The sequence below is a fragment of the Erwinia sp. STN24 genome, from assembly GCF_041320675.1.
In the GTDB taxonomy this organism is placed as follows: Bacteria; Pseudomonadota; Gammaproteobacteria; order Enterobacterales; family Enterobacteriaceae; genus Erwinia; species Erwinia aeris.
On record NZ_JBGGPM010000002.1, the window covers coordinates 56,548 to 508,976 of the forward strand.

Here is a 452,429-nt window from a genome sequence, read left to right on the forward strand (position 1 = left end):
CGAGGTCAATTGTGCAACGTTAATCAAATCGCTCTGCTGTGCTGGCTGCCCGGCACGGGGGTGACTGGCCATTGGCGCTTCTCCCTGACGCTGTGTTTAGAGTGTGCCGCAAACCTTGTCCGCCAGTTCCGTCGGGAACTGCATGGACGACATGATATGTTCAATCATGCTGCGTTTACGGCCTGTGTTGGTGTTGGTGATCACCCAATACGGCGTGCCGGGAATATGCTGCGGCTTGGTATGGGTGCCGTTCTGTACCAGGGTTTGCTGATTGCCTGCAAAGTAGACGCGCGTACGACCATGCAGTGACTCGGTCGCCGCGGCAAATGCTTTGGGATCCAGATTGTATAAAGTCGACAGGATCAGCATAAAACGGTTTACCGCTTTTTTCTGCTCCGCATACTCGTCCGACAGCAGCAGCTCGCGCACGGCGCGAACGCGATCCTGCGGGCGAGACGTCTCTTTCACCACGGTTTCCTGTACGCTGGCGACAGGCGCGGGCGCAGCCGTAACAGCAGGTGCCTTCGGCGCTGCCTGACCAGCAGAAAATTTCAGCATACGACGTAAAATGTCGGAGGCGCTTTCACCAATATGCTGAGTGTGGCTGGCGATATAACGGTAGAGCTCTTCGTCGACTTCAATAGTTTTCATCTTGATCCAGTACGATTATTGCTGATAAGAGCCGGTTAGCGACCTGTTTTACCCAGGCGCGGACGGACCAGCTCTAACACGAGGATTATAAAGTTAAATCCTGCCGGGTTGTAGCGCCAGCCCCAATTGCGGACAAAAGTCGGAATATGCCGTAAAAAGATCGGGTCTGTCGCGGCGGCAGAAAATCGCTGTTTTATGATAACCTAACCCCTCGTTTCCTCCGTAAGAAGTTTGCCATGAAATTGAATTTCCGCCTGCAATCTGAACAAACGACCGTTTCTGACGCGCCCGTGGTGCTTATTCACGGCCTTTTCGGCAACCTGGATAACCTTGGGGTGCTGGCGCGCGACCTGAAAGCGGATCGCCGCATTATTCAGGTGGACGTCCGAAATCATGGCCTTTCGCCGAGGTCGGATGAAATAAGCTATGCCGCAATGGCGCGCGACGTGCTGGAAACGCTGGATGAGCTTGATGCCGACCGGTTTGATATTATAGGCCATTCCATGGGCGGGAAAATCGCCATGACGCTGGCTTCCCTTGCCCCGGAACGCGTCGGGCAGCTGGTGGTTATCGATATTGCGCCGGTGGCCTACCGGGAACGCCATCACGACGCGATTTTCGCCGCGCTGGCCGCCGTCAGCGAAGCGGGCATTACCCGCCGGAGCGAAGCCGCCGCGCTGATGCGTCAGACCATAGAGGAAGAAGGCGTCATTCAGTTTCTGCTTAAATCGTTTCAGGACGGCGAATGGCGTTTCAACGTGCCGGCGCTCTGGCAGCACTACGATCGGATTATCGGCTGGGAAACGCTGCCCGCCTGGCCACATCCCACGCTGTTTATTCGGGGCGAACATTCGCCTTATCTACAGGAAGCGTATCGTGACGCGCTGCTGGCCCAGTTCCCTGCCGCCCGCGCCCACGTGATTACCGGCGCGGGTCACTGGGCGCATGCCGAGAAACCTGATGCCGTTTTGCGCGCCATCCGCCGTTTTTTTGCCCTGTGAAAACAAATGTTTCAGTAAAAGGCTAAATAATTGTCGTCGCGACTTTCGCTGGGGTATGATGGCGCGCTAAAATTTGTCGACGGCACCGGCCGCAAACGCTAACGGCTCAATCCATCAGAACTCCAGCCTTCAGTATCACGATTCTATGGCAAAAGAAAACACGGACCGCACCACGATCGATCTGTTCGCAGACGAGCGTCGACCGGGACGACCCAAAACCAATCCACTGGCACGTGATGAGCAGTTGCGCATTAACAAACGCAACCAGCTTAAGCGTGATAAAGTGCGCGGGCTGAAGCGCGTAGAACTGAAAATGAACAGTGACGCAGTTGACGCCCTGAACCAGCTCGCCGAGCAGCGTAATATGAGCCGCAGCGAACTGATAGAAGAGATGGTCATGGCGCAGTTAGCCAGGCCTGAGCGCTGAAGCACGCGCTACGGTAAAGCACAAAGCGACAAATGCAGGCGGATTAGCCGTTTATCCCCCTGTTGCTGTCTGCTATTATTGCCCTTAACATTTTCAGGCTAGCCGCCGCATATCATTAAGTTTCAAGAGGTTATTAAACTCATGGCAATCGTAGGCATTTTCTTTGGCAGCGATACGGGCAATACGGAAAACATTGCAAAAATGATCCAGAAGCAGCTCGGTAAAGAGGTGGCTGAAGTTCATGATATCGCTAAAAGCAGCAAAGAAGACCTTGAAGCCTTTGATATTTTGCTGCTGGGCATCCCGACCTGGTACTACGGTGAAGCGCAGTGCGACTGGGATGATTTCTTCCCTACGCTGGAAGAGATCGACTTCAACGGCAAGCTGGTCGCGCTGTTTGGCTGCGGCGATCAGGAAGATTACGCGGAATATTTCTGCGACGCGATGGGCACTATTCGCGACATTATCGAGCCTAACGGCGCGGTGATCGTCGGCCACTGGCCGACAGAAGGCTATGATTTCGAGGCCTCTAAAGGCCTGGCGGACGATACCCATTTCCTTGGCCTGGCCATTGATGAAGATCGCCAGCCGGAGCTGACCAACGAACGCGTTGAAAAGTGGGTCAAACAGATTTCTGACGAGCTTCAGCTCCAGGATATTCTCGAAGCGTGATAGCATTGGCCCGCTGTACGAATCCACAGCGGGCCAATGGTTTTTCCTATAGAAGTGATAGATACATATTTGTAACTTTTACCGTCAAAACGGTAGAATAGCACTGCTCCGCCTCCGCTTCTGCGGCGCCGAAAACCAGGCAGAGCGAACTGACAACCCAGCGTAAATGGGTGCTTGCTTTTCCGGACGTAACGACTTCTTATCCTTACATCCCCTGATGGTTTTGCATCTCCGCTGTGGTTTCTTCAAGGCATCGGTTCTATAATGAGACGCTCAGCTTTTGCGTCGACCGATGCTCACGGCTTCTCAGCCACTTAGTGACCAGCAAAGTAACAGGACAATATCCGCATGACTGACAATAACACCGCATTAAAGAAGGCCGGCCTGAAAGTCACGCTTCCTCGACTGAAAATTCTGGAAGTGCTTCAGGAACCAGAGTGCCATCACGTCAGTGCGGAAGATTTGTATAAACGCCTGATCGACATGGGCGAAGAGATTGGCCTGGCGACGGTTTACCGCGTTCTGAACCAGTTTGACGATGCGGGCATCGTGACCCGTCATAACTTCGAAGGCGGCAAGTCCGTGTTTGAACTGACCCAGCAGCAGCATCACGATCACCTGATCTGCCTGGACTGCGGCAAAGTAATCGAATTCAGCGACGAGTCTATTGAATCCCGCCAGCGTGATATTGCGACGAAGCACGGTATCAAACTCAGCAACCACAGCCTCTATCTTTACGGTCACTGCGCCACCGGCGACTGCCGTGAAGACGACACGCTGCACGATAAGTAATCGATTTCAATAAAAAACCGGCGATCGCTCGCCGGTTTTTTTTGCCTGCGCCCCGCCTATTTCAGGCTTTCCACGCGGCTGAAGCGCTTGCCGTCGCTACTGACGGCGCGGATCAACACCTCGCCGGAAACCGACGGGCGGGCGCTGTCATGATAGCGCTGCCAGCTGTTGCCACCGTCCAGCGAGTAGTCAATAGCCACGCCCGGCAGGGCGATATTGGCTGCCAGCTTGCCCGCGACAAGACGTGCGCCCGGCTGCGGCAGACGATAGTGGATCCCGGCTTTATCCATTTTCGGCAGCTCGCGCTGGCCCAGCAGGTTTGCATAACGCTGCCAGTCCTTATTCAACGCCGCCCGATCGACATGCCGCGTTTCGCCGCCTTTATACTCACGTCCGGCCTGGTAAGTCTGCTCCCAGGCAGCACGATGCCAGCCGCGCTCCGCCACGGCCAGCGCGCGTGGGAAAATCATCCATTCCATCTGCTCGTCGGTACGTACGGTTTCGCTCCAGAGCTGGGCTGAAATCCCATACACGCCCGGCCAGGGCTTATCGGATTTAGCATCAAAGAAGTTACCGTCGCGATCCACCGATGTCTCTGCATTCTGCGGCATATTGTCCGGCGCGAAGCTGAACATTTTGCGCTCGTCGTTGAAGCGGGTGCCCCAGTAATAGCCTCTTTCCAGCGGATTGACCTCATAAGGGAAATCCATATAAAGGTAATCCGGGTTGGAGACGGTGACTTCGTAGCCTTTGTTAGCCCAGTCGTTAACGGTGTCAAAGCCGCCCCAGAAAAGCGTGTCCCAGAAATTAACGCCGATGCGCCTGGTCGCAAAGTCTTTAGCGCCCTTCGCATCCTTCAGGCCATCCTGCCACGCCTGCATCTTTTCAATACCGTGCGCGTTTACCCGCTCGCTGACCTTTTTGCCAAAGTAGCTGGGCAAATGATCCATATCCGCGACCTTGCCCGATTTCACCAGTGCCTGACAAACCTGCGATTTCGCCCAGGGTTTATCTTCCTTACTCAAATCGACCCTGCCCTTGCCCGCTTCGGGACTGGCCGCATCGGTATAGCCAACGCCCAGGCGGATGTTTTTCGCCTCGTCGCCGCCAAAGTGCCAGGTGGTCAACGGCGCGCCGGCCGCCTGATGCATCGCCTGGATTTCGCTAATCACCTTATCAACAAAACGCATGGAGGATTCCAGGCACGGATTCAGATAGCTGGTGCGATCGTAAAACTGTACGGAGGTGGTGTTCGAAGTATCGGTTGGATCGACCAGGCGATACTCGTTTGCCTCTTTGGTCTTACCCTCTTTCATCAGCCGGTTGTAGCGGGCTTCCATAGAAATCACCGCCGCCCTGGCATGAGCAGGCATATCGATTTCCGGGATGACTTCGATGCGGCGCGCTTTGGCATAGCGCAGGATAGCAATGTAGTCGTCGCGGGTCAGATAGCCATTGCCCTGCGCGTCGGCGAAAGGCCCGGATCCCAGCTGCGGCAGCAGACAGCGCTGCTCCGTCAGATCGTGGCAGCGTCTGGCACCAATATCAGTCAGCTCCGGCAGGCCGGGGATCTCAATACGCCAGCCTTCATCATCGCTCAGATGAAAATGGAATTTATTGAGTTTAACCGCCGCCATCTGATCCAGCAGGCGCAGCACCGCCTCTTTGCTGTGGAAGTTACGGCCGATATCGAGAAAAATACCGCGATAGGCCATGCGGGGCGCATCGGTGACGTCCAGGGTAGCGATCTTTTGTTCGCCGCTGGCCGACAGCAGCGACAGAATGGACATCATGCCGTAGTAGATGCCCGCCTCGTCAAAACCTTCTACCTGTGCTTCCTGCGCGCGGATGCTCAACCTGTAGGCGCCGGAAACCGCCTCTTTGCCCGTGAAAGCGGCGGGTGCAAGCCTGCTTTTAATCACGTAGCCCTGCCCATTTTCTGCCAGACCCAGCAGCGCAAAACGATCCCTTACCGCTTCTGCAGAATCGGCGTTAAGCCCGGTCAGCTCGAACTGCACGCCCCGGCTTAAATCGGCATCTTCCGCATGAAGGGTAGTATGCAGCGGCGTCGGCAGGATCTGTCCGCGCAGCGCTTCGGCAGCGAGCTGCGCCGTATCACTGTTTTTTTCAAAGCGGCTGACAGGCGTCATCAACACGTTGCGATCGTCGGCCGTCCGCTTCCAGTAGTTATCCATTGGCGAGACAAACGAGGTCAGATCTTCCGTATCGGTGCTGGCAATGATTTTAGGCTGGGCGTTTTCAGAAGTAACGTACCAGCGCGGCATCACGTCCGTGATAAACAGCTGCCAGTATTCGTTAACAATGGGAATATCCACCGATTCACCGGCGGCGAAACCCTTGAATTTTTCGGTTGGCTCCAGCCGCGTCAGATCGCCTACCACATGCACCATGCGGAACTGGTCGTTGTCCACCCGCAGCGTCTGACGAATATTGGGCAGCCAGATAACCCAGTCTTTACTGGTTAGCGCTTCGCCGGGGTTAGTTAAGGTAATCGTTGCCCGATTGCAGGAGGCCCAGTCGGCCCCCAGCGCGGCACAATCAACGCCGTGCAGCGCGGCATGGTTATCGTTAACGGTATACTTTACGCCAAACTGGCTGATTTGATCGACGACGCGTTGATCCGCAACGGCGCTGCCGCTGGCCATCGCCATCATCAGCGCTGTCGCCACCAGTGTTAATCTCACTTTTTTCATCTCTTTCCTCATCCGCTAGTTAAATTTTTTGCCGTTAGCGGAAAAGCGCTTATTCCCCGTCTGATGCGCTTTTGCCGCGGCCGGGTCTGGCAGCATGGGGCATCAGAACACGGTGAAAGGCGCGATCACGGTCAGCCTCACGTCCTTCTCATCCTGGAACATATTGCCGTAGCCGTTGCTGAAGCTCGGGATATCAGAGTGGTTTTTGTAACGGGTATAGTGCAGGTTGACCTGCGTATCTTTGGCGCGACCATGCTGTACCGTGTAGCGCAGATCCATGTTCCAGGCGGATTCGCGGCGGCGCATGCTTTGATCGTAAATCGGATCCGTGGACGGACGGGCATCCCAGCCGTAAGCGTAAGAAGTACCTACCGCCCAGCCCGGCATTTGCCAGCCTTTCAGGTCATACATCACTCCTCCATACAGCGCCTTCTGCCCGTTGGCGTTAAAGTCGCTGCGGGAATCCCACCAGACGTCGTTACGTCCGTTGGAGGTCGCCCCTACCGGCGTCATGCGCGCCAGAAAAAAGCCCTGGTTGCCGTGGGCTTTTACCATGGTGCCCTCAACGCGAAAATCGAACGGGCCGGTTTTGTAGTTCAGCGTCACGGCCTGTAGCCAGGCCAGGCCATCATAAACATTATTGATATTGTTTACGCCGCCCTGTTCCTTATTACGCGCGCCGTAAAATTGCCAGCTGGTATGCAGATCGTTGCCGGCAACAGGAAACGCCCACGACACTTTGCTAAAATACTGCTCCATATAATTTTCGGCCTGGCCCAGCGCCCCTTCCAGCACCAGTTTGTTTTTAAAATCGTACTTTATTCCGATGGAATGAAGATATTTTATTTCAGTTTTTAAATCGGGTTTACGAAAATTATACATTTTACGATACCAGGGCGCTTTATATTCATCCGTCCACATATAGGAGAGGGAAAGCGCGCCCGCATTGTCAAAATCATAAACCGAGCCGGCTTCAAATCCGCGATAGGTGCCGGGTACAAACCCCCATTGCGGCGCGATTAATGTTTGTCCCTGCGGCTGAATATAACCGGCTCTTAACCAATAATTATCATGCTTCAGCTTAATAGCGGCTTTATAAAAGGAAGCACCGTCGGCGTCGCCATCAAATCTTTCGTCCCAGCGGCTTTTTGCGTTGCTGAAAGCAATTTCATTCGGCGCGGCAGGCCCGGTTCCCGCCAGCTGTAGCGAACCATTCACGCCCAGCTCTATACCAATAAAATCGGCCGCATAGCCTGAAGAGAAATCGAGGCTGCCGTTAAAAGTTGAATGGTGAAGATTTTCTGTGTACTGGCCATACTTATTATGAACCGGATCCATCTCTTTTCTGTCGCGTTGCCGCTGCCAGTAATAAATACCGCCCGTCAGCGTCGAGTCATCAATAAACCCGGCGGCGGAAGCAGCAGGAACATAAAAGTTTCCGGCAAGAGCAGATCCGCAGGCGACAGCCATCGCCAGCGCTTTTCGCGCTAAATTAACAGAGTGCATTGAGAAATCCTTCTCGAAAGAAATATAAACAATAAATAAATAATCGTAAAATATAAAAAATAACAAACAGTAATTAACCGACTGCGCGCTGATTATATTTACTGGTGAGGCAGCTGGCAATTAATAACAATTATTGTCGTTGTAAACTATGATGCAAAACAGGTTGTATTATATTTGTTTTTTAGCCGTTAAGCAGATTAATATATTATCCAAAAAAAAAGCAGCCTGAAGGCTGCTTTTTTATTAAATTATGACTTATTCACCGCTTTTAGCCCAGGTATCGCGCAGGCCTACCGTGCGGTTAAACACCAGATGGCTGCTGCTGGAGTAAACGCTGTCCGCGCAGAAATAGCCTTCACGCTCAAACTGGAACGGACTGGACGCTTCGGCAGCCTTCAGGCCAGGCTCGACAAAGCCCTGACGGATAACCAGCGAGTCCGGGTTGATCGTGGTCAGGAAATCCTCGGCGCCGCCAGGATTCGGCACGCTGAACAGACGATCGTAAAGACGAAACTCGGCCGGCAGCGCATGCTCGGCGGATACCCAATGGATAACGCCTTTCACCTTACGGCCGTCAGCCGGATCTTTACTCAGCGTATCGACGTCGCAGGTGCAGAACAGGCAGGTGATGTTGCCTGCTTCATCTTTAGCCACGCGCTCGGCTTTGATAACGTAAGCGTTACGCAGACGAACTTCTTTACCCAGCACCAGACGCTTGTAGTGCTTATTGGCTTCCTCACGGAAATCCGCACGATCGATATAAATCTCACGGCTGAACGGCACTTCACGCGTTCCCATCTCCGGCTTGTTCGGATGGTTCGGCATGGTGATGATTTCTTCATAGTTGGCCGGCAGATTCTCGATCACCAGCTTAACCGGATCGAGAACGGCCATAGCACGCGGCGCGTTTTCATTGAGATCGTCGCGGATACAGGATTCCAGCGAGGCCATCTCAACAATGTTGTCCTGCTTGGTGATACCAATGCGACGGCAGAACTCGCGGATCGAGGCGGCCGAATAGCCGCGACGACGCAAACCGGAAACGGTCAGCATGCGCGGATCGTCCCAGCCTTCCACGATTTTTTCGGTTACCAGCAGGTTCAGCTTGCGCTTGGACATGATGGCGTATTCAAGATTCAGGCGCGAAAACTCGTACTGGCGCGGATGCGTCGGGATGGTGATATTGTCCAGCACCCAATCGTACAGGCGACGGTTGTCCTGGAATTCCAGCGTACAAAGCGAATGCGTAATGCCTTCCAGCGCGTCGGAAATGCAGTGGGTAAAGTCATACATCGGGTAGATGCACCACTTGTTGCCGGTCTGATGATGTTCGGCAAACTTGATGCGATAAAGCACCGGATCGCGCATGACGATAAAGTTAGAGGCCATATCGATTTTGGCACGCAGGCAGGCGCTGCCCTCGGCGAATTCGCCGTTGCGCATTTTCTCAAACAGCGCCAGGTTCTCTTCTACGCTGCGATCGCGGTACGGGCTGTTTTTACCCGGCGAGGTCAGGGTGCCGCGATACTCACGGATCTGCTCCGGCGACAGCTCGTCTACATAGGCCAGGCCTTTATTAATCAACTCAACAGCATAGTGATGCAGCTGGTCAAAATAGTCAGAGGAATAACGGACCTTGCCGCTCCATTCGAAGCCCAGCCACTGTACGTCACGCTTGATTGATTCGACATACTCCAGGTCTTCTTTGACCGGGTTAGTATCGTCAAAACGCAAATTACACTCGCCCTGGTAATCCTGAGCGATGCCAAAGTTCAGGCAGATTGATTTGGCGTGACCAATGTGCAGATAGCCGTTCGGCTCCGGCGGGAAGCGAGTATGCACGCTGGTGTGCTTACCGTTCGCCAGATCTTCGTCGATGATCTGACGAATAAAGTTAGTTGGGCGGGCTTCAGCCTCACTCATCTTAATATCCTCTGGAATACTTTAGTGCGTGAAATAACGGAGTATGATCCACAAAGCCGTTCAGGGAAACAACCGTTTGTTAGCGTATCGCATAAAAAAGGGCGGGAATCGCTTCCCGCCCTCGTTTTTTTACCGCTGCCGTCAGCCGGTAATTTCGCAAAGTGGACTTTCGCCCGCAATGACGGTATCGCCTGCAACCAGCCTGATACCGCTAAAATCTTCAATATTGGTGACCACGACCGGACTGATCATCGATTTCGCATGGCTGTTAAGCCAGGCCAGATCCATCTCCAGAATTGGTTCACCCGCTTTAACCTGCGCGCCCTCTTCTACCAGCCGCGTAAAGCCCTTTCCTTCCAGCGCGACGGTGTCGATGCCCATATGCACCACCACTTCCAGGCCTTTTTCCGTTTCCAGACAGAAAGCATGGTTGGTGTTGAAGATTTTCAGGATGGTGCCGCTGGCAGGCGAAACCACCGTACTGCCGGTTGGCCTGATGGCTACGCCCTCGCCGACCGCCTTGCTGGCGAAAGCCTCATCCGGCACCTGCTCCAGCGCCACAACTTCTCCGCTTACCGGCGCCAGCAGCGTTTCAAGCACGCCCTTTGCAGCAGCAGCCGGTGCAGGCGGCGTGGTTGGCGCGACGGTCGCGGCGACGGTGCTGACCGCAACTGGCGCAACCGGCCCTTTGGCAATGATTTTTTTCATCGTCTCCGCTACGGATTCCGCTTTGGCACCGATAATAACCTGAATGGTTTGCTTGTTCAGCTTCACCACGCCCGAAGCGCCCAGACGCTTACAGGCCGCATCGTTTACCTGCGCGGCATCTTTTACGGAAAGACGCAGGCGGGTGATACAGGCATCAATAACGTCCAGGTTTTCCGACCCGCCGACGGCGGCAATATAGTGGCGGGAAAGCTGTTCCAGCCCCTCTTCCGTGTTGCTGTTAGCCTCTTCCTCCGGCTGCACGGTCGCATCCTCACGGCCCGGCGTTTTCAGATTCATCATGCGGATAACCGCGCTGAACAGCGCAAAGTAAACCACAAATGCGATAGCGCCCATCACCAGCAGCACCCAGACATTGCTGCTGGCCGCCGGCAGGTTATACATCAGCACATAGTCGATTGCGCCCGCAGAGAAAGAGAAACCGGCATGGATACCCAGCGCCGTCGCTATATAAAGGCTAATGCCCGTCAGGATGGCGTGGATCAGATAAAGCATCGGCGCCAGGAACATAAACAGGAATTCCAGCGGCTCCGTCACGCCGGTCAGGAAAGCGGTAACCGCCACCGAAAGCAGCATACCGCCAACCATAGGACGACGCGCTTTCGGCGCGGCCATATACATGGCCAGCGCAGCGCCGGGCAGGCCAAACATCATGATTGGGAAGAAGCCGGACATAAACATGCCCGCCGTGCCGTCGCCCGCATAGAAACGGTTGATATCGCCATGGAAAACGGCGCCAGCGGCGTTGGTGAAATCGCCAATCTGGAACCAGGCGATGGTATTCAGTACCTGATGTAAACCCGTTGGGATCAGCAGGCGGTTAACGAAACCGAAGACGCCTGCGCCAAACGCGCCAGCCGAGACAATCCACTCGCCGCCCGCATGAATGGCGTTTTGCACTGGCGGCCAGACGTAGCCAAACACAGCGGCCAGGATCAGACAGAAGAAGCCGGTTGCGATAGGAACGAAACGCTTGCCGCCGAAAAAGCTGAGAAAATCGGGCAGCTTGATATCCGCCCAGCGGTTATAGGTGGCGCCCGCTACCAGGCCAGTCACGATCCCCGCCAGCACGCCCATATTGATCGCCGGATTAATGGTGATCATCGCTTTGGTCAGAATAAAGTAGCCCACGGCGCCTGCCAGCGCAGCGGCGCCTGCGTTATCTTTAGACCATGTAGAAGCCACCCCGATAGCAAAGATTAATGCCAGATTGTCAAAAATCGCCCCGCCAGCCTGCGCGATAAACGGCATATTCAACAGATCGGGCTGACCAAAGCGCAACATCAGCGCCGCCACTGGTAATACGGCTATCGGTAGCTGTAAAGAGCGCCCCAGCCTTTGAAAGAACCCTAAAATATTCACTATTCCCCCTATGAGAGCCGCCAGGCGCCCGTTGTGCAGTTTTTATTGAGCGGACTGCTCTGAATGACACCAATCATTATTCGACGCAGTGTAAGGAAAAATTAATTCGCTGCGCAAATTAAAACCATAGCATTTGTGATATTTATCACCAAAGAAGCTATTTTAACGCGGTTGATGCTGGCGAACCCCGCCTACTTATTTTATGATGAAAAAAATGATCGTGGTGCTGTTTCGCGCCCGTTACTGATTATGCAGATTACGCTTACTACAGTGAAACCGGTGTAAAATATTTCCTTAAATTGCTTATAACGAGGTAAAAAAATGAGATTGATCCCTCTTACGACGCCAAACCAGGTCGGTAAATGGGCCGCCCGCCATATTGTAAACCGTATCAACGCGTTTCAACCCACCGCAGAGCGTCCGTTTGTGCTGGGTTTACCCACGGGCGGCACGCCGCTGGAAGCCTATCGTCATCTCATTGAAATGCATAAAGCGGGCCAGGTCAGCTTTAAACACGTCGTTACGTTCAATATGGACGAATATGTCGGCCTGCCGAAAGAGCATCCGGAAAGCTATCACAGCTTTATGTACCGCAACTTTTTCAATCACGTTGATATTCAAAGTGAAAATATCAATCTTCTTAATGGCAACGCGCCTGATATTGACGCAGAATGTCGCCAGTATGAAGAGAAAATCCGCGCTTACGGTAAAATTCACCTGTTTATGGGCGGCGTAGGTAATGACGGGCATATCGCTTTTAATGAACCCGCTTCATCGCTGGCTTCCCGTACCCGTATCAAGACGCTGACGCACGATACGCGCCTGGCGAATTCCCGCTTTTTTGACGGCGACGTCAGCCAGGTACCGAAATATGCGCTGACCGTTGGCGTGGGCACGCTGCTGGACGCGGAGGAAGTGATGATTCTGGTGACGGGACACCTGAAAGCGCAGGCGCTGCAGGCAGCCGTCGAAGGCAACGTTAATCATATGTGGACCATCAGCTGCCTGCAGCTGCATGCCAAATCGATCGTGGTTTGCGACGAGCCCGCGACGATGGAACTGAAAGTGAAAACGGTTAAATATTTCCGCGAAATGGAAGCGGAAAATATGGAAAATCTGTAACTCATCTGCACAAGGCTATCGGCGCTGGCCGGGAGAAAATTATGTATGCTTTAACCCATGGCCGTATCTTTACCGGCTACGAAGTACTGGATAATCACGCCGTCGTCATCGCCAACGGCCTGATTGACCGTGTCTGCAGGCTGGAAGAGCTGCCTGCGGATATCACCCGGCGTGATGTAAACGGCGCGCTGATTGCTCCCGGCTTTATCGATTTGCAGCTTAACGGCTGCGGCGGCGTGCAGTTTAATGATGATATCGCCGCTATCAGCGTTGAAACGCTGGCGATTATGCAAAAAGCTAACGAGAAGTCGGGCTGTACCAGCTTCCTGCCGACGCTAATCACCAGCAGCGACGAGCTGATGAAACGCGCGGTGGAAGTGATGCGCGCTTACCTGGCGCAAAACGCTAACCAGGCGCTCGGCCTGCATCTGGAAGGCCCCTGGCTGAATCCACTCAAAAAAGGCACGCATAATCCGGCGCTGATCCGTCCCCCGGAAAAAGCGATGGTCGATTATCTGTGTGAAAACAGCGATGTGATTGCCAAAATCACCCTGGCACCGGAACAGGTTGATTCTGCCGTGATCCGCCAGCTGCATCAGGCGGGCATCGTGGTTTCCGCTGGCCATTCTTATGCCACCAGCGAAGAGGCGCGCCAGGGTATTGCCGCCGGCATCAGTTTTGCCACCCATCTGTATAATGCTATGCCGCCGTTGACCGGCCGTGAGCCAGGCTTAATCGGTACGCTTTTTGACTCGCCCAACGTCTACTGCGGCATCATCGCCGACGGTTTACACGTCAACTACGTTAATATTCGTAATGCAAAACGCCTCAAAGGCGACAGGCTAATCCTGGTCACCGATGCCACCGCGCCGGCGGGCGCGCAGATTGACCAGTTCATTTTTGCAGGAAAAACAATATACTATCGGGATGGACTCTGCGTTGACGAAAACGGCACGCTCAGCGGCTCTGCGCTGACCATGATTGAAGCTGTCGCGAACAGCGTCGAACATGTCGGTATTGCGCTGGATGAGGCGATCAGGATGGCAACGCTGTACCCAGCCCGCGCTATGGGTGTAGAGGATAAGTTAGGTTCCGTCGAAGCCGGAAAAGTCGCGAACCTGACGGTGTTCACCCGTGACTATCAAATAATCCAGACTGTCGTTAATGGTGACGAAGTCTTAAGCGAGTAGAAACTGAATGACCACTGGCGGCCAGGCTCAAATAGGAAATGTCGATCTTGTTAAGCAACTCAATAGCGCGGCCGTTTACCGGCTTATCGATCGGCAAGGCCCTATATCGCGCATTCAGATTGCCGAACATAGCCAGCTAGCGCCCGCCAGCGTCACCAAAATCACTCGCCAGATGATAGAGCGCGGCCTGATCAAAGAAGTGGATCAGCAGGCCTCTACCGGCGGCCGCCGCGCTATCTCTATCGTCACCGAAACCCGCGGCTTCAATACTATCGGCATCCGTCTGGGCCGCAATGACGCCACGCTTACCCTGTTCGATCTGAGTGGAAAAGTGCTGGCGCAGGAGGACTACGCGCTGCCGGAACGCACCCAGGAAACGCTGGAACATGCGCTGTTCAACGCTATCGCCAGTTTCTGCGAGCAGTATCAGCGCAAGCTGCGCGAGCTGATCGCCATCGCCGTTATCCTCCCAGGTCTGGTCGATCCTAATAACGGCGTTATCCGCTATATGCCACATATCGCGGTTCATCACTGGCCGCTGGTCGCCAATCTGCAAAAGCGTTTCAACGTCACCAGCTTTGTGGGTCACGATATCCGTAGCCTGGCGCTTGCCGAGCACTATTTTGGTGCGTCTCGCGACTGTGCTGACTCGATTCTGGTGCGAGTCCATCGCGGGACGGGCGCAGGCATCATCACCAATGGTCATATCTTTTTAGGCAGTAACGGCAACGTGGGCGAACTGGGCCATATCCAGGTCGATCCTTTGGGCGAGCGCTGCCACTGCGGCAATTTCGGCTGTCTGGAAACCCTGGCGGCCAACAGCGCGATAGAAAATCGCGTCCGTCATCTGCTTACCCAGGGTTATCCAAGCACGCTGACGCTGGATGACTGTCTGATGCCGAAAATTTGCAAGGCCGCCAACCGCGGCGACGCGCTGGCAGCCGAAGTGATAGAATCCGTCGGACGCCACTTAGGCAAGGCGATCGCTATCGCCATTAATCTGTTCAACCCGCAAAAAGTAGTGATTGCGGGCGAGATCACTGAAGCAGATAAAATCCTGCTGCCCGCTATTGAAGGCTGTATCAACACTCAGGCGCTGAAAGCTTTCCGCCAGAATTTACCGGTGGTGCGTTCTGAGCTCGATCATCGTTCTGCCATAGGCGCTTTCGCGCTGGCAAAGCGTGCCATGCTTAACGGCATCCTGTTACAACATTTAATGGAAAGTTGATGAGCGCTCTAACCCTGAACGACAGCGAAAAAATAGCTATCAAAAACGTCATCTGCGATATCGACGGCGTTTTGATGCACGATAATACCGCCGTACCCGGCGCTAACGATTTCCTGCAGCGCATCCTGGCTAAAGGGATGCCGCTGGTGGTGCTGACCAACTACCCTTCGCAAACCGCGCTGGATCTGGCTAACCGCTTCTCTTCGGCGGGCATCGATCTGCCGGAAAGCGTGTTTTATACCTCAGCGATGGCTACCGCCGATTTTTTACGCCGTCAGGAAGGCAAGAAAGCCTATGTGGTTGGCGAAGGGGCGCTGGTGCATGAGCTTTATAAAGCCGGTTTTACCATTACCGACATCAATCCCGATTTTGTTATCGTGGGCGAAACGCGCTCGTTTAACTGGGATATGATGCATAAGGCCGCCTATTTCGTGGCGAACGGCGCGCGCTTTATCGCAACTAACCCCGATACGCACGCCCGTGGCTTTGTACCGGCGTGTGGCGCGCTGTGCGCGGGTATTGAAAAAATATCCGGCCGGACGCCTTTTTACGTGGGTAAACCCAGCCCGTGGATTATGCGCGCGGCGCTGAACAAGATGCAGGCGCACTCCGAAGAGACGGTGATCGTCGGCGATAATCTGCGTACCGATATTCTGGCTGGTTTCCAGGCCGGTCTGGAAACTATTCTGGTGCTGTCCGGCGTTTCCACCCTGAGCGATATTGACGCCATGCCTTTCCGACCCAGCTGGGTATTCCCGTCGGTCGCGGACATCGACATTCTCTGAATCGCCAGCCCGGCCAACGCGCCGGGCTTTTTTATCCGCCTCGCCTGCCTGTTTTTTGACCGCTTTTTGATGTTTATTATCGATTACGCAAAAAATAACGCCATATATTGCATAATCATCAAACTTAAGCGCGATGCAACAGGCCATTTATCAGAAAACAGCTAAAAGGCTTGCACACTCTCTCAATCTGGCGCATTTTCTTATCTATCGGGCGAAGAAGTCGCCGTTAACTATGCTTTTTTTCATCAATATCACCGTTGCGGTTTGTCGTTAGGGAGTTAGCTATGTGTTCTATTTTTGGCGTGTTGGATCTCAAAAGCGATCCGGTTGAACTGCGTAAGAAAGCGCTGGAGCTTTCTCGTCTTATGCGTCATCGCGGCCCGGACTGGTCAGGCGTTTATGCAGGTGACAACGCGATTCTGGCCCACGAGCGTCTCTCTATTGTGGACGTCAACAACGGCGCGCAGCCTCTCTACAACGCAGCCCACACCCACGTGCTGGCGGTAAACGGTGAGATCTATAACCATCAGGCGCTGCGTGCAGAGCTGAGTGACCGCTACGAGTTTCAGACCGAATCGGATTGTGAAGTTATTCTTGCGCTTTATCAGGAAAAAGGCGTCGATTTTCTGGACGACCTGCAGGGCATGTTCGCCTTTATCCTCTATGACAGCGTAAAAAACACTTACCTGGTTGGCCGCGATCATATCGGCATCATTCCGCTGTATATGGGTAACGACGAACACGGCAACCTGTTTGTTGCTTCAGAAATGAAGGCGCTGGTGCCGGTCTGTAAATCAATTAAAGAATTCCCACCGGGAAGCTACCTTTCCAGCACCGATGGCGAGATCCGCCGCTACTGGCAGCGCGACTGGTTCAGCTATGAGGCGGTAGAGCACAACAAAACTGACGCGACGGCGCTGAAAGATGCGCTGGAAGAGGCCGTGAAAAGCCATCTGATGTCCGATGTGCCTTATGGCGTGCTGCTTTCCGGCGGCCTGGACTCCTCTATTATTTCCGCTGTGACCAAAAAATTCGCGGCCAAGCGTATCGAAGATCAGGACAAGAGCGAAGCATGGTGGCCACAGCTGCACTCCTTCGCGGTAGGTCTGGAAGGATCGCCGGATCTGAAAGCGGCGAAATCCGTCGCCGACCATCTGGGTACGGTGCACCATGAGATCCACTTTACCGTGCAGGAAGGCCTGGATGCGATCCGCGACGTTATCTATCACATCGAAACTTATGATGTGACTACTATTCGCGCCTCCACGCCGATGTATCTGATGTCGCGTAAAATTAAAGCGATGGGCATCAAGATGGTGCTGTCCGGCGAAGGCGCCGATGAAGTCTTTGGCGGCTATCTTTATTTCCATAAGGCCCCCAACGCTAAAGAGTTTCACGAAGAGAACGTGCGTAAGCTGCTGGCGCTGCATATGTTCGACTGCGCTCGCGCCAACAAGGCGATGTCGGCATGGGGCGTGGAGGCACGCGTGCCTTTCCTGGATAAAAAATTCCTCGACGTGGCGATGCGCATCAACCCGGCGGACAAAATGTGCGGCACGAACGGCAAAATGGAAAAGCATATCCTGCGTGAATGCTTCTCTTCTTATCTGCCGGAAAGCGTGGCGTGGCGTCAAAAAGAGCAGTTCTCCGACGGCGTAGGCTACAGCTGGATTGATACGCTGAAAGAAGTCGCGGCGAAACAGGTCAGCGACCAGCAGCTGCAAACGGCGCATTTCCGCTTCCCGTACAACACGCCGACCTCAAAAGAAGGCTATCTGTATCGGGAAATTTTTGAAGAGCTGTTTCCGGTTCCCAGCGCGGCTGAATGCGTGCCGGGCGGTCCATCCGTCGCCTGTTCTTCGGCAAAAGCAATTGAATGGGACGAAGCGTTCAAAACCATGGACGATCCTTCCGGTCGTGCGGTAGGCGTTCATCAGTCCGCCTATAAATAACTTACGGCTTTTATTCACAAATCGGGCCGCCAGCGGCCCGTAATTGTTTAAAAAAACGCTGACTTTGCTGAATTAGTCGCCATACTGGTTATAAGCCAGACAAACGAATCATTTCAGCGAAAAAACGGGAAAAAACTTGTTGACGCTTTCAGGCCAACTTAGCATAATGCGCCCCGCAACGCCGATGAAGGTAACGCGAAAAAAGATGGCTACTTAGCTCAGCTGGTTAGAGCACAGCACTCATAATGCTGGGGTCACAGGTTCGATTCCCGTAGTAGCCACCATCTTTTTTTTTAGCGGGAGTGGCGAAATTGGTAGACGCACCAGATTTAGGTTCTGGCGCCGCAAGGTGTGCGAGTTCAAGTCTCGCCTCCCGCACCATTTCGAAGCATTGCACGGATGGGGTATCGCCAAGCGGTAAGGCACCGGTTTTTGATACCGGCATTCCCTGGTTCGAATCCAGGTACCCCAGCCAGTTTGTTCTGATGGTTTTGTGACTTGTGTACGGACATTGGGATATCGCCAAGCGGTAAGGCACCGGTTTTTGATACCGGCATTCCCTGGTTCGAATCCAGGTATCCCAGCCAGTCAGGATGTAGTATAGTTGTAACGCAGTAAAATTAGGCTACTTAGCTCAGCTGGTTAGAGCACAGCACTCATAATGCTGGGGTCACAGGTTCGATTCCCGTAGTAGCCACCAATTTTATTGGGGTGTCGCCAAGCGGTAAGGCACTGGTTTCTGATACCAGCATTCCGGGGTTCGAATCCCTGCACCCCAGCCATAAAAAAGACGATCTGCCCAAGCGGATCGCACCCAAAAAATTGGGGTGTCGCCAAGCGGTAAGGCACTGGTTTCTGATACCAGCATTCCGGGGTTCGAATCCCTGCACCCCAGCCAATAAGTAAAGAAGCCCGCGCAAGCGGGCTTTTTTACGTCTGCGATCTTTCCTCACAACCGCTTTGCGATGCGCATACAACGCGTAAATCGCTCTTTATCCGCAGCAACAGCTAAAAAAGCCGCCGAACGCCGCAAATAATAAGGTCCTGTCGGACCTTAAGCTTAAAGAAACCTCTTGCGCTTCATACCCGTGCGCTGCGTCTTAAAACCTATAATCCCAACGCGTAGCGCAACGCCTGCCGCTTCAGCACGCCCGACCTCTCCGCCGCCATCAGGCCCAGATTACGCAAAATACGTAGAGGCGCCGCCTGCGTACTGAAGGCGAAATAGAAGAGATCCATGCCGCTCTGCATCAGCAGATTATCCGTATGGCGTGAGCGCTGGTAGCGCAGCAGTACTCTTTCCGACGCCCAGTCTTCGGCCCGCTCACGTGAGGCGGTCAGCGTATCAATCAGCGCGTCCACGTCGCGATAGCCTAAATTCACGCCCTGCCCCGCCAGCGGATTAATGGTGTGTGCAGCGTCGCCTACCAGTGCCAGCCCCGGCAGCACGTAGCGGGTAGCATGTCGGCGCACCAGCGGAAAGGATCCTGCCGCTACCGGCGTCACTTTGCCTAACCGCGCCGGGAAATGCGTTTTGATCTCTTCCGCCAGCTGCGCCATGCTCATAGCCTGTAGCTGACGAATCCTCGCCGGGCTGTCGTACCACACCAGCGACGCCCAGCCGTTAAACAGCGGCAAGAAAGCTCTTGGCCCCGTTGGCGTAAAGTGTTGCCAGGTACAGTCGCCGGCGTCGTGCTCGCAGCGCACGCTGATCAGCATACAGGCCTGCGCATAGTTCCAGCCGCGAATGCCAATGCCTGCCAGCTGGCGTACCTGTGAACTGGCGCCGTCGGCGCCCACTACCAGCCTGGCGTGAAGCTTTTCGCCGTCCGCCAGCGTCAATGCCCAGCCGCCATTACAGGCCTGCAGCGTTTGCAACCGCGCAGGCGTTTTCAACGCGACTTCCTGCTGCTGGAGCCGCTGCCAGAGCGCTCGTTGCAGTACGCTGTTCTCCACCATAAAACCCAGCTCCGGCAGGCCCAGCGAAGCGGCGTCAAAACCAACCTGCGCCGTCTGCCACTCCCATGTCTCCAGCTTGCGGTAAGGCGCGCTGCGCATTGCCTGAACGCGAGGCCAGACCTCCAGCTGCTTCAACAGGTCAACCGAAGAGGCGCCCAGCGCGGAAATGCGGATATCCGGATCGCTCTCGGCCACGAATTCAGCCGGCTCCTGCTTTTCCAATACCGTTACCTGAAAGCCCTGCGCCGCCAGTCCGCTGGCCAGCGCCGCGCCTACCATCCCGCCGCCCACGATAGCGACATCCCATTTTTGCGTTGTTTCTGTCATCATATTTTCCTGTCCAGTGGACGTCCGACGGGCTAATTCTGTTACCCTAAGTGTACCGGATTTTTAGCGGCTGTTGAGAAAACGGCGCGGTGCTGGTCACCACAGCAGCAAAGCTTTACAATACGCGCCCTGCATTCTCTCCTGCATGATAAATGGCAACCAGATGACGAAAAAACTTTATATCAAAACCTGGGGCTGTCAGATGAATGAGTATGACTCATCCAAAATGGCTGACCTGTTAAACAGCACCCACGGCTATTCCCTGACGGAAGTGGCGGAAGAGGCGGATGTGCTGCTGCTCAACACCTGTTCCATTCGTGAAAAGGCCCAGGAAAAAGTTTTCCATCAGCTTGGGCGTTGGAAAACGCTGAAGGATCGCAATCCCGATGTGGTCATCGGCGTGGGCGGCTGCGTGGCGTCGCAGGAAGGCGAACATATTCGCCAGCGTGCGCATTTCGTCGATATCGTTTTCGGCCCGCAGACGCTGCATCGCCTGCCGGAAATGATCAATACCGTGCGCGGCTCCAAAAGCCCGATTGTTGATATCAGCTTCCCGGAGATTGAAAAATTTGACCGCCTGCCGGAACCCAAAGCAGACGGCCCGACGGCCTTCGTTTCTATTATGGAAGGCTGCAATAAATATTGTACTTTCTGCGTGGTGCCTTATACCCGCGGTGAGGAAGTCAGCCGTCCATGCGACGATATTCTGTTTGAAATCGCCCAGCTGGCGGCGCAGGGCGTGCGTGAAGTCAATCTGCTGGGTCAGAACGTCAATGCCTATCGCGGCGAAACCTTTGACGGCGAAGTTTGCACCTTTGCCGACCTGCTGCGCCTGGTGGCGGCGATTGACGGCATCGACCGCATTCGCTTCACCACCAGCCATCCGATTGAGTTCACGGACGATATCATTGAAGTCTACCGCGACACGCCGGAGCTGGTCAGCTTCCTGCATCTGCCCGTCCAGAGCGGCGCAGACCGTATTCTGACGCTGATGAAGCGCGCCCATACCGCGCTGGAATATAAAGCGATTATTCGCAAGCTGCGCGCGGCGCGACCGGACATTCAGATCAGCTCGGATTTCATTATCGGCTTCCCTGGCGAAACCCAGCAGGATTTTGAGCAGACCATGAAGCTGATCGGCGAGGTCAATTTCGACACCAGCTACAGCTTTATTTATTCTGCCCGTCCGGGTACGCCTGCCGCCGATCTGCCGGACGACGTGCCGGAAGAAGAGAAGAAGCAGCGTCTGTGGATCCTCCAGGATCGCATTAACCAGCAGGCGATGGCATGGAGCCGCCGGATGCTGGGCACCGTTCAGCGTATCCTGGTGGAAGGCACCTCGCGTAAGAACGTGATGGAGCTGTCCGGCCGCACGGAAAACAACCGCGTGGTGAACTTTGAAGGCACGCCAGAGATGATCGGCAAGTTTGTGGATGTTGAGATCGTCGATGTCTATACCAATTCGCTGCGCGGCAAAGTCGTGCGCACCGAAGAGGAAATGGGCCTGCGCACTATTGAATCCCCGGCTTCCGTGATTGCGCGCACGCGCAAGGAAAACGAGCTGGGCGTTGGCCTGTTCCAGCCCTGATCCCACCGAATTTTTGCGGCGAATTTCACAGGTTCGCCGCCTGAAAACGCGTACGCGGCTTGCTTTCTGCGCACTGTGCCCAAATATCTTCACCTGCGCTTGCGCATTAGGGCGCAGCCATAAATAATTCCCTTATGGTCACGGCGTTACCGGCGTGACCAGCCTGTAAAAAGCCATCCTCAACCTGGCCCTGAGCGACCCAAAGGATTAGTTTGAATATTGAAACACGCGAAATCACTTTAGATCCTGCTGATAATCATCGTCTGCTGAGCCTGTGCGGCCCGTTCGACGACAATATCAAGCAGCTGGAACGCCGGTTAGGCATTGAGATTAATCGTCGCGATAACGCCTTTAAGCTGACGGGCAAATCACTGATTGTCGACGCCGCCGTTCGTATTCTGCGCGACCTTTATGTCGATACGGCTCCCGTACGCGGCAATATCCCGGATATCGATCCCGAGCAGATCCATCTGGCGATCAAAGAGAGCCGGGTGCTGGAACAGTCGGCGGAGAGCGTGCCGGAATATGGCAAAGCGGTCACCATCAAGACCAAACGCGGCGTCATCAAACCGCGTACGCCTAACCAGGCGCAGTACGTGGCAAATATGCTCGATCACGATATCACTTTTGGTGTCGGCCCGGCCGGTACCGGGAAAACTTACCTGGCGGTAGCCGCGGCGGTAGACGCGCTGGAGCGTCAGGAAGTGCGCCGTATCCTGCTGACGCGTCCGGCGGTGGAAGCTGGCGAAAAGCTGGGCTTTCTGCCCGGCGATCTGAGCCAGAAGGTCGATCCTTACCTGCGTCCGCTGTATGACGCCCTGTTTGAAATGCTGGGCTTCGAGCGCGTGGAAAAGCTGATTGAGCGCAACGTGATTGAAGTCGCGCCGCTGGCCTATATGCGCGGCCGCACGCTGAACGACGCCTTTATCATTCTGGATGAAAGTCAGAACACCACTATCGAACAGATGAAGATGTTCCTGACCCGCATCGGCTTCAACTCCAAAGCGGTCATCACCGGCGACGTCACACAGATTGACCTGCCGCGCAACCTGAAATCGGGCCTGCGCCACGCGATTGAAGTGCTGGCCGACGTGGAAGAGATCAGCTTTAACTTCTTCCACAGCGAGGACGTTGTGCGTCACCCGGTGGTCGCCCGCGTGGTTATCGCCTATGAAGCCTGGGAAGCCGCCGACCAGAAGCGCCGTGACGCGCTGGCCGAAGAACGTAAACGCGAGGCGCTGGCGCTGCAGCAGGCCGCGCAGGAGCAGAAATGAGTACCGTAATACTGGATTTACAGCTGGCGTGCGAACAGCCGGAAGGTTTACCGGCCGAAGCGGATTTTCAGCGCTGGCTGGAAGCGGTGCTGCCGCAGTTTCAGGAAGAAAGCGAAGTAACGATCCGCGTGGTGGATGAGGCAGAAAGCCGCGAGCTGAACCACACCTATCGCAGCAAGGACAAACCCACTAACGTGCTGTCGTTTCCTTTTGAAGCGCCGCCGGGCATTGAGCTGCCGCTGCTGGGCGACCTGATCATCTGTCGCCAGGTGGTGGAGCAGGAAGCGGCAGAGCAGGAAAAACCGCTGCTGGCGCACTGGGCGCATATGGTCATTCACGGCAGCCTGCATCTGCTGGGCTATGATCATATCGAAGATGACGAAGCCGAAGAGATGGAGGCGATCGAGACCGAGATAATGCTTGCTCTTGGTTATGCCGACCCGTACATTTCGGAGAAAGAGTTCTAAACCGCGTCCCTTCCCCACCGGAAGGGACACCCTTAATCTCAGCAAGAGTGACAGAAACAAAAACGCCATGAGCGATGACCATTCACAGAACAACGACAGTCCCAGTAGCAAAAAGGGATTTTTCACCCTTATCCTCAACCAGCTGTTTCACGGTGAGCCTAAAAACCGCGACGATCTGCTGGAGCTAATCCGCGATTCCGAGCAGAACGAGCTGATAGACCAGGATACCCGCGACATGCTTGAAGGGGTCATGGATATCGCTGAACAGCGCGTGCGTGACATTATGATCCCGCGCTCGCAGATGGTGACGCTGAAGCGTAACCAGTCGCTCGACGAGTGCCTGGATACCATTATCGAATCCGCCCACTCGCGCTTTCCGGTTATCAGCGAAGATAAGGATCATGTCGAAGGCATTCTGATGGCGAAAGATTTGCTGCCTTTTATGAGTAGCGAATCCGCCCCGTTCAGCATCGAAAAAGTGCTGCGTCCGGCCGTAGTGGTGCCGGAGAGCAAGCGCGTCGACCGGATGCTGAAAGAGTTTCGCTCGCAGCGCTACCATATGGCGATTGTGATTGATGAGTTCGGCGGCGTATCCGGTCTGGTCACCATTGAAGATATTCTGGAGCTGATCGTCGGCGAAATCGAAGACGAATATGATGACGAGGAAGATCGCGATATTCGTCAGCTGAGCCGTCATACCTACACCATCCGCGCCCTGACGCCGATTGAAGATTTCAACGAGGTCTTTGAAACGCACTTCAGCGATGAGGAAGTGGATACTATCGGCGGGCTGGTGATGCAGGCGTTCGGGCATCTGCCCGCGCGCGGCGAAAGCATCGAAATTGAAGGCTATCAGTTCAAGGTCGCCATGGCCGACAGCCGCCGTATTATTCAGGTGCACGTCAAAATTCCGGAAAACGCGACGCAACCGATACTGGAAGAATAATTTCCCTATGGCTATTGCCTCTTTATACCAGCGCCAGCGGGTTCGCCTGCTTTTAGCGCTGCTGACGGGTGCCGCTGGCACCCTGGCGTTTTCGCCTTATGATTTCTGGCCCGCCGCGCTGGTTTCGCTTTGCGGCCTGCTGGCGCTGACCCTTAACCGCTCGACGCGCCAGGCAACCGCTATCGGTTTCGTCTGGGGTTTCGGCCTGTTCGGCAGCGGCGTTAACTGGGTCTATGTCAGTATCGCCACGTTTGGCGGCATGCCTGGCCCGGTCAACGTTTTTCTGGTGATCCTGCTGGCGGCTTACCTTGCGCTCTACACCATGCTGTTTGCCGCTCTGCTGAACCGGCTGTTCCCCAAAACCTCGCTGACGCGGCTGGCGCTGGCCGCGCCCGTACTGTGGCAAATCACCGAGTTTCTGCGCGGCTGGGTGCTCACTGGCTTCCCGTGGCTGCAATTTGGCTACAGCCAGATTGACGGGCCGCTAAAAGGGCTGGGGCCGCTGACGGGCGTGGAGGGCATTACCTTTGTCCTGACCATCGTCGCCGGGCTGGTGGTCTTTGCTGCGGCAAAACGCAGCTGGATAGCGGCCGTCGGCGCGCTGGCGCTGCTGCTGCTGCCCTGGCCGCTGCGCATGATTAGCTGGTATCAGCCGCAGCCCGGACGCACGGTAAATGTCGCGCTGGTGCAGGGCAACATTCCTCAGTCGCTGAAATGGGATCCCAACCAGCTTATCAACACGCTGAAAACCTATACAGCGCTGACGCGGCCTTACGTTAATAAGACGCCGCTGATTATCTGGCCGGAGTCGGCTATTCCCGATCTGGAAACCAATCAGCAGCCTTTCCTGCAAACCATAGACCGCGAGCTGCGTTCCCAAGGCAGCAGCCTGATCACCGGTATTGTCGATTCGCGACTGGAAAATAATCGCTATCACGATTACAACTCGATCATTGTGCTGGGTGATAAACAGCCCTACAGCTACGAGAGCGGCAGCCGCTACCAGAAAAACCATCTGGTGCCATTTGGCGAATTCGTGCCGCTGGAGGCGTTATTGCGTCCGCTGGCGCCCTTTTTCGATCTGCCAATGTCTTCGTTTAGCCGTGGCGCCTATCGCCAGCCGCAGCTCCAGGCGGGCGGCTATAAGCTGACGGCGGCAATCTGCTATGAAATCGTGCTGGGCCAGCAGCTGCGGGATAATTTCCGTCCCGATACCGATTTTCTGCTGACTATCTCTAACGATGCCTGGTTCGGTCATTCCATTGGGCCGTGGCAGCATTTCCAGATGGCGCGGATGCGCGCGCTGGAGCTGGGCCGACCGCTGCTGCGCGATACCAACAACGGCGTGACGGCGGTAATTGATGCGGACGGCAGCGCGGAAGAGATGATCCCGCAATTTGTTCCGGATGTACTGGCAACCGGCGTTACGCCAACCCGTGGACTTACGCCGTACGCGCGTTTCGGCAACTGGACGGTATGGATTGTGACAGCGCTGTTTGCTGCGGCCGCCCTGTTTACCGGCCGGCGGAACAGACGCTGATAGTTAAAGCGCAGGGCGTTTTGCCGGCTCCCTGCGCTTTATTTCCTCCATGCCTTTCACATCCCGTTTTTCTGCTTTCTTCCGAACCTTTCCCGCGTAAAAACCACTCACAACAAAGCCATACGGAAAATCTGGCATGGCGATTGCAATTTATTTCCCGACTACGCTGAAAACGTCAGCGACAGCGACCGGCTGGCCGGAAATGCACCATAACTGCTCGTCCTCTGCGCCACCAGCGGGCAGCCCTTCAGGCAATGCATTATTTTGGTGCGGCACGCTTCGCAAAACCGAAACTTTATTGTTTCATACCGTTAACATTCAGCTATGTTATGGCTATCCGGCGCGGCCCTGGCGCTGAAAATACAACAATAAACGGTTACAAACACAACATCACAATCGGCGCACCGTTATGGCGCTTTACAACGAAGGAGTTGGAGATGAAATTTCGGAAAACTGGGCTGTGCCTGCTGGCACTGGCTGGCCTGTCCTCCGCCGTGGCTCACGCAGCTGATGCCCCGCAAAGCACGCTGGACAAAATTGCCAAAAACGGCGTTATCGTCGTCGGCCATCGTGAGTCTTCCGTTCCTTTTTCTTACTATGACAACCAGCAAAAAGTCGTCGGCTATTCGCAGGATTATTCCAACGCCATCGTGGCGGCGATCAAAGCCAAACTGAACAAGCCCGATCTGCAGGTGAAAATGCTGCCGATCACCTCGCAAAACCGTATCCCGCTGCTGCAAAACGGCACCTATGATTTTGAGTGCGGCTCTACCACTAATAACGCGGAACGTCAGCAACAGGCGGCCTTCTCCAATACCGTCTTTGTTATCGGCACCCGTTTGCTGGTGAAAAAAGGCAGTCCGATTAAGGATTTCCCGGATTTGAAAGGCAAAACCGTGGTGGTCACTTCCGGCACTACCTCTGAGATCCTGCTGCACAAGCTGAACGACGAGAAGAAGCTGGAGATGCGTATCATCAGCGCTAAAGATCACGGCGACTCGTTCCGTACGCTGGAAAGCGGCCGTGCCGTCGCCTTTATGATGGACGATGCGCTGCTGGCAGGCGAACGCGCCAAGGCCAAAAAACCGGATAACTGGGAAATCGTAGGCACGCCGCAGTCGAAAGAAGCCTACGGCTGTATGTTGCGCAAAGGCGATACCGCCTTTAAACAGCTGATGGATGAAACCATCGCTAAAGCGCAGACGTCAGGCGAGGCGACAAAATGGTTCGACAAATGGTTTACCCAGCCTATTCCGCCTAAAAACCTGAATATGAACTTTGCGCTCTCTGAAGATATGAAAGCCACGTTCAAAACACCGAATGATAAGGCGCTGAATTAATAACAAAAATAAGGGCGGCGTGCCGCCTTTGATTGTTGAACACGGGCAAGGACAGACAGCGGCCTGATAAGTTCGGTACCAACAAGCCGACAGTCAGGCTGACGTTTGCCGCGGTCGTTCCCCACGGTAAACACGCCTCTCATCAATCTTCAGGGTAGCGCTGCTACCCTTTTTTCTACCGGAGTGACTTATGTCTATTGATTGGAACTGGGGCATTTTCCTGCAGCAGGCCCCGTTCGGTAATACCACCTATCTGGGATGGCTGTGGTCCGGCTTTCAGGTCACCATCGCCGTCTCCGTCTGCGCCTGGATCATCGCCCTCTGTGTCGGATCGCTGTTCGGTATTTTGCGTACCGTACCCAACCGCTGGCTTTCCGCTCTTGGCACCTGCTACGTGGAGCTGTTCCGCAACGTGCCGCTGATCGTACAGTTTTTTATCTGGTATCTGGTGGTGCCGGAGCTGCTGCCGGAAAGCGTCGGCATGTGGTTTAAGTCAGAGCTGGATCCCAATATCCAGTTTTTCACCTGTTCTGTACTCTGCCTGGGCCTGTTCACCGCCGCTCGCGTCTGCGAACAGGTGCGCGCTGCCATTCAGTCGCTGCCGCGCGGTCAGAAGAATGCCGGCCTGGCAATGGGATTGACGCTGCCGCAAACCTACCGCTACGTGCTGCTGCCCAACGCCTACCGGGTAATTGTGCCGCCGATGACCTCGGAAATGCTGAACCTGGTAAAAAACTCCGCTATCGCCTCAACCATCGGGCTGGTCGATATGGCGGCACAGGCGGGTAAACTGCTGGATTATTCCGCGCACGCTTATGAATCCTTTACCGCAATCACCGTGGCCTACATCGCCATTAACGTCGTAATCATGCTGCTGATGAGCCTGGTCGAACGCAAAGTGCGCCTGCCCGGCGGCATGGGAGGCAAATAATGTACGAGTTTGACTGGAGCACCATTGTTCCCAATCTGCCCTACCTGATTAACGGCATGATTATCACGCTGAAAATCACCGCTATCGCCGTGGTGTTCGGCATTATCTGGGGCACGCTGCTGGCCGTGATGCGGCTGTCGAGATTTAAGCTCGTCAGCTGGTTCGCCAAACTGTACGTTAACCTGTTCCGCTCCGTCCCGCTGGTGATGGTGCTGCTCTGGTTTTACCTGGTGGTGCCCAGCTTTTTACAGCAGGTGCTGGGGATCTCCCCTAAAACCGATATCCGGCTGATCTCCGCAATGGTCGCCTTCGCCTTGTTTGAAGCCGCCTACTATTCGGAAATTATCCGCGCGGGCATTTTGAGTATCGCGGGCGGTCAGGGCAAGGCCGCGCTGGCGCTGGGCATGACGCAGTGGCAGGCGATGCAGCTGATTATTCTGCCGCAGGCGTTTCGCGCCATGGTGCCGCTGCTGCTGACTCAGGGCATCGTGCTGTTTCAGGATACTTCGCTGGTGTACGTCCTCAGCCTTGCCGACTTCTTCCGCACCGCCGACACTATCGGCATCAATAACGGCACCGAGATCGAGATGGTGCTGTTTGCCGGCGCGGTTTACTTTGTTATCAGCCTTAGCGCTTCGCTTTTGGTCAGCTATCTGAAGAAAAAAAGGACGGTTTAAATGATTACCCTGAAAAACGTTTCTAAGTGGTATGGTCACTTTCAGGTACTGACCGACTGCTCTACCGAAGTTAAAAAAGGTGAAGTGGTCGTGGTCTGCGGCCCTTCCGGCTCCGGCAAATCGACGCTGATCAAAACGGTCAACGGTCTTGAACCCGTTCAGCAAGGCAGCATCGCCGTCAACGGCACGGCGGTGACGGAGAAGAAAACTAATCTGGCGCAGCTGCGCGCGAAGGTCGGCATGGTTTTCCAGCATTTTGAGCTTTTCCCGCATCTGACGATTGTGGAAAACCTGACGCTGGCGCAGGTTAAAGTGCTCAGGCGTAATAAAGAAGAGGCGCGTCAGAAAGGCCTGAAGCTGCTGGAGCGCGTAGGGCTGTCTGCGCACGCCAATAAACATCCCGGTCAGCTTTCCGGCGGTCAGCAGCAGCGCGTGGCTATCGCCCGGGCGCTCTGTATGGATCCCGTCGCGATGCTGTTTGATGAACCCACTTCCGCGCTGGATCCGGAAATGATCAACGAAGTGTTGGATGTAATGGTCGAGCTGGCGAACGAAGGCATGACCATGATGGTGGTGACGCACGAGATGGGCTTTGCCCGCAAAGTGGCGAACCGGGTGATCTTTATGGATGAGGGCAAAATTATTGAGGATTCGCCGAAAGACGATTTCTTTAATAATCCCAGCTCCGATCGTGCGAAAGATTTCTTAGCCAAAATTCTGCACTAGTCCCTGAGCCAGCGCGGGCAGTAAAAAGGCCCGGCGCTTTAAATGGAATTCGACCCAGGATCTGCCGCGCGGGCAGTAAAGCAGCCCGCGCGTTTACCTGCTGCTCAGGGTTCAAAAGCCTGACGCTGAAACTGATCGTTGCCGCATTCCGGACAGCGCGTCAGCGTTTCCGGCGTATAGATAGCTCGGGTAAACTGGCATTTTTCGCAGACCAGATTGCCCAACCCGACCACCTCGCCGCTCTGATAAACGCCGTGATGATTTAAATCCTGGAAAACCTCGCGCCACTCCAGCTGGCTCTTGTCGGTGATATCCGCCAGTTCTTTCCAGACGCTTTCCCGAATAACCCGCATAAAAACGCTGTCGCCGCTGTCCGCCTGATTTTCCGTATAGCTGCGGGCGAACTCTTCCAGATCGCGGCGCACGGCGCGGGTAACGTCGTCAATCTGACTGCGCGTCAGTTCGCCGCGATTATTCATGCGCTGCCGGGCGGCCTCCACCAAAGCATCAATATCATGCTCGCCTTTATTAATTCTCTCGGTCAGAGAGGAAACCAGTTCACGATAATACTGAGCAACCTTGTTCATTTTATCTCCTGAGCGTGCCGATATATGCTTCATTCAGTTTAGCGCTAAACGGATTATTGCAGCGGGACGGCGGTGAAATTTGCCTGCCATCTTCCAGCTTGCAGAGAAATGCCCGTTGTCGGGGCGGTTACTGTTGTTGCGCCGGGGGCGGATCAGCTATGCTATGCGGATCTGAACGAACATTAAGCCCGGCGCGACTCACCAGGTGCCCGGCGCTATTTACAAAGGACCACTGGCTGCCATGCAAGAGCAATATCGCCCGGAAGAGATAGAATCCCGTGTTCAACAGCACTGGGACGAGAAGCAAACCTTTAAAGTCACCGAAGAGGAAGGCAAAGAGAAGTACTACTGCCTCTCCATGCTGCCCTATCCTTCTGGTCGCCTACATATGGGCCACGTGCGTAACTACACCATCGGCGACGTGATCTCCCGCTATCAGCGCATGTTGGGCAAAAACGTGCTGCAGCCTATCGGCTGGGATGCGTTTGGCCTGCCTGCCGAAGGCGCCGCGGTAAAAAACAACACCGCGCCAGCGCCGTGGACCTACGACAATATCGCCTATATGAAGAACCAGCTTAAGCTGCTGGGCTTTGGCTATGACTGGAGCCGCGAACTGGCGACCTGCCAGCCGGAATACTATCGCTGGGAGCAGTGGTTCTTCACCAAACTGTATGAAAAAGGCCTGGTCTACAAAAAGACCTCCGCCGTTAACTGGTGCCCGAACGACCAGACCGTGCTGGCTAACGAACAGGTTATCGACGGCTGCTGCTGGCGCTGCGACAGCAAGGTCGAGCGTAAAGAGATCCCGCAGTGGTTTATCAAAATCACCGCCTATGCCGACGAGCTGTTAAACGATCTGGACACGCTGGAAAGCTGGCCTGAGCAGGTCAAAACCATGCAGCGCAACTGGATTGGCCGCTCCGAAGGCGTGGAAATCACCTTTGACGTCAAGGACAGTGAAGAGAAGCTGACCGTCTATACCACGCGTCCGGATACCTTTATGGGCGTGACCTATCTGGGTGTTGCTGCCGGTCATCCGCTGGCCATCCAGGCCGCAATGAACAACCCCGTGCTGGCGGATTTCATCGCTGAATGCCGCAACACCAAAGTCGCCGAAGCAGAAATGGCGACAATGGAGAAAAAAGGCATGGCGACCGGTCTGTTCGCCACGCATCCGCTGACCGGCGAACAGCTGCCGGTGTGGGTCGCCAACTTCGTGCTGATGGAATACGGCACCGGCGCGGTGATGGCCGTTCCGGGCCACGATCAGCGTGACTGGGAGTTTGCCACCAAATACGATCTGCCGGTGAAGCCGGTTATCCTCAATGCGGACGGCAGCGAGCCGGATCTGAGCGCGGCAGCGATGACCGAAAAAGGCACGCTGTTCAACTCCGGCGAATTCGACGGCCTCTCCTATGAAGATGGCTTTAACGCCATCGCCACCCGCCTGGCGGAGAAAGGCGTGGGTGAGCGCAAGGTCAATTACCGCCTGCGCGACTGGGGCGTTTCCCGTCAGCGCTACTGGGGCGCGCCAATCCCTATGGTAACGCTGGAGGACGGCACGGTTATGCCGACGCCGGAAGATCAGCTGCCGGTGATCCTGCCGGAAGATGTCACCATGGACGGCATCACAAGCCCGATTAAAGCCGATCCCGAGTGGGCAAAAACCACCGTCAACGGCCGGCCGGCGCTGCGTGAAACCGACACCTTCGACACCTTCATGGAGTCATCCTGGTACTACGCGCGCTATACCTGCCCGGATTTCGACAAAGGGATGCTGGATCCGGCTGCGGCCAACTACTGGCTGCCGGTCGATCAGTATGTAGGCGGCATCGAGCACGCGATCATGCACCTGCTTTACTTCCGCTTCTTCCACAAGCTGCTGCGCGACGCCGGCCTGGTCAGCTCCAATGAGCCAGCCAAACGCCTGCTCTGCCAGGGCATGGTGCTGGCTGACGCCTTCTACTGGCTGGGCGCCAATGGCGAGCGCAACTGGGTATCGCCGGTTGACGTAACCGTCGAGCGCGACGAAAAAGGCCGCATCGTGAAGGCCACCGACGAAGCGGGCCACGAGCTGGTGTACGCGGGCATGAGCAAAATGTCCAAGTCGAAAAACAACGGTATCGATCCACAGGTGATGGTCGAGCGCTACGGCGCGGATACCGTGCGTCTGTTTATGATGTTCGCCTCTCCGGCCGAAATGACGCTGGAATGGCAGGAGTCCGGCGTGGAAGGCGCTAACCGCTTCCTGAAGCGCGTGTGGAAGCTGGTCTTTGAACATACTGCGAAAGGCCCGGCTGGCGCGCTCGACCTGAACAGCCTTAATGAAGATCAGAAGTCGCTGCGTCGCGATCTGCACAAAACCATCGCTAAAGTCTCGGACGATATTGGCCGTCGCCAGACCTTTAACACCGCCATCGCCGCCATTATGGAGCTGATGAACAAACTGGCGCGCGCGCCGCAGGAAGAGCCGCAGGATCGGGCGCTGATGCATGAAGCGCTGCTGGCCGTCGTGCGTATGCTCTATCCTTTCACCCCGCACGCCTGCTTCACCCTGTGGGAAGCGCTGGGCGGCGAAGGCGAAGTGGATAATGCGCCGTGGCCGCAGGCTGACGACGCCGCAATGGTAGAGGATTCTCTGCTGGTGGTGGTGCAGGTAAATGGCAAGGTTCGCGGCAAGATCACCGTTCCGGCGGATGCGACTCAGGAGCAGGTGCAGGCGCGTGCCGCACAAGAGCATCTGGTCGCAAAATATCTTGATGGCGTGACTATTCGTAAAGTGATTTACGTTCAGGGCAAGCTGCTTAACCTGGTCGTGGGTTAATGTCAGGAGGAAGCGTGCGACAGATTATCTCTTTGCTTATCGCCGGGCTGGTGTTGCTTACCGCCGGCTGTGGCTATCACCTGCGCGGAACCACGTCGGTTCCGCACGAAATGAAAACCATGATCGTGGATACGGGCGATCCGTACGGGCCGCTGGCGCGTGCCGTTCGTGAGCAGCTGCGTCTTAACAACGTAACCGTGCTGGAAAAACCGGGCCTGCGCAAAGACGTGCCGTCGCTGCGTCTGGGGACGGAAACTCAGGGACGCGACACCGCGTCTATTTTCCAGGATGGTAAAACCGCCGAGTACTCGCTGGTGATGACCGTTAACGCGCAGGTATTGATCCCGAATAAAGGCATCTATCCGCTGAGCGCCACGGTTTATCGCTCCTTCTTTGATAACCCGCTGGCGGCGCTGGCGAAAGATTCCGAGCAGGACATCATCATCAGTGAAATGCGCGTGCAGGCTGCCCAGCAGCTGGTGCGTAAGCTGCTGACCGTCCACGCGGCGGAAAACGACAGCTCCGTCAATACGCTGGGGAATTCACCGCCTGCGATTGACCAGACTTCATCGCGCGCTGTTTTACCAGATAGCTCTTACGCCAGATGATCAGGATCTATCCTGAACAGCTTGTCGCGCAGCTCCGTGAGGGGCTGCGCGCCTGCTATATTCTGAGCGGTAATGAACCGCTGCTGCTGCAGGAGGCGCAGGATGCCGTACGAGCCAGCGCCCAGCAGCAGGGCTTCACCGAACATTTCAGCGTCGCGGTCGATCAACAGACCGACTGGGACGCCATCTATTCAACCTGTCAGGCGCTCAGCCTGTTCGCCAGCCGCCAGACGCTGCTTTTATCGCTGCCGGAAAACGGCCCGAATGCCGCGATAGCGGAAAAGCTGCTGACGCTGTCCACGCTGCTGCACGAGGATATTCTGCTGCTGCTGCGCGCGCCTAAACTGACCAAAGCTCAGGAAAACAGCGCGTGGTTTAAAGCGCTCAGCGTCAACGCGGTTATCGTGCCCTGTCAGACGCCCGAGCAGGCTCAGCTGCCTCGCTGGGTAAACGCGCGCGCGAAAAGCATGCGGCTGACGGTGGACGATGCAGCCGTGCAGCTGCTCTGCTACTGCTACGAAGGCAATCTGCTGGCGCTGTCGCAGGCGCTGGAACGCCTTTCGCTGCTCTGGCCGGACGGCAAATTAACGCTGCCCAGAGTGGAACAGGCGGTTAATGACGCCGCCCATTTTACGCCCTTTCACTGGGTGGATGCGCTGCTGGCCGGCAAAAGCAAGCGGGCGCAGCATATTTTGCGCCAGCTTAAAGCGGAAGAGAGCGAGCCGGTGATCCTGCTGCGCACGCTGCAAAGAGAGCTGCTGACATTGCTGACGCTACAGCGGCAAATGCAGCAGGCGCCGCTGCGCACGCTGTTTGACCAGCATCGCGTCTGGCAGAACCGTCGCCCGCTGTTTACGGAGGCCCTGCAGCGGCTGACGGCGAAACAGCTGGCGCAGGCGGTGAGGCTGCTGACGCGTATCGAACTGACGATCAAGCAGGATTATGGTCAGGCTGTCTGGCGCGAGCTGGAAACGCTGTCGCTGCTGCTCTGCACCACTGCTTTTCCCGAGACCTTCTGCGATGACTGAACCGGCCACGCTCCAGGCGCTGTTTGGCGGCACCTTCGATCCTGTCCACTACGGCCATCTTCGCCCGGTGGAAACGCTGGCCGCCCGGCTTGGCCTGCAAAAGATTACCCTGTTGCCCAACAACGTGCCGCCCCATCGCCCTCAGCCGGAAGCCTCTCCGGCCCAGCGCGTAAAAATGCTTTCTCTGGCTATCGCTAATAATTCACTTTTTGATATCGACCAGCGCGAATTACAGCGTCAGACTCCCTCGTGGACGATTGATACATTAATTGAGCTTCGCCGGGAGCGTGGAGAACAGCAGCCGCTGGGGTTTATTATCGGTCAGGATTCCCTGCTGACGCTGCATAAATGGCATCGCTGGCAGGAGCTGCTGGATTATTGCCATCTGCTGGTTTGTAAACGTCCCGGCTATGCCGAAAACATGGCCACGCCGGAACAGCAGCACTGGCTTGACACGCACCGCACAGAAGATATTTCGCGGCTGCATCATTTTCCCGCCGGATCGGTTTTTCTTGCTGATACGTTGCTGCTGCCGATTTCCGCTACCGAGATCCGGCAACGCCGCCGCGCCGGCCTTTCCTGCGACGGGATGCTGCCAGAGGCAGTGATTAACTGGATAAACCAGCAAAATCTTTATCCGGCACAAAAATAATTATTTCGTTCATAACGCTGCTTTATATCCCTTAAATAAAGCAGCGGATTTTGTACGAAGCTGATTCAGCCTTTTTACAGAATGCCTTTCCTTTTTTATCAAGCCTTTACTTTTAGCAAAACTTGTCCTTCTTATAAGCGCATTGGATTAAAGCGGCTGGCATGGTGCCTGGTTTCGGCGTAACGGCGCAGGTCATCAACGGTCGTGTCGAGTGCGGCGGCAGCGCCCTGCCCATCTACCGGGAAATGAACTGGGATTACAACGCAAAAAATCCGGGCGGCAAAAGCTACGCCTGTAAGCGGGTAGGTTAGCAAACGCCTTATAGCGCCTTCAAAAAAGGCGACTATACCGAATGCGTTAAAACGCATTTTCCCGCCCTGGTGATAACCGATAAATAACCGTTAACGGCATAAAGCTACAACTTCGTTAACACAGGCGGAAGAGCCGTTGCGCGCTTGCGCTTTTTTCTTTCTGTCGACGGCCGTACCTCTGCGGCCGTCATCTCTTCTCCGGGGCAACTATCGGCCCGGCAGCCATTGACTCTCAGCCGGGGGCTGTTATTCTCCGCTGCCATGTTTTTTACCCGGCGGCTACACAAGCTCACAATTATTCGACTCAGGAACGTGGATCTTCCGCGCCGACGTGGGATAATAGCGCTTCCGCCTGGCGGACAGACATCTCATTCAACCGTATTCAGAGGGGAACCTTTTGCAAGGTCAAGCACTCCAGGAATTCGTCATCGATAAAATTGACGATTTGAAAGGCCAGGATATTGTCACTGTTAACGTACAGGGCAAATCCAGTATCACCGACTGCATGATTATCTGTACCGGTACCTCAACGCGCCATGTCGCCTCTATCGCCGATCACGTGGTGCAGGAATCGCGCGCGGCGGGGCTGAAGCCGCTGGGCGTTGACGGCAAAGCCGCCGCCGAGTGGGTGGTGGTCGATCTGGGCGATGTGATCGTCCACGTGATGCAGGAAGAGAGCCGTCGTCTCTACGAACTCGAAAAGCTCTGGAGCTAATCCGTGAAGCTGCAGCTGGTTGCCGTCGGCACGAAAATGCCTGACTGGGTGCAAACCGGATTTATGGAATACCTGCGCCGTTTTCCCAAGGATATGCCGTTTGAGCTGACTGAAGTGCCGGCCGGCAAACGCGGGAAGAACGCCGACATCAAACGCATTCTGGAAAAGGAAGGCGAAATGATGCTGGCGGCGGTGGGCAAAGGCAACCGCATCGTGACGCTGGATATTCCGGGGCAGCCGTGGGAAACGCCGCAGCTGGCGACGCAGCTGGAGCGCTGGAAGCAGGACGGCCGCGACGTCAGCCTGCTGATCGGCGGCCCGGAAGGCCTGGCGCCCGCCTGCAAGGCTGCCGCCGAGCAGAGCTGGTCGCTCTCCACGCTGACGCTGCCTCACCCTTTGGTGCGCGTGCTGGTGGCGGAAAGCCTTTATCGGGCATGGAGTATTACCACTAATCACCCTTACCATCGCGAATAGCCCTTAACTGGACAGATTAACGCAGCGGATGAAATTACAACGTAACGCCTTTCGTGACTATACCGCCGAGCAGACGCTGTTTGTTCGGCGGGCAATGATCGCTTTTTTCGGCATCTTACTGCTTTCCGGCATCCTGGTAGCTAATCTCTATCATCTGCAAATTATCCGCTACACCGATTACAGTACCCGCTCCAACGAAAACCGCATCAAGCTGGTGCCTGTCGCGCCAAGCCGCGGCATTATTTACGATCGTAACGGTACGCCGCTGGCGCTGAACCGCACTATCTATCAGATTGAGCTGGTGCCCGAGAAGGTCGAAAACCTCGAAAAAACGCTGCTGGCGCTGCGCCCGGTGGTCGACCTGACCGATGAAGATATCGTCGCCTTTGAAAAAGAGCGCAAGCGTTCGCGCCGCTTTACCTCTATTCCGGTAAAAACCGGGCTGAATGAGGTGCAGGTCGCACGTTTCGCGGTGAATCAATACGCTTTTCCCGGCGTGGAAGTCAAAGGCTACCAGCGCCGCTACTATCCTTACGGCTCAGCCCTCACCCACGTGCTGGGCTATGTTTCCAAGATCAACGATCGCGACGTTGAGCGACTGGATAAAGAAGGCAAATGGCCTAACTACGCGGCCACGCACGATATCGGCAAGCTGGGCATAGAGCGCTACTACGAGGATATGCTGCACGGCAAAACCGGCTATGAAGAGGTCGAGGTCAATAACCGTGGCCGTGTGATCCGCCAGCTACACGAACAGTCGCCGCAGGCGGGTCAGGATATCTGGCTGACTATCGATCTCAAGCTGCAACAGTATATCGAAACGCTGCTGGCGGGCAGCCGCGCCGCCGTGGTGGTAACCGATCCGCGCAGCGGCGAAATCCTGGCGATGGTTTCCATGCCCAGCTACGATCCGAACCTGTTTGTCGACGGCATCAGCAGCAAAGATTACAACAAGCTGCTGAAGGATCCGAACCGCCCGTTGATTAACCGTACGACTCAGGGCGCCTATCCGCCAGCCTCCACGGTAAAACCCTATATTGCCGTTTCGGCGCTTTCCGCCGGCGTAATCAATAAAAACACCAGCCTGTTCGATCCGGGATGGTGGCAGCTGCCCGGCTCTGAAAAACGCTTCCGCGACTGGAAGCACTGGGGCCACGGCCACCTTAACGTCACCAAATCGCTGGAAGAATCCGCCGATACCTTCTTCTATCAGGTCGCCTACGATATGGGCATCGACCGGCTTTCCGAATGGATGGGTAAATTTGGCTACGGCCATCTTTCCGGTATCGATCTGGTGGAAGAAACCGCCGGCAACATGCCGACCCGCGAATGGAAAATGAAGCGCTTTAAAAAACCCTGGTATCAGGGCGACACCATTCCGGTAGGTATCGGCCAGGGCTACTGGACGGCCACGCCGGTGCAGATGAACAAAGCGATGATGATCCTGATTAACGACGGCATCGTGCGTACGCCGCATCTGATGATGGCCAACAAGGTGAATAACGTTACCGTGCCGTGGAAGCAGCCGGCGATCCCGCCGGTCGCCGATATTCATTCCGGCTACTGGGAAATCGCCAAGGACGGCATGTATGGCGTAGCCAACCGACCTAACGGCACGGCGCGCAAAAGTTTTTCCGACGCGCCTTATAAAATCGCTGCCAAGTCAGGAACGGCGCAGGTATTCGGCCTGAAAGAGAACGAAACCTATAACGCCCATAAAATTTCCGAACTGCTGCGCGACCATAAGCTGATGACCGCTTTTGCGCCTTACGATCATCCTCGGGTAGCGGTGGCGATGATCCTGGAAAACGGCGGCGCGGGGCCAGCGGTCGGCACCATTATGCGGCAAATTCTCGACCATATTATGCTCGGGGACAACAATACCAACCTGCCAGACGCCGCTCCGGTGCCGTCTGGCTATGAAGGCGAATAACCATGAACGATCGGCACCAGAAAAGCACTATCTGGACGAGGATCCACGTCGACCCGACCTTTTTTATTCTGATTTCCGCCCTGCTGGTTTACAGCGCGCTGGTTATCTGGAGCGCCAGCGGCCAGGATCCGGGCATGATGGAGCGCAAGCTGGGCCAGATTGCGATGGGCGTGGTGATCATGCTGGTCATGGCGCAGATCCCGCCGCGCGTTTACGAAGGCTGGGCGCCCTATCTTTACATCCTTTGTGTGATCCTGCTGATAGCCGTGGACGCTTTCGGCCATATCAGTAAAGGCGCGCAGCGCTGGCTGGATCTGGGCGTGGTGCGCTTTCAGCCCTCGGAAATAGCCAAAATAGCCGTGCCGCTAATGGTGGCGCGCTTTATCAACCGCGACGTCTGTCCGCCCACGCTTAAAAACACCGCGATTGCGCTGGTGCTAATCTTTATGCCCACGCTGCTGGTGGCGGCGCAGCCCGATCTGGGAACGGCTATCCTGATAGCCTCCTCCGGCCTGTTTGTGCTGTTTTTATCAGGCATGAGCTGGAAGCTGATCCTCGTGGCCGTGATGCTGGTCGCCGCCTTCATTCCGGTGCTCTGGTTCTTCCTGATGCACGACTACCAGCGCGACCGCGTCATGATGCTGCTGGATCCGGAAAGCGATCCGCTGGGCGCGGGCTACCATATTATTCAGTCCAAAATCGCTATCGGCTCCGGCGGGCTGCGCGGCAAAGGCTGGCTGCACGGCACCCAGTCGCAGCTGGAGTTTTTACCCGAGCGTCACACCGACTTTATCTTTGCCGTGCTGGCGGAAGAGCTGGGCCTGGTCGGCGTGCTGGTGCTGCTGGTGCTCTATATTCTGGTGATCATGCGCGGCCTGCTGATGGCGGCCAGAGCGCAAACCACCTTTGGCCGCGTGATGGCAGGCGGCCTGATGCTGATCTTCTTTGTTTATGTCTTTGTGAATATTGGCATGGTCAGCGGTATATTACCCGTAGTCGGCGTCCCGCTGCCGCTGGTAAGCTACGGCGGCTCCGCCCTGATTGTTCTGATGGCCGGGTTTGGCATTATTATGTCGATCCATACCCACCGTAAACTGTTGTCGAAAAGCGTTTAAGAGGCTTATATGCGTAAGGATTGGCTCTGGATTAGTCTGGCAGCGGCGCTGCTGGCAGGCTGTGTTACTGAACAACAGCAGGCACCGGTTACACAGCAACAGCAAACCTATAACGGCCCGGTCGTTGAAATCGGCGGCGTTGAGCCGCGCTACGAGCCGTTAAGCCCCAATGCCAACCAGGATTATCGGGTCAACGGCCAGAACTACCGCATCGTCACCGATCCGTCTAATTTCAGCGAAACCGGGCTGGCCAGCTGGTATAGCGAATCGGCCGACGGCAGCCGCACGGCGATTGGCGAGCAGTACGATCCGCAGGGGCTGACGGCGGCGCACCCTACTCTGCCGCTGCCGTCCTATGTGCGCGTCACCAACCTGGCGAACGGACGACAAATCGTGGTGCGGGTCAACGATCGCGGGCCTTACAAGCCGGGCCGCATTATCGATCTGTCCAAAGCGGCGGGCGATCGCCTGAATATCTCCAATAACTCCCGCGTGAAGGTGGACTTTATTAAGGTCGCGCCGGACGGCTCGGTTTCCGGCCCCGGCACCATCGGCACCACGGTCGCGAAACAAAGCTACGCGCTGCCGCCTCGCCCGGATCTCAGCGGCGGCATGGTGGTAATGGGCGGCGCGGCGGCGGCACAGGGCATGACAAGCACGCAGGAAAGCACCGGCGCCTCGTTTTCTGAACAAACACCGCCTGACGTCCGGCCCGTGGATAACAGCACGCTCAGCAGCGACGACAACCTGGGCGCGCCGGTACGCAGCAGCGGCTTTTTAGGCGCGCCGCAGCCGTTGGCCAATGGCGTCCTGGAAGGCAGCGAGCCTGCACCAGCGGAACCGGCACCGGTGCCGACTCAGCCAGCCCCTGTCTCGGCGCCAGCCGCAGCGACTTCGGCACCGGCCGCAGCCGGAACGGCCTTTACGGTGCAGGCGGGCGCGCTGAAAGATGGCGCACGCGCGCAGCAGCTGGCGGCCTCACTGAGCAAACAATTTGGCGTGCCGGGCAGCGTTGACGCGCGCGGCGGCGTTTATCGCGTGCAACTGGGGCATTTTACCTCGCGTCAGCAGGCGGCAGCGTTGCAGCAACGGCTTGCCAGCGAAGCCAACCTCACCTCTTTCGTGACCACGGCAGCTGGCAAAATGTGATAACGATCCGGCAATCCATCTTTACCTGGCGTTACGCTGTATGAGCCAGGTAAAGACGGATGCCGCTCCGAAATGCATTTGCTATAGTGAGTCACTTTTTTTTAACTTAGCCATGGATGTTGTTGTCCCCGACATGAATACTCTGACCTCTTCCCAACTGTTCAAACGCCTGACGGCAGGTTCGCTGATCGCCCTCAGCCTTACCGCCTTCGCCCACGCTGAAGACGTGAACATCAAAACCATGATCCCGGGCGTGCCGGATATTGATGCCGAAGCCTATGTGCTGATCGATTACAACTCTGGCAAAGTGCTGGCGGAGAAAAACGCCGACGCGCGCCGCGATCCGGCCAGCCTGACAAAAATGATGACCAGCTACGTGATTGGCCAGGCGGTCAAAGCGGGCAAAATTCATCAGGACGATATGGTCACCGTGGGTAAAGATGCCTGGGCGACCGGCAACCCGGTGTTTAAAGGCTCTTCGCTGATGTTCCTGAAGCCGGGCGATCGCGTGCCGGTTTCGCAGCTGACTCGCGGTATCGTGCTTCAGTCCGGCAACGACGCCTGTGTGGCGATGGCCGACTATGTCGCAGGCAGTCAGGACACCTTTGTCGGCCTGATGAATAACTACGTTAAGGCGCTGGGTCTGCAAAATACCCATTTCCAGACCGTACACGGCCTGGACGCCGAAGGTCAGTACAGCTCGGCGCGCGATATGGCGCTGATCGGCCAGGCGCTGATCCGCGACGTGCCGGATGAGTACTCGGTCTATAAAGAAAAAGATTTCACCTTTAACAATATCCGCCAGACCAACCGCAACGGCCTGCTGTGGGATACCAGCCTGAACGTTGACGGCATCAAAACCGGCCACACCAATGCGGCAGGCTATAACATCGTCGCTTCCGCGACCGAAGGCCAGATGCGTCTGATTTCAGCCGTGCTGGGTGGACGTACCTTTAAAGGCCGCGAAGTCGAGAGCAAAAAGCTGCTGACCTGGGGCTTCCGCTTCTTTGAAACCGTGGCGCCGCTGAAAGCCGGTAAAGAGTTCGCCTCCGAGCCGGTATGGTTCGGCAACAGCGACCGCGTGCAGCTGGGCGTGCAGAAAGACGTTTACCTGACTATCCCTCGCGGCCGCATGAAGGATCTGAAAGCCAGCTATACGCTGAGCAACACCGAACTGCACGCGCCGCTGGCGAAAAACCAGGTGGTCGGCACCATCAACTTCCAGCTGGACGGCAAAACCATCGAGCAGCATCCGCTGGTGGTGCTGAACGATATGCCGGAAGGCGGATTCTTCGGCCGTATCGTTGACTACATCAAGCTGATGTTCCATCACTGGTTTGGCTAAATCTGTCGCGTTCCGCGCTTGATTTCGGCCTGAATGGCCCGCATATTGATATTATCTGTAGGCTCCCGCTGTTGGCGGGAGTCTTTGTTTTAGCGTTACCGGAGCCCCTATGAAAACCAATCTTAAAGAACTGCTCGAATTTCCTACCCCGTTCACCTATAAAGTGATGGGTCTGGCGCAGCCGGAACTGGTTGATCAAGTAGTTGAAGTCGTACAGCGCCATGCGCCTGGCGATTACTCTCCGGATGTAAAACCCAGCAGCAAAGGCAACTATCACTCGGTTTCTATTACTATTACGGCGACCCATATCGAGCAGGTGGAAACGCTGTATGACGAGCTGGGCAAAATAGAAATCGTGCGGATGGTGCTGTAGCCATCACCGATCGGGGGCTGACCACGGCCCTCGTTCGGCGTTATACTCCCTTCTTTACTCCCTGACCGGACTCTCCATGCATCAGGATACCCTACTCGTTCGTCAGCTCGGTTTGCAGCCCTGGGCGCCCGTCTCTCAGGCCATGCACGATTTTACCAATCAGCGCGGCGCGGAAACGCCTGACGAAATCTGGCTGGTGGAACACCCGCCGGTATTTACTCAAGGCCAGGCCGGTAAAGCGGAGCATCTGCTGATGCCGGGCGATATCCCGGTTATGCAGAGCGATCGCGGCGGACAGGTCACCTATCACGGGCCAGGTCAGCAGGTCATGTACGTGCTGATAAACCTGAAACGTCGCAAAACCGGCGTGCGGGAGCTGGTTACCGCCATTGAGCAAACGGTGATTGCCACGCTGGCGCACTACGATATTGAGGCCGCTGCCCGGCCGGATGCGCCCGGCGTTTACGTCGAGGGCAAAAAAATCTGCTCGCTGGGCCTGCGCATCCGCAACGGCAGCTCTTTTCACGGGCTGGCTTTGAACGTGGATATGGATCTTGCGCCTTTTCTGCGCATCAATCCCTGCGGCTACGCCGGGCTGGAGATGACGCAAATCAGCGCCTATAAAAAGGGCGTGACGCTGGCCGACGTGCAGCCGTTGTTAATCAAGCATTTTGCCCGCGAGCTGGCGATAGCGGACGTAAAGTGGCTGGACGAGCGAACGCCATAAATTTACAATTCCGTCACATTTTCTCCTCTGCCCTGGCTGAAACCCGCGCCGCGAGGTGATATAATTTTTGCGCTTTTCTCAAAAAAATTTGAACGTCACGCGGCTGTTTAGCGCATGCCAACCTGGAAACAGCAAGATTATGAGTAAACCTATTCAGATGGAACGCGGCGTTAAGTACCGCGACGCAGATAAGATGGCGCTGATCCCGGTCAAAACCGTGGTCACCGAACGCACAGAGATTTTACGTAAGCCGGAGTGGATGAAAATCAAACTCCCTGCCGACTCCAGCCGCATTCAGGGCATTAAAGCCGCCATGCGTAAAAACGGTCTGCACTCCGTCTGTGAAGAGGCTTCCTGCCCTAACCTTGCAGAATGTTTTAACCACGGCACCGCCACCTTTATGATCCTGGGCGCGATTTGTACCCGCCGCTGTCCTTTCTGCGACGTGGCGCATGGGCGTCCCGTGCAGCCCGACGCCAACGAGCCGGAAAAGCTGGCGCAGACCATCGCCGATATGGGCCTGCGCTACGTGGTGATCACTTCCGTTGACCGCGATGACCTGCGCGACGGCGGCGCTCAGCACTTTGCCGACTGCATCACTGCTATCCGCGCTAAAAATCCGACTATTAAAATCGAAACGCTGGTGCCGGACTTCCGTGGCCGTATGGATCGCGCGCTGGATATTCTGAACGCCACGCCGCCGGACGTGTTTAACCACAACCTTGAGAACGTGCCGCGCGTATACCGCCAGGTTCGTCCCGGCGCCAACTATGAGTGGTCGCTGAAGCTGCTGGAGCGCTTTAAAGAAGCGCATCCTGAGATCCCGACCAAATCAGGCCTGATGGTGGGTCTGGGCGAAACCAATGCCGAGATCGTGGAAGTGATGCGCGATTTACGCCGTCACGGTGTGACCATGCTGACGCTGGGGCAGTATCTTCAGCCAAGCCGCCACCATTTACCGGTACAGCGCTACGTCAGTCCGGCGGAATTTGACGAAATGAAAGAGGCGGCGATGGAAATGGGCTTTACCCACGCGGCCTGCGGCCCGTTCGTGCGTTCTTCCTACCATGCGGATATGCAGGCGAAAGGCCTGGAAGTGAAATAACTCTTTACATATTTGCAACAAAAACAAAAACGGATGACCCTGTCATCCGTTTTTTTATCGCTTAACGCGGGCGTTACTCTTTATGAGCAACCTGTTCAGCCGCTTTTTCTTCAGCGACAGGCGCTTTCTTCGCGGAGGTGTCATCGTCGCTCATCGCCTTTTTAAAGCCTTTGATCGCCGAACCCAGATCGCCGCCCAGCGAGCGTAACTTGTTGGTTCCAAAAAGCAATACAATCAGAGCGCCAATAATCAGCAGTTTGGCAATACTGATACCTTCCATACACACCTTCTTTATTTAACCGGACCGGTAAAGGTCAATAAGCATAAAGTGTATTAACGCGCAGATTGTCGGTCAATACAAACTGCCATCTGTAACAGAGTAATATCTGCACAGCGGCCTGCGAAATGATATCAGATAAAGCGACTCAGGAAAGCCTGAAATCGCGGATGTTGGGGGCTAGTGTACCGCAACGCGTTATCAATGCCACACCATTGCTCCATAGCGGTATGGTGATATCACCTGTTGCCCTCTCACTCTGAAGCGTTCCTTACCCAATATTTCAAAGCTTCCGCGAGCTGATAAGTTCAGGGCGAGCGAAACGGCGATTCTCCAGCACCGGCAGCACGCTACGCGCATGAGCGATACGGGCGGGATCCAAATCAGCAAAAAGCAATATCGGCGCTTCAGCCGCCCTGGCTATCGCCACGCCCAGCGGATCGACCGTCAGGCTACAGCCGATATTACGCGGGCCGCAGTCGCCGACGGCCACCATATAACAGGTGTTTTCCAGCGCACGCGCCGTTACCAGCACCTCCCAGTGCATCTCCTTCAGCGGCCCTCTCACCCAAGCGGCTGGCAGCACCAGCACTTCCGCGCCGTCCAGCGCCAGACGACGAGCCTGTTCAGGAAAACGCACGTCGTAACAGGTCATCAGACCCACTTGCATACCGGCAACTTCCACCAGCGGCGGCACCTCGTCACCGGCGGTGACATTGCGGGATTCCTGCATGGTAAAAGCGTCATAAAGATGCAGCTTGTCGTAGCGGGCAAGGATTTCGCCATTGCGAATGACGATAAGCACATTCAGCGCTTTGCCGTTATCGGTCGGCACGTGTACGGTCATTATTGTGGTTAAGCCGTTGCCGCGACTGGCTGCACGGATTTCGTTTAAAAATGGCCCGTCCAGCGGCTGAGCGGCTTTCAGCACCAAATCCGGATCGGCGATATCACGAGCCAGCACGGCTTCCGGTAAAACGAGCAGATCGGCATCGCCGGCCAGCGCCCTGGTCATTAAGTCCGTACAGGTTGCCGCATTCTCCTGCCAGCTGCGGCTGACCGCAAACTGTCCTGAAGCCACTTTCATTATGTCTCTCCGTGGGGATAAAAAGCGTGCGCATCGAGATTTTTAATCAGGTAGCGGGGAGCCTCGCTATAGCCTTCCCGGCTATAAAAGGCGTTAGCCTTGATGCGCTGCTCATGGCAGTGGACTTCCATCCGATCGCAGCCGTGCGCTTTTGCCAGCTTCTCGGCGTGGCTTAACAGCTGATGCCCGACGCCTTCGCTACGCTTGCCGTCCGCGATACAAAAATAGCTGATGCGCGCGAAATCCCCCGCCAGCGCCAGCTGCGGAATAAAATGTAGCGAGAGAAAGCCTAATACGGTGCTGCCCTGCTCGGCAATCAGCAGCTGTTCTGCCCTGTCGTCGATCAGCTGCGCCAGACGACGCTCAATAAAGACTTCGGTGTTGGCATAGCCCAGTTCGGTTAACAGCGCGCTCAGGGCAAAACCGTCGTGCGTATTCGCCAGTCGGATCCTCATTCTCTCTCCTGTTAATTGCGGCCCGCTCAGGGCGTCAGCGCTTTTCTTCTACAGGTTATATAGCCTGACTGACACGATAAGCAACCCGACCGACGCCGACGCCTGTTACAGAATAAGCCGCGTTTGGGCTTCACAGACCGCAAAACAGGCATCTGCACCCGGCGCAGTTAACGATGACTGTTTCGTTTATCACGTTTTGGCACAATCTTTACGCAAGCAGGAAGAAGCGCTAACAGGACAGGATCTTTGCGCACGCAAGCAGAGAGCAGGACTCGCAGGCGGAAATCTGTGCGGCACGCATGCACTGAGCATTAAGGGAACCTACGCGGCACGCCAGCAAAGGGCGGTACTTACAGACGGTAACCTGCACGACACGCAAGCACAGAGCATTAAAGGAACCTGCGCGGCAGGCCAACAGAGGGCGGAACTTACAGGCGGCAATCAGCGCGACACGCATGCACAGAGCATTAAGGGAACCTTTGCAACACGCAGGCAAAGAGCGGTACTTACGGCGGGAACCTGCGCAATATGCAGGCACAGAGCAGTACGGGAACTTTCGCAACAGCTATCCGGCTTACAGGCTCACCTGGCCGGGCATTCCATGGAGACGAGGCATCACTCAGGCGAAAAAAAACCCGCCATAAGGCGGGTTTTTAAAATTCTGTCTGATAACTTAAATAGCGGCAACGTTAGCAGCAGATGGGCCTTTGGCACCGTTGGTGATTTCGAACTCTACGCGCTGACCTTCAGCCAGAGTTTTGAAACCGTTGCTCTGGATGGCAGAGAAGTGAACGAACACGTCTTTGCTACCATCTTCAGGAGTAATGAAACCGAATCCTTTGGACTCATTAAACCACTTAACGCTACCTTTGATCTTAGACATCTATATTACCTTTACATGAAAAATGGACACTAAACTGTGTCGACGGTTAGTACAGCAATTGCTGAGCCTTTTGTCCAGTGGCCTTTCACGAAAAAGTGATAAATATCGCTTTTTTTACGCATCAATTTTAATTTTAGCGTGCGCCTGTTGTTAAAACTGCCAGCGCAGCCAGGCAAAATAGACGTTGCCGTTGTTGTAAGTCCCCGGAATATAAGTCATCTGGAAGGTGGCATCACGAAAACCTATTGAAGCAAGCGGCAAAACCGCCGGAACCGGGATATATTTCCAGTTGTCTCTTGCCGTTACCCCAGCCGTATAGCCCAACCCCAGCCGAAAATCTTTATTGCGCAGCGGCTGCCAGATTTTTTCCCAGCCGTAGCCGCCGAAGGGTTCCCATTTGTTAAAGGAGTCCTTGAAGGCCATCGCGTACAGGCCGTTCCAGTTGCCTTTTTCGTCATAGCGCGACATGCCGCCGCCTGCACCCCAGGGGCGCTCGTTGTATTTATCAATATGCGCCTGGTCGTAAGTCCAGCGGTTGTGCCAGGTGATAGCCGGCACGTAAAGGTCGTAATGCTGCGGCTCGTTCCAGGTCGTGCTGACGCCGTCGCTAAAATTTTGCCAGCCGCCGGAGATCGCGGCGCCCAGTGTTTGTGCCTGAGCTGTAGCGGACAGGCTTCCTGCGCCTGCCAGGCTCAGGAAAAGAAGAAAAAAGCGAAAAAATGTCATTTTAATCTACCGCTCACCCGTGGTGCTGTTAAAAAATCTCTGCCGTTGCTGATTAAAAACGGCAGGCCTGGTCATATTGTTAATCCGGCCCCTATTGTAATTACCGCCATTAAACGGTTCATGAATGCACAGCGAACAAATTTTCAACTGTGCAAATTTTTTTAAAGTTGAGCCGGTCGACATTGCGGTTATGCAAAGTTCTCTTTTTTTTCTGATTAAAAACGGGACGAAATAATGCGCTAATGGGGTCAGTTACAATCATGAATTGTTTTAATGGAGTTTGATCTGGATCATTTATTTAGCGCAATTAATGCTTATTTAACCAAAAAAAGAAATAAAAGCGCCCAAAGTAACAATATTCATCGTCTCCCTATTGTAAATAAAAGGAAAGAACTGGGTTATCTCTTTTGAATCATGTTGTTATGGGTTAATATCATTTCACGAAACTGATAAATATTATTTATCGATCTATACGCGTTTTTTGGTAAAATTAATCCTGGTTAACACAGAAATTTAAGGAGCCGACGTGAGAATACGATGCGGGAGATGTGGGCACGCAGAGCTCATTTTCACGACTCGCGGCGACCGCTTTGGCGATCATCACGGGGCGATATGTGCGTATTGTTGGAAACCCATCACCTTAAAAGATTGCCTGTTTCGTCAGGCTATCGCGGTAACAGAGCAGGATGAAGCCGACATATTCCATCAGTTACCGGATAAAAAGGAAAAAATGACCGCGGCGTCCGCTCTGGCGAAACCGGCGGGCAAAAGGTGACAATACGCGCGTATTGCCACCTGATGACTAATCAGAAAAGTACTTTAAAGACGCCGGTTAACGTCAGCAGGCCGACAATAAAAATAATCGCAATAATCCAGAGAATAATCTTCATTCCATTTTCCTCAGCCAGATAAAAAAATTACTACTGTGTAGCCACTTGATTATAGAAGAAGATTTCCGTCCTGCCGTTTTCGCCGTCCGTTTTTTCCGGCCGCTGCCCATTGTAAAACAGCCTTCGTCGCTTTTCATGATGACCTTTTACCGCTTCGTTCGCAGACGTTCCTGACCTCTGCCAGCAATTTAGTACCATTTTTCGCCTTTTATCCTTAAATCATTGTGATTTCAGGTACCTTCACGGCGTTTAAATAAAAATATTTAAAAATCAATGAATTAAATAAATATCCAGCCATGCATTTTTTAAGCGACAGCGATCGCACTTTGCGCTTTCTTTACAGAGGAATCTTAGGCGCGCAGGCAGGCGCTGGCTAAACTTAACAGGGCTTGCGATACCAATCCCTGACGGTAATAAGGAGATCTTATGAGCACTCTGGACAGCAGCCTGGGTCGATACAGCCTGAAGGCAAAAAACGAGGGCGATCATATCCACGGCTCAATTGCCATTAATGATGAAGGCGGCTCGCCGCTGACGCTGCAGGAGTTCGATGAGCATTATCTGGATGATGTGATCAATAACGTTATCTATCCTGTCACCGGCGGCAACCGTGCCATTACCAACGCCTTTAAAGAAGAGCTGGTGAAGGCCGGGTTTAAACAGCCGCACTGACAGCGTAAGGGCCAACTTTCGTGGCCCTTTTTTTATGACGAGCCTGTGGTCGGCAGGGTCAAAAAGCGCTGCATGCTTTCCGCCTGTGCGATAAAGCGTTCAAACAGCGCCAGCAGCTGGTGCGGCTCCAGTAAAATAAAAGGCTCGCGGGTCCACAGCAGCACGCTTTGCTGCTCCGGCAGCGTGGCGGTCAGCACCGGCGGATGCGCCAGCCCCAGCAGATTGCACTGCAACAGCATGTTTAACGTGGCGGGATCGGCAAAATCACTTTCGCGCATCGGCAGCTGGCAGCTTAGCGTCAGGTAATCTCGCGGGCTCTCCTCCCACAGCAGCGCGATGCCCTGCGCTTCCATTACGTAGCTTCCGCTCTCTTCCAGCTGCGCCTCATCAATGCGCAACTGACGCAGCAGCGGAGCCAGTAGCGTTTTCAGTCGACTGATAGCCATAATTTTCCTGTTAAGCGTTTACACGCCGCGGTTAATGTTGCGCATCAGCTCCGCCACCTCTGTACGGGTCGCATCATCCTGACGACGGCGCCGGGATTCATACACGGATCGCTTCATCTCTGGTTTTAGCTCGGTGGCATCGCCGCCGCTTTCGGTTTGATAGTACACATTGATATTTTTCGAGGCCTGATATTGCTGATACAGGCCGCCACCGTGACGCCGGGCAATTTGTTTCAACGAGCTAAGATCCTTACTGTCGATAGGCTGCCCCTCCCGCCGCATCTCGCGCTGGTAAAGCGCATTGACTTCCTCGCGGCTGGCCTTGTCGCCATGCACTAATCGCTCCCGCACCTCGGGATTAGCGGCCTGCGGCGCATACTCTTTCACGATGCGATAGCGTTTGGACAGGTCGTAGTTTTGCTCTTTGTCGGCGCGGCCATAGAGCGGCCAGGCATCGGAATAGATGCGCTCGCCGTTGATGCGCCTGTCGCCTACCATCACAAAGGCGTGATCGCCATCCAGCGCGCTGCAAACGGCTACCGGCTCGCTGATGCCGGAGGAGGCCAGCAGCAGGCCGTTTACCGCCGCCATTTCGCCGCAGTTTCCGGCCCGAAAGCGGGCGGCGCGCCAGGGGCGGTTATCCTCAGAGCTGTTTTCGGCCCGGCAGGCGACCGTACGTTTTACCACGCCGCCGCGCGTGTGCAGGATGTCGTGGATCTGGTTAGCAGACCCCTTATCTAACGTTTTCCAGGTATCTTCAATCGAGCGATTCGCTTTTTTCAGGATCTGCTGCTGGCTCTCCGTCACGGTGATGATGCGGCCATTGCGCGTCCCTTCCAGGCCCGGCTTGCCCGGCAGCATTACTTTCGCGTCATGACGGGTGCGGTGGCTGGCGCCAGAAGAGGTACCAAAAAGATTAAAGGGCATAAATTTTCCATCTGGTAAAAATCCGTAGCAGTAAGTGGCGTGACAAAACGGGAAGTTCCCCTCAGGCGGAACCCATACCGCCTCCGGGCCACTAATCATCACTCTTCCCTGGTCTACGCTTAAGGAAATTCATGATGACCCCAATTTCTTCCGCTAACGCTTTGCCGCCGACTATCCCCGGCCTGGATAGTTTGTTGTCGCCCGGCGAAGATTTACTTAGTCCGCTTAATGAAAAACACCAGGCCTCGATTAATTTCGCGCAGTCAGGCAGCCAGGGCACCTCGCTGGAAAGTCTGCTTGATAATAACGGCAACGACACGCAGCAAAACAGCGACCTGTCGCAGCAGGTATCGCAGCTGATATCGGAAATCATGAAGGCCGTGCTGCCGCTGATCCAGCAGCTGCTTCAGGGCCAGCAGGCCAGCAGTGGCGAAAACGGCGCTACCGGTTCAGGCAGCACCACCGCGCCAGTAACGTTCAAAAACAGCGGTAACCCAGCGGAAAACAGCGGAGCGCAAACCGCTGTCCCAGCGCTGTCCGCAGCCCAGACGAGCGCGACGTCAGGCAGCTCTCCGGCCCTCTCTCTCGGCAGCAGCGATCTTCATCTGCCCGACTCGCTCAAGCCTTTTGAGGCCGACATTCAGGATGCGGCGCAGGCTACCGGCGTGCCTGCTAACGTGCTTGCCGCGCAAATCTGGCAGGAGTCCCGCGGCAATCTGGGCGCGGCGACGGTCAACGGCGGCAACGGGCTACAGGATGCCGGTCTGATGCAGGTCAACAGCAATACCTTTGCCGATCTGCAAAGTAAAAATCCGGATTTGCTGGGCGCCAACGCCAGCCCTGATAACGCGCATGACAATATCATGGCGGGCGCGCTCTACATGAAAGAGCAGCTCGGCGCATTTGATGGCAGTATGGGCGCAGCTCTGCGCGCCTATAATTCCGGGCCAAACAACGTCAACACCGCTGATTTAAGTGATATTTCCAAAACGGGCACGGGCGACGCGACCTATGTCGATAAGGTGATGGATTTTGCCAATACCATTGCTACCGGTAAAGGCACGCTGCCAGCCTGATAAAAAAAGGGCGATCGACGATCGCCCTGAAAAGGTATGCCGGAAAACCTATTTGCTTTCGCCGCCGCCCTGCGCACCAGCGCCGCCGGAAAGGGCTGAAAGAATGGCGCCCAGGCCCAGCATCTGCAGGGCACCGCCCAGCTTAGCAGCCAGCCCGCTGCTGCCCTGCTCGTCTTCGGCTCCCTTACCACCCTGCGTTGCGCCGCCCGAGCCGCCTGAGCCACCCTGGCCGGATGCGTTGGCGCCTTCAGATGACTGCCCCAGCATCTTTTTAATCATCTCCATCAGCTGGGTCATGATATCGCCGCTGCCGGCGGCTTCCTGAGCGCCGGACGTTCCGTTGCCAGAGCCCGAAGAGCCAGAGCCGTTTTTATCGCTGTTCGCCTCGCTGCCTTTCAACAGCTCCAGAATGGCGTTCAGCAATTGCGTAATACTGCTTTCGTTGCCTGTCGACTGGCTGCTGCCGTTACTGCCGTTACTGCCGTTCTGGGCAAGCGCCTCTTTGCTGCCAAACTGCACGCCCTGGCCGCCGCCGCTGTTTGACGCCGAAGTAGCAAAATTCAGGATATTACCCAGTCCCGGGCTGCCCTGACCGTTATTTTGCTTGTTGCTGAGTGGTAGCTCCAGACCCGCATCGCCACCCGTTTTGCCGCCGCCAATCGCGCCGTTTACACCGCCGCCTATTTTCATGCCGCTTCCTCTGTTCAGTGAAATGATCGTCACGAGTCCACCCGTCAAGGCTTCGTCTCCGTGTTGGGTGGCGATCGGGCCGGGCATGTTCCATTGGCGCTGGTAAAGTCTTAATTACGGTAAATTAAATTACACATTCTTAACGTTTTGTAATCTAAATAATGCGCTTGTTTACATCAGCTTACCGCTGCGCTGCGAAATTTGTGTAGGGATTTCCCTACTTTGCCCCACGGAGATCCCCACAACAACTTCAGAGGAAACTGATAGCCTCTCAAGGCCGCGCTAGTAAATAGTAAGCGAATATTGAGTGTTACCCCGAGCAGCCCGCCGCTGATCCCGTGTTGTTTTCGCTTAAGTTGCAGCAGATTGCTAACTGCATAGTCCGAGGGTAGACAGGAGAAAATATGGTAACGGGTAGTGAGAAAGAATCAGGCAGTATCCGTCACGATAAAGTCACGGCTTTCCTTACCGAGCCTGGCGCAGCCAGAACGGATATCCACGCCAGCCTGCATCCGCTGATCGACAACCTTGCGCCGCTGAAAGTCGATCTGCTGCTGGAAGGCGAAACCGGGACGGGCAAAGATACGCTGACCCGCCGCATCTACCAGCTTTCGGGCGCGAAAGGGCCGCTGATTTCCGTGAACTGCGCGGCTATCCCGGAAAACCTGGCGGAAAGCGAACTGTTCGGCGTAATCGCCGGCGCCTACACCGGCGCCACGCATTCCCGGCCGGGCTACATTGAAGCCTCTGACAAAGGCATTCTGTTTCTGGATGAAATAGACAGCATGCCGCTGATATTACAGGCGAAGCTGCTGCGCGTGCTGGAAACCCGCGCCATTCACCGACTGGGTTCCACGCAGCCCGTGCCGCTGGATCTACGCGTGATCGCTGCTTCCCAGACGCCGCTGATTGAGCTGGTGGATGCAGGACGTTTTCGCCGCGACCTCTATTTTCGGCTTTCCACCATCAAGCTGGAGACGCCGACGGTGCGTTCCCATGCCGAACTGATTATTCCGCTGTTTCGCCGCTTTACCCAGGAAGCGGCCATGCGGCTACAGCAGCCTATTCCGCCGCGTTCGCTGGCGCTGGACGAAGCTCTGCTGTTGCACAGCTGGCCCGGCAATATTCGCGAGCTGAAAGCCGCGGCGGAACGCCACGTGCTGCATCTGCCGCCGCTGTGTAATATCACGCCGGGCGAAGGCGAAGCGACATTATTAAAAGATCGCCTGCGTCGCATTGAGCGCAGCCTGATTAAAGAGTGTCTGCATCGTCACGGCCATAAGATTGATGACGTGGTGCATGAATTAGGTATTCCGCGCCGCACCCTTTATCACCGTATCAAATTGCTGAATATTGTTGCCTGATGCGTTTATAAAAATAATTTGTTTTCTTTGGAACCCTTTTTGCGCCACACCCACTTAATTAACGAATATGCTAACAACCACCCCTTAATATAATCAGGAGCCACACTATGTCTTCAGTATCCTCAGGTATCTCTACTGCAGCTACAGCGGCAACAAGAGTTGAAAGCGCAACTGATGGCGCAAGCTTTATGTCACAGATGCAGGATGTTCAGGGCCAGATGCAGCAGGATATGGTCGATAAAGCCAAGCTTGATGCACAGAACAACAAAATGAACGGCGTTGCGGACAGTGCCAGTAAGGCGGGTTCTGCTGCCGCTCAGGTAAAAATCCAGTACTAGTTTCGCCTGCTGGTGCGGGTCTGCGCCCCTGACCCGCACCGCTTTTCGTTCTGTTATCCAGCGCGAGATCGTTATGAAAATAAATTCCTCCCCGGCAGATTTAACCGAGCTTCCGCAAATAAAAACCACGGCGGAGCCGCAGCAAAGCGACGTCGATTTTTTTTCGGCCCAGCTTAAAGAACCGCAGGTTGAAAAAGTTTCCGCCCCTGCCGAAGTCACGAATTTTCTTTCCGGCATTGCCAGTTCATTAAGTAATAATGAACACCAGAGAAAAGAAGCCTATCAGGATTTACAAAAAGCTTCCCGCTCGTCCAATTTATTAGAATTTAGTCAGGCTAATGCCGCCTTATCTAATTACTATATTGAAAATTTAATGAATGCAAAAATCGTCGCCAAAGGCGTTCAGAGCATTGATAAACTGACCAACCTACAGTAAGCCCCTATGAAACTTTTGCTGAAATGGCTAATGATTAGCTCGCTGGCGCTTTTTCTGGTCGGCTGCGGCGATAAAACCGTGCTGTACAGCGGGCTGGCGGAAAGCGACGCCAACGATATCATCGCCGAACTGAATCAGCATCAAATTGCCGCGCAAAAGCTGATTGAAAAAGCGGGCATTTCCGTGTCGGTCGATGCGGAAAATATCGAGCGCAGCGTAAAAATCCTCGACTCCGCCGGGCTGCCGCACAAGGCGCGCACCAATCTTGGCGAGGTGTTCCAGAAAAGCGGCGTGATTTCCAGCCCGATGGAGGAGCGCGCCCGCTATATCTATGCGCTTTCGCAGGAGGTGGAATCGACGCTGGCGCAGATCGACGGTGTGGTGGTGGCGCGCGTGCACGTAGTGCTGCCGGAAAGGCTGGCGCCCGGCGAGCCGGTACAGCCCGCTTCCGCCTCGGTGTTTATCAAATACCATAACACCCTGGATCCGGACAGCATTGAGCCGCGCATCCGCCAGATGGTTTCCACCAGCATTCCGGGCCTGGCGGGCAAAAGCGATAAGGATTTAGCGATCGTTTTTGTGCCGGCGCAGACCTATGAAGACAAGATTGAAGTGGTACAGATGGGGCCGTTTCAGCTTTCGCCGGATGAGTACGGCACGGTGAAATGGGTATTCGCGCTGTTCGCCATCGTGCTGCTGATCGCCTTCGCTTTGCTGCTGTTCAAACCCGGCCGGAAAAAAGAAAAACCGGCCAGCGCCGCTGCGGCGACAGGAAAATAAGCCGTGGAGCAGGCTTCCATCGCGGACTGGCTGCACTGGTGGCAGCAGGGCTGGTGGCAACAGGCGGAGGCGGGCTGGACATCCGACTTTTTCGCTCTGCCGCCGGCGGCGCAGCAGGCATTGAGCTGGCAGCAGCCGCAGGCCGTCGCGGCCAGCTTCGGCATCTCCCCCGCCCTGCCGCCGGAACCGTCAGCGCGGATGCTGGCGCTGATCGCGTTCGACGACGAGCGCTGGCAGCGTCTACTGGCGCTGCTGGCCGCCACCTGCGCCCCACAGGCCACGCCGTCCGGGATGGCGGGCAGCGATTTGATCTGGTGTCGGCGCTTAAGCAAAGGCCTGCGCTGCGACAGCTGGCTGGATGCCGCCTGCTTTCATCCCTGGCCCATCGGCGGCCTGCTGCTGCTGCGCGCGCTACATCCGGAAAGCTGGCCTCGTTTACGGCTGCGTTTTCCCCCTGAATGGGCCGCACAGCTGGAAGAATATCCCACGTTAACGCTGCCGCACGCCAGGCTGGCGGCGCTTTACGACGCGGCCATCTGGCAGTGTCAGCAATCAGGAACCGAGCCGCATGTGGATCACTAAAAAACTTGCCGTGCTGGCGATGCCTGCGGGGCCGCTGCTGAGCCGCGAAGCGCTGGTTGACCATCAGCAGGCGCTGAGCCTGCTGCAAACGGCGGAACAACAGGCGCAGCAGCGGCTGGCCCGTGCCGAAGAAGAAGCCGATCGGCTGCTGGAAGAAGCCAGAACGCGCGCGGACGCGGCCGTTGCCGATCGACAGCAGGCTTTTGTCGCGCAGGCGGAGCAGTTTTTCGCCGACTGGCAGCAGCAGCAGCAGCAGTGGCAGGAGGCGCTGATCCCCCAGGCCGAGGCGCTGCTGAAACAGGCAATGAATCAGCTGCTGGCGGCGCTGCCCGCCGATGACCGCCTGACCGCCATGCTGCGGCAGCTGCAACAGGCGCAGGGCCGTCAGGCTGCCGCTACGCTAAGCTGCGCGCCCGTCCGACAGGATGAAGCTGCCGCCTGGCTGAAGCAGCATCCGCTCGACTGGCAGCTGGTCAGCGACAGTTCGCTGGATGCCGACACGCTGCGGCTGACCACCGACAACGGCGAGCTGAGCCTGAGCTGGACTCAGGTTTGCGCGGCGCTGATCCCCGACTAGCGCCCTTCTTTTCTGCCACAACAATTTTTTCGCCTCGTCGGAACCCGCTCGCGTTCTCCGCCACTTAATGGCACCCCCCAACCGGAGACTGAAACGATGAGCTATGAAGATTCGATCCAGCGTCGCCTGACCAGTCAGGTCGCGCACGCGCAAAAAGATATGTATCAGTTCGCGCAAGAGAGTCAGGACCAGCCGTTTAACGTCAGTGATATGTACGCCTTCCAGAACGAGATGCTCGACGTCTCCAACGCCAACTGGGCCAGCTCGCAGTACACCCAGTACAAGCATGGTATCCGCAAGGCCATCATTGATGCCATCAACTGATGTCGCCGATCTGATTGAAGCCTGTCTGGATAAAACCAACGGCGAGCTGGCGCTGTGGATTGACGAGATGCCGATCACGCTACAGCGCCTGCCCGGCGGCTGGTTTTTTTTTGCCGAGCTACAGCTGCCTGTGCCTGTTAATGATGCGCTGATGCAGCGGGCGCTGCGGCTGACCGACCCGGCGCTGCATCACTTCGGCGACCTTACCGCCGCGCTTTGCCTGCATCCGCAGCGCGAAACGCTTTGTCTGCTGGCGCGGTTAAAAAGCGACGCAAAAGAGGCCGCCGTCGCGCTGTTAGAAAGTCTTTGTAATCAATGTGAAATCTGGCAGGACACCCTGCTGATGCTAATGCGGCCAACGAGCCTGTAACAAGGAGAGAAGCGTGCCTACGCCGTCTGCTTTTTTACCCTTTCGCCCTTTGCTGCTGGCTTTGGCGATCGGGCTTTCTGTCTCACACAGCTACGCCACTACACCGGAAGAATGGCGCGAAGGCGCCTACGCCTATTCCGCTGACAATACGCCGCTCAGCGTGATCCTGCAGGATTTCGCCGGCAGCCACGGCGTGGATGCCAACGTCACCGGCCTGCCCGATACCTTTGTCACCGCGCGCCTGCGCTCCGACAATGCCGAGGCCTTTCTGAACAGGCTGGCGCTGGAGTATCGCTTTCAGTGGTTCGTCTATAACAACACGCTTTATGTCAGCCCACAGTCGCAGCAGACCTCGCGTCGTCTGAAGATCAGCCCGGATGCCGCGCCCGATATTAAACAGGCGCTACAGGGCGTCGGCCTGCTGGAGCCGCGATTCGGCTGGGGCGAGCTGCCCGACGACGGCGTGGTGCTGGTCACCGGGCCGCCCAAATATGTCGATCTGATTGCGGATTTCAGCAAAAAATCCGAGCCGGAAACCAGCGAAGACAAGCAAATGATGGCGTTTCCGCTGAAATATGCTGACGTGGCGGATCGCACTATCAAATATCGCAACCAGACGCTGGTGGTGCCCGGCGTGGCCACCATGCTTAACGAACTGCTGGGGCAAAACAGCAACGGTTCGGCCAACGGCGCCACCACCACGCAGAACGGTCGCGGCGGCAGCGACAGCCCCTACCAGGCGATGCAGAACGAAAGCCGCAGCATCATGGAACAGATGATTGGCCGCAATACCCGGCTTGGCCGCAGCAACGAGCAGCAGCCGGGCAAAACGCTGCAGGGGAAAGTCTCCGCCGACGTACGCAACAACACGCTGCTGGTGCGCGACAACAAAAAGCTGCGCTCGGAGTATCAGGAGCTGGTCAGAATGATCGACGTGCCGCAGAAGCTGATTGAAATCGATGCGGTCATCGTGGATATCGACCGCAACGAGCTGGCCCGTCTTTCCACCAACTGGTCCGGGCAGTTCGGCAACGTAACCGCCGGCGCGTCGATGCTGAACGGCGCCAGTACCCTGTTCGTTACCGATTTTAACCGCTTCTTCGCCGATATTCAGGCGCTGGAAGGCGAAGGCACCGCGTCGATTATCGCCAATCCGTCGGTGTTGACGCTGGAAAACCAGCCTGCGGTGATCGACTTCAGCAATACCGCCTTTATCACCGCCATCGGCGAGCGGGTTGCGGACATTCGGGAAGTAACGGCGGGCACCAGCCTGCGCGTCACGCCGCGTTCAATCGGTGATAACCCGGAAAAAGCCGCCGTGCAGCTGGTGGTGGATGTGGAAGACGGCAAGCTGGACAAAAACGAGGACGGCAGCGCGCAGGGTACGGAAAACGGCGTGATCAGCACTCAGGCACTGGTGCAGGAAAAACGGTCGCTGGTGATGGGCGGTTTCCACACCAAGCAGAGCGGCGATGACGAAGAGCGCGTGCCGATCCTCGGCAAAATTCCACTGCTGGGCAAGCTGTTTACCTCCAACAACCGCACCACTTCTCAGCGCGAGCGGCTGTTTATTATTACGCCGCACCTGATTGGCGACCAGGTCGATCCTTCCCGCTACGTTGATGCGCAAAACAGCGCGCAGATTAACGATGCGCTGCGGGATATCAACCGACGCCATCAGTTCGGCGACATGAAGCGCACCATCGAAAATGCGATGCAGGATCTGGCCGAAAGCCGTCAGCCGGGCGGTTTACAGCCCAGCCAGACGGGGCTGCCGCTCGGCTCGCTCTGTTCGGTACCGCTGACCTTCCGCGCCAGCGCTCGCCAGCAGTGGTACGGCAACGACGCGATGCAGATTTCGGTAGGCGTGATCACCAACACCAGCGGAAAAGAGGCGCGTTTTGACGAGGCATCCTGCCGGGGCGATCGCACGCTGGCCGTGGCCGCCTGGCCGCATACCCGCCTGCAACCGGGCGAATCCACCGAGGTGTACGTGGCTTACGATACGCAGGCGCCGGCCAGACCTGGCCGCGTGTCGCTGCTGCAATCGGCGCCGGTGTCGCTGTCCACCAGCGGCGTAAAAACGACGCGCCTGCTGTCGCGCTAATGAGGCTGATAATGAAAAAACCTGTTCTGATCCTGCTGATGGCGATGCTGCTTACCGCCTGTGCAAAGCCTAAGTTCGCGGGCTGTAGCGAGATGTCTTGTCGCCCGGTGTCGGACGATCGGGCGGTCACCATCTGGTGGCAGCCGGATATGCGCAACGGGCCTTTTGACTATTCACAGGCTTCGGTTAATCAGTGATCCGCGTCGATTCCCATCGCGCCTTTCTGGCTGCATGGCAGCGTGGTGAGGCGTGCTGCTGGTGCGATCCCGTCGGACACGAGCTGCGTTTTTATGCGCAACCCGTGCCGACGCTCCAGCTGCTGCCCGCTCCTTTTTCCCCTTTCCGGCTGCGTGAGGCGCTGATGCGCCGCTTTCTCGCGCCCGGCCGTTACGAAGGCTGTTATCTTTCCGCTACGCCCGAAGGCGCGCCGCTGCTGATGCTCCAACTCACCGGCAGCGAAGTGCCGCAGGATGCGATCGGCACGCTGTATTCGCTGGCGGATATGACGTAGCCAGCAGGCCCCGACATAAAACGGGGAAACGTATAATATAAAAAAGCGTATTCCCGTTAAGGCTACGGATTATCTGGCACTAAATTTCCTTAAGCAGTTTCCGTAGCGGAAAGGTTTCCGTATTCCGGGAAATAAGCCGTAAACGGCCATCTTCAAATGGAAGTTTACCAGTTAACATATTGATTTAATTGATATAAATTCAATTACTCAACTTTATGAACTGACTAAAAATGACATTACACCCGTGCTCAGTAAAGCGGCTTTGGCATTGCACGCTCTGTTACTCTTCGATTTCCAGCACTTCATCCAGCTGCTGATCCTCCAGCTCTTTCAGCAGGCGATAGACCTGGGCGACGGCCTTCAGCGTTTCTCGCGGGATATAGTCGCCTTCATTCACCGTTCTGAACAGCGTGCGGGTCAGCCAGACGAAACGGATCACCGGCATCTGCCGTTTTTTGGCTTCCTCAATAATATCCTGCGCATCTAAGCCTTCCGCCTTAAACAGCAGGCGCGGCAGCGGCGTTTCACCGGCGCGGTAGTAAAGCCCGACGGCAAAGTGCGTAGGGTTGACCAGCACCATATCCGCCTCTTCCACCGCCACTTCTCTTCTGGGCCTGGGCTCTTCGTTAAGGATCTGATGCGACAGCGATTTGCGATGCCCTTTCATATGCGGATCGCCTTCGCTCTGCTTGAACTCGTTGCGGATATCGTCATGGCTCATGCGCTGCTGTTTGAGGAAGAAATATTTTTGCAGGCCGAAATCGAACGCGCTCAGCACCAGCAGTAGCGCCAGCGTTTCCCGCACGATTTTTATAAACAGCGCCAGCACCGCCTGCCAAAAGCCGTTGAGATCCTCGCCGTAGGCCAGCTGCGCCAGCGGCCCCAGGTCGGGTTCGATCGCCAGGTAAAAAATAACGCCGATGGCGACCGCCTTCAGCACGCTGGTCAGCAGCGTGCTCAGCTGTTTGCCGGAAAACATATTCTTCAGGTGGCCGACCGGGTTGATGGCGTCGAACTTTGGCGCCAGCGCCTCGGTAGAAAACAGCGGGCCGAACTGTAGCCAGCCGCCGATAATGCGCAGCAGAAAAATCAGCGCGCAGACGATGCCGCAGAAATAGCAAAGCACCATCACCCCGTCCAGCATCACTTCCTGCATGGCATGGCCGAAAGGATCGTTCAGGCGGGCAAGCGGCAGCATAATCATCGCCTCCAGCCGCTGCATGCCGCCGCCGACCAGCGCGAAAATCGTCTCCATCACGCCTACGCAAATCAGCAGTTTGGGAATATCCGGCGTCTGGGCGACCTGACCCTTTTTGCGCGACTCCTTGAGCTTTTGGGGCGTGGCGTCTTCGGTTTTTTCCGCCATCAGCGCACCCCTTTAAACATGTCCGCCAGCTGCGGCACCAGATCTTTTAAATCGAACAGCCGCTCGCCCGCAACGTAATTCAGGATCGGCAAATAGAGTACAAAGAACAGCATGCCCAACAGGCATTTGGCGGGCATCGCCAGCACGGTAGCCTGGAGCTGCGGGCTGTAGATGCTGAGGATGCCGACGCTAAAATCCACCAGCAGCAGCAGCGCCACCAGCGGCCCGGCGTAAAGCACCATATGCGTGAAGATACCACCCAGCAGCTCCAGATAGACCTTCAGCCCGGCTTCGCCCGGCAGCGGCAGCCACTGCATCGGCGGCCAGAGGCTATAGCTATCCCAGATAATCTGCGTAATGGTCGACAGGCCCAGCCCGACTACCAGCAGCAGGATAATCGACTGCTGCATCAAAAAGCCGAGCGGCGTGGCGTCCGGCCCGAGCTGCGGGTTGAGCTGGCCGCCCGTCAGCGCGCCACGCTGGTTATCAAACAACGCGCCCACCGACTCGAACAGCCAGAACGGCATCGCCATCAGCAGGCCGATCGCCACGCCGATAATCACCTCTTTCAGCGCCAGCGCCGCCAGCAGAAACAGCGAGGGATCGTCCGCCGCCAGCTGCTGCTGGATCATCGGTGCGGGAAACAGCGCCAGCGCCAGCACGATGCCGGAGCGCAGGCCGCCTTTAATGGCGTTGAACGAGAACACCGGCGACAGCAGCAGGCAGGGGAAAATGCGCGCCATCGCCAGCGTCAGCGCAAGGATAAAGTGGTAGCCATCAAAAAGGACGTTGTTCCACATATTGTTAAATCTTTCGGGTTGCCGTTTATAGCTGAGTGGCAGAAAACCACAGAAAGTTCACTAAAAAAGCTATACGGATGTACGGATTACTTAAAGATGGTAAGCGCCTGCTTACGTTCATTGCGGGCAAGATTATTCTTACAAGATATTTTAAGAAAAACCCCCATCACAAGCCCCTTGCAAAAAAAATAAAAAAAGGTAAATCGCGCCCTGAAAAATAATATTAACGATCATCGTAAAAAAATCATATTCGTAACGAATTTCCCATGTTAAAAAAGAAAACAGGCGCAGTTAAGACCCTTACAAGGTTGCATAATATTAAATGAAACCGGATATTTAAGATTAAATATCCAATGGGTTAACTCGCCTGGTTAATTAAAAATTATTTTTTCATTGGAGAAAAAAATGCCCACTACTACTGTTAATGACGTACATACGAAAAGCGTTGCCACTTTTAACGATCTGCGCAAGCTTGCCCCTGCCTATGAAGGCGAAAGCGTGCTGCTTCGCTGTCACACCGCCCCTGGTGAGGCCATTTATAAAGGCACCGGCGGCGGCTGGTTTGTCGGCTCGCTGACGGCAGCAACGGACGATGGCGGCACCATTGCCAATACCGCCGGCAACGCCTACCACTGGCGTCGACAAATCAATAACCTGGCAGATTTAAACATTGGCGACTTTGGCGCCGTACCGGATGGTAAAACGGACGCTATCGCCGCGATCAAAGCCATGTATAACTTCACGTTTAAGCATTCAGGCGAGGCATATAAAGCCTGGATTACTTTTCCTGAAGGTAATTATGCCGTATCCAGCCTGAATATTTCTTCTGTTTACCTGCGTATGCTGAGAATTAATGGGCCTACCGTTGCTTACGGCTACTCGCCTGTGGCAAAGCTCACGCTTATAGGCGATGAAGGCAGTTTTGTTTTTAATACCAATGCTCGCCGCACGGAAGTTTCCTGCCTCGAAATTTATGGTCAGTACGATTTAGCAAAAAATACGCGCGGCTTTATGACGAATAAATGCGCCGAAGGACAGTACTATCAGTGCGACAGGCTTAATATTAGCCAAACGGGCGGCATCGTATTTAATATGATCGATACGCTGGATACGAAGTTCAACAGCTTTTACACCAGCAATACTTACGACTCTATTTTGAAAGGCCGTCCGTCTTATCAAAATTCATGGAATCATCTTACCGCTATCGAACTCAGCAACTTTAACGTGCAGGAAAGCCACTCTACTACGCCGGCCTTTGATTTACCGCGCGCCACCCAGTGCTGTATCTACAACGGCTGGATGGAGAAATGTAACTACCCGATGGATATCAGTAACGGCGAGTGGACCATTGACGTGTTCAGTATGGAAGGCGCAACGGTGCCTGCCGATATCACCTTTACAAAAGCTATTTTGCGCCATATCAATTTGCAAAACGCCGCGTTTAACCGTAATAACGCCACGGTAGTGCGCTATCTCGGCGGTTACGATATGGGCTACCGTCGTGAAGAATCTTTTGGCACCACGCTGGCCGGATCCATGGCGGCTAACTGGTACAGCTCCAATCTGCGCTTTAACAACACCACCGAAGCGCCGGTATGGGTTTACGTTGGCGACTATGTCACCACGGCCGAAAGCGATCAGGTTACCGTGCGCTTTTTAGGCGCCCGTTCTGAGAGCCCGGCAGCAAGCGGCGCCATTAATAATCTGACCAATAACTTTGGCGGCGGGGAAGCTATCCTGCGTATGCGCCGGGCGAAAGGCGACGATACGGTTAAAGCAGTGGGCGCGGTGGAAGTCAGGGGATCGAGCCCGGTAACCGATATCCGGCTAAACCGGCCCTATGCGAATAATGTGAGCATCTATGTGAAGCTGCCCGCCAACAGCGGCTACGTTCACGTACAGGTTGAAAGCACTACCGACAGCCGTTTTCATGGCGGCAAGTGCTTCCTGTGGACACCGCGTGGCGAGGTCGTGGCAGATACGGTAGTCAGCAAGCTGAGCTCTCCGTGGACACCGGTTGATGCCGCTGCTTTTGGTACGCTTAGCGGGCACGGCATCGCTTTTGATACCGACGGCACGCTGGTGCTGACCACGAAAGCACTGCCGAAAGACAACAAGCTGCGCGTGCGCATCAACGGTATTAACTATCGTATTCCGTTGGAAATCGATTCCTGACTATCAGCCGGTTTTTATGACCGGCCAACATTAATGGCACGACGGTAAAAGGCAGCGGCAGTAAAATTTATGTTGATGGCGAGCTGCAACAGGCACTTACGAACACCTCGTTTCCTGGCGGCGAAGCTGTCGCGGCACGCAAAATAACGGCTATGAAGTCGCTGACAGAGAAATTTACAGCGCCTGATTGCCAGAGCAGTCGCGTGAATAAACCTGTCCTTTACCCTGTAATAACAACCCGCCGATCCGGCGGGTTTATTTTTTTATAAAGCTAACTTCTGGTTAGTACTTCACGTTAGGCATCATGGCAAAGGCGCTTTGCGTGAGTTCGGTCAGCTCCACGCCAATCCAGCGGCCGGTCAGCGCCAGCGCGACGCCCACCGCCACCAGCTTAATGGCGAAAGGCAGCGTCTGATCCTGAAGCTGCATCACCGCCTGCAGCAGCGAGACGATGACGCCGACGATTACCGCCACGATCAGCGGCGGCGCGGAAAGGATCACCACCAGCAGCATCGCCTGGCGAAAAAGGGTCAGGATATCCATTTTTCCCTCACAGATAGCTGTAAAACAGGCCGTCGAGCAGCCGCGTCCAGCCGCTGACCAGCACGAACAGCAGAATTTTCAGCGGCAGCGAAATGGTCATGGGCGACACCATCTGCATCCCCAGCGCCAGCAGCACGTTGGAGACGATCAGATCCACCACGATAAAGGGAATAAAAATCAGAAAGCCGATCTTGAAGCCGTTTTGCAGCTCCGACAAAACAAACGAGGGGATCAGCAGCAGCGGGCTGTCGTGAGATACCGTGGCCGACATCTCTTTTGGCCACATGCGCTGCGCGTTTTCCTGTAGGTGGATCAAGATATCCGGGTCGGTATTCTTCACCATAAAACGCTTCAGCGGCTCCGCGCCGTTGCTGACCGTATAGTCGAGCCGCTCCGCGGACTGGGTGTCAATCGGCACCGTTTTTACCCGCTGGCTGATTTCGTTGAAAACCGGCGCCATCACAAACAGCGAGGCGGCCAGCGCAATGCCGTAAATCGCCATGTTGGGCGGCACCTGCTGCACGCCCATCGCGTTGCGGGTCAGCATCAGCACCATAGAGATTTTTAAAAAGCAGGTGCAGACAATCATTAAAATCGGCACCAGCGACAGCGCGCCAAGAAACAGCGCCAGCGTCATCGGGTTCAGCGATAAAGCATCCATGCGTCTACCGCGCCAGCGGGTTGTGGCCCGGCAGCATCTGGGTGATTTGCAGGCCAAGGCGGCCCTCCACGTCGACCAGCTCGCCTTTCGCTACCGCATAGTCGCCGTGGCAGAGCAGCGCTTCGCCGGGCGTCACGTTATCGATCATCACCGTCGCGCCCGGAGCGAGGGCAGAGAGTTCTCCCAGCGTCAGCTGCAGCTGGCCGCAGCGTACCGACAGCGCCAGCGGCAGTACGGAGAAATCCGTGGCTTCCGTCGTCGATCCCTCGTCCCACTGGGGATCGGGAGTGATCGGCTGCTCAAACTCGTCAGGGGGCAAAGTCACGTCATCGTTCTCCATCTCGCTAAGATAAAAATGAGCCGTCGTACCGGGCGTTATCCGCAACTCTCCGTGCAGCAAACGCCCGGCGCAACGGATCGTTCCACGCCCGTCCGGGGCAAAAAAAGGCTGCGGCGGCAGCACCACATCACCGCGCTTCAGCGCGCCTGGCGACAGCTCGACTTCGCCGATAATCAGCGGCAAAGCCAGTGGTAAATCGGGCGGAAGCGGCATGGCTTCTCGCTGCCAGCCGGGTTTGCTCAGAAGACGCGACAGGGTGTCGGCTGAGAGCGCCAGCAGGCTGCGCGCCTCTCTGTCTCCCCATGCCAGCGTCATCACCAGCAGAAATTCGCCCGCTGCTTTTTCTTCCGTTACAGCTATGTGGCCGAACAACGCCAGAAGTTCGCCAGAAAGTTGACTTTGCCACCACGGCCAGTACCAGCTTTGTTCCGGCGCGGTCGCAGGCAGGGCAAAAGTAGGCGTGGCGGCCATCAGCGACAGCACCGCCTGCGCGTCGGTAAATGCCAGCGTGCCCGCTTCGCACTGCCAGACGCTCATTTCGCCGGGCTGATAGCCGTCAGCCAGCGCCAGACGCAGCACGCCCGGTTCACCGGCCAGCTGCCAGGGATAAAAACAGCCCGCGCCGATTTGCCCGCGCAGCCGCGCGGCCTGTTTACTGAGTTTTTTTAGCGACAGCCTGTTCATGCTTCCTGCTCCGACGAGCGTCGTTCGAAACGCAGCCGTACCTGACAGGCCATGCGCTGACGCAGCGACAGACGACAGCGCTCCTGATGCGGCAGCAGGACGCGCCAGGCGGCGGGCTGCAGCTGCAGGGCGATATCCCAACCGCCTGCGGCCAGCGCGGAAAAGCGGGCGTCGATGTGGCCCAGCTTCGGCAAGAGCAGCGTCAGCGTCATCTCAGCGGGCGGGCGCTGCTCCGTGGCAGCGAGCAGATCCGTTTCGATTTCCTGCCACATCGCCATCGCGGGCGGCGCGCCGTAAGCGCTGCTTTCATCCAGCTGCGCAAAGCCCTGCTGCTGAGAATCGGACTGGCTGAAAGGCGGCGGCGTAAACGGCCTCTCGCCCTCTTCCAGCAGTTCGCTGAACAATGCATCTTCTTCACGCGCGGGCTTGCGCGGCTCGCGGCGTAGCGCAACCTTTTCACCGTCGTCGGCAGGCTTCTCTTTACGCTGCGCGATGCGCGCTTCGCCGCGCTGCTCCCTGTGGCGTTCCGTTGTCTGGCGCTGGAGATCGTGCTGCTGTTGCAGCCGCGCCGCCTGTCTCTGTGCGGAAAGGGTAATCATTCGCTTACCTCCTGCTGTAGTAAAAATTCCAGTTTCTCCACATCGCGCTGTCGCTGCCGCGTCTCCTGACGCGCCGCCTCGACGCGCTGCTGCTGATCATGCTGAGCCTGGGTCAGTTCGTGCAGCTTCAGCTGTCCGCTGTGCACCTTTTTCAGCGCCTGCTGCTCCTGTTCGAGGGCGCGCTCCAGCAGATAGCTGGCCTGACGCACGCCGCAGTTTTGCGCCGCGAAACCCGCTCTCAGCTGCTGATAGCCCTGCCGCCGCTCGTTCAGCTGTTCGCCAGCCCGATCTGTTTGCGTCTCCAGCTGGCGCAGCGTCTGCTCCTGCTCGCGCTGCTGTCTTTCACTGCGGTTGAGCCGCTGACGACGGATCGGCAGCAGCAGATCCAGCGTGCGCCGCAGCTCAACGGCGGCGACGTCGGCAACCGGCTCCGGTTCCGGATTAACGTGACGGCGCATAGCGGCTCACCTCTGACAGCTGAAAACAGGTCTGCTCGAAGCCGGACGGCGCGCGCATCGCCTGTTGCAGATAGCCGTTGATGGCGTCCTGCGCCTCTACCGCCGCATCCGTCAGGCTGTCGTTGCCCGGCTGGTATTCGCCCAGCCGGATCAGCATTTCCACCTGCTGCCAGGCCGCCATCAGCTGGCGCACGGAGGTCGCCTCTTTAATCTGCTGGCGCGCCACCACGTTGCTCATGGTGCGGCTGAGGCTGGCAAGAATGTCGATAGCCGGATAATGACCGCGCTCCGCCAGCTTGCGCGTCAGCACGATATGGCCGTCAATCAGCGAGCGCACCTCGTCCGCGACCGGATCGTTCATTGAATCCTGTTCAATCAGCACCGAATAGAGCGCGGTGATCGCGCCGGTAGTGGTTTGTCCGGCGCGTTCAAGCAGGGTTGGCAACAGCGTATAGACCGAGGGCGGCAGGCCGCCACGTCCCGGCGGTTCGCCGAGCGCCAGGCCGATTTCACGCTGCGCGCGGGCAAAACGGGTCAGGGAGTCCAGGATCAGCAGCACGCTTTTGCCCTGGTCGCGAAAGGCTTCGGCGATGGCGGTGGCGGTAAAAGCCGCGCGGGCGCGCTCCATGCTGCTGCGATCGGACGTGGCGCACAGCAGCACCGTACGGCTGCGCAGCTCGCTATCCAGCTCATGGTCAAGAAACTCACGCAGTTCGCGGCCGCGCTCGCCTATCAGACCAAACACAATCACGTCGCACGGCGTATTGCGCGCCAGTTCGGCCAGCAGCGTGGTTTTGCCGCAGCCTGCACCCGCAAAAATACCCACGCGCTGGCCGACGCCCAGCGTCAGCAGCCCGTCGATGGCGCGCATCCCGGTCGGCAACGGCGTGTCGATCCTGGGTCGGGCCGTTGGCGGCGGCGCATCGCCCAGCACCGGTTTGACATTGTCCGCTTCGCCCGGCAACGCAAACGCGCTGACGCTGCCCGCTTCAATCGGGCGACCAAAGCCGTCCAGCACGCTGCCCAGCAATTGCTCAGACACGCGGATGCTGTGCGGCAGAAACAGTGGCGTCACGCGGGCGCCCTGGGCGATGCCGTCCAGCTGGCCTAAGGCGGAAAGCAGCGTGTGCTGAGGGTTGAATCCCACCACTTCCGCCAGCACACGCGTGTTGTTTTTGCCCTCAATCTGGCAGAGATCGCCAATGCGGGCGCCCGGCAGGCTGCTTTCCAGCAGAATGCCGCTGATGCCGGTGATGCGCCCGTAAATAGCCACCGGCGAGAAGCGCGCCAGCCGCTGCTGATGGGCGGTAAACCAGTCGTCAAGCAGAGGAAAATCAGACTTCACCAGTTCACCTTTATCTGTTCCCGACCGGCGAATTCAACTTCGCTGGAGGTGATCGCCACCAGCCGCAAATCGCCAACCTGATCGCCGACAAACAGCCGTTCGCCGGCGTCCGTCACCACGTTAGCCCGCTTGCCGGTGGTGATCTGCACGATGCGGAAAGGCAGCTTCGCGCTGCGCAGTCGCGTATGGTTAACCAGCTGCGGCAGCACGTTATACTGCGCCTGAAAGCGCGTCAGCATCCTGTCGAGGATCTGTAACCGCTCTTTGCTCAGCTCGCCGTTCAGGATCAGCCGTCCTTTATCCATATCGATTTTCACCCCCGGCGTCAGGCCTCGCTCCCGCAGCATCGCCAGCAGCGGCGGCCGCACCTCCTGTAAGGTTTCCAGCATTTTGCGGCTGGAAGGCGTGGTGGCGGTCTGCGCCACGGTGGGCTGAAGGATCCAGCTGATAATCGTGAAGCTCAGCAGCAGGATCAGACTGACCGACAGCACCTGAATACCGCGAGAAAAAAGGCGCGAAGGCGCGGGCGCGGAGGCAGCAACCGGTGCGGCGACGGCCGCAGGTGCAACGGGCAGCGGCGCCGCGCGCATCGCTTCCCAGGGCTGCTCCGCCGGCGCCAGACAGAGCCAGACCTCGCCCAGCGCAAAAGGCGTATCGGGCGACAGCGGATCCAGCAGCGTCAGCGGCTCGCCCTCCGCCTGACGCACCTGGCCTTCAATGCCGTGCAGCTGCCAGCGCTCGTCTTCAAAACACAGCGCGGCGTGCTGAGAAGCCACGCCGTCGTCAGTTAATTGCAGATCGGCCTCTTCGCTGTGGCCCAGCGTCCAGCGCCCGCCGCTGACCGGCAATGCCGCTCCCTGATGGCGGCCCGTGAGTACGCGTAGCTCAAACATAATCCGCTCCTCAGGCATCGAAAGCGTCGATGCCCTCCTCCAGTTCAAGACGACCGACAACGTTAATCGCCAGGTTGGTTTGCAGCTCGGCAAACGACAGCACCGGCACCTGATGGAACTCATCCTGAATCAAACCGCGCAGCGGACTGCGCAGATCCTGCGCCACCAGCAGCACCGCCAACGCCGACTGTTCCGGCATAAAGGCGCTGCGCAACTGGGTCAGGATGGCCATCGTTTGTTCCTGCGTCAGCGCAAAAAAGACCTCGTTCTGCGTCTGGCGCAGCGCGTCGCGCAGCTGCTCTTCCATCTCCGGCGTCAGTAGCCAGACGTGCAGGCCATCATCCTGCGCGTACTGATAACAGATGTGTTCTTTCAGAGAGATACGCACCAGATCGGTCAGCAGACTGATATCCCGCTCGTGCTGACCGTGTTCGATCAGCGCTTCGGCAATGGCGCGCACCGAGCGCAGCGGGATGCGTTCCGCCACCAGGTTTTGCAGCACGTTAGAGAAACGCGCAATCGGCATCACCCGCTGGAGCTCCTGCGCCAGCTCGGGCTGTTCGCTCTCCAGCCAGCCCATCAGCGCGCGCGTCTCCTGCAGACCGATAAAGTTGGGCGCGCTGGCGTGGATGGCGTTTTCCATCCTTTTCATCAGCAGTTCGTGAAAACCCCAGCGCGGCACGTTTTCGTCCTGGAGCACCGCGTGATCGGCGGGCAGCCACAGCAGCGTCGTTTCTCTTCTGGCTTCCGTGCCGGGCTGCACGCCCTCCTGCGCCGCCAACGCTTCATGTTCGTGGCGGCTGACGGCAGGCGTCGTTACGCCAAAGGTGCCGATAACGCGCGGGATCTCGTAGACCGAATAGCGAAACTCATCGGCGGGCTGCTGCTCCTGAAACTCGATATCAAAAGCGGGCAGCGTAAAGCCGTAGTTATAAACGATGCTGTTGCGCAGGCGACGGATAGCCTGCACCAGCTCCAGCGTTTCCGCCGTGCCGCGCGCGTTGGCCGGAAATTGCAGCAGATAGGGCCGCGTGGGGTTGAACTGGCGTAAATCTTCCGTGCCGTTCAGCTCGGGCGGGATCACCTCGTTTTCCATCTGCGGCTGGCTGGCTACCAGCTCTCTTTTTGTGCGCCACACCTGAAAACTGCCCGAGGCCAGCGTCAGCAGCGCCAGCACCACAAAGACGCCGGTCGGCATCCCCGGCAGCAGCGCAAAGCCGAACATGCCGATGGAGGAAAAAATCCAGGCTTTAGGCTGGCTGGTGAGCTGCTCCGCAATTTCCCGACCGATATTGTTATCCATGCTGCTGTCGCCGTCGGACGAAACGCGGGTGATAATCATCCCGGCCGTCAGCGAGATCAGCAGCGCCGGGATCTGCGCAATCAGGCCGTCGCCGATAGTCAGCACCGAATAGGTGTGCATCGCATCGCCTGCCGGCATTCCCAGCTGCATTACGCCGATGCTGAAACCGCCGATCAGGTTAATAAAGAGGATAACTAACCCGGCGATCGCATCGCCTTTTACAAACTTCATTGCGCCATCCATTGCGCCGAACAGCTGGCTCTCTTTCGCCAGATCGACACGTTTACGTTTGGCGGTATTCACATCGATGATGCCCGCGCGCAAATCGCTGTCGATCGACATCTGCTTGCCCGGCATCGCGTCCAGCGTAAAGCGTGCGGCCACCTCCGCCACCCTTTCCGACCCTTTGGTGATCACCAGGAAGTTCACCACGGTCAGGATCAGGAACATCACCATCCCCACCGCAAGGTTGCCGCCGACCACGAAGGTGCCGAAAGCGGCCACGATATGGCCCGCGTCCTGCTGTACCAGGATCTGTCGCGTGGTGGAAATCGACAGCGCCAGCCGGAACATGGTGGTCAGCAGCAGCACCGCCGGAAAGCTGGAAAACGCCAGCGGCTTGGGCAGATACATCGCCAGCACCACCAGCAGCGAAGAGAGACAGATATTGACGGCAATCAGCGCATCGATCAGCCCCAGCGGCAGCGGAATAATCAGCATAAACACGATCGCCAGCGCAAACATCGCGCCGATGATCTCGGAGCGCTGCATGGCCGCCAGCGCGATGCGGTTGAGGATCAAAAACAGGTTGTTCATACCGCTCCCTGACTTCCCGCGCGGTTCTGGTCATTGATAAGTTTGGTGATGGTAGCGCGCAGCAGCGTCGCTGCTTCCGGCTGATTTTTCTGGTCCCGCCACAGCTTCGGCGGCATATCGTTGACCAGCGGCAGCAGCCCGTTCAGAAAGCGCATCCGCGCCTGCGGCTGTTCGACCTCGAACTCTTTCACGATGGCGGTGATATCGCGCGGCTGTAGCCCCATCTCCGCGATGCCCAGCAGACGTCGGGTCATCGCCAGGCCGTCGAGCGCAGAGAGCGGAATTTTCCCGCCGCTGCGTAGCCGGTTAAGCAGTTTGTCGCTGTTAGCGATCATCTGCGTCAGCTGCCCCGCCTCGCTCAGGGCAACATGGATTTTGTGCAGCGAGCGCGAAGAGAGCGAAGGCGTCAGCGAGGCAATATCCTCCGCCAGCGCGCGCTGTAAAGTACGCAGTCCTGGTACAAACTGCTCACGGCCAAAACGCTCCAGCAGGCTGTCCAGCATTACCGCCGCCGACTGATGCTTAACGATGCCGTGATAGTAGAGATGACGTATCGCCTGCTTTTCCGTGGGATCGGTGGTAAAGCTGGCGATGGCCGAGGCCGTATTCAGCCCGGCCCTTACGCTTTCGCCGTACTGCTCGTCGAGTTTGTTCAGCGCCTCGCCAGCGGCGTTGGCGGTCGCAATATCGCCGCTGCGATCGGCTTCGCGCAGCGTCATCCGCAGCAGCAGATCGCAGCGCGCCGGATCGTTGTCCACAGAGGCCACCAGCTGCTCCGCATCCGGCTCCCGCCCCAGCACCCCTTTCAGGGCACCAAGCCGCGCCTCCAGCTTCTCCTGCTGTTCGTCGTCCAGCATCTGGTAGAGTTCGCCAAGCCGCTCGATGCGCTCTACCGCGCCGCGATTGCTGCGCAGATGCTGGGTATTGATCTGCCGACGGTTCAGGCCCTTGGTTTTTTTCTCTACCTTTTCGCTGAACATCATGCCGATCTCTTCCAGCGAATCGGTCAGCGAGGCGGCCGCCAGAGGGGTGTTTACCGGTCTTGCCCGAACCTCCGGGCCTGTACCCGTGCCCGTTGCTGCCGGACGCGGTATATCCTGCTTTAACACCGTTTTGGCCAGCGCCTGTTGATACTGAAGAGAAGATTGGACTTTTATCATCCCGGCCCCAAAGGTTGATTTCGCGATGGGATTAAGTGGTAAAAAAACGAAGCCGGTTCCCCAATAAATAAAAGTAAAAAAAAGACGACCAGCTGAAACTTTCAACCTCCGTTATTAGTGTAAAAACTTGCACAACTCTTTTTGCTTTTTTGTCGCTATTTGTCTCAGATGATTCTTAGTTAATTCACAACAACCGCGCTATGACTGCTATTTCATCTTTTTTTTGGCCTGGCACACCCTTTGCAATAACAACGTATCTGAATAATGCCAGGAGCAAAAAAATGTTAACTGCCACGCCAATTGAAATGTCTTTTACCCCTGAAGCCCCGGTCGCCGTTTTATGGCAGGAAATTCTTTGCCAGCAAAATCGCAAGCTGCATAATTTTATTCGCAAGCGTGTTTCAAATCGGGAAGACGTGGAGGACATTGCGCAAATGACCTGTGTGGAAGTGCTGCGCAACAGCCATAAATTTTTAGGCGCGTCGCGGCCGGAAACCTGGCTTTTTGGCATCGCCGCCAATCTCATCCGCAACTACTACAAAACGCATCAGAATCGTTTCCTCTTTGACAGCATCAACGAAGACAACGTGCTGGAACTGATTCAGGAATGCGATCCCAGCGATATTATCGCTAACGATCAGCTACTCAGCGTAATGGCCGCGTCGATCGATCGCCTGCCGGAAGAGACGCGGCGGATGCTGACGATCCTGGTGGAGCGCAACGGGAGCTACCAGGACGTGGCAACCTCGCTGAATATCCCTTTAGGCACGGTAAAATCGCGCCTGTCGCGCGTGCGTGAATCGCTGAAAAGCACGATAAGCTGAGGAACAGGATTTTTGCAGGCTGATGCGCGTAATAATTAATTATTTGCGATCCGTCACCATTTTCAGAGTCAGGTTAATGGCCTCCTGACAGAATATTTGCTGTACTGAGTCAGTTAAAAAATTTTTCTGAGCTGCACGATAAGCTGTAATAATTTATGCTTATTATCCCTTTTTCATTAAACAGAGAGAGAAATGCTTTCGTCTGAGATATTTAGCCTTAACGTCAGTAAAGAGCCTTATAATGGCCGCGCCATTCTGCCCGACTTCGCGCTTGACCGCGTTAACGACGCCATCTATTTGGTGCGTCAGGATGCCCAACTGGCTTATATCAATAATAAAGCCTGCGAAATGCTCGGTTATAATTACCAGGCGCTTATTCGATTAAGCTATTCCGATATTGAAGGCGAACTGCAGGATCCCGACGTCGCCGCGCTGTGGTGGAAACTGAGCCTGCGGCCGGAAGGGATCCGCTTTACCTCGCAGCACCGTATGCATAACGGCGAAATCATCCCGGTCGAGGTTAACTCCAGCGCCTGGGAGCACGAGGGCGAAATGCTGGTGCTGTGCGTGGTGCGCGACGTGCGCGAGCTGAAGCAGCGCACGGAGCGCTATTTGCAGCAGGAGCAGCAGTTTCGCTCGCTGGTGGAAAACTCGCCGGATCTGATAGCCCGCTTCGATAACGATCTGCGCTGCCTTTATGCTAATCCGCGCGTGCTTGATTTAATCGGCTGTAGCGAAGAGAAAGCGCGCGGCTGGCGGCTTACCGACAGCATTCCGTTTGATGAGCCTGGTATGCAGCTGTTTCGCCTGGTTTCCAATACGCTGGCAAGCGGCGAAAAGAGCGAATCGGAACTGGAGGCGCGCTTTGGCGAACGCGCGATGGTGCTGCACGTGCGCTGCGTACCGGAATACGATTTGAAAGGCGAAGTGGTGACAATCCTGGCCGTGGGCCGCGATATCACGCGCCTGCGGGAGGTGGAAAACGAAGTACGCGCCGCGCATCATCAGCTGCGCCTTCTTGCCAGTAATCAGCAGGAGCGCACCGAGCAGGAGCGCAAGCATATCGCGCGGGAGATCCATGACGAGCTGGGCCAGCATTTAACCAGCCTGCGCGCCGGGCTGTCGGTTATCGGCATGCAAAGCAAAAATCCCGCTCGCGTTTCCAGCCAGGTGGATTACCTGATGACGCTGATCGACAGCACCATCCAGGTGGTGCGCGACGTCTCCACGCGGCTGCGCCCCAATATGCTGAACATGGGGCTGATGCCCGCGCTGGAGTGGCTGCGCGACGAGTTTGTCAAAAACGGCGGCTGTAGCTGTATGCTGATCGTTCCGGAAGGCAAGCCGGTAGCGCTCTCCGACCAGGTGGTGACCACGGTGTTTCGCATCGTGCAGGAGTCGCTTACCAATATTTCCCGTCATGCCCGCGCCAGTAAGGTATCGATTATCGTCCAGACCACCCGCGACGCGCTGGTGATCCAGGTACGTGATAACGGCCGCGGTTTCCAGATGCACTCCGTGCGTCACGACGCCTTCGGGCTTTTAGGGATTAAAGAGCGTGTGGATATGCTGAATGGTCAGGTGACCATCACCAGCCGTCCCGGCGAAGGCACGCAGCTGGAACTGACCCTTCCTTTAAAAAACCAGGCCTATTTTCCGTCAGCAACCAGGGATGCAGGATGAATGATGTCATAAGATTAGTGATCGCCGACGATCACGCCCTGATGCGTGAAGGGCTGAAACAGATATTTGCGCTCGACGACCATATCACCGTCGTGGGCGAGGCTGGCGACGGCGGTCAGGTACTGGAAAGGCTGCGTCTTGGCGGCCTCGATCTGCTGCTGCTGGATATCTCTATGCCCGGCATCAGCGGCGAAGATTTAATTAACCGTATTCGCTCGCAGTATGAAGATCTGCCTATTCTTGTGCTGAGCATGTTTAACGAACCGCAGATCGCCCGTCGCGTGCTGAACTGCGGCGCGGGAGGCTACATCACCAAGGACAAAAATCCGGATGCGCTGCTGGCGGCGATCCGCAGCGTGGCGCGCGGATCGCGCTATATCGACCATGATCTGGCGCAGGAAATCGTCTTTGCCGAATACCAGAACGGCAACCGCGCGCTGCACGAAACGCTGACGACCCGCGAACGCCAGATCCTGCTGATGCTGGCGCACGGCGAAACCATCAACGCCATTGCCGAAGCCCTGGCAATCAGTAATAAAACCGTCAGCACCTATAAGTCGCGCATGATGGAGAAAATGCAGTTCAGCAGCAACGCCGATATCGTCAGATACGCGATCAGCCACCGCCTGGTGCAGTAGCTTCGGGCGTTTTGACCTCCGTTTCTTCCACGGGCGGCGTCTCTGCCGCCTGTGGTTTCTCCGGCTGCCAGGCGCGGTGGTGGCGCTTGCTGACCAGGAAAATCGGCGTGGCGATAAACAGCAGCAGGCTGCCCGCCATGCCGCAAACCAGCAGGCTGATGCCGCCCGGCCAGCCCGCGCCGGAGGTTAATCCGGCCACGACCAATGCCAGGATAAAGAAGAAGGAAAGCGTCAGGCTGACCGGCCAGATATTGGTAATATCCATATCGCTGAGCGCCATTTTCACCGGTTTTACCGCGCGCTTCTCGGCCTCTTTCTCTGCCCGGATCCTGCCTTTTACCGCTTCCAGATCGATACCCGGCGCAATAAAATCGCCCAGCTGCTGCGGATGATGCAGCTCGTCAAAGACGCGCGCGACGGGCGGGAAAGTCAGCGGCCAGCTGGCGCTGTGCACGCCGTAGGCGGTCAGCGCGGGCAAGGTAATGCGCGGCAGCTGCACGGGTTGCAGATAGCGGTTGTTGTAAACCACCCAGCTCTGGCGCGTTTCACCCCGCATAACGTGATAAAGCCGAAAGCGATCCGCTGGCGGGTAATGCAGATGACTGACGCGCGCGCGTATCGAAGGAATATGGTGATAGCGGCAGTAGTTGACCCGACCCTGTCCCTGCGCGGCCAGCAGCACGCCCAGCGCAGGTAAAAAATACCAGGAGGTACCATCCGCCGCGAACGGGCCATTAAGATGCTCAAGAAACCTTGCTTCGCTGCTGCCGTTCAGATGTTCAGGCCACCAGCGCCAGCTGCGGCCAATTACGCGTTCGGTCGGCACGTTAAATACGCCCATCGGCTCCGTTTCCGCAGGCAGAATGGCAAAAGGAAAAATCTTGCTGAAAAAGGTCAGCGCGTCATCCGCCCCATCCCATTCACCGCCTGCTTCCAGGCCATGCAGATTCGAGGTCAGCTCCGCCCAGCCGTTTTTACCCAGCAAATCGACCTGATATTTGGTATCCGCCAGCCTTTTACCCAGCCGCAGAATCGACGACGGAATGCCGTCCAGCGGCAGATCGGGCACCTGGAAAGCGATGTCTGTTTGTTCTTCCATACTGCAATAATCCCCAAAGGCGAGCGCCCGCCCATTCGGTCAGATAATAAAAAGAAGCCGCAAGGCTGAATATAAAAAGCTGCGCCAGCGGCCGACGGCAGCCACGCCAAAAAATTTGGCTTAAGTTAAAAAGTCGCGACAATTCAAAAGATTATACGTACCAGCCTTGTTATCTGGCAACCAATGAAATAACCCGCGACAAGAAAAAGGATGAGGTTCGCCGCGCCAGGAAAATAGTCGTTAAAAAAGAAAAGGTAAGCGTAGACGGTTAATCCACAATTAAAGTAGCAGAATAATGAAAGGGAGCGATTCGGCAGAATAACTACGCTTAAGTTAAATTGGCGGTAACAATAACTTTTGTTTTTTTGCCACGTCGGCCGATGCTTTCTGATAGCCAGACGAGCTGATGCGGCTCGCAAATCACGCCAGCCTTGTTTCATGCATTTTCATTATTTTATGCGCCGTTATCCAAAACTAAAAAGCGATACCCTTCTGCGGCCAAAAAGCGCCTGTTCGTTATTGACGGAAAAAATGAGAGGCATAAAGTTGATCCGCACCGCAGCAAAACGGCACTGGCCTGAAACATCAGCGCGGCAGCACTCAGGAGAAGCAAAGCGATAAGGTGAGGCAGCATGGTAAACGCGAATTATCCCAGCTCGCGGGCCGGTCGTTTCAGCAGGAAGCAACGCAAAGGGAGAAAGCATGCAAGTCAAAATCGCAAAACTTGAATCTAACGTGGATAACATCAAAAACCATATCAGCGATATCAGAACGGACCTGCGGGAGATGCGTTACGATATCGACAAATTAAACATCAATCTGCGTCTGGAAATGAAATCCGACTTTCGGCTGATGTTTGCTGCGCTTATTACCTCGGTGCTGGGGCTGGCGGCGCTGATGGCGAAAGGGTTTTACTGGTTTTAAACCGGCATAGGGCAAACCGGCGCAGCCGTTGCGCTTACGCCAGGCTGGCCGCAACCCTACGTACAGCATCACAACCTTTATCGCTCTGCTTCAGGCTGGCCGCCACTCTCTTACCGCAATGCCCATGCCGGACGGCAGAAAGGGCTGAGCGGATAAGCGGACCGTTTGGCTCACGGACGCGCCAACCGAGCCTCCAGGAAAGGATTCACGGCGTGTCCGTGTTCCGATCTGCCCTTTCTGCCTTACATCAGGCTGGCCGCCACTCTCTTACCGCAATGCCACAGCCAGAGGGCAGAAAGGGCTGAGCGGATAAGCGGACCGTTTGGCGCATGGACGCGCCAATCGAGCCTCCAGGGAGGGATTCACGGCGTGTCCGTGTTCCGATCTGCCCTTTCTGCCTTACATCAGGCTTGCCGCGACTTCTACTCCGCAGCTAAATTAAAAATGCTTAAAGCGCCATCTGTAACAGCAGGCAGCCTGCCAGCCCACATACCGCAATAATCGTTTCCAGCACTGACCAGGAGCGCAGCGTCTCCCCGATGCTCAGGTTAAAGTACTCTTTAAACAGCCAGAAACCCGGGTCGTTAACGTGCGAGAAAATCACGCTGCCGGAACCCACCGCAATCACCATCAGCTCCGGGCTGACGCCCGTGGTGACAATAATCGGCGCCACAATCCCGCCTGCGGTGATCGCCGCAACCGTGGCCGACCCCAGCGCCAGACGCAGCGCGGCGGCAATAGACCATGCCATCAAAATAGGCGATACCGAACTGCCCTCCATCAGGCTGGCGATATATTTATCCACGCCGCTGTCGACCAGAACCTGCTTAAAGGCACCGCCGCCGCCGATAATCAGCAGCATCATGGCGATGATTTTAATGGAATCGCCCAGCGTGTCCGTAATTTGCTCCATGGTGCGGCCACGATTCAGCCCAAACGTAAAGATGGCAATCAGCACCGCAATCAGGGTGGCCATAATCGGATCGCCGAAAAACTCCGCGTACGGCAGTAATACATGCCCTTTTGGCAGCACCATCTCCGCCACCGCGCGCACCGCCATCAGCACTACCGGCACCAGCGCCGTCCAGACGCTGACTGCAAACGTCGGCATCTCCGCTTCGCTAAAGCTCTTCGGGTTATACAACCCCTGCGGCACCGGCTTATCAATACCTTTTAAAAAGCGTGCAAATACCGGCCCGGCCAGGATTACCGTCGGGATCCCCAGCAGCGTGCCGTACAGCAGCGTTTTACCCATATCGGCATGAAACAGCGTTGCTATAGCCGTGGGGCCTGGGTGCGGCGGCAGAAACCCGTGCGTCACCGAAAGCGAGGCCGCCATCGGCACGCCAACAAACAGCAACGGCACGCGGGCCGCCGCCGCGATCGACAATACCAGCGGCAGCAGCAGCACAAAGCCAACTTCGTAAAACAGCGCGAAGCCGACGGTAAAGCCAGTCAGCACCACCGCCCACTGAATGTGATCCTTGCCAAACTTATTGATAAGCGTAGTGGCGATGCGCTGCGCGCCACCGCAGTCCGCCAGCAGCTTCCCCAGCATTGCGCCAAATCCCATAATCAGTGCCAGGCTGCCCAGCGTACCGCCAACGCCGGCTTTTATTGAGGTAATAACTTTATTGACGGGCATTCCCTGCATAACGCCCACCGCCAGCGCCACGAGGATCAGGGCGATAAAACCGTTCAGCTTAAAACGAACCATCAGCAACAGCAGCAGCGCTACGCCGATGACGACAAAGAGTATTGGCATGATGTTTCTCCGGCAGCCTGTGGGCCGCTTCTGTTTTTCTGCCAGATGCGGCAGGCATAAGTAGGGAACAACAGGCAGGTAGTGACCTGCTGCTGGCATGTTAACGGTAACATGGCGCAACTAAAATGGGCTGCCGCAGAGGAATTTACAATTTGAGATGAAGATCAAACTTTTGTTACTACCGTTTTTTACGTAACAATAACAACTTTGAGAAGAAACGAGCCTGACCGCAAGGCCAACCCTGTTTTAAACGGCGGTCTGCCTTTTAATCAACAAGCCAATACCGGCAGCGCCAAAAAGAGCGTAAAAGCTGCCTCAATCAGACGCCGCACACAGGTAAGTTTGGGCGGCTATAGCGGTTTGGAAAAGCGGCGTATAGCTGCCGAATACCGCCCGGCACAGAAAGCCACTCATAACGTCAGCAGCTAAAGCCAGCGAGGGCCGCCTGCCCTGCCGTATCGCCACGCTCATCATGGCCAGATTGTCTGGGCCGACGCTAAGGAAGCCAGATACATCGGTAATAATGTTAACACTATGGCCGTCATCCTCCTGTCCCTGTGGCAAATCCATACACATACTTTTTAGTCCGCCGACTTGACCTGCAACAAGAAAATTTGACTTAAAGCCAAAGATAATGTAACAAAATAATTCTTTATGCATCGAAATGCGTTTTTCTGGTTTAACATTTACATTGCTTTGCGTAACGATGATTGCTTTCGGTAACTATCAGCCTGGTGGTAACAATCATTCACGCAATTTTTAAACCTCAGAAATCCTAATGGCAACATAAAGATAACATTAGCTTCTGTAGGGGCGTTAATCGGCAGTTTAATTTCCAATTTGTGCGCTTATTCGCAGGATTGATATTCTGTTAAGTTTCTGTGCTACGCGCTATTATAAAAAAAAGATAAGTTTCTTTTTTTATTGGCTCCCCCGTTCACAGGCGTCAAAGCGCAATGAAAACGTTTTCACGCGCTGAAAAGCACATTATTTTTACACAAATGTAGCAAGAGGTAATTATAGTTTAACAATAGGAGTCAATAATTTAACGCAGCGGTGAAACAATTCATCGCAAAGATCTATGCTGTTATATCTGAGATTCCTATTACTGTTGCTACTCCTTCTCCCGATTTGGTCTCAGGATCAAACTTCGTTGAAATAACCGCATAAACAGGGACTGCACTGCAGCTCTATTGTTAACGTGCGGTAAATAAAAAAGAAAGGCAGTTTATGTTAGATCGAGGTCAGCAATGTTTGGATTAGATGCGTTCCACCTGGCGAGGATACAGTTCGCGTTTACCGTTTCCTTCCATATTATCTTCCCGGCTATCACCATCGGGCTCGCCAGCTTCCTGGCGGTGCTGGAAGGTCTGTGGCTGAAAACGAAAAACGAAGATTATCGCGACCTGTACCACTTCTGGTCGAAAATCTTCGCCGTCAACTTTGGTATGGGCGTGGTGTCCGGCCTGGTGATGGCGTATCAGTTCGGCACCAACTGGAGCGGCTTCTCGCAGTTTGCGGGCAGCATCACCGGTCCGCTGCTGACCTACGAAGTGCTTACCGCATTCTTCCTGGAAGCCGGCTTCCTGGGCGTGATGCTGTTTGGCTGGAACCGCGTGGGGCCGGGCCTGCACTTCTTCGCGACCTGCATGGTAGCGCTGGGCACCATCATCTCTACTTTCTGGATCCTCGCCTCTAACAGCTGGATGCAGACGCCGCAGGGCTATGCCATTCAGGATGGGCTGGTGGTGCCGGTAGACTGGTTTAAGATTGTCTTTAACCCGTCCTTCCCGTTCCGCCTGCTGCATATGTCCACCGCGGCTTTCCTGGCGAGCGCCTTCTTTGTTGGCTCTTCCGCTGCCTGGCATTTGCTGCGCAAAAACGACACGCCGGCAATTCGCAAAATGCTCTCTATGGCATTGTGGATGGCGCTGATCGTATCGCCAATCCAGGCGGTGCTGGGCGATGCCCACGGTTTGAATACGCTTGAGCATCAGCCGGCGAAAATCGCGGCGATTGAAGGCCACTGGGAAAATCCGCCGGGCGAACCTACCCCGCTGATCCTGTTCGGTATCCCGGATATGGAGCAGGAAAAAACCAAATACGCGCTGGAAATTCCTTACCTGGGCAGCCTGATCCTGACGCACAGCCTGGACAAGCAGGTGCCGGCGCTGAAGACTTTCCCGAAAGAGGATCGTCCTGACTCGCTGATCGTGTTCTGGTCATTCCGCGTGATGGCCGGCCTGGGCATGCTGATGATTACCCTGGGCGTGGTCAGCCTGTGGCTGCGTTATCGCAAACGCCTGTACACCTCGCGTCCTTTCCTGTGGTTCGCGCTGCTGATGGGCCCTTCCGGTCTGATCGCGCTGCTGGCGGGCTGGTTCACCACCGAGATTGGTCGTCAGCCGTGGGTGGTTTATGGCCTGCTGCGTACCAAAGACGCGGTATCGGCGCACGGCGAGATGCATATGAGCATCAGCCTGCTCGCCTTTATCCTGGTCTATATGTCGGTGTTCGGCGTGGGCTATATCTACCTGTTTAACCTGATCAAAAAAGGACCGAAACAGGGCGAAGGCCACGATGAACCTGAAGGCGGCCCTGGCACACGTCATACTCAGGCGCGTCCTCTGTCTGCCGTGAAAGAAAAGTTAAACGCGCCGGAAAAGGATAAATAACGTGGGCATTGATACTTCTATTATCTGGTTCACCATCATCGTCTTCTCGACGCTGATGTACATCGTGATGGACGGATTCGATCTGGGTATCGGTATTCTGTTTCCGTTCAATAAAGATGCCGCCGAGCGCGACATGATGGTCAATACCGTCGCGCCAGTGTGGGACGGCAACGAAACCTGGCTGGTACTGGGCGGCGCGGCGCTGTATGGCGCCTTCCCGCTGGCCTATGCGGTGATCCTGGATGCGCTTTCCGTGCCGCTGACCCTGATGCTGATTGGTCTGATCTTCCGCGGCGTGGCGTTTGAGTTCCGCTTTAAGGCAACCGAAGTGCACCGTCCGTTCTGGGACAAGTCCTTTATCGTGGGCTCGTTCCTGGCGACCTTCAGCCAGGGCGTGGTGCTGGGCACCTTTATCAACGGTTTTGAAGTAACTAACCGTGCCTACAGCGGCCCTGAGCTGCTGTGGCTGACGCCGTTCTCGCTATTCTGTGGTCTGGGTCTGGTCGTGGCATACGCGCTGCTGGGCAGCACCTGGCTGATTATGAAAACCGAGAACGAGCTGCATCGCAAAATGACCGCGATCACTAAGCCCCTGCTGCTGGTGCTGCTGGCGATTATCGCTATCGTCAGCGTCTGGACGCCGCTGGAACACGCCGACATTATGCATCGCTGGTTTACGCTGCCTAACCTGTTCTGGTTCCTGCCGGTACCGGTGCTGGTGCTGCTGGCTTCCATCGCGCTGTTGCGCGCGCTAAAGCGTCATGCGCACTACTCGCCGTTCCTGCTGACGCTGGCGCTGGTTTTCCTGGGCTTTACCGGTCTGGGGATCAGCGTGTGGCCAAACATTATTCCGCCACACATCACCATCTGGATGGCGGCGTCGCCACCGCAGAGCCAGGGCTTTATGCTGGTTGGCGGGCTGCTGATTATCCCGGTTATTCTGTTCTACACCTTCTGGAGCTACTACGTGTTCCGCGGGAAGATCAAACCGGACGAGCATTACCATTAATTACGGCTTATCGGAGGATAGTATGGTTGAAACTCAGCAGGCGCCTAAGCTCCCGGTGTGGAAACGCATCCTGTGGCTGGCCGTCATTTATGCAGGCAGCGTGCTGGCGCTTGGCGTTGTCGCGACACTGTTTCGCTTTATGATGACCGCAGCTGGCATGAAGTCTCACTGATACTCTGATTGCCGGTTGTTTGAAAGCCCACGTCCGCGTGGGCTTTTTTTATGCCTGGCGTACTTAAAGCGCGTAAGGCCAGGAACTATCCGAGCCTTTTACCGCTTTTTCTTTACATCATTCATAAATTTACACACAACCGCAGCGGCAAGCCTTCACTGATGGTCTATGCTTTAATTTCTCATGAGGAAATCATGTCATCAAGAAGGAGGCACTATGAGTCTACTAGATAAAGCTAACGATAAAGCCGAAGAAGCGCTGGGCAAAGGCCAGGAGCAGTTTGGTAAGGCCGCCGAGTCTCCGGAGCATGAGTTCAAAGGCAAGGTTCGTCAGGGCGCAGCCAAAGCTTCTTATGCCGTTGACGATGCGCTGGACTGCGTGAAGACCAAAACGCAGGATTCCCCTTTCGTTTCGCTGGCGATTGCCGCAGGCGTGGGCTTCCTTGCCGCGAAGATTTTCGGTCGCCGCTAGTCGCGTAACGTTACTGCATCAGGGCCGGTTATCCGGCCCTTTTTTTTGCCCGTCATTCGTCGTTTTGTCCTTTTTCCCCCCGCCCTCGCCCGCACAGGCCCTGCAAACCGTGATCCATGCCGCTTTTTTGGCAAAACCCGGACTTATTCAGCACTATTTATAACAATAAAATTCCGAATTAGTGCTTTCATTCTGCCGCACAGGCCATCGCTCCCGCCTTTAGTCAGCCGTTTCCTCCTTACAGTACGCATTGTGCCGGAGATAATGCTGATAAAAGCATGATGGCCGCGACAGCGTTTCCGCTTGTGGAAGCGCAGCGCTATCACTAAAACAGGGTTTCCCAATATGAAAAGCGAATCCACCTTGAAAAGAACAGTGGCGTTCTGTGGTGTTGGATTACTGCTGGCCTCCGGCCAGGCGCTGGCGGACTACGCGCCGCTCAGCATCGACTCGCCTTACGCCTTTGGCGACTGGGGCGGCAACCGTAGCCAGCTTGAGCAGGACGGCGTGCAGTTTCAGGTGAACTACACCATGGAATCCGCCAGCAATTTCTCCGGCGGCTATAACCAGTCCACGTCGGCACGCTATACCGATCAGTGGGGCTTCGGCACCACGCTGGATCTGGAAAAGCTGCTGAACTGGACCGATACCCAATTTCAGGCAACCGTTACCAGCCGTAACGGCCAGAACCTGACGGATTATATCAACGATCCGCGCTCCGGCGGTCTGTCATCGGTGCAGGAAGTCTGGGGACGTGGACAAACCTGGCGTCTGACGCAGTTCTGGATCAACAAAGGCTTCTTCGACCACACGGTGGAAGTGAAAGCGGGTCGCGTAACCGTGGGTGAAGACTTCGACAGCTGGCCAAGCAAGTTCCAGAACCTGGCGTTCGGCGGCGGTCAGGCGGGCAACTGGCGTGGCGATCGCTGGTATAACTGGCCGGTTTCCCAGTGGGGCGGCCGCGTGAAGTTCAACTTTACGCCGGAAGTCTTCCTGCAGGTCGGCTTCTATAACCAGACGCCTTCCAACTACGACACCGGCAACGGCTTCCGCCTTGACGGCAGCCCTACCGAAGGCAATCTGGTACCGGTTGAACTCGGCTGGCAGCCGACGCTGGGCGCGGATAAGCTGCAGGGCAACTACCGCGCGGGCTTCTACTACTCTTCGGTAAAAGGCGACAACTACAGCTCTTACAGCAACGGTCAATACGGCGAGGATAACCACTCTTACGGCGGCTACCTGCTGTTACAACAGCAGCTGTTCGCGATGGGCGGCGATAACAAGCGCGGCCTGAGCATTGTGGCCCAGGGCGTAATGAACGATCACAAGACCTCGAAAACCGACAATTACCAGTCGCTGGCGCTGGTCTGGACCGGGCCGTTTGACTCCCGTACGGAAGATGAAATCGGTATCGGCGCGGCGCGTATTCACGTCAATGACGACTACAGCAAAATGCTGCGCCAGACCAACCGTGAAAACGGCGTGAACGATTACGATAATCCAACTTATCTGCCGATCCAGAGCGGTTCGGAATATAACTACGAGATTTATTACAACGCGCATGTCACTAACTGGATGAACCTGCGTCCTAACCTGCAATACGTTGCTTCGCCGGGTGCAGTCAGTGAAGTGAAAGACGCCTTTGTTGGCGGCATTACCGCAACCATCAACTTCTGATGGTGTTCAGGCGGGCTTTACGGCCCGCTTTTTTTCCCCGCAATGCCTCTTCCCTTACGTTATCAATCCACACAAACGCCGTCGTTTACTGCTGCGCATAGCTGAGGGTGACGGGCGCATCAGGCAATTTAGTAAAGCGGGTAATAATCTGGTGGAAATCGGCGGTGGGATCCAGCTTGCTGAACGCCTGTGGATAAAGATCGCGCGCCAGAATTTCCATCCCGATAATGTTATACGGGTGATTGTAGAAATGATGGTAAATCCCGTACACCCTGCCCTGCTGCACCGGCGTAATCTGCTGAAGTCCGCTGCGGTTGACCAGCGTGGTAAAGGTCGTTTTTACCTCCTGCGGCAACACGTTATAGCCAAACGGCAGCACGTTTTTATTCGGCCGTTTCGAGCCTGTCATAATATAAACGTCCGGTTTCATGGCGATAATTTTCTCCAGCGCGACGAAGCCTGAAGCCCCGGGCAGCAGCGCCGAGCCGATGTTTTTACCGCCAACGGCTTCTACCAGACCGCCCCAGCCGTTATGGCCGTGCGTAAAGCAGCAGCTGTCCGAGTTGCCCGCTATCGGTTCAATAAAGACCGTAGGTTTTTTAGCGATCTGCCCAATGGTTTGCTGCATGGCATCAAAACGCTGGTGATAAAAATCCGTATAAGCCTTCGCGCGCGGCTCCTGGTTCAGCACCTTGCCCAGCAGCGTGATGCTGTTGGCAGTGTTCTGCGCCGGGTGCAGTTCATAATCGATAAACATGACCGGGATATGCAGGCGCTGCAGCGTATCCAGCACGCCAGTTTGCTTTAATGCCGCTTTGGCGCGCAGCTGAGCGATCATCAGATCCGGCTGCTGTGCCACCACGCTTTCCAGATTCACCTGTCCCTGGTCATTAAAGCCCATATCAATGATCTTAGCTGCTTCCGGCCAGGTTTTACTGAGCAGCGCCCAGGTCTGCGGATCCTGCTTTTTCGGCAAATTATTCCAGGCTACGACGCGATGAAAAGGGTTCTCCCGATCAAGCAAGGCCAGCGCCATGATGTCACGACCGTCCTGCAGGATGACATGCTGCGGTTCTTTGGCCAGGGTAATGTTTTGATTATCCATATCGGTAATCTGTAGCGGATAGGTAGTCGCGGCGGCGCCCGCAGACACAGCCAGGGAAGCCAGTAACAGCCAGCGGCGGATCATTGCATCTCTCCTTTAAAAATAAGCGAGGCTGACTATACCGATAATCATTCTGCATTGCTTCTCTTTCGGCGGCGCTCCTGTTGGGCAGGCTTTGCGCCCTGTCGCCAGCCTATAAAAAAAGGGCAGCCCGAAGGCCGCCCTTGTTATCCGTCAGAAGCCAGCGGCTTCGGACTTATTTTTTCGCATCGTCCGGCAGCGCATAGGCAACGATATAGTCGCCCAGCTTGGTGCCGAAGGAGCCGTGACCACCTGCCGCGATCAGCACGTACTGCTTGCCGTTCACTTCATAGGTCATTGGGGTTGCCTGGCCGCCAGCTGGCAGACGCGCTTCCCACAGTTTTTCGCCGTTGGTAACGTTGAACGCACGCAGATAGTTATCCGCCGTTGCGCCGATAAACATCACGTTACCCGCCGTAGAGATTGGGCCGCCCAGCATAGGCATACCCATTTTGAACGGCAGCGGCACCGGCGAGCTGTCACGAACGGTACCGATGCGTTTTTTCCACACGATATCGTTGGTTTTCAGGTCAACCGCAGAGATGTAGCCCCATGCTGGCTGCTTACAAGGGAAGCCCAGCGGAGACAGGAACGGGTTCAGGGTCACGCCGTACGGCACGCCGTACTGCGGCTGAACGCCAGTCTCGCTGCCGCTGCCGCCTTTGTCGTTCTCATCCGGCCACATTGGGTTGTTTGGACCACGTGGGATCAGACGAGAAACGAACGGCAGCGCCATTGGGTTGGTAATGGCAATCTGACGATCGGTATTAACTGAAATACCGCCCCACTCGAACATGCCCAGGTTACCCGGGAATACCAGGGTGCCCTGCTCTGACGGTGGCGTGAACGGGCCTTCATAACGCAGGCTGTGGAACATCACGCGGCAGATCAGCTGATCGTAAATCGTCGCGCCCCACATGTCCGCGCCGGACAGCTTGTCTTTTGGACGGTAGGTCAGCTCAGAGAAGTGCTGAGTAGGAGACAGACGGTCGCCTTTTGCCGGGCCCTGAGGCACTGGCGTTTCTGGCGCAGGAACGACTTCTTTACCGCTACGACGATCCAGAACGAAGATATCGCCGGTTTTGGTTGGTACATAGATAACCGGAACGGTGCTGCCGTCTTTAACGGTAATGTCCGCCAGCGTCGGCTGGGCCGGCACATCCATATCCCACAGATCGTGGTGAACGGTCTGGTAGAACCAGGCCACTTTACCGGTGGTCGCATTCAGCGCCAGCATACCCGTCGCGTAACGCTCCATTTCTGGCGTGCGGTTACCGCCCCAGATATCCGGCGTAGCTACGCCAATTGGCAGGTAAACCAGATCCAGTTTGGCATCGTAAGCAGCAGGCGCCCACGAGTTAGGTGAGTTAGCCACATAGTGCTGCTCGCCTTCCGGCACCACGTTCGGATCTTTCGCGCCCGGATCGAATGCCCACAGCAGTTTACCCGTGTTGACATCGAAACCACGCACCACGCCAGAAGGCTCTTTGGTGGAGTAGTTATCGGTTACCGCACCGGCCACAACGATAGTGGTATCGGTAACGATTGGCGGAGAAGTCGGTTCGTAAGCACCAGCGCGCGCGTTAGGCATGTTCTGCTGCAGGTTCAGCTTGCCGTTTTCACCGAATTCCGGGCACAGCGCGCCGGTTTCCGCATCCAGTGCGTACAGGTGACCATCGTTCACCGGCAGGATAATGCGACGTGCGCACAGCGCAGGCTTGCCGCCAGCCGGCACATCGGCCGCCGCCGGGGTTTCATGATAGGAAACGCCACGGCAGGTTACGTGCTGGAAGGAAGGATCGGTTTTCAGCTGCGGATCGAATTTCCACTTCTCTTTACCGGTAGCCGCATCCAGCGCAAACAGGATCTGGTGAGGCGTACACAGGTAGAGGGAATCACCGATTTTAATCGGGGTGACTTCGTCAGTCATTTCGCCCGGATCGGTTGGGCGCTTCATATCGCCGGTACGGAAGGTCCACGCTTCTTTCAGCTGGCCAACGTTTTTATCGTTGATCTGCGTCAGCGGCGAATAGCGAGTGCCGGCCTGGGTACGACCGTAAGCAGGCCAGTCGCCGGCAGCGATGCCGTCAGCCGATTTTTCAGCGTTCGCGGCCTGTTCCGTGCTGAGCGAGCCGTTGATTTCCTGCGGATCGTTGAACACCGCGTAAGCCAGGGCGATAACCGTAACCACCAGCACCGCGCTCAGCGCGCCGCGTGCCGCTTTGCCCTGAGACAATCCACGGTAAACGAAAGGCAGCACCAGCCACAGGCCGAGGAAGAAGGTCACGTCCAGACGCGGCGTCAGCGCCCAGAAGTCTGAGCCTACTTCCCACAACGACCAGATAAGCGTTGCCAGCAGGAATACCGCATACAGCATCAGCGCTGAAGAACGGCGACGGAACAGCAGCCAGGCGACAACCAGTTCAACCACACCCGCGATGATGTAGTAGAACGAGCCGCCGAGTTTGGCCAGCCAGATACCGCCAATCAGCAGGTATAACCCGCTGAGTGCGGCAAATACAGCCGTAAGGATCACGAGAGTCCGTGATAACGGTGCTTTACTTTGCATAGTATGGACCTTACCAAAATTTAACGTCTTCGATTAGGCAGCAGCCCAATCGTAAAAAAACACCCGGTTACATACAGCTTATCCATCCCGGTGCTTTGAACCTGCCGCCAGGCTTACGCCCGACGGCAGGCTGTTCTGGATTAGAGTTTACATAAAGGTATAAGTGAGCGTTGCGCCGACGCCGTAATTCCGTCCCGGCGCCGGTTCGTAGTAGCGTCCGTTGCCTTCGTTAACGATGACCGATCCGACGTACTCTTTGTCAAACAGGTTATCGACGCGGGCAAAGGTATCGAGCGACCACTTATCCCAGTTAAAACGATAGCCGCTATTCAGGCTGGCAACGGTATAGGATGGCGCCTTAGCGTCATTTTCATCGTCGGCCTGAATGCTGCCCATATAGCGGACTTCCGCGCCCGCGTGCCAGCCCTCTTCCGGCAGCCAGCCTAAAGAAGCGTAGCCCATATTCTTCGCCACACCCGGCAGGCGATTGCCGGAAGGCGTACAGCTGCCGACGCTATCGCAGGTTTCGTTGCGGTAGGTAGCGTCCAGCAGCGTCCAGGCCATCTTCAGCTGCCAGTTTTCGGCGAACTGTTGATCGAGCGCCAGCTCCAGGCCGCGACGCCGGGTTTTACCCGCGTTTTTATACACGGAGCGGCCGTTGCTGCTTTGCGCCACCACCAGCTCGTTATCGGTATTGGTCTGGAACAGCGCGGCGGTAAATAAACCGTAGCCGATACGGGTTTTGCTGCCCAGCTCGAAGGTGTCGCTGGTTGACGGCTTCAGGCCCAGGTTCAGCCCGGTCTGGCTGCCGCTGATGGAGCGGTAGGAAAGCTCGTTAATCGTCGGCGTTTCAAAACCGCGACCGGCAGAGAAGTAAAGATTGGAGGCGTCGGTCAGCGCATAATTCAGCGAGCCCATCGGCAACAGCTTGTGATAGCGCTTGCTGCCGCTGTCGTCACCGTTGCCGGCGGTCATATAATAGTCGGTGGAATCAAAGCTGACGGTGCTGTAGCGCAGCCCGGCATCCAGCGTCCATTTTGAGGTCAGGTTCCAGCTGGTTTGCAGATAAGGATCGAGATTCCACATCACGTTCTTTTCGTTGCGGCGCTGGCTGCCCTTTTCGCCCAACAGCGTGCTGCCGTTATCGATACGGTAATTTTCAAATCCCTGACGACGTTCGGTCAGGGTTTCATAGTCCAGGCCGCCGATCAGGCTGAACGGCACGGAACCGAGCCGATCGTCGTGCTGCCAGCGCGTATCCACGCCGGAATATTTACGCTCCAGCACGATTACGCCGCCCGGATAAGCCGGGTTTTTCTGTACGGCGACGGGGATCGACTGATACTGCGTGGTGTGACGCTCGCCGTGCCAGGCCGTCAGCGTAAGCCGATCGTTATCGCTCATTTCGCGCTGATAGCGCAGGCCCAGCTGGGTCTGGTCAAGACTCTTGCGAGTATTGTAGGCCTCACCGCGCGGCGACTGGCGAGGGTTCGCTTTCCACTCGTCGCGGGTCAGGCCGCCCGGATCGTTGGCATCCACCGAAACGCTGTTAAACATCAGCGTCAGCGTGCTGACATCATCGATACGCACGCCGAATTTGCCGTTGCCCAGGCTTTTTTGCGTGCCGCTCTGGTCGCGGAAACCGTGCGTGGTGAAACGCGACCCGGAAATCATATAGTTTACGTCGCCCGCATGCGTACCGTCGCCGGTGGCGCCGCTCGCTTTAACGCTGTTGCGCCAGCTACCGTAGCTGCCGTAATAAGTGCCTGCGGTTAAGGTGGTCGGCTGGCTGCCGGTTTCGCTGTCGATATTTACCACGCCGCCGGAAGCGTTGCCGTAAAGGGCGGAGTAAGGGCCGCGCAGCACTTCAACCTTATCAACCGAATTGATATCTATATTAGACGTCTGGCCCTGCCCGTCCGGCATGGTGGACGGGATGCCGTCAACATAGACGCGCACGCCGCGCACGCCGTACATGGAACGGCTGCCAAAGCCGCGAACGGAGAGCTGGAGATCCTGTGCGTAGTTCTGTCGATTCTGAATTTGCAGGCCGGGCACGCTGCCCAGCGTTTCTGACAGATTCACCTGTGGCGCGCTGTTGCGCAGCTGCTGACCGCTGACCACGCTGACGGCGGCTGGCGTATCCAGTTCAGAAAGCCCGCTGCGCTGTTTGATGACCATCAGCGAGCTCTCCGGCGTGGAGGCGGCATCCTTCTGCGCGGCGGCAGACTGTGCATGGCTGGTCGCAGGCTGAAGCAGGACCAGCGGCGTCAATAAAAGAGCAGATTTTCTATTCACAGGATTGGTTCGGTTGATCAATTCGTTGCCAGAATGCGTGCAGCCTGACGCCCGATAAAGCTTCTCTGCTGTCGATAAAATCGCCAGCGCAGAAAAAGTATACAAGCTGTTTTGAAACTTGCCTGCTAATCCCCTGCAAAATAAGGGTAATTGCGCTTTCCGCCCGTGCAAACGCCTGTGCGCAGGCTGAGAATAAGATGAAAGTATCAAAAACGTCCGGATTGTAGCACTCAATAACCTGTTTGCAACCGTTGTTAAAGATTTGGCTGAACTGATTCAGCAATAAGCCACAAAATGATAATAGGTTCGTTACATCCCCGCGCGGCGCGGCTTGACCCCGCTTTTTGTGCGGTTTTGCGCTTTTACAGGGCGGATCCAGAGCGAAGGCTATACTTAGGCCATTATCCGTTGTTAAGGGAATATCATGCGCTGGCTGGATCCACTAAAACTCTCCGACCTTTTCCCCACGACGGCTTTACTGATTGCGGCCCCGCTGCTGCTGTCTGCCTGTTCCTCCGGCAATAGCGGTATGGTTTGCGAAGGTAAAGTCGAAACGCTGAGCGGCCAGGTTCTGGGCAATACCGAAGGTAAAATTATCGACCGCTTTACCTCTTTTCACGTCACTATGGACAAGCTGAAGCTGGAAAGCGGCGAGCTTTACTCCAGCAACCCGCAGCAATATATTCCTTCTGCCGTGACCAGAGAGGGCTGGCTGGCGCAGCGGCTTTCCGATACCCGCTTTAGCGTGATCAACGCGCAGCAGGACAGGATGATTACCTTCAGCTGCCCTGCGCGCGCCATCTGAGTGCGCAAACCTGTTTTTATTTTAAGTGCCGAGGGACAGAAATGATCGTCAGTCAGTTAGCAAACCGACAAACCTTTTTCGGCCGTGGCAGCCTGAACAAGCTGGTGCCATTGCTAAGCGAAGATCCGCAGCCGACGCTGCTGTTTTGCGCCAACTCGTTTTTACAGAGCGAAGCCTGGCAAAAAATAAAAGCCGAGCTGGAGCCGCTGCTGATCGGGATTGAAGTGGTGCGCCACGAAGCATCGCCTGAAGAAATCGACGGCTGGGTGGCACGCTGGCGCGAGCGGGCCGCGCGCGTGGTGGCAATTGGCGGCGGCAGCGTGCTGGACGCCGCTAAAGCCTTTGCCGCCGTAAGTCAGCATCCGTTAAATACCCTGCGCTATCTGGAAAAGGTGGGCGATACGCCGATAAGCGGCAACACGCTGCCCGTGATTGCGGTACCAACCACGGCCGGAACCGGCAGCGAGGCGACGCAAAACGCGGTGGTAACAGATAAAGCCGACATCAAAGTGAAGGCTTCGCTGCGTCACGCCCATTTTGTGCCGCACGTTGCGATCCTCGATCCCGATCTGCTGCGCGGCGCGCCAGACCACGTGCTGGCCTGCTGCGCTATCGACGCTTTCACCCATCTTTTTGAAGCTTATCTGTCTGCCAAAGGCAATCTGTTCAGCCGTCATGCTGCCCTTAGCGGCCTGCGCGCTTTTCTCAGCGCGTGGCCTTATCTGAACGACCCTGGCGAACAGGGCGATTTAGCCCGCGAACAGATGATGATTGCTTCCTGGCAGGGCGGGCTGAGCCTGAGCATGGCCGGGCTGGGCGTAATCCACGGTATTGCAGGCGAGCTGGGCGCGATTAAAGATTATCACCACGGCGAAGTGTGCGGGCGTCTGCTGCTGCCGTTCTTACAGCTGCTGAACGACAGTGAAAATGCGCAACAGCAAAAGCTGATGGACGAGCTGGCCGTCGCGCTTTTCCCCGGTTTTACGCTGCCGCCCGCGCGTATGCTGGCCTCATGGCTACAGGATAAAGCCATCACGCCTTTCTGGCAGGATCCGCCGCCGCTCACGCAGGCCGAGGCCGACTGGATCCTGACACGCGCCAACAGCAAGAACGCGTTGATCGAGTACAGCGAGGCGCAGCTGCGCTTTATGCTGGAACAGGCGTTCCATATCGCCTGATATTTGCCGTAATCCCGCTTAACCGCCGCGCCCGACAAGCGCGGCGAACTTTGTCTCACCTTTTGCGAAAACGGGCTTTGCCGTTCGTGCCTGACAGAAGCGGCGAACTTTGCCTTACCTTTTACGACAACAGGCTTTACCGCCGCGCCCGACAGAAGCGGCGAAGCCTGTCAGCTTTCTGCCAGCAAAGCGTAAATTAACCGTTAAACCCCTGCTTCTTAAGAATAATGATATTGTTAAGCGCCCGCCTGCCCCCCAGATTAACGCCATCGACCAGAAAAAATCAGACCTGCAAGGAAATGAAAATGAAAAAGTCAGGCGCTATTGCCCTCTCCGCGCTTTTATTCGCCACCAGCCTGAGCGCGTTTGCCGAGGGGCCACGGCAGGACGGCCAGCCGCCGGTTAAGCATGAGCAGCAGCACGGCAATCCATCGCACGGCAATTCACAACCAGAACAGCACCGCGACCCCCGGCACAACGCGCATCCGGCAGAGCGCCGTCAGGCAGCGCATCCGGAATTCCGCAAGGGCCGCCCGCTGCCGGAAAAATATCGCGGCGAAGGCTATCAGGTAAATGACTGGCATAAACGCGGCCTGAAAGCGCCACCGGCGGGCCATCGCTGGCAGAACATTGATGGTAACTATGTGCTGATTGCCATCGCGACCGGCGCAATCGTCTCGGTGATCGCGCATCACTAACGGCAGTTAATCTGCCTTACCAGACCGATCGGGGGCTGTCCTTTTTGAGCAGCCCTTTTTTATCTCTGTTGAGATGGTCAGGAAAACAGGGGCATTCGTTTAAAAAATCAGCCTGGCCACGCCCAGCCCAACGCCCAGCACCACAAACAGCGCGGCGATTAGCCAGATGGTTTGCGTGTTGAGCGAGGAATGTAGCTCTTTTCTGACGCTTTCTATATCGACTTTCGTGGCGTAGTTCGCTTTGATAACGGCAACGTCAATCAGCAGCTTCTCGACCTTTCCTTCCAGTAGCTTCATCTTTTGCTCCATTTTTTTCTCCCTTTAGCCTAAGCCAGCCTTGATGCGATCATAGGATATGAACAAAAAAACACCAGCGTTTTTTTGCGAGGAAAATGCGGCAATCCTCTGAAATATTGATGAAAATTACTGCAACAAAGAAAAAGAATTTCATTAGTCGGATAGCGGGATTTGGGCAGCGGTCTGCTTTGGTGAAAGGGGCAAAAAAGCCAACGGGTGAAATGCGTGAAATGCGTGAAATGCGTGAAATGCGTGAAGTGCTTGAAGTGCGTGAAGTGCGTGAAGTGCGTGAAGTGCGTGAAGTGCGTGAAGTGCGTGAAGTGCGTGAAGTGCGTGAAGTGCGTGAAGTGCGTGAAGTGCGTGAAAATATGCCGACATCCTGCGATGTCGGCAAGTGGCTTTTAGTGAAAAGCGTTGTTCAGCAGAATAGAGGTAATGACGCCCGTCGCAGCGGCAATCAGCACATAGTTGCCGTCGATAGAGGCCCAGCGCTCGCCGCGCGGCGGCTCGTGCAGGCCGCGAGCATGCCAGTCGTTTACCCGGTAATCGTTACCCCGGAAGCGAGGCGGCAGCGGCTGGCCGCGATGGAATTCATGCCCCTGCCAGGCAAAACGGTCGCGCTCTTCAAAATGGCGATCGGGGCCATGACCTCTGTGACTATCGAAATCGGGGCCGCGATCCGGGCCACGTCCAGGCCTGTCACGATCGCCCGGGCCGCCGTGTCCTTCATGACCGCCCTGATGATGCCACCCCTGTCCCGGAGGGCCGTCGGCCTGCGTAACGGTTGAAAAGAGCGAGCTTGCTGAAAATACGGCAATCAACAGCGCCAGGGTCGTTTTTTTCATGGTTATATCCTCGATTTGCTCACGGCTTTTGTCGCACCGTTGAACGACACTATCGTCTAACCCTGGCCTTAAAAATATCGCTAACTGTCTTAAAACCTCTTTAATTACTGTACTTTACCTCGCCCTGACCCTTTCTTAACACTGTGAATGAATTGTGGATCCGCTGCCCGGCAATAATTTGCGTTAAGTCAGGCGGCGCGGTGATTTTCGGCCAGAAATTCGCCGACTTCGTCTGCCTGCACGATAAACGCATTCAGCGCTGCGCTAAAGCCTGTGGCATCCAGAGAGGCCAGCGGCTGTTGGCTGCAAAGCCGCAGAACGTCGTCGCCATCCATCGCCAGCCAGCAGCCGCGCATCGCATTCATCTCAAAATTCAGCGCCAATAGCGTGCGCAAGTGACTTTCCGCAGCGCTTTGCAGATCCTCCAGCCTGCGGTGGAAAATCACGCAGTCGCTGTCCGGCGGCAGTTCGATAATGGCAACCTCGTGCCGGTTGCGCATCAGCGCGCACACGCCGTTTTTCAGGCTCAGGCTAAGATTGAGGCGGCGGCCATACCCGGCCAGGAAGTGATTAAGCTGCTCTGTTGCGTTCATGCCTGTCTCCGTTAGCTTTTAAGCACAAAGTGTTGTTCCTGCCCCTGGCGCAGCGCGCCGGCAAGTTCCGTCGTGGCTTTGGCGATACGCCCTTCCAGCGCATAATTGACCGGTTTATCCTGATCTTCGCCGTAGCTGAAGTTGATTTTCCCCAGGTTACGCTTCATGGAAACCGAAGCGCTGTTGGCGCCGCCAAGCAGAAAAGCGGGCGTGGCGAAGCCGTCCGTTTTTACCTGCGACTTGGTGAAGGCGATGGATTTAAGCCGCAGATTATCGCGGTTGGTCAGCTCGGCCTGCATCTCTTCCGGGCTGTTACCCTGCTCCAGCCAGCGCTGCTCTAATCTCTCCCGTACCTCGTCCTTCAGCTCCAGCGTGACGGTCGCCTCGGTGCTGACGTTGTCCTGTAGCGCTGCAATCAGGGTTTGCAGCTGGTGGTCGTCCTTCATCAGCTCGCGCATTTTGTTGGCGTTGCTGGCATTCAGGCTGCCGTCGAGCAGATGCGAAAGCTGATGCCACAGCCCGTTGCTGTCGACCTTGCTCAGGTTGGCGTAGGTTGTCTGATATTCGCCGCCCTGCAACAGTTTTTGCCCCCGCTCCGCCGCGCTTTGCTGACGCAGATGCTTATCAAGATCGCGCAGTGCGGCCTGCTGTTCGTTGCTTTTTTCGCGGAGATCGCGCGGCGAAAAATGCGCGTCCAGCTTGTCCAGCTTCTGCCTGGGCGTCAGCGGCGTTTCATCGTCTTTATCCTTCAGCGACGCGATAAGCGCCGCCGTAGCCGGATCGCTGAATTTTTTCCCCAGCGTTTCGGTCAGCTTGTCGATATGCACTTCCGCCAGCGGCCGGGCCGTTTTGGTTTCTATCGCCAGGCTCTGCTTTGTCCTGTTATCTATCGAAAGCTGCACGCTGGCGGCCGGCCCGGCGAACATCGGCGTCCGTCCCGTTTCGCCCTTAATCAGCACGCCGGTCGGCAACGCAAAGTTCACGCCCACGCTGGCTTTGTTCAGGCCGCGCGGACGGTTGTTGCTGCGGCTGATGGCGCTGCTGCTTTCTTTGGTGGTGGCACCTCTTTCCCGCGTGCCGGAAAGCACGTTAACGCCTGCATAAGCGCCGCCGCCCACGCGGAAGCTGGCAGGCGTATCCTTTTCATGTTTGTTGGTCAACGGCACGCCCGCCGAAGCCAGCGCGGCGGCATTCGCGTCCAGGCTGACGTTCAGCACCTCGCCATGCTTCACGCTGTGATTTATTCCACGGTTGAGCAGCGCCAGCGGATCGAGCGTGCCCTGCGTCAGCCCTTCGATAAAAGCGGGCAGTTCCGCTTCGGTAATCTCGAAGCTGACGCTGTTTTGCTTTTTTAGATCCAGCGGCGTGACGGAGAAGACCCCGCCCAGCCGAACGGCAGGCGCCAGATTGCGCTGCTGATCGACGGCGACATCGTGCGCCGGATCTTTCATATAGCCGGTCAGCAGGTTGTAGCCCAGGCCGGTAAAGGCGGTTAACGCGCCGCCGCCGTCGCGCCCGAAGCTGACGGTCACGCCGCCTTCGCCTCGCGTCAGGCTCATGCTGTAGCCGCGATCCAGACTGCCTCTGCCGCCTACGCCCGCAATGACCTGTGAACCCGGCAGCGCGCTGATGGTGGTTGTTGCGCCGTAAGCCCGGCTGAAAGAGAGGCTTTCGCCCTTATCCATGTCCAGCACCGTGGTTTCCAGCCTGCGGGCAAGCAGCTGCTGATCCTCGGCCTGCATCACGGTGCGGGTGGTGACGTTCATCGCGTGGTTCGTTTTGCTGAACGCTTTGGTCATGGATTTGATGGCGTCGTAGTTAGCCTCCAGCCTGTCGTTCCCGGTAAATCCCTGGCCGGTGAGCTGTTTAAGCGGATTATTTTCCCACTCGTCATCCCGCAGCTCGCGGAACTCTCTCCCCAGCGCCTGCAACGCTTTTTCACGGGGTTCTCCCTGTAAATCCAGCGCGCGCGTCAGGCGCGTCGTTAAATCGTGCATTTTGACGTTGGTCAGGCCGTCGAGGATCAGGCGGGATTTCGTCAGCCCCATCGGATCGTGCTTGTCGCGATTTATCCCTGCCGGGATCGCCTCCGTGGGCTTTTGCCAGGAAAGCGTGACGTTGCTCTCGCGCATCGCCGCCAGGGAGAGCTGCGCGTGATTGCCTTTACCGCTGGGATGCAAGGCGTAAAGCTGTTGCAGCTTGTTCAACAGATCGTCGCCCTGGCTGCTGGCCGGATTCAGGCTGCCGGTCAGCTTATCAAGCTGCCTACCTGCGCCGCTCTGCGCGCCATAATGCTGCTGAAGCAGACCGGCCTGATGCGCGGCGCTGTCTGCCAGCACCGTATTGAATTTTTGCATTTCGCCGAACCAGCCGGGCAAATCTTCCCGCGCGGCCAGCGTTTTCAGCTTCAGGCTGAGCGGCTCTTCCGCCCTGCCTTTTGGCTGACGTTTAAGATGCTGCGTCAGCGCCGCTATCTGCTGCGACTGCTGCTGATAGATCGCCGTCAGGCCCTGACGACCGCCGTGCGCGTGCTGCACAAGATTGCCCAGGTTTTTTAGCGGGCGCGGCGTCTCCAGCGTGGGACGGAATACAAAGGTGCTGAGCCGCGTGCGGAAAGGCGTATGGACTTTGTGTCCGTCGTGACCGGACTGCCCGAAGGTGTTGACCTCGCGCTTGTAGGTAAGACCGGTTTTACTCAATTTGGCATCGCGCGTGGCGGCGCTCAGTCGTTCAAAATGCCGATCGGCCTGATTTTCCGTATCGTGCACGCCCGCAGAAATATCGGCGGAAACCGGATGCCAGTCGTGCTCGTCTCGCGTCAGTACCTGTTTATTATCCCTCTCCAGCAGCAGCGTGCCTTTCTGGTTGCCATAAAATTTAACCGGCAGCGCCTCGGCGGCTTCGCCAAGTTCATCTTTCAGCGGCGCAGGCAGCCGCTCCGCCTGCATGTCGGTAACTTTTCCTTGCTGCCAGCTCTCGGCAGGCAGGCTGAAAACTTTGCCTTTATCGCTCAATATAAACAGGCGGTTTTCCGGGCCAAACACTATGTCTTTGGCTTTATGCTCAAGCCGATCCTCAGGAAGACGGCTCAGTACCGCACCGGCCTGATTCATCGCCTGGCTCAGCGCCTGACGCGAAAGCGTCTGCGGCAGCCGCTTGTTACGGCGGCTTTCCGTATCAACGTGATGAAAATGGATATCGCCCTGCTCTTCCAGCGTGACGAAACGCCCGTCGTCCAGCGCGCTGGCCGCGACGGTTTTCTGTTTTTTATCCAGACCGGGCATCGCCAGCTCTTCACTGACGCTTTTTTTCACCTGGTGCAGCGCAAAGGTATTCTGCTGAAAATTGATTTTGTTGCTGGCTACGTTGACCTTCAGCCTTTTCAGCTGGTTATCTTTCAGCGCCCAGGCCTGGCCGTCCTGCCCGGCGCGCAGCTGGTCGGCTTTGACCTCTGTCGCTTCCCAGCTGCTGGTTAGCTCGTTAAAGAAGCGCACCTTGCCGTCGTGCAGCGCCAGCTTGCCGTTGGCGCCAATGGAAACGATATCGGTACGGGCCGGCGTGGGTTTTGGCAGGCCTTTCTGGTAATCCATCACCAGGCTGTCGCTGAGGTTCCAGCCGGAGGCCATCTGCGGCCTGTCTGCATGAGGGTTCAGCGCGATAGCGTGCTGCCTGTCCATGCTGTCTTTTACCACCGCATGCAGCTGGCCGTTTTCGCCGCACAGCAGGCTCTGTACGTGAAAGCGGTCGCCGATAGCGTCGGCGATTTGCTGATGCAGCGCGTCGCGCAGGCTCAGGCTTTGCGCGTCGCCAAAATTAAGCTCGTTCGCCTCGCCGGGGCGATTCGCCACCAGCAGACGGCCCTGATGATCGGCGGCGATAACCAGGCTGTCGGTCTGCGCTACCGCCGCCAGCGAAGTTTTAGCCGGTATTGGCTGTAGCGTACGGTGTTGCGCTTCCGGGCTGTCGATGCGCGGCAGCAGCTTAATGCTTTGCTGCTTGCTCTCTTCGCTGGCAAGCAGCACGATTGCCTGACCATCCGCCGCCACAGAGGCGCCGCTGATTTTATCGGCAAAGCGCGCGCTCTGCGTTTGCGTCGATAAATGATGCAGATGGCGATCGTCATGGATCAGATAGAGCGAGTTGTCGCCCTGACGTGACAGCTTCGACTGGTCTTTGTCGTCGCCGAAAAGGTCGACCTTCTGCCAGCCTTCTTCATGCGAAGCCAGCTGATAAAGTTTGTTGTCGCTGAGGCAAAATGCGCGGCTGCCGTCGGGCGTCGCCTGATGATGCACGCCGGTAAGCTGGCTGAGTACGGCGGCATCCGGTAGCTTTACCTCGGCTGCTCGTCCGCCGGGCGCATCGCTACGACGAATTTGCACGCTGCCGCCGTCCTCGCTGAACGTCAGCTGGTGGTCAACGACCTCTGCCGCTTTACGCCGGGGAAATGCGCTGCCCGGCGTCTCTTCTCTTGCCCAGGCCGGTTTGCTGTGGGCCACGCCGACCAGCGTATCCCGCGATGAGTGCAGCGACAGCAGTTTACCTTCGTCGCTCAGCAACGCGTGCTGCTGGCCGTTTTTATTTGCCGCCACGCTTTGATAGTGCATTTTGGGATGGCCAACGGTCTGCTTAAGCAGCGCGCGCTGAGCGTCACGGCCCGCAGGCGCGGCGATAGCGGCGTTGCGCTTTGCGGTCAGCTGCACGCCCAGCGAGCCTTTCTCCTCCGGCTGATGCGCCAGCCGGTCGGCCAGCGTTGTCATAATCTCCTGCTCCAGCGCGCCTTCGGCTATAGAGGGAATGGCAACGTCCAGCTGGTTTAGCGGGCGCAGCGGATGGCTTTCCGGGTTGGCTATCGTCGCGCGGGCGTGGTTTTTCTTAAACAGCGGAAGATGGCTAAAGGCACGAAAACGTCCCTGGCCGGGCGCACGCGCCGCGCTGCCCTGCTGCAAACCCGCGGTGTCTGGCGGCTCGCTGCTCTGTAGTGTGCCGCCACCGCGTTGGCTGGGCGAAGCGTCCTGCTGCCGGAGCATGTCATGACGGGTTTGCGATGAAGTGGTGCGCTGTGCGCTGCTTGATGCTGATGCGAAAGCGGTTCTGATCCCCGATAGCACGGTATATCTCCTTAGCCGGAACGTCTGATTAGCCGGAACGTCTGATACCTGAGCTAAGTGGCGGAAAATACAGTGGAGTTCCGCTGTCACTGATTATTCATATTGATAAGCGATGCAAACGACGCAGCCTGGCGATCCTTGATAACCGTTTGATATATAGGTTAAAGGCGTAAAGCTGGCTAAATACACAGAAGTGGCCCGCATAACGTTGGATTTTTTTCTGATATAACGGGAAAGGCGGTTCAGGCATAAAAAAGGAGAGGCGTTGCGCCTCTCCTGTTACCGCTAGTGCTTCAGCGTTTCGCGCACTTTTTTCACGTCGTCGGCTTTCACCGCAGCGGCTTTATTGCTCCAGCCCTGACGGATAAAGGTAGCCAGCTGCGCGACCTCCTCGTCGTTCAGGCGGGCAGCAAAGCCCGGCATCGCCAGCGTGGAAGGCGCTTTCGCCGTAGAAGGCTGCTGTGCGCCGGCCAGAATGGTATGGATAAGCCCTGTCGGATCGCCTGCGTTAACGATAGTGGCCTGATCCAGCTGCGGGAAGACGCCAGGCGCGCCCTTGCCCGTCACAAAATGGCAGGCGCCGCAGTTATCCAGATAGAGACGCTCGCCGGTGGTCAGGTTTTTGGCCGCCGTCAGCTTAGCCTCCGTCGCGCTGGCCGCTTTGTCGTCACCGGCAGGCAGTGAAGGATTGCCGCCCAGGAACTTCAGATAGGCCGTGATCGCTTTCAGATCTGCCTCGCTCATATAAGAGGTGCTGTGCTCCACCACCGAGGTCATCTCGCCGCCTACCGCTGCCTTATCGTTGCGGCCCGTCGCCAGGTAATCGATGGTTTCCTGCTCCGTCCAGCGCGGTAAGCCGCGCAGCGAAGGCACTTCCCAGTCGTTCAGGCTGCCGCCGGCAAGGAAATCCTTGTCGCCACTGTCGAGCGCTTTTTCGTTCATGCCCAGTCCGCGAGGCGTGTGGCAGCTGCCGCAGTGACCCAGGCTTTCGACGATATAGGCGCCGCGATTAACCTCGGCCGAAGCGCCGCCAATCGGCCGGAAAGGCTTATCGGAAGCAAAGGCCCAGTTCCAGAAGCGCATGCCCCAACGCTGGCTGAACGGAAAGCTCAGATCGGTTTCCGGCGGCTGTTCCGCGCTCGGCTTCACGCCCTGCATAAAATAGACGTAAAGCGCGTGCATATCCTCGTCGCTGATTTTAGCGTAATCAGGATAAGGCATAGCCGGATACAGCCGTTTGCCGTCAGGCAGCACGCCTTTACGTACCGCGTCGGAAAACTGCTGTTCGCTGTAATTACCGATGCCATGCTCTTTATCCGGCGTGATATTGGTCGAATAAATGGTGCCCAGGTTTGACTCGATCGCCAGGCCGCCGGAAAAAGCCGGTTTGCCGGGCAGCGAGTGGCAGGCGCTGCAGTCGCCCAGGCGTGAAAGATACTCGCCCTGTTTAATCAGTTCGCCGTTGTCTGCCGGAGCCGCCAGCGCCGAACCTGCACTGAGCAGCACGGCATTGGCGAGTAAAAAATGTTTAATCTTCATCGTCGCTTACGCCTGTACCATTGGACCGGGATTTTTCAGATAGATATCTTTGATTGCCTGCGCCGCCATCAGCGTCAGCGCGCCGATGGTATCGGTCGGGTTCGCCTGGAAGTTTTGCGGGAAAGCGTTGCCGCCCGGCACAAAGACGTTATGCACATCCCAGCTTTGCAGATACTTGTTCAGCGCCGAGGTTTTAGGGTTATCGCCCATTACTGCACCGCCCACGTTATGGGTCGAGACGTATTTGGTCAGGTCAAAATGCGCGTCCATCGGCAGGAAGCTTTCGCTGTAGCTGTCCGGGTTCAGCTCTTTGGTGATGTTGCTGACCACGCCTTTCAGATACTGCTGCAGCTTCAGCTCATTCTGTTTCCAGTCGAAGGTCATACGCAGTAGCGGATAGCCGTATTCATCCTTGTAGTTCGGATCCAGATCGAGATAGATATCGCGATAGGACTGGCAGGTGGTGGTAATGCTGATTTTCATCGAATGGCCGTACCACTCTTCCAGCCCCTCTTTCCAGCCGGTTCCCCACGACGGCGTGCCTTTTGGCAGCGCGGTGCTGATTGGCGTGCCGGTAGCCTGCGAACTGTGAATTTTCGCGCCGCCGATAAAGCCCAGCGACGGGCCGTCAAAGTTGCCTGGCGAAATATCGTTAATCATCTGGCCGGTAGCGCCAGCCGTAGCGAACGGATTAAAGTTTTTGTCTTTGAAGAACAGCGTGGCGCCGCCGTTGCTCAGGAAAGCGTAGTTACGACCAATCACGCCCTCTTCGGTGATAGGGTTGTAAGGTTGACCGATGCCGGACAGCAGCATCAGGCGGACGTTACAGAACTGGAAGCTGCTCAATACCACGATTTTCGCGGGCTGGAAGCACTCGTTGCCCTGCGCATCGATATAAATCACGCCCTTAGCCGTTTTCTTATCGTCATGCAGCACCACTTTCATCACGTTGGCGTGCACTTCATAAGAGAAGTTATCCATGCGCTTAAGCGCATCCATAACGGCGGTCTGCGGCGAGGCTTTGGAGTAGTTCAGGCACGGATATTTACTGCAGTAGCCGCAGTAGTTACAGGGCGCGATCTGGTTGCCGTAAGGGTTGGTCCAGGCACGGGAAACGCAGGCGGACGGGTTAGGGAACGGGTGATAGCCGAGCTTTTTCGCCGCTTTCGCAAACATGCTGGTATTAAGCGTATCTTCCAGAGGCGGCAGCGGGTAAGGCTCTGAGCGCGGCCCTTCAAACGGGTCGCCGCCTTCCAGGATCTGCCCGCGCAGGTTGCCGGTATTGCCGGACTGGCCGCAGATATTTTCAAATTTGGTGTAATACGGCTCGATTTCATCCCAGGTGAACGGGAAATCCATGATGCGCATATCTTCCTGCAGGATGCCTGGCTTGTAGGCCTGATCCGCATAGGTTTTCAGCTTCAGATCGGTTGGCGTTGGACGGATCAGCACCGCCGTCCAGTGCAGGCCGGAACCGCCCACGCCCGTACCTGGCGCAAAAGCGCCCCATTTACGCGTCGGCAGCGCCGTCTGGCTCATGTTGTAACGCACGGTCACCGCCGCTTCCGCCGGGGTCGCCATCACTTTATTACGCACGGCGTAGGCGTATTCATCGGCCGGTTTAGGATAGGCGAACTCTTCATATCCCCGATCGCCGCCGCGTTCCAGCGCGCGCACTTTTAATCCGGCCATCGCCAGCTCGATGCTCATCAGCGAGCCAGCCCAGCCCAGGCCGACGACTACAACGTCGACTTCTTCTTTATTGATTGTTGCCATTTTTAATCCTGCCAGTCTGTAATCAGAGAAAAACTCAGGCTCGCTCGCCTTTAATGCTTATCGGGCCCAGCGGATACGGCACGTTGTGCTGCTTCACCCATTCCATATAGCTGGCGCGCGCGCCGGGGAAGCCGATGGCAATCCAGGCTTTCATCCCTTTATTGCCGCCATACATCGGATCGGAGAGGTAGCCATGCTTGGTATTGGAGAGTAATTCGCTGAAGAATTGCGATCCCTGCAGGGCGCTTTCGCCCAGGTCGGCAAAGACGATCTGGTTTTTCTGCACCTGAGTCAGTACGGCTTCACGATCGGCTATTTCCAGCTCGTGGAACGCCTTCTGATGCTGCTGCTGGCACCAGCTGTTGACCAGCCGAATACCGGTTTGCAGGATTTGCTGCGGACGGAACGGGATTTGATACCCCATGGTGGCCGGCGCATGAGGGTTGAACGGCCCCTGCATATAGATTTCGCTGCCCATATCGCCATGCATTTGCTGATCGATAAAAATCGGCACGTTGGTTTCCAGCGCGCCTGGCGCCTTGCCTTTGCCACCGGCCGGGATCAGGCGATCGCAGGCGGCCATCACGAATTGCCATTCGTCGGCAGAAAAAAAGATGGGTTTATAATCGAGCAGCTCGGGTGCGGCCATTTCAGCAGCCTGCGCCGCCGTTAATCCTTTAAAGACCAGCTCGCCGAGCGGTAATGCTAACAGCGACCCCAGTAAAAACTTGCGCCGGGTAGTTTCTTTTTGTAGCAACATAACATTACGACTCTCACATGATAATAAAATGTAATTTGAGTTAATAGATTTTGTTATCGACCAGAAAAAAAGTAATGTTATGGATAAAATTATTTCTAAATGTAAAAATTAAACTCTAATTATTTTTAGTTAAGCTTTATAACTTTGTTATAAAACTGCAATAGAATTGATACCCGAGTGTTGTGTACAAAAAAAGCGCTTCGCCATTACTTTCCTGCCCGATTAAGGCACTATTTCCTTATAACCGCTTAAAAATAATTCAGATAAGTGATAATGCCCACACTGAACAGACGGAAAAAATTATTCAGTGGTGATGAGAATGAGAATGAATCGATACCACGTTATTGCTTCCGTTCTCCACAGTATTGCTATCGGGTGCGAACCGGGCGTTATAGCGCAGGCGAAATGCGTGCATTTCCTGCGCGTCCGGCTCCAGCTCGCGTAAAAATTTCAGCGCCAGCCGAACGTGTTCACTGGAAAGCTCGGTCGGCAGCCAGGCTTCGCGCAGTACGCCACGCCAGAAAGCGATATTTTCTTCCGATTCATCCACCAGGCAAAGCTGCCAGATTAGCAGCACGCTTGCCGCATTGCTTAAATGCGCCTCGTTATCGCGAGAAAGATAGGCAACAAACTCTTCTCCGGCCGTCCGCCCCATCAGGCTGAGCAATGATTCAACGTAGACCGGATCGATATTCAGCCGCTTCGTCAGCGCGCTGGTCGCGCGGCGGGATCGTGAATTCAGCACGCGAAAGCCAATAATAAAAACCACCACCAAAGTCAGAAGCATCAGCCAGATCATTTTTTTACCGGGAATTGCGGGCACAGGGGGCGTCAGAGTAACAGCAGCAATGTGGCGAGGCAACCGCGTAGAAAAGCTGCCCGCAGGCAGCTTAAGCGCTACTTTTGCCAGCTGGCGCGATGGTCGACGCAGGCCGCGACCGCCAGCCTTAACGCCGCTTCGGGCGTTTCCTCCGCCAGCGGCACGCTCAGCTCGTCTACTTTCGTCCAGACGGCCCAGGACAGCTGCCCGATTTGGTGCTGCAATGAGATATGCACCAGAACCAGCGCGGCGCGTCCGGTTTGATCGGCCAGAATAGCGTATTTGAGAAATTCGCCCTGTTCGTCATTAAGATAAAGAACTTTTATTTGTTCCAGCATTGTCATCCTGATCTCCTTATGGTCTGACAGCGGCTGAATAATAAATGACTTCCTCTTCTTTACCTACAGATAATGTTCTGGCGCATCGTCCGGCATTTACTGACATTAATATAAACTTTAAAGAAGCAGTATTTTTTTATTTCGCCTTATCAGCACGTCATTGTTATCAGGCGGCCTGTTAACCGCCGATAATAACAAATCAGTTACCGGCTTCTTCCAGCACTTTGTGGATCACGGCGGAAAGCTCGTTGATCTCAAATTTAGCCACGTAGCCGTTGGCGCCGACTTTACGCACGTGGTCTTCGTTAGCGCTGCCCGAAAGCGAAGAGTGGATCACTACCGGGATATTTTTCAGGCCCAGATCGCTCTTGATATTGCGCGTTAAGGTAAAACCGTCCATTTCCGGCATTTCAAGGTCGGTTAATACCATCGCGATTTTGTCGTGAATGGAAACGCCTTCCGTCATCGCCTGCTGCGCCATCAGCTTGATTTTTTCCCAGGCTTCGAGGCCCGTGGTGTGCATAACGGCAGGGATGCCCATCACCTTCAGACCCTGCTCCAGCATCTGGCGCGCGACCTTAGAGTCTTCCGCTACGATAGCGACCGATCCGGGCCTGATATTAAACTCTTTCACCTTAACGTCTTCTGCTTTTACGTCCCGCACGGAAGGAATAACGTCATGCAGGATCTGCTCTACGTCCAGCACCATCGCCATGCTGTTAGTTTTGTCATCCAGACAGGCAATGCTGGTGATATTACGGCTGCTGATACCGGATTCTGCCGTATGGATCTGGCTCCAGTTGAGGCGTACGATATCGTCCACGGATTCCACGGCGAAAGCCTGCGTGCTGCGGGCATATTCGGTAACCAGCAGCAGGTTTAAGCCTGTTTCCGGCGTGCAGCCTGCAACGGCCGGCAGATCGATAACCGGGATAAACTGGCCGCGAATGTTCGCCATGCCCAGCAGAGGTGATTTCATACCCGCCGCTTTGGTAATAGTCGGCATAGGGACGATTTCGCGCAGCTTAAACACGTTAATACCGAAAAGTTCTGATTTCGCATCGTTCTGATCTGAGCCTAAACGGAATAACAGAAGCTCAAACTTGTTGGATAAGGCGAGATTCGCTCTCTCATCAATCTCTTTCTGGAAATTATCCATTACTACCTCTGGGTTGCCTGACTGTTTGTACGCTGGTAAGCGGCGCACAACGGCACGCGGCTTATCACTCTGTGAGTGTTATCGGCACCGGTGAAGAAAAGTACAGGGCAACAAAGAAAGGGTGAACCGAATTAATTACTAAGCGTTAAAGCCAGACAGCCGCAGCGCAGGGAATCAACGCCGGGCCTTACCGGCTCACGGGTTGACTGACTGAACGACTGACAATAACTGCTGACAATGACTGAATGAATGACGGCGGCTGGCCGAGTGATTCTGTGTCGTGACGATTATGTATAAGGTACTGGCTTGATAACGTCTTTAACTAACGGTTAGTCCGACAGCAGTCCGGGCCGTTTTTTAGCGCATTGTATTTTCTGAAGGCGGCTGGCGGCTTATGGTATTTTTTAGCAAAAATACGGGTAAAGGTCTGCTGAGATTCATAGCCGTATTTTTGTGAGATAGTCATCACCGTTTCGGTGGTTTTAATTAAGTCCCCTGCCGCCAGCGCCAGTTTGGTGTCGCGAATGTAGTTGCCCAGATTTTTGCCCATCACGCGCTGAAACATCCTCTGCAAATGCCATTTTGAATAGCCTGCCTTTTCCGCCACGTCGTCGATTTTTAACGGCCGATGGATGTTGGCGTCTATCCAGGCCGCCAGCTCATAAATGATGATCTGCTCTCGCTGCATTGTCTTTTCTCTTCTGCCGCTATCGTCTTTAGTATGTTGTAATTAAATAGAGTTATATGCCGGTTTTAGCTTGTTCAGGGCTTATATAGCCATAGCGTGAGGAAGCATAGCAGCTAAGGTTCGGGACATTTATAGGCCATATGGAGTTAAAGCTATGAATGCTGCTCATTAATCGGCAACGTGCTGATGGCAGCAATGTTTCCCCTGCCGCCGATAAAAAATTTGCCTCAGCCATTTTCTTTCCCGCCTGCCACTTAGCGCACGCCCTGCTTACCCAATATTTCTGAGTACGGTTCATTTTGGCAGGGTAAAAAATGCCGCTACAGCATTAAGTGCTTTTGCCGCTGGCCGATGCCGCTTTGCTTATCGTCAAAACAGCGTTATAAATATTGCTGCCTTGAGCGGCCTGGTAAATAGCTGCCAGCATACTCATCTCAGGAGCTTCCGTGCCTTATTTAATACTCGGTTTCCCTTTCTGGCCATTGGGCTGGTATTAGTTTATTCAGGCCGGAGGAAAAAAGAGAAAAATTACTTTGTTCCCGCTTTCGTGATGCCGATCGCCGCTTTTGTCAATATCGTTATCGGGCTGGGTATGGGCTAAAGGACTGCTTGTGCAAAGAAAAGGAGAATTCGATGCAAATTATCTATCCCAGCGAGTTATTTCAACCAAAACGTCCTGATGAAGCCTTTGCGCAAGAGTATTATTGCGCGCGTGAAAAAGGTCTGCATTGCCTGCTGTTGTCGTCAGATGCGGCGGCTATGGGCGATTATCATTTTTCCTCGCCTTTTCTGTCCGACCACATAATTTGGCGCGGCTGGATGATGTCGGCACCGGAATATCGGCAGCTGCATCATGCCGTAACCGTGCGTGGGGCCGCGATGATGACGTCGCCAGAAGAGTATCTTCGCTGCCATCATTTGCCGGGCTGGTATAATCTTTGCCGCGATTTCACGCCGGAAACGAGAGTTGTTCATCCCGATGTAGATTTTGATGCCCTGCTGGCTGAGCTACAGTGGCCCGTCTGTTTTGTCAAAGACTACGTAAAATCTTTAACCACGTCCCGAGGATCGGTTGCGCATAACGCCAATGAGATCCGCGAGATTGTTCAGCTGCTGAAAAAATTTCGTGGCGAAATCGAAGGCGGTATTTGCCTGCGTCGTTTTGAATCTTTTAAACCTCACAGTGAAAAGCGCTATTTTGTGCTGAACAAACAGGTTTACGCCGCCGACGGCGATGTATCGACAAGCGTAAGAGAGATAGCCAGCCGGATAGACAGCTCGTTTTTTACGATAGATATGATTGAGAATACGCTCGGAGAACCACGGCTGGTGGAAATTGGCGACGGGCAGGTTTCAGATCTTAAGGAGTGGCCGGTCACGCGGTTTGTAGAGATGCTGGCGAAGCAGATGGAATAAATTCAATAATATAAGGATAGAGAGTTATGGCCTGGATCTACAATGTAATAACCAAGAAATTCTCCCGCAATGGCGACTATAAATTTAGCGCTGAGTATGCGGGATCGCCGGGTTACATAGACAACCCTGATGATGAGTGCGTTAAGAATAAAGGGCCGCTGCCGCGCGGCAATTATCATATAACTGGCCCGGTTGCAGTTCACCCTACGGCAGGAAGATATGTTATCAGGTTTAATCACATAGCGGGAACAACATGTGCGGGCGTGAGGGTTTTTTGATTCATGGTGGTAATGGCAGAGGAACCGCATCCAATGGCTGTATTATTTTGATGCGGGGATACAGGGAAAAGATAATAGAAAGCGGCGATAAGGAGCTGATTGTACAATGAAAAAATTCACAACCGCTCTTCTTATATTGCTGCTCAGCGCTTGCGCATTAAATAGCTCAGAGGATAAGCTTTACAGAAAGGTGTTAATGGCCATTAATGAACAGAAAACCGAAAAATTCTCTGATACGGATTACGAGAACATATTAGAGTACTTATCTAAAGGACAGGATCGCTGGATAAATCCTTACCCTGCGCTCGACAAAGAACCCTTTTTAAGCATCACTTATTTTCAGGAAGGATTACATATTTCGATGGCTGAAGCATTGATAAACAATACCACAGGAACATTACAATATCTCAACAAAGACAATATCGAGCATATTTGCGGAATTCCCTTTATTGAACCAACAGTTGAAGAAATAGATGTATATTACATTAAAGCACGAGCGGCGCTGAAAGCAGCTTCTGCTAAAAGCGGTTGGAAGGAACTTTGTATTTTACAACTTGAAAATTCATACTCTGGATTTCAGAATATGGTTCGTCCTACAGAGGGCAAAGCATTTTGCTCAAAAGCCATTTTTTACAAATTTTGAAGCAACCATAACATTGACAGGAGAAAACAATATTTAAATATAAAAGGATTGGAGCAATTTTAGTTTTTTTAATATCAGCATATTGCATATGGATTGCTGTAAGGCCAACCAAAATAGTCAGAGTAGATAATGGTGCTGTTTTTGTAGAGCACTTACCAATGACTACTGAAGGAAAACTAAAATGGTGGTTAAAAAACAGAGAATTACTTCAGAATAAATCTCAAATTATTAACACTCCTGATAACTTCACAGTTATCGTCATGAATTTCAATGGTTACGAGAAACTTCCCAAAGGCACCAGAGATGGTTCAATAGATGACTATACCTGCTTTGATGATACGAATGGCGAGCATAATAATTGTGTGTATAACAGCATAGCATTTGTTGTTAGAGGAAGCATAGATGGAAAAGCATTTATAAATATAGGTGATAAAACGTATATCCAGAGCTCTGATGGCAAGGTATCCTTAAAATAACAAAACAGGATACTTTGCATAAAAATACATTATAGTTTAGATAATCTACCTTAACAGTTGAATAGTATCGGATTCATTGAGCAAGTCTCAAATTGATGCTCCTCAGAACATTGTCGATGATCAAAGTTCTAACTTCTCCAGTGTGTACCTGAAGCTTCTCCCTGAACCTGGAGTCATTCAGGATCTGCTCAAACTCTAATTTAACCTCGTCATTAAACGTCTCAATCGATACCAGCCAATTCTGCTCGTCTTCCTTGAGCTTCCAGCTAATAATAGTACTCATCCAATAAAGTCCATTTCTGATTACCCATTCAGAAACCATTTTTCTATGTTTTTTTTCACAACATTACCATCCCGAAAGTGATGCGACAAAAAGGAGAAACTTAACTTACTAGTTTCAAATCATAAAATTGCTAAGTAAATTAAATTTAAACATAAAAAACAACCTGTTGTTAAGTATAGGGTTTCATATAAAAGTTTGAAGGTAGTTCTTATTGCCTGTATTCGAATCCACTTTTATTAATATCTTTTTTTCCGAAAACTTCACAGAAAACGAAAATAAGATTATACAGTTTATTGTTTTGCGCGTAGATGTGCAACCGTGATACCCATTTAAGGTATGAGATGAGAAAATGATTAAGAGGAGTGATTTATTGACTGAAATTCAGCAAGAATATGTGCCTCCGGTCAAAAACACTGCATGGCGGGCAGCGTTAATCAGGAAGGCATTAAGGATTTCCGCTTTCACGATTTGCAACACACCTGGGCGAGCTGGCTCATTCAGGCCGGAGTGCCGTTGTCTGCGCGGCAGGAAATGGGCGGCTGGGAAAGCATTGAGATGGTACAGCGTTACGCTCATCTGGCACCGAACCATTTGACCGAGCACGCACGCCATATTGACGCTATTTTCAGGGTGTCTGTCCCAAATCTGTCCCACGGTGAAAATATGAAGACAGGAAAAGGCGAGTAAGTCATTGAAAAGTAATGGTACGCCCTACAGGATTCGAACCTGTGACCTACGGCTTAGAAGGCCGGTGCTCTATCCAACTGAGCTAAGGGCGCATGGGGAACAGGGTCGGATTATACGGCGCGAAGCCGTCGAGTCAACGATTTTGCTTACTAAGCCAATCTGTTGCTGCACTATTGAACAGCCCGCTCCGAATCTGTGCCTGACAGCGGCGCGCGCTTCTGCCAGAATAGGCGCCATCTCCCGTTTCAACTCAACACAGATGGATCCTCTCTCTGATGGCAGCAAAGATTATTGACGGTAAAACGATTGCGCAGCAGGTGCGCCTTGAGGTTGCAGAAAAAGTGCAGCAGCGTCTGGCCGCGGGTAAACGCGCGCCTGGCCTGGCGGTGGTACTGGTAGGTGAGAACCCGGCTTCACAAATCTACGTGGGCAGTAAACGCCGTGCCTGTGAAGAAGTGGGCTTTATCTCCCGCTCTTACGATTTGCCGGCCTCCACCAGCGAAGCGGAGCTGCTGGCGCTGATCGATAAGTTGAACAACGATAGCGAAATTGACGGCATTCTGGTGCAGCTGCCGCTCCCGGCAGGCATTGATAACGTAAAGGTGCTGGAGCGCATCTCGCCGTCAAAAGACGTCGATGGATTCCATCCTTATAACGTTGGTCGCCTGTGCCAGCGCGCGCCTAAGCTGCGTCCCTGTACGCCGCGCGGCATCGTCACGCTGCTAGAGCGTTATAACATTGACACCTTTGGCCTGAACGCCGTGGTGGTTGGCGCGTCCAATATCGTTGGTCGTCCAATGAGCATGGAGCTGCTGCTGGCAGGCTGCACCACTACCGTTACCCATCGCTTTACCAAAAACCTTCGTCACCATATCGAACATGCCGATCTGTTGGTGGTGGCCGTAGGTAAACCAAACTTTATTCCTGGCGACTGGATCAAGCCTGGCGCGATCGTGATTGACGTGGGCATTAATCGTCTGGAAAGCGGCAAAGTGGTTGGTGACGTAGATTTTGCTGCAGCTTCCGAGCGGGCAGCTTATATTACGCCGGTTCCAGGCGGTGTTGGCCCAATGACCGTGGCAACGCTGATTCAGAATACCCTGCAAGCCTGCGAAGAATTTCATGATGGAGCAGTACAATAATGGCAACTTTTTCTCTGGGTAAACATGCCCACGTCGATTTATGCGATCTGCTGAAGCTGGAAGGTTGGGTGGAAAGCGGCGGTGCGGCAAAAGACGCAATCGCGGACGGCCAGGTTACGGTAGATGGCAAAACAGAAACCCGTAAACGCTGTAAAATCGTTGCGGGCCAGACCGTCAGCTTTAACGGCAACAGCATCACCGTCGCTGAGTAAAGTCAGCTGCAGGCTGCATTTTAAAAGCTGAGCGGTCGGTGAAGAAAGTAAAAACCATTCAGGAGCCAATTGGCTCCTGAACTTTTTTAGCTTATTTACGACGCCAGCTGGTTCCCTGCGGGCCGTCTTCCAGCACGATCCCCATTTCGACCAGCTTGTCACGCGCCAGGTCAGCCTGCGCCCAGTTTTTCTCTTTACGTGCATCCAGGCGCATTTTGATCAGCGCTTCGATCTCGGCGACCTCATCGTCGTTACTTTGCGCACCGCTCTGCAAAAAGACTTCAGGATCCTGTTCCAGCAGGCCCAGCACGCCAGCCAGCTGACGCAGTTTTGCCGCCAGCCCGTTTGCGGCCGCCCTGTCTTCGGTTTTCAGGCGGTTAACGTCGCGCGCCATATCAAAGAGCACGGAATAGGCTTCCGGCGTGTTGAAATCGTCGTCCATCGCCTCGCGGAAACGGGCTTCAAAAGCCTCGCCGCCCACGGCTTCAGCCTGCGGATCGGTGTTGCGCAGCGCGGTATAAAGCCTTTCCAGCGCCGCGCGCGCCTGCTTCAGGTTATCCTCGCCGTAATTCAGCTGGCTGCGATAGTGGCCCGACATCAGGAAGTAGCGCACGGTCTCGGCATCGAAATAGCCCAGCACGTCGCGCACGGTAAAGAAGTTGTTCAGCGACTTGGACATCTTTTCACGGTCAACCATCACCATGCCGGAATGCATCCAGTAGTTGACGTAGGGGCCGTCATGCGCGCAGGTAGACTGGGCGATTTCGTTTTCATGATGCGGGAACATCAGGTCGGAACCGCCGCCGTGAATATCGAAGTGCTCGCCAAGCCGCTTGCAGTTCATGGCGGAACATTCAATATGCCAGCCCGGACGCCCCTCGCCCCACGGCGAAGGCCAGCCCGGCTCATTGGCCTTGGACATTTTCCACAGCACAAAATCCATAGGATTACGTTTAACGTCGGCGGCCACCTCAACGCGCGCGCCGGCCTGGAGCTGTTCCAGATCCTGACGCGACAGCAGGCCGTAATCGGCGTCGCTGGCAACAGAGAACATCACGTCGCCGTTGCTGGCGACGTAAGCATGGTCGCGCTCAATAAGCTTGCTGACCAGTTCAATGATGTCGGCGATATGGTGCGTAGCGCGAGGTTCCAGATCCGGCGGCAGAATATTCAGCGCGGCGAAGTCAGCGTGCATTTCCGCGATCATCCGATCGGTCAGCACGTCGATAGTTTCGCCGTTTTCGTTGGCGCGCTTGATGATTTTGTCATCAATATCGGTGATGTTACGCACGTACTTCAGCGAGTAGCCTAAATAGCGCAGATAGCGGGCGACCACGTCAAAGGCAATAAAGGTGCGCCCGTGACCAATATGACACAGGTCATAGACGGTGATGCCGCACACGTACATGCCGATTTGACCGGCATGAATAGGCTTAAATTCCTCTTTTTGACGACTCAGGGTGTTGAAAATCTTTAGCATTGAGACATTCCGTTTTTAACGTGTGCGATCGTGATAGTAACAGGCATATTCTGCCGTATTGTTAACGCAAGCGCCACGCAAAGCAAGGTTCGGCACGCTTCCGTTTATGCGGCGGTGCTGACTCGTCATCACATTTTGTGATATAAGAGCCCTCTATTTTATCGCCTGTCAGCCTGATTATTCCGCTGACGGCAGCTAAATCCACCCCTTCAACCTTTACAGGATGAGAATATGGTCACTTTCCAGACTAACCATGGCGATATCGTTATCAAAACCTTTGACGATAAAGCGCCTGAAACTGTTAAAAACTTCCTGGATTACTGCCGTGAAGGTTTTTACGACAACACCATTTTCCACCGTGTTATCAACGGCTTTATGATCCAGGGCGGCGGTTTTGAGCCTGGCATGCAGCAGAAAGCCACCAAAGCGGAAATCCGTAACGAAGCCAACAACGGCCTGAAAAACACCAAAGGCACGCTGGCGATGGCCCGTACCCAGGCGCCACACTCCGCGACCGCGCAGTTCTTCATTAACGTGGCGGACAATGACTTCCTGAACTTCCGTGACGAAAGTCTGCAGGGCTGGGGCTACTGCGTCTTTGCTGAAGTTGTGGAAGGTATGGACGTGGTTGAGAAAATCAAAGCCGTTTCTACTGGCCGCAGCGGAATGCATCAGGACGTGCCAAAAGAAGACGTCGTGATCCAGAAAGTCACCGTTAGCGAATAATGTCGCATACGCTGTTTATCGCAGATTTACATCTGTGTGAAGAAGAACCGGCAATCACTGCCGGTTTTCTTGCTTTTTTGCGGCGTGACGCGCGTCAGGCCGATGCACTGTACATCCTCGGTGACCTGTTTGAGGCCTGGATTGGCGATGACGATCCCAATCCGCTTCACGCCAAAGTCGCCGCCGCGCTTGATGAATTAAGGCTGGCGGGCGTTCCCTGCTACTTTATTCACGGCAACCGCGATTTCCTGCTCGGTCAGCGCTTTGCAAAATCATGCGGTATGCGGCTGCTGCCGGAAGCGCAACGGCTGGAGCTGTATGGTCGGCCGCTGCTGATTATGCATGGCGACACGCTGTGTACTGATGACGAAGGCTATCAGCGCTTTCGCCGCAAGGTCCATCAGCGCTGGCTGCAAAAGCTTTTCCTGTCGCTGCCGCTGTCGCTGCGCCAGCGTATCGCTCAGAAAATGCGTGCTGGCAGCAAGCAGGCCAACAGCAGCAAAACGATGGCGATTATGGACGTCAATAACGAAGCCGTTACCTATACGATGAGCCGCTATCAGGTGCAGTGCCTTATTCATGGCCATACGCACCGCCCCGCCGTTCATACGCTCACCGTTAACGGTCTGCCCGCCGAACGCGTGGTGCTGGGCGCCTGGCACACGGAAGGATCGATGATCCGCGTAACCTCATCCGGAACGGAACTGATCGCTTTTCCCCTGTAAATTCTTCCCATATTGCGTCGACCAAAACGCTTGCTGTCTGAGCTACGCCAAAAGCCTCCCGGCTTAACGTTCCGGCATCTGATGCAGTGGCTTTAAGCCTGCTGCTGGTCAGCTGACAGGCGCGAAGTTCCCCATTCCGTGATGCGATTGAACCGACGCAACCGTTTTCCTGCCCGGTGAGTCATGCTATTCTCTCAGCCCTTCCTGTCTGGCTGACCGACCAGCTTTCAGACACTGTTTGTATAATCACAGGAGTCACACCCGCATGTCTTCTACTGCCGCACCGGCCCGCATCGCCATTGTAATGGGTTCTAAAAGCGACTGGGCAACCATGCAATTCGCCGCGGATATTCTCACCAGCCTGGCCGTTCCTTTTCATTGTGAAGTGGTTTCAGCGCACCGTACGCCGGACAAGCTGTTCAGCTTTGCGGAACAGGCCGCAGAGAACGGTATTCAGGTTATTATCGCCGGCGCTGGCGGCGCGGCGCACCTGCCCGGCATGCTGGCGGCGAAAACGCTGGTGCCCGTGCTGGGCGTACCGGTGCAGAGCGCGGCGCTGAGCGGCGTTGACAGCCTTTACTCCATTGTCCAGATGCCGCGCGGCATCCCGGTCGGCACGCTGGCTATCGGTAAAGCAGGCGCGGCTAATGCGGCGCTGCTGGCCGCACAAATCCTGGCGCTACACGATGCGGAGTTAAACCAGCGTCTGTCCGCCTGGCGTCAAAGCCAGACTGACGAAGTTCTGAATAACCCGGATCCGCGGGAGGAAGCATGAAGCCAGTCTGCGTATTAGGAAATGGTCAGCTGGGGCGGATGCTACGCCAGGCTGGTGAACCGTTGGGAATAGCCGTTTATCCTGTCGGGCTGGATGCGGAACCGGAAGCGCTGCCTATCCAACAAAGCGTGATCACGGCGGAAATCGAACGCTGGCCGGAAACGGCGCTGACGCGTGAACTCTCGCATCATAATGCCTTTGTAAACCGCGATATTTTTCCGCTGCTGGCCGATCGTCTGACGCAAAAACAGCTGCTGGATCGGCTGAACCTGGCTACCGCGCCCTGGCAGCTGCTGAGCGATGCCGCGCAGTGGCCCGATGTTTTCGCCAGGCTGGGCGAGCTGGCTATCGTTAAGCGCCGTACGGGCGGCTACGATGGTCGCGGCCAGTGGCGTTTACGGCAGAACGATGTCGCTTCCCTGCCTGCGGATTGCTACGGCGAGTGCATTGTGGAACAGGGCATTAATTTTTCCGGCGAGGTGTCTCTGGTTGGCGCTCGCGCTCATGACGGCCGCACGGTTTTCTATCCCCTCACCCACAATCTGCATCAGGACGGTATTCTGCGCGCCAGCGTGGCGTTACCGACGCCGGATGCGGAACGTCAACAGCAGGCTGAAAGTATGCTGGCCGCTATTATGAACGAGCTGGACTATGTAGGCGTTATGGCCATGGAATGCTTTGTGGTGCCGGAAGGACTGCTGATTAACGAGCTGGCGCCCCGCGTGCACAACAGCGGCCACTGGACGCAGAACGGCGCTTCCATCAGCCAGTTCGAGCTGCATCTGCGCGCCATTCTGGATCTGCCTTTGCCTGCGCCCGTCGTCAGCACGCCGTCGGTTATGATTAACCTGATCGGCACGGCAGTTAACCTTGCGTGGCTGGAGCACCCGCTGGTTCGCCTGCACTGGTATGAAAAAGAAGTGCGTCCGGGACGCAAGGTAGGGCACCTGAACCTTTGCGATACCAGCCGTGAATCGCTTCAGCAGGCACTGAGCGCGCTGGCGCAGGATTTACCTGCCGATTATGCTGAAGGCATTGCCTGGGCAAACACCCATCTGAAAAAAGACAGTGCTTAACTGTACTTAAGTATGGCTATTAATTTGTTGGTGAAAGTCGTATTGTATTGGCGAACAAAACAATAAATACATAATACTATTAAGTAATTAGAAGTTTTTTTTGCCAACACCAAGGGAACCACTCTCAGATTTTCTGGATAAACACGTAAATTTTGCTTCATGATTGACGTGTCAGGGTCTGGTTTGGTTCTCCTCCCTCGCTTCTCTCATCAAATTGTGCCCTTACGTCAACACCCTGTTTCTTCAGCTTCCATAAAAAGTTACTATGATTTTTCGGCTGCGCCGGACGTGCTGAACATTATTCCGCCATTTACTTTAACGCCGCTCATCTACGGCAGCCTGTCTGAGCAGGGTGCATCGTTAGGTCTGGCTTTAAAAACATGGTAAAGTCGGCTATTGACGATGGAAGCCCCACTTTCTCAGGGAGATAATTACATGTCTAAATCATATTTTAGTAATCAGGTTATCAATTCCTCCATAAAAGATTACCTTGAGAGGAAACTGACTCAGTTCAGTAACGTTAAGTATGCCTATGCGATTATGAGTAAACGCAACCCTGCGGATTTCTCTATAATTTCTAACAGGCCGGAATGGTTTCAGGTTTATGTCGAAAACAACTTTCAGTTTATCGATCCCGTTCTGATCACGGCGCTTTACCGTGTTTCGCCCTTCTCATGGGACGAAAACATTATGCTGAACAAGGGCGTCAAGGTTCCTAAGCTTTTTGATATGGCGCGTAACCACAATATCATCAACGGCTATACGTTTGTTCTTCACGACCACAATAACAATCTTGTCGTGCTCTCAATCATGCTGGACGAGCACTGTGACGATAATATTGAAGAAGTGATCCAGACGAATAAAAGCAAATTGCAAATGCTGCTGATTAACGCCCATGAAAAGCTGACGGAGCTGTATCAGGAGCAGGCAAGAAAAACTGATTTTGATGAAATGAACACGCGGGAAATATTCTCTAAAAGAGAGAATGAGATTATTTACTGGGCCAGCGTGGGCAAATCCTACCAGGAAATCGCGTTAATTCTGGGCATCAAGCTCACCACGGTTAAATATCATATTGGTAACGCGGTGAAAAAGTTGGGCGTTACCAATATGAAACATGCCATCAGATTAAGCATTGAGCTACAGCTAATCAGGCCGGTGCTGACTGACGGGGAATGAGAGCGGCCAGGCATCCAGGGCCATTGTTAACTCGGGTGCCTTAGATTTTACCAGGTCAATCAATATACGCTGGTTATCATCATCTACAGGCATAAAGATCAGGAATATCTTTTCTTTTTTCTCGGAAAGACTTTGTGCCTCTACCGAAACCTTCCAGCCAGAACGCTTAAAAATGAGATACATAGGATGGCTGACGATGGCGTATATGCCGTCATATTTATAGTGCCGGGCATAATTAATCATCGATAAAAAAAGCAGCGCGCTGACGGGTTTCTCACGCAGCTTTAACATCGTCATCCGCTCTTTATCGATAAACAGACGGCTGGCCTCTACGTAGTTCCCTTCGGGAAGCGTAAAATCTTTAAACCATGACCGGAACGTGCCGGTAATCATATTCGGGTGTTGGGTTTCTATAAAGCGAAGGCTACAAACGCAGGTATCCTGGTGGACGCCAAAAACATAAGTGGTTTGTTCATTATCATATTCATCGAACTCCATCTCATCCTGGCTGTTGACCATCCAGTTGAGTCTGTCTTTAAATACTCTTTTTCTTAAACCAAATAGCTCAGTTGACTTCATTTCAGAGAGATGACGATATTTTATATCCAGCAGATCCAACATTTCAGCTATTTCCCTATTCCACTATCTACGTTATTTATGACCTTTATCACAGCCCGCAGGAAAGCAAAACCGGTCAGGCGAAACGATTCAGAGGTTCCCGGTCGCCTCAGAATACGAAAGAAAATAAATGATAAAGGCCGATACATATCGGCCTTTATTCTACGCTGCGTTATACCCTCTGAACAATGCCTTTCCTTTAAGTAACCTTATGCCTAACCAGCCGCCGCACAGCGACAGTAAACAGGTGCCGGCCAGAGGCAACGTTACCCACAGGAGATAGTCGGGCTGCCACGGGAAATCAAACACCTTACGCTGCAGACCCCACAGCGCCGCCTCGGCGCCCAGCGTGGCGGCGATGCCGGAGACGCAGCCCAGCAGCGCAAACTCGCACCACAGCGTGTGCCTCAGCAGCTTTTTACCGGCGCCCAGCGTTCGATATACCACCAGCTCCTGCCTGCGCTGACGCATCCCGACCTGTATCTGCGCCAGCAGCAGTAAAATACCGCAGGCGGTGACCAGCACGACCATGATCTCCAGCGCCTGGCTCACCTGCGCCAGCACCTGCCCTATTTGCCGCAGGATAGTGCCGATATCCAGCAGGCTGAGCGTAGGAAAGGCACGATTCAGCTGCGCCAGCAGCGCATTATCATGATCAAGCCGAAAGCTGGTCAGCCAGGTTTGCGGCTGTCCCTCCAACGCGCCGGGCGGAAAGATAAAGAAAAAGTTGGGCTTGAGGCTTTCCCAGTCCACTTTGCGCAGACTGGTAATTTTTGCAGAGAAGGTTTGCGTATCGCCGGTGAAGGTCAGCGTATCGCCAGGCTTAACGCCCAGCCTCTCCGCCAGCGCTTCTTCTATCGAGACTTCGCCCGTCCGGGGCGGCCAGCTACCGGCAACCAGCGGATTATGGTCGGGCAGCTTTTCAAGCCAGGTCAGGTTAAGCTCGCGGTTCAGCGCGTTATCCAGCGACGGATCGGCAGGCTGCTGATTAATCGAGGTTAGCCGCGCTCTGACAATCGGATAAAAAGTCTGTGGCTGGATATGATGTTGCTCCAGGAAAGCACGCACCGGCGAGATTTGCTCCCCGGTTAAATTAAGCAGGAAATAATTAGGGCTGTCGGGCGGGAGCTGCTGCTGCCAGCGATCGAGCAGATCGCCGCGCATAACCAGCAGCAGAGCCAGCAGCATAAAAGAAAGCGAAAAAGCGGCCAGCTGGCTGAAGGTCGCCGAGGGCTGACGCAGCAGTCGGTTAACCGCCAGCCGGAAAGCCAGGTTACGCACGCGCAGCCGCCGCAGCAGCAACAACGCGCCCCACCCCAGCCCGCCCAGCAGCAGCGTCAGTAGCAGGATGCCGGCGATCAGCGCCCAGAGCAGCCTGCTGCCGCCGACCAGCAGTGCAAGCAGAACCACTATCGTCAGCGCCATTATCGGAAGATAAAATTTCAGCGGCCAGACGGAAGCGATGACATCGCGCCGCAGCACCCGCAGCGGCTGGGTAGCCAGCAACAGCCGATAGGGCCGCAGGCCAACCAGCAGGGAAATGGCAAACAGCGATCCCGTTGCCCACAGCCAGGGCCAGAAACTGGCCGCAGGCAGTTCGCCCGGCAATACCGGCCGCAGCATTTGCAGCAGCAGCGCCTCAAAGCCTTTTCCCACGATGCCGCCGCAAAGCGCCGCCAGCAGCAGCACGGCCAGCCACTGACCGACAATCAGTTTGCGCAGGGCCGCTCTGTTGGCGCCCAGCGTCTTCAGCACGGCAACCAGATCGTAACGGCTGCGGCAGTAGTGGTTCATGGCGACAACCACGGCGGCAATCGCCAGCATCAGCGTCAGCAGCGCTGAAAGCAGTAAAAATTGCTGCGCGCGCTGCATCGATTTGCCGAGGGCGTCCTCTGAGTTTTCCACGCTGATCCAGCGCTGTTCGGGCTGAATACGCGCCGCGATAAAGCGGTCGTAGTTCGCCAGCTGCGAAGCCGTCCCGGCAAATTTATAACGCCATGTCACCCGGCTTCCCGGCTGAATGGCGCCGGTCTTTGCCACATCCGCCAAGTTCATTAACAGACGCGGCGCGGTCTGAAAGGGGTTAAATCCCGCGTCGGGTTCCTGAATGACCTCTCCGGCTACGTGCAGCGTGGCATCGCCCACATCCAGCTTGCTGCCCGCCTTCACGTCCAGCAGCGCCAGCAGCCGAGGCGCGGCCAGCACGGTGCCCGCCACGGGACGCAGCCCGGCGGGTTCGGTAGCAAGCTGGCCGAACATCGGATAACGGTCGTCCACGGCTTTTACGGCAGCCAGCTGCGGCGTGTCGCTGGCGAAGGTCATGGTCATAAACGTCAGCTGACGGCCCACCTGCAACCCTTCGCGGCGCGCCTCATCCAGCCAGGCTTGCGGCACCTCGCGCGAGCTTTGCAGCGTGCGGTCGCCCGCCATATAATCGCGGCTTTGCTGGGTCAGCCCTTTTTCCATCCTGTCGCTGAGCGATCCCAGCGCCAGCACGCAGGCCACCGCCAGCGTTAGCGCCAGCCAGACAATCAGCAGCGAAGGCGATTTCCATTCCCGCCAGAACCAGCGCCAGATCATACTTCCTCCTGAAGTTTGCCATCGCGCATTCTTAAGCGGCGATCGCAGCGGGCGGCCAGCTGCTCGTCATGAGTCACCAGGATCAGCGTGGTGGCAAAATCGCGATTCAGTGAAAACAGCTGCTCGACGATCCGTTCGCCCGTCTGGCGATCGAGATTACCGGTCGGCTCATCGGCGAACAGCAGCGCCGGACGTCCGCTAAAGGCACGCGCTAACGCCACGCGCTGCTGCTCGCCGCCGGAAAGCTGCGACGGCAGATGGCTCAGGCGCGCCGACAGCCCCAGCTGGCCCAGCAGGTTTTTCGCCTGTTCGCGGCTTTGCGCATCGCTTTCGCCGCGCAGCAGCGCTGGCAGCTGCACGTTTTCCAGCGCGTTCAGCGTCGGCACCAGCATAAAAGACTGAAACACAAAGCCGACGCTTTTAGCACGCAGCGCTGCCCGCTGTTCCTCATCCATCTGATGTAAAGGCGACCCCAGCAGAAAAACTTCGCCTTCGCTGCCGTCGTCCAGACCGGCCAGGATCCCTAACAGCGTCGACTTCCCGGAACCGGACTCGCCGATTAGCGCGATGGTCTCGGCCGGTTTGACAACCAGCTCAACTCCGGTAAGGATGGAAAGCTGATGCTCACCCTGACCGACGGACTTACTAAGACGATGAACTTCAAGAATGTTTTCCGCTGGCATTACCTTATCCTGTTATTTTTGGCTCTGACGACGCTGCGTGCGGCGGCGGCGGACAAATTGCTGGTGCTGGGCGACAGCCTTAGCGCGGGCTATCGCATGTCCGCCAGCGCCGCGTGGCCAGCGTTACTCAATGATAAATGGCAGAAATCTCCCGTCATTATTAACGGTAGCATAAGCGGCGATACGGCGGCGCAGGGTCTGGCCCGACTGCCCGCTTTGCTGCAGCAGCATCAGCCTCGCTGGGTGCTGATTGAGCTGGGCGGCAACGACGGGCTGCGCGGTTTTCCTCCTCAGCAGCTGGAGCAGGAACTGCGGCAAATTATTCGCCTGGTGAAAACGGCTGGCGCACAGCCGCTGCTGATGCAGGTTCGCCTGCCGCCTAACTATGGCCGTCGCTATACCGAAGCATTCAGCGACGTTTACCCCAGACTGGCGAAAGAGTTTTCTCTGCCGCTGCTGCCCTTTTTTATGGAGCGGGTCTATCTGAAGCCGGAATGGATGCAGCAGGACGGCATTCACCCGAATCCTGATGCGCAGCCCTTTATTGCCGATCAGATGGCAAAAGCGCTGGCTCCGCTAGTTAACCATGAGTAACCGAGATTGCAGATCGCCTACAGGTAAAGTTATGCAAAAAACAGTTGTTATCACCGGCTGCTCCAGCGGGATCGGCCTGGTCGCCGCCAACGATCTGCTGCGACGCGGCTACCGTATTCTGGCCGTCTGCCGTAAACCGGAAGACGTGCAGCGCATGGACGAGCTGGGTTTTACCGGCGTCGAAATGGATCTGAACAGCAGCGAAAGCGTTATCCGCGCGGCAGAGCAGATCCTTGCTTTAAGCGATAACCGGATTTTCGCGCTGTTTAATAACGGCGGCTATGGCGTTTACGGCCCGCTTACCGCAATTAGCCGTCAACAGATGGAACAGCAGTTCGCCACCAACTTTTTCGGCACGCATCAGCTGACGATGCTGCTGCTGCCGGCTTTACGCGCCAGCGGCGACGCGCGCGTTATCAATACCAGCTCGGTAATGGGCCTGATCGCCACGCCGGGACGCGGCGCCTACGCGGCCAGCAAATATGCGCTGGAAGCCTGGTCCGACACGCTGCGCATGGAGCTGCACGGCAGCGGCGTTCAGGTCAGCCTGATTGAGCCAGGCCCGATCAAAACCCGTTTTACCGACAATGTGAATCAGGCCGAACGGGAGAAACCGGTAGAAAATCCCGGTATCGCCGCCCGCTTTACGCTGCCGCCGGAGGCGATCCTGCCGAAGCTGCGCCACGCGCTGGAGAGCCCGCGACCTCGCTTACGCTATCCTGTAACGATGGTCGCTCACGCCATCACGCTGCTGCGGCGTATTTTGCCGGGCCGGATGCTGGATCGCATTTTGCGCGGTAAACCGACGCAGACGCCAACAAAACCTTGAAGCCAAAGCATCCGCCCCAATAAAGTAAGAAACCCGGAATAAAGAGACGAATTCATGTCATCACAAGCTGTTATTGTCACCATTAACGAAAGCAACCTGCATCAGACGCTTGAGCAGTCGATGCAGATCCCCGTGCTGTTTTACTTCTGGTCTGCGCGCAGCCAGCACTGTCAGGAGCTGACGCCGCTGCTGGAGCGCCTGGCGCAGGAGTATGCCGGTCAGTTTATCCTTGCCGAGCTGGACTGCGATGCGGAGCCTGCCGTTGCCCAGCAGTTTGGCCTGCGCGCCATTCCTACCGTTTATCTGTTCCAGAACGGTCAGCCGGTAGACGGTTTCCAGGGCCCGCAGCCGGAAGAAGCCGTGCGCGCGCTGCTGCACAAGGTGCTGCCGAAAGAAGAAGAGCTGAAGGCGCAGCAGGCCATGCAGCTGGTGGAGGAAGGTAAGCCGCTGGAAGCGCTGCCGCTGCTGAAAGAAGCCTGGCAGTTAAGCAACCAAAACAGCGAAATGGGCTTTCTGCTGGCCGAGGTGTTAATCAGCCTGAACCGCAGCGATGAAGCGCAGGCGGTGCTGGACGTGGTGCCGTTACAGGATAAAGATACCCGCTATCAGGGACTGATCGCCCAAATCGACCTGCTGAAGCAGGCGGCCGATACGCCGGAAATTCAGCAGCTGCAGCAGCAAATTGATGCCGATCCTGACAACCCTGAACTGGCGACCAGGCTGGCCGTTCAGCTGCATCAGGTCGGCCGCAACGAAGAGGCGCTGGCGCTGCTGTTCGGCCATTTGCAAAAAGATTTAGGTGCGGCGGACGGCCACGCGCGCAAGATCCTGCAGGAGATCCTGGCGGCGCTGGGCACGGGCAATGCGCTGGCCGCAAAATACCGTCGCCAGCTCTATTCCCTGCTTTACTAACAAAGCATCCGGGCTGAATGGATCAGCCCGTTTTTCAACAACCCGGAGGTTATATGTTGACTGTTATTCCCGTTATTATTCTTGTCGCGCTGGTGATTGTCTGGTCCGGCATCAAAATTGTGCCGCAGGGCTACCAGTGGACGGTCGAACGTTTTGGCCGCTACACCAAAACGCTGCAGCCCGGCCTTAACCTTCTGGTGCCCTTTATGGATCGCGTTGGTCGCAAGATCAACATGATGGAACAGGTGCTGGATATCCCCTCGCAGGAAATCATCTCGAAAGATAACGCCAGCGTGACTATCGATGCCGTCTGCTTTATTCAGGTAATCGACTCGCCACGCGCGGCCTACGAGGTCAGCAACCTTGAGCTGGCTATCGTGAATTTAACCATGACCAATATGCGTACCGTACTGGGCTCGATGGAGCTGGACGAGATGCTGTCGCAGCGCGATAACATCAACACCCGGCTGCTGCGTATCGTGGATGAAGCGACCAACCCGTGGGGCGTCAAAATTACCCGCATTGAAATTCGCGACGTGCGGCCACCGGCCGAGCTGATTGCCTCTATGAACGCGCAGATGAAGGCGGAACGTACCAAGCGCGCCGATATTCTGGAAGCGGAAGGCGTCCGCCAGGCCGCGATCCTGCGTGCGGAAGGCGAGAAGCAGTCACAGATCCTGAAAGCGGAGGGCGAGCGCCAGTCAGCTTTCCTCCAGGCCGAGGCGAGGGAACGCAGCGCAGAAGCCGAAGCACGCGCCACCAAAATGGTTTCAGAAGCCATCGCCGCCGGGGATATTCAGGCCATCAACTACTTCGTGGCGCAGAAATACACCGATGCGCTGCAGAAGATTGGCACCTCACAAAGCAGCAAAATGATTATGATGCCGCTGGAATCGTCAAGCCTGATCGGTTCGGTCGCTGGCATCGCCGAGCTGCTGAAGGAAACCAAAAAAGACAGGCAAAGCTGATGGCGAGCGAACTGTTCGCCAATCCTGCCTGGCTGTGGCTGACGCTGGGCGGCATCCTGCTTGCGGCAGAAATGCTGGGCGCCAGCGGCTATCTGCTCTGGAGCGGCGTCGCTGCCGTGCTGGTCAGCCTGCTGGTCTGGCTGGTGCCGCTGCCCTGGGAGTGGCAGGGTTTATGCTTTGCCATCCTGACCATCCTTTCCGCGCTGTGGTGGTATAGCTGGCTGCGCGGCCGGGATCGTAAGCAGCCGCCCTCCTCGCTTAACCAGCGCGGCAGCCAGCTGATTGGCTCTGCGCTACGGCTGGAGGAAGCGCTGCACGACGGTATAGGGCATATTCGCGTTGGCGACAGCAGCTGGCGCGTCCAGGCTACGGAAAACCTTCCTGCCGGTACGCCGGTTACGGTGGTGGCGGTGGAAGGGATTACGCTGCGGATCGTCAGGCGAGATCCCAACAACGAGCAATCGGCGTAGCCCTTTCGATTTTTACGGGCCGTAAAGATGCCTTAGCGAGCGCCCGCTTAACGCCCCTTGCTCTCGTGGCAGCATCCCGCCAGGTTATCAATAATAGGGCAATCGGCGCCCTCATCGCCCGGACAGCTGGCCGCCAGCGCCAGCAGCCGCTCGCGCATCAGGTTCAGTTCGCTGATATGCGCTTCGATTTCCGCCACTTTATTCAGCGTTCTGGCTTTTACCTCGGCGCTATGGCGCTGCGGATTGTGGAAGAGCAGCAGCATTTCACGGCACTCTTCCAGGCTAAAGCCCACCTGGCGCGACTGGCGCAGCAGCGTCAGCTCCTCCAGATGCTTTGTCGTGTAGTGGCGATAGCCGTTCTCGCCGCGCGAAGGTGCGGTCAACAACCCTTTTTCCTCATAAAATCGGATGGCCTTGCTGGTCAGCCCGGTTTTTTTAGCTACGTCGCTAATGTTCATATAGGGATCCGCCTGTCTGCTATCGCTTAATTTTAACACTCTTCACGGCAGGACTAAAATTGTCCGTGCCGGCCAGAGACAAGCTTGACCCTCCCCTTGATGGAAGGTTTATCCTTAATCCTGACGGTGTTCCGACTAAGCAAAGGAGTTTTTATGTCACAAACAACGGTATTAAAACTGGATGGCCTTTCCTGCGGTCATTGCATAAAAAGAGTCAAAGAAACGCTGGAGAAACGGGATGATGTGGATCAGGCCGAGGTATCTCTGGATGAAGCCCGCGTAACCGGCCACGCTGCACCGCAGGCGCTTATCGCGGCGGTAGAAGAGGCAGGCTATCAGGCCGCGCTGGCGGACGACGCGCGCCCAAAGCCTGAACCGCTGACAGTATCAGATCCCCAGCCGGAAGCGCTGACAGCGGCCCCTTCTCAGCTTCCGGCAACCGATGACAGCTTTCATCTGTTAATTGGCGGCATGAGCTGCGCCAGCTGCGTCAGTCGCGTTGAGCACGCGCTGCAGCAGGTGCATGGCACGCATCAGGCGCGGGTAAATCTTGCCGAACGCAGCGCGCTGGTGATGGGCGACGTTTCGCCCGATGCGCTGATTCAGGCGGTGCGCAACGCGGGCTACGATGCCGAAATTATCGAAGATGAAAGCGAGCGCCGCGAAAAACAGCAGCAAACGGCGCTTAAAGCGATGCGTCGTTTTCGCTGGCAGGCGCTGCTGGCGCTGGCGTTTGGTCTGCCCCTGATGGGCTGGGGCATGCTCGGCGACAACATGATGTTAACCGCCGATAACCGCGTCACCTGGCTGACACTGGGCGCCGTGACGCTGGTAATTATGGTCGTTGCGGGCGGCCATTTTTATCGTAGCGCCTGGCGCAGCCTGCTGAACGGCAGCGCGACGATGGATACGCTGGTCGCGCTCGGCACGGCGGCGGCCTGGCTCTATTCCAGCGCGGTCACCCTGTGGCCCGCTGCTTTTCCTTCAGAAGCGCGCCACCTTTACTACGAAGCCAGCGTAATGATTATTGGCCTGATTAACCTTGGCCATATGCTTGAACAGCGCGCGCGCCAGCGATCTTCTCAGGCGCTGGAGCGATTATTGGATCTCACCCCGCCTTCCGCCCGTGTGGTTATCGCCGGTGAAGAGAAAGCGATGCCGCTCAGCGAAGTGACGCCCGGCATGACGCTGCGCCTGACCACGGGCGATCGCGTGCCCGTTGATGGCGTCATCGTCCAGGGCCAGGCCTGGCTGGATGAGGCGATGCTGACCGGCGAAGCGCTGCCGCAGGAGAAAAGCGCGGGCGACAAGGTTCACGCGGGCACGGTAATGCAGGACGGCAGCGTGCTGTTCACCGCCAGCGCGGTCGGAAAAAATACCACGCTGTCGCGCATTGTGAATCTGGTTCGCCAGGCGCAAAGCAGCAAGCCCGAACTCAGTCGCCTGGTAGATAAAATTTCTGCGATTTTCGTGCCCGCCGTGGTCGCTATCGCGCTGCTGAGCGCGGCCGTCTGGTATTTTATCGGGCCTGCGCCGCAGCTGGTTTATACGCTGGTTATTGCCACGACGGTGCTGATCATCGCCTGTCCCTGCGCGCTTGGGTTAGCCACGCCGATGTCGCTTACCGCCGGGATGGGCCGCGCCGCCGAGTTTGGCGTGCTGGTGCGGGACGCGGACGCGCTGCAGCGCGCCAGCACGCTGAATACGCTGGTTTTTGATAAAACCGGTACGCTGACGGAAGGCAAACCGCAGGTGGCGGCCATCCGGGTGTTTAACGGTGCCGACGAGCAGCAGGCGCTCTCGCTGGCGGCCGCGCTGGAGCAAGGTTCGCAGCATCCGTTGGCCCGCGCCATTATCGGGCGCGCCGGTCAGGCTGCTTTGCCCGAGGTCACCGGCTTTCGCACGCTGGGCGGCCTGGGCGTCAGCGGGCAGATCCAGGACGAAACCTGGCGGCTGGGCAACCGTACGCTGATGGCGCAACACAATGTGGTTGAGGAGGAAATGGACAAGGCGATCGCCTCTCAGGCCGCGAAAGGCATGACGCCGGTGCTGCTGGCAGCGGGCAATCAGCTTAAAGCTATCTTTTTCCTGCGCGATGCCCTGCGTCAGGAAAGCGTCGCCACGCTGCAGCAGCTGCGCGAGCAGGGTTATCGTTTAGTGATGCTGACGGGCGACAATGAAATCACCGCGCAGGCTATTGCCAGCGAAGCCGGCATCGATGACGTTATTGCCGGGGTCTTGCCGGACGGGAAAGCAGAAGCGATTAAAAAACTACAGCAGCAGGGAGCCAGCGTGGCGATGATTGGCGACGGCATTAATGACGCACCGGCGCTGGCGCAGGCGGATGTGGGTATCGCTATCGGCAGCGGCAGCGACGTGGCGATTGAGACGGCAGGCATCACGCTGATGCGTCACGATCTGCACGCCGTGGTGGACGCGCTGGCCGTGGCAAAAGCGACGCTGCGCAATATGAAGCAGAACCTGCTGGGAGCGTTTATCTATAACGCCTGCGGCATCCCGATTGCGGCTGGCGTGCTCTATCCGTTAACCGGCACCCTGCTCAGCCCGGTCGTAGCCGGTGCCGCGATGGCGCTCTCTTCGGTAACCGTCGTCAGCAACGCCAACCGACTGCTTCGCTATCAGCCGCCAAAGTGACGCACAGTCTTGTCTGAAAGCCCGGTCTCCGTCTGTCCTTCGGTGGGCTAAACCGTTAGCATAAGGGAAACTAACGGAGCGGAGCCTATGGGAAAATTACTGCAAAAGGCTGTCGCGCTGTGGCGCAAACTCTCGCCCATTAGCTATGCCTATCCGGCGCAGGATATGGCGCTCGGCGCCCGCCATCTGCATCTGGTGGGCAGTATTCATATGGGCACGCAAACCATGATGCCGCTTCCGGCGGCGCTGCAAAAAAAACTGGCGCGGGCCGATGCGCTGATTGTGGAGGCGGATATCACCTCCGGCGCCTCGCCTTTTAGCGCCAGTGAAATCTGCCCGCCGCTGGCGGAGCGTCTGAGCGAGCGGGAGCTGGAGGAATTGCAGCGTGTCTGCCGCGAGGTCGCTATTGACGCAGAAGTTATCGATCGGCTGCCCGCCTGGCAGATAGCCTTAATGCTGCAGGCGCAGCAGGCCCAGCGTCTTGGGCTGCGGGCCGATTACGGTATCGATTTCCAGCTGCTCAGCGCCGCCAAAGCGCAGGGGAAAAAAATCATCGAGCTGGAAGGGCCGCAGGCGCAGCTGGATCTGTTGAAAGCGCTGCCTGATAATGGCCTGTCGCTGCTGCAGGATACGCTGCAGCACTGGCACACCAACGCGCGCCTGCTGCAAACCATGATTGGCTGGTGGCTGGAAACGCCGCCTGCCGACAGCCGACCGGCCCTGCCCGGCACCTTTAACAGCGCGTTAAACGAGGTGCTGATGCTGCAACGCAACCAGCGCTGGCGGCAGGATCTGACGGCGTTGCCGCCAGGGGAGTATGTGGTAGCCGTGGGCGCGCTGCACCTGTATGGCGAAGGCAATTTGCCGGATCTGCTGAAAAAAGGCTAAAAAAAAGGCCAATATCGCTACCGGCCATGAATAAGATCTGTTTTATGATTTTAGTTCGCCTTCGACAAAGGCCGAAGGGGCAAAGATTGTCGCCTGGATCCCACATTTTCGCCAGTACTTTTTTTCGCCAGTTGTTCCATGCGCCACCTGAGGAGAAGCGCCGTGACGCCAGCCGTAAAACTGCTTGAAAAGCAAAAAATAAAATTTCAGCTGCACAGCTATGAACACGACAGCAGCGAAACCCATTTTGGCGATGAAGCCGTACGGATGCTGAACCAGGATCCCGATCGGGTGTTTAAAACGCTGTTGGTTTCGCTAAACGGCGAGCCAAACACGCTGGCAGTAGCCGTCACGCCCGTTGCCGGCCAGCTGGATTTAAAAAGCGTCGCCAAAGCGCTGGGCGTAAAGAAAGTTGACATGGCCGATCCGCAGATCGCCCAGCGAATCACGGGCTATCAGCTTGGCGGCATCAGTCCGCTGGGACAAAAAAAACGCCTGCCCGTTGTGGTGGATACGCTGGCGCAGCAGTTTCCCACCGTGTTTGTTTCCGGCGGACGACGCGGGCTTGAGATAGAGCTGGCTCCGCAGGATCTGGCGCGGCAGCTCAACGCCAGTTTTGCCGCTATCGCGAAGCGCGACCGCAGCTAGTTGGTCTGCGCCAGCAGCCGATCGATCATCCAACGCCCGGCCGGTCCGGGCGGCGACAGCCGCGACCAGGCGACGTCCACCGAAAGATTCTGCGGCCAGCCGGCGATCGGCAGCTCGCGCAGCACCTGATGGCCGAACTGCTCCACCAGCCAGCGCGGCAGTATCGTCCAGCCAAAGCCCTGTTCCGCCATCTCCAGCAGCAGCAGATAAGAAGGCGCAGACCAGACGCCGTTGCCCGGCCGGGGCCGCCCCTTCTCTACCCACGTGTTCAGACAGAGCTGCCGCTCGCTTTTTAACGCTTCGCTGCTGACGACAGCCTGCCGCGTCAGCGGATGATCCTGATGCAGATAAATAGCCATCTGCGCTTTAACCTGAAGCCTTGCAGTGGCGATATCAGCCGGGTAATGCGGCTGCACGCGGATCACCCCAATATGCGCCCTTCCGGCCTGGATCAGATCGATAACGTCGGCATCTTCGGCAATCATGCATTCAAATTCAATCTGCGGATAGCGATCGGCAAAGCGTCTCAGCAGCGATTCATGGTAATCCGCCTGCCAGAAATCGGAGATCGCCATGCTCAGGCAGGGTTCCACATCGCCAGTCAGGCGGATAGCTAGCTCATCCAGCCGCTCGCTGGCCGCCAGTATTTCCCGCACCTGTGCCAGCGCCCGCTGCCCGTTCTCTGTCAGCACCGGCGAGCGCCCGTCGCGGCTGAACAAGGCGAACCCCAAATCTGTTTCCAGGTTGGCCACGGCAGCGCTGACGGTGGACTGGCTTTTACGCAGCGCTCTGGCAGCGGCAGAAAAGGAGCCGCTTTCCACCGTCTGTACAAACGCCTGTAACGATTCCGGTGAATATCGCATTTAAGTATCGCTTTTTCCGATGGGTAATCATTTTATCTTAGCAAACCGGGCAGGCAAAATACCGGTCTGATTTTAAGGAGAACCAATGAGCCGTACACTGAAAGAACGTTTTTTCCACGCCCTGGGTTTTGAAGCATTGGCCGTGACGATAGTTTCGCCGCTGGCCGCGTGGGCAATGGATAAACCGCTGTTCCAGATGGGCGCGCTGGCTATTATGCTGTCGACCGTCGCCATGCTCTGGAACATGGTTTACAACGCCGGTTTCGACCGTCTATTCCCGAACGGCCGTCAGAGCTGGCTGCTGCGTATCGTGCACGCGCTGGCTTTTGAAGGCGGGTTTATTCTGATTGGTTTGCCAATCGCCGCCTGGATGCTGGGCGTTTCGCTGTGGCAGGCGCTGCTGCTGGAAATCGGCTTTTTCCTTTTCTTCCTGCCCTATACGGTGGTCTATAACTGGTTATACGATACGCTTCGCGCCAAATGGCAGCGCAAAGCGCATCCTGTGTCTTCAGAACAGTGACGACCAGACCTGGCGCATAGCCAGTTCAATACGCGGCAGCCGCCATTTTTTCGGCGGCTCGTCGGCTTTTTGTTCCGTCACGGCGGCCTTCTGCTGATAAAGAATTTCGTCGTGCGGTGCAAAAGCGCTGGCTTTCAGCGGCGAGTGCTTCTCAATATACTGTTTCAGCACCTCGGCATCGACAAAGCCGGTGTTTACGTAGCCCGGCATAGAGGTGATAACAGGATAGCCGTCGCCGCCGGTCGCGTTGAAGCTGAGCGTCGCCATGCGGTAGGTTTTGTCCGCCTGGAGCGGTTCGCCTTTGATTTTTACGTCATGAACGCTGCTGCCATCGGCCGTCAGGCTAACGTTGGCCAGCTGCGCGTAGGCGCCGGAATCGACCTGTTTATTCGCCACTACTGCCAGATATTTTTCAACTTCGCTGCCCTTCATATCGACATAGACGACCGTGTTGCCGAAAGGCTGCACCTTCAGCACATCCTTGTAGGTGATGTCGCCGGGTTCGATGGAGTCCCGCACGCCACCGCCGCTCATTACCGCGAAATCAGCGCCGGTTCGCTCTGCCTGCGCGCTCAGGAGCACACGGGCAAGGTTGGTCTGCACAAAGCGCACCTTGCTGCGATCCCCTTCCAGATGGCCGTCTACGCTGCCGATTTTGACGTTAAGCTGCGCTTCTCCCTTTTTCTGGAAAGGCGTCAGCAGCTTCATCATCGCCGGATTTTTGGCGATTTCCTGGGTGTAATTCACCCAGCTGACGCTGCCGTCGGCATTGGTCACCTTATGCCGCAGATTGATCGGCACCAGTTCGTAATGTTCCAGCGTCAGCTTGCCGTTGAGGAAGGTAAAATCGGCCCGGCCGATATATTTTCCCCATTCGTGCGCCTGAACAATCCAGGTGCCGTTTTGCCGATCCGGCTGGCACGGCGTGCCCGGCACGTAATCCGCCTGCTTAACGTTTTCCTTCGCCATACAGACCGGATCCTGAGAATGGCCGCCCACGATCATATCCAGATAGCCTGCCGGCAGCGCCCGAGCCATCTCCACGTCGCCCGGCGCGTTGGAGCCGTGATTGCCGTTATCGTAGTGTCCCATATGCGTCGCCGCGATAATCACGTCCGGCTTCTCCTGCTGGCGCAGCGCTTCCACCACCGCCTTCGCTTCCGTCGCCGGTTTATGAAAAACGATGTCGGTAAAATTCTCTGGGTTGCCGATTTTAGCCGTGTCGTCAGTGGTCAGTCCGATCACCGCGATTTTCAGTCCCATCCGATTAAACAACGCATAGGGCTGGAACAGGCGCTGTCCGGTGCTTTTCTGATAAATGTTGGCGGAAAGCAGCGGGAATTTCGCCCATTTTTGCTGCTGACGCAGCACGGAAAGCGGGTTATCAAACTCGTGATTGCCGATCGCCATCGCATCGTAGCCAATCAGGTTCATGCCGCGAAAGTCGGGCTCGGCATCCTGTAAGTCCGATTCTGGCACGCCGGTATTGATATCGCCGCCGGAGAGGATCAACACCGCGCCGCCGTGCGCCTGCACGTCGTAGCGGATCTGATCCATCATGGTTTTTTGCGCCGCCAGCCCGTACTCGTCATGCTCGTTTTGCCAGAAGCGGCCGTGATGATCGTTGGTATGCAGCACGGTGAATTTATAAACCCGGTCTTTAACCCAGGCCTGCGCGGCAAGCGGCGCGCTGAGTAAAGCCAGCGCCAATAGCGTCAGCGAGTTTTTTTTCAGTGAAAGCACAACGGATCTCCTTGTTGAAGCACTTATAAGGCTGGCGTAACCAGCAATCTACTACAGGCGCGGCGAATGGCAAGCGGTGCCGGTTTTCGGCAGCGCGTCGCGGGCCCTTAAAACAAGCGCGACGGCCAGATGAGTGCTAAATCTGCGGCCTTGCTGCATACGCATCCTGTTTAGTGCGGTTGTTTGCAGCTGTGTCGCAAAAAAGCGGCCTGCGTTTTGAAAGATAACTGCATAATCTTTATTATTAGAGCAGTCATTATTCAGCTCTCCAGCCACTTAACACATTAAAATCACGCGATCCTGTGTGTTTTTGCTGCCAGCGCTTTTTTTCACATTTTTACCTGAATAAGGCAGGCAGACTAGCCGGATATACCATACACTTTAAGCTTACATTCGGATACATTTGCACATACAAGGAGAGAAGCATGCACCACACTACCCCGCTTATCACCACCATTGTCGGCGGGCTTGTTCTCGCTTTTCTCCTGGGTATGCTGGCCAATCGGCTGCGGGTTTCGCCGCTGGTTGGCTATTTGCTGGCTGGCGTGCTGGCCGGCCCGTTCACGCCCGGTTTTGTCGCCGATACCAATCTGGCACCCGAGCTGGCGGAGCTGGGCGTCGTGCTGCTGATGTTTGGCGTTGGCCTGCATTTCTCGCTGAAGGATCTGATGGCGGTTAAAGCAATCGCCATCCCCGGCGCCGTGGCACAGATTGCCGTCGCCACGCTGTTAGGGATGGGGCTGTCTTCGCTGCTGGGCTGGCCGTGGATGACCGGGCTGGTGTTCGGCCTTTGCCTTTCCACCGCCAGTACCGTGGTGCTGCTGCGCGCGCTGGAAGACAGGCAGCTTCTTGACAGTCAGCGCGGGCAGATCGCTATCGGCTGGCTGATTGTGGAAGATCTGGTAATGGTGCTGGCGCTGGTGCTGCTTCCGGCTATCGCGGGCATGTTTGAGCAAGGCAACGCCAGCGTAAGTATGCTGCTGATCGATCTGCTGATTACCATCGGCAAGGTGGTGGCCTTTATGGTGCTGATGATGGTGGTCGGTCGACGCGCGGTGCCCTGGATCCTCGCTCGCAGCGCCGCAACCGGTTCCAGAGAGCTGTTTACCCTGGCGGTGCTGGCGCTGGCGCTGGGCATCGCTTTTGGCGCGGTAGAGTTTTTTGACGTTTCCTTTGCGCTGGGCGCCTTCTTTGCGGGCATGGTGCTGAACGAGTCCGAGCTGAGCCATCGCGCCGCGCATGATACGCTGCCGCTGCGTGACGCCTTTGCGGTGCTGTTTTTCGTCTCCGTCGGGATGCTGTTCGACCCGATGATCCTGCTGGAACAGCCGCTGGCGGTTGCGGGCGTGCTGGCTATTATCGTGCTGGGCAAATCGCTGGCCGCGCTGCTGCTGGTGCTGCTGTTCGGCCATTCCCGCCGTACCGCGCTGACCATTTCGGTGAGCCTGGCGCAGATCGGCGAGTTCGCCTTTATTCTCGCCGGACTGGGGATCTCGCTAAAGCTGCTGCCTGATGAAGGCCGCAATCTGGTGCTGGCGGGCGCCATCCTTTCCATCATGCTTAATCCGCTGCTTTTCGCGCTGCTGCAGCGCTATCTCGGTAAAAAAGAGGCCGAGGAAGAGCAGCAGCAGGCCGCAATAATGGAAGAGGAAAACCCGATCCCGGTTAATCTCTGTAACCACGCCATCATCGTCGGTTTTGGCCGCGTCGGCAGCCTGCTGGGCAGGAAACTGATAGAAAATGGCGTGCCGATTGTGGTGGTTGAGAACAGCCGGACGCGGGTGGATGCCTTAAGGGCGGAAGGGATCAGCGCCGTGTTGGGCAACGCTGCCCGCACGGAGACGATGGATCTGGCGCGTCTGGACTGCGCGCGCTGGCTGCTGCTCACTATCCCTAATGGTTTTGAAGCGGGCGAAATCGTCATCGCCGCACGAGAGAAGCGCCCGTCGATTGAGATCCTCGCGCGGGCGCATCATGACGAAGAGGTGCACTACATTACCGAGCGCGGCGCAAATCAGGTGGTGATGGGCGAGCGGGAGATTGCCAACAGCATGCTGAATATTATGCTCGCCAATGAAAAGGCAAGCGCGCCGCAACCCAGCCCGATCTGAAAAGGCGAGTTTGATGACAAACTTAAAAGCCTGCGGCTTACACTGCCATTTTTACAGCGATACAACCGCTTCACAGCGGCGGAGGCTGAGCGGATAAGCGGACCGTTTTCGCGCATGGACGCGCGAAACGAGCCTACATGGACGTGCGCGTCCGTGTTCCGCTCTGCCTCTGCGGCTATTTACCAGACTGATAGCCAACTGATGGCTGAGCATAGCTTTGTTAACAGTCTCAGGCGGTCTCTGGAAGAGGCCGCGCTCGTCTTATCTTTCCCAGTAGGACTCTTCCAGGCTGTCTTCGCGCTCCGGCAGCCCTCGGGTCAGGCGCGGCGAGTGCTGATTCAGCACCTGATAGCTGACGCGGTTGGCGTATTTACAAACCTGCGCCAGCGAGGAATAGGTCAGGTAGCGACGACCGTGTTTGCTGGAGTTCGGCACGTTCAGACGATGATAGTCGTTAGCGGTGATATCGTGCAGCACCGCCGCCAGCGCGCCGTCGCCCGCGCCGTTGGTGTTCATGATCTTCTCCGGGCCGCCCATATAAGGCGCGATATGCGAGAAAATGCGCAGCGGCTGCTCGCAGTCCTGGTGGCGCATCGCGCGGCTGAACTCATACTGGTTGAACTCCGGGATCGCGCCTGGCAGCAGCGGATGCTGCGTTTTGCGCTTGCCCTCTTCCTCAGTGTAGCCCGCCATATACAGACCGTTCGGCCCGGCGGTGCACAGCACCAGATCCACCCAGTCCAGCGCCATATTCGCCGCCTGTAGCGGATCGCTGAAGCCGGTCAGCGCCTCGCCCTCTTCCTCGTTCATCGCCACCACGGAAACGTGATCGCGCAGGAAATCGCGCCAGAACTGCGGATTGTCGCCAATCACGTATTTCGTGCCCAGCGTCAGCACCACCGGTACGTTATGCTTTTTCGCCCAGGCGATGGCCTGCATCGTTGCTTCCGCCATCGGTTCGCCCGGCTTGCAGCGCAGCAGATAAGAGGTCAGCAGCAGCGCGGACGCGCCCGCTACCACCTCTTCAGGAATGCTTTCCTTGCTCAGCTGGTTCATCATGCCCGGACTGATGGCAAAGGTACGCTCGCCGTGTTCGCCAATCAGCGTAAAGCAGCGGCCGATAGCGCCGTCGACGCCCTGCAAATAGTTCAGATCGGTACGGCTGGAGGTATTGCACAGGTAGCGATAGGCGTAGCTCCCGATCTGCACGTTGCTGCACATCACGCCCAGCAGCACCGAGCGGTCGTCGGCCAGCACCGAGTAGTTGTGCAGCGTGTTGCCGATGGTACCGCCCGCAAACTGATGGGTGATCAGGTTGTTTTGCGTCAGCTCTGCATACAGCGCTTCGGCAACCTCGTCTTCAATCACCAGCGAGTGGCCCGCACTCAGGCCGTAGCGCGCCACAAAAGCGTCATCCACCTTCGCTTCGATATCCACCAGGATCTGATCGATACCCGCTATCCAGCTGGTCGCGGTTTCGCTTTCCGGCTGCACGGGCTGGAGCAGCGGGTCGCGCGCGCTGACGGGAAAGTAGTGTTTGGATTTACGCTGGCCGGGAAATTTCATATTGCTGACTTCTGGAAAGAATAGGAAGCAGCCAATGATAACAGGGATGCGGCTAAGTGCCCACACCCCTCTTTTTTAGCGCTGGCTGTTGACCAGCTCAACCATCATATCGATATGTAGCTCATCGTCGTTCAGCGCCGGGATATATTCAAACTTGGTACCGCCCGCGTGCATAAAGAATTCGCAGTTCTGCTCGCTGATCTCTTCCAGCGTTTCCAGACAGTCGGCGGAGAAGCCAGGGCTCATGACCTGTACATGCTTCACGCCCTTTGCCGGCAGCGACTGCATCGTTTCGTCAGTATAGGGCGTCAGCCACGGCTCGCGGCCAAAGCGCGACTGGAAAGTCAGCATCGCTTCGTGTTCGGCCAGGCCCAGCGCGGCAATCAGCGCCTCGCTGGTTTCCCGACAGCGCAGCGGATAATCGTCGCCCTGATCGGCAAAACGCTGCGGAATGCCGTGGAAAGACATCACCAGCAGATCCGGCTTGCCATGTTTAGCAAACGACCGTTCGACCGACGCCTTCAGCGCGGCAATATAGGCCGGATGCGTGGCGTAATCGCGGATAAACTGCACCGAAGGCAGGCTGCGATAACCGGCAAAGACCTCGGTGATGCCGTCCCAGACCGCCGCCACGGTAGAGCAGGAAAACTGCGGGTACAGCGGCAGCACGATCAGGCGGGTTACGCCCTGCGCCATCAGGCTGTCAAGCGCGCTTTTCAGGCTCGGATTGCCGTAGCTCATGCCCAGTTCCACAGGCATAGGTAGCCGGGCCGCCAGCGCTTCGCGCTGCCGTTTGCTGTAGACCATCAGCGGCGAGCCGTCTTCCATCCAGACCGATGCGTAAAGTTTTGCAACGCGCGGCGAACGGATCGGCAGGATCACGCCGTTCAGGATTGGCCACCACAGCCAGCGCGGCGTATCGACCACGCGCTTGTCGCTGAGGAACTGTTTCAGGTAGCGTTTAACAGCAGGCGTGGTTGGCGCGTCAGGTGTACCTAGGTTCACCAGCAGCACGCCGGGTTTATCTTGCCTCATTGTTATTCCTTCTCTGGGCATGTCAGGTGATGAAAACGAGAATCATTCTAGCGGAAAATCAGGAAGGGGTAACCAATTGCTGTAGTAGGGCCAGCTTTTGCTGGCCCCGGAAGGTATTAACCGAAGATTTTTTCCAGTTCGGCGCTGACTTCAGACACTTTACGGGTGCCGTCAATTTTGTGGTAAGCGGTGTGGCCCGCTTCCGCTTCTTTGCTGTAGTAGGCAATTAGCGGCGCGGTCATCTGATGATATTCCACCAGGCGCTTACGCACGGTTTCTTCCTGATCGTCTTTACGCGTGGTCAGCTCTTCACCGGTCACGTCGTCTTTGCCTTCCACCTTAGGCGGGTTGAAGGTCACATGGTAAACGCGGCCGGATGGCGCATGAACGCGACGACCCACGATACGTTCAACAATCAGCTCGTCCGGTACGGCGAACTCCAGCACGTTGTCGATTTTGATGCCCGCTTCCTTCATGGCGTCAGCCTGAGGGATAGTGCGCGGGAAGCCATCAAGCAGGAAACCGTTACGGCAATCTTCCTGCGCGATGCGCTCTTTAACCAGGGCAATAACCAGTTCATCAGTGACCAGTTTGCCTGCATCCATCAGTTCTTTGGCCTGTTGACCCAGCTCGCTACCGGCTTTAACCGCTGCGCGCAGCATGTCGCCCGTGGAGATCTGCGGAATGCCGTATTTCTCCATAATAAACTGAGCCTGTGTCCCCTTACCTGCACCCGGAGCACCGAGCAGAATAATACGCATTGCGTAAATCCCCTTGCGAATCGCTTTAATCAAGTTATGTAGGGCATGAACATACCATCATGCCCCTGTATCCACAAGGAACGCGGCCGTTAAGCTGGGTTATCGCCCGGTAAAGTTACCGGTAACGCCAGGGGGTTTCGGCATTATTGACGCCGCTTTAGCGCTTTACGGGCGCCGTCGTGCCGAAAGCCTTGTTTTCAGACAATTTCACCTTTTCGCCAGCAGGATCGCTACCGGTATAGTCCCTTGAGAGACGCGGTTTTCGGCAGGATCGCGCTTGCGGGAAAGCGTCGGGATGACAGGGAGTTGAGTTAAGAACCAGGCAGGAGGGAAACCAAACAGAAAGGCAGAGGGCGTTGCCCCCTGCCTTTGACCGATTTAGCCCAGCAGCAGCTGGTTCATGCGGCGGATAAACTGGTTAGGATCTTCCAGCGTGCCGCGCTCGGCAAACATCGCCTGATCGAGCAGCAGCTCAATCCACTCGCCGAAGCGGGCTTCATCCTGCGTATCCGCAGCGCGTTTAACCAGCGCGTGCTCCGGGTTCAGCTCAAACAGGTACTTCACTTCCGGCACCGGCTGGCCCGCAGCGGCGAACAGCTTCGCCATCTGGGTGCTCATGTCGTTGGCGTCGGTGGTGACGATAGCAGGCGTGTCGGTCAGGCGGTGCGTCAGACGCACATCCTTCACGCGCTCGCCCAGCAGCGTTTTCACGCGGTCGACAAACGGCTCCAGCGCTTTTTCCGCTTCTTTCTGCTCTTCGCTTTCTTCGTCTGCCAGCTTGCTCAGCGCTTCGTCCGCCTTGCTGACGCTCTGGAAGGTTTTGCCATCGAACTCGGTCAGATAGCTCATCATCCATTCGTCGATACGATCGGAGAGCAGCAGCACCTCGATGCCTTTCTTACGGAACAGCTCCAGATGCGGGCTGCTTTTCGCGGCGGCATAGCTGTCGGCGGTGATGTAGTAAATCTTCTCCTGCCCTTCCACCATGCGGCTGACATAGTCTTCCAGCGACACGGTCTGCGCGGAGCCTTCACTGCTGGTAGAGGCAAAACGCAGCAGTTTGGCGATGGTTTCTTTGTTGGCGCTGTCTTCAGCCGGGCCTTCTTTCAGCACCAGACCGAACTGCTGCCAGAATTTCTGATACTGCTCTTCGTCATCCTTCGCCACTTTCTCCAGCATTTGCAGCGCGCGCTTGCTCAGGGCGTTACGCAGATTCTGGGTAATGCGGCTGTCCTGCAGGATTTCACGCGAGACGTTCAGCGGCAGATCGCTGGAATCTATCAGGCCGCGCACGAAGCGCAGGTAGTTCGGCATAAACTGCTCGGCGTCGTCCATGATAAACACGCGCTGCACGTAGAGCTTCAGCCCGTGCTTGTGATCGCGGTTCCACATGTCCCACGGCGCCTGCGAAGGGATATACAGCAGGCTGGTGTACTCCTGCTTGCCTTCTACGCGGTTGTGGCTCCAGGTCAGCGGATCGGCAAAATCGTGCGAAACGTGTTTGTAGAACTCTTTGTACTCGTCGTCGCTGATCTCAGACTTGTTGCGCGTCCACAGCGCCTGCGCCTTGTTGATTTTTTCCCAGTTGGAGGTTTTCTCTTCTTCGTTATGCTCTTCGATCTCTACCGGCAGCGCGATGTGATCGGAATATTTGCTGATGATGCTGCGCACGCGCCACGCGTCCAGGAACTCGTCTTCGCCTTCGCGCAGATGCAGCGTAATCTCCGTACCACGATCTTCTTTCGTGATATCGGCAATGGTGTACTCGCCTTCGCCTGCGGATTCCCAGAACACGCCTTCATCCGCAGCGGCGCCGGCAGCGCGGGTGCGCACGGAAACCTTGTCCGCCACGATAAAGGCGGAATAGAAGCCGACGCCGAACTGGCCGATTAGCTGGCTGTCCTTCGCCTGATCGGATCCTAATGATTCCAGGAAGGATTTGGTGCCCGATTTGGCAATGGTGCCCAGATTCTCAATGACTTCGTCTCGCGTCATCCCGATGCCGTTATCGCTCAGCGTCAGGGTACGATTTTCCTTATCAACAGAAACACGCACGCGCAGATCGCCGTCGCCCGCGTAAAGTTCCGGCGAAGAAAGCGCGCGGAAGCGCAGCTTGTCGGCCGCATCGGAGGCGTTGGAGATCAGCTCACGCAGGAAGATTTCTTTGTTTGAATAGAGGGAATGGATCATCAGGTGCAGAAGCTGTTTTACCTCTGACTGGAAGCCACGCGTCTCTTGTCCTTTCATGGTCATTGCTACCTCAGTTAACTTGGCGGTTTACATTGAGAAGTAGAATGGGGACGACTGGCGGGTTTTCAAGACGGCACGACGCATCGTGCCGTTAAATGACTAAAATTTAATCTTGTGGCGCCCGGCCAGAGAGTGGGAAAGCGTGGTGCCGTCCACCATCTCCAGCTCGCCGCCAACCGGCACGCCGTGGGCGATGCGGCTGGCGTCAACGCCATACTGACCGCACAGCTCGGCAATGTAGTTGGCGGTCGCCTCGCCTTCAACCGTAGGGTTAGTGGCCAGGATCACCTCCTGAATCGTCTCTTTTTCCAGCCGTTGTTCCAGCCGGTCAAGACCGATATCGTTCGGGCCAATGCCATCCAGCGGCGAAAGGTGCCCCATCAGCACAAAGTAGCGGCCGGCGAACTGCCCGGTCTGCTCAATGGCGTGAATGTCGGCCGGGCTTTCTACCACGCAGATAAGACCCGTCTGCTGACGACGAGTATTCGCGCAGATGGTGCAGATTTCCTGCTCGGTAAAGGTGCGACAATCTGCACAGTGTCCAATTTCCGACATGGCGCGCGTCAGCGCCTGCGCCAGACGCATTCCGCCGCTGCGATCGCGCTGCAGCAGCTGGAACGCCATACGCTGGGCCGATTTCGGCCCCACGCCGGGCAGACAGCGCAGCGACTCCATCAGGCTTTCAAGGAGCGGGCTGGTCTGCATCAGAACGGCATCTTGAAGCCAGGCGGCAGCTGCATCCCGCTGGATACCGCAGACATTTTCTCTTTCTGCGCTTCCGCTACGCGACGGGCGGCATCGTTAAATGCGGCAGCGACCAGATCTTCCAGCATATCTTTGTCGTCTTCCAGCAGGCTTGGATCAACCTCTACGCGACGGCAGTTGTGTGCACCGTTGATGGTGACCTTCACCAGTCCCGCGCCCGATTCGCCCGTTACTTCCATGGCCGCGATCTCTTCCTGCACCTGCGCCATTTTGTCCTGCATTTGCTGGGCCTGCTTCATCAGGTTACCCAGTCCGCCTTTTCCAAACATAATTTTCTCTCTTAAGAAGGGCCGTACTCATGCCGCAGCACGGGAACAGCGTTTCAAAGGGGGCGAATACTCTCTTCATCCACGTCCGCATCAAAAAAGCGACACAGCGTCTGAATATGATTATCCGCGATAATTGACTGACGCGCCTGCGCCAGTTTCTCTTCGTAGATTTTTTGTCGCCACTCCAGCGGCGTCAGCACCGTCGGATTATCGTCTTCAATCAGCGTCAGTTCAACCGGCTTGCCTGCCGCCGCGCTCAGCGCCTCGCTCAGCGCTTTCTGCGCCGACGGCGAGTTCAGGTGACGCTGGCTGGAACGCAGGTGCAGACAGATCCCGTCTGCCGTCTGCTCTTTCCAGGCGTTCAGCGCCAGCTGCTGCACCAGCTTCGGCAGCGTCAGCCCGGCGATTTCCGCCGCCCAGGCGTCGCGCTGCTGCGATTCCGTGGTCAGCTTCGCCATCAGCTCCGGGGTTTTCTCATGTTCTAACGCCGTGCGCAAGGCTTTGGGCGTGGCCACCGGTTCTGGCTTCGCCTCGACGGTTTGCGCTTTCCAGCGATAGGCCTCCGGCTTTACCGGTTCAGTCGCGATAACGGCGCTTTGCCGCTTCTGACCACGCTCGGTCGCGGCAGCCAGCCGCTCCAGCGCCGAGCCTGCCGGCCGCGCATTGGGCGCTGCCGGCTCACTCTTTTTTAGTTTGGTCGCTCCCTGCTGGCGCATCAATTGCGTTCGCGCCTGCAACAGCTGGCTGGTGGTATCAGGCAGCGGCGCGCTGGCCTGCACGGTATGCGTCGGCGCCGGGCCTGCCGGCGGCTGGCTCTGCGCTGCGGACGGCGACGGGATCGTTTCCTGTTGGCCCGGCGCTGAAGGCTGAGCCTGCGGCACCATCGCAGGACGCGCGACCGGCTCTGCAATCACTTGTTTAGGATGAAAAGCCAGCGCGCGCAGCAGCGCCATCTCTACGCCCATGCGGCGATCGGGTGCCAGCGGCAGCTCTTTGCGGCCGACCAGCAGCGTTTGATAATAAAGCTGTACGTCGGCAGGCGGCAGAACGCGCGCCAGCTCGCGCAGGCGCTGCTCGGCAGTGGCGAACTCTTCACCCAGCGCGGAGGGCAGCAGCTGTATCATCGCCACGCGGTGCAGCAGCGTCAGCATTTCTACCAGCAGCGCTTCCCACTCGACGCCGCGTGAAGCGGCCTGGTCCAGCAAAGACATGACCTGCTCGCCTTCGGCGTTCACCAGCGCTTCGATCAGCGCCAGCGGCTGCTCGTCGTCCAGCGTGCCAAGCATAGTGCTGACCGTCGCCGTGGTGATCTGCCCCTGCCCCATGGCGATAGCCTGGTCGGTCAGGCTTAACGCGTCGCGCATACTGCCATCGGCGGCTCTTGCCAACAGCTGTAACGCGCGCGCTTCGGAGGCGATCTGCTCCGCTTCCAGCACGTGCTCAAGCTGGCCACGGATCTGGCCAACGTCCAGCGCCTTCAGATGGAATTGCAGGCAGCGCGATAAAATAGTGACCGGCAGCTTTTGCGGATCGGTAGTAGCAAGCAAAAACTTCACGTGCTCGGGCGGCTCTTCCAGCGTTTTCAACAGCGCGTTAAAGCTGTGCCGCGAAAGCATATGCACTTCATCGATCAGATAAACTTTAAAGCGGCCGCGCGCGGGCGCGTACTGCACGTTATCCAGCAGATCGCGGGTATCCTCGACCTTGGTGCGCGAGGCGGCGTCGATCTCAATTAAGTCGACAAAGCGGCCCTGTTCGATTTCGCGACAGTTGTCGCATTTTCCACAGGGCGTAGCGGTAATGCCGGTTTCACAGTTAAGGCCTTTTGCCAGAAGACGGGCAATAGTGGTTTTTCCCACGCCCCTGGTGCCGGAAAAAAGATAAGCGTGATGGATGCGGCCAAGCGACAGGCCGTTCGCCAGCGCGGTCAGCACGTGCTCCTGACCGACGACATCACTGAACGCCTGGGGACGCCACTTGCGGGCCAGTACCTGGTAGCTCATTCGTGATTCATCATTGATTTATAGAGAATAATTCATCTAAACACCGTTAACCCGTGTTTTAGCCTCGTTGCTGATTGCCGCTACAGTGTACCAGTACGGCCTGGGTCATTCCTATCACTTTGCGTAAAACCAGCGGCTAAATCCGCTTGTGGCCAGCACCAGTAAAAACGCCGTTCAGATAATGATAAAAAAAGAATAGCGTGAAGTTGGGCAGAAAATTACCTGTCGCAGCCAGAAAACCGCACAACCCGAAAATCAGTCACTTTTCCTAAAATGACAAAACAGATTTACCCTCCAAAAATTAACGTATTTAATAACGACACCCTAAAAAATAGCTTTATTAAACAATAGCTGGAGGAGCTGGAGTTATTTAAGAGTGAATCAAATTACATTATATTTAACCAATTGAAAATAAGCGATTTTATAAGAAAAATTTATACAATCCTTGTCAAATAAAACTAATGGACTGGTAAAATGGAAAATAAGAAAAGGACATTTCATCCTGAAAAGCCGGGTATGCAGAATAAAAAAAGATGGCTCGGCGCTTTTAACGCGCTGGCGATCTTTATCTCGCCCGGCACCGTTTTTATTCATTCTGCCCAAGCGGAAGATAATATTACCGTCGGCGCCCAGGGCGGCGATGGCGGCAGCGGCAGCACCGCCAGCCTGCCGGGTGAAGCAGGCACCGGCGGCAACGGCGGCAACGGTGCTAACGCGGCGGGAAACGGCAACGGCGGCAGCGGCAGCGACGGCGTGTCGGGCAGCAACGGCGCCAACGGTACGCCGGGCGTCGACGGCGCGATCGGCACCAGAGGCTCCGACGCGACTGGCTCATTGCATAATGTGAAAGGACAGCTGGGCATACTGCAAATTGGCGGCGGCGGCGGCCATGGCGGTCTGGCGGGCGAAGCCTCAGCCGGTGCCGGCGGCGGCGCGGCAGGAAAAGGCGGAAACGGCGGCAGCGGCGGTAATGCAGGCATGGGCGGCGATGGCGGTAACGGTGGCGACGGCGGCAGCGGCGGTCATGGCGCGAACGGCGGCAGCGGCGGCGTCGCGGCGACAGGCGGAAACGGCACGCTGACTATTAATCAAAGCGCTTTTACCAGCACGGTTCTGGCCGTCGGCGGTGATGGCGGCGCCGCCAGTGCGGGAGGAAACGGTCAGCCCGGCGGCGGCGGCGGTGCCGGAAAAAGCGGCGGCGAGGCGGGCGTCCCCGGTTTGCAGGCTGCCGGTGGGATGCCGGGCAACGGCGGCAGCGGCGGCGCGGGCGGCAAAGGCGGCAGCGGCGGCAACGGAGCCGATGGCGGTAACGGCGGCAGCGGCGTATTGACCCTCAACGGCACTACGGTAACGGTCAGAAGTACGCTGGCCGTCGGCGGCGCAGCCGGTGACGGATCGGACGGCGGCGATGGCGCAAACGGCGGCAACGGCGGCGATGCGGGACACACTGCCGATCCCTATATCGAAACCAACGTCACAGGCGAAACGGGCGACAGCGGCAACGGCGGCGGCGGCGCTAAAGGCGGAAACGGCGGGCGCGGCGCTAACGGCGGCAACGGTGGCGAAGGCAGGCTGTTGCTTAACAACAGCACCGTAAACGCGCAGGCGCTGAAGGTTGGCGCTAACGGTGGGAAAGGCGCTAACGGTGGCAACAGCGGCAGCAACGGCCAGGCAGGCGCGGCGGATAGCGTTGCGGCAGCCGGAAAAGGCGCAGCTGGCGGCCAGGGCGGTTTGGGCGGCAACGCCGGACAGGCCGGCACCGGCACGCTGACGGTGGAAGGCAGCACGCTGACCGTGACCTCCGGCATCTCTCTTGGCGGCGACGGCGGCAGCGGCGGCAACGGCGGCGCGTTACAGGGCAGCGCCGCCGCCGGTAGTGGCGGCAATGCTTCCAACGGCGCGGCCGGTACGCTGTGGTTTAACAGCGGTACGCTCAACAACGGCGGCACGCTACAGCTGGGCGGCCAGGGAGGCGATGCGGGCGATGGCGGCAGCAACAACGGTGCCAAAGGTCGCTCGGGCAACGGCGGCAAAGCGGGTAACGGCGGCAACGGTATCGCCATCTTCACCAGCGGCAGCGGCCAAATCGGTACAACCGTTCAGCTCGGCGGGGCCAGCGGCAGCCACAACGGCGTATTAAACAGCAGCGCCTGGGCGCAGACAGCTGGCGCTGGCGGCACGGGCCAGCTGGAACTGCGCGGCGGCACCTTTACCGCCGGCACGCTGGCTATCGGCACCGCCACGGTCTGGAACGCGCTGACCGGCGTCGCCTCAACGGCAGACGGGCGCTATTTGCAGAGCGGCGGGAATTTCCGGGTCAATAATACGGAACTGAACAACGGCAGCCTGATCGTCAGCGGCGGCACCTTTACCAGTAAAACGCTGGAGGCGACGCAGGGAACGCTGACCGTCAGCGGCGACGGCTCGATCGTTTTTGGCTCTACGGAGCTGAACGCGCATCACTGGCAGGAAAGCGTGGCGCAGCTTCAGCAGGCGCTGCAAACAAGCTGGAACGGCAAGCTGATCCTGAGCGGCGACGGCACGATCGATTTCGCCAGCAACGAGCTCGCCTGGCGGATCGGCGGCGATGAGGCAACGCAGGGATTAGGATCCTCTTCGCTAACGGTGATCCATGCCCGATCCTACATAGACTCCGGCAAAGTCGCGCTGGCGCTGGGCAATGCGCAGATTGACAATAAAGCCAGCCTGCTGGTGCTGACGGATGATGGCGTAGCCGCCGGTGAAAGTTTTACGATAGCAACAGGAGCAAACCCCCTGACGACGCCCGGCTGGCAGCAGGCGAACATTAATACCACCAGCCGTCTGATAATGGCGACTTCATCGACCGATGCAGAAGGAATGCTGCTTACGCTCGGCAATGCCGATTACAGCGCCGCCTTGCCGAAACTCTCTGCCGGCTCGGTAAAGCTGCTTAAGGCGATGACCACCGAAGTAGGGGTAAACACGGCTTCCGACAACGCTGCCCAGCAGTTCCTTTCACAAACGATGGACGTGCGCTTCGTCAGTGATGCCGCGACCGCTGCACGTCTGGTGGAATCCGCCATTAACTTCGCCTCCGTGGCTAACGTTGCAGGCGCCAGCTATCAGACGATGTCTGCCGCGACCCGCGCCCTCGCCCGCCATCTTTCCCAAAGCGAACATCTTTTTGACGGCACGCCGCCGGAAGAAGGCTTTAATCTGTGGACATCACTGTTCTACGATAACGCCCGTCTGAAAGGCTATAGCGCTGGCGGTTTTGACAGTAAAAGTAAAACCAGTATGGGCGGCGCTTTTATCGGCGCTGAAGATACGTTGATTACGCAACAGGGCGCGATCCTGAAAACCGGCGTCGCACTGCATACCGGCCGGGGAAAAAGCAGGACGAGCGGCAATCTCTATCCGGTGAAAAACGACCTGGATTTCTGGGGCGGCTCCCTGTACGGCAGCTGGTTGAACAATAACTGGGATCTGGTGGCTGACGTAGACTACTCGCGGGTGAGCCATGATATGAAGATGTCGCTTCCGGCTGCGGGCTATCCAACGCTCTCAGGCGAAGCGAAATCAACCATCATAAGCGCCGGGCTGACGGCGGAGTATCTGTTCAACCTGGACTATCTGGATGTGATACCGCATACCGGCCTGCGCTACACCCGGCTGAAAACCAATAGCTTTACGGCGAAAAGCAGCGGTAAATCCTTGTTCAATAACGCTGCCGCTTCGGCCTCGCTCTGGTCGGTGCCGCTGGGAGTCAGCCTGGCTCGCGAATTTCAGTACGAATCGGGCTATACGCTGAAGCCCAGAGTGGATCTTTCATTTATCGCCACCACCGGCGATACCACTCACGGTACCCGCGTCAGCATGGCCGACGTTAGCGGCACGGGCTGGAGCGAGTCCCGGCTTGCCGACGGTTCGGCTTTCAGCTTCAGCACGGGCGCGGTGCTGCAAAAAGGCGATCTGACCTATGGGTTGCATTACGACCTGCAAAAATCGTCGCACGAAACTGCTCAGGCGGTTTCGGCCTCCTTCAACATAAAATTTTAAATAAAAAAAGGCTGGCAAGCGCCAGCCTTCTTTTTTTCTACAACGGCTTAGTGACCGGGGAAGTTCACCAGGCTGAAGCACTCCAGCCCCATCGCCTTCAGGCGCGCTTCGCCACTCAAATCAAACAGATTGATGATAAACGCCGCGTCTTTTACCTCGCCGCCTGCGCGACGGATCAGTTTGACGGTCGCTTCAATCGTGCCGCCCGTAGCCAGCAGATCGTCTACCACCAGCACTTTGTCGCCCGGTCCGATGGCATCGCAATGCAGTTCCAGACAGTCCGTGCCGTATTCCAGCTCGTAGGTTTCAGCGAAGGTTTTACGCGGCAGCTTGCCCGGCTTGCGTACGGGCACAAAGCCTACGCCAAGTGCCAGAGCCACCGGCGCGCCAAACAGGAAGCCGCGCGCTTCGGTACCTACAACTTTAGTAATACCTGCATCACGATAGCGTTCAACCAACAGTTCAATGCTGAGTGCATAGGCTTTTGGATCTTCCAGCAGGCTGGTGACGTCACGGAACAGAATGCCTGGCTTAGGATAATCCTCAATGCTTTTGATACTGTTTTTAAGAAATTCAAGCTGCTGCGCAGTCGCGGTCATAGTGTTATGCCTGGTAAATACAAATCTGACTCGCGCAGCTTCGTTGCTCTGGCGAGGAAGTCGCAGAGCAAGACGGGAGTGTCCGGGGGAAGCCACGCACGAAAACGACCAAATCTATGCAAATCGTCCGACAATTGCAACCGTCGGAAGCAAAATCCACGTATTTGTTGCCCTTAATCAACCTGAGTCGCTCAGGAAAAAGCAGACCAGCGCACAGATCGATCAAATTAAGCGTATTATAGGCGCGGCTCACCAGGGGAGAGAGAAAAATGAAAAGCGCCCATTTGCTTGAGCAGCTGGAAGCAAAGCTGGAACAACTGGCGCAGACCATTGCGCCTCACGCTAACCAACGCACCGCGAAAGCGCGTTTTGACAGCCAGCTGTTTCACTGCCACGGTACGCGGCTTGCCGACTATCTACAGGAAGCGCGGCAAAGTATGGCCTTACTCAGGCAAAGCGTAAACGGCCACCGCACGGAGCGCGTTGCCTGGATGGCCGAACGCGTGGTGCTGCAGATAAGCGCGCTACAGCGCGAGCTGGCTACGCTAAAGCTGCGCAACAGCGAAACCAGACCGGAGCCAGAGCCGGAGAATCTTTACGAGAAGCTGGCGAAACATCAGGATTACGAGCGCCGCCTGCGCGCAATGGTCGCCGATCGGGAAAGCCAGCTTGCTCATCAGGAAACGCTGGCGCAGCAGCGGAAGCTGCAGCAGGAAATCGCGGCGCTGGAGGGGCGGTTACAGCGTTGTCTGCTGGCATTAAAAAAAATCGAGCGCGCGATTGAAAACCGCGACCGACAATGAGTACGCAGCGGCGTTGCTATACTTTTTGAAAAAGCTGACTGGAGATCGCAAATGGGACTTCTCTCCTGGATAATCATCGGGCTATCGGTAGGATTCGTTACCCGCTATGTCTTTCCTGGCCGCCCCGGCGGCCTGATAGCGACGCTGGCGCTGGCCATCATTGGCTCGCTGGTCGGCGGCTATATCGGGGTCTTTTTTAATTATGGCAGCCTGGCCGTAGCGGAACCCAGAGCGCAGCTGATTGCGCTGGCTGGCGCACTGCTGATGGTATTGGTTGCTAAAAAACTCCGTATTTAAATCGGGAGAAGAATATGTCGCTGGAAAGCGCGCCAGAAGAAGTAAAGCTGGCTGTTGATTTGATTATGCTGCTTGAAGAGAACCAGATCGCGCCGCAAACGGTACTGGCTGCTTTAGCTATCGTGCAACGAGATTTTGAGAAAAAGGCGCGCGGCGAAAATCCAGGCGCCCTTCCCTAGCAGGCGGCCTTGCGGAGCGCGGGGCTGTGCATGACGGTATCAAGAAGCACCTCTACCAGCTGCGGCGCATCCGAAGCCAGATCGAAGCTTTCCGGCATAAACAGCCAGTTTTCCATAATACCGGTTATATAGCCGCGCATGACCACGGCCGTTCGCCGCGTATCCAGCTCGCCCGGCAGCTGCTGCTGCGTCATGCACTGCCGCAATACATCTTCAATTTTGTCGTAACATTCCAGATATAACGTTTGCTGCATCATTTGCAACGTGGTCATTTCGCCGACAAATTCGCATTTATGAAAGATAATTTCCATCAACGCCCGCCTGCGCTTATCCCTTACCGTAGCTTCAAGGACATAAGTCAGCATGGAGCGTAAAACAGAGAGTGGATCGGATGGGTATTTTAATTGATACTCAAGCTCTATATTCTCCAGTCCGGTCTCGGACTGCGCCCATATTTCATTGAGCAAATCGGTTTTGTTTTTGAAGTGCCAGTAAATTGCGCCACGCGTTACGCCGGCAGCGGCGGCGATGTCGGCCAGAGAAGTTTTCGCTACACCATGCTCGGAAAACCTGGCGATAGCTGCGTCAAGGATATGATTTCGTGTTTCTAACGCCTGCTGTTTGGTTTTTCGTGCCATAGGGGGATGTTAACAACCAGGGTGCACTTACATACATTTGCGAATGTATGTACCATAGCACGACCATAATTTAAACGCAGCAATGGGTTTATGGATTTTGTGATCCATTGAACAATCGATATCGGACACTCGAGGTTTATTTATGAACAAAAACAGGGGGTTAACGCCTCTGGCGGCCGTTCTGATGCTTTCAGGCAGCCTGGTGCTAACGGGATGTGATAACAAAGACGCACAACAGGGCGGTCAGCAAAAAGCGCCGGAAGTGGGCGTACTTACCCTGAAAAGCGCACCGCTAACCATTACGACCGATCTTCCGGGTCGTACTTCCTCGTTCCGTGTTGCAGAAGTTCGCCCTCAGGTTTCGGGCATCATTCTCAAGCGTAATTTTGTGGAAGGCAGCGATGTAAAAGCCGGTCAGTCACTTTATCAGATTGACCCGGCGCCTTATCAGGCGACCTACGACAGTGCGAAAGGGGATTTAGCTCAGGCTCAGGCCAACGCGCAAATCGCCGCGCTGACCGTTAAACGCTATAAGCCGCTGATGGGTACCAGATATATCAGTCAGCAGGACTACGATAACGCCGTATCGACGCAGAGCCAGACCGCCGCAGCCGTACAGGTGGCAAAAGCCAGCGTAGAGACTGCCCGCATCAATCTGGCCTACACCAAAGTGATTTCGCCTATCAGCGGTCGCATTGGTAAATCTGCCGTGACCGAAGGCGCGCTGGTTCAGAGCGGCCAGACCACTGCTCTCGCCACAGTTCAGCAGCTTGATCCTATTTACGTCGACGTCACGCAATCGAGCGAAGATTTCATGCGTCTGCGTCAGGAGCTGAACTCTGGCAAGCTGCAGCAGGCCGACGGTAAGGCAAAAGTGAAACTGTTATTACCGGATGGTAGCGAATTCGCGCAAAGCGGAACATTGGAATTCTCCGATGTGACGGTGGACGAAACGACCGGTTCCATTACGCTGCGCGCCGTGTTCCCTAATCCGGATCATTCGCTGCTGCCCGGTATGTTTGTGCGCGCTCGCCTGGAAGAAGGCACCAATCCTTCCGCGCTGTTAGTGCCGCAGCAGGCCGTTACCCGCACGCCAACCGGCCAGGCTACGGCGATGGTCGTGGGCGCGGACAATAAAGTGGAATCCCGTAATTTGACCACGGAACAGGCAGTTGGCGACAAGTGGCTGGTTACGGCAGGTCTGAAAGAGGGCGACCGTGTCATCACCACCGGTGTACAGCGAGCCAAAGCGGGCGCCACTGTGACTCCGCAGGAAGTGAGTGCAGACGACGTGACCAAAACGCAGTCTGACCAACCGAAGTCTTAAACAGGAGCCGCTGATACATGGCTAAGTTCTTTATCGATCGCCCCATCTTCGCATGGGTCATCGCCATCATTATTATGCTGGTGGGCGTGCTGTCGATTCTAAAACTGCCGATTGAGCAATATCCTAATGTTGCGCCACCGGCCGTACAGATTCGCGCCACCTATCCGGGTGCCGATGCTAAAACGCTGCAGGACTCGGTAACGCAGGTTATCGAGCAGAACATGAACGGGATTGACGGCCTGATGTATATGTCGTCAAACAGCGATTCATCGGGCACGCTGCAGCTGACCCTGACCTTTGAGTCGGGTACCGATCCGGATATCGCGCAGGTTCAGGTGCAGAACAAACTGCAGCTGGCCACGCCGCTACTGCCGCAGGAAGTTCAGCAGCAGGGTATCCAGGTACAAAAATCCTCCAGCAGCTTCCTGATGGTGGCAGGTTTCGTCAACGAAGACGGCACCATGACGCAGAATGATATTGCGGACTACGTGGCGTCAAATATCAAGGATCCTATCAGCCGTACTACCGGCGTAGGCGATACCCAGATATTTGGTGCTCAGTATGCGATGCGTATCTGGATGGACCCGCACAAGCTGAATAACTATCAGCTGACGCCGGTTGACGTCATCAGCGCTATCACCGCGCAGAATGCCCAGGTGGCCGCCGGTCAGCTTGGCGGTTCGCCGCCGGTGCCGGGCCAGCAGCTTAACGCCTCTATCATTGCGCAGACCCGTCTGACCTCTACCGACGAGTTCGGCAAAATCCTGTTGAAAGTCAACACGGATGGTTCTCGCGTGCTGTTAAAAGACGTGGCGAAAATCGAGCTGGGCGGTGAAAACTACGAGGTTGTCGCGCGTTATAACGGCAAACCGGCCTCCGGTATCGGTATCAAACTGGCTACCGGCGCTAACGCGCTGGACACGGCGGCAGCGGTCAAAGCGGAGCTGGGCAAGCTGGAACCGTTCTTCCCGGCCGGCCTGAAAGTGGTTTATCCGTACGATACTACGCCGTTCGTTAAAATCTCCATCATGGAGGTGGTAAAAACCCTGATCGAAGCGATCGTGCTGGTCTTTATCGTCATGTATCTGTTCCTGCAGAACTTCCGCGCCACGCTGATCCCGACGATCGCTGTGCCGGTCGTATTGTTGGGGACCTTTGCCATTATCAGCGCCTTCGGCTATTCGATAAACACGCTAACGATGTTCGGGATGGTGCTCGCCATCGGCCTGCTGGTGGATGACGCCATCGTGGTGGTGGAGAACGTCGAACGCGTGATGGCGGAAGAAGGTCTGCCGCCTAAAGAGGCTACCCGCAAGTCCATGGGGCAGATCCAGGGCGCGCTGGTCGGTATTGCGCTGGTGCTGTCGGCAGTATTTATTCCGATGGCCTTCTTCGGCGGCTCTACCGGCGTTATCTATCGCCAGTTCTCCATCACGATTGTTTCCGCGATGGTGCTGTCGGTTATCGTAGCGCTGATCCTGACGCCTGCGCTGTGCGCAACGTTACTCAAGCCGATCAAGAAAGGCGACCACGGTAAAACCACCGGCTTTTTCGGCTGGTTTAACCGCATGTTCGACAAAAGTACCAACCACTATACCGACAGCGTTGGCCATATCATTCGCAGCACCGGCCGCTATCTGCTGATCTATCTGGTGATTGTGGTCGGCATGGCTTATATGTTCGTGAAGCTGCCAAGCGCCTTCCTGCCGGAAGAGGATCAGGGGCTGCTGCTGGCTCAGGCTTCGCTGCCTGCCGGCGCGACTCAGGGCCGTACGCAGAAGGTGCTGGACCAGGTAACGGACTACTTCCTGACCAAAGAGAAGGATAACGTGCGTTCGGTGTTTACCGTTAACGGCTTCGGTTTTGCAGGACGCGGCCAGAACACCGGTATCGCCTTCGTCAGCCTGAAGCCGTGGGACGAGCGCAGCGGGTCGGAAAACAAAGTGGAAGGCATTGCCGGTCGTGCCATGCAGGCTTTCGGCGCCATCAAAGATGCGATGGTGATCCCGTTTAACCTGCCGGCGATTATCGAACTCGGTAACGCCACCGGCTTTGACTTTGAGCTGATTGACCAGGGCAACCTGGGCCATGAAGCCCTGACCAATGCCCGTAACCAGCTGCTCGGCATGGCTGCCCAGCATCCGGATACGCTGGTAGGTATGCGTCCAAACGGTCTGGAAGATACGCCGCAGTACAAGCTGACTATCGACCAGGAGAAAGCGGAAGCGCTGGGCGTGTCTATTTCTGATATCAACACCACGCTGGGTGCGGCCTGGGGCGGCTCTTACGTCAATGACTTCATCGATCGCGGTCGTGTGAAGAAAGTTTACGTGATGGGACAAGCCGATGCTCGTATGCTGCCTGGCGATATCGATAAATGGTACGTGCGCGCCTCAAATGGCGAAATGGTGCCGTTCTCGTCCTTCGCCAGCGCGAAATGGCAGTACGGTTCACCACGTCTGGAACGCTATAACGGTCTGCCTTCTATGGAGATCCTGGGTCAGGCTGCGCCAGGCAAAAGTTCGGGCGACGCCATGAACCTGATGGAAGAGCTGGCTTCGAAGCTGCCGAAGGGCATTGGCTACGAGTGGACGGGCATGTCCTATCAGGAACGTCTCTCGGGTAACCAGGCGCCAGCGCTCTATGCTATCTCGCTGATCGTCGTGTTCCTGTGTCTGGCAGCGCTGTATGAGAGCTGGTCGATTCCGTTCTCGGTTATGCTGGTTGTGCCGCTGGGCGTTATCGGCGCCCTGCTGTTCACCACTATGCGCGGCCTGAGCAACGACGTGTACTTTGTGGTAGGCCTGTTGACCACCATCGGGCTGTCGGCGAAGAACGCCATTCTAATCGTCGAGTTCGCCAAAGATTTGATGGAGAAAGAAGGCAAAGGTCTGATAGAAGCGACGCTGGAAGCGGTACGTATGCGTCTTCGTCCTATTCTGATGACCTCGCTGGCCTTTATCCTGGGCGTACTGCCGCTGACCATCAGTACCGGCGCAGGCTCCGGCGCGCAGAACGCGGTAGGTACCGGCGTAATGGGCGGTATGGTAACGGCAACTATTCTGGCTATCTTCTTCGTGCCTGTGTTCTTCGTGGTGGTTCGCCGCCGCTTCAGCAAGCATAAAGAGGATCTGGAACCGCATCATACGGACCGTCCTCACTAAGGCATCCCGCTTGATCTTTAAGAGGCCGCTTTTGCGGCCTCTTTTTTCTTCAGGTGCCGGTAATGCCTGTTTTTGTGACCGTCTCTGGCAGCGCACGCGTCTTCTTCTTCCAATCATCTTCCCGCCATACTTTTTTGTTCTCTGTTTTCGTACCCTGCTACCTTGCTCCCTTATTCCCCTGCTCGCCTGCTCGCCTGCTCCCTTGCTCCTTTGCTCCTTTGCTCCCTTACTCCCTTGCTCCCCTGTTCCCCTGCTCTCCTACTCTCCTGCTCTCCTGCTCTCCTGCTCTCCTGCTCTCCTGCTCCCCTGTTCCAATGTTTTTCTGCTCCGGGGCTCTCTGTTTCTGTGTTCCGTTATCGTTGCTGGTCTGCGTGCCTCCTTTACGCTTGCATTTTAAAATCACGGCGCGCATAATTATTGTTATGTTATAACATACAAAATCAGGGGATTTTATGAAACAAGCAATCCATCCGGCTTACCGCACCGTCGCTTTTCACGACACCAGCGCCGACACCTTTTTTGTCGTCGGCTCTACCATTAAAACCGACCGCACAATCGAGCTGGACGGTAAAACGCTGCCTTATGTAACGCTGGACGTCTCTTCGGCTTCCCATGCTTACTACACCGGCAAACAAAAAGAGTTTGCCAAAGAAGGCAGCGCGCACCGCTTTAACCAGCGCTTTGGCCGCTTTTTTAGTAAGTAAGGAGTGAAAATGCAGGTGCTTAACTCGCTGGCTTCGGCCAGAAAACGCCATAAAGACTGCAAGATCGTGCGTCGTCACGGCCGGGTTTTTGTGATTTGCAAAAGCAATCCGCGCTTTAAAGCGGTTCAGGGCAAAAAGAAAAAGCGCTGAGGATATGCAAGCGGCATCAAAGCCGCTTTTGCCATAAAGAATATCGTGCGCGTTCTCTTCCGGTACCGTATCCACCACGTACTCTATTTCTGTCGATTAAATGCCGGGAAAAAGCAACCGGCATGAAGTCTGCTTTTGCCATAAAAAGCGTCTGAAGAATGCGATCCGCCAGAAGGCTGCTTATGCAATAAAAAGCGCTGAGGAATGCAGTCCACAAGAAGGCTACTTTTATCTGGTCAGGAGTATTTATTCAGGCGGGCCGGTTATCGGCCCGCTTTTTTATTTCATGCTGGCCAGCATCGCCGTTACGTTATGACGAAAAGCCGCTTCCAGAGAATCAGCCGCGCCACCTTTTTCCGTCAGCGCTTCCGGGTAGAGCTCGCCGCCGGGCCGGGCGCCGGTTGCCGAAGCGATCTGCTGCACCAGGCGAGGATCGGTCTGGTTTTCAATAAAGTAGCTGTGGATATGCTCCTTTTTCAGCTGGGTAATCAGCCCCGCCACGTCGGCAGCGTTGGCCTCAGATTCCGTAGAGAAGCCGACTGGCGACATAAAGGTTACGCCATAGCGCTGGCCAAAATAGCCGAAGGCATCGTGACTGGTCAGCACTTTACGTTTCGCCGCCGGGATGCCCGCAAACTGGTCAGCGGCCCATTCGTCCAGCTTTTGCAGTCGGGCAATATAGGCCGCGCCGCGCCGGCGGAAGTCGTTTGCATCCTGCGGATCGGCAGCAATCAATGCGTTCATCACGTTGCTGGCATAGATTTCGCCATTTTTCATGCTGTTCCAGGCATGCGGATCGGTAACCGTTTTCCCCTCCTCCTCCATAGTGCGCGTCGTAATGCCTGCTGAAGCGACAACGACATGGCCTTTGTATTCCGAGGCTGAGATCAGGCGGTCCATCCAGCCTTCCAGCCCCAGGCCGCTGACGAACACCACATCCGCTTTAGCCAGCGCCTGGCTGTCCTGCGGCGTCGGCTCAAAGCTGTGCGGATCGCCATTCGGCCCGACAAGGCTTTTTACCTCTACATGCTCGCCGCCGACCTGCTTAACGATATCGGCCAACACCGTGAAGCTGGCTACCGTCTCCAGCGTTTTCGCCATCGCCAGCGGCGTGGCACACAGGGCGGCCAGCGCCAGCATAAGGGGTAACTTTTTCATCTTTTTTCCTTATCAACAGTAAAAAAACGCGCGCGCAATATTCCGCCGCATGGCCCTACTAAAATCGAGATAAAGAACAGCAGCGCGGCACAGAGCACCACGGCGGGCCCGGCAGGCAGCGCCAGGTAGAATGAGGCCGACAGACCGCTGAAGCTGGCGATCAGCCCCAGTGTCATGGCGGTGCCAACCATGCCGGGCAGTTCTTTACGCCAGAAGCGGGATGCCGCTGCGGGCAGCATCATCAGCCCCACGCACATCAGCGTGCCGAGAACCTGAAAGCCTGCCACCAGGTTGGTCACAACCAGTATCAGAAAAAGCGCGTGTACCAGCAGTGCAGCCCAGCGGCTCTGCGCGCGTAAAAAAGCAGGGTCGAAGGCATCGATCACCAGCGGACGATAAATCAACGCCAGCGCCAGCAGCGTCACCGACGCTATCGCGCTGACCAGCAGAAGCGAGGGATTATCAACGGCCAGCAACGAGCCGAACAGTACATGCAGCAGATCGACGCTGGAGCCGCGCAGTGAAACCAGCGTCACGCCCAACGCCAGCGAGCCGAGATAAAAACCGGCAAAACTGGCGTCTTCACGCAGCGGCGTATAGCGGCTGACCGCGCCCGACAGCAGCGCTACCGACAGCCCGGCGATAATGCCGCCAATGCCCATTGCGACCAGCGAAAGGCCGGAAATCAAATAGCCGATAGCCGCGCCGGGCAGCACCGCATGGGAAAGCGCGTCGCCGACCAGGCTCATGCGACGCAGCAGCAAAAAGACGCCCAGCGGCGTGGCGCTGAGCGAAAGCGCAATGCAGGCAACCAGCGCGCGGCGCATAAAGGCGAATTCGATAAAAGGCTGTAAAAGCGTCATGCTGACTCCAACACGATCGGTTCCGGCGATTGCGTGATCCATTCCGCCTGAGTGGAGTCCAGCCGCAGGATCTGCGGGAAGGATCGCGTAACCATCGTCATATCGTGCAGCACCACGATCAGCGTGCAGCCAGCCCGATGCCGCGCCTGCAGCAGCGCCAGCAGCAGACTGGTCGTTGCCGTATCGATGCCGGTAAAAGGTTCATCAAGCAGCAGTAGCGAAGCATCCTGTACCAGTAGCCTGGCAAAAAGCACACGCTGCAGCTGTCCGCCAGAAAGCGTGCCGGGCTGCGCGGCGGCGAATTCAGCCATATTGACCTCTTCCAGCGCCGCCATAATCCGCTGCCTTTCAGGTCGACCGATAGCCCCAAACCAGCCGCAGCGTCGCCAGCAGCCCATCGCCACCAGATCGGCTACGCTGACAGGGAAATTTCTCTCAATTTCGGATTGCTGCGGTAACCATGCTGTATCCTGCGTCAGGCAGCTGAGTTGACCACTTACGGGCGGCAGCAGGCCCGCGAAGGTTTTTAGCAACGTGGATTTTCCACAGCCGTTTGCCCCCACCAGCGCGGTCATTGACCCCGGCTGGAACGTCCCGTTAAGGGACGGGGTAACGGCGCTCCCGCGATAGCCGACCCGGAGATCTGTTAGCGTAATCATGGGGATACCGCCCATCCGCTCAGCGCCAGCAAAGCCAGCACGGCGATCAGAGCAAAAAGTAAACGTGCTCGGGCTGATTGCATCAGTAATGTGGGACGAGAAGAAGCAGTAAAACTTAACATGGCAGCACTATAGTTACGTTATAACATAACAATAGCATATTACGATGATGGAAAGCGCGCTGAACTAAAATGTATCTTTTTATTTCCACAAAAAGTAATAAAAAGAGATGCGGTTATATAAAATTTCTTCACCTTAATCGGGTTTTTCTATCGCAGAAAGCGGGATCCTCTACTAAAATAATTAACAGTCAAATCATCAAGATAGTTTTTTCTCTTTTTAAGCGGCTTGATTATTTTAAAGCTAACAACAATTATCTGTATAAGCGTTTATTAACTCTGTGGAGAAAAAATGCGCAAACGTATTCCTGTCTCTTCAGCGCCTGATGAAGAAAATGAGTCCGAATGGATTAGCCTTATTCAGCGGATTATTCCCAAAATAGAAACCGAGTTAACTGGCTCACTGTTATGGTATTCACAAAATGCGCAATATGTTCCGGGAAGTGTGAAAATTATTTCAGTTGAACAAACGGCGCCGTCGGGTTACAAAATGACTTACAGTTTCTGCTGGAACGTTTTCAACGCCTGTCTTGATATCGATGCAGATGAAACGACCACCCAGTCAGTAAATTTTGAAAGCCAGCCCGATGCGCTGATATTTGATTTTATTGATACGGAACGCGCCGCAGCCGCGGATGAATTGTAATTTTTAGTAATAGTACTCAAAATACAATTTAAGAGAGTTATATTTATTAAAGCACTCGCACGAGATTCAATATCGCTTCCTGGCACCCCGCTCGCAGAAAGCCTGCGGTATACCATTTTTCACTGGCTATGGAGGGGAAAAAGATGGACGAATACTCACCGAAAAGGCATGATATTGCCCAGCTGAAATTTTTGTGTGAAAACCTGTATGATGAAAGTCTGGCCACGTTAGGCGATAGCCATCACGGCTGGGTTAACGATCCAACTTCAGCAATTAACCTGCAGCTTAATGACCTGATTGAGCATATTGCCGGGTTTACCATGAATTACAAAATTAAGCATATTGAAGACAGCGAGTTGATTAGTCAGATTGATGAATATCTTGACGATACCTTTATGCTTTTCAGCAACTACGGTATTAATGGCCAGGATCTTCAGCGCTGGCAGAAATCAGCGAAACGGCTGTTCAACGTTTTTACAGAGGAATGTGCTGTCGTTACCGCACAGACAAGCCATTCATTTTAGTAACCTTTATTTTTTCAATGGTTTAATAATGACAGATAAACTACTTACGAAAACTGATTATCTGATGCGTTTAAGACGATGCCGTTCAATTGACACGCTCGAACGCGTTATCGAAAAAAACAAATACGAATTATCTGATAATGAGCTGGCCGTATTTTATTCAGCGGCGGATCATCGGCTTGCCGAACTGACCATGAATAAGCTTTACGATAAAGTGCCGGTTTCTGTCTGGAAGTTTGTACGATAAGAGATGAAGCGGTGAGGGTTCCCCGGAGGAATTGGGTGGGGGCCCTGCCAGCTACATCCCGGCACACGCGTCACCTGCTGCGGCTGCTTCCTTCCGGATCTGACCGAGTTCACAAGTTAGCGTTGCGGGAGAACCAACCGGGCCCCCATTGATTGCCCCATGTAATGGAGCGAGGGCATTATCAATGAACCCCTGGGCAATTGCAAGCCCGCGCCCGACGACCGTTGTTTTCTTGCACAACATTGCCCTTTCCCCTGCTATTATCCGCCACATCCCTTCAGCTTAAGACCGCTTTCGATTACTTTATTTGCAGTAACGGGGAGCAGAGATGACTGAACAAGACACTTTTCCACGCCGTATCTGGCAAATTGTTGCCGCTATTCCCTACGGTAAGGTAACCACCTATGGCGATATTGCCCGGCTGGCGGGTTCGCCGCGCGCCGCGCGTCAGGTTGGCGGCGTATTAAAACGGCTACCGGCAGGCAGCAAGCTTCCATGGCACAGAGTCATTAACCGGTTGGGTGAGATTTCGTTGACGGGCGCCGATCTCGATCGCCAACGCCAGGCTTTATTGGCAGAGGGCGTAGAAGTGGATCATAACGGAAAAATTGCGCTGGAGCGCTACCGCTGGCAGGGATGAACCGCCCCCGTAAAGGGGCGGAAACCATTACAGTGAAGTTGGCGCAGGCACGGTTGAGGTCGGCGTCACCAGCGTAGGTGAAGTCGAGGGTACCGCCACAGGCGCGCGTTGAGCCGTCGGTAGGGCTTTCGCCGGCACGGCCTTCAGGTTAAGCGTCTGGTCTTTTGTACCGCCGCCGTTAATAACCGGCTTAATAGAATCGGCTATTAATACGACGTTGCGATCGACAATTACCGCTGCACTCAGCAGGATCCTGGCGTCAGGCTGAATGTCCGCCGGATTGAAAGGCAGGATAAATTTGAACGGCGCCTGTTTGCCATCGGTCAGCACTACGCGCTGTGAAATCACTTTTGCCGGTGCGTCTGACAGGGAAGCATCAGAAAGCATCACGGTTAATGAAGCATCAGGCGGCAGGCGCACGTTGGCCGGAAGCGTAATGGTTCCGCTAACGTGCGGCTGGCGCAGCGTATCTGCTTCCCCCGCGACTTTGGAAGCCAGCGTCGGCGTGGGGACATCTCTACCTTTATCAGCACATCCGGAAAGTGCGACCGCCAAAGCGGCGCCGGTCAATACAGGCCAAAGTTTCATTGATTTATTCTCCTTGCGATCAATGCGGGACATAAGGGACAGCAAGCCTGCCCCGTAAGCCTTAATTCTGGCACAGGTTATTGATTTTCGCCTGTAAGCCAAATAAGGAACGCGTGCGGAAGAATATTTTTCCCCGACGTTGACGGCAGCGGGTTCGGTTTCGCAAACTGAAAGGGAACCGACTATTGAGGAAGCCGCCATGAGTCAGGCACTGCACGAACTGTTAAATTTAATGAACCTGGAAAAGCTGGAAGAGGGCCTGTTTCGCGGCCAGAGCGAGGATCTCGGCCTGCGTCAGGTTTTTGGCGGTCAGGTGGTCGGCCAGGCGCTTTATGCCGCCAAGCAGACGGTCCCGGCGGAGCGCATTATCCATTCGTTCCACAGCTACTTTTTGCGGCCCGGCGACAGCCAGAAAGCCATTATTTACGACGTAGAAACCCTGCGCGACGGGCACAGCTTCAGCGCCCGCCGGGTCAGCGCCATCCAGAACGGCCAGCCTATTTTTTATATGACCGCCTCTTTCCAGGCGCCGGAAACAGGTTTTGAGCATCAGAAACCGATGCCGGACGTCGCTGGCCCGGAGTCCCTGACGACGGAAGGCGAAATCGCCAAACAGCTGTCGCATTTTATCCCTGAAAAGGCGCGTGAAAAGTTCCTGTCAGAAAAACCGTTTGAAATCCGCCCGGTTAAATTTCACAACCCGCTGAAAGGCCACGTTGATGAACCGGTGCGCCATGTCTGGCTGCGGGCTAACGGCCCCATGCCGGACGACAGGCGTATACACCAATACCTGCTGGGCTACGCCTCGGACTTTAACTTCCTGCCGGTCGCGCTCCAGCCGCACGGCAAAGGATTTCTGGAACCGGGAATGCAGGTCGCCACTATCGATCACTCGATGTGGTTTCACCGCCCTTTCGACCTGAATCAGTGGCTGCTTTATAGCGTGGAGAGCACGTCGGCATCCGGTGCCAGAGGCTTCGTACGCGGTGAGTTCTTTACTCAGGATGGGATACTGGTCGCTTCAACGGTGCAGGAAGGCGTGATGCGCCTGCGTCAGTAGCTGAAATAACAAACCCCGCAGAGCGCGGGGTTTGTTAGCGAGGGCGGCTCCTGCGAGTCGGCTTACTGGTTATAAGCGTTTTCGCCGTGGCTGTTCACATCCAGACCTTCACGTTCGTGATCCTCGGTTACGCGCAGGCCGACTGTCATATCCGCAACCTTAAAGGCGATAAAGGCGACCACGCCCGTCCAGACCACCGTAATGCCTACGCTATAGAGCTGCACCCAAATCTGATGCCCCATCGTTACGCCAGAGGCATAGCCGACGCCGCCCAGTGAAGAAGAAGCGAAAACGCCGGTCAGGATGCAGCCTACAATACCGCACACGCCGTGCACGCCGAACACGTCACAGGGATCGTCAACGCGCAGCCATCTTTTCAGCACGGTAACGCCCCACAGGCCCGCCAGACCGCCGATAATACCGATAACCAACGCGCCGCCGACGCCAACATAGCCACAGGCTGGCGTAATCGCCACCAGACCCGCGATCGCACCAGAGCAGACGCCCAGCAGCGAAGGCTTGCCGCGCAGCGCCCATTCGCCAAACGTCCAGCTCAGCATCGCGCCTGCGGTCGCCATAACGGTGTTCAGGAATGCCAGCGCCGCGATTTCGTTAGCCGCGCTCGCCGAACCGGCGTTAAAGCCGAACCAGCCGACATACAGGATCGCCGTGCCGGTGAAGACCATCGGCAGGTTGTGCGGTTTAAAGGCTTCTTTGCCAAAGCCCGCGCGTTTGCCGACCAGGTAAGCGCCGACCAGACCGGCAACGGCGGCGTTGATATGCACCACGGTGCCGCCGGCAAAGTCCAGCGCGCCGTCCTGCGCCAGCAGTCCACCGGACCAGACCATGTGCGCGATGGGCAGATAGGAGAAAGTGACCCAGATAGCCACAAAGATCAGCACCGCAGAGAAACGAATACGCTCGGCCAGCGCGCCAACGATCAGGCCGACGGTAATACAGGCAAATGAAGCCTGGAACGAAACGTGAATATACTGGTAGAAGGTTCCAACCAGCGCCGTCAGCTGAATGTTTTTCAACATCGCCATGCTGAAGTCGCCAAAGAAAGCGTTGCCCGTGCTGAAGGCCAGCGAATAGCCGTAGAGCATCCAGATAACGCACACCATTGCAAAGGTCACGGAAACCTGAGTCAGCATGGACAGGACGTTTTTGGCCCGGATCAGGCCGCCGTAGAAAAGCGCAATACCGGGTAGCGTCATAAACAGCACCAGCGCGGTGCAAATCATCATAAAGGCGTTATCGGCCTTGTCCGCCACGGCTGGCGGCGCCGCCATCGCAAGCGAGGGCAACAGGCTGAGGCTGGCGAGGCCGAAGGTAGTCATTTTTCTCATTTTATCCCATCCCATCACAATTCTTAGCCCCGAGATCAGAGTGCGGCTTCGTCCGCTTCGCCGGTGCGAATACGGATAACCCGCTGTAGTTCAGCGACAAAAATCTTACCGTCGCCAATTTTGCCGGTGTAGGCGGCCTTGCTGATAACGTCGACAACCTCGTCCAGCTGGTCGTCCGCTATCGCCACATCGATTTTAACTTTTGGCAGGAAGTTCACGCTGTATTCAGCGCCGCGATAAAGCTCGGCATGGCCTTTCTGGCGACCAAATCCCTTGACTTCGGTGACGGTCAGGCCCTGAATGCCAATGGCAGAAAGCGCCTCGCGCACGTCTTCTAATTTAAACGGTTTGATTACCACGGTAACCAGCTTCATACGATCCCCTCCAGCTAAAGAAAACGGTGATTCCGCCCTGCGTTAACCAAAGCAAAGGCTGTGCCATAAATCAGAAACGTGCATTTTAAAAGGCGCGGCGGCAGATATTGCGTACACGTGGCGGCCTGATGATGACATTAAGCATAGAGGGAAAAAGAAAACGCACCATTAAGGTGCGTTACGCGTCGAAATTGTGCATCGCCGCTGTTTTATCAGCCCGACCGCCTGCTTTTAGTGCAGCGAAGCGGTATTACGTTTCTTCCAGCTCCTCGCCCGCCAGCTGGAGCTGATACATCTGCCAGTAACGGCCCTGTTTCGCCAACAGCTGCTGATGGTTGCCCTGCTCTACCGCATGGCCTCTGTGCAGCACCAGAATGGTATCCGCATCGATAATAGTAGAGAGTCGGTGAGCGATAACCACCAGCGTGGTTTGCTGACGAACGGCCTTAAGCGCTTTCTGGATCGCCTGCTCCGTGCCGGAATCAATATTCGCCGTCGCTTCATCCAGGATCAGAATTTGCGGCGAGGCGACCAGCACGCGCGCCATCGCCAGCAGCTGCTTCTGACCCACGGAAAGATTGTTACCCTGTTCGCCCAGCCGCGTATAGATACCGTCGGAGAGCGAGCGCGCCAGTTCGGCAAGCTGAACGGTTTCCAGCGCGTGCCAGACCGCCTCTTCGCTTATCGAACGCCCCAGCGCCACGTTAGCGAAAAAGGTGTCGGCCAGCACCACCGGATCCTGCTGCACCATCGCCACGCCTTCGCGCAGCACGCCGTGGCTGAGCCCGGTCAGCGGCCTGCCGTCCAGGCGAATTTCACCCTGCTTCACCGGGTAGTAGCCCATCAGCAAGTTAGCGAGCGTGCTTTTCCCGCTGCCGGTATGGCCGACCAGCGCCACAAAGCTGCGCGAAGGCACGCTGAGGTTGATATCGTTGAGCACGTTGCGATCGTCGCGATAGGCGAAGCTCAGATGTTCAATCTCAATGCGCCCCGAGGCCAGCGGCCGACTATCCTGACCATAGTGCTGGCGAGGCGCGTCCATCAGTTCAAAAATGCGCTCGCCGGCCACTACCGCCTGTTGCAGCATCGACTGCTGGGTGGTCAGCTCAATCAGCGGCTCGTTTAGCCTGCCCAGGTAATTAATAAACGCGTAAAGCACGCCAACCTCGAAGCTGCCGCTGGAGGAGAAGCCAAACAGCAGCATCAGCCCGCACAGGATCATGGCGGAAAACAGGCTGAGCAGCGGCCGGAGCAGAAAGCCATCCAGCCGTAGCGTTTCCATTCTCGCCAGATAGTGCGAGCGGCTCGCTTCGCTCATCCGCTCACCAAAGCGCGCCTGCTGACGAAACTGCTGGATCACGCTCATGCCGCTGATCACTTCATTAAAGCCGTTGTTAATATCGGCCAGATAGCTACGCACTCGCCGTACGATAGGCGTACTGTAGCGCTGATAAATCAGCATCACGGTCAGTACGGCCGGAAAAATCATTATCGCCACCAGCGCCATGCGCCAGTCGAGACTGAACATCGCCACCAGCATGGCACCGATCAGCGCCGCGCTGCGCAGCACGGTGGCTACCACGGTGACGTAGAGATCGCGCACGACTTCGGTGTCATTGGTCACGCGTGAAATAATCTGGCCAACGGGCTGGGTATCAAAAGCGCTCAGCGGCTGGCGCAGCGCGGCGTCCATGACGTCCGTACGCAGCCGCTGCACTACGCCTACCGCCGCCTCGTTAAACAGCAGCGACTGCCAGTAGTGCAGCGCGGCGGCCAGGATTTGCAGCAGGAGAAAGCTGACGGCCAGCCCGGTGACCAGACCCAGCGGCATGGAATGCTTCGCCACCATGTTATCGATAAAATAGCTGACCAGCACCGGGCCGAGCACTTCCGCCACCGCCGCTATCCACAGCAATACTATCGCCAGGCCAAGCGATTTCCGCCACGGCGAACCGTAGCGCAGCAGGCGTTTCAGCGTGGGCCAGAGCTGATTAAGATTCGCCATGCGGTACCCCTTTCGCGATTTCGTCCTCGTCCAGCGCCGCTTCCAGCTGCTGATAACGATACATATCCTGATACCAGCCGTCCTGGGCAATCAACGCCTCATGCTGCCCGCGCTGGGCCACCGTGCCCTGCTGCATCACCAGGATTTCACTGGCTTCCGTCAGGGCGGACAAACGGTGCGCGCTGATAATCACGGTTCTTCCTGCGCCCCATTTTCTTAAATTATGCAGTATCTGGTGTTCGGTACGGCCGTCGACCGCCGACAGCGCATCGTCCAGGATCAGGATTTCCGCGTTCAGCAGCAACGCCCTGGCAATAGATATACGCTGTTTCTGTCCCCCGGAAAGCATCACCCCGCGCTCGCCGACTTCGGTATCGTAGCCCTGGGGCAGCCGCAGAATATCTTCATGTACGCAGGCAAGCCGCGCGGCGCGCTCAATATCGCTTTGCTGCGCCGTAGGTCGACCCAATGCGATATTGTTGGCGATGGTGTCGGAAAAAAGAAACGGCGTCTGGCTGACGACCGCCATGCGGCTTCGCCAGCTGTCCAGACGCAGCTGCGGCAGCGGAATACCGTGATAGCGGATGTCGCCCTGCGCAATATCGAAGTGCCGCTGGATCAGGCTTAACAGCGTGCTTTTCCCGGCGCCTGTCGGCCCGCACAGCCCCAGCATCTGGCCGGGCTTAAGGTTAACGTTGATATGGCGCAGCGAGGGCTGCTGCGCGCCAGGATAGCAAAATTCCCTGATAGCGATTTGCAGCTGGCCGCGATCTTCCGGCAGCGTTTTACTGCCGTCCTCTACCGCCGGCGCCTCTGCCAGCAGCGAGCGAATGCGGCTCCAGGCCGCGCTGCCGCGCTCGACGATATTGAACATCCAGGCCAGCGCCAGCATTGGCCAGATCATCAGGCCAAGGTACATGACAAAGCTGGTCAGCTGGCCCAGCGTCATCTGACCGTGCCAGACCAGCCAGCTGCCGCCGCCGATCGCCAGCAGGTTCGACAGCCCGATGGCAATATAAATAGTAGGATCGAAGCGGGCGTCAATCCGCGCCACGCGCAGGTTTTTTTGGCCCGTGTCGCGGGCGATATCGGCGAACTGTGCGGACTGATGGTCTTCCAGCCCAAAGGCTTTGATCATACGAATGCTGGTCAGGCTCTCCTGCGTTCTGTCGTTAAGCGACGAAAAGGCGGCCTGAGCATGCTTAAAACGATGATGGAGCTGGTCGCCGTAGCGTTTGATCACTATCGCCATGACCGGCATCGGCAGCAGCGCCAGCAGGGTCAGCTGCCAGCTAATCTGCGTGCTCATCACCACCAGCACCGCCAGCCCCATCACCAGCGAGTCAACCAGCGTCAGCACGCCTTCTCCGGCGGCAAACACCACGCGATCCACATCGTTGGTGGCGCGGGCGATCAAATCGCCGGTACGGTGACGCAGGTAAAATTCGGGATGCTGACGGCTGAGCTGACGATAGAAGTCCTGCCGCAGCTCGACGGCAAGCTGATAGGAGGCGCCGAAAAGCAGCACGCGCCAGACGTAGCGCAGCAGATAGACCACAATAGCCGTGAGCAGCATCACGCCCACCCACATCAGCAGGCGCGAAGCGCTCATCTGCTGATGGGAGACGCCGTCCACGATAGTACCGACAAGCTTCGGCGGCAGCAGCTGCAGCAGCGCAATGATAATCAGCAGAAAAACGGCGCCAAGATAGCGGCGCCATTCACGCATAAAGTACCAGCTCAACTGGCTGAAAAGTCGCACAATAAACGTCCTGGTCAGGTTCGGGCGAGCGCCGTGGTTCAGCGGCAGCGCCAATGTGTATTTATTTCTCTGGACCGCCGCCATCAGCGCGACCCGGCCGCGAATATAGCCTTCCTGTTCCGGCCATTTCAAGCGTTTCCGGCATGTCGGAGTAATGAGAGACGCGGCATCCGCCATAATTTACGGTGGCCTTGTTCCGCTATCGGGTGCCGTAAAAACAGCCTGGACCCTGTTTTATCTTTTGTATGCGCCTGCAGAAGAATAAATCTCCGTTGCCCCTGTAGTTTACAGGGAATAGCGTAAATAATTTTCCCGGAAATGCGTTACGTTCAGCCTGTTGTTACCTGAAGAAACAGCGTTTTGTTCACGAACCATTGGCACGCATGACCGTAACGACCCGAGCCGCCAGGGCGTTGCCGTCAGGTTTATAGCCATGTTGTCAGCTTCCGCGCGGGCAACACAACGCCGTGCCGGGCTTCGCCTGGCTAACCAACATGCGCGGCTCCTGCCCCTGTTTTTATGCCACGTCAGGCAGTACCATACGCCTCAACAGATTAATGAGGTAAAAAGTATGAAACGTGCAGTAGTGGTATTCAGCGGCGGACAGGATTCAACCACCTGTTTGATCCAGGCTTTGCAGCAGTATGACGAAGTGCACTGCCTGACCTTTGACTATGGTCAGCGGCATCGTGCAGAGATCGATATCGCTCGCGAGCTGGCGCAGTCGCTGGGCGCAAGAGCGCACAAAGTGCTGGACGTCACGCTGCTTAACGAGCTGGCCGTCAGCAGCCTGACCCGCGACAGCATCCCCGTTCCGGCCTGGGATCCCGACGCCAGCGGCCTGCCAAGCACTTTTGTGCCGGGACGTAATATCCTGTTCCTGACGCTGGCCTCGATTTATGCTTACCAGGTTGAGGCCGAAGCGGTAATTACCGGCGTTTGCGAAACCGACTTTTCCGGTTACCCGGACTGCCGCGACGAATTTGTTAAGGCGCTGAACCATGCCGTGGAGCTGGGTATGGCGCGTCCGGTTCGCTTTGAAACGCCGCTGATGTGGCTGAACAAAGCCGAAACCTGGGCGCTGGCGGACTACTGGCAGCAGCTGGCGCTGGTGCGCAACGACACGCTTACCTGCTATAACGGCATCAAGGGCGACGGCTGCGGCGAATGCGCTGCCTGCCATCTGCGCGCTAACGGCCTGCGCGATTACCAGATCAACAGCGCTACGGTAATGCAGGAAATGCAGCGCAAAACCGGGCTACGCTGACAGCATCTCTTCCAACCGCTGCTTCAGCTCGCCGACGATCGGCTGCGCTTTTTGCGTGCGCAGATCGATGCAGACAAAGGTCAGCGTCGCATCGGCTATTGCTTCCCCCTCCGGCAGCAGCGTGATGGTCTGGCCGATAACGCCGCTTTTCCCGCCCAGCTGCACCAGATGGCTGGCAATCGCCAGCTCGTCGCCCAGCACCGCCGGGCGACGGTAGTTAATGTTAATATTGACCACGATAAAAGCCAGCCGGTTATCATTCATCCAGCGAAAGGCGGCCAGTTTTTCCAGCCAGGCCCAGCGCGCCTCTTCCAGAAATTCTAAATAGCGCGCGTTGTTGACGTGTTGGTAAACATCCAAATGATAACCGCGAACCTTAATCGTAATCTGCATAATCTTCTCCCAAAAAAGGCCATACCGACTGGTATGACCTCTTTCAGCGTAGCAGCCCGTACGCCACGATGCGTGGGGCCGCAACGGCAAGTCGAGAAAGCGATCACAGTTTCAGTTTGGTCAGGTTCCTCTCTACCAGCGCATTACCAATACCGGGCACTTCTTTTAGCTGCTCTATCTGCGTAAAAGGGCCGTATTGCTCGCGATAGCTGATAATAGCCTGCGCCTTTTTTAGCCCTACGCCGTTCATTACGGCGCTCAGCTCTTCGGCCGTGGCGTGATTAATACTGACCGATTCGCTTTGCGGCGGTTTCTTTTCCTCGCTCGGCTGCGCGCTGGCCTGCGGCGCGCTGACGTTATCGATGGCCGGCCCGGCGTACAGCGGCGAAGCGCCGCCCAGCAGCAGGGTAAAACATAAAGCCTGTAAGGTTGTTTTCATGCTGTTCTCCTCCATGTGTTTGACAGCAACGTCAGGCTACGCCCAACCAACCGGCGCCACAAACGGCAGATGACAGAAATGGAAAAGGCCGCATAAGCGGCCTTTGGGTTTGCAATAATTTGCAGGATTTTTGCGAGGCTTATTGCGCCTGCGCGGCTGCGCCGTACTTTATCTTGCCTTCTTTGCGCAGGTTGCTCAGCAGCGCTTCGAAGGCGATCTGCGCATTGTTCTGCGTGATGCCCTGCACCATCGCTTTCTTCTGCGCTTCCGGCAGCGTGCCGCTGCGTACCTGATCCAGCGCCAGCAGCACAACGTTGCCCTGCCCGTCCTCGCTGATGCCGTACACAGGCTTGTCTTTGGTCGGCTGCGCCAGCGCGAAGGCGGACTGCGTTATCGCATCCTGACCGCTGCGCGTCAGCGTTTTCTGCTCGCTAAAGCTAAGATTAGCCGCCTTCATGGCATCCATACCCTTGCCCGCCTGCAGATCGGCCAGCAGTTTTTCCGCCTGGGCCTTCGCTTCCGCCTGCGCCTTCTGGTTTTTCAGCGTGGCTACGATTTCGGCACTGACCTCGGCCAGCGGCTTAACCGCTTCCGGCTTGTGGGCGGCGATACGCAGCACAAAAGCACGATCGCCATCAACCGTGATGATATCGGAGTTGCTGCCCGGCGCGCCGTTATCCCCCAGCAGACCACCGTTAAAGATCGCCTGCTCTACCGCTCTGAAATTCAGCTCGGCCGGTGGATTGTCGTGGCTGAACCAGTCCGTTTCCACCGCTTTTACGCCTGCCGCTTCTTCCGCGCTCGCCAGCGACTCGTTGTCGTTGCTGGCCGCGTCGCTCACTTTCTGCTGCAGCTTGTAATAAGCGTCGACGGCCGTTTCGTGTTTCACCTTAGCGGCGATGTCGTCGTGTACGGCCGCCAGCGGTTTGATCTGCTGCGGCTGAACGTCATCAAGACGAGCAACGATAAAGCCGACGGAGGATTTGATCACGCCCGACAGCTGACCTTTCTGCGTCAGGTTAGCGCTTTTCAGCTCGTCCGGCGTGGTATCCGGCTCCAGCCAGCCCATATCGCCGCCTTTACGGGCAGAGATAGGATCGATGGATTTCTCTTTCGCCAGCGCGGCAAAATCGCCACCTTTTTTCAGCGCGTCCAGAACCGCCTGCGCATCGGCTTCGGTTTTGGTTTGGATCACGCTGAAACGGCTGCGCTGCGGCTGGGTATAATCCTGCTGATGGCTGTCGTACCAGCTTTGAATATCGCTTTCGCTCGGTGCTTTCTGCAACGAGGCCGCATCCAGCTTGATATAGCTGACGCGGAACTGCTCCGGCGCCATAAAGCTGTTTTTATTCTGCTCGTAGTAGTTTTTGACTTCTTCGTCGCTGACGTTCTGCTTCGCTGCCAGCGCCGCGACGTTAATAGTCGCTTCACGCACCAGGCGCTCCTGAGAAACCAGCGCGGCCAGCGATTCAGTTTCGCCCGGCAGCATAAAGTCTGTGCGGGTCACCGCCGCAATCAGCTGCTGCGTGGTCAGCTGCTTGCGCAGCGCCTGAGCGTACTGATCGGCAGTGAGATTCATCTGGTTAATAATCGCCAGATAACGGGCGTTATCGAATTTGCCGTTAGTCTGGAAGGCCGGCTGGTTGAAAATAGCCTGCTTGATCTGATCGTCGCTAACCGCCAGCTGCAGATCTTTCGCATACTGATCCAGCAGCGCTTCATCTACCAGCTGAGAAAGCGCCTGCTGGCGGATCTGCTGAAGATAAGCGGGATTGCTGGCCAGCTGTGAGAACTGCTCGCCCAGCATTTCCTGCTGACGTGAACGTTCGTTGCTGAACGCTCTTTCCAACTGGGCGCGACTGATTTCCTGGCCATTGACCTTAGCTGCATAATCTCCATTGCCGCCGATCAGGTAGTTGCCCACCCCGGTCAGAACAAAAGAGAGGATGATCAGACCCAGTATAATTTTGAGCACGACATGGTTCGACGCCGCGCGTAAATTGTCCATCATGGTGTGACAACACTCCGCTGTATTATGAATGTAAACCCTTGCGCTTGCTTCCCACGTTCCCGGGGCGCTCCACGCCGCTGCGTATCAGGCTCTTGCGACCGTTGAAACAAAAAAGGCACATCATAGTGTGATGTGCCTCGTATGGTACATGAGAACGTCAGGACAGTCCTCATTCCACCGAAGAAATTGCTTGCCTGACGTTAATTAACCGCGTCTTTCAGCGCCTTACCGGCGCGGAATCCCGGGACTTTGCCCGCAGGAATAGTAATTTCTTTACCGGTTTGCGGGTTGCGTCCGGTACGCTCTGCGCGCTCACGCACGGAAAATGTGCCAAACCCTACCAGCGCCACTTCGTCGCCCGCTTTAAGAGAGTCGGTTACCGCTTCCATAAAAGCATCCAGCACGCGTCCCGCCGCTGCTTTAGAGATATCAGCGTTTGCAGCAATGTTGTCGATCAACTGTGACTTATTCACTCAATCATCCCCTCTTTATTATTTACTTCGCAAACGGGCTTCCCCCCGTTACGAGCACGCATCAATTATCGTTGTTTGTCGAGTCGTAAAAGCAGGGCCTGTTCAGACCTTCACCGGCTTAACAGCCCCCTAAATTAACGGCACAAAAAAAAGCTGGCAAGTACGAATTCGTCTGCCAGCTCTGGATTTAGGGTCTTTTTGTCTTATATCACTATTTCGCCGTGGCAACCTGCATGCCGTATGGGGCATTTTGCAGGGCCAGGGTCAGCACTTCTTCGATACGCTTAACCGGGTGGATATCCAGATCGGCAATCACGTTGTCCGGAATTTCTTCCAGATCGCGCTTGTTTTCATCCGGGATCAGCACGGTTTTGATGCCGCCGCGATGCGCTGCCAGCAGCTTCTCTTTCAGGCCGCCGATAGGCAGAACCTGGCCGCGAAGCGTGATCTCGCCGGTCATCGCCACGTCGGCGCGCACCGGGTTACCGGTCAGACAGGAAACCAGCGCCGTACACATAGCGATACCCGCACTTGGGCCATCTTTCGGCGTGGCGCCTTCCGGCACGTGCACGTGGATGTCGCGTTTTTCGTAGAAGTCGCCGTTAATGCCCAGCTTCTCTGCACGCGCGCGTACCACGGTCAGTGCCGCCTGGATGGACTCCTGCATCACCTCGCCCAGCGAGCCGGTATAGGTCAGCTTGCCTTTGCCCGGCACGCACGCGGTTTCGATGGTCAGCAGATCGCCGCCCACTTCCGTCCATGCCAGACCCGTAACCTGTCCTACGCGGTTTTCGCTGTCGGCGCGGCCATAGTCGAAACGCTGCACGCCCAGGAAATCCTTCAGGTTATCGGCATTGATTTCGATATGGGTAACGCTCTTATCCATCAGCAGCGTTTTCACTGCTTTACGGCACAGCTTAGACAGCTCACGCTCAAGGCTACGCACGCCCGCTTCACGGGTGTAATAACGAATGATACCCACGATGGCGCTGTCGTCTACGGTCAGCTCGCTCGCTTTCAGGGCGTTACGCTCAATCTGCTTCGGCAGCAGGTGCTGTTTGGCAATATTAAGCTTTTCGTCCTCGGTATAGCCCGACAGACGGATCACTTCCATACGGTCCAGCAGCGGTGCCGGAATGTTCATGGAGTTAGACGTCGCTACAAACATCACGTCGGAAAGGTCGTAATCGACTTCCAGATAGTGATCGTTAAAAGCGATGTTCTGCTCGGGATCCAATACCTCCAGCAGGGCCGATGCCGGGTCGCCGCGCATGTCCGAGGACATTTTGTCGATCTCATCCAGCAGGAACAGCGGGTTCTTCACGCCAACCTTTGCCATTTTCTGGATCAGCTTGCCCGGCATAGAACCAATATAGGTACGACGGTGCCCACGGATTTCCGCTTCGTCGCGCACGCCGCCCAGCGCCATACGGACATATTTACGGCCGGTCGCCTTAGCGATCGACTGGCCCAGCGAGGTTTTACCCACGCCCGGCGGTCCCACCAGGCACAGGATCGGCCCTTTGATTTTGCTGACGCGGCTCTGCACCGCTAAATATTCCAGGATACGGTCTTTCACGCGCTCCAGGCCAAAGTGATCGGTATCCAGCGTTTCCTGCGCCTTCACCAGATCTTTCTTCACCTTGCTGCGCGCGTTCCACGGCACCTGGACCATCCAGTCGATATAGCCGCGCACCACCGTTGCTTCCGCCGACATTGGCGACATCATCTTCAGCTTCTGCAGCTCGGCTTCGGTTTTATCGCGCGCCTCTTTTGGCATTTTCGCCGCGTCGATTTTGCGCTTCAGCGCTTCGTTTTCGTCCGGCGCGTCGTCCATTTCGCCCAGTTCTTTCTGAATCGCCTTCATCTGCTCATTCAGATAGTACTCGCGCTGGCTCTTTTCCATCTGCTTTTTCACGCGGTTACGAATGCGTTTTTCCACCTGCAGCAGATCGATTTCCGACTCCATCATCGCCATCAGATATTCCAGACGTTCATTGACGTCGGACATCTCCAGCACGGACTGTTTGTCGGCCAGCTTCAGCGGCATATGGGCCGCGACGGTATCCGCAAGACGCGCGGCGTCTTCAATGCTGTTCAGCGAGGTCAGCACTTCCGGCGGGATTTTCTTGTTCAGTTTGATATAGCCTTCAAACTGGTTAATCGCCGTGCGGACCAGCACTTCCTGCTCGCGTTCGTCAATTTCAGGCGAAACCAGATATTCCGCCTGAGCCGTAAAATGGTCACCGTTATCGGCGAGCGTAGTGATATGCGCGCGCTGCAGCCCTTCGACCAGCACTTTTACCGTGCCGTCAGGCAGCTTCAGCATCTGTAAAATTGACGCTACGGTCCCTACAGAGAAGAGATCGTTAATGCCAGGTTCATCCGTTGAAGCCTCTTTCTGTGCGACCAGCATGATCTTTTTGTCATGATCCATGGCGGCTTCAAGGCAGCGAATCGATTTTTCACGGCCTACAAACAACGGAATTACCATGTGCGGATAAACCACTACGTCACGCAACGGCAACACAGGGATTTCAATGCGTTCAGAACGCTCAGGATTCATAGAGCTCTCTCTTAGTTTAATTTCCGCCAGGGTGAGGGGAACCGCAATCGTCAGGCATGCAGTTTTACCCACAGGTAGTTGAGTATATGGGGATGAATGTAAGACATTCAACGTTATGTGCGAGAGAAAAGTAAATGGGGGAAAAATTTCCCCCATTTGCGCTAACCGGTTGGAAAGATGTGGTTATTTATTCGCCAGATGCCTGCTGCGCCTCGCCCTTGCCGTAAATCAGCATCGGATCCGATTCGCCCGCGATAACCGACTCGTCGATCACCACTTTTTCCACGTCGTCCATCGACGGCAGGTCGTACATCGTGTCCAGCAGCGCGCCCTCCACGATTGAGCGCAGCCCGCGCGCCCCGGTTTTGCGCGACATCGCCTTGCCCGCTATCGCCTTCAGCGCCTCTTCGCGGAACTCCAGCTCCACCCCTTCCAGGCTGAACAGCGCCTGATACTGCTTGGTCAGCGCGTTCTTCGGCTCGCACAGGATCTGGATCAGCGCTTCCTCGCTCAGCTCGGTCAGCGTCGCCACCACCGGCAGACGGCCGATAAACTCCGGGATCAGACCGAACTTAATCAGGTCCTCCGGCTCCACCTGCGCCAGCAGCTCGCCCTCCGTCGCCTTCTCCGCCTTGCCTTTTACCGTCGCGCCGAAGCCGATGCCCGAGCCGGTATCCACGCGCTGCGAGATCACCTTGTCCAGCCCGGCAAACGCGCCGCCGCAGATAAACAGGATTTTCGAGGTGTCCACCTGCAGAAACTCCTGCTGCGGATGCTTGCGCCCGCCCTGCGGCGGCACCGCGGCGACCGTGCCCTCAATCAGCTTCAGCAGCGCCTGCTGCACGCCCTCGCCCGACACGTCGCGCGTGATGGACGGGTTGTCCGACTTGCGGGAAATCTTGTCGATTTCATCGATGTAAACGATGCCGCGCTGCGCTTTCTGCACGTCGTAGTCGCACTTCTGCAGCAGCTTCTGGATGATGTTTTCCACGTCCTCGCCCACGTAGCCCGCTTCGGTCAGCGTGGTGGCGTCGGCCATGGTAAACGGCACGTCCAGCAGGCGCGCCAGCGTTTCCGCCAGCAGCGTCTTGCCGCTGCCGGTCGGGCCAATCAGCAGGATGTTGCTTTTGCCCAGCTCGATGCCGTTGCTGGTGTCGCCGTTGCGCAGGCGCTTGTAGTGGTTGTAGACCGCCACCGCCAGCACCTTCTTCGCCCGCTCCTGGCCGATAACGTAGTCGTCCAGATGCTCGCGGATTTCGTGCGGCGTCGGCAGCGAACTGCGCTCGCGGTGATGGGGCGCAACTTCTTTGATCTCTTCGCGAATAATGTCGTTACATAAATCGACGCATTCGTCGCAGATATAGACTGACGGGCCGGCAATCAGCTTGCGGACTTCATGCTGGCTTTTGCCGCAAAAAGAGCAGTACAGCAGCTTCCCTGAACCGTCTTTGCGCTTATCTGTCATCAGTTAACCTCATGGCTTATCAGCGGCCCTTACAGGCTGTGTTCATTAATGGACCAGATCCTAATATAGCGCATTTCAGGGGCGTTTTGGCAGCAAAACCGGGACGCGCTGCGCCTGTCAGCCGCCGTGATTTTTTATCAGTATCCGGTAAGGCAGCGGGCGCCAGGTGATGAAAAGTAACGGGAACAGCTAATAAGCCGCTGTTTTGGCAGGCAATCATTCAGCGCCGCCACAGTTGATTTAGCTGTTGAATGGATTATGCTAAACTCTTGTCACTTATACAGATCGTTTCCTATGGAGTCTAAATAATGTCTCAGGAGCCAAAGAAAGAGAGCCCGGAAGAGAAATCCTCTCTGGCGCTTAACAAGTTACTGCAAGCCCGATCTGTGATCATTTCTGGCGAAATCGATCAGACGCTGGCGGAGAAAGTTACCGCCCAGCTGCTGATCCTGCAGGAAATGGGCGATGAGCCGATCAAGCTGTTTATCAACAGTCAGGGCGGCCACGTCGAAGCTGGCGATACCATTCACGATATGATCAAGTTCGTGAAGCCGAAGGTACAGGTTATCGGCACCGGCTGGGTAGCCAGCGCGGGCATCACCATTTTCCTGGCGGCGGAGAAAGAAGATCGCTATACGCTGCCTAATACCCGCTTTATGATCCACCAGCCGCTGGGCGGCGTGCGCGGCAAGGTTTCCGATATCGAAATCGAAGCCAACGAGCTGCTGCGCGCGCGCGACCGTATCAACCGGCTGATCAGCAAAGCAACCGGCCAGCCGCTGGAAAAAGTGGAACAGGATACGGACAGCAACTACTGGATGGGTCCACAGCAGGCGATTGAATACGGCATCGCCAGCCATCTGATCACCCACTGGGACGAGCTGAAAGGTTAATCCCTTTTCCTTCCTTCTGAAGCCTCCTTAACCGGAGGCTGAGGTTGCTGACAAACTCCTGCCCTTTCATTAAGTCGCGTTCGGGCCGGAGAATAACACCAGAGGCAGATCGGAACACGGACACGCCGTAGATCCGTCCGTGGAGGCTCGGTTGGCACGTCCATGCGCCAAACGGTCCGTTTGTCCGCTCAGCCTCTGCTGCTACGAAGCTGATGTTTCGCTGTAAAAAACCATTTCGTACAGACCCTTTAATTTTCAGCAGCCTGAAGCCTCCTTAACCGGAGGCTTTTTTTATTCTGCCTCACTGCCAAATCATAAGTAAAACTAAGCATTATCCGAATCTCCCGCCCAGGAATATGTACCAGCCATAACTCCGTGTATATTCCTTGCCGTTTATGGTTAAGGAAAAGAAAATGATCCGTAAAGAAATCTACAATCTGCAGATTGTCAGGGGGCTGGCCGCGCTGTGCGTGGTGCTGGAGCATCTCTCACCCCGCGCCGTTGCTCACTTCTTCAGTGCAGGACAGGTTGGCGTATCGATGTTCTTCTTCCTGAGCGGCTATATTATGATGCACACCTTCAGAGAGGATCAGTCAGCGGGCGCCTTTATTAAAAACAGAATAAAAAGGATCTATCCCGCCTACCTCATCCTCTCCATTCCCCTTATCTTATATACGCTCCACAAGACCGGCTCATTAACTTATCTTCTGCATAATCTCTTTCTCATCCCCTGGACGGAGTGGGACAGAGAGGCGTTGCCCTATAACTGGTCGGAATCGATGGCGAATCCGGCGGCCTGGACGCTGGTCTACGAGTTCTATTTTTATCTGCTGCTTTGCGTAGGCAAAACGTTGCTGAATAAAAAAGCCTTTGTTTTCTCCTTTACCACCGTAGCGATGCTCGCCATTCTTATTGCGACCAACATGACCTGGGGTAATGACGGCTATCTGGGCTGGCACGGCGTTACGTTCAAATCCGTGGCGGGCAACCTTGCGCTGCTGTCGTTTATCGTCGGCATGTGCGGACGGCAGCTGGGTTTCCACCACGTGAAAAAAAATCCCGCCGTATTTTTGCTGATCCCTGTCGCTATGCTGCTGCTGTGGCTGATGGCCAGACAGGGCGTAACCAATCTGCAAATCCGCGATCTGCTGGGGTCATGCCTGCCTTCCTGGACCTTTGTGCTGCTGATGGCCAACATGGAGGATTTTAAAGGCTTTGCCTACGATAAACTTCACGCTATCGGCATGTACTCTTATTCGCTCTATCTTTTCCATGCCAACTTTTATACCGCGAAGTGGATTGTCTTTAATAATCTTGCCCGTGTCGGCCTGGACTCTTCCCCGATCAAGGTGGCGGTTCTGCTGCTGTTTATCGCGCTGTCGCTGTTTATTTCAAAACATCTCTACCATTTGATTGAAAGAGGCGGCGCGTGGAAGATGCTGCGGGGCCGTAGCGTCAGAGCAGGCTGAGGGCACGACAGGCAGCAGGCTCCACGTCTGGCTTTTCAGGCGGTCAATGGCTGAAAGATCGGGCCGATAAAAAAAAGAGAGCCGGAAGGCTCTCTTTTTCAGGGGGGCAGGTCGTACAGAGAACTATTCGCCGGACGCCTGCTGCGCCTCGCCCTTGCCGTAAATCAGCATCGGATCCGATTCGCCCGCGATAACCGACTCGTCGATCACCACTTTTTCCACGTCGTCCATCGACGGCAGGTCGTACATCGTGTCCAGCAGCGCGCCCTCCACGATTGAGCGCAGCCCGCGCGCCCCGGTTTTGCGCGACATCGCCTTGCCCGCTATCGCCTTCAGCGCCTCTTCGCGGAACTCCAGCTCCACCCCTTCCAGGCTGAACAGCGCCTGATACTGCTTGGTCAGCGCGTTCTTCGGCTCGCACAGGATCTGGATCAGCGCTTCCTCGCTCAGCTCGGTCAGCGTCGCCACCACCGGCAGACGACCGATAAACTCCGGGATCAGACCGAACTTAATCAGGTCCTCCGGCTCCACCTGCGCCAGCAGCTCGCCTTCCGTCGCCTTCTCCGCCTTGCCTTTTACCGTCGCGCCAAAGCCGATGCCCGAGCCGGTATCCACGCGCTGCGAGATAACCTTGTCCAGCCCGGCAAACGCGCCGCCGCAGATAAACAGGATTTTCGAGGTGTCCACCTGCAGAAACTCCTGCTGCGGATGCTTGCGCCCGCCCTGCGGCGGCACCGCGGCGACCGTGCCCTCAATCAGCTTCAGCAGCGCCTGCTGCACGCCCTCGCCCGACACGTCGCGCGTGATGGACGGGTTGTCCGACTTGCGGGAAATCTTGTCGATTTCATCGATGTAAACGATGCCGCGCTGCGCTTTCTGCACGTCGTAGTCGCACTTCTGCAGCAGCTTCTGGATGATGTTTTCCACGTCCTCGCCCACGTAGCCCGCTTCGGTCAGCGTGGTGGCGTCGGCCATGGTAAACGGCACGTCCAGCAGGCGCGCCAGCGTTTCCGCCAGCAGCGTCTTGCCGCTGCCGGTCGGGCCAATCAGCAGGATGTTGCTTTTGCCCAGCTCGATGCCGTTGCTGGTGTCGCCGTTGCGCAGGCGCTTGTAGTGGTTGTAGACCGCCACCGCCAGCACCTTCTTCGCCCGCTCCTGGCCGATAACGTAGTCGTCCAGATGCTCGCGGATTTCGTGCGGCGTCGGCAGCGAACTGCGCTCGCGGTGGGGCGCGACTTCTTTGATCTCTTCGCGAATGATGTCGTTACATAAATCGACGCATTCGTCGCAGACATACACTGACGGGCCGGCAATCAGCTTGCGGACTTCATGCTGGCTCTTGCCGCAAAAAGAGCAGTACAGCAGCTTCCCTGAACCGTCTTTGCGCTTATCTGTCATTAACTTGCCCCTCTTGTTTAACGCTGACGGCCCGGGCCGTCAGTCTGCCTTTATGACGGCAGCAATCTCTTTTACCAACCAGCGCCGCTTAACCGCGCTGGTTCAAAATGGCGTCGACCAGACCGTACTCCACCGACTCGCTGGCAGAAAGGAAACGATCGCGCTGGGTGTCGCGCTCGATGGTTTCGACGCTCTGACCGGTATGTTTGGCCATCAGCTCATTCATCATCTGCTTGGTTTTGATAATTTCACGCGCGTGAATATCGATATCCGACGCCTGACCCTGGAAGCCACCCAGCGGCTGGTGGATCATCACGCGGGAATGCGGCAGGCAGTAGCGTTTGCCTTTCGCGCCGGCGGTCAACAGGAAAGAACCCATTGAGCAGGCCTGGCCCATACAGATGGTGCTGACGTCAGGTTTGATAAATTGCATGGTGTCGTAAATAGACATGCCCGCGGTAATTACGCCACCAGGAGAGTTAATATAAAGGTGGATATCTTTTTCCGGGTTTTCTGCTTCCAGAAACAGCATCTGCGCGACGATCAGGTTCGCCATATGATCCTCGACCTGGCCGGTCAGGAAGATAATGCGCTCCTTCAGCAGGCGGGAAAAGATGTCGTAAGAACGCTCTCCGCGAGAAGTTTGTTCAACCACCATTGGCACTAAAGCCATATGAGGTGCTGTTTGTTCACGTTCGCCACTGTATGACATTACCGTCTCCTGGATTTTTCATTTGGCCACACTACCAATTCTACTTGAGAGCGTTCCGGAACACTATGTCCCCAACTTTATTCACCCGAAAGCTATCGGCGATCCTAAAGCCTTACCGTAACTTTACTATCTGGGGATACACCCCCGCTAATTCAAGCATAACAACGTTTTCAGGCGGCTGCTAACCAGGAAAAGTAGCATAGTCGATAATTTGCCGCTTTAATGAGCGAATAAGGCCCATAATGTCACGCCATCCGGCGGATAAAAGAAAAAAGCCCGCGGTCATGATGACCGCGGGCTTTAATTTATCCTGAAAAATCAGACGATCAGGCCGTTTGGGTCTGGTTCATCAGTTCCTGGAAGTTTGTCGCTTTTTCGGTCACTTTGGCTTTTTCCAGCACGGCTTCCACCGCCTGTTCTTCCAGCGCGACGTTGCGCATGTTGTTCATCAGCTCGTTATTTTTGCTGTAGAACTCGATCACTTCAGCCGGATCTTCGTAGGCAGACGCCATCTCTTCGATCAGGGTCTTCACGCGATCTTCATCCGCTTTCAGCTCGTGGCTGCGGATAACTTCGCCCAGCAGCAGACCAACCACCACGCGGCGCTTAGCCTGCTCTTCGAACAGTTCGCGAGGCAGCTCAAGAGCCTGCTTCTCGTTACCGCCGAAGCGCTGTGCAGCCTGACGCTTCAGCACGTCGATTTCGCTGTCGATCAGGGCAGCCGGCACCTCGATTTCGTTAGCGCTGACCAGGCCGTCGATAGCCTGAGTCTTCACACGGTTACGCACGGCGCCTTTCAGCTCGCGCTCCATGTTTTTACGCACTTCGGTACGCAGACCCGCTACGGAGCCATCTTCCACGCCGAAACGCTTGATGAACTCTTCGGTGAATTCCGGCAGCTCGCGCTCTTCAACTTTCTTCAGCACGATCTCGAACTTCGCCGCTTTCCCTTTCAGGTTTTCAGCGTGGTAGTCTTCCGGGAAGTTCACGTCGATAGTGAAGGTTTCGCCCGCTTTGTGGCCAACCACACCGTCTTCAAAGCCTGGGATCATACGACCCTGGCCCATCGCCAGTACGAAGTCGGACGCTTTGCCGCCTTCGAACTCTTCGCCGTCTACAGAGCCGGAGAAGTCGATGGTCACGCGATCTTCAGCTGCCGCTGCGCGATCGGTTTCTTTCCAGGTCGCCTGCTGCTTGCGCAGGGTATCCAGCATGGCATCGACGTCTTCGTCGGTCACGGAAACAACCGGTTTTTCAACTTCGATTGCTTCCAGGCCTTTCAGCTCGACTTCCGGATAGACTTCGAACTCTACGGAGAAAGTGAAGTCTTCGCCGGTTTTGTATTCGCCCGGCACGTAATTTGGCGCGCCAGCCGGATTGATTTTCTCTTTGATGATCGCATCAACAAAGTTGCGCTGCATCAGATCGCCCAGCACGTCCTGACGAACAGACGCGCCGTAACGCTGTGCAACCACGGTCATCGGCACTTTCCCTTTACGGAAACCGTCGATACGCACTTTTTTCGCTACGCTGACCAGCTCATTTTTCACCGCGTTTTCGATCACATCTTTAGCAACGGTAATCGTAACGCGACGGCCCAGGCCCTGAGTTGTTTCTACTGAAACTTGCATCTTATTACCTCAAAAAATCACGTGCTCGGTCAACTTCAGACTCGCTCTACCCGTCAGGGCAAAGTAAGACTAAGAACCGGGACGGCCTCTGATGTCAGAACCGCATTCCCTGTTGTCAGAAGCGTCCCGAAGACATTCGGAAAAACAGACGCAGCATTATAGCGGCAACGGCAAAGCGAGTCGAGGCTGCAACGCGCCGCCATTTTGTTAAGGTTCACGCTTTTTGCATCTGAAAGGAGTAAAAGAAAGGGTTAACGCGGTTTTTTCGACCAGAAACAACAAAGCGGCCCGCAGGCCGCTTCAGATTTTCAGAGATTGCCTCAGGCCAGCGTACCGGCACCGCGACAGTTGGGCGAAGCCGGAACCGTGTCCTGTAACCCTACCCACTCTTTTTCGGTATAGGTATGCAGCGCCAGCGCGTGAACGCTTCCCGCCAGCTCGTCGGCCAGCACGCCATAAATGGCGCGATGCCGCATCAGAAAGCGCTGGTTAAGAAAGCTGTCGCTGACGATAACTATCTTGAAGTGACTTTCCGCCCCTGCAGGCACATTGTGACGATAGCTTTCGTCATGAACCTCCAGGTGCACGGGTGTAAATGCCGTTCTCAACTTTTCTTCTATTTGTTCGCGGATCATAACCACACTCCTCTACGACCTGATGCGCCCCATCTTATTCAATATTAGCCGGATTTCGCCGCCTGCCGATCCGTTTACGGAAAAATATCCGCCGTTCAGGCGCGCTACTGTGCATTTTCCCGCTGGCGGCTGCAACTGTCCGCGCCCAGAAAGCGCGTCCGACCGCCCGGGTGAAAAGATAAGGTAATGAATTTGCGCGTCGCCGGGGCTTCCTCTTGCTACAGGCAATGTTATGATGACCTCGGTTTTGTCCGGACTACACCCCATAAAATCGAGAACATAAGCATGCTAAAAAAATTATTCTTCCCTCTGCTGGCGGTATTTATGCTGGCCGGCTGCGCCACCAACAGCACTACGCTGAACGTTTCGCCAGTCATCAAACTGCCGCAGCAGGATCCGAGCCTGATGGGCGTCACCGTCAGCATTAACGGTGCCGATCAGCGTAGCGATAAAGCGCTCGCCAAAGTGAACCGCGACGGCCAGCTGGTCACGCTGACCCCGTCCCGCGATCTGCGTTTCCTGCTTCAGGAAGTGCTGGAGAAACAAATGGGCGCGCGCGGCTATATGATCGGCCCGAACGGCGCGGTTGATTTGCAGATCGTGGTGAACAACCTTTATTCAGACGTTACCCAGGGCAACGTGCGCTACAGCATTACCACCAAGGCCGATATCTCTATTATTGCTACCGCAAAAAACGGCAACAAGCAGGTGAAAAACTACCGTCAGACCTACAGCGTCGAAGGCGCGTTTAACGCCACCAACGATAAGATCACCAACGCGGTCAACGCGACGCTGGGCGACGTCATCGACGATATGGCGCAGGACACCAGCATTCACGAGTTTATCAAGCAAAACGCCCGTTAATATAGCCTTGCCCGCCGCGCTGGCGGGCACTGTTTAAGGTTTGTATGCCCAGTCACTATCTGCAAATTTTCACCCGTCGTAACGCCGCCCTTCTGCTTCTGCTCGGTTTCTCCTCCGGTTTGCCGCTGGCGCTGACGTCCGGCACGTTACAGGCCTGGATGGCCGTAGAAAATGTCGATATTAAAACCATCGGCTTTTTTTCGCTGGTTGGGCAGGCGTACGTCTTTAAGTTTCTCTGGTCGCCGCTGATGGACCGCTATACGCCGCCGTTTTTAGGACGTCGGCGCGGCTGGCTGTTGGTGACCCAGCTGCTGCTGATCGTCGCTATTGCGCTGATGGGCTTTATGCAGCCGTCACGCGATCTGACGCTGCTCGCCTCGCTGGCGGTGCTGGTCGCCTTCTGTTCCGCCTCGCAGGATATTGTTTTTGACGCCTGGAAAACGGATATCCTGCCTGCCGAAGAGCGCGGCAGCGGCGCGGCAATCAGCGTGTTCGGCTACCGGCTGGCGATGCTGGTTTCCGGCGGGCTGGCGCTCTGGCTGGCCGACCGTTATCTGGGCTGGCAGGCCATCTGGTGGCTGATGGCCGCGATGATGGTGCCGGGCGTGATCGCCACGCTGCTGGCGAAGGAACCGGATGAGGCAATTGTTCAGCCGCGCTCGCTGGAAGAAGCGGTGATTGCGCCGCTGCGCGATTTTTTCACCCGTAATAACGCCTGGCTGATCCTGTCGCTGATTGTCCTTTATAAGCTTGGCGACGCCTTTGCCGCCAGCCTGACCACTATCTTCCTTATTCGCGGCGTGGGCTTTGACGCAGGCGACGTGGGGCTGGTGAACAAAACGCTTGGTCTGTTCGCCACGATTATCGGCGCGCTGTTCGGCGGCGTACTGATGCAGCGGCTGAGCCTTTATCGCGCGCTGATGCTGTTTGGCATCCTACAGGCGCTGTCAAACCTGGCTTACTGGCTGCTGTCGGTGACCGACAAACACCTTTACAGCATGGCGGCGGCCGTCTTTGCAGAGAATCTGTGCGGCGGTATGGGCACGGCGGCCTTTGTGGCGCTGCTGATGACGCTGTGCAACAAGTCGTTTTCCGCCACGCAGTTCGCGCTGCTTTCTGCCCTGTCCGCCGTCGGTCGCGTCTATGTCGGGCCGGTCGCGGGCTGGTTTGTGGCAGGCTGGGGCTGGCCCGCGTTTTACGCCTTTTCCGTCGCGGCGGCGCTGCCGGGGCTGGTGTTGCTGGCGGGCTGTAAGCGCACGCTGGACAGGGCAGAGAAAACGCGCGAGTTCGCTCCCCGCGATCGTTGGCCACAGGCCTACAGCTGGGCTATCCGTCTGCTGCTGTTGGGCTGCGCGCTGGCGGGGATTGCGCTGGCGCTGCTGGCACTGGATGCCCTGGGCGTGGCGCATATCGACCATTTACTCGCAACGCTGTTTGGCGGTGCGGCGCTGCTGGGGTTGGCGGGCGTGATGCTGGGTTCGCTGCTCGATTATCTGGCGCAGCGCAGCGCGCAGGACTAAGGTCATTTGCCGTCCGGCAATCGGACGGCGGTTCCCGTTGTCACCCGTCTGGCCGGGCCGGGCTTCACTCATTGATGTGCGTTTGCCATTGTCAACAACAATTGATAACCAGAGTGAATAGTGTGATAAACCTCACGTAACAAGCTCGCTCACCCGAGAAAGCGGATGCAGACCACCCCGGATTTAAGGCAAACTCAGTGCCGTCTGATTACATCGGGTTAGCATTGAAGAAGCCGGAATACATTAGCAGCGCTGTTCTGTGCACCCTTAACGGCTATTATTTATTGCCCATAGCAGAAAATAAGCTAACAGCAACGTAACAAACGCCCTTTTTTTTCGCTGTAAATAGCGGCAGTGGTGTAGGTAATTTAATCATTTTTTAACAATTCCACCGCTGCGCTTATTTTGCCTCGTCCGTTATTTCCTAAAGATTCTCGTCTTTACATTTACAATAAAACGAGAAAACACAACCGCTACGAAACTATTTTTGTTTATTTGACATAGATCAAATGCTACAGCTATGTTAAATAATTGAGTACCAATTTCGCTGTTTATAGCGACCCTGATTTCTGAAGGGGATTTTCCATCTGTTTTTGTTATATCACCCCCAAAGCCCTGCTATTATTCATATTTTGTCACCCTCCGAAACATGTGTGACAGTGTTTGCAAAAGGTGTCAACACCTCGCTGACACAAGCTGTTGCTGGTTTACAGTACTGAAACGTTCCCGTAAAATGCCGCCACACTTAAACGACAATAGAGCCCTTGTCATTGAGGTCGTTAAATGAGACTCAGGAAATACAATAAAAGTTTGGGGATTCTGTCATTAATCGCAGGCACTGTATTGTTAAGTGGCTGTGATAGTGCATTGTTGAGTCCCAAAGGACAGGTTGCAATGGAGCAACGTTCGCTGATACTGACAGCCTTCGGCTTGATGATGATCGTCGTTATTCCCGCAGTCCTGATGGCCGTGGTGTTCGCCTGGAAATATCGGGCATCGAATACCGAAGCAAAATACAGTCCAAACTGGTCACACTCGAATAAAGTGGAAGCCGTGGTATGGACTGTGCCCATCCTTATCATTCTCTTCCTTGGCGTCCTGACGTGGAAATCAACCCACGCGCTGGAACCAAGCAAACCGTTGGCTTCCAATGTGAAACCCATTGAGATTGATGTGGTGGCGCTGGACTGGAAATGGCTGTTTATCTACCCTGAACAGGGTATTGCAACCGTTAACCAGATTGCTTTCCCGGCCAACACGCCAGTGACCTTTAAGATCACTTCGAACTCCGTGATGAACTCCTTCTTCATTCCTACCCTCGGTAGCCAGATTTACGCTATGGCGGGTATGCAGACTCAGCTGAACCTGATCGCGAATGAGGCCGGCACGTTTGACGGTATCTCCTCTAACTTCAGCGGTCGCGGCTTCTCCGGCATGAAGTTCAAAGCTATCGCCACACCTGATAATGCAGCATTCGATCAGTGGGTAGCGAAAGCGAAAGAGTCTTCTAACCAGCTGATGACCATGGATGATTTCGAGAAACTGGCTGCGCCAAGCGAAAACCATCCGGTGGAGTTCTTCTCTACGGCGAATCCTGATTTGTTCAAGCAGGTTATTGGCAAATTCAAGATGAACCACGGGAATATGGCTATGTCCTCTGAGCATGAAGGCATGGACATGAACGACGCCTCTCACGCGGGAGCCGAGGAATAATACGATGTTGGGAAAATTAACCCTTGATGCTGTTCCGTACCATGAGCCGATTATCATGGTTACGGTTGCCGCCATCATTCTTGGTGGTCTGGCTGTTGCTGGAGCAATCACTTACTTCGGTAAGTGGCAATACCTGTGGACTGAATGGCTGACGTCAGTCGACCATAAAAAACTGGGTATCATGTATATCATCGTGGCTTTCGTCATGTTGCTGCGCGGCTTTGCCGATGCGGTCATGATGCGTAGCCAGCAGGTGATGGCCTCGATGGGCGATCCAGGCTTCCTGCCGCCTCATCACTACGACCAGATCTTCACCGCTCACGGCGTGATCATGATCTTCTTCGTAGCAATGCCGTTCGTTATCGGTCTGATGAACATTGCTGTTCCTTTGCAGATCGGCGCGCGCGACGTGGCCTTCCCGTTCCTGAACAACCTGAGCTTCTGGTTCACGGCTGTGGGCGTGGTGCTGGTTAACCTGTCACTGGGTGTGGGCGAGTTTGCTCAGACCGGCTGGCTGGCTTATCCACCGCTTTCCGGCGCGGAATACAGTCCGGGGGTCGGGGTCGACTACTGGATCTGGAGTCTGCAGCTCTCCGGTATCGGGACGACATTAACAGGTATTAACTTCTTCGTTACTATCCTGAGAATGCGCGCTCCGGGCATGACCATGTTCAAAATGCCTGTGTTTACCTGGGCATCCCTGTGTACTAACGTACTGATCATCGTCTCCTTCCCGGTTCTGACCGTGACGCTGGCGCTGCTGACCCTTGACCGTTATCTGGGCTTCCATTTCTTTACCAACGAAATGGGCGGCAACATGATGATGTACGTCAACCTGATTTGGGTCTGGGGACATCCGGAAGTTTATATCCTGGTTCTGCCTGTCTTCGGCGTGTTCTCCGAAGTGGTTGCAACCTTCTCGAAAAAACGCCTGTTTGGTTACACCTCGCTGGTTTGGGCAACGGTTGTTATCACCGTCCTTTCCTTCATCGTGTGGCTGCACCACTTCTTTACGATGGGTGCCGGTGCGAACGTTAACGCCTTCTTCGGTATCATGACGATGATTATCGCCATCCCGACCGGTGTTAAGATCTTCAACTGGCTGTTCACCATGTACCAGGGCCGCATTCAGATGCACTCTGCCATGCTGTGGACCGTAGGCTTCCTGGTCACCTTCTCTGTTGGTGGTATGACCGGTGTTCTGCTGGCGGTGCCGGGTGCTGACTTCGTTCTGCACAACAGTCTGTTCCTGATTGCCCACTTCCATAACGTTATTATCGGTGGTGTGGTATTCGGTTGCTTTGCTGGCGTGACTTACTGGTTCCCGAAAGCGTTCGGCTTCTGCCTGAACGAAAAATGGGGTATCCGCGCCTTCTGGTTCTGGATCATTGGTTTCTTTGTTGCCTTTATGCCGCTGTACGCGCTGGGCTTCATGGGTATGACCCGTCGTCTGAGCCAGAATATCGATCCTCAGTTCCACACTCTGCTGGTGGTTGCGGCAGTCGGTGCTGCGCTGATCGCTTGTGGCGTCCTGTGCCAGCTTACCCAGTTCTGGGTATCTGTACGTGACCGCGAGCAGCTGCGCGACCTGACCGGTGACCCGTGGGGCGGTCGTACGCTGGAGTGGGCAACCTCTTCACCACCACCGTTCTACAACTTTGCTGAAGTGCCTGTTATCCACGAGCGCGATGCGTTCTGGGAAATGAAAGAGAAAGGCGAAGCGTACAAACGTCCTGCTAAGTATGAAGAGATCCACATGCCGAAAAACAGCGGCGCGGGTCTGGTCATCGGTCTGTTCAGCATGGTGTTTGGTTTTGCCGCTATCTGGCACATCTGGTGGCTGGCTGGTCTCACCTTCCTCGGCATGATCCTTACCTGGATTATCAAGAGCTTCGACGATGACGTGGATTACTACGTTCCCGTTGCCGAGATCGAAAAAATCGAGAATCAGCACTTTGACGAAATTAGCAAAGCAGGTCTGAAAAATGTCAACTGAAACTCTGACTAAGCACCACGAAGCCCATGCGGAGCATGGGCATCACGATGCAGGAGCCAATAAGCTGTTTGGCTTCTGGATCTACCTGATGAGCGACTGCATCATCTTCGCCACGCTGTTCGCGACCTATGCTGTTATGGTCAACAACACCGCTGGCGGCCCGTCAGGGAAAGATATTTTTGAATTACCGTTTGTTCTGGTTGAAACCGCCCTGCTGCTGTTCAGCTCCATTACCTACGGCTTTGCCGTTATCAGCATGGAAAAAGGGACTAAGTCTGCCGTTCTCGGCTGGCTGGGCCTGACCTTCCTGTTTGGTCTTGGCTTTATCGGGATGGAAATCTATGAGTTCCATCACCTGATTACCGAAGGCTTTGGTCCGCAGCGCAGCGGCTTCCTGTCGGCGTTCTTCACGCTGGTAGGTACGCACGGTCTGCACGTGACGTCAGGTCTGATCTGGATGCTGGTGCTGATGTATCAGGTTGCCACTAAGGGCCTGACCTCCACCAACCACACCCGCGTGATGTGCCTGAGCATGTTCTGGCACTTCCTGGACGTTGTCTGGATCTGCGTATTTACCATTGTTTATCTGCTGGGGGCCATGTAATGAGCAAGACATTAAGCGATCATGGTACCTCTCACGGTAACGTGAAGACTTATATGATCGGCTTTATTCTGTCGATCATCCTGACTGCGATTCCATTCTGGATCGTCATGGAAGGCGGCGCGTCTAAAACGACGATGCTGGCCGTGGTGGTGATTGCAGCCGTGGTACAGGTGCTGGTGCATCTTTATTACTTCCTGCACCTCAGCACGTCTACCGATCAGCGTTGGAATCTGGTGGCGATAGTGTTTTCCGCCGTCATCATTCTGATTGTCGTAGTGGGCTCTATATGGATTATGTGGAACCTCAATTACAACATGATGGTCCGTTAAAGAGTCGCCTGTGATGATTAAGCAATACCTGCAAGTAACGAAACCAGGAATTATTTTCGGGAATTTAATTTCTGTCATCGGGGGATTTCTGCTGGCTTCTAAAGGCAGCATTGACTATTCCCTGTTTCTCACCACCTTAGTCGGCGTCTCGCTGGTGGTCGCATCGGGTTGTGTTTATAACAACTTTATTGACCGCGACATCGACGTAAAAATGGAGAGAACCAGAAACCGTGTGCTGGTAAAAGGCCTCATTTCTCCGACAGTCTCTCTGGTTTATGCAACCGTTCTGGGTATTGCTGGATTCGCGTTGCTGTATCTCGGAGCAAACCCGCTGGCCATGTGGCTGGCGGTGATGGGCTTTGTGGTTTACGTCGGTATTTACAGCCTCTATATGAAGCGTAAATCCGTCTACGGCACGCTGATTGGTAGCCTTTCCGGCGCTGCGCCGCCGGTTATCGGCTACTGTGCCGTCAGCAACCAGTTCGACGCTGGCGCGCTGATCCTGCTGGCTATCTTTAGCCTGTGGCAGATGCCGCATTCCTATGCGATTGCTATCTTCCGCTTTAAAGATTACCAGGCAGCGAATATCCCGGTTCTGCCGGTGGTAAAAGGCATCTCCGTGGCGAAAAACCATATCACGCTGTATATCCTGGCGTTTATGGTTGCGACACTGATGCTGACGCTGGTGGGCTACGCGGGCTACAAATATCTGGTGGTCGCCGCCGCCGTGAGCGTATGGTGGCTGGGAATGGCGCTTTCGGGCTATAAGACGCAGAACGATCGCGTCTGGGCACGCAAGCTGTTCGTTTTCTCCATCGTCGCCATCACCGCGCTAAGCGTGATGATGTCGGTTGACTTTATGACGCCGGCCTCAAAGGATTTACTGACTTACGTCTGGTAACTTCCACCTCCTCCGAAGGGCGCGATTATCGCGCCCTTTCTTTTTGTTACCACTTCTCGTTAATAATAATTTTACCCACCTTTCCCAACGCCTTAAAATATGCTCACCAGATAAACTGAGGTAGTAATGAACGATAATAAAATGACTCCGGTCGAACTGCGTGCGACATGGGGTTTGGGAACGGTATTCTCCCTGCGTATGCTGGGCATGTTTATGGTTCTGCCCGTCCTGACCACTTACGGCATGGCATTACAGGGAGCCAGCGAAGCGCTGATAGGTCTTGCTATCGGTATCTACGGTTTGGCACAGGCCGTGTTTCAAATTCCTTTTGGTCTGCTTTCCGACCGTATCGGCCGCAAGCCGCTGATTGTCGGCGGACTACTGATTTTCGTGCTCGGCAGCGTGATTGCTGCCAGCACCAACTCTATTTGGGGTGTGATCCTGGGCCGCGCTTTACAGGGTTCCGGCGCGATTGCGGCGGCGGTAATGGCTCTGCTTTCCGACCTGACGCGCGAGCAGAACCGCACCAAAGCAATGGCCTTTATCGGTATCAGCTTCGGCGTTACCTTTGCGATTGCGATGGTGCTTGGGCCGATTGTGACCCATGCGCTTGGTCTGCATGCGCTGTTCTGGATGATTGCGCTGCTGGCGTCCAGCGGCATTGTGATCACGCTGCTGGTGGTGCCTTCTGCCTCTAACCATATGCTTAACCGCGAATCCGGCATTGTTAAGGGCAGCTTCCGCGCGGTGCTGGCCAACAGCCGCCTGGTCAAGCTGAACTTCGGCATTATGTGCCTGCATATTCTGCTGATGTCCAGCTTCGTGGCGCTGCCCGGCGAGTTCGAGCAGGCTGGCTTCCCGGCGGAGCAGCACTGGAAAGTCTATCTGGTCACCATGCTGATCGCTTTCTGCGGCGTGATCCCGTTTATTATCTATGCGGAAGTGAAGCGCCAGATGAAGCGGGTATTTATCGCCTGCGTGGCGATTATCCTGATCGCAGAAATCGTGCTCTGGGGCGCGGGCAACCACTTCTGGACGCAGGTCTTAGGCGTGCAGCTGTTCTTTATCGGCTTTAACCTGATGGAGGCGATTTTGCCTTCGCTGGTCAGTAAAGAATCGCCACCGGGCTATAAGGGCACCGCGATGGGCGTCTACTCCACCAGCCAGTTTATTGGCGTGGCGATCGGCGGTAGCCTGGGCGGCTGGCTGTATGGCCACTTCGATGCCTCCACCGTCTTTGTGGTCGGCGCTTTTATCGCCGTAGTCTGGCTGCTGGTGAGCTGCACCATGCAGGAGCCGCCGTACGTCAGCAGCCTGCGTATCGTGCTGCACGATGATATTACCGACACCGCCGCGCTGGAAAAACGCCTGAGGGCGCAGCCTGGCGTCGCCGCCGTCTTTATCGTGCCGGAAGAGCGAAGCGCCTACGTGAAGATTGACAGCAAAGTCACCAATCGCCCCGAGCTGGAAGCGCTGGTCGGCAGCTGCTGATTATCTGTTAATGGGGCCTGTCGCCCCATTATTTCCGGCCTCGCTCCCCGCCCTCCCCTCTTTGTCGCGCTGCGTAATGCCGTGATAACGCCTTTACGATGACAAAGTCTGGCGGAAGCGGTGGAATTCAGGCGGGGAAAACTGAATAAAAGGGCGATGCATCGCCCTTTTATTATTAATCGCGGAAGTTTTTAAACTGGAAAGGCTGCCCCAGGTCGCCGCCGCGCACCAGCGCCATCGCGCCCTGAAGATCGTCACGGGACTTACCGGTCACGCGCACTTCTTCACCCTGCACCTGAGACTGCACTTTCAGCTTGCTGTCTTTGATCAGCTTGACGATTTTTTTCGCCACGTCAGACGGGATGCCTTTTTTCAGTTTGACTTCCACGCTCCAGCTTTTGCCGCTGTGCTCAATCTCTTCCGGCACTTCCAGCGCGCCGCCTTCAATGCTGCGCTTGAGCAGTTTCTCGCGCAGAATATCGATCAGCTGCTTCACCTGAAAATCAGACTCGCTCAGCACCTTGATCGTTTCGTTTTTCTCGTTCAGCTCATAACTGGCCGTCACGTTGCGAAAATCGAAACGGGTGGAAATTTCACGGTTGGCGTTTTCAACGGCGTTGCGCACTTCCTGCAGGTCGATTTCAGATACGATATCGAATGATGGCATGATTTTTTCTCCTGATTCTGTTGTGACAGGCATAATACCGACTTAGCATCAGTAAAAAAACCATCGGCATGGAAAGCTATAATAAGAACAGCTCTGCCAGCGCGGCCTTCGGCCCGGCAGAATTAATCCAACCCGCTGCGGAGAGGAAGAATGAAGATTACCGTATTGGGATGCGGCGCTTTAGGGCAGATCTGGCTGGCTGCGCTGGACGCTCAGGGCAATGAGGTGCAGGGGTGGCTACGCGTACCGCAGCCTTATTGCTCGGTCAACGTGGTGGATCTTGAGGGCAACATAAGTAACAAAACCTTTATTGCCAACGACCCTGCTTTTTTAGCGGAAAGCGACCTGCTGCTGGTAACGCTGAAAGCGTGGCAGGTATCCGAAGCGGTAAAAAATTTGCGGTTTATTCTGCGTGAAGACTGCCCGATCCTGCTGCTGCATAATGGCATGGGCACGCTTGACGAGCTTAAAATGCTCACGCAGCCGCTGCTGCGCGGGATCACGACCCATGCGGCAAAGCGCGACGGCACCATGGTTATCCATGTTGCTTCCGGCATTACCCACATCGGCCCGACTTCTCCGGACGGCGCCATGCTCAGCAGGCTGGCAGAAACGCTGCAACAGGCGCTGCCGGACGTCGCCTGGCATAACAATGTCTCCTCCGCCGCCTGGCAAAAGCTGGCTGTAAACTGCGTGATCAATCCGCTGACGGTTCAGTATGACTGCACCAACGGCGAGCTGCTTAACCATCCGCAGGAGGTGGCCCTGCTCTGCGATGAAGTGGCGATGGTTATGGAGCGTGAAGGTGAACATACCTCTCGCGAGGCGCTGCTGGACTACGTGAAAGAGATTATTACCGCGACCGCCGCCAATACCTCTTCCATGCTGCAGGATATCCGCGCGCAGCGGCGTACGGAGATTGACTATATTACCGGCTACGTTATCCGTCGTGCGCGGGCGCAGGGGCTGACCACGCCGGAAAACAGCCGACTTTATGAAATGATTAAGCGTAAGGAACAAGATTATGAGCGCGAGCGTACTGGTTTGCCTGGCACCTGGCAGTGAAGAAACCGAAGCCGTTACCACTATCGATCTGCTGGTGCGCGCGGGCTTCACGGTCACTACCGCCAGCGTAACGGATGACGGCAGCAAAGAAATCCGCTGTTCGCGCGGCGTACGGCTGTTAACCGATGCCACGCTGGTTGAGGTAGCCGACAACGATTTTGCCGCCATCGTGCTGCCCGGCGGCCTGAAAGGCGCGGAAGCCTTTCGCGACAGCCCGCTGCTGGTGGAAACGGTGCGGCAGTTTCACCAGTCCGGCCGTATTGTCGCGGCGATCTGCGCAGCGGCCGGCACGGTGCTGGTGCCGCATAAGCTGTTTCCGATTGCCAATATGACCGGCTTTCCCGGCCTCAAGGAGACTATTCCCGAAAGCCAGTGGATGGATAAACGCGTGGTTTGGGATCGCCGCTTCAATCTGCTCACCAGCCAGGCGCCCGGCACCGCGATCGACTTTGCCCTGAAGCTGATCGATCTGTTGGCAGGTAAAGAGAAAGCGCATGAGGTGGCGCAGCAGCTGGTGCCGGCGGCGGGTATTTTTGACTATCGGGAATGGGTGGAATAGATCCGGCCTGCGCGACTACCCGTTTGAGCGGCGTCGCTGACGGGCAAAGGCCTGCTGGCGACAGAGAAGCAGCCAGGCCAGCGCTTTAGCCGGTAACCTGTTGCGAACAAAAGCGGAGTTAAGAGATAAAAAAGGCGCTGAAGCCAGCGCCTTTTACCTTTCCGCTTACGGACGGTAAACCTTAACGTTTTTAAAGCCCTGCTCGTGTAAATAGAGCGCCTGCAAACGGCTCATTACGCCCCGATCGCAGTAAAGCAGCCAGGTTTTGCTCTGATCCAGATCGCCGAACTGGGTGCTGAGTTTATAGAACGGCATGCCTTTTACCTCAACGCCTTCCAGCTCCAGCGGCTTGTCATCCTGCTCGTCAGGCGAGCGGATATCCAGCACCACGTCGTTGTCGCCAAACGACACCACGGTTTCGACTTCCACCACTTCCTGCTCGGTCTCTTCCGCAATCTGACGGATATCGACATTGGTGGCTTCTTCGATAGCTTTCTCCAGCACGGCAAAATCAAAGTTCTGCTCTTCCGCTTCGATTTTCGCCTTTACCGCTTTTACCGTTGGGCTTTTCGAGATCACGCCGCAATACTCCGGCATGGTGCGGGCAAAATCTTCCGTGCCGATATGGCGCGCCAGCTTGATGATGTGCTCTTTGTCATGCGAAATCAGCGGGCGCAGGATCAGCGTATCGGAAGCGTTGTCGATCAGCCGCAGGTTAGTCAGCGTCTGGCTGGAGACCTGGCCCAGCGCTTCGCCGGTCACCAGCGCCTGCACGCCGTAGCGCTCGGCGATAGTCGAGGCCGCACGCACCATCATGCGTTTCAGCACCACGCCCATCTGGCCGTCGTCCACTTTTTCCAGAATCTCGCCAACCACCGGCTCGAAGTTGATAGCCACGAAGCGCACCTTGTGCGAGCGGCCAAAACGGTTCCACAGATAATGCGCCACCTGACGCACGCCGATTTCATGCGCCGCGCCGCCAAGGTTAAAGAAGCAGTAGTGCACGCGGCAGCCGCGACGCATCAGCATATAGCTGGACACGCCGGAGTCGAAGCCGCCGGAGATCAGCGACAGCACGTCTTCCTGGCTGCCGATAGGGAAACCGCCGATGCCTTCATAGCGTCCGGTGATCAGCAGCAGGCGATCGTCTTCGATCTCCAGGTTGACCGTGACCTGCGGATGGTTCAGCTTGACCTGCGCGCTCTGGACGTGCTGATTCAGCCCGCCGCCTACATAGCGCTCAACGTCCTGCGAGCTGAACTCATGCTTGCCGCGACGCTTGACGCGTACGGAGAAGGTTTTGCCTTCGATACGCTCGCGGTTCATCGCCAGCGTCTGCTCAAAAATGTTGTGCAGATCGGTATAGCCGCGCTCTTCGACTTCCAGCACGTGATGAATACCGGGAATGCGCGACAGTTCGTCAATAATATAGCCGCGCTGGCTTTCGTTTTTGGAACGGACTTCGATATGGTCCCAGTGGCGCACCACGGCCAGCGTCTCGTCGCACTGTTTCAATACGTTACGAATGTTCGTCGTTAACATTTTGATAAAACGCAGGCGAACGGACTGGCTTTTAATGGTGATTTCAGGGAATAATTTAATGATAAACTTCATGGTGGCACGGGCTCAACGGGCAATTAAGTGCTGAAATGGAGCGCACTTAGCTGGTAAAATCAGAGAATTGCAAAGTAGCTTACGCCCTTCACATCCAGGGGAGATGAGTGTATCACATCTGCCCGGCGACTGCTTCTTCAACAGCGCCCGGAATCATTATTTTGCTAATCAATTTGAGTCGGCTACCATGAGTGACCTGACAGACTAAAACATCACCGAGCAACCGTTATTATGCCGAAAAAAGCCGAACAGCCCGCCAGTTTTGAAACCTCGCTTGCCCAGCTGGAGCAAATTGTCTCCCGTCTTGAAAGCGGCGAGCTGCCGCTGGAAGAGGCGCTCAACGAATTTGAACGCGGCGTGCAGCTGGCGCGAGCGGGCCAGCAGAAACTGCAGCAGGCGGAACAGCGTGTGCAAATCCTGCTTAACGACGACAAAAATGGCGACCTTCAGCCCTTCACGCCGGAAAACGACTGATGGATTTTAGCGCTCTTCTTACCGCGCATCACGCGCGCGTCAACCTGGCTTTACAACGCTTTATTACCGCGCTGCCCTTTCAGCAGTCTCCGCTGGTGAATGCCATGGAGTACGGCGCGCTGCTCGGCGGCAAGCGCCTGCGCCCGTTTCTGGTGTATGCTACCGGCAAAATGCTTCATGCTGACGATGCCGCGCTGGATGCGCCCGCTGCGGCGGTCGAGTGCATTCATGCCTACTCGCTGATCCATGACGATCTGCCTGCGATGGACGATGACAGCCTGCGTCGCGGCCAGCCGACCTGCCATATTAAATTCAGCGAAGATACGGCTATTTTGGCCGGTGACGCGCTACAAACGCTGGCCTTCACTATACTTGCCGATACGCCTTTGCCTGGCGTAACGGCAGAGTACCGTATTGCGATGATTTCCGAGCTGGCGCAGGCCAGCGGCGTTGCGGGCATGTGCGGCGGCCAGGCGCTGGATCTGGCTGCGGAAGGCCAGCAGGTCGGTCTGCGCGAGCTTGAGCAAATTCACCGTTATAAAACCGGCGCGCTGATCCGTTGCGCGGTTCGCCTGGGCGCTTTGACCGCCGGCGACAGAGGACGCGACGCGCTGCCCGCGCTCGATCGCTATGCCGAAGCCATCGGCCTGGCGTTTCAGGTGCAGGACGATATTCTGGATGTGGTGGGCGACACCGCCATCATCGGCAAACGCCAGGGAGCCGATCAGCAGTTAGGAAAAAGTACCTACCCGGCGTTGATGGGACTTGAGCGCGCGCGGGCAAAAGCGTGGGAGCTCTGTCAGGAGTCGCTCAGCGCACTGGAAATACTTGCCGCGCAAGGCTTTGACACAGCATCACTACAGCTGCTTGCAAGTTACATAATTGAACGCAATAAATAACTTTCACAATGAGTCTCTGATGAGTTTTGATACTGCAAAATATCCAACGCTGGCGCAGGCCGCTTCGGTACAAGAACTACGTTCGCTTCCTAAAGAGAGCCTGCCAAAACTCTGTGATGAGCTACGACAGTATTTACTCGACAGCGTCAGCCGCTCCAGCGGCCACTTTGCCTCCGGACTGGGCGTGGTAGAGCTGACCGTTGCCCTGCACTATGTCTATAACACGCCTTTTGATCATTTGATTTGGGACGTGGGTCACCAGGCCTATCCGCATAAAATTCTGACCGGCCGCCGCGATCGTATTGGCACTATCCGTCAGAAAAACGGCCTGCATCCGTTCCCATGGCGCGACGAAAGCGAATATGACGTGCTGAACGTCGGCCACTCCAGTACCTCGATCAGCGCCGGACTGGGCATGGCCGTTGCCGCAGAGAAAGAAGGCAAAGGCCGCCGCACCGCCTGCGTGATCGGCGACGGCGCCATCACGGCGGGCATGGCGTTTGAGGCGATGAACCACGCGGGCGATATCAAATCCGATCTGCTGGTCGTGCTGAACGACAACGAGATGTCGATTTCGGAAAACGTCGGCGCGCTGAACAACCGCCTGGCGCAAATCCTTTCCGGTAAAACCTACTCGAAGCTGCGCGAAGGCGGCAAAAAAGTGCTGACCGGCCTGCCGCCGATCAAAGAGCTGGTCAGACGCACCGAAGAGCATCTGAAAGGTATGGTGGTGCCCGGCACGCTGTTTGAAGAGCTGGGCTTTAACTATATTGGCCCGGTCGACGGCCACGACGTGCTGACGCTGGTGCAGACGCTGAAAAACATGCGCGATCTGAAAGGCCCGCAGTTCCTGCATATCATGACCAAAAAAGGCAAAGGCTACGCCCCTGCGGAGAAAGATCCGATTAGCTGGCACGCCGTACCGAAATTCGATCCGGCCAGCGGCCTGCTGCCGAAAGCGATCGAAGGTCTGCCGAGCTACTCGAAGATTTTCGGCCAGTGGCTGAGCGAAACCGCCGCCGATGACAACAAGCTGATGGCCGTTACGCCTGCCATGCGTGAAGGCTCCGGCATGGTCAGCTTTTCGCGCGACTATCCGGCGCAATATTTTGACGTGGCGATTGCCGAACAGCACGCCGTCACCTTTGCCGCCGGACTGGCGATTGGCGGCTATAAGCCCGTGGTCGCCATTTACTCGACGTTTTTGCAGCGCGCCTACGATCAGCTGATCCACGACGTAGCGATCCAGAAGCTGCCGGTGCTGTTTGCTATCGATCGCGGCGGCATCGTTGGCGCGGACGGTCAGACGCACCAGGGCGCTTTTGATATCTCATTCCTGCGCTGCATTCCGAATATGGTGATCATGACGCCAAGCGACGAGAACGAATGCCGTCAGATGCTCTATACCGGCTATCACTATAGCGCTGGCCCAAGCGCGGTACGCTATCCTCGCGGCACCGGAACCGGCGCGGAGCTGCAGCCGTTGCAGTCGCTGCCGCTGGGCAAAGGCGTGGTGAAACGCGAAGGCGAGAAGCTGGCAATCCTGAACTTCGGCACGCTGCTGCCGGAAGCCGCCGCCGTCGCGGAATCGCTGAACGCCACGCTGGTGGATATGCGCTTTGTGAAGCCGCTGGACGAGGCGCTGATCGTTGAGCTGGCCGCCAGCCACGAGGCGCTGATCACGCTGGAAGAAGGCGCGATTAAAGGCGGCGCGGGCAGCGGCGTGATTGAAGCGCTGATGGCGAAACGCGTGCTGGTGCCGGTGCTGAATATCGGCCTGCCGGATGAGTTTATTCCGCAGGGCACCCAGGAAGAGATCCGCCACGATTATCAGCTGGACGCCGAAGGCATCGAACAGCAGATTAAGCGCTGGCTGGCGCTGTAATACCGCACGAGGCTCCCCTTCCGGGGAGCCTGTACCTGCTATGCTTAGGCCTTTGCGCCTTTTTAACATCAGCAGGAGCACGCATGAAAACCCTTCCGTTAGGCAATACCGATCTCACCGTTTCCCGTTTGTGCCTGGGCTGTATGACCTATGGCGAACCCCAACGCGGCCGCCACGCCTGGACACTGCCTGAAGAGAGCAGCCGTCCGCTGATCAAACAGGCGCTGGAGGCGGGCATTAACTTCTTCGATACCGCCAACAGCTATTCCGACGGCAGCAGTGAAGAAATCGTGGGACGTGCATTGAAAGACTACGCGCGCCGCGAAGATATCGTGCTGGCGACCAAAGTTTACTTTCCGATGAGTAATCTTGCCGGCGGCCTTTCACGCGCCAGCATTATGCAGTCCATTGATGACAGTCTGACGCGCCTGGGCACCGACTACGTGGATTTATTGCAGATCCACCGCTGGGATTACAACACGCCGCTGGAAGAGACGCTGGAGGCGCTGCACGACGTGGTGAAGGCCGGGAAAGCGCGCTATATCGGCGCGTCTTCTATGTATGCCTGGCAGTTCGCCAAGGCGCTCTACACGGCGGATCGTCACGGCTGGACAAGGTTTGTCAGCATGCAGGATCAGTACAATCTGATCCAACGTGAGGAGGAGCGCGAAATGCACCCGCTCTGCCAGGCAGAAAATATCGCCGTGCTGCCGTGGAGCCCGCTGGCGCGCGGTCGCCTGACCCGTCCGTGGGGTGAAACCACCGCGCGCACCGCTTCCGACGAATACGGCAGCACGCTGTATGCCAGAAGCGAAGAGAACGACGGCGCGATTGCGCAGCGCGTGGCGGCTATTGCCGAAGCTCGCGGTGTGAGCCGTGCGCAGATAGCGCTGGCATGGCTGTTGGCAAAACCGGTGGTCACCTCGCCGATTATCGGCGCTTCACGCGCAGAGCAGCTGGCCGATCTGGTAAAAGCAGTGGATATTGAGCTGACGCAGGAAGAGATCGCGGAGCTGGAAAGCGTTTATCAGCCGCATCACGTGGTGGGATTTGAATAAGCCGCGCCGCTGTTGCGCCAGGACTAAAGCATAAAGCAAAGAGGCCAGCTATGCTGGCCTCCTTTTTACACGGCTCGCTACAGCGCCAGATGGTGCCCGGCATAATAGAGAATACCGGCGGAAATAATGCCGGCGACAATATCATCTATCATAATGCCCATGCCGCCGTGGACGTTGCGGTCAAACCAGCGGATCGGCCACGGCTTCCACATATCCAGGATGCGGAAAATCACGAATCCGGCCAGCACCCACTGCCAGCTGTTCACCGGGATCGCCATCAGCGTGATCCACATACCGATAAACTCGTCCCAGACGATGCTGCCGTGGTCGTGCAGGCCCATATCTTTCGCGGTGCGATGGCAGAGATAAACGCCAATGCAGATGCCGAACATCACCAGCAGAGAGTAGATATCCGGCGGCAGAAACGACATCAGATACCAGAAAGGAATAGCCGCCAGCGATCCCATGGTGCCGGGCACCACCGGACTTAATCCGCTGCCAAAACCGGTTGCCAGCAGGTGCCAGGGATTGCTCATCTTCAGGCGTTTTTTCGCCTCGTGCTTATCCAAAGTGATCAAATCCTTTCAGTTTGCGCTCGACGGGCCGGTTGTTTTCCAGCAGCACCAGCCCTTCTGACTGCGGCGCCAGCTGGCCTACACAGGTAAAAGGCACGCCATAATGCCCCAGCGCCACGTCCAGCGCGCCGCGATTGATTTCCGGGACGGTAAAGCAGAGTTCGTAGTCTTCACCGCCGCTCAGCGCCCAGCTGATTGCCTGCTCCGGGTCAAAATGGCTTTTCATCACCCCGGAAAGCGGCAGCGCATCCAGATGCAGACGAGCGCCGCAGCCGCTGGCTTTCAGGATATGCCCCAAATCGGAGATCAGCCCGTCGGAGATATCGATAGCGGCGCTGGCCAGGTCGCGCAGCGCCTGCCCTTGCAGAATGCGCGGCATCGGGCGCAAGTGGCGTTTGATTAAGGCTTCATGCGCGGCGGGATCGTTAATTTTGATATGGTGCTGCAACAGCGCCAGCCCTGCCGCGCTGTCGCCCAGCGTGCCGGTAACGTAAATCCAGTCGCCGGGCTTTGCGCCAGACCGCTTCAACGCCCTGCCCTGCGGCACCAGGCCGTGAATGCTCAGCGTCATGCTCAGCGGGCCGCGCGTGGTATCGCCGCCGATCAGCTGCATATTGTAATAATCCAGCAGTTCGAACAGGCTGTCGCTGAACTCTTTCAGCCAGGCTTCGTTTACCTCGGGCAGCGTCAGCGCCAGCGTCAGCCAGGCGGGATCGGCGCCCATTGCCGCCAAATCGCTGAGATTGACCGCCAGCGCTTTATAACCGAGATCGGCGGGATGGATGTCACGCAGAAAGTGTACGCCCGCTACCAGCGTATCGGTGCTGATCGCCAGCGTCTGTTTTTCGGGCAGGTTGAGCAGGGCGCAGTCATCGCCAATGCCTTTTTCCACATCACGACGAGAGCTAGTTATGCGATCAAAATAGCGCGTGATAAGTTCAAATTCGCCACATGCCATAATGCTTTCCAGCAGAAAAAAGGAAGAAGGCCGGATAAGACCGGCCTGAGAGGATTACTTCTTGTTGGGGCGGATATGCGGAGCGGCTTTATCCAGCACGCCGTTAACGAACTTGTGGCTGTCTTCAGCGCCAAACACTTTCGCCAGCTCAATCCCCTCGTTAATAGCCACTTTGTAGGGAACGTCGGAGCGCTTGCTCAGCTCGTACAGCGAAATGCGCAGAATCGCTTTCTCCACCTGACCCAGCTCTTCCAGCTGGCGGGAAAGGTAAGGCTTCATCAGGCCGTCAAGGTACGCGCTGTTGGTCGCAACGCCGCCCAGCAGCTCGCGGAAATAGCTGATATCAACGTCTTTGACGTCTTGCTCCGCCAGAAACTGGTATTCGACATCAGAGATGTCGTTCTTTGACAACTGCCAGGAGTAAAGCGCCTGGACAGCACATTCACGGGCGCGGCGACGAGCAGCAGGTTTCACAAAATTCCCCTTAAAATCAGGCTTTGATGGCTTTCAATACGTTAATCATTTCAAGTGCGGTCAGAGCGGCTTCCGCCCCTTTGTTACCCGCTTTGGTTCCGGCGCGCTCAATGGCCTGCTCGATGTTTTCCGTCGTCAGAACACCAAAGGCAACCGGAATATCGCTGTTCATAGCGACGCTGGCCAGGCCAGAACTGGCTTCGCCAGCAACATATTCGAAGTGGGCGGTGCCACCGCGGATCACGGTGCCCAGTGCCACAACCGCGTCGTATTTGCCGGCGTTCGCCAGCGCACGCGCCGTCATTGGCATTTCATAGGCGCCCGGCACCCAGATAACGGTGATGTTTTCATCTTTTACCTGGCCGATACGCTTCAGCGCATCAAGGGCACCGCTCAGCAGGCTGTCGTTGATAAAATTGTTGAAACGCGCAATAACAATGGCCACGCGCGCGTCAGGAGTAGCAACAGCAGCTTCAATAACGTTCATAATCTTCCTTTCAGGGTTTGTTATGGCCCCGCAGGGGGGCGGATTCTATCACACTCTTTAACGCTCTGCTTCCGCTTTTCTGCAGAGCGCTATCGCGGCGTCAGCGTCAGGCGCAAATCTGGCCCAACCTGACGACTATCGCTGAATATAAACGTCGGCGCTTCAGCAAGTTGTGCTAAAGCGGGCAGATGGCACAAACCGCGTGCCGCATCACCCAATAATTTCGGCGCAAGATAAACGATCAGCTCATCGACCACGCCTGCGCTCAGCAGCGCGCCAGAAAGCGCAGCGCCTGCTTCTACCCAGACGCTGTTGATCTGGCGGCGTCCCAGCAGCATCAGCAAAGACACCAGATCGGTTTGCTCATTGAGGCGCGGCACGCAAAATTGTTGCACGTTATCCGGCCAGCTTAGCCCGTCGGGCTGCTGACGCGCCAGCCAGGTTTCCCCCGGCTGGGAAATCAGCCGATGCTGCGGCGTGACGCGATTGTGGCTGTCGATAACCACTCTGACCGGCTGGCGTAAATCCTGCTGCGCATAGCTTGCGCGCACGTCCTGGTTCAGCTCGTCCCAGCGCACGGTCAGCGAGGGATCGTCCGCCAGCACCGTCGCGCTGGTGGTCAGGATCGCGGCGCTTTGCGCCCGCAGGCGCTGCACGTCGCGTCGCGCCTCCGGCGAGGTGATCCACTGGCTTTCGCCGCTTGCCATTGCCGTACGGCCATCCAGCGACGCGCCCAGCTTCAGTTGCACCCAGGGAAAGCCGGTGCGCATCCGCTTCAGAAAGCCGCGATTCAGCGCTTCCGCTTCCTGCATCATCAGCCCGTGGCTGACCTCGATACCGGCCTGCTGCAAGCGGTAAAGGCCGCGCCCCGCCACTTCCGGGTTGGGATCCTGCATGGCGGCGACGACTCGGGCTACGCCTGCGGCAATCAACGCCTCGCAGCATGGCGGCGTGCGACCATGGTGGCTACAGGGCTCCAGCGTGACGTAAGCCGTCGCGCCGCGCGCCTTTTCGCCAGCCATACGCAAAGCGTGAACTTCAGCATGGGGTTCGCCTGCGCGAAAATGGTAGCCTTCGCCGACAATCTCCCCGTCGCGTACGATAACGCAGCCTACGTTCGGATTGGGCGTTGTGGTAAAGCGTCCGCGCCTGGCCAGTTCAAGCGCGCGGGCCATATAGATTTCATCCATGCCTTAATCCTGTAAGCGGGCGATCTCTTCACCGAATTCGCGGATATCTTCAAAGCTGCGGTAAACCGAGGCGAAGCGAATATAGGCCACCTTATCCAGCTTTTTCAGCTCGTCCATCACCAGATTACCGATCATCTTGCTGGGTACTTCCCGTTCGCCGGTGGAGCGCAGCTTGCTTTTGATATGGCTGACGGCGTTTTCGACGTCGTCCGAGCTGACCGGCCGCTTCTCCAGCGCCTTCATGATGCCGCTGCACAGCTTGTCCTCATTGAAGGGCTCACGGATATCATTGCTTTTCACCACGCGCGGCATCACCAGCTCGGCCACTTCAAAAGTGGTGAAGCGTTCATGGCACACCAGGCACTGACGGCGACGGCGCACCGAGGTTCCTTCCCCCACAAGGCGGGAATCGATAACTTTGGTATCCACAGCAGAACAGAACGGGCAATGCATGATAATTCCTGGATCCTGGAAAAGTGAACACAGTGTAGCGCGAAGTGGCGAGCAACAAAATATCGGGTTGCCCTTCTTTCCCCCGCCGAATCGCTTTGTCTGGCATCTGACCAGGTATCTCCTCGTTCTTCCGCTATAATGAGAGAACGCTCAGGCGTAACTTTTTTAAAAACAAGGATTAGCCGGAGGAAATATGGGTTTATTTAACTTTGTAAAAGAAGCTGGCGAGAAGCTGTGGGATTCCGTAAGCGGCGCTGGTGAAGACCAGAGCGCGAAGCTGAAAGAATATATCCACAAGCTGGGCCTGCCGGGCAGCGACAAGGTGGACGTTAAGGTGGATGGCGATAAGGCCAGCATCAGCGGCGACAGCATTTCGCAAGAGCTGAAGGAAAAAATCCTGGTAGCGGCCGGTAACGTAGCCGGTATCACCCACGTTGAGGATAACGTGAAGGTGGCTGAAACCGCGACCGAAGCAAAATTCTATACGGTGAAGAAAGGCGACACGCTGAGCGCTATCTCGAAAGAAGTGTATGGCGATCCGAACAAGTACAATCAAATCTTTGAGGCTAACAAGCCGATGCTCTCCGATCCGAACAAGATCTATCCGGGTCAGACCTTACGCATTCCTCAGTAGGCAACTATGGCCGGATACCTGAAAAAGGCCTCGCTGCTGCCGCTGGTTGTTTTGCTGGCAAGCTGCGCCTCACCGCAGCAGCCGCAGATCAACAAGCTGCATAACCAGGTGGGCAAGCTCAACAATGAGATGCAGCAGCTTACCGAGCAGGCAACGGCGCTGACGCGGCAGAATATGCTTAACGGCAATTCTACCCAGGGCGCCTGGCTGCTGCCGGCCACCAATACGGCCGTGCCGCTGCAAAGCCAGCTGGGCGAGGTGAAGCTGTCGCTGAGCCATATAGAAAATGAAGCTAACGGCACGCGGGCGATGCTGCATATTCGCTCTGCCGGCGACAACAATCTGCCTGCGTTCAGCGCAACGGTAGAATGGGGCGAGCTGGATCCGACTACCGGCAAACCGCTACAGGTAAACAGCCAGAGCCAGACCTTCAGCGTGGCGGCCTCGTTGCTGCCTCGTAGCGAAGTCACGGTGCCGCTGCGCCTGAGCAATCTGCCGCCGGAACAGCTGGGCTATGTCCGGGTTCATGACGTTGTGGCCCAGACGAAACCATAAAAAAAGCGCCGCAGATGCGGCGCTTTTTATTTAACAGCGGAAAGCTTAAGGCAGAATCGAAGGCTGATCGGCGCCCTCTTTCTCCACTTTCTGCTGCAGCAGATGCTCGCGTTTCATCCCCAGTTTCAGCGCCAGCGCCGAAGCCACGTAGATAGATGAAATTGTCCCGATGGACACGCCGATTAGCATGGTCAGCGAGAAGCCTTCCAGCAGCGCGCCGCCAAAGATAAACAGCATCAGCACCACCACCAGCGTGGTGGCGGAGGTCATAATGGTACGGCTCAGCGTCTGCGTCAGCGAGACGTTGAAGATTTCGTAAGGCGTACCGCGACGGATCTTGCGGAAGTTCTCACGAATACGGTCCGATACCACGATGCTGTCGTTCAGCGAGTAACCGATAACCGACATCAGCGACGCGATAATGGTCAAATCAATCTCAATATGGAACAGAGAAAGAATGCCCATGGTGATAATCACGTCATGCGCCAGCGCCAGCACGGCGCCTAACGCCAGTCGCCACTCGAAGCGGAAACCGACGTAAACCAGGATGGCTATCAGCGCCACCAGCAGCGCCATGCCGCCGGTCTGCGCCAGATCGCTGCCCACGCTTGGGCCAACAAACTCAATGCGCTTCACGGTGCCGTTTTGCGCCGTCGCCTGATTGATAATGCTGACGACCTTGTTGCCCAGCTCCTGGCCCGCGTTGCCTTCGTGCGGCGACATACGCACCAGCACGTCGCGGCTGCTGCCGAAGTTCTGCACCTGCGGATCGGTAAAGCCCGCTTTCTCCAGCGCGCCGCGCAGGTTATCCAGCTCGGCCGGTTTCTCCAGGGTAATTTCAATCACCGTACCGCCGGTGAAATCCAGACCCCAGTTAAACCCTTTCAGGCCCATGATCGCAAATGAGGCGATCAGCAGCAGGCCGGAAAGAGTAAAGGCCAGCTTGTCCCAGCGCATAAAGTCATGGACTTTACGGCCGTAGTTCAGTTGTTCAACGCTATAGTCCTGTGCCACAACGCACTCCTCAAATAGACAGCTTGTTGATGCGTTTACCGCCGTACAGCAGGTTGACGATGGCGCGGGTACCGACAATAGCGGTAAACATAGAGGTCACTACACCGATAGCCGTGGTGATAGCGAAGCCTTTAATGGATCCCGTACCGACAGCATAAAGGATAATAGCCGTGATCAGCGTGGTGACGTTGGCGTCGATAATACTGGAGAACGCGCCGCTGTAGCCTTCATGGATCGCCTGCTGAACGGAGCGTCCGTTCTTCAGCTCTTCCTTGATACGTTCGTTAATCAGTACGTTAGCATCAACGGCGACCGCCAGCGTCAGCACGATACCGGCAATACCCGGCATGGTCAGCGTGGCGCCGGGCAGCAGAGACATAATCCCCACAATCAGCACCAGGTTTGCCACCAGCGCAGTGGTCGCAATCACGCCGAATTTACGGTAGTAAACCACCATAAACACGATAGAGGCGATCAGGCCCCACAGGCAGGCTTCCAGACCCTGAGTAATGTTTTGCGCGCCCATGGTTGGACCAATGGTGCGTTCTTCCACAATCTGGATTGGCGCAATCAGCGCGCCCGCACGCAGCAGCAGCGACAGCTGACGCGCTTCGTTTGGATTGCTGATGCCGGTGATGCGGAAGCTGTTGCCCAGGCGAGACTGGATATTCGCGACGTTAATCACTTCTTCCTGCTTCGCCAGGATAGCGCGACCGTTGGCGTCTTTCTTACCGCTGTCTTTGTATTCCACAAACAGCGTTGCCATCGGCTTGCCGATATTATCCTTGGTGAAGTTGGACATGATGTTGCCGCCCGCGCTGTCCAGCGAGATGTTAACCTGTGCCTGGTTGTACTCATCCATGCTCGACGTCGAGTCAGTGATGTGATCACCGGTCAGGATCACGCGCTTGTACAGCGTTACCGGCTGGCCGTCGCGGGTATTTTTCACTTCGGAATCGCCCGGTACGCGGCCGTTGGCGGCAGCGGTAGGATCGACGGAGGTGTTAACCAGACGGAATTCCAGCGTGGCGGTCGCGCCCAGGATCTCTTTAGCACGCGCGGTATCCTGAATACCCGGCAGCTCGACCACGATGCGGTCAGCGCCCTGACGCTGCACCAGCGGTTCGGCAACGCCAAGCTGGTTCACGCGATTACGCAGGATAGTAATGTTCTGCTGAACCGCATATTCGCGCGCTTCACGCAGGCGGTCATCCGACATGACCGCACGCAGCAGGTTGCTGCCGCTGGCGTTGATCACCAGATCGCGATGGCGGCCGGTCAGATAGCTGACGGCGTCGTCACGCGCCTGTGCGTCACGGAAACGAATTTCCAGACCGTAGTTATCGGTTTTACGCACGTTGGTGTAGGGAATATTTTTGTCGCGCAGATCGCTTCTGAGGTTATCGATATTCTGCTCCTGGAGCTTGCCCAGGGCGGTATCCATATCGACTTCCATCAGGAAGTGCACGCCGCCGCGCAGATCGAGACCGAGTTTCATCGGTTCTGCGGCCAGCATACTCAGCCAGCCTGGCGTGGCTGGAGCAAGGTTGAGCGCGACAACGTAGTCTTCGCCCAGCGTTTTGATGATGGCGTCACGAGCGCGCAGCTGCACGTCGCCGTTAGCGAAGCGCGCCATGATAGCGCCGTTTTCCAGCGCAATGGATTTGCTCTGGATATTCTCTTCTTTTAAAGCATTCTGGATCTGATTCAGCGTCTGTTCACTGGCGGCGCTTCCGCGCGCGCCGGTGATCTGAACAGCCGGATCCTCACCATACAGGTTGGGAAGCGCATAGAGCAGACCGACGATAAGCACGACGATCAGCATGATGTACTTCCACAAAGGATAACGGTTTAACACGGCAGTTCCCTTAGGGAAAACAAAAAATTACAGCGCCTTCATCGTACCTTTCGGCAGAACGGCAGCCACGAAATCACGTTTGACCACAACTTCCGTCGTCTCGTTCAGCGCGATAGCTACATAGCCGGTATCCGCCACTTTGGTTACGCGTCCGACCAGGCCGCCGGTGGTCAGCACTTCGTCACCCTTGCTGATGGAATCCATCAGTTTTTTATGCTCTTTGCTACGTTTCTGCTGTGGACGCAGGATCATGAAATAGAAGATCAGACCAAAAACCACCAGCATGATGACCAGCGAATACGGGCTTCCCTGTGCTGGCGCACCCGCAGCAGCCACTGCATCAGAAATGAACAAGCTCATTAATTTTCCCTCATTGATTAATTATCAGACGTTTAACGGCGGAACCGCTTTGCCCGTCCGCGCATAAAATTCGGTAACAAAGTGCTCTAATTTACCCTCTTCAATAGCCTTGCGTAAACCAGCCATCAGGCGCTGGTAGTAGCGCAGGTTATGAATAGTGTTAAGACGCGCACCCAGTATTTCGTTGCAACGATCCAGATGATACAAATAGGCGCGGCTATAGTTGCGACAGGTGTAGCAATCACACTCCGCATCCAGCGGCGCCGTATCATCTTTATATTTCGCGTTACGGATTTTCACCACGCCGTCAGTCACGAACAGGTGGCCGTTACGGGCATTGCGGGTAGGCATCACGCAGTCAAACATATCGATACCGCGACGTACGCCTTCAACCAGATCTTCCGGTTTGCCGACGCCCATCAGATAGCGCGGTTTGTCCTCAGGGATCTGCGGACAGACGTGCTCCAGAATACGGTGCATGTCCTCTTTCGGCTCGCCGACCGCCAGGCCGCCCACAGCGTAACCATCAAAGCCGATCTCTACCAGTCCTTTTACGGAGACATCTCGTAAATCTTCGTAAACGCCGCCCTGAATAATCCCGAACAGCGCGTTTTTATTTTCAAGCGAATCAAAGCGGTCGCGGCTGCGCTGCGCCCAACGCAGCGACATCTCCATCGAGCGTTTGGCGTAATCCCAGTCGGCAGGATAAGGCGTGCATTCGTCGAAAATCATCACGATATCGGAACCGAGATCGTACTGGATCTCCATCGATTTTTCAGGATCGAGGAAGATCTTGTCGCCGTTAATCGGGTTGCGGAAATGCACGCCCGCTTCGGTGATTTTGCGAATGTCGCCCAGGCTGAACACCTGGAAACCGCCGGAGTCGGTCAGGATTGGCCCTTTCCACTGCATAAAGTCGTGCAGATCGCCATGCAGCTTCATGATCTCCTGGCCGGGACGCAGCCACAGATGGAAAGTGTTGCCGAGAATAATCTGCGCGCCGGTATCCTGCACTTCTTCCGGCGTCATGCCTTTTACGGTGCCGTAGGTGCCCACAGGCATAAAGGCCGGGGTTTCCACCACGCCACGATCGAAAACCAGACGGCCACGGCGCGCGCGCCCATCAGTAGTATCTAATTCAAACTTCACGTTGCCTCCATCAGAGAAACAGTCTGATGCTTAAGAGTTGACCTGCGCCCCGGTCGGGCGCAGGCGTCGCAACCGGACAAAGCCGGTTATGGCATTATTTACCGACCTGCTCGTTTATCGCCTGCGGATTGCGGGTGATAAACATCGCGTCGCCATAGCTGAAGAAGCGATACTTCTCCGCTACCGCCTGCTCGTAAGCGTGCATGGTGTGACGGTAGCCCGCGAAAGCGGAAACCAGCATAATCAGCGTCGATTCCGGCAGATGGAAATTGGTGACCAGCGCATCAATAACCTGATACTCATAGCCGGGATAAATAAAAATTTTGGTGTCGTCGAAGAACGGCGCAATCAACGCGTCTTTGGCCGCCGCCGCTGCGCTCTCCAGCGAGCGCACGGAAGTTGTGCCTACGGCGACGACACGGTTGCCGCGCGCTTTGCACGCCAGCACCGCATCCACCACTTCCTGCGGAACCTCAGCATACTCGGCGTGCATAATATGATCTTCAATGCTGTCCACGCGTACCGGCTGGAACGTGCCCGCGCCGACGTGCAGCGTAACGAAAGCGGTTTCAATCCCTTTCGCCCGCAGCGCTTCCAGCATAGGTTCGTCAAAATGCAGGCCAGCAGTAGGCGCAGCCACCGCGCCGGGACGTTCGCTGTAAACAGTCTGGTAAAGCTCGCGATCCGCGTCTTCGTCAGGACGATCGATATAAGGCGGCAGCGGCATATGGCCGACGGCGTCCAGAATATCCAGCACGGCGCGCTCGTCGTCGAAATGCAGCTCAAAGAGCGCGTCGTGACGGGCAACCATCGTCGCTTTGACGCTTTCGTCGTCGCCAAGCAGCAGCTCGGCGCCCGCTTTCGGCGCTTTAGAGGCGCGAATATGGGCCAGCACGCGATGCTCGTCCAGCATCCGTTCAACCAGCACTTCGATTTTGCCGCCGCTGGCTTTACGTCCGAAAATACGCGCCGGGATCACGCGCGTATTGTTAAAAACCAGCAGGTCGCCCGGATTGAGCAAATCCAGTAAATCGGTGAACACCCCGTGGGTCAGCGCGCCGTCCGGGCCGTTAAGGCACAGCAGACGGCATCCGCTGCGCTGGGCCTGCGGATAGTGGGCAATCAAAGATTCGGGCAACTCAAAAGAAAAATCGGCAACGCGCATGGTCATTCACAGTCAGGGAAATCAGGGCGCACATTCTAGCTGAAAACCCGCCAATTCTGAACCATTCGCCGCATCTATCGGTTAAACCGTCCGCCAACGGGCGTCGATGCGCTCTGCACGCCACTATCAACGGTATCCCGACACGGCAGAAGCCGATATACTGCCGCGATGAACTTTCTCGCTCACCTTCATCTGGCGCGGCTGGCCAACAGCTCCCTGCTCGGCAACCTGATGGCTGACTTCGTGCGCGGCAATCCGCGTGACGTCTGGCCTGATAACGTTGCCGCCGGCATTTTGCTGCACCGACGCGTTGACGTCATGACCGACGCCCTGCCGGAAGTCCGGGTCGCACGCGGTTTTTTCCGCCCCGAAACCTATCGCGTATCGCCTATCGCGCTGGACGTCATCTGGGATCACTTTTTATCCCGTCATTGGGATGAGATCGTGCCGGAAACGGCCTTACCGGATTTTTTACGTCAGGCGCGGGCGGAGATCGGCCCGCACCTTGCCACCACGCCGGAGCGTTTCCAGCATCTGAATCGCTATCTGTGGACGGATCGCTGGATGGAAAAGTATGCGGAAGCGCCCTATTTGCAAAACGTGCTGACCGGGATGGCCAGCCGCCGTCCTCGCCTGGCCGCGCTGGCAGATTGCTATCAGGATTTTGTTGATAATTATCAACAGCTCGACGCTGTTTTCCGGCAGTTTTATCCGCAGATGATGGCAAAAGCCCGCCAGCAGTCACTGTAGCCACGATTGCCGCTTGCCCTTTTGCTGAAAAAGGTTATTGTTGGCGAACACATTGAATAAAAAAGCTTTTTGATAGGTAAAGCCTATCAGAGAAATCGGCGGTTATCGCTGGTTTACAACGCTATCCCGCCCCATACTGGCGGCCGTTTCCCTTAATTTATCCTTACAGGAGTGACTATGGTTCTCGTAACTCGTCAGGCCCCTGATTTCACCGCCGCAGCCGTGCTGGGCAACGGTGAAATCGTAGAAAACTTTAACTTTAAAAAACACACCGCTGGTAAAGCCACCGTTGTGTTCTTTTGGCCAATGGACTTCACTTTTGTTTGCCCTTCTGAGCTGATCGCTTTCGACAAGCGTTATGAAGAATTCCAGAAGCGCGGCGTGGAAGTGGTCGGCGTCTCTTTCGACTCCGAGTTCGTTCACAACGCATGGCGTAAGACCCCAATCGATAAAGGCGGCATCGGCGAAGTAAAATACGCGATGGTTGCGGATATCAAACGTGAAATCCAGAAAGCCTACGGCATCGAGCATCCGGATGCAGGCGTTGCGCTGCGCGGCTCTTTCCTGATCGACAAAGCCGGTGTGGTTCGCCACCAGGTTGTTAACGATCTGCCGCTGGGCCGTAACGTTGATGAAATGCTGCGTATGGTTGACGCGCTGCAGTTCCACGAAGAGCACGGCGAAGTGTGCCCGGCTCAGTGGGAAAAAGGCAAAGAAGGCATGGGCGCTTCTCCGGACGGCGTAGCGAAATACCTGTCTGAGAACGCTGGCAAGCTGTAATATCTTTTTGCAGACTGCTGAATAAAGCTCGCTTCGGCGAGCTTTTTTTATGAGGGCAATTCAGGCGGCTTAAGCTTTTGATGCGGGCGCACCAGGTTAAATATACAGCACGCCGCGGCGGGCTGTGATAGTCTGTTTACCAGTACAGTTCAAAGAGGGAAGAGAGTGCCCAAAAAAGAGCAGGCGTATTCTTCAGAAATCTGTGCCCTCATCGGCAGAGCCGTAGCAGAGCTGCTGGAAAGCGGCGAACCGGTAGGACGACATAACATCCTGATTAGACTTCAGATCCACAGCGCACAAGCTACAGACGAAAACATGAAGGCCGCTATTCAACGCGCTTTCCGATCGATACTCGACCGCTTCCATTAACCCCTTATAGTCCCTGCACAACCCCTTTTTTCAACTGTCCCAGGCAGCAGGCTTCGGCTATGGCTTTTTGCCGATCTGCATAAGCCGCCTGGGATGTGGGTGAAGGTTATGCGTCGTCAGGCGTGCGGGCCACCACCACTTCCAGCGCCTGGCGGAAGATATCCAGCTGGACGACATCAGAGGTGTTTTCCAGCTTTTCAATCAGCTTCAGGATAATCGCTTTGTTCGTTACGTAGCCACCGGCTGCCGCAATTTCTCTGATCACGGCGCCGATAACTTTGGTTTCCTGAGCCAGTAAATCACCTTCTCCCTGAAAATGTTCAAGGATGCCCGGCTCTGAAGAGTGCTGCTGCATAGTATTCGCCTTTATAAAGGGCGGGATATCCCCACCTGAATTGACTCAATGTTTTTTGGTGCCGTCCGGCGGGCCTTCGCTGGTAAAAAGGTGCGTCACGTTATCCACGTCTCGAATTTCGTGCGTATAGCGATTGTTACCAGTCTTTATATTATTTCTGACATCGATAATAGCCTGTTTGCAGGCACGGTGCCTGGCAGCGCTTTTTTCCACGGCGGCCATCGCCTGCAGCTGACGGATCAGCGCGGCGTTATTGATGGTAGCATCGGTTTTTAACAGCACCAGTACGGCCTCACCCAGCACTATATCAATCAGTTTTTCATCGTCATTTCTGTACATACCAGCTTCTCTGTATCAGTGATGTGGGCACATAAATAGCCACAGTTCCCGGAAGTAACCCTGGGAGGCAGCAGGTTTGCCAACCACCGCCGATCAAAGGGCCAGGCGGGAAAGCAGGCCGGGCCGAGCAGAAAAGTTAGGACGTCTGGTAATCATCATCCAGGCTTTGAAACTCAGTCCTCACGGCCAAACAACATGCCTATCAGCTCGTGATAATGCTTTTCCTGTTCCGCATCGGAGGCCAGTTCAAGCCGCCTCAGCAGTTTAGAACAGATCGCCTTGCGGTTAATATTTTTACCCGAACGCAGAATCTCCACCACGATCTGCCCCAACGTTTCCTGTTGAGAGGGCATCATCGCTTCACTGAAGTAGCGACTGATATCACCTTCAGTTTTCGGGTTAAATCCATCCTGACGCATACAGCCCCCTTCAGTTGGTAGGTTAAAACGTGTTTAAATAATTCTGCGCTTAAGTTAACCAGTTTCGGCAAATGTGTACAGCTATTTTGAAGTTGTACAAGCCGATTTCTTGTAGCAAAAAGTGCGGCCCGCAGTGTAATACTCTGTCAGCCTGTTTTTTGAGAGGGATATTCAGGTGTTATAGCAGGTGAAGCTGCGTTTTTCGCTCCCTACAGATTGAATAGTCACCAGGATGCTTTTGGCAGCACGAATCTTTAAGGATGTATGGATGTACAAGTTTTTCTCCGCGGCCGTGCTTTTTGCTGGCCTCACGGCTTTTTTTAGCCAGCCCGTACAGGCGGACTACGTGCTGGAAAAGGTAGTGGAAGTCAGCCGACATGGCGTTCGCCCGCCTTCGCCGGATAACCGACGAGCTATTGAAAACGGTTCGGCCCGGCGCTGGCCCGACTGGCTGACCGCAGACGGTAACCTGACCGGTCACGGCTATACGGCAGCCTGGCTGAAAGGACGTTACGAGAGCAGTTACTATCGTGAAGCGGGCCTGCTGGGCGAAGGCTGCCCGAAGGAACGGGATTTTCACCTGATAGCCAGTCCGATGCAGCGTACCCGGGCCACAGCGCAGGTGTTAGCCGAGGCGGCTTTTCCGGGCTGCGACATTGCGGCACATGTCATGGCGGCCTCGCTGTTTCAGCTTCCCAACGAGAAAGTCAGCCAGGAGCAGGCCGCGACGCATCGTCAGGAAGCGCTACGCGCGATGGGCGGCAGCCTGGCAGACGCGCAGCGGCGGCTGCAACCGCAAATCGACGCGTTAAAAAAAGCCGTCTGTCAGCCCGCCCGGCCCTGCCCTGTTTTCAGCCAGCCCTGGCAGCTTGCCACCTGGTCGAACGGCACGGTCGGCATTCAGGGACTGGATACGCTGGCTGCAATGGCGGAAACGCTGCGGCTGGAATGGAGCGAAAACAAGCCACTTAGCGAAGTGGCCTTTGGCAAGGTTAATAATCAGGCGGAACTGGCCGCGCTGCTGCCGCTGCTGAGCGCTAAATATGATTACACCAACGATTTGCCCACGCTGGCCAGCCGCGGCGCTTCAGGGCTGATGAGCCAGATTGCCAGCGCGCTGCGCGCAGGCGCGACCGGAGAGAGAGCAACCGACGCGCCGCCGGACGTGCGCTGGCTGCTCTATGTCGCTCATGATATCAATATCGCCTGGCTGCGTACCCTGTTGGATTTCCGCTGGCAGCAGGCCGATTATCCGCACGGCAATATTCCGCCCGGCGGCAGTCTGGTATTCGAACGGTGGCGATACAAGGGCGAGCGTTTTATCCGCATCTATTTTCAGGCGCAAAGCCTTGCCCAGCTGCGCGAGCTTACGCCACTCGATAAGCAGCACCCTCCGCTGCTGACCGAGCTGACGTTTCCGGGATGCAGGCAAATGGCCCCAGGCACGCTGTGTCCCTGGCAGGCCGCTATGCAGCGGATTGAAAAACATATTGCCCCTTTGTAAGGGAGGGGCCGATCGCCTTTCTCTGAAGCGCTGCTTCCTTAGTTCTGGCCGAAAGCAGGATCGGCTTCGGCCCCTCCCCTTCCTGACCAGACAATATTTCTGATTGTAAATCAGAAAAACCCTACTTATCATAAGGCGATATAGTTACGCTGTCCGATCGACCCTCGATCGTTACGCTGAAAAATTCTTTATTAATTAACTAATTATTTGACAAGGATTCGTCAATGTTGGTTTTCAGCCATCGTTTCGCCCCGCTTTGCCTTTACAGCTTCATTTTCACAACGGCAATGTTGCCATTAAAAACTTCCGCGGTAATGCCCGCTAACGAACCGCTGATTTTGCAGCGGCAAAATGCCCTGGAGCAGCAGTTGCGGCCCACGGTGCCGGACGTACGCCTTACGCCACCGGCCTCAGGTTTCAGTCGGCTGGTCTTTCCCCAGGAAAAACCCTGTTTCCCACTGAATCGGGTTGTTCTGACGGGAACAGGCGCGTTACCGCACTGGCTGCCTTTACAGCGGATCGCCGGTCAGGCTGTTGGTCATTGTCTGGGCGGGAAAGGCATTAATCTGCTGATGAGCGTGCTGCAAAACCGCCTGATCGATCACGGCTACATCACGACTCGTGTGCTGGCGCCTTCACAGGATCTGAAAAGCGGCAAGCTGAAGCTGAGCATCGTGGCGGGAAAAATTCGTCAGGTGACGCTGACGCCGGAAAGCAACCGCTATTTCACTCTATACAGCGCTTTCCCGGCCCACGCCGGAGAGTTGCTGGATCTGCGTGATATCGAACAGGGGCTGGAAAACCTGCAACGGCTGCCTACGGTGCAGGCCAGTATGGAAATCGTTCCGGGTAAAGCACCGGGAGAAAGGACAACCTCAACTGGGGCGATAACTGGCTGCACCAGTCCACCAGCCAGCAGATTGGCAGTGAGGTGACCGGCGCGGGTGATGTACAAATGGTCGCCGGAAATAATGTGAACGTGACGGCAGGTAATATCTCCGCCAGCCAGCAGCTCAGCGTGACCGCAGGCAATGACATCAACCTTCAGCACGGCATCGATACTGAGACCTTCGATCAACATTATAAAGCCACGGGCAGCAGTAGCTTTGGCTCCAGAACCACCACTGAAGTGCGCGATACCTTCAGCAACCAGACCGCCAGCGGCAGCCTGCTGAGCGGAGACAGCGTAAACGTGAAGGCCGGGCACGACCTGACCGTCACCGGCAGCAACGTGGTCGGTACGCAGGATGTCAGTCTTGCCGCCGGGAACGACCTGAACATTCAGGCTGCTACCACTGAGCAGCAAGAATCTCACTTCTACAGCGAGAAGAAATCGGGCCTTTCCAGCCCGGGCGGCATTGGTGTGAGCATAGGGACAAACAGCCTGAAAACCACCGATGATGGCAAAACCCTGAGCAGCACGGGCAGCACCATCGGCAGCACGCAGGGTGGCGTTAATCTGACGGCCGGTAACACGCTGACCGTGAAAGGTTCAGACGTGCTGGCAGGAAAAGACATCAGCCTGAGCGGCAAGGAGGTCAGCATCCTCGCGGCGGAAAACCAGTCTTCACAAACGTATAAAACGGAGCAGAAGCAGAGCGGCCTGACGCTGGCGCTTTCCGGCACGGCGGGCTCGGCGCTTAACGCGGCGGTGACCACGGCTAAGCAGGCCAGTGAAGAGAGCGATGGCCGCGTGGCAGCGTTGCAGGGCATGAAGGCAGCGCTGAGCGGCGTGAGTGCGACCCAGGCCGCACGGCTGGACGCGGCGAAGGGGGACGACCCGGCGAACAATGCGACCGTCGGCGTCAGTGTTTCTTACGGCAGCCAGTCGTCAAAATCTGAAAGTTCACTGACACAGACTACGCAGCAGGGCAGCGGCCTGACGGCGGGCGGCAACCTGAGCATCACCGCGACAGGAAGCGGCGTGAAAGGTCAGGACGGCGATATCACCGTGCAGGGCAGCCAGCTTCAGGCCGGTAAGGATATGCAGCTGTCGGCAAACCGCGACGTGAACCTGCTGTCGGCGGAGGAAAGCAGCAGCACGCGCGCCACCAACAGCAGCAAAGGCGGCAGCGTGGGCGTGGGCATCACCGCCGGTTCGGGCGGCACCGGCTTTAACGTCTCGGCGAGCGTGAACAAAGGCAAAGGCCACGAGAACGCGGACGGCGTCAGCCATGTGGAAACCACGCTTAACGCGGGGAGCAACGTCAGTATCACCAGCGGCCGTGATACCGCCCTGACCGGTGCGCAGGTGAACGGCGAGGCGGTGAAGCTGGAGGTGGGCCGCAACCTGACGCTGACCAGCGAGCAGGACAGCGAGACCTTCGACTCGAAGCAGCAGAATGTCGGCGCGGGAGCGGGCTACACCTTCGGGGCGGGCACGGCAACGGCGAGCGTGAACGCGTCGCGGGACAAAATGAGCAGCGACTGGCGGTCGGTGACGGAGCAGACAGGTATTTTCGCCGGTCAGGGCGGCTTTGATATCACCGTTGGGGAGCATACGCAGCTGGACGGTGCGGTTATCAGCTCCACCGCCACCGCAGACAGGAACAAACTCGACACCGGCACGCTGGGCTTCAGCGATATTGAAAACCACGCGGAATACAAGGTTGAACACGCGGGCGCGGGTATCAGCACAGGTGGTTCCATCGGCAGCCAGTTCGAAGGAAACATGGCGAGCAATATCCTGGCGGGCCTGAACGGCTCGGACAGCGCCAGCTCAACCACCCACTCTGCCGTCAGCGAAGGCACCATCACTATCCGCGACCGGGAAAATCAGCAGCAGGATGTTGCAAGTCTCAGTCGTGATGTGGAAAATGCCAATCCGGGTCTTGCGCAAATCTTCGACAAGGAGAAAGAGCAGAACCGGCTGAAGGCGGCGCAGCTGATAGCGGAGATAGGGTCTCAGGTTGGCGATATCGCCAGAACCGAGGGCCAGATAGCCGGGGAAAAAGCGAAGCGTGATCCGGCAGCGCTTCAGGCGGCCAGAGAACAGCTTGCGGGTTCCGGCAAGCCGTTCACGGACGTGGACGTGGCAAAGCAGGCGTACAACAACGCGATGGCGCCGTTCGGCACGGGAAGTGCACTGCAACAGGGTATTCAGGCAGCGACGGCAGCGATACAGGGCCTGGCGGGCGGAAACGTGGGCGCGGCCATTGCCGGAGCCTCTGCGCCATACCTGGCGGAGCAAATCCATAACCTGACGGAAGGCAACCCGGAAGCAAAAGCGATGGCCCACGCGGTTGTCGGGGCGGTAGCGTCCTACGCATCCGGCAACTCGGCGCTGGCAGGCGCGGCGGGCGCGGTCAGCGGCGAGCTGATGGCCGGGCTGGTGATGAAGCAGCTGTATCCGGGTAAGGAAGTCAGCGAGCTGACGGAAACGGAGAAACAAACCATCAGTGCGCTGGGCACGCTGGCGGCAGGGCTTGCCGGAGGCGTCGCTGGTGACAGTGCGGGGAATGCTGTGGCGGGGGCGCAGGTTGGTAAGAATGCGGTTGAGAATAATTTACTCGGCGGTAGTGAAGATGCTCAGGCTGCATGGATACGCCAGCATGGAATAGACATGGCAAGTTGTGCCGATGCGCCGGGTTCTGCAAGCTGCCAGAAAGCGATGAATGAACGAGATGCTGTTGGGCTGGCACTGGCAACGGGAAGTGTAGCGTTGCTACCTGGTGGTGCTCAGGCAATGTGGGGACTGGGTGCGGGCGCGAATGCAGGTATCGGTTATTTGGCGGATGGCACGATAGATCCGGCAAACGCAGCGATAGCGGGTTGGGTGAATGTTATCAGCATGGGTAATGGCCTGGCGGGTACCGTGGGCTGGAACGCCGCAGGTGGTGCGCTGGGTAACTGGATTGATGACAAAGATTCACTGTCTGGTGCGCTCATCAATGGTGCTGGATCTGGTATCGGCTATGGCATTGGTAAAGGGCTCTCATGGGGAGTTAATGCCGGGGCAAACTGGTGGAAAGGTGGCTGGGATCCGAAATTCAATCCAACGCTTCAAAAATATACTGATATTAAAGGAGGATTTGGGATTTCAAAAGAAATAACACCCAGCAATGTTCCCAGTTCTTTTGGGGACTTAGGTGGTTCTGTTTTCTCTGAAGTAACAGGTAAAGGAATCGAAAAAATATCATCCCCAAGCAGTAATGGAGATAAAAAATGATCAATATCCTTTTCATTTTATTTTCAATCTTGGCAGGGATACTTTTAGCTGAAATTGCATATGTTTTTTTACTTATCATTGAGTATGTGATGCTTGGAAGTTTTAATTTTGACCTGACATCAGCATGGCACTACCTGAAAGTTGGGGCCGGTGGAGGAGGTATAATGGGAGTAGGGATTGCCATGCTTCGATATTTTGGGGTTAAAGGTTTTTAATATTTGTTGCGTACAACAACGCGATGGCGCCGTTCGGCACCGGCAGCGCGCTGCAACAGGGTATTCAGGCAGCGACGGCGGCGATACAGGGCCTGGCGGGTGGCAACATCGGTCAGGCCATCAGCGGTGCGGCAAGACCTTAACTGGCGGAGCAAATCCATACCCTGACGGAAGGTAACCCGGAAGCGAAAGCGATGGCCCACGCGGTCGTCGGGGCGGTAGCGTCTTACGCATCCGGCAACTCGGCGCTGGCGGGCGCAGCGGGCGCGGTCAGCGCCGAGCTGATGGCCGGGCTGGTGATGAAACAGCTGTATCCGGGTAAAGACGTCGGTGACCTGACTGAAACGGAGAAACAGACCATCAGCGCGCTGGGCACGCTGGCGACAGGTCTTGCCGGAGGCGTTGCTGGTGACAGTACCGGTAATGCTGTTGCCGGGGCGCAGGCTGGGAAAAACTCGTCCGAAAACAATAACCTTTCAATGCCAGGCGGGCTAATGGGATACGGCCAGGCAGCTTCAACGCAGGGAATCTCAATGATTGATGCCGGAGCAACCATGGAAGAAACCAGTGCCGCGCTGAGTAAGAATGCGAAAGGTGATTTACCGGAAGGCGCAAATATTACTAAAGCCATTGTTGAGGGTTATAAAGATGGCGTACTGATTTGATCAACAAAATTAAGAGCCGAAAATCTCCCCCGTCAGATCCTCAATAAACAGGGATCCCGGCCAAAGCGCCGGGATTTTACCTTATAACCAGTCCGTTACCTCAGACAGGCCGCCACTCAATCGTCCCTTCCGGGATTTTGCGGGACCGCTTTTGAGGCGTGGCAATTACCTGGATAAACTCCTCAACCTGCCGTTGCTTGTGAGCCGAAAGCTTTTTACAGGCCTTACGCAGCGTGCTTACTACCTCCGGTTCAGCGGGCAATTCCGCCGCCGGTTCACACAGGCTCAGGATCAGACAGCCGGGCAGCACCCGTACCTCAACCGCCTGCCCGGTCGCAAACCCCGCCTCTTCCAGCCAGTTACCTTTGAGGTTAATGCTGGGGCACTGGCTGTAGTATGTGGTCATACCGGTTGAACGATTTTCGTGACGTATGCTGGTATATCCCACTTTCAGTTTACGTAATGCTTTGGAAATACCCGCCTCTGGCTTAATATCATGCTCAGCCATGATCAACTCCTTACTAGTTGCTTGTGGTCAGCGGCGGTAAAGGGTTGCCTCCCAATATCGCCGCGCTAAAAATCTTCTATCCACTTTTACTCTTCTTGCTTTTACCTGTTTAAATATACACCCTTCCCCGTGCAAACTCACTGAAAAGAAAATATTAAAATGCGAGGTGATTCGGAAAAATGAATTATGCTCCCCTACCCTTTCAGACTGAGACTAACCTGCAAAGCGGCAAGGATTATCAGCATTCCGCGCTATAAAGCACAGGATAAAGTTCAGGTCGGTTTCCGCACCAGTATTATAAATAACACATACCGTTAAGCCCCCTGTTTTTATCCTGCATCAGGCGAGATGGCCTGTTTAAAACTCTATATAAATCGCATTTTACATAATTAACTTTCAAGTCAGTGATTTGTGACAGCAGGATAATCGACACCCGGTAAGCATTAATGATTTCAAATAATAATAACAAACCATGTTATTTACGTTAATTTATATCAATAATTTGTTAAGCAATTCAGACAAAAATAATAATAACCTCAGGCAGAAACTTTAAATTTTTATGAAAAAACAATGCGACAGAAATAATTACCGATACATAACTTAAATCTCATTCTTCCCAAATCGAATGTCACCATGTTATTATGCGGTTGTTTCAGCAGACATACACGCATCTTCAATCTTATAGTATGTATGCCATCTGGCTGAATATGTAACACAGCTACACAATGTCAATTTTAAATTAAGGATGATTTATGAAAAACCTGGCTCTTGTCAGCATTGTTTTTGCAACTCTGGGTTTCAGCGCGACCGCGAATGCCGATCAACAGACCTTCAGCATCGGTTACGCACAAAGCAAAGTGCAGGATTTTAAAAATATCAGAGGGGTTAATCTGAAATACCGTTACGAGTGGGATTCACCGTTTGGTATTATCGGCTCCTTTACTTATATGAGCGGTAAAGAAAGTGAATCTTACCGCACAATTTATGAGAAACTTGATGCGCAGACTAAGCTAAAATATTATTCTTTAGCCGCAGGCCCAACCTATCGCTTTAATGAATATATCAGCGCGTATGGTCTTCTTGGAATAAATTATAATAAAGTAAATTATAATGAACGCTGGGTTAATACTGGGTATAGCAGCAGCTCTTATGATGAATCACAAAACAAAGCTTCTCTGATGTACGGCATCGGCCTGCAAATCAATCCGGTAGAGTATCTGGCCATTGATATTGGTTATGAAGGCTCTCGCCTGGACGCTGGCAATAAAAACCATTCTATCAACGGTTTTAATATTGGCATTGGCTACAGCTTTTAATCATACGAATAATAAAGCAAGTTCACCTCTTTCTCAGGCGGTGATGTAAAGCTGACAAAAAAGGAGCCACGGCACGATGCCGCAGCTCCTTTTTTACTCCGTTGTAAAAGCTTTTACGCAGACTGATGCTCAATAGCCTGCTGGCTTTCAATTGCCTGCTGGCCGTGAGTGATAGGGATACGGCGAGGTTTTTCGCTTTCAGGGATTTCCTGATACAGATCCACAGCAAGAATGCCGTCCTGCAGTTTCGCGCCGGTGACTTTTACATGCTCCGGCACCGTGTAGCTAAGACGGAAGTCGGCACGGCTGATGCCACGATGCAGCCAGCCATTTTCTGCGCTTTCCGTTTCTTTCTGCTCTTCCCTCTTACCGGAAATGGTTAGCTGTCCGCCTACCGTTTCAATAGACAGCTCGCTCTCTTTCCAGCCGGGTACGCTCACCGCCAGCGCATAGCGTTCTTTATCTACGCGACGAATATCATAGGCGGGCGTAGCGGCTACGGGCGTGTCGCCGGTCAGCTGGCTGAATAGCCGATCCATACGGTTGAAACGGTCTGAAAACAGCGCGTCGCTTAAGGAAGGGATCAGGGAGAAGTTGCGTACGGTCATCATCATAACCTCCTGAATACAGTCTCTATTCAAAAGCTCATTTCGGGCAGGTTCGCCGCCTGCTCGTAAGTAAAATAGGGTCGGCCGAATCTATTTCAAGCGTTGCAAATAAAATTTTTTTACCGCCTGTTTGCCATCGTCGCCCTGAGTCTGACGCATAAAAAAACCTGAGCCGGGCGTGCTGCCGGACTCAGGCTTTTTCAGGATGGCAGGCAGAAATGCTGTTCGCTTTCCGGCCTACGCCTTGATTCTTTTCTTCACCAGCGTCCAGCTGATCAGCAGCAGGGCTATCCAGCCAATACCGACGTAAAGCGATACGCGGGTATCCGGGAAGTAGCCAATCAGGCCGATAATAAAGAACAGGAACAGGATACCGACGATGGCCGTGAATATCCCGCCAGGCATGGCGAACTTCAGCTCTTTCGCCTGCGCGGGCGTCAGCGTGCGGCGGAAGCCGATCTGGGCGAAAAGGATCATAATCCATACCCAGACGGTGGCAAACGTCGCCAGCGAGGCAATCACCAGGAAGACTTTCTCCGGCATCAGGTAGTTCAGGTATACCGCAATCAGCATCGCTAACATCATCACCAGCACGGTGATCCACGGAATACCACGGCGTGAGACGGTGGCGAAAATTTTAGGCGCATGGCCCTGCTCCGCCATACCGTGCAGCATCCGGCCAACGCCGAAAACATCGCTGTTAATCGCCGAAAGCGAAGCCGTAATCACCACAAAGTTCAGAATGGCTGCCGCAGCGGCTATGCCCATATGCTGGAAAGTGAGGACGAACGGGCTACCGTTGGTGCCAACCTGGTTCCAGGGATAGATGGACATAATCACAAACAGCGTGCCGACATAAAACACCAGGATACGCAGCGGCACCGTGTTAATCGCACGTGGGATCGACGTGGCGGGATCTTTCGCTTCACCAGCGGTAATGCCGATAATCTCAATACCGCCATAGGCAAACATCACGATTTGCAACGACAGCACCATGCCGATAACGCCGTGCGCAAAGAAGCCGCCGTTAGTCCACAAATTACTGATGCCGGTAGGCTGGCCGCCGTTGCCGATGCCCCAGAAAATAATACCGATGCCTGCCACAATCATAATAATGATGGTGGCGACCTTGAACAGCGACAGCCAGAATTCTACCTCGCCAAACACTCTTACCGTGGCCAGGTTAATCGCGCCGATAATCAGCACCACGCTCAGCACCCACACCCAGTGCGGCACGTCGGGGAACCAGACGCCCATATAGATGCCGAAAGCGGTGACGTCGGCAATGGCGACGATCAGAATTTCAAAGCAGTAGGTCCAGCCGGTGATATAGCCAGCCAGCGGGCCAAGATAATCCTGAGCATAGCGGGAGAACGAGCTGGCCTGCGGGTTGTTCACCGACATTTCGCCCAGCGCGCGCATGATGATATAGGCGATAGCGCCGCCGATAATATAGGCGAGGATCACGCTTGGCCCGGCCATTTTCATTGCGTCAGCCGAACCGTAAAACAGACCCGTGCCGATGGCCGAACCGAGCGCCATAAAGCGGATGTGGCGGGTACTCAGTCCCTTTTTGAGCGTATTATTTTTCATCTTTCATTCTGCTTAAACTCTGTCAACTTCTCCTGCCGGAGATCGGGCAGGAGAAGGTATCACACTTTTACTGCTGGTGCGCATTCACCTGCGCGCGTCCCATAACGCGATCGCAGATGGCCACGACGACCAGTATTGCCAGCGAAGGCGGCAGCCAGGCCAGGCCCTGCTCGGCCAGCGGCAGATTGGCCGTAAATGCAGGCAACGCATCCTTAAAACCGGTGGTTTTGATAGCGTCGATAACGCCGAAAATCAGGCTCACCAGCATGGTCGGTGCGATAATACGCGTACTCTTGTTCCACCAGCGCAGCGTAAAGCTCAGCAAAATCAGCACGATGCAAGGCGGATAGATAGCCGTCAGCACGGGTATAGAGAACTGGATCAGCTGGCTCAGCCCCAGGTTGGACACCAGCATCGAGAACAGGCCCAGAATAAATACCAGCTGGCGATAGGTCAGCGGCAGATACTGCTGGAAGAACTCGGCACAGGCGCAGGTCAGGCCAACCGCCGTCACCATACAGGCAACAAAAATCAGCGCCGCCAGGAACAGGCTACCCAGGTCGCCGAAAGTATGCTGCACATAGGCGTGCAGAATAGCAGCGCCGTTGGCGTTCTGATCGACTATAGAGGCGCTGTCGGAACCCAGTTTAAACAGAGCAAGGTAAACCAGCGTCAAACCAACCCCGGCGATCAGGCCCGCGATAATGGTATAGCGCGTCAGCAGACCGGCTTCGCTGACGCCGCGAGAACGCGCCGCGTTAACGATAACGATGCCAAACACCAGCGCGCCCAGCGTATCCATCGTCAGATAGCCGTTAATAAAGCCGCTGGAGAAAGCGCCATGCTGATAAGCCTCGGTAGCCGGTGCCAGGCCGCCCGCTGGCCAGATCAGCGCGGCGATGCCCAGTACGGCCAGCGCCACGATCTTCAGCGGTGCCAGGATATGCCCGACGGTATCCAGCAGCTTGCCCGGATAAAGGGAGATACCAATGACCAGCGCGAAATAGACCAGGCTGTAAATAAACAGCGGCAGCGGGCTGTCGCCGGTCATCGGCGCAATACCCACTTCAAAAGAGACGGTCGCGGTGCGCGGCGTGGCGAACAGCGGGCCGACGGCCAGATAGCAGACGGTGGCCAGCACGATGCCCGCCGCTTTGCCAATCGGCGAGCTGAGCGCATCGATACCGCCCCCCACGCGCGCCAGCGCGACAACGGTGATAACCGGCAGGCCGACGGCGGTCAGCAAAAAGCCAAGCGCGGCGATCCAGACGTGTTCCCCGGACTGAATACCCACCATCGGCGGGAAAATAATGTTACCGGCACCCACAAACAGGGCGAATGTCATAAAGCCCAGCGCGAGGATGTCTTTAGAAGTTAAACGATTTGTCATAAGGCCCGTACTGATGTTGAGTGAAATCGCGATGTCGGTTCTGTTTCCCCGTGCGCTTTCAGCGCCCGATCTTTTGCCACGGCGGATAACTGCCTGACAGAAATACCGGCGCGTTTGCGCTATTTATGATCTTTTATACAGGGAGATAAATAAAACGGCGGTAAGTAAAACGTTTATAGCGGAGAAAGGCAATACGGGATCGAGAAAGCAGAGTGATATAGCGTAGAAATTGCTTAAGCCAGATAATCACTTCAGATTACAGGCGAGATGCCTTACATGATTTGTATTTTTTTTGAACTTCCCGGCGTTATTTTCTGCATTATTTTGCCAATGGATGCACAAAAGGCGCGTATAAACGCGCCTTTTGCATCTTTTGCCCGGCTTACCAGACCTGTTTAGCGATATCCACCACCAGGCGCAGCTTGGCCCACTGCTGCGCTTCGGTCAGGCTGTTGCCCTCTTCCGTAGAAGCAAAGCCGCACTGCGGGCTGAGGCAGATTTGATCCAGGCTGACGAACTGCGCCGCTTCCGCGATGCGCTTCTTCACCGTTTCCGGATCTTCCAATTCGCCAGTTTTGGTCGTTACCAGACCCAGTACCACCTGCTGTTTGCCCGGTTTGATAAAGCGCAGCGGCTCAAACCCGCCAGAACGCTCGTTGTCGTACTCCAGGAAGAAGGCGTCGATATTCACGGTGCCGAACAGAATTTCCGCGACCGGCTCATAGCCGCCTTCGGAAATCCAGGTCGAGCGGAAGTTACCACGACAAACATGCAGGCCCACGGTCATATCGTCCGGCTTGCCTTCCAGCGCTTTATTCAGCACCTGAGCATAGATGTTCGCCAGCTCTTCAGGATCGTCGCCGCGCTCGCGGATTTGACGCTTTTGATCTTCCGAACACAGATAAGCCCAGACGGTATCGTCCAGCTGCAAATAGCGGCAGCCAGCGTCATAAAAACCTTTAATCGCATCGCGGTAAGTCAGCGCCAGATCGTTGAAGTAATCCTTCAGATCGGGATAGACATTAGCGTCAATCACTTTACGGCCGCCGCGAAAGTGCAGCACGCTTGGGCTTGGGATAGTCATTTTAGGGATAGCGTCGCCGCTGATGCTTTTCAGGAAACGGAAATCTTCCAGCATAGGATGGTTGCCGAAACCCAGCTTGCCGGTCACCTTTACGCCGCGGGCTTTGGTCTGCACGCCGTTGAACTGAATGCCCTGCTCCGCTTCATAGCGCTCCACGCCGTCCAGACCGTCAAAGAAATCGAAGTGCCACCATGCGCGGCGGAACTCGCCGTCGGTGACCACTTTCAGGCCGCTGGCGCGCTGGTGCTCTACCACTTCGCGGATCGCTTTGTCTTCGATCTGGCGCAGGGCGGCGGCGTCGATTTCCCCGGCCTGAAACTGCTCGCGGGCCTGCTTGATAACGGCAGGACGCAGAAAACTTCCTACAACTTCGGCGCGGTATTGGGCTGAATCTCTTTGCATGATCGGTCACTCCTGGCCTGCGCAGCGGCGCATAATTTCATGGTGAAATAGTTACTGTTTGTTATCCTGAGACATCTGGATGTCTAAATGGCTGAATGCAAGAATGTCATGAGAAAGATTCAGCGGCAAACGAGGAAATTTCATTACCCATGAAAAAAATTCATGTTGATGGTGCTTACCCCTCCACCATTGCTCTGGCCTTCTTCAGCTGATCGTCCGACAGCGGCAGATAGCCCGCCTGGGTGACCAGCGCCTGGCCCTGCGCCGACAGCGCCTGCCGTAAAAAAGCCTTTGTCAGCGGCTCCAGCGGCTGGCCCGGCGTTTTGTTGACATAGATATAGAGCGGACGCGCGTAGGGATAGCGGCCGCTGCGAATATTCTCTACCGAAGGCGCAATCTCGCGAGCGCCGTCAAGGGCGACCGGCAGCGTTTTTACCCCGGTCATATGCGCGCCCATGCTGGCGTAGCCGATACCGTTCAGCGTGCTTGCCACCGCCTGGATCACCGCAGCGGAACCGGGATATTCGCCCACGTCGTTACGAAAATCGCCGTTGCACAGCGCCTGCTGGCGGAAGAACCCCCAGGTGCCGGAAGCGGAATTGCGGCCAAAGCGCTGCACAGGCCGCTGCGCCCATTCCTGCTGCTTAAGCTGAAGATCGCCCCAGTTGCGTACGGCAAACGTCGCGCCGCAGCGGCGGGTTACGGAGAAAATAGCGTCGAGCTGCTGAGCGTTGATGCCCTGTAGCGGATTATCCTGATTGACCACCACCACCAGCGCGTCCATCGCCACCGGCACGGCCAGCGGCGCATAGCCGTAGCGGTTCTCGAACAGCTGGCGCTCCACCGCCTGCATGGGGCGACTCATCGCGCCAAGCTGTGCTGCGCCCGCCGCCAGCGCGGTCGGCGCCGTCGACGATCCCGCAGCCTGAATCTGTACGTTAACGCCCGGATAGTGGCGGTTAAAGCTCTCCCCCCACAGCGCCATCAGCGTGCCGAGCGTATCCGAACCCACGCTGCTGAGGTTGCCCGCCAGCATCCCTTCGTTCGCGCCTGTTGCCGTGCCGCACAGCAGCAGCAGCGCCAAAAACCACTTTTTCATTTTTTTATCCGCCAGCTCAGTGAACCGCATTCTGAGCCAGTTCGTTGTTGACGATCAACCTTGCAGGCAGCGAGAAGCAGAAACAGGTTTCTTTACCCGGCTGGCTGGTAATTTCCAGACGGGCATGGTGATGGCTGAGCGCGTGTTTGACGATAGCCAGCCCCAGCCCGCTGCCGCCGGTCTGCCGCGAGCGCGCCTTATCGACGCGATAAAAACGTTCGGTCAGGCGAGGAATATGCTCGGCGGCGATGCCCGGCCCGTTGTCGCAGACCTTAAACTGCGCGCCGTGCGACGTCTTTTGCCAGCTGACGGTGATGCGCGTGCCGTCCGGCGTATGGTTGACGGCGTTATAGACGAGATTGGAAATGGCGCTGCGCAGCTGCTCATCGTTACCGAATACCCGCAGCTGCGGATCGGCGGAAAAGTGGATTTCGTGCCGCCCCTGGCTGAGCGTTTCCGCCTCGCGCTGGAGCAGCCGCAGCATCAGCGGCACATCGACTTTTTCCTGCAAATCAAGCGCGGGCGCGGCTTCGATCCGCGACAGCGTCAGCAGCTGTTTAACCAGGGCATCCATGCGGCGGGTTTGTTCCTGCATGGTATGCAGCGCCTTATTGCGCGACGGGCCTTCCAGCACCGCGTCGCTCATCATCTCCAGGTAGCCCTGAAGCACGGTAAGCGGCGTGCGCAGCTCATGGCTGACGTTGGCGAAAAAGTTGCGCCGCGCGCCTTCCAGCTGATGCATTTGCGTCACGTCGCGCGCCACCAGCAGCCACTGGCCTTCGCTATAGGGCATCACGCGGAACTCAAGATGGCGATGGCTGTTCAGCACCAGCGTCAGCGGCCGCGAGAAATCGCGCTGGCGCAGATAGAGGGTAAATTCAGGATAGCGCAGCAGGTTTAAGATATTTTGGCCGTTGTCTTCCGGCCAGCGCAGCCCCAGCAGCTGCTGCGCCAGACCGTTGCACCAGAAAATCGTGCCCTCTTCCGTGGTCAGCACCAGCGCATCCGGCAAGGATTCCGCGCCGCTGCGAAAGCGTTTAATCAGATGGCCCAGCTCCCGCCGACGACGACGGTTGCGTGCCTGCATCTGGTAAAGGCCGTAAAAAAGCGGTTCCCAGCTGCCGCGTCCGGTTGGCGGGGTGATGCTGCGATCGATCCACAGCCAGTGGGAAAGACGAAGCAGGTTAGCAAAATGCCAGCCCAGCACGGCCAGTACGGCCAGCAGCAGCCACCACGGCAGCCCGCCGACCAGCAGACCGACAATCAGCGCTGGCAGGCAGGCGAGCAGCAGCTCAAGCAGCAATCTCTTCCAGGAGAGGCGTTCCAGCACGATGAAAACTCCAGTGGGGACAATCAGTAACGCGCAGAGAAGCGGTAACCCGTTCCGCGCACTGTCTGCACCATACGATCGTGCCCGGTCAGTTCAAGTGCCTTACGCAGACGGCGAATATGCACGTCTACAGTACGATCTTCCACGTACACGTTAGTGCCCCAGACGTTATTAAGCAACTGCTCGCGGCTGTAGACGCGCTCGGGGTGCGTCATAAAGAAATGCAGCAGCTTATATTCCGTCGGCCCCATCTCCAGCGGCTGCGTTGCCGACATCACGCGGTGCGAGGAGGGATCCAGGCTCAGGCCCTGAATTTCAATCACCTCTTCCACCGCCATGGGCGAAATACGGCGCATCACCGCTTTGATGCGGGCCACCAGCTCTTTGGGCGAAAAAGGCTTGATAATATAGTCGTCCGCGCCCACTTCCAGCCCGCGCACGCGGTCTTCCTCTTCGCCGCGCGCGGTCAGCATCATCACCGGAATATCGCGGGTCATCGCCTCGCGCTTCAGATGGCGGATAAACTGAATACCGGTGCCGCCGGGCAGCATCCAGTCCAGCAGGATCAAATCGGGCCACGGCTCAATCAACAGATTAATGGCGCTGTCATAATCTTCCGCTTCTATCGGCTGATAGTCATTTTGCTCCAGCACAAAACACAACATCTCACGGATTGGGGCTTCATCTTCGACCACCAGAATGCGCTTAGCCATTATTGCTCCTGCGTTTGTGACGGAATGTCACTGGATATGCGGCGTCATTATGCGTCAGATTTATGACACTTTTATGAAAAAAGCGCCGGCTAATCATCAGTTTTATAACACTTTCAGCAGGATGGAAATGCGTAGCTGAGGTTTTTTGGCCAGGCGTTTATAATCGGCGTTTCGCTTACCTGACACTGAAGGGACGCTATGCGACTTATTCATACCGCCGACTGGCATCTGGGCCAGTTTTTTTACACCAAAAGCCGGGCGCCGGAGCATGACGCTTTTCTGACATGGCTGGTCGGACAGGTTGAGCAACATCAGGTCGATGCCGTGATCGTCGCGGGCGACGTGTTTGATACCGGCTCGCCGCCCAGCTACGCGCGCGAGCTGTACAATCGCTTTGTGGTCAGGCTGCATCAGACCGGCTGCCAGCTGATTATTCTGGCGGGCAACCACGACTCCGTCGCCATGCTGAACGAATCGCGCGAGCTGCTGGCCTGTCTGAATACGCGGGTGATTGCCGCCGCCAGCGAGGATCCGGCCGATCAGGTGCTGATGCTGAACCAGCGGGACGGTCAGCCCGGCGCGGTGCTCTGCGCTATTCCATTTTTACGTCCACGCGATATTACCGTCAGCAAAGCGGGCCAGTCGGGACGGGAAAAACAGCAGACGCTGCTGGAAGCGATTACTCACCACTATCAGCGCAGCTACGCGGCAGCGGTGCAAATACGCGGCGAGCTGCCGCTGCCCATTATTGCCACCGGCCATCTGACCACAATGGGCGTCACCAAAAGCGACGCCGTACGCGATATCTATATCGGCACGCTGGACGCTTTTCCCGCCCAGGCCTTTCCCCCTGCGGATTATATCGCGCTGGGCCATATTCACCGCGCGCAGCGCATCGCCGATACGGATCATATTCGCTACAGCGGCTCGCCCATTCCGCTCAGCTTTGATGAGCTGGGACGCGATAAAAGCGTGTTCCTGGTCGATTTCGCCGACGGCCAGCTACAGCAGGTCATGCCGCTGACGGTGCCGCTCTTTCAGCCCATGCAGATGATTAAAGGCTCGCTGGAAGAGATCGAGCGCCAGCTGCGCGAGATCCAGCCGCCGGAAACGGGGCAGAAAGTCTGGCTGGATATCGAAATCGCCACGCAAACCTGGCTCAACGACCTCCAGCGGCGTATCCAGGAACTGACGGAAAGCCTGCCGGTCGAGGTGGTGCTGCTGCGCCGCAGCCGCGAGCAGCGCGACAGCATTATCAGCCGGCAGAACAACGAAACCCTGAGCGAGCTGAGCGTGGAGGAAGTCTTTCAGCGCCGTCTGGCCGCCGAAGAAGAAGAGCCGGAGCGCATCGCGCGCGCCACGCTGCTGTTCAGCCAGACGCTGGCGGACATGGAGGAGCCATCATGAAGATCCTGACGCTAAGGTTTAAAAACCTCAACTCGTTGAAAGGCGAATGGAAAATTGACTTTACCGCCGAACCGTTCGCCAGCAACGGGCTGTTCGCCATTACCGGCCCGACCGGCGCGGGCAAAACCACGCTGCTGGATGCCATCTGCCTGGCGCTTTATCACGAAACGTCGCGGCTGGGTAAGCTGTCGCAGTCACAGAACGACCTGATGACGCGGGATACCTCAGAATGCCTGGCCGAGGTGGAGTTTGAAGTAAAAGGCGTCGCCTGGCGGGCGTTCTGGAGCCAGAACCGCGCACGCGGTGCCGTAGACGGCAATCTTCAGGCACCGCGCGTCGAGCTGGCCCGCTGCGACAATAACAAAATCGTCGCCGACAAGGTAAAAGACAAGCTGGAGATGCTGACCGAGCTGACCGGGCTGGATTTTGAGCGCTTCACCAAGTCGATGATGCTCTCGCAGGGACAGTTTGCCGCCTTTCTTAACGCCGACGCCAACAGCCGCGCCGAGCTGCTGGAGGAGCTGACCGGCACGGAAATCTACGGTCGCCTTTCCGCCAGTGTTTTTGAGCGGCATAAAAACGCCCGTGGCGCGCTGGAGAATCTGCGGGCGCAGGCCGCCGGGATGGCGCTGCTGGATAATGAACAGGTTCAACAGCTTACATTACAGTCAGCCCGGCTGCTGGCAGAGGAGCAGGCGCTCACTTCGCAGCTTCAGCATCGGCAGCAGCTGCTGCACTGGCACCAGCAGTACCAGACGGCGCTACAGGCAAAAGAAGCGGCCGTCGCCGGGCAGCAGGAGGTGGAAGCGGCCTGGCAGGAAGCGATGCCGCAGCTGAACCGGCTGCAACAGGCCGAACCGGCGGAAAAGCTGCGCCCTCAGTGGCTACTGCGCAATCAGCATCGGCAGGATCGGCTCGCGCTCGCTGAGCAGCAGCAGCACATCAATACGCAGCGCCAGCAGGCTCAACAGCAGCTGGACGAGCTGGCCGACGAGCTGAAAAAGGCGGAGGCGGCCCGGCAGCAGCACGAAAACGACAGGCAGCAGCAGGAGACGCTGATCGCCGAACAGCTGCTGCCGCTGGATAACCGTATCGACACGCTGGCCCAACAGAACCAAGCGCTGGAAAAAGAAGTAAGCGATTACCAACTTCATCTTAACGCGCGCCAGGCCGCGCTGCATCAGGCCCAAAACCAGCACAAGGAAAACGCGGCCCGCCAGCAGGAGCAGCAGCGCTGGCAGCAGCAGCACGCCCATTTTGCCCACTGGGGAGAATCGCTGCCGCTGTGGCGCGCGCGCTTCGAACAGCGGCAGCAAAGCGAACAGGCGCTGGCCGCGCTGCGCCAGCGTATCCACGAACAGCAGCAGGCGGTCAGCCGACTACGGCAGCAGATTGCCCAGGCGGAACAGCAGGCGCAGCCGCAGCAGGCTCAGCTTGAAGCGCAGCAAAAACAGGTCGCGGAAGCCGAAGCGGCGTTAACCAGCCAGCGGCAGCAGCGTTCCGAAGAGCAGCTACAGGCCTCGCTGACCAGGCTACAGCAGCAGCGGCCGCAGCGGCAACGCCTGGCGCTGATCGCCTCGCAGTGGCCGCCGCTGATGCAGCGAAGCCAAAGCCAGCACAACGATCGCACCGCGTTGCAGCTCCAGCTCCAGCAGGCGCAAACCGATCTGCAAAACCTGCGTAGCGGCTGGAAAGAGAAGCGGCAGCATTTGCAGGACCTGGAAAAACGCTGCGAGCTGGAGCAGCGCATCGCCGATCTGGAGCAGTATCGCGCCCGGCTGGAGCCGGAACAGCCCTGCCCGCTGTGCGGCTCCTGCCAGCATCCCGCCGTCGCCGACTATCAGGCGCTTGAGCTTTCTGAAAACCAGCAGCGCCTTACCGCCTTAAGGCTGGAAGTCGACCAGCTGAAGGATCGCGGTACCGCCAGAGGCGAACAGGTGAAAAGCCTGCAGGCGCAGCTGGACAAGCTGCAGCGCGAGCTGACGGAAAGTGACAGCGAAGCGGCGCGCCTGCGCGAACAGTGGCAGAGCACGGCGCAGGCGCTGGGCCTGAGCGCTTCGCCGGACGATCTGCAACAGACCAGCGACTGGCTGACCGCTCAGGAACGCCAGGAAAGCGAAACGCAGGCGCAGCTGCTGGATTTGCAGCAGCGCGCCCGCCAGCTTCAGCAGCAGAAAGATCGGCTGGCGGAAATGCAGAAAGCGCTCAGCGAGATGAAGCAGCAGCAGGAGCTGGCAGGTCAGCAACTGCTTACTTCTGTCAGAACGCAGGAAGAGCTGGAGCAGTCGCTCGCCCAGCAGCAGCAGCAGGCGCAGCAGCAGCATGACAGCCTGCGCGCTGCGCTGGCCGAACGGGATCTGATGCTGCCGCCGGCGGAGGAAACCGAAAACTGGCTGCATGAACGACAGAAAGAGTGGGATGCGTGGAACACTGTTGCGCAGTCGCTGACGGCTTCGGCTTCGCAGCTGACCGCGCTGGCCGCGCAGCAGCAGGCGTTGCAGGAAGAGATCGCGCGTGAACAGGCGCAGCTGATCCAGCGCGAGCAGCGCAGCCAGGCCGGTCAACAGGCGCTGGCCGTCCTGCGCGACCAGCGGCGACAGCTGTTTGGCGACAAGGTGGCGGCCGAAGTGCAGCAGCAGCTACGCGCGCTGTCGCAGCAGCATCTTGAGCGCGGCCAGCAGCTACAGCAGCAGTGGCAGCAGCGGCAGAACCAGTTAAATACCCTGACCGGACAGCATAATTCGCTGGACGAGCAGCTGACCGTGCTGACGCACAGGCTGGAACAGGCGCAGCAGGCCTTTAGCGCGGCGCTGGAAGCCAGCGACTTCAGCAGCGAGGCGGCCTTTACGGCGGCGCTGCTGGATGAAGATCGGCTGCGGCAGCTGCAGGCGCTACAGAAAACGCACGAGCAGCGACGCCAGCAGGCAGCGATCCTGCTGGCTCAGGCAGAAAAAACCCTGGCGGCGCTGCCGGAAAAGCCGCAGGATCTGCCAGAAGATCCTTCTGCGCTGCACGCCGCCGTGGAGAGTCTCTCGCAACAGCTGAAAGAAAACGCCCGTCAGCAGGGCGAGACGCGACAGCAGCTCAGCAGCGATGCGGATCGCCGCGAGCAGCAAAAAAACCTGCTGGCGACCATTGAGCAGGAAACGCGCCAGGTTGAAGACTGGAGCTATCTCAATCAGCTTATCGGCTCGAAGGAAGGCGATAAGTTCCGCAAATTCGCCCAGGGACTGACGCTGGATCATCTTGTCTGGCTGGCGAACAACCAGCTAAACCGCCTGCACGGCCGTTATTTGCTCCAGCGCAAATCGCAGGAGGCGCTGGAGCTGCAGGTCGTGGATACCTGGCAGGCGGACGCGCTGCGCGATACGCGCACCCTTTCCGGCGGCGAAAGTTTTCTGGTGAGCCTGGCGCTGGCGCTGGCGCTCTCGGATCTGGTCAGCCATAAAACGCAGATCGAATCGCTGTTTCTGGACGAAGGCTTCGGCACGCTGGATGCCGCCACCCTGGATGGCGCGCTGGATGCGCTGGATGCGCTGAACGCCAGCGGTAAAACCATTGGCGTAATCAGTCATGTGGAAGCGATGAAAGAGCGTATCCCGGTGCAGATCAAGGTACGCAAAATCAACGGACTGGGTTACAGCCGACTGGAAGTGCCGGGCTGAATCTGCCGAGATACGGATGGCGGCAGCGCCCTGCTCCGGCAGCGTGACGGTGTCCGTTGCGCCAGGACGCCATCCGCTGTAAACGGCTGTGAAAGCTGACGGCAGTCTGTAAAAGCAACGGCCCGGCACGCGTGAATGCGGGCCGGGCCGTTTTGCCTTCGCCAAACGGTAAACCATCAGATTTTACCGTTTTACTTAGCCAGACGGTAAACCGTCAAATTTCATCGTTTTACATAGCCAGACGGTAAACCATCAAATTTCACCGTTTTGCCTTCGCCAAACGGTAAACCATCAGGCTTCACCGTTTTACTTAGCCAGACGGTAAACCGTCAGATCTTCCCGGCCTTAGCGCGCGGGCCTGGCAGAAGCGCACCGTCGTCGCCAGCCGTCAGCAGGCGGGCGCTGGTAATGGCCGCGACATCATGGGCTTTATCCGAGACGTTGCTGGCGATCTGGTGCACGGCGGCGGCGATCAGCATCCCCAGCGCGGACTGATTGTTGTTGCTGCTCTCATTATCGGAGGCCGTCGCCGACCCGCTCCAGATCTGCTTGCCGCTGCGTAAATCCACCAGTTTTGCCGAAGCGGTCACGCGCGTTTCGCTGTCCACGATCAGGTATTTAGTGCCGTAGGTGTTGATATCGATATACAGCGCCGCGTCGGCGTTAAAAATATCGTGCAGCTTAGTGGTGGAAACGCTGCGAATATCCGTGGCGTTGTTCAGACCGTTCTGCTTAAAGGTTTCCTCAACCACCGCCACGGGGAAAACGTAATAGCCGGATTCCGCCAGCGGCTGGGTGACCAGCGAAGTAAGGCTGTGCGCCGCCGCGATATCCGTTGTGTGGTTTTCCGCAGGCAGTACCAGAATGGAAGCGGGCTTGCTGGCGCGAAACGCGCTGTAGTCATGCGGCGTTTTCTTTGCGCAGCCGGTCAGCGTTATAACGGCCAGCAGAGCGGTAAAGGCGAAAAGCTTTTTCATTATTTTGCTCCCTGCTTATTACGCATCAGGAAATCCATATAAGAAGCGGACTCAGGAAAAGCCGTTTTCTCGGCGGTAAACTGTTGGAAAGCTAAATCGGGCTGGCCAGCGTTAACATAAAGTAATCCCAGCTGCGCGTGCAGGCCCGGTGCCACCGGTTTATTTTTAGCTTTCGCCTCTTCAATCACTTTATTCAGCGTAGCGATTTCTTTTTCCGGCGCGCTGCCGTTTTGATAAAAGCTGTAAAGCGAATTCTGGTAGTCGCCCCAGTAATAGATATTTTCTTTTTTCTGCGCGCAGGCGGTTAACAGCAGTGCCGTGGCAACCGCTGCGGTATATTTTATTACTCGCATTTTTTTCTCCGTTATTTAACCGGACGCCACGCGCCTGATTCCAGACCGCTGACCAGATGATTTACCGCTTCGCGTACCGCCAGGTCCATGACCTTGCCATTAAGCGTGGAGTCGTAGCTGGCGGTGCCGCCAAAGCCGATGACTTCTCGGTTGGAGAGTGCGTATTCGCCCGCGCCCTGCACGGAGTAGACCACTTCTGAGGTCGCCACGTCGACAACGTTCAGGTTGACCTTTGCATAGGCTACCTGCGTTTTGCCGCGGCCCAGGATGCCCCACAGCTGCTGATCGCCGACTTCTTTACGACCGAATTCGGTAATATCGCCGGTGATAACGTAATCCGCGCCTTTAATCGTTTGAGTACTGTGCTTATAGCCCGCTTCGTTTTTCAGCTCATCAAGGTTGGCACGATCCAGCACGTTAAAACGACCGGTTTGTTGCAGATGAGTAATAAGAATGGTTTTAGACTGATTGCCCAGGCGATCCACGCCGTCAGAGAAAATACCGTTCATATAAGAAGAGCGGTTATCGAATTTGCCAATGGCTATCGGGCTTTTTGCGCCCTGATATACCGGCTGGCTGGCGGCAGCTACCTGCGGCGCTTCAATAGCTCGGGAGGATTCGGTGGCGCAGCCGCTAAGCAGCGCGCAGCTTAATAAAGAAAAAGCAACAAGGTTATAACGATATTTCATTCTTTTCTTTTCCATGAATAAAAAAATACATCCAGCGTCCGCGCGCAGAATACAATAATGATGCAGAAAAACACAGGAAATAATAGCGTTTGACGAACAAGCGGTATTTTACTGCCTGGCCACGACAGGGAAATAATCTGTAAATGGCCCAGGATCGCCGGAATAACCTGTCAGCCTGAGGCTAACAGGCTAAACTATCGGCTTACATCAGAAAACCTTTAGTAATCATGGGAAAAAAATGCCATCGGGAATGATTAAAAGCGGACTGACGCTGCTGGCGCTGCTGCTGACGGCCTGCCACTCTCCGCCAGAAGAGCCGCGTCCTGTACCGGCCACGCCGCAGGAGATGCAGGCATGGGCAGACAAAGTCTGTAGCGGCCGCACGGAGAATAACTGTCGCTATTTCGCTGAGATGCAGTACGGCATTCAGCGCAATTTTTACAATGCGCATCGCTATCATGGACGCGCCTGTACCGTCACCGTCACCTGGCGCCAGAACGGCCACTACGGCGTACAGAGCACCCGGGGCGATGAACAGCTCTGCCTGAAAGCATGGGGCGTGATCGGCAGCGCGGAAAACCTGCCGCCGCCGCCGCCTTCGCTGCCGACCTCAATGGTTATCGAGCTGAAGCCTGACTAGCTGGCCGGCTTCAATGGCTATCGAGCTTAAGCCGGACTAGCTGGCCTGCCGCCACTGGCGCGGGCTGACGCCAAACCAGCGCCGAAAAGCGCGCGAAAAGGCGCTGACTTCTGAATAGCCCAGCAGCAGCGCCATTTCGGACACCGGCAGCTGCCGCTGCTGTAAATACCAGGTCGCCAGCTCGCAGCGCACCTTGTCCACCAGCGCGGTAAAGCTCAGGTTCTCTTCGCGCAGGCGGCGCTGGAGCGACCAGCTCGACATGCCCATTTTTTCCGCCACCTCGGGCAGCGCCGGCTCGCCCTGCATCAGCATCAGACGCACCTGCGAACGCGCCCGATCGACCACGCTCTGGCGCGGCGTCGCGCTGTTCAGACGCCGGATCGCGTCCTGCATCACCAGCAGCAGCATCGGATCGCTTTCCGGCATCGCGCGCGTCAGCTCTTTTTTAGGGATGATCATCGCATTGCAGGGCTGTTCAAACCAAACCGGTGCGTCAAAGACTTTGCAGTGCTCATGCCACTGCTCGGGGCGGGGATGTTCAAAGTGCACTTCTCTTGGCGCCCAGTGCCTGCCGGCAACGTGACGGATCAGGTTCATAAACATGCCCATCGTCAGCTCGGCGTCCTGCCTGCGGCATAAAATCGCGCCGTGGCGCACCTGGTAGTCCAGACGCCAGCAGTCGCCTTTGTCGGTCAGCCGCGTCAGGGTATCGTGCTGATGCCACGGAAAAGCGTTGACGACGTTGTGCAGCGCCTGCTCCAGCGTGGCGGAGCAAAGCCCGACATAGCCAATCAGGCCTAATGACTGCGGTTTAAACTGCCTGCCGTAGTGCAAACCGAAGTTATCAAACCCTGAGCAGCGCGCCGCTTCCTCCATTACCCGGCAGTAGTTAACCAGCCCCAGGCTCAGCGTCGGGCTGGCGAGCTGCTCCGGATCGATGCCGCTGACGCCGAAAATGCGGTCGACGTCGCCGCCTTTTTCCGTGATAAATTCACCGAGGCCGCTGGCAGCGGCGGCCAGCACGCCATGGTTACAGCCAGCATTCAGCACCGCTGCCATCTCAGGCCGTTTGATCGCTCCGCTTTCCATTATTTATCGCCTCGCTGCAGAAAACATTCTGCTTACTCAGCAATTTCTATACCAGCTGGCGGCTAAGCGCCCACCGGCAGCTCGCTGGTTTCAAGGTAGCGATGGCAGAGGCGCACCGAATGATCGGCCCACTGCGGCCCCAGGCTCAGCGCCATCGCGGTCTGCGCGTGCGAGCCGACCCAGGCCAGCAGCTGTATACGGCGCTGGATAAGCAGCGTCGGCACCAGCGCCAGCTCCGCATCGCTGATATGCGCCACCTGCTCATAGCCTTTGATCCAGTTGTCCACCCATTGCGCTGCACGAGGATGGTGCTCCACAAAGCTGATGGCTGCCGCAAGATCGTGCAGATACCAGCCCATGCCGCAGTCGTCGAAGTCAATCACCCGCGTTTCGCCTTTATGCCGCAGCAAATTGGTCAGGCGCAGATCGGCATGGATCAGGCCGTAGCGGGAAGGATCTTTGCCGAATCGGGCCAGCTCTTCGCCAGCGCGGGTAATGGCCTGCTCCACCACGCCGCGATCGTCACGCCGCAAGCCCGGTGCGTCTCGCCAGTCGCCCCAGTGACTTTGCGGGCTGACCATGGTCTGATGATCCCAGATGATGCGCTGGAAACCCGCCGGTTTTTGCCAGCTTTTGCTGTGCTGATGCAGCCGCGCGGTGATTTGGCCAAGATCCTGGAACGCGCGGGGATCGACGTCGGTGTCCGGCATCTCGCCTTCGATCCAGTCGAACAGCACCGCGTGGCGCAGGCTGCCGTCCGCCAGCCGCAAATCCTGAACGGTCTGCCCTTCCCGATCGGCAAGCGCCTGCGGCACCACGATACCCGTTTCGCGCAGCGCATCCAGCCAGCGCAGCTCGCTGAGGATATCGGCGCGCTGATGATAATTGCCGCGATGCAGGCGCAGCGCATAGCGTTTTCCGGCGGCCTCCAGCAGAAAGGTAGCGTTCTCCGAGCGGCAAAGCAGGCTGAGTTTGCCCTGTAAAGCGGCCGGATAGCGGCTCAGAGCGCGGTGGGCAAGCGCCAGCAGCGCGGCATTGGTCAGGTCGTCATATTGGCTGGTCATCAGTGTGGCTCCCGAAAGAAGTTGATACGGCCTGAACCAGCATGGCGTGACGCTTCCTCAATCGCTTGACCGCAGGTAACCCTCTTTTGACTTTAGCGTACAGCGGGCACTTTTTTTGCTTGTGAGTTGACAGCAGAGCGCAAAAATCCTTATGCCCGCGTCAAGTTTCCCCGGGACGACGGCTGCATTATCAATCAACACTTACTGGCGGGAACAGCGATATGACAAGCAAGCTAAAGCCTACTCTGGGCACGATACATTTGTGGGGCATTGCGGTAGGCCTGGTCATTTCCGGCGAATATTTCGGCTGGAGCTACGGCTGGGGCGTGGCGGGCACCATGGGTTTTCTGGTGACGACCGCCCTGATTGCCCTTATGTACACCTGCTTTATCTTCAGCTTTACCGAACTGACCACGGCGCTTCCGCACGCGGGCGGCCCTTTCGCCTACAGCCACCGCGCCTTTGGCGAAACCGGCGGGCTGATCGCCGGTATGGCGACGCTGATTGAGTTTGTCTTCGCTCCCCCGGCCATTGCCATGGCGATCGGCGCTTACCTTAACGTGCAGTATCCGGGATTGAATCCTAAATATGCCGCGGTCGGCGCTTACCTGATTTTTATGACGCTGAATATCCTGGGCGTCAGGCTGGCGGCGATGTTTGAACTGGTGGTGACGGTGCTGGCGGTGATCGAGCTGCTGGTCTTTATGGGCGTGGTCGCACCGGGCTTCAGCCTGAGCAATTTTACCGCGCACGGCTGGGCGGGCAGCGAAAGCTTCGGCCTGCCCGCCGTCTCCGGCATTTTTGCCGCTATCCCTTTTGCCATCTGGTTTTTTCTGGCCATTGAAGGCGCGGCGATGGCGGCCGAAGAGGCCCGCGATCCCAAACGCACCATCCCTAAGGCCTATATCGCCGGGATCCTGACGCTGGTGCTGCTGGCGATTGGTGTGATGCTGCTGGCGGGCGGCGCGGGCGACTGGCGCAGGCTTTCGGACATCAACGATCCGCTGCCGCAGGCCATGAAAATGATTGTCGGCGAGCACTCTAACTGGATGCATATGCTGGTCTGGATCGGTCTTTTTGGCCTGGTCGCCAGCTTCCACGGCATTATTCTCGGCTATTCGCGCCAGTTCTTCGCGCTTTCTCGCGCGGGCTACCTGCCCGCCGGGCTGGCGAAGCTTTCCCGTTTTCAGACGCCGCACCGCGCTATTATCGCCGGCGGCGTGATTGGTATCGCCGCCATTTTTAGCGACGGCTGGATCAATCTTCAGGGCATGACGCTGACGGCGGCGATGATCACCATGGCGGTGTTTGGTGCCATCGTAATGTACCTGATGAGTATGTTAAGCCTGTTCCGCCTGCGGCGTAGCGCGCCGGATCTGGAACGCAGTTTCCGCGCGCCGGGCTACCCTGTTGTGCCCGGCATCGCGCTGCTGCTGGCGCTGGTCTGCCTGGTGGCGATGCTGTGGTTTAACCCGGTTATTGGCGGGCTGTTTGCGCTGTTAATGTCCGCTGGCTACGGCTATTTCCTGCTGACCAAAGCCCAGCGCGCCAGCGCGCCGCGCGATGCGATGCTGGTCGGAGAATAACGACAAAAGGCAATGAAACCCCGTCGCCGATTCGCTATCATGCGCGCTGACTTTGAATGAGCGCGCATGACGCGCCGGAGAGGGAAAGTACAATGCTGTGGTTTAAAAATTTGATGGTATATCGTCTGAATCGCGAGATCCCGCTGGCGGCAGACGAAATGGAAAAACAACTTGAGGCATTCTCTTTCACTCCCTGCGGCAGTCAGGACATGGCGAAAACCGGCTGGGTTGCGCCGATGGGATCCAAAAGCGATGCGCTGACCCACGTCAATAACGGACAGATCCTGATCTGCGCCCGCAAAGAGGAGAAAATCCTGCCGTCGCCGGTGATCAAACAGGCGCTGGAAGCGAAAATCAGCAAGCTGGAAGCGGAGCAGCAGCGCAAGCTGAAGAAAACGGAAAAGGATTCGTTAAAGGATGAAGTGCTGCACAGCCTGCTGCCGCGCGCCTTCAGCCGCTTCAGCCAGACCTTTGTCTGGATCGACACCGTTAACAACATGATTATGGTCGACTGCGCCAGCGCCAAAAAAGCGGAAGATACGCTGGCCCTGCTGCGTAAAAGCCTGGGGTCGCTGCCGGTGGTACCGCTAACGCTGGAAAGCCCGATTGAGCTGACGCTGACCGAATGGGTTCGCTCCGGTGATACGCCGGCGGGCTTTGCGCTGATGGATGAAGCGGAGCTGAAAGCGCTGCTGGAAGACGGCGGCGTGATCCGCTGTAAAAAGCAGGATCTGGTGTGCGATGAAATCGCTAATCATATCGAAGCGGGCAAGCTGGTAACGAAGCTGGCGCTGGACTGGCAGGAACGCGTGCAGCTGGTGCTGTCGGACGACGGATCGTTGAAACGCCTGAAGTTCGCCGATACGCTGCGCGAGCAGAATGACGACATCGACAGGGAAGACGTGGCGGCACGCTTTGATGCCGACTTTATCCTGATGACCGGCGAGCTGTCTGCACTGATAGCCAATACTATCGAAGCGCTGGGCGGCGAAGCGCAGCGTTAAGCAAAGCACGGAGGCCGGATGCCCGGCCTCTCTGCATCACGCTTGCAGATACCAGCAAAGCCAGGAAACACGAAGGCCGGATGCCCGGCCTCTCTGCATCACGCTTTCAGGTAACGGCAAAGGTAGGAAGAAGGTTCGGCTACCTGCAGGTGAAACTCGCTGTGGCCCGGCACGTTGAAAACCTGGCCCGGATCGTAGTGACGCCATTCGGTTTCGCCCGGCAGCAGCACTTTAAACGAGCCGCTGACCACGGTCATCTCTTCCGGATCGCCGGTGCTAAAAGTATACTCCCCTTCCGCCATCACGCCGACGCTGGCGCGCCCTGTGCTGGCGCTGTCAAACCCGATCGATTTCACTTTTCCTTCAAAGTACTCGCTGACGTTGAGCATGGCACTATCCTTTATCAGAGATGAAAACGGGCGGCCCGTAATCGTTACGCTACCAGCTCTGCGGCCAGTCCGGCCAGCAGCACGTTGGAGAGCAGTACAGGGATACCCAGCAGTTTTTGTAAGAAATCACGATGACGCTGCTGATACCCCAGGCAGTCCAGCACCACAACATCGGCGCCCTGCTCCTGAAGCTGTAGCGCGGCATCAATCAGCTCGTCGTCGTGCTTTACCCAGGGATTAGCTACGGCAAAGCGAGGTCTTGAAGACAGACTTTGCCACTTATAGCCCTGCTCGCCCAGATATTCTTTTCGCGCCACCATGACGCCGACCTGATGGCCGTCGGTAATGGCGTTAACCAACGGCGGCAGCATACGGTACGCATCCAGCAGAACAGCGCTGCTGGTCTTGAGGTTTTTGTACTCGCCTGCGCAAAGAACCAGAATATTTTCAAATCCTTCCGCTTCCAGCTTGTTGATCAACTTTTGCAGGGATGCCTCGACCTTCGCGGCAGAGAGAATGACGAAAGAGCCATCCTCCATGTGCGTCATTGTCACCTTTTCGCCCGCTACCGGCCCATAACGCTGTTCGATGTCGGCCGCTGAAAGGCCGTCAAGCAATCCGAAGTGTGCGATATTCTCTTCAGGCAGGTGTTCCAGCAGCAGAGGCAGCAGATCTCTGCGAGGCGCCTTTCCTAAGGTTAAGGTAGCCAGTTTGTGGGTATTGCTTTCTGCCTCATTAAACACGTCGGACATAAAACTTCCGGAAAACAGGATATCAGTTCCGGAAAAAGACGACGGATTTGGATGGGAAAGCGGAGTGGTGAAGATCTCGGTCAATGGTCTGTCCAGTTAAAGGCGATGGAAGCGTCAGGCTTATAAACTTGCAGCGAAAATATGACGCCAGTCGCTTTCGGTCAAGCCCGGATCCCATGATACAAATATCAATACACAGCAAATTATGTTGGTAATTTGTCTTCTGCCGCAAAATTATTTTTTGCTTGAGCCAGACAGCTTGCTGTCGCAACAACAGCGGTCGTTTTGGCAGAAGATTCGCCTGAATTACAGGTGGTAGCGCTTACATTTTAACCACGCCTTGCTGTGCCCCGGTGTTTTACGGCGTCCATGCCGTCATACGTTACTCTTTTTCGATATCTTCATAACGAGCTTTAGCGTCGACCGCTTCCTGCTCGCTCTGGTGCTCACTGATTAGCGTATCCGGCTTAGGATGATCGGCACGAAGTTCGTACCAGGTGACACAATTTTCTTCCGTTCCTTTTTTTATCGGAACAATATGCGCTTCACGAGGATAGGGCGGTCTGCCAGGCATATCTTTTCCCTCCTTAAAGTATTACCGAGCTGGCCGGGATTTACCGCGCGGCCAGCTTCCGTACTTCAAGTATAGACAAAGGCTGATAATTCTCTGTCCGCTCTGCGCAACTTGGGAAAAATCGTAGGTTTAACTGGCGCGAGCCAGCGCCAGCGCGCTAATAATTTCCTCAACCACGACCTCAGGTTGCTGCATGGCATCGATAATATAGTGGGCCGCCTCATGATAAAGCTTATCGCGGGCGGCCAGCACGTCGACCATTTCATCAGCAATAGGTCGGCCCGTTAACGTGGGCCGCTGCGCCTGTTCCGGATAGGCTTCCAGCCTGGCGGCCAGTACGGCGGCATCGGCTTTCAGATAGATAACCTGGCCGTGCTCGCGCATAAACTGCCGGTTTTCCGCTGCCAGCACCATGCCGCCGCCGGTAGCAATAACCGTGCGATCGGCCGTTACCGCCTGTAAAGAAAGCGACTCGCGCTGCCGGAAGCCCTGCCATCCTTCAGCCGCAACAATTTCCGTGACGGTCAGTCCGGTGGTCTGCTGCAGATGTTTGTCCGTATCGCTGAAGGCATAGCCCAGCGCCAGCGCCAATGCCTGGCCAACGGTGGTTTTTCCGCAGCCGCGCGCGCCGATAAGATAGAGGGGTAAGGACATGGCGAAAAATTCCTCAGCCTTGTTTACTGGCCGCTTAGCAGCAACCGGCAGTGAATAATGAGAGGCAGGCATCATACCGAGAATTCTTGTTTGTCACCAGCAGTCACTTTTTCTTTACACCCCTTGCACGGGAGAAACAGCACATCCCTTTGATATAAAGCAAAAATAGCATGTAAAGCTTCCGTTACATACATTGTAGCCTGGCGGTAAGCCCGGCAACATTTCCTTACCCGAACCTCGTTTACTTTCCCCGGTTCTGCCCCAAAATAAAGGGACAGCCCGTTAATGAGGATCTCTTATGCAGAGCGAAGAACAAAAGTTAATTGAAAGCCTGTTTGGCCGACTGAAACAGGCTGAAACCCAGTCCGGCCCGCGTGATGCCGCCGCAGAAAAACTGATCCAGCAGCAGCTTCAGCAGCAGCCAGGCGCGCCCTATTACATGGCGCAGGCGATCCTGATCCAGGAAGCGGCCCTGAAACAGCTGAACAATCGGGTGAGCGAATTAGAGGCGAAGCTGGCGGCCCAGCCGCAGCAAAGCAGCGGCGGCTTTCTTTCCGGCCTGTTTGGCGGCGGCCGCCAGCAGCAGCAGCAGCAATCCTACAACGCGCCACAGCAGCAGTCTGCCTGGGGCAATGCACCACAGCAGCAGCAGCAGCCGTGGAATAACGCGCAGCAGCCCTATTCTGCGCCCGCGGCGCCTTCGGCTGGCCGAGGCTTTTTAGGCGGCGCGCTACAGACGGCGGTCGGCGTGGCGGGCGGCGTAGTGATGGCGGATATGCTGACCAGCATGTTCCACCACTCGCAGCCGGAAGAGATCGTAAACATTATTAACGAACCGGCGCTGCCGCAAGAAAGTTTCGACAATAATCTGGATACGTTTAACAACGGCACCGACGCCCCCTTCCTGAATCAGGATGCCGGACTGCCGCAGGATTACGCCAGCGACTACGATAATGATTTCGACAACAGCGGTTTTGACGACGACGACAGCTTTGTCTGAATAAGGTCGAGGCTGGTTGCATAAATGAAAGGCGGGGATTTCCCCGCCTTTTGCTATTTGCCGCGCTGCGCCTGTAGCCATTTATCCAGCTCGTTGGCGAACTGCTGACGGTCGCGCTGGTTCAGCGTCGCAGGGCCGCCGGTCTGCACGCCGCTCGCCCGCATCGTGTCCATAAAATCGCGCATGGTCAGCCGCTCTTTTATCGTCGCCTCGCTGTAGCGTTCGCCGCGCGGATTCAGCGCCACGGCCCCTTTTTCCATCACTTCCGCCGCCAGCGGAATATCCGCCGTGATCACCAGATCGCCGGGTTGCGCCCTACGAACAATTTCATTATCCGCTACGTCAAAACCCGCCGGCACCCGCAGCGTGCGTAAGAAACGCGAGGGCGGCACGCTCAGCGACTGATTCGCCACCAGCGTCACCATTACCTGCTCGCGCTCCGCCGCACGATACAGCACTTCTTTAATTACCTTTGGACATGCATCGGCATCTACCCAGACTGGCATCGCCCTTTCCTTTATCAACACAACACTGCCTGCGATCTTGCCTGGCTTTTCAGGAATGGCAACCTGTTATTCACCGCATCTTAGCGCTGCGGGATAATACTGATCTTGCCGTTCTTCTCCAGAATAGCGAATTTGATCTGATCCAGCCGCTCCAGCCCGGCGGTGCTGCGGGCAGAATTCAGGATATCCTCTTCGGAAATGCCCGCTTTTCTGGCCCTTTCCGGCAGCAGACTGCCGTTTTCCACCAGGATTAGCGCCGTGCCGTCAATCAGCATATCCAGCCGGGGAAAACGCGCCTTCAACATGCCGAACAGGATGTCGACCACCACCAGGGTGATAATCGTCAGCGATGCGCCGGTGACCGAAAAATCGTTGCCCAGCAGCGCCTGCTGCGTCGCCTCGCTGATAATCAGCAGCAGGATCAAATCAAACGAGGTCATCTCCATCAGCGTGCGGCGTCCGGCGATTTTCAACACTACCAGCAGCAATAAATACATACTGGCAGCCCGCAAAACGGTTTCCATAATTGGCTCCTAAGGATAAATCCACTGGGTAAACTGCACGCTGGTTTTATTGTCCAGCGTCACGGTAACCGGATAGCGGCCAGGGTTCTGCGCCTGTAGGCCAATCCACACCGTTGCGCCGTCGCGATAGCGAGGAGAAGACCAGTGCAGTTCAAGAGCATTGCCACGGCTGAACGCCTGCTGCGGCTGCGGCTGAAGCGACTGAATTTGAAAGTTGTCCATCTCCTCGCCGTTGAGCACCAGCCTGAAGTCACCGTCCTGCTGCGGCCTGATGCGGATAGTCATCGACATATCGCTCGCCAGCCGCCCGAAACGCTCGTATTCCACCTCCAGGGCGCCGTCTGCCGACTTCACCCGTTTGTTGCTCAGCATCCCTTTTGAGAAAAGCCCGCAGGCGCCCAGGATCACGATAGTAAACAGAAAAAGATAGCCAATACGCTGTATCCGCCATTCAATCCGCTGCAGGCGCATATGCTCCTGAACCGGATAGCGGCGGCTGTCCATTTCATCTTGTTTCTTTAGATTCATCTGCGGCTCCTGGTTGTTGCTTAAGCGTAGCCGAAGCTGAATTAAGCCGGGTAATGACGTAAGCTGAACGGAATGAAAAGACAAAAAGAGGCAGAAGGATGATGAAAAAAATCGGTTTTATCGGCTGCGGTAATATGTCGAAAGCTATTATTGGCGGCCTGGTTGCCGCCGGCCAGGTGAAAGCGGAAGACATCTGGGTTTACGATCGCAAGCCCGAAACGAATCAGGCCATGCACGAGCAGTACGGCATTACGCCGGGCAGCAGCGCGGAAGAAGTCGCTAAACAGGCCGATATTTTATTCGGCGCGGTGAAGCCCAACGTTATTCTTAGCGTACTCAAGGAAATTTCCGGCTGCCTGAACAAAGATACCGTGGTGGTTTCCATCGCGGCTGGCGTCACGCTTGATTCGCTGGCGCAGGCGCTGGGGCACGATCGCAAACTGGTGCGCGTAATGCCCAATACGCCAGCGCTGGTCAATGAAGGCATGACCTCCGTGACGCCGAACGTGCTGGTGACCAAAGAAGAAGCGGATGAAATCGTGGCGATTTTTAACGGCTTCGGCAAGGCGGCGCTGGTGCCGGAATATCAAATCCACGCCGTGGTCGGCGTCAGCGGCTCTGCGCCGGCCTACGTTTTTATGTTTATCGAGGCGATGGCCGACGCGGCGGTGCTCGGCGGGATGCCAAGAGCGCAGGCCTATCAGTTTGCGGCGCAGGCGGTAAAAGGCTCCGCGCAGATGGTGCTGGAAACTGGCAAGCATCCCGGCGAGCTGAAAGATATGGTCTGCTCGCCAGGCGGCACCACCATCGAAGCGGTAAAAGTGCTGGAGGAGAAAGGATTCCGTGCGGCGGTCATGGAAGCGATGCAGCAGTGCATGAACAAGTCGGAGCGGATGAGTAAAGATTGACCCACTTCAGCCCCTCATTACGGAGGGGCTGAATACGTATTCAGCCCAGCGCTTTTTGCGCCAGCGCCGCGCCTTCGGCCATGGTCATCGGCTGCTGCATCCGACGCACCAGATCGGCGGTAAAGGTATACAGCCCGCAGGAGGCGACCGCGGCCAGCTGGCCTCTTTGCCCGTAGAGCGCCACAAAGGTTTTTTCCTTCAGCGAGCCGAACAGCCGAAAATCATCCCACTCTTTGGCATGACCCAGATACTCGTAGCGCGTGCCGAACTGCGCCGTCCAGAAAAAGGGCACGCGATCGAACTTCTCGCCGCGACCAAGCATGTTCTTCGCCGCCACCCGGCCCTGCTGCTGCGCCACGCGCCAGTGTTCGATGCGCATGGGGCCGGAAGCGGCGGGCCAGGTGGCGATATCGCCCGCGCTCCAGACGTTGGTCGCGATTTCCAGCTCCTCGCTGGCCGTCAGGCTGCCGTCATCGTTCAGCGGCAGATCGTGAATAAACCCGGTGCCGGGCGCGACGCCCGTTGCCAGCAGCACGGCAGTGGCGGGCACCACGCGACCGTTTTTAAGCTCGACGCCGCTGACGTGGCCTTTCTCGCCCTGCAGCGCGGCCACTTCGCCTTCGATAAACTCCACGCCGTTTTCTTCATGCAGCTCCCGAAAATAGCGCGCGATTTGCTCGCCGAACTGCTTTTTAAACGGCAGCGCATCGGGCGCGATAACCTGCACCTGCACTTTTTTGGCTCTTAGCGCAGAAGCCAGCTCCATGCTGATAAAACTGTTGCCGACGATCACCAGCTGACTGCTTTCATCCACCTCCTGCAACAGCGTCGCCGCCTGTTCAAGGCTGCGCAGCACGTGTACGCCGAACAGCGCCTTGCCGCTGAAATCGGGCCGCTGCGGGATCCCGCCGGTGGCAATCAGCAGCCGGTCATAATGCAGAGTGGAGCCATCTGCAAAGCGCAGCAGCTGCTCGCGGCTGTCCAGCTGCTCCACGTCGCCGTGCTTGCGTTCGGCATAGTGCCAGAAATCGTCATCCAGCAGAGGCGGCACCTCATCAATCGCCATCTTGCCGGACGGCACGAATTTGCTCAGCACGGTGCGATCGTAAGGTGCCTGCTGTTCGCGATCGACCAGCACCAGCCTTCCCTTAAAGCCTTCCCGACGCAGCGTCCAGGCCGCCGCCGCGCCTGCCGCGCCGGTGCCCAGGATCGCGAACACCGGCTCATCTTCTTCTTCTGCAAATTGATACAGCGGGGGAAGCGCTTCGGGATCCACCTGCACCATGCCGTTCTCGACCCTGACCGGATAGCGTTGCAGATCGCTTAGCGCCAGCGGCTCGCACAGACTGCCGTCGCTGATGGCGAAATTGGCCTTATGCCAGGGACAAACCAGATAGCCGTCACGGATAGCGCCCTGCTCCAGCGGCGCGCCGGAATGCGGGCATTTGGCCTGGTAGGCCTTGATTTCATCGTCTTGCCGAATCAGCAGGATCTCCTGCTCCCCAATGGGCACCCTGACCGGTTTCAGCTGCGGTAAATCCTGCAGGACGATAGCGTTTTGATAGCTCACGACAGGCTCCTTTCTTGTTATGCTTTTGTATTATCAGACTTGATAAGCCTGGCATTAACAGGGAGATCGGCCATCTTAAAGCGAAGCATGCCGTGCGCAGGATTGGATAAACTATTGTTATTTATACTGATTAAATTTTATGGCGGATAGCGAACAAGCCATGCTGTTGGCAAGCGGCTGTGAGAAACGTACTGGTAAAAAAAGCGCCGGCGTAAACCACGCCGGCCCGTCATCCGTTAGCGGCCCGGCCCCTGGGAGAAACCGCCGCGTGGGCCGCCGCCGCCCGGCGGCGGGAACAGACATCCGCTCAATGCTGTTACCAGCGCGACCACACTCACTGCTTTAATCAAACGACTCATTGCTCTTTCCTCATGGTAACAATGGCGCTGATAGTAAGCGTCGCCACACGGGCCGACAATGCAGAAAAATCCTGTTAGCCCCTGTTTTTACCCGGCGTAACCACGCTTAACGCTTTCCTTGCGGGAAAGCGCGAAAAACCTTAAAAGGCTAAAGCCACAAACGAGGCGTGATCAGGCCGCCGCAGCCGCTTTTCTGCGCCGCCAGACCAGCATCAGCTGCACGGTATTAATCAGCACCACGATCGCCGTGGCGGTAAAGACCCAGCGGAAACCGCCGATGGCGGAAACGCCTGAGCCAATCAGCGGCCCGACCACGTTACCCAGATACATAAACGACTGGTTATAGCCAAAAATCCGTCCGGTAATGCGGTCGCTGGAGTAGCGCAGCAGCAGCGTTTGCACCGCCGGCATCATGGCGCCTTCGGCAAACCCCAGCAGAAAACGCAGCGCACCGAGCTGTAAGGCGCTGCTTGCCCACGACATGGCGAGAAACAGCACTATCGTCAGCATTAACGCGGCAAATAAAATGCGCTGCGCGCCGATGCGGTCGCCCAGCTTGCCCAGTCGGGGCGCGGAAAAGAGCGCCGATACGCCGGGAATGGCTGCCACTACGCCGCTGATAAAGGCAATGTTTTCTACGTTCGGCTCCAGCTGGCGCACAAACAGCGTAAGAATTGGACTAATTGAGCCGTTGCAAAGCTGGATAACCAGCGTGGTGATAAACAGGCTGATAATTAATCCGGGATGACTCAGCGAACGAAAAACCATGGCGCCGCTGAGCTTTTCTTCTTTGCTGATTTTGCGATGCCCGGTTTCCTTGATCAGAAACAGCGTAATCATAAAGCTGGTCAGCAGCAGGCAGGAGGTAATAAAAAATACGGCACGTAGCCCGACCCAGTCGGCCAGAAAGCCGCCCAGCAGTGGCCCCATAATCACGCCGCAGATTTGCGCGGTGGAAACCATGCTCAACGCCCAGCCGCTGCGCTCGCGCGGCACCTGCGAAGCGACCAGCGCCATGGCGTTGGGAATATAGCCGGAGGTCAGCCCCATCAACGCCCGTAACAGCAGCAGCTGCCAGACGTTGGTTACAAAAGCCTGTAAAAAAATGACTATTCCCATGCCCAGCGAAGCGCGCAGCAGCATCAGCTTGCGCCCTTTACGATCGGCAAGGCTGCCCCACATTGGCGAGACGATGGCTGAAACCATAAAGGTAATGCTGAAGATTAACCCTGACCACAGCGTCAGCGCGCTGGGATCGGTGACGCCCAGCTGCTCCACGTAGAGCGGCAGAAAAGGAATAATCTGGCTGATAGCAAGGCCGGTAAACAGGCAGCCAAACCAGACCGAAATAAGGTTAACCTTCCAGGATTCCATGTTTTTTTATGCTCTGCAGGAGAATGCGAGCCATGAGTGTAACAACTCCCTGCCTGAACGCCAAAACGGTCAGACATCGTTACAGGCCATCGGCATGGTTCACAAGCGGTTGTTTTCACGGTGGGACGCTGCCCGCAAAGCACGCTCGCCGGCGATAAACAGCAAAGCGGTAAGCCATCAATGAGCGGTGGTCAGAAGACCATAAAGGCGCCAGGCCACAACTAAAGACAAGCGATAGCTTCAGAAGGCGGATAACGGCTGGCGTGCAAAGCCAGAAACAGAAAACAGGCGGCAGAGGGTAATTCTTCTGACGCTAAACGCAAAAAACCCGCCATAAGGCGGGTTTTTGTTCTTCTGCCCGACGAGGTCGCAGCAGAAGTTTCTCTCGAATTACAGCGCAGTTACGTTAGCAGCTGCAGGGCCTTTCTGGCCGTTTTCGATAGAGAATTCAACTTTCTGACCTTCTTCCAGAGTTTTGAAACCCTGGTTCTGGATTGCAGAGAAGTGTACGAACACGTCTTTGCTGCCGTCAGTTGGAGAGATAAAGCCGAAACCTTTCTCAGCGTTGAACCATTTTACTAAACCAGTCATTTTGTTAGACATTTGTCTTTCCTTCAATAAGTATAAAGCCGTTAAGGCACGAGGTTTGTCAACAGGGTAGACTTATGGGGCACTCAAGAAGGAAGTCAGGAAGAAGAGATATCTGAGATAACGCTTTAACTGAAAACTGCTTTACTAAAATTGCTCGCATACGTGTCTGTTTCAAAACCGACGGTGCATTTACTCATAACCAGCGCTGCGGCACAAGCGCTGATGACTAAAAAAAAGTAATTTAATGTCAATCCGCTGATTTTTATAAAGATAATTTTCATCTTTTTGCCGCATTCAGTTAAACCTTCACTCGCGACGCTTTTTGCTACGGCATAACGAAAAAAAAATATTGCGGCGGCGGCTGGACATTCCGCTACGCCCATCCAGACTAATAAAAATCTCCACCTGGTTATTTTCCAGGCTAAATGGCAATTTATTCGGTTTGGTAAATTAGCCCGTTAAGCCTTTCCCGATCTCATTGCCGGGCTGTCGATGGCGCTTTGCAGGAGGTTTACCATGGTTCATCACGCTACCGGCGCAGGCCGGGAAATCACCGAGTATTTTAACAGCCCTGCTTTCAACGCGCCGAAAGAGAGCGAGCTGCTGGCGGCCATCATGACCGAACTGATGCGTAACGGCAGACCAACCACCAGCAAAGCGATTATCGCTACCGTTATTGCCAGGCTGGAAGGCGAGATAGATGAAACCCAACTGCAGGGCTATCGCAACTTGCTGACCCAGCTACTGGAAGAAAAACGCCCTGAACGGTAACGCCTCTGAAGCGGGAGCAGTGCGCTTACCTTAGGCCTTATTTTTTTACTGATAACGCCCTGATAATGCTCGCCCCAAAAAAAACCCGCACGGGGCGGGAAGCAAACGGGCATACCTGTCTGTGGCGAGATCAAAATGTCACCTTTATTAATAGCGTAAAGTACAGCGCGCCTGTTGCAGGTGTATGACAATCAGATAACCTTTCGTATCGTGAAAGAGACTGACATTTCAAATGATAAGGTGAACGGACTTCTCTTTATCAGCAACGGTCGGATCCGTTGCTCCTACTCAGGTAAAAGGACATGCTTACAGGCTTTACAACGGCGTATTGCGCTCATCTGCCCCGGACGCGCAGGGTGGGACAGGCTCATGGCTAATATCAGACAGGGCTTGCGGACGATTTTTTCATTATTGCTGGCGATTGCTGTGGTGTTATGGCTGATGGACTGGCTGCGCGCACCGAAACCGCCAGAAGATTTTGCCCAACAGATTTTCCATACTATTGATGGCCGGACGATTACTATCGCCGAGCTGAGCGCAAAAAAACCGCTGCTGATTTACTTCTGGAGTGGCAACTGTAGCGTTTGTCGTTATACCACCCGCGATATCACTAACCTGAGCAACAGCGGCTATAACGTGCTGGCCATTGTGCACCATGCCGGCAACGATATTCAGATCGTCCGTCTGCTGAACGGTAAACATCTTACCCTGCCGGTCATTAACGATCCCACCGGCGCTATAGCCGCACGCTGGCAGACAGACGTGATGCCAACGCTGTTAATCGTGAAGAAAAGCAAGGTGGTGCAAAGCACCACCGGCTGGACCAGCGCCACGGGCATTCGGCTGCGCCACTGGTGGGTGAATAAGTGGTATTAGCCGCAGTAGACGCGGGTGATAGTATTCTGGCTGTCGCCCATAAAATTCAACCGGTTAAGATTAAAATCCATGGTAACCGCTGAGTTCCACGGCACCGCACGAGCCGGGTGCTCAAAGCGGAGCCCGTCAATGGCGGAAAGCGGTTTGCCAACGTACTGCTGGTAGTCGGAAGCGCCGCAGCGATCCAGTTCTGGATCCGTCGGGCCGGACGCCGCACCTTTGTGCGCGCCCGACTGACAACCCGCCAGCAGAATCGCCGCCGCAAAAGCGGCCAGTGTTTTCTTACCGATCATGATTTCTCTCCTCAGCTTGCTTTTTTTGTCGTCGCAAGGGTAGCAGATAAGCGCCAGGGTGCAAAAACGCGGTCTTTTCGCGCAGCGATTCCAGCGGAAAATGGCACGGATTGCTTTTATTTTAATCAGGAAAATCCGCTATAATTTAGGAATTATCTCAACAAAGGAGCAACTCATGGATCTGATAGTGTTCATGCTGATTGCGGCCATGATGACGCTGGTCGCGGTGAAAGTCCGTTAATCAACAGCCCGCTTTTAGCGGGCTGTTGTTATTCAACTGCGAACGATATCGCAAGGCCCGTCCAGCAGCTGCCTGAAGCGATCCAGCGGCATCGGTCGGCCCAGATAGTAGCCCTGCCCTTCCTGACAGGCGATAGCCTGAAGCTCCTGCAACTGCTCCTGCGTTTCAATCCCTTCCGCCGTTACCGTCAGCGAGAAAGCTTTCCCCAGCCCGATAATGCCTTCAACAATCGACAGCGCCTGTGGAGAGTGCGGGAAATCGCTCATATAGGATCGATCCATCTTCATGCCGTCAAACGGGAACATTTTCAGATAGCCCAACGAAGCATGGCCCGCGCCAAAATCATCCACCGTCAGCTTTACGCCCAGCGCTTTGAGCGACTGCATCACTTCCAGCGCGCTTTGCGGATTTTCGAGCGTAATGTTTTCGGTAATCTCCAGTTCAAGCCGGTGCGCTTCCAGGCCGCTGGTGGCCAACGCGCTGGCTACGCGCTGCGCCAGATTGCCGCTACGAAACTCCACCGGCGAGATATTCACCGAAACGTACATCGGCTCCGGCCAGCCCAGCGCGTCGTGGCAGGCCCGATGCAGCACCCAGTCGCTGATATCAATAATCAGCCCGGTCTCTTCCGCCAGCGAAATAAATTTATCCGGCATAATCAGGCCGTGGCTCGGATGCTCCCAGCGGATCAGCGCTTCCGCGCCGTCCAGCCGCGTGTTTCTCAGACAATAGCGCGGCTGGTAAAAGAGCTTCAGTTCGTTTCCGGCGATAGCCTTACGCAAATTGCGCTCCATCTCGCGACGCAGCACCAGCTGTTCGGCCATTTCCGCGCTGTACCACGTCCACCGATTTCGCCCTTCCCGCTTCGACTTATAAAGCGCAATATCCGCCAGCCGCAGCAGTTCGTCGGCCTGCATCGCATCGTCAGGCGCCAGCGCAATCCCCATGCTCGCGCCGATAAAAATTTCCTGCTGACCCAGCTGGAAAGGTCGGCAAACCTCGTCCAGCAGCGCCTGGCAGCAAGCGTCAATCTCATGTTCGCCGTTCAGATCGGAAACGATAATAATAAATTCGTCGCCGCCCTGCCGCGACACCAGATCGCCGGCTTTGAGCACGCTGCGCAACCGGTGCGAGACCTCATTCAGCACGCTGTCGCCCGCCGCGTGGCCCCATGTATCATTGATCGGCTTAAAATGATCGAGATCGAGACTGATCAACACCAGCGGTCTTTCCGCCGTGGGCTGAGCCTGTAGCCTGCTCAGCAAAAACTCGCTCATATAGAGCCGGTTTGGCAGCCCGGTCAGCGCGTCGTGCTGCGACAGATAGTGAATGCGCGCCTGAGACTCGATTTCCTGAGTAATATCGGAAACCGTGCCGCGATAGCCGCTAATCTGTCCGCCCGTTTCTACGGCGTTAGCCACCAGGCTACAGATGCGCTTTTCGCCGCTGGCCGATACCGAATAGCAGCGCAGGGTATGGCGATGCCCTTCCTGCCGATGCTGAAACAGCCATTCGGAAACCGGCTGCGTATCGTGCTGCAGGATCGCGTCGATCGATTTATCCAGCAGCTTTTCCACCGCAAAGCCCGTGGCGACGGTAAAGCGCCGGGAAAGGTAGGTCAGCACGCCTTCGGCGTTGGTTTCCCAAATCCAGTCAGACGCGGTTTCGGCCACGTCGCGAAAGCGAGCCTCGCTAACGGCCAGCTCGTGCTGACTGTGGATCAGCTGCAAAAAACGCTCGTCGCAAAGCCTGGCGTTGTACATGGCGTGCCTGATAACGCGTCGCGTCACCAACGCCAGCATCACCGCTGCCAGCAGCAGCACAGGTAACAGCAGCAGCAGCAGCGCCCGTCCCGGCTGCTGCGAATCCCAGCGGATCACCACCGGCATCCCGTCGAATACCGCCTCCAGCAAAAAGGGCTCGGTAGCGGTATCCTGCGCGTTGCCCGGCACACGAGCATTCATCACGCCGACCGTACGGCCGAACTGCGCCAGCTTTTCCGGCGTGTAGCGGCTGACGAACACCATGACCGAAGGCGGCCCTGAGCGGGCTTTCAGCCCCGGCACTTTTCCTGTGGTGATCGGCGCAGCGGCTACGATAGCCGGCGTCGAACCGATAAGCGTATTCAGCGAGGTCGCGCCCTCCTCCTTTGCCAGCAGACGTGCCCTGGCGATAAGCGGCGCGGTCTGAATACCCAGCCAGCTTTCCAGCTGGAGATCGTCCAGCTGGCCGTTAACCACTGAATAGGTGGTGCGCCCTTCGCCGTCGACCACAAAGACGCCGTCATAATGGAATTCGCTGTATAAACCCGGCCCCAGGTTTTGCTGCTCAAATGCCCAGACCTTATCCATCGTCAGATGTAAATGGTTCCAGGCTTCACCCCAAAAGGCGTAATCGCGGATATTGGTCATCAACTCCTGACGAGCGTCCTGCCAGGCGTTATGCAGTAAAAAACTTTCCTGTTTAACGGCCTCTTCGTTCTGACGCCAGGCGATACCGACCACCATAAGCATGGCGAGCAGCGTCACGCCGCTCATCAACAGAATAAGCGATACGGCTATTCGTCGGGTAAAGAAGGTGGATTTCTGGCCGTAAGGCACCTGGTGGCTAAGCATGGGGGGAAAATTCATCTACTCCGAACCTTATCCTGCGGGCTGACAAACAACTCCCGTTTGCCCGCCCTGACTGCTATCTGAAAATCGCAGGTCCTTTTTCCCTTCCAGACGCGATCGTTAATGCACTATCGGCCTGGAGGCTGAACAATTTAGATGCAGCGCGCATTAATTCTGCCGCCTCGACACTCCCCTTCGCCCTTGCTACCATCGGCTGATACGCTTCCCACGCCCATGCTAATGAATAAAGAAACGGATAAAGCGACTGAGGCCCTGCTCTGTACGGGGATTTGCCTGATCTGGTACGGCATTACGCTGCTGATCGGCACGCCGCTGCTTCATCCTTTTTTAACGGAAAACGGCATTTTGATGCCGGCGCTCTGTCTGCTGGAATTTGTGGTGCTGGTGCCGCTCTGGCGCTGGTATAACCGGTATTATGACGGCGTGCCGTCAGGCGTGCTGCGGCTCCGCCCGCTGCTCCTGTTCGGCCTGCTGCTGCTTGCCCTGATTTTTTCCCAGTCTTTTTATTTACAGCCGGAAAGCTGGACCGCCACGCAGCTAAACGGCGATGAACAGATCGAAGCCTGGCGCACGCTGGCCTTTTCGCTGGCGGTGGTGATACTGGCGCCCGTGGCTGAAGAGATTGTTTTCCGGGGCTTTTTGCTGCAGGCGCTGTTAACGATGGTGCCGGGACAGCGGCTGGCCTGTGCGCTACTCACTTCGCTGATCTTTGCCGGACTCCACACCCAGTATGTTCATCTGCAAACGCTCCTGGCGCTCACGGCGCTTTCCCTGCTGCTCTGCCTGGCCCGTTTTTATTCGGGCGGCCTGAAGCTGCCCGTCGCGCTGCATATGCTGAATAACTTTATCGGCGTTGCGCCCTGGCTATGGGCCACCTTCCTGCGGTAACAATGGTTAGTGTTTATAACCAATAGGTTTTGCTTATAACCAATTCGCATATCGATAGCCGATAATCTACTATTTATCCGGTATGCAGGTAATCTACACTCGCCAACAAATTAAAACAGGGTAAGGAAACGTCATGAAACTTCTGCTTCCCGCCATTGCCGTCGCGCTGGCAGGTTCTTTTGCGGCACAGGCCGCTACGCCGCCGGATACGCTGGTTATCGCGCAGTCTATTGATGACGCCAACAGCTTCGATCCCGCGCAGGGCTTTGAGCTGACCTCGGTACAGGCGTTTACCAATCTCTATCAGCGTCTGGTACAGCCGGATCCGCAAAATCCTGTCGACCTGCAGCCAACGCTGGCCAGCGCCTGGCAGCCGGGCAGCGATAACCGCAGCCTGACTTTCACCCTACGCGACGGCGCGAAATTCTCTTCCGGCAACCCGCTGCGCCCGGAAGATGTGATCTTCTCTCTGGGACGCGTGGTCAAGCTTAACCTCGATCCCTCTTTTATCCTGACCCAGCTGGGCTGGACCAAAGAGAACGTGGACTCGCATCTGAAAAAGATCGACGACAGCCACGTGCAGATTAGCTGGACGGCTGACGTCAGCCCGACCTACGTGCTGAGCCTGCTCGCCGCGCCGGTTTCCTCCATCGTGGATGAAAAAGTGGCGATGGCTAACGCGCAAAAAAATGACTTTGGCAACAGCTGGCTGATCGCGCACTCGGCGGGCAGCGGCCCTTATCAGATCCGCAAATATATTCCGCATGAGGTGCTGCTGCTTTCCGCTAACGCTTCTTCACCAGCGGGCGCGCCAAAGCTGAAAAACGTGCTGATTAAAAACGTGCCGGAACCGGCTGCCCGTCGCCTGCTGCTGGAACAGGGCGATGCGGATATCGCCCGCAACCTGGGCGCCGATCAGATGGCGTCGCTCAAGGGCAAAACGGACGTGAAGCCAATGGCGGTGCCGATGGCCTCGCTGTATTACATGCAGTTTAATATCGACGCCAGCCCGGCGCTGAAAAACCCGGCGTTCTGGGAAGCGTCCCGCTACCTGTTCGATTACAAGGGCATCGCGGACGATCTGCTGAAAGGCCAGTTCCAGGTGCATCAGTCGTTTCTGCCGCAGGGTTTTCTGGGCGCGCTGAACGACAATCCTTACACCTTCGATCCGGAAAAAGCTAAGGCGATTCTGGCGAAGGCGGGACTGAAAGACGTCAGCTTCAGGCTGAGCGTCAGCAACCAGCCGCCTTACCTGGATATCGCTCAGGCGTTACAGGCCAGCTTCGCGCGCGGCGGCGTCAAGGTTCAGCTGATCCCTGGTATCAGCACCGAAGTGGCAACAGCCGTCAAAGCCCATCAGTATGAAGCCACGCTGAACGCCTGGGGAGCGGACTATTTCGATCCTAACACCAACGCCTCCGCCTTTGCCTACAACCCGGAAGACGGCAGCAAAACCCTGGCATGGCGCTCTAACTGGCATATTCCCGAGCTGAACAAGCAGACGCTGGCGGCCACGGCGGAAAGCGATAAGGAAAAGCGCATCAAACTGTATGAAAACATGCAGCGCGAAGTGCAGAAAAACTCACCTTACGTAATCGGCTTACAGGCTCGCAACCTGATTGCGCTGCGCGCCAATCTCAAAGGCTACGTGCAGGGCATCAACCCGGATATGGTCTACTACAGCCAGGTCAGTAAGTAATGGCGCGTTTTACCGCTGAAGCCGGGTCCGCCCGGCTGTTCTGGCTGCGCGGCGGCCGCCTGGCGACCGGTCTGGTCTCGCTGGCGGTCACGCTGCTCGGCCTGCTCGCCTTCACCTTTACGCTTTCGCATCTGTCGCCGGTCGATCCTGTTTTGCAGATTGCCGGCGATCACGCCAGCGAATCAACCTACGCGCAGGTAAGAAGCGAGCTGGGTCTGGATCAGCCGCTGCTGATGCAGTTCTGGCACTATCTGACGCATCTGGCGCACGGCGATTTAGGGATTTCACGCCTGACCAATTCGCCCGTCGCCAGCGATCTGCTGCGCACCTTTCCGGCCACCATCGAGTTGGCCACCTGCTCGATGATTTTCGGTGCCTTTTTCGGCATCGTGCTGGCGCTGGTCGCCGCATGGAAACCGGGCAGCCTGGTGGATAACCTGGCGCGTCTGGTTTCGCTGCTGGGCTATTCCGTTCCGGTGTTCTGGCTGGGCCTGCTCGGCCTGCTGTTGTTTTACGCCGTGCTGCACTGGTCGGCCGGGCCGGGTCGCCTGGACGATATCTGGATCTATACGCTGGAGCCTAAAACCGGCCTGGTGCTGATCGACAGCTGGCTTTCCGGCGATCCCGAGATGTTCCGCAATGCGGTTGCCCATCTGTGGCTGCCGGTAGTGGTGCTGGGCCTGCTGGCGATGGCGGGCATTACCCGTCTGCTGCGCGCGGCGCTGCTGGAAGAGAGCAGCAAAGAGTACGTGACGCTGGCGCGGGCAAAAGGCGCCAGCCGGGGCCGCATTCTGTTGCTGCACGTTTTTCCTAACGTGCGCGGCACCCTTATCACCGTACTGGCGCTTTCTTACGCCACGCTGCTGGAAGGATCGGTGCTGACCGAAACCGTCTTTGCCTGGCCAGGCGTGGGCCGCTATATGACTACCGCCCTGTTTGCGTCCGATACGCCAGCCATCCTCGGCTCTACGCTGCTGATCGGCGGCTGCTTTATTCTGCTGAACGCGCTGGCGGATGCGTTAACTTATCTCACCGATCCGAGAACCCGATGACGCAAAATCTTACCGATCTTGAACTCGCCGCCCCGCGCCGACGCCGTCGACCACGCGTCACGTCGCTGGCTATCGGCGGCACGCTGGTGGCTATCCTGCTGCTGGCCGCACTGTTTGCGCCGCTATTAGCGCCTTTCGACCCCAACGCGCAGATTATCTCGGCGCGCCTGCTGCCGCCGTCTTCCGCGCACTGGCTGGGCACCGACGGCTTTGGCCGCGATCTGCTTTCCCGCGTGATTTACGGCTCTCGCCCTACGCTGCTGCTGGTATCGCTGATCCTGCTGCTGACTATCCCGGTCGGGATGCTGGTCGGCATCTGCGCGGGCTATCTTGGCGGCTGGACGGAGCGCGTGCTGATGCGCATTACCGATATTTTCCTGTCGCTGCCGAACCTGGTGATCGCGCTGGCGCTGGTGGCAATGCTTGGCCCTGGCCTGCTGAACGGCGCGCTGGCGCTGGCGTTAACCAGCTGGCCGCCTTTCGCTCGTCAGGCGCGCGCCGAAACGCTGGCGCTGCGCCGCAGCGACTATCTGGCCGCCGCCAGAATGCAGGGCATCAACGGCCTGCGCCTGATGTTCGGCCATATTCTGCCGCTCTGCCTGCCCAGCGCCGTGGTGCGCGCCGCGCTGAGCCTGGGCGGCATTATCCTTTCCGCCGCCGGCCTCGGTTTTTTGGGCATGGGCGTGCAGCCGCCGACGGCGGAATGGGGATCGATGGTCGCTGAAGGCAGCAAGGTCATCTTTGACCAGTGGTGGGTAGCCGCCGCGCCGGGCGGCGCGATCCTGTTCGCCAGCCTGGCCTTTAACCTGACGGGCGATGGCCTGCGTGACCGACTGGATACCCGAAATGCCAACTGACTCTACGCCGCTGGTTGTGGCGGACAACCTGACGATAAGCAGCGCCGCCGGTGTGGCGCTGGTCAAAAACATCAGCTTTACGCTGGGCCGCGAGCGCGTGGCGCTGGTGGGCGAATCCGGCTCCGGCAAGTCGCTGACCGCGCGCAGCCTGATGGGCCTGCTCTCCCCCGCCCTGCATTTACAGGCTTCCACCCTTAGCGTGGCGGGCGAAAATGCGCTGACGCTGAGCGAAAGCCGCTGGAGCCAGCTGCGCGGCAGCAGGCTGGCGATGGTGATGCAGGATCCGAAATATGCCCTGAATCCGATGCGCACTATTGGCTGGCAGGTGGCGGAGCCGCTGAAGCTGCACGCCCGCCTCAGCCGCGCCGAAATCAAAGAAAAAGTCTGCGAGATGCTGGATGCGGTAGGCCTGCCGCAGCCCGCGCAGCTGATGCAGCGCTATCCTCATCAGCTTTCCGGCGGCATGGGCCAGCGCGTGATGCTGGCGATTGCGCTGATTGCCGACCCGCAGTTTCTGATTGCCGACGAGCCGACTTCCGCGCTGGATCACGCCATGCGCGATCAGGTGCTGGCGCTGATCCGCCGTCTGGTGGAACAACGGAATATGGGCCTGCTGCTGATCAGCCACGATTTACAGCAGGTTTCCGAACACTGCGAGCGCGTGATGGTGATGTACCAGGGCAATATTCTGGATACCCTGCCCGCCGCTAATCTGCCGCAGGCCACGCATCCCTATACCCGCACCCTGTGGTCGTGTCGCCCGAGTAAAGCCACGCAGGGCAAACCGCTGCCGACGCTGGATCGCGCCGCGCTGGAGGCTTACCGTGAGCATGATTGATTTACAGAACCTCAGCGTCGCGCACCGCCAGGGCTATGAACAGCGCACCGTGGTGCATGACGTGTCGCTTCAGGTTGCGGCGGGCGAATGCTTCGGCCTGGTCGGGCCTTCCGGCTGCGGCAAATCGTCGCTGCTGTGGGTCATGGCCGGTCTGAACCCAAACTGGCAGGGCACGATGACGCTGGCCGGCCATCAGGCGACGTCCGGCAAACCCTTTACCGGGCAGCTGCGTCGGGACGTGCAGATGGTGTTTCAGGATCCCTATGCTTCGCTGCATCCGCGCCATCGTCTGAAGCGCACGCTGGCGGAGCCGCTGAAGCTGCTGAAGGTGCGCGATATCGATGACCGTATCGAGCAGGGATTCCGCCATGTCGGGCTGGATCCGGCGCTGGCCGATCGCTATCCGCATCAGCTTTCCGGCGGCCAGCGTCAGCGCGTCGCTATCGTGCGCGCGCTGCTGCTGGAGCCGAAAATTCTGCTGCTGGACGAGCCGACCTCCGCGCTGGATATGTCGGTGCAGGCCGAAATCCTCAACCTGCTGAACAATCTGAAGCAGCAGGATAACCTGACGATGGTGCTGGTCAGCCACGATCCGGACGTGATCGACCATATGTGCGACCGCGCGGTGAGAATGGAGCGCGGCTACATTAAATAACGGGCGATGGCTGAACGCGGTGTTCAGCCATAAGCGCTTGATCTGGCTAATCTCTTAAACTGCTAACCCTTGCCGGAATTCGCATTTCCCCGCCGCTTGTTTCCTCCTATAGTCCTGATATCTCTCACTTCAGGATATGTCGATGCGCAAGATTGCCTCCGTTCTTTTTGCCAGCCTGTGCGCCATGCAGGCCCACGCGGCTACGCCCGCCGATACGCTGATCGTGGCCATTCCGCTGGACGGCATTATCAGCTTCGATCCGGCGGAAAGTTTTGAAACCGTCAGCAGCAGCAGTTTGATCAACCTTTATCAGAAGCTGGTCGATGCCGATCGCAACGATCCCACTAAACTGGCGCCGCAGCTGGCGACATCGTGGCAGCCGGGCGGCAGCGAACACAGCCTGATCTTTACCCTGAAGCCGGGCGCGACCTTCGCCAGCGGCAATCCGGTCACCGCCGACGATGTTATCTGGTCGCTGAGCCGCGTGGTCAAGCTGAATAAGACGCCTTCGTTTATCCTGGCCGAGTTCGGCTGGACGCCGGAAAATATAGACCAGCAGCTGATCCGCCGCAGTGACAATCAGGTGGAAATCCGCTGGCCTGCCGCTATCGGCCGCGATCTGGCGCTGCGCCTGCTGACCGCGCCCGTGGCTTCCATCGTTGACCGCAAGCTGGCTATACAGCACGCCAGCGGCAACGATTACGGCAACGGCTGGCTGCGTACCCACTCCGCCGGCAGCGGCGCCTACGGCATTCGCAACTTCGTGCCGCAGCAGGCGCTGGTGCTGGAGGAGAACACGCACGCTGTCCCGGCGCCGAAGCTGAAAAGAGTGATCCTGAAGGGCGTGGCCGATGCCGGCTCGCGTCGTCTGCTGCTGCAACAGGGCGATGCCGATGTCGCCTATGATTTAGGGGCCGATCAGTTTGCGGCGCTGAAAAACCAGCCGGGCGTCACCGTTGCCAGCTTCCCTTCCAGCCTTGTCTACTATCTGGGTTTCAATACCCAGGATAAGCAGCAGCCCGCCTTAGGCAATCCGGCGCTGTGGCAGGCGGCGCGCTGGCTGGTGGATTATCAGGCTATTTCACAGCAGCTGCTGAAAGGGCAATATCAGGTGCATCAGAGCTTTCTGCCGCAGGGTTTCGACGGCGCGCTGGAAAACCAGCCCTTTCATTACGATCTGGCGAAGGCTAAAGCCATTTTATCTCAGGGCGGCATCAAGCCCGGCACGCGCTTTTCATTGACCATCGTTAACCAGCCACCTTACACCGACGTGGCGCAGGCGCTACAGGCCAGCTTTGCCAAAGCGGATATTGAGCTGGCTATTCAGCCGGTGGCGGAAGCCGAGCTGTGGGGGAAAATGCGCGGGCGGGATTTTCAGTCGATCTTTATCTACTGGGGCGCAGACTATATCGATCCCAATACCAACGCCAGCGCCTTTGCCTATAACGTGCCGGGCGGGCCGAAAACCCTGGCATGGCGACTGGGCTGGGCCATTCCGCAGCTGAGCCAGGAGACGCGGGCCGCAGCGGCCGAGAGCGACGCCCGGAAGCGCAGCGCGCTTTATCAGCAGCTGCAAACGCAGATCCAGCAGGATTCGCCTTACGTAGTGACGCTGCAGGGGCAGAAGCTGGTTGGCTTACGCAGCAACGTACAGGGGGCTCGCCAGAGCATTGGCGTGAGTATGCTGTACTACGACGCGGTAAGTAAGATTTAGGCGCGAAGCGGGCGGTTTACCGCCCGCCGGGATATCAGGAGATAGCGGAGTCGGCAGAGTGCTTGTGCTTGTCGGACTCAAAATGCGTTTTGAACTGCTCGTAAATAGAGATCATGTTCGATGCATCGCCCTGTAACGGGCTGAGTTTACCGGCGCGAACCAGTTCAATAACCAGCTGGAGCGCGGCCTGTTTAGGGCTGCTTGAAGGATGAGCAATTTCTGATGACATAGCGGCTTCCATGAAAAAAGAGTAAAGAGTAATTTTAACAACTTTCGCCCTTTTCGGCAGAATATTTTCTCTGTTTCCAGGGCCGTATCGGCTTTCGGCTGTTGCTACTTGTCACGCGTTGCCGCCAGCTTTCGATCCCGATCGATCGCGATCCTGTCTCGCACGATCCCTCAGATAGCACGTTTATTGCCACTGCATAACTATGCATTAAGGAAAAGTTGTACAGGATTAAATAAAACTTGTACAAGGCGTTAAAAAAGTCTACATTCCCGTGCGTAACGTATTATGCATTTGCATAGCCTCAGGAAGTGCAGTAGGGTTTCCCACTTCCCGAGGCAATTTTTTCCCTCTAAGCCAAATTTCCTCTCTTCTAATCCTTTTTCATATTACGCTGGCCCTGAAAAGAAAATAATTTGCTTTCCTGCTTATCAAAACCTGTTGATATTTAATGAGCTTTCTTTGCAAAACCGGCAAAAGTTTTGATTCCAGCTATATTAAGAGTTTTCCAGCTGATTTGACCAGGCTTCGTCCGATATTATGCGTGAAAGCTTGCAGGTCGCCGTGTCGGGACGCTACCGTCATAGCTTATCACTGGCAGTGCCTCACAAAAGCAGAGCCGGGCCTCTTCTATTAACTTCTGGCTGTTTATGATGAATGGATCGAACACTTTTCTTACTCTGGCCGTGCCAGCGCTTTTTACCGTGCTGCTGCCGCTGAACGCGCCGGCGCAGCAGGTCACGCTGACGCTCTCTCAGGAGCAGGATGGCGGATCCGCAGGACGTGCCTGCATGTATATCCACCAGGGCCAGGCCGAATATCGCCTCGTCAAGCCTGACCAGCTTTGCCCCGGCACGCTAACTATTGAGGCGACGACGCACCACATCTGAGCGGCTTTGCCCTGGTACGCTAACGGCAAGGCGGCCAGGCACTACGCCCCATCGGCTTCGCGCTGATACGCTAACGGCGAGGCGGTCACGCACTTCGCCCTATCGGCTTTGTCCTGGTACGCTAACGGCGAGGCGGCCAGGCGCCAAACCTGAACGCTTTTTTCCTGTCCGGAGATACGTCTGTACGACGGAGTATGTTACCTTTAGCCGAATGGCTATAATCTGACTGCTCGCGTCTGATTACGCTTCCTGACAAGGAGTTAAGTGTTGAAAAAAATGAATATTAAGCTGCTGACGCTGGTGGCCACCTATCTGGTTGTTCTGCTACATACGGCGGCCGTTCCTTTCAGCTATTTCCATCTGGCCTGGTCAGTGTCCGTGATGTATGAAGCGCTCGGGCGCATCGCTTTTCCCCTCTTCTTACTGATTGCCGGCTACGTTTCTCTTAATAAAAATGAGTCGCTGCTCAGTACGTTAAAAACGCGCGTGCTGGATCTGGTAATCCCGCTGGTTGTCTGGTCCGTTATTTATATTATTTATAATAAACAAGTTAACGCGGATACTTCACCGGTCAGCCTGCTGGAGCTGCTGAGCACGCCCGCCTATCCGCATATGTGGTTTATCTATACGATGATCCTGCTTTATCTGGTGACACCGTTGCTGAATACGTTTATTCAAAATGGTAGCCAGCAGCGCGTTAATTACACCGTTACCGTCTGGTTTGTGCTGGCTTCGGTTTATATGCTGTTTGATAACGTTAAGGCGAACCTGCTGGAAGGCCACGCCATTCCCGCGCCCAGCAATATTGATATGGTGGTGTATCTGTCCGGTTTTTATATTATCGGCGGCGTGGCGAGGCGTTTTGATATCAATCCCAAGGTCGTGATTTCAGGCATTATCTTTATTCTGTCTGCGGTGTTAACGTCGGTAATGACCTATTCGCTTTCAATCAGCACTTTTGCGCCTAACGCCATTTTTCTGTTTTACTCCGCGCCGACGCTGGTGGTGGTTTCACTGGCCTGCTTCTTTATGCTGCTGAATGCGCCCTTCCACTACAGCAAGCGCGCCATACGGCTTATCCACGGGCTATCGCGGCTGAGCCTGGGGATTTTCTTTGTGCACCTGATGGTGCTGGAGTCGCTGCTGCATCTGTTGCATATCGAATTTGAAGGCTATTCATCCGCGCTGACCATTCCGGCCGTCGCGCTGGCCTGCTTCGCTATTTCCGCCGCTATTACCTGGCTGCTACGGCAGATCCCCTGGGTACGTCGTATTACCTGATGTTCCGACGGCTCCCTTGCGTACGCCGCATTGGCTGCTTGCGCGATACATCCCCCGGGCGTCCTGCCTGATCGCCTGAAGCAGTAAGAACGGCCGCCTCGGAAAGCGGCCGTTCTTCCGGCAAACTACCGGTGCGCCACGGACCGTCAGTAACTGGCTGCGGCAAATCTGTGTGGCTGATTGATTGCTCTGCGCGCAATCCAGTAGAGTAAAATTCGCTCTTCATCGCTGTCCTGATCCGCCATCGCCAACAGCTTAAGCGCCAGCGTGGCCTTATTAACAGGCTGTCCTGTTATGCTCAGGTCAACCACCGCTTTACCAATAATGGTGCACACTTCTTCATCGCTCGAAGCCAGTAGATCGTGATCTGTACTCATCGTCTCCTCCTGTTGCCGGTAAATTTTAAGTCTGGCAGAAGCTGGGGAGATTGCCATCTCTCAGTCTTTTAAACTGGTTATCGTTATGCTGTCGCTATTTTTCGCTTTTTTCAAGGAAATCAGCCACCGGGCGCCTGTTCGTCATCTTTTAGTCATACTTATTAACGAGAAATAATATCGCCACACAATTTTTCGGGCCGAAATTTACCTTAAGTCGCAACAGCGATTAACAACCAGGATTTTATGCCGACGTTTATTCTTAAATTTGCGCCAAAACTCTGGAATAAAGCGGATCTGATTTATGGCCAGAACCGATCGTTTTATCGCCGCCCGGCGCATTAAGATTATTCTGTAGTTTTACCTTTTCACCTCTTACTGTCTGGCACTCGCCGGCTTTAGCGCTTTCTGCGTCAGCCTTTTTTACTCGCCATACTCTGTTAATAACTGGATCTGTTTATGCCATTCTTAAACAGAAAATAAGCAAAAAGGCTGTTTTGCGGCTATTTGCAACGCAAAGGATTAAAACTAAGCTTTCCGCCAACAACACCTGTATAACGCCTGAGGATAAAAATAATGAAAAAAATCACCGCGCTGGCTTTGTTCCTGATGATGACGGGCAGCCATGCCGCTTTTGCCGCACCAGCACCAGCCGCCGCAGGCGTCGCCGCCGGCAGTGAAGCGACCACGCTTTCTGACGGTAACTCCAACGCCGTTGGCGTCGGCGCGGTCGGCGCGCTGCTCGGTATCGCTCTGGCGACCATGGGCGGCGGCGGCGACGGTTCGAACACGGGAACCACCACAACGACCACCTCCACCACGGCTCATTAGTCCGCAGCCGGCCTTTTAGTCATAAAGGGCCGGCTTTTAGTTAACGTCCGCCTCGCTTTTCAACCCCATGGCTGTACCGCATCGCCAGCTGACATTCGTCGGCCGCCTCGCTTTTCGCCTATACTTTGGGACTGATGTGGTTTTATTACGGAGGGAACAATGTTAATCGGCTTCGTTTTACTGGTTAGCGCCTGCGGCCACGACGCCTGTGACGCTTTACCGGTGTCCGAACATATTTTCCCGACGCGCGCATCCTGTGAGCGCATGGCAGAGCGTATTCATGAACGCCGCCCTTCCGCCGTATTACTGTGCGGCGAGGTCTATCGCAATCATGATAGCGAAACGACGGATATAAACCCGTAAGACAATCTTTTTGGGCGTTTAGTGGCAAAGGTGAGAATGGCTCTTCAAAAGCCATGAATGTTAACGCAGAAGGCAGGTATTGGTTGAGCTTGCATGCGGCGCCCGTCAGGCGACTCAGAACAGCCCAGAAGCAGACGGCCTGAGCCAGGCTGCCCGCTTCTGGTTTGCCTCGGCGCTAGAGCCCCAGCTCGCTCAGGCCGGGATGGTCATCCGGGCGACGGCCCAGCGGCCAGTGAAATTTACGCTCGCTTTCCTGTATGGGCAGGTCATTAAGACAGGCATAGCGCGTTGTCATCAGGCCATTGTCATCGAACGCCCAGTTTTCATTGCCGTAAGAGCGGAACCAGTTGCCGGAATCGTCATGCCACTCGTAGGCATAGCGCACCGCAATGCGGTTGTCCGTGAAAGCCCACAGCTCTTTAATCAGGCGATACTCCAGCTCGCGCGCCCATTTACGGCTCAGAAAAGCCTCCGCTTCCTGACGGCCATGAATAAACTCCGCCGATTACGCCATTGCGTATCCAGGGTATAGGCCAGCGCCACTTTTTGCGGATTGCGACTGTTCCAGCCGTCTTCCGCCAGGCGTACCTTCTCTGCTGCCGTTTCACGCGTAAAGGGCGGAAGCGGCAAACGACGTTCCTGTTCAGCCATCACTTTTCCTCGCGGAGAGGCTATTGCGCCTCGGCTTTTTCATCGACGTAGCGCGTCACCGCCAGCAGTCGATTAATATGGGTCAACAACAGATCGATATCCGACTGTAAAAAGCTTTCACCGGATGTCGTGGCCGCCACGATGGCGTTCTGGATGTTGTCTGAAATCGTCGATGCGCCGTCGCCTTTTCCCGCCGTCAGCAGCAGCGCCGCCACCAGCAGCGACTGCGCTTCTACCTGCGCCGTCAGCTCTTTTGCATCAACTTCAATTTTAGCCATCTTCATTAAGATATCGATAACCAGCTGCTTCATCATTACTCCCCGCAATAAATTATCCCAGAAATTACCATTACGTTCAGAAACGAGCAAACTGAAACGCCGCTGGCTGCACCTTCTGTTGCATTCTGATCCACTTTCTTCCTTTTTAGCGCATTTTATAAGCAAGATGGCCATTTTCCCTGGGCAAAAGCAATTATATTTCCCGTTTCGCCTGGCTAAATGCCCGGCGTGGAGTAGATTTAATCTTGTGATGCTTATCACATCATTATCACAATAATAACGTTGGCAAGGGAGTAACTTGTGAATCAGACATCAAACGGCGGGACAGCCGGCACTCAAACGAGTACCCCGACCGAACCCCTGGTAAAAGTGATCGCGTTTATCGCGACGCTTGGCGGTTTACTGTTCGGCTATGATACCGGGGTGATTGCGGGCGCCTTGCTTTTTATGAAGCACGACCTGCATTTAACGTCATTGACCACCGGGATGGTCACCAGCTTCTTAATTCTGGGTTCCGCCATCGGCGCCATCTTCGCCGGGCGCGTGGCAGACCGCTTTGGTCGTAAAAAAGTCATCCTGGTGATGGCGGTGATCTTTATGGCCGGTTCGCTGGGCTGCGCCACCGCGCCAAACGTGGAGATGATGATCACCTTCCGCTTTATCCTCGGCCTGGCCGTAGGCGGCGCGGCGGCTATCGTTCCCGTCTATATCGCAGAAATCGTGCCGGCCAATCGCCGCTGGCAGTTCGTGACGCTTCAGGAGCTGATGATCGTTTCTGGCCAGCTGATCGCCTATACCAGCAACGCCGCGATTAACGAAGTCTGGGGCGGCGAAACCACCTGGCGCTGGATGCTGGGCGTAGCCTGCGTTCCGGCAGTTGTGCTATGGGTCGGGATGCTGTTCCTGCCGGATACGCCTCGCTGGTATGCAATGCACGGCCGCTACCGTGAGGCGCGCGACGTGCTGGAGCGCACCCGCCATTCGCGCGTGGTAGAGAAAGAAATGGGCGAGATCCGTAAATCGATGTCCTCGAAAAGCGAGAAAAACGCCCGTCGTAAAAAGACGATTTCGACCTGGATGAAGCGCCTGGTCGCGCTGGGTATCGGCGTGGCGATGCTGCAACAGCTTTCCGGCGTAAATACTATTATGTTCTATGCGCCGACCATGCTGCAGGCGACCGGCCTGGGCACTAACGCCTCGCTGCTGGCGACCATCGCTAACGGCGTCATTTCCGTGATTATGACCTTCGTGGGAATTATGCTGCTGAGCCGCTTTGGCCGTCGTCCGCTGCTGCTGACCGGCCAGATTGGCTGTACCTGCACGCTGCTGGCGATTGGGCTGCTGACCTGGCTGATGCCGGAAACGGTTGATGGTCATCCGGACGTGCTGCGCAGCTACCTGGTGCTGGCCGGCATGCTGATCTTCCTCTGCTTCCAGCAGGGCGCGCTGTCGCCGGTCACCTGGCTGCTGCTGTCGGAAATGTTCCCGATGCGTATCCGTGGGATGGCTAACGGCATCTCCGTTTTCGCCATGCAGATGACGAACTTTTCCATCGCGTTTCTTTTCCCAACGCTGCTGGAAAAATTCGGCCTGACCAACACCTTCTTTGCCTTTGCCGCTATCGGTATCGCTGGCGGTATCTTTGCGGTACTGTTCGCGCCGGAAACGCAGGGAAAAACGCTGGAACAGATCGAGAAGCACTTTAAAAAGCATCTCCAGGACGATCCTGCGCCGCAAACGGACAACTAATCGAGGCGCCAGGGACGGCGCACAACTTTCTGACAAAGGAAACTTTCTGAGCCTGCACGGCAGGTAAACAAATAAAGAGGCCTGAAATGGGAACGGCGATATTTATGGTTTTGATGGTTTGCGGCTACTGGTACACCAGTCGCGACCTTTCCACCCGCTTTAAAATCAAGCGTTCTTTTGGCTGGGACGTCTACTTTCTGGTCGCCCTTTACGGCTGTATTTTTGTCTTGCAGGGCGTGATCGCCACCGGGCTAATCTGGCTCTTTCTGCTCGCCTGCTCCAGCCTGCTGAACATCATGCCTGAGCTTACGGGCGGTCATCACCACAACTGGCAAATGGAATTTATGAACTGGAGCTTTCTCGGTATCCAGGCGCCAGTTGTGGTGATGCTCTCTTTTGCCGTCGCCTTTTGTCTTTACCGTTCTAACTGGTCCGGCAGCGCCAGGCTGAACAGCAAGGGCCGCAAAAAGCTTTATAAAGAACTTTCGCGCTCTAACGGCGTTGAAGGCATTCTGTTTCAGTGCATGGAAGAAGGCGAGCTGGCCTGGGTAACGCTGAAATCGCGCCGCATCTATATCGGTATGATCCATACGGCTTCCTATGAGATCGAGAATACCGCTAATATTGTGCTGATCCCGATGCTGAGCGGCTATCGTGACGGCAAGACGCTGAATCTATGCGTAGAACACAACTACAGCAAGTGGTATGCGGAGCATAATATTACGCTGGATTCGGAACCGAAATCCGCGATGGCGTTCCGTAAAGTTATTCTGCTCAGTCAGATTGAGAGCCTGTCGCTGTTTGATGCCGCCAGCGCCAGCGCGTTAGCTTTCGATAGCGATGAGGATGAGGAACAGCCGCCGCAGTAATACGGTTTTCGGGCTGGTGCGCCCTATCAGCTCATCAGCCCATCAGCCCATCAGCCCATCAGCCCATCAGCCCATCACTAAAGTGATAAGCCAGAAGCCGGCGAACGTCATCAGCAGCGAACCAACCACGTGCGTTAATACGGAAACCATCGCCCACAGATAGTTTCCCGCCTGCATCAGCGTAACAATTTCCAGCGAAAAGGTGGAAAACGTGGTCATGCCGCCGCACAGGCCGGTGGTGATCAGCAGCTTCCAGGCAGGATCAAGCTGCGGATTACGTAAAAACCACGCCATCGCCGCGCCGATAATAAATCCGCCCAGCAGATTCACCAGCAGCGTACCCGGCGGCAGATTTGGAAACAACGAGTTAAGACGGACGGCCAGCAGCCAGCGAATAACGCAACCGGCCGAACCGCCGATAATCACAGCGAGCAGAGGTTTAAACATCATCTTCCTCAATAGAGTGACGAGGATTGCGTAAGAAGCCCGACGCGCACTCCTGCTGGTTAAAAGAGAGCGTTGTCAGGCGTCATCAGCCCCTTATGAGCGGGGCGGTTGGGAAAGGCGGCACGCCATCGCCTCAGGCCGTTGAGCGTAATCAGTCGCGTGAACTTTTGCAAGCCTGCGGCCCGGCATCAGCGACGGCATCAGAAGCATTGCCATGAATTTACTGGAATTTATAGCAGATTAGCCGTGCTGCGCTATGCTTGCTTTCGTTATTAGCTACAAGGAGATTTGGCTACCGCATGCGTTTAATTCCCCTGCCGCGACATGATTTACTGCTTGGCCTCTGCTGCCTGCCCGCGCTGCTCGTTATCTATCTGACCGGCTTTACCTTCGGACAGGTGCAGGCCGCAGGCCTGGTTGCCAGCGGCGCGCTGACGCTGGCGTTCGGTGCGAATAAAACCTGGGGCGGATCTTCTTTTTCGCTGCTGTTTACCACCACGCTGGGGGTGGCGCTCTCTTCAGCGCTGGGCTGCCTGGCGGGCAACATCACGCCGCTCTATATTGTCGGAGCCATGCTTTATGCGGCCGTTTACGTGACGATGGCGAACGTGGATGACAGCGCATGGTGGATGCTGTTGCAATGGTCGATCGCCTGGCTGGTCTCCGGTTATTTTGCCGGTTCGCCGGAGCACGCCGCCGATCGGGCTATGCTGGTTGGCGCTGGCGGTCTGATCCAGATGTTTTTCCTCTATCTGGTGTTCCGCCGCTACCCTTTTTATCTGAAAGACGTTTATCCGCGCGCCTGGCTGCGTTTTTTACGCGTCACAACAGGCAAATATAAACACAAAATCCATCTGCAATGGTCGGTTTTCTTTGCGCTAATGGCGATGGGGCTGGCGCTCTCCGGCGTGGAATTTTTCCATCTGAAAAACGGCTATTGGGCGGGCATGACGCTGTTAATCTGTCTGCGTAACAACTATCGGGACTCGCTGTCGCGGGTGCGCGCGCGCGTATTGGGCACGCTGATGGGCAGTATTGCGGCGGCGGCGCTTATCGATCTGTGTGACGCTCCGCTTTACCTGATAGGCGGATTTATGCTGTTTGGTTACGCCGCCTTTACCTGGTCCTATTCGCTGATCGCTAAATCCTATTTCGTCTTTGCCTTTATCGTCACCATGATGGTGGTGTTTATGATCGCCAGCCTGGGAACGTCGCAAATTGTTGTTGCCACCCATCGTCTGGAAACCACCGCTATAGGCGGCCTGTTCGCGCTGTTTGCCCTGGTGATGACCCGCCTCTTTACCCGCAAACAGATCCTGCTGCGGCGGCGTAAATCGGCCTGAACACCGCGCCCTTTCCGGCTGAAGCTCACCGCTTTGCTGCAGGACGTTTTTCAGCCATGTTCAGGGTGGGTTCCTCTGCGGTCGGTTTTGGTTTTTCCTCTTCCTCAGGAAAGAAAGACTCCAGAAAACGTCGCTGTTGCTGATTCATTTTCCAGCCCTTCAGGCATGATTTTTCAGGAAGCGTAGCCATTAAGCTATCCCCCACAGCAGCAACAGTATCCAGAATATCAGACAGCCCAGCACAATCTTCAGCCAGACTTTTCCGCGAAATGATAAATATTTTCCCATTGACGCTCCTTATCTCTGTCAGAAACAGAGCCACTATAAAATATAGCGACTAAATTAACTATCCATTTATTATTTTCGCAATATGGGATCTACCACACTAAATTTATAAACAATAAAATAGCGCTTTATATTTCAATAACTAACTTTAAAAATGCTATTTGAATTACAAAAAACGCTTAACAACACCCCTCAAAAAGTTAACGCCTGATAATATTTTTTATTAGTGCTATATCAGGAAAGATAAACATTTTTACATTCCAGAATTAACGCATTTTATTAACTTAAAAATTCCATATAAATAAAATTAATTCCAATAAGGCGATGCCGGGGCACCGCCAGTGGATTAGCGCTTTTAAGAAGTCGCTTCGGCCTGATCTTCTTCGCTGTTAACCATTGCCGCCTGAATTTCCTCTTCATCCAGCGAGGGATTCAGCGCGACGGCCAGCGGTGAACTGGCCAGGCTGTCCGGTACGGCGACATGCGGCGTAGGATTTTCGGCATTTTCCTGCTGGATTTCGCTACGGTGCCAGCTCATTACCGCAATTATTACGCCACAAAGCGCGAAAAACAGATAGAGCATATGCCCGCCCAGCGGCTGCATCAGCGCGCCGGTGATCATCGGCCCGATGCAGGCGCCAACGCCAAATGCCATCAGCAGGCAGGCGGTCAGCGAAACGCGCCTTTCCGGAGCCACGCTGTCGTTAGCCATCGCCACCACCAGTGGGTAAAGCGAGAACTGCATCATGCTGGTGATAAATGCCGCGCCGGTCACCCAGATGAAAGTGAAATGCAGCGGCAGCGTCAGCAACAGCGCCGTTATCGCATAAAGCAGCGCGGTGCCGCAAAGCAGACGATGGCGGTTAAAACGATCGGAGAGCCAGCTCAAAGGGAATTGCGACACCAGCCCGGCGAAAATCGTAATGGCCATAAACAAACCGGTTTGCCGCGTGGTAAACCCTAGCTGGCTGGCGTAAACGGGCGCCATGCCGTAAAACGCGCCAACGGCCATGCCGGTCGCCAGCGTAATCAGCAGGATGCGAGGGATAGCGCGAAAAAAATAGCCCAGTTCCATCGGCGCGGGCGACATTGGCTGCGCGTTGGTACGGGTGGTCAGCGCAATAGGCACCAGGCAAAGCGCGAAGCAAAGCGCCACAATCAGCAGGCTTGCGCTACCGGATGCCGCCTGGGTCATCAGGATGATCTGACCGGACGACAGTCCCAGATAGGTGGCGACCATATAGAAACCAAAAATCAGACCGCGATGGCCCGGCTCCGCCTGATCGTTCAGCCAGCTTTCCAGCACCATATACTGGCACATCATGCACAGGCCAATAATCAGCCGCAGACCTATCCAGGCAGGCAGCCATTCCGTCAGCCCGTGTCCCAGCACGGAAGCCGTAATGATGCCTGCGCAGGAGACATAGGCGCGAATATGCCCCACGCGCGCGATGAGGTTATGCCCTACCTTGCCGCCTATCACCAGGCCGATGTAGTTGGCTGCGATAATACCGCCGATCAGGCTGCCGCTAACCTGTTCCTGCGCCAGACGCAGGGAAACATAGGTGGTCAGCAGGCCGGAACCCAACAGCATCAGCAGCGTGGTGCTGTATAAAGGTAAAAAGGTGCCGAGAACTTTCTTCATTGCGCTTCCTGTCTTTTTTATTCCACAAAAGCAAACCTGCACTGTAAAAGGTAGTCGTGCTTTTGCCGTGACAGCAAGCTTAACGGGCAGAAAAACAGACAAAAAAATTATGCGTTGATATTGACGAGGTCATTGCAATAATTAAGACAGGAGCCGAGTGACAATTATTTTCTTCAGCAGAAACATCGCATTGCACCGTTATGTGAACAAATACAAAGCAAATGGAAATATATTAAGATCTTCCTTAACGTAATTTTTCGGTTGATTATTTAATCAAATTAATAATACTTCGCAGCGCAATAAATAAAGTATAAACACTATTTGTCGGCCCTGAGGCTGGTCGGCTCAGGGCCAATATTTTCAACGTGGCAGCAGCATTACTGCCCCAAATCCCGCAGTTTTTTCCCCGCCATCAGATTCTTTTCAATATGTTCCAGCGTAATGTTTTTGGTTTCCGGCACCAGCAGGAAGGTAATTACAATAAATACCAGATTAAAGCCGGTATAAAGCCAGAAGGTGCCCGCCGCGCCGATGCTGCCCAGCAGGGTCAGGAAGGTCGCGCCGATAATCATGTTCGCTACCCAGTTGGTAGTGGTGGAACAGGTGATGCCAAAGTCGCGGCACTTTAACGGCTGGATTTCCGAACAGAGGATCCACACCACCGGCGCGGCGCTCATCGCGTAGCCTGCAATACAAAGCATCGTCATGCCGACCGCCACCCAGGAAAGGTTCATGGTGGCTTCGCCCTGCCCCACTTTCATCAGGCAATAGCCGAGGATCAGCGTGGCAAAAGCCATCACAGAGAAACCGATTTTCAAAATAGGTTTGCGGCCCGCCTTATCGACAGTAAAGACCGCGATAAAAGTCGCCAGCATAAAGGTGACGCCAACCACTACCGTCGCCATCATCTGCTGCTGGGTACTCTGGAATCCCGCCATTTTAAAAATCTGCGGCGCGTAATACATGATGATATTCATACCGGTAAACTGCTGCATTCCCTGTAACAGCATGCCGAGAAACACGGCGCGGCGGACGTTGCTGTTTTTGCGAAACAGCGACAGCCCACCCTGCTTCATTTTCAGGCTTTCGCGGATCTCGTTCAGCTCCTGTCTGGCTTTATCGGACGTATCGCGCAGCATCCGCAGCACCTCTTCCGCCTCCACATGCAGGCCTTTCGCCGCCAGCCAGCGCGGGCTGTTGGGCAGGAAGATCACCATCACGAACAGCAAAACGGCGGGCAGCGCCAGAATGCCCAGCATGGCGCGCCAGTTGCCGCTGTAGCTGAAGGCGGTATCCGATAAAAACGCCAGCAGAATGCCGAAGGTGATCATCAGCTGATAGGTGCTTATCATCTTGCCGCGAATATTTTCCGTCGCCATTTCAGAAAGATAAAGCGGCGCAGTATAGGAAGCGATGCCGACGGCGACGCCCAACAGCACGCGAAAAGCGAGCAGGACCTCCAGATTGACCGCCAGCGCCGATCCCAGCGAGCCGACGATAAACAGCAACGCGCCCGCCATCAGGCTATATTTCCTCCCCAGCCGGTGCGACACCCAGCCGTTGCAGATAGCGCCAATTGCCGCGCCCAGCATCATGCTGCTGACTACCCACTCCTGCTCATGGCTGTCGAGCGTAAAGTGTTGGGTAATAAACGGCAGCGCGCCCGAAATCACGCCGATATCCAGCCCGAACAGCAGCCCGGCCAAGCCTGCCGAAAACGAAATAAAGAGATTCATCCGCCGGACTTTGTTTTTCCGCGCCTGCGGCAGCACCATACTGTTATTGATTGAAGACATTTTTTTAACCCCGGTTTTATCCTGTCTGCCGGTAACATACAGACTCGCGCAGGCCGGAGGTTATGTTAAAAAGTCCACAGGCATGGATAAAATGGCTGTGGCGCACGAAGTTGTGATGACGATCGCATTCCTTTGCGCCATGCTCAGGACAACGCGGCGGTTTGCGACCAGTTGTAGGTGACCAGACGCAGCTGAATAGTGCCGGTAATGTCGCCATATCGCTGATTCATACGCGCTTTAAAAAACTGCTGTAGACGTTCGGGCAACACCGCAGCGTTATAGCGCAGCAGCGTACTGTGCCAGAACGTCGGTGGCCGGGCGCTGCCGCTATACCTCTCTTTTAACAGGCCCGCATAGCCGGAATGCTGCAACGCCTGCCAGAAAGCTTCTCTTCTCGCGATATCTGTCGCATCCGCTATACCGGCGATAAGTAATTGATTAGGCAAAGCCACCAGCCGCAGCTCGCGGACGGTAAGCTTTTTTTCCAGGCAGTGCGCCGCGGCAATTCGCGTTAGCTCCTCAATGCCCTCAGGCTGATGGCGTTGGTCGTAACACGAAGGGGTGATGGCCAGAAAAGTCAGATGAAAATGGTCAGGCTGCATCATATCGGCAAGCGGATCGTCCAGCACCTGTTCCCGCAGCTCTGCCAGCAACGCGCTTATCGGCTGGGTCAAGGCGGGCTTAATGCCGGTGGCGATGGCTTTTAGATTTTCCGGATAGAAGCCGCTGTACGCTTTAGCCGTTGTCGGATCGCGCCAGATGCGCAGCGTTTCCTGCGAGCGCTGATGATAGATTTGCGTAAGGCTTTCTTCTTCCACCTTGTGTTCTCCCGTCCGCTGTTAAGCATGCCAGTGTAGAAGCCACGGGAGAGAAAGGGCAAACAGCGGGCTGGCAGCAGCAAGACGAAAAACAGGAAAATAGCAGGGACGGAAAGGGTTTTGCGAAGCATATCAATAGCTAAAAATTTCGCGGGCGGGTCAGAATGTTAAAGGCGCGCCAGCACAGCTCTTACATTTCCCCGACGCCAGTCGCGCTATTGTCAAAGCTTGTTTGCTGTATTCGGGAACGGTCAGGAACGCTCAGTAACGGTTTCTGAAGGTCCTCAAAAAACCCGGTCTACCAGCCGGGTTTTTTTGTGCCTGCCTGCTGACGACCTGCATTCAAATCATAAACGTTCGCGCGTTTATGACTGGCATGTCGCTGAGCAACTGCCCGGCTAAGCAAAGCCAGCGGCTCTTAGTTTTAAAGATTGCCGGCACGCTGCTTTTAATTATGTTTCAGACCGGCTCTTTTATTGCCTTTTCTGCAAGGATCGCCTCAGCGTAAGGCACAATAAAGCGAGCCGCCTCAGTTTCCGGAGGCGGCTCACGACACGGGTTCAATCAGATATCCTCCTACCTGTCCTCGTCGTCGTCCTCTTCATCATCGGACTCAACGAGATCGTCATCCTCCAGCGGTGCATCAATTTCTTCGTCATCTTCCAGCGGATCGACGAGTTCATCGCTGCCTTCAGGGATATCTTCATGGTCATCATCGGCTGGATATTCAGCGTCATCAGGAACCGGTTCCTGGTAATCCGGACGTTCAGACATAGCCACCTCCATCACCCCATATGGGTCAGTTAACTATAGAGGCTGGCACCAAACCGATCCCGCGCTGCATCACAGATCCGATAAAACTCGCGGCGATTTATTCGGGAAGTTTGTCGCCCGATTCTGGCGCATCGTCCGGGCTGTCTTTCTGCTCTTTGGGATCTTTTTCGATCCGATTCTGCAAGCCGGTAAAGCGCGGATCGTTAGAATAAGAAATGAACATAGGTGACCTCCTGAATAGCGAATGAAACAGAAGTATAAACCCAATTTTAAGATCTGAGTCCCGAAAGGCGGAAAGGCGAGCCCGTGGCATGGTGACTTTTTAACCAGGCTGCTCTAAGGTTTTAACAGGTTATGACGCTGAATTTTTTCTGGTTAACGCTTTAAGGGGAAAATAATGGAAAAAATGACGGTTAAGTATGGCAATTTAACCTTTCCGGCCGAATACAGCGAAACGCAGACCGGCGGCGGCCTTGATAAAACGCTAATTATTGCCAAAACCGAGCAAAGCACGGCGCTGTTCAGCGGCGCATTACAGGAAACGTTTAATTTTGAATCCGAACGATTAGGTGAGGAAGATTATATTTTGAGCGATGAAGTGCCACAGCATTTTATTTTTACCCACAAATAAGAGCTGTAGCCGTACGGCTATTTTGATGTAAGCGTGTCGTAACCTTTTTGATGCATAAAAAAACCCGGCCTGAGCCGGGTTTTGTCTTGTAGCGTAAGGCTTACTGCAGCAGAGACAGAACGCCCTGTGGAACCTGGTTGGCTTTTGACAGCACGGAGGTACCAGCCTGCTGAAGGATCTGCGCCTTCGACATGTTAGAAACTTCAGTTGCGTAGTCAGCATCCTGGATACGTGACTGTGACGCGGTCAGGTTGGTCACAGAGGTGTTCAGGTTGTTGATGGTGGATTCAAAACGGTTCTGAATCGCACCCAGGCCGCTACGTGCGGTATCGACGCTCTTGATACGCGCGTCCAGGTCAGACAGGTTGCCGCCGGTCACGCTGAAGGTTGCGCCCAGGCCAGAAGTCTGGAAGCCAGCGCCTGACAGGTCGATGTTGATGACGTTAGCGTCGGTTGCGTCGTTGGCGCCAACCTGGATTTTTACGCTGCCGGTCGTATCAAAGATCGCCGTGCCGTTGAAGGTAGAAGCTTTACCGATACGGTTGATTTCAGACAGACGCGCGTCAACTTCTTTCTGGATTGAGTCGATGTCGTCGGCGCTGTTGGTGCCGTTTTTCGCCTGAACAGTCAGTTCACGGATACGCTGTAAGTTGGTGTTCATCTCGTTCAGAGAACCTTCAGCCGTCTGAGTCAGAGAGATACCGTCGTTGGCGTTACGTGCCGCCTGAGTCAGACCTTTGATCTGAGAGTTCATGCGGTTAGCAATCGCTTCGCCTGCTGCGTCGTCTTTTGCGCTGTTGATACGCAGACCAGAAGAAAGACGCTCGATAGCGGTGCTCAGAGAAGCCTGTGATTTGTTCAGGTTGTTCTGAGTGGTCAGGGACATAATGTTAGTATTGATAACGGACATAGTCGTTTCCTTAAAATTTTTACCAGAGTTCGGATACGGCGCCAGGATGCCCGTCACCGTCTGTATTCTTTATCGTCACGCCCTGGCAAAACTTTAAAGCGACTTGCATAAAAATCTGCAAAAACTGCCGTTTAGGATAAGTCTTAACTTGTGCGAACCAACAAAAGAACCAGCCCTGAAATAGTCGACCGCCGCCGCTAAAACTTTATCCTTTTTCATTAATTAATTTCCCTCACAACAGCATTGCGGAATCAAAGGCTATCCCCCGGCCAGTAGCGTCTATGCTTAATGCTCTAAAAACAGAAATAGTCCCTACCTACTTTGTCGTTCCTTTCTCTTTGCATACCGGAGGCCTGGCATGAGCAACCAAGGCAATAACAGTAAGAACCAGCCGTTTCGCCGCACCACGGGCGAAGCAAGTAACCAATATGAAAATATCCCTTTTCACCTGACGCGCCGCACGCTGCTGAAAGTAAGCGCGGCAACAGCGGCTACGGCGGCAGTTGCGCCCGGCGCGGCGCTGGGCGACAGCGAACGTCCAACCGCCCGCGCGCCGGAAATGCTGCCCCTGACGCTAAAAGTGAATGGTGAGAGCAAACAGCTTAACGTTGACACTCGTACCACGCTGCTGGATGCGCTGCGCGAGCACCTGCACCTTACCGGCACGAAAAAAGGCTGCGATCACGGTCAGTGCGGCGCCTGTACCGTGCTTGTGGATGGCCGCAGGCTGAACGCCTGCCTGACGCTGGCCGTGATGCATCAGGACGCCGAGGTCACCACGATCGAAGGTCTGGGCACGCCCGACAACCTGCATCCGATGCAGGCCGCCTTTGTGAAACATGACGGCTACCAGTGCGGCTACTGCACGCCAGGCCAGATTTGCTCGTCCGTGGCGGTGCTGAAAGAGATCGAAGCGGGCATTCCCAGCCACGTCACGCTCGATCTGGTGTCATCCCCGGAAGCGACGGCGGATGAGCTGCGGGAGCGAATGAGCGGCAATATCTGCCGCTGCGGCGCTTACTCCAATATTCTTGCCGCGATCGAAGATGTCGCCGGGAGCCAGAAAGCATGAAGGCCTTTACCTATGAGCGTGTGAAAACGCCCGCCGAGGCGGCAGCCAGCGCGCAGCGCACCCCCGGCGCTAAATTTATTGCGGGCGGCACCAACCTGCTCGACCTGATGAAACTGGAAATTGAAACGCCTTCCCATCTGATAGATGTCAATCATCTGGCGCTGGATAAAATTGAACCCACGACCGACGGCGGTTTGCGTATCGGCGCGCTGGTGCGCAATACCGATTTGGCCGCCGACGAGCGCGTCCGCCGCGATTACGCCGTGCTTTCCAGGGCGCTACTTGCCGGCGCGTCGGGCCAGCTGCGTAATCAGGCCACTACGGCCGGCAATCTTCTTCAGCGCACGCGCTGCCCCTATTTTTACGACACCAACCAGCCCTGCAATAAGCGTCTGCCTGGCAGCGGCTGCGCCGCACTGGAAGGCTTCAGCCGTCAACACGCGGTGATTGGCGCCAGCAAAGCCTGTATCGCCACCCATCCCAGCGATATGGCCGTTGCCATGCGGCTGCTGGATGCGGTGGTGGAAACGGTCAGCCCGGACGGTAGCGAACGCCGTATTCCCCTCAGCGATTTCTATCTGGCGCCGGGCGACACGCCCCACCGTGAAACCGCGCTGAAGCCGGGCGAGCTGATTGTCGCCGTTACCCTGCCCCGCCCGCTCGGCGGCACGCATATCTATCGCAAGGTGCGCGATCGCGCTTCTTACGCTTTTGCGCTGGTGTCGATTGCTGCTGTCGTGCAGCCTGATGGCACGGGGCGCGTTGCGGCTGGCGGTGTGGCGCATAAGCCCTGGCGGCAGGAAGAGGCGGATGCACAGCTGCCGCATGGCGTGCAGGCGGTTTACGATCGGCTGTTCGCCGACGCGCACCCCACCCATGAAAATGAATACAAGCTGCTCCTGGCGAAGCGCACGCTCGCCTCGGTACTGACGGAAGCGAGGGCATAAAATATGAAATTCGATAAGCCCGCAGGCGATAACCCTATCGATCAGCTGAAAGTTGTAGGGCGTCCTCACGATCGTATCGACGGCCCGATGAAAACCACGGGAACCGCGACTTACGCCTATGAATGGCACGATAAAGCGTCCAACGTGGCCTATGGCTATGTTGTCGGTGCCGCCATCGCTAAGGGGCGTATCACCTCGATGGACCTTCAGGCCGCGCAGAGCGCGCCGGGCGTGCTGGCCGTGGTCACGGCGAAAAACGCCGGCAGCCTCGGCAAGGGCGAAAAAAATACCGCCACGCTGCTGGGCGGGCCGGAGGTTGAGCACTATCACCAGGCCGTGGCGCTGGTAGTGGCGGAAACCTTTGAGCAGGCACGCGCGGCCGCCCAGTTGGTTGACGTGCAGTATCGCCGTGAACGAGGTAGCTGGGATCTCGCTGCGGAAAAACCTGGCGTCACCGAAGCGCCGGAAGACCAGCCGGATACCCACGTCGGTGATTTCAACCAGGCCTTTTCCTCGGCGGCGCTGAAGCTTGACGCTTCCTACACCACGCCGGATCAAAGCCATATGGCGATGGAGCCGCACGCTTCTATGGCGGTCTGGGAGGGCGAAAAGCTGACCGTCTGGACCTCTAACCAGATGATTAACTGGTGCCGAACAGACTTAGCGAAAACGCTGAAGCTGCCGGAAGAGAACGTGCGCGTGATCTCGCCCTATATCGGCGGCGGCTTCGGCGGCAAACTGTTCTTACGCAGCGATGCGGTGCTGGCCGCGCTGGGCGCTCGTGCCGCAAAAAGGCCGGTAAAGGTGATGCTGCCGAGGCCGGTTATCCCTAATAACACCACGCACCGCCCGGCCACCATCCAGCATATTCGTATCGGCACCGACCAGTCTGGTCATATCACCGCTATCGCCCATGAAAGCTGGTCGGGCAACCTGCCCGGCGGCACGCCGGAGACGGCGGTGCAGCAGACCGAACTGCTTTATGCCGGCGCGAACCGTTTCACCGGCCTGCGGCTGGCGAAGCTCGATCTGCCCGAAGGCAACGCCATGCGCGCGCCGGGCGAAGCGCCGGGTCTGATGGCGCTGGAGATCGCCATTGATGAGATGGCGGAGAAAGCGGGTATCGATCCGGTGGCCTTCCGCATCCTTAACGATACCCAGGTCGATCCTGCCAATCCTGACCGCCCTTTCTCGCGTCGTCAGCTGGTTGAATGCTTGCGCACCGGCGCGGAGCGCTTCGGCTGGGACCGCCGCAACGCTACGCCCGCACAGGTAAAAGAAGGTCGCTGGCTGGTTGGAATGGGCATGGCGGCAGGCTTTCGTAATAACATGGTGATGACGTCCGGCGCACGAGTGCATCTGGATGCCAACGGCATCGTTACCGTGGAAACGGATATGACCGATATCGGCACCGGCAGCTATACCATTATTGCCCAGACGGCGGCCGAGATGGCGGGCGTGCCGCTGGAAAAAGTGGTGGTGCGGCTGGGCGACTCCAGCTTTCCGGTTTCCGCCGGTTCCGGCGGCCAGTGGGGCGCGAACAGTTCTACTGCGGGCGTTTATGCCGCCTGCGTCAAGCTGCGCGAGGCGATAGCCAGCAAGCTTGGCTTCGATCCGAACACAGCGACCTTTGCCGATGAACAGGTACGCGACGGAGAGCGCAGCGCTCGTCTTGCCGATGCGGCAGCGGACGGTACGCTAACGGCGGAAGACAGCATCGAGTTTGGCGATCTGGAAAAGCAGTATCAGCAATCCACCTTCGCCGGCCACTTTGTCGAAGTGGGCGTGGACAGGGCGACCGGTGAAGTCCGGGTGCGTCGAATGCTGGCCGTGTGCGCTGCGGGCCGTATCCTTAACCCTAAAACTGCCCGTAGCCAGGTAATTGGCGCGATGACGATGGGCCTGGGCGGCGCGCTGATGGAAGAGCTGGCGGTTGATAAGCGGCTGGGCTATTTCGTCAATCACGATCTGGCGGGCTACGAAGTGCCGGTTCACGCCGACGTGCCGGAACAGGAAGTCATTTTCCTGGATGACACCGACCCCGTTTCCTCACCGATGAAGGCGAAAGGCGTGGGCGAGCTGGGCCTGTGCGGCGTCAGCGCGGCTATCGTCAACGCGGTGTATAACGCGACCGGCGTGCGGGTGCGGGATTATCCCGTTACGCTCGATAAGCTGCTCGCTTCGCTGCCGGATGTCGTTTAAGGAGGCGCTATGCTGCAACAGGCTTTCCTTAGCGACCAGGCTGCGCCAGCGAACCCGGTGCCGCAGCAGGCGCTGCTGACCGACGACAGCGCCGCTATCCTGCGCTTCGCGGTAGAAGCGTTAAAAGCGGGCGTCTCGGCGGCGCTGGTCACGCTGGTGGCGATCCGCGGCGGCGCGGCGCGTGCGCTGGGCGCGCAGATGGTGGTGCGCGAAGACGGTTTGTACTGCGGTTTTGTCTCCGGCGGCTGCGTGGAGGCCGCCGTCGCTCACGAAGCGATGGCGGTTATCGCCTGCGGCCGCGACCGTCAGGTGATGTATGGCGAAGGCTCGCCCTGGTTCGATATTGTGCTTCCCTGCGGCGGCGGCATTACGCTCAGCATCCATAAACTGCGCGGCGCGCGGCCCCTGCTGGACGTGCTGAACCTGCTGGAGCAGCGTCAGCCTGCGGGGCTGCGCTACTTTCCGCAAAGCCAGCGGTTACAGAGCGACGCCTCGCTTATCCGGACGGGCTGGCACAACGATTTTTTCGCCACCGGCTATCGCCCCTGTACGCGCACCATTGTGTTTGGCCGTTCGATAGAGGCGCAGGTCACGGCCAGCCTCGCTCAGGCGGCGGGCTATGATGTGCACCTCTGCGAAGCGCTCGATCCCCAGGCTGCCGGACAGATAGATGCGCATACCGCCGTGCTGCTGCTCTGGCACGATCTGAACCGCGAGCTGCCGGTATTGCAGGCCGCCCTGACGGCCAGACCGTTTTACATTGGCGCGCTGGGCAGCCAGCGCACCCATGCCAGACGCGTGCAAAAACTCAGCGAGCTGGGCTGGCGCGATACGGATATCGCCCGCATCAAAGCGCCCATTGGGCTGTTCCCCAAAGCTCGCGATGCCAGCTCGCTGGCGCTTTCCGTTCTGGCTGATGTCGCGGCGGCCCGCCTTAGCCTGGCGGAGGATGGCTAGCCGGATTGGGCGGCTTTAAGGTACCGACAGGGCAGCCCTGTTCGGCTGCCTTAAAGTTGTTGCCAGGGTAATCCTGCCCGGCTGCCTTAAAGTGCCGATACAGTTGTTTCACCGATCCTGAAGCCCCTCGCGTTCCCCGGCGAGAAAGTCCACAAACGCGCGTAGCGGCGCGGACATAAAGCGGCTGGGGAAGTAAAGCCAGGGGCCTTCAAACGCGGTCCACCATGCCGGGAGCACCGGCAGCAGCTCGCCCGTAGCGAAATGGGGTTGCAGCCAGTTTTCAAAAGTAGCGATCACGCCTTTGCCGCTGCGTGCCAGATCGATAGCCGCGGCAGCGCCGTTAACGCCGATAGTCAAACGCCCGGCGGGATTGACGCTGACGGTTTTGCCATCGCGTTCAAATTCCCACGGGATCAGGGCGCCGCTTGAATATTTCAGGCGAATGCAGTCATGGTCAACCAGCTCTCCAGGATGCGAAGGAGCGCTTTGTGAATCAAGGTAAGAAGGTGCGGCAGCCAGCGCCAGCCGCTGCGTTCGCGGCCCTATGGGGACAGCGATAATATCTTTTGCCAGATGCTCGCCATAACGGATACCGGCATCGCAGCCTTCAGCCGTTGCTTCAATAAGACGGTCATCCACCATGATTTCTACGTGTAAGTCCGGATGACGACTAAGAAAACGGTCCAGCAAGGGCGGTAAGATATCAACCATGACCGCGCCGGTAACGTTCAATTTAAGCGTGCCGCGCACCTCTTGCTGAGAGCTGGCAACGTCGTTAAGCACCAATCGCATTTCATCAAGCAGCGGCGTCATTCGTTCAGCCAGCGTCCGGCCTGCTTCGGTTGGCATAACGCTACGCGTGGTACGAATAAAAAGCGGCACGCCAAGCCTCACCTCCAGCGCCGTGATCCTTTCACTGACCGTGGAAGGCGACAGGCCCAGCTTTTTTGCCGCTACCCGAAAGCCCTTATCTTTAAAAACAGCGAGAAAAACCGCTAACTCATCCATTGCCCTTTCCCGTGATTGTTCGCTGTTGCGATCACCTTATTCGTATTGCACCCGATTATCAAACAGCGCCGCACAGGTTATAAATCAGACAACGCACTGCTTTCCGTAACGGAAAATCAAACTGACTGGAGCCCGCATATGAAAAACAAAAGTGTTCTTATTACCGGCGCGAACAAAAGCATCGGATTCGAAACGGCCAGACAGCTGGGCCTGCTGGGTTACAAAATTTGGCTGGGCAGCCGCGACAAAGAGCGTGGGCAAGCTGCCGTAGACAAACTTACCGGATGGGGCATCAACGCCCATTTGGTTATTATTGACGTCACCAAAACAGAAAGTATTGAGGAAGCTGTTCAGCAGGTGCTAAAGGAAGACGGGAAGCTGGATATTCTTATCAACAATGCCGGCATTTCGGGCGCGCAGCCGGTAGCCCCGAGCGCGCAAAGCATCAGCGATATTATGGCGGTATACGACACCAATGTTTTTGGCGTTATCAGGGTCACGCAGGCTTTTATTCCGCTACTTAAAGCCGCGCAGGAGGCCAGGGTTATTATGATCGGTAGCGGGCTGGGCTCGCTGACATGGGTCGCCGATCCCAGTCATCCTTATTCCCAAGTACAGGCAATGGGCTACACCAGTTCAAAAACGGCCGTTAATGCGATAACGGTCGCCTTCGCTAAAGAGCTTACCGCTTACGGTATCAGCGTGAACGCGGTCGATCCGGGCTATACCGCCACGGATTTCAACGGCCATTCCGGCCCCAGAACGGTTACCGAGGCTGCCGCCGGTATTGTCTGGCTGGCGGATCAGGCGCCTGGAGAGACCACCGCTGGCTTCTATTTCGATCAAAATCGCGCGCCGTGGTAATGCTTTAAAGCGTGTAATTATCTGAGCAGAGGTGATGCCCTCGCCTCTGCGATCGTGCCCCGCCTGACAGTATCAGCACCCCTTTCCCCGATAACAGATGCAAACCCGCCTGGACAAAAAGCGTTCTGTTGATACGCTGGATAACGACCAGGCCAACCGCCTCGTTTACAGCAGGCGCTCTGATTGACCTGCCAGTCGTACCCGTTCAAAGGTTGTGTATAAAAAAATAAGGGACTTAAAATGAAAAACAACATCGCCTGCCTGACCCTGGCCGCCACCGCCCTGCTGGGCTGTGCGGCTATGCCTGCCGCCGCCGCGCCTTTTCCGGCCACGCCTGATTTATCGGTGCCGGTTAGCCGTTACGTGACGCAGGTAAACGCAGATAAAAGCGTGACCTTCCGTCTTTTCGCGCCGGATGCAAAGCGGGTATCAGTCATTACCGGCTCCTCCCCGGATAGCTTTGTCTCTCACGATATGAGCAAGGATAAAAGCGGCGTGTGGTCGTGGAAAAGCGGCTCGCTGGCCCCGGATTTGTACGAATACTACTTTGATGTAGACGGCTTTCGTTCTGTCGATACCGGCAGCCGTTTTCAGAAGCCGCAGCGCCAGGTCAATACCAGCCTGATCCTGGTGCCGGGCAGTATTCTGGACGATCGCGCCGTGCCGCATGGCGATCTGTTGACGATGACTTACCACTCAAAAGAGCTGCATTCAGAGCGCAGGATGTTTGTCTGGACGCCGCCGGGCTATAGCGGCAAAAGCGAACCGCTGCCGGTGCTCTATTTCTATCATGGCTTTGGCGATACCGGACTTTCCGCTATTGACCAGGGACGCCTGCCGCAAATCATGGATAACCTGCTGGCCGAAGACAAAATCAAACCGATGCTGGTCGTTGTCCCGGATACAGAAACGGATATCGCTCAGGCAATCCCGGAAAATTTCCCGCCGAAAGATCGCCGCAAAACCTTTTACCTTCTTAATGCCAAAGCCGCAGACCGCGAACTCATGCACGATATTATTCCGCTGGTCGACGCCCGATTTAACGTACGCCAGGATGCGAACGGCCGCGCGCTGGCCGGCTTATCGCAAGGCGGTTTTCAGGCTCTCTTTTCCGGCATGAACCATCTGGACAGCTTTGGCTGGCTGGCGACGCTGAGCGGCGTAACCAGCGCAACGGTGCCGGATACAGGCATTGCTCGTCAGCTCGACAGGCCCGAAGAGATTAACAGGCAGCTGCATAACTTCACCGTGGTGGTGGGCGAAAAAGATTCCGTTACCGGCCAGGATATTGCCGGGCTGAAAAACGAGCTGGAGAAAAAGCACATCAGGTTCGACTATAAAATGTATCCTGGCTTAAACCATGAGATGGATGTCTGGCGTCCGGCCTATGCCGAGTTCGTGCAGAAACTGTTTAAATAATGTTTTGCGCCTCCTTCAGGACTGGAGGGGGCGTTGGAATGATTTTGCGCCCGGTCTGTCGGCTAACGGCACCTTCATCATGTCGGGATGCAGCACTGCGCTGAGAATTTCTTTTCGTTTTCGGACAGGGATGACCGCAGATGGAAGACATTAAGAATAAGTTCACCCAGCTGTACTGACGTGGGTAGCGTCGTAGCGTTAGCGACAGTAGAAGACCCGGCATGTGACGAACCTTCAGTTTGTAAACCGGACTTCTGGTGTGACCGGGAGCCATTCTTAATGATAAGAACCCGCAGCCGCTGACGTCACTGTTCGAAAACGTCGAAATACACAAAAGGAAATTGACTGATGCAGATACCTACGCTCATAACGGAACGTCTGTGGCTTAAACCGCTGGTTACAGAAGATGCGCCTCAGATTCAAAAGCTCTACCCGCATTGGGAGATTGTCCGCTATATGGTCGCCTCAGTACCTTGGCCTTATCCTGATAACGGCGCTGAGAATTACGTTAATAACGTTGCACTGCCCGATATGGCAAAAGGAATCGCCTGGTTCTGGACTATCAGACGTCGTGAGGCACCTGATGACCTTATGGGCTTAATTTGTCTTTATGACGTTGAGGATAATAATCGTGGATTTTGGCTGGCGCCGGAGTATCAGAGGCAGGGCTATATGCGTGAGGCCAGTACTGTGGTTACAGATTATTGGTTTAATACATTAAATAAGCCGTTACTGCGAGCTCCGAAGGCTGCACTCAATAGCCGATCACAGCTTATTTCAGCCAGTAGCGGTATGCGGCTTATCAGGACGGGGAAGCAAGAATATGTCAGCGGCCTGCTTGATTCCGAACTCTGGGAAATTACCCGCAACGAGTGGAATGCCCGTCAGGTTAACTGATATTTTTTATAAATACCCGCTTTCCGCTCTAAGACGAAGAGCGCCTTTTTATCCTTGCCGGGCTGCTAAACGCCAGAAGCGGATATCGGCTGTACAGCGAGATACAATCGGGCAGCATGTCCCTCAACCGCGTGTTGCAGGGATCTGTCCTTTTTGTTTTCTGCCGATGGTTCTTCCCTGAGTGACGAGACAGCTTTGCTGGCCAAATTTGACCCTCTACGAAAATTTCCCATAGCGCTTCTACGGCCCGGGGCATCTTGCTGCAGCCCGGAAAAGCCTCATCTCAACGAAGATCCAGAGGGCGCGGTCTTTACCTGCAATCCGCTGAGCTCAGGGGAGCTTTTCAGGATAGGCTAAAATTCTATAAGGAAGGGTCAGTAAAACACCCCAGAGTTACCACGCGGTTTATCAGAAAGAGGACGGGAAATGAAAATTACTGTGATTTTTGAGGATACAGGCATTGAAGAGGAGCATGATTTTGACACTAAACCTCGCGCCGGAGAGTTAGTAACTTTAGTACGCGATGGTAAGGATGCAGATTATATCGTTATAATTGAGCCTGATCCCGACCATACTCATGATAATGGGCGTGACGGATATCCTACAAAGGCCAGGGTCCGGCCGGCTTAATAAGCAATGATTTAACCGACCGCCCACCAAGGCGGTTTTTTGCATGGCCGGGAGCTAACCATCCTGACTGGCTTCGTACTGCTCACCTTAACCCTCCACGCAATGCCGGTATCAGACAGCATTTATCCTGCTAAAGCCGCCTGTAAGCAGATAACGGTATGTTCACTGGAGCGCCAGCTATTTGTTCAGCCTGGAGTTTTCGGTTTCTAAGTAGCTGTCCAGTATTTCTTCTATCGTTTCGCCAAACAGATCGTAATCCTGACCAAAAAACACCCGTACAAGCGTCCCGACATTTTTAGCCATTGCCAGCCTCAAAAAGAAGGATATGAAGTAATAAACATGCAAAAAAGCACGCTGTCATTTAGCAAGACGCTGAAGAAACGCTGATTTTATTAAGAAAGTGGTGCCGATAATAGGAGTCGAACCTACGACCTTCGCATTACGAATGCGCTGCTCTACCAACTGAGCTATATCGGCTTTCAGGAGGGATACTGCGGTCACTACGTTAAAAAAAACCTGACGCGGAGTCAAGCGCCTGCGGACTAAATGATGACTTTATAATCAACAGGTAACGCTCGCCCCGTTTTTTGCCTGCTCTGCTTTTCTTACTCTCTTCTGGCCTGTCTGGCGGTTCGCGGTCTGCTCGTCCTTCCGCGTTACTTCCGCCCTTCCAACAGCATGCGCATCGCCAGGCCGGTTAACACCGTGCCCATCAGCCAGCGCTGAAGCTTTTGCCACGTTGGGCGCCGTGCCAGAAAGCCAGCAATACTGCCAGCGGCAAAGATAAGTGAGCCATTAACCAGCATACTGATTGCGATTTGGGTAAAGCCAAGCTGCAAAGACTGGGACAATACGTCGCCCTGCTCCGGCCGGATAAACTGCGGCAACAGCGTGAGGTAAATAACTGCCGCTTTAGGATTTAACAGGTTGGTCAGCAAGCCCATAGTAAACAGCTTACGGGTGCTGTCGGGCGGCAGGTCGCGCAGCGCAAAAGGCGATTTACCGCCGAAAACAGCCTGCCAGGCCATATAGAGCAAATAGCAGGCCCCCGCAATGCGCAGCGCCTCATAAGCCAGCGGCACCGCCATAACCAGCGCGGTGATCCCCAGCGCGGCGCAAACCATATAGAAAATAAAACCGAGCGCCACGCCGCTCAGCGAGACAAAGCCCGCGCGGCGGCCCTGACACAGGGAACGGGAAAGCAGATAGATCATATTCGGGCCTGGCGTCAGCACCAGCCCAAAAGCGATAGCCGCGAAGGGAAGCAGTTGGGAAAACGTAATCATCAGAACCTTCCTTTTCAGTTCAGTTACTTATCTCCCTGTGGAATGTAAGCCACTTCCCTGTGGCCCACGCAATCAGCTGCGCACGGTGTCGTTGCCGAAAACTACCCATTTGTAGGTGGTCAGCGCCTCCAGCCCCATCGGGCCGCGCGCGTGCAGCTTCTGGGTGCTGACCGCCACTTCCGCGCCCAGGCCAAACTGCCCGCCATCGGTAAAGCGCGTGCTGGCGTTAACGTATACCGCAGAGGAATCAACCTCGTTAACAAAACGCTCTGCATTCACAATGCTGCGCGTCAGGATCGCGTCGGAGTGCTGCGTGCCATATTCACGAATATGCGCGACAGCCTCGTCCAGTCCGTCCACCAGCTTCACGTTGAGATCCAATGCCAGCCATTCATCGCGATACTGTTCTTCCGTCACCGCGCTGACCACCGCCGGGCCTTGTTGCAGCAGCGGCAGCGAGCGCGGATCGGCGTGCAGATTAATACCTTCATCCTGCATACGCGCGCTTAGCGCAGGCAGGAACGCCTCGGCTATCGCCGTATGCACCAGCAGCGTCTCCACGGAATTACAGGCGCTGGGACGCTGTTTTTTGGCGTTAACGATCACGTTTAACGCCGCCGCAGCGTCCGCGTTACTATCGACAAAAATATGGCAAACGCCGATCCCGCCGGTGATCACCGGAATGGTCGACTGCTCGCGGCACAGCTTGTGCAGACCAGCGCCGCCGCGCGGGATCAGCATATCGACATAGCGATCCAGCTTCAGCAGCTGGTTGACCAGCTCGCGATCCGGGCTTTCAATCGCCTGTACCGCGCTCGCCGGTAAGCCGTGCTCCTTCAGCGCGTCCTGGATCACGCGCACGGTCGCGCCATTGGTGCGATAAGTCTCTTTACCGCCGCGCAGGATCGCCGCATTACCCGTTTTCAGGCACAGCGAGGCGACATCCACCGTCACGTTCGGACGCGCTTCATAAATCACGCCCACCACGCCCAGCGGCACGCGCCGACGTTCAATACGCAGCCCGCTGTCCAGCACGCCGCCGTCCATCACTACGCCGACCGGATCGGCCAGATGGCACACCTGACGCACGTCGTTCGCAATGCCTTGCAGCCTGGCAGGATTAAGCATCAGGCGATCCAACAGCGCCTCGCTCAGGCCGTTTTTGCGGGCGTCCGCCAGGTCAAGTTCGTTAGCGGCCAGGATATCCGCGCTCTGCGCTTCCAGACGATCCGCAATGGTCATCAGGACCTGGTTTTTTTGTGCGGTAGAGAGCACCGCCAGCTGGTAAGAAGCGGCTTTCGCGGCTTTACCCATTTCTTCAAGCATCTGCTGCTCCTTAACTGACGATCATATCGTCACGGTGAACCGCGACCGGGCCATATTCGTAGCCTAAAATTTCGCTGATTTGCTGGGAATGGTGCCCGGCTATCATCCGCATCGCATCGCTGTTATAGCGGCAGACGCCGTGCGCCACGTCGCGCCCTTGCAGGCTGCGAATGCGGATCACCTCGCCGCGCGAGAAGTTGCCGCTGATCTCCCGAATACCTTTTGGCAGCAGCGAGCTGCCGCGTTCCAGCATGGCGGCCAGCGCGCCGTCGTCGATGGTGATCTCGCCCGCCGGCGGCGCGCCGAAGATCCAGCGCTTGCGGTTCTCCAGCGGCGTTTGCAGCGCGTGGAAGCGGGTGCCGACCGGCTTGCCGTCGATCGTATCGCCAATCACGCCCGCGCGGCTGCCGGCGGCGATAATGGTATCGATACCGGCGCGGCAGGCCACGTCGGCAGCCTGAAGCTTGGTCGCCATACCGCCGGTTCCCAGGCCGGAGACGCTGCCGCCCGCCAGCTCGCGCAGCGCATCGTCAATACCGTGCACGTCGCGGATCAGCTCCGCCTGCGGATTATTGCGCGGATCGGCGGTAAACAGGCCGGCCTGATCGGTCAGCAGCAGCAGCTTGTCGGCCCCGGCCAGCATCGCAGCAAGCGCGGACAGGTTATCGTTGTCGCCGACTTTAATTTCTGCCGTCGCCACCGCGTCGTTTTCATTGATAACCGGCACGATATGGTTATCCAGTAAGGCCCGCAGCGTATCGCGCGCGTTCAGAAAGCGCTCGCGATCTTCCAGGTCGGCACGCGTCAGCAGCATCTGGCCGATATGAATGCCGTAGATGGAAAAGAGCTGCTCCCACAGCTGGATCAACCGGCTCTGCCCCACCGCAGCCAGCAGCTGCTTTGAGGCGATGGTCGGCGGCAGTTCCGGGTAGCCCAGGTGCTCACGTCCGGCGGCCATTGCGCCTGAGGTAACGATCACAATCCGGTGGCCTGCCGCGTGCTGCTGCGCGCACTGACGCACCAGTTCGACAATATGTGCCCGGTTCAGCCGACGCGATCCGCCGGTTAATACGCTGGTCCCCAGTTTAACGACCAGGGTCTGGCTGCTGCTCATTGTTTCCTGCCATAGCTTTAAAAAGGTGAAGAAGACGTTTTATCAGGTGTGGTGCCGGAAGCCAACAGCCGCCGCCCGAAAAGGCGTAAAAACACGGTGCAAGCCGCTAGTCCAGAAACGGGGAATTAACAAGAAGTGAGAATAAATGTAATAAAAGTTTCATCTCCTCAGGGTAAAACGTTCGTGCCCCGAACAACGTCATCGGGCCATTTAAAATTTTACTCATTTGGGAATAACAACAAAATGAAGAAAAACGCACTGGCAATCCTGACCGCCGCTCTGGCTATGACCACAGCAGCCCAGGCCGCAGAAATTTATAATAAAGACGGTAATAAACTCGATTTCTACGGCAAGCTGAAAGCCATGCATTATTTAAGCGACGCGGACAGCAATGACGGCGACAAATCTTACGTACGTATTGGGTTTAAAGGCCAGACGCAGATTAACGACCTGATGTCAGGCTACGGCCAGTGGGAATATCACGTGCCGTTGAACAACGCGGAAAGCGACGGCACCACCGGCACCAAAACGCGTTTAGGCTTCGCCGGTCTGAAATTCGGCGACTACGGATCCATCGACTATGGCCGTAACTACGGCCTGATTTACGACGTGGAAGCCTATACCGATATGATGCCGGAATTTGGCGCCACCGCGTATACCAAAGCCGATAACTATATGCTGACCCGTACCAACGGCGTGGCGACTTACCGCAACACCAACTTTTTTGGTCTGGTCGACGGCCTGAAGTTCGCCTTGCAGTATCAGGGCAAAAATGAGAGCAGCAGCCGCTCTAACGCCACGTCCAACGGCGACGGCATGGCGGCGTCGGTAGCCTATACGCTGATGCAGGGCCTGACGATTAATGGCGCTATCTCTTCTTCCGACCGCACCAACGGTCAGCAGGCCAGCGTTTACGGTCGCGGCGACAAGGCGGATGCCTGGGCGACCGGCCTGAAGTATGACAACAACAGCGTTTACCTGGCCGCCACCTACGCCGAAACGCGCAATATGTCGCCCATCAGCGGCACGGCACGCATTAATGACGCCAACGTTGCCGTTAACGGTTACGCTAACTATCTGCAAAATATCGAGCTGGTGGCGCAGTATCAGTTTGATAACGGCTTCCGCCCTTCTCTGGCCTATGTGCAAACCAAAGCGAAAGATATTGAGAACGGCGTGGGCGATGCGGATATTTATAAATTTGCGGACGTGGGCGCGACTTACTACTTCAATAAAAATATGTCCGCGTTTGTGGATTACAAAATCAACCTGCTGGATGACGATAATAAGCTGGCGCAGAATACCGACGATATCGTTGCGGTAGGCGTAACTTACCAGTTCTGATTTAAATGTGAGCCGCACGGATGCGGTTGTTGTGCCCCTCGTTATGTGTCTGTAAGCAAAGGCTGGCAATCGCCAGCCTTTTTTTATGGGTGCGCAGACAAAAGCGCAGGGAGCAATTAAGCGCCGCCCTGCGTTTTTTTATGCGGTCAGCTTTACCGGCTCGTCAGCGAAATCCGCAGCGGGTTTCAGACCCAGCTCCAGCTCTTCCAGCAGCGCTTTCAGGCGCACGTGGAAATTACGCAGCGTCTCTTCCAGGCGTTCGTTGTTTTCCTTTCCTTTAATTGCCGAAGGCTTCCAGTTGCCCTCTTTATCGAACAGGCCGAAGTGATACTCATAGGTGAAGTGATCTTCCTGTGCTTCCAGCTCCATCCACCAGCCCCAGAACTCACGCAGTTCCGGCGCAGGTTTCACATTGACGCAAACGGCCAGACAGTCGAAGAAGAAGCGCTCATCCACACATTTGGCCTCGCGGATATAAGGTCCTAATGTGCCGAAACGCTTCATTAAGCGGCTTTTGGGATGCCCACTCGGTAACGCCATTGTTAAAACTCCTTTGTTGAGCCCGTTAGTTTTCGCTAAGCGTTAATATTTAGCCACTCAGCGTGTTAATCGTTTAGCTAACCAGTCAACAATATCACGTAATGCTTTATCAAAGTTGCTCAATACAGGCGAAAGTGCGATTGGCATCAGCTTACCGTCGAGCGAGGAATTCACGATCAGCTTTGATTCCTCCGCCGGGCTGAAAGGATCGTTCGGCCAGTAAGCGGACAGCATCGGCGTTGGGCAGCGGCGGCCCAGCAGCCCCTGGGTTTTCAGCGAGTAGCGGCTCAGCTCGACCCGCAGCGCGGAATCGGCGGCCGATGCCATGCCCAGCCGGCTGGCCAACACGTCCATATACATTTCGGGAATGCTGTCCTGCAACGCGCTGTCGCACAGCAGGCTGTGTACCACCGGCCCCAGACAGGCCACGGCGCGCAGTCGAGGCGCTTCCAGCCAGGCCAGCCGCACGGCAATGTTGCCGCCAAAGCGATAGCCGAAAGCGGCCACGCGGGTATGATCGACCCAGGCAACGTTTTCCAGCTGTTTTAACACCTGCTGGTGCAGAAAACTGGAATCCTGCGTCAGCTTCCATTTTGCAGAGAAGCCGACCGAAGGCATGTCGATGGTCAGCATTGCGATGCCACGCGGCGCAAGGTAGTCGTGGAAAAGGCGATAGTGATCGGTTTGCAGTGAATCCAGGCTGCTGCACAGCAGCACCGTAGGATAAGGCGCGCGGGCTTTTTCCGGCATATGCAAAAAGCCAAAAATGGAACTGCCGCCGGGAATGGTGAACTCCAGCTCTTTCAGCTCGCCCGGCAGTCTTGAGGTGGCCTCTTCATAGGCACGATTCGCCAGCTGCTGCGCCTGATCGGCCAGCTCATCGCCTTTCAGATGCGGATAGCCCGCTACGCCGTACAGGTTAGCAGCGTGCAGCCAGCACTGGCCCGCTTCGGCATCGGTAGCCGCCGAGGCGGCTTTATCCTGCCAGCGCGCGGCCTGCTGCGACCATTCGTAGATCCAGTTGCCGCCGCGATAGCCAATCACCGTATCCAGCAGCTGTTCATCAGTGTGGTCGGCGCGGCTGCTGGCTATCCTGGCCAGCACTTCGCCAATCTCCAGCGGCGACAGTCCCCGCCACGTCCAGAGCAGACGATTAACCATCCGATACCAGCCTGCATGGCTGTCGCCTTCCAGCGCGGAATGCAGCGGCAGCGGCTTGTGATGATGCAGACGCCGGATCAGGGAGGAGGTTTCAGGATGCTTAAAGCGGGGTTTAAAGAGTTCTTCGCTGAGATTTTTAGGCGACATAGTACGATCCTTCGACATACGGAGAATCGTCTTAGTCTATAGCAGCCTGGCGGCTGACGCGAACCGTAAAACGCGCAACGCCCGGCGGAACCGGGCGTTTTGATTGAGCTAAATCAACCTTTTACGATTGGCGGGATATACACCACGCCCATATCCCACGGCTGTTCAATCCAGGTATTCTGTGGAATATCCACGACATAGTCGTCCACCAGCGGACGACCGGCCGGTTTGGCGAAAATAGTCACGAAACGCGCTTTTGGATACATATCGCGGATCGCCTGAGCGGTGCCGCCGGTATCGACCAGATCGTCAATTACGATAAAGCCTTCGCCGTCGCCTTCCGCGCGCTTCAGCACGTGCATTTCACGCTGGTTGTCGTGATCGTAGCTGGAGATGCACACGGTATCGACATAGCGGATGCAGAGTTCGCGAGCCAGCAGCGAAGCGGGCACCAGGCCACCGCGGCTGACCGCAATAATGCCTTTCCACTGTTCGACAGGAAGCAGGCGCTGGGCCAGTTTACGGGCATGGATTTGCAGCATGTCCCAGGTGACGACGTATTTTTCACTCATAAAAGGAGTCCCGGCCGATAATAACGGCTTAAAAATGTACAATGGGATGGGTTGCGCGGAATTATAGAGATCTGAGCCGCTAAAAACCAGCACAGGATAGCCCGGAAGGTGCTTTTTTGCCGAAGCGAACTAAGCATGCCTCTGGAAACAATGATATTCTTTGGGTTTGCTGCGTCAGATACTGACCAACCCTATCACAAATGCTCACTCCCGCGCCGCTGGCCGGGGATGTCGACACAGGAGATTTAACGTGTCCGAACTTTCTCAACTGTCACCACAGCCGCTGTGGGATATCTTCGCCAAAATCTGTTCAATCCCGCATCCTTCTTATCATGAGGAAGAGTTGGCTAACTATGTGCTGAGCTGGGCTGGCGAGCAGGGTTTTGTCACCTTTCGCGACGAAGTGGGCAATATTCTGATCCGCAAGCCGGCCACCAAAGGGCTGGAGCACCTCAAGCCGGTCGCGCTGCAGGCACATCTGGATATGGTGCCGCAGAAAAACAACGACACCACCCACGATTTCACCAAAGATCCAATTCAGCCATGGGTTGATGGCGAATGGGTCAAGGCGCGCGGTACCACGCTGGGCGCCGATAACGGCATCGGCATGGCGTCCGCGCTGGCGGTGCTGGCGGATAAAACCGTCGAGCACGGCCCGCTGGAAGTGCTGCTGACCATGACCGAAGAGACCGGCATGGTCGGCGCTTTCGGTCTGCAACCGGGCTGGCTGCAGGCGGATATCCTGATCAATACCGACTCCGAAGAGGAAGGCGAGATCTATATGGGCTGCGCGGGCGGCATTGATTTTACCACCACGCTGCCGCTGAGCCGCGAAGCGGTGCCGGCCGGTTACGAGCATATCCAGCTGATCCTGAAAGGCCTGAAGGGCGGCCACTCCGGTGCGGATATTCATCTGGGCCTGGGCAACGCCAACAAACTGCTGGCCCGTTTCCTGTTCGCACACGTCAAAGCGCTGGATCTGCGCCTGGTGGATTTCACCGGCGGCACGCTGCGTAACGCTATCCCGCGTGAGGCGATGGCGACGCTGGCCGTTCCGGCCGATAAGCTCGACCAGCTAAAAGGCATGGCGCTGCATTATCTGGAAACCCTGCGCAACGAGCTGGGTCTGAAAGAGAAAAACATCAATATCGTGGTGGAAAATATCGCCGCTAACGACCAGGCGCTGTCCACCATCAGCCGCGACGCCTTTATTGCGCTGCTGAACAGCACGCCAAACGGCGTGATCCGCAACTCCGACGTGATGAAAGGCGTGGTGGAAACCTCGCTGAACGTTGGCGTGGTGTCGATTAAGGATGACGAAGCGCGTATCAACTGCCTGGTGCGCTCGCTGATCGACAGCGGCAAAGATTACCTGGTGGAAACGCTGACGGCGCTGGGCGATCTGGCGGGTGCGAAAACCGTGGCGAAAGGCAGCTATCCAGGCTGGCAGCCCGATGCCTCTTCGCCGGTGATGGCGCTGGTGGAAGAGACCTACAAAAAGCTGTTTAACAAAGCGCCGAATATCCAGGTGATCCACGCGGGTCTGGAGTGCGGCCTGTTTAAAAAGCCGTACCCGGATATGGATATGGTTTCTATTGGCCCCACCATCACCGGCCCACACTCGCCGGATGAGCAGGTGCATATCGGCAGCGTCGGCCTTTACTGGCAGCTGCTGACCGCGCTGTTGAAGGCGATCCCGGCTAAATAAAACAGGACGGGCGAAGCACCACGCTTCGCCCGTTTTCTCTCCCGCTCGCAATCTCGCTCAGGGCAACGTACGCGGCATTAAATCCCCAGCAGTAATTGTCTTTCCAATTGCGGATTCAGCAAGGTTACGTGCAGCCCGACCAGACGCACGCCGCGCCCTGCCCGCCGCTCTTCCCAGGTTTTTCTCGCCACGTCGATCAGGTCTTCTTTATTCAGCACTGGCCAGACGTGCTCCTGGGTCGTCTGCTGGAAATCGTCAAACTTCAGCTTTACGCCCTGCCTGGCGATCAGCAGATCGGGCTTAATCACCTTTAGCCGCCGTTCCAGCTCCGCATAGAGAAAATCGATGATTTCCAGGCACGCTTCCCATTCATGAATATCCGCCGACAGCGTGCGCTCCACGCCCAGCGATTTACGCAGGCGATCCGTTACCACCTCGCGCTCGTCGATGCCGTTACAGCGCTCCCACAGCACGCGGCCAAACTTGCCGAAGCGCTTTAGTAGCGCGGCCAGATCCGTTTTCTGCACGTCGGCGCAGGTGTGCAGCCCCAGCTCCTCCAGCTTTTTCGCGGTGACCTTGCCGACGCCGGGTATTTTTGCCAGCGGCAGCGTCAGCAGAAACTGCGGGAGTTCCTGCGGCGTGATCACAAACTGGCCGTCCGGCTTATTCATATCCGAAGCGATTTTTGCGACGAATTTAATCGGCGCCACCCCGGCCGACGCGGTGAGATCCAGTTCGCGGGCGATGGTCTGCCGGATCTCCCGCGCCATCAGCGTGGCGGATCCGTGGCAGTGCGGGCTGTCGGTAACGTCCAGGTAGGCCTCGTCCAGCGACAGCGGTTCGATAAGCGAGGTATAGCGCGAGAAAATATCCCGAATATGCGCGCTGGCTTCTTTATAAGCGTCAAAACGGCCGGGGATCACTTTCAGATGCGGGCAAAGCTTAAGGGCCGTCGCGGTCGCCATCGCGCTGTGCACGCCAAACTTCCTGGCGGGATAGTTAGCGGTGCTGATCACGCCGCGCTTGTGCTGGCTGCCGCCAATGGCGATAGGGATATTGCGCAGGCTGGGATCGTCGCGCATCTCCACCGCCGCATAAAAGCAGTCCATATCTACATGTATAATCTTGCGCATTCGCCCCTCCGCCAGCACTGGATAAGTATACAGGCAGCGAGCGCGTTTTCAACAGGTTAACGGGCGGCCGAAGCGCAGCGGCAGCGGCCTGGCGTAACTTTTCTCGGTTTTTTCTACGCGGCTCTCTTGATAAAAAAATAGACAATGCTAATGTGACGCAGCTTTTACGGATATTTCCGAAACTGCGAGTCAACCACGTCTTCGGACGGCGTATCAACCCTACTATCAAGGGAACCAGAATGGGCAAAATCGCACTGCTGTTTGCGATGTTTTTTCTGCCAGCCGTTGTTTTCGCCAGCGCGCCGGTCGCACCGATCGCTCCTCTGGCGCCGGTAAGCAAAGAGTTAAAGAAGCAGTTACTCGGCACACCTGTTTATATTCAGATCTTTAAAGAAGAACGCACGCTTGAGCTGTATGGCAAAATCGGCACCGAATATCGGCTGCTCGACAGCTACCGTATCTGTAATTTCTCCGGCGGGTTAGGCCCTAAACGTCGCCAGGGCGATTTTAAAAGTCCGGAAGGGTTTTATAGCGTGGGGCTTTCCCAGCTGAAGCCGGACAGCCGCTTTTATCGCGCTATTAATACGGGTTTTCCGAACGAATATGACCGCCAGCAGGGTTATGAAGGGAAATACCTGATGATCCACGGGAACTGCGTTTCCGTGGGCTGCTATGCCATGACGGATGCCAATATCGACGATATCTATCGCTATGTGGAAGCGGCGCTGCGCAACGGCCAGCCGCGCGTGGCCGTCAGCATTTATCCATTCCGCATGACCGACAGCAACCTGCAGCGCCATCGCTATTCGGTTTATTTCAGCTTCTGGCAGCAGCTCCAGCCCGGCTACGCCGAGTTTGTGAAAAACCGCCAGCCGCCGGCAATGGGCGTCAGCGGCGGCAAGTACGTGCTGAACAGCCCGTTGCTGAACGATGCCACCAGCCAGTCAGCGCTGGCGCTCTCCGAGGCAAAATAACGCCCAGTCGCCTGGCGCAATTTTGTGCCAGGTTTCGTTGCCCGTTAAGGGCTGAGTGGCGATCACCGTGACCACGTCATCCGGCGTGGTCTGCTTCTGAAAATCTATCTCCACGTCCTGATCCAGCAGCGTCGCTTTACCGAACGGCGCGCGACGCGTGATCCAGAACAGATTGGTCGAGCAGAACGCCATCAGATAGCGGCCATCCGACAGCAGCATATTAAATACGCCCTTTTCCCGCAGTTCCGTCGCCAGCTCCGCAATATAGCGAAACACCGCCGGCCAGTTGCCCGGCGTGCGCGGGTAGCGCGTGGTCAGCTTATGCAGCAGCCAGCAGAACGCCTGCTCGCTGTCCGTCTCGCCTATCGGGCGAAAAGGGCCGGTTTCCAGCCCGCGATAGCCTTTCAGCTGGCCGTTATGCGCGTAGGTCCAGTTGCGTCCCCACAGCTCGCGGGTAAAAGGATGGGTGTTTTCCAGCGACACCTCGCCACGGTTCGCCTGACGAATATGCGCCACCACCGAGCAGGATTTTATCGGATAATCCTGCACCAGGCGCGCTATCGGCGAATTAAAGCTGGGCTGCGGATCTTTAAACGTCCGGCAGCCTTTCCCTTCGTAAAAGGTGATGCCCCAACCATCCTTATGCGGGCCGGTTTTTCCGCCGCGCTGCACAAGCCCGGTAAAGCTGAAACAGATGTCCGTAGGGACATTCGCGCTCATCCCGAGCAGTTCGCACATAGCCGTTCCTCGCGTCAGTTACTTCGCCATCTCTTTTTCAATCAGCAGGATCAGGATATGAATAACTTTGATATGAATTTCCTGAATGCGATCGGCGTAGCCAAAGTGCGGCACGCGGATTTCCACATCGGCCGTTCCGGCCATTTTGCCGCCGTCCTTGCCGGTCAGGGTAATCACTTTCATTCCCTGCGCGCGCGCCGCCTCTACCGCTTTAATCACATTAGCAGAGTTGCCGGAAGTCGAAATGCCCAGCAGCACGTCGCCCGCGCGGCCCACGGCCTCAACATAGCGTGAGAAGATATGATCGTAACCAAAATCGTTGCCCACGCAGGAGATATGGCTGACGTCGGAGATAGCGATTGCCGGATAGCCGGGACGGTTGTCGCGATAGCGGCCGGTCAGCTCCTCGGCGAAGTGCATGGCGTCGCAGTGTGAACCGCCGTTGCCGCAGGAAAGCACCTTGCCGCCGGCTTTGAATGAATCCGCCAGCAGTACCGCAGCACGCTGAATAGCATGGATATTGGCGTCATCGCTGAGGAAATTATTGAGCGTGTCCTGTGCTTCACTCAGCTCGGCGCGAATGATGTCCTGATACATAGGGAGAGTCCTTTTAGGTGAGGTCTGCGGCAGTTTAGCAAGTTGCCACGCGGGCGAAAAGCGCCCTGCCCGTTCACGCGGCGCTTTGCCCTGTGCCGGTCGCGCTTTGTGAGCCAGGTTGTAATTATCATGTAAATAGATTGATAAAGAAAATCATCTCTATTACATCTGTAGCTAACAGGTCAGACCTCTTACAACTTACGGAGCGATGGTTATGATGGTTTTCAGTTGCGTGGCGACAATTTTGCTCATTGGCGCGCTGTTTTATCACCGTGTTAACCTGCGGCTGGCGAGCCTGCTCGTGCTGCTCTGGACGGCAGCCTGGGCGATGGCTGGCGTCTGGACGCCGTGGCTGCTGGTACCGTTAGCGATTATTCTGCTGCCCTTCAACGTGCTGCCGCTGCGGCAGGCGCTTTTTTCCAGACCGATGTTGAAGACCTTCCAGAAAGTGATGCCGCCGATGTCGCGCACGGAAAAAGAAGCGATCGACGCCGGCACTACCTGGTGGGAAGGCGATCTGTTTCGCGGACGGCCGGACTGGAACAAACTGCATGACTATCCGCAGCCAAGGCTGACGCCGGAAGAGCAGGCTTTTCTGGATGGCCCGGTAGAAGAAGCGTGCCGACTGGCTAATGATTTTCAGATAACCCATGAGATGGCCGACCTGCCGCCGGAGCTGTGGGCTTATCTGAAAGAGCAGCGTTTCTTCGCGATGATCATCAAAAAAGAGTACGGCGGCCTTGAGTTCTCCGCCTATGCCCAGGCGCGCGTGCTGCAAAAGCTGGCGGGCGTTTCCGGTATCCTGGCGATTACCGTTGGCGTGCCTAACTCGCTTGGCCCAGGCGAGCTGTTGCAGCATTACGGCACCGACGAGCAGAAAGATTACTATCTGCCCCGGCTGGCTAGCGGCCTGGAAATCCCTTGTTTTGCGCTGACCAGCCCGGAAGCGGGTTCCGACGCGGGCGCTATCCCGGACGTGGGCGTGGTGTGCCGGGGCGAGTGGCAGGGCCAGCAGGTGCTGGGAATGCGGCTGACCTGGAACAAGCGCTATATCACGCTGGCACCGGTCGCCACGGTGCTGGGCCTGGCGTTTAAGCTTTCCGATCCCGACCATCTGCTGGGCGAAAAAGAAGAGCTGGGCATTACCTGCGCGCTGATCCCTACCCAGACGCCGGGCGTGGAAATCGGCAAGCGCCACTTCCCGCTCAACGTACCTTTCCAGAACGGCCCGACGCGCGGCGACGCTATTTTCGTGCCGATTAACTATATTATCGGCGGCCCGGCGATGGCCGGTCAGGGCTGGCGGATGCTGGTGGAATGCCTCTCGGTCGGACGCGGCATCACGCTGCCGTCCAACTCCACCGGCAGCCTGAAAAGCATCGCGCTGGCTATTGGTGCCTATGCCCATATCCGTCGCCAGTTCCGTCTGCCTATCGGCAAGATGGAAGGGATCGAAGAGCCGCTGGCGCGCATCGCCGGAAACGCTTATGTGATGGACGCGGCCGCCTCGCTGATCACCAGCGGCATTATGCTGGGCGAGAAACCGGCGGTGCTCTCCGCTATCGTAAAATATCACTGCACCCATCGCGGCCAGCGCGCCATTATGGATGCGATGGATATTGCCGGCGGCAAAGGTATTATGCTGGGCAAAAGCAATTTCCTGGCCCGGGCGTATCAGGGCGCGCCTATCGCCATTACCGTTGAGGGCGCGAACATTCTGACCCGCAGCATGATCATCTTCGGCCAAGGCGCAATCCGTTGCCATCCCTATATCCTGGCGGAAATGGCCGCGGCGCAGGATCATAACCTGCACGCGTTTGACCAGGCGCTGTTTCACCACGCCGGTCATGTCGCCAGCAATAATCTGCGCAGCCTGTGGCTGGGCCTGACCGCTGGCCGCACCAGTAAAACGCCGACCCGCGATGCAACCCGCCGTTACTATCAGCATCTGAACCGCTTAAGCGCCAACCTGGCCCTGCTTTCTGATATTTCGATGTCGGTTCTGGGCGGCAGCCTGAAGCGCCGTGAACGCATCTCTGCACGCCTCGGCGACGTGCTCAGCCAGCTTTATCTCGCCTCCGCCACGCTGAAGCGTTATGAAGACGAAGGCCGCAACGAGGCCGATCTGCCGCTGGTGCACTGGGGCGTGCAGGATGCGCTGAACCAGGCCGAAACCGCTATTGAGGATCTGCTGCGCAACTTCCCGAACCGGCTGGTCGCGGGTCTGTTGCAGGTTGTCGTCTTCCCGCTGGGCCGCCACTGCCGCGCGCCTTCCGACCGGCTTGACCATCAGCTGGCGCGTATTCTACAAGTGCCTTCAGCCACACGTACTCGCTTAGGGCGCGGCCAGTATCTGACGCCGGGCGAAAATAACCCGGCAGGCCAGCTGGAAGAAGCATTAACGGACGTGATAGCGGCGGAAGCTATCCATGACAGGCTGAATAAGAAAGCGCAAAAGCCGCTCTCCTTTACCCGTCTGGACAAGCTGGCGCAAAAAGGCCTGGTGGAAAAATGGCTGACGGAAGAAGAGGCCGCCGTGCTGACGCGTGCCGAAGCCAGTCGCCTGCGCTCCATTAACGTGGACGAGTTTGAGGCGGATGCACTGGCAACGCAGCCGGTAAAGCAGCAGGATGATCCTTTGCATAGGGATCGGACGGAGAAAAGCCAGCCGCAGGCAGAAACCGAACGCAAAACGGAAGCCGCCTGAGTTGTCCGGCAGTCGTCGTGAAAGGTAGCGGCCTCGGCAATGGAATAAGGGAACCGGAAACGGTTCCCTTTTTGGCTTAACCGCCTCCGCTTTCTCAAGCAGGCCCTCTTTGTGCAGATCGGCTACACGCCTGCTTTCCTGAACCCGGTTTAAAATTAAGGCGAAACGAAGCAGATAAAGGGACAGAAAGCATGTATCCAGCCGAAGCGGCATTAAAGGCTTTGCTTGATCAAAGGGCAGAGAAGACCTTTCCCGCCCTTGCTATGGCTATTGGCAAAGGCGATAAACTAATATGGCAGGCGGCAGCGGGCTACGCTGATGCTAAAAACCACCTCAGGGCCACGCCGGAAACGCTGTTTGGCATTGGCAGCATCACCAAGGTTTTTGTAGCGGTCATCATCCTGCAGCTGGTTGAAGAAGGCTCCCTGACGCTTGACGCTTTCCTCGCAGACTGGCTGGCGGAAGAGAGCCTGGCAGGCGTCGCCAATGCAGAAACCGTTACCGTCAGGCAGCTGCTTGCACATTATTCCGGGATACCCAGCTGGGAAAACCAGCAGGCATGGATTTATGCAGCGCGCGGTCGGGAGGTCAAACCGGATAAGATATGGCTGCCGGAGGAAAACCTGGACTTTATCCGGGGGAAAAGCCCGCTCTGCCAGCCTGGAGAAGCCTTTCACTATTCCAACAGCAACTTTACGTTACTGGGTTTACTGATTGAAAAAGTCACCTCCCACGCGTTCGAAGAAGCCTTGCGCCAAAGAATCATCGGCCCGTTGCGGCTAAAAAATACCTTTCTTGAAACGTCGTTTTCTTCAGGCAGGAAAAACCTGGCGAAAAGATTTCACAGGCTGGATGCGCATTTTATTAAAAATGCCGGGATCTCAGCTTATTTCAAGGCAGAGCCTGGCGATCTTCTGGACGTTTCCGCCGTTAATCTGTCCGTTGAGTGGGCTGCCGGCGGCATCGTTTCTACCGCACAGGATGTGATGACTTTTATACTGGCGCTGAAAAATGGAAAATTGCTCAACCCTGAAAGCATGGCGGCAATGCAGCGCTGGCTGCCGGCCGATAGCGGAGAAATGGGGTTAAGCTTATTCAGAATAAATACCGATGGCGGGCCGGCTACAGGACATGGCGGCAACGTGCTCGGCGCCAGCGCCTGCGTATGGTGGTATGAAAAAGCCAACTGTGCGGTCGCCCTTCTCACCAATGTAGGTTCAATGCATGCGGCCCCTGAGGCTGACTGCGCAAGCGCACTTTTTAAAAACTCTGCGGCAGGTAGCCTGGCCCGACAAATCGCCGCGCATTATTAACCCCTTAAAGTCTGGCGCGGTGCGGCGTCCGGCGCGCCAGGCCGATGCCAGCGCCCTCCGGCAATGCCATACCGCACGGTGAAACGCGGTACAGCCTTAAAAATTACAGGTATAATCCCTGAATTATTCAACAGCCTCAGAAACGAAAATGACAAAACTTACCTTACAAGAGCAGATGCTGAAAGCTGGATTAGTGACCAGCAAAAAAATGGATAAGGTCCAGAGAACGGCTAAAAAATCACGGGTTCAGGCTCGCGAGGCAAGAGCGGCCGTGGAAGAAAATAAAAAAGCCCAGCTTGAGCGCGATAAGCAGCTAAACGAGCAGCAGAAACAGGCGGCTTTATCCAGAGAGTATAAGGCTCAGGTGAAGCAGCTGATTGAAATGAACAGGATCGTTGTTGCAAGAGGCAATATTGATTTTAACTTCACGGATAACAATCTTATTAAGAAAATTACCGTGGATAAGCTTACTCAGGCGCAGCTGACAAGCGGTCGCCTCGCCATCGCTCGTCTCACGAGTGATAACGGCGGCGAGCACCAGTACGCTATTATCCCCGCGAGCGTAGCCGATAAAATTGCGCAGCGGGATGCCAGCAGCATTGTATTAAACAGCGCCCTGAGTCAGGAAGAGCAGGATGAAGAAGATCCGTATGCCGACTTTAAAGTGCCTGACGATCTGATGTGGTAATAAACGCCTGCGGCTTGGGGTTATCTGACCTCATCCAGCCGCTCTTGCGTTAGTTCCGGACGGGGTCGCTTTCAGAACGGGCTGGCATGACGGGTTTCTATCCGCTGCTGGCTAACGGGATGAACGAAATGCAGTTCGCTGGCGTGCAGCATCATGCGCGGCGTCCGTTCGGTGCCTGGCAGCAGGCGTCCGCCATAAAGATCGCATCCCCAGATAGGGTGGCCCAGCAGCTGGCAGTGAATGCGGAGTTGATGGGTGCGCCCGGTTTCCGGCGTCAGCTGTACTCGCGTCAGCGGCAGCGACGTTCCGTTTTCCAGCTCATGATAAAAACGCTCAACGACCCGATAGCCGGAGCGAGCGGGCTTGCCGTGGGTGGCGCAAATTGACATCAGCGGGAACAGCGCCGGATCTTTGGCAATCGCGGCGTCTATCACCCCTTCGTCATCATCGGCATGTCCACAAAGCAGCGCGCTGTACACCTTGGTTACGGCGCGCTGGCTGAACTGCTGGCAGAGAGCGGCATTGATCGCCTTAGTGCGCGCAACCACCATCAGCCCGGAAGTGCCGAAATCCAGACGGTGAACCAGGGTGCAGCCGGGAAATAGCTTTACCAGCCGATGATGCACCGAATCCAGATTCTGCGGGTTTTTCCCCGAGAGGCTCAGCAACCCGGCGGGTTTAGCGATCAGCAGCAGATACTCGTCCTGATAAAGGATAGCTATTTCGTCATGGCACGGCGGAGCAATAAAGGTGTCGGGGATCACAGGCATCGGGTTACCGCACGGAGAGTGGCTGCGGATGATAACGAATTTTCAGCCCGCTGACGAATCTGTCTGCGCCCCGTGCTTAGCTTTCTCTCCGTCACGCCAATACTTCCCTCACCCTCGCCGCGCTTTTGTCGGCCTCGCATAGCCGAAAATTATCGTCCAGACTTAAAGTAAAGGCGTAGTCTGCGCGGGCATTGTGCTTTACACTGCGCGCTGCAAAAACTGAGTAGATAATCGATTAAGTAGGCGGTAATGGCGATGAACGGAACGATCACAACCTGGTTTAAAGATAAAGGCTTCGGATTTATCAAAGATGAAAACGGCGATAACCGTTATTTTCATGTGATTAAGGTCGCCAACCCAGACCTGATTAAAAAAGATGCGGCGGTAACTTTCGAGCCTACCACCAACAGCAAAGGGCTGTCAGCCTATGCGGTGAAAGTCGTCCCGGAAAGCAAATACATCTATATTGCAGGCGAGCGCCTGAAGCTTACCGCCATTAAAAATTACGTGGTGTTCAGCGAAGAAGTGCCGGTCGATGCCCGTATTGATAAAGAAAATCCGGTGCTTTCCGTGGGCGTATTGATGAGCAGCATCCGGCCGAAATCATCGGTTAAGCCAGGAGAAATGCGTACGCTGAAAAAACTGGCGATCACCACCTTCCAGGGCACCACGCTGATCTTCTCGGAAGATGAAATTGATATTGATGCGACGGTGAAACTGCTCAAGATGTAAATTAAGCCAAAATCCCGCAGCGTTAGCGGGATCCCCGCCCCGCTGGCCGGCCCGAATGTTCAGTACAGGGCGCGGTTGGCGGGTTGGCGGGTTGGCGGGTTGGCACCATTTTATCGGGCCGAAACCGCCTTGCGTAACGCCTCAGCCGTTCTGGCGCACTCGCGCTATCAGCGCATCAATGTTTTCGACATGGTCGGCGGCCAGAATGAGCGTTCTGCCCAGCGTTATCGCCTGACGGACGCATTCCGCTTTCATCACTTCATCCTGAATCGTTTTGATATCGGCAACCTGCGACATGCCCACGGTACGACGGATCAGCTCTGTGCCGCAGTAGCCCAGCGTATCGCGCCAGACGTTTGCCAAAAATTCGGCGGCATACCCCGGATAAGCCAGCGCGCGATCCCGCGTTTTTTCGGCAGCCAGCGCCAGGAAACCTTCGGCAAAGCTCTGCCAGGTTGTACGCACGTCGTCCAGGCGCTTTTCCCGCGCGTCGGCCGCTTCACGCGGCGCCAGCAGGCCGGGCAGCGCGCAGTAGTTAATTAGTAAATTACCTAATGCGCTGCCAACGTCAAAACCCATCGGGCCGTAAAAGCCAAATTCCGCATCGATCACTTTCAGGCTGTTTTCCGCGACGAAGATCGACCCGCTGTGCACATCGCCGTGCAGCAGCGCTTCCGCATTCGACAGAAAACGATGCTTCAGCCCGGCAACCTTCTGGCGCAGCTCGTCATCGGTACGCAGCTGAGCGACCAGCGACTCCAGCGCGCGCGGATAGCCGTTGCGCTCATGCACTTCATACGGCTCGTTAAAGAAGAGCTCTTCGGTGATATCGCACAGCTCCGGGTTGGTAAAACGGATAACGTCCGCTTTTTTCTGATACGGATGCTGATAAAAGTCGGAGGTATGGAACAGCGTCTGCGCCAGATATTCGCCCAGCTGCGCGGCGGCCTGCGGATAATCAATGCCTTTCACCTGCTCACCGCGCCAGATAGCGTGGCTGGAAAGATCTTCCATCACCATTACCGCCAGCGCCGGATCGTAATGCAGAATTTTTACCGTATGCGCCGGACAAAACTGGCCGTGGATTTGCAGCACTTCTGCCTCAATCCGCGCGCGATCGAGCGTCAACGGCCAGGATTCCCCCACGCAACGGACATAGGGGAGCGCCTGCTTAACGACGATGCGGCTGACGTCGTCACGATCGAAGATTTTAAAAACAAGGTTAAGATTACCGTCGCCAATTTCCTGCGAACTGACCAGGCTTTGTGGGTCGGCAATGCCGCCAAATTCACGGGCATATTCCACCGCATCAGCTGCGGTGAACGTACGGTATTGCGACATTAACTCCCCCTCCACGTTTTAACTTGTCTGCTGCCTTCTTTACCTCAAGCCGTTCAGACGTCTATACATCCGTCAGGCATGTTGGCACAATATGGCCTGACTACGCAACCAGGATTTAACCTTCATGCAGACACTAAGCACAACCAGCTTACAAGTTCGTGACAACCAGCTGTGGATCCTTGACCAGCAGGCGCTGCCGCAAAAGAAGATTTGGTGTCCAACGCCCGATGTGGCGGCGCTGGTCGAACATATTAAAACGCTGCGTGTACGCGGCGCGCCGCTGATTGGCCTTTCCGCCAGCCTGCTGCTGGCCCTGCTGGCGGAAAACGGTATGCCTAAACCGGCGCTGAGTGATGCGCTGGAAGTGCTGCGCGCCTCCCGCCCTACCGCCGTTAACCTGATGAACAATCTGGATCGGATGAAACTGGCACTGGCTCAGGAGCACTTTGTCACCGCGCTGACTTTTGAGGCGCTGCGGCTGGTAGCAGAAGATAAAGCGCTGTGTGACAGCATTGCGGCGGCAGGCGTGAAGCTAATCAAGCCCGGCAGCCGCCTGCTGACCCACTGTAACACCGGCGGTCTGGCGACGGCCGGCGTCGGCACCGCACTGGGCGTGATTGCGCGCGGCTGGCAGGAAGGCCGGGTGGAAAAGGTCTGGGTAGATGAGACGCGCCCACTGTTGCAGGGCGGCCGCCTGACGGCCTGGGAGCTGGGCGAACTGGGCGTGCCCTATCGGCTGATCTGCGACAGCATGGCGGCCAGCCTGATGGCGAAAAAACAGGTCGATGCCATCTGGGTTGGCGCGGATCGTATTGCCGCCAACGGCGACGTGGCGAACAAGATTGGCACCTACAGCCTGGCGGTGCTGGCGCACTACCACAATGTTCCCTTCTACGTGGCTGCGCCGCACACCACGCTTGATGCGCACTGCCCGAATGGGGACGCCATCCCGATCGAACAGCGAGCCGCCAGCGAAGTCACGGGCGTGGCGGGCAGTTTCGGCCAGGTGAAGTGGGCGCCGGAAGATGCGCAGGTCTATAATCCGGCCTTTGACGTCACGCCAGCGGCGCTGATAAGCGGCTGGGTGCTGGATACGGGCGTGGTCACGCCAGCCCAGGTCGAGGCGGGGGTTTTTCAGGCGGCGAGCTAAGTTCAAAAACCGCTTTGGTGCCCCTTTCCCGGTCTGTTCTTGCCGCTCCGACAGCAAATTGCATAGCAGTTTTGCTGCAAACAGCAGTAAAAACAGTCGGCTTTTTTTACGCTTCACAAAGGGATGAGGATTTTTTACCCGTTTCAATTAAGCCTGGCATACGTGTATACTATGTGAGCAGAACGAAACAGGAGGTTCATATGGACCGCAAAAAACAAGCCACTGCTGCTAATGCAGAGCAACTGGACGTTCTTTTTCAGTTGTTCAACAGTGTTCAGGGCGTTGAAGTTTCCGGTTCTTCTCTGGAAGAGGTAAGAGCAAGCTTCCGCCGTGCCCGTAAAGCGAACTCAGGCTCAGAGGGATCTCATGCCGGTTTACGTAAAGCCCATCGATAAGGTAGAGATTAACCCTCTTTTTGATGACATCTGCGACTTCTTTGGTTTTGACAGTGAAGTCGTGGATGATTACGAACCTGAGCTTTCCCTGATTCAGTACATCTGGCAATCAACAAAGCAGGTAGAAATATATACGCTGGCTCCCGAAGGTTTTCCCGGTCGCGTTAAAGACTCTAACTCAACTCTCGGATCTTCCCCTTACTATGTTGGATTATTCCATGGCCGCGTCATGCCGCCGGACAATGATTCGCTAATTGTTGTCACCTTCCGCCATTACGAAGAGGCTGAAAAGCCGAAAACGGCCGTTGTCCTGCATACCATGATTGTCCACGATGAAATGTTTGGGGTAAAAAAGCGCAAGCGCGATACAGCCTACATGCAGTGGATACGTCAACGGCTGATTAATTTAATTGAAGGCAAAAAAAAACCTGCCGATTACCATTAGATAAACAGTCCTTACCACTCATCCCAATAAAAAAGCGGGCCCTGAACGCTCCGCTGCCTTAACTCAGACAACGCATTGTTCAGAACCCGCTCTTTCCGCGATCGGACAGCTATCAGGCGTAGCCGTAGCTCATCAGACGCTGATAGCGACGATCCAGCAGCTCTTCTTTGCTTAGCTCGTCCAGCTCGGCCAAATCGGCCAGCAGCTGTGCCTTCATCGAAGCGCCAATCGCCAGCGGATCGCGGTGCGCGCCGCCCAGCGGCTCCGGGATCACCGAATCGATCAGCTTCAGCTCTTTCAAACGCGGAGCGATAATGCCCATCGCTTCTGCGGCCAGCGGCGCTTTATCCGCGCTTTTCCACAGAATTGACGCACAGCCTTCCGGCGAAATCACCGAGTAGGTGCTGTACTGCAGCATATTCACTTTGTCGCCAACGCCAATCGCCAGCGCGCCGCCGGAGCCGCCCTCACCGATAACGGTACAGATAACCGGAACGGTCAGGCCAGACATCTCACGCAGGTTACGTGCGATAGCCTCAGACTGCCCGCGCTCTTCCGCGCCCACGCCCGGATAAGCGCCCGGCGTATCGATAAAGGTCACGATCGGCATATTAAAACGCTCGGCCATTTCCATCAGGCGCAGCGCCTTACGGTAACCTTCCGGCGCCGGCATGCCAAAGTTACGACGGATCTTCTCTTTGGTCTCGCGGCCTTTCTGATGACCGATGATCATCACCGGACGGCCTTCCAGGCGAGCAATGCCGCCGACGATAGCTTTGTCGTCCGCGTAAGCGCGATCGCCAGCCAGCTCGTCGAAATCGGTAAAGACATTACGGACATAGTCCAGCGTATAAGGACGCAAAGGATGACGCGCCAGCTGCGCGATCTGCCATGCACCTAAATCGGAGAAGATTTTCCGGGTCAGCTCGACGCTTTTTTCGCGCAGACGCTGGATCTCTTCATCCAGGTTAATATCCAGTTTTTCATCCTGACGGCCAACCGACTTCAGCGAGTCAATTTTCGCTTCAAGTTCTGCGATTGGCTGTTCGAAATCCAGGTAATTAAGACTCATAATATTCCTGTTTTAGTCAAACTCCAGTTCCACCTGCTCCGACCCGATCAGCGATCGCAGGTCGTTTAATAAACGATCGCTGGGCGATACGCGCCACGCTGCACCGAAGCGCAGCCTCGCCCGCGCATCCTCTCTCTGATAGTAGAGATGAACCGGAATAGTCCCCGAACGATAAGGTTCCAGGGATTGGCGGAGACGGTTTAAAAGCTGGTCATCAATTTGCCTGTCCGTCAGCGAGATAGCAAGCCCGCGAGCATATTTTTCACGGGCTTCATCAATGTCCATCACATCGCGAGCGGTCATTTTAAGCCCGCCGCTGAAGTCATCGAAGCTGACCTGTCCGCTGACGATCAGGATACGGTCTTTTTCCAGCAAATGCTGGAACTTATCAAGTGCATCGGTGAATAACATCACTTCCAGACGACCGGATCGGTCGTCCAGCGTACAAATACCGATACGGTTTCCGCGTTTTGTTACCATTACGCGAGCCGCCACCACCAGACCGACGGCCATGGTCATTTTGCCACGTTCGGTCGGGTGCATGTCTTTCAGGCGCATTCCTCCCACGTAGCGCTCGATCTCTTTCAGATACTGATTAATCGGGTGCCCGGTTAAGTAAAGCCCTAAGGTTTCTCTTTCGCCATCCAGCCTGACCTGTTCTGGCCACGGCGTCACGTCGGCGTAGGATTTTTCAATCTGTTCCGGCTCATCGGCCAGCACGCCGAACATATCCGCCTGGCCAATGGCCTCGGCTTTGGCGTGTTGATCCGCCGCTTTCAGCGCATCGTTCAGCGCGCTCATCAGGGCCGCACGGTGTGGCCCAAGCCTGTCGAACGCGCCGGACATAATCAGCTTTTCCAGCACGCGCCGGTTAAGCTTTTTGGTATCGGTACGCGCGCAAAGATCGAACAGTTCCCGGAAGTAGCCGTCTTTATTACGCGCTTCCAGGATCGCTTCGATCGGGCCTTCGCCCACGCCTTTGATTGCGCCGATACCATAAACGATTTCGCCATCGTCATTCACGTGGAACGGATACAGCCCGGCGTTGATATCCGGCGGCAGGACTTTCAGCCCCATCCGCCAGCATTCGTCCACCAGGCCAACCACCTTCTCGGTGTTATCCATATCGGCCGTCATTACCGCCGCCATAAACTCGGCCGGATAGTGCGCCTTCAGCCACAGCGTCTGGTAGGAAACCAGCGCGTAAGCGGCGGAGTGCGACTTGTTAAAGCCGTAACCGGCGAACTTCTCCACCAGATCGAAGATTTTTATCGCCAGCTCGCCGTCGATGCCGCGCGCTTTCGCGCCGTCTTCAAAGCCGCCGCGCTGTTTGGCCATTTCGACCGGGTTCTTTTTACCCATCGCACGACGCAGCATATCCGCGCCGCCGAGGCTGTAGCCCGCCAGCACCTGCGCAATCTGCATCACCTGTTCCTGATACAGGATAATGCCATAGGTCGGTTCCAGCACCGGCTTCAGCGACTCATGCTGCCACTGAATGTCAGGATAGGAAATCGCTTCGCGCCCGTGCTTACGGTCGATAAAGTTATCTACCATGCCCGACTGAAGCGGGCCAGGACGGAACAGCGCCACCAGTGCGATCATATCTTCAAAGCAGTCCGGCTTCAGACGCTTGATCAGATCCTTCATGCCGCGCGATTCAAGCTGGAACACCGCCGTGGTTTCCGAGCGCTGTAGCATATCGAAACTTTTCTTGTCATCAAGCGGAATCGCCGCGATATCAATAGGCGGCTCGCCGTGCTTCTTACGACGGGCGTTAATCATCGCCAGCGCCCAGTCGATAATGGTCAGCGTACGCAGCCCCAGGAAGTCAAACTTCACCAGACCGGCGTATTCCACGTCGTTCTTGTCGAACTGGGTAACCGGATGGTTGCCGTTTTCGTCGCAGTAGAGCGGCGCAAAGTCGGTGATTTGCGTAGGCGCAATCACCACGCCACCCGCATGTTTACCGGCGTTACGCGTGACGCCTTCCAGCTTGCGCGCCATATCGATCAGCGCTTTGACTTCCTCGTCCGCCTCGTAAATTTCCGGCAGCTGCGGCTCGGCCGCAAAAGCTTTTTCCAGCGTCATGCCCGGATCGGGCGGCACCAGTTTAGAGATACGATCGACGAAGCCGTAAGGATGCCCCAGCACGCGGCCCACGTCGCGGATCACCGCTTTCGCCGCCATCGTACCAAAGGTGATAATCTGCGAAACCGCCTTGCGGCCGTACATTTCGGCCACGTGCTCAATGACCAGATCGCGTTTTTCCATGCAGAAGTCGACGTCAAAGTCGGGCATGGAAACACGTTCCGGGTTAAGGAAGCGCTCGAACAGCAGGTCGAATTCCAGCGGATCGAGATCGGTGATTTTCAGCGCATAGGCCACCAGCGAACCGGCGCCGGAACCACGGCCCGGCCCGACCGGCACGTTGTTATCTTTCGACCACTGGATAAACTCCATCACGATCAGGAAGTAGCCGGGGAAACCCATCTGGTTGATAACGTTCAGCTCGATTTCGAGGCGCTCGTCATATGCCGGCCTTTTTTGCGCGCGCTCTTCGGGATCCGGGAACAAAAATTCCAGTCGCTCTTCCAGCCCCTCTTTCGATTTCATCACCAGGAAATCTTCGGTGGTCATATCGCCGGTCGGGAACTGCGGCAGGAAGTATTCGCCCAGGCGAATAGTCACGTTACAACGCTTAGCAATTTCCACGCTGTTCGCCAGCGCTTCCGGGATGTCCGAGAACAGCTCGCACATCTCATCAACGCTGCGCAAATATTGCTGAGGACTGTAGAGGCGTGGCCGTTTGGGATCGTCCAGCGTGAAGCCGTCGTGGATGGCTACGCGGATTTCATGCGCGTCAAAATCGTCCTCTTCCAGGAAGCAGACTTCATTGGTCGCCACAACCGGAATACCTTCGGCCGTGGCCAGCTCAACGGCGGCGTGCAGCCAGGATTCTTCGTCAGGTCGACCGGTGCGGATCAGCTCCAGATAGTAACGATTGGGGAAATATTGCTTGTAGAACGCCAGGCATTCGGCCACCTGCGTCTGGTTGCCGCGCAGCTGCATTTTGCCAACGTCGCCCCGACGACCGCCGGAAAGCAGGATCAGGCCTTCGTTCAGCTCAATCAGCCAGTCGCGATCGATGGTCGGGCCGGCCGCGCCATAGCCGCGCTGATAGGCGCGTGAAATCAGCAGGGTAAGATTCTGGTAGCCGGTATTGGTCGCGGCCAGCACGGTCAGCTGCGACAGCTCTTCGCCCATCGCCTCGCTGGCAACGTTAAAGTCCGCGCCGATAATCGGCTTCATGCCCTGACCGTGTGCCGTGCCATAAAACTTCACCAGCCCGCAAAGGTTGGTGAAGTCCGTAATGGCTATGGCGGGCATACCCATCGCCGCCGCTTTTTTCACCAGCGGGGCAGTCTTGGCTAATCCATCCACCATGGAGTAGTCGCTGTGTACGCGTAAATGAACAAAACGAGGTTCGGCCATCTTTAATCCTGCTGAAAACTTATTATCGGGCCGCAGCGAGCACTTCGGCATCCAGCAGCGCATTGCGCACCGGCGCGAAGCTGCGGCGATGATGTGGCGTAGCGCCGTGCAGCGCCAGCCGCTCCATATGCAGCGCCGTTGGGTAGCCCTTATGCTGGGCGAAGCCATACTGCGGGAACAGGAGATCCAGCTCTGCCATTTCTTTATCGCGCGTCACTTTGGCGATAATCGACGCGGCGCTGATTTCCGCCACCAGGCTGTCGCCTTTGACCACCGCCTGCGCGGGCATCGGCAGCGCCGGACAGCGGTTGCCGTCGATCAGCACGAAATCCGGCACGATCGCCAGGCCCGCCACGGCGCGCTGCATCGCCAGCATGGTGGCGTGCAGAATATTCAGCTGGTCGATTTCTTCCGGTTCCGCGCGGCCCAGGCTCCAGCTTAACGCCTTCTCTTTGATCTCATCGAACAGCGCCAGACGGCGTTTTTCCGACAGCTTCTTCGAGTCGGCCAGGCCAACGATCGGTTTTGCCGGGTCAAGGATAACCGCAGCGGTCACGACCGCGCCGACTAACGGGCCGCGGCCTACTTCATCCACGCCAGCAATCAGGCTGGCCTGGGGATAGATAAAACTCATTAACACAGCTCCAGTACGGCGGCGGCGGCCTGCTCGTCGGCATTCCAGCGAATTTGGTGATGCAGTTCGGTAAAGGTCGCCAGCAGGCGATCGCGGGTTTCGCCCTGCGCCAGCAGCGGTTCCAGCGCGGCCGCCAGCTGTGCCGGCTGGCACTCATCCTGCAACAGCTCTTTCACCAGCTCGCGGCCGGCTAACAGATTTGGCAGCGAGACGTAGTCGGTTTTCACCAGGCGCTTCGCCAGCCAGAAGGTAAAAGGCTTCATGCGGTAGCCTACCACCATCGGGCATTTCGCCAGCATACACTCCAGCGCGGCCGTGCCGGAAGCGAGCAGCGCCGCATCGCTGGCGATCATCGCCTGACGGCCTTTGCCATCCAGCAGATGCATTGGCAAATCGGGCGCGACTTCCGCTTTTATCTTTTCGAACTGCTCGCGACGCCGTGGATTCACCAGCGGCACCACGATTTCAAGATTGGGCCATTTGGCTCGCAGCAGCTCTGCAGTGCGCAAAAAATCGGCGCTGAGCATTTCTACTTCCGCATTGCGGCTGCCCGGCAGCAGCGCCAGGCAGGGCACCCCTTCCGCAATACCCAGCTCCAGCCGCGCGGCGCGCTTGTCCGGCTCGATCGGCATCGCATCGGCCATTGTATGACCAATAAAGCGACAGGGAACGTTATAGCGATCGTAAAAGGCTTTTTCAAACGGTAAAAACGCCAGCACCAGATCGGTCGAGCGACCAATTTTGAAGACGCGCTTCTGTCGCCACGCCCATACGGACGGACTAACGTAGTGGATGGTGCGGATCCCGCGCTGCTTCAGGCGCCCTTCCAGCGTAATGTTAAAGTCCGGCGCATCGATGCCGACAAAGACATCCGGTTTAAGCTCGCTGAAGCGCTGCGTCAGATCGCGGCGGATCTTCAGCAGGCGCGGCAGGCGTTCCAGCACTTCAACGACGCCCATCACCGCCAGCTCTTCCATCTCGTACCAGGCTTCGCAGCCTTCAGCCTGCATCAGCGGCCCGGCTACGCCGACAAAGCGCGTATCTGGGTGCTTGCTCTTCAGGGCACGGATCAAGCCGGCACCAAGAATATCGCCGGAGGTTTCTCCGGCGACGAGGGCTATCGTTAATGGCTGAGGCATGGCTTAACGGATCAAACCCCGGGTAGAACGGGCGAAGAAATCGAAGAACGGCTGCACTTCAGGATGCTCGCGAGCGATGTCGGCGATTTCCGGCTTCGCTTCGTCCAGCGTTTTACCGCTGCGGTAAAGTACCTTATAGGCGTTGCGGATCGCGTGCAGTGCTTCTTTACTGAAGCCGCGACGCTGCAGGCCTACCAGGTTAATGCCGAACGGCGTGGCGTGGTTGCCCTGCGCGATCACGAAAGGCGGAACGTCCTGGGCAACGCCGGAACAGCCGCCGACCATCACGTGCGCGCCGATGATGCAGAATTGATGAACGGCTGTCATCCCGCCAATAATGGCAAAGTCATCCACGGTGACGTGACCGCCAAGCGTAGCGTTATTGGCGAGAATGCAGCGATCGCCAATTACGCAGTCGTGCGCAACGTGCACGTTAACCATCAGCAGGTTATCGCTGCCGACTTTGGTCAGGCCGTCCGCCTGCGAGGTGCCGCGATGGATGGTGACGCTTTCGCGGATGCTGTTGCGATCGCCAACTTCCACGCGGGTCGGTTCGCCAGCATACTTCAGATCCTGGTTGACCTCGCCGATGGACGCAAACTGGTAAATCGTGTTGTCTTTACCAATCTTCGTATGCCCATTGACCACCACGTGCGATTTCAGCACGGTGCCTTCGCCAATCTCAACGTTAGCGCCGATAAAGCAAAACGGGCCAATATGCACGCGAGCGCCAATGACGGCGCCCTCTTCAATCACTGAACTGGGGTGGATAACAGCAGTTTCATCAATCACGAATTACGCCTCCCGGCTGCGCGCACACATCATGGTTGCTTCGCAGACAATTTTACCGTCAACGGTCGCCACGCCTTTAAAGCGGGTCAGACCACGGCGGGTTTTCTCGAAGGTGACTTCCATAATCATCTGATCGCCTGGTACGACCGGACGCTTGAAGCGAGCTTCATCGATGCCGGCAAAATAGTACAGCTCGCCCGGCTCAAGTTTGCCCACGCTTTTAAACGCCAGAATACCGGTCGCCTGCGCCATGGCTTCTAAAATCAGCACGCCTGGAAAAATCGGTTTACCAGGGAAATGGCCCTGGAAAAACGGTTCGTTGACCGATACGTTTTTTACCGCACGCAGAAACTTATGTTCCTCAAATTCCAATACGCGATCGACCAGCAGAAACGGATAGCGGTGCGGCAGCAGTTCAATAATCTCTTCAATTTTCAGAGTATGAGTTTCAGTAGTCAAAATACTCTTCCTGTCCTAAAAATTCTGATGGCATCAATAACACGGCCTGCAACGAGAGCATCGTCCGCAGGCCGCAAATCAGTTTCCGTGCACCAGCCTTCCATGCTTAGCATTCTTTTTATATTCCACAAGGTGCAGCGGAATAGTGAAGGCGGTTCAACAACCAGACGCTCATTCCGCGCTGACTTTACGCTCAACAGCTTTTAAGCGCTTGCTCATCTCATCGATGTTCATGACCAGCGCGGCGGTTTTACGCCAGTTTTTATTCGGTTGCAGCGGGATCCCGGACGAGTATACCCCAGGTTGGGTGATTGGTCGCATAACCATTCCCATCCCCGTGACCGTCACTTTGTCACAAATTTCCATGTGGCCGTTGATCACGCTGGCGCCGCCAATCATGCAGTAGCGGCCGATTTTCAGGCTGCCCGCCATGATTACGCCGCCTGCTACCGCGGTATTGTCGCCAATCACCACGTTGTGTGCAATCTGGCACTGGTTGTCAATGATAACACCATTCCCAATCTGAGTGTTATCCAACGCGCCGCGATCGATAGTGGTACAGGCGCCAATTTCAACGCGATCGCCGATAATGACCGTACCCAGCTGCGGTATTTTCACCCAGTTGCCGCGATCGTTCGCGTAACCAAAGCCGTCCGCGCCAATAACGGTGCCGGACTGGATCAGGCAATTTTCGCCGATCTGTACTTCGTGATAGACGGAAACGTTGGCCCACAGGCGCGTACCCGCGCCAATACGGGTGTTTTTACCGATAAAGCAGCCGGCGCCAATCACCACGTTATCGCCCAGCTCTACGCCGGATTCGATAACGGCGTTCGCGCCGACGGAAACATTTTTACCCAGCTTCGCCGTAGCGTCGATAACTGCGCCTGGCGCAATATTCGTCGCTGGCTGCGGCGTGGTGTCCAGAATCTGCGCCATACGCGCATAGGTCAGGTAGGGGTCTTTCACCACCAGAGCAGCGCTCTGGCAAAATTCTACGTCCGCCGCCTGCAGCACCACGGCGGAAGCCTTACAGGCTGCCAGCTGTTCGCGATAGCGGCTGTTGGAAAGAAAGGTGATTTGACCGGATTGGGCGGATTGCATAGAAGCAATGCCGGAGATGACGATATCGCCATCTCCGTGCAAATCTGCATCCAACTGCTGGGCTAAATCAGCCAGTCGAATTGAAGACATTGATTATTTAACCTGTTTCAGAACATCAGCAGTGATGTCTTTGGATGAGCTGGCGTAAGCCACGGCGTTGGCATCGACCACGACGTCGTAACCTTCGTCAGCCGCGACTTTTTTCACTGCATCCTGAATACGGCTCAGGATTTTGTTACGCTCTTCTGCCTGACGGCGACGGTTATCCTGCTCGAAAGCCTGGGCTTTGCTGGAGAAGGTTTCACGCTGCGCCATCACGTCTTTTTCCAGACGGCTGCGCTCGCTTGCTTTCATGGTAGAACCGTCACGCTGCAGACGCTGCATTTTGGTTTGCAGATCGCGTTCCATTCCCTGCAGTTCAGTCGCACGGCCTTTAAACTCATTTTCAAGCTGTTTCGCAACTGTCGCACGCGCCGGTAACTGTTGGAAAATGCTGGAAACGTTTACCACTGCAATCTTGTCAGCGGCCTGAGCGCCGGCGGAAACCGCCAGAGCGAGAGAGAGGCCTGCGGCACACAACAACTTTTTCACTATAAACTCCTTACCATCAACGTTTGTGTCCAGGACACATGTGTTGCGCGTTAAGGCAGCGCGAGGCTGCCAGTGAACGGCGCGATACTCGCGGTATGACACCGCGAGCGTTGAGAAAAGTCAGACAGCGCTTTTCTCAAAGTTTGCAAAGCGTAGCAGCTTACCAGGTTTTACCGATATTAAACTGGAACTGTTCGGCTTTATCACCATCATATTTCTTGAACGGCTGAGCGTATGAGAACACCAGCGGCCCCAGTGGTGACATCCACTGCAGCGCCAGACCGGCCGACATACGAATATTGCTCGGCTCGCTGTAGTCCGGAATGCCTGCCGCGCGCGTTTCTGCGGTGTTTTCCCATGCGGTATCCCACACGGTACCGGCATCGACGAACAGCGAGGTACGCACGGAATTCGCATATTTCTCGCTAAGGAACGGCGTTGGCGTGATCAGCTCGGCGCTGGCTGTTGCCATCGCATTACCGCCGACCGCATCGTTGGAATCACACAGCGTTCCCGTTGAGCAGGTGCTGGAGTTGTTATTGTAGTAAGCCGCCTTCGGACCAATGGTGTTGGAGCGGAAACCACGTACGGTGCTTGAGCCACCCGCATAGAAGTTTTCGTAGAACGGCAGTTCTTTGCCGCTCAGTCCATCACCATAGCCTACACGACCACGACCCAACAGCACCCAGGTACGATCCTGATTCAGCGGCAGATACTGCTGCGTATCCAGCGTCGCTTTATAGAAGGCGTTGTCCGAGCCTGGAATGGTGATTTTACCATTCAGGTTGGTACGGTTACCCGAGGTTGGGAAGAAGCCGCGGTCCAGCGTGTTGTACGTCCAGCCGTAGTTGAACGTGAAGTCGTCTGCGGAATAGTCAGCGTCTTTGTTCAGATCCGGGTTCTGATCCACGGAGCGCAGATAACGGAACATGGCGATCTGCGGCTGCATGTTGGACAGGTCGTTATGGACATAGCCCAGACCCACGCGCAGCGTGTTGTTCTCGTTAACCGGGAAGCCCAGCGTGCCGTCCAGACCATAGCTTCTGTTGGTATAGTCAGACAGATCCGCGTCATCCGCTTTAAAGTCGTTATAGAAGACACGACCGCCCAGGCTGACGCCGTCGACCGTAAAGTACGGATCGGTCAGCGAGAATTCAGCATAGGTCTGATAATCGTTTTTGGTGCCGCTGATGCCGACGGTATTACCCGTGCCCAGCCAGTTTTCCTGCGTAACGCCGACCTGGAAGCTGACGCCGCTTTCCGTACCGTAACCCACGCCGAAGTTAAAGGTACCGGTGTTGCGCTCTTTGACCTTGTAGACCACGTCTACCTGATCGGGTGCGCCAGGCACGCGCTGCGTATCGGTTTCCACCGTTTCAAAGTAGCCGGTACGATTCAGACGCTCTTTGCCCTGCTCGACCAGATCGCTACCCAGCCACGCGCCTTCCATCTGACGCATTTCGCGACGCAGTACGGAATCTTTCGAGGTATCGTTGCCTTCAAAACGCACTTTACGCACGTAGTAACGGTTGCCCGCATCCACGTTGACGTGCAGCTTCACGGTTTTATCCGCGTCGTTGATTTCCGGCTGCGTCATCACGCGCGGATAGGCATAGCCGTAGCGACCGAACATCTTCTTGATGTCGTCTTCCATTTTGGTGACTTTGGCACCGTTATAGAGTTCGCCCGGCTGAATTTTGGACAGGGATTCAACTTCCGCCGAGTGTCCCGCCATGCTGCCGTTCACCACTACGCCGGAAAGCTTGTACTGATCGCCTTCGTTAATATTGATGGTGATATAAATGCCTTTTTTATCCGGCGTCAGGCTGACCTGGGTAGAGTCGATATTAAAGCGCGCATAGCCGCGATCCAGATAGAAGCTGCGCAGGGTTTCCAGGTCGCCCGCCAGTTTCTGCTTCTGATATTTACGGTCGCCGACCAGGTTCCACCATGGCACTTCATCACGCAGCTGGAAGCGCGAGATCAGCTCGTCCGAGCTGAAGGCTTTATTGCCGACCACGTTGATCTGCTGAATTTTCGCAGACACGCCTTCGGTAAAGACCAGCTTCAGATCGACACGGTTACGCGGCAGCGGCGTAACAACGGCCTTAACGCTGGCGCTGTATTTACCGACGCTGTAGTAGAAATCCTCCAGCCCTTTCTCGATAGTCGAGATAGTGGTGCGGTCAAGGGCTTCGCCCACCCGCACGCCGGACGCTTCCAGGTTCTGCTTGAGCATGTCATCCTTCACCGCTTTGTTGCCGGAGAAGGTGATGCTGGCAATGGTCGGACGCTCTTTCACCTGAACGATCAGCGTATTGCCGTCGCGCAGAACCTGAACATCTTCGAAGTTCCCGGTCGCAAAAAGGGCGCGGATGGTATTACTGAGATCATCATCGGAGACGGTATCTCCTACGCGGACAGGCATACTGAGCAATGCCGCCCCGACGGCGACTCGCTGCAGGCCTTCGAAATGGATATCCTTCACCACGAAGCCGTCTGCCGCGTATACGGTGGCGCTGCTAAACAGCAGCGACGCTATGAGCAACTTTTTCATCGCCATCGTTGTTATGCATTCTTCCTAACTGGTTCTCGCATCAGGCAGGTTTGACCCTGTCAGAGACGCGAGAAATCATTGAATAGTGCAAGCCCCATTAACAGCACCAGCAAAACCGAGCCAATGCGATAACTGAAGTCCTGAACTCGCTCAGACACCGGCCCACCTTTGATCTTTTCGATCGCCAGAAACAGCAAATGTCCACCATCTAATACCGGCAAGGGGAACAGATTGATAATCCCGAGATTCACGCTGATTAGCGCAAGAAACATCAGGTAATAAATCAAGCCATATTCCGCCGACATCCCAGCACCCTGGGCGATAGAAATCGGCCCGCTGAGATTGTTCAACTTCACTTCGCCAACTATCAGCTTGCCCAGCATCGTCACCGTCAGCTTCATCAGCTGCCAGGTTTTGACGCTGGCCTCGCCAACGGCCGCAAACGGCCCATACTGGCGAACCGTTTTGTATTCGTCCGGCAGCGGAACGATGCGTGGGATCACGCCCGCAAACCCTTCCGCTTTGTTGCCCGGCTTAACATCCGGCGTCAGCGTCAGGGCCACTGATGCACCCTGTCGCTCAACTTCAACCGCCAGCGGCCTGCCGGGATTATCGCGAACCTCGGCGACAAACTGCTGCCACTGCGCCAACGGCTGACCCCCGACTTTAACGATCCTGTCGCCTGCTTGCAAACCTGCTCTGGCCGCAGCGGAGCCGGACTGGATTTCTGCCAGCACGGTTTCAACCTGCGGACCGCGAGGATGAATGCCCAGCGACGCGACCGGATCCTCCCTGTCAGGCGCGAAATGCCAGTTACGCAAATCAAGCCGGACATCCTGAACCTGGCTGGTGCCGAAAGGCGCCACGCTGAGCGTAGTCTGCTGGTCGCCAATTTTCGCTACCAGCGCCATCCGCACAGCTTCCCAGTCAGGCGTTTCGATACCGTCAACGGCCTTAAGTTCCATTCCAGGCGCAATTTGCGCCTCGGCAGCCTGCGAACCGCTCACTATTTCACCAATCACAGGCCGTACGCCAGGCACGCCGATGATAAAAACCAGCCAGTAAGCAAAGATGGCAAACAGGAAATTAGCCAGCGGGCCGGCGCTGATAATAGCGGCGCGCTGCGCGACGGTTTTATTATTAAAGGAGAGATGGCGAAGCTCCGGCGGCACGCTTTCGACGCGTTCGTCGAGCATTTTAACATAGCCGCCCAGCGGGATCAGCGCGATAACATACTCGGTGCCCTGGCTGTCGCGACGTCGCCACAGCGCCTTGCCAAAGCCGACAGAAAAGCGTTCGACTTTGACACCGCAGCGGCGCGCCACCCAGAAATGGCCAAATTCATGCACGGTGATCAGAATGCCCAGCGCAACGATAAAGGCCCCAAGGCTCCAGAGTATACTCAACATAACGTCCCTTATAGCGTGCCGAAAGCCAGCAACAGCAGGCAGGCGAATACCGGCACCGCCGCCGTCAGGCTATCGATACGATCCAGAATACCACCATGACCTGGAATAAGCTGTCCGCTGTCTTTAATGCCCGCTTCGCGCTTGAACATGCTCTCGGTCAAATCGCCCAATACGGAAGCCAGCGTGGCGACAATGGAGCAGGTCAGCAGCGTCACAGGCGATACGCTCAGCGGCGCCCACAGCCCGAACAGCCAGGCGATAATGCCCGTAGTGACCAGGCCGCCAAAAAACCCTTCCCAGGTTTTCCCCGGCGAAACTTTTGGCGCCAGCTTGTGTTTGCCGAACAGACGACCAAACATGTAGGCCCCGGAATCCGCGCCCCATACCAGAAACAGCACGTAGAGCAGCCACCAGGCGCCGGCAAAATGGTCGCTGTCGTAATGATACTGGCGCAGCGCCACCATGCCCCAGAAGAAGGGCACAATGGTCAGAATACCAAACAACAGGCGTAAAGCACGAGACGAGCGCCACAGCGCGGCGGATACGGGATAGGTCAACACCAGCAGCAGCGCAACTATCCACCAGCCCAGCGCCGCCCAAAGCGAGCCCGCAATAAGGGGAAGATGCACAGGATGGTAAGCAGGCAGCGTAAACGTCATGAACGCCAGCAGCAGCCCGCACAGAACCGCGAGCCAGACGCGCTGGGAGCTGGAGGCCAGGCCAGCGAACTGACCCCACTCCCACGCCGCCAGCATACAGATAGCCAGCGTGACGATAGCAAAACCGGCAGGCGGCAGCAGAAACAGCGCCGCAATCACAATCGGGATAAGTATCAATGCGGTAATCAGGCGTGACTTCAGCAAGGATTACCCCCAGTGCGCTCAGGCGCCGCCGGGTGCTGCGCCGCCAAAGCGACGCTCTCGTTGTGCAAACGCATTCAGTGCACCTTCAAAAACTTGTTCATCAAAATCAGGCCAAAGAACATCGGTAAAAAAGAACTCCGCATAGGCAACCTGCCACAGCAAGAAATTACTGATTCGATGCTCTCCCCCTGTCCTTATTACCAGATCCACAGGTGCCAGATCGTTGAGACAAAGATGCTGTGCGAGGGTTTCTTCCTCGATCTGATCCGGACGAACCAGACCTTCCTGCACCTGTTCTGCAATTTTCCTGACGCTATGAATAATATCCCAACGTCCGCCATAATTCGCGGCAATGTTCAGGGTAAGTCCATTATTTTGCTGAGTCAGTTCCTCGGCGCGCCGGATACGCTCCTGCAAACGAGCGTTAAATCGGCCCGTATCGCCAATAATTCGCAGGCGTACGTTATGTTTATGGAGGCTTTTCACCTCGCTGTCCAGAGCCCAGACAAACAGCTCCATCAGCGCCATCACTTCCTGCGGAGGACGGTTCCAGTTTTCGCTGCTGAAGGCATACAGGGTCAGCGCATCCAGCTTATTGCTGACGGCAAAGCTTACCGCGCGGCGCACGGACTTTACGCCCGCCTTATGGCCGGTAATGCGCATTTTCCCCTGGTTTTTGGCCCAGCGGCCATTGCCATCCATAATGATGGCCACGTGGCGGGGATTTTCTCCCGACTGGTCATCGGTTTTTATTTGATTTTCGGACGACATAACGCGTAATTATTTCCTTTAATCAGAAATACGACGGTTTCTGAAATAGTTTGCCCGCTTGACGTAAAAAAGCCGTGTCGGCCACGGCAGCTGTCGCTGTATCGCTACGTCGCTTTAAGGACGGGCGCAGATTGTAACACCTCCACCCCTGCCCCACAAACGCACGCTGGTTAGCGTGCGGTTGGAAAACGCGACAAACAGGTTTTCGCCGTAGCGCGCGCGCGCCTGTCGATATCCAGTACCGCCTCCACGCTCTCCGGCTCGCGGCAGGAAAGCGTTTCGAGAACGCTCATATTTACCCGCGCAATATCGGTAAAACAGATTTGCGCATCCAGAAAAGCGGCAACGGCGATCTCATTAGCGGCGTTCAGCGCGGTAGTCGCGGCCTGCCCGGTTTTACAGGCGTCGATAGCCAGCTTAAGGCAGGGATAACGCGCGTAGTCCGGCTCGGCGAACGTCAGGGCGCTCATGCGGGCAAAATCCAACGGTTTTGCGCCGGACTGCACTCGCTGCGGCCAGGCCATTACGTGAGCGATAGGCGTACGCATATCCGGCGACCCCATTTGCGCCAGCACGCTGCCGTCACGGTAGCGCACCATGGAATGGATCACCGATTGCGGATGCAGCACCACTTCCATCTGCGCGTCGGTCGCGTTAAAAAGCCAGCGGGCTTCAATATATTCCAAACCTTTATTCATCATGGTGGCCGAATCAACGGAGATTTTTCGCCCCATTGTCCAGTTCGGATGCGCGCAGGCCTGATCCGGCGTCATCTGCGCCAGGTCCGCCAGCGGCGTTTCACGGAAAGGGCCACCCGACCCCGTAAGAATAATGCTGTCAATGCCATTATCTTGTAGAGAAGCGTATCCTAACTGGCGCTGGAGGGAAGCGGGCAAACTCTGAAAAATGGCATTATGCTCGCTATCGACCGGCAGCAGCTGCGCTTTAAATTCGCTTACCGCCTCCAGAAACAGCTGGCCGCAGGTGACCAGCGACTCTTTATTGGCCAACAGCACGGCCTTACCGGCGCGTATGGCCGCCAGCGTCGGCAGCAGGCCTGCCGCGCCAACGATCGCCGCCATAACCTGATCCACGTCGTCCAGCGCGGCCAGATCGCAGGCAGCCTGTTCGCCGCTCAGCACCTCGGTCGCCACGTTCAGCTCTTTCAACCGCAGCCGTAACGCGCTGGCGGACTTCTCGTCAGCCATGGCCGCATAAGCCGGCCGGAAAGCGAGACACTGTTCCGCCATCAGCCCGACGTTATGCCCGGCCACCAGCGCCTTAACGGCGAACAGATCGGGATTCGCTTTAATGACGGCCAGCGTGCTGGTACCGATTGAACCGGTGGAACCGAGAATGGTCAGTTGCTTCATGAAGGTGCTCTGTGTAGTGACCTGCGACGATAAGCCGCCAGCCAGGGGATTAAATGCAAAACGCCGTAAGACTACCCTCCGAAAAAGGCACCCTGTACGGCGTTAAGTCACGGCGCGGATCGACTCAGAAGTCCATCAGCTCCGCTTCTTTTTCTGCCAGCGCGGCATCGACTTTCTTGATGAACACGTCGGTCATTTTCTGGATATCATCCTGAGAACGACGCTCTTCATCTTCGCTGATTTCTTTATCTTTCAGCAGCGCTTTAACCTTATCGTTGGCGTCGCGACGCACGTTACGTACGGAAACGCGACCCTGCTCGGCTTCGCCGCGCACGATTTTAATCAGGTCTTTACGACGTTCTTCCGTCAGCGCCGGAAGCGGCACGCGAATGTCGCTGCCCGCTGAGCTTGGGTTCAGGCCCAGGTCAGAAGCCATGATCGCTTTTTCAACGGCCGCGCTGATCGAGCGGTCAAATACGTTGATTTTCAGCGTACGGGAATCCTCCACGGTCACGCTGGCCAGCTGACGCAGCGGCGTGGCGGAGCCGTAATAATCGACCATGATGCCGTCAAGAATGCTTGGCGACGCGCGGCCGGTGCGGATTTTGCTGATGTGGTTTTTAAATGCTTCCAGGCACTTGTCCATGCGCGTTTCAGCATCTTTTCTGATTTCGTTAATCACGTTGTAACCCTTGAATTCTGGTTAACCTGACAGGCTCAGAAGAGCCTGTTAGCTATCTGTTAGCGTGCGTAACGCACTACAAAGGCAGAATATACCTTATTTTATGTGCTAACGGACATTATTGCGTAATCAGGGTGCCTTCTTTTTCACCCATCACTACGCGGCGCAGCGCGCCCGGCTTGTTCATATTGAAGACGCGGATCGGCAGTTTATGGTCGCGGGCCAGCGTAAAGGCGGCCAGATCCATCACTTTCAATTCACGTTCCAACACTTCGGTGTAGCTCAGCTGATCGTACATCGTGGCGTCCGGATTTTTTACCGGGTCGTCAGAGTAAACGCCGTCAACCTTGGTCGCTTTCAGCACGACGTCCGCTTCGATTTCGATACCGCGCAGGCAGGCCGCCGAATCCGTAGTAAAGAACGGGTTGCCGGTGCCGGCGGAGAAGATCACCACGCGGTTGTTGCGCAGCAGGCTGATCGCTTCTGCCCAGCTGTAGTTGTCACATACGCCGTTCAGCGGAATAGCCGACATCAGACGAGCATTAACGTAGGCGCGGTGCAGCGCGTCACGCATCGCCAGACCGTTCATTACGGTTGCCAGCATACCCATGTGGTCGCCCACAACGCGATTCATGCCGGCCTGTGCCAGGCCCGCACCGCGGAACAGGTTGCCGCCACCGATAACCACACCTACCTGAATACCCAGCTCAACCAGTTCCTTCACTTCCTGAGCCATACGATCCAGCACGCTGGCGTCGATACCGAAGCCTTCCGCGCCTTGCAGAGCTTCGCCGCTCAGTTTCAGCAGGATACGTTGATAAACAGGTTTTGCATTGGTCGCCATGGTTTTTTTCCTGGAAGCAGTATTGAGGAGTTAAATCTGCGCTATCATCCCGCGAGTAGTGAGAAAATGCTATTGGGATGAGACTGAAAATTGCCGGATACGGCAGATAAAAAAGAACCGCCGGATGGCGGTTCTGGTCAAACGATTAAGACTGCTTAGACATCGCCGCAACTTCTGCTGCGAAATCGGTCTCGGCTTTCTCAATGCCTTCGCCCACTTCAAAGCGGATGAAGTTAACCACGTCAGCGCCCTGCTCTTTCAGCAGCTGGCCAACGGTTTTAGACGGGTCGATCACGAAAGGCTGACCGGTCAGAGAAACTTCGCCGGTGAATTTCTTCATGCGGCCTTCAACCATTTTCTCTGCGATTTCTTTCGGCTTACCGGACTGCATCGCGATATCCAGCTGAACCTGGTATTCTTTCTCTACCACGTCTGCAGACACGTCTTCTGGCTTAACGAACTCTGGCTTGCTTGCCGCAACGTGCATGGCCAGCTGCTTAACCAGCTCTTCGTCAGCGTTGGTTGCAGAGATCAGTACGCCGATACGTGCGCCATGCAGGTAGCTGCCCAGCACGTCGCCTTCCAGGGTCGCGACGCGACGAATGTTGATGTTTTCGCCGATTTTAGCAACCAGCGCAACGCGCTCTTCTTCGAACTGCGCTTTCAGCACTTCAACATCGGTGATTTTGCCGGCAACAGCCGCATCCAGCACCTTGTCAGCGAACGCCTGGAAACCGCCGTCTTTAGCAACGAAGTCGGTCTGGCAGTTAACTTCCAGGATCACGCCGTAGTTGCCGTCGATTTTGGTTTTGATCACGCCGTCAGCAGCCACGTTGCCTGCTTTTTTCGCCGCTTTGATCGCGCCAGATTTACGCATGTTCTCGATCGCCAGCTCGATGTCGCCGCTAGCTTCGGTCAGCGCTTTTTTACAATCCATCATGCCAGCGCCAGTGCGCTCGCGCAGTTCTTTTACCAGAGCAGCAGTAATTTCAGCCATTCTCGAATCCTCGGTTAGCTCAGCACCTGCCCGGTTCGCCTGATGGCGCCACAACAGATGCCTGTTTCTCGGGAGAAATATTGCCCCGCCGATGGGTCACCAGCGGCAAAGCGAATTCAAAATAAAGGGGCCAATTAAGGCCCCTTACAGATTAACATCTGATTTTACCCTGACGGGTATAAGGGCTCTCTGTGGAGCAAACCTTATTACTCAGCTTCAGCGAAGCTTTCTTCTGCCTGCTGAGCCAGGTCCTGAGAGCGACCTTCACGTACGGTGGTAGCCACAGCGGTCAGGTACAGGCTTACAGCACGGATTGCATCGTCGTTGCCTGGGATGATGTAGTCAACGCCGTCTGGATCAGAGTTGGTATCAACGATAGCGAAAACCGGGATGCCCAGGTTGTTTGCTTCTTTGATAGCGATGTGTTCGTGGTCAGCATCGACAACGAACAGCGCGTCTGGCAGGCCGCCCATGTCTTTGATCCCGCCCAGGCTGTTTTCCAGCTTGGCCAGTTCACGAGCACGCATCAGCGCTTCTTTTTTGGTCAGTTTGTCAAAGGTGCCATCCTGAGACTGAGTTTCCAGATCTTTCAGACGCTTGATGGACTGACGAACGGTTTTCCAGTTGGTCAGCATACCGCCTAACCAGCGATGGTTTACGAAGAACTGGTCGCAGCTCAGCGCAGACTCTTTTACCGCTTCGCTTGCAGCGCGCTTGGTACCAACCATCAGAATCTTGCCTTTACGGGCAGCGATCTTGTTCAGTTCAGCCAGCGCTTCGTTGAACATTGGTACAGTTTTTTCAAGGTTGATGATGTGAACTTTGTTACGAGCGCCGAAAATGAATGGCTTCATTTTTGGGTTCCAGTAACGGGTCTGGTGACCGAAGTGTACACCAGCCTTGAGCATGTCGCGCATGGAAACAGTTGCCATGATTACCTCTGTAAATTGATTGGGGTTAAGCCTCCATGTATCCCATACGACCGACCTCTCGGGCCGCTTGCGCAGCGCTTTAAGGCACCCCGGCGTACGTGTCGATACATGTGTGTTATTTACACATAGTGAGAGTTATGCGTTTCTCTGCAATCTTGCCCACAGAGAATCGTCGGCGCGCTTTATACCATAAAGACGCAGGTGAAGCCAATGATTGTTCGCTTTACCTGCCGCGCCGTAAACGGGAATTGGCAGCGGCCAGGTGGGCTGCTAACATTGCTGCACTTCCTTTATTATTGTCGAAAATAGCGACAGCTGCGGACTAAATTAATGGCAATTACAATCAAAACCCCTGAAGAAATCGCGAAAATGCGCGTAGCCGGTCGCCTGGCGGCAGAAGTGCTGGAAATGATCGAAGAGCACGTCAAGCCCGGCGTCAGCACCGGCGAACTCGATCGCCTGTGCCATGACTATATCGTTAACACCCAGCAAGCCGTTTCGGCCAGCCTGGGCTATCACGGCTTCCCTAAATCCGTTTGCATCTCGGTCAACGAAGTGGTGTGCCACGGTATTCCAAGCGATGATAAAATCCTGAAGGATGGCGATATCGTCAATATCGACGTAACCGTCATTAAAGACGAATATCACGGCGATACCTCTAAAATGTATATCGTCGGCAAACCGACTATCCAGGGCGAACGCCTTTGCCGCGTAACTCAGGAGAGCCTCTATCTGGCGCTGCGTATGGTGAAGCCAGGGATTCGCCTGCGCACTATCGGTCGCGAAATCCAGAAATTTGTTGAAGCACAGGATTTTTCCGTAGTACGCGAATATTGCGGTCACGGCATCGGCAAAGGCTTTCATGAAGAACCGCAGGTGCTGCACTATGACGCGGACGACGGCGGCGTGGTGCTGCAGGCCGGTATGGCCTTTACCATCGAGCCGATGGTTAACGCAGGCGATTATCGCATTCGCAGCATGAAAGACGGCTGGACGGTGAAAACCAAAGACCGCAGTCTTTCCGCCCAGTATGAACACACCATCGTGGTGACGGAAACAGGCTGCGAGATTATGACGCTGCGTAAAGACGATACCATCCCGGCAATCCTGACCGCCGACGCGTAATCTTTGTCAAATAACCCGGCAGGCAGCTTTGCTGCCGGGTCAAAAGCATTGCTCTCTCACCCCGGATCTTTCTTTACCGCTCTCGCTGCCTGCCTTCCATCCAGCCTGACGGGCTTTCTATTCAGCCCAGGGTTTACGAACACTTTTTTTCATTGGACCTGATTAACCTTGTGGTTGTAAATTGCTCAAGGCATGAAAAGTGTAGGGGCATTACCCCGTAGCCTTTCTGCAGGAAGCAGCTAATTTACACAGGGAGATCAAGCAAATGGAAAAGCCATTCCTTTTAGCGCAAACAATTAATAACGAGTTGGGACGCCGTGCCGATTGTGGAGGCCTGTGCCTCTGCTCTGTGGCCGCACGCTGGCCAGAGGAGGAAACGAATCAAGGAGGCAGCTATGGGTTACGCGCTCAGGGATGCACCTTTGAATGACGCCGATCATAAACCCGGACTGCCTGCGCTGCGCTCTTCAGGCGGCGATGGAGGAGGAGGCATGACAGAGAATATCGAACCGCGAGTAAGGAAGCTTGAAAACGATGTCGCCGTAATCAGCCACAATCTTGCTGTGCTTACCGTGCGCTCCGAGAGTTTCGCCACCCACGCCGATGTCGCGAATGTTCGCACTGAAATGGCGACAATGCGCGGCGAGCTTACAGAGCGAATGACATTTATGGGCGGCGAATTTAAAGGCGAGTTCATTTCGTTACGAGGCGAGATGGCGCTTATGCGCGGCGAGCTCAAGGAGGAAATGGCCTCGTTAAGGGGCGAGCTGAAAGAGGATATAGCTTCCTTAAAAGGCGAGCTGAAAGAGGATATGGCTTCCTTAAAAGGCGAGCTGAAAGAGGATATGGCTTCCTTAAAAGGCGAGCTGAAAGGTGACATTGTCTCCCTGCGGGGCGAAATTCATGAGACGTTACAGAAAGCTATCAACAAGCAAACCGTTCTGTTGCTGACGATTATCCCCGCCACGCTTGCCGCTATTGCTGCCGTCGCGGCCTGGTTTAAATAGCGCTCCGTTCGTTCTCTGACCGCCGACAGTGAGGCAGGCCACTCACCCATTTGGCCCTCCCTCTTTTTTTACCGCTCTGCCAGCCAGCACGGCGGTAAAAATTCCATCTGCTATCTGCCAGTTTCTTTTGATCTCGGGTGCCGGTAAACGCTATTGTCACTGCTTGTCTTTGTGCGGCAGAGAATGCGGGAGCGCTGGCGTGAACACGATAATTAGAGATTACGGGCAGGCATATTCTCCTGCTGAATGGACAGATGCGGAGCTGACGCGCGATACGCTGAAGCAGCACCTTGATGATTTCCAGCAGCGGCTGGGCCAGGCCTTTGACGCCGGAGAAGCCGTTGAGCAGCTTATCGCCGCCCGCACGCTGTTTATCGATCGCCTGCTGCGCCGCCTGTGGCGCTTTTACGGTTTCCCGGAGCAGGAGGATATTGCGCTGGTTGCCGTGGGCGGCTACGGGCGGGCCGAGCTGCATCCTCTATCCGATATTGATGTGTTGATCCTGAGCCGACGGCCGCTTTCCGAAGAGGATGCACAGCGTACCAGCGAGCTGCTGACGCTGATGTGGGATTTGAAGCTGGAAGTGGGCCACAGCGTGAGAACGCTGGAAGAGTGCCTGTTGGAAGGCCTGTCAGATCTTACCGTCGCGACCAACCTGATTGAATCACGCCTGCTGGTCGGCGACGTCGCGCTGTTTCTCGAACTGCAGAAAAACGTTTTCAGCGAAGGTTTCTGGCCTTCCGATCGCTTTTTCGCCGCCAAAATTGCCGAGCAGCAGGAGCGCCACCAGCGCTATCACGGTACCAGTTATAACCTGGAGCCGGATATCAAAAGCAGTCCCGGCGGCCTGCGCGATATCCATACGCTGCTGTGGGTGGCGCGCCGCCACTTTGGCGCCACGTCCCTGGATGAAATGGTCGGTTTTGGCTTTCTGACGCAGGCCGAGCGCAACGAGCTGAACGAGTGTCAGTCCCTGCTGTGGCGTATACGTTTCGCCCTGCATCTGACGCTCAGCCGCTACGATAACCGGCTGCTGTTCGATCGCCAGCTGAACGTGGCGCAGCGTCTGAACTATCAGGGCGAAGGCAACGAGCCGGTCGAGCGCATGATGAAAGATTTTTATCGCGTTACCGGCCGTATCGGCGAGCTGAACCAGATGCTGCTACAGCTGTTCGACGAGGCTATCCTGGCGCTGGGCGAGGATGAAAAACCGCGCGCCATTGACGATGAATTTCAGCTGCGCGGCACCTTAATCGATCTGATTGACGAAACACTGTTCGCTCGCGACCCGGTTGCTATCATGCGCATGTTTTACACGATGGTGCGCACGCCGAATATTACCGGCATCTATTCCACCACACTGCGCCAGCTGCGCTTTGCACGTCGCCAGCTTCAGCAGCCGCTGTGCACGCTTCCCAAAGCGCGGGAGCTGTTTCTGTCCATCCTGCGGCATCCGGGCGCGGTAAGCCGGGCGCTGGTACCTATGCATCGTCACAGCGTGCTGTGGGCCTATATGCCGCAGTGGGGCAATATTGTCGGCCAGATGCAGTTTGACCTGTTTCACGCCTATACCGTGGATGAGCATACTATTCGCGTCCTGCAAAAGCTGGAAAGCTTCGCCAATGAAGCGACTCGTCCACGCCATCCGCTCTGCGTAGAGATTTGGCCGCGTCTGCCGCAGCCGGAGCTGCTGCTGATGGCCGGACTGTTTCACGATATCGCCAAAGGCCGCGGCGGCGATCACTCCGTGCTGGGCGCGCAGGACGCGCTGGAATTTGCCGAGCTGCATGGGCTGAACTCGCGGGAAACGCAGCTGGTCGCCTGGCTGGTACGTCACCATCTGCTGATGTCGGTGACGGCGCAGCGGCGCGATATTCAGGATCCCACCGAGATCCAGCATTTCGCGGAGGTGATGCAGAACGAAAACCGGCTGCGCTATCTGGTTTGTCTGACCGTAGCGGATATCTGCGCCACCAACGAAACACTGTGGAATAGCTGGAAGCAGAGCCTGCTGCGCGAGCTGTTTTTCGCTACCGAGAAACAGCTGCGGCGCGGAATGGAACACAGCCCTGATCTGCGAGAACGCGTCCGCCATCACCGTTTGCAGGCGTTGGCGCTGCTGCGTATGGACAATCTGGATGAGCAGGCGCTGCGCGATATCTGGGCGCGTTGCAGAGCGGACTATTTCCTGCGCCACACGCCGAACCAGCTGGCCTGGCACGCTCGTCATTTGATGGAACACGATCTGTCGAAGCCGCTGGTGCTGCTCAGCCCTCAGGCGACACGCGGCGGCACGGAAATTTTTATCTGGAGCCCGGACCGTCCTTATCTGTTCGCCACCGTGGCGGGCGAGCTGGACAGGCGCAACCTTAGCGTGCACGACGCGCAGATCTTTACCAGCCGCGACGGCATGGCGATGGATACCTTTATCGTGCTGGAGCCGGACGGCAGCCCGCTGGCACCGGATCGACACGAGGCCATCCGCCAGGCGCTGGATCAGGCTATCGGGCAAACCAGCTTCCAGCCAGCGAGAGTCCGGCGCCAGTCGGCCAGGCTAAAACATTTTAGCGTGGATACCGAAGTGAAATTCTTACCGAGCCATACCGACAGACGCACCTATATGGAACTGATCGCCCTGGATCAGCCGGGTCTGCTGGCGCGCGTTGGGGAGATCTTCGCCGATCTGAACGTGTCGCTGCACGGCGCGCGCATCAGCACCATCGGCGAGCGCGTCGAGGATCTGTTTATCCTGGCCAACAGCGATCGCCGCGCGCTCAGCCGCGAATTACGCCACGAGTTGCGACAACGGTTGACAGAGGCCCTTAATCCAAACGATAAAGTGTGACCAGGATTTACTTTTACCCCGCTTTCGGGCGCGCGGCCGATTAGCTGCAGGCGCGTCCCGAAACATGATTTGACACAGGAAAGCTTAATTAATGCAACAGTTACAGAGTGTTATTGAGAGCGCCTTTGAGCGCCGCGCCGAGATTACCCCAGTCAATGCCGATACCGTTACGCGAGAAGCGGTTAACCAGGTTATCGCGCTGCTGGACAGCGGCGCGCTGCGCGTGGCTGAGAAGATCGACGGCCAGTGGGTGACGCATCAGTGGCTGAAAAAGGCCGTGCTGCTCTCTTTCCGCATCAATGACAATCAGGTGATTGATGGCGCAGAAAGCCGTTATTACGACAAAGTTCCGATGAAATTTGCCGATTACGACGACGCTCGCTTTAAGAAAGAAGGTTTCCGCGTGGTGCCGCCGGCTGCCGTTCGTCAGGGCGCTTTTATCGCACGCAATACCGTGCTGATGCCTTCTTATGTCAATATTGGCGCTTATGTTGATGAAGGCTCAATGGTGGACACCTGGGCGACCGTTGGCTCCTGTGCGCAGATTGGGAAAAACGTGCACCTGTCCGGCGGCGTCGGTATCGGCGGCGTGTTGGAACCGCTGCAGGCTAACCCGACCATCATCGAAGACAATTGCTTTATCGGCGCGCGCTCTGAAATCGTGGAAGGCGTGATCGTTGAAGAAGGCGCGGTGATTTCTATGGGCGTCTACATTGGCCAGAGCACCAAAATCTACGACCGCGAAACCGGCGAAGTGCACTACGGCCGCGTGCCTGCCGGCTCCGTGGTGGTTTCCGGCAACCTGCCTTCCAAAGACGGCAGCTACAGCCTGTACTGCGCGGTTATCGTGAAAAAAGTAGATGCGAAAACCCGCGGCAAAGTCGGCATCAACGAACTGCTGCGCACCATCGACTAATTCTCCTTCGGGCCGCGCTTTGCGGCCCGTCAGTTTTTCTTTACACGCCCGCCTTAAAAAGATGTTTTCCATAAAAAAATAAGTAATGCTATTGCGCAATAACCAGGCGATAATCCCCGCCAACGAGCGTACGGGCCCCTTTTCAGATTTTCACATATACTCAGCTGAGCACGGGAAGAGCAGGCCTGGCAAAAACAGGGAGCAACGTGCCGCCGCAGCGCGGCCGGTAAAAACCGCACCTTGCACCACAGAGTATTTGTAAAGCGCAGCCGAATGACTATTCTCCCGCACAGGAAAAAATCTTATGTATGACAATCTGAAAGGTTTAGGTATCGCCAATCCCGACGACATCGATCGCTACAGCCTGCGTCAGGAAGCCAGCAACGACATTCTGAAAATCTACTTTCGCAAAGACAAGGGTGAGTTTTTCGCTAAAAGCGTGAAGTTTAAATATCCGCGCCAGCGCAAAACCGTGGTGGCCGATAACGTCAGCCAGGGATTCAAAGAGATCCAGGAGATCAGCCCTAACCTGCGTTACGTGATTGACGAGCTGGATCAGATCTGCCAGCGCGATCAGGTAGAAGTCGATCTGAAACGCAAAATCCTGGACGATCTGCGTCATCTGGAAGGCGTGGTAACCAACAAGATCGCCGAAATTGAGGCCGATCTGGAAAAACTGACGCGCAATAGCCGCTAAGCACGCCGTTACTCCCTGCTCTGTTTCCGTTCTTCAATGCGTCAGGGCCTGGCGCATTGGTCACTCTTTTCCAGGTTTCTGCGGCCAACGCTTTAAGGCTCATCATCCAGCTGCAACGCCACGTAAAGCAGCAGCCTGTCGTCAAAACTACTCAGATTCAGCCCTGTCAGCTCGGAAATGCGGTTAAGCCGGTATTCCAGCGTATTACGATGAATATAAAGCGCTTTCGCGGTAGCTGAAGGCTGCACGTTGTGGCTGAACCAGGCGATTAGCGTTCTTCTCAACAGGCCATTGTTGTCCATGGCCTTCAGCTTTGCCAGCGGTCGGGACAGCTCTCCGGCCTGCCAGCCGCCGCGCAGGCTGTCCAGCAGCACGGGCAACACCAGATCCTGATAGAAATAGCTGCGTTCTTCCGGCATACGCTGTTTGCCTACCAGCATGGTAGTGCGCGCGGTGCGATAAGAGCGGGCGATGCTGCCCGGCCCGGTAAAAAAGTTGCCCAAGGCAATACGCATTCGCAGATGGCCGTTTTCTTTCATTCTGGACTGCAAAAGCGCCACCCGTTTACGGTGGTCTTCCGCGTCAAAGCGACCATGTGAGTTAAAAGCAGGTTTCAACACCACCATCTCGGTCAGCGACACGATGGCGATTAAATTATCCCGCTCTGGCGTGGTAAGCAGCGTTTGCAGCTGCTGCAGTTCCGACATGGCGCTGTCCACGCCAAGCTGGCCGCTGTCGACCTCGACCACTGCCACCACGCGCGGCTGGTTAAGATCGATGCGTAACCGCTGCGCCCATTCGTTCAGCGCCGGAGAAAGCGTGTCGCTGCGAATAAGATTCAGCACCAGCTCTTCGCGCAGGCGGCTGTCCTGCGCCAGCATATGTAGCAGTCGCGCCTGTTCCAGCATCATTTCTGCCGTCATGCAAACCAGCTCGCCATAGTGCCGCAGCGATTCCGGCTCGCCGGTCAGGCCGATAACGCCGACGATCTCGCCATCGATACGCATAGGCAGATTGATGCCGGGCCGCACGCCGTGCAGATGTCTTGCTACCGCTTCATCAATATCCACGATCCGTGCCTGAGACAGCGCTAACAGCGCGCCTTCGTGCATTTCTCCAATACGTTCCCGGTCGCCGCTGCCGATGATCCGGCCACGTGCGTCCATCACGTTGACATTGCTGTCAATTATTTTCATGGTGCGGGCAACGATTTCCTGCGCAAGGCGGGCATCAAGATGATAGGTGGCCATCCGTCACTCCTGAAATGTCTCGTCAGGCCAGCATACCTGCAGGCTGGCGTCGCGACATCATGCAAATGCACCAGGCGTGATCCAGAGTGTAAAAATAAGCGGAAAGATGAAAAGGCGTTGTTAAGGGGGATGCTGGCCTTATGGGCCAGCATCCGGCAGGAAGTTACTGCATTAACAAATAGATAGAGGCGTCGCCGCGCAGAATGTTCAGCGCCAGCACGGAAGGTTTGCCGTCGAGGATTTTGCGCAGCTCGCCCAGGTTAGCGACCGCCTGCTGGTTAACGCCCAAAATCACGTCGTCTTTCTTCAGGCCAATACGCGCCGCGGCGGAGCCCGCCTTAACGTCATCGACCTTCACGCCCTTCATGCCTTTTGCATCGTAGTTGCTGAGATCGGCGCCCTCAATACCGACATAGATATTGCCGGAATCGACTTTCGCCTGCGAGCTTTGCTGCAGCTCAACGTTGACCGTCATCGGTTTGCCGTCGCGGATCAGCCCCAACGCCATTTTAGTGCCGACCGGCAGCGATCCGACCTGCGCGCGCAGCGCTGCAAAGCTGGAAATCTGCTTGCCGTTGATGGAAATCACCACGTCGCCCGCTTTTACGCCCGCCTTCGCCGCCGAAGAATTCGGCAGTACCTGGCTGACAAAAGCGCCGCGCTGCGCGTCCACCTTCATCGCTTTCGCCAGCTCGGAGTTCAGCTCGGTGCCCATGATCCCCAGCTCGCCGCGTTTCACCTGGCCATATTCCACCATCTGCGCCGTCAGGTTTTTCACCATATCGCTTGGGATGGCGAAGCCGATGCCGATATTGCCGCCGTCCGGTGCCAGAATGGCGGTGTTAATGCCGATCAGCTCGCCGTTGAGGTTCACCAGCGCGCCGCCGGAGTTGCCCCGGTTGATAGCCGCATCCGTCTGAATAAAGTTTTCATAGTTTTCCACGTTCAGGCCGCTGCGGCCCAGCGCGGAAACAATGCCGGAGGTAACCGTTTCGCCCAGCCCATAGGGGTTGCCAATCGCCACGGTATAGTCGCCGACGCGAAGGTTATCGGAATCCGCAATCTTAATCGCCGTAAGGTTCTTCGCATCTTTAAGCTGGATCAGCGCAATATCGGAGCGCGGATCTTTGCCGATCACCTTAGCTTCGTATTTGCGGCCATCGCTCAGCTGCACCTGAATTTTCGTCGCGTTATCGACTACGTGATTATTGGTAACGACATAGCCTTTCTCTGCGTTGATGACTACGCCTGAACCCAGCGCGCGGAATTTCTCCTGTTGGGTATCGGCTCCGCCCTGCGGCCCGCCGCCCTGACACATTGGCGAGCCCTGGAAAGGCGAACCATCCTGACAGAAAGGCGAGTTGCCGCCAAAGAACTGCTGGAACTGCTGAGGTAAACGCGGCGTGCGTACCGTTGTGCTTCCTTCAACGTTGATACTCACTACTGAAGGCATCACTTTTTCTAACATTGGCGCCAGGCTTGGCAGCTGCTGGCTGGAAGAGGAAGCCGTTTCTGCGGCCGTAGCGGTCAGCGGGCCCATGGCCATTCCCAGGCTCAGGGCCAGCGCGCTGGCTAAAAGTGTTTTTTTCATGCGTCTGATTCTCTTCTGTTCTGATAGGCGAAACGTGCAGCGGACGTGCTGGTAAGAGTCATTTTTTAACGCTAAGTTCATGTATAAGTTTCAGCGAAAAGTAAAAAAATATTCTCTGCCTTTACAAACCCGCCGGAAAAAACGCTTATTCCACTGCCATCAAACGACGATATTCGTCCCAGGCATAAAGATCGGTCATGCCGCTGACATAATCCTGCAGCAAACGCGCCCGATAATAACGCTCCCAGAGCAGACGTTCAAATCGCTGTTCGATCTTCAGGTTTTTCATATGCACCGAATAAGCCTTCCGGTGCTTGCCGGATAATTTATGAAACAGACGTGTTTCAATTGGGTAGTCCGGATGGAAATCCTCATTTATCAGCATGTTAAAATCCTGATAAGAAAGCTGTAATAATGGCTTATAAATATCCAGCAGGCCTTTTATAACCCGATAACCCTGCAGCTCCAGCTGTTCGACTTCCGGATGATTAAATACGTGCTTTCTGGCGACTTTTTTAAACAGATTCAGCAGCTGGTTTTCATCGCCGTCATCTTCCAGCAGCGAATGATTAAAACTTCCCTGCCAGATTGGCCCGATATTATCGACAAAGCGTTTAACGGCGTGCTCGACCAATGCGGACTGTACTTTAACGCGAAGCTTCATAAAAAAGGTATCGCTCCGGCTGCGATAACGCTCTTTACTTTGCGCCTCGGTGTAAGCAAAGCCGACAATCTTTACAAAGAGTTCGTCAGAGGTGACCTTTTTGTTTTTTCGCAGCAGCGTCCACTCATCTTCTAAAAACTGATAAAGCTGGTCGACGCTGAAAATCGCTTTTTCTACGGCGTCGTCCAGGTCGGCAATACAATAAGAGATATCGTCGGCGGCTTCCATAATATAGGTCAGCGGAAAACGATGATATTGCTGTGTGTTGGTTGCCCTGAGCAGATCGGCCACGTACTTCTCTTCGGAAAGATAATAGCCTGGCTTTTTCATCAGCGTACTAAACTGCGGCGGTTTTTCGCCCTGAAACCAGGCCGGCGCCGTGTATTTTAAAATGCAGGCAACCTGTACATAGGAAAGATTAAGCTGAAGCAGCGTATGCACCAGGCGAATAGCCTGCGCGTTGCCCTCAAAATGGCAAAGATCCTGACGAAGACGGGCATTCATGGCGAGAAATTTTTCATTCTGCTCGCTGTCATCAACCCCGGCCTCCTGCGGCTCGGTCAGCAGCCCGGGCAAATTCACGCGGAACCAGTCGTTGATCGCCGCCTCGCCAAAATGGCCGAACGGCGGATTACCGACGTCATGCAGCAGGCAGGCCATTTCCACCAGGCTTTCAAAGGCGCCGGTTAAATCGGCCAGGCCGTACTTTTCCAGCCCGCCAGGCTGCTTTCGCAATGCCTGAAGCACCTCTTTCACGATATAGCGGCCGGTCTGTTGCACCTCCAGCGAATGCGTCAGCCGCGAGCGCACGGCGGCGTTTCGCTCCAGAGGAAAGACCTGCGTTTTTTGCTGAAGTCGCCGAATAGCCGCCGAATTAATAATACGTCCGCGATCGCTTTCAAAATGGCGGGTAATATAATATTCGCCTTCGGGCTTTTCGCGGTTATTAAAGGGCCGCTCGAAACTGAATTTCGTCCTGAAATCTGTCGCTGTCATACTAGCCCACCCTGATGAGTTAAACCTGCTAATCATGATAAACTATGCACTACATTGAACAACTTCCACAACAATAGCGAGCATTCCTATGAAAGCAGGCATTATTGGCGCGATGGAGCAGGAAGTAACCCTGCTGCGCGATAAAATTGAAAACCGTCAGACTATCGCGCTGGCCGGTTGCGAGATCTATACCGGCACGCTGAACGGCGTTGAGGTTGCCCTGCTGAAATCGGGTATCGGCAAAGTTTCTGCGGCGATGGGCACCACGCTGCTGCTGGAGCTGTGCAAACCGGATTTTGTGATTAATACCGGTTCCGCAGGCGGTTTGGCCTCCACGCTGAAGGTCGGCGATATCGTGGTATCCGACGAGGTGCGCTATCACGATGCCGACGTCACCGCTTTCGGCTACGAGCCAGGCCAGATGGCAGGCTGTCCGGCAGCCTTTACGGCCGATGATAAACTGATTGCCGCGGCGGAAAGCTGCATCGCTAAGCTTGGCCTGAACGCCGTACGCGGCCTGGTCGTGAGCGGCGATGCCTTTATTAACGGTGCCGAACCGCTGGCGCGCATTCGTACGACTTTCCCGCAGGCCGTAGGCGTAGAGATGGAAGCGACCGCTATCGCTCACGTTTGCCACCAGTTCGGCACGCCGTTCGTAGTGGTGCGAGCCATTTCCGACGTGGCCGACCAGGAGTCGCATCTGAGCTTTGACGAGTTCCTGACCGTTGCCGCTAAGCAGTCCTCACTGCTGGTGGAAACGCTGCTGACCCACCTTCGTGGCTAAGCTTTTCGCCCTGTTGCTGCTGCTCTGTTACGGAGCGGCAGCCGCCACGCCCCGCGTTATCACCCTTGCGCCAAACCTGACCGAACTGGCTTTTGCCGCAGGCATCACGCCTGTCGCCGTCAGCGCTTATTCCGACTATCCCCCCGCTGCCGCCGCTATCGAACAGGTGGCGAACTGGCAGGGAATTAACGTTGAACGCATCATCAACCTGAAACCGGACGTGGTGCTTGCCTGGCGCGAGGGAAATCCGCAGCGACAGGTCGATCAGCTGGCAGCCTTCGGCATTAAGGTGGTGTGGCTGGCACCAGTCACGATTGGCGAGATGATTGCCGCCGTGCGCGATCTTAAAGCCTTCAGTCCGCACCCGGAACAGGCTGACAGGCAGGCGACGGCGCTACAGCAGCAGTGGGATGATCTGCAGAGGCGCTATCAGCACGCACGCAAAGTGTCGGTGTTTTTACAGTTTGGTCAGCGGCCGCTTTTCACCGCCTCGCGTAATACGCTGCAAAACGAAATCGTACAGCTGTGCGGCGGCGAAAACATCTTTGCCGACAGCCGCGTCGCCTGGCCTCAGGTCAGCCGCGAGCAGGTTTTAATGCGGCATCCGCAGGCCATCGTGACGGGAGGTGACGCCGCCGCCGTCAGCGCCTTCTGGCGGCCACAGCTCAACGCGCAGGTAATTGTAATAAATGATGACTGGCTCAGCCGGCCCGGCCCGCGCATTCTTCAGGCAGCACGGGCATTGTGCAGTCAGTTGCAGCCCTGAGACGGCAGACCCTGTACTAAAGTCGGTTAAAGTTTCAACGAAGATGGTCGTTAACCTAATTACGAGGCGGCAAGGCTGTTATAAGCGCCGCCCGGCATTTCAGGGCTTTTGCCCTTTTACACCAGGAAACTACAGCAATGAAAGCCGTTTATATGGCCTTAGGCCTGATGATGGCAGGTCAGGCGGCTGCTGCTTCCATTACCGGCAGCATTGGCGTCAGGCTGACCATTTACTCCCAATGTCACATTGACGGGCAGAGTACTATCACAGCAAGAACACCTGCAGTGGACTGCGGCCAACAAAGAGCCGCACAGCCGAAAGTCACGCAGACGGCGATTTCGTCTAACCGCGAAACGCGCCAGACGTCGAAACTGGTCACTGTAGAATGGTAAGCGAAAACCCCGGCGGCAACGTCGGGGTTTTTTATTCAGATACTGAAAGAAGAACCGCAGCCGCAGGTGGTTTTGGCGTTCGGGTTAGTCACGATAAAACGCGAGCCTTCCAGCCCTTCGGTATAGTCCACCGAGCCGCCAACCAGATATTGCAGGCTCATAGGATCCACCACCAGCGCCACGCCCGATTTTTCAATCGTCATATCGCCATCGTTGACCTTATCGTCAAAGGTGAAGCCGTACTGGAAACCGCTGCAACCGCCGCCGGTAATATAGACACGCAGTTTCAGATCGGGATTCTCTTCATCTGAGATCAGGTTTTTAACTTTACTGGCCGCTGCTTCGGTAAACTGCAGGGGCAGAGCTACATCTTCACTCATTTCATACTCCATCAGGCACTCGGGCCGGTCAGAATTCGACCATTAATCGCACCATTATCTTACACACCAGTATAGCAATCAAGTATGCGCCTGTTTGTCGGTTGTGGTGTTAGCAGCCGCTGCTACCGCGTCATCGGCCTGCTGCTGTTTTTCCAGCGTGCGCGCCAGCAGCGAGGAGTAAAGCGGTTTGCCGCCGAGAAACTGCGCCAGTAAGGTTGCCCCAAGGCAGGTGATAATCATCGGCAGAATAAGCTGATAATTATCGGTCATTTCCAGTACCAGCACGATGCCGGTGAGCGGCGCCCTGACCGAAGCGGCGAACAGCGCGCCCATGCCCGCAATGGCAAAAGTACCGACTTCCAGCTGATAAGCAGGAAACAGCGAGGCGCTGGCCATGCCGAACGCGGTGCCCAGCAGCGTGCCCAGCGCCAGCATCGGCGCGAAAATACCGCCCGGCGCGCCGGAGCCAAAACAGAGCAGCGTTGTCGCCATGCGGGCGATAAAAATAAACAGCAGCGTGCCCACGGTATAATGACCGGCCGCCGCAATGGGGATCAGCTCAAAGCCGCCGCCTGCAGCCTCCGGCTCGATGACGCCCAGCACGCCGCAAACGCCACCCAGCACGGCGCCGATAATCAGAATTTTTTTCAGGTTGCCGCCGTGGAGGCGCTGAAACATATCCTGCGTTTTAAAAATCAGCGCGTTAAACGCTACGCCAACGATGCCGAAAATCATGCCCAGCAGCAGATAGAGCCAGAGCGTGTTGACCGGCGAGTTGGAAAGTTTACCGACGGCGATCACCGCGTGTTCGCCGTTGAAAATGCGGAACACGATGCTGGACATAATGACGCCGATAAACACGGCCTTGATAGAGATAACGCTGTAGCGAAACTGCAAACGCATCTCTTCGATGATAAACAGAATGCCCGCCAGCGGCGCGTTAAACGCGGCTGAAAGTCCGGCAGCCGCACCGGTAGCCAGCAAAGAGTGGCGGGCCTCGGCGCTTTTCAGGCGGAAAATATCCAGCACCATGCGGCCGATGTTGCCGCCCAGCTGCACCGTCGGCCCTTCGCGTCCCAGCACCATGCCCGCGCCCAGCGTTCCCATGCCGCCGATAAATTTAACGGGGATTACCCGCCACCAGCGCACCGGCCGCAGCTCTTCCAGCGCGCCTTCGATTTCCGGGATACCGGAGCCTGAGGCTTCCGGCGCAAAGCGGCGCACCAGATAGTACCCCACGACGGCCAGCAGCGCGGAAAGGATAAACGCCAGCGGAAACAGCAGGATCCAGTGTTGTTCAACGTCTGCCAGCATTGCCAACCGCCAGTGGCTGACCCCGTGCACCGCTTTTTCGAAGGCGACGCCTACCAGTCCGGCCAGCAGGCCGACAATGCCTGCCATAATTAACACTACGACCGGCGTTTTATCGCGTCTCAATAGAAGGCGGAGAAAGTCGCCGCGTCGGGCTGGCACCACGTGTAACTGGTCGGACGAAGAGGTTGTCTGCTGCATAGTCCATTCGTATCAGTTCAGGCGAAGCTGATATTTTACTCATCCCGTCGCGGCTGTCGCCAGGAAAAGCTGATCCTTTCGTGTCAAAAGCGCCAGCGGCCTTTCAACCCGACCGTCTGTTCCCTTAGAATGGCGGGGTTTTTCTTAATGCATCCTCAGGAGCGGAACCATGAGTAAGTCTGAAAATCTGTATGCTCAGGCACAGCAAGTTATTCCCGGCGGCGTCAACTCGCCGGTACGCGCCTTCACCGGCGTTGGCGGCGTACCGCTCTTTATTGAACGCGCTAACGGCGCTTATCTTTACGACGCCGACGGCAAAGCCTATATCGATTACGTCGGCTCCTGGGGACCGATGGTGTTGGGCCATAACCATCCTGCCATCCGTAACGCGGTTATCGAAGCCGTAGAGCGCGGCCTGAGCTTTGGCGCGCCGACCGAGATGGAAGTCAAAATGGCCGAGCTGGTGACCGAACTGGTACCGACGATGGACATGGTGCGGATGGTGAACTCCGGCACCGAAGCAACAATGAGCGCCATTCGCCTGGCTCGCGGTTTTACCCATCGCGACAAAATTATCAAATTTGAAGGCTGCTACCATGGCCACGCCGATCACCTGCTGGTGAAAGCCGGTTCAGGCGCGCTGACCCTCGGCCAGCCGAATTCACCGGGCGTTCCGGCCGATTTTGCTAAGCACACGCTGACCTGCACCTATAACGATCTGGATTCCGTGCGCGCCGCTTTTGAGCAGTATCCGCATGAAATCGCGTGCATCATCGTCGAGCCGGTCGCGGGCAATATGAACTGCATCCCGCCGCTGCCGGAATTTTTGCCAGGCCTGCGCGCGCTCTGCGACGAATTTGGCGCGCTGCTGATTATCGATGAAGTGATGACCGGCTTCCGCGTGGCGCTGGCTGGCGCGCAGGCGCATTACGGCGTGGTGCCGGATTTAACCTGCCTGGGCAAAATCATCGGCGGTGGAATGCCGGTCGGCGCGTTTGGCGGCCGTCGCGAAGTAATGGAAGCGCTGGCGCCGACGGGGCCGGTTTATCAGGCGGGCACCCTTTCCGGCAACCCGATTGCGATGGCAGCCGGTTTTGCCTGCCTGAGCGAGATTGCGAAGCCCGGCACGCACGCCACGCTGACCGACCTCACCACCCGCCTGGCGGAAGGCCTGCTGCAGGCGGCAGAAGAAACCAACATTCCGCTGGTGGTTAACCACGTTGGCGGCATGTTCGGGCTGTTCTTTACCGCAGCCGACCAGGTCACCAGCTATCAGGACGTGACCCAGTGCGACGTGGAGCGCTTTAAGAAGTTCTTCCACCTGATGCTGGAAGAAGGCGTTTACCTCGCCCCTTCCGCTTTTGAAGCGGGCTTTATGTCGCTGGCGCACAGCCAGGAAGATATTCAGCGCACGGTGGACGCCGCACGCCGCAGCTTCGCTAAGCTGGCGTAACGGTAGTCGGGCAGCGCACCAGGCGCTGCCCTTTCCTTCACACCTTCCGCAGCAGATAAACGAAGTAAGGCGCGCCGATAAAGGTCGCCAGCAGTCCCGCCGGCACCTGCGCCGGAAAGGCCACCATCCGTCCGCACCAGTCCGCTATCATCATCAGACCGCCGCCAAGCAGACTGGCGATAAGCAGCTGCGGCAGCGCCCGCCGGAAACCCAGCATCCTTGCGATATGCGGCGCCATCAGCCCGACAAAGCTCAGCGGCCCGATGGTCAGCGTGGCCGCCGCCGTCAGCGCGGCCGCCAGCAGCAGCAGCGCCATCCGCGAGGTTTTCAGCGCCACGCCCAGAGAGCGGGCCGTTTCGCCGCCTAACGGCAACAGCGTCAGCCAGCGACGGCACAGCGGCGTCAGCGCCAGCAGCACGGCCGCCACGATTATCGTCCTGATCGCCTGCTCGCCGCTCACGCTATAGGTCGAGCCGGAGATCCACGTCATCAGCCCGGCCATACGCGGATCGCCGCTGGCCATCAGCAGCAGCAGCAGGGTGGCAAAGGCGGTACTCAGCGCCATGCCCGCCAGCAGCATACGTTCGGGCGAAAAGCCGCCGCGCCCGCCCACAAAGGTAATAATCAGCAGCGTGATTGCCGCGCCCAGGCTGCCCGCAGGCAGCAGCCAGCCGAAGGCGTCGCCGGGCACCAGAAACAACATAATCACCACGCCAAAGGCGGCGCCGGAGCTGATGCCCAGCACTTCCGGGCTGGCCATCGGATTGCCGGTCAGGCGCTGCACCAGGCAGCCAGCCGCGCCCAGCATCATGCCCGTCGCCAGCGCCGCCGCCAGTCTCGGCATTCGCCAGGGCAACAATTGCTGCCACAGTTCGCCGCTTGCCCACGTCCAGCCGTCAGCGCCGCGCCCGAAGCTGAGCGCCACGGCGCCCAGCGCCAACAGCAGCGCCACGCCGCCCAGACACCACAACAGCAGGCCGTGGCGCTCGACCGGCACGCGATCGCCCCGATCCAGCGCGGGCGGCGCGGAAGCGGTACGCAGGCGCGGCAGTAACCACAGCAGCAGCGGTGCGCCAATAATCGCGGTTGCCGTACCGGTCGAAATTTCCTGCCAGCGATCGGTCAGCCAGATCACGCTCTGATCGGCCAGCCACAGCAGCAACATGCCGATAAACGGCGCCAGCAGCATCCGGCTGAGCAGCCGTCTTGCACCCAGCATTTTTGCCAGCAGCGGCGCAAAAAGGCCGATAAAGCCGATCACGCCCGCCGCGTTTACCAGCTGCGCGCTGAGCACGATAGCCAGCGCCAGCACGCTTAAGCGGGCCAGCGACAGCCCCAGCCCCAGATTCTTCGCCACGCCGTCGTCCAGCCCCATCAGCGTCATCGGCCTGCGCAACAGCAGCGCCAGCACAAAGCCCGTCAGCAGCTTCGGCCACAGGAATTCGACGTTGCCCCAGTCCATCTGGTTCAGCGAGCCGGTTCCCCATAAAAAGATATTCTGCAGCCTGTCGTGATTAAACAGGCCGATAAGCTGATTGACCGCGCCACAATAGAGCGACATCACCAGGCCGGCCAGGATCAGCGTCACCGGAGAAAGCCGCTTCCCCCAGGCGATGCCAAACACAATCAGCCCGATGGCCAGCGCGCCGAGCATAGCGGCAAACTGCTGGCCAAATAGCGGCAGGCTCCAGAGCGCGGCAATGGTCAGGCCAAGCTGCGCGCCGGTGGCGACCCCAAGCGTGGTTGGCTCTGCTAATGGATTGCGCAGCACCTGCTGGAAGAGCAGGCCCACCAGCCCCAGCCCGGCGCCCACCAGCAGCGACAGCGCCAGCCTCGGCAGCAGGCTGTAGTGAAACACCATCTGGCTGACGCTTTCGGGACTGGCGGCTTTTATCGCGCTGAACCACAGCGACGGCGCAAGATGCTGGCTGAAGTTATAGCCGGTCAGGCCCAGCGCCAGCGCGAACAGCAGCGTTAATAAGAACACGGGAAAACGCACGGAGTTTTTCATAGTGTCTCCAGCGCCCGATCCAGCGACTGGCAAAAGCGCATCGCAGAGAGCGTTGCGCCATAGAACCAGACCTGCGGCACGCGGCGAAAGCGCTGCTGCCGAACAAAATCCATCGCCTGCCAGAGCGGCGTCGCGCTGACCTGCTGCATTAAATTATCGTCTCCGTGCGCAAAACAGATCGCCTCCACCCCTTGCAGCGTCGCCAGCCTTTCCAGCCCGATCACCGCGCTTCCCCAGAAATTGGTTTCGCCCTGCCAGGCGTTTTCCAGCCCCAGCTCGTTCATCACTTCCAGAAACAGGCTGCCCTTGCCAAAAACCAGCGCATGACGCGCATCCAGCAGCGACATCAGCAGCACCGGACGCCGCTTTCGACCGGCAACGCGCTTTCTGGCGGCGGCGATAAAGGCGTCGAACTGTGCCAGATGGCGCTGCGCCTGCGGCACGCGATCAAGACGGTCGGCCAGCTGCATCAGCGACTGCCGCGCCACGGTCAGCGGTTTGCCGCTGGCGTCGTTGAAGGCGAAGCCCATCGCGGGCGCGATTTTCTCAAATTTGTCGTTGGATGGCCCATAGCCGGAAGAGTAAAGAATGAGCGAAGGCCGCATCTGCATCATCAGCTCAAGATTGGGTTCGGTGCGCAGGCCCAGATCCACCGTTGAGGCAGGCAGCTTTGGCTCGCCGACCCAAAGCTGGTAGTTATACATTTCGGCTACGCCCATCGGCGCGACGCCAAGCGCCAGCAGCAGTTCCGTCGGCAGCCACTCCAGCGACACAATGCGCGCTGCGTCAATGCCCGACGCGGCACGGCTGCCGAAGGCGGGCAGCAAAGGCGCAAGCGCCATCGCCATCAGCAGGCGGCGGCGATAAAAATCCGGCATGGAGATTCCTTTAGTAAACAAAACTTACCGGCGTGCCGCCGTCCGGGTGCGGCAGAATGCCCATTGGGATACCGTAAATGGCCTGGAGCACCTCCGGCTGCATGATCGCGCCGGCATCACCCTGCGCAATCATCCCGCCGTTGCGTAAGGCGACCAGGTGGTCACAGTAGCGGGCGGCCATATTGATATCGTGCAGCACGGCGATCACGGTCAGCCCCCGCTCATGGCTGAGCCGCTGGATAAGCGCCAGCACCTCGACCTGATGAGCGATATCCAGCGCGGAAGTCGGTTCATCCAGCAGCAGGCAGCGGCTGTTCTGCGCCACCAGCATCGCAATCCAGGCGCGCTGGCGCTCGCCGCCGGAGAGGCTGTCCACCAGACGCGAGGCGAAAGGTTTCAGGCCCACCAGCGCAATGGCTTCATCGACGCGATCGCGATCTTCGCTGCCGAAGCGGCCCAGCGCGCCGTGCCAGGGATAGCGCCCCATCGAGACCAGCTCCCGCACCGTCATGCCCTCGGCGGCGGGAAGCTGCTGCGGCAGATAGGCGACCTCACGGGCAAAGCGCTTAGCGGGCCACTGCGCCAGCGCTTTATCATTGAGCCGCACTTCGCCGCCGGTCGCGGCGTGATGGCGCCCCAACAGCTTTAACAGCGTGGATTTGCCGGAGCCATTATGCCCAATCAGCCCGCAGACTTTTCCGGCGGGAAAGGTCAGCGACAGCGGCTGGAGCAGGATGCGGCCCGGAACGGCAAATGAAGTTTGATGCAGCGAGAAGGTGCTGTCGGTCAGGTGCGGAGAATGCATAACAATTTTCTGCCTGACGGGCGCGGCGAACCGCGCCCGGTTTGGTTAGAAACGGAAAGTGGCGGTGCCGACGATCTGACGTTCGGCGCCCCAGTAGCAGGCGTAGTCGCGATAGCAGCTGGCGACATAATCCCGATCGAAGAGGTTGTTGACGTTGACGCCAATCGACGAGCCTGGCAGACCAAAACGCCCCAGATCGTACTTCACCACGGCATCGACGGTGGTGTACGCCGCCACGTTGAAGTTCTGATTAGTATCAGGGCCGGTGCTGTACAGGCCTTTGCTCTCACCGACATAGCGTACGCCGCTTCCCACGGTCAGGCCGGAAAGCGCCGTTTCGTGGAAGGTATAATCGGCCCACAGCGACGCCATATGTTTCGGCACCTGCACCGGCGTTCTGCCTTTCAGCTGCGTATCGTGCGTATATTCCGCGTCGGTATAGGTGTAAGAGGCGATAACGTTAACGTTGGCATTGACCGCCGCCTTCGCTTCCAGCTCGACGCCGCGCGAACGGATTTCGCCGCTTTGCACGCTGAAATTGGCGAACTCAGAATCGGGATTCGCCGTCAGGTTTTTCGTTTTAGTCAGCTGATAGAGCGCGCCGGTGATGACGATCGGACGGTCCTTCGGCACGTATTTTACGCCGGCCTCGTACTGCTTAGCGCGTGACGGATCGAACGGCTGCCCTTCAGCGGAGGTTCCGGCAGTCGGAATAAAGGATTCGCTGTAGCTGAAATAAGGCGCCACGCCGTTATCAAAGACATAGTTCAGGCCGCCGCGCCAGGTGAAGGCCTGGTCGTGGTTTTTCGCCAGCGCATTAGCGTCGCGGTTAAACGCCGAGGTCATCGCGTAATCGTAGCGCGCGCCCAGCGTCATGACCCAGCGGTCCCACTCCATCTGATCCTGCGCGTACAGGCCGGTCTGCTCCTGCTTGTTCAGATAGTGATACGGGAAGGTGATCGTGGTGCTGTCGTTGCCGTACTGCGGATCCAGCGCGCTCAGCGGGGAAGCGGTACCGAATCCGGCGTTGATATCGTTGCGGGTACGTTGATAGTCGACGCCCAGCAGCAGCGTATGATCCAGCGCGCCCGTAGCGAATTTCGCCTGCGCCTGGCTATCGACGGCAAACTGGTTCAGCTCTTCTTCAGAACCGGCGTAAGCGCGGGTAATGGCACTGCTGGCGCTGTCGAAACCGTTGCCGTAAATGCTGCGATAGTCGGTGCGCAGATCGGCGTAGCGCAGGTTTTGCCGCACGGTCCAGGTATCGTTAAAGCTGTGCGAGAAGTTATAGCCCACCATTTTGGTGTTGCGGGAGATCTTGTTGCTCGCCTCGCCTTCGTCAAAATCGGTGCCCAACTTGTGCTGCCGGCCGTTGGCATCGACGATCGGCACCACGGTGCCCTGACGCGGCAGCCAGCCGTAGTAGCCCGTTTCCGGCTCGTTCTGGAAATAGGTTAACAGCGTGAAGTTGGTGTTGGCGTCGGGCTGCCAGCTGAAGGACGGCGCCACGGTATAGCGCTTCTCTTTCTGCATATCCTGCTGCGCGTCCTGACTGCGCGCCAGGCCGGTCAGGCGCCAGGAGTAAACGCCGCCGTCATCCAGCGCGCCGCCGAAATCAAAGCCGGTGGAAAACAGGTTATCCGACCCCATCTGAAACTGCACTTCGCGCAGCGTTTCCGTGGTCGGACGCTTGCTGACCAGCGCCACTACGCCGCCCGGGTTGCTCTTGCCGTAAAGCACGGATGCCGGCCCGCGCAGCAGCTCCGCGCGCTCCAGAAAATAAGGATCGATAGCGAATTCGGAGTAGTTATCGCCCTGGAGCTTCAGGCCGTCCAGATACTGATTGGTGTTGGTTTCGCTGAAGCCGCGGATGGACAGCGCGTCGATAACCTGCGAGCTGCCGCGGTTGCCGGTCATTACGCCGGGCGCATAGTTAAAGGCTTCCTTAACCGTGCTGACGTTGCGCATCTCGATTTCGTCGCTGGTCACCACCGAAACGGACTGCGGATTTTTTTCAATCGGCGTATCGGTTTTGGTACCGGTGGCGCTGCGTTTAGCGGCGATGGTCGGTGCCGGGCCCCAGGCGTTTTCGCTGGCGGCATCGGCGTTGGCGCTGACGGTAATAGTCTGTTCGCTGGCGGCGAAAGCAGAGGAGGAAAGCGCGACGGCAACAAGGCAGGCCAGTCGGCTTACCGGCAAAGCGGATGATTTCAAAGATGAAATAGCCATTTAGCGTTCTCTGATGAAAAGTAGAATGTAAACGAGAATTATTATTATAACGACAGGATAATAGGCGAATTACCGGCGCTTTCGCAAGAAAAAATCGGGCGCTTTTAGCGCGAATCCGGCGGAGTTCAGGCCAGCATAAAGCAGGGAAAATAAAGCCGTTGTCATGCCGTCGCGCTGAAAAGCCTCTTTTTGCCGGTTTAGTTTTTCTGCTGCCGCCGCCAAAAAGGCAAAAAAAAGCCGGCTCGTTAAGAACCGGCTTTACACCTGTTTTCAGTTATTTACCGAACATATCCTTGATCCAACCCGCCACGCCATCCGCATCCTTCTGCTCGTTTTGCGGCTGTTGAGCAGGCTGCTGCTCCTGCTGCATTTGCTGCTGTTGCATTTGCTGCTGCTGGATTTGCTGCTGCTGCTGCTGACAGAGTGCGTCGGCATCGGTGGTCCAGACCGGCAGCGTCCGCCAGCTGCTGCTGCCCGTGCCGCAGACAAAGTTACCGGCTGAATCCACGTTCATCGGCGCGATATCTTCCGGCGGCGTCGGCATCAGCGGCATCGGCGCCTGGTTGTCCAGATAGCGACGGTAGATCTGCATCGCGCCGCTGGCACCGTACAGTTTGGTACTCTGGTTATTGTCGCGGCCAATCCAGGTGATCGCCACTTCTTTGCCGTCCACGCCCGCGAACCAGCTGTCGATCAGGTTGTTGGTGGTGCCGGTTTTCGCCGCCAGGTGCGCCTTCGGATAGCGCGAACCTAACGCACGGGCCGTACCCTCTTGCGCGACCTGCTGCATCGCGTAAAGCGTCAGGTAGGCGGCCTGGGCCGGAATGGTGCGCTCCGCCTGCGGGAAGCTCTGATAAAGCACGGTGCCGTCTTCGGCAATGACCGAACGCAGCGCGGAAAGCTGCGCGCGATCGCCGCCGCTGGCGATAGTCTGGAACGCCTGCGCCACTTCGACCGGCGTCAGGTTCAGCGCGCCCAGCAGCATAGCCGGCACCGGCTGGAGTTCAGCCTTCGGCACGCCGAGTTTGCTCCAGGTATCCACCACCTGCGGCAGGCCCAGCGTCATGCCCAGGTTCACCGTTGGCACGTTCATGGAGTGCGCCAGCGCATCTACCAGCATCACCTGACCGCTGAAGCGGCGGTCATCATTCTGCGGCTTCCAGACCTGACCGTTTGGTTGCTTCAGCGCGATCGGATTATCGGCAATCCAGGTATTCAGGCGATAGCTATCCGGCTGGCTCAGCGCGGTCAGATAGGTGGCTGGCTTAGCCAGAGAACCAATCGACCGGCGCGCCTGTAGCGCACGGTTATAGCCCGCAAACTGCGGATCGGCACCGCCAACCATGGCGCGAACTTCGCCGCTGAAGCGATCGACGATCACCATCGCGGTTTCCAGATCCTTCAGGTTGCGCTGTTTACGCAGCGTCGGCATCCCTTCTTCCACAGCTTTTTCTGCCGCATCCTGCGAAACAGAATCCAGCGTGGTGAAAATTTTCACGCCGGAAAGATCTTTGATCTTATCGCCCAGCTTCGCCTGTAGCTCGTTGCGCACCATCTGCATAAACGCAGGCTGTGGCGTGATCACGCCGCCTTTCGGCTGTACGCCAAGCGGACGGGCGCTGAGCATGTCATAAAGTTCCTGGTCGATCACTTTCTGCTGCTGCAGCAGACGCAGCACCAGGTTGCGGCGCTCCAGCGCCAGCTTCGGATTGCGCCACGGGTTATAGAGCGACGCGCCCTTCACCATGCCCACCAGCAGCGCCTGCTGATCCAGGCTCAGCTCGTCCACCGGACGGCCAAAGTAGTAGAGGCTCGCCAGCGGGAAGCCGCGGATCTGATCGTTGCCCGCCTGGCCCAGATAAACCTCATTCAGGTAAAGCTCCAGAATGCGATCTTTGCTGTAGCGCGCGTCCATAATCAGCGCCATATAGGCTTCGTTAGCCTTGCGCCACAGCGAACGTTTGTTGGTCAGGAAGAGGTTTTTCACCAGCTGCTGGGTCAGCGTACTGCCGCCCTGCACCGCTTTTCCTGCCGTGATATTCGCCAGGAAGGCGCGGCCGATAGAGTACAGGCTGATGCCGTCGTGCTCGTAGAAATGGCGGTCTTCGGTAGCCACCAGCGTATCGACCAGCAGATCCGGGAAGCCCGCACGCGGCACAAACAGGCGCTGCTCGCCGTTTGGTGATTGCAGCATAGTGATCAAACGAGGGTCGAGACGGAAGAAGCCGAAGTCGCGGCCGCTGTCGAGGTTTTTGATCTCGGTCAGCGAGTCGTTGTCAAAGCTCAGCCGCGCGCGGATTTGCCCTTCCTTGCTGTCCGGGAAGTCAAACGGGCGGCGGATCATCTCAATGCTGTTGCCCTGCACGGTAAACTCGCCAGGCCGCGTCATGCGCGTCACCTCGCGGTACTGCGTGCCTTCGAGCAGCGCGATCATCTCTTTTTTATTGTAGGCCATGCCCGGCTCAAGATTGACCATGCGGCCATACACCGTGGCGGGCAGCTGCCAGACTTTGCCGTCGATACGGCTGCGGATCTGCGAATCCAGGTACACCCCGTAGACCGCCATCAGTACAATAAATACCAGCAGCAGCTTAATCATTAAGCTCAGCCAGCCTCTTTTACGCGGCGGCCGTCCTTTTCCTTTACGTGGCACGGGTACTTTCTCCTCGTTATTATGGTCATCATCCTGAAAATCAATATTATCGACTTCCCTGCGGCGACCCCGGCCCGCCTTTTTGCGCGGGGGGTTGGGCTGTTTACCTTTACGCCCAATAGGTTCGCGATCGTCTGACATTCGTTTCTTTTCTCCAGAGCCGCCGTCGGCGGGCCGACTATGCACTGACATCAACTACGGTGGAACGGGAACCTTCTGAAACCCGATCAGGAAGGTGCGGAATACTTTTTGGTGCGCCGCGTCGGCAGCGCGCTGGCCGGATCGTCGGGCCAGAGATGTTTGGGATAGCGCCCTTTCATCTCTTTTTGCACCTCACGCCAGGCTCCCTGCCAGAAGCCCGCCAGATCGCGCGTGATCTGCAGCGGCCTTTGCGCAGGCGAGAGCAGCTCCAGCACCAGCGGAATGCGCCCTTCGGCCACGCTGGGATTTTGCGCTTCGCCGAACATCTCCTGTAGCCGCACGGCCAGCGCGGGCGGCTTCTCTTCATCGTAGCGGATCGGCAGCCGGCTTCCGGTGGGCACAGTGTAATGAGTTGGCAGCACAGTATCCAGCTGCTGGCGCTGTGACCATGTGAGCAATTGTAATAGCGCGTTGACGCAGTCGATCTGTTTTAACCCTTTTGCATCGCGCACGCCGCTCATCATCGGCAGCAGCCACTTTTCCAGCGTGGCGAGCAGATCGGCCTCGCTGGCGGCGGGCCATGCCTGTTCCGGCAGCCACTGCGCGGCGCAGACCAGCCGCACACGCAGCTGCTCGGCGGCGGGCGTCCAGTTCAGCACCGACAGCCCTTTGCTGCGGATCCAGCGCAGCATCGCCGGGTGCAGCACCGCTTCGTCAGGCTTGCTCAGCGGCTGGGATTTCAGCACCAGCTCGCCAATCTGTTCGCGACGCCAGGCGGAAAGCGTGCCGCGCTCGTCGTGCCATTCAACCTCTACCCGCTGCCCGACAAGCTGCGGCCGCTCGGCGATCAGCGTTTCTATCGTCAGCGGCAGCGCCTGGAGAATGCGCGCGTCCGGCTGCGCGCTGCCCTGTAATAGCGCGGGCGCAAGCAGCCATTCATAGCGGATTAACGCCTCTTCGCGATCGAGCATCGCGCCCATGCCGTTAGCCAGCTGATAGCGCCCTTCCATGCCGCGACGGCGAGCGATACGATCGGGAAAAGCGCTCGCCAGCAGCGGCGCGGCCAACGCCGCATCGATCGCGCCGCCGGTCAGGCGCAGCCGCTGCTGCAGCTGTTTCGCTCGTTTCTGCCAGTGGGGCTGGGGACGATGCAGCGCGTCCCGCAGATCGACGCTGCCGCGCGGCGGCTCCTCCAGGATCGCCGCCAGCATCGCCGCCGTGGCGGCGCTGTCCGCATCGTTGCCCGCCTCGACCAGCATCGCGGCCAGGCGCGGCTCGCTGCCGAAAGCGGCCATGCGTCGACCTTTGGCCGTCAGCTGTCCGGCATCGGTGGTGGCACCAAGCTGCGACAGCAGCCGCTGCGCCTGAGCCAGGCTGGCGGCGGGCGGTTTATCCAGCCAGGTGAGCTGCGCTGCGTCGTGGCAGCCCCACTGCAGCAGATCCAGCCACAGCGAGCTTAAATCGCTTTGCAGTATTTCCGCGTCGCTGTGGGCCGCCGCGCGTTCCGCCTGCTCTTTAGGGATCAGATGCAGGCAGATCCCCGGCGCCAGACGACCCGCGCGTCCGGCGCGCTGGATCATCGAAGCCTGGCTGACGCGCTGCGTTTGCAGGCGAGTCAGGCCGGTGCGCGTATCGAACAGCGCCGTCCGCTCCAGCGCGCTGTCCACCACCAGCCGGATGCCTTCGATAGTCAGGCTGGTTTCCGCGATATTGGTCGCCAGCACCACTTTTCGGCGGCCGACAGGCGCAGGAAGGATAGCTTTACGCTGCTCCGCCAGCGGCAGCGCGCCATATAAAGGACAAAGATCGACATCGCTGGCGACCAGTGGCGCCAGCTGCGTCTGCACCCGCTGGATTTCGCCCACGCCGGGCAGAAACAGCAGCAGCGAGCCAGGCTCGTCGCGCAGCAGCTCGCTGACCTGCCGCGCCACCGCCTCTTCAAACCGCTGGCTGGTGGACAGAGATGCGTAGCGCCGCTCAACGGGAAAAGAGCGGCCTTCAGAGCGGACAGATGGCGCATCCGGCAGCAGCGCCTGCAGGCGAGCGTTGTCCAGCGTGGCCGACATCAGCAGAATTTTCAGATCTTCACGCAGCCCCTGCTGCACGTCCAGCAGCAGCGCCAGCGCCAGATCGGCCTGCAGGCTGCGCTCGTGAAACTCATCCAGGATCACCAGCGAGACGCCTTCCAGCATCGGATCCTGCTGTAGCATCCGCGTCAGGATGCCTTCCGTAATCACCTCCAGCCGCGTGGACGGCCCGCTGCGGCTTTCCGCCCGCATCCGGTAGCCCACGGTCTGTCCTGGCGCTTCGCCAAGCTGCTCCGCCAGCCGCTGCGCCACGTTGCGCGCCGCCAGCCTGCGCGGCTCCAGCAGCAAAATACGCCCGCTGACCTGCTGCAAAAGCTGCAGCGGCAGCCATGTCGATTTTCCCGCGCCGGTCGGCGCCGCCAGCAGCACCTGCGGCGCATCCCGCAGGGCCGCCAACAGCTCGGGTAATACAGCGCTGACTGGTAATGAACTCACGTCTCTGCTCCTGGCCTTAAGTTGCCGGGCATTGTAGCATTCCTGCTTCTGGAATACCGGAGGGCACCATGAACGAGCAAAAAAGACTGTTTTTCGGTATCGCGCTACCGGCCAGCAGCAGTCAGGAGGTTATTGCGTGGCGCGCCGCCACCTTTGCCGAAGAGACCGGCCGTCCGATAGCGGCAGCTAACCTGCATCTTACGCTGGCCTTTTTAGGCGATGTCGGCGCGGAAAAGCAGCGTGCGCTCCAACAAATGGCCGGACGTATCAGGCAGTCGCCGTTTACCCTGACGCTGGACGACGCCGGTCACTGGCCGCGTTCCGGCGTGGTCTGGCTGGGGCCGAAGCAGGCGCCGCGCGGACTGCTGCAGCTGGCCGGACTGTTACGCTCGCAGGCCGCGCGCAGCGGCTGTTATCAAAGTCCTCTGCCCTTTCATCCGCATGTCACATTATTCCGCAATGCTCTCCAGCCGGTCGCGCTGCCGCCGCGTAATTTCAGCTGGCAGTTTCGCGTGGAGCGTTTTGCGCTCTTCGAGTCGCTGTTCAGCCAGGGCCGCACGCGCTATCGGGCGCTGGCAAGCTGGGAACTGCAACAGGAAAGTTTATGAATTTTACGCCGCCGCTGCGCCAGGCCACGCTGGTCAAACGTTATAAGCGCTTTCTGGCCGATGTCATTACGCCAGACGGCACCGAACTGACGCTGCATTGCGCCAATACCGGCGCAATGACCGGCTGTGCGACGCCAGGTGATACGGTGTGGTACTCCACGTCGGACAGCCTGACCAGAAAGTATCCGCACAGCTGGGAACTGACACAAACCCAGCAGGGACACTGGATCTGCGTAAATACGCTGCGCGCCAATATGCTGGTAAAAGAAGCGCTGCTGGCCGGGCAGATTCCGGAATTATCCGGTTATGCGGATTTACAAAGTGAAGTGAAATATGGCGCTGAAAAAAGCCGTATTGATTTCCTGTTAAAGGCAGAGGATCGCGTCAACTGCTATATTGAAGTCAAATCCGTGACGCTCTTACAACAGGGTAAGGGTTACTTTCCGGATGCGGTTACCGAGCGTGGCCAGAAGCATCTGCGCGAACTGGCGAAGATTGCGGAAAACGGCGAGCGCGCGGTGCTTTTATTTGCCGTTCTGCATTCGGGGATTGAGGACGTCACCCCGGCGCGTCACATTGATGCACGCTACGCAGAACTCATGGTTCAGGCGCGCGCAAGCGGGGTCGAGGTGCTTGCCTGTAAAGCGAGCCTCTCGCCTGAAGGTCTGGTCGTAGAGAGGAAACTGATTGTGAATGCGTAATTCAGACGCAATTAACTGTTATATGAAGGGTCTTATGTCGCGTCAGATACGCTTTTCCTCACAGCCTTGTCAAGGGATGTTCAGGAATAATTGCCAACCTTGATCGCTTCTGCTATTTATAGCGACCTGTTTTTATCCCCTCTGGGGATCGATAGTGCGTGTTATCCAGGAGAAACAACATGCAAGAAGGGCAAACCCGTAAAACCTCGTCCCTGAGTATTCTCGCCATCGCTGGTGTGGAACCCTATCAGGAGAAGCCGGGCGAAGAGTACATGAATGAAGCCCAGCTGGCGCATTTCAAGAAGATCCTTGAAGCCTGGCGTAACCAGCTTCGGGATGAAGTTGATCGCACCGTCACGCATATGCAAGATGAAGCCGCCAACTTCCCCGATCCGGTTGACCGGGCAGCACAGGAAGAAGAATTCAGTCTTGAACTGCGTAACCGTGACCGCGAGCGCAAACTGATCAAAAAGATCGAGAAGACGCTGAAGAAAGTAGAAGATGACGATTTCGGCTACTGCGATTCCTGCGGCGTTGAAATCGGTATCCGTCGCCTTGAAGCACGTCCTACCGCCGATCTTTGCATCGACTGTAAAACGCTGGCGGAAATCCGCGAAAAACAAATGGCCGGTTAATGGCTAATGGATTGTGCAGTGAGGCATCCGCTTCACTGCCTGTCTCTTCTCCGATGTCATCCTGTATCGGGCGCTTCGCCCCATCCCCTTCCGGTGAACTCCACTTCGGCTCGCTGATAGCCGCGCTTGGCAGCTATTTGCAGGCACGCGCGCAGCAGGGCAAATGGCTGGTGCGCATTGAGGATATCGATCCGCCTCGTGAAGTGCCCGGCGCGGCGCGGCGCATTCTTCAGCAGCTGGAGCAGTATGGCCTGCACTGGGATGGCGAGGTGCTCTGGCAGTCGCAGCGTCATGACGCCTATCGGGAAGCGCTGGCCTGGCTGAACCAGCAGGGCCACAGCTATTACTGTACCTGCACGCGCAGCCGCATTCGGCAAATCGGCGGCCTTTACGACGGCTACTGCCGCACGCGACAACGCGGCCCGGATAATGCGGCACTGCGTCTGCGCGTCGATCGCCCCGTATCGCAGTTTACCGATACGCTGCGCGGCGAGGTGATGGCCGACGCCGCGCTGGCGCAGGAAGATTTTATTATTCACCGCCGCGACGGGCTGTTTGCCTATAATCTTGCGGTAGTGGTGGACGATCATTTTCAGGGCGTGACGGAAGTGGTCAGAGGCGCCGACCTGATCGAGCCGACGGTACGGCAGATAACGCTGTACCAGCGCTTTGGCTGGCCGGTGCCGGGCTACCTGCATTTGCCGCTGGCGGTCAACGCCGATGGCAACAAGCTTTCCAAGCAGAATCATGCGCCGCCGCTGCCAGCAGGCGATCCGCGGCCCGTGCTGGTGCAGGCGCTGCGTTTTTTAGGCCAGCCGGTCAGCGAAGGATGGCGCGACGAAATGCCGTCTGTTTTACTGGAAAAAGCGGTCGCCGCATGGGATCTGACCCGCGTGCCGCGCCAGAATATACTGTTGCAGAATGGTTAGTAGAAAGTGAATACGCGCGCCCGCTCTGGCCTGAAAACGAGAGCGAAGCGAGATGAGCATTCTCAAACGCGCCACACTGAGCTATGATTAGCCGCTGTTTTTTATCGCCCAGCTTTAACGTCACTATCGAGGTGTCCCATTTTTACCCGAGTTGCTAATTTTTGCCGAAAAGTTTTGAACCGCGAAGGCGAGGCGCCAGCCGAGGTGCAGGTTGCGCCTAAGATAACCGTGATCCCGCGTGACGGGCACGCTATCTCGCGTAAAGACATCAGTGAAAATGCCCTCAAGGTATTGTACCGACTGAATAAAGCGGGCTATGAGGCTTACCTTGTCGGTGGCGGCGTCCGCGATTTACTGCTGGGCAAAAAACCGAAAGATTTCGACGTGACTACCAACGCCACGCCGGAGCAGATGCGTAAGCTGTTCCGCAACTGCCGTCTGGTCGGCCGCCGTTTTCGCCTCGCTCACGTTATGTTCGGGCCGGAAATCATTGAGGTCGCCACCTTCCGTGGCCATCACGAAGCGGAACAGCCGGAGTCCGATCGCAACAGCTCGCAGCGCGGCCAGAACGGTATGCTGCTGCGCGACAACATTTTCGGCACCATTGAAGATGACGCTCAGCGCCGCGATCTGACTATCAACAGCCTGTATTACAGCGTGGCCGACTTCAGCGTACGCGACTATGTCGGCGGCCTGAACGACCTGCATCAGGGCATTATCCGCCTGATTGGCGATCCGGAAACGCGCTACCGTGAAGATCCCGTGCGAATGCTGCGCGTGATCCGCTTCGCCGCCAAACTGGATATGAGCATCGCCGCCGAAACGGCAGAGCCGATCCCTCGACTGGCAACGCTGCTGCACGATATTCCGCCCGCGCGCCTGTTTGAAGAGACGCTGAAGCTGTTGCAGGCCGGTTATGGCTACACGACCTATTTGCAGCTGCGTGAATATCAGCTGTTCCAGCCGCTCTTCCCGCTGATCACCCGCTACTTTACGGATCAGGGCGACAGCAATATGGAACGCATGGTGGTGCAGGTGCTGAAAAACACCGATAACCGCATTCATAACGATATGCGCGTTAACCCGGCGTTCCTGTTCTCGGCGATGTTCTGGTATCCGCAGCTGGAAGCGGCGCAGAAAATCGCGCAGGAAAGCGGCCTGGCCTACTATGACGCTTTCGCGCTGGCGATGAACGACGTGCTGGATGAAGCGTGCCGCTCGCTGGCTATTCCAAAACGCATTACCACGCTGGTGCGCGATATCTGGCAGCTGCAGCTGCGCCTTTCCCGCCGCCACGGCAAGCGCGCCTGGAAGCTGATGGAGCATCCTAAGTTCCGCGCCGCTTACGACCTGCTGGCGCTGCGCGCCGAAGTAGAGAATAACCAGGAGCTGCTGCGCCTCTCCGCCTGGTGGGGCGAGTTCCAGGTTGCCGCGCCGCCGCAGCAGAAAACGATGCTGAATACGCTTGGCGACGATCCGGTGCCGCGTCGCCGCACCCGCCGTCCGCGCAAGCGCGTGCCTGGCCCTCGTCGCGACGGTAACAGCAGCAACGTATGAGGGCGTATCTCGCCTTAGGCAGCAATCTGGCCGATCCTTTGCATCAGGTGCAGTCCGCGCTTGATGCACTGGCCGGGCTGCCGCAAACCACCCTGCTGGCCACCTCCCCCTTCTACCGCACGCCGCCTTACGGCCCGCCGGATCAGCCCGACTATCTTAATGCCGCCGTGCTGCTGGAAACGGCGCTGCCGCCGGAAACGTTGCTTGATCATACCCAGCGTATTGAGCTGGAACAGGGACGCGTACGTAAGGATGAACGCTGGGGCCCGCGCACGCTGGATCTGGACATCATGCTGTTCGGCGATCTGACGATTAACACGCCGCGTCTGACCGTACCGCACTACGATATGCACAACCGCGCGTTTATGCTGGTGCCGCTGCTCGCCATCGCGCCGGAACTGATTTTGCCGGACGGCACGCCGCTTAAAAAGCTGGTCGCCACGCTGGACTGCCGGGCCATTAAGTCCTGGTAGCCAGGCTACCGCCCTTCCATTAAGATACGCCCACCAGAACACTTTCTCAGAGGTTGTGATGAAACCGACAACGGTCTCCACCCTTCGCCAATGGAAAAAAAGCGGCCGCAAATTCGCTTCTGTTACCGCTTATGACTACAGCTTCGCTCGCCTGTTTGCCGACGAAGGCATCCAGGTCATGCTGGTCGGCGATTCGCTTGGTATGGTCGTTCAGGGCCATGATTCCACGCTGCCCGTCACGCTGGCGGATATCGCCTATCATACCCGTGCGGTGCGCCGCGGCGCGCCTGCCGCGCTGCTGATGGCCGATCTGCCTTTTATGACCTTCGCCACGCCGGAACAGGCTTTTGCCAGCTCGGCGGAGCTGATGCGCGCGGGCGCGAACATGGTGAAAATCGAAGGCGGCGCCTGGCTGAGCGACACCGTGCGCCAGCTGGCCGAACGTGCCGTGCCGGTCTGTGGGCATCTGGGCTTAACGCCGCAGTCGGTCAATATTTTCGGCGGCTATAAAGTGCAGGGTCGCGATAGCGAGGCGGCGGAGACGCTGCTGGCCGACGCGCTGGCGCTGGAAGCGGCCGGCGCGCAAATGCTGGTGCTGGAGTGCGTGCCCGTCGCGCTGGCGCAGCGCGTAACCGAGGCGCTGGCTATTCCGGTGATCGGCATCGGCGCGGGCAACGTGACCGACGGTCAGATCCTGGTGATGCACGACGCCTTCGGCATCACCGGCGGGCATATTCCTAAATTCGTCAAAAATTTCCTGTTGGAAACAGGCGAGATGCGCGCTGCCGTCAGGCAGTATGTAGCGGAAGTCGAAGCGGGAACGTATCCTGCTGAAGAACACAGTTTTTACTGAGACGGGAGCGGCAAGTGCTGATTATTGAAACCTTACCCATGCTGCGGCGTGAGATCCGCCGCTGGCGGCAAGAAGGCAAGCGTATCGCGCTGGTGCCCACGATGGGCAATCTGCACGACGGCCATATGACGCTGGTCGACGAAGCCCGCGCGCGCGCCGATATTGTGGTTACCACTATTTTCGTTAACCCGATGCAGTTTGAGCGCGCTGACGACCTGGCGCGCTATCCGCGCACGCTCCAGGAAGACTGTGAAAAGCTGAACCGCCGCAAGGTGGATCTGGTTTTTGCGCCCGCGCCCGATGATATCTATCCAAAAGGGCTTGGCGAGCAGACATTTGTCGAGGTGCCGGGCCTCTCTTCGCTGCTGGAAGGCGCCAGCCGTCCGGGCCACTTTCGCGGCGTATCGACCATCGTCAGCAAACTGTTTAACCTCGTGCAGCCCGATTTGGCCTGCTTTGGCGAGAAGGATTTCCAGCAGCTGGCGCTGATCCGCAAGATGGTCGCGGATATGGGCTACGATATCGAGATTGTCGGCGTGCCGACGGTGCGCGCGAAAGACGGCCTGGCGCTCAGCTCGCGTAACGGTTATCTGACGCCCGACGAGCGAAAAATCGCGCCCGCGCTGAGCCGCGTCATGAACAGCATGGCGGAAAGGTTGTCCAATGGAGAGCGTCATGTCGATGTGATTATTGCCGATGCGGAAGCCGCGCTGGCCATCCACGGCCTGCGCGCCGACGGACTGGCGATAGTCGATGCTGAAACGCTGCTGCCGCTAACGGTAGAAAGCAAAAGTGCGGTCATCTTGATGGCGGCCTGGCTGGGCAAGGCGCGTCTGATTGATAATCAGCAGGTCGATTTAACGGCATAGCGTGCCGATTATTGCTTATTCACCAGAGGTAAATGATGAACCGTACCATGCTGCAGGGCAAACTCCACCGCGTCAAAGTCACGCAGGCAGATCTGAACTATGAAGGCTCCTGCGCCATTGACCAGGACTTTCTGGATGCTTCCGGCATCCTGCAATATGAAGCGATCGATATCTATAACGTGACTAACGGTCAGCGCTTCTCTACCTATGCTATCTCGGCCGAACGCGGCTCGAAAATTATCTCCGTCAACGGCGCGGCCGCCCGCTGCGCTTGCGAAGGCGATATTCTGATCATTTGCTCTTACGTGACGATGTCGGATGCCGAAGCCCGCGAATGGCAGCCGAAAGTCGCCTACTTTGAAGGCGATAATGTAATGAAGCGTTTGGCGAAAGCGGTGCCGGTGCAGGTCGCTTAATCTACTGGCGGGGGGATGACTCCCCCGCTCTTCTTACCGCCATCGTTCAGACCCCGCCCTTTCCTTTTACTCCCGTTTTCCGGCCCGGCCCTGCTTACTGTTACCCGGCGGCGGCATCTCTGCCTCCCCGGCTGCGGGGCTAGAGGAGGCTGGCGCAGCTGGAGACACCGCCGTTTACCTGGCAGGGTTTGACGCTTCCAGCCCCAGGCACCCCCCTCAGGCTACGCCTGCTTACTTTTGCCCAACGGCTGCATCTCAATTTCTTCGCTCGCTGGCTGCGCGACGGGCCGGGATCCGCCAGGCGCGGCTGAAGGCGGCGTCGTCTGAGCGGCAGGCTTTGAGGTCGAAGCCTGTGGCGCCGTTTGCGCGGCAGGTCGGGTCGGTGCCGTAGTTTGTGACGTCGAGGCCTGGGGTGCCGCCGGAGCGACAGGTCGTGCCGGTGGCGGCGCAGTTTGTGGCGCGGTGGTCTGTCCTGACGCCTGCGCGGCAGGCCGTGACGAAGAAGCCTGAGGGGCTGACGACGGCATCGCCTGCGCGGCTGGCTGTGGCGGAGAAGCAAACTGCTTTTTGATTTGTTCGCCCGCCCACTGATGGGCATTGCTCATGGCGTCAGAAACGTTATTTTTCGCCGTTTTCAGACCGCTGCCAACCGCGTTGCCCGTTTTGACCGCTCCATCGGCTAATGAGATGGCGCCTTCCTTGACCGAGTTTTTGGTTTTCACCGCGGCATCGACGGTCATCTGTCCCACATCTCTTGCCCCTTGCTGTACCACCTCAATAGCCTTATCCCGCACTTCACCGGTTTTCTCCCCAATTACGCTGTTCACGACTTTATCCGCCAAAAAATCTACGGCTTCGTCATTGCGGGTTGGCGCCGGCCCGGCTAACGCGCCTGCGACGCCCTGAAAAGCATAGGCCAGCGCGGCGCCGACAAGGTTAATCGCCTGATCTTTAGCAATCTCTGATGGCGAGGTCAGCTGGCCTGCGCCGAGGCGTCCAAGCGCGTCATCAATCGCGGCGGAGGGGGCAGAACTCACGGCTTCGCTCACGCCTTTATTACGCACAACATTGCGTAAGGCATTGTTTCCGGCCAGCGTCACGGCTAACGCGCCAATTTCCGACACCATATTTCCTGAAGTAATATTCAGCGTTCCCTTAGCATAATTACGGGGCGTTAGTAAGCTAAGCAGCAGCGTTTTCAGCCTTTCCGCGCCTCCGGACGCCATCTGCTGCTTGACGCTGGTAGACTTCAACGCGGTGTATTGCGCTTTCCAGTCGGTGCGTCCCAGCAGGAATTCAGGGCCGTGGGAAGCGCTGAACTTGTTGGTGAGGACGCCGCCCGCCGCGCCTGCTGCCAGACTCAGCACATTGCTGGTATGCGACACCGCCTGAGGATTATTATGCGTCGCCGCGGCTACAGCGCCGACCACGGCATTACGGCCATTGAATCCCTGGCCGCCCAGCGGAGCCAGCTTCAGGCTTTCTCCCAGGCCCTGGCGCTTTTTCAGCACCTCCTGCATTTCCGGCTCCAGCTTTGCGGAATCGGCTGCCAGCCACAGCGTATCCTTTACCGTATCAGCAAATACCTTATCGCCTACGGATTTCATCACCATCGCCGTGGCCCCATCAATCGCCCCCGCCAGCGCTTCCGAACCCGGCGTGGAACCGGCCACGCCTGCGCCTAATTTGAGGGCGCCTGAGGCGTAGCCCGAGATGGCAAAAGGAAACGCTTTTACCGCGTTGCCTGCGGCCTCGCTGATGTAATCCATTTTCTGCGCTTTGGCCATATTTTCGGCAACGCTTTGAGGCGTCTCTCCCATATCATGAAGCTCAGCGGCACGATCCTGTACCAGCGTGTGCAATGCGGTACTGCCGGGAAAATAGTGATTGAGCTGGGTAACTATGTTGTTAATGGCCCGATCGCGCGCAGCGTCTGCCGGTGTGGTAACCGCCGTAGAAGGGCCTGCTCCCCCGGTGCCCCGGGCGCGAGCCTCCTGACTGGAGGTTGCCTGGCCTGAAGAGTGAGTGGCGGTAGTTAAGGTAGAAGGTAATGCATTTACGCCTGCCATAAGTTTGATCCAGAGTTGAGTCAAAGATAACAGGCTTGTGGCCTGCTGATTTATCGTGACAACACCGGCCATACTCACTACCAGTACAACGTGCTCGCGATAGGACTGAGTGGCAACAGGGAGGAAAAAGTTTGCAGCTAAATAAGGTTTTCTTATATTCAGTGATGGACGTCAAATAATGCGGGGATAGAGATCGTGCTATTTGCGGTTACGCTTTCTTCGTTCAGCAACCTTCTCCATGCAGAGAGAAGGCGGTTCAGCCTCCCTTCCCCTTGCGGGAAGAGAGGCTTTTAAGCGTTTAGGTACGCAGCCCTCTTCCGCGCTGGATCAGCCACCAGACCAGAATGTAAAACACCGCGATAAAGCCTACCAGCACCGCCAGCGTAAACACCAGCGGCACGTCGGAGATGCCCAAAAAGCCGAAGCGGAAACCGCTGATCATATAGACGATCGGGTTCAGCTTCGACACCATCTGCCAGAACGGCGGCAGCAGCGTCAGCGAATAGAACACGCCGCCCAGGTAGGTTAACGGCGTCAGCACAAAGGTCGGGATCAGGCTGATGTCGTCAAAGGTTTTAGCGAAGACCGCGTTCAGCAGGCCCGCCAGCGAAAACAGGATCGCCGTCAGCAGCAGCGTTACCGCCACCATCAGCCAGGAGTGCACGTGAAACGGCACAAAGAACAGCGACACCGCGGTCACCAGGATCCCGACGCAGACGCCGCGCGCCACGCCGCCGCCGACATAGCCAGCGATAATGACGTGCGTCGGCACCGGCGCCACCAGCAGCTCTTCAATGTTGCGCTGGAATTTAGAGCTGAAAAAAGAGGACGCTACGTTGGCATAGGCATTGGTGATCACCGCCATCATAATCAGCCCCGGCACGATAAACTGCATATAGCTGAAGCCATGCATATCGCCAATGCGGGAGCCAATCAGGTTGCCGAAGATAATAAAATAGAGCGTCATGGTGATAACCGGCGGCACCAGCGTCTGGATCCAGATGCGGGCAAAACGGTTAATCTCTTTTCCCCAGAGACTTTTCAGGGCAACCCAGTACAGATGTGTCATGCTTTCTCTCCTTTGCGACCGTTTACCAGGTCTACAAACAGCTCCTCAAGGCGGTTAGCCTTGTTGCGCATACTTAATACCTTGACGCCCTGCTGGCTGAGCTGGCTGAAGACGCTGTTCAGCCCCTGCTCGCGCATGACTTCCACCTCCAGCGTTGAGGTATCCACCAGCCGGTACTGGAAGCCTTCCAGCGCCGGCAGTGGGCTTTTTGCCGCCAGATCGAAAATAAAGGTTTCCGATTTCAGCTTCGCCAGCAGCCCTTTCATGGTGGTGTTTTCCACCAGTCGGCCGTGCTGAATAATGCCGATATTGCGGCAAAGCATCTCGGCTTCTTCCAGATAGTGGGTGGTCAGGATGATGGTGGTGCCTTTGGCGTTCAGATCCTGCAAAAAGCTCCACATCGAGCGGCGCAGCTCAATATCCACGCCTGCGGTCGGCTCATCCAGGATCAGCAGCTTTGGCTCGTGCATCAGCGCGCGGGCGATCATCAAGCGGCGTTTCATGCCGCCGGAAAGCATCCGCGCCCGCTCGTTGCGCTTGTCCCACAGATCGAGCTGCTTTAAGTATTTTTCCGCCCTTTGCAGCGCTTCTTTTTTCTCTACGCCGTAAAGGCCCGCCTGGCTGACCACGATTTGCAGCACGGTTTCAAACTGGTTGAAGTTAAACTCCTGCGGCACCAGGCCCAGCTGGCGCTTGGCGTTGACCACATCCTGCTGCAGGTCATAGCCAAACACCCGCACCTTGCCGGCAGTTTTATTCACCAGCGAGCTGATAATACCGATAGTGGTGGATTTGCCCGCGCCGTTGGGGCCAAGCAGCGCATAAAAGTCGCCCGCTTCCACGTTAAGATCGATTCCTTTCAAGGCCTGAACGCCACCCGCATAGGTTTTGGTCAGCTTTTCGAGTTCCAGTGCATAAGTCATAGGTAAAGGATTGCCCTGTTTTGTATGGTTTTCTTGTTTAGCGTTTTCAATCACAGTTTGATGGCCTATATTACTGCCACGCATATCAAGTTATGGCGCTATAAAAATGAAAGATATTGATACTCTCATTAGTAACAACCGCGAGTGGTCTCGCCTGCTGAAAGAAGAGAACCCGGCTTTTTTTGAACGCCTGTCGCTGGCGCAGAAGCCTCGTTTTCTCTGGATTGGCTGTTCCGACAGCCGTGTACCAGCCGAACGTCTGACCGGCCTGGAGCCGGGCGAACTGTTCGTTCATCGCAACGTAGCTAACCTGGTTATTCACACCGATCTGAACTGCCTTTCCGTTGTGCAGTACGCGGTGGAGGTTCTGCAGGTGGAGCACATCATTATCTGCGGCCACTACGGCTGCGGCGGCGTGCAGGCGGCGGTCGAGAACCCGGAACTGGGTCTGATCAACAACTGGCTGCTGCACATCCGCGATCTGTGGTACAAGCATAGTTCGTCATTGAAACAGCTGCCGACGCCGGAGCAGCGTTTTAACAAACTTTGTGAAATCAACGTGATCGAGCAGGTTTATAACCTGGGCCACTCCACCATCATGCAGTCGGCATGGAAACGCGGTCAGAATGTCAAAATTCACGGCTGGGTTTACGGTATTCAGGATGGCCACCTGCACGACCTGGAAGTCGGCGCTTCCAGCATGGACGTGCTTGAAGAGCGTCACCATAAAGGTATCGCTAACGCGCTGAAAGGCTTGCAAAACCCGAGCTGATCTCCGGCCGGATCATATATCAGGCCGGGAAATCCGGCCTTAGTCGATCGTGCGGTGAGCGTTACTCTTCCAGCATCACCACGTGGCCTACGTAAGGCAGATGGCGATAGCGCTGGGCGTAGTCGATGCCGTAGCCCACCACGAATTTATCAGGAATAGTGAAGCCCACGTATTCCACCGGCACTTCCACTTCCCGCCGTTCAGGCTTATCCAGCAGCGTACAAATTGCCAGCGACTTTGGCTCGCGCAGGCGCAGGATTTCCCGCACTTTGCTCAGCGTATTGCCGGAGTCGATAATGTCTTCCACGATCAGCACATCCTTGCCACGGATATCTTCATCCAGATCCTTAAGGATTTTCACATCGCGCGTGGTGGACGTACCGCTGCCGTAGCTGGAAGCCGTCATAAAATCGACCTCGTGCGATACCTCAATCCTGCGGCAGAGATCCGCCATAAACATAAAGGAACCGCGCAGCAGGCCGACCAGCACCATTTCGCTACCGCTGTCGCGGTAGTTTTCGGTGATCTGCTGGCCCAGTTCAGCGATGCGTTTGGCGATCTCTTGCTCGGAGATCATGACTTCTACAGTGTGTTTCATAAATTAGCTTATCTCACTGATTTTATTCAGTTAAACATCATGTAAAGCGTGTATGAAAAGTCGATATTGACACACCGATTGCTGTACGGAGTACCACACAATCCAATACAACGGCGATAGCATGAGAACCTCTTAAGGAGGGGGATTATATCAGGGATGGTTGCCGGATGAACTGAAAGCATGCGAACAAATCGCCGCTTTTGGCCGGCGGCAAAAGCTCAGGGGTTAGATTACCCCTTGTCTTGCATTGCCGATCTCCGAAAAAGGGGGCAATAACTTCCCTGAAGGCCGGTGATGAATGTTTTTAGCTGTGTCCGTTATCAGCGTATCTCAGTACCCGGCTGAAACATGATAAGAAATCAGCGGGGGAAGGAAGATTTTCCCCTGGGCACTACGCAACAAATAAAGCTTTAATTATGGTCAATTTTTATTACTTCCCCATTTTCTTCCAGTCGGTAATCATCGCCATCATACACAACGAAGATAGTCCCCTTATTCTTGCTCTTATCTATTGAAAACACTCTGTTTTTATCAATGCAGTTCTTATCAGTTTGCATATCCTTAAAACATAACCTGTCATACTTGCCCTCTTCTTTATAGCCATCACCAAATAACCAAAAGCTAATGGTGTAATTTCCATATAATGCTGGTTTAGGGATGCCGTAACGGTTTTTTAGCTTATCTTTATTTTTAAGCCACCAGGCTATTTTACCCCGATCGGTAAACGGAACATTTTTTACTATGACATCACTGAAGTTCCCGTCCTCGTGAACGGCAACTATTACCACAGGGCGAAAAAACAACAAAAAAACATAGACCAGTGACGCGCTACCAACCAGTAACAACGTACTCAATAATTTTTTATTAGTTTTCATCACGTCTCCCGGTAATTTCCACAGTGGTTTCCATATTGGTCATAAAGGGTTTAAAGCCAAACAGGTTGTATCGTTGAAGCAAAAACCAGATGCGAAAAAAACGGAACTGATTAAATTTTAACGCTGAAATATCTTCACTATCCAGGCCAAAATGATCCTGTATTTTGTAATTCACAAGCGCGCGGTACCGCTCATTTTCAATATGCAGTGATTTTATAGCGATATGTGTAGCCCATACATCATGTACTGTAATCCCCATTCCGTTAAAACTATCCTGCAACCGATCAAACTTAGGTAATTTCCCTCTAAGGATCGCTTTTGTTAACTCTTTTTTTTGCGCTAAAGGAAAGTAACCCTTTCCCCAGTCTATGTTTTTACCAACGACTTTAGTTAACAAAAGACGCGTATTGTTTTTAGAATTATCATTTAGAATATGCTTTTTTAACGCACTATCCAAAGACGTATCCTGAAAAGGCATACCGTTGCCATTCTGCATATGGGTTATCATTTTTTCAATCAGATGGCTGTAAGGTCCGTAAATGGAAAATGTCCGCGAAAGGTGTCGGAATTCATCAAAGAGGATTTTGGCACATTCTTGCCGGGAAATTTTCTCACCTTCGCTACGGGAGCCATAGAATCTTGATTGAGGTTGATTAAATGGGGTGATTTTGGTCAATGTGTAAGGATTGACTCGGGTGGATACATCGACCAGATGAGACGCTCTTTTCAGCTGAAATTCTGATAAATCGCCACAATGCATATCACTGGCGCTGTAATCTTCCATCCTTTTTTGTGTTTTGAAAATTGTACAGGGAAATTGTAATGCAGACATGGTATCGCTTCCTTGTGGGTTACTCCTGAAAATTTTCAGCTAGATGTAAATCTAGCGCCGCTCAAATCGCCTGTAAACGCCCGTCATTTAAATGAAAAAAAATTAAGAATTTTGCCCGCTTGAGCGGAGTGTATCCGTTTCATACCTTTCCAGCCCGCAAAATCGGAAAAGCAAGATAGCCAAAGGTCTGGGGAATATAGCGCTAATGGAAAGGTCAGCGGCATAGCCAACAGCGTTCCGTTAATTAAAACCAATGAATAGCTTTTCCATTGCTTAATGGACGCTGTCAAAAATTTTTTTGTAAAACCTTTTGCTGGAAAAAATCCTGTCGTCGTTATATTTCATCCCGATCAATCCGTTCATCCCGCCGCTTTTTTTGCTGCTTTTCCTTCAGCGAAGAATAACAGCAACTGAATTTCATGCTAACAGACATATAGCCTTCCGGAAGGCCTGAATATTTTCAGTAAAAGCTTAACGATAGTCCAATAAATTATTTAATAACGTTAAGGCGGTAAGGCTAAGATGCGATCGCTTATTTACCCTCGCTGGTCAGGAGAACCCATGGCGACGCAACACGCAAAAAAAACGCATCTCGGCAATCGTGAACTACAGCCTGAAACGCAAATGCTTAACTACGGTTACGATCCTGCGCTGTCCGAAGGCGCAGTGAAACCGCCCGTGTTCCTGACTTCGACCTTTATTTTTACCAGCGCCGAAGAAGGCCGCGACTTTTTCGATTACGTTTCCGGTCGTCGCGAGCCGCCGGAAGGCGAAGGCAACGGCCTGGTTTACTCACGCTTTAATCATCCCAACAGCGAAATCGTCGAGGATCGGCTGGCGATTTATGAGCGCACCGAAAGCGCGGCGCTGTTCTCTTCGGGCATGTCGGCTATTTCTACCGCCCTGCTGGCCTTTGTCGAGCCAGGCGACGCCATTCTGCATTCGCAGCCTTTATATGGCGGCACCGAAACCCTGCTGACCAAAACTTTTCGTCGGCTGGGCGTGGCGTCGGTCGGGTTTGCCGACGGCGTGGATGAGGCCTCCGTACGGGCAGCGGCAAAAGAGGCAATGAAACAGGGACGCGTATCGATGATCCTCATTGAATCGCCCGCTAACCCTACCAACAGCCTGGTGGATATCGCGCTGATTAAACGCGTGGCTGATGAAATAGCACAGCAGCAGCAGCATCGTCCGATTATTGCCTGTGATAACACGCTGCTCGGGCCGGTCTTTCAGCGTCCAACCGAACACGGCGCGGATCTGTCGCTGTATTCGCTGACTAAATATGTCGGCGGCCATTCCGATTTGATTGCCGGTGCGGTGATGGGCAGCAAGGCGCTGATTAAACAGATTAAAGCGCTGCGCAGCGCGATTGGTACCCAGCTCGATCCGCACTCCTGCTGGATGATCGGCCGCTCGCTGGAAACGCTGTCGCTGCGTATGGAGCGCGCCAACGACAATGCCGCCGCCGTCGCCGCGTTTCTGCAATCGCATCAAAAAATTGAAAAACTGCACTATCTGCCGTTTCTGGAAGCCGGTTCGCCAGCCGCAGAGGTTTATCAACAACAGTGTAGCGGCGCGGGATCGACGTTCTCATTCGACGTGGTCGGCGGCCAGGCGGCTGCCTTTAAGCTGCTGAATGCGCTCCAGCTGTTTAAGCTGGCGGTAAGTCTTGGCGGCACCGAATCACTCGCCAGCCATCCTGCCAGCACCACGCATTCCGGCGTCCCGGCGGAGGTGCGCACGCGTATCGGCATCAATGAGGCTACCGTTCGCGTCTCTATCGGCATCGAAAACAAAGACGATCTGATTGAGGATCTACGCCTGGCGCTGGAAAAGGTGTGACCGTTTTCTTGTAGCAGGTTGTACGCGGCCCCGGCAAAACCGTCAGCCGGGGCCATATATCAGACTGGACTCAGCACTTATGTGCGGCTTTCAGCAATGCGTTGCACGAGGCAGAACCCGCTGCCGTTGGCAGAGAAGAGCCATCCGTCGGAGAGCAAATAGCATCGCTGCTGATGCCAGCCGTAGAGTAATAGCACTGGAAGACTTTGCCCTGAGTAGAGGCATGGAATCTGACCGAGTCGATATCGCTGGTACGTTGCGTGATGATGACTTTATCCGCCGTAGTGCCCAGCGCGAAAGCTGCTTTTTCTTTAATGCTTTCGTCGGTGCGTACCGCATTATCAACCATGCCACAGCCGCTGAGCAGCAGGCTTCCCGCCAATACCGCGCCTAATAATGCTTTCATTTTCATCTTTTTATCCTGGCTTTTTTTAAGAGCGGGGATTGTAACAGGAAATGTTTTTACGTCCAGACCGGGCACCACGCCGTCCGCTCCAATAAAATTTTCTGAAGGAATAACGGACAAATCGCGAAGCAACGACATCTTCCGGCTGGTTTTACCTGCGGTCAGGAGTCCAGGAAAACGCCTACACTTATTGATTCCGCTATGAACCGATCCTGCTGGAGGAGAATCCGTGAAGGTTATTCATCTTAACTGTGGCTGTATGTGTCCCGTTGGCGGCGCGCTTTATGACGGTTTCAGCAAAGGCATCCGGGCGCATCTTGCCTGCCATTGCCTGCTTATCGAAACGGAAAACAGCGGGCTGGTGCTGGTTGATACCGGATTCGGTACGGAAGATATGCGCGCGCCCGGCAGCCGCTTAGCCACTTTTTTCCGCGTGATGAACAATATTCAGCGCAACCCCTCTCTGACAGCGCTGTCGCAAATCCTGGCGCTGGGCTACCAGGCCTCGGACGTTCGCCATATCGTGCTGACCCATCTGGACTTTGACCATGCCGGTGGGCTGACCGATTTTCCGCAGGCGCAAATCCATCTGATGCAGCGGGAAATCGATACTTCCCGGCAGCGCGACAGCTGGCTGGCCCGTTCCCGTTATCGGCCTGGCCAGTGGAGCGGCGTTTCAGGCTGGACGGGTTATCACGCATCCGGTGAAAAGTGGTTTGGCTTTGATGCCGTCACCGGTTTAAAAGGCCTGTCGCCGGAAATATTGCTGATCCCTTTGCCTGGTCATACGCAAGGCCATGCGGGAATAGCGGTGCAGACCGATACCGGCTGGCTGCTGCACGGCGGCGATGCGTGGTTTTATCAGCGCGAGCTTGAGCATCCGCGCCACTGTACGCCGGGGTTGCGGTTTTATCAGTGGTTTATGGCCGCCGATAACGACGTCAGACGCGTTAATCAGCAGCGCCTGCGCGAGCTGGCCCGCCATCACTCTGCGGAAATCAGTTTGTTTTGCAGCCATGATTTCCGCGAGCTGGAGCGGATGATCGCCGGAGGCTCGCCGCCTGACCAAAACCGATAAGCTTTCCGGGCTTTCCCCTGCAAGGGGCTACCTTATGCACTTTTCACCAGGCCAGCGCTGATGGAAGCCGTTATTTTCCTGTGATCCCCATTTTTTTCATTCTGGAAAGCAAGGTAGTCCGTTTCAGCCCCAGACGAACCGCCGCACCGCGCGGCCCGGCGACGACGCCGTTGGTTTCTTTTAATACCTGAATAATGCGCTCGCGTTCATCTTCCCCGCTTAGCGGTGGGGCCGAGGCTTCCGCCGCCAGGCTGGGCACATCGGCGATCGGCAGCGGATAATTCAGCTCAGGAAGCTGTAAATCCAGCACGCTGCCGCGCGTCAGCAGCACCGCACGCTCAATCACGTTTTCCAGCTCACGCACGTTGCCCGGCCACGGCATACGGCTGAGCAACCTCAACGTTTCTGCCGGAATGCTGTCGATAGTCCGCTTCATACGGCGGGAAATTTTATAGGTCAGGAACTTCACCAGCTGCGGAATATCCTCCGGACGTTCGCGCAGCGGCGGGATCACAATGGGGAAGACGTTTAACCGATAATAGAGATCGCTACGGAAAGCCCTGTCGGCCACCATCTGGCTCAGATCGCGGTTAGTCGCCGCGATTATCCGCACGTTTACGGAAATTTGCTTGCTTCCGCCGACCCGTTCAAATTCCTGCTCCTGGAGGATCCGCAACAGCTTGGGCTGCAGTTCTAAAGGAATTTCACCCACCTCGTCCAGAAACAGCGTCCCCTGATCGGCCAGCTCAAAACGGCCCATACGCTGAGCCGTCGCGCCGGTGAACGCGCCTTTCTCATGGCCAAACAGCTCGCTTTCCATCAGGCCGGCGGGCATTGCCGCACAGTTCATCTTTACCATGCGTTTGTCACGCCGATCGCCCAGGTTATGTATCGCCCTGGCAATCAGCTCTTTGCCCGTGCCGGTTTCACCAAGGATCAATACAGAACAGTCACTTTTCGCCACAATTTCGACCTGTTTCAGCACTTTTGACATACTGGCGCTTCGCCCAACGATATCGCTGAAATCGGGATTGTGGCTGTTGATCTGCTCGGTCAGATAAAGATTTTCATGCTGTAGCTTCTCCTTCAGGCTCTTGATCTCCTGATAGGCCAGCGCGTTATCTACCGCGATGCCGATGCGCTCGGCAATCTGCTGCAACACCCTCAGGTTGGCGGGCGTAAAGTTGTCGGGCTGCGTCTTGGCCAGTTTCAGCACGCCCAGCGTTTTGTCTTTAAAACGCAGCGGCAGAATACATAACGTTTTGACCTGATTAGGCCACAGCTGCTGAAACAGGGCGTTTTGCACCTTCTCCTGCCCTTTTGCGGGCGGCACGTTGATCAGCAGGCTTTCACCGCTTTTCATCACCTGCTCTTCCAGCGTGCCGACCAGCGTGATGCGGGACTGTTCACGCTCCGCGACGTGCGCCTCTATATAGTGAGTGGTGTAAACATTTGCCTGCTCGCTCGTTTTATCCACGTCGCACAGTACGATGCTGATGGCGTTGATATGAAAAAAGTGGTGGATCGTTTTGGCAATTTCACCGGTCAGTTCATCCAGATCCAGGCGGGAAATGACTGCGTTAGTAATATCGACCAAAAGACGAAAATCATCCCGTTCATGACGCAACAGCGACTGCTGTAGCTGGGCATTCTCATGCAGCTGGATCTGTTCAACCGCCACGGCAGCCAGCAGGCACAGCTCATTCAGCGCCTTTTTATCTTCAACAGTAAACGCCTGGCCGTTCTGACGCATAAATTCGCAGCCGCCCAGCACGCCGGACGGCCCTGTTAGCGGCACCAGGCAGTAGTCGGTAAACGGCGGATAAAGATCCAGCGCGGCCAGCTGCGGATAATGCCGATGCAGCGCTTCACCACGCCAGACCTGCGTGCTTGCCGTTTTACGCAGTGAATGCACCGGGCCGCTTGCCAGCAGCGTCTCATCCTCATACACAATCGGCTGATGCATCGCATCGGTGCCGTAAAAATGGACGCGGGCATTGTTGCCGAACAGCAGCAGCGTGACGGCTTCTGCCATATTCACGCGCTGTACCACCTGGGTCAGGGCTTGCAACAGCGAGCTCATGGTTTGCTGCCGCAGCAGGGTTCGCGTCAGCGTCAACAATCCTTCTTGTTTGGTGTTGCTTAGAGTGGCAGTTTGCATAGCTTTACCCTGGATAACCTCTGATAAGAAAGAGAATTGCGCAAAGAAAGTCAGATCCGATACGCTTTTATTAAGGTCAACAAATGCGCGGCAAAGGCTCTGCATGGGGTAACATCAGCTGGCGCGAAACCCCCAGCGCGCCGCGTAAGCAGACCTGCGGATTTGCCGTCATCTCGCCGATAGTGACCGCATCCGCGCCCAGCGGATGATTGCGCAACACGCTTAACACCTGCTGCTCTGCCCGGGCGGAAACCGCCAGCACCAGCTTGCCTTCGTTAGCGAAATTCAGCGCCTCCAGCCCCAGCAGTTCACAAATCCCTCTTACCGCAGGCTTTACCGGCAGGGCATTTTCCTCTATTGAGATACCCAACCCGCTGGCCCCGGCGAACTCGTGCAGGACAGCATTGACGCCGCCGCGCGTGGCGTCGCGCAGCGCGTGCACGCCGGGCAGCAAACGCAGCGGCGCAATCAGGGGAGCTAACACCGCACAGTCGCTCTGCACGTCCAAATCCATTCCCAACTGCTCGCGCAGATTCAGAATAGTGGCGCCATGGTCGCCAAGCGTACCGCTCACCAGGATCTTGTCTCCTGGCTGAACGGTGCTGGCCGCCCATTTCACCGCCGTTGGGATCGCACCGATCCCTGCCGTGTTAATAAAGATCTTATCGGCTGCGCCACGCTGAACTACCTTGGTATCACCGGTAACGATAGCGATGCCAGCCTGCTGCGCGGTCTGCGCCATGGCACTGACGATGCTCTGCAAATCGTCAAGCGGCAGGCCCTCTTCCAGGATAAAACCACAGGAGAGGTAAGTGGGTATGGCGCCGCAGACCGCCAGATCGTTCGCTGTACCGCAGACCGCCAGCTTGCCGATATTGCCGCCAGGAAAGAAAATGGGATCGATAACATAGCTGTCGGTGGAAAAAGCCAGCCGGTCGCCCTGACGGGTAAAATCGGCCAGCGACAGCCGGGCGCCGTCTTCCCGCTCGTTAAGCCAGGGATTATCAAACGCCTGCAGAAACATCCGTTCAATCATCTGCTGCATGGCGCGGCCGCCGCTGCCGTGCGCCATCGTTACGGTTTGTGCCGTCATTCGGTTACCCTCGTAGCTGCCCCTGGCGGAACTTCCGCCGGGGTTTCCTGGTGCCGATACTGGTACCAGGCGGCGCAGGCGCCTTCGGAAGAAACCATCAGCGCACCAAAGGCGTTATGCGGCGTGCAGGCGGTACCGAACAGCGGGCACTGGTGCGGTTTACAACGTCCTGTGAGCACATCGCCACAGCGCGCCTGGGGATGATCGGCGACGGCGTATGTGCCCGGTGTAAAGCGCCGTTCGGCGTCAAAACCGGCATAGGCTTCGGTCAGCGAAATAGCGGATGCCTCAATCAGCCCCAGTCCGCGCCACTCGCTGCTGCCGGCAAGCTGAAAGACTTCCCGTATCGCCCGCTGCGCCAGCAGGTTCCCCTCTTCCGGCACCACGCGTCGATATTGGTTTTCTGTTTTACAGCCTGACTCGCACACCTGCTCCACCAGCATCAGGACGCTTTGCAGTATATCCAGCGGCTCAAACCCACTGACCACCAGCGGCTTGCCAAATTGCTGATGGATAAACCGGTATGGTGCGGTTCCGGTGATCATGGTGACGTGGCCGGGCGCCAGAAACGCGTCAATTCGAACATCGTCCTGCTGCAGCAGGCTGCGTAAGGTGGGCATCAGGCTGATATGCTGACAAAACACGCTGAAATTGCCGAGCCGCTGCCGCTTTGCCTGTTGCAGCGTAACGGCAGTAACCGGCATGGTGGTTTCAAAGCCCAGCGCAAAAAAGACCACCTGCCGCCGGGGATTTTCCCGCGCCAGCTTAAGCGCATCGAGCGGCGAGTAAACCACGCGGACGTCCGCGCCGCGCTCGCGGGCCTGTAACAGCGAGCCTTGCTTGCCCGGCACGCGCAGCGCATCGCCAAAGGTACAAAAAATGACGTCTGGCCGGGCGGCAATCTCACAGCAGGCATCGATTCTGCCCATAGGCAGCACGCAGACCGGACAGCCCGGCCCGTGGATAAACTCCAGCGGTGGCGGCAGCAGCTTATCCAGGCCGAATTTAAAAATGGCATGGGTATGCCCGCCGCACACCTCCATTATCCGCATCGGTTTTTCTGCGGTAAAAGGCAGCCGCGTCGCCTGCTGGTTAAGCCGTTCAAGCAGCTTCTTCGCCAGCGCCGGATCGCGAAACTCATCAACAAAACGCATATTTTACCTCTCACCCGCCAGGAACAGCGCCACGTCGGCTTCCAGCTCTTCCATGGCATGAAGGGCGGCCAGCGTCTCCTGCGCTTCCTGCTCGTTCAGCCGGGCCAGCGCAAAACCCACGTGGATCAGCACCCAGCTTCCGAGCAAGGCCTCGCGGTTATCGCCACAGACCAGGGCGATATTGACTTCGCGACGCAGGCCGCAGACCTCAGCCCAGGCATGATCGCTGTGCTGTTCATGCAGCGCGACAATCTGCCCCGGAATGCCTATGCACATTGCTGTTGCTCCAGCCATGCCAGCCAGCGCGCCATGCCTTCTCCGGTGGTGGCCGACAGCTGAATGACGTCAATCTGTGGATTGACCAGCCGCGCGTTAGCGATACAGGCTTCAACGTCAAAATTCAGGTAAGGCAGCAGGTCGATTTTATTCAGGATCATCAGGCGCGACGCTGCGAACATATGGGGATATTTCAGCGGCTTGTCTTCCCCTTCCGTGACCGACAGTACCGCCACTTTGCAATGCTCCCCAAGATCGAAACTGGCCGGGCACACCAGATTGCCGACGTTTTCGATAAACAGCAGGCTGTGGTTTTCAGGAGCCAGCTGATGTACCGCCTGATGCACCATTTGCGCATCCAGGTGACAGCCTTTGCCGGTGTTGACCTGAATCGCCGGGACGCCGGTCGCGCGGATGCGCTCGGCATCGTTAGCGGTTTGCTGATCGCCCTCGATAACGGCGCACGCTTGCAGCGGCGCAAGGCGCAGCAGAGTGTTCGTCAGCAGGGTTGTTTTACCCGAACCGGGGCTGGAAACCAGATTCAGCGCCAGAATGGACGCGGCGGCAAAATGCTCGCGATTATGCGCGGCGATGTGGTTATTTTTTGCCAGGACTTCGGTTTCTATATCGACCAGACGGCGCGGCGCATAAGGCAGCCCATGGGCGCGCTCCTGATGGCTGTGAGCATGGCCGCCGTGGTGATGGCAATGGCCGCCGCCATCGTGAGAATGCAAGGCGTCGCCGCTCACGCCTTCAATACGAAGCTCGCCGCTGGCACAGCCGCAGGTACTGCACATAATTTTCTCCCCGGGCGCTGGCCCGCTATTCAATTTCGATACGTTTAATTTTCATGCCGTCATCCGCAATCACCCGCAGACGACGTCCGCCACAGTCCGGGCAGAGCAGCACGCCCGCCATCAATAAGGTGATATCGCGCTGGCAGTCGTGACACCAGCTGACCGCCGCTGGCGTATCAAGATGCAGATCGCAGCCTTCCGCCAGCGTTTGCCGACAGGCCAGGTCGAAACAGAAGCGCAGCGCTTCGGGCTCGACACAGGAAAACGCGCCGACTTCCAACCATACGGAGGTAATACGTCGGGCATGATGACGCAGGGCAAACTGCTGCATTATTTCTACGGCGTTTTGACACAAAGTAATTTCGTGCATTGCCTTTCTCCTCGGATGCTGAGGAGTAATTTGCAATATCAATGCCAGCTTTTTTCGACACGGCGTTTATGCCTTATCGATATGGCCAGAGCCGGAAAGAAACGCGTATTTAACTGACCGTCAGATATGACGAAATGACATGTCTTTGACATCGACAGCGCTAAATAATCGGGCAAAGAGATTACCGCCAATCGCCTTTAAATTGATGAACTACAAAGTGTTTTAGAATATTTTCATGACCTGGCACACTTTATGCCAATAGGTTCTCAGCAATCCTGTTTCGTCGGCGTAATAGCAATGTCGAAACGGCATCCTGTTCACCTTAACCCGTGGTAATGCTTATGAGCTCCCTTAGCGAACTGGCCGACCAGGCTGAGTATATCGCCAGTAAAAACAACCAGTTGAAAGCGCACTGGCGTACCTATCAGAACGCGCTGACGCAGGCCGTAGCCCTTTCCAGTCACAACATTAATCATGAATTCACCTGCAGCAACGAGCGCGGCATCCATTTTGTCTTATTTAACCATTTTATTATTAGCATCCATTTGCAGGCTGACTTTTACAGTCAGCAAATCGTCTACAGCCTTAATATGGCTCAGCCAGGCGAGCCGGAAGATTTTCAGGCCTTTTCCCGGGCGACATTAACCGAAGACGGCCGTATTGATAACGCTGTTGATATTCACGACAGGCAGGCCGTGCTTGATCACTACCTGAATAAAATAGCCGCTATTTATCAGTGTATTTATGACGCCATTCATAGCAGCACCCCAATCCATCCGCAGTTGGAAAAGTTAATTAAAGCCTTTTAACAGGCCAGCCATTATCCCCTGGAATAGATCTGATGGCCTGCACAGGGGCAGTAATGACGACATAAATGACGAAACTCTGTTTTCAACGTCAATTTCGTCACTTTTGACGAAATCCCAAGGAGATTTCATGAGCCGCCCGACCGCCATGAATCATTATGTGATAGCCGATGCCAGACGCTGTATCGGTTGTAATACCTGTGTAGCCAGCTGCTCACAGGAACATCAGCGTTATGGTCTGCAGTCCGCGCCGCGCCTGGAGGTAATGCGCAACCTTCAGGATTCCGCGCCGGTGATGTGTCGCCAGTGCGAGGATGCGCCCTGCGCCAAAGTTTGTCCGGTTAACGCTATTACCTTGCGGGATCGCGCTGTTCAGCTGAATGAGAATCTGTGCGTCAGCTGCAAGCTATGCGGCATCGCCTGCCCGTTTGGCGCCATCACTTTTTCCGGCAGCACGCCGGTAGCAACGCCCCGCGACTGCAACACGCCGAAAGCCTTGCCTGCCCCGCTGCCGCCGCGTCCGCTCAGCCCTTTCCTTGATTGCGTGCCGGGCGTGCGGGCGGTGGCCGTGAAATGTGATTTGTGCAGTTTTAGCGAGGATGGCCCCGCCTGCGTCAGAACCTGTCCGACCCAGGCCATCAAGCTGGTTACCGTCGATTTGTCCCTGCACGCCAGTCAACGGAAGCGCCTGAATGCGGCCAGCTCGCTCCCTGTCGATCTGTTTATCTCTGGCAAGGAGAACCCATCATGACCTCCCTTTTTTCGCCCGCGCCGCTGTTGACGTTTGCGCTGCTGCTCCTGCTGCTGAGCGGCGGCATCGGCTGGCTGCTCGCCGGGGCTGCCCGTGTCAGCGCGGCTGTTTTTAGCAGCGGCGGCCTGGTGGCTTCTCTGGCGACGATAGCGGCGGCGATGCAAATCCTGCCCGGTGACGCGCTGACCGTCGCCCTGCCGCCGTTCTCTTTTCAGGCAGGCTTCAGCCCGCTGAACGCGCTGCTGCTGCTGGCTATTTGGCTGCCCGCGCTATTTTGCAACCTGTACGCCTGGGTCTGGCTGCGCAGCGTCGGTCGGCCTGTTCGCGCGCGGGCTGGCCTGCTGTGCCATTTGCTGATGGCGACGCTGACGACAGCCGTGCTGGCCGTCAACGCGGTGCAACTGATCCTGTCGATGGAGCTGGCCGCGCTCTGCGCCGGACTGCTGATTGTGCAGAATGACGACGTGAAAAGCCGTCGCGCCGGCTTAAATCAGTTTTTGTCCGCGCGGCTTGGCACGCTCTGCCTGGCGCTGGCTTTTGGCCTGCTTTATCACACCAGCGGCAGCCTGAACTTTGACGTGCTGCGGCACAGCGAGCTTTCTGCGGGCGTCAGGTCGACGGCCTTTCTGCTGTCGCTGACCGGCTTCGGGCTTTACGCCGGGATTATTCCTCTGCATGGCTGGGTGCCGCAGTCGCACACCAGCGCCCCCGCTCATGCCGCCGCGCTGTTCTCTTCGGCGTTAATGAAAGTCGGCATTTTAGGGGTAATCAAAGTCGGGCTGGATCTACTGGGCGCACCGCCGCTGTGGTGGGGCGTGCTGGTCATCCTGCTGGCGATGCTAACCGCCTTTATCGGTGGGCTTTACGCGCTAATGGAACATGATATCCGCCGCCTGCTGGCTTACCACACGCTGGAAAATGTCGGGATCGTTCTGCTGGGCGTGGGCGGCGCGATGATTGGCGTCACGCTGCGTTTGCCGCTGCTGGCAGCGCTGGCGCTGCTGGCCGGTCTGTTCCATCTCTTTAACCACGGCCTGTTTAAAACCACGCTGTTTTTAGGCGCGGGCGAAATAGAGAGGCAGACCGGGACGAAAGATATTGAGCGGCTCGGCGGGCTGGCGCGTCTGATGCCGTGGACGGCGGGCGCAATGCTGATTGCGCTGATGGCGATGGCCGCTCTGCCGCCGCTAAACGGCTTTGCCAGCGAATGGCTGCTTTACCAGTCTTTTTTCCAGCTTGGCAGCAGCCCGTTCTGGCTGACTCGCCTGCTCGGCCCGCTGCTTGCCGTCGGGCTGGCGCTGACTGGCGCGCTGGCGCTGATGTGTATCGCCAAAGTTTTTGGCGTTGCCTTTCTGGGCAGCCCACGCGGCGGCACCGCCGGGGCCAGCCCTGCTCCTCTGGCGGTCACGCTCAGCGTGGTTATCCCGGCGCTGCTGTGCGTGGTGTCTGGCGTCGCGTCTCCCTGGATCGTTCCCCTGTTTTCCCTCGTTGCCGCCGACGTGCTGCATATGACCGCGCCTGTCGTTACGCAGCATGGCGCCGTCTTCTCGGCTACGTCGGCGGTTTCCGCTCCGATGGTGGCGATTTTACTGCTGGCGATGCCGCTGCTGCCCTGGCTTATTGCCGTTGCGCTGCGCGGCAGCCGCCTGCCGAACCGGCGACGCGGCGACGCCTGGGCCTGTGGCTACGCTCATTCCGCCGGGATGGTGGTAACCGCCACCGGTTTCGCTCAGCCGCTGCGCGTGATGTTTGCGCCGCTGTATCGTCTGCGCCAGCGTCTGCTGCCTGCCGCCCTGACGACGGCCCTGCATCAGGGCAGGCTGGCTGCGCTGTGCCGCCGCCTGGCGTTTATTGAACTGGCCGTGCTGCTGGTCGCGGCGCTGGCCTGAGGAACTGACGATGACTTTTCCCTTTGTTCTTACCGGTTCGCTGTGGCCGCTGGCGCTTATCCAGGCGGCAGGGCTGCTGGCCATCGCGCCGCTGTTTACCGGCATCAGCCGCGTGCTGCGCGCCCGTATGCATAATCGCCAGGGGCCTGGCGTACTCCAGGAGTATCGCGATATCGCCAAACTGTTACAGCGGCAGAGCGTGGCGCCGGCGGCTTCTGGCCCGGCTTTTCGCACTATGCCCTGGCTCCTCACCGGCATCTTGCTGGTCATTGCCAGCGCGCTGCCCGTGGTAACGCTTGCTTCGCCAGCGGCTGGCGCAGGCGATCTCATCACCCTTATTTATCTGTTCGCCCTGGCGCGCTTTGTCTTTGTTATCGCCGGGTTGGATACCGGCAGCCCTTTTACCGGCATCGGAGCCAGCCGGGAAGCCGTGCTGGGCGTGCTGGTCGAACCCATCCTGCTGCTGGGCCTGTGGATAGCCGCGCTGGTTGCCGGTTCGACCGCGCTTAGCGCCATTAGCGCGCAGGTGCTGCACTGGCCGCTTTCGTCCTCGCTGACCCTGCTGCTGGCCGGGCTGGCCTGCGCCTTCGCCACCTATATCGAAATGGGCAAGCTGCCGTTCGATATGGCCGAAGCCGAGCAGGAGCTGCAGGAAGGCCCGTTGACCGAATATTCCGGCGCGACGCTGGGCGTGCTGAAACTCGGCCTCAGCCTGAAGCAGCTGGTGGTGCTTCAGCTGTTTCTCGGCCTGTTTCTCCCCTTTGGCCTGGCGGCGGAGCCAACGCCGTTCGGCCTGCTGATCGCCACCGCGCTCTGTCTGGCAAAACTGCTGGTTGCCGTGCTGCTGGTGGCGCTCATTGAAAACAGCGTGGCGCGTTTGCGCTTTTTAAACACTTCCCGCACCACCTGGGCGGGATTCGGCCTGGCGTTTCTGGCGCTGGTTTCCTGGCTGATAGCGGGCTGACATTTTTCTTGTCCCGCCACGGCGGGAAGAGGTTTTATAATGAGTGAAGTCACAACGGCATTAAATCAACATCCGGTCGGCCTGCACTATCTGGCGGCGCTGGAAAAACAGTTTCCTGCGGCGCTGCTCTACAGCGAATGGCAGACCGATACGCAGGCCACCGTCACCGTCAGGCTGAACGCGCTACCGGAGGTCGTGGAGTGGCTCTATTATCAGCAGGGCGGCTGGCTTTCCGTGCTGTTTGGCAATGATGAGCGCACGCTGTGCGGCAATTACGCGCTGTATTATGTGCTGTCAATGGAGCAAGGCGTAAAGTGCTGGATCACCGTGCGCGCCGAGGTGGATCCCGTCTCGCTGGAGTTCCCTTCGGTCACGCCGCGCGTCCCGGCGGCCGTCTGGGGCGAGCGCGAAGTGCGGGATATGTATGGCCTGCGCCCGGTCGGCCTGCCGGATGAACGCCGCCTGGTGCTGCCGGATGACTGGCCAGACGATTTGTATCCGCTGCGTAAAGACGCGATGGATTACCGCCAGCGGCCTGCCCCAACGACCGATAACGAAACCTATCCCTTTATCTCTGAAACAAAGGAAGCGAGCACGATTGTGCCAATCGGCCCGCTTCACGTCACTTCTGACGAACCCGGACACTTTCGCCTTTTCGTCGACGGCGAAGACATTATTGACGCCGACTACCGGCTGTTTTACGTGCATCGCGGCATGGAAAAACTGGCCGAAACCCGCATGGGCTACAACGAAGTCACCTTTCTTTCCGATCGCGTCTGCGGCATCTGTGGCTTTACCCACAGCGTGGCGTATACCACCTCGGTTGAAAACGCCATGGGCATTGTGGTGCCGGCGCGCGCCCAGACTATCCGTTCCATTTTGCTGGAGGTTGAACGTCTGCACAGCCATCTGCTGAATCTGGGCCTGGCCTGCCACTTCGTCGGCTTCGATTCCGGCTTTATGCAGTTTTTCCGCGTGCGCGAGCAGTCGATGAAAATGGCGGAAATCCTGACCGGCGCCCGTAAAACCTACGGGATGAACCTGATTGGCGGCCTGCGTCGCGACATTCTGAAAGAGGACATGATCCAGACTATCGCGCTGTCAGCAGGGATGCGCGGCGAGCTGAACGACCTGGTGGATATTCTGCTCAGTACGCCGAATACCGAACAGCGCAGCGTCGGCGTCGGCCTGTTAGACCCGCAGATAGCGCGCGATTTCAGTAACGTCGGCCCGATGATACGCGGCAGCGGCCACCGCCGCGATATGCGGGCGGATCATCCCTATGCCGGCTATGCCAGCCTGCCGTTTACGCTTCACAGCGAAACCGGCAACGACGTCTATTCCCGCCTGAAGGTGCGCATCCACGAAGTGTTTAACTCGCTGAATATGATCGAGTTCGGCCTGCAAAATCTGCCGCAGGGGCCGCTGATGAGCGAAGGCTTTACCTATATTCCCCACCGTTTCGCGCTGGGCTTTGCCGAAGCGCCGCGCGGCGATGACGTGCACTGGAGCATGACCGGCGACAACCAGAAGCTGTTTCGCTGGCGCTGCCGCGCGGCGACCTACGCCAACTGGCCAACGCTGCGCTACATGCTGCGGGGCAATACCGTTTCGGACGCGCCGCTGATTATCGGCAGCCTTGACCCCTGCTATTCCTGCACCGACAGGATGACGGTGGTCGACGTACGTAAGAAAACCACCGTCGTCGTGCCTTACAAAGAGATCGAACGTTACGGCATTGAACGCAAAAACTCGCCGCTTTAAGGAGGGACAACATGTTAAAGCTGATTAAAAAAGTGCTGAAAACCGGTACCGCAACGGTGGCCTATCCGGCAAAACCGCTGGAGATGGCGGCCAACTTTCGCGGCAAACCTCAGTACAACGCGCAGCAGTGTATCGGCTGCGGTGCCTGCGCCAATGCCTGTCCGTCCAACGCGCTGACCATGACGCCGCCAGCAGAAGGCGAGGCGATCCGCTGGTCGCTGTTTTTGGGCCGCTGTATTTTCTGCGCGCGCTGCGAGGAAGTCTGCCCGACGGCCGCCATCAGGCTGTCGCAAGAATTTGAACTGGCGGTATGGCGTAAAGAGGATCTGTTTGAAACCGCTGATTTCCCGGTTTGTCGCTGCCGGGAATGCGGCCATCCCTATGCCGTGCAGAAAGAGATCGACTTCGCGCTTTCTCTGTTACAGGAAAGCGCAGCGCTGAGTGAACGGCAGATTGCTGAACGTCGCGAGCAGTATGAAACCTGTCCGTCCTGCAAGAAAAAGCATCAGCTGCCCGCATCCAGCCGGATAGATATTGGCCGCCATCTGACCCCCGAGGCACAGCTATGAGCCAGATCCTGCACGGGCCACGCGACGAAAACGGGTTGCCGGTGCCCGTTACGCTCGACGAGAGCATCGCCAGCCTGAAAAGCACGCTGTTGAACAACATTCGCCGTTCCGCCTACGTTTATCGGGTTGACTGCGGCGGCTGCAACGGCTGCGAAATAGAGATTTTTGCCGCCATTTCACCGCTGTTCGACGCCGAACGCTTTGGCATCAAGGTAGTTCCTTCCCCGCGTCATGCCGATATTCTGCTGTTTACCGGTGCCGTCACCCGCGCCATGCGCGTGCCTGCGCTGCGGGCCTGGGACGCGGCGCCAGACCCGAAAATCTGTATCTCTTATGGCGCCTGCGGCAACAGCGGCGGCATTTTTCACGACCTTTATTGCGTCTGGGGCGGCACGGACAAGATTGTGCCGGTGGATGTTTATATTCCCGGCTGCCCGCCCACGCCCGCCGCCACTATTTATGGTTTTGCCATGGCGCTTGGCCTGCTCGATCAAAAAATTAAAGGTCAGCAGCACCCTGAGGCGGCTGAACCGGCGGCGTTGCTGCACCCTACGCTGCCGCAGCCGCTGCGGGTATTGCTGGATCGCGAAGCGCGACGCATGGCCGGCTATCGCTATGGTCGCCAGATTGCCGATCGCTTTATGCAGGCGCTGGCCGCGCCCGGCGTGCAGTCCGTAGAACAGCGCGTGGCGGACTGGCTGGATGAGCAGGGCGATCTCCGCCTGGCGGAGATCGTGGGGCATTTACAGCAAATTTATCAGCAGGTTCTGCGCGGGGAGGTTCGCCTGTGAGCACCGAGGTTAACCAACAGCGTTACGCCCGGCATCAGCCGTCGGCCCGCGTCCTGCACGACAAAGTGGTGTTTTACGCTTTGGGCAGCAAATTCGTCGATGAAAAATGCGCGCAGCAGCGTAGCTCGAAGAAAGCCCAAGAGGTGGTTTACTACAGCCTGGCGATTGGTCACCACGTTGGCGTTATCGACTGTCTGCAACCGCAGCTCACCTGCCCGCTTCAAGGCTATCTGCAATGGATTGCCTGCCTGGCGGAAAACAGCGAAGCCCAGCGGAAAATGGCAGGCGTGCGCCGCTTTGGCGAAATCACTATCGACAGCAGTCACACCCATCTGCTGGCCCTGGCGCTGCGCGACGCCCGTGAGCGGATGAGTGCAGAGCAGCAAGCGTGGAGCGATCGCCTGATCGCCCTGCTCCAGCAAATTGAAAACGACCCCGCCATGTACCTGATGGTCAGGAGATACGATGCTTAATTCCTCTTCCCGCTACGCGCTGTTATGCGTGGGCAACAGCATGATGGGCGACGACGGCGCCGGGCCACGCCTGGCCGAACTTTGCGCCGCCGCCCCTTTGCCCGGCTGGACGGTGGTGGATGGCGGAGCCGCGCCGGAAAACGATATTGGCTACCTGCGCGAGCAGCGGCCCGATCGCCTGGTGATTGTGGACGCCACCGACATGGGGCTGGCTCCCGGCGAAATGCGCCTTATCGACGAAAGCGATATCGCCGAAATGTTCGTGATGACCACCCACACGCTGCCGCTCAGCTTTTTAATTCAGCAGCTACGGGAAGCTATTCCGCAGATTACCTTTGTCGGCATTCAGCCCGATGTGGTGGCTTTTTACTATCCCCTTAGCCCAGCGGTCGAGCGGGCGGTTGACGAGCTTTATCAGCGGCTTCCTCTGCTGGAGACGGGCCTGGGCATCGCGCCTTTTCGCCCACGGCCGACATGACATAAGTGTCGGGAAAATGACGATACGGCCGACAGACCACAGTCACTCCCTACGAATCCTTATTAACCAATTGAAAATAAATAAGAAAAATAATCCCTCTGGCTGGAACGCTTTATGCATTACCTCCGCCATAAGGCCGGGATCCGTCGGCCGCTTATTTAATGGAATCAGGAGATTCAGATGAACCGGTTCATCATTGCCGATCCCCAAAAATGTATCGGCTGCCGTACCTGTGAAATCGCCTGCGTGATGGCTCACAGCTTGTCGCAGGATATCTCGCAGCTCAATACCACCACCTTCACGCCGCGTTTGCATGTGATCAAAAGCGTCAACCTCAGTACGCCGGTGCTGTGCCGCCAGTGTGAAGATGCCCCCTGCGCCAACGTCTGTCCGAACGGCGCAATCGTGCGCAGCGGCGACGCAATCCAGGTAATGCAGGAGCACTGCATTGGCTGCAAAACCTGCGTCGTCGCCTGCCCTTATGGCGCGATGGAGGTCGTGGTCAAACCCCTTTTTCGTCAGAACGCGGCGGCGATGACCGCCGTCGCAGATAAAGCCGAAGCGCATAAATGCGATCTGTGTCAGGGCCGTGCAGAAGGCCCAGCCTGTCAGGAAGTCTGTCCGACCAAGGCCTTGCTGACCGTTGACCGCGATCGGCTCAAGGAAATGAACGTAGAAAAACGCCGCCGTGCGGCGCTTGCCAGCACTTCCGGCCTGCTGTTTTAACCCCGGAAAGAGGAAAAATAAGATGAAAAAAGTCACCACCGTCTGTCCTTACTGTGGGGCCGGATGCAAGCTGAACCTGGTCGTGGAAAACAATAAAATTCTCCGTGCCGAAGCCGCCGATGGCGTAACCAATCAGGGTGAGCTGTGCCTGAAAGGCTACTATGGCTGGGATTTTCTCAACGACACTAAACTGCTGACGCCGCGCCTGACGCAGCCGATGATCCGCCGTCAGAAGGGCGGGAAATTCGAAGTAGTCAGCTGGGATGAAGCTATCCGCTATACCGCTAAGCGCCTGAAAGAAATCAAAGAGAAGCACGGCCCGCGCGCGATTATGCATACCGGCTCTTCTCGCGGTACCGGCAACGAAACCAACTATGTCATGCAGAAGTTTGCCCGCGCGGTGATCGGCACCAATAATGTCGACTGCTGCGCCCGCGTTTGTCATGGCCCGTCGGTGGCCGGTTTACAGGCCACGCTCGGCAATGGCGCGATGAGCAATTCCATCAACGATATTGAAAATTCCAAATGCCTGCTGGTGATCGGCTATAACTGTGCGGATTCCCACCCTATCGTGGCTCGCCGCGTAATAAAAGCCAAAGAAAAAGGCGCGCAGATCATTGTCTGCGATCCCCGCCGCATCGAAACCGCCCGTATCGCCGACCAGCATCTGCAAATCAAAAACGGCTGCAATATGGCGCTGGTTAACGCCTTTGCCTACGTGCTGATCGAAGAAGATCTCTACGATCGTGACTACGTGGCGAAATATACGGAAGGATTTGACGAGTACCGTCGCCAGCTGGCCGACTATTCGCCGGAGGCGGTTGCCGAACAGACCGGCGTGTCCGCTCAGCAAATCCGTCAGGCTATGCGTACCTTTGCTGCTGCGCCCTCCGCGACCATTATGTGGGGAATGGGCGTGACGCAGTTTGGTCAGGCTGTCGACGTGGTGAAAGGCCTCGCTGGCCTGGCGCTGCTGACCGGCAATCTGGGCCGGCCTGGCGTCGGCGTCGGCCCGGTACGCGGGCAAAACAACGTGCAGGGCGCCTGCGATATGGGCGTGCTGCCGAATGAGTTCCCTGGCTATCAGTCGGTGACCGATCCGCAGGTCCGGGCAAAATTTGCCGCTGCCTGGGGTATTGACGCCGAGCGGATGGACGCGGAAATCGGCCATCGCATTACCGAGATCCCGCATCTGGCGCTGGAAGGACACGTCAAAGCCTACTACATCATGGGTGAAGATCCGCTGCAGACCGAAGCCGATTTAAGCCTGGTGCGCAAGGGGTTTGAGGCGCTGGATTTTGTGGTGGTGCAGGATATCTTTATGACCAAAACCGCCGAGCAGGCTGACGTCATTTTACCCGCCACCTCCTGGGGCGAACACGGCGGCGTATTCTCCTGTGCCGATCGCGGCTTTCAGCGCTTTGAAAAAGCTATCGAACCCAAAGATAACGTTAAGCGTGACTGGGAAATTATCAGCCTGCTGGCAACGGAACTCGGCTATCCGATGCATTACAACGATAATCAAGAAATCTGGGATGAAATGCGCGAACTCTGTCCGCTGTTCTACGGCGCTACCTATGAAAAAATGGGCACGCTGGGACACGTGCAGTGGCCCTGCACCACGCTGGACAGCCCCGGTACGCCTTATCTCTATCAGGACAATCGTTTCACCACCCCGACCGGCAAAGGCCAGCTTTTTGCCGCGCCGTGGCGCGCGCCGGCCGAGGTGCCGGACGCAGATTATCCGCTGGTGCTCTGTACCGTGCGCGAGGTCGGCCACTACTCCTGCCGCTCGATGACCGGCAACTGTTCCGCGTTGCAAACGCTGGCGGATGAGCCGGGTTTTGTGCAGATCAATCCGCAGGATGCGCAGGCGCTGGGCATACGCGATGGGCAACTGGTTTGGGTCGCCTCGCGCCGCGGTAAAGTCATTTCACGCGCTAATCACAACGAGCGTATTAACGTTGGCGCAGTCTATATGACCTATCAATGGTGGATTGGCGCCTGCAACGAGCTGACTCAGGAGAACCTTGACCCCATTTCTAAAACGCCGGAAACCAAATACTGCGCGGTGAAGGTGGAGCGGATTGCCGATCAGTCGTGGGCGGAGAACTATGCGCGTCAAACCTACAGCGAGATGAAAGCGCGCCTGCGCAGCGCCGTGGACGATGCGATCCCGATTGCCGTAACCGCTTAAGTTCTGCGCCAGTGCGGAACGGGAAGCCAGGTGGATATGACATCCCGCATTCCTTCCGCAAGGGTTCAGGCTAATCCGATCCAGGACCGGGCAGCCCGGTCCTTCAGGAGCTGACTATGTCCGATTCAGGAGTGTCCGTGCGCGTCAGCGGCAAAGTGCAGGGCGTCGGCTTTCGGCCTTTTGTCTGGCAGTTAGCCAGGCGGTTACGGCTACGCGGTGAAGTCTGCAACGACAGCGCGGGCGTGGAAATACGCCTGCTTCAGTCTGCCGCCATTCCGCTCTTTATCGAACGGCTACGGCACGAGCCGCCGCCGCTGGCGCGTATCGACAGCCTCAGCGTCCAGCCTTATGCCTGGCCGTCTCCGCCGCAGGATTTTACCATTGCGGAAACCCGTCAGGGCCGGATGATGACCCAGGTTGCCCCCGATGCGGCAACCTGCCCCGATTGTCTGGAGGAGGTGCTGCACGCGGGCAACCGTCGTTCAGGCTATGCCTTTACTAACTGTACCCACTGCGGCCCGCGCTTTACGCTCATCCGCACCATGCCCTATGACCGGTCAGGCACCAGCATGGAGGCATTTCGCCTTTGTCCCGCCTGTCGCCGGGAGTATCAGGATCCGGCCGACCGCCGCTTTCATGCCCAGCCAGTCGCCTGCCCGCACTGTGGGCCGCAGCTCTTTGCCACCGGGCAGGATGGCACCACGCTGGCACGTGAAAGCGCCGCGATTGACTATGCCACAGCAGCGCTACTTGCGGGCAAAATTGTGGCGATCAAAGGGCTGGGCGGCTTTCATCTTGCCTGCGATGCTACCCAGCAGCAGGCCGTTATGCGTCTGCGCCAGCGCAAACGGCGACCGGCCAAACCGCTGGCGGTGATGCTGCCGGACATCAGCTGGCTGGCCCGCTGCGGCAGGCGCGATCGGGCGTTGCAGGCGCTGATGCTGTCTGCCGCCGCGCCCATTGTGCTCACGGAAAAAAACGCGACGTCGCCGCTGTGCGCAGCCGTTGCGCCGGGGCTGGATGAAACGGGGTTGATGCTGCCGTTTACGCCGCTGCACCATCTGCTGATGCAGGCCTGCCGGGTGCCGCTGGTGATGACTTCCGGCAACGGCGCCGACCGCGCGCCGGCGCTGACCAACGAAGAGGCGCTGAGCCAGCTTGCTGGCATTGCCGATATCTGGCTGCTGCACGACCGCGATATCATCCAGCGCGCCGATGACTCTCTGGTTCGTCTGGGGCCGCAGGGATTGGAAATACTGCGCCGCGCCCGAGGCTATGTGCCGGATGCCGTCACGCTTCCTCCCGGCCTGACGGCCCGCTCGCCGCTGCTGGCGATGGGCGGCGACCTGAAAAACACCTTCTGCCTGGTACAGGGCGATCGGGCTATGCTCAGCACGCATTTCGGATCGCTGGCAAACAGCGATATTGCGTGCCAGCGGCAGCAGGCCGTTATCCATTTTCAGCAGCTGTATAACTGCACGCCCGCAACGATCGTGCAGGATGCGCATCCTGCTTACGTCGGCAGCCAGCAGAGCGAACGGCCGGTGCTGGAGGTGCTTCATCATCATGCGCATATCGCCGCCTGCCTGGCGGAACATCGCTGGCCGCTGGCGCACGGCCCGGTCATCGGCCTGGCGCTGGACGGGCTGGGCTACGGCGAAAACGGCGCGCTCTGGGGCGGTGAATGCCTGCTGGCAGACTATCACCGCTGTCAGCATCTGGGAGGGTTGCCCGCCGTCGCGCTGCCGGGCGGCGACCGTGCCGCGCGGGAACCCTGGCGCAACCTGTTGGCGCACTGGCTGGCCTTTGTCCCGGACTGGCAGCAGCGGCCAGAGTCTAAGGCGCTGCTGGGCAAGCCCTGGCAGCCGCTTGCGCGCGCGGTGGCCGCTGGCGTTAACTCCCCTTTGGCTTCTTCCTGCGGCCGGTTGTTTGACGCGATAGCCGCCGTGCTCGGCTGCGCGCCTGCCGTGCTTAGTTGGGAAGGAGAAGCCGCCTGCCGCCTGGAGGTTCTGGCCAGGCAGGCAGCAGACATAGCGCATCCCGTTACGCTGCCGCTGCGCCATACGGCAACGGGCACGCGGCTGGACCTGGCGGTGTTCTGGCAGCAATGGCTGGACTGGCAGGCAGCCCCTGCGGCGCGCGCGTTTGCCTTCCATGACGCGCTGGCGCGGGGATTTGCCGCCCTCGCCCATTATCATGCCGGACAAACGGGTCTGGATACCGTCGCGGCTGGCGGCGGCGTCCTGCAATCGCGCCTGCTGCGCCAGCTTTTACAACGCTATTTATCGCCTCTTCATGTGCTGATGCCGCAGCATATTCCCGCTGGCGACGGCGGGCTGGCGCTGGGCCAGGCCGTTATTGCCTGCGCCCGCTTGCACAACGCGGCTCCTCATACTGTTACCAGGGATTGTTATGACTAACTCTGCTTTTTTTCGTACTCATCGCCGGGCTTTCTGGCTGTTAAGCGCCCTGCTGATGGCCAATCTGCTGGCCTGGGGCTGGGCGCTGGTGCTTTTCCGCCACCATGCCACGCTGATTGCGGCGGCCGTGCTTGCCTATGGTTACGGCCTGCGCCATGCGGTAGACGCTGACCACATCGCCGCCATTGATAACGTCACCCGTAAACTGATGCAGCAAAATCAGCGGCCTGTGGCGGTCGGCGCGTTTTTCTCTCTCGGCCATTCCAGTATCGTGGTGTTGGCGTGCGTGGCGATTGCCGCCGCCGCTCTGCTCTCCGGCAGCGAAATCAGCTGGTTGCATCACTATGGCAGCGTTATCGGCACGCTGGTTTCCGCGCTGTTTTTGTTGCTGATGGCGCTGCTGAATACGCTGATCCTGCGTGATGTTTATCACCGTTTTCAGCAGGCGAAACAGAGAAAAACTTTCAGCGATCGGCCTCCCCTGCCGGGCGGTGTAATGAGCAGGCTGTTTGGCCGCGCCTTTACCCTGGTTAATAAAAGCTGGCAGATGTATCTGGTGGGTTTTTTGTTCGGTCTGGGCTTTGATACGGCTACGGAGATCGGCCTGCTGGGCCTCTCTGCGGCAGGCGCTTCCAGCGGAATGTCGGTCTGGAGCATTCTGGTGTTCCCGGCGCTGTTCGCCAGCGGCATGGCGCTGGTGGATTCCCTGGACAATTTTATGATGGTGGGCGCCTATGGCTGGGCGTTTAAGCAGCCGGTACGCAAGCTCTACTACAACATGATGATTACGGCGACCAGCGTGCTGATTGCCTTGCTGATCGGCGGACTGGAAGCGCTGGGATTACTGGCGGATAAGCTCGATTTACACGGCGGGATATGGACTATCGTCAACAATCTGAACGGTAATATGGGCAGCGTTGGCTACCTCTGCGTGGCAATTTTCGTCGCTGCCTGGGGCTTCTCGGTGCTGAACTATCGCCGTAAAAATTATGATGCGCTAAATATTCCCCAGCCGTAAACGGGAGCGGCATTGCCGACAGCGGCCGAAAGGCTCGCGCGATCGGCAATGCTGTGAAAACAACGGCCTCCGCCTTACCGCTACACGCTGACCGTAAAGCCAGGCATCATGCCGGTATCTTCATGCTCCAGCAGATGACAGTGCGCCATACAGGCCCGGTCCCTGCCCGCAAGATTTTCTAAGCTGCCTGTACGGCAGTGAACAATCATGGCAAGTCTTGCTGAAACACCACAATTTTCTAAGCTGCCTGTACGGCAGTGAACGCAGCCATCTTCAATAATCCTTCTCAGCTTCGTTTCTAAGCTGCCTGTACGGCAGTGAACCCTTTTAACGGTGGGGCTTTTCTTATTCAAATTTTCTAAGCTGCCTGTACGGCAGTGAACGCCGATCACCAGCAGGCATTTGGAATTTTCAATATTTCTAAGCTGCCTGTACGGCAGTGAACAGAAGAAACAGACCTGTCCCTTGGCGAGGACTTTTCTAAGCTGCCTGTACGGCAGTGAACGAGGGTGATGCGGGCGCGGCTTACGCGATTTCTTTCTAAGCTGCCTGTACGGCAGTGAACCGCCCCACACCTCCTGCATCCTGCTTTTTACTTTTCTAAGCTGCCTGTACGGCAGTGAACTGGAAGTTGGCCTGGTGTTCGAGCGGGTAACATTTCTAAGCTGCCTGTACGGCAGTGAACGTACCTCCTCAAATCTGCAACGAGCGAAGTGTGTTTCTAAGCTGCCTGTACGGCAGTGAACTGCTGCATATTCGCGAAATGCCGGAGATCGACTTTCTAAGCTGCCTGTACGGCAGTGAACAAATATTGCATCAGCGATTTCTTTACCGTCTTTTTCTAAGCTGCCTGTACGGCAGTGAACTTCATCTCACTGGTCGTTATCCCGGCACGGCGTTTCTAAGCTGCCTGTACGGCAGTGAACAGATCCGGTTTAAATAACGCTGCGTTTTTTTTGTTTCTAAGCTGCCTGTACGGCAGTGAACACATTATTGGCCGATAGCCACATAGTAACTACTTTCTAAGCTGCCTGTACGGCAGTGAACTCTGCCACTTCAATAACGTCGCCAGGCATAAATTTCTAAGCTGCCTGTACGGCAGTGAACGCCGTCCGGCGCAAGGTCGCCGGGCAATGGCGTTTCTAAGCTGCCTGTACGGCAGTGAACCCTGCTCGTCTTTTCGGTTCAGCACGTAATACTTTCTAAGCTGCCTGTACGGCAGTGAACTACGTAGGTAATGCCGCGTTGGCGGGTGTGTCTTTCTAAGCTGCCTGTACGGCAGTGAACGATCAGTTTGAAGACGTTGCCCGATGGCTGCATTTCTAAGCTGCCTGTACGGCAGTGAACTTGCAGCGCGCGACGCCATCGCCAACTATAAATTTCTAAGCTGCCTGTACGGCAGTGAACGTTGACGGTCATACATCAGACGAACTGAACCTTTTCTAAGCTGCCTGTACGGCAGTGAACCTGCGAAATAGATTGCGCCGGAGTTTTTTCCATTTCTAAGCTGCCTGTACGGCAGTGAACATGGCAATCGACACATTCACCTGGTGTCCGCATTTCTAAGCTGCCTGTACGGCAGTGAACTTGCCGGAAGAGACGAGTTCAAAAAGGTGCTTTTTCTAAGCTGCCTGTACGGCAGTGAACGTGATCGGCCTGATTTGCGTCTGCCTGTGGGGTTTCTAAGCTGCCTGTACGGCAGTGAACTAAAAGGTCGCCACGATGAAAAAGTATTTATTTTTCTAAGCTGCCTGTACGGCAGTGAACTATATCTAACTAAGCAGCAGGAAACTCCAAATTTTCTAAGCTGCCTGTACGGCAGTGAACGCGCTCCGTTTCGCCGGTCGGGCCCTGTAGCTTTTCTAAGCTGCCTGTACGGCAGTGAACCCGTGCAGGGCTGTCTGCCACGGTCACGCTACTTTCTAAGCTGCCTGTACGGCAGTGAACTGGAAAAGTAATTTAAGGGTTGGATTATGTTTTTTCTAAGCTGCCTGTACGGCAGTGAACAGTTGCCTCTTTAGCTTAACCCAATATTTTTTCAGCGAAATTGACCTTAGCCCTGTAAAAACCCTTTTTTCAGCCACGTGATTCAGTGCATTAAAAATCAATCACTTAAGCAAGCCACCAAAAAAAGGGTGCCGTCCGTCAGCCGCTACGCGCTGACCGTAAAGCCAAGCATCATGCCGGTATCTTCATGCTCCAGCAGATGACAGTGCGCCATATAGGCCCGCTCTTTGTCCGCCAGATGGTCAAAGCGCACCAGCACTTCGCTGCGCCAGCCTTCCACCCGAACCGTGTCTTTCCAGCCGCTGCGGTGCGGCGCTGGCGGCTTGCCGTTTTCAGAGATAATACGAAACTGCGTGCCGTGAATATGGAATGGATGCAGCATCTCGTCGCCCTCGCCGGAAATCGTCCACTTTTCCGTCACGCCCTGCTTTACATCGAAAGCGGGTTTGGTCATATCGAAAGCGACCCCGTTGATCTTATTGCCGTTATGAAAATCGTACTGCTCAGGCTGCTGATGCGCCATCGAGTGGTCTGCGCCGCCGTCCATAGCGTGGCCCTGCATTCCCGGCATTGCCGCGTGATCTCCGCCCGTGTCCTGCATCGATTCGCCGTCGTGCGCATCGCCGCTCATACCGGCCATCGCCGCGTGGCCGTATCTTTGCATCAATGCCACCATGCCGCGACGATCCAGCTCGGGATCCATCGACAGCTGGAGCCAGCGAGTTTTCAGGCCGGCCTGGGCGGGCAGCGGCGGCACGTCCACCAGCTTGTCCGGCAGCGATCCACTGGCCATCACCCGGAGCGGCTGAATGCTCAGCAGCGGCAGCGGCTGGTTGAACGGCGCCAGCGACATGCCCATCTGCCGCACCGGCAGCGTCTGCAAATCAAACGGCTTGCCGTCCAGCGTGTCGACCAGCACCTCAAAGCGCTCGCCCGGCATCATCGACAGCTCGGTCACTTTTACCGGCTCGCTCAGCAGCCCGCCGTCGCCGCCAATCACATAAAGCGGGCGCCGATCGCTGGCGGCAATATTCAGCGAACGGGCGTTACAGCCGTTGAGCAGCCGCAGCCGCAGCCAGCCGCGCGGCACGGCGTGTTGCGGATAAATCGCGCCGTTGGTCAGCATCGTATTGCCAAACCAGCCTACGGCAGCGCTCATCACGTCCAGCTCGTAGTCAATTTTGCTGCCGTCCGCCGACAGTTTTTTATCCTGGAGGATCACCGGAATATCGTCGATGCCCCAGATTTTCGGCAGCAGCAGTTTCTCCGTTGCGTCGTCTTTCAGGATAACCAGACCGGCCAGGCCCTGGGCGACCTGATAGCCGGAACGGCCATGCTGATGAGGATGGAACCAGCAGGTCGCGCCGGGCTGATCGGGGGTAAAGCTGACGGTGCGCGTGGCGCCGGGGGCAATCTGCGCCTGCGGGCCGCCGTCTACGCCGCCCGGCAGCTCCAGCCCGTGCCAGTGAACCGTGGTGGCTTCCGGCAGCTGATTGCGCAGGTTGATGGTGACCGGCTTGCCGCGCTCCAGCTGGATCGCCGGGCCGAGCAGGCTGCCGTTATAGCCCCAGGTCGGCACCGCTTTATCCAGCCAGCGGGTGCTGCCCTGCTGCGCCGTTACGGTCATCTCGCCACGCGCATCCGGCGTTAATAAGGCCGGAATGGGCAGCGCGGGACGTGGCTGCGCGGCCATCAGCGATCGGCTCCACAGGGGTAGTGCGCTGGCCGCGCCCAGCGCGGTGCTCAGCTTTATAAAATCACGACGTTGCATCAGTCTTCCTCGACCCGGCTCTTATTTATTGCCTGCAGCATAAACCCTTCCCCCAAGGGAAGGTCAAGTTTCGCCGCGCCCTGCTGGAAAATTGCGTTTTACGGACATTTCTCTGCTGAAATTGACTGTCGACCGACGGTAACTGTGCTAACGTCAGAGTATTGACACCCTTTGAGTACAGTTATGAAGAAAAGCATCAAGGCTCTGTTGTTACTGGGCCTGTTTGGCTTCTCATCGACAAGTTTTGCGCTGAGCGAGTCGGAAGCGGAAGATCTGGCGGATCTGACCGCTGTTTTTGTTTACCTGAAAAATGACTGCGGCTATCAGGATCTTCCGGATGGACAGATCCGTCGCGCGCTGATCTTTTTCGCCCGGCAGAACCGCTGGGATCTGAGCAACTACAGCAGCTTTAATATGAAATCGCTGGGCGCGGACAGCTATCGCGATTTAAGCGGCATCGCCGTGCCCAACGACACCAAATGCAAATCACTGGCCCGCAATTCGCTCAGCCTGCTTGCCTACGTGAAGTAACCCCCGCCGTTTTCCGCCGCCAGTTTGACCGTGCAAGCACGGTCAGAGTTGGCTATCATATCGCGCCCATTTTTCGTGGCTGCTACAACCAGGAGAGCCGTACCATGGCCGAAAAAGAGATGTGGTATGAAACGCTTCATACCGGTTTTGGGCAGTATTTTGCTGTCGATAAAATTTTATACCGCGAACAAACCGGACATCAGGATCTGGTTATCTTTGAAAACGCCGAGCTGGGTCGGGTGATGGCGCTGGACGGCGTGGTGCAAACCACCGAGCGCGATGAATTTATCTATCACGAGATGATGACCCACGTCCCGCTGCTGGCGCACGGCGCGGCGAAGCGCGTGCTGATTATCGGCGGCGGCGACGGCGCGATGCTGCGTGAAGTCAGCCGTCATCAAAACATTGAACAGATTACGATGGTGGAAATCGACGCGGGCGTGGTGACGTTCTGCAAAGCGTATCTGCCTAATCATAATGCGGGCGCTTATGAAGATCCGCGCTTCAGGCTGGTAATCGATGACGGCGTCAATTTCGTGCGCCAGTGCAATGAAAAATTCGACGTCATTATTTCTGACTGCACCGATCCGATTGGACCGGGCGAAAGTCTGTTTACCTCGGAATTTTATGAAGGATGCCGGCGCTGCCTCAATGAAAACGGCATTTTTGTGGCGCAGAATGGCGTCTGCTTCCTGCAGCAGGACGAAGCGGTCAACAGCCATCGCAAGCTGAGCCACTATTTCCGCGACGTCAGCTTTTACCAGGCGGCCGTACCGACCTATTACGGCGGCATCATGACCTTTGCCTGGGCAAGCGACAACCCGGCGCTGCGCCAGCTGGATACGGCCACGCTTGCGGCGCGTTATCAGCAGGCCGGCCTGACCTGTCGCTATTACAATCCGGCGATCCACACCGGCAGCTTTGCCCTGCCGCAATATCTGTTGAATGCGCTGGCTGACTAGCCGGGCATTTTAAGGGGGTGAACGAAATTGCAAAAGCTTAAACTACATGGCTTCAACAACCTGACGAAAAGCCTGAGTTTTTGTATCTACGATATCTGTTACGCGAATACCGATGCGGAGCGTGACGGCTACATTGCGTACATTGATGAGCAGTACAATGCCAACCGTCTGACGGAGATCCTTAGCGAAACCTGCTCGATTATCGGCGCTAACGTGCTGAATATTGCGCGCCAGGACTATGAGCCACAGGGCGCCAGCGTCACCATTCTGGTGAGCGAAGAGCCGATCGATCCGAAAGATATCGATAAGTCGGAGCATCCTGGCCCGCTGCCGGGTTCGGTGGTCGCGCATCTGGATAAAAGCCATATCTGCGTGCATACCTATCCGGAGAGCCACCCGGAAGGCGGACTCTGCACCTTCCGCGCGGATATTGAGGTGTCGACCTGCGGCGTGATTTCGCCACTGAAAGCGCTGAACTATCTGATCCACCAGCTGGAATCGGATATCGTCACCATCGACTATCGCGTGCGCGGCTTTACCCGCGACGTGAACGGCGTGAAGCACTTTATCGATCACGAGATCAACTCGATTCAGAATTTTATGTCGGAAGATATGAAGTCGATGTACGACATGATGGACGTCAACGTCTATCAGGAGAACATCTTCCATACCAAGATGCTGCTGAAAGAGTTTGATTTAAAGCATTATCTTTTCAATACCCGCCCGGAAGATCTGACACCGCAGGAGCACAAGCGCATTACCGACCTGCTGTGGAAAGAGATGCGGGAAATTTACTACGGCCGCAATATTCCTTCTGTAGGCTTTAAAACGCTGTAAGAAGCTGGTCTCTACTATGGGCGGCCTGTAGGCGGCCCGTTTTGCTCAGGGTTTCGCCAGCGTCAGCGTAAACGGCTGCCCGCTCAGCGCCTTCACTTCCTGCTCGCCCAGCAGCTCGTCGGTAATGATATCGGTCAGGCTTTGCAGCGGCGTGGCGCAGAACAGCGACCAGGAACCATATTTGCTGCTGTCCGCTAACAGCACCCTGCGTCGCGCGTTGATCAGCAAATCCTCTTTCAGCCCCGCTTTTTCTTCGGTCGGCGTGGTAATGCCCTTCTCCAGGCTCCACGAGTTACAGCTGACAAACGCGACGTCCGGGTAGATATTCCGCAGCAGCCTGCGCCCGTGCTCGCCAATGCAGGACTGGCTGGAGTCGTCGATGCGCCCGCCGATAATCGTCACCTCAATCTGCCTGAACTCCGACAGAAACAGCGCGATATGCAGGTCGGCGGTGATCACCCGCAGCGGCAGATGCGTCAGCTGACGCGCCAGTTCCAGCATGGTGGTGCCGGCATCCAGCACCACCGCGTCGTTGGCTTTCACCAGGCTGGCCGCCGCCAGGGCGATAGCCTGTTTTTCCGTGAGATGACGCTGCATCTTTTCCAGCGTGGTGGGCTGAGCGGGAATAAAGCGGTTAAGGGTAACGCCGCCGTGCGTCCGGCTGATTACCCCTTCCCGATCCAGTTTGATCAGATCCCGTCGGATCGTAGCCGGCGACGCGGAAATCGCCGCCACCAGCTGATCGACAGTCACCAGATTATGGCTTTTCAGATAGTCCATGATCTGGTCCAGGCGACTTTGTCCCTTCATAGGTCCTTATGCAAGCTGCATCGCTAGCTGAATGGAAATCGCCATGCTCTCAGACTTCGCTTTACCTGTCCAGGCAATATCAAACGCCGTGCCGTGGTCGGCCGAGGTGCGGATAAACGGCAGGCCAGCGGTAATATTCACGCCGTCGTAAAAGCCCAGCAGCTTAAGCGGAATATGCCCCTGATCGTGGTACATCGCCACCACGATGTCGTACTGGCCTTCATAGCACTGCAAAAACACCGTATCCGGCGGGCACGGGCCGAAGGCGTTGACGCCCTGCGCTTTCATGGCTTCTATGGCCGGGCCGACGATGGCGATCTCTTCGTCGCCGAACAGCCCGTTTTCGCCCGCGTGCGGATTAACGCCCGCCACCGCGATGCGCGGCTTATCATAGCCGACGCGCCTGAGGAAGGTTTCCGCCATGCCGATCACCGTCTCCACCCGCTCGCGGTTGAGCGTATCCAGGAACTTACGCAGCGCGATATGCGTGGTGACGTGGATCACCTTCAGGCGATCGGTATAAAGCACCATTGCGTAGTTTTTGCTGTCGGTCAGCTTCGCCAGCAGCTCGGTATGGCCGGGATAGAGATGGCCCGCCGAATGCAGCGCTTCTTTATTCAGCGGCGCGGTGGCGATAGCCTGCACTTCGCCCGCCAGCGCCAGCTCGGTTGCGCGCTTCACGCAGCGGTAGGCCAAATCGCCTGCGGCTACCTGCACCACGCCGGGCTTTAACGCATCAGGATCGGCCAGCGGCTCGTCGATAACGTTAATAATGCCCGGCGCAAAGCGCGCTTCGGCCACGCTGTTAACTATCCGCAGCTCCGCCTGCGGCGTAATGCCCATCGTCATAATCCGCCGCAGCGTGCTGGCGCAGCCCACTACCACCGCAGGCGCGCCGGAAAGCTCGCCCTCCGCCAGGGATTTGATGATTATTTCCGGGCCAATACCCGCCGGATCGCCCATGGTAACCGCAATAATTTTACTCACTCGCCTTCTCCTCAATAAAACGAAAAACTTCTACCAGGGTGTTTTCATCACCAAAACCGCCAGCCTTGGTAAGCACCAGCAGGTTGTCGTTACCTTGCAGCAGATGGCCGTAAGGCACGCAGCCCGCCACCTGCCCTGAAATCTGAAAGCCCTGCGCGCCCAGCCCGCGCGCCACCGCTATCGCCACGTCGCCGCCGGAGAGATAAAGCGCTGAAGGCGTAACGTCGCGCAGCACGTCGGCGGTCAGTTCCGCCAGATAAGCGCAAATCTGTTCGCCAAGCTGCTGGCGGCTGAGATCGAGCCGTTCGCACAGCGAGGCGATAGCCTGACGCTGCTCCGCCTGCTGGCAGGTGCGGATCACGCAGTGTCGGCCCTGCTGTAGCGCCTCCGTCACCGCCTGTCGCCAGCGCTGTCCCGGCGCGCCGCCGCTAAAAAGCTGACTGATATCCACATCGATCAGCCGGATTGCCTTTTGCTGCATCAGCTGCGTTATCTGCCGCTGCGCGACTTCACTCATCGATCCTATAACCGCCAGCCCGGCCTTTACCGGAGCGCGCGAGCCTGCCGTCCCGCCCGGCGCCAGCCTCGTCAGCCGCCTGCCCAGCGCGTCGCTCAGCCCGGCGGCACCCACCAGCAAAGGGCGCTCGTCCAGCTCGTCCGCCGCCTGCATGATGCGTTGCAGATCGGCGTCCGTTTGCGCATCCAGCACGATCAGCCGCTTGCCGTCAGCAATAGCCGCTTCGATCCGCTCTCGCAGATCCGCCTGCGCCGACAGCGGGATCAGGCCAACCGGCAGCGTGGTTTGCTCGCCAAGGCGCGCCGCTATGCTGGCACTGCTTACCGGCGTTTTAGGATCGCTGGCATATTCCGTTTCCGTCAGCAGGCGGCCATCGATATAGCAGCAGCCTTCTACGGTGGTACGGCCCAGCGCGGGCACCGCTGGCGCTATCAGCGCCACGCGTTTATCGCCTGCCAGCAAAGCCGCTTCGATTTCCGCGCCGGGATTGCCGCGCAGCGTCGAGTCGATTTTTTTAAACAGCCAGCCGTCGCGGGCCACATCCCTTCTGCCCGCTATTGCCGCAGCGGTACGCCGGGCGGCCTGTTCCGCGCTGGTCGCCCGGCTGTCGGTATTGACGACCCAGGCATCGGCCTGTTCCACGGTGGGTGTGGCCGCATCAAACAGCACATGAACCCGCGCGCCGACGTTGGCAAGCCCGACCCCGGCATCGTTCGCGCCGGTAAAGTCATCCGCAATCACCAGCACAGGCATCTTCCATTTTGTGCGCATCTTCATCACTCCCTAAGTTCGACAAGCCGGTTTTCATTGGGAGTGATTATATTCAATCACAATTGATTATATGTGAGCACGGTCAAATTAATCAAAATCAATTTGCCCTATAAATTCCTCCTGCCTGCCGCGAATGAGCAGGTTAATGACCAAATGTAATCAATTCACCCTCAGCCAGGACAGGACTTATGACCATTAACAGCACCGTGATTGCTGGTTACCAGGCGCTTAGCGACATCGGCTATCTGTTGCAAAACCATCGGCACGTGCTGCTGGTGACGGATAAAAACATTGTCGGCATTCCGGCGGTGCAAACGCTGATCCAACAGATTGGCAGCAGAGCGACACTGAGCATTGTGGACAGCGTGCCGCCGGAGCCGAGCCAGCATGACGTGGCGGCGATAGTGGCGTCGCTGCCGGGGAAAAAGGTGGATATGGTGGCTGGCGTCGGCGGCGGCAGCGTGCTGGACGTCGCCAAACTGCTTTCCGTGCTCTGCGTTGAGGACGCGCCTTCGCTGGAAGCGCTGCTGGCCGGTGAAAAACCGCTGCGCCGCACGGCCTCGCTGCTGATCCCAACGACCGCAGGCACGGGTTCCGAAGCCACGCCAAACGCGATCCTCGCTATCCCGGAGAAAGAAACCAAGGTCGGCATTATCTCGCCGGTGATGCTGCCGGATTACGTGGTGCTGGCGCCCGAACTGACCACCAGTATGCCCGCGCATATCGCCTCTTCCACCGGCATCGATGCGCTTTGCCATCTGATTGAGTGCTTCACCGCCACCGTCGCCAATCCGGTCAGCGACAACTACGCGCTGATCGGCATGAAAAAGCTGTTCGCCAGCCTGGAAAAGACGATTGCGGAGCCGGATAACCTGGCGGCGCGTCTGGATATGCTCTGGGCATCGTATTACGGCGGCGCGGCCATCGCCCATGCCGGTACGCACCTGGTGCACGCCATGTCCTATCCGCTGGGAGGCAAATATCACCTGCCGCACGGCGTGGCGAACGCCATTTTGCTGGCACCGTGTATGCGTTTTGTCCGTCCTGCGGCGGTCAGTAAGTTCGCCCAGGCTTACGACCTGCTGCCTGACGCCGACGCCTCGCTGAGCGAAGAAGCGAAGTCCGTGGCGCTGGTTGACTATTTCGCCGCGCTGGTGAAGCGCCTGAAGCTGCCTGCCAGCCTGGACGAGCTGGGCATCAACGCTGAGCATCTGCCTTATCTGGTCGAGGCCGCGCTGGACGTGCAGCGCCTGATGAAAAACGTGCCGTGTGCGGTCAGCGCCGACGACGTCCGCGAGGTCTATCTGACCCTGTTTCCGACCCTGAATCACTAACCGAATAATGAGGCCATGATGAACACAATCACCGGCGTACTGACCGCCATCGTCACCCCTTTTACCGCTGACGGCGACTACTGCGAGCACGCGATGCGCCAGCAGATCCAGCGCCAGCTTGCCGCTGGCAACGGTATTTTTTGCGGCGGCACCAACGGCGAGTTTTTTGTGCTTAACGAGCAGGAAAAGCTGGCGGTCACCGCCACCTGCGTGGAGGAAGTCGCGGGCAAAGCGCCGCTGGTGGCGCACGTGGGCGAAATCTCCACCCGCGAAACCATTCGCCTGGGCAAGCAGGTCGCCAGACTGGGCGTGGATGCCGTTTCGGTTATCACGCCTTACTTCGTGCCGCTAAAACAGGAGGAGCTGATCGCCCATTACGAGGCGGTCGCCGACGCGCTGGAGGTGCCGGTCTTTCTGTATAACATTCCGGCCCGCACCGGCAACACGCTCCAGCCGCAGACGGTGCGCAAACTGGCCGCGCATCCCAATATCGTTGGCATCAAAGACAGCGCGGGCAGTTATGAGAGCCTGAGCGGCTTTTTGCAGGCGGCGCAGGGCACGGAAAATTTCAGCGTGCTGAACGGCCCGGACTCGCTGATCCATCAGGGCTTTGTTGACGGCTGCGCCGCCTGCATCTCCGGGCTGGCCAACGTCGCGCCGAAAGAGATCAACGCCATCTGGGCGCGTTTTAACGACGGCGATATCGAGGGGTCGCGCCGCGCGCAGGAAAACGTGACCGGTCTGCGCACCGACCTTTACAGCGTCGCCTTCTCGCCAGCGGCGGTGAAAAAAGCCGTGGCGCTGATGGGCTATGACGTAGGCGAAAGCCGCTATGCCGTGCGCTTCAGCGCCGAAGAAGAGCAGCGTATTCGCCAGATTGTTAATCAGTACACCCGGTAACCCGACCGTGGCGACGCGGCAAAAATGACCGCGCCCCGCTTCGTCGACCCTTTATTTTGCGGCGCGCCCGCTCTTCGACCAGGACAAGCAAAATGAAAGTGATCTGTACCTCGCCCTCGTTTGCCAAATATGACGCGCAGCCCATCGCCACGCTGAAGGCGCAGGGCTTTGAGCTGATAACGCTGCCCGCCGACGCGTCGCTGGACGCGCTGATGCCGCATCTGGCCAAGACGGTGGCGATGATCGTGGCCTTTACCGAGGTCGACGACGCGCTGCTGGCGCTGGCGCCGCAGCTGAAAATTGTCTGCAAGCACGGCGTCGGCGTGGACAACATCGATCTCGATGCGGCTAAGGCGCGCGGCGTGACCGTTACCAACGTGCCGGACGCCAACAAGCATGCCGTGGCGGACTTCGCCTTTGCGCTGATCCTCAACGCTGCCCGTCAGGTGACGCAGGCGGTGACGGAAACGCGCGCCGGGAACTGGCCGCGTATTTTCGCCACCGACGTCTATGGCAAAACGCTGGGCATTGTCGGCCTGGGCAATATCGGCAAGCAGGTCGCGCTGCGCGCCAGCGGCTTTAATATGCGCGTGCTGGCTTTTGACTACTATCCCGACGAGAAATTTGCCGCCGAACATAATATCCGGTTCGTCTCTCTGGATGAGCTGACCGAACAAAGCGACTTTATTACGCTGCACACGCCGCTGACCGCAGAGACGCACAGCCTGTTTGATGCCACGCGCATCCGCAGCATGAAGCAGTCCGCTTTTTTAATTAACGTCTCACGCGGCGGCGTGGTGAACGAAAACGATCTGTACCACGCGCTGGCCGACAACCTGATTGCTGGTGCCGCCGCAGACGTATTCGACCACGAGCCGCTGGAGCGCCATCCGCTGTTTTCACTGCCTAATTTTATGCCCACCTCGCATATTGCTGGCTATACCGACGGCGCTATCAGCGCCATCGGCGAGCGCTGCGTTCAGCAAATTATTCAGTGCGTTAAACAACAGCAGCGGCCGGTAAATGCCCTGTAGTCAAACGCGGGACGCCGTTTCCGTCCCGACTTAAAAAGCCGACCGTCGAGTCGGCCACTAACCTCTGACCGAGCCAGGACGATGAAAACTGCAAACCCAACCCGTATCCGCTGGTGGATCGCTGGCCTGATGTGGCTGGCTATCGCCATTAACTATATCGACCGCACCGTGCTGTCGGCCGCCGCGCCGCACCTGATCGACGAGCTGAAGCTCAGCCCCGAACTGATGGGCTTTATTATGGCGGCGTTCTTCTGGTCCTATTCGCTGTTGCAGATCCCGGCGGGCTGGTTTGCCGACCGCTTCGGACAGAAAAAAGGGCTGGGGCTGGCCGTTGCCTGGTGGTCCATCGCTACCTCCATGATGGGGCTGGCGACCGGCTTTAAATCGCTACTGGCGCTGCGCCTGGCGTTAGGCGTCGGCGAAGCGGCCGCCTATCCCAGCAATGCGGGCATTACGGCGCGCTGGTTCCCGGATAAAGAGCGCGCCACCGTCTCTGGTCTGTTCGACAGCGCCTCTAAATTCGGCGGCGCCGTGGCGATGCCGCTGATCGTCTGGATGATCTATCTGTTCGACTGGCGCCTGACCTTTCTGATTATCGGCGCGGTCGGGCTGCTGTGGGTGATCGCCTGGTATTTTATCTATGCGGAGAACCCGGAAGAGCACAAAGCTATCAGCGCTCAGGAAATCAGCCTGATCCGCGACGGCCAGGCCCGTAAGCACGGCGATAAAAACGTTCGCCCGATGAAGTGGTACAAGCTGCTGCGCTACCGCAACATCTGGGCCATGTGCATCGGTTTTTTCACCATCAACTACACCTCCTATTTCTTTATCACCTGGCTGCCCACTTATCTGGTGAAAGAGAAAGGCATGGATTTTATCAAGATGGGGATGATCGCCGCCCTGCCGCTGCTGTGCGGCATGATTATCGAAGTGGCAGCAGGCTGGGCTTCCGATCGGCTGGTGCATAAGAAGGTGCTGTCTCTGACCGCCACCCGCAAGCTTTTCCTGACTGTCGGCCTGCTGATGGCGCTCTGCATCGGCTTTGCGCCCTTTACCGATTCCGTGTTTATGACCGTGTTTCTGCTCTGCGTGGCGAAGTCCGGCACCACGGTAGCCGCCTCGCAGGTTTGGGCGCTGCCCGGCGACGTCGCGCCGAAAAACAGCGTCTCTATCGTGGCCGGCTTGCAGAACACCGTTTCCAATATGGGCGGCGCTATCGGGCCAATTGTGACCGGCGCTATCGTCGCCGCGACCGGATCTTTTACCTGGGCGCTGGTGTTCTCCGCCGCGCTGGTGATGATTGGCATCATTAACTACCTGTTTTTGATGGGTAAAGTTGAACCAATTAACGAAGAAGAGCACGCCTCGTCGCCCCAGGCGGTAGCGAGTCGGACATAATTTTCAGCCCGTGCGGCAGTATGCAGGCCGTACGGGGATCTACCTCCAGCGCTTTCGGCGCTTAACCCTACAAAGGCGTGAAAAGAGCCGCAAAGCCGCCGCGTCTGCTCATAGTGAGGCATCACAATGAAAGCGTTTTCTACTGAAGGCACGTTGATTATTATCTGTATGGTGGTCGCCTATATTTTATTTACCACCTGGCTGACTTACCGCTTAAGAAGTAAAAGCTCCGGCGACTTTATGGAAGGGTCGCGCGCCATGCCCGCTTTTATCGTGGGTATTATGCTGATGTCGGAATATATCGGCGCCAAATCCACCATCGGCACGGCGCAGGCCGCCTTTGAGGATGGTTTTGCCGCTTCCTGGTCGGTCATCGGCGCGGCAATTGGCTTTCCTATTTTCGGGCTGCTGCTGGTCAAGCGTATCTATAATACCGGCAAGATTACTATTTCCGGCGCGATAGCGGAAAAGTACGGCAGCACCACCAAGAATATTATCTCTATTATTATGATTTATGCGCTGCTGCTGGTGAACGTAGGGAATTACGTCAGCGGCGCGGCGGCTATTTCCACCGTATTAAAAGTTAATCTGCCCGTTGCGGCCTTTATTACCGCTATCGTCAGCACCTTCTATTTCGCCTTTGGCGGCATGAAAGGCATGGCGTGGGTCACCATGCTGCACAGCGCGCTGAAATATGTCGGCATCCTGATTATTCTTGGCGTGGCGCTGAAAATGACCGGCGGCATCACGCCGATGGTCGAGAAAATGCCGTCTTTTTACTGGACGTGGGACGGCCACGTCGGCGCCAGCACCATCGTTGCCTGGCTGATTGGCACCATCGGTTCGATCTTCTGCACCCAGTTTGTGATTCAGGCGATCTCTTCCACTAAAAGCCCGGCGGCGGCCAGACGCGCCACCTGGGTCGCCTTTTTCTTCTGCCTGCCTATCGGTATCGCTATCGCCATGATCGGCGTGGCGGCGAAATATCTGCACCCCGAGATCAACAGCCTCTATGCGCTGCCGGTGTTTTTGCAGGATATGAGCCCGTGGCTGGCCGGCATCGTCACCACCTCGCTGGTCGCGTCGATTTTCGTCAGCGTCGGCACCGTGGCGCTGGCTATCGCGTCGCTGATTGTAAAAGATTTCTATGTGCCGTACCGCAACCCCACGCCGGAGCGCGAATTCAAAATGACCCGCTGGCTGTCGCTGGCAATCGGCTTTGCGCCGCTGGTCTTTGTGCTGTTCGTGCCGGAAGTGCTTAAGCTTTCGTTCTTTACCCGCGCCATTCGCCTGTCGATTTCCGTGGTGGCGATCATCGCCTTCTATCTGCCGATGTTTAAAAGCGCGCGCGGCGCAAACTGGGGGCTGATTGGCGCCTGCGTAATGACCTCCGTCTGGTTTGTGCTGGGCGATCCTTTCGGCATCAACAACATGTATATCGCGCTGATTACGCCAGCGGTGATTATGGCTATCGACTATATGATCCCGAGCCGTCAGAGCGTGAAGAAAACCGACAACCGTATGCAAAAAAGTGGAGCCTGAGATGAGTGAAACCCTGACCGTAGAACGCAGCGGCCTTGTGCAGCGCGCGGATAACGCCTCGCGACTGCGCAGCGCCATGCTGCCCTCGCCCTGCCCGCAAAATCACGCGGCTAATCTGCTGCCTTTGCCGGATGGCGATCTGCTTTGCGTCTGGTTTGGCGGCACTCAGGAAGGCATTGCCGATATCTCCATCTGGTGCTCGCGGCTGGCGAAAAACAGCGAGCGCTGGAGCGAACCGCAGAAACTTTCCGACGACAGCAGCCGTTCCGAGCAAAATCCGGTGCTGTTTTTAGCGCCCGACAACGTGCTGTGGCTGCTGTGGACGGCGCAGAAATCCGGCAATCAGGACACCGCCATCGTGCGTTTTCGTCAGTCGCAGGATTTCGGCAAAAGCTGGGGGCCGATCGCCACGCTGCTGGACAAGCCCGGCACCTTTATTCGTCAGCCGATTGTGGTGTTAGCCAACGGCAACTGGCTGCTGCCGGTGTTCTACTGCACCACGCGGCCCGGCGAAAAATGGGTCGGCAACGAGGATACCAGCGCGGTGAAAATCTCCGCTGACTGCGGTAAAACCTGGCGCGACGTGGCCGTCCCGGAAAGCACCGGCTGCGTGCATATGAATATTACCCTGCTGAAAGATGGCTCGCTGCTGGCGCTGTTTCGCAGCCGCTGGGCGGATAATATTTACGCCAGCCGTTCCGTTGATAACGGCGAAAGCTGGTCGGCGCCGCAACCGACGGAACTGCCGAATAATAACTCGTCAATCCAGGTCACGACGCTGACCAACGGCGATCTGGCGCTGGTATTTAACGCCATGAGCGCCGAGGGCGCCAGCGAGCGGCGTCTTTCCCTCTACGATGAAATTGAGGATGAGGAAGGCGATACTGCCGTTACGCCCGCGACGCACGCCGGAAAAACGGCGTTCTGGGGGGCGCCGCGCGCGCCGATGACGCTGGCGATTTCAGCCGACGGCGGCCGCAGCTGGCCGTGGCAACGCAACCTGGATGAAGGCGACGGTTACTGCATGACCAATAACTCGCAGCAGAAGCTGAACCGCGAGTTCTCCTATCCCAGCATCAAACAGGGCATCAATGGCGAACTGCATATTGCCTACACCTATTTCCGCCAGGCGATTAAATACGTCTGCGTGGACGAGGCCTGGGCTAAGGAGGCCCCATGATTACCGGTAATCTGTCGACGCTGAAAATGGCAACGCTGCCGCCCGTGCTTACCGCGCTGCTTGCCAGGCCGGAACATCATCTGGCGGCGCTACAGGCGCGGGATGACGGCCGCATCCAGCCGGAAGGGGAAAGCTGGTTCTGCACGCTGAGTCCGACGCGCACCGCACCGGCGGCAACGCGGCATACCGAATTTCACCGGCAGTATCTGGATATTCAGATCCTGCTGGCGGGCGAAGAGATCGTCCATTTTTCCTGTGCCGATGCCCGTCACCAGCAGGCGGAAGAGCGCAAGCCAGATCTGTTTATCGTTGATCGCCCCTGGCTGCCGCATTCGGTGCGTTTGCAGCCCGGCGATTTCGTGATTTTCTATCCTGGCGAAGCGCATCAGGCGCTTTGCGCGGTCGGCGAACCGGCAGCGGTACGCAAGGCGGTATTTAAGATCCCGCTGGCGATGCTGGAGGCGCGCGCATGAGCCGTCACGCGTTGATCACGGGCGTCAGCTCCGGCATTGGCGCCGCCACCGCCGATAAGCTGTTGGAACAAGGCTGGCGCGTAACCGGGCTGAGCCGCACGCTGGTTAAGCGCGACAGCGACGCTTTCGTCTCGCTTTCGGTGGATCTGTTTGACACCGCCGCGCTGAAGCGGGCGCTGGTTAGCTTGCCGCCGGTCGATGCGGTTATTCACGCCGCTGGCATGATGAAGGCCGCGCCGCTGGGCGATCTGGATGAGGAGACAAGCAAAAAGCTCTGGCAACTGCATATTCGGGTAGCAGAGGTGTTGGCGAATCAGCTGGCGCCGCAGCTACCCACGGGCGGGCGCATTGTACTGATCGGCAGCCGCACCTCAACCGGCGCGGCGGGACGCAGCCAGTATGTCAGTACCAAATCGGCGATGAAAGGCATGGTAAGAAGCTGGGCGGCGGAGCTGGCATCGCGCGGCATTACCGCCAATATTGTCGCGCCGGGCGCAACGGCGACGCCGATGTTAAGCCAGCCCGGACGGGAAAGTTCGCCGCCGAAAATGCCGCCGATCGGGCGTTATATCCAGCCGGAAGAGGTCGCCGCGCTGGTCGGCTATCTGCTCTCCCCCGCCGCCGATGCTATCACCGGCCAGGAGCTGGTGATCTGCGGCGGCGGATCGCTGTAGCCGAGGTTTTAAGGGCAAGCAGCTGCCGCCAACGGCAGCTCCTTTGATCTCAGGAAATATGGCAACGGTCAGAAATGCTATAGTGCCTGCCTGTTTTTTATTCAGCATGGAAAGGAAAAAACATGGCGATCCTGAATATTCTGGATTTCGGTGCGGTACCTGATGGAACAACCTTATCAACCGGCGCGATACAAAGCGCCATCAACCAGGCGGCGGCGGGCGACCGCGTCCTTATCCCTGCCGGACGCTATCTTACCGGCTCGCTGTTTTTAAAAAGCGAGATGACGCTGGAACTGGCCGAAGGCGCGGTTTTGCTCGGCAGCCAGCGCCTGGAGGATTACCCTAAAATCGCCACCCGCGTTGCCGGTATTGATATGCTCTGGCCGGCGGGGATCGTTAATATCAACCGGTGTCAGGCGGTGAAAATCACGGGCGCGGGCACGATTGACGGCCAGGGCGCGGTCTGGTGGCATAAATTCTGGGGCGGGGATGAAAACGGCGGCATGCTGGCAGAATACAGTCGGCAGGGCTTGCGCTGGGTAGTGGATTACGAATGCGAGCGCCCGCGCAACGTGGTGGTTTACCAGAGCGAAGCGGTAGAGCTGAACGGTTTTCATTCACGCGAATCCGGCTTCTGGAATATTCATCTTTGCTATTCGCATCGGGTCTTTTTACAGGATCTGCGGGTGAGTAACGCGACCGGTCCCAGTACCGACGGCATTGATATCGATTCGTGCGAGCATGTTCGCGTGGAACGATGCGTGGTTTCCTGCAATGACGATAATATCTGCGTCAAATCGGGACGCGGCGCGGAAGCGCAGCGACTGGCAAAAACGACGAGCGATATTGTTATTCGCGACTGTGAACTGCATAAAGGCTCCGGCATTACGCTGGGCAGCGAAACGTCCGGCGGGATCGAAAATGTGCTGATTGAACATAACCGCTTTTTTGGCACCGGCGTCGGTTTTCGCATCAAATCTGCGCGTAATCGCGGCGGCTGGATCAGGAATATTACCGTGCGCCATCTGCTGCTGGAAGACGTCAGCTATCCCTTTATGATGCAGCTTAACTGGTTTCCGCAGTACAGCTACGGCCAGCAAGTGGGTGAGGATAGCCCTCCGCACTGGCGCAAACTCAGCGAAGGCGTGGAAGGGACAGACGGCCTGACGCGGGTTGAAAATATCACTATTTCTCACGTTACCGGCCGCTTAACCGCGCCGCACCATTTCTCTCGCGCATTTTTTATCGAAGGCGCAGAGGAACGTCCGATCGAACGGCTGCACTTCAGCCATATTACCTTGCAGGCGCAGGAGTTCGGCAAAATCGCTGGCGTGAATAAGCTGAGCTTTGAACAGGTTAGCGTGGATGCCCCCGCCGTCACGCTGGAAAAAAACGACGCTTACGAACGGTAAACCTAATGGGGATGCACATCATCCCCGTATCTTATCCGGCCTGCTGCAATAATTCTCGGGCGCACCGGATTTGCGTTGCTGCCGCAAAAACTTAACGGCAAAACGTGCGCCTGCCCTGCATCCCTCAGCCTGTCTATTGCTCGACCTTTTGGGCGGCAACGCTTTGCCGGACGTTGCGCCTGGCTATCCATGAGGTAAATAACGGGGTAAGGATGGCCGTGGTGATCACAGAAGCGGCAATTAACGGCGTAGCGGCGGAAGCCACGTGCAGAAGAGAAGGATCGGCTTGCGCAATCGCCAGCGGCGTGGCGACCGCGTTCCCCGCCGTACTGGAGGCCGCGGCGCCTGCTATTCCCGTTCCGCCAACGAGGCGATCGATACGAACGTTAAAAAAGCCGCCGAAAAAAGTAGTCAACAGGCCCAACGCGACGCCAGCCAGGCCGCCTTCAATCAGAATCGCCAGATCGATCCCCGTGCCCAGCGCAAAAGCGAAGAAGGGGATCAGCAGCGGCCCGCCAGCGGTAAGAAACTGCCGCATATCGGCATCAAGATTCCCCAGCATCATGCCGACCAGTAGCGGCACGATCACGGCAACCAGCGCCATCAGCGGGACGGAAGCCATACCGGCCGCGCCCAACGCAATCAGCGTGAAAAAGGGACCATCGCTCAACGTCATCAGCGGGATCGCGCCGATATCGCTTTCGCTGCCGAATTCCCCGACCAGCGCCGCATAGAGACCGCCGTTGGCATTGCTCATCGCGGCAATAATCGCTACGCTGCTCAGCCCCCAAACGCCTTCCGCCCCCATGAACTTATCGACAGCAAACCCAAGCGCCACCGCGACGAGCAGCTTAACCAACGTAATGCTGCCGCCCTGAAGAATGGCGCGAGGTGCCGCGCCGAAACCGATGCCGGCCCCCATGCAGATTAAAAAAGCGCCAATAAGCGGCGCGGCGCCCTGTTTAAACAAGGCCGTGGTGAAGCCGCCGATTTCCAGCAGCTGTGGCGCGAAGGTATTGAGGGTGGTTCCGGCAACCAGCGGCACGACCATCATGCCGCCGGGAATTTTCTCAATCATCCTTTTCAGTTTCATCAGCATCCTGCCTCGTTTTAAGGTTATCCCCCCGTTTGATTCTAATGAATCAAAAGTGAATAAAAACGATCACGATCGCAGATAAAAGCATCCAGATTGATTAAAAAATGTCAAAGAAGGCGGATCAACGCCCCTGAAGAAAACCGCGATAGGCGGCAATCACCGCCAGAAAATCCTCGACGCCGCAGAAGCACAGGCTCTCTTCATCGTAGTAGCTCATGCCCTCTTCCATCTCGTCGCCTTCAATACTGAGCAGATTGGCGCGCACGATCACCTCTTCTTCATCCAGCCAGATCGTATATTCGCGGCCCACGCGCTGCCACTGGCGCTCGCTGCCTTTCACTTCGGCGACGGCGGCCTCTACCTCATCCAGCAGCGCTAAATTGTCCGCTGCCTCTTCATTAAACCAGTGGCCGATAGCTTCATGCCCCATCGACATGCGTACTTTTACCGTGCCGGTAACGTCGCGTAAAAATTCATATTCCATACTGCTTTCCTCTGACCTTACCGGGCTGCGGCCTCAATCTGCCGCCTGCGCCGGCCCGCTCCTGTGAACGGGTTAACCTTTCTATTATCGCAGCATAAGGGCCAAAGAAAAGGAAAGAGAGAAGAAATGAAACAACGATCTCGCAAAAACGGCAGACGTATGATCAACCGCTCGGGCGGCTCTGTCCGGGAACGTAAGATAAACTCGCTATAATGCATATACACTAAACTTCGGGCCGTTCGGCATACAGAAAAGGGCTAAAAACATTGGATTAATTAGCTTCAGTAAAGTAGATCGAGCTGCGAAGGTGGAGAAAGCACCACCAGCTTGCCTGAATTTTCTTTTCGGAAAACGATTTCATATCTGGCATGGCCTATTCCCATAACGTCATTATCCAGATCGGTATAGGCCACTCTGACGGCTTTGTTTTTAGCCCATGCGGGTAAAGCGGTTATCTGGTAGGTAAAATCAACGGTCACCGTGCCATCGTTATGATGATTGAGATCGGTTATCTTACTAACCTTAAAATTACCGTAGCAAAAGTCACCGGACTGGTTGAAAGCTTTTTGGCCGTATGTGGTCAGCCGCCAGTCTATTTTTCCGCCTGTAGTTTTTTTAGTAATCAGACCGGCCTCTTTTAACGCCTCCATTTTTGCATTTATCCAGCTATAGCCCTGCGTATTTGTAACGGCTGGCCAGGTTTTCTCGCCAAGACAAAGTGGCGGCTGGTTATCTAATGCCTGCTGTATCGCCGCTTTATAGTTATTATCATTCACGCCAGCGTTACTGGCATGACAAGATACAGTAAATAACGCTGCCGCCAGCATGATAATTGCTTTCATTTAAACTCATCCATATTAATATTTTTAAGCGCTTCGTCCACGTCGTTGAATTTTTCTTTGGTGATGTAGCTTCCCGCCAGGCTCCATTGAAACGCAGGGACGCCCGGATCGTTTTCCCCTTCCGTTATAACATAGCGATTTATCCTGACCAGGCCTGAGTTCAATACGTCGCTGCCATCATTATCAGTAGCGAATTTTTCAGCGCTAACTACAGAATATCCGTTGTGGTAAACGAGCAATCTGTAATCATATATTTTAACGCCAGAGGCGGAAAGCCTGATATCGGCCCATGTAAAACCGCTGGCCTGCGGGCAGGGAACGCTGTTGTAACCACCCTGCTTATTTTTTATAAAAACATTCATCGTCTGGCTGGGATGAGACGTGTTATTGTCATAATCCGCGATAAACAAAATATCTTTCAGACCATCGGCATTAATATCAATAACGTTCTGCCCGCTGTGTAAAGAAACGTATTCAGCCTGAGCGCTGGCGAATCCTGAAAAAAGCAGACCCATCAGTAAAAATTTATTTTTCACTGACGGCATTCCTGACCAGGCGAAAACCGATATCAGACATGACGAATTTTGCACTATGCGAGTCACAGCTTGCCAGGGAAGCAGAATGGGCAATATAGCTTCCTCCGCAAAAATAGTGCATGGCAACGCCTGCCGTCTCACTTTTGTCGTTTATCCATTCATAGACGTTACCGCTCATATCATAAATATCCGCATCATTTGGTTTTAACGAACTTACTTTGGCCGTGCCAAATTGCTGACTGTTAAACGGTGGATACCAGGCAACGCTGTCGGCTCTGTCACTGCCAGAAAAACGATTGCCATAGCGACCTTTGGCTACTGCTTTTTCTCCGCCTCGCGCGGCTACCTGCCATTCATTAATATCAGGTAAGCGATAACCGTCTGCGTGGCTGTCCTCATGCAGGTTGTCAGTCTCTTCAACATTATAGACAATAGCTCCTTTGTTCGTCAGATAGACGGGCTGCAAATGCTGTAACACGCTTAACGCATTGGCAAAGACAACGGCATCGCCCCATTCGATATTAGTTACCGGATGCTTTCCCTGTTCGTAATCAGGCTCGCGACAATCTTCATAAATAGCGCCATTGCAGCCGGGGTTAAACAAATAGTTATTATTCTGCCCCCACGCATAGATCTGTTGATAAAGCGCGTAGCTAACCTCGGTTTGCATGATGTAAAAGCTTTTTATTTTTGCATTGGCATGCTGTGCATAGTCGTGTTTGCCAAAAACGTCGCCTACGTAATAATCACCGCCCTTTATTAAAACTTCAGAGATATCGGGTTGAGCAAAAACCTTATAAGAAAAGAAGCATAGAAAGATGATGAGATTTCTTGCCAGGATGTTCATTGAGCCTCGACATATCAGAAGATAGTTACAGGATGTTTTTAAAATCAGTATAGGGACATTCCCACAATAACCGAACTGGTCTTTAAAAGGAAGGTTATGCGCTTACCTGCCCTTCCTGAAAAATAATGAGACGCTGTATCATTTTTTTTGCGTAGTGATTTATCATGCGCTAATTTATAAACAGGCAATGCGTGGTTTGTCGGCATAAGTCAGCTTTAGTTTTCAGCCCACATCTATATTATCTTTTCTTGTTGGACTGCGCTTTTATCCGACGTTATTTTTCCTGAGCGTTTGCCGCTACACTATTTTCCTTTTTAAATGGACGGCAAGGTAGCGGCTTATCTGAAGGGGCACAGAAATGTCTCCTGGCGTTCACTTTTGCCATAGGAGGGTAAGAGTGGTGCTTAGGGATAAAAATGGCGGATGCGTATCATTCCCTGATTTTAAACTGCCTGTACGGCAGTGAACACTGAGCGCTTTAAAAGCTGCGTAACCGAAATTTTCTAAGCTGCCTGTGCGGCAGTGAACTGCGGCATCGCGCTGCACGACTGGCGCTACGTTTTCTAAGCTGCCTGTGCGGCAGTGAACTATGAGCCGTCTGGCTCCCGGAAAACCTCAAATTTCTAAGCTGCCTGTGCGGCAGTGAACTGAGATGTGGACTGATGATGGGGCGCAGTTCTTTTCTAAGCTGCCTGTGCGGCAGTGAACAGTAACGCTTTCAGTTTAACATCATGTATTGCAGAGAAAATTGACCCATCTCGGGTAAAAACCCTTTTTTTTAACCCCTCATTAAAACCACTTAAAATCAATAGATTAAATAACCACCCTAAAAAGGGTTTCAAAGAACCTGCCTGATTCCTTCATACGATCCTCTGATTTGCGCCCATAAAAAATCCGGGACTGAAAACAGCCCCGGACTTTTATTTACCGCGAAAGCGCTATTCGGCTCTGAATAACGCTTATTGAGGATTTAAACCGCAGTCTGGAAAATCACGCCGTCGGCTTTCTCCGTATACTGGCTCAGCTGATCGAAGTTCAGATAGCGATAGGTATCCACCGCCGTCTTATCAACCTGCGCCATAAACTGCTGATATTCGTCCGGCGTTGGCAGTTTGCCCAACAGCGAAGCGACCGCAGCCAGCTCTGCTGAAGCCAGATAAACGTTCGCGCCGGTGCCCAAGCGGTTCGGGAAGTTACGGGTTGAGGTGGAAACCACCGTCGCACCGTCCGCCACGCGTGCCTGGTTACCCATGCACAGTGAACAGCCAGGGATTTCGATACGCGCGCCGCTCTTGCCAAAGACGCTGTAGTAACCCTCTTCCGTCAGCTGTGCCGCATCCATCTTGGTTGGCGGAGCCACCCACAGGCGCGTCGGCAGCTGGCCTTTATGACTGTCCAGCAGCTTACCGGCGGCACGGAAGTGACCGATGTTGGTCATACAGGAACCGATAAAGACCTCGTCAATCTTCTCGCCCTGCACGTCCGACAGCAGACGAGCATCATCCGGATCGTTTGGCGCGCACAGGATTGGCTCTTTGATTTCAGCCAGATCGATTTCGATAACCGCCGCGTATTCCGCATCCGCATCGCCTTCCAGCAGCTGCGGATCCGCCAGCCATTTTTCCATTCCCTGAATACGACGTTCCAGCGTGCGGCGATCGCCGTAGCCTTCCGCAATCATCCACTTCAGCAGCACGATATTGGAGTTGAGGTATTCAATAATAGGATCTTTGCCCAGCTTGATCGTACAGCCAGCCGCAGAACGCTCGGCGGACGCATCGGACAGCTCAAACGCCTGTTCGACTTTCAGATCCGGCAGGCCTTCGATTTCCAGGATGCGGCCGGAGAAGATGTTTTTCTTGCCCTTCTTCTCAACGGTCAGCAGGCCCTGCTTGATGGCATACAGCGGAATGGCGTGAACCAAATCGCGCAGCGTAATGCCCGGCTCCATTTTGCCCTTGAAGCGCACCAGCACGGACTCTGGCATATCCAGAGGCATCACGCCGGTTGCCGCCGCAAACGCCACCAGCCCGGAACCGGCCGGGAAAGAGATGCCGATTGGGAAACGGGTGTGCGAATCGCCGCCTGTTCCTACGGTATCCGGCAGCAGCATACGGTTCAGCCAGCTGTGGATAATGCCGTCGCCCGGACGCAGCGATACGCCGCCACGGTTCATAATAAAGTCCGGCAGCGTGTGGTGCGTAGAGACGTCAACCGGCTTAGGATAGGCTGCCGTGTGGCAGAAAGACTGCATCACCAGATCGGCAGAGAAGCCCAGGCAGGCCAGGTCTTTCAGCTCGTCACGGGTCATTGGGCCGGTGGTGTCCTGCGAACCCACGGAAGTCATTTTTGGTTCACAGTATGCGCCCGGACGCACGCCTTCCGTACCACAGGCGCGGCCAACCATTTTCTGCGCCAGCGAGTAGCCGCGCGTGCTTGCCGCCACGTCTTTCGCCTGACGGAACACGTCGCTTTGCGGCAGGCCCAGCGCTTCACGAGCTTTAGTCGTCAGACCGCGACCGATGATCAGCGGGATACGACCACCCGCACGAACTTCATCGAGTAGAACGTCAGTTTTCAGCGCAAAGTTAGCTAACACTTCGCCCGTCTCGTGGTTACGGACTTCGCCTTTATAAGGATAGATGTCGATAACATCGCCCATATGCAGGTTTTGCACATCCACTTCAATTGGCAGCGCGCCAGCATCTTCCATCGTGTTGAAGAAGATTGGCGCAATGTTGTTACCCAGCACCACGCCGCCGCCTTTTTTGTTCGGCACGTAAGGGATGTCGTCGCCCATAAACCACAGCACCGAGTTGGTGGCGGATTTACGGGAAGAACCGGTGCCGACTACGTCGCCGACATAAGCCAGCGGGAAGCCTTTGGCCTGAAGCGCCTCGATCTGTTTGATCGGGCCAACGGCACCAGGCTGATCCGGCTCGATGCCTTCGCGGGCATTCTTCAACATCGCCAGCGCGTGCAGAGGGATATCCGGGCGTGACCAGGCATCAGGTGCAGGAGAAAGATCGTCGGTATTGGTTTCGCCGGTGACCTTAAACACGGTGACGGTGATTTTTTCCGCCAGCTCCGGACGGGAAAGATACCATTCGGCATCCGCCCATGATTGCAGGATCTGTTTTGCGTGTGGGTTGCCGGCTTTGGCTTTCTCTTCTACATCGTAGAAGCTGTCGAACATCAGCAGCGTGTGGGACAAGGCTTTAGCGGCAATCGGCGCCAGCTTTTCGTCATCCAGCGCGTCAATCAGCGGATGGATGTTGTAGCCGCCCTGCATGGTGCCCAGCAGTTCAATCGCTTTTTCAGGAGTAACCAGAGGAGAGGTCGCTTCGCCTTTGGCGACAGCAGCCAGGAATCCGGCTTTTACATAGGCCGCTTCGTCAACGCCCGGCGGAACTCGATTAATCAACAGATCGGACAGGAATTCTTCTTCACCCGCTGGCGGGTTTTTCAGCAGTTCAACCAGCGCGGCCATTTGGGAAGCATCTAATGGTTTAGGAACGATCCCTTCGGCAGCACGCTCGGCAACGTGCTTACGGTATTCTTCTAGCACGACGTTCTCCTCGCTCACAGTGTAATGACCGGGCGCCTTCAGGCTTATCGCAAATGCTTTGCGCTCTTTTCTGTAGGGTAAGGTGCCCGGTTTCGCGAGGGCCAGCATAGCAGGATTTTGATGCGGTGTTAATCTGTTTACAAAAAAGCAACATCATTAACAGAGTGGATCAGGCACGGATTACTCGACCGGAAAGGCCTTTTAAGCGGCTTGCGGGGACGGCAACTGCACCGTGTTGCCTGGTTATCCGCACTTTTTGTATTGCGAGCGTGGCGGTGGATTAACTAGCCATTATAGGGATAGCAGGACGGGATATTAATTGGGACGGCCGAGCTGCCTATACGGCAGTGAATAATAAAGGGAACGCCTGCGGCCCCTTGAGCCTACATTTCTGAGCTGTCTGTGCGGCAGTGAACGATCCAAATCAGCGGCGCGTGGTCGAATGTATTTTCTAAGCTGCCTGTGCGGCAGTGAACGAGATTGAATTGAACATTTTGAAACCCTCGTTTTTCTAAGCTGCCTGTGCGGCAGTGAACCCACTGAGCGGGCCGGTATGGCCTTGTCTTGATTTCTAAGCTGCCTGTGCGGCAGTGAACTTTCGGTAAAGACACATGGCCGCGCCGCTTAATTTTCTAAGCTGCCTGTGCGGCAGTGAACTAGTTTTTCTTCGGTAGCCGCCTCGTTCTCAGTTTCTAAGCTGCCTGTGCGGCAGTGAACCTGTTCGCACTCTCTCCAGATCGAATTCCAGCTTTCTAAGCTGCCTGTGCGGCAGTGAACAGCCTGGTTACTGAAATCCAGGCACTGCTATCTTTCTAAGCTGCCTGTGCGGCAGTGAACTTGGAGCATGCCAGGCTGCGTACAGAACTGTTTTTCTAAGCTGCCTGTGCGGCAGTGAACGGCTCTTTCTATTGCGGTGAAGATGCAATTAATTTCTAAGCTGCCTGTACGGCAGTGAACGTGCTGCTGATGCCGTTAGCGGCGTGGTAGACTTTCTAAGCTGCCTGTACGGCAGTGAACACAGGTTTTTCTCTGCTGCAATAGATCTGTCATTTCTAAGCTGCCTGTACGGCAGTGAACAAGTCCTTTTTCTGGCATAGCCGTCTCCTTGATTTCTAAGCTGCCTGTACGGCAGTGAACAGTTAGCGACACAACATAACGCACTTATGTTAAAAGAATTTTGACCAAAACCCGATAAAAACCCTCTTTTCACCCATTACTTAATCTCCTTATAAAACAGTCCGTTGAAATACCCCTCAAAAAAAGGGTTTCAGCGCCCTGCTTTAAACTCATCCGCGGCCTGCTACCCACTTTCGTGGCAAAAAACGCAGTTATAATCGGATAACCCTGCACACTATAAGTCTTGCATTTTTCATCAAAGGAATGGCGCTGCGCTGTTTTATTGAGTATTTGCAGGCGTTTAATCAGAAAAATGACGCGGAAATGAGATAAAAAAACGGCCCCTTTCGGAGCCGCTTCGAATGCTTTTAGCGCTTACTTCTTCTTCGCTTTCGCATTTGGCAGATCGGTGATGCTGCCTTCGAAGATTTCCGCCGCCAGGCCTACCGACTCGTGCAGCGTCGGGTGAGCATGGATAGTCAGCGCGATATCTTCGGCGTCGCAGCCCATTTCGATAGCCAGACCGATTTCGCCCAGCAGCTCGCCGCCGTTGGTGCCGACAACGGCCCCGCCGATCACGCGATGCGTCTCTTTATCGAAAATCAGCTTGGTCATGCCGTCTGCGCAGTCGGAAGCGATAGCACGGCCTGATGCCGCCCACGGGAAGGTCGCCGTCTCGTAGCTGATGCCCTTCTCTTTTGCTTCTTTCTCGGTCAGGCCAACCCAGGCAACTTCCGGCTCGGTATAGGCGATAGATGGGATCACTTTTGGATCGAAGTAGTGCTTCTTGCCGGAGATCACTTCCGCCGCTACGTGGCCTTCGTGCACGCCTTTATGCGCCAGCATTGGCTGACCAACGATGTCGCCGATAGCGAAAATGTGCGGCACGTTGGTACGCATCTGCTTATCGACGCGGATAAAGCCGCGATCGTCCACTTCCACACCCGCTTTACCGGCATCCAGACCTTTACCGTTCGGCACGCGGCCAATCGCCACCAGCACCGCGTCGTAACGCTGTGGTTCAGCAGGCGCTTTTTTGCCTTCCATCGTGACGTAGATACCATCTTCTTTGGCTTCTACCGCGGTCACTTTGGTTTCCAGCATCAGGTTGAACTGCTTCTCGATGCGCCTGGTGAAGACTTTCACCACGTCTTTATCGGCCGCAGGGATCACCTGATCGAACATCTCAACCACGTCAATCTGAGAACCCAGCGCGTGATAAACGGTACCCATTTCCAGGCCGATGATGCCGCCGCCCATGACCAGCATACGCTCAGGCACTTCTTTCAGCTCCAGCGCGGCAGTGGAATCCCACACGCGTGGATCTTCATGCGGAATAAACGGCAGCTGAATAGGACGAGAACCGGCAGCGATAATCGCGTTATCGAAGTTGATAGTGGTGCCGCCGTTTTCGCCGTCAACGAACATAGTGTTCGCGCCGGTGAACTTAGCTTCGCCGGTGACCACTTTCACTTTACGGCCTTTCGCCATACCGGCCAGACCGCCGGTCAGCTGATTAATGACCTTCTCTTTCCAGGTACGGATTTTGTTGATGTCGGTTTGCGGCTTGCCGAACACCACGCCGTGTTCTTCCAGCGCTTTGGCTTCTTCAATGACTTTCGCCACGTGCAGCAGCGCTTTGGAAGGAATACAGCCCACGTTCAGGCAAACGCCGCCCAGGGTACTGTAACGCTCAACAATCACGGTCTCCAGACCTAAATCAGCAGCGCGAAATGCCGCAGAGTAACCTGCCGGACCTGCCCCAAGTACCACGACCTGAGTTTTAATTTCTGTACTCATCATGACCTCTTAGTTAACTGGCGGATATCCATCCACCGGTTCGTATTCAGGGCAAGAGTTTACAGAATTGTTAACAGAGTGCAAACAACCTGCCCCAAACCATCACAACTTGTCGACTAAAACAGCGAGAGTCGGCTATAAGAAGGCCGGCATAAGCCGGCCAGAGTACTTTTACATCACCAGTCGGCGAATATCGGCTAACAGATTGCCGACGATGGTGATAAAGCGGGCACCGTCAGCCCCGTCGATAACGCGGTGGTCGAAGGAAAGAGAGATTGGCATCATCAGACGCGGCACAAACTCTTTACCGTTCCAGACCGGCTCCATCGCGGATTTAGAGACGCCCAGGATAGCTACTTCCGGCGCGTTGACGATCGGCGCAAAGTGCGTGGTGCCAAGACCGCCAAGGCTGGAGATAGTGAAGCAGCCGCCCTGCATGTCGCTGGCCGTCAGCTTGCCGTCGCGCGCTTTTTTCGAGGTTGCCATCAGCTCGCGGGAAAGCTCGGTGATGCCTTTTTTATTCACGTCCTTAAAGACCGGAACCACCAGGCCGTTAGGCGTATCGACCGCCACGCCGATGTTGATATATTTTTTCAACGTCAGCTTCTGCGCGTCTTCAGAAAGCGAGCTGTTAAAGCGCGGCATCTGCTCCAGCGCGGCGGCAACGGCTTTCATAATGAACACAACCGGCGTGTATTTCACGTCCAGCTTGCGCTTCTCGGCTTCGGCGTTCTGCTGTTTACGGAACGCTTCCAGATCGGTGATATCGGTTTTGTCGAAGTGCGTAACGTGCGGGATCATCACCCAGTTACGGCTCAGGTTCGCGCCAGAGATTTTCTGGATGCGGCCCAGCTCGACTTCTTCGATTTCGCCGAACTTGCTGAAGTCCACTTTCGGCCACGGCAGCATGCCTGGCAGACCACCGCCGCTGGCGGCAGCCGCTGGCGCGGTCTCGGCGCGTTTCACCGCGTCTTTCACGTACGCCTGCACGTCTTCTTTCAGAATACGGCCTTTACGTCCCGTACCTTTTACCTTCGCCAGGTTAACGCCGAACTCGCGCGCCAGACGACGGATAACCGGCGTGGCGTGGACGTAGGCGTCGTTCTCGGAGAAGTCGCCTTTTGCTTCCGCTTTCGCTGGAGCCGGTGCCGCAGCAGGCGCCGCTTTGGCTTCCTGCGGAGCCGGAGCCGCTTCCTGTTTCGCTGCCGGAGCAGGCGCCGCGCCTTCCACTTCAAAGATCATAATCAGCGAGCCGGTGCTGACTTTGTCACCGGTCGCGATTTTGATCTCTTTTACCGTGCCGGCAAACGGCGCAGGCACTTCCATCGAGGCCTTGTCGCCTTCGACGGTGATCAGTGACTGCTCGGCTTCGACTTTGTCGCCAACCTTAACCATCACCTCGGTGACTTCAACTTCGTCGCCGCCGATGTCCGGCACCTGCACTTCTTTCGCGCCGCTGGTCGCCGCAGGCGCCGCTGCCGCTTCTTCTTTCATTGCTGGCTTCGGCGCTTCGGCCGGTGCTGCGCCTTCCGCTTCGAAGATCATAATCAGCGAGCCGGTGCTGACTTTGTCGCCGGTCGCGATTTTGATCTCTTTTACCGTGCCGGCAAACGGCGCAGGCACTTCCATTGAGGCCTTGTCGCCTTCGACGGTAATCAGCGACTGCTCGGCTTCGACTTTATCGCCAACCTTGACCAGGATCTCGGTGACTTCAACTTCATCACCACCGATGTCCGGCACGTTGACCTCTTTGCTTTCCGCTTTGGCAGCCGGCGCCGCTTCTTTCTTCTCTTCTTTTGCTTCCGCTTTGGCTGGCGCTGGCGCAGCCGCGTCGGCAGATTCAAAGATCATAATCAGCGAGCCGGTTTCCACTTTGTCGCCGGTAGAAATTTTAATTTCTTTGACCACGCCCGCTTCTGGCGAAGGCACTTCCATTGAGGCTTTGTCGCCTTCAACGACGATCAACGACTGCTCTGCTTCCACTTTGTCGCCGACCTTGACCAGGATCTCGGTGACTTCCACTTCGTCGGAACCGATGTCCGGTACTTTAATTTCGATAGCCATTACTCTTTACCTCTTATGCCAGACGCGGGTTGACTTTATCGGCATCGATATTGAATTTGGTGATGGCTTCCGCCACCACTTTCTTATCGATCTCGCCGCGTTTAGCCAGTTCGCCCAGCGCTGCAACCACCACGTAAGACGCGTCCACTTCGAAGTGGTGACGCAGATTTTCGCGGCTGTCGGAACGACCGAAACCATCCGTGCCCAGCACGCGATAGTCGCTGGCTGGAATATAGGTACGGATCTGCTCGGCGAACAGTTTCATATAGTCGGTTGAAGCCACGGCCGGTGCGTCGTGCATGATCTGCGCAACGTAAGGCACGCGAGGCGCTTCAGTTGGGTGCAGCATGTTCCAGCGCTCGCAGTCCTGACCGTCACGAGCCAGTTCGGTGAAGGAGGTCACGCTGTAAACATCGGAGCCAACGCCGTAGTCTTTCGCCAGGATCTGTGCCGCTTCACGAACGTGACGCAGGATAGAGCCTGAACCCAACAGCTGGACTTTACCTTTGCTGCCTTCTACCGTTTCCAGCTTGTAGATACCTTTACGGATACCTTCTTCTGCGCCCTGCGGCATCGCCGGCATGTGGTAGTTTTCGTTCAGCGTGGTGATGTAGTAGTAGATGTTTTCCTGCGCTTCGCCGTACATACGCACCAGACCGTCATGCATGATAACGGCGACTTCGTAAGCGTAAGCCGGATCGTAAGAGATGCAGTTAGGGATAGTCAGCGACTGAATGTGGCTGTGACCATCTTCATGCTGCAAGCCTTCGCCATTCAGCGTGGTACGACCGGAGGTGCCGCCGACCAGGAAGCCGCGCGCCTGCTGGTCGCCCGCCGCCCAGCACAGATCGCCGATACGCTGGAAGCCAAACATCGAGTAGTAGATGTAGAACGGGATCATCGGCAGGTTGTTGGTGCTGTAGGACGTTGCCGCCGCCAGCCAGGATGCGCCTGCGCCCAGTTCGTTGATGCCTTCCTGCAGGATCTGACCTTTCTCATCTTCTTTGTAGTAGGCAACCTGCTCACGGTCCTGCGGCGTGTACTGCTGGCCGTTCGGGCTGTAGATGCCGATCTGACGGAACAGGCCTTCCATACCAAAGGTACGCGCTTCGTCGGCGATGATCGGCACCAGACGATCTTTGATCGACTTGTTCTTCAGCATCACGTTCAGGGCACGCACAAAGGCAATGGTGGTGGAAATCTCTTTGTTCTGCTCATCCAGCAGCTGACGGAAGTCTTCCAGCGCAGGCATCTCCAGCTTCTCGCTGAAGTTAGGCTGACGCGTCGGCAGATAGCCGCCCAGCTTCTCGCGCTGGCCATGCAGATATTTGTACTCTTCCGACTCTTTGTCGAAGGTGACGTACGGCAGGCTTTCGATTTTGTCATCTTCTACCGGCACGTTGAAACGATCGCGGATGTAGCGTACGCCATCCATGTTCATTTTCTTCACCTGGTGAGCGATGTTCTTGCCTTCTGCCGTGTCGCCCATACCATAGCCTTTAATGGTATGCGCCAGGATCACCACAGGTTTGCCTTTGGTGTCCTGCGCTTTTTTCAGCGCCGCGTAGATTTTCTTCGGATCGTGGCCGCCACGGTTCAGCGCCCAAATCTCGTCATCGGTCATATCTTTGACCAGCTCGGCGGTCTCCGGATATTTACCAAAGAAGTGCTCGCGCACGTAGGCGCCATCGCGGGATTTAAAGGTCTGATAGTCGCCGTCAACGGTTTCGTTCATCAGCTGGATCAGCTTGCCGCTGGTATCTTTGCGCAGCAGCTCGTCCCAGCGTCCGCCCCAGATAACCTTGATCACTTCCCAGCCTGCGCCGCCAAAGATGCCGCTCAGCTCGTTGATGATTTTGCCGTTGCCGGTTACCGGGCCGTCCAGGCGCTGCAGGTTACAGTTGATGATGAACACCAGGTTGTCCAGCTTCTCGCGGGTGGCGATAGTGATCGCGCCTTTGGATTCCGGCTCGTCCATCTCGCCATCGCCCAGGAAGGCGTAAACGGTCTGCTGTGAGGTATCTTTCAGGCCACGGTGCTCAAGATACTTGAGGAATTTCGCCTGGTAGATGGCGCCGATTGGGCCAAGACCCATCGAAACGGTCGGGAACTGCCAGAAATCCGGCATCAGTTTTGGATGCGGATAAGAAGAGAGGCCTTTGCCGTGCACTTCCTGACGGAAGTTGTTCATCTGCTCTTCGGTCAGGCGGCCTTCCAGGAAAGCACGCGCGTAGACGCCCGGCGAAATGTGGCCCTGGAAGTACACCAGGTCGCCACCGTCTTTTTCGCTGCGCGCGCGGAAGAAGTGGTTAAAGCACACTTCATAAATGGTCGCCGAGGACTGGAAGGAAGACATATGGCCGCCCAGCTCCAGATCTTTCTTCGATGCACGCAGAACGGTCATGATGGCGTTCCAGCGGATGGCGGAACGGATACGACGTTCCAGCGAGGTATTACCCGGATAGTCAGGTTCGTCCTCAACGGCGATAGAGTTAATGTAGCTGCCGGCCCCAGTGCCCGCCGCTACCTTTACGCCGCCTTTGCGTGCTTCGCTCAATACCTGATCGATCAGGAACTGCGCGCGCTCCACGCCCTCTTCACGGATGACCGATTCGATCGCCTGTAGCCAGTCGCGAGTTTCAATCGGATCCACGTCATTGTGTAAACGTTCTGACATGGGGGTATTCCTTATCTGTGTCTAATACGTTGAATTGTCTGGAGCCTGTCTCTCTGTCCTCTGGCTCAGTGCAAAACACAGAGAGACAGGCCCTTCGTGGTTGTCGCGTTATGATTACGCGTTAATCCTTACGCTGCTGTAATCGGCGCAGGGAGCGCTCTCTTCGGCTCTGTTCCCGGCTTCTGTCCAGCAATATTTCCTCGATAAACGCCAGATGGCGGTGTGAGGCCTCGCGTGCCTTTTCGGGTTCGCGCGCCACAATCGCCTCGAAAATACTGGCGCGGTGACCGCTCACTTTCGCCAGCATTTCGCGGCGCGAGTAGAGCAATTCAAAATTCTGTCGGACGTTCTGTTGCAGCATCGGCCCCATTGAGCGTAGCAAATGCAGCAGCACCACATTATGCGCCGCCTCTGTGACAGCTATCTGATACTGCATGACCGCGTTGGCTTCGGCATCAAGGTCGCCGCTCTCCTGCGCGGTCTGGATTTGCAGATGGCAATCCCGGATACGTGCCAGATCTTCTTCCGTTCCTCGTAGCGCCGCATAGTAGGCCGCTATCCCTTCCAGCGCGTGGCGCGTTTCCAGCAGATCGAACTGCGATTCAGGGTGATCGGCCAGCAGTTCCACCAGCGGATCGCTCAGGCTTTGCCAGAGGTTAGTCTTTACAAAAGTGCCACCGCCCTGACGGCGCAGCAGCAGGCCTTTTGCTTCCAGACGCTGGATAGCTTCACGCAAAGAGGGACGGGAGACGTCGAACTGTTTAGCCAGCTCGCGTTCAGGGAGGAGCTTTTCACCGGGACGCAGCGTCCCTTCCATAATCAAGGACTCAAGCTGCTGCTCGATAGCATCGGATAGCTTTGGTTGGCGGATTTTGCTGTAGGCCATCATCCCTTCTTCGTGCCGTTTGCCCGAGTAAATTGGTCATACCAATTGCAAAAAGGAGCCCGTAAAGTAACAAAGTATTCACCTGATGTCTATATGGCAACGGCGCAAAACCAGACGCATGTCTCGTTTTACGGGCGCGAATTAATGCCTTATAACAGGTTAAACGCGTCAGAAAGAATGTTAAAAAAATTAACTTTTCTGAAGGAGACCAGGCAGTTAATGGCGCCCGATTAACGGCGTCATAAGTAAAATCGATTCGTCTTCAGGCATCCTTTATGACAAAAACAAACGTTGCCGAAACCTGTTTTTTTTGCAGCCGTCCCGGCTTAAACAGAAAGCGAGTGCATTACCCGGCGCTTATCATTATTCTTATCGCGAAAGTAGAGGCAGCCCCGCTTTTGCGGGGTTTCTTATGTAAACATTTAAGTACACCTATCGTAATAAAATGATGACAAAGGCTCGCCCTTAGTACAATAACGAGACCAAGAGGATCACTATGGAACAACAGCAGGGCGATATGCTGAAGCGCGGCCTGAAAAACCGCCATATTCAGCTAATTGCATTAGGCGGCGCCGTCGGCACCGGCCTTTTTCTGGGGATCGCACAAACCATTAAAATGGCGGGCCCGTCCGTCTTACTGGGCTACGCCATCGGCGGCTTTATCGCCTTTTTAATTATGCGCCAGCTGGGCGAAATGATCGTGGAAGAGCCGGTTGCCGGTTCTTTCAGCCATTTTGCCTATAAATACTGGGGCAACTTTGCCGGTTTCGCTTCCGGCTGGAACTACTGGGTGCTCTATATCCTGGTCGCGATGGCGGAACTGACCGCCGTCGGGCAGTATATTCAGGTCTGGTGGCCCGCGTTTCCTTCCTGGGCCGCCGCCGCCATCTTCTTTGTGCTGATTAACGCTATCAACCTGACCAGCGTAAAAATCTTTGGCGAAATGGAGTTCTGGCTAGCGATTGTGAAAGTGGTCGCCGTGGTGGCGATGATTGTGTTCGGCTGCTGGCTGCTGTTCAGCGGTCATGGCGGCCCGGATGCGAAGATCAGCAATATCTGGGCGATCGGCGGCTTTTTCCCGCACGGCGTGGGCGGACTGGTGATGGCGATGGCGATCATTATGTTCTCTTTCGGCGGCCTGGAGCTGGTAGGCATCACGGCGGCCGAAGCGGATGACCCGCAAAAAAGCATTCCGCAGGCCACCAACCAGGTGATCTGGCGTATCCTGATCTTTTATGTCGGCTCGATTATCGTGCTGCTTTCGCTTTATCCCTGGACAAAAGTTACCGCCAACAGCAGCCCGTTTGTGATGATTTTCCACGACCTGGGCGAAAGCCTGGCGGCGAACGTGCTGAACCTGGTGTTTTTAACGGCGGCGCTCTCCGTTTATAACAGCTGCGTCTATTCCAACAGCCGGATGCTTTACGGCCTGGCCCGTCAGGGCAACGGCCCGAAGGCGCTGCTGAAGGTTGACCGTCGCGGCGTGCCTTACGTGGCGCTGGCGCTCTCAGCCGCTACCACGGCGATTTGCGTGCTGGTGAACTATCTGATGCCGGGCGAGGCGCTGGGCCTGTTTATGGCGCTGGTGGTCTCCGCGCTGGTGATCAACTGGGCGATGATCAGCTACGCCCATCTGAAGTTCCGCCAGGCGAAAGCGCGCGAAGGCGTGCAGACTCGCTTCAAGGCGCTGCTCTATCCCGCCGGCAACTGGATTTGCCTGCTGTTTATGATCGGCATTCTGGTCATTATGGCGATGACGCCGGGCATGGCGATTTCCGTATGGCTTATTCCGCCGTGGATTATCGTGCTGGCCATTGGCTACGCGGTAAAAAACCGGCTGCAAAAAGCCTGATGGCCCGGGGCGCTTCGGCGCCCTTTTTACTGCGCGCTAATCCTCCAGCCTGCCTTACCTTTTATGGCCCTCACCGCGCGAATTGCCAGCTTACTCACACTTTTCCGGTTACAGCCGTTTTGTCCATCTCTGCAACCTTTTGCGCCAGCGCAAGATACTATTAAGCCAGTGATAATCTCTGCTTCATCCTGTGGGAGAGATTATCCATGAAGAGCGCGGCGCTTTCGGTAAAAGAGAAGATTGGCTATGGCATGGGAGACGCGGGCTGCAATATGATCGGCGGCGCGATCATGCTTTTCCTTAACTATTTTTATACGGATGTCTTTGGCCTTGCGCCCGCGCTGGTCGGCGTCCTGCTGCTTTCCGTGCGCGTGCTGGATGCGATTACCGACCCCATTATGGGCGCGCTGGCCGACAGAACGCAGAGCCGCTGGGGACGTTTTCGCCCCTGGCTGCTATGGATTTCCCTGCCCTATGTGCTGTTCAGCGTGCTGATGTTTACCACGCCGGACTGGAGCTATGACAATAAGGTTATCTATGCGTTTGCCACCTACTTTCTGATGTCGTTAACCTATACCGCTATCAATATTCCTTACTGCTCGCTTGGCGGCGTGATTACCAACGATCCCGGCGAACGCGTCTCCTGCCAGTCTTACCGCTTTGTGATGGTCGGCATCGCCACGCTGATCCTGTCGCTCTCCCTGCTGCCGATGGCGGAATGGTTCGGCGGCGACGACAAAGCGCGCGGCTACCAGATGGCGATGAGCGTGCTGGCCTTTATCGGCCTCTGCATGTTCCTTTTTTGCTTCGCCACGGTGCGTGAACGCATTCATCCTGCCGTACCGAGCAACAGCGATCTGAAATCCGATTTACGGGACGTGTGGAAAAACGACCAGTGGGTGCGCATCCTGCTGCTGACCTTTTGTAACGTCTGTCCCGGCTTTATCCGCATGGCGGCCACCATGTACTACGTCACCTGGGTCATGGGGCAAACGACCCATTTCGCCACGCTGTTTATCAGCCTGGGCGTAATAGGCATGATGCTGGGCAGCACGTTGGCCAAAGTGTTGACCGATCGCTGGTGCAAACTGAAAGTCTTCTTCTGGACCAATATCGTGCTGGCGCTGTTCTCCTGCGGCTTCTATTTCCTGGATCCGCACGCTACGGTACTGATTGTGGTGATGTACTTCCTGCTGAATATTCTGCATCAGATCCCTTCGCCGCTGCACTGGTCGCTGATGGCGGACGTGGACGATTACGGCGAGTGGAAAACCGGCAAGCGCATTACCGGCATCAGCTTTTCAGGCAATCTGTTTTTCCTCAAGGTTGGCCTGGCCGTAGCGGGCGCGATGGTTGGCTTCCTGCTCTCTTTTTACGGCTACGACGCGGGCGCGAAAGCCCAGTCGCCGCTGGCCGTCAACGGCATCACGCTGCTGTTTACCATTATTCCGGGCGTCGGTTATCTGATTACCGCTGGCGTGGTCAGGCTGCTGAAGGTTGACCGACCAACGATGCAAAAAATCCAGCTGGATTTGGAACAGCGTCGCCATAATTTCCGCGAACTTAACGATTATCATCACGGCAAAGCGCCGGTTAAACCAGAAGGAACAGGAGCATGAGCAGTCACTGGCCCGTCCCCCTTATTGCACAGCGCGCCGATCCCTTTATTCTGCGCCATCGGCAGCATTACTATTTTATCGCCTCCGTACCTGAATACGATCGGCTTGAGCTGCGCCGCGCCGCGACCTTAGCCGATCTGGCGGCAGCCGAAGCCGTCGTGGTCTGGAAAAAACACGCCAGCGGCGAAATGAGCGAGCTGATTTGGGCGCCTGAACTGCATCTTATTGATAACGTCTGGGTCATCTATTTTGCCGCCGCGCCGTCCAGAGAAATCAAAGATGGGCTGTTCCAGCACCGCATGTTCGCTATCGCCTGTCATGACGACGATCCGCTTACCGGCGCCTGGCATGAATGCGGTCAGGTCATGACGCCCATCGACAGTTTTGCGCTGGACGCGACCCACTTCGTGCATCAGGACAGAAACTGGTATCTGTGGGCGCAAAAAGATCCGGCGATCCCCGGCAACTCCAATCTCTATCTGGCCGAACTGGAAACGCCGTGGTCGCTGAAAAGCGCGCCGGTGATGCTGAGTCGGCCTGAGTTCGACTGGGAATGCGTGGGCTTCAGCGTCAACGAAGGGCCTGCGGTTATTCGTCACGGCAACCGCCTGTTCGTCAGCTATTCGGCCAGCGCGACGGATGAAAACTACTGTATGGGCCTGCTGTGGATCGACGTTGCTGCCGATCCGATGAAAGCGGAAAACTGGCAAAAATCCCCTCAGCCGGTCTTTAAAACCAGTTGGGAAAACCGTCAGTTCGGGCCGGGGCATAACAGCTTTACGGTAACGGAACAGGGTGAGGACGTACTGGTTTATCATGCGAGAGACTACACGGAAATCGAAGGCGATCCGCTTTACGATCCCAACCGGCACACCTGCATTAAAACCTTTACCTGGGATAGCGACGGCATGCCGGTCTTTGGCGAACCGCCGGCGGCCGTGGATTAACAAAGCCGTTAATTTGATGCCGGGCAGGCGAGTTTATTGGCGCTGCGATCGGCAACCTGACGACTATCCCGGTTATTTCCACTTTGGTATCCAAAGCAACCGGCTATATTGGAAAACGGATCGGTAGCTGGATTGGCAGCAGCGTGGGTAGTTTTATCGAGGGAGGGTTTGGCACCAACGACAGCGCGGCTGCCTGAGCAATAACCTGACAGCCAATAATCCGGCCTGCGGGCCGGATTACTCCTGCTATACCAGCGCGCCGTAAATAGTCAGCAGCGCCACCACTACCACGATCACCAGCGACACTTTCTTGGCCAGCGCAACGGCAATTCGCGGCGTTTGCACCTTGTCCGTATGCAGATCGCGCGCCAGCGAAAACTGCGCCAGTCGGGTCAGCACCTGATATTGCGAGGTATGCCGGTCGCCCAATGAAGCAAACCAGGCCGGCAGCGCGCGTTCGCCATGTCCCAATAAGGCATAGGCAACTCCCGCCAGTCTTACCGGGATCCAGTCAACGCAGTGCAGAATAGCATCCACGCCGGATTGCGACCGTTCCAGTGGCGTATAACGACGCGCCAGCCAGCTCTGCCACGCGCGCAGAAAAGCATATCCCACCAGCAGAACCGGTCCCCATGGGCCGCCCACGACAAACCAGAACAGCGGTGCCAGATAAAAGCGGTAGTTAATCCACAGCAGCGCATTTTGCAGTTCGCAGAGATATTCGCGCTCGTTACACTCCATCGGCAGGCCGTGGATCAGCGTCAGCTCTTCTGCCATGGCGCTGTGCGCGTCCGTATCGTTATGGCTGGCCGCTTTCAGATAGGCATGATAATGCAGCCTTACCGACCCCGCACCGATGCACAACAGCCCAACGGCAATCCAGAACAGCAGCTGTAAAACGCCGAAAAAAAGGCCCTTCAGCGCCAGTAAACAGAGTGCGACCACCGCCATCGCCGCCAGCGTCATCGCCAGCGTGCGCAGCAGCGAAAAGCGCCGCTGACGACGGAACAACCGGGCCAGATGGTGATCCAACTGCCAGTGCTCGCCCATTTTAAACAAGCGTTCCCAACCCAGAACCAATAACAAACTAAAAAGCGTCATGCCTGTTACTCCTGCTGTACAGCGGAGGGATCGTGCTCCAGCCCGCTCCGAAATCTTTCCCAGTCAAACGCCGGTCCGGGATCGGTTTTTCTTTCCGGCGCGATATCACTATGCCCGGTAATATTTTCGACTATTTGCGGATAGTGCTTTGCCAGTAAACGGGTCACCGCCTGCAAAGCCTGGTATTGCGCATCGGTATAGGGCAGCACATCGATGCCTTCCAGCTCAATGCCAACAGAAAAATCATTGCAGGCCTCCCGTCCCTGATAGCAGGAAACGCCCGCGTGCCAGGCGCGTAAATCAAAAGGCACGTACTGGATGATTTCGCCATCGCGACGGATCAGGCAATGCGCGGAAACCCGCAGATGCGCGATATCCGCAAAGTAAGGATGGGCCCCGGCATCCAGCTGGCCGGTAAATAGCGCATCGATCCACGGGCCGCCGAACTCGCCCGGCGGCAGGCTGATATTATGAATAACCAGAAGCGTGGGCGTTTCGTTTTGCGGGCGCTGATTAAAATGCGGCGACGGCACCCGCTTCACGCCGGTCAGCCAGCCTGACTGCAACTGCATGGCCTGCTCTCCTTTTCTATAGATAACATCAGAGTAACATGAATCCCTGACGCGGGAAGCCCCGCCGCCGCAGAAACAGCTCGGGGAAGTTTCGTCGCTTTTTGCCCTGTCAGGCGGCAAAAAATCGGCTGCCCTGGCGCAGTAACCGACTCGCCAGCCGCAGGTAAAAAAGCTAGCATGGTTCTCTCTTCAATCCGCCCTTTTGGAGTTTGACCATGACAACCCGTCGCTACGATGCGGACAGCCGCCGTGCCGCGCTGTTGGAACGTATTAAGGATGATATTCCTCCTGCCGTCGCCCTGGCGCTGCGAGAAGACCTGGGCGGCGAGATCGACGCCAGCCGGGATATTACCGCCAGCCTGTTACCAGAAGATGCCCGCTCTCATGCCGTAGTGATTACCCGTGAACCGGGTATTTTCTGCGGGAAACGCTGGGTCGAAGAAGTTTTTATCCAGCTTGGTAATAAGACGCAGATGATTTGGCACGTGGAGGATGGTGACGCGATCGTCGCCAACCAGCCGCTGTTTGAAGTAACCGGCCCTTCCTCGCTGATACTGACAGCGGAACGCACCGCGCTGAATTTTGTCCAGACGTTATCCGGCGTGGCGACCGAGGTCAGCCGCTATGTGGCTATGCTTGAAGGCACCAAAACGCAGCTGCTGGATACGAGAAAAACGCTGCCGGGACTGCGCACCGCGCTGAAGTATGCCGTGCTGTGCGGCGGCGGCGCTAACCACCGACTGGGCCTTTCCGACGCTTTCCTGATCAAGGAAAACCATATTATCGCCACCGGTTCAGTACGCCAGGCCGTGGAAAAGGCGTTTTGGCTGCATCCGGACGTGCCGGTGGAAGTTGAGGTTGAATCGCTGGACGAGCTTAGTCAGGCGATCGAGGCCGGGGCGGATATCATCATGCTGGATAACTTCAGCGTTGAGCAGATGCGGGAAGCGGTGCGCCTGACCAACGGCCGCGCGCTGCTGGAGGTTTCCGGCAACGTCACCGACGAGACGTTACGGACTTTCGCCGAAACGGGCGTGGATTACATCTCGGTCGGCGCGCTAACCAAGCACGTGCGGGCGTTGGATCTCTCCATGCGCTTTCGCCCCGCTACCGCCCATTAATTTTACCTGTCATTTTAACGCCGTCTCCGGATGGCGTTTTCGCTCCCATCACTGAATTTTGCGAGCCGTCTTCCCGCCTTTTTGTGTGCTGATGTAATAGCGAAAGAATTCCTGCTGCCCTTCTTCGGAAACGTTTTTTTGCCGCTGGCCTGCGTTTTTTTTCAGCGGTACGTTGCTGACTCCTTAAACACATGGAAGTCAACATCATGAAAAATCAGCAGGGATTTACCCTGGTCGAACTAATGATAGTTATCGCTATCATCGCCATTCTCAGCGCTATCGGCCTGCCGGCTTACCAGAACTATCTGCAAAAAGCCGCGCTGACCGATATGCTGCAAACGGCAATGCCTTTTAAAACCGCCGTGGAGCTGTGCGCCATCGAGCACGGCGGCGCGGAAAGCTGTAGCGCAGGCAGCAACGGCGTGCCGTCCGGGAAAGGGTCGCGCTATGTTGCCACTGTGGCCGTGCAGGGCGGCGCGCTGACGCTGACGGGCCAGGAGAGCCTGAATGGCCTGACGGTAACAATGAAACCGCAGTGGGACGGTGCCGAAGGCCAAATCGGCTGGCAGCGCACCTGCGCCACCCAGCAAACGGGGCTGAAAGAAGCCTGTGAAAATATCTTCCGCTTTGACGATGACAGCGAGGTGGCGGAATGACAGCGTCTTCCTCTCTGCAGGCCGTCGAGGCCCTTTGTCAACGTCATCACGCCGTGGTGCTTTCGCTTACGCCGCAGCGGCTGCACATCGCGATGGCGACGCCGCCCTCGGCCGATATGATGGCGGCGCTGCGTTTTACCGCTCAGGGCGCGATTGAGATTGAGTACTGGCCACCGGCGCGACTGGAACAGTATCGACAGGATCGTCCGGCCGCATCGGAACCTGCGGCGGCACATAGCGAAACCACCATCCAGCGTATCGACAATCTGTTGGCGCTGGCGATACAGCAGCGCGCGTCCGATATCCACATCGAACCTCAGGCCGACGCGTTACGCATCCGTTTTCGGGTGGATGGCGTGCTGCAAAACGTGCCGACTTCGCCAGCCGACAACGCCGCGGCGCTGCTGGCAAGGCTGAAAATAGTCGCTAACCTGGATATCGCCGAACGCCGGATCCCGCAGGATGGCCAGTTCACGCTGGCACTGTTGGGAAAACCCACTTCCTTTCGCCTCTCGACGCTGCCCACGCGCTGCGGTGAAAAAGCGGTTATCCGACTGCTGCAAACTGACACCCAGTCCGTGTCGCTGGAGAATCTCGGCATGTCGCCAGCGGCGCTGCGCTGCTTTCGCGAGGCGCTGGCGAGGCCGCAGGGGCTGATTCTGGTTACCGGCCCTACCGGCAGCGGGAAAACCTTTACCCTTTACAGCGGGCTGAGCTCGCTTAACACGCCGGGCCGCAACCTGTGCAGCGTGGAAGATCCCGTGGAAATCCCGCTGCCGGGCGTTAATCAAACCCAGGTACATCCTAAAACCGGACTTGATTTCAACCGCGTGCTACGCGCTCTTCTGCGTCAGGATCCCGACGTAATTATGATTGGCGAAATCCGCGATGCGGAAACGGCGGAAATCGCCATCAAGGCGGCGCAGACCGGCCATCTGGTTCTGTCGACTTTGCATACCAACTCCACGGCGGAAACGCTGACCCGGCTAAGGCAAATCGGCATTCCCGGCTACCAGCTTGCCTCCGCGCTAAAGCTGGTTATCGCCCAGCGTCTGGTACGCCGTCTCTGCCCGCACTGTCGCGAACCCGCCGAAGCGCTGGCCCATTTCCCTCAGGATCTCTGGCCGGGTACGGTGCAAAACTGGCGCGCCGTCGGCTGCGAACGCTGCTATTCCGGCTTTTATGGCAGGCTGGCGCTGTTCGAGCTGCTTCCCGTTAATGCGCGGCTGCAAAATGCTATCGCGACCGACAGCGCTCAGGAGGCGCTGCTGAAAATTACCCGGCAGCAAAATATAAACTCGCTGTTTGTAGAAGGACTACATAGCGTGAATAAAGGCGAAACCACGCTGGCAGAGCTGAATCGAATTGTCGGTAATGACGATGACTGATCCGCTGTTAGTGGAATGGCAGGCCATGGACAAAGAAGGCGCTTTTCATCAGGGAGCCTGTTTTTGCCGTGGCCGCCAGGAAGCAACGGAACGGCTCATGGCGCTCGACCTGCTGCCGCTAAAGGTTAGCAAAGGACGCCGCTATCACGCCGGCGACTGGAAATGGCAGCACAAGATTACCTTTTTCCGCGAGCTGGCTACGCTTTTGCAGGCAGGCATGACGCTTTCTGCCAGCCTGCGGCTGACGGCTGAAGGCCATGCCGATCCCGGCTGGCAGGCTTTACTCACGCAGATAGAGCAAAGCGTGTCGGAAGGCATACCCTTTTCACAGGCGCTGGCCGACTGGCCTGTAGTTTTCCCACCGCTCTACCCTGCCCTGATCGCGGTTGGCGAACTGACCGGCAGAATGGACGAATGCTGTCTGCGGCTGGCCGGTCAGCAGGAAAGAGAACAACAGCTGCAAAAGAAAGTAATGAAAGCGCTGCGCTACCCGTTGTTTGTGGTCGCCGTCGCGCTGCTGGTCAGCATCGGGATGCTGGTTTTCGTTTTGCCGGAGTTTGTAGCTATCTATCGTTCCTTTAAAGCGCCGCTACCGGTTTTTACCGCGGCCATAATCGCGCTGTCCGAGGGGCTGCAGCGTTATGGCATGCTTATTTTGCCGCTGGCCTTCGGCAGCCTCGCTTACTGGCGCTGGCAGAGCCGTCGCCTGCCCGTCTGGCAGCGTAACGAGCAGCGATGTCTGTTACAGCTGCCGCTTATCGGCAGGCTTTATCGCGGCGGCCAGCTCAGCCGTATCTTTCTGACCCTGACGCTGACGCAGCAGGCTGGTCTGACGCTGTTGCAGGGGCTGCAGGCGGTAGAGAAAACGCTCGATCATCTGCTGTGGCGGGAGGCGATAGTCGCCCTGCAGCAGCATATCGCCGCCGGTAACCCGCTGTACCAGGCGCTGGCACAGCACGAGCTTTTCACGCCGCTGTGCTACCAGCTGATAAAAGTGGGCGAAGAGGCTGGCGCGCTGGACAGCCTGCTGCTGCGGCTAGGGGAATGGCATGAGGCCAGCACGCATGAGCTGGCGGATAATCTGGCCGCCGCGCTGGAACCGTTAATGATGATCGTTACCGGCGTGCTGGTCGGCACGCTGGTAGTCGCGATGTACTTGCCCATCTTTAACCTGGGCGATGCTTTGGGATAGTGACCGTTTTGACCAGGCGATATATTCACACAGAGGACGTATTAAGACAGACAACGCTTTAAGGCAGGCAATGTTTTGAAGCAGGTAACATTTTGGGACAGGCGACGCTTTAAGGCAGGCAAAGTGATGCCGTTCTGCCAGGCAGGGTGTGAAAGCGACAGCGTAAAAACCTGCCGCTCAGCGCAAGCGGCAGGCCGGTTGCCGACTTTAACGGTTGAACACCCGGTTTTCCTGCTCCGCCACGCGGATAAAGGTCGTGCGCTTGGTCAGCTCTTTCAGCCGCTCAGCGCCAACGTAGGTACAGGCAGAGCGCAGGCCGCCAAGAATGTCTCGCGCCGTGTTGTCTACCGGGCCGCGAACGGGAAGCTTAACGGTTTTGCCTTCTGCCGCCCGATAGCCCGCCACGCCGCCAACGTGCCGGTTCATCGCAGATTCAGAACTCATGCCGTAAAACAGCATAAACTGCTCGCCGTCCTCTTCCACCAGCGTGCCTTCGCATTCATCATGCGCGGCCAGCATCCCGCCGAGCATCACAAAATCGGCGCCGCCGCCGAAGGCTTTCGCCACGTCGCCCGGTACCGAACAGCCGCCGTCGCTGACAATTTGACCGCCCAGCCCATGAGCCGCATCCGCACATTCAATTACGGCGGAAAGCTGCGGATAGCCTACGCCAGTTTTCACCCTTGTAGTACAGACGGATCCGGGGCCGATGCCCACCTTTACGATATCGGCACCGGAAAGAATAAGCTCCTCCACCATTTCGCCCGTCACTACGTTACCCGCACAGATAGTTTTATCCGGGCAGGCCTCGCGAGCGCGCTGTAAAAACTCGACAAAGTGTTCGGAGTAGCCGTTAGCAACGTCAATACAAATGAAATTTAACGCGGGCGACAGCGCGAGGATCTGCTGCATTTTAACGAAATCGGCATCGGAAGTGCCGGTAGAAACCATCACGTATTGCAGTACGCTTTCAGGTACGCGATCGATAAAGGCCTGCCATTGTGCCACGCTATAATGCTTGTGAACGGCGGTAAGGACCTGGAATGAGGCCAGCGCTTCCGCCATGCTGAAGGTGCCGACAGTATCCATATTGGCGGCAATGATCGGCACGCCTGACCAGGCGACGCCGGAGTGTTTGAAGGTGAACTGACGGTTCAGGTCAACCTGTGAACGACTCTTCAACGTGGAACGCTTGGGGCGGATCAGGACATCTTTAAAACCTAGCTTAATATCTTCTTCAATACGCATAAATCACTTCCTGGTTGATGGCGCAATCTGATGATTGGGTGCTGCTGCCAGCTCCAGTAGCCTTATCATACGCGCTAAAAACGCACGGACAAGACTGCGAAAACAGGTTTATTTAGGCTACAATCCCATGAATTTATCTGTGATTCTCTTATGTGATCTGCACCCCACTTTTAGCGGCCGCGTCAATGCTGGCCTGAGCGGATGCGGTCACATCGGAGCCGTGAGAATCGGGACTATGAGCTATACTGTTGCGCTGACCGGTGGTATCGGCAGCGGGAAAACCACTATCGCTAACGCCTTCGCGGCCAGAGGCGTGGATATCGTTGACGCCGATATTATTGCCCGTCAGGTCGTGGAGCCCGGTCAACCCGCGCTGAAAGCGATACAAGAGCGGTTCGGTGCGGCGGTCATTCGCCCGGACGGCTCGTTAGATCGCGCCGCGCTGCGTCAGCGGATTTTTAGTTCCGCGCAGGAAAAAGCCTGGCTGAACGCCCTTCTGCATCCGCTGATCCATAGTGAGACCCGTCGCCAGCTGGCGTTAACCCGCTCCGTCTGGTGCCTGTGGGTCGTTCCTTTGCTGGTTGAAAACAATCTGCAACAGCTGGCCGATCGGGTGCTGGTTGTGGATGTCGATCGCGAAACGCAGCTGGCGCGTACCATGAGCAGAGACCACATCAGCCGTGAACAGGCTGAACATATTTTGGCTGCGCAGGCCACGCGTGAAGCGCGACTTGCCGTAGCCGACGACATTATCGATAACGGCGGCACACCTGATGATGTGGCCGCCAAAGTTGCCCGGCTGGATCAGCGCTATCGCCAGCTTGCCGGAGCAACAGATCAGGATTAAAGCATGAGCACAACGGTTTTATTTGAGTACCCATTAAATGAAAAAATGCGGACCTGGCTGCGCATTGAATTTTTGATGAATCAGCTGGACAGCAGCCGCACCATCGTCGATTCAGTCAGCGCGCTAACTTTTTTCCGCAATGCGGCCGAGCTGCTGGATGTATTTGAACGCGGCGAACTGCGTACCGAAATTGTCAAAGAGTTGGATAAGCAGCAGCAGAAGCTGCGCTCCTGGGCAGAAGTGCCGGGCGTGGATATGGATCTGGTGCATAAGCTGCACGACAGTCTGAAAACGCGTTCGACTGCGCTGATGGCCGCTCCGCGTATGGGACAGATGATGCGGGAAGATCGGTTGATCGGACTGGTGCGTCAGCGCTTAAGTATTCCCGGCGGCTGCTGCAGTTTCGACCTGCCTACGCTGCATATCTGGCTGCATATAGAACAGGAGAAACGGGACAGTCAGGTTGCGCTGTGGATGAACTCGCTGGCGCCTATCCGCGACGCGCTGACGCTGATTTTGGACTTAATTCGCCAGTCGGGCGCTTTTCGCCATCAGACCAGCCTGAACGGATTTTATCAGGACAATGCGGAAGGCGCCGATCTGCTGCGCCTGCAGCTGATGCTGGAGGACTCGCTTTATCCGCAGGTTTCCGGCCATAAAAGCCGCTATGCTATCCGCTTTCTGCCGCTCGACAGCGAGCACGGCGAGGTGCCGGCGCGCCTCGATTTTCAACTTGCCTGCTGCTGAGGTAATGATCAATGAATGAAGTCATCACTGTAAACTGTCCAACCTGTGATAAAGAGGTTATCTGGGATGAGCTGAGCCCCTGGCGGCCCTTCTGCAGCAAGCGCTGCCAGCTGATCGATTTGGGCGAATGGGCTAACGAAGAGAAACGTATTCCCAGCGAGGGCGATCTTTCCGACAGCGATGAATGGAGCGAAGAACCGAAAGATCGCTACTGAAAGCCTACTACCAGGAAGATGACCGCTGGCTGAATATGGCCCTTTTCAGCCAGCAGCGAGGCAATATCGTCTACGTTGACCCGCTCTGAAGACGAACAATATCGCCTGAATCAGCCCCGGCCTGCGAGCGATATCGCCTGAATCCACCCAAGCCTACGGGCAACGATCGCGTCTAAATCAGTCCGGCCTGCAGGCGAGCGATCAGTTCTGCATTGGCGGGAGGAAATTCTTCCGCCACCAGCGCCTGCTGCGCGACCCAACGTTGCGGCTGCCCTTCACGTCCCCACGGTTCGCCCTGCCAGGCCTCTACCAGAAAGAAATGCAGCGTGACCTGTAGCTCGCTGTCCGTATGGCTGGCCATACCGCAGGCCGATGCGCTCAGCGGAGTGATGCCCGTTTCTTCCTGTAGCTCGCGCTTCAGCGCCTGTTCCGGCGTTTCGCCTGCTTCGATTTTCCCGCCGGGAAATTCCCATCGGTTAGCCATATGGGATTTAGCGGAGCGCTGGGTTAGAAATATTCTTTTCTGCCCGTCACGAATGATGCCTACTGCCACCTGCAAATGCTTCATAACTGTTCTCTGGATTGCCTGAAGTACGCCGCCACTATTCCAGCGTTGCGGCACAATCGCAAGCCCGATTGTAAACTGCGAGCCGTTACGAAAATCAGCTATGTAACAGCATGAAAATGGCCGAAGGCCGGTACGGCAGTAAAAACAAAGCGTAGAATTTCGTTCCAGGGAAGCCCGTCTTAAGCAAAGCAGACAGGCACGGCGACGTCTGCCGACTCACGGATAAGAGGAGAGAAATATGCGCCGCATCTTTAGCCTTCAGGTAAACATGTTCATGCTGCCAGCGCTACTGGCAGTGACAACAATCGTTATAGCGCAGCTGCCTCTGAGGCTGTGGCTGCCGGCGCTGCTGCTAAGCTGGACGTTATTAGCACTGGCAGTCGTGGATTATCGCCTGTTTCTGCTGCCGGATATGCTGACGCTGCCGCTGCTCTGGCTTGGACTGCTTGCCAGCACGATCGGATTGCTGCCGGGCCTGACGCCGGAGCAGGCCGTTTATGGCGCAGCGGCGGGTTACAGCACGCTTTGGCTGCTCTCGCGCGGCTATTGGCTGCTGAGAAACAAAGAGGGGCTGGGGCTGGGCGATGCCAAATTACTGGCGGCGCTGGGCGCCTGGACGGGCCTGGAGCGGCTGCCCTGGATCGTGCTGCTGGCGACGCTTATCACCTCAGCCGCGCTTTTTGCCGCGTGGCTGATGTTCAGGCATCCGCTTAATGCGCCTTTCCCTTTTGGGCCTGCGCTGGCCTTTGCAGGCTGGACGATATTTCTCTGGCTCTATGGATAACGGCCAGGAGGCCGGCCCTGACGTGGCAAAGACTATAACTGGCATAACACGGCCTCGCTTTGGCAAAGACTATAACTGACGCAAGGTGAGCTGGCTTTAGTAAAAATTATGTGGCTGTGGCTGTGGCTGTGGCTGTGGCTGTGGCTGTGGCTGTGGCTGTGGCTGTGGCTGTGGCTGTGGCTGTGGCTGTGGCTGTGGCTGTGGCTGTGGCTGTGGCTGTGGCTGTGGCTGTGGCTGTGGCT

Annotated in this window: 420 protein-coding genes, 9 tRNA genes, 1 other RNA gene, 6 pseudogenes, 3 CRISPR repeat arrays, 1 riboswitch and 1 other annotated feature (1 of these 441 running past the window's edge); of the genes and pseudogenes, 228 read left to right on the forward strand and 208 right to left on the reverse strand. The window is 56.4% G+C overall.

Going from position 1 to position 452,429, the window contains the following annotated elements:
• A protein-coding gene (gene pgm, locus ACA373_RS10455) for a phosphoglucomutase (alpha-D-glucose-1,6-bisphosphate-dependent) (RefSeq protein WP_253454894.1) crosses the window boundary here: on the reverse strand, positions 1–72 show its start. It extends 1,569 nt beyond the left edge of the window; only the first 72 of its 1,641 coding nucleotides appear in the window; the start codon lies at positions 70–72; its stop codon lies beyond the left edge, outside the window.
• A 24-nt stretch (positions 73–96) separates the two neighbouring features.
• Positions 97–651, reverse strand: a complete 555-nt coding sequence (gene seqA / locus ACA373_RS10460; RefSeq protein ID WP_253454895.1) for a replication initiation negative regulator SeqA — start codon at positions 649–651, stop codon at positions 97–99.
• Between the two features lie 236 nt (positions 652–887).
• Between seqA and ybfF the strand changes: the two genes are divergently transcribed.
• From ybfF to fur, 4 genes are all read left to right on the forward strand, one after another.
• Positions 888–1,652 carry an esterase gene (ybfF, locus tag ACA373_RS10465; protein WP_253454896.1) on the forward strand — a complete coding sequence of 255 codons (765 nt, stop codon included), beginning with the start codon at positions 888–890 and terminating at the stop codon, positions 1,650–1,652.
• Positions 1,653–1,797: 145 nt separating this feature from the next.
• On the forward strand, positions 1,798–2,079 hold the full coding sequence (ybfE, locus tag ACA373_RS10470) for a LexA regulated protein (protein ID WP_125288637.1): 282 nt from the start codon (positions 1,798–1,800) through the stop codon (positions 2,077–2,079).
• A 141-nt stretch (positions 2,080–2,220) separates the two neighbouring features.
• The gene (gene fldA / locus ACA373_RS10475; RefSeq protein ID WP_125288585.1) at positions 2,221–2,751 is read left to right on the forward strand and encodes a flavodoxin FldA; all 531 of its coding nucleotides are present in this window, start codon (positions 2,221–2,223) and stop codon (positions 2,749–2,751) included.
• Between the two features lie 348 nt (positions 2,752–3,099).
• A complete protein-coding gene (gene fur, locus ACA373_RS10480; RefSeq protein WP_253454897.1) occupies positions 3,100–3,543 on the forward strand; it encodes a ferric iron uptake transcriptional regulator in 444 nt (147 codons plus the stop codon).
• A gap of 56 nt (positions 3,544–3,599) precedes the next feature.
• Here fur and ACA373_RS10485 read toward each other — a convergent pair whose 3' ends face one another.
• From ACA373_RS10485 to nagE, 4 genes are all read right to left on the reverse strand, one after another.
• Positions 3,600–6,257, reverse strand: a complete 2,658-nt coding sequence (locus ACA373_RS10485) for a beta-N-acetylhexosaminidase (RefSeq protein WP_370734483.1) — start codon at positions 6,255–6,257, stop codon at positions 3,600–3,602.
• A gap of 102 nt (positions 6,258–6,359) precedes the next feature.
• Positions 6,360–7,763, reverse strand: coding sequence for an OprD family outer membrane porin (locus ACA373_RS10490; protein WP_370734484.1), 1,404 nt, complete (start codon positions 7,761–7,763; stop codon positions 6,360–6,362).
• A gap of 255 nt (positions 7,764–8,018) precedes the next feature.
• Positions 8,019–9,686 (reverse strand): glutamine--tRNA ligase, encoded by a 1,668-nt coding sequence (gene glnS, locus ACA373_RS10495; RefSeq protein WP_253454899.1) that lies wholly within the window; start codon positions 9,684–9,686, stop codon positions 8,019–8,021.
• A gap of 141 nt (positions 9,687–9,827) precedes the next feature.
• Positions 9,828–11,774, reverse strand: coding sequence for a PTS N-acetyl glucosamine transporter subunit IIABC (gene nagE, locus ACA373_RS10500; RefSeq protein ID WP_370734485.1), 1,947 nt, complete (start codon positions 11,772–11,774; stop codon positions 9,828–9,830).
• A gap of 321 nt (positions 11,775–12,095) precedes the next feature.
• Here nagE and nagB point away from each other — a divergent pair, with 321 nt between their 5' ends.
• The 12 genes from nagB (at position 12,096) to ACA373_RS10560 (ending at position 18,949) form a co-directional block, all read left to right on the forward strand.
• Positions 12,096–12,896: a glucosamine-6-phosphate deaminase gene (gene nagB, locus ACA373_RS10505; RefSeq protein WP_301729841.1), complete on the forward strand. Its 801-nt coding sequence runs from the start codon at positions 12,096–12,098 to the stop codon at positions 12,894–12,896.
• Positions 12,897–12,937: 41 nt separating this feature from the next.
• Positions 12,938–14,086, forward strand: coding sequence for an N-acetylglucosamine-6-phosphate deacetylase (gene nagA, locus ACA373_RS10510; protein WP_253454903.1), 1,149 nt, complete (start codon positions 12,938–12,940; stop codon positions 14,084–14,086).
• 7 nt (positions 14,087–14,093) lie between these two features.
• Positions 14,094–15,314, forward strand: coding sequence for an N-acetylglucosamine repressor (locus ACA373_RS10515; RefSeq protein ID WP_253454904.1), 1,221 nt, complete (start codon positions 14,094–14,096; stop codon positions 15,312–15,314).
• A 32-nt stretch (positions 15,315–15,346) separates the two neighbouring features.
• A complete protein-coding gene (locus ACA373_RS10520; protein WP_253461076.1) occupies positions 15,347–16,099 on the forward strand; it encodes an HAD-IIA family hydrolase in 753 nt (250 codons plus the stop codon).
• A gap of 284 nt (positions 16,100–16,383) precedes the next feature.
• Positions 16,384–18,051, forward strand: a complete 1,668-nt coding sequence (asnB, locus tag ACA373_RS10525) for an asparagine synthase B (protein ID WP_253454905.1) — start codon at positions 16,384–16,386, stop codon at positions 18,049–18,051.
• Between the two features lie 207 nt (positions 18,052–18,258).
• A tRNA-Met gene (locus ACA373_RS10530) sits at positions 18,259–18,335 on the forward strand.
• Between the two features lie 12 nt (positions 18,336–18,347).
• A tRNA-Leu gene (locus tag ACA373_RS10535) sits at positions 18,348–18,432 on the forward strand.
• Between the two features lie 19 nt (positions 18,433–18,451).
• A tRNA-Gln gene (locus tag ACA373_RS10540) sits at positions 18,452–18,526 on the forward strand.
• Between the two features lie 37 nt (positions 18,527–18,563).
• Positions 18,564–18,638: transfer RNA gene (locus ACA373_RS10545), tRNA-Gln, on the forward strand.
• Between the two features lie 36 nt (positions 18,639–18,674).
• A tRNA-Met gene (locus ACA373_RS10550) sits at positions 18,675–18,751 on the forward strand.
• Positions 18,752–18,758: 7 nt separating this feature from the next.
• Positions 18,759–18,833 (forward strand) — tRNA-Gln (locus ACA373_RS10555).
• 41 nt (positions 18,834–18,874) lie between these two features.
• A tRNA-Gln gene (locus ACA373_RS10560) sits at positions 18,875–18,949 on the forward strand.
• Positions 18,950–19,158: 209 nt separating this feature from the next.
• Here the strand turns inward: ACA373_RS10560 and ubiF are convergent.
• Complete coding sequence (gene ubiF, locus ACA373_RS10565; RefSeq protein ID WP_301729927.1) at positions 19,159–20,337, reverse strand: 3-demethoxyubiquinol 3-hydroxylase; 1,179 nt, start codon at positions 20,335–20,337, stop codon at positions 19,159–19,161.
• Positions 20,338–20,500: 163 nt separating this feature from the next.
• On the opposite strand from ubiF, the gene miaB reads away from it, so the two are divergent.
• The 10 genes from miaB (at position 20,501) to ACA373_RS10615 (ending at position 29,826) form a co-directional block, all read left to right on the forward strand.
• Entirely contained in the window at positions 20,501–21,925 is a 1,425-nt protein-coding gene (gene miaB / locus ACA373_RS10570) for a tRNA (N6-isopentenyl adenosine(37)-C2)-methylthiotransferase MiaB (protein ID WP_253454906.1), read from the forward strand.
• Positions 21,926–22,137: 212 nt separating this feature from the next.
• Entirely contained in the window at positions 22,138–23,199 is a 1,062-nt protein-coding gene (locus ACA373_RS10575; protein WP_253454907.1) for a PhoH family protein, read from the forward strand.
• A complete protein-coding gene (ybeY, locus tag ACA373_RS10580; protein ID WP_301252594.1) occupies positions 23,196–23,666 on the forward strand; it encodes an rRNA maturation RNase YbeY in 471 nt (156 codons plus the stop codon). The genes ACA373_RS10575 and ybeY overlap by 4 nt, the downstream gene beginning before the upstream one ends.
• 67 nt (positions 23,667–23,733) lie before the next feature.
• Complete coding sequence (gene corC, locus ACA373_RS10585) at positions 23,734–24,612, forward strand: CNNM family magnesium/cobalt transport protein CorC (protein ID WP_125288572.1); 879 nt, start codon at positions 23,734–23,736, stop codon at positions 24,610–24,612.
• Between the two features lie 7 nt (positions 24,613–24,619).
• The gene (gene lnt, locus ACA373_RS10590; protein WP_253454909.1) at positions 24,620–26,152 is read left to right on the forward strand and encodes an apolipoprotein N-acyltransferase; all 1,533 of its coding nucleotides are present in this window, start codon (positions 24,620–24,622) and stop codon (positions 26,150–26,152) included.
• A gap of 136 nt (positions 26,153–26,288) precedes the next feature.
• Entirely contained in the window at positions 26,289–26,510 is a 222-nt protein-coding gene (locus ACA373_RS10595) for a hypothetical protein (protein WP_253454910.1), read from the forward strand.
• Positions 26,511–26,589: 79 nt separating this feature from the next.
• Positions 26,590–27,492, forward strand: coding sequence for a glutamate/aspartate ABC transporter substrate-binding protein (locus ACA373_RS10600; protein WP_253454912.1), 903 nt, complete (start codon positions 26,590–26,592; stop codon positions 27,490–27,492).
• A 190-nt stretch (positions 27,493–27,682) separates the two neighbouring features.
• Positions 27,683–28,423 carry an amino acid ABC transporter permease gene (locus tag ACA373_RS10605; RefSeq protein ID WP_253454913.1) on the forward strand — a complete coding sequence of 247 codons (741 nt, stop codon included), beginning with the start codon at positions 27,683–27,685 and terminating at the stop codon, positions 28,421–28,423.
• Entirely contained in the window at positions 28,423–29,100 is a 678-nt protein-coding gene (gene gltK, locus ACA373_RS10610; protein WP_253454914.1) for a glutamate/aspartate ABC transporter permease GltK, read from the forward strand. Before ACA373_RS10605 ends, gltK begins: the two co-directional genes overlap by 1 nt.
• On the forward strand, positions 29,101–29,826 hold the full coding sequence (locus ACA373_RS10615; protein WP_253454915.1) for an amino acid ABC transporter ATP-binding protein: 726 nt from the start codon (positions 29,101–29,103) through the stop codon (positions 29,824–29,826).
• Positions 29,827–29,930: 104 nt separating this feature from the next.
• Here the strand turns inward: ACA373_RS10615 and ACA373_RS10620 are convergent, their stop codons facing one another.
• Complete coding sequence (locus ACA373_RS10620; RefSeq protein ID WP_253454916.1) at positions 29,931–30,413, reverse strand: zinc ribbon-containing protein; 483 nt, start codon at positions 30,411–30,413, stop codon at positions 29,931–29,933.
• Positions 30,414–30,654: 241 nt separating this feature from the next.
• On the opposite strand from ACA373_RS10620, the gene leuS reads away from it, so the two are divergent.
• The 14 genes from leuS (at position 30,655) to lipA (ending at position 44,772) form a co-directional block, all read left to right on the forward strand.
• Positions 30,655–33,237 (forward strand): leucine--tRNA ligase, encoded by a 2,583-nt coding sequence (gene leuS / locus ACA373_RS10625; protein ID WP_370734486.1) that lies wholly within the window; start codon positions 30,655–30,657, stop codon positions 33,235–33,237.
• A gap of 14 nt (positions 33,238–33,251) precedes the next feature.
• The gene (lptE, locus tag ACA373_RS10630) at positions 33,252–33,845 is read left to right on the forward strand and encodes an LPS assembly lipoprotein LptE (RefSeq protein WP_301252591.1); all 594 of its coding nucleotides are present in this window, start codon (positions 33,252–33,254) and stop codon (positions 33,843–33,845) included.
• Positions 33,842–34,873, forward strand: a complete 1,032-nt coding sequence (gene holA / locus ACA373_RS10635) for a DNA polymerase III subunit delta (RefSeq protein WP_253454919.1) — start codon at positions 33,842–33,844, stop codon at positions 34,871–34,873. Before lptE ends, holA begins: the two co-directional genes overlap by 4 nt.
• Positions 34,866–35,525, forward strand: coding sequence for a nicotinate-nucleotide adenylyltransferase (gene nadD / locus ACA373_RS10640; RefSeq protein ID WP_253454920.1), 660 nt, complete (start codon positions 34,866–34,868; stop codon positions 35,523–35,525). Before holA ends, nadD begins: the two co-directional genes overlap by 8 nt.
• Before the next feature lie 161 nt (positions 35,526–35,686).
• Positions 35,687–35,836, forward strand: coding sequence for a hypothetical protein (locus ACA373_RS10645; protein ID WP_370734487.1), 150 nt, complete (start codon positions 35,687–35,689; stop codon positions 35,834–35,836).
• 397 nt (positions 35,837–36,233) lie between these two features.
• Positions 36,234–36,551 (forward strand): ribosome silencing factor, encoded by a 318-nt coding sequence (rsfS, locus tag ACA373_RS10650; protein WP_253454921.1) that lies wholly within the window; start codon positions 36,234–36,236, stop codon positions 36,549–36,551.
• Between the two features lie 3 nt (positions 36,552–36,554).
• Complete coding sequence (gene rlmH, locus ACA373_RS10655; RefSeq protein WP_253454922.1) at positions 36,555–37,025, forward strand: 23S rRNA (pseudouridine(1915)-N(3))-methyltransferase RlmH; 471 nt, start codon at positions 36,555–36,557, stop codon at positions 37,023–37,025.
• Between the two features lie 28 nt (positions 37,026–37,053).
• Positions 37,054–38,958, forward strand: coding sequence for a peptidoglycan DD-transpeptidase MrdA (gene mrdA, locus ACA373_RS10660; RefSeq protein ID WP_253454923.1), 1,905 nt, complete (start codon positions 37,054–37,056; stop codon positions 38,956–38,958).
• 2 nt (positions 38,959–38,960) lie between these two features.
• A complete protein-coding gene (gene mrdB / locus ACA373_RS10665; protein WP_253454924.1) occupies positions 38,961–40,073 on the forward strand; it encodes a peptidoglycan glycosyltransferase MrdB in 1,113 nt (370 codons plus the stop codon).
• Between the two features lie 9 nt (positions 40,074–40,082).
• On the forward strand, positions 40,083–41,222 hold the full coding sequence (rlpA, locus tag ACA373_RS10670; RefSeq protein ID WP_370734488.1) for an endolytic peptidoglycan transglycosylase RlpA: 1,140 nt from the start codon (positions 40,083–40,085) through the stop codon (positions 41,220–41,222).
• A 133-nt stretch (positions 41,223–41,355) separates the two neighbouring features.
• Positions 41,356–42,567, forward strand: a complete 1,212-nt coding sequence (gene dacA / locus ACA373_RS10675; protein ID WP_253454926.1) for a D-alanyl-D-alanine carboxypeptidase DacA — start codon at positions 41,356–41,358, stop codon at positions 42,565–42,567.
• A gap of 109 nt (positions 42,568–42,676) precedes the next feature.
• Positions 42,677–42,940, forward strand: a complete 264-nt coding sequence (gene ybeD, locus ACA373_RS10680) for a DUF493 family protein YbeD (protein ID WP_013201269.1) — start codon at positions 42,677–42,679, stop codon at positions 42,938–42,940.
• 76 nt (positions 42,941–43,016) lie between these two features.
• On the forward strand, positions 43,017–43,667 hold the full coding sequence (lipB, locus tag ACA373_RS10685) for a lipoyl(octanoyl) transferase LipB (protein WP_253454927.1): 651 nt from the start codon (positions 43,017–43,019) through the stop codon (positions 43,665–43,667).
• A gap of 139 nt (positions 43,668–43,806) precedes the next feature.
• Entirely contained in the window at positions 43,807–44,772 is a 966-nt protein-coding gene (gene lipA, locus ACA373_RS10690; RefSeq protein ID WP_253454928.1) for a lipoyl synthase, read from the forward strand.
• 73 nt (positions 44,773–44,845) lie between these two features.
• Here lipA and tatE read toward each other — a convergent pair whose 3' ends face one another.
• The 5 genes from tatE to pagP form a co-directional block, all read right to left on the reverse strand.
• The gene (gene tatE / locus ACA373_RS10695; RefSeq protein ID WP_125288552.1) at positions 44,846–45,052 is read right to left on the reverse strand and encodes a twin-arginine translocase subunit TatE; all 207 of its coding nucleotides are present in this window, start codon (positions 45,050–45,052) and stop codon (positions 44,846–44,848) included.
• 280 nt (positions 45,053–45,332) lie between these two features.
• Positions 45,333–46,136 (reverse strand): deaminated glutathione amidase, encoded by an 804-nt coding sequence (locus tag ACA373_RS10700; RefSeq protein WP_370734489.1) that lies wholly within the window; start codon positions 46,134–46,136, stop codon positions 45,333–45,335.
• Positions 46,136–46,591 carry a GNAT family N-acetyltransferase gene (locus tag ACA373_RS10705; protein WP_370734490.1) on the reverse strand — a complete coding sequence of 152 codons (456 nt, stop codon included), beginning with the start codon at positions 46,589–46,591 and terminating at the stop codon, positions 46,136–46,138. Before ACA373_RS10705 ends, ACA373_RS10700 begins: the two co-directional genes overlap by 1 nt.
• Positions 46,592–47,264: 673 nt before the next feature.
• Positions 47,265–47,474: a transcription antiterminator/RNA stability regulator CspE gene (gene cspE, locus ACA373_RS10710; RefSeq protein ID WP_004156612.1), complete on the reverse strand. Its 210-nt coding sequence runs from the start codon at positions 47,472–47,474 to the stop codon at positions 47,265–47,267.
• Positions 47,475–47,624: 150 nt separating this feature from the next.
• Positions 47,625–48,200, reverse strand: a complete 576-nt coding sequence (gene pagP, locus ACA373_RS10715) for a lipid IV(A) palmitoyltransferase PagP (RefSeq protein ID WP_370734491.1) — start codon at positions 48,198–48,200, stop codon at positions 47,625–47,627.
• 1,316 nt (positions 48,201–49,516) lie between these two features.
• Between pagP and ACA373_RS10720 the strand changes: the two genes are divergently transcribed.
• On the forward strand, positions 49,517–49,762 hold the full coding sequence (locus tag ACA373_RS10720; RefSeq protein ID WP_253454932.1) for a hypothetical protein: 246 nt from the start codon (positions 49,517–49,519) through the stop codon (positions 49,760–49,762).
• 32 nt (positions 49,763–49,794) lie between these two features.
• Here the strand turns inward: ACA373_RS10720 and ACA373_RS10725 are convergent, their stop codons facing one another.
• Positions 49,795–50,208, reverse strand: coding sequence for a CesT family type III secretion system chaperone (locus ACA373_RS10725; RefSeq protein ID WP_253454933.1), 414 nt, complete (start codon positions 50,206–50,208; stop codon positions 49,795–49,797).
• 18 nt (positions 50,209–50,226) lie between these two features.
• Positions 50,227–51,135 (reverse strand): hypothetical protein, encoded by a 909-nt coding sequence (locus tag ACA373_RS10730; protein ID WP_253454934.1) that lies wholly within the window; start codon positions 51,133–51,135, stop codon positions 50,227–50,229.
• Between the two features lie 131 nt (positions 51,136–51,266).
• Here ACA373_RS10730 and ACA373_RS10735 point away from each other — a divergent pair, with 131 nt between their 5' ends.
• Positions 51,267–52,211, forward strand: a complete 945-nt coding sequence (locus ACA373_RS10735; RefSeq protein ID WP_301252579.1) for a lytic transglycosylase domain-containing protein — start codon at positions 51,267–51,269, stop codon at positions 52,209–52,211.
• Positions 52,212–52,259: 48 nt separating this feature from the next.
• Here ACA373_RS10735 and ACA373_RS10740 read toward each other — a convergent pair whose 3' ends face one another.
• Entirely contained in the window at positions 52,260–52,901 is a 642-nt protein-coding gene (locus tag ACA373_RS10740) for a hypothetical protein (RefSeq protein ID WP_301729848.1), read from the reverse strand.
• A 404-nt stretch (positions 52,902–53,305) separates the two neighbouring features.
• On the opposite strand from ACA373_RS10740, the gene ACA373_RS10745 reads away from it, so the two are divergent.
• The 11 genes from ACA373_RS10745 (at position 53,306) to ACA373_RS10795 (ending at position 60,290) form a co-directional block, all read left to right on the forward strand.
• Positions 53,306–54,265, forward strand: a complete 960-nt coding sequence (locus ACA373_RS10745) for a sigma 54-interacting transcriptional regulator (RefSeq protein ID WP_370734492.1) — start codon at positions 53,306–53,308, stop codon at positions 54,263–54,265.
• Positions 54,266–54,372: 107 nt separating this feature from the next.
• Positions 54,373–54,603 (forward strand): hypothetical protein, encoded by a 231-nt coding sequence (locus ACA373_RS10750; protein WP_253454938.1) that lies wholly within the window; start codon positions 54,373–54,375, stop codon positions 54,601–54,603.
• Between the two features lie 73 nt (positions 54,604–54,676).
• On the forward strand, positions 54,677–55,039 hold the full coding sequence (locus ACA373_RS10755; protein WP_301252577.1) for an EscI/YscI/HrpB family type III secretion system inner rod protein: 363 nt from the start codon (positions 54,677–54,679) through the stop codon (positions 55,037–55,039).
• Between the two features lie 6 nt (positions 55,040–55,045).
• Positions 55,046–55,819, forward strand: a complete 774-nt coding sequence (sctJ, locus tag ACA373_RS10760) for a type III secretion system inner membrane ring lipoprotein SctJ (RefSeq protein WP_253454940.1) — start codon at positions 55,046–55,048, stop codon at positions 55,817–55,819.
• Positions 55,820–55,822: 3 nt separating this feature from the next.
• Positions 55,823–56,401: a type III secretion protein HrpD gene (locus tag ACA373_RS10765; RefSeq protein ID WP_253454941.1), complete on the forward strand. Its 579-nt coding sequence runs from the start codon at positions 55,823–55,825 to the stop codon at positions 56,399–56,401.
• Entirely contained in the window at positions 56,388–56,978 is a 591-nt protein-coding gene (sctL, locus tag ACA373_RS10770; RefSeq protein WP_301252576.1) for a type III secretion system stator protein SctL, read from the forward strand. Before ACA373_RS10765 ends, sctL begins: the two co-directional genes overlap by 14 nt.
• Positions 56,979–57,074: 96 nt before the next feature.
• Positions 57,075–57,302: a type III secretion protein HrpF gene (locus ACA373_RS10775; RefSeq protein WP_253454943.1), complete on the forward strand. Its 228-nt coding sequence runs from the start codon at positions 57,075–57,077 to the stop codon at positions 57,300–57,302.
• Entirely contained in the window at positions 57,289–57,672 is a 384-nt protein-coding gene (locus tag ACA373_RS10780) for a type III secretion system chaperone (RefSeq protein WP_253454944.1), read from the forward strand. The genes ACA373_RS10775 and ACA373_RS10780 overlap by 14 nt, the downstream gene beginning before the upstream one ends.
• A 13-nt stretch (positions 57,673–57,685) precedes the next feature.
• Positions 57,686–59,779 (forward strand): type III secretion system outer membrane ring subunit SctC, encoded by a 2,094-nt coding sequence (sctC, locus tag ACA373_RS10785; protein ID WP_253454945.1) that lies wholly within the window; start codon positions 57,686–57,688, stop codon positions 59,777–59,779.
• An 11-nt stretch (positions 59,780–59,790) separates the two neighbouring features.
• Positions 59,791–59,976, forward strand: a complete 186-nt coding sequence (gene hrpT / locus ACA373_RS10790) for an HrpT family type III secretion system protein (RefSeq protein WP_125288536.1) — start codon at positions 59,791–59,793, stop codon at positions 59,974–59,976.
• Positions 59,973–60,290, forward strand: coding sequence for a hypothetical protein (locus ACA373_RS10795; RefSeq protein WP_253454947.1), 318 nt, complete (start codon positions 59,973–59,975; stop codon positions 60,288–60,290). Before hrpT ends, ACA373_RS10795 begins: the two co-directional genes overlap by 4 nt.
• A gap of 280 nt (positions 60,291–60,570) precedes the next feature.
• On the opposite strand, the gene sctU is transcribed toward ACA373_RS10795, so the two are convergent.
• Entirely contained in the window at positions 60,571–61,656 is a 1,086-nt protein-coding gene (sctU, locus tag ACA373_RS10800) for a type III secretion system export apparatus subunit SctU (RefSeq protein ID WP_253454948.1), read from the reverse strand.
• Positions 61,656–62,456: a type III secretion system export apparatus subunit SctT gene (gene sctT, locus ACA373_RS10805; RefSeq protein WP_253454949.1), complete on the reverse strand. Its 801-nt coding sequence runs from the start codon at positions 62,454–62,456 to the stop codon at positions 61,656–61,658. Before sctT ends, sctU begins: the two co-directional genes overlap by 1 nt.
• 405 nt (positions 62,457–62,861) lie before the next feature.
• Here sctT and ACA373_RS10810 point away from each other — a divergent pair, with 405 nt between their 5' ends.
• Complete coding sequence (locus ACA373_RS10810; RefSeq protein ID WP_253454950.1) at positions 62,862–64,631, forward strand: hypothetical protein; 1,770 nt, start codon at positions 62,862–62,864, stop codon at positions 64,629–64,631.
• A 282-nt stretch (positions 64,632–64,913) separates the two neighbouring features.
• Here ACA373_RS10810 and sctS read toward each other — a convergent pair whose 3' ends face one another.
• Genes sctS through sctW form a run of 9 tightly spaced genes read right to left on the reverse strand, consistent with a single transcriptional unit; the run spans position 64,914 to position 73,433 of the window.
• A complete protein-coding gene (gene sctS, locus ACA373_RS10815; RefSeq protein WP_253454951.1) occupies positions 64,914–65,174 on the reverse strand; it encodes a type III secretion system export apparatus subunit SctS in 261 nt (86 codons plus the stop codon).
• Between the two features lie 7 nt (positions 65,175–65,181).
• A complete protein-coding gene (gene sctR, locus ACA373_RS10820; protein ID WP_125288530.1) occupies positions 65,182–65,835 on the reverse strand; it encodes a type III secretion system export apparatus subunit SctR in 654 nt (217 codons plus the stop codon).
• A gap of 4 nt (positions 65,836–65,839) precedes the next feature.
• Positions 65,840–66,859, reverse strand: a complete 1,020-nt coding sequence (locus ACA373_RS10825) for a FliM/FliN family flagellar motor switch protein (protein WP_253454952.1) — start codon at positions 66,857–66,859, stop codon at positions 65,840–65,842.
• The gene (locus ACA373_RS10830; protein WP_370734493.1) at positions 66,856–67,458 is read right to left on the reverse strand and encodes a type III secretion system HrpP C-terminal domain-containing protein; all 603 of its coding nucleotides are present in this window, start codon (positions 67,456–67,458) and stop codon (positions 66,856–66,858) included. The genes ACA373_RS10825 and ACA373_RS10830 overlap by 4 nt, the downstream gene beginning before the upstream one ends.
• Entirely contained in the window at positions 67,455–67,916 is a 462-nt protein-coding gene (locus tag ACA373_RS10835) for a type III secretion protein (protein ID WP_301252571.1), read from the reverse strand. Before ACA373_RS10835 ends, ACA373_RS10830 begins: the two co-directional genes overlap by 4 nt.
• A complete protein-coding gene (gene sctN, locus ACA373_RS10840) occupies positions 67,900–69,243 on the reverse strand; it encodes a type III secretion system ATPase SctN (RefSeq protein WP_301289735.1) in 1,344 nt (447 codons plus the stop codon). Before sctN ends, ACA373_RS10835 begins: the two co-directional genes overlap by 17 nt.
• 14 nt (positions 69,244–69,257) lie before the next feature.
• On the reverse strand, positions 69,258–70,154 hold the full coding sequence (locus ACA373_RS10845; RefSeq protein WP_253454956.1) for an FHA domain-containing protein: 897 nt from the start codon (positions 70,152–70,154) through the stop codon (positions 69,258–69,260).
• Positions 70,155–70,164: 10 nt separating this feature from the next.
• On the reverse strand, positions 70,165–72,273 hold the full coding sequence (gene sctV / locus ACA373_RS10850) for a type III secretion system export apparatus subunit SctV (protein WP_253454957.1): 2,109 nt from the start codon (positions 72,271–72,273) through the stop codon (positions 70,165–70,167).
• Positions 72,270–73,433, reverse strand: coding sequence for a type III secretion system gatekeeper subunit SctW (gene sctW / locus ACA373_RS10855; RefSeq protein ID WP_301252566.1), 1,164 nt, complete (start codon positions 73,431–73,433; stop codon positions 72,270–72,272). Before sctW ends, sctV begins: the two co-directional genes overlap by 4 nt.
• 281 nt (positions 73,434–73,714) lie before the next feature.
• On the opposite strand from sctW, the gene ACA373_RS10860 reads away from it, so the two are divergent.
• From ACA373_RS10860 to ACA373_RS10870, 3 genes are all read left to right on the forward strand, one after another.
• Entirely contained in the window at positions 73,715–74,257 is a 543-nt protein-coding gene (locus tag ACA373_RS10860; RefSeq protein WP_253454959.1) for an RNA polymerase sigma factor, read from the forward strand.
• A gap of 192 nt (positions 74,258–74,449) precedes the next feature.
• Positions 74,450–75,940: a PAS domain S-box protein gene (locus ACA373_RS10865; protein ID WP_370734494.1), complete on the forward strand. Its 1,491-nt coding sequence runs from the start codon at positions 74,450–74,452 to the stop codon at positions 75,938–75,940.
• Complete coding sequence (locus ACA373_RS10870; RefSeq protein WP_253454961.1) at positions 75,937–76,578, forward strand: response regulator transcription factor; 642 nt, start codon at positions 75,937–75,939, stop codon at positions 76,576–76,578. Before ACA373_RS10865 ends, ACA373_RS10870 begins: the two co-directional genes overlap by 4 nt.
• Here ACA373_RS10870 and ACA373_RS10875 read toward each other — a convergent pair.
• Positions 76,556–77,677 carry a hypothetical protein gene (locus tag ACA373_RS10875; protein WP_253454962.1) on the reverse strand — a complete coding sequence of 374 codons (1,122 nt, stop codon included), beginning with the start codon at positions 77,675–77,677 and terminating at the stop codon, positions 76,556–76,558. The two genes, ACA373_RS10870 and ACA373_RS10875, sit on opposite strands and share 23 nt — an antisense overlap.
• A 702-nt stretch (positions 77,678–78,379) precedes the next feature.
• Here ACA373_RS10875 and ACA373_RS10880 point away from each other — a divergent pair.
• A complete protein-coding gene (locus ACA373_RS10880) occupies positions 78,380–78,601 on the forward strand; it encodes a hypothetical protein (RefSeq protein ID WP_370734495.1) in 222 nt (73 codons plus the stop codon).
• Positions 78,602–79,049: 448 nt separating this feature from the next.
• Here the strand turns inward: ACA373_RS10880 and gntT are convergent, their stop codons facing one another.
• Both gntT and ACA373_RS10890 read right to left on the reverse strand, forming a co-directional pair.
• Positions 79,050–80,366, reverse strand: coding sequence for a gluconate transporter (gene gntT, locus ACA373_RS10885; RefSeq protein WP_125288516.1), 1,317 nt, complete (start codon positions 80,364–80,366; stop codon positions 79,050–79,052).
• A 315-nt stretch (positions 80,367–80,681) separates the two neighbouring features.
• Entirely contained in the window at positions 80,682–81,026 is a 345-nt protein-coding gene (locus tag ACA373_RS10890) for a hypothetical protein (RefSeq protein WP_370734496.1), read from the reverse strand.
• 590 nt (positions 81,027–81,616) lie between these two features.
• Here ACA373_RS10890 and ACA373_RS10895 point away from each other — a divergent pair.
• From ACA373_RS10895 to ACA373_RS10915, 5 genes are all read left to right on the forward strand, one after another.
• Positions 81,617–83,041: a cytochrome ubiquinol oxidase subunit I gene (locus ACA373_RS10895; protein ID WP_125288515.1), complete on the forward strand. Its 1,425-nt coding sequence runs from the start codon at positions 81,617–81,619 to the stop codon at positions 83,039–83,041.
• Position 83,042: 1 nt separating this feature from the next.
• Complete coding sequence (cydB, locus tag ACA373_RS10900; protein WP_125288514.1) at positions 83,043–84,050, forward strand: cytochrome d ubiquinol oxidase subunit II; 1,008 nt, start codon at positions 83,043–83,045, stop codon at positions 84,048–84,050.
• Between the two features lie 22 nt (positions 84,051–84,072).
• Positions 84,073–84,222 carry a DUF2474 domain-containing protein gene (locus tag ACA373_RS10905; protein ID WP_125288513.1) on the forward strand — a complete coding sequence of 50 codons (150 nt, stop codon included), beginning with the start codon at positions 84,073–84,075 and terminating at the stop codon, positions 84,220–84,222.
• Between the two features lie 216 nt (positions 84,223–84,438).
• A complete protein-coding gene (locus tag ACA373_RS10910; protein WP_125288512.1) occupies positions 84,439–84,693 on the forward strand; it encodes a CsbD family protein in 255 nt (84 codons plus the stop codon).
• Between the two features lie 345 nt (positions 84,694–85,038).
• Positions 85,039–86,370 carry a carbohydrate porin gene (locus ACA373_RS10915; RefSeq protein WP_253454967.1) on the forward strand — a complete coding sequence of 444 codons (1,332 nt, stop codon included), beginning with the start codon at positions 85,039–85,041 and terminating at the stop codon, positions 86,368–86,370.
• A gap of 85 nt (positions 86,371–86,455) precedes the next feature.
• Here the strand turns inward: ACA373_RS10915 and ACA373_RS10920 are convergent, their stop codons facing one another.
• From ACA373_RS10920 to pqqU, 3 genes are all read right to left on the reverse strand, one after another.
• Positions 86,456–87,559, reverse strand: coding sequence for an ABC transporter substrate-binding protein (locus ACA373_RS10920; protein ID WP_370734497.1), 1,104 nt, complete (start codon positions 87,557–87,559; stop codon positions 86,456–86,458).
• A 172-nt stretch (positions 87,560–87,731) separates the two neighbouring features.
• Entirely contained in the window at positions 87,732–90,125 is a 2,394-nt protein-coding gene (locus ACA373_RS10925) for a glucose/quinate/shikimate family membrane-bound PQQ-dependent dehydrogenase (protein ID WP_369895017.1), read from the reverse strand.
• A 147-nt stretch (positions 90,126–90,272) separates the two neighbouring features.
• Positions 90,273–92,384 carry a TonB-dependent receptor PqqU gene (gene pqqU, locus ACA373_RS10930; protein WP_370734583.1) on the reverse strand — a complete coding sequence of 704 codons (2,112 nt, stop codon included), beginning with the start codon at positions 92,382–92,384 and terminating at the stop codon, positions 90,273–90,275.
• Between the two features lie 463 nt (positions 92,385–92,847).
• Between pqqU and ACA373_RS10935 the strand changes: the two genes are divergently transcribed.
• The 3 genes from ACA373_RS10935 to ACA373_RS10945 all read left to right on the forward strand — a co-directional run bounded on the left by ACA373_RS10935 (position 92,848) and on the right by ACA373_RS10945 (position 95,104).
• The gene (locus ACA373_RS10935; RefSeq protein WP_253454970.1) at positions 92,848–93,228 is read left to right on the forward strand and encodes a hypothetical protein; all 381 of its coding nucleotides are present in this window, start codon (positions 92,848–92,850) and stop codon (positions 93,226–93,228) included.
• Between the two features lie 41 nt (positions 93,229–93,269).
• Positions 93,270–94,406 (forward strand): iron-containing alcohol dehydrogenase, encoded by a 1,137-nt coding sequence (locus ACA373_RS10940; RefSeq protein ID WP_301729857.1) that lies wholly within the window; start codon positions 93,270–93,272, stop codon positions 94,404–94,406.
• 305 nt (positions 94,407–94,711) lie between these two features.
• Positions 94,712–95,104: an RcnB family protein gene (locus tag ACA373_RS10945; protein WP_253454972.1), complete on the forward strand. Its 393-nt coding sequence runs from the start codon at positions 94,712–94,714 to the stop codon at positions 95,102–95,104.
• A gap of 99 nt (positions 95,105–95,203) precedes the next feature.
• Here ACA373_RS10945 and ACA373_RS10950 read toward each other — a convergent pair whose 3' ends face one another.
• The 11 genes from ACA373_RS10950 to ACA373_RS11000 all read right to left on the reverse strand — a co-directional run bounded on the left by ACA373_RS10950 (position 95,204) and on the right by ACA373_RS11000 (position 109,027).
• Complete coding sequence (locus ACA373_RS10950; protein WP_253454973.1) at positions 95,204–95,401, reverse strand: hemolysin XhlA; 198 nt, start codon at positions 95,399–95,401, stop codon at positions 95,204–95,206.
• Between the two features lie 401 nt (positions 95,402–95,802).
• A complete protein-coding gene (locus tag ACA373_RS10955) occupies positions 95,803–96,246 on the reverse strand; it encodes an RcnB family protein (RefSeq protein ID WP_370734498.1) in 444 nt (147 codons plus the stop codon).
• Between the two features lie 188 nt (positions 96,247–96,434).
• The gene (locus tag ACA373_RS10960) at positions 96,435–96,839 is read right to left on the reverse strand and encodes a type III secretion system chaperone (protein WP_253454975.1); all 405 of its coding nucleotides are present in this window, start codon (positions 96,837–96,839) and stop codon (positions 96,435–96,437) included.
• 11 nt (positions 96,840–96,850) lie between these two features.
• A complete protein-coding gene (locus tag ACA373_RS10965) occupies positions 96,851–101,947 on the reverse strand; it encodes an AvrE-family type 3 secretion system effector (protein ID WP_370734499.1) in 5,097 nt (1,698 codons plus the stop codon).
• Positions 101,948–102,232: 285 nt separating this feature from the next.
• A complete protein-coding gene (locus ACA373_RS10970; RefSeq protein WP_253454977.1) occupies positions 102,233–103,486 on the reverse strand; it encodes a cytochrome c in 1,254 nt (417 codons plus the stop codon).
• Between the two features lie 6 nt (positions 103,487–103,492).
• Complete coding sequence (locus tag ACA373_RS10975; RefSeq protein ID WP_125288500.1) at positions 103,493–105,262, reverse strand: GMC family oxidoreductase; 1,770 nt, start codon at positions 105,260–105,262, stop codon at positions 103,493–103,495.
• A 34-nt stretch (positions 105,263–105,296) separates the two neighbouring features.
• Positions 105,297–106,022, reverse strand: coding sequence for a gluconate 2-dehydrogenase subunit 3 family protein (locus ACA373_RS10980; RefSeq protein WP_253454978.1), 726 nt, complete (start codon positions 106,020–106,022; stop codon positions 105,297–105,299).
• Between the two features lie 304 nt (positions 106,023–106,326).
• Positions 106,327–106,821, reverse strand: a complete 495-nt coding sequence (locus tag ACA373_RS10985) for a DUF1198 family protein (protein WP_253454979.1) — start codon at positions 106,819–106,821, stop codon at positions 106,327–106,329.
• 98 nt (positions 106,822–106,919) lie between these two features.
• Positions 106,920–107,186: a hypothetical protein gene (locus ACA373_RS10990; RefSeq protein WP_253454980.1), complete on the reverse strand. Its 267-nt coding sequence runs from the start codon at positions 107,184–107,186 to the stop codon at positions 106,920–106,922.
• Between the two features lie 193 nt (positions 107,187–107,379).
• A complete protein-coding gene (locus ACA373_RS10995) occupies positions 107,380–108,339 on the reverse strand; it encodes a chemotaxis protein (RefSeq protein ID WP_301252398.1) in 960 nt (319 codons plus the stop codon).
• Between the two features lie 322 nt (positions 108,340–108,661).
• The gene (locus ACA373_RS11000; protein WP_253454982.1) at positions 108,662–109,027 is read right to left on the reverse strand and encodes a helix-turn-helix domain-containing protein; all 366 of its coding nucleotides are present in this window, start codon (positions 109,025–109,027) and stop codon (positions 108,662–108,664) included.
• A 633-nt stretch (positions 109,028–109,660) separates the two neighbouring features.
• On the opposite strand from ACA373_RS11000, the gene ACA373_RS11005 reads away from it, so the two are divergent.
• The 4 genes and pseudogenes from ACA373_RS11005 (at position 109,661) to ACA373_RS11020 (ending at position 111,840) form a co-directional block, all read left to right on the forward strand.
• Positions 109,661–110,443, forward strand: a complete 783-nt coding sequence (locus ACA373_RS11005) for an ATP-grasp domain-containing protein (RefSeq protein ID WP_370734500.1) — start codon at positions 109,661–109,663, stop codon at positions 110,441–110,443.
• 253 nt (positions 110,444–110,696) lie between these two features.
• Positions 110,697–110,831 carry a hypothetical protein gene (locus tag ACA373_RS11010; protein WP_370734501.1) on the forward strand — a complete coding sequence of 45 codons (135 nt, stop codon included), beginning with the start codon at positions 110,697–110,699 and terminating at the stop codon, positions 110,829–110,831.
• 465 nt (positions 110,832–111,296) lie between these two features.
• Positions 111,297–111,401, forward strand: a pseudogene (locus ACA373_RS11015) (DUF3289 family protein); the annotation flags it as partial.
• A 19-nt stretch (positions 111,402–111,420) separates the two neighbouring features.
• Positions 111,421–111,840, forward strand: coding sequence for a DUF943 family protein (locus ACA373_RS11020; protein WP_370734584.1), 420 nt, complete (start codon positions 111,421–111,423; stop codon positions 111,838–111,840).
• A 73-nt stretch (positions 111,841–111,913) separates the two neighbouring features.
• On the opposite strand, the gene hxsD is transcribed toward ACA373_RS11020, so the two are convergent.
• Positions 111,914–112,162, reverse strand: coding sequence for a His-Xaa-Ser system protein HxsD (gene hxsD / locus ACA373_RS11025; protein WP_370734502.1), 249 nt, complete (start codon positions 112,160–112,162; stop codon positions 111,914–111,916).
• 370 nt (positions 112,163–112,532) lie between these two features.
• Here hxsD and ACA373_RS11030 point away from each other — a divergent pair.
• A pseudogene (locus tag ACA373_RS11030) lies at positions 112,533–112,810 on the forward strand (tyrosine-type recombinase/integrase); the annotation flags it as partial.
• Between the two features lie 15 nt (positions 112,811–112,825).
• Here ACA373_RS11030 and ACA373_RS11035 read toward each other — a convergent pair.
• Positions 112,826–112,902: transfer RNA gene (locus ACA373_RS11035), tRNA-Arg, on the reverse strand.
• A gap of 183 nt (positions 112,903–113,085) precedes the next feature.
• On the opposite strand from ACA373_RS11035, the gene folD reads away from it, so the two are divergent.
• Together folD and ybcJ are read left to right on the forward strand one after the other, a co-directional pair.
• On the forward strand, positions 113,086–113,952 hold the full coding sequence (gene folD / locus ACA373_RS11040) for a bifunctional methylenetetrahydrofolate dehydrogenase/methenyltetrahydrofolate cyclohydrolase FolD (protein WP_253454987.1): 867 nt from the start codon (positions 113,086–113,088) through the stop codon (positions 113,950–113,952).
• The gene (gene ybcJ / locus ACA373_RS11045) at positions 113,952–114,164 is read left to right on the forward strand and encodes a ribosome-associated protein YbcJ (protein WP_301252378.1); all 213 of its coding nucleotides are present in this window, start codon (positions 113,952–113,954) and stop codon (positions 114,162–114,164) included. Before folD ends, ybcJ begins: the two co-directional genes overlap by 1 nt.
• A 91-nt stretch (positions 114,165–114,255) precedes the next feature.
• On the opposite strand, the gene cysS is transcribed toward ybcJ, so the two are convergent.
• Entirely contained in the window at positions 114,256–115,644 is a 1,389-nt protein-coding gene (gene cysS, locus ACA373_RS11050; RefSeq protein ID WP_370734503.1) for a cysteine--tRNA ligase, read from the reverse strand.
• A gap of 231 nt (positions 115,645–115,875) precedes the next feature.
• Here cysS and ppiB point away from each other — a divergent pair, with 231 nt between their 5' ends.
• From ppiB to ACA373_RS11080, 6 genes are all read left to right on the forward strand, one after another.
• The gene (ppiB, locus tag ACA373_RS11055) at positions 115,876–116,370 is read left to right on the forward strand and encodes a peptidylprolyl isomerase B (RefSeq protein WP_125288486.1); all 495 of its coding nucleotides are present in this window, start codon (positions 115,876–115,878) and stop codon (positions 116,368–116,370) included.
• Positions 116,370–117,095, forward strand: a complete 726-nt coding sequence (gene lpxH / locus ACA373_RS11060) for a UDP-2,3-diacylglucosamine diphosphatase (protein ID WP_253454990.1) — start codon at positions 116,370–116,372, stop codon at positions 117,093–117,095. The genes ppiB and lpxH overlap by 1 nt, the downstream gene beginning before the upstream one ends.
• Positions 117,096–117,360: 265 nt before the next feature.
• On the forward strand, positions 117,361–117,870 hold the full coding sequence (gene purE / locus ACA373_RS11065) for a 5-(carboxyamino)imidazole ribonucleotide mutase (protein ID WP_253454991.1): 510 nt from the start codon (positions 117,361–117,363) through the stop codon (positions 117,868–117,870).
• Entirely contained in the window at positions 117,867–118,946 is a 1,080-nt protein-coding gene (purK, locus tag ACA373_RS11070; RefSeq protein ID WP_369896314.1) for a 5-(carboxyamino)imidazole ribonucleotide synthase, read from the forward strand. The genes purE and purK overlap by 4 nt, the downstream gene beginning before the upstream one ends.
• A 159-nt stretch (positions 118,947–119,105) precedes the next feature.
• On the forward strand, positions 119,106–119,333 hold the full coding sequence (locus ACA373_RS11075) for a hypothetical protein (protein WP_253454993.1): 228 nt from the start codon (positions 119,106–119,108) through the stop codon (positions 119,331–119,333).
• 48 nt (positions 119,334–119,381) lie between these two features.
• Entirely contained in the window at positions 119,382–120,125 is a 744-nt protein-coding gene (locus ACA373_RS11080) for a LuxR family transcriptional regulator (RefSeq protein WP_125288482.1), read from the forward strand.
• On the opposite strand, the gene ACA373_RS11085 is transcribed toward ACA373_RS11080, so the two are convergent.
• The 3 genes from ACA373_RS11085 to ybbA all read right to left on the reverse strand — a co-directional run bounded on the left by ACA373_RS11085 (position 120,093) and on the right by ybbA (position 124,006).
• Positions 120,093–120,746, reverse strand: a complete 654-nt coding sequence (locus ACA373_RS11085) for an acyl-homoserine-lactone synthase (RefSeq protein WP_253454994.1) — start codon at positions 120,744–120,746, stop codon at positions 120,093–120,095. The two genes, ACA373_RS11080 and ACA373_RS11085, sit on opposite strands and share 33 nt — an antisense overlap.
• A 159-nt stretch (positions 120,747–120,905) precedes the next feature.
• Positions 120,906–123,323, reverse strand: a complete 2,418-nt coding sequence (gene ybbP / locus ACA373_RS11090) for a putative ABC transporter permease subunit YbbP (RefSeq protein ID WP_370734504.1) — start codon at positions 123,321–123,323, stop codon at positions 120,906–120,908.
• Entirely contained in the window at positions 123,320–124,006 is a 687-nt protein-coding gene (ybbA, locus tag ACA373_RS11095) for a putative ABC transporter ATP-binding protein YbbA (protein ID WP_301729874.1), read from the reverse strand. Before ybbA ends, ybbP begins: the two co-directional genes overlap by 4 nt.
• Between ybbA and tesA the strand changes: the two genes are divergently transcribed.
• From tesA to ACA373_RS11120, 5 genes are read left to right on the forward strand one after another with little or no spacing between them, the layout of a single operon-like run.
• Positions 123,977–124,600 carry a multifunctional acyl-CoA thioesterase I/protease I/lysophospholipase L1 gene (gene tesA / locus ACA373_RS11100; RefSeq protein ID WP_301729875.1) on the forward strand — a complete coding sequence of 208 codons (624 nt, stop codon included), beginning with the start codon at positions 123,977–123,979 and terminating at the stop codon, positions 124,598–124,600. The two genes, ybbA and tesA, sit on opposite strands and share 30 nt — an antisense overlap.
• Before the next feature lie 31 nt (positions 124,601–124,631).
• A complete protein-coding gene (locus tag ACA373_RS11105) occupies positions 124,632–125,429 on the forward strand; it encodes an SDR family oxidoreductase (RefSeq protein ID WP_301252368.1) in 798 nt (265 codons plus the stop codon).
• A gap of 54 nt (positions 125,430–125,483) precedes the next feature.
• Entirely contained in the window at positions 125,484–126,341 is an 858-nt protein-coding gene (locus ACA373_RS11110) for a co-chaperone YbbN (protein WP_370734505.1), read from the forward strand.
• A 53-nt stretch (positions 126,342–126,394) separates the two neighbouring features.
• On the forward strand, positions 126,395–127,309 hold the full coding sequence (locus ACA373_RS11115; protein ID WP_370734506.1) for an SPFH domain-containing protein: 915 nt from the start codon (positions 126,395–126,397) through the stop codon (positions 127,307–127,309).
• Complete coding sequence (locus ACA373_RS11120; protein ID WP_253455000.1) at positions 127,309–127,779, forward strand: NfeD family protein; 471 nt, start codon at positions 127,309–127,311, stop codon at positions 127,777–127,779. Before ACA373_RS11115 ends, ACA373_RS11120 begins: the two co-directional genes overlap by 1 nt.
• 47 nt (positions 127,780–127,826) lie before the next feature.
• Here ACA373_RS11120 and cueR read toward each other — a convergent pair whose 3' ends face one another.
• Positions 127,827–128,237, reverse strand: a complete 411-nt coding sequence (gene cueR / locus ACA373_RS11125) for a Cu(I)-responsive transcriptional regulator (protein WP_253455001.1) — start codon at positions 128,235–128,237, stop codon at positions 127,827–127,829.
• Positions 128,238–128,390: 153 nt separating this feature from the next.
• On the opposite strand from cueR, the gene copA reads away from it, so the two are divergent.
• From copA to ybaK, 3 genes are all read left to right on the forward strand, one after another.
• Entirely contained in the window at positions 128,391–130,892 is a 2,502-nt protein-coding gene (gene copA / locus ACA373_RS11130) for a copper-exporting P-type ATPase CopA (RefSeq protein WP_370734507.1), read from the forward strand.
• 87 nt (positions 130,893–130,979) lie between these two features.
• A complete protein-coding gene (locus ACA373_RS11135) occupies positions 130,980–131,780 on the forward strand; it encodes a TraB/GumN family protein (RefSeq protein ID WP_301252362.1) in 801 nt (266 codons plus the stop codon).
• Positions 131,781–131,942: 162 nt separating this feature from the next.
• Positions 131,943–132,428, forward strand: a complete 486-nt coding sequence (gene ybaK, locus ACA373_RS11140; RefSeq protein ID WP_370734508.1) for a Cys-tRNA(Pro)/Cys-tRNA(Cys) deacylase YbaK — start codon at positions 131,943–131,945, stop codon at positions 132,426–132,428.
• Here the strand turns inward: ybaK and ACA373_RS11145 are convergent.
• A complete protein-coding gene (locus ACA373_RS11145; RefSeq protein ID WP_253455006.1) occupies positions 132,425–133,291 on the reverse strand; it encodes a LysR family transcriptional regulator in 867 nt (288 codons plus the stop codon). The two genes, ybaK and ACA373_RS11145, sit on opposite strands and share 4 nt — an antisense overlap.
• Before the next feature lie 85 nt (positions 133,292–133,376).
• Here ACA373_RS11145 and ACA373_RS11150 point away from each other — a divergent pair, with 85 nt between their 5' ends.
• Entirely contained in the window at positions 133,377–133,811 is a 435-nt protein-coding gene (locus ACA373_RS11150; RefSeq protein ID WP_253455007.1) for a multidrug/biocide efflux PACE transporter, read from the forward strand.
• Here ACA373_RS11150 and ushA read toward each other — a convergent pair.
• Positions 133,800–135,545 (reverse strand): bifunctional UDP-sugar hydrolase/5'-nucleotidase UshA, encoded by a 1,746-nt coding sequence (gene ushA, locus ACA373_RS11155; protein ID WP_301289738.1) that lies wholly within the window; start codon positions 135,543–135,545, stop codon positions 133,800–133,802. The two genes, ACA373_RS11150 and ushA, sit on opposite strands and share 12 nt — an antisense overlap.
• 434 nt (positions 135,546–135,979) lie before the next feature.
• Here ushA and ybaL point away from each other — a divergent pair, with 434 nt between their 5' ends.
• Positions 135,980–137,665 carry a YbaL family putative K(+) efflux transporter gene (gene ybaL, locus ACA373_RS11160; protein ID WP_301729880.1) on the forward strand — a complete coding sequence of 562 codons (1,686 nt, stop codon included), beginning with the start codon at positions 135,980–135,982 and terminating at the stop codon, positions 137,663–137,665.
• Between the two features lie 261 nt (positions 137,666–137,926).
• Here the strand turns inward: ybaL and ACA373_RS11165 are convergent, their stop codons facing one another.
• The 7 genes from ACA373_RS11165 to dnaX form a co-directional block, all read right to left on the reverse strand.
• Positions 137,927–139,231, reverse strand: a complete 1,305-nt coding sequence (locus tag ACA373_RS11165; RefSeq protein ID WP_125288466.1) for an inosine/guanosine kinase — start codon at positions 139,229–139,231, stop codon at positions 137,927–137,929.
• Positions 139,232–139,306: 75 nt separating this feature from the next.
• Positions 139,307–140,266 (reverse strand): ferrochelatase, encoded by a 960-nt coding sequence (hemH, locus tag ACA373_RS11170; protein ID WP_253455011.1) that lies wholly within the window; start codon positions 140,264–140,266, stop codon positions 139,307–139,309.
• A gap of 116 nt (positions 140,267–140,382) precedes the next feature.
• Positions 140,383–141,027, reverse strand: coding sequence for an adenylate kinase (adk, locus tag ACA373_RS11175; protein WP_253455012.1), 645 nt, complete (start codon positions 141,025–141,027; stop codon positions 140,383–140,385).
• Between the two features lie 378 nt (positions 141,028–141,405).
• Complete coding sequence (gene htpG, locus ACA373_RS11180; protein ID WP_370734509.1) at positions 141,406–143,280, reverse strand: molecular chaperone HtpG; 1,875 nt, start codon at positions 143,278–143,280, stop codon at positions 141,406–141,408.
• 96 nt (positions 143,281–143,376) lie between these two features.
• Positions 143,377–143,982 carry a recombination mediator RecR gene (gene recR, locus ACA373_RS11185; protein WP_301252356.1) on the reverse strand — a complete coding sequence of 202 codons (606 nt, stop codon included), beginning with the start codon at positions 143,980–143,982 and terminating at the stop codon, positions 143,377–143,379.
• A complete protein-coding gene (locus tag ACA373_RS11190) occupies positions 143,982–144,311 on the reverse strand; it encodes a YbaB/EbfC family nucleoid-associated protein (RefSeq protein WP_125288461.1) in 330 nt (109 codons plus the stop codon). Before ACA373_RS11190 ends, recR begins: the two co-directional genes overlap by 1 nt.
• Before the next feature lie 53 nt (positions 144,312–144,364).
• Positions 144,365–146,314 carry a DNA polymerase III subunit gamma/tau gene (dnaX, locus tag ACA373_RS11195; protein WP_253455015.1) on the reverse strand — a complete coding sequence of 650 codons (1,950 nt, stop codon included), beginning with the start codon at positions 146,312–146,314 and terminating at the stop codon, positions 144,365–144,367.
• Positions 144,959–145,020, reverse strand: a sequence feature (DnaX frameshifting element). Its footprint overlaps the gene before it by 62 nt.
• 516 nt (positions 146,315–146,830) lie before the next feature.
• Here dnaX and ACA373_RS11200 point away from each other — a divergent pair.
• Entirely contained in the window at positions 146,831–150,355 is a 3,525-nt protein-coding gene (locus ACA373_RS11200; RefSeq protein ID WP_370734510.1) for a hypothetical protein, read from the forward strand.
• 47 nt (positions 150,356–150,402) lie between these two features.
• Here the strand turns inward: ACA373_RS11200 and apt are convergent, their stop codons facing one another.
• Positions 150,403–150,954, reverse strand: a complete 552-nt coding sequence (gene apt / locus ACA373_RS11205) for an adenine phosphoribosyltransferase (protein ID WP_253455016.1) — start codon at positions 150,952–150,954, stop codon at positions 150,403–150,405.
• Between the two features lie 269 nt (positions 150,955–151,223).
• Here apt and ACA373_RS11210 point away from each other — a divergent pair, with 269 nt between their 5' ends.
• The 3 genes from ACA373_RS11210 to rsmS are packed head-to-tail and all read left to right on the forward strand — an operon-like array spanning position 151,224 to position 152,233.
• Entirely contained in the window at positions 151,224–151,757 is a 534-nt protein-coding gene (locus ACA373_RS11210) for a primosomal replication protein (RefSeq protein ID WP_301729882.1), read from the forward strand.
• A 51-nt stretch (positions 151,758–151,808) separates the two neighbouring features.
• On the forward strand, positions 151,809–152,054 hold the full coding sequence (locus ACA373_RS11215; RefSeq protein ID WP_253455019.1) for a GlsB/YeaQ/YmgE family stress response membrane protein: 246 nt from the start codon (positions 151,809–151,811) through the stop codon (positions 152,052–152,054).
• A 14-nt stretch (positions 152,055–152,068) separates the two neighbouring features.
• Positions 152,069–152,233, forward strand: a complete 165-nt coding sequence (gene rsmS / locus ACA373_RS11220; protein WP_253455020.1) for a pleiotropic regulatory protein RsmS — start codon at positions 152,069–152,071, stop codon at positions 152,231–152,233.
• Here the strand turns inward: rsmS and acrR are convergent.
• Positions 152,230–152,871 (reverse strand): multidrug efflux transporter transcriptional repressor AcrR, encoded by a 642-nt coding sequence (gene acrR / locus ACA373_RS11225; RefSeq protein ID WP_370734511.1) that lies wholly within the window; start codon positions 152,869–152,871, stop codon positions 152,230–152,232. The genes rsmS and acrR overlap by 4 nt on opposite strands.
• 142 nt (positions 152,872–153,013) lie before the next feature.
• Here acrR and ACA373_RS11230 point away from each other — a divergent pair, with 142 nt between their 5' ends.
• The 4 genes from ACA373_RS11230 to ykgO all read left to right on the forward strand — a co-directional run bounded on the left by ACA373_RS11230 (position 153,014) and on the right by ykgO (position 158,216).
• A complete protein-coding gene (locus tag ACA373_RS11230; protein WP_370734512.1) occupies positions 153,014–154,198 on the forward strand; it encodes an efflux RND transporter periplasmic adaptor subunit in 1,185 nt (394 codons plus the stop codon).
• Between the two features lie 17 nt (positions 154,199–154,215).
• Positions 154,216–157,362 (forward strand): multidrug efflux RND transporter permease subunit AcrB, encoded by a 3,147-nt coding sequence (gene acrB / locus ACA373_RS11235; RefSeq protein ID WP_253455024.1) that lies wholly within the window; start codon positions 154,216–154,218, stop codon positions 157,360–157,362.
• 452 nt (positions 157,363–157,814) lie between these two features.
• Positions 157,815–158,066, forward strand: a complete 252-nt coding sequence (locus tag ACA373_RS11240; protein WP_253455026.1) for a type B 50S ribosomal protein L31 — start codon at positions 157,815–157,817, stop codon at positions 158,064–158,066.
• 9 nt (positions 158,067–158,075) lie between these two features.
• The gene (gene ykgO / locus ACA373_RS11245; RefSeq protein WP_125288450.1) at positions 158,076–158,216 is read left to right on the forward strand and encodes a type B 50S ribosomal protein L36; all 141 of its coding nucleotides are present in this window, start codon (positions 158,076–158,078) and stop codon (positions 158,214–158,216) included.
• Positions 158,217–158,495: 279 nt separating this feature from the next.
• On the opposite strand, the gene ACA373_RS11250 is transcribed toward ykgO, so the two are convergent.
• From ACA373_RS11250 to ACA373_RS11260, 3 genes are read right to left on the reverse strand one after another with little or no spacing between them, the layout of a single operon-like run.
• The gene (locus tag ACA373_RS11250; protein WP_370734513.1) at positions 158,496–159,374 is read right to left on the reverse strand and encodes a metal ABC transporter substrate-binding protein; all 879 of its coding nucleotides are present in this window, start codon (positions 159,372–159,374) and stop codon (positions 158,496–158,498) included.
• Positions 159,371–160,237 (reverse strand): metal ABC transporter permease, encoded by an 867-nt coding sequence (locus ACA373_RS11255; protein ID WP_301252350.1) that lies wholly within the window; start codon positions 160,235–160,237, stop codon positions 159,371–159,373. Before ACA373_RS11255 ends, ACA373_RS11250 begins: the two co-directional genes overlap by 4 nt.
• The gene (locus tag ACA373_RS11260) at positions 160,234–160,896 is read right to left on the reverse strand and encodes a metal ABC transporter ATP-binding protein (protein ID WP_301252349.1); all 663 of its coding nucleotides are present in this window, start codon (positions 160,894–160,896) and stop codon (positions 160,234–160,236) included. The genes ACA373_RS11255 and ACA373_RS11260 overlap by 4 nt, the downstream gene beginning before the upstream one ends.
• A gap of 411 nt (positions 160,897–161,307) precedes the next feature.
• Between ACA373_RS11260 and ACA373_RS11265 the strand changes: the two genes are divergently transcribed.
• The 3 genes from ACA373_RS11265 to ACA373_RS11275 all read left to right on the forward strand — a co-directional run bounded on the left by ACA373_RS11265 (position 161,308) and on the right by ACA373_RS11275 (position 162,432).
• Complete coding sequence (locus ACA373_RS11265; RefSeq protein ID WP_253455033.1) at positions 161,308–161,661, forward strand: hypothetical protein; 354 nt, start codon at positions 161,308–161,310, stop codon at positions 161,659–161,661.
• A gap of 143 nt (positions 161,662–161,804) precedes the next feature.
• Positions 161,805–162,185 (forward strand): Hha toxicity modulator TomB, encoded by a 381-nt coding sequence (gene tomB / locus ACA373_RS11270; RefSeq protein ID WP_125288630.1) that lies wholly within the window; start codon positions 161,805–161,807, stop codon positions 162,183–162,185.
• Between the two features lie 28 nt (positions 162,186–162,213).
• Positions 162,214–162,432 (forward strand): HHA domain-containing protein, encoded by a 219-nt coding sequence (locus ACA373_RS11275; protein WP_125288446.1) that lies wholly within the window; start codon positions 162,214–162,216, stop codon positions 162,430–162,432.
• 42 nt (positions 162,433–162,474) lie between these two features.
• On the opposite strand, the gene ffs is transcribed toward ACA373_RS11275, so the two are convergent.
• An RNA gene (gene ffs / locus ACA373_RS11280) (signal recognition particle sRNA small type) lies at positions 162,475–162,571 on the reverse strand.
• 189 nt (positions 162,572–162,760) lie between these two features.
• Here ffs and ACA373_RS11285 point away from each other — a divergent pair.
• Positions 162,761–163,072 (forward strand): MGMT family protein, encoded by a 312-nt coding sequence (locus tag ACA373_RS11285; RefSeq protein ID WP_253455034.1) that lies wholly within the window; start codon positions 162,761–162,763, stop codon positions 163,070–163,072.
• Between the two features lie 27 nt (positions 163,073–163,099).
• Here ACA373_RS11285 and ACA373_RS11290 read toward each other — a convergent pair whose 3' ends face one another.
• Positions 163,100–163,660, reverse strand: a complete 561-nt coding sequence (locus ACA373_RS11290) for a YbaY family lipoprotein (protein WP_301252345.1) — start codon at positions 163,658–163,660, stop codon at positions 163,100–163,102.
• Positions 163,661–163,859: 199 nt separating this feature from the next.
• On the opposite strand from ACA373_RS11290, the gene tesB reads away from it, so the two are divergent.
• A complete protein-coding gene (tesB, locus tag ACA373_RS11295; RefSeq protein ID WP_301252343.1) occupies positions 163,860–164,720 on the forward strand; it encodes an acyl-CoA thioesterase II in 861 nt (286 codons plus the stop codon).
• A gap of 62 nt (positions 164,721–164,782) precedes the next feature.
• Here tesB and amtB read toward each other — a convergent pair whose 3' ends face one another.
• From amtB to ACA373_RS11315, 4 genes are all read right to left on the reverse strand, one after another.
• A complete protein-coding gene (gene amtB, locus ACA373_RS11300) occupies positions 164,783–166,084 on the reverse strand; it encodes an ammonium transporter AmtB (RefSeq protein WP_370256072.1) in 1,302 nt (433 codons plus the stop codon).
• A gap of 20 nt (positions 166,085–166,104) precedes the next feature.
• Positions 166,105–166,443, reverse strand: coding sequence for a P-II family nitrogen regulator (gene glnK / locus ACA373_RS11305; RefSeq protein WP_125288441.1), 339 nt, complete (start codon positions 166,441–166,443; stop codon positions 166,105–166,107).
• A gap of 250 nt (positions 166,444–166,693) precedes the next feature.
• The gene (locus ACA373_RS11310) at positions 166,694–168,448 is read right to left on the reverse strand and encodes a SmdB family multidrug efflux ABC transporter permease/ATP-binding protein (protein WP_253455041.1); all 1,755 of its coding nucleotides are present in this window, start codon (positions 168,446–168,448) and stop codon (positions 166,694–166,696) included.
• The gene (locus ACA373_RS11315) at positions 168,435–170,210 is read right to left on the reverse strand and encodes a SmdA family multidrug ABC transporter permease/ATP-binding protein (protein ID WP_301252404.1); all 1,776 of its coding nucleotides are present in this window, start codon (positions 170,208–170,210) and stop codon (positions 168,435–168,437) included. Before ACA373_RS11315 ends, ACA373_RS11310 begins: the two co-directional genes overlap by 14 nt.
• Positions 170,211–170,781: 571 nt before the next feature.
• Here ACA373_RS11315 and queC point away from each other — a divergent pair.
• Complete coding sequence (gene queC, locus ACA373_RS11320; RefSeq protein WP_301729885.1) at positions 170,782–171,477, forward strand: 7-cyano-7-deazaguanine synthase QueC; 696 nt, start codon at positions 170,782–170,784, stop codon at positions 171,475–171,477.
• On the opposite strand, the gene ACA373_RS11325 is transcribed toward queC, so the two are convergent.
• The 6 genes from ACA373_RS11325 to clpX (ACA373_RS11350) all read right to left on the reverse strand — a co-directional run bounded on the left by ACA373_RS11325 (position 171,469) and on the right by clpX (ACA373_RS11350) (position 178,824).
• Entirely contained in the window at positions 171,469–171,870 is a 402-nt protein-coding gene (locus ACA373_RS11325) for a thioesterase family protein (protein ID WP_125288629.1), read from the reverse strand. The two genes, queC and ACA373_RS11325, sit on opposite strands and share 9 nt — an antisense overlap.
• A gap of 103 nt (positions 171,871–171,973) precedes the next feature.
• The gene (locus ACA373_RS11330) at positions 171,974–172,309 is read right to left on the reverse strand and encodes a helix-hairpin-helix domain-containing protein (RefSeq protein WP_253455045.1); all 336 of its coding nucleotides are present in this window, start codon (positions 172,307–172,309) and stop codon (positions 171,974–171,976) included.
• 139 nt (positions 172,310–172,448) lie between these two features.
• A complete protein-coding gene (gene ppiD, locus ACA373_RS11335; RefSeq protein WP_253455046.1) occupies positions 172,449–174,320 on the reverse strand; it encodes a peptidylprolyl isomerase in 1,872 nt (623 codons plus the stop codon).
• 200 nt (positions 174,321–174,520) lie between these two features.
• Positions 174,521–174,793, reverse strand: a complete 273-nt coding sequence (gene hupB / locus ACA373_RS11340) for a nucleoid-associated protein HU-beta (protein WP_125288435.1) — start codon at positions 174,791–174,793, stop codon at positions 174,521–174,523.
• A gap of 211 nt (positions 174,794–175,004) precedes the next feature.
• Positions 175,005–177,359 carry an endopeptidase La gene (lon, locus tag ACA373_RS11345; RefSeq protein WP_125288434.1) on the reverse strand — a complete coding sequence of 785 codons (2,355 nt, stop codon included), beginning with the start codon at positions 177,357–177,359 and terminating at the stop codon, positions 175,005–175,007.
• A 187-nt stretch (positions 177,360–177,546) separates the two neighbouring features.
• Positions 177,547–178,824 (reverse strand): ATP-dependent protease ATP-binding subunit ClpX, encoded by a 1,278-nt coding sequence (gene clpX, locus ACA373_RS11350; RefSeq protein ID WP_253455047.1) that lies wholly within the window; start codon positions 178,822–178,824, stop codon positions 177,547–177,549.
• 308 nt (positions 178,825–179,132) lie between these two features.
• On the opposite strand from clpX (ACA373_RS11350), the gene ACA373_RS11355 reads away from it, so the two are divergent.
• Both ACA373_RS11355 and ACA373_RS11360 read left to right on the forward strand, forming a co-directional pair.
• Positions 179,133–179,717 carry an ATP-dependent Clp protease proteolytic subunit gene (locus ACA373_RS11355; RefSeq protein ID WP_125288432.1) on the forward strand — a complete coding sequence of 195 codons (585 nt, stop codon included), beginning with the start codon at positions 179,133–179,135 and terminating at the stop codon, positions 179,715–179,717.
• A gap of 413 nt (positions 179,718–180,130) precedes the next feature.
• Positions 180,131–181,186 carry an acyltransferase gene (locus tag ACA373_RS11360; protein ID WP_253455050.1) on the forward strand — a complete coding sequence of 352 codons (1,056 nt, stop codon included), beginning with the start codon at positions 180,131–180,133 and terminating at the stop codon, positions 181,184–181,186.
• A 123-nt stretch (positions 181,187–181,309) separates the two neighbouring features.
• On the opposite strand, the gene clpX (ACA373_RS11365) is transcribed toward ACA373_RS11360, so the two are convergent.
• From clpX (ACA373_RS11365) to bolA, 4 genes are all read right to left on the reverse strand, one after another.
• Positions 181,310–182,584 carry an ATP-dependent protease ATP-binding subunit ClpX gene (gene clpX / locus ACA373_RS11365; RefSeq protein ID WP_253455051.1) on the reverse strand — a complete coding sequence of 425 codons (1,275 nt, stop codon included), beginning with the start codon at positions 182,582–182,584 and terminating at the stop codon, positions 181,310–181,312.
• Positions 182,585–182,672: 88 nt separating this feature from the next.
• Positions 182,673–183,296 (reverse strand): ATP-dependent Clp endopeptidase proteolytic subunit ClpP, encoded by a 624-nt coding sequence (clpP, locus tag ACA373_RS11370; RefSeq protein WP_125288429.1) that lies wholly within the window; start codon positions 183,294–183,296, stop codon positions 182,673–182,675.
• Positions 183,297–183,622: 326 nt separating this feature from the next.
• A complete protein-coding gene (gene tig / locus ACA373_RS11375) occupies positions 183,623–184,927 on the reverse strand; it encodes a trigger factor (protein WP_369896323.1) in 1,305 nt (434 codons plus the stop codon).
• A gap of 320 nt (positions 184,928–185,247) precedes the next feature.
• Entirely contained in the window at positions 185,248–185,562 is a 315-nt protein-coding gene (gene bolA, locus ACA373_RS11380; protein WP_253455054.1) for a transcriptional regulator BolA, read from the reverse strand.
• A 285-nt stretch (positions 185,563–185,847) separates the two neighbouring features.
• Between bolA and ACA373_RS11385 the strand changes: the two genes are divergently transcribed.
• From ACA373_RS11385 to ACA373_RS11420, 8 genes are all read left to right on the forward strand, one after another.
• Positions 185,848–186,426, forward strand: a complete 579-nt coding sequence (locus ACA373_RS11385) for a lipoprotein (protein ID WP_253455055.1) — start codon at positions 185,848–185,850, stop codon at positions 186,424–186,426.
• A 44-nt stretch (positions 186,427–186,470) separates the two neighbouring features.
• Positions 186,471–187,946, forward strand: coding sequence for a muropeptide MFS transporter AmpG (gene ampG, locus ACA373_RS11390; RefSeq protein ID WP_370734514.1), 1,476 nt, complete (start codon positions 186,471–186,473; stop codon positions 187,944–187,946).
• 783 nt (positions 187,947–188,729) lie between these two features.
• Complete coding sequence (cyoA, locus tag ACA373_RS11395; protein ID WP_125288424.1) at positions 188,730–189,659, forward strand: cytochrome o ubiquinol oxidase subunit II; 930 nt, start codon at positions 188,730–188,732, stop codon at positions 189,657–189,659.
• A 4-nt stretch (positions 189,660–189,663) separates the two neighbouring features.
• Positions 189,664–191,655 (forward strand): cytochrome o ubiquinol oxidase subunit I, encoded by a 1,992-nt coding sequence (gene cyoB, locus ACA373_RS11400; RefSeq protein ID WP_253455059.1) that lies wholly within the window; start codon positions 189,664–189,666, stop codon positions 191,653–191,655.
• Positions 191,645–192,259 (forward strand): cytochrome o ubiquinol oxidase subunit III, encoded by a 615-nt coding sequence (locus tag ACA373_RS11405; RefSeq protein WP_370734515.1) that lies wholly within the window; start codon positions 191,645–191,647, stop codon positions 192,257–192,259. The genes cyoB and ACA373_RS11405 overlap by 11 nt, the downstream gene beginning before the upstream one ends.
• The gene (locus ACA373_RS11410) at positions 192,259–192,588 is read left to right on the forward strand and encodes a cytochrome o ubiquinol oxidase subunit IV (protein WP_125288421.1); all 330 of its coding nucleotides are present in this window, start codon (positions 192,259–192,261) and stop codon (positions 192,586–192,588) included. Before ACA373_RS11405 ends, ACA373_RS11410 begins: the two co-directional genes overlap by 1 nt.
• Before the next feature lie 13 nt (positions 192,589–192,601).
• On the forward strand, positions 192,602–193,489 hold the full coding sequence (cyoE, locus tag ACA373_RS11415) for a heme o synthase (RefSeq protein ID WP_125288628.1): 888 nt from the start codon (positions 192,602–192,604) through the stop codon (positions 193,487–193,489).
• A 126-nt stretch (positions 193,490–193,615) separates the two neighbouring features.
• Positions 193,616–194,980 carry an MFS transporter gene (locus tag ACA373_RS11420; protein WP_253455063.1) on the forward strand — a complete coding sequence of 455 codons (1,365 nt, stop codon included), beginning with the start codon at positions 193,616–193,618 and terminating at the stop codon, positions 194,978–194,980.
• Between the two features lie 175 nt (positions 194,981–195,155).
• Here the strand turns inward: ACA373_RS11420 and ACA373_RS11425 are convergent, their stop codons facing one another.
• Positions 195,156–195,647 (reverse strand): YajQ family cyclic di-GMP-binding protein, encoded by a 492-nt coding sequence (locus tag ACA373_RS11425; protein WP_301252322.1) that lies wholly within the window; start codon positions 195,645–195,647, stop codon positions 195,156–195,158.
• 150 nt (positions 195,648–195,797) lie between these two features.
• Here ACA373_RS11425 and panE point away from each other — a divergent pair, with 150 nt between their 5' ends.
• Positions 195,798–196,712 (forward strand): 2-dehydropantoate 2-reductase, encoded by a 915-nt coding sequence (panE, locus tag ACA373_RS11430; RefSeq protein ID WP_369896324.1) that lies wholly within the window; start codon positions 195,798–195,800, stop codon positions 196,710–196,712.
• A complete protein-coding gene (gene yajL, locus ACA373_RS11435; RefSeq protein ID WP_253455067.1) occupies positions 196,672–197,271 on the forward strand; it encodes a protein deglycase YajL in 600 nt (199 codons plus the stop codon). Before panE ends, yajL begins: the two co-directional genes overlap by 41 nt.
• A 165-nt stretch (positions 197,272–197,436) precedes the next feature.
• Here yajL and thiI read toward each other — a convergent pair whose 3' ends face one another.
• Entirely contained in the window at positions 197,437–198,885 is a 1,449-nt protein-coding gene (gene thiI, locus ACA373_RS11440; RefSeq protein WP_125288416.1) for a tRNA uracil 4-sulfurtransferase ThiI, read from the reverse strand.
• Positions 198,886–199,116: 231 nt separating this feature from the next.
• Here thiI and xseB point away from each other — a divergent pair, with 231 nt between their 5' ends.
• The 4 genes from xseB (at position 199,117) to ACA373_RS11460 (ending at position 203,201) form a co-directional block, all read left to right on the forward strand.
• Positions 199,117–199,359, forward strand: coding sequence for an exodeoxyribonuclease VII small subunit (gene xseB / locus ACA373_RS11445; RefSeq protein WP_125288415.1), 243 nt, complete (start codon positions 199,117–199,119; stop codon positions 199,357–199,359).
• Entirely contained in the window at positions 199,359–200,258 is a 900-nt protein-coding gene (ispA, locus tag ACA373_RS11450) for a (2E,6E)-farnesyl diphosphate synthase (RefSeq protein WP_253455069.1), read from the forward strand. The genes xseB and ispA overlap by 1 nt, the downstream gene beginning before the upstream one ends.
• A 19-nt stretch (positions 200,259–200,277) precedes the next feature.
• Positions 200,278–202,143 (forward strand): 1-deoxy-D-xylulose-5-phosphate synthase, encoded by a 1,866-nt coding sequence (gene dxs / locus ACA373_RS11455; protein ID WP_253455070.1) that lies wholly within the window; start codon positions 200,278–200,280, stop codon positions 202,141–202,143.
• A gap of 83 nt (positions 202,144–202,226) precedes the next feature.
• Positions 202,227–203,201, forward strand: coding sequence for an aldo/keto reductase (locus tag ACA373_RS11460; protein WP_370734516.1), 975 nt, complete (start codon positions 202,227–202,229; stop codon positions 203,199–203,201).
• A 77-nt stretch (positions 203,202–203,278) separates the two neighbouring features.
• Here ACA373_RS11460 and pgpA read toward each other — a convergent pair whose 3' ends face one another.
• The 6 genes from pgpA to nrdR form a co-directional block, all read right to left on the reverse strand.
• The gene (gene pgpA / locus ACA373_RS11465; protein WP_369896327.1) at positions 203,279–203,770 is read right to left on the reverse strand and encodes a phosphatidylglycerophosphatase A; all 492 of its coding nucleotides are present in this window, start codon (positions 203,768–203,770) and stop codon (positions 203,279–203,281) included.
• Positions 203,763–204,734 carry a thiamine-phosphate kinase gene (gene thiL, locus ACA373_RS11470; RefSeq protein WP_301252317.1) on the reverse strand — a complete coding sequence of 324 codons (972 nt, stop codon included), beginning with the start codon at positions 204,732–204,734 and terminating at the stop codon, positions 203,763–203,765. The genes pgpA and thiL overlap by 8 nt, the downstream gene beginning before the upstream one ends.
• Before the next feature lie 54 nt (positions 204,735–204,788).
• On the reverse strand, positions 204,789–205,208 hold the full coding sequence (gene nusB / locus ACA373_RS11475; RefSeq protein ID WP_125288408.1) for a transcription antitermination factor NusB: 420 nt from the start codon (positions 205,206–205,208) through the stop codon (positions 204,789–204,791).
• Positions 205,209–205,224: 16 nt separating this feature from the next.
• Complete coding sequence (gene ribE / locus ACA373_RS11480) at positions 205,225–205,695, reverse strand: 6,7-dimethyl-8-ribityllumazine synthase (RefSeq protein WP_125288407.1); 471 nt, start codon at positions 205,693–205,695, stop codon at positions 205,225–205,227.
• A gap of 89 nt (positions 205,696–205,784) precedes the next feature.
• Positions 205,785–206,885, reverse strand: coding sequence for a bifunctional diaminohydroxyphosphoribosylaminopyrimidine deaminase/5-amino-6-(5-phosphoribosylamino)uracil reductase RibD (ribD, locus tag ACA373_RS11485; protein WP_370734517.1), 1,101 nt, complete (start codon positions 206,883–206,885; stop codon positions 205,785–205,787).
• Between the two features lie 3 nt (positions 206,886–206,888).
• The gene (gene nrdR / locus ACA373_RS11490; protein WP_125288405.1) at positions 206,889–207,338 is read right to left on the reverse strand and encodes a transcriptional regulator NrdR; all 450 of its coding nucleotides are present in this window, start codon (positions 207,336–207,338) and stop codon (positions 206,889–206,891) included.
• A 193-nt stretch (positions 207,339–207,531) separates the two neighbouring features.
• Here nrdR and lysM point away from each other — a divergent pair, with 193 nt between their 5' ends.
• Complete coding sequence (gene lysM / locus ACA373_RS11495) at positions 207,532–207,972, forward strand: peptidoglycan-binding protein LysM (RefSeq protein WP_125288404.1); 441 nt, start codon at positions 207,532–207,534, stop codon at positions 207,970–207,972.
• Positions 207,973–207,978: 6 nt separating this feature from the next.
• The gene (locus ACA373_RS11500) at positions 207,979–208,527 is read left to right on the forward strand and encodes a DUF3251 domain-containing protein (protein WP_253455076.1); all 549 of its coding nucleotides are present in this window, start codon (positions 207,979–207,981) and stop codon (positions 208,525–208,527) included.
• Positions 208,528–208,572: 45 nt separating this feature from the next.
• Here ACA373_RS11500 and secF read toward each other — a convergent pair whose 3' ends face one another.
• From secF to queA, 5 genes are all read right to left on the reverse strand, one after another.
• Positions 208,573–209,541 (reverse strand): protein translocase subunit SecF, encoded by a 969-nt coding sequence (secF, locus tag ACA373_RS11505; protein WP_253455077.1) that lies wholly within the window; start codon positions 209,539–209,541, stop codon positions 208,573–208,575.
• Between the two features lie 10 nt (positions 209,542–209,551).
• On the reverse strand, positions 209,552–211,399 hold the full coding sequence (secD, locus tag ACA373_RS11510) for a protein translocase subunit SecD (protein WP_125288401.1): 1,848 nt from the start codon (positions 211,397–211,399) through the stop codon (positions 209,552–209,554).
• Positions 211,400–211,426: 27 nt separating this feature from the next.
• Positions 211,427–211,759, reverse strand: coding sequence for a preprotein translocase subunit YajC (gene yajC / locus ACA373_RS11515; RefSeq protein WP_125288400.1), 333 nt, complete (start codon positions 211,757–211,759; stop codon positions 211,427–211,429).
• A gap of 24 nt (positions 211,760–211,783) precedes the next feature.
• Entirely contained in the window at positions 211,784–212,908 is a 1,125-nt protein-coding gene (tgt, locus tag ACA373_RS11520) for a tRNA guanosine(34) transglycosylase Tgt (RefSeq protein ID WP_125288399.1), read from the reverse strand.
• A 94-nt stretch (positions 212,909–213,002) separates the two neighbouring features.
• On the reverse strand, positions 213,003–214,073 hold the full coding sequence (gene queA / locus ACA373_RS11525) for a tRNA preQ1(34) S-adenosylmethionine ribosyltransferase-isomerase QueA (RefSeq protein ID WP_301252336.1): 1,071 nt from the start codon (positions 214,071–214,073) through the stop codon (positions 213,003–213,005).
• Between the two features lie 168 nt (positions 214,074–214,241).
• On the opposite strand from queA, the gene ACA373_RS11530 reads away from it, so the two are divergent.
• Positions 214,242–214,823, forward strand: a complete 582-nt coding sequence (locus tag ACA373_RS11530; protein ID WP_301252311.1) for an ACP phosphodiesterase — start codon at positions 214,242–214,244, stop codon at positions 214,821–214,823.
• A gap of 177 nt (positions 214,824–215,000) precedes the next feature.
• Entirely contained in the window at positions 215,001–215,603 is a 603-nt protein-coding gene (locus ACA373_RS11535) for a peroxiredoxin C (RefSeq protein ID WP_125288397.1), read from the forward strand.
• 475 nt (positions 215,604–216,078) lie between these two features.
• Here ACA373_RS11535 and ACA373_RS11540 read toward each other — a convergent pair whose 3' ends face one another.
• From ACA373_RS11540 to ycgZ, 3 genes are all read right to left on the reverse strand, one after another.
• Entirely contained in the window at positions 216,079–216,327 is a 249-nt protein-coding gene (locus ACA373_RS11540) for a biofilm/acid-resistance regulator YmgB/AriR (RefSeq protein ID WP_125288395.1), read from the reverse strand.
• A gap of 45 nt (positions 216,328–216,372) precedes the next feature.
• Positions 216,373–216,666: a hypothetical protein gene (locus tag ACA373_RS11545; protein ID WP_253455080.1), complete on the reverse strand. Its 294-nt coding sequence runs from the start codon at positions 216,664–216,666 to the stop codon at positions 216,373–216,375.
• A gap of 173 nt (positions 216,667–216,839) precedes the next feature.
• Positions 216,840–217,085 carry a regulatory protein YcgZ gene (ycgZ, locus tag ACA373_RS11550; RefSeq protein WP_253455081.1) on the reverse strand — a complete coding sequence of 82 codons (246 nt, stop codon included), beginning with the start codon at positions 217,083–217,085 and terminating at the stop codon, positions 216,840–216,842.
• 268 nt (positions 217,086–217,353) lie between these two features.
• On the opposite strand from ycgZ, the gene ACA373_RS11555 reads away from it, so the two are divergent.
• The 5 genes and pseudogenes from ACA373_RS11555 (at position 217,354) to ACA373_RS11575 (ending at position 223,637) form a co-directional block, all read left to right on the forward strand.
• A complete protein-coding gene (locus ACA373_RS11555) occupies positions 217,354–218,589 on the forward strand; it encodes a histidine-type phosphatase (protein WP_301252307.1) in 1,236 nt (411 codons plus the stop codon).
• Between the two features lie 287 nt (positions 218,590–218,876).
• Positions 218,877–219,455 (forward strand): annotated as a pseudogene (locus ACA373_RS11560) (POTRA domain-containing protein); the annotation flags it as partial.
• A pseudogene (locus ACA373_RS11565) lies at positions 219,443–222,757 on the forward strand (hemagglutinin repeat-containing protein); the annotation flags it as partial. The pseudogenes ACA373_RS11560 and ACA373_RS11565, both read left to right, overlap by 13 nt.
• Positions 222,754–222,972 carry a hypothetical protein gene (locus ACA373_RS11570; RefSeq protein WP_370734518.1) on the forward strand — a complete coding sequence of 73 codons (219 nt, stop codon included), beginning with the start codon at positions 222,754–222,756 and terminating at the stop codon, positions 222,970–222,972. The pseudogene ACA373_RS11565 and the gene ACA373_RS11570, both read left to right, overlap by 4 nt.
• 194 nt (positions 222,973–223,166) lie before the next feature.
• The gene (locus ACA373_RS11575) at positions 223,167–223,637 is read left to right on the forward strand and encodes a VENN motif pre-toxin domain-containing protein (RefSeq protein WP_370734519.1); all 471 of its coding nucleotides are present in this window, start codon (positions 223,167–223,169) and stop codon (positions 223,635–223,637) included.
• A 100-nt stretch (positions 223,638–223,737) separates the two neighbouring features.
• Here the strand turns inward: ACA373_RS11575 and ACA373_RS11580 are convergent, their stop codons facing one another.
• On the reverse strand, positions 223,738–224,145 hold the full coding sequence (locus tag ACA373_RS11580) for a SymE family type I addiction module toxin (RefSeq protein WP_370734520.1): 408 nt from the start codon (positions 224,143–224,145) through the stop codon (positions 223,738–223,740).
• Between the two features lie 752 nt (positions 224,146–224,897).
• Here ACA373_RS11580 and ACA373_RS11585 point away from each other — a divergent pair.
• Positions 224,898–225,461, forward strand: a complete 564-nt coding sequence (locus tag ACA373_RS11585; RefSeq protein ID WP_370734521.1) for an Ail/Lom family outer membrane beta-barrel protein — start codon at positions 224,898–224,900, stop codon at positions 225,459–225,461.
• Between the two features lie 113 nt (positions 225,462–225,574).
• On the opposite strand, the gene ACA373_RS11590 is transcribed toward ACA373_RS11585, so the two are convergent.
• The 7 genes from ACA373_RS11590 to phoB all read right to left on the reverse strand — a co-directional run bounded on the left by ACA373_RS11590 (position 225,575) and on the right by phoB (position 233,680).
• On the reverse strand, positions 225,575–226,069 hold the full coding sequence (locus tag ACA373_RS11590) for an Hsp20 family protein (RefSeq protein ID WP_370734585.1): 495 nt from the start codon (positions 226,067–226,069) through the stop codon (positions 225,575–225,577).
• 237 nt (positions 226,070–226,306) lie between these two features.
• Positions 226,307–227,662, reverse strand: a complete 1,356-nt coding sequence (gene proY / locus ACA373_RS11595; protein ID WP_301252297.1) for a proline-specific permease ProY — start codon at positions 227,660–227,662, stop codon at positions 226,307–226,309.
• Positions 227,663–227,729: 67 nt separating this feature from the next.
• Entirely contained in the window at positions 227,730–229,052 is a 1,323-nt protein-coding gene (brnQ, locus tag ACA373_RS11600) for a branched-chain amino acid transport system II carrier protein (protein ID WP_253455086.1), read from the reverse strand.
• Positions 229,053–229,434: 382 nt separating this feature from the next.
• The gene (locus tag ACA373_RS11605; RefSeq protein ID WP_253455088.1) at positions 229,435–230,538 is read right to left on the reverse strand and encodes a cobalamin-independent methionine synthase II family protein; all 1,104 of its coding nucleotides are present in this window, start codon (positions 230,536–230,538) and stop codon (positions 229,435–229,437) included.
• 175 nt (positions 230,539–230,713) lie between these two features.
• Entirely contained in the window at positions 230,714–231,637 is a 924-nt protein-coding gene (locus tag ACA373_RS11610) for a PstS family phosphate ABC transporter substrate-binding protein (protein WP_370734522.1), read from the reverse strand.
• Positions 231,638–231,653: 16 nt separating this feature from the next.
• Positions 231,654–232,967: a phosphate regulon sensor histidine kinase PhoR gene (gene phoR, locus ACA373_RS11615; RefSeq protein WP_253455091.1), complete on the reverse strand. Its 1,314-nt coding sequence runs from the start codon at positions 232,965–232,967 to the stop codon at positions 231,654–231,656.
• A 23-nt stretch (positions 232,968–232,990) separates the two neighbouring features.
• Positions 232,991–233,680 (reverse strand): phosphate response regulator transcription factor PhoB, encoded by a 690-nt coding sequence (phoB, locus tag ACA373_RS11620; protein WP_125288383.1) that lies wholly within the window; start codon positions 233,678–233,680, stop codon positions 232,991–232,993.
• 198 nt (positions 233,681–233,878) lie between these two features.
• On the opposite strand from phoB, the gene sbcD reads away from it, so the two are divergent.
• Together sbcD and ACA373_RS11630 are read left to right on the forward strand one after the other, a co-directional pair.
• Positions 233,879–235,087, forward strand: a complete 1,209-nt coding sequence (sbcD, locus tag ACA373_RS11625; protein ID WP_253455092.1) for an exonuclease subunit SbcD — start codon at positions 233,879–233,881, stop codon at positions 235,085–235,087.
• Positions 235,084–238,752: an SbcC/MukB-like Walker B domain-containing protein gene (locus ACA373_RS11630; RefSeq protein WP_370734523.1), complete on the forward strand. Its 3,669-nt coding sequence runs from the start codon at positions 235,084–235,086 to the stop codon at positions 238,750–238,752. The genes sbcD and ACA373_RS11630 overlap by 4 nt, the downstream gene beginning before the upstream one ends.
• A gap of 329 nt (positions 238,753–239,081) precedes the next feature.
• On the opposite strand, the gene ACA373_RS11635 is transcribed toward ACA373_RS11630, so the two are convergent.
• From ACA373_RS11635 to ACA373_RS11645, 3 genes are read right to left on the reverse strand one after another with little or no spacing between them, the layout of a single operon-like run.
• Entirely contained in the window at positions 239,082–239,729 is a 648-nt protein-coding gene (locus ACA373_RS11635; protein WP_301252291.1) for a DUF799 domain-containing protein, read from the reverse strand.
• Positions 239,729–240,082, reverse strand: a complete 354-nt coding sequence (locus ACA373_RS11640) for a DUF4810 domain-containing protein (RefSeq protein ID WP_253455101.1) — start codon at positions 240,080–240,082, stop codon at positions 239,729–239,731. Before ACA373_RS11640 ends, ACA373_RS11635 begins: the two co-directional genes overlap by 1 nt.
• Before the next feature lie 11 nt (positions 240,083–240,093).
• Positions 240,094–240,771 carry a CsgG/HfaB family protein gene (locus ACA373_RS11645; protein ID WP_253455103.1) on the reverse strand — a complete coding sequence of 226 codons (678 nt, stop codon included), beginning with the start codon at positions 240,769–240,771 and terminating at the stop codon, positions 240,094–240,096.
• Positions 240,772–241,009: 238 nt separating this feature from the next.
• Between ACA373_RS11645 and ACA373_RS11650 the strand changes: the two genes are divergently transcribed.
• The gene (locus tag ACA373_RS11650) at positions 241,010–241,411 is read left to right on the forward strand and encodes a cell envelope integrity TolA C-terminal domain-containing protein (RefSeq protein ID WP_370734524.1); all 402 of its coding nucleotides are present in this window, start codon (positions 241,010–241,012) and stop codon (positions 241,409–241,411) included.
• Between the two features lie 36 nt (positions 241,412–241,447).
• Here the strand turns inward: ACA373_RS11650 and ACA373_RS11655 are convergent, their stop codons facing one another.
• Both ACA373_RS11655 and ACA373_RS11660 read right to left on the reverse strand, forming a co-directional pair.
• Positions 241,448–242,500 carry an AraC family transcriptional regulator gene (locus ACA373_RS11655; protein WP_301729899.1) on the reverse strand — a complete coding sequence of 351 codons (1,053 nt, stop codon included), beginning with the start codon at positions 242,498–242,500 and terminating at the stop codon, positions 241,448–241,450.
• A 62-nt stretch (positions 242,501–242,562) separates the two neighbouring features.
• Entirely contained in the window at positions 242,563–243,567 is a 1,005-nt protein-coding gene (locus ACA373_RS11660) for a phosphotransferase enzyme family protein (protein ID WP_253461093.1), read from the reverse strand.
• A 218-nt stretch (positions 243,568–243,785) separates the two neighbouring features.
• On the opposite strand from ACA373_RS11660, the gene eat reads away from it, so the two are divergent.
• Together eat and rdgC are read left to right on the forward strand one after the other, a co-directional pair.
• Positions 243,786–245,150 (forward strand): ethanolamine permease, encoded by a 1,365-nt coding sequence (gene eat, locus ACA373_RS11665; protein WP_370734525.1) that lies wholly within the window; start codon positions 243,786–243,788, stop codon positions 245,148–245,150.
• 92 nt (positions 245,151–245,242) lie between these two features.
• Positions 245,243–246,154 carry a recombination-associated protein RdgC gene (gene rdgC / locus ACA373_RS11670; protein WP_253455107.1) on the forward strand — a complete coding sequence of 304 codons (912 nt, stop codon included), beginning with the start codon at positions 245,243–245,245 and terminating at the stop codon, positions 246,152–246,154.
• Positions 246,155–246,252: 98 nt separating this feature from the next.
• Here rdgC and ppnP read toward each other — a convergent pair whose 3' ends face one another.
• The 4 genes from ppnP to aroL all read right to left on the reverse strand — a co-directional run bounded on the left by ppnP (position 246,253) and on the right by aroL (position 248,523).
• Positions 246,253–246,543, reverse strand: coding sequence for a pyrimidine/purine nucleoside phosphorylase (gene ppnP / locus ACA373_RS11675; RefSeq protein WP_253455108.1), 291 nt, complete (start codon positions 246,541–246,543; stop codon positions 246,253–246,255).
• 44 nt (positions 246,544–246,587) lie between these two features.
• Positions 246,588–247,295 (reverse strand): AroM family protein, encoded by a 708-nt coding sequence (locus ACA373_RS11680; protein WP_253455109.1) that lies wholly within the window; start codon positions 247,293–247,295, stop codon positions 246,588–246,590.
• Positions 247,296–247,677: 382 nt separating this feature from the next.
• Entirely contained in the window at positions 247,678–247,869 is a 192-nt protein-coding gene (locus tag ACA373_RS11685; protein ID WP_125288368.1) for a YaiA family protein, read from the reverse strand.
• Between the two features lie 129 nt (positions 247,870–247,998).
• On the reverse strand, positions 247,999–248,523 hold the full coding sequence (gene aroL, locus ACA373_RS11690) for a shikimate kinase AroL (RefSeq protein WP_253455110.1): 525 nt from the start codon (positions 248,521–248,523) through the stop codon (positions 247,999–248,001).
• Positions 248,524–248,821: 298 nt separating this feature from the next.
• Between aroL and ACA373_RS11695 the strand changes: the two genes are divergently transcribed.
• Complete coding sequence (locus ACA373_RS11695; RefSeq protein ID WP_370734526.1) at positions 248,822–249,523, forward strand: DUF2076 domain-containing protein; 702 nt, start codon at positions 248,822–248,824, stop codon at positions 249,521–249,523.
• A 53-nt stretch (positions 249,524–249,576) separates the two neighbouring features.
• Here ACA373_RS11695 and ACA373_RS11700 read toward each other — a convergent pair whose 3' ends face one another.
• The 3 genes from ACA373_RS11700 to ACA373_RS11710 form a co-directional block, all read right to left on the reverse strand.
• Positions 249,577–250,029 (reverse strand): YaiI/YqxD family protein, encoded by a 453-nt coding sequence (locus ACA373_RS11700; protein WP_301252283.1) that lies wholly within the window; start codon positions 250,027–250,029, stop codon positions 249,577–249,579.
• A gap of 80 nt (positions 250,030–250,109) precedes the next feature.
• Positions 250,110–250,553, reverse strand: a complete 444-nt coding sequence (locus tag ACA373_RS11705) for a DUF421 domain-containing protein (protein WP_253455113.1) — start codon at positions 250,551–250,553, stop codon at positions 250,110–250,112.
• 9 nt (positions 250,554–250,562) lie between these two features.
• On the reverse strand, positions 250,563–251,081 hold the full coding sequence (locus ACA373_RS11710; protein WP_370734527.1) for a hypothetical protein: 519 nt from the start codon (positions 251,079–251,081) through the stop codon (positions 250,563–250,565).
• Positions 251,082–251,179: 98 nt separating this feature from the next.
• Between ACA373_RS11710 and proC the strand changes: the two genes are divergently transcribed.
• Positions 251,180–251,989 carry a pyrroline-5-carboxylate reductase gene (gene proC / locus ACA373_RS11715; RefSeq protein WP_253455115.1) on the forward strand — a complete coding sequence of 270 codons (810 nt, stop codon included), beginning with the start codon at positions 251,180–251,182 and terminating at the stop codon, positions 251,987–251,989.
• Between the two features lie 40 nt (positions 251,990–252,029).
• Here proC and ACA373_RS11720 read toward each other — a convergent pair whose 3' ends face one another.
• The 4 genes from ACA373_RS11720 to cspA form a co-directional block, all read right to left on the reverse strand.
• A complete protein-coding gene (locus tag ACA373_RS11720) occupies positions 252,030–253,559 on the reverse strand; it encodes an FAD-dependent oxidoreductase (RefSeq protein ID WP_301252279.1) in 1,530 nt (509 codons plus the stop codon).
• Between the two features lie 236 nt (positions 253,560–253,795).
• Positions 253,796–253,918 carry a hypothetical protein gene (locus tag ACA373_RS11725; RefSeq protein WP_370734528.1) on the reverse strand — a complete coding sequence of 41 codons (123 nt, stop codon included), beginning with the start codon at positions 253,916–253,918 and terminating at the stop codon, positions 253,796–253,798.
• Between the two features lie 171 nt (positions 253,919–254,089).
• On the reverse strand, positions 254,090–255,292 hold the full coding sequence (locus tag ACA373_RS11730) for a multidrug efflux MFS transporter (protein WP_301252277.1): 1,203 nt from the start codon (positions 255,290–255,292) through the stop codon (positions 254,090–254,092).
• 390 nt (positions 255,293–255,682) lie between these two features.
• A complete protein-coding gene (gene cspA, locus ACA373_RS11735) occupies positions 255,683–255,895 on the reverse strand; it encodes an RNA chaperone/antiterminator CspA (RefSeq protein WP_125288360.1) in 213 nt (70 codons plus the stop codon).
• Between the two features lie 504 nt (positions 255,896–256,399).
• Here cspA and ACA373_RS11740 point away from each other — a divergent pair.
• Together ACA373_RS11740 and ACA373_RS11745 are read left to right on the forward strand one after the other, a co-directional pair.
• Positions 256,400–256,654 (forward strand): biofilm development regulator YmgB/AriR family protein, encoded by a 255-nt coding sequence (locus ACA373_RS11740; protein WP_301252276.1) that lies wholly within the window; start codon positions 256,400–256,402, stop codon positions 256,652–256,654.
• A gap of 369 nt (positions 256,655–257,023) precedes the next feature.
• The gene (locus ACA373_RS11745) at positions 257,024–257,530 is read left to right on the forward strand and encodes a redoxin domain-containing protein (protein WP_301729907.1); all 507 of its coding nucleotides are present in this window, start codon (positions 257,024–257,026) and stop codon (positions 257,528–257,530) included.
• Here ACA373_RS11745 and ACA373_RS11750 read toward each other — a convergent pair.
• Together ACA373_RS11750 and ACA373_RS11755 are read right to left on the reverse strand one after the other, a co-directional pair.
• Complete coding sequence (locus ACA373_RS11750; protein WP_253455121.1) at positions 257,527–257,823, reverse strand: I78 family peptidase inhibitor; 297 nt, start codon at positions 257,821–257,823, stop codon at positions 257,527–257,529. The genes ACA373_RS11745 and ACA373_RS11750 overlap by 4 nt on opposite strands.
• 273 nt (positions 257,824–258,096) lie before the next feature.
• Positions 258,097–260,694, reverse strand: a complete 2,598-nt coding sequence (locus ACA373_RS11755) for an EAL domain-containing protein (RefSeq protein ID WP_370734529.1) — start codon at positions 260,692–260,694, stop codon at positions 258,097–258,099.
• Positions 260,695–260,916: 222 nt separating this feature from the next.
• Between ACA373_RS11755 and ACA373_RS11760 the strand changes: the two genes are divergently transcribed.
• The 7 genes from ACA373_RS11760 to ACA373_RS11790 all read left to right on the forward strand — a co-directional run bounded on the left by ACA373_RS11760 (position 260,917) and on the right by ACA373_RS11790 (position 268,400).
• On the forward strand, positions 260,917–261,585 hold the full coding sequence (locus tag ACA373_RS11760) for a lysostaphin resistance A-like protein (RefSeq protein WP_370734530.1): 669 nt from the start codon (positions 260,917–260,919) through the stop codon (positions 261,583–261,585).
• A 133-nt stretch (positions 261,586–261,718) separates the two neighbouring features.
• Positions 261,719–263,284 (forward strand): ABC transporter substrate-binding protein, encoded by a 1,566-nt coding sequence (locus ACA373_RS11765; RefSeq protein WP_253455124.1) that lies wholly within the window; start codon positions 261,719–261,721, stop codon positions 263,282–263,284.
• Positions 263,284–264,336: an ABC transporter permease gene (locus tag ACA373_RS11770; protein WP_253455125.1), complete on the forward strand. Its 1,053-nt coding sequence runs from the start codon at positions 263,284–263,286 to the stop codon at positions 264,334–264,336. Before ACA373_RS11765 ends, ACA373_RS11770 begins: the two co-directional genes overlap by 1 nt.
• Positions 264,333–265,193 carry an ABC transporter permease gene (locus tag ACA373_RS11775; protein ID WP_253455126.1) on the forward strand — a complete coding sequence of 287 codons (861 nt, stop codon included), beginning with the start codon at positions 264,333–264,335 and terminating at the stop codon, positions 265,191–265,193. The genes ACA373_RS11770 and ACA373_RS11775 overlap by 4 nt, the downstream gene beginning before the upstream one ends.
• Positions 265,183–266,031, forward strand: coding sequence for an ABC transporter ATP-binding protein (locus tag ACA373_RS11780; RefSeq protein ID WP_301252271.1), 849 nt, complete (start codon positions 265,183–265,185; stop codon positions 266,029–266,031). The genes ACA373_RS11775 and ACA373_RS11780 overlap by 11 nt, the downstream gene beginning before the upstream one ends.
• The gene (locus ACA373_RS11785; protein WP_253461095.1) at positions 266,024–266,686 is read left to right on the forward strand and encodes an ABC transporter ATP-binding protein; all 663 of its coding nucleotides are present in this window, start codon (positions 266,024–266,026) and stop codon (positions 266,684–266,686) included. Before ACA373_RS11780 ends, ACA373_RS11785 begins: the two co-directional genes overlap by 8 nt.
• Before the next feature lie 142 nt (positions 266,687–266,828).
• Positions 266,829–268,400, forward strand: coding sequence for an ABC transporter substrate-binding protein (locus ACA373_RS11790; RefSeq protein ID WP_370734531.1), 1,572 nt, complete (start codon positions 266,829–266,831; stop codon positions 268,398–268,400).
• Positions 268,401–268,434: 34 nt separating this feature from the next.
• On the opposite strand, the gene ACA373_RS11795 is transcribed toward ACA373_RS11790, so the two are convergent.
• Complete coding sequence (locus tag ACA373_RS11795) at positions 268,435–268,629, reverse strand: hypothetical protein (protein WP_125288348.1); 195 nt, start codon at positions 268,627–268,629, stop codon at positions 268,435–268,437.
• A gap of 647 nt (positions 268,630–269,276) precedes the next feature.
• Here ACA373_RS11795 and ACA373_RS11800 point away from each other — a divergent pair.
• Positions 269,277–269,516, forward strand: a complete 240-nt coding sequence (locus ACA373_RS11800; RefSeq protein ID WP_370734532.1) for a hypothetical protein — start codon at positions 269,277–269,279, stop codon at positions 269,514–269,516.
• Between the two features lie 264 nt (positions 269,517–269,780).
• Complete coding sequence (locus ACA373_RS11805) at positions 269,781–270,797, forward strand: acyltransferase (protein WP_367317864.1); 1,017 nt, start codon at positions 269,781–269,783, stop codon at positions 270,795–270,797.
• A 146-nt stretch (positions 270,798–270,943) separates the two neighbouring features.
• On the opposite strand, the gene ACA373_RS11810 is transcribed toward ACA373_RS11805, so the two are convergent.
• Positions 270,944–271,174, reverse strand: a complete 231-nt coding sequence (locus ACA373_RS11810) for a hypothetical protein (protein WP_125288345.1) — start codon at positions 271,172–271,174, stop codon at positions 270,944–270,946.
• Positions 271,175–271,747: 573 nt separating this feature from the next.
• Here ACA373_RS11810 and yjbE point away from each other — a divergent pair.
• Together yjbE and ACA373_RS11820 are read left to right on the forward strand one after the other, a co-directional pair.
• A complete protein-coding gene (yjbE, locus tag ACA373_RS11815; RefSeq protein ID WP_301252269.1) occupies positions 271,748–272,002 on the forward strand; it encodes an exopolysaccharide production protein YjbE in 255 nt (84 codons plus the stop codon).
• 159 nt (positions 272,003–272,161) lie between these two features.
• Entirely contained in the window at positions 272,162–272,365 is a 204-nt protein-coding gene (locus ACA373_RS11820) for a hypothetical protein (protein ID WP_253455130.1), read from the forward strand.
• A 175-nt stretch (positions 272,366–272,540) separates the two neighbouring features.
• Here ACA373_RS11820 and ACA373_RS11825 read toward each other — a convergent pair.
• Together ACA373_RS11825 and iraP are read right to left on the reverse strand one after the other, a co-directional pair.
• Positions 272,541–273,016: pseudogene (locus ACA373_RS11825) on the reverse strand (DUF1348 family protein).
• A 20-nt stretch (positions 273,017–273,036) separates the two neighbouring features.
• Complete coding sequence (gene iraP, locus ACA373_RS11830; RefSeq protein ID WP_253455132.1) at positions 273,037–273,327, reverse strand: anti-adapter protein IraP; 291 nt, start codon at positions 273,325–273,327, stop codon at positions 273,037–273,039.
• A gap of 267 nt (positions 273,328–273,594) precedes the next feature.
• On the opposite strand from iraP, the gene ACA373_RS11835 reads away from it, so the two are divergent.
• Positions 273,595–275,043, forward strand: a complete 1,449-nt coding sequence (locus ACA373_RS11835) for a sugar porter family MFS transporter (RefSeq protein ID WP_253455133.1) — start codon at positions 273,595–273,597, stop codon at positions 275,041–275,043.
• 86 nt (positions 275,044–275,129) lie between these two features.
• A complete protein-coding gene (locus tag ACA373_RS11840) occupies positions 275,130–275,912 on the forward strand; it encodes a hypothetical protein (protein ID WP_253455134.1) in 783 nt (260 codons plus the stop codon).
• A 66-nt stretch (positions 275,913–275,978) separates the two neighbouring features.
• Here ACA373_RS11840 and crcB read toward each other — a convergent pair whose 3' ends face one another.
• Positions 275,979–276,359, reverse strand: coding sequence for a fluoride efflux transporter CrcB (gene crcB / locus ACA373_RS11845; protein WP_253455135.1), 381 nt, complete (start codon positions 276,357–276,359; stop codon positions 275,979–275,981).
• 69 nt (positions 276,360–276,428) lie between these two features.
• A riboswitch (Fluoride riboswitch) is annotated at positions 276,429–276,501 on the reverse strand.
• Positions 276,502–276,658: 157 nt separating this feature from the next.
• On the opposite strand from crcB, the gene ACA373_RS11850 reads away from it, so the two are divergent.
• Positions 276,659–277,702 carry an FUSC family protein gene (locus ACA373_RS11850; protein WP_370734533.1) on the forward strand — a complete coding sequence of 348 codons (1,044 nt, stop codon included), beginning with the start codon at positions 276,659–276,661 and terminating at the stop codon, positions 277,700–277,702.
• A gap of 25 nt (positions 277,703–277,727) precedes the next feature.
• On the opposite strand, the gene ACA373_RS11855 is transcribed toward ACA373_RS11850, so the two are convergent.
• From ACA373_RS11855 to ACA373_RS11880, 6 genes are all read right to left on the reverse strand, one after another.
• Positions 277,728–277,892: a hypothetical protein gene (locus tag ACA373_RS11855; RefSeq protein WP_301252265.1), complete on the reverse strand. Its 165-nt coding sequence runs from the start codon at positions 277,890–277,892 to the stop codon at positions 277,728–277,730.
• A 450-nt stretch (positions 277,893–278,342) separates the two neighbouring features.
• The gene (locus ACA373_RS11860) at positions 278,343–279,632 is read right to left on the reverse strand and encodes an MFS transporter (protein ID WP_370734534.1); all 1,290 of its coding nucleotides are present in this window, start codon (positions 279,630–279,632) and stop codon (positions 278,343–278,345) included.
• A gap of 377 nt (positions 279,633–280,009) precedes the next feature.
• Positions 280,010–281,428 (reverse strand): sugar porter family MFS transporter, encoded by a 1,419-nt coding sequence (locus tag ACA373_RS11865; RefSeq protein WP_253455139.1) that lies wholly within the window; start codon positions 281,426–281,428, stop codon positions 280,010–280,012.
• 143 nt (positions 281,429–281,571) lie between these two features.
• Positions 281,572–282,246, reverse strand: a complete 675-nt coding sequence (locus tag ACA373_RS11870) for a hypothetical protein (RefSeq protein ID WP_370734535.1) — start codon at positions 282,244–282,246, stop codon at positions 281,572–281,574.
• Positions 282,247–282,822: 576 nt separating this feature from the next.
• Positions 282,823–283,020, reverse strand: coding sequence for a hypothetical protein (locus ACA373_RS11875; protein WP_301252260.1), 198 nt, complete (start codon positions 283,018–283,020; stop codon positions 282,823–282,825).
• A gap of 97 nt (positions 283,021–283,117) precedes the next feature.
• Positions 283,118–283,243 (reverse strand): hypothetical protein, encoded by a 126-nt coding sequence (locus tag ACA373_RS11880; RefSeq protein ID WP_301252258.1) that lies wholly within the window; start codon positions 283,241–283,243, stop codon positions 283,118–283,120.
• A gap of 174 nt (positions 283,244–283,417) precedes the next feature.
• On the opposite strand from ACA373_RS11880, the gene ACA373_RS11885 reads away from it, so the two are divergent.
• A complete protein-coding gene (locus tag ACA373_RS11885) occupies positions 283,418–283,651 on the forward strand; it encodes a hypothetical protein (protein WP_125288333.1) in 234 nt (77 codons plus the stop codon).
• A 100-nt stretch (positions 283,652–283,751) separates the two neighbouring features.
• Here the strand turns inward: ACA373_RS11885 and ACA373_RS11890 are convergent, their stop codons facing one another.
• Positions 283,752–284,561 (reverse strand): flagellin, encoded by an 810-nt coding sequence (locus ACA373_RS11890; RefSeq protein ID WP_253455142.1) that lies wholly within the window; start codon positions 284,559–284,561, stop codon positions 283,752–283,754.
• 358 nt (positions 284,562–284,919) lie between these two features.
• On the opposite strand from ACA373_RS11890, the gene paoA reads away from it, so the two are divergent.
• Genes paoA through ACA373_RS11910 form a run of 4 tightly spaced genes read left to right on the forward strand, consistent with a single transcriptional unit; the run spans position 284,920 to position 289,739 of the window.
• Positions 284,920–285,633, forward strand: a complete 714-nt coding sequence (gene paoA / locus ACA373_RS11895; RefSeq protein WP_301251312.1) for an aldehyde dehydrogenase iron-sulfur subunit PaoA — start codon at positions 284,920–284,922, stop codon at positions 285,631–285,633.
• A complete protein-coding gene (locus ACA373_RS11900; protein WP_301251313.1) occupies positions 285,630–286,580 on the forward strand; it encodes a xanthine dehydrogenase family protein subunit M in 951 nt (316 codons plus the stop codon). Before paoA ends, ACA373_RS11900 begins: the two co-directional genes overlap by 4 nt.
• A gap of 3 nt (positions 286,581–286,583) precedes the next feature.
• Entirely contained in the window at positions 286,584–288,782 is a 2,199-nt protein-coding gene (gene paoC, locus ACA373_RS11905) for an aldehyde oxidoreductase molybdenum-binding subunit PaoC (protein WP_253455144.1), read from the forward strand.
• 9 nt (positions 288,783–288,791) lie between these two features.
• The gene (locus ACA373_RS11910) at positions 288,792–289,739 is read left to right on the forward strand and encodes an XdhC family protein (protein WP_370734536.1); all 948 of its coding nucleotides are present in this window, start codon (positions 288,792–288,794) and stop codon (positions 289,737–289,739) included.
• A 108-nt stretch (positions 289,740–289,847) separates the two neighbouring features.
• On the opposite strand, the gene ACA373_RS11915 is transcribed toward ACA373_RS11910, so the two are convergent.
• Positions 289,848–290,747, reverse strand: coding sequence for a LysR family transcriptional regulator (locus ACA373_RS11915; RefSeq protein ID WP_370734537.1), 900 nt, complete (start codon positions 290,745–290,747; stop codon positions 289,848–289,850).
• Positions 290,748–290,885: 138 nt separating this feature from the next.
• Here ACA373_RS11915 and ACA373_RS11920 point away from each other — a divergent pair, with 138 nt between their 5' ends.
• The 4 genes from ACA373_RS11920 to ACA373_RS11935 all read left to right on the forward strand — a co-directional run bounded on the left by ACA373_RS11920 (position 290,886) and on the right by ACA373_RS11935 (position 294,557).
• Positions 290,886–291,611: an SDR family oxidoreductase gene (locus tag ACA373_RS11920; RefSeq protein WP_369895440.1), complete on the forward strand. Its 726-nt coding sequence runs from the start codon at positions 290,886–290,888 to the stop codon at positions 291,609–291,611.
• Between the two features lie 240 nt (positions 291,612–291,851).
• The gene (locus tag ACA373_RS11925) at positions 291,852–293,030 is read left to right on the forward strand and encodes an alpha/beta hydrolase-fold protein (RefSeq protein ID WP_370734538.1); all 1,179 of its coding nucleotides are present in this window, start codon (positions 291,852–291,854) and stop codon (positions 293,028–293,030) included.
• Positions 293,031–293,378: 348 nt separating this feature from the next.
• Entirely contained in the window at positions 293,379–293,927 is a 549-nt protein-coding gene (locus ACA373_RS11930; RefSeq protein WP_370734539.1) for a GNAT family N-acetyltransferase, read from the forward strand.
• 426 nt (positions 293,928–294,353) lie between these two features.
• The gene (locus ACA373_RS11935; RefSeq protein WP_301251319.1) at positions 294,354–294,557 is read left to right on the forward strand and encodes a hypothetical protein; all 204 of its coding nucleotides are present in this window, start codon (positions 294,354–294,356) and stop codon (positions 294,555–294,557) included.
• A gap of 189 nt (positions 294,558–294,746) precedes the next feature.
• Here ACA373_RS11935 and ACA373_RS11940 read toward each other — a convergent pair.
• The 5 genes and pseudogenes from ACA373_RS11940 to proB form a co-directional block, all read right to left on the reverse strand.
• Positions 294,747–294,860, reverse strand: a pseudogene (locus ACA373_RS11940) (contact-dependent growth inhibition system immunity protein); the annotation flags it as partial.
• A 98-nt stretch (positions 294,861–294,958) separates the two neighbouring features.
• Positions 294,959–295,034, reverse strand: a tRNA-Thr gene (locus tag ACA373_RS11945).
• A gap of 179 nt (positions 295,035–295,213) precedes the next feature.
• A complete protein-coding gene (locus tag ACA373_RS11950; RefSeq protein ID WP_253455156.1) occupies positions 295,214–295,843 on the reverse strand; it encodes a LysE family translocator in 630 nt (209 codons plus the stop codon).
• A 72-nt stretch (positions 295,844–295,915) separates the two neighbouring features.
• Complete coding sequence (gene proA / locus ACA373_RS11955; RefSeq protein WP_370734540.1) at positions 295,916–297,169, reverse strand: glutamate-5-semialdehyde dehydrogenase; 1,254 nt, start codon at positions 297,167–297,169, stop codon at positions 295,916–295,918.
• Between the two features lie 10 nt (positions 297,170–297,179).
• The gene (proB, locus tag ACA373_RS11960) at positions 297,180–298,283 is read right to left on the reverse strand and encodes a glutamate 5-kinase (protein ID WP_253455158.1); all 1,104 of its coding nucleotides are present in this window, start codon (positions 298,281–298,283) and stop codon (positions 297,180–297,182) included.
• Between the two features lie 243 nt (positions 298,284–298,526).
• On the opposite strand from proB, the gene ACA373_RS11965 reads away from it, so the two are divergent.
• Positions 298,527–299,627, forward strand: a complete 1,101-nt coding sequence (locus tag ACA373_RS11965) for a porin (RefSeq protein ID WP_370734541.1) — start codon at positions 298,527–298,529, stop codon at positions 299,625–299,627.
• Positions 299,628–299,765: 138 nt separating this feature from the next.
• Here ACA373_RS11965 and crl read toward each other — a convergent pair whose 3' ends face one another.
• From crl to gpt, 3 genes are all read right to left on the reverse strand, one after another.
• Positions 299,766–300,167 (reverse strand): sigma factor-binding protein Crl, encoded by a 402-nt coding sequence (gene crl, locus ACA373_RS11970; RefSeq protein ID WP_125289119.1) that lies wholly within the window; start codon positions 300,165–300,167, stop codon positions 299,766–299,768.
• Between the two features lie 57 nt (positions 300,168–300,224).
• Positions 300,225–301,475, reverse strand: a complete 1,251-nt coding sequence (frsA, locus tag ACA373_RS11975; RefSeq protein WP_253455162.1) for an esterase FrsA — start codon at positions 301,473–301,475, stop codon at positions 300,225–300,227.
• 113 nt (positions 301,476–301,588) lie between these two features.
• Positions 301,589–302,047 (reverse strand): xanthine phosphoribosyltransferase, encoded by a 459-nt coding sequence (gene gpt, locus ACA373_RS11980; protein ID WP_125289117.1) that lies wholly within the window; start codon positions 302,045–302,047, stop codon positions 301,589–301,591.
• Positions 302,048–302,297: 250 nt separating this feature from the next.
• Here gpt and pepD point away from each other — a divergent pair, with 250 nt between their 5' ends.
• Positions 302,298–303,755 carry a beta-Ala-His dipeptidase gene (gene pepD, locus ACA373_RS11985; RefSeq protein WP_370734542.1) on the forward strand — a complete coding sequence of 486 codons (1,458 nt, stop codon included), beginning with the start codon at positions 302,298–302,300 and terminating at the stop codon, positions 303,753–303,755.
• Positions 303,756–303,832: 77 nt separating this feature from the next.
• On the opposite strand, the gene dinB is transcribed toward pepD, so the two are convergent.
• Positions 303,833–304,888: a DNA polymerase IV gene (gene dinB, locus ACA373_RS11990; protein ID WP_370734543.1), complete on the reverse strand. Its 1,056-nt coding sequence runs from the start codon at positions 304,886–304,888 to the stop codon at positions 303,833–303,835.
• Positions 304,889–305,127: 239 nt separating this feature from the next.
• Here dinB and dpaA point away from each other — a divergent pair, with 239 nt between their 5' ends.
• Positions 305,128–305,862, forward strand: coding sequence for a peptidoglycan meso-diaminopimelic acid protein amidase (gene dpaA / locus ACA373_RS11995; RefSeq protein WP_253455166.1), 735 nt, complete (start codon positions 305,128–305,130; stop codon positions 305,860–305,862).
• On the opposite strand, the gene ACA373_RS12000 is transcribed toward dpaA, so the two are convergent.
• The gene (locus ACA373_RS12000; protein ID WP_253455167.1) at positions 305,833–306,600 is read right to left on the reverse strand and encodes a class II glutamine amidotransferase; all 768 of its coding nucleotides are present in this window, start codon (positions 306,598–306,600) and stop codon (positions 305,833–305,835) included. The two genes, dpaA and ACA373_RS12000, sit on opposite strands and share 30 nt — an antisense overlap.
• 18 nt (positions 306,601–306,618) lie before the next feature.
• Positions 306,619–307,197 (reverse strand): D-sedoheptulose 7-phosphate isomerase, encoded by a 579-nt coding sequence (gene lpcA / locus ACA373_RS12005; protein WP_253455168.1) that lies wholly within the window; start codon positions 307,195–307,197, stop codon positions 306,619–306,621.
• 214 nt (positions 307,198–307,411) lie between these two features.
• Between lpcA and fadE the strand changes: the two genes are divergently transcribed.
• The 3 genes from fadE (at position 307,412) to ACA373_RS12020 (ending at position 311,905) form a co-directional block, all read left to right on the forward strand.
• Positions 307,412–309,904: an acyl-CoA dehydrogenase FadE gene (gene fadE / locus ACA373_RS12010; RefSeq protein ID WP_370734544.1), complete on the forward strand. Its 2,493-nt coding sequence runs from the start codon at positions 307,412–307,414 to the stop codon at positions 309,902–309,904.
• Between the two features lie 191 nt (positions 309,905–310,095).
• Positions 310,096–311,217, forward strand: a complete 1,122-nt coding sequence (locus tag ACA373_RS12015) for a serine hydrolase (protein WP_253455172.1) — start codon at positions 310,096–310,098, stop codon at positions 311,215–311,217.
• A 148-nt stretch (positions 311,218–311,365) separates the two neighbouring features.
• Positions 311,366–311,905, forward strand: a complete 540-nt coding sequence (locus ACA373_RS12020; RefSeq protein ID WP_370734545.1) for a DUF2058 domain-containing protein — start codon at positions 311,366–311,368, stop codon at positions 311,903–311,905.
• A gap of 71 nt (positions 311,906–311,976) precedes the next feature.
• Here the strand turns inward: ACA373_RS12020 and ACA373_RS12025 are convergent, their stop codons facing one another.
• Complete coding sequence (locus tag ACA373_RS12025) at positions 311,977–312,675, reverse strand: RluA family pseudouridine synthase (protein WP_253455175.1); 699 nt, start codon at positions 312,673–312,675, stop codon at positions 311,977–311,979.
• A gap of 249 nt (positions 312,676–312,924) precedes the next feature.
• Here ACA373_RS12025 and ACA373_RS12030 point away from each other — a divergent pair, with 249 nt between their 5' ends.
• Positions 312,925–313,407, forward strand: a complete 483-nt coding sequence (locus tag ACA373_RS12030; RefSeq protein ID WP_125289108.1) for a cold-shock protein — start codon at positions 312,925–312,927, stop codon at positions 313,405–313,407.
• Between the two features lie 141 nt (positions 313,408–313,548).
• On the opposite strand, the gene mtnK is transcribed toward ACA373_RS12030, so the two are convergent.
• Entirely contained in the window at positions 313,549–314,748 is a 1,200-nt protein-coding gene (gene mtnK, locus ACA373_RS12035; protein ID WP_370734546.1) for an S-methyl-5-thioribose kinase, read from the reverse strand.
• Positions 314,749–314,872: 124 nt separating this feature from the next.
• Between mtnK and mtnA the strand changes: the two genes are divergently transcribed.
• The 3 genes from mtnA (at position 314,873) to ACA373_RS12050 (ending at position 316,738) form a co-directional block, all read left to right on the forward strand.
• Entirely contained in the window at positions 314,873–315,898 is a 1,026-nt protein-coding gene (mtnA, locus tag ACA373_RS12040) for an S-methyl-5-thioribose-1-phosphate isomerase (protein WP_370734547.1), read from the forward strand.
• Between the two features lie 200 nt (positions 315,899–316,098).
• The gene (locus tag ACA373_RS12045) at positions 316,099–316,293 is read left to right on the forward strand and encodes a hypothetical protein (RefSeq protein WP_370734548.1); all 195 of its coding nucleotides are present in this window, start codon (positions 316,099–316,101) and stop codon (positions 316,291–316,293) included.
• On the forward strand, positions 316,265–316,738 hold the full coding sequence (locus tag ACA373_RS12050; protein WP_370734549.1) for a hypothetical protein: 474 nt from the start codon (positions 316,265–316,267) through the stop codon (positions 316,736–316,738). The genes ACA373_RS12045 and ACA373_RS12050 overlap by 29 nt, the downstream gene beginning before the upstream one ends.
• Before the next feature lie 112 nt (positions 316,739–316,850).
• On the opposite strand, the gene accA is transcribed toward ACA373_RS12050, so the two are convergent.
• The 17 genes from accA to rpsB all read right to left on the reverse strand — a co-directional run bounded on the left by accA (position 316,851) and on the right by rpsB (position 336,452).
• Complete coding sequence (gene accA, locus ACA373_RS12055) at positions 316,851–317,810, reverse strand: acetyl-CoA carboxylase carboxyl transferase subunit alpha (protein WP_125289105.1); 960 nt, start codon at positions 317,808–317,810, stop codon at positions 316,851–316,853.
• Positions 317,811–317,822: 12 nt separating this feature from the next.
• Complete coding sequence (gene dnaE / locus ACA373_RS12060; RefSeq protein WP_370734550.1) at positions 317,823–321,305, reverse strand: DNA polymerase III subunit alpha; 3,483 nt, start codon at positions 321,303–321,305, stop codon at positions 317,823–317,825.
• Between the two features lie 22 nt (positions 321,306–321,327).
• On the reverse strand, positions 321,328–321,939 hold the full coding sequence (gene rnhB, locus ACA373_RS12065; RefSeq protein ID WP_253455182.1) for a ribonuclease HII: 612 nt from the start codon (positions 321,937–321,939) through the stop codon (positions 321,328–321,330).
• The gene (gene lpxB / locus ACA373_RS12070) at positions 321,939–323,078 is read right to left on the reverse strand and encodes a lipid-A-disaccharide synthase (protein ID WP_253455183.1); all 1,140 of its coding nucleotides are present in this window, start codon (positions 323,076–323,078) and stop codon (positions 321,939–321,941) included. Before lpxB ends, rnhB begins: the two co-directional genes overlap by 1 nt.
• 3 nt (positions 323,079–323,081) lie before the next feature.
• Positions 323,082–323,870, reverse strand: a complete 789-nt coding sequence (gene lpxA / locus ACA373_RS12075) for an acyl-ACP--UDP-N-acetylglucosamine O-acyltransferase (RefSeq protein WP_253455184.1) — start codon at positions 323,868–323,870, stop codon at positions 323,082–323,084.
• Positions 323,871–323,873: 3 nt separating this feature from the next.
• Positions 323,874–324,329: a 3-hydroxyacyl-ACP dehydratase FabZ gene (fabZ, locus tag ACA373_RS12080; protein WP_024965665.1), complete on the reverse strand. Its 456-nt coding sequence runs from the start codon at positions 324,327–324,329 to the stop codon at positions 323,874–323,876.
• A gap of 171 nt (positions 324,330–324,500) precedes the next feature.
• On the reverse strand, positions 324,501–325,523 hold the full coding sequence (gene lpxD / locus ACA373_RS12085) for a UDP-3-O-(3-hydroxymyristoyl)glucosamine N-acyltransferase (protein ID WP_301251359.1): 1,023 nt from the start codon (positions 325,521–325,523) through the stop codon (positions 324,501–324,503).
• A gap of 3 nt (positions 325,524–325,526) precedes the next feature.
• Positions 325,527–326,024 carry a molecular chaperone Skp gene (skp, locus tag ACA373_RS12090; protein WP_125289099.1) on the reverse strand — a complete coding sequence of 166 codons (498 nt, stop codon included), beginning with the start codon at positions 326,022–326,024 and terminating at the stop codon, positions 325,527–325,529.
• A 160-nt stretch (positions 326,025–326,184) separates the two neighbouring features.
• The gene (gene bamA, locus ACA373_RS12095) at positions 326,185–328,587 is read right to left on the reverse strand and encodes an outer membrane protein assembly factor BamA (protein WP_253455186.1); all 2,403 of its coding nucleotides are present in this window, start codon (positions 328,585–328,587) and stop codon (positions 326,185–326,187) included.
• A gap of 53 nt (positions 328,588–328,640) precedes the next feature.
• Positions 328,641–329,990 (reverse strand): sigma E protease regulator RseP, encoded by a 1,350-nt coding sequence (gene rseP / locus ACA373_RS12100; RefSeq protein ID WP_301251361.1) that lies wholly within the window; start codon positions 329,988–329,990, stop codon positions 328,641–328,643.
• Positions 329,991–329,998: 8 nt separating this feature from the next.
• Positions 329,999–330,853 carry a phosphatidate cytidylyltransferase gene (cdsA, locus tag ACA373_RS12105; protein ID WP_253455188.1) on the reverse strand — a complete coding sequence of 285 codons (855 nt, stop codon included), beginning with the start codon at positions 330,851–330,853 and terminating at the stop codon, positions 329,999–330,001.
• Positions 330,854–330,871: 18 nt separating this feature from the next.
• Positions 330,872–331,624, reverse strand: a complete 753-nt coding sequence (gene ispU / locus ACA373_RS12110; protein ID WP_253455189.1) for a (2E,6E)-farnesyl-diphosphate-specific ditrans,polycis-undecaprenyl-diphosphate synthase — start codon at positions 331,622–331,624, stop codon at positions 330,872–330,874.
• Positions 331,625–331,794: 170 nt separating this feature from the next.
• Entirely contained in the window at positions 331,795–332,997 is a 1,203-nt protein-coding gene (gene ispC / locus ACA373_RS12115) for a 1-deoxy-D-xylulose-5-phosphate reductoisomerase (protein ID WP_370734551.1), read from the reverse strand.
• 124 nt (positions 332,998–333,121) lie between these two features.
• The gene (gene frr / locus ACA373_RS12120) at positions 333,122–333,679 is read right to left on the reverse strand and encodes a ribosome recycling factor (RefSeq protein WP_125289093.1); all 558 of its coding nucleotides are present in this window, start codon (positions 333,677–333,679) and stop codon (positions 333,122–333,124) included.
• Between the two features lie 118 nt (positions 333,680–333,797).
• Positions 333,798–334,523: a UMP kinase gene (gene pyrH, locus ACA373_RS12125; protein WP_253455191.1), complete on the reverse strand. Its 726-nt coding sequence runs from the start codon at positions 334,521–334,523 to the stop codon at positions 333,798–333,800.
• Positions 334,524–334,668: 145 nt separating this feature from the next.
• Positions 334,669–335,520 carry a translation elongation factor Ts gene (gene tsf, locus ACA373_RS12130; protein ID WP_125289091.1) on the reverse strand — a complete coding sequence of 284 codons (852 nt, stop codon included), beginning with the start codon at positions 335,518–335,520 and terminating at the stop codon, positions 334,669–334,671.
• Positions 335,521–335,726: 206 nt separating this feature from the next.
• Positions 335,727–336,452 (reverse strand): 30S ribosomal protein S2, encoded by a 726-nt coding sequence (gene rpsB, locus ACA373_RS12135; protein WP_301251365.1) that lies wholly within the window; start codon positions 336,450–336,452, stop codon positions 335,727–335,729.
• A 330-nt stretch (positions 336,453–336,782) separates the two neighbouring features.
• On the opposite strand from rpsB, the gene map reads away from it, so the two are divergent.
• The 5 genes from map to ACA373_RS12160 all read left to right on the forward strand — a co-directional run bounded on the left by map (position 336,783) and on the right by ACA373_RS12160 (position 343,042).
• The gene (gene map, locus ACA373_RS12140; protein ID WP_253455194.1) at positions 336,783–337,577 is read left to right on the forward strand and encodes a type I methionyl aminopeptidase; all 795 of its coding nucleotides are present in this window, start codon (positions 336,783–336,785) and stop codon (positions 337,575–337,577) included.
• 395 nt (positions 337,578–337,972) lie between these two features.
• Positions 337,973–338,584 carry a hypothetical protein gene (locus ACA373_RS12145; RefSeq protein ID WP_370734552.1) on the forward strand — a complete coding sequence of 204 codons (612 nt, stop codon included), beginning with the start codon at positions 337,973–337,975 and terminating at the stop codon, positions 338,582–338,584.
• Between the two features lie 199 nt (positions 338,585–338,783).
• Entirely contained in the window at positions 338,784–341,429 is a 2,646-nt protein-coding gene (gene glnD / locus ACA373_RS12150; protein ID WP_253455196.1) for a bifunctional uridylyltransferase/uridylyl-removing protein GlnD, read from the forward strand.
• 91 nt (positions 341,430–341,520) lie between these two features.
• Positions 341,521–342,345, forward strand: coding sequence for a 2,3,4,5-tetrahydropyridine-2,6-dicarboxylate N-succinyltransferase (gene dapD, locus ACA373_RS12155; RefSeq protein ID WP_370734553.1), 825 nt, complete (start codon positions 341,521–341,523; stop codon positions 342,343–342,345).
• Positions 342,346–342,649: 304 nt separating this feature from the next.
• Positions 342,650–343,042 carry a DUF3461 family protein gene (locus ACA373_RS12160; protein WP_253455197.1) on the forward strand — a complete coding sequence of 131 codons (393 nt, stop codon included), beginning with the start codon at positions 342,650–342,652 and terminating at the stop codon, positions 343,040–343,042.
• 92 nt (positions 343,043–343,134) lie between these two features.
• Here ACA373_RS12160 and ACA373_RS12165 read toward each other — a convergent pair whose 3' ends face one another.
• The 3 genes from ACA373_RS12165 to dgt form a co-directional block, all read right to left on the reverse strand.
• Positions 343,135–344,292, reverse strand: coding sequence for a CdaR family transcriptional regulator (locus ACA373_RS12165; protein ID WP_125289084.1), 1,158 nt, complete (start codon positions 344,290–344,292; stop codon positions 343,135–343,137).
• Positions 344,293–344,455: 163 nt separating this feature from the next.
• Entirely contained in the window at positions 344,456–345,883 is a 1,428-nt protein-coding gene (gene degP / locus ACA373_RS12170; RefSeq protein WP_253455198.1) for a serine endoprotease DegP, read from the reverse strand.
• 145 nt (positions 345,884–346,028) lie between these two features.
• Entirely contained in the window at positions 346,029–347,543 is a 1,515-nt protein-coding gene (gene dgt, locus ACA373_RS12175) for a dGTPase (protein WP_125289082.1), read from the reverse strand.
• An 88-nt stretch (positions 347,544–347,631) separates the two neighbouring features.
• Between dgt and mtnN the strand changes: the two genes are divergently transcribed.
• The 3 genes from mtnN (at position 347,632) to ACA373_RS12190 (ending at position 349,485) form a co-directional block, all read left to right on the forward strand.
• Complete coding sequence (gene mtnN / locus ACA373_RS12180) at positions 347,632–348,327, forward strand: 5'-methylthioadenosine/S-adenosylhomocysteine nucleosidase (RefSeq protein WP_253455199.1); 696 nt, start codon at positions 347,632–347,634, stop codon at positions 348,325–348,327.
• Positions 348,320–349,093, forward strand: a complete 774-nt coding sequence (gene btuF / locus ACA373_RS12185; protein WP_369895469.1) for a vitamin B12 ABC transporter substrate-binding protein BtuF — start codon at positions 348,320–348,322, stop codon at positions 349,091–349,093. Before mtnN ends, btuF begins: the two co-directional genes overlap by 8 nt.
• 137 nt (positions 349,094–349,230) lie before the next feature.
• Positions 349,231–349,485 carry a hypothetical protein gene (locus ACA373_RS12190; RefSeq protein ID WP_253455201.1) on the forward strand — a complete coding sequence of 85 codons (255 nt, stop codon included), beginning with the start codon at positions 349,231–349,233 and terminating at the stop codon, positions 349,483–349,485.
• A gap of 35 nt (positions 349,486–349,520) precedes the next feature.
• Here ACA373_RS12190 and erpA read toward each other — a convergent pair whose 3' ends face one another.
• Positions 349,521–349,865 carry an iron-sulfur cluster insertion protein ErpA gene (erpA, locus tag ACA373_RS12195; RefSeq protein WP_125289078.1) on the reverse strand — a complete coding sequence of 115 codons (345 nt, stop codon included), beginning with the start codon at positions 349,863–349,865 and terminating at the stop codon, positions 349,521–349,523.
• 78 nt (positions 349,866–349,943) lie between these two features.
• Entirely contained in the window at positions 349,944–351,377 is a 1,434-nt protein-coding gene (gene clcA, locus ACA373_RS12200; protein WP_370734554.1) for a H(+)/Cl(-) exchange transporter ClcA, read from the reverse strand.
• A gap of 169 nt (positions 351,378–351,546) precedes the next feature.
• Here clcA and hemL point away from each other — a divergent pair, with 169 nt between their 5' ends.
• Positions 351,547–352,830, forward strand: a complete 1,284-nt coding sequence (gene hemL, locus ACA373_RS12205; protein WP_253455203.1) for a glutamate-1-semialdehyde 2,1-aminomutase — start codon at positions 351,547–351,549, stop codon at positions 352,828–352,830.
• Positions 352,831–352,867: 37 nt separating this feature from the next.
• Here hemL and fhuB read toward each other — a convergent pair whose 3' ends face one another.
• From fhuB to hrpB, 6 genes are all read right to left on the reverse strand, one after another.
• On the reverse strand, positions 352,868–354,841 hold the full coding sequence (gene fhuB, locus ACA373_RS12210) for a Fe(3+)-hydroxamate ABC transporter permease FhuB (RefSeq protein ID WP_370734555.1): 1,974 nt from the start codon (positions 354,839–354,841) through the stop codon (positions 352,868–352,870).
• Positions 354,838–355,719: a Fe(3+)-hydroxamate ABC transporter substrate-binding protein FhuD gene (gene fhuD / locus ACA373_RS12215; RefSeq protein WP_370734556.1), complete on the reverse strand. Its 882-nt coding sequence runs from the start codon at positions 355,717–355,719 to the stop codon at positions 354,838–354,840. Before fhuD ends, fhuB begins: the two co-directional genes overlap by 4 nt.
• Before the next feature lie 10 nt (positions 355,720–355,729).
• Positions 355,730–356,524: a Fe3+-hydroxamate ABC transporter ATP-binding protein FhuC gene (fhuC, locus tag ACA373_RS12220; RefSeq protein WP_253455206.1), complete on the reverse strand. Its 795-nt coding sequence runs from the start codon at positions 356,522–356,524 to the stop codon at positions 355,730–355,732.
• Positions 356,525–356,569: 45 nt separating this feature from the next.
• Complete coding sequence (fhuA, locus tag ACA373_RS12225; protein ID WP_301730682.1) at positions 356,570–358,753, reverse strand: ferrichrome porin FhuA; 2,184 nt, start codon at positions 358,751–358,753, stop codon at positions 356,570–356,572.
• A gap of 274 nt (positions 358,754–359,027) precedes the next feature.
• Positions 359,028–361,547, reverse strand: coding sequence for a bifunctional glycosyl transferase/transpeptidase (mrcB, locus tag ACA373_RS12230; RefSeq protein WP_301251380.1), 2,520 nt, complete (start codon positions 361,545–361,547; stop codon positions 359,028–359,030).
• Positions 361,548–361,633: 86 nt separating this feature from the next.
• Positions 361,634–364,069, reverse strand: a complete 2,436-nt coding sequence (hrpB, locus tag ACA373_RS12235) for an ATP-dependent helicase HrpB (protein ID WP_301251381.1) — start codon at positions 364,067–364,069, stop codon at positions 361,634–361,636.
• A 68-nt stretch (positions 364,070–364,137) separates the two neighbouring features.
• Here hrpB and thpR point away from each other — a divergent pair, with 68 nt between their 5' ends.
• The 9 genes from thpR to panD all read left to right on the forward strand — a co-directional run bounded on the left by thpR (position 364,138) and on the right by panD (position 371,110).
• Complete coding sequence (gene thpR, locus ACA373_RS12240) at positions 364,138–364,677, forward strand: RNA 2',3'-cyclic phosphodiesterase (protein WP_253455210.1); 540 nt, start codon at positions 364,138–364,140, stop codon at positions 364,675–364,677.
• The gene (gene sfsA, locus ACA373_RS12245; RefSeq protein WP_253455211.1) at positions 364,674–365,378 is read left to right on the forward strand and encodes a DNA/RNA nuclease SfsA; all 705 of its coding nucleotides are present in this window, start codon (positions 364,674–364,676) and stop codon (positions 365,376–365,378) included. Before thpR ends, sfsA begins: the two co-directional genes overlap by 4 nt.
• A 179-nt stretch (positions 365,379–365,557) precedes the next feature.
• A complete protein-coding gene (gene dksA, locus ACA373_RS12250) occupies positions 365,558–366,013 on the forward strand; it encodes an RNA polymerase-binding protein DksA (RefSeq protein WP_125289067.1) in 456 nt (151 codons plus the stop codon).
• A 53-nt stretch (positions 366,014–366,066) separates the two neighbouring features.
• The gene (gene gluQRS, locus ACA373_RS12255) at positions 366,067–366,942 is read left to right on the forward strand and encodes a tRNA glutamyl-Q(34) synthetase GluQRS (RefSeq protein ID WP_370734586.1); all 876 of its coding nucleotides are present in this window, start codon (positions 366,067–366,069) and stop codon (positions 366,940–366,942) included.
• A gap of 138 nt (positions 366,943–367,080) precedes the next feature.
• Positions 367,081–368,499: a polynucleotide adenylyltransferase PcnB gene (gene pcnB, locus ACA373_RS12260; protein ID WP_253461107.1), complete on the forward strand. Its 1,419-nt coding sequence runs from the start codon at positions 367,081–367,083 to the stop codon at positions 368,497–368,499.
• On the forward strand, positions 368,496–368,972 hold the full coding sequence (gene folK / locus ACA373_RS12265; protein WP_370734557.1) for a 2-amino-4-hydroxy-6-hydroxymethyldihydropteridine diphosphokinase: 477 nt from the start codon (positions 368,496–368,498) through the stop codon (positions 368,970–368,972). The genes pcnB and folK overlap by 4 nt, the downstream gene beginning before the upstream one ends.
• 58 nt (positions 368,973–369,030) lie before the next feature.
• Positions 369,031–369,825, forward strand: coding sequence for a 3-methyl-2-oxobutanoate hydroxymethyltransferase (gene panB / locus ACA373_RS12270; RefSeq protein WP_253455213.1), 795 nt, complete (start codon positions 369,031–369,033; stop codon positions 369,823–369,825).
• Between the two features lie 14 nt (positions 369,826–369,839).
• Positions 369,840–370,694, forward strand: a complete 855-nt coding sequence (gene panC / locus ACA373_RS12275; RefSeq protein WP_301251383.1) for a pantoate--beta-alanine ligase — start codon at positions 369,840–369,842, stop codon at positions 370,692–370,694.
• Positions 370,695–370,729: 35 nt separating this feature from the next.
• The gene (gene panD, locus ACA373_RS12280; RefSeq protein ID WP_370734587.1) at positions 370,730–371,110 is read left to right on the forward strand and encodes an aspartate 1-decarboxylase; all 381 of its coding nucleotides are present in this window, start codon (positions 370,730–370,732) and stop codon (positions 371,108–371,110) included.
• A 221-nt stretch (positions 371,111–371,331) separates the two neighbouring features.
• On the opposite strand, the gene ACA373_RS12285 is transcribed toward panD, so the two are convergent.
• The 3 genes from ACA373_RS12285 to ACA373_RS12295 form a co-directional block, all read right to left on the reverse strand.
• The gene (locus ACA373_RS12285; RefSeq protein ID WP_370734558.1) at positions 371,332–373,179 is read right to left on the reverse strand and encodes a hypothetical protein; all 1,848 of its coding nucleotides are present in this window, start codon (positions 373,177–373,179) and stop codon (positions 371,332–371,334) included.
• A gap of 298 nt (positions 373,180–373,477) precedes the next feature.
• Positions 373,478–374,248: an ABC transporter permease gene (locus ACA373_RS12290; protein ID WP_125289061.1), complete on the reverse strand. Its 771-nt coding sequence runs from the start codon at positions 374,246–374,248 to the stop codon at positions 373,478–373,480.
• Complete coding sequence (locus ACA373_RS12295) at positions 374,245–375,171, reverse strand: ABC transporter ATP-binding protein (protein ID WP_253455216.1); 927 nt, start codon at positions 375,169–375,171, stop codon at positions 374,245–374,247. The genes ACA373_RS12290 and ACA373_RS12295 overlap by 4 nt, the downstream gene beginning before the upstream one ends.
• Before the next feature lie 106 nt (positions 375,172–375,277).
• Between ACA373_RS12295 and can the strand changes: the two genes are divergently transcribed.
• Positions 375,278–375,943 (forward strand): carbonate dehydratase, encoded by a 666-nt coding sequence (gene can, locus ACA373_RS12300; RefSeq protein WP_253455217.1) that lies wholly within the window; start codon positions 375,278–375,280, stop codon positions 375,941–375,943.
• A gap of 61 nt (positions 375,944–376,004) precedes the next feature.
• Here can and hpt read toward each other — a convergent pair whose 3' ends face one another.
• From hpt to ACA373_RS12315, 3 genes are all read right to left on the reverse strand, one after another.
• Positions 376,005–376,541 carry a hypoxanthine phosphoribosyltransferase gene (gene hpt / locus ACA373_RS12305; RefSeq protein ID WP_301251385.1) on the reverse strand — a complete coding sequence of 179 codons (537 nt, stop codon included), beginning with the start codon at positions 376,539–376,541 and terminating at the stop codon, positions 376,005–376,007.
• Positions 376,542–376,951: 410 nt separating this feature from the next.
• The gene (locus ACA373_RS12310; protein WP_370734559.1) at positions 376,952–377,416 is read right to left on the reverse strand and encodes a DUF943 family protein; all 465 of its coding nucleotides are present in this window, start codon (positions 377,414–377,416) and stop codon (positions 376,952–376,954) included.
• Positions 377,406–378,248, reverse strand: a complete 843-nt coding sequence (locus ACA373_RS12315; protein WP_370734560.1) for a YPO3983 family protein — start codon at positions 378,246–378,248, stop codon at positions 377,406–377,408. The genes ACA373_RS12310 and ACA373_RS12315 overlap by 11 nt, the downstream gene beginning before the upstream one ends.
• A gap of 561 nt (positions 378,249–378,809) precedes the next feature.
• On the opposite strand from ACA373_RS12315, the gene ACA373_RS12320 reads away from it, so the two are divergent.
• Complete coding sequence (locus tag ACA373_RS12320; protein WP_253455219.1) at positions 378,810–380,093, forward strand: cystathionine gamma-synthase family protein; 1,284 nt, start codon at positions 378,810–378,812, stop codon at positions 380,091–380,093.
• A 70-nt stretch (positions 380,094–380,163) separates the two neighbouring features.
• Here the strand turns inward: ACA373_RS12320 and ACA373_RS12325 are convergent, their stop codons facing one another.
• Positions 380,164–380,505: a hypothetical protein gene (locus ACA373_RS12325; RefSeq protein ID WP_253455220.1), complete on the reverse strand. Its 342-nt coding sequence runs from the start codon at positions 380,503–380,505 to the stop codon at positions 380,164–380,166.
• Positions 380,506–380,728: 223 nt separating this feature from the next.
• Between ACA373_RS12325 and ACA373_RS12330 the strand changes: the two genes are divergently transcribed.
• A complete protein-coding gene (locus ACA373_RS12330) occupies positions 380,729–381,577 on the forward strand; it encodes an MBL fold metallo-hydrolase (protein WP_370734561.1) in 849 nt (282 codons plus the stop codon).
• A gap of 70 nt (positions 381,578–381,647) precedes the next feature.
• On the opposite strand, the gene flhA is transcribed toward ACA373_RS12330, so the two are convergent.
• The 6 genes from flhA to hypA form a co-directional block, all read right to left on the reverse strand.
• Entirely contained in the window at positions 381,648–383,738 is a 2,091-nt protein-coding gene (flhA, locus tag ACA373_RS12335; RefSeq protein ID WP_253455222.1) for a formate hydrogenlyase transcriptional activator FlhA, read from the reverse strand.
• 76 nt (positions 383,739–383,814) lie between these two features.
• On the reverse strand, positions 383,815–384,831 hold the full coding sequence (gene hypE, locus ACA373_RS12340; RefSeq protein WP_301251393.1) for a hydrogenase expression/formation protein HypE: 1,017 nt from the start codon (positions 384,829–384,831) through the stop codon (positions 383,815–383,817).
• Entirely contained in the window at positions 384,828–385,985 is a 1,158-nt protein-coding gene (hypD, locus tag ACA373_RS12345) for a hydrogenase formation protein HypD (RefSeq protein ID WP_301251395.1), read from the reverse strand. Before hypD ends, hypE begins: the two co-directional genes overlap by 4 nt.
• 3 nt (positions 385,986–385,988) lie before the next feature.
• Positions 385,989–386,261 (reverse strand): HypC/HybG/HupF family hydrogenase formation chaperone, encoded by a 273-nt coding sequence (gene hypC, locus ACA373_RS12350; RefSeq protein WP_253455225.1) that lies wholly within the window; start codon positions 386,259–386,261, stop codon positions 385,989–385,991.
• Positions 386,252–387,058, reverse strand: coding sequence for a hydrogenase nickel incorporation protein HypB (gene hypB, locus ACA373_RS12355; protein ID WP_370734562.1), 807 nt, complete (start codon positions 387,056–387,058; stop codon positions 386,252–386,254). Before hypB ends, hypC begins: the two co-directional genes overlap by 10 nt.
• 25 nt (positions 387,059–387,083) lie before the next feature.
• Positions 387,084–387,428 (reverse strand): hydrogenase maturation nickel metallochaperone HypA, encoded by a 345-nt coding sequence (hypA, locus tag ACA373_RS12360; protein WP_253455227.1) that lies wholly within the window; start codon positions 387,426–387,428, stop codon positions 387,084–387,086.
• A 341-nt stretch (positions 387,429–387,769) separates the two neighbouring features.
• On the opposite strand from hypA, the gene ACA373_RS12365 reads away from it, so the two are divergent.
• The 13 genes from ACA373_RS12365 to ACA373_RS12425 all read left to right on the forward strand — a co-directional run bounded on the left by ACA373_RS12365 (position 387,770) and on the right by ACA373_RS12425 (position 402,274).
• Positions 387,770–388,237, forward strand: a complete 468-nt coding sequence (locus ACA373_RS12365) for a formate hydrogenlyase regulator HycA (RefSeq protein WP_253455228.1) — start codon at positions 387,770–387,772, stop codon at positions 388,235–388,237.
• A 145-nt stretch (positions 388,238–388,382) separates the two neighbouring features.
• Entirely contained in the window at positions 388,383–388,985 is a 603-nt protein-coding gene (locus tag ACA373_RS12370; RefSeq protein ID WP_370734588.1) for a 4Fe-4S dicluster domain-containing protein, read from the forward strand.
• Entirely contained in the window at positions 388,982–390,874 is a 1,893-nt protein-coding gene (locus ACA373_RS12375) for a proton-conducting transporter membrane subunit (protein ID WP_370734563.1), read from the forward strand. The genes ACA373_RS12370 and ACA373_RS12375 overlap by 4 nt, the downstream gene beginning before the upstream one ends.
• A 10-nt stretch (positions 390,875–390,884) precedes the next feature.
• Positions 390,885–391,838, forward strand: coding sequence for a respiratory chain complex I subunit 1 family protein (locus ACA373_RS12380; protein WP_253455230.1), 954 nt, complete (start codon positions 390,885–390,887; stop codon positions 391,836–391,838).
• A 39-nt stretch (positions 391,839–391,877) separates the two neighbouring features.
• Complete coding sequence (locus tag ACA373_RS12385) at positions 391,878–393,602, forward strand: NADH-quinone oxidoreductase subunit C (protein WP_370734564.1); 1,725 nt, start codon at positions 391,878–391,880, stop codon at positions 393,600–393,602.
• Positions 393,603–393,613: 11 nt separating this feature from the next.
• Positions 393,614–394,171, forward strand: coding sequence for a formate hydrogenlyase complex iron-sulfur subunit (locus tag ACA373_RS12390; protein WP_370734565.1), 558 nt, complete (start codon positions 393,614–393,616; stop codon positions 394,169–394,171).
• On the forward strand, positions 394,168–394,962 hold the full coding sequence (locus ACA373_RS12395) for an NADH-quinone oxidoreductase subunit B family protein (RefSeq protein WP_253455233.1): 795 nt from the start codon (positions 394,168–394,170) through the stop codon (positions 394,960–394,962). Before ACA373_RS12390 ends, ACA373_RS12395 begins: the two co-directional genes overlap by 4 nt.
• A gap of 53 nt (positions 394,963–395,015) precedes the next feature.
• Positions 395,016–395,435 carry a formate hydrogenlyase maturation HycH family protein gene (locus ACA373_RS12400; protein WP_253461112.1) on the forward strand — a complete coding sequence of 140 codons (420 nt, stop codon included), beginning with the start codon at positions 395,016–395,018 and terminating at the stop codon, positions 395,433–395,435.
• Positions 395,428–395,913, forward strand: a complete 486-nt coding sequence (hycI, locus tag ACA373_RS12405; protein ID WP_370734566.1) for a hydrogenase maturation peptidase HycI — start codon at positions 395,428–395,430, stop codon at positions 395,911–395,913. Before ACA373_RS12400 ends, hycI begins: the two co-directional genes overlap by 8 nt.
• Before the next feature lie 180 nt (positions 395,914–396,093).
• The gene (hydN, locus tag ACA373_RS12410) at positions 396,094–396,639 is read left to right on the forward strand and encodes an electron transport protein HydN (protein ID WP_253455235.1); all 546 of its coding nucleotides are present in this window, start codon (positions 396,094–396,096) and stop codon (positions 396,637–396,639) included.
• 22 nt (positions 396,640–396,661) lie between these two features.
• On the forward strand, positions 396,662–398,836 hold the full coding sequence (gene fdhF / locus ACA373_RS12415) for a formate dehydrogenase subunit alpha (RefSeq protein ID WP_370734567.1): 2,175 nt from the start codon (positions 396,662–396,664) through the stop codon (positions 398,834–398,836).
• A 116-nt stretch (positions 398,837–398,952) separates the two neighbouring features.
• A complete protein-coding gene (gene hypF / locus ACA373_RS12420; RefSeq protein WP_370734568.1) occupies positions 398,953–401,256 on the forward strand; it encodes a carbamoyltransferase HypF in 2,304 nt (767 codons plus the stop codon).
• On the forward strand, positions 401,243–402,274 hold the full coding sequence (locus ACA373_RS12425) for a HoxN/HupN/NixA family nickel/cobalt transporter (RefSeq protein WP_370734589.1): 1,032 nt from the start codon (positions 401,243–401,245) through the stop codon (positions 402,272–402,274). The genes hypF and ACA373_RS12425 overlap by 14 nt, the downstream gene beginning before the upstream one ends.
• Positions 402,275–402,449: 175 nt before the next feature.
• Positions 402,450–404,281: a CRISPR direct-repeat array (repeat unit 28 nt; unit sequence TTTCTAAGCTGCCTGTACGGCAGTGAAC).
• A 145-nt stretch (positions 404,282–404,426) separates the two neighbouring features.
• On the opposite strand, the gene cueO is transcribed toward ACA373_RS12425, so the two are convergent.
• Positions 404,427–406,052 (reverse strand): multicopper oxidase CueO, encoded by a 1,626-nt coding sequence (cueO, locus tag ACA373_RS12430; protein WP_370734569.1) that lies wholly within the window; start codon positions 406,050–406,052, stop codon positions 404,427–404,429.
• A gap of 183 nt (positions 406,053–406,235) precedes the next feature.
• Between cueO and ACA373_RS12435 the strand changes: the two genes are divergently transcribed.
• The 3 genes from ACA373_RS12435 (at position 406,236) to speD (ending at position 408,382) form a co-directional block, all read left to right on the forward strand.
• Positions 406,236–406,583 carry a YacC family pilotin-like protein gene (locus ACA373_RS12435; protein ID WP_370734570.1) on the forward strand — a complete coding sequence of 116 codons (348 nt, stop codon included), beginning with the start codon at positions 406,236–406,238 and terminating at the stop codon, positions 406,581–406,583.
• A gap of 104 nt (positions 406,584–406,687) precedes the next feature.
• Positions 406,688–407,545: a polyamine aminopropyltransferase gene (gene speE, locus ACA373_RS12440; protein WP_301730696.1), complete on the forward strand. Its 858-nt coding sequence runs from the start codon at positions 406,688–406,690 to the stop codon at positions 407,543–407,545.
• A 27-nt stretch (positions 407,546–407,572) separates the two neighbouring features.
• On the forward strand, positions 407,573–408,382 hold the full coding sequence (gene speD / locus ACA373_RS12445) for an adenosylmethionine decarboxylase (protein ID WP_125289039.1): 810 nt from the start codon (positions 407,573–407,575) through the stop codon (positions 408,380–408,382).
• A gap of 45 nt (positions 408,383–408,427) precedes the next feature.
• On the opposite strand, the gene ACA373_RS12450 is transcribed toward speD, so the two are convergent.
• The 3 genes from ACA373_RS12450 to ACA373_RS12460 are packed head-to-tail and all read right to left on the reverse strand — an operon-like array spanning position 408,428 to position 411,467.
• Positions 408,428–409,192, reverse strand: coding sequence for a DeoR/GlpR family DNA-binding transcription regulator (locus ACA373_RS12450; protein WP_125289038.1), 765 nt, complete (start codon positions 409,190–409,192; stop codon positions 408,428–408,430).
• Between the two features lie 6 nt (positions 409,193–409,198).
• Positions 409,199–410,179, reverse strand: a complete 981-nt coding sequence (locus ACA373_RS12455; RefSeq protein ID WP_253455240.1) for a D-threonate 4-phosphate dehydrogenase — start codon at positions 410,177–410,179, stop codon at positions 409,199–409,201.
• Positions 410,172–411,467 carry a four-carbon acid sugar kinase family protein gene (locus ACA373_RS12460; protein WP_370734571.1) on the reverse strand — a complete coding sequence of 432 codons (1,296 nt, stop codon included), beginning with the start codon at positions 411,465–411,467 and terminating at the stop codon, positions 410,172–410,174. The genes ACA373_RS12455 and ACA373_RS12460 overlap by 8 nt, the downstream gene beginning before the upstream one ends.
• Before the next feature lie 188 nt (positions 411,468–411,655).
• Here ACA373_RS12460 and ACA373_RS12465 point away from each other — a divergent pair, with 188 nt between their 5' ends.
• From ACA373_RS12465 to ACA373_RS12505, 9 genes are all read left to right on the forward strand, one after another.
• Positions 411,656–412,801 (forward strand): iron-containing alcohol dehydrogenase, encoded by a 1,146-nt coding sequence (locus ACA373_RS12465; protein ID WP_301251414.1) that lies wholly within the window; start codon positions 411,656–411,658, stop codon positions 412,799–412,801.
• Between the two features lie 15 nt (positions 412,802–412,816).
• Positions 412,817–413,701, forward strand: a complete 885-nt coding sequence (locus tag ACA373_RS12470; protein ID WP_301730699.1) for a dihydrodipicolinate synthase family protein — start codon at positions 412,817–412,819, stop codon at positions 413,699–413,701.
• A 92-nt stretch (positions 413,702–413,793) separates the two neighbouring features.
• Positions 413,794–414,735: a phosphoglycerate dehydrogenase gene (locus ACA373_RS12475; RefSeq protein WP_253455244.1), complete on the forward strand. Its 942-nt coding sequence runs from the start codon at positions 413,794–413,796 to the stop codon at positions 414,733–414,735.
• 81 nt (positions 414,736–414,816) lie between these two features.
• Positions 414,817–416,133, forward strand: a complete 1,317-nt coding sequence (locus ACA373_RS12480) for an MFS transporter (RefSeq protein WP_253455245.1) — start codon at positions 414,817–414,819, stop codon at positions 416,131–416,133.
• Between the two features lie 126 nt (positions 416,134–416,259).
• Positions 416,260–417,675, forward strand: a complete 1,416-nt coding sequence (locus ACA373_RS12485; RefSeq protein ID WP_253455246.1) for a sodium:solute symporter family protein — start codon at positions 416,260–416,262, stop codon at positions 417,673–417,675.
• A 1-nt stretch (position 417,676) separates the two neighbouring features.
• Positions 417,677–418,855 carry an exo-alpha-sialidase gene (locus ACA373_RS12490; RefSeq protein ID WP_370734572.1) on the forward strand — a complete coding sequence of 393 codons (1,179 nt, stop codon included), beginning with the start codon at positions 417,677–417,679 and terminating at the stop codon, positions 418,853–418,855.
• The gene (locus tag ACA373_RS12495) at positions 418,852–419,328 is read left to right on the forward strand and encodes a YhcH/YjgK/YiaL family protein (protein ID WP_370734573.1); all 477 of its coding nucleotides are present in this window, start codon (positions 418,852–418,854) and stop codon (positions 419,326–419,328) included. The genes ACA373_RS12490 and ACA373_RS12495 overlap by 4 nt, the downstream gene beginning before the upstream one ends.
• The gene (locus tag ACA373_RS12500; protein ID WP_370734574.1) at positions 419,325–420,002 is read left to right on the forward strand and encodes an SDR family NAD(P)-dependent oxidoreductase; all 678 of its coding nucleotides are present in this window, start codon (positions 419,325–419,327) and stop codon (positions 420,000–420,002) included. Before ACA373_RS12495 ends, ACA373_RS12500 begins: the two co-directional genes overlap by 4 nt.
• 122 nt (positions 420,003–420,124) lie before the next feature.
• The gene (locus tag ACA373_RS12505; protein ID WP_370734575.1) at positions 420,125–421,414 is read left to right on the forward strand and encodes a glycoside hydrolase family 28 protein; all 1,290 of its coding nucleotides are present in this window, start codon (positions 420,125–420,127) and stop codon (positions 421,412–421,414) included.
• A gap of 133 nt (positions 421,415–421,547) precedes the next feature.
• Here the strand turns inward: ACA373_RS12505 and ACA373_RS12510 are convergent, their stop codons facing one another.
• The 10 genes from ACA373_RS12510 to pdhR all read right to left on the reverse strand — a co-directional run bounded on the left by ACA373_RS12510 (position 421,548) and on the right by pdhR (position 437,330).
• Positions 421,548–422,507 carry a 2-keto-3-deoxygluconate permease gene (locus tag ACA373_RS12510; RefSeq protein WP_370734576.1) on the reverse strand — a complete coding sequence of 320 codons (960 nt, stop codon included), beginning with the start codon at positions 422,505–422,507 and terminating at the stop codon, positions 421,548–421,550.
• 124 nt (positions 422,508–422,631) lie between these two features.
• Positions 422,632–422,994: a protein YacL gene (gene yacL / locus ACA373_RS12515; protein WP_369895511.1), complete on the reverse strand. Its 363-nt coding sequence runs from the start codon at positions 422,992–422,994 to the stop codon at positions 422,632–422,634.
• Between the two features lie 281 nt (positions 422,995–423,275).
• Positions 423,276–423,836: a CpmK protein gene (locus ACA373_RS12520; protein WP_253455253.1), complete on the reverse strand. Its 561-nt coding sequence runs from the start codon at positions 423,834–423,836 to the stop codon at positions 423,276–423,278.
• Positions 423,833–424,372: a spore coat protein CotH gene (locus ACA373_RS12525; protein ID WP_253455254.1), complete on the reverse strand. Its 540-nt coding sequence runs from the start codon at positions 424,370–424,372 to the stop codon at positions 423,833–423,835. The genes ACA373_RS12520 and ACA373_RS12525 overlap by 4 nt, the downstream gene beginning before the upstream one ends.
• The gene (locus tag ACA373_RS12530) at positions 424,362–425,219 is read right to left on the reverse strand and encodes an SUMF1/EgtB/PvdO family nonheme iron enzyme (RefSeq protein WP_301251425.1); all 858 of its coding nucleotides are present in this window, start codon (positions 425,217–425,219) and stop codon (positions 424,362–424,364) included. Before ACA373_RS12530 ends, ACA373_RS12525 begins: the two co-directional genes overlap by 11 nt.
• Positions 425,220–425,659: 440 nt before the next feature.
• Positions 425,660–425,928: direct repeats of the CRISPR family, unit length 28 nt; unit sequence TTTCTAAGCTGCCTGTGCGGCAGTGAAC.
• Positions 425,929–426,189: 261 nt separating this feature from the next.
• Positions 426,190–428,787 carry a bifunctional aconitate hydratase 2/2-methylisocitrate dehydratase gene (gene acnB / locus ACA373_RS12535; protein ID WP_253455256.1) on the reverse strand — a complete coding sequence of 866 codons (2,598 nt, stop codon included), beginning with the start codon at positions 428,785–428,787 and terminating at the stop codon, positions 426,190–426,192.
• Positions 428,788–429,112: 325 nt separating this feature from the next.
• A CRISPR array of direct repeats spans positions 429,113–429,924; the repeat unit is 28 nt; unit sequence TTTCTAAGCTGCCTGTGCGGCAGTGAAC.
• Positions 429,925–430,278: 354 nt separating this feature from the next.
• Positions 430,279–431,703: a dihydrolipoyl dehydrogenase gene (gene lpdA, locus ACA373_RS12540; protein ID WP_125289022.1), complete on the reverse strand. Its 1,425-nt coding sequence runs from the start codon at positions 431,701–431,703 to the stop codon at positions 430,279–430,281.
• A 171-nt stretch (positions 431,704–431,874) separates the two neighbouring features.
• Complete coding sequence (gene aceF / locus ACA373_RS12545; protein ID WP_253455257.1) at positions 431,875–433,767, reverse strand: pyruvate dehydrogenase complex dihydrolipoyllysine-residue acetyltransferase; 1,893 nt, start codon at positions 433,765–433,767, stop codon at positions 431,875–431,877.
• A 13-nt stretch (positions 433,768–433,780) separates the two neighbouring features.
• On the reverse strand, positions 433,781–436,444 hold the full coding sequence (gene aceE / locus ACA373_RS12550) for a pyruvate dehydrogenase (acetyl-transferring), homodimeric type (RefSeq protein WP_253455258.1): 2,664 nt from the start codon (positions 436,442–436,444) through the stop codon (positions 433,781–433,783).
• A gap of 121 nt (positions 436,445–436,565) precedes the next feature.
• On the reverse strand, positions 436,566–437,330 hold the full coding sequence (pdhR, locus tag ACA373_RS12555; protein WP_253455259.1) for a pyruvate dehydrogenase complex transcriptional repressor PdhR: 765 nt from the start codon (positions 437,328–437,330) through the stop codon (positions 436,566–436,568).
• Positions 437,331–437,826: 496 nt separating this feature from the next.
• Between pdhR and ACA373_RS12560 the strand changes: the two genes are divergently transcribed.
• The 3 genes from ACA373_RS12560 to ACA373_RS12570 all read left to right on the forward strand — a co-directional run bounded on the left by ACA373_RS12560 (position 437,827) and on the right by ACA373_RS12570 (position 441,748).
• Positions 437,827–439,182 (forward strand): amino acid permease, encoded by a 1,356-nt coding sequence (locus ACA373_RS12560; RefSeq protein ID WP_253455260.1) that lies wholly within the window; start codon positions 437,827–437,829, stop codon positions 439,180–439,182.
• A gap of 206 nt (positions 439,183–439,388) precedes the next feature.
• Positions 439,389–440,801, forward strand: coding sequence for a glycoside-pentoside-hexuronide (GPH):cation symporter (locus tag ACA373_RS12565; RefSeq protein ID WP_253455261.1), 1,413 nt, complete (start codon positions 439,389–439,391; stop codon positions 440,799–440,801).
• Positions 440,798–441,748 (forward strand): family 43 glycosylhydrolase, encoded by a 951-nt coding sequence (locus tag ACA373_RS12570; RefSeq protein WP_301251441.1) that lies wholly within the window; start codon positions 440,798–440,800, stop codon positions 441,746–441,748. The genes ACA373_RS12565 and ACA373_RS12570 overlap by 4 nt, the downstream gene beginning before the upstream one ends.
• A 246-nt stretch (positions 441,749–441,994) precedes the next feature.
• On the opposite strand, the gene ampE is transcribed toward ACA373_RS12570, so the two are convergent.
• Positions 441,995–442,849 carry a beta-lactamase regulator AmpE gene (gene ampE / locus ACA373_RS12575; RefSeq protein ID WP_253455263.1) on the reverse strand — a complete coding sequence of 285 codons (855 nt, stop codon included), beginning with the start codon at positions 442,847–442,849 and terminating at the stop codon, positions 441,995–441,997.
• A 5-nt stretch (positions 442,850–442,854) separates the two neighbouring features.
• Positions 442,855–443,421 carry a 1,6-anhydro-N-acetylmuramyl-L-alanine amidase AmpD gene (gene ampD / locus ACA373_RS12580; RefSeq protein WP_370734577.1) on the reverse strand — a complete coding sequence of 189 codons (567 nt, stop codon included), beginning with the start codon at positions 443,419–443,421 and terminating at the stop codon, positions 442,855–442,857.
• Positions 443,422–443,636: 215 nt separating this feature from the next.
• Between ampD and nadC the strand changes: the two genes are divergently transcribed.
• The 4 genes from nadC to hofC all read left to right on the forward strand — a co-directional run bounded on the left by nadC (position 443,637) and on the right by hofC (position 447,778).
• On the forward strand, positions 443,637–444,542 hold the full coding sequence (gene nadC, locus ACA373_RS12585) for a carboxylating nicotinate-nucleotide diphosphorylase (RefSeq protein WP_370734578.1): 906 nt from the start codon (positions 443,637–443,639) through the stop codon (positions 444,540–444,542).
• Between the two features lie 206 nt (positions 444,543–444,748).
• Positions 444,749–445,198, forward strand: coding sequence for a prepilin peptidase-dependent pilin (gene ppdD / locus ACA373_RS12590; protein ID WP_253455266.1), 450 nt, complete (start codon positions 444,749–444,751; stop codon positions 445,196–445,198).
• Positions 445,195–446,586, forward strand: coding sequence for a type II secretion system protein GspE (gene gspE, locus ACA373_RS12595; protein ID WP_370734579.1), 1,392 nt, complete (start codon positions 445,195–445,197; stop codon positions 446,584–446,586). The genes ppdD and gspE overlap by 4 nt, the downstream gene beginning before the upstream one ends.
• On the forward strand, positions 446,579–447,778 hold the full coding sequence (gene hofC / locus ACA373_RS12600; protein WP_370734590.1) for a protein transport protein HofC: 1,200 nt from the start codon (positions 446,579–446,581) through the stop codon (positions 447,776–447,778). The genes gspE and hofC overlap by 8 nt, the downstream gene beginning before the upstream one ends.
• A 207-nt stretch (positions 447,779–447,985) precedes the next feature.
• On the opposite strand, the gene ACA373_RS12605 is transcribed toward hofC, so the two are convergent.
• Positions 447,986–449,026 (reverse strand): GMP reductase, encoded by a 1,041-nt coding sequence (locus ACA373_RS12605; RefSeq protein ID WP_253455268.1) that lies wholly within the window; start codon positions 449,024–449,026, stop codon positions 447,986–447,988.
• Between the two features lie 235 nt (positions 449,027–449,261).
• On the opposite strand from ACA373_RS12605, the gene coaE reads away from it, so the two are divergent.
• The 3 genes from coaE to yacG are packed head-to-tail and all read left to right on the forward strand — an operon-like array spanning position 449,262 to position 450,835.
• Entirely contained in the window at positions 449,262–449,873 is a 612-nt protein-coding gene (coaE, locus tag ACA373_RS12610) for a dephospho-CoA kinase (RefSeq protein ID WP_301251446.1), read from the forward strand.
• A gap of 3 nt (positions 449,874–449,876) precedes the next feature.
• Positions 449,877–450,620 carry a cell division protein ZapD gene (zapD, locus tag ACA373_RS12615; RefSeq protein ID WP_125289008.1) on the forward strand — a complete coding sequence of 248 codons (744 nt, stop codon included), beginning with the start codon at positions 449,877–449,879 and terminating at the stop codon, positions 450,618–450,620.
• Positions 450,621–450,631: 11 nt separating this feature from the next.
• Positions 450,632–450,835 (forward strand): DNA gyrase inhibitor YacG, encoded by a 204-nt coding sequence (gene yacG / locus ACA373_RS12620; protein ID WP_253455270.1) that lies wholly within the window; start codon positions 450,632–450,634, stop codon positions 450,833–450,835.
• Between the two features lie 172 nt (positions 450,836–451,007).
• On the opposite strand, the gene mutT is transcribed toward yacG, so the two are convergent.
• On the reverse strand, positions 451,008–451,403 hold the full coding sequence (gene mutT, locus ACA373_RS12625) for an 8-oxo-dGTP diphosphatase MutT (protein ID WP_301251449.1): 396 nt from the start codon (positions 451,401–451,403) through the stop codon (positions 451,008–451,010).
• A 238-nt stretch (positions 451,404–451,641) separates the two neighbouring features.
• Here mutT and ACA373_RS12630 point away from each other — a divergent pair, with 238 nt between their 5' ends.
• Positions 451,642–452,187: an A24 family peptidase gene (locus tag ACA373_RS12630; RefSeq protein WP_370734580.1), complete on the forward strand. Its 546-nt coding sequence runs from the start codon at positions 451,642–451,644 to the stop codon at positions 452,185–452,187.
• The last annotated feature ends 242 nt before the right edge of the window (positions 452,188–452,429 follow it).

Bases quoted from the DNA above. Each gene is read 5' to 3' on its own strand.
- seqA (WP_253454895.1), bottom strand. From the start codon at position 651: ATGAAAACTATTGAAGTCGACGAAGAGCTCTACCGTTATATCGCCAGC.
- ybfF (WP_253454896.1), top strand. From the start codon at position 888: ATGAAATTGAATTTCCGCCTGCAATCTGAACAAACGACCGTTTCTGAC.
- ybfE (WP_125288637.1), top strand. From the start codon at position 1,798: ATGGCAAAAGAAAACACGGACCGCACCACGATCGATCTGTTCGCAGAC.
- fldA (WP_125288585.1), top strand. From the start codon at position 2,221: ATGGCAATCGTAGGCATTTTCTTTGGCAGCGATACGGGCAATACGGAA.
- fur (WP_253454897.1), top strand. From the start codon at position 3,100: ATGACTGACAATAACACCGCATTAAAGAAGGCCGGCCTGAAAGTCACG.
- ACA373_RS10485 (WP_370734483.1), bottom strand. From the start codon at position 6,257: ATGAAAAAAGTGAGATTAACACTGGTGGCGACAGCGCTGATGATGGCG.
- ACA373_RS10490 (WP_370734484.1), bottom strand. From the start codon at position 7,763: ATGCACTCTGTTAATTTAGCGCGAAAAGCGCTGGCGATGGCTGTCGCC.
- glnS (WP_253454899.1), bottom strand. From the start codon at position 9,686: ATGAGTGAGGCTGAAGCCCGCCCAACTAACTTTATTCGTCAGATCATC.
- nagB (WP_301729841.1), top strand. From the start codon at position 12,096: ATGAGATTGATCCCTCTTACGACGCCAAACCAGGTCGGTAAATGGGCC.
- nagA (WP_253454903.1), top strand. From the start codon at position 12,938: ATGTATGCTTTAACCCATGGCCGTATCTTTACCGGCTACGAAGTACTG.
- ACA373_RS10515 (WP_253454904.1), top strand. From the start codon at position 14,094: ATGACCACTGGCGGCCAGGCTCAAATAGGAAATGTCGATCTTGTTAAG.
- asnB (WP_253454905.1), top strand. From the start codon at position 16,384: ATGTGTTCTATTTTTGGCGTGTTGGATCTCAAAAGCGATCCGGTTGAA.
- ubiF (WP_301729927.1), bottom strand. From the start codon at position 20,337: ATGACAGAAACAACGCAAAAATGGGATGTCGCTATCGTGGGCGGCGGG.
- miaB (WP_253454906.1), top strand. From the start codon at position 20,501: ATGACGAAAAAACTTTATATCAAAACCTGGGGCTGTCAGATGAATGAG.
- ybeY (WP_301252594.1), top strand. From the start codon at position 23,196: ATGAGTACCGTAATACTGGATTTACAGCTGGCGTGCGAACAGCCGGAA.
- corC (WP_125288572.1), top strand. From the start codon at position 23,734: ATGAGCGATGACCATTCACAGAACAACGACAGTCCCAGTAGCAAAAAG.
- lnt (WP_253454909.1), top strand. From the start codon at position 24,620: ATGGCTATTGCCTCTTTATACCAGCGCCAGCGGGTTCGCCTGCTTTTA.
- ACA373_RS10595 (WP_253454910.1), top strand. From the start codon at position 26,289: ATGGCGATTGCAATTTATTTCCCGACTACGCTGAAAACGTCAGCGACA.
- ACA373_RS10600 (WP_253454912.1), top strand. From the start codon at position 26,590: ATGAAATTTCGGAAAACTGGGCTGTGCCTGCTGGCACTGGCTGGCCTG.
- ACA373_RS10605 (WP_253454913.1), top strand. From the start codon at position 27,683: ATGTCTATTGATTGGAACTGGGGCATTTTCCTGCAGCAGGCCCCGTTC.
- gltK (WP_253454914.1), top strand. From the start codon at position 28,423: ATGTACGAGTTTGACTGGAGCACCATTGTTCCCAATCTGCCCTACCTG.
- ACA373_RS10615 (WP_253454915.1), top strand. From the start codon at position 29,101: ATGATTACCCTGAAAAACGTTTCTAAGTGGTATGGTCACTTTCAGGTA.
- ACA373_RS10620 (WP_253454916.1), bottom strand. From the start codon at position 30,413: ATGAACAAGGTTGCTCAGTATTATCGTGAACTGGTTTCCTCTCTGACC.
- leuS (WP_370734486.1), top strand. From the start codon at position 30,655: ATGCAAGAGCAATATCGCCCGGAAGAGATAGAATCCCGTGTTCAACAG.
- holA (WP_253454919.1), top strand. From the start codon at position 33,842: ATGATCAGGATCTATCCTGAACAGCTTGTCGCGCAGCTCCGTGAGGGG.
- nadD (WP_253454920.1), top strand. From the start codon at position 34,866: ATGACTGAACCGGCCACGCTCCAGGCGCTGTTTGGCGGCACCTTCGAT.
- ACA373_RS10645 (WP_370734487.1), top strand. From the start codon at position 35,687: ATGGTGCCTGGTTTCGGCGTAACGGCGCAGGTCATCAACGGTCGTGTC.
- mrdA (WP_253454923.1), top strand. From the start codon at position 37,054: ATGAAATTACAACGTAACGCCTTTCGTGACTATACCGCCGAGCAGACG.
- mrdB (WP_253454924.1), top strand. From the start codon at position 38,961: ATGAACGATCGGCACCAGAAAAGCACTATCTGGACGAGGATCCACGTC.
- rlpA (WP_370734488.1), top strand. From the start codon at position 40,083: ATGCGTAAGGATTGGCTCTGGATTAGTCTGGCAGCGGCGCTGCTGGCA.
- dacA (WP_253454926.1), top strand. From the start codon at position 41,356: ATGAATACTCTGACCTCTTCCCAACTGTTCAAACGCCTGACGGCAGGT.
- ybeD (WP_013201269.1), top strand. From the start codon at position 42,677: ATGAAAACCAATCTTAAAGAACTGCTCGAATTTCCTACCCCGTTCACC.
- lipB (WP_253454927.1), top strand. From the start codon at position 43,017: ATGCATCAGGATACCCTACTCGTTCGTCAGCTCGGTTTGCAGCCCTGG.
- lipA (WP_253454928.1), top strand. From the start codon at position 43,807: ATGAGTAAACCTATTCAGATGGAACGCGGCGTTAAGTACCGCGACGCA.
- tatE (WP_125288552.1), bottom strand. From the start codon at position 45,052: ATGGAAGGTATCAGTATTGCCAAACTGCTGATTATTGGCGCTCTGATT.
- ACA373_RS10700 (WP_370734489.1), bottom strand. From the start codon at position 46,136: ATGAAAGTGGCTTCAGGACAGTTTGCGGTCAGCCGCAGCTGGCAGGAG.
- ACA373_RS10705 (WP_370734490.1), bottom strand. From the start codon at position 46,591: ATGAGGATCCGACTGGCGAATACGCACGACGGTTTTGCCCTGAGCGCG.
- cspE (WP_004156612.1), bottom strand. From the start codon at position 47,474: ATGTCTAAGATCAAAGGTAGCGTTAAGTGGTTTAATGAGTCCAAAGGA.
- pagP (WP_370734491.1), bottom strand. From the start codon at position 48,200: ATGACATTTTTTCGCTTTTTTCTTCTTTTCCTGAGCCTGGCAGGCGCA.
- ACA373_RS10720 (WP_253454932.1), top strand. From the start codon at position 49,517: ATGAGCACTCTGGACAGCAGCCTGGGTCGATACAGCCTGAAGGCAAAA.
- ACA373_RS10725 (WP_253454933.1), bottom strand. From the start codon at position 50,208: ATGGCTATCAGTCGACTGAAAACGCTACTGGCTCCGCTGCTGCGTCAG.
- ACA373_RS10730 (WP_253454934.1), bottom strand. From the start codon at position 51,135: ATGCCCTTTAATCTTTTTGGTACCTCTTCTGGCGCCAGCCACCGCACC.
- ACA373_RS10735 (WP_301252579.1), top strand. From the start codon at position 51,267: ATGATGACCCCAATTTCTTCCGCTAACGCTTTGCCGCCGACTATCCCC.
- ACA373_RS10740 (WP_301729848.1), bottom strand. From the start codon at position 52,901: ATGAAAATAGGCGGCGGTGTAAACGGCGCGATTGGCGGCGGCAAAACG.
- ACA373_RS10745 (WP_370734492.1), top strand. From the start codon at position 53,306: ATGGTAACGGGTAGTGAGAAAGAATCAGGCAGTATCCGTCACGATAAA.
- ACA373_RS10750 (WP_253454938.1), top strand. From the start codon at position 54,373: ATGTCTTCAGTATCCTCAGGTATCTCTACTGCAGCTACAGCGGCAACA.
- ACA373_RS10755 (WP_301252577.1), top strand. From the start codon at position 54,677: ATGAAAATAAATTCCTCCCCGGCAGATTTAACCGAGCTTCCGCAAATA.
- sctJ (WP_253454940.1), top strand. From the start codon at position 55,046: ATGAAACTTTTGCTGAAATGGCTAATGATTAGCTCGCTGGCGCTTTTT.
- sctL (WP_301252576.1), top strand. From the start codon at position 56,388: ATGTGGATCACTAAAAAACTTGCCGTGCTGGCGATGCCTGCGGGGCCG.
- ACA373_RS10775 (WP_253454943.1), top strand. From the start codon at position 57,075: ATGAGCTATGAAGATTCGATCCAGCGTCGCCTGACCAGTCAGGTCGCG.
- ACA373_RS10780 (WP_253454944.1), top strand. From the start codon at position 57,289: ATGCCATCAACTGATGTCGCCGATCTGATTGAAGCCTGTCTGGATAAA.
- hrpT (WP_125288536.1), top strand. From the start codon at position 59,791: ATGAAAAAACCTGTTCTGATCCTGCTGATGGCGATGCTGCTTACCGCC.
- sctU (WP_253454948.1), bottom strand. From the start codon at position 61,656: ATGGCGGAAAAAACCGAAGACGCCACGCCCCAAAAGCTCAAGGAGTCG.
- sctT (WP_253454949.1), bottom strand. From the start codon at position 62,456: ATGTGGAACAACGTCCTTTTTGATGGCTACCACTTTATCCTTGCGCTG.
- ACA373_RS10810 (WP_253454950.1), top strand. From the start codon at position 62,862: ATGCCCACTACTACTGTTAATGACGTACATACGAAAAGCGTTGCCACT.
- sctS (WP_253454951.1), bottom strand. From the start codon at position 65,174: ATGGATATCCTGACCCTTTTTCGCCAGGCGATGCTGCTGGTGGTGATC.
- sctR (WP_125288530.1), bottom strand. From the start codon at position 65,835: ATGGATGCTTTATCGCTGAACCCGATGACGCTGGCGCTGTTTCTTGGC.
- ACA373_RS10825 (WP_253454952.1), bottom strand. From the start codon at position 66,859: ATGAACAGGCTGTCGCTAAAAAAACTCAGTAAACAGGCCGCGCGGCTG.
- ACA373_RS10830 (WP_370734493.1), bottom strand. From the start codon at position 67,458: ATGATTACCCTTTCCGCACAGAGACAGGCGGCGCGGCTGCAACAGCAG.
- ACA373_RS10835 (WP_301252571.1), bottom strand. From the start codon at position 67,916: ATGCGCCGTCACGTTAATCCGGAACCGGAGCCGGTTGCCGACGTCGCC.
- ACA373_RS10845 (WP_253454956.1), bottom strand. From the start codon at position 70,154: ATGTTTGAGCTACGCGTACTCACGGGCCGCCATCAGGGAGCGGCATTG.
- sctV (WP_253454957.1), bottom strand. From the start codon at position 72,273: ATGAACAACCTGTTTTTGATCCTCAACCGCATCGCGCTGGCGGCCATG.
- sctW (WP_301252566.1), bottom strand. From the start codon at position 73,433: ATGATAAAAGTCCAATCTTCTCTTCAGTATCAACAGGCGCTGGCCAAA.
- ACA373_RS10860 (WP_253454959.1), top strand. From the start codon at position 73,715: ATGTTAACTGCCACGCCAATTGAAATGTCTTTTACCCCTGAAGCCCCG.
- ACA373_RS10865 (WP_370734494.1), top strand. From the start codon at position 74,450: ATGCTTTCGTCTGAGATATTTAGCCTTAACGTCAGTAAAGAGCCTTAT.
- ACA373_RS10870 (WP_253454961.1), top strand. From the start codon at position 75,937: ATGAATGATGTCATAAGATTAGTGATCGCCGACGATCACGCCCTGATG.
- ACA373_RS10875 (WP_253454962.1), bottom strand. From the start codon at position 77,677: ATGGAAGAACAAACAGACATCGCTTTCCAGGTGCCCGATCTGCCGCTG.
- ACA373_RS10880 (WP_370734495.1), top strand. From the start codon at position 78,380: ATGCAAGTCAAAATCGCAAAACTTGAATCTAACGTGGATAACATCAAA.
- gntT (WP_125288516.1), bottom strand. From the start codon at position 80,366: ATGCCAATACTCTTTGTCGTCATCGGCGTAGCGCTGCTGCTGTTGCTG.
- ACA373_RS10890 (WP_370734496.1), bottom strand. From the start codon at position 81,026: ATGCATAAAGAATTATTTTGTTACATTATCTTTGGCTTTAAGTCAAAT.
- ACA373_RS10895 (WP_125288515.1), top strand. From the start codon at position 81,617: ATGTTTGGATTAGATGCGTTCCACCTGGCGAGGATACAGTTCGCGTTT.
- ACA373_RS10905 (WP_125288513.1), top strand. From the start codon at position 84,073: ATGGTTGAAACTCAGCAGGCGCCTAAGCTCCCGGTGTGGAAACGCATC.
- ACA373_RS10910 (WP_125288512.1), top strand. From the start codon at position 84,439: ATGAGTCTACTAGATAAAGCTAACGATAAAGCCGAAGAAGCGCTGGGC.
- ACA373_RS10915 (WP_253454967.1), top strand. From the start codon at position 85,039: ATGAAAAGCGAATCCACCTTGAAAAGAACAGTGGCGTTCTGTGGTGTT.
- ACA373_RS10920 (WP_370734497.1), bottom strand. From the start codon at position 87,559: ATGATCCGCCGCTGGCTGTTACTGGCTTCCCTGGCTGTGTCTGCGGGC.
- ACA373_RS10925 (WP_369895017.1), bottom strand. From the start codon at position 90,125: ATGCAAAGTAAAGCACCGTTATCACGGACTCTCGTGATCCTTACGGCT.
- ACA373_RS10935 (WP_253454970.1), top strand. From the start codon at position 92,848: ATGCGCTGGCTGGATCCACTAAAACTCTCCGACCTTTTCCCCACGACG.
- ACA373_RS10940 (WP_301729857.1), top strand. From the start codon at position 93,270: ATGATCGTCAGTCAGTTAGCAAACCGACAAACCTTTTTCGGCCGTGGC.
- ACA373_RS10945 (WP_253454972.1), top strand. From the start codon at position 94,712: ATGAAAAAGTCAGGCGCTATTGCCCTCTCCGCGCTTTTATTCGCCACC.
- ACA373_RS10950 (WP_253454973.1), bottom strand. From the start codon at position 95,401: ATGAAGCTACTGGAAGGAAAGGTCGAGAAGCTGCTGATTGACGTTGCC.
- ACA373_RS10955 (WP_370734498.1), bottom strand. From the start codon at position 96,246: ATGAAAAAAACGACCCTGGCGCTGTTGATTGCCGTATTTTCAGCAAGC.
- ACA373_RS10960 (WP_253454975.1), bottom strand. From the start codon at position 96,839: ATGAACGCAACAGAGCAGCTTAATCACTTCCTGGCCGGGTATGGCCGC.
- ACA373_RS10970 (WP_253454977.1), bottom strand. From the start codon at position 103,486: ATGAAGATTAAACATTTTTTACTCGCCAATGCCGTGCTGCTCAGTGCA.
- ACA373_RS10975 (WP_125288500.1), bottom strand. From the start codon at position 105,262: ATGGCAACAATCAATAAAGAAGAAGTCGACGTTGTAGTCGTCGGCCTG.
- ACA373_RS10980 (WP_253454978.1), bottom strand. From the start codon at position 106,022: ATGTTGCTACAAAAAGAAACTACCCGGCGCAAGTTTTTACTGGGGTCG.
- ACA373_RS10985 (WP_253454979.1), bottom strand. From the start codon at position 106,821: ATGATCTGGCTGATGCTTCTGACTTTGGTGGTGGTTTTTATTATTGGC.
- ACA373_RS10990 (WP_253454980.1), bottom strand. From the start codon at position 107,186: ATGACAATGCTGGAACAAATAAAAGTTCTTTATCTTAATGACGAACAG.
- ACA373_RS10995 (WP_301252398.1), bottom strand. From the start codon at position 108,339: ATGGATAATTTCCAGAAAGAGATTGATGAGAGAGCGAATCTCGCCTTA.
- ACA373_RS11000 (WP_253454982.1), bottom strand. From the start codon at position 109,027: ATGCAGCGAGAGCAGATCATCATTTATGAGCTGGCGGCCTGGATAGAC.
- ACA373_RS11005 (WP_370734500.1), top strand. From the start codon at position 109,661: ATGCAAATTATCTATCCCAGCGAGTTATTTCAACCAAAACGTCCTGAT.
- ACA373_RS11010 (WP_370734501.1), top strand. From the start codon at position 110,697: ATGTGCGGGCGTGAGGGTTTTTTGATTCATGGTGGTAATGGCAGAGGA.
- hxsD (WP_370734502.1), bottom strand. From the start codon at position 112,162: ATGGTTTCTGAATGGGTAATCAGAAATGGACTTTATTGGATGAGTACT.
- folD (WP_253454987.1), top strand. From the start codon at position 113,086: ATGGCAGCAAAGATTATTGACGGTAAAACGATTGCGCAGCAGGTGCGC.
- ybcJ (WP_301252378.1), top strand. From the start codon at position 113,952: ATGGCAACTTTTTCTCTGGGTAAACATGCCCACGTCGATTTATGCGAT.
- cysS (WP_370734503.1), bottom strand. From the start codon at position 115,644: ATGCTAAAGATTTTCAACACCCTGAGTCGTCAAAAAGAGGAATTTAAG.
- ppiB (WP_125288486.1), top strand. From the start codon at position 115,876: ATGGTCACTTTCCAGACTAACCATGGCGATATCGTTATCAAAACCTTT.
- lpxH (WP_253454990.1), top strand. From the start codon at position 116,370: ATGTCGCATACGCTGTTTATCGCAGATTTACATCTGTGTGAAGAAGAA.
- purE (WP_253454991.1), top strand. From the start codon at position 117,361: ATGTCTTCTACTGCCGCACCGGCCCGCATCGCCATTGTAATGGGTTCT.
- purK (WP_369896314.1), top strand. From the start codon at position 117,867: ATGAAGCCAGTCTGCGTATTAGGAAATGGTCAGCTGGGGCGGATGCTA.
- ACA373_RS11075 (WP_253454993.1), top strand. From the start codon at position 119,106: ATGATTGACGTGTCAGGGTCTGGTTTGGTTCTCCTCCCTCGCTTCTCT.
- ACA373_RS11080 (WP_125288482.1), top strand. From the start codon at position 119,382: ATGTCTAAATCATATTTTAGTAATCAGGTTATCAATTCCTCCATAAAA.
- ACA373_RS11085 (WP_253454994.1), bottom strand. From the start codon at position 120,746: ATGTTGGATCTGCTGGATATAAAATATCGTCATCTCTCTGAAATGAAG.
- ybbP (WP_370734504.1), bottom strand. From the start codon at position 123,323: ATGATCTGGCGCTGGTTCTGGCGGGAATGGAAATCGCCTTCGCTGCTG.
- tesA (WP_301729875.1), top strand. From the start codon at position 123,977: ATGAACTTCAAGAATGTTTTCCGCTGGCATTACCTTATCCTGTTATTT.
- ybbA (WP_301729874.1), bottom strand. From the start codon at position 124,006: ATGCCAGCGGAAAACATTCTTGAAGTTCATCGTCTTAGTAAGTCCGTC.
- ACA373_RS11105 (WP_301252368.1), top strand. From the start codon at position 124,632: ATGCAAAAAACAGTTGTTATCACCGGCTGCTCCAGCGGGATCGGCCTG.
- ACA373_RS11110 (WP_370734505.1), top strand. From the start codon at position 125,484: ATGTCATCACAAGCTGTTATTGTCACCATTAACGAAAGCAACCTGCAT.
- ACA373_RS11115 (WP_370734506.1), top strand. From the start codon at position 126,395: ATGTTGACTGTTATTCCCGTTATTATTCTTGTCGCGCTGGTGATTGTC.
- ACA373_RS11120 (WP_253455000.1), top strand. From the start codon at position 127,309: ATGGCGAGCGAACTGTTCGCCAATCCTGCCTGGCTGTGGCTGACGCTG.
- cueR (WP_253455001.1), bottom strand. From the start codon at position 128,237: ATGAACATTAGCGACGTAGCTAAAAAAACCGGGCTGACCAGCAAGGCC.
- copA (WP_370734507.1), top strand. From the start codon at position 128,391: ATGTCACAAACAACGGTATTAAAACTGGATGGCCTTTCCTGCGGTCAT.
- ACA373_RS11135 (WP_301252362.1), top strand. From the start codon at position 130,980: ATGGGAAAATTACTGCAAAAGGCTGTCGCGCTGTGGCGCAAACTCTCG.
- ACA373_RS11145 (WP_253455006.1), bottom strand. From the start codon at position 133,291: ATGCGATATTCACCGGAATCGTTACAGGCGTTTGTACAGACGGTGGAA.
- ACA373_RS11150 (WP_253455007.1), top strand. From the start codon at position 133,377: ATGAGCCGTACACTGAAAGAACGTTTTTTCCACGCCCTGGGTTTTGAA.
- ybaL (WP_301729880.1), top strand. From the start codon at position 135,980: ATGCACCACACTACCCCGCTTATCACCACCATTGTCGGCGGGCTTGTT.
- ACA373_RS11165 (WP_125288466.1), bottom strand. From the start codon at position 139,231: ATGAAATTTCCCGGCCAGCGTAAATCCAAACACTACTTTCCCGTCAGC.
- hemH (WP_253455011.1), bottom strand. From the start codon at position 140,266: ATGAGGCAAGATAAACCCGGCGTGCTGCTGGTGAACCTAGGTACACCT.
- adk (WP_253455012.1), bottom strand. From the start codon at position 141,027: ATGCGTATTATTCTGCTCGGTGCTCCGGGTGCAGGTAAGGGGACACAG.
- htpG (WP_370734509.1), bottom strand. From the start codon at position 143,280: ATGACCATGAAAGGACAAGAGACGCGTGGCTTCCAGTCAGAGGTAAAA.
- recR (WP_301252356.1), bottom strand. From the start codon at position 143,982: ATGCAGACCAGCCCGCTCCTTGAAAGCCTGATGGAGTCGCTGCGCTGT.
- ACA373_RS11190 (WP_125288461.1), bottom strand. From the start codon at position 144,311: ATGTTTGGAAAAGGCGGACTGGGTAACCTGATGAAGCAGGCCCAGCAA.
- dnaX (WP_253455015.1), bottom strand. From the start codon at position 146,314: ATGAGCTACCAGGTACTGGCCCGCAAGTGGCGTCCCCAGGCGTTCAGT.
- ACA373_RS11200 (WP_370734510.1), top strand. From the start codon at position 146,831: ATGCAGAATAAAAAAAGATGGCTCGGCGCTTTTAACGCGCTGGCGATC.
- apt (WP_253455016.1), bottom strand. From the start codon at position 150,954: ATGACCGCGACTGCGCAGCAGCTTGAATTTCTTAAAAACAGTATCAAA.
- ACA373_RS11210 (WP_301729882.1), top strand. From the start codon at position 151,224: ATGAAAAGCGCCCATTTGCTTGAGCAGCTGGAAGCAAAGCTGGAACAA.
- ACA373_RS11215 (WP_253455019.1), top strand. From the start codon at position 151,809: ATGGGACTTCTCTCCTGGATAATCATCGGGCTATCGGTAGGATTCGTT.
- rsmS (WP_253455020.1), top strand. From the start codon at position 152,069: ATGTCGCTGGAAAGCGCGCCAGAAGAAGTAAAGCTGGCTGTTGATTTG.
- acrR (WP_370734511.1), bottom strand. From the start codon at position 152,871: ATGGCACGAAAAACCAAACAGCAGGCGTTAGAAACACGAAATCATATC.
- ACA373_RS11230 (WP_370734512.1), top strand. From the start codon at position 153,014: ATGAACAAAAACAGGGGGTTAACGCCTCTGGCGGCCGTTCTGATGCTT.
- acrB (WP_253455024.1), top strand. From the start codon at position 154,216: ATGGCTAAGTTCTTTATCGATCGCCCCATCTTCGCATGGGTCATCGCC.
- ACA373_RS11240 (WP_253455026.1), top strand. From the start codon at position 157,815: ATGAAACAAGCAATCCATCCGGCTTACCGCACCGTCGCTTTTCACGAC.
- ykgO (WP_125288450.1), top strand. From the start codon at position 158,076: ATGCAGGTGCTTAACTCGCTGGCTTCGGCCAGAAAACGCCATAAAGAC.
- ACA373_RS11250 (WP_370734513.1), bottom strand. From the start codon at position 159,374: ATGAAAAAGTTACCCCTTATGCTGGCGCTGGCCGCCCTGTGTGCCACG.
- ACA373_RS11255 (WP_301252350.1), bottom strand. From the start codon at position 160,237: ATGACGCTTTTACAGCCTTTTATCGAATTCGCCTTTATGCGCCGCGCG.
- ACA373_RS11260 (WP_301252349.1), bottom strand. From the start codon at position 160,896: ATGATTACGCTAACAGATCTCCGGGTCGGCTATCGCGGGAGCGCCGTT.
- ACA373_RS11265 (WP_253455033.1), top strand. From the start codon at position 161,308: ATGCGCAAACGTATTCCTGTCTCTTCAGCGCCTGATGAAGAAAATGAG.
- tomB (WP_125288630.1), top strand. From the start codon at position 161,805: ATGGACGAATACTCACCGAAAAGGCATGATATTGCCCAGCTGAAATTT.
- ACA373_RS11275 (WP_125288446.1), top strand. From the start codon at position 162,214: ATGACAGATAAACTACTTACGAAAACTGATTATCTGATGCGTTTAAGA.
- ACA373_RS11285 (WP_253455034.1), top strand. From the start codon at position 162,761: ATGACTGAACAAGACACTTTTCCACGCCGTATCTGGCAAATTGTTGCC.
- ACA373_RS11290 (WP_301252345.1), bottom strand. From the start codon at position 163,660: ATGAAACTTTGGCCTGTATTGACCGGCGCCGCTTTGGCGGTCGCACTT.
- tesB (WP_301252343.1), top strand. From the start codon at position 163,860: ATGAGTCAGGCACTGCACGAACTGTTAAATTTAATGAACCTGGAAAAG.
- amtB (WP_370256072.1), bottom strand. From the start codon at position 166,084: ATGGGATGGGATAAAATGAGAAAAATGACTACCTTCGGCCTCGCCAGC.
- glnK (WP_125288441.1), bottom strand. From the start codon at position 166,443: ATGAAGCTGGTTACCGTGGTAATCAAACCGTTTAAATTAGAAGACGTG.
- ACA373_RS11310 (WP_253455041.1), bottom strand. From the start codon at position 168,448: ATGGCGAATCTTAATCAGCTCTGGCCCACGCTGAAACGCCTGCTGCGC.
- queC (WP_301729885.1), top strand. From the start codon at position 170,782: ATGAAACGTGCAGTAGTGGTATTCAGCGGCGGACAGGATTCAACCACC.
- ACA373_RS11325 (WP_125288629.1), bottom strand. From the start codon at position 171,870: ATGCAGATTACGATTAAGGTTCGCGGTTATCATTTGGATGTTTACCAA.
- ACA373_RS11330 (WP_253455045.1), bottom strand. From the start codon at position 172,309: ATGAAAACAACCTTACAGGCTTTATGTTTTACCCTGCTGCTGGGCGGC.
- ppiD (WP_253455046.1), bottom strand. From the start codon at position 174,320: ATGATGGACAATTTACGCGCGGCGTCGAACCATGTCGTGCTCAAAATT.
- lon (WP_125288434.1), bottom strand. From the start codon at position 177,359: ATGAATCCTGAGCGTTCTGAACGCATTGAAATCCCTGTGTTGCCGTTG.
- clpX (WP_253455047.1), bottom strand. From the start codon at position 178,824: ATGACAGATAAGCGCAAAGACGGTTCAGGGAAGCTGCTGTACTGCTCT.
- ACA373_RS11355 (WP_125288432.1), top strand. From the start codon at position 179,133: ATGTCTCAGGAGCCAAAGAAAGAGAGCCCGGAAGAGAAATCCTCTCTG.
- ACA373_RS11360 (WP_253455050.1), top strand. From the start codon at position 180,131: ATGATCCGTAAAGAAATCTACAATCTGCAGATTGTCAGGGGGCTGGCC.
- clpX (WP_253455051.1), bottom strand. From the start codon at position 182,584: ATGACAGATAAGCGCAAAGACGGTTCAGGGAAGCTGCTGTACTGCTCT.
- clpP (WP_125288429.1), bottom strand. From the start codon at position 183,296: ATGTCATACAGTGGCGAACGTGAACAAACAGCACCTCATATGGCTTTA.
- tig (WP_369896323.1), bottom strand. From the start codon at position 184,927: ATGCAAGTTTCAGTAGAAACAACTCAGGGCCTGGGCCGTCGCGTTACG.
- bolA (WP_253455054.1), bottom strand. From the start codon at position 185,562: ATGATCCGCGAACAAATAGAAGAAAAGTTGAGAACGGCATTTACACCC.
- ACA373_RS11385 (WP_253455055.1), top strand. From the start codon at position 185,848: ATGCTAAAAAAATTATTCTTCCCTCTGCTGGCGGTATTTATGCTGGCC.
- ampG (WP_370734514.1), top strand. From the start codon at position 186,471: ATGCCCAGTCACTATCTGCAAATTTTCACCCGTCGTAACGCCGCCCTT.
- cyoA (WP_125288424.1), top strand. From the start codon at position 188,730: ATGAGACTCAGGAAATACAATAAAAGTTTGGGGATTCTGTCATTAATC.
- cyoB (WP_253455059.1), top strand. From the start codon at position 189,664: ATGTTGGGAAAATTAACCCTTGATGCTGTTCCGTACCATGAGCCGATT.
- ACA373_RS11405 (WP_370734515.1), top strand. From the start codon at position 191,645: ATGTCAACTGAAACTCTGACTAAGCACCACGAAGCCCATGCGGAGCAT.
- ACA373_RS11410 (WP_125288421.1), top strand. From the start codon at position 192,259: ATGAGCAAGACATTAAGCGATCATGGTACCTCTCACGGTAACGTGAAG.
- cyoE (WP_125288628.1), top strand. From the start codon at position 192,602: ATGATTAAGCAATACCTGCAAGTAACGAAACCAGGAATTATTTTCGGG.
- ACA373_RS11420 (WP_253455063.1), top strand. From the start codon at position 193,616: ATGAACGATAATAAAATGACTCCGGTCGAACTGCGTGCGACATGGGGT.
- ACA373_RS11425 (WP_301252322.1), bottom strand. From the start codon at position 195,647: ATGCCATCATTCGATATCGTATCTGAAATCGACCTGCAGGAAGTGCGC.
- panE (WP_369896324.1), top strand. From the start codon at position 195,798: ATGAAGATTACCGTATTGGGATGCGGCGCTTTAGGGCAGATCTGGCTG.
- yajL (WP_253455067.1), top strand. From the start codon at position 196,672: ATGAGCGCGAGCGTACTGGTTTGCCTGGCACCTGGCAGTGAAGAAACC.
- thiI (WP_125288416.1), bottom strand. From the start codon at position 198,885: ATGAAGTTTATCATTAAATTATTCCCTGAAATCACCATTAAAAGCCAG.
- xseB (WP_125288415.1), top strand. From the start codon at position 199,117: ATGCCGAAAAAAGCCGAACAGCCCGCCAGTTTTGAAACCTCGCTTGCC.
- ispA (WP_253455069.1), top strand. From the start codon at position 199,359: ATGGATTTTAGCGCTCTTCTTACCGCGCATCACGCGCGCGTCAACCTG.
- dxs (WP_253455070.1), top strand. From the start codon at position 200,278: ATGAGTTTTGATACTGCAAAATATCCAACGCTGGCGCAGGCCGCTTCG.
- ACA373_RS11460 (WP_370734516.1), top strand. From the start codon at position 202,227: ATGAAAACCCTTCCGTTAGGCAATACCGATCTCACCGTTTCCCGTTTG.
- thiL (WP_301252317.1), bottom strand. From the start codon at position 204,734: ATGGCATGTGGCGAATTTGAACTTATCACGCGCTATTTTGATCGCATA.
- ribE (WP_125288407.1), bottom strand. From the start codon at position 205,695: ATGAACGTTATTGAAGCTGCTGTTGCTACTCCTGACGCGCGCGTGGCC.
- ribD (WP_370734517.1), bottom strand. From the start codon at position 206,885: ATGGATGAAATCTATATGGCCCGCGCGCTTGAACTGGCCAGGCGCGGA.
- nrdR (WP_125288405.1), bottom strand. From the start codon at position 207,338: ATGCATTGCCCGTTCTGTTCTGCTGTGGATACCAAAGTTATCGATTCC.
- lysM (WP_125288404.1), top strand. From the start codon at position 207,532: ATGGGTTTATTTAACTTTGTAAAAGAAGCTGGCGAGAAGCTGTGGGAT.
- ACA373_RS11500 (WP_253455076.1), top strand. From the start codon at position 207,979: ATGGCCGGATACCTGAAAAAGGCCTCGCTGCTGCCGCTGGTTGTTTTG.
- yajC (WP_125288400.1), bottom strand. From the start codon at position 211,759: ATGAGCTTGTTCATTTCTGATGCAGTGGCTGCTGCGGGTGCGCCAGCA.
- queA (WP_301252336.1), bottom strand. From the start codon at position 214,073: ATGCGCGTTGCCGATTTTTCTTTTGAGTTGCCCGAATCTTTGATTGCC.
- ACA373_RS11530 (WP_301252311.1), top strand. From the start codon at position 214,242: ATGAACTTTCTCGCTCACCTTCATCTGGCGCGGCTGGCCAACAGCTCC.
- ACA373_RS11535 (WP_125288397.1), top strand. From the start codon at position 215,001: ATGGTTCTCGTAACTCGTCAGGCCCCTGATTTCACCGCCGCAGCCGTG.
- ACA373_RS11540 (WP_125288395.1), bottom strand. From the start codon at position 216,327: ATGCAGCAGCACTCTTCAGAGCCGGGCATCCTTGAACATTTTCAGGGA.
- ACA373_RS11545 (WP_253455080.1), bottom strand. From the start codon at position 216,666: ATGTACAGAAATGACGATGAAAAACTGATTGATATAGTGCTGGGTGAG.
- ycgZ (WP_253455081.1), bottom strand. From the start codon at position 217,085: ATGCGTCAGGATGGATTTAACCCGAAAACTGAAGGTGATATCAGTCGC.
- ACA373_RS11555 (WP_301252307.1), top strand. From the start codon at position 217,354: ATGTACAAGTTTTTCTCCGCGGCCGTGCTTTTTGCTGGCCTCACGGCT.
- ACA373_RS11570 (WP_370734518.1), top strand. From the start codon at position 222,754: ATGATCAATATCCTTTTCATTTTATTTTCAATCTTGGCAGGGATACTT.
- ACA373_RS11575 (WP_370734519.1), top strand. From the start codon at position 223,167: ATGGCCCACGCGGTCGTCGGGGCGGTAGCGTCTTACGCATCCGGCAAC.
- ACA373_RS11580 (WP_370734520.1), bottom strand. From the start codon at position 224,145: ATGGCTGAGCATGATATTAAGCCAGAGGCGGGTATTTCCAAAGCATTA.
- ACA373_RS11585 (WP_370734521.1), top strand. From the start codon at position 224,898: ATGAAAAACCTGGCTCTTGTCAGCATTGTTTTTGCAACTCTGGGTTTC.
- ACA373_RS11590 (WP_370734585.1), bottom strand. From the start codon at position 226,069: ATGACCGTACGCAACTTCTCCCTGATCCCTTCCTTAAGCGACGCGCTG.
- proY (WP_301252297.1), bottom strand. From the start codon at position 227,662: ATGAAAAATAATACGCTCAAAAAGGGACTGAGTACCCGCCACATCCGC.
- brnQ (WP_253455086.1), bottom strand. From the start codon at position 229,052: ATGACAAATCGTTTAACTTCTAAAGACATCCTCGCGCTGGGCTTTATG.
- ACA373_RS11605 (WP_253455088.1), bottom strand. From the start codon at position 230,538: ATGCAAAGAGATTCAGCCCAATACCGCGCCGAAGTTGTAGGAAGTTTT.
- ACA373_RS11610 (WP_370734522.1), bottom strand. From the start codon at position 231,637: ATGAAAAAGTGGTTTTTGGCGCTGCTGCTGCTGTGCGGCACGGCAACA.
- phoB (WP_125288383.1), bottom strand. From the start codon at position 233,680: ATGGCTAAGCGCATTCTGGTGGTCGAAGATGAAGCCCCAATCCGTGAG.
- sbcD (WP_253455092.1), top strand. From the start codon at position 233,879: ATGCGACTTATTCATACCGCCGACTGGCATCTGGGCCAGTTTTTTTAC.
- ACA373_RS11630 (WP_370734523.1), top strand. From the start codon at position 235,084: ATGAAGATCCTGACGCTAAGGTTTAAAAACCTCAACTCGTTGAAAGGC.
- ACA373_RS11635 (WP_301252291.1), bottom strand. From the start codon at position 239,729: ATGAAAAAGCTTTTCGCCTTTACCGCTCTGCTGGCCGTTATAACGCTG.
- ACA373_RS11640 (WP_253455101.1), bottom strand. From the start codon at position 240,082: ATGCGAGTAATAAAATATACCGCAGCGGTTGCCACGGCACTGCTGTTA.
- ACA373_RS11645 (WP_253455103.1), bottom strand. From the start codon at position 240,771: ATGAAATATCGTTATAACCTTGTTGCTTTTTCTTTATTAAGCTGCGCG.
- ACA373_RS11650 (WP_370734524.1), top strand. From the start codon at position 241,010: ATGCCATCGGGAATGATTAAAAGCGGACTGACGCTGCTGGCGCTGCTG.
- ACA373_RS11655 (WP_301729899.1), bottom strand. From the start codon at position 242,500: ATGGAAAGCGGAGCGATCAAACGGCCTGAGATGGCAGCGGTGCTGAAT.
- eat (WP_370734525.1), top strand. From the start codon at position 243,786: ATGACAAGCAAGCTAAAGCCTACTCTGGGCACGATACATTTGTGGGGC.
- rdgC (WP_253455107.1), top strand. From the start codon at position 245,243: ATGCTGTGGTTTAAAAATTTGATGGTATATCGTCTGAATCGCGAGATC.
- ppnP (WP_253455108.1), bottom strand. From the start codon at position 246,543: ATGCTCAACGTCAGCGAGTACTTTGAAGGAAAAGTGAAATCGATCGGG.
- ACA373_RS11680 (WP_253455109.1), bottom strand. From the start codon at position 247,295: ATGTCCGACGTGTTTAATGAGGCAGAAAGCAATACCCACAAACTGGCT.
- ACA373_RS11685 (WP_125288368.1), bottom strand. From the start codon at position 247,869: ATGCCTGGCAGACCGCCCTATCCTCGTGAAGCGCATATTGTTCCGATA.
- aroL (WP_253455110.1), bottom strand. From the start codon at position 248,523: ATGTCCTTACCCCTCTATCTTATCGGCGCGCGCGGCTGCGGAAAAACC.
- ACA373_RS11695 (WP_370734526.1), top strand. From the start codon at position 248,822: ATGCAGAGCGAAGAACAAAAGTTAATTGAAAGCCTGTTTGGCCGACTG.
- ACA373_RS11700 (WP_301252283.1), bottom strand. From the start codon at position 250,029: ATGCCAGTCTGGGTAGATGCCGATGCATGTCCAAAGGTAATTAAAGAA.
- ACA373_RS11705 (WP_253455113.1), bottom strand. From the start codon at position 250,553: ATGGAAACCGTTTTGCGGGCTGCCAGTATGTATTTATTGCTGCTGGTA.
- ACA373_RS11710 (WP_370734527.1), bottom strand. From the start codon at position 251,081: ATGAATCTAAAGAAACAAGATGAAATGGACAGCCGCCGCTATCCGGTT.
- proC (WP_253455115.1), top strand. From the start codon at position 251,180: ATGATGAAAAAAATCGGTTTTATCGGCTGCGGTAATATGTCGAAAGCT.
- ACA373_RS11725 (WP_370734528.1), bottom strand. From the start codon at position 253,918: ATGAGTCGTTTGATTAAAGCAGTGAGTGTGGTCGCGCTGGTAACAGCA.
- ACA373_RS11730 (WP_301252277.1), bottom strand. From the start codon at position 255,292: ATGGAATCCTGGAAGGTTAACCTTATTTCGGTCTGGTTTGGCTGCCTG.
- cspA (WP_125288360.1), bottom strand. From the start codon at position 255,895: ATGTCTAACAAAATGACTGGTTTAGTAAAATGGTTCAACGCTGAGAAA.
- ACA373_RS11740 (WP_301252276.1), top strand. From the start codon at position 256,400: ATGGTTCATCACGCTACCGGCGCAGGCCGGGAAATCACCGAGTATTTT.
- ACA373_RS11745 (WP_301729907.1), top strand. From the start codon at position 257,024: ATGGCTAATATCAGACAGGGCTTGCGGACGATTTTTTCATTATTGCTG.
- ACA373_RS11750 (WP_253455121.1), bottom strand. From the start codon at position 257,823: ATGATCGGTAAGAAAACACTGGCCGCTTTTGCGGCGGCGATTCTGCTG.
- ACA373_RS11755 (WP_370734529.1), bottom strand. From the start codon at position 260,694: ATGAATTTTCCCCCCATGCTTAGCCACCAGGTGCCTTACGGCCAGAAA.
- ACA373_RS11760 (WP_370734530.1), top strand. From the start codon at position 260,917: ATGAATAAAGAAACGGATAAAGCGACTGAGGCCCTGCTCTGTACGGGG.
- ACA373_RS11765 (WP_253455124.1), top strand. From the start codon at position 261,719: ATGAAACTTCTGCTTCCCGCCATTGCCGTCGCGCTGGCAGGTTCTTTT.
- ACA373_RS11770 (WP_253455125.1), top strand. From the start codon at position 263,284: ATGGCGCGTTTTACCGCTGAAGCCGGGTCCGCCCGGCTGTTCTGGCTG.
- ACA373_RS11775 (WP_253455126.1), top strand. From the start codon at position 264,333: ATGACGCAAAATCTTACCGATCTTGAACTCGCCGCCCCGCGCCGACGC.
- ACA373_RS11780 (WP_301252271.1), top strand. From the start codon at position 265,183: ATGCCAACTGACTCTACGCCGCTGGTTGTGGCGGACAACCTGACGATA.
- ACA373_RS11785 (WP_253461095.1), top strand. From the start codon at position 266,024: ATGATTGATTTACAGAACCTCAGCGTCGCGCACCGCCAGGGCTATGAA.
- ACA373_RS11790 (WP_370734531.1), top strand. From the start codon at position 266,829: ATGCGCAAGATTGCCTCCGTTCTTTTTGCCAGCCTGTGCGCCATGCAG.
- ACA373_RS11795 (WP_125288348.1), bottom strand. From the start codon at position 268,629: ATGTCATCAGAAATTGCTCATCCTTCAAGCAGCCCTAAACAGGCCGCG.
- ACA373_RS11800 (WP_370734532.1), top strand. From the start codon at position 269,277: ATGATGAATGGATCGAACACTTTTCTTACTCTGGCCGTGCCAGCGCTT.
- ACA373_RS11810 (WP_125288345.1), bottom strand. From the start codon at position 271,174: ATGAGTACAGATCACGATCTACTGGCTTCGAGCGATGAAGAAGTGTGC.
- yjbE (WP_301252269.1), top strand. From the start codon at position 271,748: ATGAAAAAAATCACCGCGCTGGCTTTGTTCCTGATGATGACGGGCAGC.
- ACA373_RS11820 (WP_253455130.1), top strand. From the start codon at position 272,162: ATGTTAATCGGCTTCGTTTTACTGGTTAGCGCCTGCGGCCACGACGCC.
- iraP (WP_253455132.1), bottom strand. From the start codon at position 273,327: ATGAAGCAGCTGGTTATCGATATCTTAATGAAGATGGCTAAAATTGAA.
- ACA373_RS11840 (WP_253455134.1), top strand. From the start codon at position 275,130: ATGGGAACGGCGATATTTATGGTTTTGATGGTTTGCGGCTACTGGTAC.
- crcB (WP_253455135.1), bottom strand. From the start codon at position 276,359: ATGTTTAAACCTCTGCTCGCTGTGATTATCGGCGGTTCGGCCGGTTGC.
- ACA373_RS11850 (WP_370734533.1), top strand. From the start codon at position 276,659: ATGCGTTTAATTCCCCTGCCGCGACATGATTTACTGCTTGGCCTCTGC.
- ACA373_RS11855 (WP_301252265.1), bottom strand. From the start codon at position 277,892: ATGGCTACGCTTCCTGAAAAATCATGCCTGAAGGGCTGGAAAATGAAT.
- ACA373_RS11860 (WP_370734534.1), bottom strand. From the start codon at position 279,632: ATGAAGAAAGTTCTCGGCACCTTTTTACCTTTATACAGCACCACGCTG.
- ACA373_RS11865 (WP_253455139.1), bottom strand. From the start codon at position 281,428: ATGTCTTCAATCAATAACAGTATGGTGCTGCCGCAGGCGCGGAAAAAC.
- ACA373_RS11875 (WP_301252260.1), bottom strand. From the start codon at position 283,020: ATGTCTGAACGTCCGGATTACCAGGAACCGGTTCCTGATGACGCTGAA.
- ACA373_RS11880 (WP_301252258.1), bottom strand. From the start codon at position 283,243: ATGTTCATTTCTTATTCTAACGATCCGCGCTTTACCGGCTTGCAGAAT.
- ACA373_RS11885 (WP_125288333.1), top strand. From the start codon at position 283,418: ATGGAAAAAATGACGGTTAAGTATGGCAATTTAACCTTTCCGGCCGAA.
- ACA373_RS11890 (WP_253455142.1), bottom strand. From the start codon at position 284,561: ATGTCCGTTATCAATACTAACATTATGTCCCTGACCACTCAGAACAAC.
- paoA (WP_301251312.1), top strand. From the start codon at position 284,920: ATGAGCAACCAAGGCAATAACAGTAAGAACCAGCCGTTTCGCCGCACC.
- ACA373_RS11900 (WP_301251313.1), top strand. From the start codon at position 285,630: ATGAAGGCCTTTACCTATGAGCGTGTGAAAACGCCCGCCGAGGCGGCA.
- paoC (WP_253455144.1), top strand. From the start codon at position 286,584: ATGAAATTCGATAAGCCCGCAGGCGATAACCCTATCGATCAGCTGAAA.
- ACA373_RS11910 (WP_370734536.1), top strand. From the start codon at position 288,792: ATGCTGCAACAGGCTTTCCTTAGCGACCAGGCTGCGCCAGCGAACCCG.
- ACA373_RS11915 (WP_370734537.1), bottom strand. From the start codon at position 290,747: ATGGATGAGTTAGCGGTTTTTCTCGCTGTTTTTAAAGATAAGGGCTTT.
- ACA373_RS11920 (WP_369895440.1), top strand. From the start codon at position 290,886: ATGAAAAACAAAAGTGTTCTTATTACCGGCGCGAACAAAAGCATCGGA.
- ACA373_RS11925 (WP_370734538.1), top strand. From the start codon at position 291,852: ATGAAAAACAACATCGCCTGCCTGACCCTGGCCGCCACCGCCCTGCTG.
- ACA373_RS11930 (WP_370734539.1), top strand. From the start codon at position 293,379: ATGCAGATACCTACGCTCATAACGGAACGTCTGTGGCTTAAACCGCTG.
- ACA373_RS11935 (WP_301251319.1), top strand. From the start codon at position 294,354: ATGAAAATTACTGTGATTTTTGAGGATACAGGCATTGAAGAGGAGCAT.
- ACA373_RS11950 (WP_253455156.1), bottom strand. From the start codon at position 295,843: ATGATTACGTTTTCCCAACTGCTTCCCTTCGCGGCTATCGCTTTTGGG.
- proA (WP_370734540.1), bottom strand. From the start codon at position 297,169: ATGCTTGAAGAAATGGGTAAAGCCGCGAAAGCCGCTTCTTACCAGCTG.
- proB (WP_253455158.1), bottom strand. From the start codon at position 298,283: ATGAGCAGCAGCCAGACCCTGGTCGTTAAACTGGGGACCAGCGTATTA.
- ACA373_RS11965 (WP_370734541.1), top strand. From the start codon at position 298,527: ATGAAGAAAAACGCACTGGCAATCCTGACCGCCGCTCTGGCTATGACC.
- crl (WP_125289119.1), bottom strand. From the start codon at position 300,167: ATGGCGTTACCGAGTGGGCATCCCAAAAGCCGCTTAATGAAGCGTTTC.
- frsA (WP_253455162.1), bottom strand. From the start codon at position 301,475: ATGTCGCCTAAAAATCTCAGCGAAGAACTCTTTAAACCCCGCTTTAAG.
- gpt (WP_125289117.1), bottom strand. From the start codon at position 302,047: ATGAGTGAAAAATACGTCGTCACCTGGGACATGCTGCAAATCCATGCC.
- dinB (WP_370734543.1), bottom strand. From the start codon at position 304,888: ATGCGCAAGATTATACATGTAGATATGGACTGCTTTTATGCGGCGGTG.
- dpaA (WP_253455166.1), top strand. From the start codon at position 305,128: ATGGGCAAAATCGCACTGCTGTTTGCGATGTTTTTTCTGCCAGCCGTT.
- ACA373_RS12000 (WP_253455167.1), bottom strand. From the start codon at position 306,600: ATGTGCGAACTGCTCGGGATGAGCGCGAATGTCCCTACGGACATCTGT.
- lpcA (WP_253455168.1), bottom strand. From the start codon at position 307,197: ATGTATCAGGACATCATTCGCGCCGAGCTGAGTGAAGCACAGGACACG.
- fadE (WP_370734544.1), top strand. From the start codon at position 307,412: ATGATGGTTTTCAGTTGCGTGGCGACAATTTTGCTCATTGGCGCGCTG.
- ACA373_RS12015 (WP_253455172.1), top strand. From the start codon at position 310,096: ATGTATCCAGCCGAAGCGGCATTAAAGGCTTTGCTTGATCAAAGGGCA.
- ACA373_RS12020 (WP_370734545.1), top strand. From the start codon at position 311,366: ATGACAAAACTTACCTTACAAGAGCAGATGCTGAAAGCTGGATTAGTG.
- ACA373_RS12025 (WP_253455175.1), bottom strand. From the start codon at position 312,675: ATGCCTGTGATCCCCGACACCTTTATTGCTCCGCCGTGCCATGACGAA.
- ACA373_RS12030 (WP_125289108.1), top strand. From the start codon at position 312,925: ATGGCGATGAACGGAACGATCACAACCTGGTTTAAAGATAAAGGCTTC.
- mtnK (WP_370734546.1), bottom strand. From the start codon at position 314,748: ATGTCGCAATACCGTACGTTCACCGCAGCTGATGCGGTGGAATATGCC.
- mtnA (WP_370734547.1), top strand. From the start codon at position 314,873: ATGCAGACACTAAGCACAACCAGCTTACAAGTTCGTGACAACCAGCTG.
- ACA373_RS12045 (WP_370734548.1), top strand. From the start codon at position 316,099: ATGGACCGCAAAAAACAAGCCACTGCTGCTAATGCAGAGCAACTGGAC.
- ACA373_RS12050 (WP_370734549.1), top strand. From the start codon at position 316,265: ATGCCGGTTTACGTAAAGCCCATCGATAAGGTAGAGATTAACCCTCTT.
- accA (WP_125289105.1), bottom strand. From the start codon at position 317,810: ATGAGTCTTAATTACCTGGATTTCGAACAGCCAATCGCAGAACTTGAA.
- dnaE (WP_370734550.1), bottom strand. From the start codon at position 321,305: ATGGCCGAACCTCGTTTTGTTCATTTACGCGTACACAGCGACTACTCC.
- rnhB (WP_253455182.1), bottom strand. From the start codon at position 321,939: ATGAGTTTTATCTATCCCCAGGCCAGCCTGATTGCTGGCGTGGATGAA.
- lpxB (WP_253455183.1), bottom strand. From the start codon at position 323,078: ATGCCTCAGCCATTAACGATAGCCCTCGTCGCCGGAGAAACCTCCGGC.
- lpxD (WP_301251359.1), bottom strand. From the start codon at position 325,523: ATGTCTTCAATTCGACTGGCTGATTTAGCCCAGCAGTTGGATGCAGAT.
- bamA (WP_253455186.1), bottom strand. From the start codon at position 328,587: ATGGCGATGAAAAAGTTGCTCATAGCGTCGCTGCTGTTTAGCAGCGCC.
- rseP (WP_301251361.1), bottom strand. From the start codon at position 329,990: ATGTTGAGTATACTCTGGAGCCTTGGGGCCTTTATCGTTGCGCTGGGC.
- ispU (WP_253455189.1), bottom strand. From the start codon at position 331,624: ATGTCGTCCGAAAATCAAATAAAAACCGATGACCAGTCGGGAGAAAAT.
- ispC (WP_370734551.1), bottom strand. From the start codon at position 332,997: ATGAAGCAACTGACCATTCTCGGTTCCACCGGTTCAATCGGTACCAGC.
- pyrH (WP_253455191.1), bottom strand. From the start codon at position 334,523: ATGGCGACCAATGCAAAACCTGTTTATCAACGTATCCTGCTGAAACTG.
- tsf (WP_125289091.1), bottom strand. From the start codon at position 335,520: ATGGCTGAAATTACTGCTGCTCTGGTAAAAGAACTGCGCGAGCGCACT.
- rpsB (WP_301251365.1), bottom strand. From the start codon at position 336,452: ATGGCAACTGTTTCCATGCGCGACATGCTCAAGGCTGGTGTACACTTC.
- map (WP_253455194.1), top strand. From the start codon at position 336,783: ATGGCAATTACAATCAAAACCCCTGAAGAAATCGCGAAAATGCGCGTA.
- ACA373_RS12145 (WP_370734552.1), top strand. From the start codon at position 337,973: ATGGGTTACGCGCTCAGGGATGCACCTTTGAATGACGCCGATCATAAA.
- dapD (WP_370734553.1), top strand. From the start codon at position 341,521: ATGCAACAGTTACAGAGTGTTATTGAGAGCGCCTTTGAGCGCCGCGCC.
- ACA373_RS12160 (WP_253455197.1), top strand. From the start codon at position 342,650: ATGTATGACAATCTGAAAGGTTTAGGTATCGCCAATCCCGACGACATC.
- ACA373_RS12165 (WP_125289084.1), bottom strand. From the start codon at position 344,292: ATGGCCACCTATCATCTTGATGCCCGCCTTGCGCAGGAAATCGTTGCC.
- degP (WP_253455198.1), bottom strand. From the start codon at position 345,883: ATGAAAAAAACACTTTTAGCCAGCGCGCTGGCCCTGAGCCTGGGAATG.
- dgt (WP_125289082.1), bottom strand. From the start codon at position 347,543: ATGACAGCGACAGATTTCAGGACGAAATTCAGTTTCGAGCGGCCCTTT.
- mtnN (WP_253455199.1), top strand. From the start codon at position 347,632: ATGAAAGCAGGCATTATTGGCGCGATGGAGCAGGAAGTAACCCTGCTG.
- ACA373_RS12190 (WP_253455201.1), top strand. From the start codon at position 349,231: ATGAAAGCCGTTTATATGGCCTTAGGCCTGATGATGGCAGGTCAGGCG.
- erpA (WP_125289078.1), bottom strand. From the start codon at position 349,865: ATGAGTGAAGATGTAGCTCTGCCCCTGCAGTTTACCGAAGCAGCGGCC.
- clcA (WP_370734554.1), bottom strand. From the start codon at position 351,377: ATGCAGCAGACAACCTCTTCGTCCGACCAGTTACACGTGGTGCCAGCC.
- hemL (WP_253455203.1), top strand. From the start codon at position 351,547: ATGAGTAAGTCTGAAAATCTGTATGCTCAGGCACAGCAAGTTATTCCC.
- fhuB (WP_370734555.1), bottom strand. From the start codon at position 354,841: ATGAAAAACTCCGTGCGTTTTCCCGTGTTCTTATTAACGCTGCTGTTC.
- fhuD (WP_370734556.1), bottom strand. From the start codon at position 355,719: ATGCCGGATTTTTATCGCCGCCGCCTGCTGATGGCGATGGCGCTTGCG.
- fhuC (WP_253455206.1), bottom strand. From the start codon at position 356,524: ATGCATTCTCCGCACCTGACCGACAGCACCTTCTCGCTGCATCAAACT.
- fhuA (WP_301730682.1), bottom strand. From the start codon at position 358,753: ATGGCTATTTCATCTTTGAAATCATCCGCTTTGCCGGTAAGCCGACTG.
- mrcB (WP_301251380.1), bottom strand. From the start codon at position 361,547: ATGTCAGACGATCGCGAACCTATTGGGCGTAAAGGTAAACAGCCCAAC.
- thpR (WP_253455210.1), top strand. From the start codon at position 364,138: ATGAACGAGCAAAAAAGACTGTTTTTCGGTATCGCGCTACCGGCCAGC.
- sfsA (WP_253455211.1), top strand. From the start codon at position 364,674: ATGAATTTTACGCCGCCGCTGCGCCAGGCCACGCTGGTCAAACGTTAT.
- dksA (WP_125289067.1), top strand. From the start codon at position 365,558: ATGCAAGAAGGGCAAACCCGTAAAACCTCGTCCCTGAGTATTCTCGCC.
- gluQRS (WP_370734586.1), top strand. From the start codon at position 366,067: ATGTCATCCTGTATCGGGCGCTTCGCCCCATCCCCTTCCGGTGAACTC.
- folK (WP_370734557.1), top strand. From the start codon at position 368,496: ATGAGGGCGTATCTCGCCTTAGGCAGCAATCTGGCCGATCCTTTGCAT.
- panB (WP_253455213.1), top strand. From the start codon at position 369,031: ATGAAACCGACAACGGTCTCCACCCTTCGCCAATGGAAAAAAAGCGGC.
- panD (WP_370734587.1), top strand. From the start codon at position 370,730: ATGAACCGTACCATGCTGCAGGGCAAACTCCACCGCGTCAAAGTCACG.
- ACA373_RS12285 (WP_370734558.1), bottom strand. From the start codon at position 373,179: ATGGCAGGCGTAAATGCATTACCTTCTACCTTAACTACCGCCACTCAC.
- ACA373_RS12290 (WP_125289061.1), bottom strand. From the start codon at position 374,248: ATGACACATCTGTACTGGGTTGCCCTGAAAAGTCTCTGGGGAAAAGAG.
- ACA373_RS12295 (WP_253455216.1), bottom strand. From the start codon at position 375,171: ATGACTTATGCACTGGAACTCGAAAAGCTGACCAAAACCTATGCGGGT.
- can (WP_253455217.1), top strand. From the start codon at position 375,278: ATGAAAGATATTGATACTCTCATTAGTAACAACCGCGAGTGGTCTCGC.
- hpt (WP_301251385.1), bottom strand. From the start codon at position 376,541: ATGAAACACACTGTAGAAGTCATGATCTCCGAGCAAGAGATCGCCAAA.
- ACA373_RS12310 (WP_370734559.1), bottom strand. From the start codon at position 377,416: ATGAAAACTAATAAAAAATTATTGAGTACGTTGTTACTGGTTGGTAGC.
- ACA373_RS12315 (WP_370734560.1), bottom strand. From the start codon at position 378,248: ATGTCTGCATTACAATTTCCCTGTACAATTTTCAAAACACAAAAAAGG.
- ACA373_RS12320 (WP_253455219.1), top strand. From the start codon at position 378,810: ATGGCGACGCAACACGCAAAAAAAACGCATCTCGGCAATCGTGAACTA.
- ACA373_RS12325 (WP_253455220.1), bottom strand. From the start codon at position 380,505: ATGAAAATGAAAGCATTATTAGGCGCGGTATTGGCGGGAAGCCTGCTG.
- flhA (WP_253455222.1), bottom strand. From the start codon at position 383,738: ATGCAAACTGCCACTCTAAGCAACACCAAACAAGAAGGATTGTTGACG.
- hypE (WP_301251393.1), bottom strand. From the start codon at position 384,831: ATGACGGCACAAACCGTAACGATGGCGCACGGCAGCGGCGGCCGCGCC.
- hypD (WP_301251395.1), bottom strand. From the start codon at position 385,985: ATGCGTTTTGTTGATGAGTTTCGCGATCCGGCGCTGGCGAAGAAGCTG.
- hypC (WP_253455225.1), bottom strand. From the start codon at position 386,261: ATGTGCATAGGCATTCCGGGGCAGATTGTCGCGCTGCATGAACAGCAC.
- hypB (WP_370734562.1), bottom strand. From the start codon at position 387,058: ATGTGCAGTACCTGCGGCTGTGCCAGCGGCGAGCTTCGTATTGAAGGC.
- hypA (WP_253455227.1), bottom strand. From the start codon at position 387,428: ATGCACGAAATTACTTTGTGTCAAAACGCCGTAGAAATAATGCAGCAG.
- ACA373_RS12365 (WP_253455228.1), top strand. From the start codon at position 387,770: ATGAGCTCCCTTAGCGAACTGGCCGACCAGGCTGAGTATATCGCCAGT.
- ACA373_RS12370 (WP_370734588.1), top strand. From the start codon at position 388,383: ATGAATCATTATGTGATAGCCGATGCCAGACGCTGTATCGGTTGTAAT.
- ACA373_RS12375 (WP_370734563.1), top strand. From the start codon at position 388,982: ATGACCTCCCTTTTTTCGCCCGCGCCGCTGTTGACGTTTGCGCTGCTG.
- ACA373_RS12380 (WP_253455230.1), top strand. From the start codon at position 390,885: ATGACTTTTCCCTTTGTTCTTACCGGTTCGCTGTGGCCGCTGGCGCTT.
- ACA373_RS12385 (WP_370734564.1), top strand. From the start codon at position 391,878: ATGAGTGAAGTCACAACGGCATTAAATCAACATCCGGTCGGCCTGCAC.
- ACA373_RS12390 (WP_370734565.1), top strand. From the start codon at position 393,614: ATGTTAAAGCTGATTAAAAAAGTGCTGAAAACCGGTACCGCAACGGTG.
- ACA373_RS12395 (WP_253455233.1), top strand. From the start codon at position 394,168: ATGAGCCAGATCCTGCACGGGCCACGCGACGAAAACGGGTTGCCGGTG.
- hycI (WP_370734566.1), top strand. From the start codon at position 395,428: ATGCTTAATTCCTCTTCCCGCTACGCGCTGTTATGCGTGGGCAACAGC.
- hydN (WP_253455235.1), top strand. From the start codon at position 396,094: ATGAACCGGTTCATCATTGCCGATCCCCAAAAATGTATCGGCTGCCGT.
- fdhF (WP_370734567.1), top strand. From the start codon at position 396,662: ATGAAAAAAGTCACCACCGTCTGTCCTTACTGTGGGGCCGGATGCAAG.
- hypF (WP_370734568.1), top strand. From the start codon at position 398,953: ATGTCCGATTCAGGAGTGTCCGTGCGCGTCAGCGGCAAAGTGCAGGGC.
- cueO (WP_370734569.1), bottom strand. From the start codon at position 406,052: ATGCAACGTCGTGATTTTATAAAGCTGAGCACCGCGCTGGGCGCGGCC.
- ACA373_RS12435 (WP_370734570.1), top strand. From the start codon at position 406,236: ATGAAGAAAAGCATCAAGGCTCTGTTGTTACTGGGCCTGTTTGGCTTC.
- speE (WP_301730696.1), top strand. From the start codon at position 406,688: ATGGCCGAAAAAGAGATGTGGTATGAAACGCTTCATACCGGTTTTGGG.
- ACA373_RS12450 (WP_125289038.1), bottom strand. From the start codon at position 409,192: ATGAAGGGACAAAGTCGCCTGGACCAGATCATGGACTATCTGAAAAGC.
- ACA373_RS12460 (WP_370734571.1), bottom strand. From the start codon at position 411,467: ATGCGCACAAAATGGAAGATGCCTGTGCTGGTGATTGCGGATGACTTT.
- ACA373_RS12465 (WP_301251414.1), top strand. From the start codon at position 411,656: ATGACCATTAACAGCACCGTGATTGCTGGTTACCAGGCGCTTAGCGAC.
- ACA373_RS12470 (WP_301730699.1), top strand. From the start codon at position 412,817: ATGATGAACACAATCACCGGCGTACTGACCGCCATCGTCACCCCTTTT.
- ACA373_RS12475 (WP_253455244.1), top strand. From the start codon at position 413,794: ATGAAAGTGATCTGTACCTCGCCCTCGTTTGCCAAATATGACGCGCAG.
- ACA373_RS12480 (WP_253455245.1), top strand. From the start codon at position 414,817: ATGAAAACTGCAAACCCAACCCGTATCCGCTGGTGGATCGCTGGCCTG.
- ACA373_RS12485 (WP_253455246.1), top strand. From the start codon at position 416,260: ATGAAAGCGTTTTCTACTGAAGGCACGTTGATTATTATCTGTATGGTG.
- ACA373_RS12490 (WP_370734572.1), top strand. From the start codon at position 417,677: ATGAGTGAAACCCTGACCGTAGAACGCAGCGGCCTTGTGCAGCGCGCG.
- ACA373_RS12495 (WP_370734573.1), top strand. From the start codon at position 418,852: ATGATTACCGGTAATCTGTCGACGCTGAAAATGGCAACGCTGCCGCCC.
- ACA373_RS12500 (WP_370734574.1), top strand. From the start codon at position 419,325: ATGAGCCGTCACGCGTTGATCACGGGCGTCAGCTCCGGCATTGGCGCC.
- ACA373_RS12505 (WP_370734575.1), top strand. From the start codon at position 420,125: ATGGCGATCCTGAATATTCTGGATTTCGGTGCGGTACCTGATGGAACA.
- ACA373_RS12510 (WP_370734576.1), bottom strand. From the start codon at position 422,507: ATGAAACTGAAAAGGATGATTGAGAAAATTCCCGGCGGCATGATGGTC.
- yacL (WP_369895511.1), bottom strand. From the start codon at position 422,994: ATGGAATATGAATTTTTACGCGACGTTACCGGCACGGTAAAAGTACGC.
- ACA373_RS12520 (WP_253455253.1), bottom strand. From the start codon at position 423,836: ATGAAAGCAATTATCATGCTGGCGGCAGCGTTATTTACTGTATCTTGT.
- ACA373_RS12530 (WP_301251425.1), bottom strand. From the start codon at position 425,219: ATGAACATCCTGGCAAGAAATCTCATCATCTTTCTATGCTTCTTTTCT.
- lpdA (WP_125289022.1), bottom strand. From the start codon at position 431,703: ATGAGTACAGAAATTAAAACTCAGGTCGTGGTACTTGGGGCAGGTCCG.
- aceF (WP_253455257.1), bottom strand. From the start codon at position 433,767: ATGGCTATCGAAATTAAAGTACCGGACATCGGTTCCGACGAAGTGGAA.
- aceE (WP_253455258.1), bottom strand. From the start codon at position 436,444: ATGTCAGAACGTTTACACAATGACGTGGATCCGATTGAAACTCGCGAC.
- pdhR (WP_253455259.1), bottom strand. From the start codon at position 437,330: ATGGCCTACAGCAAAATCCGCCAACCAAAGCTATCCGATGCTATCGAG.
- ACA373_RS12560 (WP_253455260.1), top strand. From the start codon at position 437,827: ATGGAACAACAGCAGGGCGATATGCTGAAGCGCGGCCTGAAAAACCGC.
- ACA373_RS12565 (WP_253455261.1), top strand. From the start codon at position 439,389: ATGAAGAGCGCGGCGCTTTCGGTAAAAGAGAAGATTGGCTATGGCATG.
- ACA373_RS12570 (WP_301251441.1), top strand. From the start codon at position 440,798: ATGAGCAGTCACTGGCCCGTCCCCCTTATTGCACAGCGCGCCGATCCC.
- ampE (WP_253455263.1), bottom strand. From the start codon at position 442,849: ATGACGCTTTTTAGTTTGTTATTGGTTCTGGGTTGGGAACGCTTGTTT.
- ampD (WP_370734577.1), bottom strand. From the start codon at position 443,421: ATGCAGTTGCAGTCAGGCTGGCTGACCGGCGTGAAGCGGGTGCCGTCG.
- nadC (WP_370734578.1), top strand. From the start codon at position 443,637: ATGACAACCCGTCGCTACGATGCGGACAGCCGCCGTGCCGCGCTGTTG.
- ppdD (WP_253455266.1), top strand. From the start codon at position 444,749: ATGAAAAATCAGCAGGGATTTACCCTGGTCGAACTAATGATAGTTATC.
- gspE (WP_370734579.1), top strand. From the start codon at position 445,195: ATGACAGCGTCTTCCTCTCTGCAGGCCGTCGAGGCCCTTTGTCAACGT.
- hofC (WP_370734590.1), top strand. From the start codon at position 446,579: ATGACTGATCCGCTGTTAGTGGAATGGCAGGCCATGGACAAAGAAGGC.
- ACA373_RS12605 (WP_253455268.1), bottom strand. From the start codon at position 449,026: ATGCGTATTGAAGAAGATATTAAGCTAGGTTTTAAAGATGTCCTGATC.
- coaE (WP_301251446.1), top strand. From the start codon at position 449,262: ATGAGCTATACTGTTGCGCTGACCGGTGGTATCGGCAGCGGGAAAACC.
- zapD (WP_125289008.1), top strand. From the start codon at position 449,877: ATGAGCACAACGGTTTTATTTGAGTACCCATTAAATGAAAAAATGCGG.
- yacG (WP_253455270.1), top strand. From the start codon at position 450,632: ATGAATGAAGTCATCACTGTAAACTGTCCAACCTGTGATAAAGAGGTT.
- mutT (WP_301251449.1), bottom strand. From the start codon at position 451,403: ATGAAGCATTTGCAGGTGGCAGTAGGCATCATTCGTGACGGGCAGAAA.
- ACA373_RS12630 (WP_370734580.1), top strand. From the start codon at position 451,642: ATGCGCCGCATCTTTAGCCTTCAGGTAAACATGTTCATGCTGCCAGCG.